Origin of the sequence: Tsukamurella paurometabola (assembly GCF_900631615.1) — a bacterium.
Lineage (GTDB): Bacteria > Actinomycetota > Actinomycetes > Mycobacteriales > Mycobacteriaceae > Tsukamurella > Tsukamurella paurometabola_A.
The window spans coordinates 3,076,686-3,523,958 of record NZ_LR131273.1 but is presented as its reverse complement, the minus strand read 5'-3'; the positions used below and the strand labels follow the sequence as shown (position 1 = coordinate 3,523,958).

The following is a 447,273-nucleotide window of genomic DNA, read 5'->3' as shown; positions in this document are numbered from 1 at the left end:
AGGACTTGGCCAAAGAGTTGACGGCGGCGGCGTTTCGCAGCTTCCCCGAGTTCGTTCTCAAGTTCGAGAAGTGGTACCGGCGGGTGTCCGCATGACGGGTGGCGCTCGTAACTGGCGTGAGCTCCGCGCAGAGGCCGTGGCTGCAGGAAAGGTCGATGAAGCCCGCGTCGCTGCCGAGCGGCGGCGGATCGAGCGGGAAGAGGTCAATCGCGCGGTGCTTGCGAGCCCCGCACCGACTGGCGCGGCACGTGACGCGGAGTACGACCTCGTGATGAGACTCGGGGAGGCGGTGAACGCGGCGCACCACCTCGCCGCGGTCGCGCCCGAGGAGGCTCGGATCGTTGGACTCGACGACGTCGTGGACCGCTGGGAGCGGGAGTTGGCCGTCTTCTACTGGAGAACAGTCGCACGAGGAGACGCCCGGAAGCAGGACGGCGTGCTGGACCTGGATCAGGGTACCGACAGGGACATCCACCGGACGGTGCCCACGGAGGCGAAGATCGACTACGAGCGCGCCGACAACTTCAATCGAGACTCTCAGACGATCTACCTGATCGCCCTGCCGCTCCATCTGAACCCGGACTACGAAGTTCAGGTGCAGCCCGAACTCGGGTACTTCCTCGACCCGTACGAGGCGGCGTCTGAAGCGCGCAGACGGCTGGAGTTTCAGGTGGAGAACGCACCGGTGGAGCACCGGCACAACTTCGCCGTCTCGGGAGCGGCGGTGATCCCCGTCCATCCGCACGGCGTCGAGCCGAGGTTCGACTTGAAGCCGTGGCCGGTTCGGTTGGTACGGAACCGCAGGCCGTGAAAGGGTTGCGGATGAATGCCCGACGCCTGACGCGTCGTTCGTCTCAGAGTTGAGTCTCGCGCCTAGGGCGTGTCTGTTAATTCTCGGGTCCAGGCGATGACTGTGCATCCGAGAACGGCCTACCGCGCCGGCCGGTCGGCCGTGGCAGCATGTCCTCGATCAACGACCACTGAGCATCGGAGAGCACCTGAAACCGCGACATGCACCGAGCCTGTCATCATCGAGCCCGATCAATTGTTAGACACGCCCTAGACCAGCACCTAGTGGCGCGTGTCGTTAATCATTGAACAGTTTGGTGCCTGCGAGAATTGAGGCATGGCGAATCATCCTGCTCCGGCGTTGACGCTGCGCGATGGTGATCGGGAGGTGCTGGAGTCGTGGACCCGGTCCGCTTCGGTGCGGGCGTCCGCGGCCAAGCGGGCGCGGATCGTGTTGCTGGCCGCTGATGGTGAGTCGAATCAGCGGATCGCTGAGTTGGTCGATGCGAGCCGGACGACGGTGATCGCGTGGCGGGATCGGTATCTCGAGCGTGGCCTGGAGGGCCTGTCCGATCGGGTTCGGCCAGGCCGGCCGCGGGAGCTCGATCAGGATGCGATCATCGTCGCAACGCTCACGCCGCCGCCGAAAAGCCTTGGGGTGACGCATTGGTCGACGAGGCTGCTCGCCGCCCGGATCAAGGTGTCGCCGGCCGCGGTGGCGCGGGCGTGGCGCGCGTACGGGATCAAACCGTTCAAGGCCGAATCGTTCCGGTTCTCCACCGACCCCGAGCTGGTCGGCAAGGTCACCGACATCTGCGGCCTGTACTTGAACCCGCCTCAGAACGCGATCGTGCTGTGCGTGGATGAGAAGTCGCAGATCCAAGCCCTGGATCGGACGGTGCCGATCCTGCCGACCCAGCCCGGGAAGGTCGAACGCCGCTCCCATGACTACTACCGGCACGGCACCACCACCTTGTTCGCCGCCCTCGACATCGCGACCGGCAAGGTCACCGCCGCCCTCAAACCCAAGCACCGGCACCAGGAGTTCCTGGCGTTCCTGCGTCAGATCGAGCGGGCCTACCGCGACGTGCTCGACTCCGACGGCAACCCGGTCGAGCTGCACCTGGTGATGGACAACTACGCAGCTCACAAGCATGCGAACGTCAAGGCCTGGCTCGCCAAGCATCCCCGGATCGTCGTGCACTTCACCCCGACACACGCCTCCTGGATGAATCTCGTCGAGGCCTGGTTCGGGATCGTCGAACGACAGGCCATCCGGCGCGGCGTGTTCACCTCCGTCCAGGACCTCAACGCCAAGATCCGGGCGTTCATCGACGGCTGGAACCCGAGAGCACAGCCGTTCGTCTGGACCAAGACCGCCGAGCAGATCCTCGAGAAGGCGAACCGTCCAACAACTTCAAACCCGCGCCACTAGGATCCGCGCTCACAGTATGCTCAGCTCGAGGTGTAGAGGAGGCCCACCGTGATGTTTCGAGTAGTCGGCAGTGCCCGACAGATTGACCGACATGCGCGTGGAGTCGTATTTCTATGGCTAACCGACTGGGATGACTGGTTCAAGTATCAGACACTCCACCTCGCTCACTTCATCGATGAAGATGGCCGGGGCCATGCCCTCGGCGAGGTAAAAATTGGAAATGTTGGGCTGCAGAGCGGTCGTGCGGGTACTAGCGCTGACGGATCACGCTCGCCTACACTTCCGCAGTCATTCACGCAACTTCCCGAAGGGTATTTTTCGCTCGGACAGGATGATTCGTACTACGCCACGATCGGTTCGCTGGGCGACGCCTTCCGAGAGTCCATCCTTCGATCGCTTCGCGACATCGCTTTTGACGCGACCGCTCGCGATCTGGCACTTCACGAAGAAGTCACCAGGACATCGCTCTTACGCACGGTTACTATCAAAACGGTCGAAGAGCAGTATTCACGTATGGCCCGAGGCGGTGCACGGCTAACGCCCTATTCTTTCTCCTTCACGCCCCGGAGTGCTGATCCCCGCCCGAAGGTTTCCTTTTCAGTAACACCCGGATCACGTCCCCCCTCAAACATCCACGTAATAATCGGGAGAAACGGGGTCGGAAAGAGCACGTTTCTAACAAGTCTTGCAACGACCATGGTGACTCGATCACGGGAAGAAGACGCACCGAAGGGGCCTTGGAATCAGCTATCCAACATAGTTTCCGTCTCGTTTAGCGCTTTTGACGAATTTGTTCCTATGCGAGAGTCGCAAAGCCGAGGGAAGGGGCTTTCGTACCACTACGTCGGACTTAAAAAGAAGCGGCCGCAAGAAGGTGAGTCGGCAACCAAGGACATGCCTGCAATACGTGCGGAGATGACTCGGTCATTAAAGCAATGTCTCGTTGGGGCACGCCGAGCCCGCTTGCGCAATGCCCTCGGCATCCTAGAGAATGATCCGATTTTCGCAGAGGCGGGTCTGGCCGACCTCCTTACGCTCCCTGGCGACGGAGTCGACTCCTACTATCTTGAACCTGAAAACGAATCTGAAGTCGAGGAGGCTGTGTCTGAGTTTGGCGCTCGTTTCGGAAAGCTCTCATCCGGCCACAAGATCGTCTTGCTTAGCATTGCGAAACTGGTCGAGACGGTCGAGGAAAAGAGCCTCGTCTTGCTGGATGAGCCGGAGGCCCACCTTCATCCGCCGTTGCTTTCGGCTTTCGTGCGGGCCCTGAGCGATCTCTTGACCGACCGAAACGGAATGGCAGTCGTAGCTACCCATTCACCAGTGGTGCTGCAAGAGGTCCCGCGCGATTGCGTTTGGAAGTTGAGCCGCTCAGGAAACAGCTTGCGAGTCGATCGCCCAAGAATTGAAACATTCGGAGAGAATGTCGGAATTCTGACTGACGAAGTGTTCGGACTAGAGGTTACAAGCACCGGCTTCCACAGAATGCTCGCGGATGCAGCGATGTCCGCGAGCAGTTACGACGAGGCGGTCGCGGCATTCGAAGGGCACCTAGGATCGGAGGCGAGGTCGATCCTCCGGGCAATGATGACTCCGACCTCGCCTCAATCTGCGGGGGCAAATCATGTGGGCGGTTGATCCGCCCACGTGCACCGTCGAGGAGTCGGCGAAGGCGTGCGCGAACGGCATACGAGACAAAGAGCTCAAAGCTAATGTAAATTCGGCAGTACCGGCGTTCACACAGAACAGTTCGGACTTTCAGGATCGCATTCACGATCAATCTTTACATCAGACGAAGAAGAGCTTGTACCCTATCCCCGGAATCAGCGATGCTGATTTGCAAAAACTATACACCGGTCAACTGTCCAGGTCGGGCAGCAAGGCTCGACGTATATATGACGCGATAAAGAATAATGCGCTACATCAGCTTTGTAGCTATTGCCAGTATGGGATGGCAGATACTCTTGATCATTTTGTTCCGATTACTCTCGTTCACGAGCTCGCTATCGACCCATGGAACCTAATACCGGCGTGCATTCGGTGCAACAAGTTGCTCAACGACCGATTCGCCACCGCGGAAACCGACCAACTGATTCATCCTTACGCCCGGCCGGCGCGCGACTTGCTGAGCACGCGGTGGCTCCGTGCTGAGGTTCTCGATCAGACTCCGGTGGTTGCGTTCCGTGCGGATCCAGACAGGCGGATCGACGCGACCACTAGGCGGCGGATTGTTAATCAATTCGAGACGCTCCACCTGGGAGAACTGTATTCGGTAGTGTCTGCACGTGAGATATCGGGAATAATTCGAACATTGAATTCGCGCTTTGCGGAGGACGACCGCGAGAGTGTCGTGGAGCATCTACTCGAACAGAGCAAACTCGCTTTCGAGGGGGACGTCAATGATCGACGGGGGGCAATGTATGAAGCCCTTGGTCGGGATGAATGGTTCACATCCGTCGGGTACCGATCAAGAGAAGTCGATTCTGCTGCGTAGCTCTACGTGCCCAAACGTCATCTCGAATGTTGCAGTACCCGGTGCGCCGCATCGGTCGCCTGGAAAGTCTTCGTCGGCTGCTTGTCGACGAACTCGGAGACGTACCGCCCCACCGCGACCCAGCAGGCGTAGTACAGCTCGGATGCGACGCCACCGATTCCGTACGAGCGGCAGTAGGCGTCGGGGACGCCCTCGATCGTTACGTGCTGGACGTTGGTCTTGTCCTTCAAGGTAAGCGCGGAGTCCAGCTCGATCGACCTGACGCCGGATCAGCTCCCCAGTGTCGGCTAGGTCGATCAATCCGTCATCGCGGAGCGTGCGCCAGTAGCGACGCTGGTCAGCGAAGTAGTCCTCAACCCAGTCGGGCAAGGCGGGTACGTCGTCGTGTTCTTCCCCCATACCCATTAGACGCACCAGCTCGTCGATCGGTTCCAAGTTCATCTAGTCCGGGGAGTGCACGCCTATTGGAGCTGCCTGATGTAGTTGCTGATCAGGTCCGCAGCGACGGTGATGTTGGTCGGCTGGATCAGATTCGCGTGCGTCTTGGTGATGTAGTGCGCGCCGTCGGTGATCGTGACGATGTTGCGGTCCACGCTGGCCACGCGACGCCACTGCTGCCCTGTCGATCCGTTGCCTCCGGACGTCTCAGGAGAGTGGTCGTAGCGCGAGGGGGTAACGGTCGAGTCCGCGGTGAACCGGTCCTCGGACTCGGAGGTGATCGCGGGCTTGATCTGGATCGGGAACCGTCCGCCCATGGTGCGGTCGACGTCGGGGCACTGCTTGCGCAGCGTCTCCTTCATCGTGTTGAAGTAGCCGCGTGCGGAAGCAACCGAGTCGAACACGAAGAACTCCTGAATGAGGACGTCCTCGTAGAGCTCGCGGTCCTGCATCTTCGCAGCGTTCGTGACCTCCTTGTCGTTTGGCGTGACCGTGTAGAGGGTGATGCCCCGCTGCTTCCATCCGGTCTGCGGCCCGCACTTGGCCGGTCCGTATCCGCCGTCGAAGTTCTCGGGGGCCTGCTGTCCCTGCTGGACGAGCATCCGCTGCGGGCGGTACTGGAAGAGCGGGGTGGCGTTGAGTGACCCGTTGACCTGTGAGTCTGAGTGGACGAGTTTCTGGTTTGTGAGGTCGAACTTCAGGATCTCCTCGGACGGCGTCTCCACAAGGTTGGTGCTCGGGTCGGCGCTCCCACACCCTGCGGCAAGGAAGAGGATCGAGAGACCTGCCACGCACTGCTGTCGCATGTTCAAAATCAACCCCTAGTTCGCGGGCGTGGTCATCATCTTCAGGCCCCACCGCTTGAGTACGGGCTCGATGTGCGTCGCGCGGTTGTGGTAGTCGTCCGGGCCCGAGCTGAGCAGTCCGATCGCGTACGCATTCATGTTCGCGTCGACCACGAATACGCCAGCACCGGAATCGCCCTGAATCGCGTAGCCGCCCCACTCGATGTCGTAATCGGTGGCGGAAATGAGCGGGCCGCAGGTGGTTCCCGCGCGACCGCCCATCATGCAGACCGGGGTTCCGACGGGCATTGCCTTGGTCTGTGCGGGGCTCAGATAGTCCTTGATCCGCACCGTCTTGGTCACGGTGTTCGCGTAGTCACGGTTGGCCTGTTGCTCTGGAGTGAGGAAGAAGACCGCGGCGTCGAGCTTCGTGCCGTTGGAGACCGTGCCCACGCTGCGCTCGTATGCATTGAGCATGCGCTTCTGCGACCGGTTCGCGTCCAGGTACATCCAGGTGACCCCGCCGGGGTTCGCGTCGCAGTGCCCCGCGGTGAGGAACCCCACGCGGTCCTTGGCATCGAAGACCGGCCATCCGGCGGTGCACGAAGCGTCGGTACCCGAAGTCCCCTGCTGAACGACCGTCGATCCCATGCCGATCACCGGGCCGTAGCTGAAGTCGTACGCTGTTCCGCCCTGGCTACCTTGCAAGGAGACCCAGTGGCCAGGTTTGAGCGCAGGCCACTCGGAAGGCGACGCTGCCCGGGCACTCGGCGTGCTGGAAGTAGCGGAGGATTGCGCCGCAGGGGTACTCCACAGCTCGATCGACGTACTGGCCACTCGATCCGGCATCGTCGAGGTTCCAGCACATCCCGTGACAAAACATGCAGCCAGTGCTGCTACACCTAGCAGCACATCTCTCGAAGTCACGCCGCCCGTCTCCTTCCCCCTGGTCAGCTCGTTGCATAACGTATCAACTGGTGTATGACTGAGGGGACTGCTGCACCGATAGAGACAGTTACGGTGTCATGCCGCTGATGCGGCTGTGTTGATGATCGCCTCGTATTCGATCGGCGTCAACCGGCCGAGGCGGGCCTGGCGGCGCCGGCGGTGGTAGGTCCGTTCGATCCAGGTGACGATCGCGATCCGGAGTTGCTCGCGGGTGCTCCATCGCTGCCGGTCGAGGACGTTGCGCTGCAGCAGTGCGAAGAACGACTCCATCGCGGCGTTGTCGCCGGCGGCGCCGACTCTGCCCATCGATCCGACCAGATGGTGTCGGTTCAACGCCGACACGAATTTGCGGGACCGGAATTGAGAGCCTCTGTCGGAGTGCACAATACAACCTGCGACGTCGTGGCTACGGCGGGCAACCGCATTGTTCAACGCACTGACGGCGAGACGTGATTGCATGCGGGAGTCGATACTGTAGCCGACGATCCGCCCCGAGCAGGCGTCCTTGATCGCGCAAAGGTAGACCTTGCCCTCGTCAGTCCAATGCTCGGTGATATCGCTGAGCCACAACTGGTTCGGAGATTCGGCGGTGAAGTCGCGTTCGACGAGGTCGTCGTGCACCGGCGGGCCGGGTTTCTTCCCGTTCCGGCCGCGTTTCTTCCCGAACCTTGACCACCAGCTGTTCTCCGAGCAGATCCGCCACGCCGTCCGCGCACTCATGCTCTGGCCAGCAGCTTCGGCCTCATCGGCGAGAAATCGATACCCGAACTCCGGGTCATCACGGTGGGCATCGAACAGCGCGTTCGCCCGCACGGCCTCGGTTCGTTCAGCCGTGGTGACCGCCTCGGTCAGCCACCGGTAGTACGGCGGACGAGAGAGCTTGAGAACCCGGCACGTCACCGCCACGGGAATGCCGTCGGCGGCGAGCTCCTTCACGAGCGGGTAGAGCCTTTTCCCGGCAGATTCGCCTGCGACAGATACGCCGCCGCCCGCCGCAATACCTCATTCTCCTGCTCCAGCAAGCGATTCCGCTTCCGCAGCTCACGCAGCTCAACCGATTCCGTTGATGTCGTTCCCGGCCTGCGGCCGTCATCGATATCCGCGCGGCGCAACCACTTCTGCAGCGTCATCTCATGAATCCCGAAGTCCTTCGCGATCTGGGCGAGCGTCACCCCCGACTCGCGCTCACGGGCCACGCGGACCACGTCATCACGGAACTCCTGCGGATACGGCTTCGGCACGATAGTCATCCTTCCAGGCCACCCTATGCGGGCAAGCCAGATCAGATGTCCTTATCGGTGCAGCAGTCCCGAGGTCGTGGAAGCGGGACCTGTTCTTCGAGTGAGTCCACGCTCGCTCCCAGGCCGGCGCTGACAGTCAACTGGATCAGCGTGTTCTTCATCCGACCACTCGACGGTTGCCAATCAACTGGCTCAGCATGTTTCGGACGACACCACTTCCACGGACGCCGGACACCCCAGGTGCGAGAATCGCGACTATGAAGCCTGCCCCCGACCGCGTCGCGATTGCCGGAGACTGGCATGCCACTGGCGGTACAGCGATCGGGTGGGATCGACGCAAGTCGAGGGGCTCGACGCCGACGGGGATCTCTTGTCGCAGAACCTCCTGCTCATCGACCCGCGAACACTGGAGGTGAGATCAATTTGACTGATCCCGACCAGATCATCGAGGCGATCCGCGAGGCCGTGATCGAGCTGGACGGCCTGGTGGTGGGGTACATCTTCGGCTCGTTCGCTGCGCGGTACCACGGCGTCGACGGTCCCCCTCCGAGCGACATCGACGTGCTGCTGATCGGCACCGTCGAACGTCGCGCCGCGAGCACGATGTGCACCGATCTGTCCCGCAGGCTTGGCCACGAGGTGAACGGATACCGCATCACAGTCGCTGCTTGGGAGGCAGAATCACCTGACGCTCTCGTTCGGGACGTTCGCACTCATCCATTGATCCTGTTGCTCACCGACTTCGAGATGGCCTACAGGGACTCTGACGCGCGGAAGGTGGTCGAGGAATCCCGGGCCTCGGACGTTCTCTCTACTTGGAGGCCCGGCCCTCCCGGCGCGGCCACGTGATCGTTCGCGGTACGAGTCGCCGGTAGCATCAAATCCAACGATGCCCGCCAAGGCTAGAGCCAGAGCTTCCTTACTTCGGCGGGCCAGCCCGCAACGTTGACGCCCCATGGGGTGACGCCAAACTGGCTCAGCGTGTGCCGGCGAACGCCTACTCGTCGCGGCGGCGGAACACCCTCTTCACGGACCGCGCTTCCCGAGCGCGCCGCAGGGCATCGCGTAGGACCGGCGAGGTGTCGTACTCGCGCTGCGCGTCGCCGCAGTCCCCGGCGGCTACCCATCTGCGCAGGCTTTCGTCGGTCTCGCCGTCGATCAAGTCGACGAGGTTCTTGTTGGCGGCGTGGTTAGGAGCGAGCCGGAGGTACTCGTTCCGCGACTCGACGTAGTCACGCAGGGCGTCGACCATCTCGTCGAGAGCCTCCTCGCGCGTCGCGCCGTCCGCTGCGATCGGCGTTCCGGGAATCACCGCGGACCAGCCCGGCCCTTCACGAATCAAGTAGACGCGCCACTCAACTTGCAGCCCCTCGAAGTCGCCGCGAGCGACCTGCTCGACGAGCTCGCGCTCCGCGGCAGTCGGCGGGTTGAGACGCATGTGCGCGACACCCCACCAGCGGGTGAGGGCCGCGTCTACCCGGGAGAGGTCGAAGTTGTCCTCCGCCTCGGCCAGCGCGATCCGGAACTCCGCTTCGAAATCCGGAAGCTCATCCGGCGATGCCTCCCGCAGAGCGGCTCGTATCGCCGGTCCCGTGCGGTCGACGGGCACGTACTCAGGCAGCGGAACATGCACTTCCAAGCTGCCGGGTATGGGCACGTAATCGCCATGCTCGACGTCGTCAGCCATACGTTCCATGCGGTTTCGTTCGGCAGCCGCAGCTGCGGCCCACCAGAAGAGGGCCTGTTCACGGGCCTGCTCGACCGAATAGTCAGATTCCTCGGTATAGACCCTCGGATCACCGTCGGCGACCCACAGCGGCCCGTAGCTCGTTCCCCGCTCATCGTCGTCGTGAACGCCGAGGGGACCGTCGCTCTCCGCTAGCCGCCGATTCAGCTCCTCGCTGTTCTTGGCTCGATCCTCACGGCGGTCCATCTCGACTCCTCTGCGCGAACGGCGGGCGGGCCAGCGCCCCGGAGAGCTGATCCATGCCACTAGCGATTGGCCCCGCCCCGCTGCCCGCTGACACCGGGCCCGCCGCCACAGCAGGCCGTCGGTGCTGTCTCGCACGCTATCGCATCGCGGAGTGCTGCAACAGGCACAAGAGGTCCGGATTCACACCTGATCGCCTCTCGATGTGATCGTCCACCGAGAGACGCAAATGTCGTCCTCGCTGTGCATCTGTTCGGCAATCAGCAGATCGGCGACGATTCGCTGCGCCAACTCCTTTCGCCGAGACTGTGGCGAATACACGGCGTTCATTGCGAGGCCGCCGGTTACACAGAGGTATCCGCCGGGACCGCCCGGAAGGGGTGCATCGCAGCCCTGGTCGGTGCGAACCTTCACAGCGCGGATCATGCGCCAGAGATCGTCAGCCGACCCCGGCGACCTCTCCCACTGCTGCACGGTTGATTCGGTCAAGCAGAGCTGGCCTTCTCCGCTGCGGTCGCCACATGCAGCGAGCTGAGCGAGGGCGAGAACAGCGGTGAGCGCAAGAGCAACTCGTGACCTCACGGGCGTACCCCGCTGAGGACGAACGTCGGACCACCATCGAAATGGGCGCACCAGAGGTTGACGACGTAGCGAGCGGGATCGACGACCTCTGGTGCAATCGAGCCGTACAGGGGCGGGTCGACGGAGATCAACGCGCGCAGCCCCGGCGCGTCCACATCCCCACGCATGGCTCGCTCGACATCCTCATCGACAATGCAGCCCCATTTGCCCGGTTTGGAGCGTCCGCAATTCTCCTGCTGGACAATTCGTTTGATGGCGCGTTGTCGGGCGACGCGCCCCGTCGCGTCACGATAGGCGGCATCCGCAGCTGCGATTTCGCAGCGGTTGGTCTGCTGTGCAGCGGCGACGGAGGTCGGTCCCTCATCGGTGCCGCACGCGGCGGCGAAGGGGACGAGGACCACGCAGGCCGCGACTCCCAATCTCATCGCGGTCCCTCCGCTCGGCTCGGGACTCCGGGGTCATCCTCCAGATCGTCGGCACCACCGGCATCCGCGCTGCCACGATCCGGCCTGGACACCAACGATCCCGGTCCGCACCTACGGTGCACCTCATCGAGAGCCTCGTCGAGCGGCGTTCTCGTCGACGATCCGTCGGAGCCCTGCGGATCGTTGGGGCCCGTGTCGGCGGCGGTGGCCTGAGCGCTCGTGGCCGTGGCCGCGCACCTCGCGGAGCTGCTCGACGGCGAACCCGTCGACGGTCCCGCGGTCCCGCAAGCAGCGAGCGGCACCACGAGAACTGCACAGAACGCCGCGAGCGCAAGCCTGAGCCGCACCCTTCGGGGCCGACGGCGAGGCTCACGAAGATGGAGCTGGACTTCCTCATGCGCGCGAGCACGGACGTCCTTAGCGAGGAGGTCTGCCAACCGCTCGAACTCCGCGCGGGTCAGATCCACGGTCCCCGTCGATGTCGTAATCCGCATGGCAGGATCAGCCGGATCGCTGCTCGCAGGCGTGAGCCAGGCGTACCGGGGTACGTCGTGGTGGGACTGGATCTTCACGCAGCCACCTCCCGAAGGTATGCGCGGAGCTCATCGGGCACAGCTTCCACGGTTCGGGAAAGGACGAGGAGCTGCACCCCCGCAGCCTGAGCAGAAGAGAGCAGCCCTCGCAGATCCTCGCGGATCGAGAGAGCGGCGGTATCGAGGACGCCGACGAGCTTGCTCGTCGACGGGTTGATTACCGCGTCCGTGATCTCGTCAAGACGGCGAGCGACGGTGACGGTCCCCGAGCTCGCAGCGACGATCGCGTCAATGAACTCGCGTGCCCTCGTGGTGCGAGCGGGGCCCGTGATCAGGACAGGGCGCAGATCGGCCGTATCGAAGTTGATGGTGTTGAACATGTGAATCTCCTTGTGTTGGTTGAGCTTGGACAGCTCTCCCGGATCGGGCGGAGACTCAACCGGTCGGGCGGATGTGGCGATTCCGCGCCGGGCCGGCGATTGGTCTCAGGTCATGGGAATCACCCGACCCTCACGCGACGCTGCTGACTGCCGTCGGCGGACAGCCATACTCCCCAGTCGTTGTCAGAGGTGACCTCGACCGTGTCCCAGTGGTTGGCCAGCAGGCTCATGATGGGCAGGCCGCGAGACTCCGCGGTCGCCAGGACCAGGAGACGGTCGGGATCGACGTTCTGCAACACACGGATTCCCTCGCCGCCCACCGCGTCATCGTCGATGAGGAGGACAAGGGGGACCGTCGATTCCGCGAGAGCCTCGATCGCGGCAGGCGGAATCTCATCCGCAACGACCACCTGGCGGTCCGTCCATCCGGCCGCCACGTAGGCCCTGGAGGCTGCGGACGGCCCGACGTACACCGTGGGTACCTCCGGGACCCACAGGTCGGTCTGCGTGGGCATCAGCGGCCTCCAAGGGCAGCGTCAGCGGCGCATACCGCCGCGAACGCACGGTGTACCCGCTCGCACTCGTCCGGGTCGCCGGGGAGAGCCAGCCGGAGGAAGTCCGCGGCAATCCGCGGGAGGTACCACATCGCGACGGCCTCGCCGATGCTCTCAGCTCGCGGGATCGACACGCCAACGTCCGATGCGCACGCGGTGACGGCCGCGCAGATCTGCTCAATCTCATCCTTGGTGTCCACGACATTCCTTTCAAAGGTTGGTGCGCCGCGAAGCGTGCGCGGTTCCGATTCGACGAAGGGCCTGGGGTGTGGGGGCGGAGCGCCCCACGCGGCAGGGGCCGCTGGTGACGTACCCGACTAACGGATGTCTCAAGGCGTGTGTCGATATCGACGTGTAAGGGAACTGTTGTCGTCCTGTCTTGGTCCCCACCGGGCGGGGAGGAGGTCCCTACCGGGTGGGGAGGAGGTCCCCACCCGGCGTAGAGGTACCTCAACGCCGGGCAGGGTGGTACCTCCCCACCGGGCGGAGAGGTCGATCTCGTGCTCAAGCTGCTTATCCACAGGCGGCCCTCCGCTTCAGGCGGAGCTCGCGGCGGCGATCCGCGGGCGACTGCGGATCGGCCCGGACGGCGATGGCCCGAGCGACGGCCGCCGCGTACTCCTCCCGCCTTTCCGGACTACTGGCCGGATCGGCCCCGCCGGGAGCGGGCAGGTAGTAGCGAGAGCGCCTGCCGGTGCGCGCGTCACCAGCCCGGTAGACCAGCCCTAGCCACTCCAGGTCGTCCAGCGCGTCTGAAACACCTTGCGCGCTCATCCCAGTCTCCATCCGAAACAGAGAGCCGGAGATGGGCCACGAGTAGTACCGATCCGCATGGGACGCAATGACGAACAGAAGCAGACGTGGAAGAGGTTCGAGCCGACCGCGGCCTTGATCCGCAGCCAGCTCGCGCACCCATCGAGCGGCCCGATCGGAGTGCGATCCACGCCCCGTCGGCGCGGACCGTGGAGGAGCTTCGGGCTCCGTCACGCCGCCCCCTCTGCTCGCGCCGCCGCGTCCAGGAGTCGGTGGGCAGCCGCCCGTGCGTCAGCCGGAGTGATGGCGACGACCACCGTGCTCTCGCCGGTAAGGGGGTCGAGCGATCCGAGCGCGATCGACACGCGCGGCACAGCAAATCGATGCGTGACCTGCACGTTTGCGACGTGACCGGGTGCCTCGCGGCGTGCTACGCTTGCCATGCTTTTCCCTCCTCCTTAAGGGTGAAAGCGACGAAGAGCCCCGCGCCCCGGGGCTTTTCGCGTATTAGGACGCCGTCACCACCCTCCCGGCTTACGAACGGCCGATTCAATCCAGGCGATGAGATCCGAACCGCGGTATGTAACCGCGCCGCGCGGGCGATGCTGCACATACTCCGGCCCAATTCCACGCTCCCGCATCTTCGCCAGCCCAGCGGCTGTAGTCCCAGGGATCACGTCGGCTGCCGCCCGAGTCGAATAGAGCGCATCAGGATGAATGAAGCCGGTAACCGTCGTCATGGTGCCCCCTTGTCGGCATAGGTCGTAATATGAACCCAAGCGAACCATGAGCGTCGCCACTTGTCAACTATGGTCGCTTCTGCGACCCTAGCGGGGTGACTAAACTCGACACGCTCATTGGAGCGCGCGTCCGCCAGCTTCGTACGGATGCGGGCTTCAGCCAGGACCAACTCGCGCGCGCGGCACAGCGGGCAGGCCTTACCTGGCAGAAGGCACGGGTAACCCAGCTTGAACAGGGCAAGGTCGCGGCTGCGCATCTAGAGACATTGCTCCCCTTGGCTATTGCACTTGGCGACCTGCTGGGCCATCCCCTTCAGCTTGCTGACCTTATCCCCGAGTCCGAGGAGCCCGTCCGTTCGGCGCTGCGCGGCACCCCTGTCACACCGCTGCTCCCCCCGCTTCCCGATCCAACCCTCGCACCGGGTTGGGGTGCGGTCGATGACCGGATCAGCGCAGAACTCGACGCTGATCCGGTAGTCGTCCAAGTTGCCGCCGAACGCTTATACGGCACGACGGCGACAGTCGAGCGTGATCGTCGCGCTGGCGAAGGAGCGAACAAGCAGCGACGCGCTCGGCAGACTCCGCTCATCGTCGCCGAGGTGGCGGCTGAGATCGAGAGGGTCGCGGTTGAGGAGGCCGCGCTCGATGGCAACGATTGAACGTTACGAACTTGCGCGAGGGCCTGCGCGAGACCGAGGCCGCTACATGGTGAGGTATCGCCGTCCGAGCGGTGTCCAGACGACGAAACGCGGATTTCGAACTCGAAGGGAAGCGGAAGCGTACCTCGCCACCGTCCAGGTCAGCGCACTTCGTGGCGAGTACATCGATGTCAACGCTGGCAGGGTCACAATCGGCACTCTCGGCACGGAGTGGCTCGCGGGTCGCGCGCACACCAAACCGTCCGGTGAGCGCTCAGTCGAATCGGCTTGGCGCGTCCACGTCGAGCCGCGTTGGGGCCAAGTCCAGGTTGTGAAGGTGCGGGCCACCGATATTCGGGTCTGGATTGCCGAGTTGTCCGAGAACTTGGGTCCCAACTCAGTCGCGCGGATCCACGGCGTGCTGTCCGGCATCTTGGAGGGGGCGGTGGCAGACAGGCGGATCGGGTCGAATCCCGCCCGCGGTGTGAAGTTGCCTCGACGAGGTACCGCGAAGAGCAACGAGTTTCTCACTCACACGCAGGTCGCACTGTTCGCCAACGAGGCCAAGCAGCATGCGATTGAGGTCTATGTCCTTGCGTACACAGGGTTGCGTTGGTCGGAGCTCGCGGGCCTCCTGCGGCGTCACATAGACCTCCGACGCGGCAGAGTGTCGGTTGAGAGGATCGCCGTGTTCGTGGGTAAGACGGTGCACATCGGCGATCCAAAGGACTACGAGCGTCGAACGGTTCCCCTACCCGCGTTCGTCGTCACGATGCTCGCCGACCACTGCCGAGGGATGCAGCCAGATGACATCGTGTTTCCGGCTGCTCAAGGCGGATACGCCAAGCCGCCGGGGCATAACACCTGGTGGGACGGTGCAGTTCAGCGATGCATCAAGAACACCACCAATACGCGCGCAAAGGAAGCTGCGCAGAGCGAGCACGGAGAGGCTACGACGCCACCTTTCCCTCGTGTGACGCCGCACGACATGCGACACACTGCAGCCTCGTTGGCCATCTCCGCGGGCGCTCATGTCAAGGCTGTTCAAAGAATGCTGGGCCACAGCTCTGCCACGCTCACTCTCGACACCTACGCGGATCTCTTCCCCGACGACCTCGACAGCGTCGCTGTCGCACTAGACCGCGCAGCCACCCTCTCCGCGTAAGCATCGGACCGAACTGTGCTCAAAACGTGCTCACGACCAGCTCTGAACCCGAAGACGAAAGAACCCGCAGGCGATCTACCTGCGGGTTCTTTCGTATCTCGGCAGTGCCCCCGGTGAGACTCGAACTCACACTGGACGGGTTTTGAATCCGTTGCCTCTGCCAATTGGGCTACGGGGGCGTCCGGCGGACCGTCGGAAACGGCCAGCCGAGCCAGCTTACCGGGCGGGGTCGGCGACCTCGGACCCGGCATCCACGGACGCGAGGAAGGCGTCGATCACGGGCCAGGTCTCGCGGACGGCATCGGGGCCGGCGACGAGGCCGAGGTGGCTGGACTCGACGGTCGCGAACTCGACGCGCGGCGAGCCGGTGAACAGATCCACGCCGTGTCGCGCGGTCTCCCACGCGCACAGGGCGTCCCGGTGCGAGCCGAAGAGCTGGATGGGCACGTCGATGGAGTGCAGATCGATGGTCCGCTCCCCCAGCTGCACGTGCCCGGCGGCGAGCTCGCCGCGGAAGATCAGCCGCTCCCACAGCTGCGTCGCCAGCTTGCCGGGGTAGCCGGGGAAGGTGCGCTGGAAGCGGTCGATGACCTCCATGCGCGCGAGCTTCTCGGGCTCGCCGAGGTTCTCCAGCACGAACTTGGGCTTCTTGAGCTCGCGGTCCCACGACGTGGCGCGGTAGGCCACCTGCACGATCGGCGCAGGGATGCCGCCCATGAGCGCGATCAGCGCGCCGGGACCCATGCCGCGGACGGGCTTCGCCAGCTTCGTCACGAGCGGGTACGGCGGCTGCGCGGCGTACTTCAGCGGGGTGGCGATGGAGACGATCGAGCGGATGGAGTCCGTCGACGCGCCGGCGGTGAGGAACGACAGCGTGCCACCCAGGCTCCATCCGTACAGGTCGACGCCGGCACCGTCGGGCACCTCCCCGTCCCAGAAGTCCTCCAGGGTCCGCGCGATGGCCTGCGGGATGATGTCGAGCGCGAAGTCCTCGAACCCGAGCCCACGGTCGCCGTAGCCCATCTCACCGAAGTCGATGACGTAGGGGACGCGCGCCGTCGAGGCCAGGTGCGCGACCACCGACGTCTCCGGCGAGAGGTCGTAGCAGGTGGCGGGCGCGGCGATCGGCGGCACCAGAAGCACCGGCGCAGCTCCGGCGACCGCAGCGGCACCACGGTCGGAATCCGAGGCGAACCGGCGGAGGGTGCGGTGGTCACCGTCGGCGACGACGACGTGCGGGGTGCGCTCGACGGGGCGGATGCCCTCCCCCAGGGTCAGCGCCCAGAGATTGCCGGCACGCTCGCGCAATTGAGTCAGGCTCAATACGTTCATGGGCCTTACAGTACCGCGCGCAGCGGGCCCGATCCCGACCGCCCGGTAACGTACCCCCTGATGAAAGACACCGAGCCCACCCCGCACCGCGTCCTCGTCGCCGAGGACGAGGCGATCATCCGCATGGACCTCACCGAGATGCTGCGGGAGGAGGGCTACGACGTGGTCGGCGAGGCCGAGAACGGCCAAGTGGCCCTGGAGAAGGCCCGCGAACTCCAGCCCGACCTGGTGATCATGGATGTGAAGATGCCGGTTCGCACCGGCCTCGACGCCGCACAGGACATCGCACGCGAGCGGATCGCCCCCGTCGTGATGCTCACCGCCTTCGGTCAACGCGAGTTCGTCGAGAAGGCCCGCGAGGCCGGCGCGATGGCCTACCTCGTCAAACCGTTCACCAAGGCCGACCTGGTCCCCGCCATCGAGATCGCGATCAGCCGATTCGCCGAGCTCAAGGCGCTGGAGAAGGAGGTCACCACACTTGCCGGCCAACTCGAGACCCGCAAGCTCGTGGACCGGGCGAAGAGCATCCTCATGCAGGCGCACGGCGTCTCGGAACCGGAGGCGTTCCGGTGGATCCAGCGGACCGCGATGGACCGCCGGACCGACATGCGCACCGTGGCACACCTGGTGATCGACACCCTGGGCACCCCCACCGACACGGCGGGAGCGCCCTAGCGGTCGATCAGACCGCGCGGACGGACCGCGACGGCGGCAGCTGCTGGCCCCGGTAGTACCCGGTGCGCGGCATGTTCTGGAACGCCGGCGCCTCGCCCGTGGCCTTGTCGTTCTGCCGATCGATGACCTTCTTCACGGCCTGGGGCGAGGTGCCCGTGTAGCGCGCGATGTGCACGATCGGGATCCGCGCGGCGTAGGCCGCGAGAATCGTCTTGCGGTACTGCTCCTCCGCGTTGGCCTTCAAGTGCGACCAGTGCGAGATCGGGCTGAGGAAGTCGCGGACCTCTTGAGGCGTGGGCTCGGGGACCTTCGGCATCTCTACTCCGTGAGTTCTAGCCCGGGGCGGGTACCCAGGCGGCTGATAGGGGCGTTCGACCGTACATCGACCGTCGGCCGTGGTTTGTTACACGCCGGTTGGATTAGTTTGCCAGGGGTGGTACAACGGGCATCGATGTATCCCTCAGCTGTGGCGACCACGTCGCCGGATGTGCTCCATACCTGGGTTTTCACCCCTGTGGTGACGGGGCTCATGGTCGTCGCCTCCATCCTCTACGTGTACGGCACGATCCGCGCGCGGCGCGCCGGAGTCGCGTGGCCCATCTCGCGTCTTCTCTCGTGGTTCGTAGCCATGGCGCTCCTGGTGTTCTCGGTCAACACCGTGATGGCGGAGCTCGCCAAGCACCTGTTCTGGGCGCACATGGTGGTGCACCTCGTGCTCATCACGGTGGTGCCGATGTTCCTCGTGCTCGCGGAACCGATCCGGCTGCTCGCGACGGCGACCGGTGAGACGGGCGACCGCCGCGTGCGCGCTGTGCTGGGCAACCGGGTGGTCCGCCTGATCACCAGCCCGGTCGTCGGCCTGCCGCTGTACGCGTTCGCGCTGATCAGTACCCACCTCACCGGCTTCCAGGATCTCGCCCTCGACAATCCGTGGCTCAAGCAGCTCGAGTACACCGGCTACTTCGTGGTCGGCTGGATCTTCATGCTCCCGCTCATCGGCAACGAGCTGTGCGGCCCCACCAAACTGTCGCACCCGCTGCGCTTCGCCTCGTTCCTGCTGGCGATGGGCCCGGACACCCTGGTGGGCGTCACGCTGATGATGACCACCACGGAGCTGGCGCCCGGGTACGCCGCGTCGCGACTGGGCTGGGGCCCCACCGGGCTCGAGGACCAGTCGGCGGCCGGCGCCATCATGTGGTTCGGCGGCGACGGCCTCATGATGATCCTGCTGCTCGTGGTGGCGTTCCAGTGGATCACCGCGGAGGCCACCGGCAAACGCGGCGGGGGCATGGGCTCCTGGCTCGACTCCGCCCGCCGTGGACAGCTCATGGGCGAGGACGGGGCGGACGTCGACGTGGACGACGACGAGGCGGCACTCGCCGCCTACAACGCCCGGCTCCGGGAGATGAACCGGGGCCACTGACGCCCCGCCGTTCGGAGGCCTTCCCCAGGCCGGATCACCGTGCTGAGGGCTACCGCACGGAGTACACCTGCGCACCCGGGTAGGTGCCGAAGCGGATCGCGATCGCCGCGACGACGACGGCGGCCAGGACGCCGGCACACGCCCAGCCGAGTCCCTCGACCTGCTGCCGGGTGCGCCTGTCGCGGGGCAGCAACTCCGGCACGTAGACGAAGCCCGCGGCGACCAGGGTGCCCAGGATGAAGCCGCCGAGGTGGCCGAGCCACGAGATGCTGGAGAACGTGAACGAGGCGACGACGTTGACCCCGATGATCAGGAGCAGCGACGTGGGATTCAGCCGGAATTTCAGGAAGAGCACCAGCGCAGCACCGATCAGGCCGAAGATCGCGCCGGACGCACCGACGGTGATCGTCCTCTCGAGCCCGAACCAGAGCACGGCGGCGCTGCCACCGAGCAGCGACAGCGCGTAGATCGCACCGAACCGCGCCCGGCCGAGCGCCTGCTCGACGTTGCGGCCGAAGACGTACAGCGAGAACATGTTGACCAGCAGGTGGATCGGCCCGAAGTGAAGGAAGCCCGAGGTGACCGCCGTCCACCACCAGCCGTTCGCGGTGGCGGGTTCGGACAGTGCGAACCTCGCGACCTCGTACGAGGCCATGTTGTTCTCGATGCTGCCGGTCTGCTTCGCGCTGAACGCGAAGACGATCACGTTGACGGCGATCAGCGAGTAGGTCACGACGGGCTGCCAGTCCCGCCGGGTGGTGGTCCCGGTTCCGAGTGCGGTCACGGAGACGGCTAGTCCGCGAGGTACACCATGAGGGTGCCCGAGGTCGAGGCGAGCTCGCTCCCCGACACCGGGGTGGCCGGGCTGTCACCCACCGTCACCGCGTAGTTCACGTCGGGGTCCGCGTGCACGGACGACAGCGTGAACGGGAAGACGCAACGGCCGGAGCGCAGCACTCCCTTGCCGAGGGACGCACCGAAGGTGTCGGAGCCGTTCACGAACTCGATCCGCGCGTCCTCCTTGACCCCCGCGGCGTTGCGGGCGCCCGAACACGACGTGGAGGTCGCGGCGTACTCGGACGGAGTCAGCACAACGGCGCCCTGGCGCTCGAAGGCGGTGGTGGCGAACCCGAAGGACAGGGCGAAGATGCCGGCGATCGCCATCACCACGAGGACGATCGCCGTGAGGATCGCGACCCAGGTGCGCGAGCCCGGGCCGTGTCGACGCCACGGCTGCTGCGCGCCCTGCGGGAGCGCTGCGGGCAGGTCGGCACGCCAATCGCGGCCGGGCGTGCCCTCGGGCACGTTCGGGATCGGACGCTGCTGCGTGTCCTGGCTGGTCACTTCGCCCCCTTCGACGGGAAGTACTTGAGCACACCCTCCTGGGTTGTGCTTGCTACCAGAATGCCCTCCGAATCGAAGAATTGCCCGTTCGACATACCGCGACCGCCGTCGGCCACCGTCGAATGCGACGAATACAGGTTGTACTGATCGAATCGGACGCGGCGGTGGAACCACAGGGACTGGTTGAGGGTCACGGCCATGATGCGGTCGAATCCCCACGACAGGCCGTGCCGGGTGATGATCGAGTCGAGGATTGTGGTGTCCGACGCGTAGGCGAGCGCCGCGTCGTGGATCACCTGGTCCTCCGGGAGAGGCCCGGCGGTGCGGATCCAGACGTTGTTGTCCTCCTGGATCAGTCCCTTGCCCTTGGCGATCCACGCCGGATCGTTGGTGAAGCGCATGTCCATCGGCTGGGGCGCGTCGACGAACATCGTGACCACGTCCTCGTACCCGGCGAGGGTGTCCTGGATGTTCGGCAGGTCCTCGGGGCCCGGCACGTCGGGCGCAGGATCGCTGTGCACCAGGGGGTTCCGGCCGTCGGTCTGGTACGCGAGCTGCATCAGGGCGAGCACGGTACCGCCCTGCTCCACGGACACGAGGCGGTTCGCGACGTTCCGGGTGTCCCGCAGGCGCCGCACCACGAACTCGAGATCGGCGTTCGTCTCCCCGCCGTTGATGAAGTGCGTGTGCGCGGCGTGCAGGAACAGCGAATCCCGGGCACCCGGAACCGTGTTGCCCGAGGCGACGATCGCCTGCGAGAGGATCTGGCCGCCGAACGTGCGGGACGCGGTCTTGGCGGGGTGCCGACCGAGGTAGCGGTCCTCCCCCGCCTCCGCGAGATCCAGGGTGCCGAGGAACTCGTCGAAATCGGTGAGTGTCTCCGTCATGAGGACGAGAGTACTGCTAGCCGGTTCGACGGTTCGCCGTCAGTGATCGTCTTCGCCGATGCGGTGCACCTGGATGAGGTTGGTCGAGCCGATCGTGCCGGGGGGCGCGCCGGCGACGATCACGACCTGATCGCCCTTGGAGTAGCGGCCGATGCCCTCGAGCGAGTGGTCCACCTGCCGGATCATGGCGTCGGTGCTGTCGGCACCGTCGACGAGGAAGGTCTCCGTACCCCAGGACAGGGCGAGCTGGCTGCGGACCTCGGGCAGCGGCGTGAACGCCAGCAGCGGCAGCCGCGTGTGCAGGCGCGCCAGCCGGCGCACCGTGTCACCGGACTGGGTGAACGCGACGAGGGCCTTGGCGTTGAGCCGCTCCCCGATATCGCGGGCGGCGTAGGAGATGATGCCGCGCTTGGTGCGCGGCACGTGGTTGAGCGGCGGCACCGACGGTCCGCCGTCCTCGACGGCCTGCACGATCTTGCCCATCGTGCGCACCGTCTCGATCGGATACTTGCCCACCGACACCTCACCCGAGAGCATCACCGCGTCCGCACCGTCGAGCACCGCATTCGCCACATCCGAGGCCTCCGCCCGCGTGGGACGGCTGTTCTCGATCATCGACTCCAACATCTGCGTCGCCACGATCACCGGCTTGGCGTTCTCCCGCGCGATCTGAATCGCACGCTTCTGCACCAGCGGCACCTCCTCCAGCGGCAACTCCACGCCCAGATCACCACGCGCGACCATCACCGCATCGAACGCCAGAATCACGGCCTCCAGATTCTCGATCGCCTCCGGCTTCTCCAACTTCGCGATCACCGGAATCCGCCGACCCACCCGGTCCATCACCGCATGCACCCGCTCGATATCCGCCGGCGACCGCACGAACGACAGCGCAATGAAATCCACACCCAACCCGAGCGCGAACTCCAGATCCTCGATGTCCTTCTCACTGAGCGCCGGCACCGACACGTTCATCCCCGGCAGGGACACACCCTTGTTGTTGGAAACGGGGCCACCCTCAGTGACCTCACACACCACATCATTGCCGTCGACAGAGACGACCTTCAGGCCGACCTTCCCGTCATCGACCAACAACCGATCACCCGGACGCGCGTCCTGCGCCAACTCCTTGTACGTGGTCGACACCCGATCATGCGTACCGACCACATCCTCGACGGTGATCCGCACCGTCTCACCCGTCTCCCACACGGTCCGGCCGTCGCCGGCGAACCGACCCAGCCGGATCTTCGGGCCCTGCAGATCAGCGAGGATCCCGACAGCCCGGCCGGTCCTATCCGACGCGGCGCGCACGCGGTTGTAGTTCACCGCATGGTCGGCGTGTTCGCCATGGCTGAAATTCAGGCGCGCAACATCCATGCCCTCCTCGACGAGGGCGAGGACCTTCTCATCGGTTCCGACGGCGGGGCCCAGGGTGCAGACGATCTTGGTTCGACGAGTCACGGCGTCCACGTTAGTCCTCCTTATTCCGCTCTGTGGAGTCTCCCGCTAACCCGCGGGTTTCCAGCGGGCGAACATCAGCCCCCTCGCCGGGGTCCTCGCCCTCGTCGTCGAGGGCTGCGGGGCCATCGGCCGCCGTGGCGCCGTCCTCCGTGGGGGCGGCGTCCACGCCGTCCTCCGCGGGTGCGGCCGGCGATGGCGCCGCCGGCTCGTCCACGAACACCGAGTCCTCGCGGCCCTTGGGGGCGAGGACGAAGTACGCGACGGCGCCGGCGAACACGAGCGCTGCGGTGAAGACGTTGATCCGGACGCCGAAGATCAGTGTCGCGTGGTCGTCGCGCATGATCTCGATGAAGAACCGGCCGAGGCAGTAGCCGGCGACGTACAGGGCGAAGAGTCGGCCGTGGCCGATGCGGAAGCGGCGGTCGACGGTCACGAGGAAGGCCGCGACCAGTAGGTTCCAGATCAGCTCGTACAGGAACGTGGGCTGCACGACGGCGAGCACGACGCCGGTGCTGCGCCCGTCGAGCACATCGGGGCCGCGCTGGCCGACGTCGTTGGCCCGCTCGAAGATCTCGAGCCCCCAGGGCAGCGTCGTCGGCGCACCGTAGAGCTCCTGATTGAACCAGTTGCCGAGCCGGCCGATGGCCTGGGCGACGATGATCGCGGGCGCGATGGCGTCGGCGAAGGGGCCGAGCTTGATGCCCATCTTCCGGCAGCCGATCGCGGCGCCGACACCGCCGAGGGCGACCGCGCCCCAGATGCCGAGGCCGCCGTCCCAGATGCGGAAGACGGCACCGAGGCCGCGGCCGTTGGGGCCGAAGTAGGTGCTGAAGTCGGTCAGCACGTGGTAGAGCCGGCCGCCGATGAGGCCGAACGGCACGGCCCAGACCGCCACGTCGAGGACCTGGCCGGGCTTGCCGCCGCGGGCCACCCAGCGGCGGTCGCCCCACCAGCAGGCGACGACGATGCCGACGATGATGCACAGCGCGTACGCGCGGATCGGGACGGGCCCGAGGTGCCAGACGCCCTGGGCGGGGCTCGGAATGCTCGCGAGGATCACGCCCGTCACCCTACTGACCGCACGCGCGGTGCGTCACTGCGAGCGCAGCCGCTCCCACAGCTCGGGCCAGGCGACGGTGCGACCGCTGTAGAGCTGGACCACCGGGTCGGCGTCGTCGCCGGGCGCGGGCACGGCCCGACGGTGCGTGAAAGCCCGGTCGAGCACGGGCGACGGTTCGCCGATCCACAGCACGGTCCGCGCGTCGTCCGGCGGGCGACCGAAGTAGTAGTACGCGCGATGCCCGCTGTAAGCGCGGGGCAGGCCCTCGTCGCGCCCGAAGAAGTCGACGGCGGCGGCGAAGGGGTAACTCTCGGCGACGATGACGGCACCGTCGCGGTCGGCGGGCGGCAGGGTGCGGTAGGCGGCGACGACCGTCCCCGACAGCTTCTGCAGGAGGGTGTCGCCGTCGACGAGCATGCTGGCGGGCGCCCGCAGCGGGGGCGCACCGATCCGCTCCGCCGTGCCGGGTGACCACACCGGGGAGCCGGCGATCCAGCTGGCGGTCGAGCCGAGCAGCGCGATCACAGCGACTGCCCGCAGGATGCGGTGCGTCAGGCGCCCGCGGCGCGACAGCCACCGCTCGGCGACGACGGCGCCCGCGGCCATCGGTAGCGGGTACACCGAGGCCAGGTAGTACGCGCGGCCGTGCGTGAGCACGATCGCCGCCACCACCAGAAGCAGAGCGACGCCGAGGAATCGGTACGGCCGGAGGTCGCGCGAGCGCAGCAGCGCGGCGGTGCCGGTCACCAGCAGCGGCAGCCCGATGAGCAGGCCCGCACCGAACAGACCGACGAGCGCGAACTCTGCGCCGCCGGGCCACTCCGCCCTGACGACGGCGCCCATCCGGGTGTACGCCCAGTCGTGTCCGGCCTGCCACCACAGCGTCGGCGTGATCGCGACGACCGCGATGGCGCCGCCGGCCCACAGCGCCGGCCGCGTGACCAGCCGCCGCGGACCACAGGCCAGGGCGCCGATCGCCACCGCGATCCACAGCGCGGGCACGAGGAACTTGGTGAGCAGCGAGAGCGCGGTGACGGCGCCCGCCAGGAGCAGCAGCCGGTCGTCGCGGGTGCGGACCCACCGGACCAGGAGGTACAGGATGATCGTCCACCACAGCGGATCGAGCGAGTAGGTCACGAGCCAGTGCCCGACGGAGCTCACGAGCGACATCGCGACGGCCGCGGCGGCGAAGGCCTGCGCCCACGCGCGCCCGCCGAGTTCACGGGCGATCAGCCCGGCCAGCAGGGTGATCGCCACGACCGCCAGCGTCGCCGGGAGCCGCAGGACGACGAGGCTCCCGTGCGCAAGATGATCGAGTGCCGCAGCCAGCATCGGGACCAGCGGCGGCTGGTCGAAGTAGCCCGCGGCGGGGTGGTCGCGTCCGGCGACGATGAAGTACGCCTCGTCGAAGAAGTGGCCGTAGTTGCGGCTGCCGATCAGCATCACCGCGAGGACGACGGTGCCGACGAGGGCGAGCGGCCCCCGCGCCGGCCGCGGTAGCGCATCGGTATCAGGGGCCGGACGGAAGCCCGGGCCGGTGAGCTGCGTAGTCATGACGTCGACGGTCCCCGGTCGCGCGCGATCCCGGTAGCGCCGTTCGGCGGCGGACCGACCGACGAAAGGAGGTACCGGCAGCGTCGGGCCCCTCCCTACGATGGCTGCATGCCCTCCGAACCCGGCCCCCGCGCCCGCGCCGCTCAGGCGGGCCTGCTGGTGGCGTCGGCGGCGGGCACCGTCGCACTGGTACTCGTGCTGTTCCCCGGCTTCCGGGGGGCCGGGCTGTGGCTGGGCGCGGCGGCGATGGTCGCTGCTTCCGCCGCGGTCGGACTGCTGCGTCCGGTGACGGCAGCTCCGCTCGTCGCGGCGGTCGGCTGCTATCTCGTCCTCGGCCCGTGGTCGGAGGCGACGGCGTCCGGCGCGGCGTTCTGGGTCGCGGTCGCCTCCTCGCTCGTCGCCTCGGCGGCCGCGCAGACCGCGCGGGACCGCCGCGAGGCCGTCATCGCCTTCGCGCCGTTCGTGGTGTTCGCGGTCGCGGTCGCGGCGTCGTCGCACTCCGTGTGGGGCGCCCTCGGCTCCCTCGCTCCCGTGCTCGGCGGCACGACCTTCGGGCTCGGCGTCCGGCTGCGGACCGCTCAGCGCGAGCGGCGCGCGCTCGCGGCGCGGCAGGCCCGGGCCGACGAACGGCTCGCGTTGGCGGCGCAGCTGCACGACCTGGCGACCGCCCGGTTGACCCGGATCGTGCTCGCCGCGCGCACGGCCGGGCAGCCCGGCATCGAGGAGGACGCGCAGGCCGCGCTCGCCGATCTGCGCCGCGTGGTGGTCGGGCTGCGCACCGCGGAGGCGCCGGCGGTGCCGCTGACGACCGGCGGCCTCGTCGCCTCCGGTGAGATCGACGGCACGATCGCCGAGGCGGTGGGCCGGGCGCGGGACGCCGGACAGCGCGTGGAGTTCGCCGGCGGCGTCTCCGCGCCGCTCCCCCGCGCGACCGCGGACTGCCTGGCCCGTGTGCTCGAGGAGGGTCTCGCGAACGCCCGCAAGCATGCGGCGGGTGCGGCGGTCGACGTCGAGGTCACCGACCGGGGCGTGCGCGTGCACAACTCGTCCGGCGCCGCCGACCCGGCGCTCGCGGCGACCGGTAGCGGCACCGGGCTGCGGGGCCTCGCCGCCCGCACCGCACTCGTCGGGGGCACGCTCCGTCACGGCCCGTCGCCCGACGGTGGCTGGACGCTCCAGGCCGAGTTCCCGGCGGCCGCCCGATGACGGCGGTGCGCGTGCTGGTCGCCGACGACGACCCGCTCGTGCGGGAGTACCTGCGATCCGTGCTCTCGGCGGAGGCCGCACTCGACGTGGTGGCGATGGCCGGCGACGGCGCGGCCGCGGTCGAGGCGGCCATCGCGCACGCCCCGGACGTCGCGTTGCTCGATGTGCGGATGCCGGGCGTCGACGGGATCGTCGCGACCCGCGCGCTGCGGGACCTCGATCCGCCGGTGGCGGTCGTCCTCATCACGACGCTGGACACCGATGCGGTGCTGGTCGACGGGCTCGCCGCGGGCGCAGCGGGCTTCGTGGTGAAGACCGCCGAGCCGGCGCTGCTGGCGTCCGCGGTGCGCACCGCGGCGACCGGCGGCTCGCTGCTCTCCCCCGACGCGCTGGCCCGCCTCGTGCACCTCGCCGGCGACCGGCCGCGGCGCGACCCGAGGATCGACGCGCTCGGCGAGCGGGACCGCGACGTGCTCCGCGAGCTGGCGACGGGCGCCTCGAACGCGGAGATCGCGGCGCGCCTCTTCCTCGCCGAGTCCACGGTCAAGGGCTACGTCTCGGCGCTCATGACGCGGTTGGACTGCGCGAACCGCACACAGCTCGCGCTGCTCGGGGCGGCGCTGTGACCGCGCCGGACGTGGTGGTGCTGGGGCTCGGCCCGGCGGGCCGCGCGGTCGCGCACCGCGCGGCCGCGGCGGGGATGGTGGTGCGGGCCTTCGACCCCGCACCGGACGCGCGCTGGCGACGCACCTTCGGGCTGTGGGCCGACGAGTTGCCGGAGTGGCTTCCGGCCGATGTGGTCGCGGCGGTGTCGACTCCGCAGGTGATCGCGCGGACCCGGCACGACCTGCGGCGGGAGTACGCGATGCTCGACGTGGACGCCCTGCAGGACGCGATGACTCTCGACGGCGTCGAGGTCCGCACCGAGCGCGCCGCGCGTGCGGGTCACGGCGCGGCGTTCGTGATCGACGCGCGCGGGCCCGCACCGTCGGCGCCGCTCGATGTCCCCCGGCAGACCGCGGCAGGGGTACTGCTACCGGCCGGCGCGCACGAGGAGCTCTGGATGGACTGGCGGCCGGCCCCCGGGGTGCCCGACCACGCACCGGCCTCGTTCCTCTACGCGGTGCGGGTCTCCGGCGACGCGGTGCTGCTGGAGGAGACCTGTCTGGCGGGAACGCCGGCGGTCGCCGTCGACGAGTTGGAGGTGCGGCTGCGGGCGCGCCTCGCGGCGCGCGACATCGAGGCCGGCGCGTTGTACGAACGCGTCGACTTCCCGCTGTCCAGTCCCGGACCGCGGCGGGGACGCGGCTGGTGCGGGATCGGCGCGCGCGGGACGACGCTGCACCCGGCCACGGGCTACTCGATCGCCGGGTCGCTGGCCTTCGCCGACGCCGCGGTGGCCGCGGTGGCGGCGGGCCGGAACCCGGTGACGACGGACGCGGTGACCGCCCACCGGCTGCGGCTGGCCGGCCTGCGCGCACTGTTGACGATGCCCCCGGTCGAGCAGCGCGCCTTCTTCGAGGTGTTCTTCGGGCTGCCGGACCGCCACGTGAGAGCCTTTCTCTCGTGCTGGTCCGGAACGACCGCGACCGCCGCAGCGATGGCTGCGGCGTTCGCGGCGGCGCCGTGGGGGCTGCGCCGGCGCCTGGCGCGGGGCGTTACTCCGCCGGCCTCTCGCCGGCGCCGCTGAAGTCCGCCTGCTCGATGTCGAGCGCGCGGGCCTGGCCGATCAGGTCCTCGAGCGCGGCGGGCGGGAGCGCACCGGCCTCGTTGTAGACGAGATTGCCCTTCTTGAAGACCATGAGCGTGGGGATGGAGCGGATGTTCGCGGCGGCCGCGAGGCTCTGCTCGGCCTCGGTGTCCACCTTCGCGAAAACCACATCGGGATGGGTCTCGGATGCCTTCTCAAACGTCGGCGCGAACGCGCGACAGGGGCCGCACCACGAGGCCCAGAAGTCGACCAGCACGATATCGTTGCCGGTCACGGTCTGATCGAACTTGTCTGCGGTCAATTCAACTGTCGCCATACCCCCTCCAACGATTTTGCCGACTCCATGATTCCCATTCGCCAAAATGTCGGATGCGATCGCTATTGTCTACTCGGGCGCGCACCCGCGCGCCGCATGTACTCGAGTACATCTACTAAGGGGATACACATGACCGACGTGCTTCGCGCAGGTAACCAGCTCGGCCTCGGGGAGACCCTGGACTCCCTCAACGGCGGCTACACGCTGACCCTGCAGAGCGATGGCAACCTCGTGCTCACCGAGGGCGCCGGCACCGTGGTGTGGGCCAGCGGCACCGACGGCAAGGGTGTCGAGCGGGCCAACTTCCAGACCGACGGCAACTTCGTGCTCTACAACGGCGCCGGTGAGGGCGTCTGGTCCACCCAGACCGACGGCAGCGGCGCCGACCGCATCGTCCTGCAGGACGACCGGAATCTCGTCGTCTACGCCGGCGACGCCGACAAGTGGGCCTCCAACACGGCCACCGACCAGCCCGCACCGCCCCGCGGCGCCGCGGAGCCCGAGCCCGTCGCCGCCGAGGCGCCGGCCGCCCCGGCCGCGCCCGCGCCGCGCACCCACACCGTCGTCTCCGGCGACACTCTGTGGGCCATCGCCGAGCAGTACCTGGGCGACGGCAACCGCTACACGGAGATCGCGCAGCTCAACGGCATCGCGAACCCGGACCTGATCAACGTGGGCCAGGTCATCACCATCCCCTGATCGCCCTGATCACGCCTTGATCCACGAGAACGGCCCGCTACTCGCCCGCGCGAGTCGCGGGCCGTTCTCGTTGCGGCAGCGTCACCGGGTCCGGGGATGGCAACCGAGGGACGCCGACACCACGGCGAGCGGCGAACTCGCCAGGCGCAGGTTGTGCCGCTCCTGCGGCGTCATGGTCCAGCGGGCGTGCAGACGATGGGCTAATCCGAGCATGATGCGTTCCTTCTCGACAGGGCGCTGATGCGACCCGACTCGAGTATCGAACCGAACGATTCAGGCGCGCAACGCTTGTCGCGTTAAGGCCGCGTATCGATCACGCAACGCCTCATTCGCCGCGCAACAACCCCTTCGCCACGTGCGTCACCTGGATCTCGTTGCTGCCGGCGTAGATCATCAACGACTTCGCATCGCGCGCGAGCTGCTCCACGCGGTACTCCGCCATGTACCCGTTGCCGCCGAACAACTGCACGGCCTCCATCGCCACCTCGGTCGCCGCCCGCGAGCTGTACAGCTTCATCGCCGAGGCCTGCGCCAGCGTCGGCGGCTTACCCGCACGGGAGGCCTCGATCGCGGTGAACAGCATGTTCTGCACGTTGATCCGCGCGATCTCCATCTCGGCGAGCTTGAGCTGGATCAGCTGGAACTTACCGATCTCCTGGCCCCACAGGGTGCGCGAGCGCGCGTACTCGATCGACAGCCGCTGCGCCTCGTTGATGATGCCCAGACTCAGAGCCGCGATGCCGATGCGCTCCGCGGTGAATCCGGCCTTCGCGGATGCCCCGCCTCCGCCGGGCGTCTCCTCGGTCTCCCCCAGCAGTCGGTCCGGGCCGAGACGCACGTCGTCGAAGAACAGCTCGCCGGTGGGCGAGCTCATCATGCCCATCTTCTTGAAGGCCCTGCCCTGCGTGAGCCCCTCCATGCCCTTGTCGAGAACGAACGTGAGCACCTTGCGGTCGCGCAGCGGCGTCCCGTCGCCCTCGTCGAGCTTGGCGAAGACCACGATCGTGTCGGCGTGCGGACCGTTGGTGATGAACGTCTTCTGGCCCTTGAGGATGTAACCACCGGAGCCGTCGCGGCGCACCGTCGTCTTCATGCCGCCGAGGGCGTCCGAACCGCTGTCCGGCTCGGTGATCGCCCACGCACCGACCTTCTCCATCGTGACCAGCTCGGGGAGCCAGCGCTTCTTCTGCGCGAGGGTGCCGCGCGACTTGATGGTGGACACCGTCAGGCCCATCGAGACGCCCATCGAGCCGATGAGCCCCAGGCTCACCCCGGCCATCTCGACGTTGAGGATGAGGAACATCGACGAGCCGAGCGTGCTCGAGCCGCCGGATTCGGGCTTGTCCCCCGCCTCCTCCGCGGCCAATTCCGCCTCGAGGTTCTCGCGGTTGACCTGGTCGATGCCGAAGGTCTGCAGCATCTTCCGGGTGATGTCGTACGGCGGGAGCGCGCCGGTCTCGAGTTCATCGACGTGCGGGCGCACCTCCTTGTCGATGAACGCACGGAGAGCGTCGCGCACCATCAGGTCTTCCTCGGACCACTCGAACACCGGACCTCCTCAGGCGGTAGAACATGTTCTATATGCTCCATCCTCGCACTCCCACCGAGCCGATGTGCACGAACCCCCGGAAAGCCCTTGACCTCAAGCAACCTTGAGGAAATAGCGTGCCGGATATGGAGACCTACTCGGACGACCGCATCCTCGAACAACCGATCGGCTACTGGGCAAGCATGGCGGGGCGCGCCGTCGTGACCTACATCCGCGCCACCCTCGAACGTCACGGCCTCACCCAACCGCAGTGGTGGACGCTCAACTACGCCGCCGACCGGCCGGACGGGGTGACCGTCGACGAGGTGGTCGAGTACCACCGCGGCTTCGTCGACACCGACGACGCCCTGCGCCCGGACACCCTCGCCCTCGTCGCCACCGGCCTGTTGCTCGACCAGGACGGCGCGCTCACCGTCAGCCCGGCGGGACAACGGCGCCGGGAGGAGACGTGGACCGACATCCGCGCCACTCTCGCCACCATCCGCGAGGGCGTCACGGACGCGGAGTACATCACCACGATCCGCACCCTGCAGCAGATGATCGACAACGTCGGCGAGACCGCCTGGCACGCCTGAACGGGCCGCCGACCGGTCAGTTCACCTTGCGTTCGAGCGCGTCCCAGAAGGGCGCCCGCAGCACGAACTTCTGGATCTTGCCGGTCGCGGTGCGCGGCAGCGCGTCGACGAAGTCGATCCGCTTCGGGCACTTGTAGCCGGCGAGGTGCTCGCGGGTGTGCGCGATGAGCTCCTCGGCGGTCACCCCGTCCGCGACGACGATCGCCGTGACGAGCTCGCCCCACTTCTCGTCGGGGATACCGATGACCGCGACCTCGCGCACCGCTGGATGCAGCGCGAGCGCGTCCTCGACCTCGATCGACGTGACGTTCTCGCCGCCGGAGATGATCACGTCCTTCTTGCGGTCGGCGATGGTGAGGTAGCCGTCCTCGAACGTGCCCCGGTCGCCGGTGTGGAACCAGTCGCCCTCGAGCGCCGCGGCGGTCTCGGCCGGCTTGTTCCAGTACGCGGTGAGCGCGTGATTGGTGCGGGTGAGGATCTCGCCGTCCTCGTCGATCTTCAGCTTCACGCCGAGGGCGGGTGCGCCGGCGCGACCGAGCCGCCGGGCGACCTCCATCGGGTCGTCGCCGGCCCACTCGGCGCGCTCGCGGTTCACGGTGATCAGCGGCGAGGTCTCCGTGAGGCCGTAGATCTGGATGAACTCCCAGCCCAACTCGAACCGCACGCGGTGGATCACGCGCGTCGGCGGCGGCGCGCCCGCGCAGATGACGCGCACGGTCCCGGCGCCCGGGATCGGGCCGTCCCACTCCGCGGCGGCGTCGAGCGCCGCGGTGACGACGGCGGGCGCAGCGCACATGATCGTCACGCCCTGATCCCGGACGCGGCGGAGGATCTCGGCACCGTCGACCTTGCGGAGCACGACGTGCTTGATCCCCACCCCGGTCGCGGCGAATGGCATGCCCCAGCCGTTGGCGTGGAACATCGGCAGGGTGTGCAGCAGCACGTCGTTGTCGGTGAGCGCGACGTGCAACCCGAAGACCGTCGCGTTGAGCCACAGGTTGCGGTGCGTGAGCTGCACGCCCTTGGGCTGGGCAGTGGTGCCGGAGGTGTAATTGATGGTGGCGGTCGCGGTCTCGTCGCCGGCCCAGGGCTGCGGCTCCGACGGTGCGCCCGCCGGGCCGAAGATCTTCTCGTCGTCGCGGCCGAGCACGAAGACGTGCTTCGCCCGTACGGTCTCGGCGAGGTGCTCGACCTCGGGATCGAGCAGCAGGACCTCGGCGCCCGAGTCCTCGACGATGTACTCGACCTCGGCGGGCGCGAGCCGGAAGTTGACGGGCACCAGGATCCTGCCCCAGCCGGAGACGCCGTAGAACGAGGTCAGCAGGCGCGCGGCGTTCTGGGAGACGATCGCGACGCGACCGCCGACGGGCACGCCCAGCTCGTCGAGCCGAGCGGCCTGCCCGCGAGCCAGGGCCGCCATCTCGGCGTAGGTCTTCTCTCCCCACGACGGGGCCGGCTGGTCCGGCTCGTCGACCATCCCGATGCGATCGGGATAGACGACCTCGGCCCGGTCGAGGAAGTCGCGTACGCCCAGATTCACGAACATGCCCGTCAGGCTACGTGCGGGCCGAAACCTCCGGGGTCAGAACGCGAAGGTGGTGTACCCGGTGGGGCGGGCGGAGACGATCTCGTCGATCGCGGCGAGGTCCTCGAGGGTGGGCTCCCATGCGACGGCCGCGACGTTGGCGGCGATCTGCTCGGCGCGGCTGACGCCGGAGATCACCGACCCGACGGCGGGCTGCGCCGCGAGTCCGCCGATCGCGACCTCGAGGAGCGAGACGCCGCGGTCGTCCGCGAACGCCTGCAGGCCCTCGATGACGTCGAAGTCGGCGCCCTCGAGCCGATGCGTCTCCTGCGCGAGGCGCGTGCCCTCGGGCGCAGCCTGGTCGCGCCGGTACTTCCCGGTGAGCAGTCCGTAAGCCAGGGGGAAGTACGGGAGCAGGCTCATCCCAACGCTCTCGAGCGCCGGCACGAGTTCCGTCTCGGCGCTGCGGTTGTAGAGCGAGTACTCGTTCTGGGCGGTGATGAAGTGCGGCGTCCCCAGGGTCTCGGCGAGCCAGTCGGCGCCGACGACCTCCCAGGCGGTGAAGTTCGAGCAGCCGATGTAGCGGACCTTGCCCGCCGTCACCAGATCGGCGAGGGTCTCGAGCGTCTCCTCCAGCGGCGTGATCCGGTCGGGCGTGTGCAGCTGATACAGGTCGATGTAGTCGGTGCCGAGGCGGCGCAGGCTGCCCTCGACCGCCTTGTGGATGTAGGTGCGGCTCGCGCGGACGCCGTGGTCCTCGCCGTAAAGGCCCTGCGTGTCCATGCCGAACTTCGTCGCGACGACCACCTGGTCGCGGCGCGATCCGAGCGCCCGCCCGAGCAGTTCCTCGCTCGCACCGGAGCCGTAGCTGTCGGCGGTGTCGAAGAGGGTGATGCCCGCGTCGATGGCAGCGTTGACCACCTCGTCGGTGGCGCGCTGGTCGATTCGGCGACCGAAGGCGTTGCAGCCCACGCCGAGTGTGGAGACGATGAGGCCGCTGGGTCCGAGTGGTTGGTAGCGCACGCCGACCACGGTACGCAGTTCTCGCTCGACCGTTGCCCCGCGGTCATATCTCTGACTATGGTCAGAGATATGACGGAGGATGTCGCGCAGGTACGGCGGTTCAACCGGGCGGTCACCCAGCGGCTGGGCGTCCTGCAGGACCGCTACCTCGCGCGGGACCGGCCGCTGGGGCAGGCGCGGCTGCTGTGGGAGATCGGCCGCGCCGACGGCGGGGTCGACGTGCGGGACCTTCGCACCCGCCTCGACCTCGACTCGGGCTACCTCAGCCGGCTCCTGCGCGCGCTCGAGGCGGACGGGCTGGTCACCGTCGGGAAGGACGACGGTGACGGCCGCGTCCGGACCGCGCGGGTCACCGCCGCGGGCGCCGCGGAGTACGCCGAGCTCGAAACCAGGTCGGAGGATGCCGCGCACGCGCTGCTCGATCCGCTCTCGGACGGGCAGCGCGGGCGGCTCGTCACGGCGATGGCGGAGGTGGAGCGGCTGCTCGTGGCCTCGCTGGTGCGGGTCGAGGAGGCGGACGCGCAGTCGCCCGCCGCGCGGTTCGCGTCCCGGGCGTACTACGCCGAACTCGGCGACCGACTGCGAGACGGCTTCGACCCGAGCGTGGGCGGCGCGATCCGCGACGCGGCGATCACGCCGCCCGCGGGGCTGCTGCTGGTGGCGACGCTGCGCGAGGAGACCGTCGGCTGCGGCGCGCTCACCTTCCAGGACGACGGCTTCGCCGAGGTCAAACGCGTCTGGGCGGCGCCCTCGGTACGAGGTCTCGGTCTCGGCCGGCGGCTCATGGCCGACCTCGAGGACCGCGCCCGCGCCGCGGGCGTGCGGGCCCTTCGACTGGACACCAACGGCAACCTCACCGAGGCGATCGCGCTCTACCGGAAGCTCGGCTACCGCGAGATCGAGCGGTACAACGACAACCCGTACGCGCAGCACTGGTTCGCCAAGGAGCTCTGACGACCGTCCGAGCGCCCACGAGGGCCCGGACGCCGAACCAGTCGATCAGCGAGATTCAAATCCGCGGCGCGCTCCGGCGGGTGGCGCAATAGCGGCCCACCGCCGGGAAGTCCCAGTTCGGAGCCCCCGCGAGCGCGGGCCGACCGGCGGAATCCCGCGCCGACGCCGGTCCTTCGCCGAGGCACCCTTCCGACGTCGGCCGGACCCGGCCGACCTGTTCCTATCGTTGCCGCATGCCAGCGACCGACCGCCCGATCCGCGCCGATTCCGCGCGCATCGTCGCCGACGTCCTGCGCCAGGCGATCCACGACGGCACCTACCGCGGGACCCTGCCCGGCGAGGACGACCTCGGCGACCAGTTCTCCGTCTCCCGGGGCACCGTCCGCGAGGCCCTGTCGATCCTGCGCGCCGAGGGCTGGATCCGCCGGGGACCGCGCGTCGGCACCGAGGTGATCGCCCGCACCGTCGACCACAGCCTCGACAGCCTCCGCGGCCTGCGGGAGACGCTCGCGCTGCACGGCGAGGTCCGCAATCGCGTGCGGACCGCCACCCGGCTCGTGCCGCCCCCGATCGTCGCCGAGAAGCTCGGAGTCCCCCGCGGCGCCGAGGCCGTGTACCTCGAACGGCTGCGGTACCTCAACGACGAGCCCGTGAGCCTCGACCTGACCTACCTCGTGGCCGACATCGGTGATCTCCTGCTGGAACAGGATCTCGAGAACGAGGACGTCTTCCCGCTGATCGAGGCCGTCACGGGTCATCGCCTCGGCACCAGCGACTACTGCCTGACCGCCGCGGCGGCCGATCCGCACACCGCCGCGAACCTGGAGATCGCCACCGGCTCGCCGCTCCTGCTCTACGAGCGCCTCACCCACCTCGAGGGCGGCCGCCCCGTCGACCTCGAGTACATCCGCATCCGATCCGACCGGATCACCCTGCGCGGCACCCTGCACCGCGACTGACGCCCCGACACGGAGGAACACACACCCATGGCACAGGTCGAACAGCGCGTCGACGTCCCCGTCACCATCGACGCCTCCCTCTGCATCGAGGGCTGCAACATCTGCATCGAGGCCTGCCCCCTCGACTCGCTCGCGCTCGACCCGAGCACCAACCGCGCCCACATGTACGTCGACGAGTGCTGGTACTGCGGGCCGTGTGCCGCGCGCTGCCCGACGGGCGCCGTCACCGTCAACATGCCCTACCTCCTGCGCTAGCCCGCCCTTCCCCGGAGAACCCCGCCATGACATCCGCCCTGCGCGCGGTCGCCGTCGTCGCCGCGACCGCCGCCCTCGCGTCCTGCTCCCTCGAACCCGCGGCCGACGAGTCCACCCAGACCCTGGTGGTGGGCTACCAGTCCAAGACCATCAACACCGTCACCGCCGGCACCCTGCTGCGAGCCAAGGGCTTCCTCGAGAAGCGCCTCGCCGCCGTCGGGAAGTTCCGCATCGACTGGCAGGACTTCGACACCGGCGCCCCGATCACGAGCGGGATGCTCGCCGGCAAGATCCAGATCGGCTCGATGGGCGACTACCCCCTACTCATCAATGGATCCCGAGCGCAGTCCAGTCCCGACACCGCGACAGCACTGCTCTCGGTGACCGGGTCTAGCGCTCGGGGCGCCCTCAATTCGGTGGTGGTCGCTACCGGCTCCCCGCTGCGCTCCCTGGCCGACCTGCGGGGCACGCAGGTCTCCGCATCGGTCGGCTCCGCCGGGCACGGCACCCTCGTCGCCGCGCTGAGCCGCGCGGGCATCGGCACCGGCGACGTCACCGTGGTGAACCAGCAGCCGCAGGTCGGGGCGAGCGCGCTCGAATCCGGCCAGGTCCAGGCGCTGGCGCAGTTCGTCGCCTGGCCCGGCCTCCTCGTGCGCCAGGGCAAGGCGCGACTGCTCTACGACGGCGGCGAGCTGAACACGCCCACCCTGCACGGGGTCGTCGCCAACCGGAAGTATGCGGCGTCGCACCCGGACGTGGTGCGCGCCTTCCTCCAGGCGCAGCTCGACGCCACCGACTTCCAGCGCGAGCACCCGCTCGAGGCCGCACAGGACGTCGCGAAGGCCAGCGGCCTCCCCGCCGAGGTCGTGTACCAGTACAACGGGCCGGGCGGCACCGACCCGAATCCGACGCTCTCCGCCCCGCTCATCGGAGCACTCAAGGGCGACATCGGGTACCTGCAGTCGATCGGCCAGTTCGGCACGCCGCTCGACGTCGACCGGTTCGTCGACCCGAAGCCCCTGGCAGCGGCCCAGACCGCGCGCGGCGGCTTCCAGTACGACGCCGCCACGCCCGCGCCGAGGCCGTCCGCGGAGATCTGGTTCGACGGCGCCGACGCCACCGAGACCGCGCCCGACGCGACGGCGCTGATCCGTACGCTCGCCACGACCGACCGGAAGGTCCGCGCCGCCTACGTCTCGGACGCCCTCACCGGAACCCGCTGGTACGCAGATCAATCGCTGTGGCTGCGCGACGGCGCGGCGCTCGTACCCTTCGCGGGCCCCGACGCCCGCGACCGCTACCGCGCGGAGAACCCCGGCGCCGTCCCCGTCGAGTACCGCGCCCTCCTCGAGGAGGCCCGACGATGACCGCCCTCGACTCGCTCCCCGCCGCGGCGCTCCGGCGGCCGGCCGCCGCCCCCGCCCGCCGGGCCGTGCTCCCGGCGTGGCCGGTCCGGATCGCGGTGGTCGCCGCCGCGATCGGCGTCTGGCAGCTGCTCACCACCCAGCACGTCGCACTCGGCTGGATCCGGTTCGACACGCTCCCCTCGGCGAGCGCCATCGCCGAGCGGTTCGCGCAGTCGGTCCGCACCGGCGAGTTCTGGCTGGACCTCGCACAGTCGCTGATCCGCATCGGCACCGGCTTCGCTGTCGCCTCCGCGCTCGGCATCGCCGCCGGCGTCGCGCTGGGCCGCTCGCGCGCCGCCGAGCTGACCGTCGGCACGCTGCTCGAGCTGGTCCGACCCATTCCCGCGATCGCCCTGGTCCCGGTGATGATCCTGCTACTCCCCTCCTCCGAGGCGGGCATGGTCGCGATCACCGCGACGGCCGCGTTCTTCCCCATCGCGGTGAGCGTGCGGCACGCCGTCCGCGCGCTCCCGACGGTCTGGGAGGACTCGGTGCGCACGCAGGGCGGCGGCGACTTCGCGGTGCTGTGGCGGGTCGTGCTCCCCGGCTCGCTGCCCGGCGTCTTCTCCGGGCTGTCGGTGGGCGTGGGCGTCGCGTGGATCTGCCTCGTCTCCGCCGAGATGATCTCCGGGCGCCTCGGCGTGGGCTACCGCACGTGGCAGTCGTACACGCTCGTCGACTACCCCGCGGTCTTCGTCGGCATGCTGACGATCGGCGTGCTGGGCTTCCTCACCTCCGCCGTCATCGAACTGGCCGGCCGGAGGGTCACCCGCTGGCTGCCGCGGGGTGACCGATGAGCGCGCCGACGGTCAGCCCGCCCGCGCAGCGCGACGGGCTGCGGCTGAAACTCGACGCCGTCGATCTCGGGTACCGCGGCACGCCCGCCGTGCGCGCGCTCGACCTCACCGTCGAGCCCGGCGAACGCCTGGTCCTGACGGGCCCGTCGGGCTGCGGCAAGTCGACGGTGCTGCGCGCGTTCGCCGGGCTGCTCCGCGCCGATTCCGGTGTCGTCCTCGCCGACGGTGCGCCCGTGACCGGCCCGGATCGCGACCGCGCCATGGTCTTCCAGGAGGACGCCCTGCTGCCGTGGCGCACCGTCGAGAACAACGTGCGGCTCGCGCTCGCGCTGCGGGGCGTGGCACGGCACCGTCGCGCCGACGAGGCCCGGCGGTGGCTCGCCGAGGTCGGGCTGACGGCCTACGCGAAGCACCTGCCCCGCGAGCTGTCCGGCGGCATGCGGCAGCGGGTCCAGCTCGCCCGCGGCCTCGCGGGTGCGCCCCGGGCCGTGCTCATGGACGAGCCCTTCGGCGCCCTCGACGCGCAGACCCGCGGCGACATGCAGCGGCTGCTGCTGCGCACGCTCGACGCCCACCCCGCCACCGTCGTCTTCGTGACCCACGACGTGGACGAGGCGATCCTCCTCGGCGACCGCATCGTCGTGCTGGGCCGCCGCGGCGCGCCCGTCCGCGCGGCCTTCGACGTGCGCCGCGCACCGTCGGCCTCCGCCCTGCGCGCGGGTGTCGTCGACGCCCTCACCGACCGCTGACCAGCTTCAGGAGTTCCATGGACATCCCCGAGATCGCCGACCGCACCCGTCTGACCTGCGACGTGCTCGTGATCGGCGGCGGTACCGCGGGCACGATGGCCGCGCTCACCGCGGCCGAGGCCGGCGCCGACGTGCTGCTGCTCGACAAGTCGCACGTACGCCACTCGGGCGCGCTGGCGATGGGGATGGACGGCGTGAACAACGCCGTCATCCCCGGCAAGGCGGAGCCCGAGGACTACGTCGCCGAGATCACCCGCGCCAACGACGGCATCGTCGACCAGCGGACCGTCTACCAGACCGCGACCCGCGGCTTCGCGATGATTCAGCGCCTCGAGCGGTACGGAGTGAAATTCGAGAAGGACGAGTACGGCGAGTACGCCGTCCGCCGCGTGCACCGTTCCGGCTCGTACGTGCTGCCGATGCCCGAGGGCAAGGACGTGAAGAAGGCGCTGTACCGCGTGCTGCGCCAGAAGAAGATGCGCGAGCGCATCCGGATCGAGAACCGGGTGATGCCGGTCCGCGTGCTCACGACCGGTTCCGGGGAGGACCGGCGGGCCGTGGGTGCGGTCGCCTTCAACACGCGCACGGGCGAGTTCGTCGAGATCCGGGCCGGCGCGGTGGTGCTGGCGACGGGGCCGTGCGGCCGCCTCGGGCTGCCCGCGTCGGGCTACCTCTACGGCACGTACGAGAACCCGGCGAACGCCGGGGACGGCTACGCCATGGCCTACCACGCGGGCGCCGAGCTCAGCGGCATCGAGTGCTTCCAGATCAACCCGCTGATCAAGGACTACAACGGACCGGCGTGCGCCTACGTGGCCAACCCGTTCGGCGGCTACCAGGTGAACGCGCTGGGCGAACGGTTCGTGGACTCGGACTACTGGTCCGGGCAGATGATCGCCGAGGTGCGCTCCGAGATCGATTCCGCCCGCGGGCCGATCTACCTGAAGGTCTCCCACCTGCCGGAGGAGACGCTCGGCGAGCTGGAGTCGATCCTGCACACCACCGAGCGACCCACCCGCGGCACCTTCCACGCGAACCGCGGGCACGACTACCGCACCCACGACATCGAGATGCACGTCTCCGAGATCGGCCTGTGCGGTGGGCATTCCGCATCCGGGGTGTGGGTCGACGAGAACGCGCGCACCACCGTGCCCGGCCTGTACGCGGCGGGCGATCTGGCGTGCGTGCCGCACAACTACATGATCGGCGCCTTCGTCTTCGGCGAGCTGGCCGGGGCGGACGCGGTGCGGCACGCGCGCACGGTGTCGGCCGTGTCCGTGGGGTTGGAGTCGCAGATCGCGGCGGCGCACGAGCTGATCTACGGTCCGGCGCGCAGGCCCGATGGTCCGCCGCAGCCCCAGGTCGAGTACAAACTGCGGCGCTTCGTCAACGACTACATCGCCCCGCCGAAGACGGCGCCGAAGCTGACCATCGCGATCGAGACCTTCGAGCGGATGCGCAGCGAGGTCGGCGGGCTGGGCGCGCGGACGCCGCACGAGCTGATGCGCTGCGTGGAGGTGTCGTTCATCCGGGACTGCGCGGAGATGGCGGCGAAGGCGTCGCTGGCGCGCACCGAATCCCGCTGGGGGCTCTACCACGACCGCCCCGACCTGCCCGAGCGCGACGACGAGCGATGGGGCCGGCACCTGAACCTGCGCCTGGGTCCCGACGGCGAGATGGAGTTCCTGACCCGGCCGGTGGCGCCGTACCTGGTCGCGGTGGACGAGTTCGACCACATCCCGGGATCCGCGTCGTCGGTCGAGGTGCTCGGTCCGCTGGCGGTGGCGCCGATCGGCGCGCTTCCCGCGGCGGCGCCGCGTGCGGCTGCGGTACCCGCGGTCTCGCCGCGGTTGCGGGAGCTGCTCGCGCTGGACGGGCCTGCCGTGGAGGAACTCTCGCGATTCCTGTCCGATCCGGACACGACGGTCCGGCGGACCGCCGTCACGTTCCTCGTAGAGGGCGCGCCCGACGGCTTCCTCGCTCCCCTCGTCGCCGCACTCGGCGACGCGGACGCCCTGGTCCGGCGCGCGGCCGCGGCGGGGCTGATCGAGCTGGTGGAAGTTCTGCCGTCGGCGGACGGGCTGGCCGACCACCTCGGCTCGGCCGACGCCGTGGTGCGGGCGGCCGTCGGGAACCTCCTGCGCTCGCTCAAGGCGGGGACGCCGGCGCAGTTCGCCGCGCTGAGCACCGACCCGGATCACCGGGTGCGGGTCGTGGGCGTGAGCGGGTTGGTCGCGCACGACGATTGGGAGGCGCTGGCGCGGACGACCGCGGATGGGAACCGGGAGGTGCGGATCGCCGCGGCCACGGGCCTGGCGACCGTGGGCCGCGGAGGCGTCGACGCGGCGCGCACCCTGGCCGCCGACCACGACCCGCTCGTCCGGGCCGCGGCTCTCGAGGCCCTGGGCGTGCTCGGCGATGCCACCGACCTCGACCTGCTCGCCGCCGGACTCAAGGACCGGGCGTGGCAGGTGCGCCAGGGCGCCGCGCGCGGCACCGTCGCCCTCGGACCCGACGGTGCGGTCGCGGCCCTGGAATCGGCCCTGACGGACCCGCACCTCGATGTGCGCAAGGCCGCCGTCGTGACGCTGCGGACGTGGCCGGAGGTGCCGGCGGTCGCCGCCGCACTCACCGCGGCACTGGAGGATTCCGACGCGGACGTGCGCGCGCACGCGCGGCTGGCCCTGGCGGCTGCCGACTGACGCGGCGCCGATTCTCCCGGTTCACCGGGCGTCGAACGGGTTGTTCGGACAGCCGGCGCCGTTCGCGTGGTGGACGTCGCTCAGCGAATCTGGAATCGCCCGGTGCACACGGCTTCGGGCGCCGTCCCCGGCTTGACCTTGACGGTGACGACGAGCGTGCCCGGCCCCGGCTGCACGTTGGTAGCGGCAGCGACGCTGACATGCGGCTGGAACAGCTGACGCTTCTCCACCGAGGTGTTGATCGGGACGGATCCGGTCCTGCCGGTGGCCTCGTTCTTCCACGTCATGGCGCCGGTGACACGAAAGGGCTGCTGGAAGGTCTTGGAGTGCTGGACCATGATTCCGACATCCTTACCTGGTGCCGGCTCGACGATCTGCGAAGTGGAGAGGGAGAGCCCGTACCTCTCCCCGAAGTTCGGGCTGGCGAAACTGGGACAGTCGTGTCGCTGCGAATCGCCGAGAGTATCGGCGGACGCTGTTCCGACGTTCACCGCGAGCGCTGCCAGGGCGGCGACGCAGACGGCGGATCCGGTGCTTCGAGATACTGTTTGCATAGCCATACTTTCGACATCGGGAACGCGCCTCAGCGCGTTACCCGCGCAGTTCAGCATCCCTATGCGAATCTCAGAAGCACCACCGAGAACCGGCCCAACTCGGTCGCAGCGCTACAACGACGGCTTCGGCCCTGACACGTCTCCCGTGACGCAAGGCGGCACCACTTCCACCGCCTGTACCCCGGCTGACGGTGCCGTGCCGAACCAGTCCAGCGACACGGCCCGCCAGACGGGCGTACATGACTCCTAGACCGTGAACCCGAGGGCGCGCAGCTGCTCGCGGCCGTCGTCGGTGATCTTGTCCGGGCCCCACGGGGGCATCCAGACCCAGTTGATCTTGGCGTCGGTGGCGAGACCGGACGAGACCAGCGCGGCGCGGGTCTGGTCCTCGATGACGTCGGTCAGCGGGCAGGCCGCGGAGGTCAGAGTCATGTCGATGATGACCGAGGCGTCGTCCTCGACCTTGAGGTCGTAGACGAGGCCCAGGTCGACCACGTTGATGCCGAGCTCGGGATCGACCACGTCGCGCATGGCTTCCTCGACGTCGAACAGGGTGGGCAGGTTCAGCGGGTTGTCGCCGGCCTGCGCCGGGTCGGCCGCAGTGCCGGCGGCCTCAGCAGTGTTCTCGCTCATGCCGTCTTCTCCTCCGAGTCGATGATCTGGGACAGCGCGTCCTTGAACGCCATCCACCCGAGCAGCGCGCACTTCACGCGCGCGGGGTACTTCGAGACGCCGGCGAACGCGATGCCGTCGCCGATGAGGTCCTCGTCGCCCTCGACCTGGCCCCGGGACTGCAGCATCTCCGTGTACGCCTGCAGCATCTTCAGGGCCTCGCCGACGGGTTCGCCGATCACCTGGTCGGTGAGGACCGAGGTGGAGGCCTGCGAGATCGAGCAGCCCTGGCCGTCGTACGAGACGTCGACGACGGTCTCGTGATCGTCGGACAGGTGCACCCGCAGGGTCACCTCGTCACCGCACGTCGGGTTGACGTGGTGCACCTCGGCCTCGAAGGGTTCGCGCAGCCCGCGGCCGTGCGGGTGCTTGTAGTGGTCCAGGATCACGTCCTGGTACATCTGCTCCATGCGCATCAGATCACCCCGAAGAACTTCTGGGCCTTGACTATTCCCGAGGCGAGCGCGTCGACCTCGGCCAGGGTGTTGTAGACGCCGAAGGACGCACGGGCCGTCGCCGCCACGCCGAACCGGCGGTGCAGTGGCCACGCGCAGTGGTGGCCCACGCGGATGGCGACGCCCTCGTCGTCGAGCACCTGCCCGAGGTCGTGGGCGTGGATCCCGTCGACCACGAAGGAGACGGCGCTCCCCCGGTCCCGGTTCTCGGTCGGCCCGACGATGCGCAGGCCCTCGATGGTGCCGAGGCGATCGAGCGCGGCGCCCACGAGCGCGTGCTCGTGCGCGGCGACGTCGGCCATCCCGAGGCCGCCGAGGTACTTCACGGCGGCGCCGAGGCCGACGACCTGCGAGGTCATCGGCACGCCCGCCTCGAAACGCTGCGGCGGCGCGGCGTAGGTCGATCCCTCCATGGTGACGGTCTCGATCATCGAGCCGCCCGTGATGAAGGGCGGGAGCTGCGCGAGGATCTCGCGCTTGCCGTAGAGCACGCCCACGCCGGACGGGCCGTACATCTTGTGGCCCGAGAAGGCCGCGAAGTCCACGTCGAGGTCGGCGAAGTCCACGGGGCTGTGCGGCACCGACTGGCACGCGTCGAGCACCACGAGGGCGCCGACGGCGCGGGCCCGCGCGACCAGCTCCGGCACCGGTGCGATCGCGCCGGTCACGTTGGAGGCGTGCGTGAACGCCACGATCTTCACCGAGTCGTCGAGCTCCAGCGAGTCGACGTCGATGCGTCCCTCGTCGGTGACGCCGTACCACTTGAGCGTGGCACCGGTGCGGCGGCACAGCTCCTGCCAGGGCACGAGGTTCGCGTGGTGCTCCAGCTCGGTGACCACGACGGTGTCGCCCTCGCGCAGCCGGTGCCCGCCGAGGACGCCCGCCGAGCGGTCGTCGCCGAGCGTGTACGCCACCAGGTTCAGCGACTCGGTCGCGTTCTTGGTGAACACCAGCTCGTCGGGCGAGACGCGCACGAACTCGGCGATCGCCGCGCGCGCGTCCTCGTACGCGTCGGTCGCCTCCTCCGCCAGCTGGTGCGCCCCGCGGTGCACCGCGGCGTTGTGCGTGGTGAGGAACTCCCACTCCGCGTCGAGCACCGGACGCGGGCGCTGCGAGGTCGCGCCGGAATCCAGGTAGACGAGCGGCTTGTCGTCACGGACCGTGCGGGCAAGGATCGGGAAGTCGGCGCGGATCGCGTCGATGTCCAGGGCGGACTTCACCGAGGCGGTCATGCTCCGACGGCCTCGGTGAACTTCACGTAGCCGTTCTCCTCCAGCTCGTCGGCCAGCTCGGAGCCGCCCGACTCCACGATCCGGCCGTTCACGAAGACGTGCACGAACTCGGGGTGGATGTAGCGCAGGATGCGGGTGTAGTGGGTGATGAGCAGGACGCCGCCGTGCTCGCGCTCGGCGTAGCGGTTCACGCCCTCGGAGACGACGCGCAGCGCATCGACGTCGAGACCGGAGTCGGTCTCGTCGAGGATGGCGAACTTCGGCTTGAGCAGGCCCAGCTGGAGGATCTCGTGGCGCTTCTTCTCACCGCCCGAGAAGCCCTCGTTGACCGAGCGCTCACCGAACTGCGGATCGATGGACAGCTCGCCCATCGCCTCCTTGACCTCCTTGACCCAGTGCCGCAGCTTGGGGGCCTCGCCGCGGACCGCGGTGGCGGCCGAGCGGAGGAAGTTCGACATGGAGACGCCGGGCACCTCGACGGGGTACTGCATCGCCAGGAACAGGCCGGCGCGGGCGCGCTCGTCGACGGTCATGGCGAGCACGTCCTCGCCGTCGAGCGTGATGGAGCCCTGGGTCACCTCGTACTTGGGGTGGCCGGCGATGGCGTAGCTCAGCGTGGACTTGCCGGAGCCGTTGGGGCCCATGATCGCGTGGGTCTCGCCGGAGTTGATCGTCAGGTCGACGCCCTTGAGGATCTGGATCGGCTCGGCGTTCTCGTCCGCCTGCACGACGTTGACGTGCAGGTCACGGATTTCCAGAGTGGACAAAATGATTCCCTATCAGTCTTAGACGCCGGCGGTGGCGAGTTCGTTCTCGATGGCTGCGGAGAGCCGCTCGCGCAGCTCGGGGACGGAGATCCGGTCGATCAGCTCCTGGAAGAAGCCGCGCACGACCAGGCGACGGGCCTCGGCCTCTTCGATGCCGCGCGAGCGCAGGTAGAACAGCTGCTCGTCGTCGAAGCGACCGGTGGCGCTGGCGTGGCCCGCGCCCTCGATCTCGCCGGTCTCGATCTCCAGGTTCGGCACCGAGTCGGCGCGGGCACCGTCGGTGAGGACCAGGTTCCGGTTCAGCTCGAAGGTGTCGGTGCCCTCGGCTTCCGCCCGGATCAGCACGTCGCCGACCCACACCGTGTGCGCGTCGGGAAGCTTCGAGGACGGGTCGCCCTGCAGCGCCCCCTTGTAGACGACGTTCGACTTGCAGTGCGGCACCGCGTGATCGACCAGCAGGCGCTGCTCGAGGTGCTGCCCGTCGTCTGCGAAGTAGAGGCCGAACAGCTCGGCGTTGCCGCCCGGGGCGTCGAACTGCACGCGGGGCGTCATGCGGACCAGTTCGCCGCCGAGCTGCACGGCGAAATGCCGGACGTGGGCGTCGCGGCCCACGCGCACGTGGTGCTGGGTCACCCACACGGCGTCATCCGCGAAGTCCTGCGCGTCGATGATCTGGAGGTGTGCGCCGTCGCCGAGGATGACCTCGACGTTCTCGGCGACCGTGCCCGAGCCGGTGTGGTCGAGCACGACGACGGCGCGGGCGTGCCGCTCGAGCCGCACCTGGATGTGCGTGAACGCGGTCTTCCCCTCGCCGGGGCCGGCGATGCGGACGAAGACGGGCTCCGCGACCTCGGCCTCCTTGGCGACGGTCAGCACGAACGCCTCCGTCATGGAGGTGAAGGCCTGCGCCGCGACGCGGTCGAACGGCGTGCCGCCCTGACCGAGGCGCTCGTCGCCCTTGGCGACGGTCTCGAACGTCACGCCCTCGGGCGCCGCGTCGACGGTCGCGGTCACGGCACCGTCGGCCTGGGCGGACCCGTCGTGCAGGCCGCGCAGGCGGCGCAGCGGCGTGAACCGCCACGCCTCGTCGCGGTGACTGGGGACCTCGAAGGCCGCGGCGTCGAACGAGGTGAACAGCTCACCCTTGTTCGCGACGGGGTGGGCCTCGACGGCCTCGTTGAGAGTGTTCGTCATCAGCCCACGGACCCTTCCATCTGCAGCTCGATCAGGCGGTTCAGCTCGAGCGCGTACTCCATCGGCAGTTCCTTGGCGATGGGCTCGACGAAGCCGCGCACCACCATCGCCATGGCCTCGTCCTCGGTGAGACCGCGGCTCATCAGGTAGAAGAGCTGGTCGTCGGAGACCTTCGAGACGGTGGCCTCGTGGCCCATCGTCACGTCGTCCTCGCGGATGTCGACGTACGGATACGTGTCCGACCGGGAGATCGTGTCCACCAGCAGCGCGTCGCACTTCACAGTGGACCGGCTGCCGTGCGCGCCCTTGTTGATCTGGATCAGGCCGCGGTAGCTGGCCCGGCCGCCGCCACGGGCGACCGACTTGCTGACGATGTTGCTCGACGTGTTCGGCGCGAAGTGCACCATCTTCGAGCCGGTGTCCTGGTGCTGGCCCTCGCCGGCGAACGCCACGGAGAGCACCTCGCCCTTGGCGTGCTCGCCCATCATCCACACGGCCGGGTACTTCATCGTGACCTTGGAGCCGATGTTGCCGTCGATCCACTCCATGGTGGCGCCGGCCTCGGCCTTGGCCCGCTTGGTGACCAGGTTGTAGACGTTGTTCGACCAGTTCTGGATGGTCGTGTAGCGGCAGCGGCCGCCCTTCTTGACGATGATCTCGACGACCGCGGAGTGCAGCGAGTCCGACTTGTAGATCGGCGCGGTGCAGCCCTCGACGTAGTGCACGTAGGCGTCCTCGTCGACGATGATCAGGGTGCGCTCGAACTGGCCCATGTTCTCGGTGTTGATCCGGAAGTAGGCCTGGAGCGGGATGTCCACGTGGACGCCCTTGGGCACGTAGATGAACGAACCGCCCGACCACACGGCGGTGTTCAGCGCGGAGAACTTGTTGTCGCCCGCGGGGATCACCGAGCCGAAGTACTCCTCGAAGAGCTCCGGGTGCTCACGCAGCCCGGTGTCGGTGTCCATGAAGATGACACCCTTCTCCTCCAGGTCCTGGCGGATCGAGTGGTAGACGACCTCGGACTCGTACTGCGCGGCGACGCCCGCGACGAGGCGCTGCTTCTCCGCCTCGGGGATGCCGAGCTTGTCGTACGTGTTCTTGATGTCCTCGGGCAGGTCCTCCCAGCTCTCGGCCTGCTTCTCGGACGAGCGCACGAAGTACTTGATGTTGTCGAAGTCGATGCCGTCGAGGTCGCTGCCCCAGGTGGGCATCGGCTTCTTCTCGAAGATGCTGAGGGCCTTGAGGCGCTGCTGCAGCATCCACTCGGACTCGTTCTTCTTCGCAGAGATGTCCGCGACCACGGCCTCGGAGAGTCCGCGCTGGGCCGACGCGCCGGCGGCGTCGGAGTCGTGCCAGCCGTAGCCGTAGGTGCCCAGGGAGGCGATCGTCTCCTCCTGGGACAGCGGGCCGTTCTCGACCGTTGTCATCGAAGCTCCTTAGCGGGTGTTGCTCGCGGTACCACGCGCTCGAGGGGCACGTGGGTGGTGCAGGCGCGGTCACCATTGGCGATGGTGGCCAAACGCTGTACATGAGTTCCCAACGCCTGTTCGATCGCCGAAATTTCGGCCTCGCACAATTCGGGGAACTCGGATGCGACCTCCGACACCGGGCAGTGGTGTTGGCAGATCTGGACGCCGTTGCCCACTTCTCGGGCATCGGCGGAGAATCCGGCGTCCGAGAGCGACGCCGCGATCCTACGGGCACCGTCCACCGGGTCCGCGGACTCGGTGGGGCTGATGGTGCCGATGGCCTGCTCGGCCCGGCGCCGCGCGAAGGTGCGCACCGCCTCCTCGCCGCCGACCTCGCGCAGGGCGCGGAGGGCGTCGACCGCCAGGGCGTCGTAGCCCTGGCCGAGGCGCCGCCGCCCGGAGGGCGTGAGCAGGAACTCCTTCGCGGGACGTCCCCGCCCCCGGCCGCCCAGGCCCGACGGTGGCGCGACCGTCACGTCCCCCGCCTCGAGCAGATTGTCGAGGTGGCGGCGCACGGCGGTCGTCGTGATCCCCAGGGCCTCGCCGATATCGGCCGCGGTGGCCTGGCCCCGGTTCATGAGCAGCCCGACCACGGCGTCGCGGGTGTCCCCGTCACGCTGGGCCGTTGAGGCGTGCGCCTCGTGCTGCTCGTATTTCACAACACGATTGTTTCTTAATTCGGGCGGCACTTCCAGCAAGGTCAGGCTAAGCTCATGCCCTACGGCACACGCGGCGGAGCGGGCACCGTCTACTCTTGCGGACGTGCGCGCTACCCCTTCTCTCCCCGCTCCCGTGCGCACGTTCGCGGATTACCTCGGCCTGACCAAGCCCGGAGGGGCACCGTCGGGCATCGCGGCGAACGGCCCCGGCGGCACCGTGAACCGGCTGCACACCGACGAGCAGCAGTACCCGGACCTCAACGCGCAGGAGAAGCGGACGGTCCGCACGATCGCGACCTTCGGCGGCGTCGGCGCCGTGCTCATCGCCTTCGGCGCGCTGGGCGTGGGCTCCTTCCCCGTGGTGCAGAACCCGATCGCCGGGCGCCGGCTGATCGGCCTCATGTTCCGCATGCAGTCCACGGCCCTCACAGTGACCATGGTCGGCACCGCGATGCTGATGATCGCGTGGGTGCTGCTGCGCCGGTACACCATCGGCTACCTCAACCCGAACGCGCACGCCGAGCCCGCCCCGCCGCGGCGGCTGACCCGCCGCGGCTTCGACCGGATCCTCGCGCTGTGGGTGCTGCCCTTCCTGTTCGCACCGCCGATGTTCAGCAAGGACGTCTACTCGTATCTGGCGCAGTCGGAGATCACCGCGCGCGGGCTGGACCCGTACAAGATCGGGCCGGCCGCAGCACTCGGCATCGATCACGTCTTCACGCGCTCGGTGCCCAACATCTGGCGCGACACCCCGGCGCCGTACGGACCGCTGTTCCTCTACCTCGGCCGCGGTATCACGTGGCTGACCGGCGAGAACGTCGTGGCCGGGGTGGTGCTGCACCGCGTGCTCGCCCTGGCCGGCGTGGCGATGATCGTGTGGGCGCTCCCCCGGCTCGCCCGCCGCTGCGGCGTCAACGAGGTGGCCGCGCTGTGGCTCGGCGCCGCGAATCCGCTGGTCATCTTCCACCTCATCGCGGGCATCCACAACGAAGCGCTCATGCTCGGCATGATGCTCGTCGGCATGGAGTGGGCGTTGCGCGCCATCGACTCGGGGCACCCGTTCCTCGACGGATTCACCCCCACCCGCACGGGCGGACTCCTCACCGCCGGGGCCGCCATGATCGCGCTCTCCGGCCTCATCAAGATCACCTCGGTGCTCGCACTCGGCTTCATCGGCATGGCGCTCGCCCGGCGCCTGGGTGGCAGCTTCCCCAACATCGGCGGCCGCCTGCGCGACTGGCGCACCGCGCTCGCCGAATGGCGGCCGAACGCGGGACGCACCCTCGTCGCGCTCGCGACGTCCGCGGGCTTCCTCGTGGTCGTGCTGGTCATCGTGGTCGTCGCGGTGTGCCAGACGACGGGTCTCGGCTACGGCTGGCTCGACGCCGGCACCCTCGGCACCGCCAACAAGGTCCGGTCCTGGCTCTCCATCCCGACGGTGCTGGGCCTCGGCACCGGGCAGGTCGGCGTACTCCTGGGCCTCGGCGACCACACCACGGCGATCCTCGCCATCACCCGGCCGATCGCCGCCGCCCTCGCCGCCGTGATCGTGCTGCGCATGCTCATCGCCACGCTGTCCGGCCGGATCCACCCCGTCGGCTCGCTCGGCATCTCGATGGCGGCACTGGTGCTGCTGTTCCCGGTCGTGCAACCCTGGTACCTGCTGTGGGCGATCGTGCCGCTGGCCGCCTGGGCCACCGCGCCCGGATTCCGGCTGGCCGCCGTCATCGTCTCGAGCGTGATCTCGGTGATGCTCATGCCCAACGGCGGCGAGATCGAGCCCTACGTGATCGCCAAAGCCGGGATGTCGACCGTCGTGATCGTCGCGCTCGCCGTCTACCTGGCCTTCGAGCTGCCGCGCCACCGCGAACGGCGGCGGCGGAGCGGCCGAGTAGTCTGATCTCCCGTGCCCGCACTGTCCGCGACCTCCGTCACCAAGCGATTCGGCGACGTCGTCGCCGTCGACGGACTCGACCTGACCGTGGAGCGCGGCAGCGTTCTCGCCCTGCTCGGCCCCAACGGCGCCGGCAAGACCACCACCGTCGAGATGTGCGAGGGGTTCGGCTCCCCCGACACCGGCACCATCGAGGTGCTCGGCCTCGACCCGGTGGCCGACGCGGCGCGCCTGAAGCCGCGGATCGGCGTCATGCTGCAGGGCGGAGGCGCCTACCCCGGCGCGAAGACCGGCGAGATGCTGCGCCTGGTGGCCGCCTACGCCGCGAACCCCCTCGACCCCGACTGGCTCCTCTCCACGCTGGGTCTCACCGACGTCGTGAACGTCAGCTACCGCCGGCTCTCCGGTGGGCAGCAGCAGCGGCTCTCCCTGGCCTGCGCGCTCGTCGGGCGCCCGGAGCTGGTGTTCCTCGACGAGCCGACGGCCGGCCTGGACGCCCAGGCGCGACTGCTCGTCTGGGACCTCGTCTCCGCGCTGCGCCGCGACGGCGTCACCGTGCTGCTCACCACCCACCTGCTCGACGAGGCGGAGGCCCTCGCCGACCGCGTCGTCATCATGGATCGCGGCCGCGCGGTGGCGGACGGTACTCCGGAGGAGCTCACGCGCCACGGCGCGGAGCACGAGTTGCGGGTGACGGCACCGTCGGGTCTGGACCCCGCGGCCCTGGCCGCCCGGCTCGGCACGGGCTTCACGGCGACGGTGGACGCGACCGACGCGCACGGCTCCACCTACGTCGTCCGGGGCGGCGAGGTGACTCCCGCCGTGATCGCGGAGGCGGCCGCGCACTTCGCCGCGCACGGCGCCCTGCTGACGGACCTGCGGGTGGGCACGCGGACCCTGCAGGACGTCTTCCTGGACCTGACCGGCCGCGACCTGAGGGGATGACGTGACCCGAACCGAGCCCCGATTCGCCCCCGGCACCTTCCTGCCCAACCCCGAGGCGGCGCGCCCCGCGGCGATGCTCGCCGCGCAGACCCGCATGGAGCTCACGCTCCTGCTCCGCAACGGCGAGCAGCTGCTGCTCACCATGTTCATCCCCATCGCGCTGCTCGTCGGCTTCGCGGTGCTGCCCATCGGCGGCGACGCGACCCGCATCGACGCGCTGGTTCCCGCCGTGATGGCGGTGGCGGTGATGTCGACCGCATTCACCGGCCAGGCCATCGCCGTCGGCTTCGATCGCCGGTACGGCGCGCTCAAGCGCCTCGGGGCCACCCCGCTGCCCCGCTGGGGCGTCATCGGCGGCAAGACCCTCGCGGTGGTGCTCGTCGTCATCCTGCAGGCCGTGATCCTCGGCGGGATCGGCCTCGCGCTGGACTGGCGGCCGGAGCCCGTCGGGTTGCTGCTGTGGGTACCGATCCTCGCGGTGGGCGTGTTCGCGTTCGCCTCGCTCGGCCTGCTGCTGGGCGGCACACTCAAGGCGGAGGTCGTGCTCGCGCTGGCGAACCTGCTGTGGTTCGTCATGGGTGCGATCGCCTCGCTCGTCGTCGTGCGGGAGCACGTGCCCGACGCCGTGCTCGTCGTCGCGCGGCTGTCCCCGTCGGGTGCGCTGACCGAGGCGCTCACGCGCGCGGCGGTGTCGGGCACCCCGGACTGGTTCGGACTCGCGGTGCTCGCGGCGTGGGGCGTCGTCGGCTCCGCAGCCGCCGTGCGCCTCTTCCGCTTCACCGGTTAACCACTACAGGTCGTAGTAGCTCTGGGGCGCCCACGTACGATGATCGGCGTGTACCAGCTCTTCCTGCGCCTCGTCGACCGCCTGCCGCTCCCCAGCGTGAAGGCGCAGCAACGGTTCGCGCTCGCCGCGCTGCTCTCCCAGGCGCTCATCGCCGTCACCGGCTCGGTGGTGCGCGTGACCGGCTCCGGGCTGGGCTGCCCGACGTGGCCCAAGTGCTTCGACGATTCGCTGCTGCCGATCCCGCAGGACGAGGTCCCGTGGTGGCACCAGGCCATCGAGTTCGGCAACCGGCAGATCGCGGTCTGGATCGTGGTCACCACGTCGATCGCCGTCGTGCTGGCGGTGACCCGCGCCCGGCGCCGTCGGGAGATCCTGGTCTACGCCTGGATCCTGCCGTTCTCGACCTTCGCGCAGGGCATCCTCGGCGGGATCACCGTGCTCACCGGCCTGCGCTGGTGGGTCGTCGGTGCGCACATGCTGGTCTCCTGCGCGATGGTGTGGATCGCGGCGACGCTGTACGCCAAGGTCGGCGAGCCCGACGACGGCGTCGAGATCGAGGCGGCGCCCGCGGGGGCCCGCCGGCTGGTCGCGCTCTCCGCGGTCGTCATGGCCTTCGTGCTCGCCGCGGGCGTCGTCGTCACCGCCGCCGGGCCGCACGCCGGCGACCGCACCAACCCGAAGGCGATCGACCGCCTCGACGTGTCCATCCCCGCGCTGTCGCTCACCCACGGGCTCCTGGTGGCGCTGTACGTCGCGATCCTCGTGTGGGCCGCGGTGCTCGTCGTCCGCGGACCGTCGAGCGAGGCGGTCCGGCGTCGCCTGAAGATCGTCTTCGCGGTGGTGGCGGCGCAGTCGCTCATCGGCGTCGTCCAGTACTTCACCGGCGTCCCCGCACTGCTCGTCGTGCTGCACGTGGCGGGCGCCATGTCGGTGATCGCCGAGACCGCGATCCTCTACCGGCTCATGCAGGCGCGGGTGCTGCGCGCCTCCGACGTCACGAGCGATAAGCTGGCGGCATGACTGACCAGGCACCCGGCAACGTCGTCTCCCGCCTGAAGCGCTTCGCCGCCCAGCACGACGGGGCGACCGCCGTGCTGCAGAACATGGGCGAGGAGGGCGTGCGCATCACCCTCGTCGGCGGCGACGGGATCATGGGCGACCAGATCGTCGCGAACCCCGCGCAGGCCAAGGACGCTGCGGAGAAGGCCGGCCTCGACACCTCCGAGTGGGACCGCGACCTGGTCAGCAAGGCCACCACGGAGCCCGGCCACCACGAGCGGATGGCCGGCTACCGGGCGACGTCCCGCTAGGTTCTGCCACCGACCGGCCCGGTCAGGCGCGTTCGTACTGCGCCAGGATCACGCCGATGTCGAACGCGCGGTGCGAGACCAGCTTCCACTGCTGCGGGGCGAACCCGCCCGCGAACAACGGGATCCCGTCGCCCGCGGTCACCGGGTAGATCTTCAGCGCCAGCCTGTCGACCTCGGGCGCGAGCGTGGCGGCCAGCTTCCCGCCGCCGCACAGCCAGATGTCGCCGCCGTCCTCCTGTTTGAGTGCGCGCATGTGCGCGACGGGGTCGTCGGCCACCACCTCGACGTCCGGGAAGTCCGACGGTGCCAGCGACCGCGAGTAGACGATCGTGCGCAGGTGCGAGTACGGGTCGGTGACGCCCATGTCGGCGCCGATCCGGTACGTCGCGGTGCCCATGACGACGGTGTCCCACTTGGTGAGCGGCGGCGTGATGCCCAGCGCCTCGTGCAGCCCCGTCGGCAAGCCGTCGCCCCACTCCTCGTTCATCTGTCGCGAGTACTCCTCGTCGACGGGGTAGAAGTCGTACTGGCCCTCGGGGCCCGCGATCCGGCCGTCGAGCGAGACGGCGACGTAGTACACGAGTGAACGCACGAGGGTGACTCCTTGGTCGTCGGGAATGCCCGGCCGGATTCTGCAGCCCCGTCGACCCTGCCACACCCCGTGCGGTAGAGATGAGTCATGCGCGCGATCACGGTGACAGAACACGGCGGCCCGGAGGTCCTGACCTACGGCGAGGTTCCGGATCCGGTGCCGGGCCCCGGCCAGGTGCTGGTCCGCACCAGCGCGATCGGGGTCAACTTCATCGACACCTACTTCCGCGAGGGCATGTATCCCACCGCCCTGCCCTACGTCCCGGGCAGCGAGGGATCCGGCGCCGTCGTCGCGCTCGGCGAGGGCGTCACCCACCGCGCCGTGGGCGATGTGGTCGCCTGGTGCGACGGGCCCGGCTCGTACGCCGAGCTCGTCGCCGTGCCGGCGGACCGCACCGTCGTCGTGCCCGACGGGGTCGCGCCCGAGGTCGCGGCGTCCGTCCTCCTGCAGGGCATGACGGCCCACTACCTGACGCACGACTCGCACCCGGTCCGGGCCGGCGACACCGTCCTCGTGCACGCCGGCGCCGGCGGCACCGGCCTGCTGGTCACGCAGATGGCGACGGCGCTGGGCGCCCGCGTCATCACGACGGTGTCGACCGACGCGAAGGAACGGCTCTCGCGCGACGCGGGTGCCTGGCAGGTGCTGCGCTACGACGAGGACGTCGCCACCCGGGTGCGCGAACTGACCGACGGCGAGGGCGTGGCCGCCGTGTACGACGGCGTGGGCAAGGACACGTTCGAGGCCTCGCTGCTCGCGACCCGGCACAAGGGCATCGTCGTGCTGTTCGGTGCCGCCTCGGGCCCGGTGCCGCCGTTCGACCTGCAACGCCTCAACCCACTCGGCTCACTGTTCGTGCAGCGCCCCACCCTCGCGCACCACGTCGCGACCGCCGAGGACTTCGGGCGCCGCAGCGGCGCGGTGCTCGACGGCCTGCGCGATGGATCGCTGCGGTTCACCGTGGGCGCGACGTACCCGCTGGCGGAGGCCGCACGCGCCCACACCGACCTGCAGGCGCGCCGCACCACCGGTTCGGTCGCGCTGATCCCCTGAGGCCGGACGCGGCCCCGTCAGCGATGTGAGCGGTGTCAACACTGCGGTAGATTGATCGCATGAGCACGACGTACCACCACGGCGACCTCCCCGGCGCGCTGGTCACGGCCGCCGTTGAGATCCTCGACGAGGAGGGCGGCGCCAACGACCTGTCGCTGCGCGCCGTGGCCCGGCGCGCCGGGGTCTCCACGGCGGCGCCCTACCGTCACTTCCCCGACCGCGGTGCGCTGATCTCCTCCGTCGCCGCGGTCGGCTACCGCGAGCTCGCGGCCGCGCTGACCGCCGCGTGCCCGGCCCCGTCCGGCCGCGACGACCTGGCCGACATCGCGATCGCCTACGTGGACTTCGCACTGCATCGCACCGGCCTGTTCCGCGCGATGTTCGCCGAGCCCTGCGGCACGGAACCCGACCGCGTCGAGGCCGTCGAGGCGATCAAGGCCTACCTGACGGGGCTCATCCAGCAGACGCTGGAGGGGGCGACGGCCGATTCCGAGGACACCGCGACGGCGGTGTGGGCGCTGGTGCACGGTCTGGCGTTCCTGCACCTCGACGGCAAGTTCGACGCCTCGTCGCCGGAGGAGGTGCACCGCCGCGTCCGCGCGACGGTCACCGCCGCGCTGGGGATCGCGCAGGCCTGATCGCCGGGCGGCTCAGCGGGAGGCGAACTCGGCCAGGCCCGGGCCGATCAGCTCGGCGAGGTAGTCGTCGCGTCCGGTGAGCGCCATGACCAGCGCGATGGTGGTTCCCGCCACCTCCGGGCCGTCGCCGGCGGCGAAGGCACCGTCGGTCGCGCGGAGCCGCAGGCCGCGGGCCCGGGTCGCCGACGGCAGCATCAGGTCCGATCCGGCGTAGAACGCCGCGACGCGCTCGAGCGCGCCCGCCGGGTACGCGTGTTCGATGCCGAGCGGCCGCCGGATGTCCTCGCCGTGGACGATGATCTCCCCGAGCATCGCGACGACGGGGATCGGCGCCTTGGTCCGACTGGTCCGCACCGCGCGGAACTGCCGCAGGGTGTCCGCCGGACCGTCACCCAGGCGCTTCGCGAGTCGCTGCGCGACGTTCGCGTCGAAGTCGAAGCGGTTGCGCAGCGCGCCGGCGAACCAGACGACCGGATTGTCGGACGCCCCGGCGGTCAGATGGGCGAGGACCTCGCGCACCGTCAGGCCCGCGCACAGCGACGGCGTGCTCCACTGCTCGCTCCACTGCTCGACCGGGAGGGCGGCGAGGTCCTCCGCGAGCGCGGCGCGCTCCGCGAAGATCAGCGGCCAGACGTCGCGCGACGGGGCGGTCATCAGTGACCGAGCAACTGCCAGACAGTGCTGTAGTCGAGGATCGAGTCCACCGAGAGCGCGCAGAACAGCACGGCCAGGTAGTTGTTCGACTGCAGGAAGACCTTGAGCGGCTTGATCTCCTGCCCGGCCTTGGTCTGCGAGTACAGCTTGTGCACCGCGTAGAGGAACCAGCCGCCGCACAGCGCGGCGGCGACGGCGTACACCAGGCCCGCGGCGGGGATCAGCACGAGCGTGGTGATGACGGTGGCCCAGGTGTACCAGACCATCTGCCGCGCGACGGTGGTCTCCGGCGCCACGACGGGCAGCATCGGCACGCCGGCGGCCTTGTAGTCCTCCTTGTAGCGCATCGCGAGCGCCCAGGTGTGCGGCGGCGTCCAGAAGAAGATCACCAGGAAGAGCACGATCGCCGGCCACTCGATGGTGCCGGTTGCGGCCGCCCAGCCCACCAGGGTGGGCATGCAGCCCGCGGCCCCGCCCCAGACCACGTTCTGGGAGGTGCGCCGCTTGAGCAGCATCGTGTAGACGAACAGGTAGAACGCGATCGTGACCAGCACGAGCACGGCGGCCAGTAGGTTGGCGCGCCACCACAGCCAGGCGAAGGAGGCCCCCGCCAGCACGATGCCGAAGATCAGGGCGTGCCGGACGGGCACCGCGTGCCGCGCCAGCGGGCGGCGCTCGGTGCGCTTCATCTTCTGATCGATGTCGGCGTCCGCGACCATGTTGAGCGTGTTCGCCGACGCGGCCCCGAGCCAGCCGCCGAACAGCGTGGACAGGATGAGCGGCAGGTTCACGTGGCCCCGGTCGGCCAGCAGCATCACGGGGATGGTGGCGACGAGCAACAGCTCGATCACCTTGGGCTTGGTCAGCGCGATGTACGCGAGCACCGTCTGGCCGGCGCGCCCCGCGAAGGAGGTGGGGACCGGCGCGGCCGCCGAGCGAGCGTCAGGGGTGTTGGTCCCGTGCCCGCCCTTGAAAACCATCTGTGCCGCACTCTCTTCTGACGGGTCCGGGCGCAGCCGGACTCACTTCCTCCCCGGCCGGGGCTGACCGACCGCGGGCGGTGGGACAGCTGCCCCGCCGCGGGTCCGCGACCGGCGCCGACCCCATCTACTACGAGCCATGGTAGACCTCCGGCCCCGCACGACCGAATCGGGTTCGCCACCGCGAACCGTCGCCGAGCGCACCGGTCGACCTACCCGGCGGTTTCCGCAGACCGTGCGTCGGCGCCGAGTAGGGTTCACAATTGAGCACGCACGCCCACACGACCAGGAGAGTCCGCCAGCCGTGACCAGCACCGCCGAGATCCAAGCCCTCACCACGCCGCACCACCCCGCAGACTGGACCGATCTCGACACGCGTGCGGTGGACACCGCCCGAGTGCTGGCGGCCGACGCGGTGCAGAAGGTCGGCAACGGCCACCCCGGCACCGCGATGAGCCTCGCTCCCCTGGCGTACACGTTGTTCCAGAAGGTCATGGTGCACGACCCGTCGGACACGCACTGGATCGGCCGCGACCGCTTCGTGCTGTCCTGCGGTCACTCGAGCCTCACCCTGTACCTGCAGCTCTACCTGGGTGGGTTCGGCCTGGAGCTCGGCGACATCGAGGCACTGCGCACCGAGGGCTCGTTGACCCCCGGCCACCCCGAGTACGGCCACACGAAGGGCGTCGAGATCACCACCGGTCCGCTGGGCCAGGGCCTGGCCTCGGCCGTCGGCATGGCGATGGCCTCGCGCTATGAGCGCGGCCTCTTCGACCCGGATGCGGCACAGGGCACCAGCCCGTTCGATCACTTCGTCTACGTGATCGCGTCGGACGGCGACATCGAGGAGGGCGTCACCTCCGAGGCGTCGTCGCTCGCCGGGACCCAGCAGCTGGGCAACCTGATCGTCTTCTACGACGACAACAAGATCTCCATCGAGCACAACACCGACATCGCCCTGTCGGAGGACGTGGCCAAGCGGTACGAGGCCTACGGCTGGCACGTGCAGTACGTCGAGGGCGGCGAGAACGTCACCGCGATCGAGGAGGCCGTCGCGGCGGCCAAGGCGGTCACCGACAAGCCGTCGATCATCGTCCTGCGCACGATCATCGGTTTCCCCGCCCCGAACAAGATGAACACGGGCGGCGTGCACGGCTCGGCGCTGGGCGCCGACGAGGTCGTCGCCGTCAAGGAGATCCTCGGCTTCGATCCTGCCAAGAACTTCGACGTCGCGCCCGAGGTCATCGCGCACTCGCGCGAGCTGGTCAAGCGCGGCCAGGCCGAGCACGAGGCGTGGAACGTGCGCTTCGAGGCGTGGGCGGCGGCGAACCCCGAGCGCAAGGCCCTGCTCGACCGCCTCGAGGCCGGCACCCTGCCCGAGGGCTGGGACGCCGACCTGCCCACCTGGAGCGTCGACGACAAGGCCATCGCCACCCGCGCCGCGTCGGGCGCGTTCCTCGCGGCCGCCGGCCAGACCCTGCCCGAGCTGTGGGGTGGCTCCGCCGACCTCGCGGGCTCCAACAACACCACGATCAAGGGCGCCGATTCCTTCGGGCCCACGTCGATCTCCACCGAGGACTGGAACGCGCAGCCCTACGGCCGCACCCTGCACTTCGGCATCCGCGAGCACGCCATGGGCTCGATCCTCAACGGCATCGTCCTGCACGGCAAGACCCGCCCCTACGCCGGTACGTTCCTGCAGTTCGCGGACTACATGCGCCCCGCCGTCCGGCTCGCCGCCCTCATGGACATCGATCCGATCTACGTCTGGACGCACGACTCTGTCGGCCTCGGCGAGGACGGCCCCACGCACCAGCCCGTCGAGCACCTCTCCGCGCTGCGCGCCATCCCGGGCCTCAACGTGGTCCGCCCCGCCGACGCCAACGAGACCGTGGCGGCGTGGAAGGCCACCCTCGAGCGCACGGGGGGCAACGGCCCGACCGGCCTGATCCTCACCCGACAGGGCGTGCCGATCCTGCCCGGAACGTCCGCCGAGGGCGTCGCGCGGGGCGGCTACATCCTCAAGGACGCGGACGGGGCCACCCCCGACGTGATCATCATCGGCACCGGCTCGGAGGTCCAGCTGGCCCTGCAGGCCGCCGACATCCTCGCCGCGAAGGGCATTGCGGCACGGGTCGTCTCGATGCCCTCGGTCGAGTGGTTCCACGCCCAGGACCAGGCGTACCAGGACAGCGTGCTGCCGCCCGCGGTCAAGGCGCGCGTCGCCGTCGAGGCCGGCATCGCCCAGTCCTGGTGGCGCATCGTCGGCGGCTTCGGCGAGGTCGTCTCGCTCGAGCACTTCGGCGAGTCCGCCTCCGACAAGGTCCTGTTCGCTAAGTACGGATTCACCGGCGAGAACGTGGCCCAGAAGGCCGAGCAGTCCCTCGCCAACCTGAAGGGATAACCACACCATGGCTCAGAACCCGAATCTCGCCGCGCTCTACGAGGCGGGCGTCTCCGTCTGGCTCGACGACCTCTCGCGCGGCCTCATCCAGTCCGGCAAGCTCGCGGAGCTCCCGGAGACGGACTCCGTCACCGGTGTCACCACGAACCCGGCGATCTTCCAGGCCGCACTGTCGAAGGGCACCGAGTACGACGCGCAGGTGCGCGAGCTCGCCGCCCGCGGCGCCGATGTCGATCAGACGATCCGCACCGTCACCACCGACGACGTGCGCGCGGCGTGCGACGTCCTGGCGCCCGTCTTCGAGCGGACCGGCGGCGTCGACGGCCGCGTGTCGATCGAGGTCGACCCGCGCCTCGCGCACGACACCGAGGGCACCGTCGCGCAGGCCATCGAGCTGCACAAGATCGTCGACCGGCCGAACGTACTCATCAAGATCCCGGCGACGCTGGCCGGCCTGCCCGCGATCACGCGCGTCATCGCCGAGGGCATCTCGGTGAACGTGACGCTCATCTTCTCCGTGGAGCGCCACCGCCAGGTCATGGACGCCTACCTCGACGGCATCGAGCAGGCCGCCGCGGCCGGCCGGAACGTCTCCGAGATCTACTCGGTCGCCTCGTTCTTCGTCTCCCGCGTGGACACGGAGATCGACAAGCGACTCGAGGCCATCGGTACCGACGCGGCGCTCGCCCTGCGCGGCAAGGCCGGTCTCGCCAACGCGCGCCTGGCCTACGCGGCGTACGAGGAGATCTTCGGTGCCGCCCGGTTCGCCGCGATCGACGGTGCCAATGTGCAGCGCCCGCTGTGGGCGTCGACGGGCGTGAAGAACCCGGCCTACCCCGACACCCTCTACGTCGCCGAGCTGATCGCGCCGAACACCGTCAACACCATGCCCGGTGCCACGATGGCGGCGTTCGCCGACCACGGGACCGTCACCGACGGAACGATCATCGGCCGCGCCGAGGAGTCCGCGCAGGTCTTCGGCGACCTCGAGGGTGCGGGCGTCGACCTGCCCGCCGTCTTCGAGCTCCTCGAGACCGAGGGCGTGGAGAAGTTCGAGCAGGCCTGGAAGCAGCTGCTCGACGCGACCGCCGAGCAGCTCAAGGCCGGGGCCTAACACCCGGTGTCCTGGACGAATCCGCTCAGGGATCCCCGCGATCGTCGGTTGCCGAGGATCGCGGGGCCCTCGTCCCTGGTGATCTTCGGCGTCACCGGCGACCTGTCCCGGCGCAAGCTGATGCCCGCCGTCTACGACCTGGCGAACCGCGGCCTGCTGCCGCCGGGCTTCTCGTTGGTGGGCTTCGGCCGCCGCCCGTGGACCGACGAGGACTTCGCCGCGACCGTGCGGGAGGCCGCGAAGGCGCACTCGCGCACCGAGTTCCGCAACGACGTCTGGGAGCGCCTGGCCGAGGGCATCCGGTTCGTACAGGGCGCCTTCGACGACGACGACTCGTTCGACCGGCTCTCGGCGACGCTGGCCGACCTGGACGCGGAGCGCGGCACCGGCGGCAACACCGCCTTCTACCTCTCCATCCCGCCGGACGCCTTCCCCACCGTGTGCGAGCAGCTCAAGCGCTCGGGCCTGGCCGACCAGTCCGAGGGCTGGCGGCGCGTGGTCATCGAGAAGCCCTTCGGGCACGACCTCGAGTCCGCGCAGAAGCTGAACGCCGTGGTCAACGACGTCTTCGCAGAGGATTCCGTCTTCCGGATCGATCACTACCTCGGTAAGGAGACGGTGCAGAACATCCTGGCGCTGCGCTTCGCGAACCAGTTGTTCGAGCCGACGTGGAACAGCCACTACGTGGACAGCGTCCAGATCACCATGGCCGAGGACATCGGCCTCGGCGGCCGCGCCGGCTACTACGACGGCATCGGTGCCGCGCGGGACGTGATCCAGAACCACCTGCTGCAGCTCATGGCACTCGTCGCGATGGAGGAGCCGACCAGCTTCCACCCGGCCGAGCTGCAGGCCGAGAAGATCAAGGTCCTGTCCGCGACCTCCCCCGTCGAGCCGCTCGCCGAGACCTCGGCGCGGGGCCAGTACGGGCCGGGCTGGCAGGGCAGCGAGAAAGTCGTGGGCCTGCTCCAGGAGGAGGGCTTCAGCGAGACGTCCACCACCGAGACGTACGCCGCGATCACCGTCGAGATCGCCTCCCGGCGGTGGGCCGGTGTGCCGTTCTACCTGCGGACCGGTAAGCGGCTGGGGCGCCGGGTCACGGAGATCGCGCTCATGTTCAAGCGCGCACCGCATCTGCCCTTCGACGACACGATGACCGAGGAATTGGGCCAGAACGCCCTCGTCATCCGCGTGCAGCCCGACGAGGGCGTCACGCTCCGGTTCGGCTCCAAGGTGCCGGGGAGTTCCATGGAGGTCCGCGACGTCAACATGGACTTCAGCTACGGGGAGGCCTTCACCGTCAGCTCCCCCGAGGCCTACGAGCGCCTGATCCTCGACGTGCTCCTCGGCGAGCCGTCGCTGTTCCCGGTGAACGCCGAGGTGGAGCTGTCCTGGAAGATCCTCGACCCCGTGCTCGCGCTGTGGGCCGAGGGCGGCCGGCCTGAGGAGTACGAGTCCGGGTCGTGGGGCCCGGCGTCGGCCGACGCGATGCTGGCCCGGACCGGAAGGACGTGGCGGCGCCCATGATTCTCGATCTGCCGGACACCTCCACCCAGGACGTCTCGAAGCAGCTCGTGCGCCTGCGCGAGTCGGGCGGCGCGGTCACCCTGGGCCGCGTGCTCACGCTCATCATCTCCGCCGAGGAGGGCGAGGCCACCGAGAGCGCCATCGAAGCGACCAACGCCGCGTCGCGCGAGCACCCCTGCCGCGTGATCGTGGTGGCGCGCGGCCCGCGTGCCGAGCGCACGCGGCTCGACGCGCAGATCCGCGTGGGTGGCGACGCCGGCGCGTCGGAGGTGGTGGTGCTGCGCCTGTTCGGCGAGCTGGCCGACCACGGCGCCTCCGTCATCGTTCCGTTCCTGCTGCCGGACACGCCCGTCGTGGCCTGGTGGCCCGGAGCCGCACCCGCTGTCCCCTCGGCCGACAAGGTGGGCGCACTGGCTTCGCGCCGCATCACGGATGCCACGGCGTCCGACGATTCCGTCGCCGTGCTCGCCCGCCGCCGCGACGGCTTCGCCCCCGGCGACTCGGACCTCGCCTGGTCGCGGATCACGCCGTGGAGGGCACTGCTGGCCTCCGCCCTGGACCAGGCCCCGTTCGAGGCCATCACGTCCGCGGTGGTGACGGGGCCGGCGAACAGCCCCGGCATCGACCTGCTGGCGGGCTGGCTGCGCGCCCAGCTCGATGTTCCCGTGCGGCGCCGGGCGGGCAGCTTCGAGGTACAGCTCGACCGGGCCAGCGGGCCGCTGCGCCTGGAGTTCGACCAGAACTCCACCGCCGTCCTCGTACGTCCCGGACAGCCCGACGGCCGCGTCGCGATCCGGCGGCGCGACGTGGCTGACTGCCTCGCGGAGGAACTGCGTCGCCTCGACGACGACGACATCTACTACACGGCGTTGGGCGGAGTCGCCGACGTGGACCGATCGGAGATGCCCTGATGACCGAGCCCACCGTCCGCAGGTTCGACGATGCCCCCGCCCTCGTCGCGGCGGCCGCCGACGACCTGGTCACCGTGATCGAGCAGGCGCAGGCCGAGCGCGGCTTCGCCTCGATCGTGCTGACCGGCGGCACCAACGGCAACGCGCTCTCGGCGGCCCTGCGGGACAAGGTGATCGACTGGTCGCGCATCGACGTCTTCTTCGGCGACGAGCGCTTCGTCGCGGGCGACGACCCGGACCGCAACGTGCTGCAGGCCGAGGAGGCGCTGCTCGCCCACGTGCCGATCCCGGACGCGAACGTCTACCGCTTCCCCGCCTCGGACGAGTTCAGCGGCGACGGTGCGCTGGCCGCCCGTGTGTACGCGAAGCGCCTGGCGGACAACGCCGCCGCCCGCGGCAACGCAATTGCCGCCGGCGAGGGCACGGTACCCCGATTCGATGTGCACCTGCTCGGCATGGGCGGCGAGGGCCACATCAACTCGCTCTTCCCCGACACCGACGCGGTCCGCGAGACCGACGCCGTCGTGGTCTCGGTGCGCGACTCCCCGAAGCCGCCGCCGCGCCGCCTCACGCTGACGCTGCCGGCGGTCGGCGCCGCGCGCCGTGTGTGGCTTCTCGTGTCCGGTGCCGAGAAGGCCGAGGCCGTGGCCGCCGGGGTCGGTGGCGCTTCGCCCGAGGACTGGCCCTGCGCCGGCGCGCACGGTTCCGAGGAGACGGTCTGGTACGTCGACGGTGCCGCCGCGTCGCAGCTCGGCTAGGACTGCTCCAGCACGATCGTCGGGACCCCCAGCGCCGGATCCTTGACCGTGGCGACCCGCGTGCCCGGCTTCGCGCCGCGCCGCACCTCGCTCACGGTGATGCCCTGCTCGGTCAGGCGGGCGTGCGTCGCGTCCGCGTCGACGGTGCGCCAGGCGAGCCCCCACAGCGCGTCCGGGCCGGCGGGGTCAACGCCCTCGCCCTCCTGCAGCACGACCTCGACGAGCAGATCGCCGCGGCGGAAGAAGAGCTGGTGCACCCCCCAGGACTGCACGCGGTCCAGGCGGAGGTCGAAGTCGAGCCGGCCGCACAGGGTGGCGATGATCCGGTCGCGGTTCGGCGAGGTGAGGACGACGTGGTCGACGCCGGTGATCTCCGCGCCCGGTGCGACGCCGGGCGAGGCAGGCGCGGCGAGGCCGAGCACGAGTCCGTCTGCGACACCGGCGAATCCGCCCTCCGCTCCCGTCAGCGGCAGTCCGCGTCGCTCGACGAGCTTCGCCGCCGCGGCCGCGTCGTCCGCCGCGACGAGGAGGCCCGAGGCGCCCGCCCACGACGGTGCACCGACAGCGACGTCGATGGCGCCAGCGGTGTGGATCTCTGTCGGCTCGGAATCGAGGAGCCGCGCGTGGGCGGCCCGCGCCCCGGCCGGTACATCGAGGATGACCAGGTCACGTGCAGCTGCGTAAGTCACCCCGCCATCCTGCACCATCACGACTGTTGCGGCGTCGTGGCCGCTGTCGCCTTCCAGTTATCGCCGGCCACCTTCAGCGCGCTGACGACTGCAGTCGAGCCCCACTCGGTCGCAGACGTCGTGACCGGGGCCGAGTCGAGGATCGACAGCGCCGTCCGGACCGTGGCGCCGTCGGCGACGGCGGACGTGACGGTCGTCCCGACACCGTCGATGCTCGTGCTCGCGCGGCGCAGCGCCTGCGCGGCGGTCCCCAAGGCGGAGAACTTGTCGGCGAGGGACTCGAGTTTCGTCGTCAGCCGCTGCAGCAGTGCGGCGAATCTCTGTGCCAGCATCCCGGCCCGCATCAGAATCGTGTTCATCGCGGTGACCACGGATCCTCCCCCGGTGGGAACGGACGCGGCGGAGGCCACGGTCATCATCGCCAAGCCCCACGTACACAACTGCGCCAACTCGTCACGGATGGTGTTGCGTACCTCGACGACGAGCGCACCCGCCGTCGCGAGCCCGCTCGCACTCCTGGTGGCGGCCTTCCCGAGGACGTCGCTAATCGTGGACAACGATGTCGTGGCCTTGCGATACGCATCTGCGTCCGAGCCGGACCAACCCGATGTCGTCGCCGACGCGGCGTCTCGTACCTTCTCGGCAACCGTGGCCATCGGCTTTCCCACCGTCTCGGTCCACGCTTTGGTGACCTTCTTGATCTCTTCCGGATCGCCCGAGACGGCGTCCAGCGACCACTTGAGCGGTGGGACGTGTTCGATGACCCAGCCCATGCCCGCGGCGGCGAAGTATCCGACCGGGTCCGCGGCCGCCGATGAGACCTCGGCGCCGATGCCGACGACCGCCGCCACCCCGTTCAGACCGCTCGCCTCCCTGTCCAGCGCGTCCGCGGAGGCGCTCACCAGATCGACGGCCGATTCTGCGATCGGGATGCCCGCGACGCCCCGTTCGACGGTCGCGAGCACACCGTCCTCGTCGCTCATCGCTCGCTCGTCTCCGTGAGTGCGGTCGCACCGCTCTGATCGGTCCGACGCGTCGCGCTGATGTTCTTGCGGAATTCGTCCAAGTGCGTCTCGATCTCACCACCGTGGCGTTTGATGACCTCCTCGGTGCTGGCGAGCTGCTTGTTGACGATGGACGCGAACCACCCGAAGGCCGCACCGTAGTCGCCGTCGCCCACGCGGAGCGACGCGGCGGAGCCCACTGCGCTCACGGCGCTCGCGATATCGGCGAGCGCCTTGGACTGTGCTTCGACCGTCACGGGATCGACCACGCAGTCGTCCGTCATCGCTCCGCCTCCCCCGTGTATTCGGCCCAGATCTCCAGGTCCGGATAGAACTCGGTGGCGATCGAGTGGACCTCCCTGGCCGCAGCTTTCTCGGCCAGGGAGGCCGCCGTCATGATCTCCGCGCTCAGAGCCTCCCCCGAGTACTCCATCGCGCGGCCCGCGATCACCACGCCCGTGAGCCGTCCCCCCATCCCGACGGTGACCCGCACGTCCCCCCGCGCCGCCGTCCCGGTGCCCGAAACTCGGGCCAATCGCTCACGGACCTCGTGTGCCTGCTCGAACGTCTTATCCGCCCCTGCGGCGTCCGACCAGAACTGCGGTGTCGTGTCCAACTCGCTCCCCCGATCTCGTTGGTTTTTCCTCCGCATCAATTAGACGCACCGGCTCCGCGAACGGTTCCGAAGATTTTTCACACTGGGCCGGGGCACGCCGAACGATGGCACTGAGCTGGAAAGAAGCACCGAATCCTGCACCCGTGCTTGTTTTCGTCGAGGCGATTCTGATTTAGTAGTGCGGCAACCCTCCGCAGAAAGGTGGTCACCCCATGGCCGCACGCCGCCGCTCGAGCTGGATGAACGACGAGCTCGACGCCCTCCGCGACCTCGCGGACAAGTTCCTGGCGAAGGAACTCACCCCCAACATCGAGAAGTTCGCCGAGCAGCACCACGTCGACCGCGACCTGTGGAACAAGGCCGGCGAGCTGGGCCTGCTGTGCCTGTCCATCCCCGAGGAGTACGGCGGCGGTGGCGGCGACTTCCGCCACGAGTCGGTGCTCATCGCCGCGCAGGCGCAGGCGTTCGACACCAGCTGGGGCGTCTCGCTGCACAACGGCATCGTCGCGCACTACATCCTCGCGTACGGCACCGAGGAGCAGAAGCAGACCTGGCTGCCGAAGATGGCCTCCGGCGAGGCCGTGGGCGCCATCGCGATGACCGAGCCCGGCACCGGTTCGGACCTGCAGAACGTGAAGACCCGCGCCATCAAGACCGGCGGCGAGTACGTCATCAACGGCAGCAAGACCTTCATCACGAACGGCCAGCAGGCCGACATCGTCGTCCTCGTCTGCAAGACCGACCCCGATCAGGGCGCGGCCGGCATCTCCCTGATCCTGGTCGAGGCCGACCGCGAGGGCTTCCGCAAGGGCAACATCCTCAACAAGATCGGCCAGAAGGGCCAGGACACCTCCGAGCTGTTCTTCGACGACGTGCACGTGCCCGTCGAGAACCTCCTCGGCACCCAGGAGGGCCAGGGGTTCTACCAGCTCATGCAGCAGCTGCCGCAGGAGCGCCTCATCATCGGCCAGGCCTGCGTCGCGGGCATGGAGGTCATCTTCGAGGAGACCCTGCGCTACACCAAGGAGCGCGAGGCCTTCGGCCGCCCCATCTTCGGGTTCCAGAACACCAAGTTCAAGCTCGCCGAGGCGCTCACCGAGACCACGATCGCGCGGGTCTTCGTGGACGACTGCATCGAGAAGCACGTGAAGGGCGAACTGGACATCCCCACGGTCGCCATGGCGAAGTGGTGGACCTCGGACCGCGCCCAGCAGGTCGCGTCCGAGTGCCTGCAGCTGTTCGGCGGCTACGGCTACATGGCCGAGTACCCGGCGGCGCGCTTCTGGGTCGACAACCGCGTCCAGATGATCTACGCCGGCACCAACGAGATCATGAAGGAGATCATCGCGCGCACGCTCTGAGCGTCCGATGTCCCCGCGCCCGGGTGTCGTCCGAACGGACGACACCCGGGCGTTCTCGTCTCCGGAGTCCGGTTCGTCACGAACTGTTCCCATTCCCGTCGGCCGATCCCGCTACGATCGCCTCACGCAGTGGGGAGGGGACGTCCATGGACGAGGGAACGCGGAGCGGGAGCACGCTGGGGCCGTACGAGATCGGCCGCCTGCTCGGCCGCGGTGGGATGGGTGAGGTGTATCTGGCGCACGACGCGCAACGCGATCGGGACGTGGCGCTGAAGGTGCTGCACGCCTCGGCCGCGCAGGATCCGCAGTTCCGCGAGCGCTTCACCCGCGAATCGCAGACCGTCGCCCGGCTCGCGGACCCGCACGTCATCCCGATCCACGATTTCGGGGAGATCGACGGGGTGCTGTTCATCGACATGCGGCTCGTCGAGGGCCGCAATCTCGCGGAGGTGCTGCACGACGGTCCGCTGTCCCCGGACCGCGCCGTCGCTCTCGTCGAGCAGGTGGCGGGAGCTCTCGACGCGGCGCACGCCAAGGGCCTGGTGCACCGGGACGTGAAGCCCGCCAACATCGAACTCACCGAGTCGGGATTCCCGTACTTGCTCGACTTCGGGCTCGCGGTCGCCGACACGCAGTCCCGGATGACGTCGGCGGGCATGTTCGTGGGCTCGCAGGCCTACGCGGCACCCGAGCGGTTCGACGGTGACTCGGCCACCGTCGCGAGCGACGTCTACTCGCTGACCTGCGTCCTCTTCGAAGCACTCACCGGGCACGCCCCGTACCGGGGAGAGAGTCTGGGCGCGATGCTCAAGCAGCACCTCACCTCCCCGATCCCTTCGCCGAGCGCGGAGACGTCGGTCCCGCCGGCGATGGACACCGTGATCGCGCGAGGTATGGCGAAGGATCCGGCCGACCGGTTCGGCAGCTGCGGGGAGCTGGCCCGTGCTGCACGGGAGGCGCTCGCCGGACGCAGTGTCGACGTGCCGCTCCCCTCGCCAGCGTACGAGCAGACGCTGATCCGGCCGCTCGCGCAGCCGTCCGACCCGACCGTGATCTCGCAGCCGAGTCCACCGACGGATTCCGGCCCCACGGTCGTCTCGCAGCCGTCACCGGCCTCGTTCTCACAGGCACGGCGCTCGCCACCGGCCCCGTCCTATCCAGCCGCCCCCTCGTACCCGGCCGCGCCGTCGTACCCGGTGGCTCCGGCATTCCACCAGGCAGCGCCACCCGCGAAGAGCCGGGCAGTGCCGATCCTCGCGGTGGTCGCCGCCGTGCTCATCGGGGCCACTGCCGTGCTGGGCTACGTCGCGCTGTCGGATCGCAGGACCGCTCCCGCGGCGCAGACCGCAGGCATGACGGCGACGGCGACCGTCACCGCGACGGCGACCGCGCCGACGACCACCGACGTTCCGCCTGCCGCGACGACGTCCGCCGCACCGAACCCGCTCGCCGCCCTGCAGGCCCGGGCGGCCGCGGACAAACCGTACGTCCTCGCCACCATGAACAACCGCTGGGTCGTGCAACTGGCATCGAAGTACGCAGGCGTGACCGACGACGGCCGGCAGTGGTTCGAAGCAGACATTCTCGGCGAGATCAATTACTTCGAGAGCAGATACGGCCCGGTCAAACTCCTGTACAGCGGCGAATGGCCCGTCTTCGACGGAAAGTCCTCGTGGGTGCCGGTTCTCGCGGCCTACGCGTTCACCGAGTCCGCGCCCGCCGTCGCGTGGTGCCGCCAGCAGAACCTGAACAAGGACAGGTGCGCTGCGAAACTGGTGTCGGACACGATGGGCCCCGCATACACGACCGCCTATCCCTGAGGAGAGGGCCTAGCGCTGCAGGGGCGTCATCTTCCGCTGTGCGGCGGGGATCGCCAGCGCGAGCACGCCGCGCAGGACGCCCTTAGCGATGTCGAGGTTGTCGAAGTAGTCCCGCCACAGCGCGATGCGACCATCCCGCACGTCGAACCGGCCACACACCCAGAACCGCACGCGCAGCGGACCGACCCGCAGCTCGTCGATGCGCTCGGTGAGGACGACGGCACCGTCGGATGCGATGGAGGTGACCTCGACGCCGAAACCGAGGGCGGGCAGCGCGAGGAGCCGGATCACCCGGCCCGCGCGGTTCCGGCCGCGCAGGGTGGCGAGCCCCACGTTCGTGTAGACCACGTCCTCGTCGAACGCGGCCACCGCCTCCGCCGCCCGGCCGTCCTGCATATCGGCGAGGAAGGTCAATACCGTCGCCTGTTCGTCCTGTACCACCACGTCAGTCATGCGGCCGAGGCTACCGCCGTGCGGCCGCCCCGTCCTCCGCCCTGGGACGGAGATCTAGCCCGAGTTGCGCAGCGCGGTCGCGAGGCCGTTCATGGTCAGCAGAATGCCGCGCTGCACCAGCGGGTCCTCGTCACCCGAGCGGTACCGGCGCAGCAGTTCCACCTGGAGGTGGTTGAGCGGCTCGAGGTACGGGAAACGGTTGAACACGGAACGCTTCAGGGCGGGGTTGTCGGCGAGCAGATCGTCGGTCTCCGTGATCGCGTAGTACATCTCGATCGTGCGGCGGTGCTCGTCGGCGATCTTGCCGAAGACGCGCTCGCGCAGCGCGACGTCGGGTACGAGATCCGCGTAGCGGGCGGCCAATCCGAGGTCGGATTTGGCGAGGACCTGCGCCATGTTGGAGAGCACCGAACGGAAGAAGGGCCACCGCCGGTACAGCTCGCGCAGGCGATCCAGCCGTGCCGGGTCGCCACCGATCCATGTCTCGAACGCCGTTCCCGTGCCGTAGAACCCGGGAAGCATGACGCGTGAGAGCGACCACGCCATCACCCAGGGAATCGCACGCAGGTCCGAGATCTTCGACGTCTGCTTGCGGGAACTGGGCCGCGAACCGATGTTCAGCGAGCCGATCTCCTCGACGGGCGTGGAGGTCTTGAAGTACTCGACGAAGCCGTCCGTACGGTGCACGAGGTCGCCGTAGGCGTCCCGCGCGAGCGCCGCCAGCTCATCGAGAACGGCGTAGGCATCCTCGGCCTCGTCACCGAGGCCCTCGACGTCGAGCAGCGTGGACTCCAGCGTCGCCGCCACCAGCGATTCCAGGTTCCGTACCGCCAGCGCGGGTTCGGCGTACTTGGCGGCGATGATCTCGCCCTGCTCGGTGAGCCGCAGCGTGCCGCGGACCGCGCCCGGCGGCTGGGCGAGGATGGCGTCGTAGCTCGGCCCGCCGCCGCGCCCGACGGTGCCACCGCGACCGTGGAAGAGCCGCAACGTGATCCCCGTGTCACGGGCCATCGCGACGAGGTCGAGCTCGGCGCGGTAGAGCGCCCAGTTGGCGGCGAGGTAGCCGCCGTCCTTGTTGGAATCGCTGTAGCCCAGCATGATCTCCTGCAGCCCGCCCTTGCCGTCGACCAGCGACCGGTAGGCGGGGACGGCCAGCGCGGCGCGCATCGTCGCGGCACCCTGCTGCAGGTCCTCGATGGTCTCGAAGAGCGGCACGATGTTCACGGGGCACTCGGCGCCGCCGTCGGTGTCGGGCCGCAGCAGCCCCGCCTCCTTGAGCAGCACTGCGGCCTCGAGCAGATCCGAGACGGACGTGCACATGGAGATGATGTAGTTCGGAACTGCCCCGGCCCCCAGGGAGTCCACGGCGCGCGTCGCGGCATGGAGCACGCCGAGCTCCTTCGTCGTCTGATCCGTGAACTCGGCACCGGGCCCCACGAGCGGCCGGCGCAGGCGCAGCTCGGCGGTGAGGAGCCGGACTCGTTCGTCCTCGTCGAGGGAGGCGTAGTCGGGGTGCACGCCGGCCCAGGCGAAGAGTTCCGCGATCGTCTCCTCGTGCACATCGGAGTTCTGCCGCATGTCGAGGCCGGAGAGGTGGAAACCGAAGGTGTTCACGGCCTCCCGCAGAGCCTGCAGGCGGTCGTCGGCGATGAGGCCGTCCCCTCCGGCTCGGAGCGAGGCATCGACGACACCCAGGTCCGCCAGGAGTTCCGACGGTGCGCCGTACGGCTCGGCGCCGATGTCCGTGCGCGCGTCCAGCTGCTCGTCCAGGAGGGCGTCGGCGGTCGCGGACAGGCGGCCGCGGATGCCGTGCAGAGCGCGCCGGTAGGGCTCGTCGGCCCGTTTGGGCGAGTCGTCCCACGCGGCGAGCGCGAGCAGATCGTCGGCGACCGTGGTGAGACGGGAGCTGAGGGCGAGTTCCTGTTCCAGCTGCAGCAATTCGCGCAGGTAATGCCCGATGGCCGTCGCAGCGGCCCGCCGCGACGCCATGGTGACCACCTCGGCGGTGACGTAGGGATTGCCGTCGCGGTCGCCGCCGATCCACGATCCCGGCCGCACGATCGGCTCGGACAGCAGGGCGGTCCCCGGGTACAGCTCACGCAATCGGGTGCGTGCCTCGCGGTTGATGGCCGGCATCACCTGGAGGAAGGCGGCGTCGAAGTAGCGCAGGCCGTTCTCGATCTCGTCCTGGATGCGCAGCCGCTCCAGCCGGACCAGGGCGGTGTCCCAGAGTGTGAGGATCTGCCGCCGGAGCCCGACCTGCACCTGTTCCTCCTCGCGCGGGTCCAGCTGGGTCCGGTCGCGGTAGCGCATGAGCTCGGTGATCCGATGCTGGGTATCGAACACGGTGCGGCGCCGCGTCTCGGTCGGGTGCGCGGTGATCACCGGCACGACGAGCGCATGCCGGAGGGCCGCTGCGACCTCGGTGCCGTCGAGCGCGGCCTCCGCCAGCAGCCCGTAGGTGTGCGCCAGCGACGAGGCCTGCGGCGGCTCGCCCGCCCGGACGTGAATCGCCCGGCGCCGCTCGCGGTGCAGGTCCTCGGCGAGGTTGGCCAGGAGGGCGAAGTGTGAGAAGGCGCGGATGACCGGCACCGCCTCGGCGGTGGGGACGTCGGCGAACAGGGCGGCGAGCTGCTCGCGATCCAGCTCGGACCGCCGCACGGCGAACGATTCCTGCCGGGCCCGCTCGACGAGGTCGAAGATCTGCGGCCCGGCCTGTTCGCGGATGGTGTCGCCGAGGATCCCGCCGAGGAGCCGGATGTCGTCGCGGAGTGGTTCTGTGGCGGCGCGGCCCGGGTCACTGGTCATAATATGCAGTATGCCCAGTCAAACGGCGGTATGCCCGTCGTATGGGAGTCGGCGCCCATATGGGCGCGCACCTGTTCCGGATGCACAGCCCACCAACGGCGAGGCGCCCCGAACCCTGTGGGTCCGGGGCGCCTCGTTGCGTCCGTTGGCGACGTCTAGGACGTCAACTTGATGCTCAGCGTAACGCCGACGATGCACACCGTCCAGATGATGCCGACGAAGATCGTCACCCGGTCGAGGTTCTTCTCCACCACCGACGAGCCGGAGAGCGACGACTGCACGCCACCGCCGAACAGCGACGACAGGCCGCCGCCCTTACCGCGGTGGAGCAGGACGAGCACCACCAGCAGCAGGCTCAGCACGAGGATGGCGATCTTCAGCACCAGCTGCAATGTTTCCACGAGGATCCAGTGTACCTTCCGGTCGGCGTCGGTCGTTCAGGGCGTGCGGTGCGCGTCGGGCCGCAGCGGCAGGTCGCCGCGGTTCAGAGCGGTCCGCCGGCGGCGATGGCGCTGAGTGCGGCGAACTCGTCGGGCTTGAGTGAGGCGCCGCCCACGAGACCGCCGTCCACGTCCGGCTGCGCGACGAGCTCGCCGACGTTCTTGCTGGACACCGAGCCGCCGTAGAGCACCCGAATGCCGGCGGCGACGTCGGCACCGCCCAGCTCGGCGACGGTGGCACGGACCGCGGCGCAGACCTCCTGCGCGTCCTGCGGGGTCGCCACCTTGCCCGTGCCGATCGCCCAAACGGGCTCGTACGCGATGACCGTCTTGGACAGTTCCTCGGCCGTGAGCCCGGCGAGCGAACCCTTGAGCTGCTCGACGTTGTACTCGACCTGCGTGCCCTGTTCGCGGACGTCCAGCCCCTCGCCGATGCACACGATCGGCGTCAGGCCGTGACGCAGCGCGGCCTTCGTCTTGGCCAGCACGATCTCGTTGGTCTCGCCGTGGATCGTGCGCCGCTCGCTGTGGCCGACGACGACGTAGGTGCAGCCGAGCTTCGCGAGGAACGCACCGGAGATGTCACCGGTGTACGCGCCGGCGTCGTGCGGCGAGAGGTCCTGCGCGCCGTAGGTGATCTTCAGGTCGTCGCCGTCGACGGCCGTCTGCACCGAGCGCAGGTCCGTGAACGGCGGGATCACCGTGACGTCGACGTGAGCGAAGTACTTGTCCGGCAACGCGAAAGCGAGCTTCTGCACCACCGCGATCGCCTCGAGGTGGTTGAGGTTCATCTTCCAGTTGCCGGCGATCAGCGGCTTGCGGCTCATGCGTCCCCCCTGTCGAGCACCGTCAACCCGGGGAGCTCCTTGCCCTCCAGGTACTCCAGCGAGGCGCCGCCACCGGTGGAGATGTGGCTGAAGCCGTCCTCGTCGAGCCCCAGGGTACGGACGGCCGCGGCCGAGTCGCCGCCGCCCACGACGGTGAAGGCACCGTTGCTGGTCGCCCTGATGACCGACTCCGCGACGGCCTTCGTGCCGGCCGCGAAGGCGGGGAACTCGAAGACGCCCATGGGGCCGTTCCAGAAGACCGTCTTGGCCTGGGTCAGCACAGCGCCGAAGCGCTGCGCGGACTCGGGGCCGATGTCGAGTCCCATCCAGCCGTCCTCGATCGCGTCGGCGGAGACGGTCTTCGACGCGGCATCGGCCGCGAAGGCGTCGGCCACCACGACGTCGATCGGCAGGTGCAGGACGTCGCCGAACTCCTCGAGCAGCTGCTTGCACGTGTCGATCTGGTCCTCCTGCAGCAGCGAGTCACCCACGGAGTAACCCTGCGCGGCGAGGAAGGTGAAGGCCATGCCGCCGCCGATGACGAGCGTGTCGACCTTGGGCGCGAGCGCGCGGATGACGCCGAGCTTGTCGGAGACCTTGGAGCCGCCGAGCACCACCGCGTAGGGCCGCGACGGGTTCTCGGTCAGCTGCGCGAGGACGCGCACCTCGGCGTCGACGAGGCCACCGGCGTACGCCGGGAGCAGCTTCGCGACGTCGAAGACGGAGGCCTGCTTCCGATGGACGACGCCGAAGCCGTCGGAGACGAATGCGCCCTCGCCGGCGTGGGAGGAGACGTCGACGAGCTCGGCGAGGTCCCGCGCGAGCGCCTCGCGCTCGGCGTCGTCCTTACTCGTCTCGCGCGGGTCGAACCGCACGTTCTCCAGGAGGAGCACGTCACCGTCGGTGAGGCCCTCGGCGCGGGCCAGCGCGTCCTGGCCCACGACGTCGCCGGCGAGTTGGACGTTGCGCCCCAGGCGCTCCCCCAGCTCCTTCGCGACGGGCGCGAGCGAGAACTTCGGGTCGGCCTCGCCCTTCGGGCGGCCCAGGTGTGCGGTGACGATCACCTTCGCGCCGGCCTCGGCGAGCGCCTTGAGCGTGGGCACCGAGGCGATGATGCGGCCCGGATCGGTGATGGCGCCGGCATCGTCGAGCGGCACGTTGAGGTCGCTGCGGACCAGTACGGTGCGTCCCTCGACGCCCTCGGACAGCAGGTCGGAAAGAGTGGAAACGGTCATCAGAGCGATTTACCTACCAGATCAGTCACGTCGACGAGGCGGTTGCTGTAGCCCCATTCGTTGTCATACCAGGACACGACCTTAGCCTGATCGTCGATCACCTTGGTCAGGCCCGCGTCGAAGAGCGAGCTGTGGGGGTCGGTGACGATGTCGGAGGAGACGATCGGCGCGTCGTAGTACTTGAGGATCCCCTTGAGCTTCCCCTCGGCCGCGGCCTTCATCGCGGCGTTGATCTCCTCGACGGTCGCCTTCCTCGCGAGTTGCACGGTGAGGTCGGTGACGGAACCGGTGGGGATCGGCACGCGGAGCGCGTAGCCGTCGAGCTTGCCCTCCAGCTCCGGCAGGACCAGGCCGATCGCCTTCGCCGCGCCGGTCGAGGTGGGCACCACGTTGATCGCGGCGGCGCGCGCACGTCGCGGATCCTTGTGCGGGCCGTCCTGCAGGTTCTGGTCCTGCGTGTACGCGTGGACCGTCGTCATCAGGCCCGTGACGATGCCGAACTCGTCGTTGACCACCTTCGCGAGCGGGCCGAGGCAGTTCGTGGTGCACGAGGCGTTGGAAATGACGTTCTGGCTGCCGTCGTACTTGTCGTCGTTGACGCCCATGACCACGGTGAGGTCCGCCCCTGCGGCGGGTGCCGACACGATCACCTTCTTCGCGCCGGAGTCGAGGTGGCCCTGCGCCTTGTCGCGCGCGGTGAAGATACCGGTGGACTCGATCACGACGTCCACGCCGAGGTCGCCCCACGGCAGCGCCGACGGCCCCTCGCGCACCTCGAGCGCCTTGATGACCTGATCGCCCACACGGATGGAATCGCCGTCGGCGACCACGTCCGCATCGAGGCGTCCCAGGATCGAGTCGAACTTCAGGAGATGCGCCAGCATGGCGTTGTCGGTCAGGTCGTTGACCGCGACGATCTCCACGTCGGTGGTACCGAGGGCCTTCTGAGCGGCGACCGCCCGGAAGAAGTTGCGGCCGATCCGACCGAATCCGTTGACACCTACGCGAACAGTCACTGTCGTGCTCCTTCGGGTCAGGAATACCTGCTCGTCAACGGTAGCCCCGGATCACCACTCCCGCTTGGTTATTACCAGTTCTGCGCTTGGCGCCGATCATGCCCGTTCAGTCGGCTTTCACGTGCCGCCCGACGGTGCGCGAGACGAAGACGCTCGGCGCGCGGTCGTCCGACAGATACACGTGCGCCACCAGGACGAAGATGAACAGGTCCGAGGGCATGGACGTCAGGTCAGCGCCCATGGAGACCCACGCCCCGAGCGTGGCGACGAAGCCGAGCAGGAACAGACCGCGGCCCAACCACCTCGGCGTCCGCGCGGACCACAGCCGCCGGATCGATCTCTTGGTCGGCTCGTTGGTCCCGGCCCGCAGCGCCAGCCATCGCCGCACCAGCCCGATTCCCGCAGTGGCCGCGATGGGCCGCCAGCGACGTACCGCTCGGCGCCGGTGCGCACACCAGTAGAGCCGGCGCACCGACGCCATCAGCGCGTGGCCGTAGATGACGGCCAGCGCGAACAGCTGCACCACGGCCAAGACCGCAGTGACCGACCACACGCTCGTGGTGAACCAGCCCGGCCAGGTGCGGCCGAACCACATTCCGCCCGGCTCACGGATCCGTTGCGCCGCGCTGTGCAGGTCAGGAGCCCACGCAACAGCGAGGGTCATCGCCACCAGGATCAGGAATCCGAGGACCAGGGCGAGATACCAGCGCCAGCCGATGTCGCCGTGCGCGGCCTCCTCGACGCCGGATTGCCCACTCGGATCGTCCACGCCGACGATACTATCCGCTTACGTGGATTCTGAGTGCAGTGTCCTTATCAGCCCTCGTCGAGCATGTCGGCCGTGACGGCGGACTCGGTGTCCGGCACCCCGTCGGCGGCGGCGCGCTTATCCGCCATCGACAGCAGCCGCCGGATCCGCCCCGCGACGGCGTCCTTCGTCATGGGCGGGTCGGCCAGCTGCCCGAGTTCCTCGAGCGAGGCCTGACGATGCTGCACGCGCAGCGAGCCCGCCTGCGCGAGGTGCTCGGGCACGTCCGAACCGAGGATCTCCAGCGCCCGCTCCACGCGCGCCGCGGCGGCGACGGCGGCCCGAGCGGAGCGCCGGAGGTTGGCGTCATCGAAGTTCGCCAGGCGGTTCGCGGTGGCCCGCACCTCGCGCCGCATGCGGCGCTCCTCCCACACGAGCCGCGTGTCGTTGGCACCCATCCGGGTGAGCAGAGCACCGATCGCCTCGCCGTCCCGGACGACCACCCGGTCGGCACCGCGCACCTCGCGGGCCTTGGCGGTCACACCGAGCCTACGCGCACACCCGACGAGGGCGAGCGCGACCTCGGGGCCGGGGCAGGAGACCTCGAGCGCACTCGAACGACCCGGTTCGGTCAGCGAGCCGTGCGCGAGGAAGGCACCGCGCCACGCGGCCTCCGCGTCATGCACGGACCCTCCGACGATCTGCGACGGGAGCCCGACCACGGGGCGTCCACGCATGTCGAGCAGCCCCGTCTGCCGGGCGAGGGCCTCCCCGTCCTTGACCACGCGGACGATGTACCGGGCCGCCTTGCGCAGGCCACCCGCGCTGAGCACGTGCACGTCCGAGTTGTAGCCGTAGAGATCGAGGATCTCCTTGCGGAGCCGACGAGCCGTGATCCCCATGTCGACCTCGGCCTCGACGATCACCCGGCCGCCCTGGATGTGAAGGCCGCCCGCGAAGCGCAGCAACGAGGCGACCTCGGCGCGGCGCGCGCTCACCTGGGTGATGGAGAGCCTGCTCAGCTCGTCCTTGACCTGGGATGTCAGCGCCACAGCTGGACCCTCCTAGGGAAAATATCGACTACATCGGATGGGAAAGGAAAAGGTTGGCTATTCGCGGTCCGAGAGTTCACTGTAGGCCACTTTCGCGATCGCGGCTGCCAGTGCCTCGGGGTCGTGCTGATGCGTCCCGGGCACGCCGACGTCCACGAAGTGGGGCGTCGCACCCAGCAGTGCGGTGGCACGGATGAGGTGCTCGCGCTCGGCGCCCGGGGGCACCGTGCGGGCGTCGACCAGGACGTCGTCGAAGCGCAGCCCGTCCGCGTGCGCGGCCAGCACGTGCAGGTGCCGCTCGGGCGAATAGCCCCCGGTCTCCTCGGGCTCGGGAGCCAGGTTGAGGATCAGCACCCGCCGGGCGTTCGTGCGGCGCAGCGCGTCCACCTGCTCGGGCACGAGGACGTGCGGGATGACGGAGCTGAACCACGATCCCGGGCCCAGCGTCACGACGTCCGCCGCCATGATCGCCTCGACCGCGTCGGCGCACGCCTCCGGATGCGCGGGCAGGAGGCGCACCCGGCGCACCTGCCCCGGCGTGACCGCCACGGCCACCTGTCCCCGGATCACGCGCGACAGCCGCGGGTCGTCCTCGAGTCCGGTCACATCGGCCTCGATCCGCAAGGGCCCCGGCACCATCGGCAGCACACGCCCCTGCACGCCGAACCGGTCGGCGATCGCGTCCAACGCGTCGACCGGGTCACCCAGGACCTCGCACAGCCCGGCGAGGAGCAGGTTCCCGACGGGGTGGCCGGCCATCGCACCGCCGCCACCGAAGCGGTGCTGCAGGATCCCCGCCCAGAACTCCCCGCGGTCGTCGTCGGGCATGAGCGCCGCGAGCGCCATCCGCAGGTCGCCGGGCGGGATGATGCCGAGCTCACTGCGGAGCCGGCCCGAGGATCCGCCGTCGTCGGCGACGGTGACGATCGCCGTGATGTCGGCACCGAGCGCGCGGCCCGCGCGCAGCGTCGCGAACAGTCCGTGGCCCCCTCCGAGGGAGGCGATCTTCGGGCCCGTCATTCGAGCCCCAGATCCCGGTGCGCCGCACGCACTTCGATGCCGGGTCGGCCCGCGAGCCGGCGCACCAGCTCTTCGGTCATGGCGACGCTGCGGTGTTTGCCGCCGGTGCAGCCGATGCCCACGGTGAGGTAGGTCTTGCCCTCGCGCCGGTACCCCGCGAGGAGCGGGTCGAGCAGTTGGGCGTACGTGTCGAGGAAGTCGGAGGCGCCGGGCTGCCCCAGCACGTATCCGGAGACCTCCTCGGTGAGCCCGTTGAGCGGGCGCAGCTCGGGCACCCAGAACGGGTTCGGCAGGAAACGCACGTCGAGCACCATGTCCGCGTCGAGCAGGATGCCGTTCTTGAAGCCGAAGGACTCGACGGTGACGGTGATCGTCCCCGAGCGCAGCGTGCGGAAGGAGTTCTCGATCGTCTCCCGCAGCCGCGCCACCGAGAGGGTGGAGGTATCGAGCACCAGGTCCGCCGTCGAGCGGATGGGCTGCAGGATGCGGCGCTCCGCGGCGATGCCCTCGGCGAGTGTCCCGCTCCCCTGCAGCGGGTGTTTGCGCCGCACCTGCTCGAACCGGCGGATCAGGGTCTCGTCGGACGCGTCGAGGAAGAGCACGCGGGGCTCGATGTCCTTCTCCGCCAGTTCGCGCCGGATGTTCGCGAAGTCGCCGGTGAAGGTGCGACTGCGCACGTCGGTCACGATGCACAGGCGGTGGATCCGCGACTCGTCGGCGAGCGAGATGTCCACCATGTTGCTGATCAGGGCCGGCGGCAGATTGTCGGCGACGTACCAGCCGAGGTCCTCGAGCACCTTGGCCGCGGTGCCACGGCCCGCCCCGGACAGGCCCGTCACCAGGAGCACGTCCATCGGTCCATCGCTGCGGTGTTCGCCGACGGTCCGCTCCTCGGCTCGGTCGTCCGGATTCCCGGTCGGGCGCACGGACCCTCCTCCTGGCTCGTCGGTACGGCTTCAGCCTAGCCATCGCGAACGGTTCTCGCGGTGGTCTCGACCGCCGGTGCTCCCATCCGGCGAACCGCCTAGAGTCGTTCCCGTGTCCCTCCGCCGCACCGCCTCCCTGACCTCCGCCGCGCTCGCCGTGGCCACGTCCGCGCTGGTGGCTCCGGCGGCGTCGGCGGACACGGTGCCCGGCACCGCCGGCCTCGATCCCGCCCTCGCGGAGGCGTACTCGGCGGCGTACCGGGCGGCCGCCGCGAACGGGGTGGTGCTCAGCATCACGTCCGGGAAGCGGTCCCGGGCGCAACAGCAGTGGCTGTGGGAGGACGCGCTCGCGCGGTACGGCTCCCCGCCCGCCGCGCGCCGGTGGGTACTGCCGCCGGACGAGTCGACCCACGTCAGCGGCGAAGCCGTCGACGTCGGCCCGTGGCAGGGCGCGTCGTGGCTGCACGCGACCGGGAACCGGTGGGGCCTGTGCCGCACCTTCGACAACGAGTGGTGGCACTTCGAGCTCGTCACCTCCCCGGGTGGGCAGTGCCCGCCGACCGTGCCCGACGCCGCGCACCGCTGACGTCTCGCCGAACCCTTCGCGCGGCTCACGGGCCGGTGTTAGGTTTCGATGATCCGATTGTCATGGAGGACGCCATGCTCCGTCTCAGGTCGGCGGCCGCAGCCGCACTCGCCATTCCGCTCGCGCTCACCGCGTGCGGCACGTCCGGATCGGACGGCGGGCCGTCCGGCGGACCGTCGTCCGTGACGATCGCGGCGGGCGGCTGCGACGCGACCGGCCCGACCGGGACCATGTACCGGCCCTCGGCGACGGCGAACCCCACCGGGCCCCGGGATATCAGCACCAACCCCGAGGGCGCCTCCGGGTACCGCTCCGGTCTTCCAGTGACGCACACCAAGGACTACGGCGTGGCCACCGCGAATCCCATCGCCACCAAGGCGGCCTGCGAGGTGCTCGAGCAGGGCGGCTCGGCCGCGGACGCGCTCGTGGCCGCGCAGACCGTGCTCGGCCTGGTCGAACCGCAGTCGTCGGGCATCGCCGGCGGCGCGTTCCTGCTGTACTACGACGCGAGGACGAAGAAGGTGCAGGCGTACGACGGTCGCGAGACCGCGCCGGCCGGCGCCGACGAGAACTACCTGCGATGGGTCTCCCCCGACGACCGGACGGAGCCCAAGCCCGACGCGCGGTCGTCCGGCCGCGCGATCGGCGTCCCCGGCGCGCTGCGGCTCCTCGAAGCCGTGCAGGGCGAGCACGGCACGAAGACCTGGCGCGAGCTCTTCGACCCCGCGGTGAAGATCGCCGACGACGGTTTCGAGATCAGCCCCCGCCTGGCGGGCGCCATCGCGGACGAGGCGAAGAACTTCGCGAACGACGCCGACCTGAAGGCCTACTTCCTCGAGCCCGACGGTTCCCCCAAGAAGGCGGGGGTCAAGCTCACCAATCCCGCGTATGCGAAGACCTTGGGCGCCATCGCCTCCGAGGGCGCGAAGGCCTTCTACACCGGACCGATCGCCGAGGCGATCGTCGCCTCCGTCCGCGACACCACCGGCGGCCGCACGGCGGGTGTCATGACCGTCGACGACCTCGCCCGGTACAGCGTGAAGACCCGCGAGGCCGTGTGCACGCCGTACCGCGACCGCGAGCTGTGCGGCATGCCGGCCCCCTCGTCCGGCGGGATCACCGTGGCGCAGGCGCTGGGCATCCTGAACTCGTTCGACCTGTCCGCACTGGGTCCGGACGCGGTACGCAGTGATCCCGGACCCGACGGCGGCATCCCGACCGCGGAGGCGATCCACCTGATCTCCGAGGCCGAGCGCCTCGCGTACGCCGACCGGGACAAGTACATCGCCGATCCCGACTTCATCCCGCTGCCCGGCGGTTCGCCCGCCGCCCTGGTGGATCCCGCATACCTCGAGAGCCGCGCGAAGCTCATCGACCGGAACAAGTCCATGGGTACCGCTAAGCCCGGCGAGTTCGCCACGGCGACACCGGGTGTCACCACCACGCCCGAGCACGGGACGAGTCACATCACGGTGCTGGACAAGGCCGGGAACGTCGCGTCGATGACCACCACGATCGAGTCGGCCTTCGGCTCGTACCACATGGTCGACGGCTTCCTGCTCAACAACCAGCTCACCGACTTCTCCGCGGAGCCGGTCGATTCCGCGGGGCAGCCGGTCGCGAACCGGGTGCAGCCGAACAAGCGCCCGCGCAGCTCGATGTCGCCGACGATCCTCTTCGGCCGCGGCGCGGACGGCGCGCGCGGCGAGGCGATCGGCGCCCTCGGCTCCCCCGGCGGCGCCGTCATCATCCAGTACGTGATCAAGACGATCGTCGGCCTGACCGACTGGAAGCTGAACCCGCAGCAGGCCGTCGGACTCGCCAACTTCGGCGCGGCCAATTCGCCGAAGACCAACGTGGACAGCGCCCATCCGGCGCTGAACACGGACGAGGGCCGCAAGGTCGTCGAGCAGTTGCGCGCGCTCGGACACACCGTGAATCTCGCGCCACAGGTATCCGGGCTGTCGGCGATCGTGAAGCAGGGCGACGTCTACGCGGGCGGCGCCGACCCGCGCCGCGAGGGAGTCGTGCTCGGCGGCAGCTGATCCGAGCCCCGGAACCCACTGGCCCGATCCAAGCGCCGCGCAAGGCATCGCACCTACCATCCTCGGCATGGGAATGAAGTGCAATTTCGTCGTCGCGTGCCGATCCGATCCGGCGGAACGGCTTCGGAACCTGCCACCGCTGGACGTCGACGCGAGCGACGCCTTGGCAACCGCGGTCCTCGGCAAGCGTTCCTGGGGCCGATCGCGCCGATCGCACCGGACAGGTGACCTCTGTGTCGATGTCTACCCCAAGGACGGCGAGATCGCGGTGGCGGTCTACGGCGATCTCGTCATCGTCGCCAGCGAGGACGTGCTGTCCTGGTTCGAGCAGACCGTCGAGGGCTGGGGCGCGGCGCTGATCGACGGCTACGACGCCGACGTGTTCGTACTCCATTCCGTCGTCGACATGGGGTGCTTCGCCGCCTGGCGCGGCGGAGAACTGATCCGGTCGTTCGCCGGCTCGAGTGACGACGGGGTGATCGTCGACGAGGGCCGGAGGCTGCCGTTCGAACGCGACCTCCACGGTGCGGTCGACGATTTCGGTTGGATCACCGAGAACGCCATCCTCGATCGCCTCGGGTACTGCTACGAGGGTCCGTACTCCGCGGACAACATCGATCCCGCGACGGTGCCACTTCTCGTCTACCGCTGAGCCGCAGGTGATTCGAGTATCACAGCCTCTCCCACCACCTGCAGCCGCACCTCGTCGCCCGGAACCGGCAGTTCCGTGCTCGGGTGCCGGATCTCGATGCCCGTACCGTCGCCGAGCGTCAACCCGACGGTGGCGTCCGGCCCGAAGAACTCGACCCGGGTGACGGTGGCGGACACCCCCTCCCCGGCGACCCGGATCTGCTCGGGACGCAGCAGCAGGGGCACCGGGCCGGGCACGGCGGCACCGTCGGCCCCGGCGACGGGGATCCGCCCCAGCACCGTCTCGGCCACGGCGCCGTCGAGCGCACCGTCGACGATGACGACGTCGCCGAGGAACCGGGCGACGACCTCCGACGCTGGCCGCGCGTAGACGCCCGCCGGCGGGCCGACCTGCTCCAGGGCGCCGCCGCGGAGGACGGCGACCTGATCGGCGAAGGAGAGCGCCTCCGCCTGGTCGTGGGTGACGAGCACCGTCGTGATACCCGCGGCGCCGAGCACCTCGGCGACGGCGGCGCGGGTAGCGACGCGCAGTCCCGCGTCGAGCGCGGAGAAGGACTCGTCCAGAAGCATGATCCGCGGGCTCCCGGCGAGCGCTCGCGCCAGCGCGACGCGCTGCTGCTGGCCACCGGACAGTTCATGCGGATAGCGCCGTGCCAACGCGGGATCCAGCGACACCGTCTCCAGGAGCTCCGCGACCCGGCCGGCCGCGGCACGGCGGCGCACCGGCACCGCCGCTCCCATCCCGAAGGCGATGTTGCGGGCGACCGAGAGATGCGGGAACAGCGCGCCGTCCTGCGCGACGTAGCCGACGCCGCGACGGTGCGCGGCGACCCACGCGGTGCCCGAGGCGAGTTCCCGGTCGCCCAACCGGACCGTCCCGGCGTCGGGCCTCGCGAAGCCCGCGACGAGGCGGAGCAACGTGGTCTTGCCCGAGCCGGACGGCCCGACGACGGCGGTGATCGACCCCGCGGGCACTGTGAGGTCGACGTCCCGCAGCACGGTCTCGGCGCCGTAGCGTTTGGTGAGCCCGCGCAGCACGAGTTCGGCGCTCATGCGGTTCCTCTCGTCCGGGTGGTGCGTCCGGCGGCCCGTCGGGACTGGCGGAACAGCAGGTACGTGGTGGGCAGCGAGAGCAGCACCATGGCCAGCGCGTACGGCGCCGCGCCCGCGTAATCGATCTCGCTGCTCTTGGCCCAGAACTCCGTCGCGAGCGTCCGAGTGCCGTTCGGCGCGAGGATCAGGGTCGCGGTCAGCTCGTTGGTGACCGCGAGGAAGACGAGGGCCGCCCCGGCCGCGGAGGCGGGCGCGGTGAGCCGGAGCGTGATCCGCGCGAAAGCGATCGGCGGCGGCGCACCGAGGGCGCGGGCCGCCTCCTCCAGCGAGACCGGCGCCTGAGCGAGGCCCGCCCGCAGGCCCACGGCCGCGCGCGGCAGGAACAGCAGCACGTAGGCGAGGACCAGCACCGTCGCGCTCTGGTACAGGTCGGGAAGCGCGCGGATCGAGACGGTCACCAGTGCCAGGCCGATGACGATGCCCGGCATCGCGCTGCTCACGTACGTCGACGCCTCCAGCGTCCGGGTGATCCGGGTCGGCCGGCGCACGGCGAGGTAGGCGAGCGGGAACGCGGCGGCGACGGTGAGGACGGCGGTCACCGCCCCGTAGCCGAGCGACGTGCCGAGCGCCTCGAGCAGGTCGGCCGGCATCGTCTGCGCGGCACCGCGCACGGTCCAGCGGGCGACGAACCACAGCGGAAGACCGAGGGCGGCACCCACGAGCGCCAGGAGCGCGGCCTGCGCGCCGGCCTGATAGCCGCCCAACGGGATCCGCTCCGGCGTCGCGACGGCACCCGAACCGATCCGGGCGTACCGGGCCCGGCCCCGCGCCGCCACCTCGGCGACGAGCAACAGCAGGCACAGCAGCGCCAGCACGCCGGCGAGCATCGACCCCGCCGCGCCGTTGAAGATCGACTGGTACTGCACCATGATCGCAGTGGTGAAGGTGTCGAACCGGATCATGGCGAAGGCCCCGTACTCGGCGAGCAGGTGGAGCGCCACGAGCACGGCGCCGCCGAGGGCGGAGAGCCGCAACTGCGGGAGCACCACCCGGGCGAAGACGGCCCACCGGCCGAGGCCGAGCGCCGCCGCCGACTCCTCGAGCCCGGGATCGAGCCGGCTCAGCGCAGCCGCGACCGGGATGTAGACCAGCGGGTAGTAGAACAGCACGGAGATGAGCACACCGGACCACAGCCCACCGAGCGACGGGATCGCCGAGACCCAGCCGTAACTGCCGACGAAGGCTGGGATCGCCAGCGGCGCGGCCAGGAGTAGCGACCACACGCGGCGCCCCCACAGCGTGGTCCGCTCGACGAGCCAGGCGCCGCCGACGCCCACGATCACGCTGAGCGGCACCGCGATGGCCGTGAGCAGCACGGTGTTGGTGAGGAGTTCGGCGACGCGGGGCCGGAACACGAGCCGGGCGGATTCCGCCCAGCCCGTGTCGATCGTCGTGTAGACGACGAAGCCCAGCGGCACCGCCGCGACCGCCGCGATGGCGGCGGCCGCGAGGGTGAGCAGCCTCAGAGCAGGCCCGCCTCGGTCATCAAGGTCACGACCTGCGGGCCGTTGAGCTTCGCCGGGTCGACGGTCGGGGCCTGCAGGTCCGCCATCGGGACCAGCTTCGGGTTGGCCGGGACGTCGGAGGCCACCGGGTACTCGAACGACGTGCCCTTCTCCAGCACCTCCTGGCCCGCCTTGGAGGTGATGAACTTCAGCAACTGCTGGGCCTGCGCCTGCTTCTTCGAGGACTTCAGCACGCCACCGCCGGAGATCGAGACGAAGGCGCCCGGGTCCTGGTTCTTGAAGTAGTGGGTGCCCACGTTGCCGGAGTTCTCGCCGGTCTTGGCCTGGTCGCCGTAGAAGTAGTAGTGGTAGATGAGAGCGGTGTCGACCTCGCCGGCGTTGACGGCCTTCATCGCAGCGCCGTTGCCCTTGTACGCCTTCGAGTTCTCCTTCATCGCCCTCAGCCAGTCCTTCGTCGCCTGCTCCCCCTTGAGCTGCAGGTACGCGGAGACGATCGCCTGGAAGTCGGCGCCCGACGGCGAAGCGCTCCAGCGACCCTTCCACTCCGGAGCGGCGAGATCGGCCATCGACTTCGGCAGCTGCTCGGGCGTCACCTTGCGCTTGTCGTAGACCAGCACCGTCGAGCGGGCGGCGATGCCCGTCCACTTGCCCGTGGAGGGCTTGAGTCCGTTCCCGACCTGCGCGAGGGTCGCCGGATCGACGTCGGCGAAGAGGCCCTTGTTCTCGACCTGGGTCATGGCCGGCGAGTTCTCCGTGAGGAAGACGTCGGCGGGCGAGCGGTCCCCCTCGGCGATGATCTGCTGCGCCAGTTCGGAATCCTTGCCCTGCCGGATGGTGACCTTGATGCCGGTCTCCGCGGTGAACTTCTCCACCCACTCCTTGGCGAGGGTGTCGTGCTGGGCGTTGTACAGGGTCAGGTCGCCACCCGCGGCGCCGGAGCTCGACGGTGCCGCACCGTCGCCGCTCGACCCGCAGGCCGTGATCGTGAGGGAGGCCACCGCCACCACTGCGGCGGCCAGTGTGGAGCGCGTGCGCAACGACATCGTCGAATCCTTTTCTTGAGCAACGAAATCACTCACGGCGTCCGCGAGTAAGGCGACGCTACACTAAGTCTCGCGCCGCGGGGCGGGACCGGTTTACCTGACGCGTCAAAGAACCAGAACTGCGACAACGGTCGCGGGAACGGCGAGCACCAGACCGTGCACGGCGAACCGCCCGGCCGAGATCCGCACGCCCGCGCGGGCGCACCGCTCCCGCCACAACAGGGTGGCGAGCGAGGCCCACAGGGTGACGATCGGCGCCACACCGACGCCGATGAGCAACGCCATCAGGCGGAGCGGCTCACCCGCGGCGACCGGCTCGAGGGCCAGGTACGCCGGCAGGTTGTTGACGCCGTTCGCGGCGAGCGCCCCGGCGCCCGCCACGCGCAGCAGGTCCGATGGTGCCGTGCCCGCCCCCGCGACGTCGCGTAGAACGCCCTCGAGCCCGACCGCGAGGAGCAACTGCACCCCGGCGAAGACGGCTCCCAGGATCAGCACCATCCGCCACGGCACCACGATCTCGCGGAGCCGCCGTGGCGACCGGACCGCGAGCGTCGCGACCAGGACGAGGGCCGCCGCCGTCGCCGCGGCGGCGGGCGGCACGCCGAGCACGAACGCCGGGCCCAGCGCCAGGCAGACCCCCGCCGCGATCCGGAACAGGACGCGGTCCGCCGGCGGCTCGTGGTCGGGGATCGCGTACCGTCCGCGCAGGTCGCGGCGGTGCAGCAGCCACAGCACGACGACGGTGACCGCGATCGCCGCGATCGCGGGCCGCCAGGACAACGCGACGTAGGCCCGCACACCGCCGTCCAGGTGATACACCGCGAGCAGGTTGGTCAGGTTCGAGACCGGCAGCAGCAGGGAGGCGGTGTTGGCGAGCCACACCGTGGTCATCGCGAAGGGCAGCGGCGCCAGCCCGAGTCGCGTCGCCGCCGCCAGCACGACGGGGGTCAGCAGCACCGCCGTGGTGTCGAGGCTGAGCACGATCGTCGCCGCGCACGCCGCCGCCACCGTGCACAACCACATGAGCGGCACCCGGCCCCGGCCGAGCCGAGCGGCGAGCACGCCGAGGGCGTCGAAGACGCCGGCCGCCTGCGCGATCTCGGCGACCACGGTGATCGCGAGGAGGAAAACGAGTACGGGCGCGACCTGCGCCGCCACGTCGGCCGCGTTCACGCGCCGTCGGTGCGCAGGCCGTCGAGCACGGTGCGGGCCGTCGTCAGCCCGATTCCCGGCACCTCCACGATCTCCTCCAGGCTGGCCTCGCGGAGCTTGGTGACGGAGCCGAAGTGTTGCAGGAGCGCCGTCTTCCGGGTGTCGCCGAGGCCGGGGATCGCATCCAGCGCGCTCGCCGTCATCCGCTTGGACCGCTTGCTGCGGTGGAAGGAGATCGCGAACCGGTGCGCCTCGTCGCGCACGCGCTGCAGCAGGAACAACGCGTCCGAGCTGCGCGGCAGGATCACCGGGTCCTCGTCACCGGGAACCCACACCTCCTCGAGCCGTTTGGCGAGTCCGACGACGGCCACGTCGGTGACGCCGAGCTCGTCGAGGACCTCCTGTGCCGCGGCGGCCTGCGGCGCACCCCCGTCGACGACGAACAGGTTGGGCGGGTAGGCGAACCGGCGCGGGCGCCCCGTCTGCGGGTCGATCGCCGCCTCCGGCGCGAGGTCTCCCCCGTTGTCACCGGCGGCCTCGTCCGCCGCGTCCTCCCCCTCGGCCTGCCGGGCATCCGCGCGATGCCGCAGGAACCGGCGACGAGTGACCTCGGCGATCGATGCGACGTCGTCGCTGTGGCCGTCGCCCGCGGCCTCCTTGATCCCGTAGTGGCGGTAGTCGGACTTCTTGGCCAGGCCGTCCTCGAAGACGACGAGCGAGGCCACCACGTCGGAGCCCTGGATGTGGCTGATGTCGACGCACTCGATGCGCAGCGGCGCCTCGTCGAGATCCAGCGCGTCCTGCAGCCCCTGCAGGGCGGCCGAGCGGGCGGTGAGATCGCCGGAGCGCTTGAGCTTGTGCTGGTGCAGGGCCTCGACGGCATTACGCTCGACGGTCTCCATGAGCGTGCGCTTGTCGCCGCGCTGCGGGATGCGCAGGGAGACCCGGGCGCCGCGCAGCCCGGTGAGCCAATCCTGCAGCTCGTCCGCATCGTCCGGCAGCACAGGGACGAGGACCTCGCGCGGCACGGGGTTGGCGGCCCCGTCGCCCGACTGCTTCGCGCGCTCGACCTCCTCGCCGTAGAACTGCGTGACGAACTGCTCCAACAGCTCCGCGTGCTCGTTCTGCTCCGCGTCGCCCGGCTTCTCGACGACCCAGCCGCGCTGCCCGCGGACGCGCCCACCGCGCACGTGGAAGATCTGAACGGCCGCCTCGAGCTCGTCGGAGGAGAAGGCGATGACGTCGGCGTCGGTGCCGTCACCCAGGACGACGGCCTGCTTCTCGACGGCCTTGCGCAGGGCCGCGACGTCGTCCCGCAGGCGCGCAGCGCGCTCGAAGTCGAGCTCCTCGCTCGCGCCGAGCATCTCGTTCTCGAGCTGCTTGATGAGGTTGTCGGTCTTGCCGGCGAGGAAGTCGCAGAAGTCCTCGACGATCTGCCGGTGCTCCGCCGCGCTGACCCGTCCGACGCAGGGCGCCGAGCATTTATCGATGTAGCCGAGCAGGCACGGGCGTCCCATCTGGTTGTGCCGCTTGAACACCCCGGCCGAGCAGGTGCGCGCGGGGAAGACTCGCAGGAGCAGGTCGAGCGTCTCGCGGATGGCCCAGGCGTGGCTGTAGGGGCCGAAGTAGCGCACGCCCTTGCGCCGGGGGCCACGGTAGACGTAGAGCCGCGGGTACTCCTCGTTGAGGGTGACCGCGAGCATCGGGTACGTCTTGTCGTCCCGGTAGCGGACGTTGAACTGCGGGTCGAACTCCTTGATCCAGTTGTACTCGAGCTGCAGCGCCTCGACCTCGGTGCTCACGACGGTCCACTCGACGGACGCGGCGGTGGTGACCATCTGGTGGGTCCGCGGGTGCAGGCCGTAGACGTCGGCGAAGTAGGAGTTCAGGCGGCTGCGCAGGGACTTCGCCTTGCCGACGTAGATGACGCGGCCGTGCTTGTCCCGGAACTTGTACACGCCGGGCTGCGTGGGGATGGTGCCCGGTGCGGGACGGTAATTCTGCGGATCGGCCACCCGTCCAGATTAGGACGGGTGGCCGACAGGTTCGGGTGTGGGCGGGCGGCTCGTCGGCCGACGGACGTCAGCCGACGGGGATCCAGATCGGCCCGAGCCAGAAGCCCCAGTGATTGCGGCCCTGGTCCCAGACGGGGGTGTGCCACGCGCCCTGGCGGTATACCGGGCCCGGGCGCCAGTTCGGATTCTGGCCGTTCGAGCGCGGCGCGGCCTGCGGCACCCGGTTCGCCGCGGGGCGGGCCGCCGGAGCGGGCTTCACGGCGGGCGGGCGGCTCCCCTGCCCGGCACTCGGCGTACCGGGCTGCGCGGGGTTCGGCGCGGCCGCCGCGGTGCCGGCGCCGATGGTGGCGAGGCCGCCGAGCACCGTGGCGCCCAGGAGCGTGGATCCGATCATCTTCTTCATCGTTGTCATACGGCGAGCCTGGGCGCCGAACCTGCTCCCGACCCCGGGAGCACCTGGGGATCCGCTGGGACTCCTCAGGCGGTGACGGCGGGGGCCGAGGTGGCGGTCGCCTCGGCACCGTCGGCCTCGGCGGCGTCCGGCTCGGCGGCCCGGAGCGCGCGCCGGGGCGCGCGTGGGCGTAGCGGCAGCATGCTCCGCGCGGCGAGCGCGTCGTCAGCGGCGAGGCCGAACCGCCGCCGGTAGGCCTCCGCGTCGATCCGGTGCGCCACGAGGTGCGGTGTGAGCATCGCCATCCACAGGCCGCAGAGGTGGCACTGCACCCGGTCACCGTCGTCCTCCAGCCGTCCCGCGCGCGACCGGAGGAGGTCCCCCAGGGCGTCGGCGTAGCCGGAATGGGACGCCATCCGGTCCAGAAGCTCGGCGACCCGCTCGTCCGTGGCATCGATCCGGGTGCGGAACTGGGCCGGACTCAGGTGCTCCAGGACGCACCGGCGCAGCTCGAGGAAGTGATCGAGCAGGCCCGCGCGCTCCATGGCGTGCTCGAACGCGGTGCGGGGGGCGGCGTGCCCGTCGTGCTCGGTCCGGGCACCCCAGCGCGCCTGCGCACGGGCCGTGCCCCGTCGCCGGCCGCTGATCCGCCCGTGCGCGGCGACGTGGTTGTCGACGCTCGCGAACCACAGGCCGCACGCGGGGCACTGCTTCAGGGCGCCGCCCGGGGCGTTGACGGCCGACGGGACGGTGAATGCCGCGGGGTCGTGGCTCCAGGCGTCGATGATCGCCACCGTCACCGAGGCGGCGTCGGTGCCCACCCGGTCCGCGAGCCGGCTCGGCCCGAGCCCGTTCGCCGCTGCCCAGTTGGCGGCCTCGGCCCAGCTGCCCCAGGGCGCGTCCGGGGGCAGTTCGGTCAACGGCACCCCCCGGCCGGGCGGTGGAGCGTCCAGCGAGCCTTCCAGGCCCGCGGGAGAGGCACGTGGGCGTGCGGGCCGGGCGCCCTGCCGCGCCGGTTCGACGGTCCGCCGCCTGCTCGCGCGCCGGGGCCGCGGTGCCGCGGCGCGCTGCCGTCCCCGGCGGTGCACGCCGCGGTGCGCCTCGACATCGGAGAACCAGATCCCGCACTCCGGGCACTGCTCGGCGCCCACCGGGGGCACCACCGCGGGGGGAACGGTGAACAGATGCGGGAACCGGAGCCACTCGTCGGCGATGGCCAGCAGCGCGTCGATCCGGGTGACCCCCTCGCGCTGGGCGATCGCGCCCACGCCGAAACCGCCGGCCGCCGCCCAGTTAGCAGCGGCGACCCAGCGCGGATCGTGAGACTGCTCGGGCATGCCTTTCAGAATGCATCATCGTGTCAACCCCGGTGTTCTGACACGCCCGTGCGGGTCCTCAATCATGAACGACGGACAGGTCGCCGGCCGCGTGCCGGGCGCGCAGGACCTTCTTGTCGAACTTGCCCACCGAGGTCTTCGGCACCTCGGCGAGGAACGCCCAATTGTCCGGGATCTGCCACTTCGCGAACTTCGCAGCGAGGTGTTCCCGCAGCTCAGCGATGGTGACCTCCGCGCCCGGTTGGAGGACGACAGCCACGAGGGGGCGCTCGTCCCACTTCGGATCGGGCACCCCGATCGCCACCGCCTCGAGGACCGCGGGGTGCGCCATGACCTCGTTCTCGAGCTCGACGGAACTGATCCACTCGCCGCCCGACTTGATGACGTCCTTCGAGCGGTCGACGAGCGTCACGTAGCCGTCGGCCGTCAATTTACCGATGTCGCCCGTGCGCAGCCAGCCGCCCTCGAACTTGTCGGCCCCGACGGGCTCCGTCCCGGCCGGGCTGTAGTAGCTGCCGGTGACCCAGGGGCCGCGGACCTGCACCTCGCCCTGCGTCACGCCGTCGGCCGGGACCACGGCACCGAGATCGTCCACGAGGCGGCCCTGGACGCCGGGCAGGAACCGCCCCTGCGTGTTCCGGTAGGCCCAGGCGTCCTCGCCCGTCACTCCGCGGGGCGGCCAGGCGATGCTGGCGAGCGGCGAGGTCTCCGTCATGCCCCAGGCCTGCACGATCTGCACGCCGTGCCGGTCGAGGGCCTTGGCGAGGCTGAGCGGCACCGCCGATCCGCCGCACGCGATGTGCCGCAGATGGCTGATGTCCTGCGGGTTCGCCTCCAGGTGGTTGACGATGCCGATCCACACCGCGGGCACCGCGGCCGAGATCGTGGGCCTCTCCTCCGCGAGCAGGCGGGCCATCGGCTCCGGCTGCAGGTACCGGTCCGGCAGGATCAGCGACGCGCCCGACATGAGCGCCCCGAACGGCGTGCCCCAGCTCATCGCGTGGAACATCGGCACGATCGGCAGCACGGTGTCGTTCGGCCCCATGCCCAGGCCGTAGCTCGCGCAGACCGCGGTGGAGTGCAGCCAGATGCTGCGGTGGCTGTACATGACGCCCTTGGGGTCGCCCGTCGTGCCGGAGGTGTAGCAGGCGGCCGCCGCGGCGCGCTCGTCGATCTCGGGCCAGTCGTACGCGTCGGCCTGCGCGTCGAGCAGGTCGCGGTAGTCGTGCAGCTGCACACCGGACGGCGCCTCGACCTCGTCCTTGTTCCCGTCCACGACGATGACGTGCTCGATCGTGGTCATCCCGCCAATCGCGGCGTTGAGCTGCGGGATCAGGCTGCCGTCGGTGATGATCACGCGATCCGCGGCGTGATTGGCGATGTAGGTGATCTGGTCCGGGAACAGCCGGATGTTGATGGTGTGCAGCACGCTGCCCATCGCGGGGATCGCGACGTAGGCCGTCATGTGCTCGTTGTTGTTCCACTGGAAGGTGCCCACCCGGTCGCCCGGGACCACACCGAGTGCCGTGAGCGCGTTCGCGAGGCGGGCGGCTTCGCGCCCCATCTCGCCGAAGCTCATCCGGGTGGTCTTCTCGGGTGTCCACGTGGCGACCTCGGCCGCGTCGGCGTACCAGGTGGTGGCGTGGCGCAGCAGCGTCGCCAGCGAGAGCTGCTCGTCTTGCATCGTCGACAACAGAGGCAGGATCGGTTCAGGCATGGACCATACGTACCCCACACCCGACGATGCGGTGTCCCGTTTCGCCGAGCCCGTACGCCCGGGCTCACGCGACCGACCTGACCAGTTGCAGGTCGAGGTGCGCGCCCAGTGCGGCCGGGTGTTCCCGACGGTCCGCCGGGCGCCAGTCGTCGAGGATCACCCGGACCGCCCAGCCGGTGAACTGCCCGCTGTGTTGATCGAACCCGGTGGGCTGCGACACCTCCAGGTGGACCGCGTCCCCGTCCGCGCGGTAGAGGAAGACCCACGTGCCGGCGAGCGCACCGTCGAACCGAGGGACCGGGCACAGCTCGGAGAGGGGGAACAGCACCTCGTCCGGCTGGAACGAATCCGCCGTGGCGGCGCCCTTGCGGCGGACGGTGTGCGGCCCGAACGCGAACTCCGGGTTCCCGGTCGCGACGTCACCGCTCATCACGGTGAGCGTGCGGCCGCTGGCGAGGTGCCGGCTGACGGGCTGCCCGCGCCGCTCCCCGGGGATCCATTCCCCCGACTCGGCGAGCCCGCGGCGTACCGCCGAGACGACACTGATCCAGCGGACGATCCCGGACGCCATCGGCGGTGCGAAGCCGTCGAGCCCGGCGGCGGCGGCTTCCCCGGCCGCGATCGAGGCGTACAGGTCCGCGAGATCGATGCCGAGCGTGCGCAGGAAGGGCCCGGCCTTCTCCGGAGGGACGATCAGCGCTGCGGGCAGCGCGTGCAGATCGGTCACGGTGTCTCCCTTCGACGGTGCCCGCACCGTATCGCCGGGGTGTGACAGGAATCGGGTTCGCAGCGGACTCCCAGCGACTTCGACGACGCCGGGGCGGATCGGTGGTTAGCGTTCATCGTGACGCGGGAGCGCCCCGCGTGGAAGGACAGCCATGCGCCGCATCTACCAGGGACGAACTCTGCCGCGCCAGGACGAGAAGGTGGTCGACCAGGGCCTGGGCTTCGACCTCGGCACGATGACCAACCGGCGCCGGATGCTGTCGCTTCTCGGGCTGGGCACCGTCGGGCTGGGGCTGGCGGCGTGTGGGGCGAACGGGTCCACGGCGTCGCCGGCCGGCTCGGCGACGTCGTCGACGGCCGGTACCGGGGTGGCTCTGGCGGAGATCCCCGAGGAGACCGCGGGCCCGTACCCGGGCGACGGTTCCAACGGCCCGGACGTGCTCGAGCAGGCCGGCATCATCCGCAGCGACATCCGGTCCAGCTTCGGCGACCTGCGGGGCACCGCCGAGGGCGTCCCCATGTCGCTCGAACTGACGGTGCGCGACCTCGCGCGCGATGCACCGTTCGCCGGCGCGGCGGTGTACGTGTGGCAGTGCGACCGTGAGGCCCGCTACTCGCTGTACACCGAGGGCGCGACCGATCAGAACTACCTGCGCGGCGTCCAGATCGCCGACGGTGCCGGGGTCGTCCGGTTCACCAGCGTCTTCCCCGCCTGCTACGCCGGACGGTGGCCGCACGTCCATTTCGAGGTGTATCGCGATCGCGCCGACATCACCGACGCAGCCAAGGTAATCGCCACCTCGCAGCTCGCGTTCCCGAAGGACGTGTGCGAGACCGTCTACGCCACCGCCGGTTACGAGTCGTCCATCCGGACGCTGAGCCGGGTGTCGGTGACCTCCGACAACGTGTTCGGCGAGGACGGTGCGGAGCACCAATTGGCCACGGTCACCGGCGATCCGAGCTCCGGCTACCGGGTCGTGCTGCCCGTGGGCGTGGACACCCGGACCACTCGGTAGGCCGTGGCGGCACCCCGCGTCCGATCCGGCGTTCCTACCTCGACAAGCCCGTGGAGGATGTCCAGGTGGGCGGCACCCAGGGTCTGTTCAACGTGGCACGGCGCCTGTCCGAGCGGGACAACCTGACGTTGCGCGACATCGGCAAGCTGTACGCACAGGGCGTGCTGTTCCCCCAGTTCGTCGGCACCGGGTCGGACATCGCGGACCGAATCGAGGAGGGGTTCACCGGCGGCGAGGCCGACGGCTACACCCTCTCCGCCGCCGGCTCCCCGGCACGTTCAACGACTTCGTCGACTTCGTGGTCCCGGAGGCGCAGCGGCGCGGCCTGTTCCGCACCGACTACACCGGCACCACCCTGCGCGAACACCTCGACCTCCCCGCCGATCCGTTCGCGCCGCGGGCGGCGGCGAAGGCGGGATAGGCGCCTGCGTCACCAATCCCCTGGCGCCACCTCGACGGGGTTGCCGTCCTTCAGCGCGATGACGGTGTTCGGATCGACCGGCTGGAACGGAGGGGCGTCCTCGTGGAGGACGTCGCCCACTGTCTTGACGTTTGCCAGCGTGGCGGACGGGTGCCAGGTCCTGGTGATCGGCGTCGTAGTAGTCGAACCAGGGCAGGCCTGCCTGGACGTACACCTCGCGATCGACGGGCGACGGTGGCGGCACCTCGCCTGTGATCGCCGTCCACTGACTGGCCGAGCACAGGTGCACGAACACCCGCCACGTGCGGGCGGCGTCGTAGTCGGCCGACGATCGACGGTCCGCGTACACCTCCTGCCGCATCCGGCCGCCCGCACCCAGGCCCATCGGAGCACCGGTAGGTGGCGCGGGCATCGGCATGGCGCAGTCCAGGTACGAGTCCTCGTACGGCATTTCGCGACACAGTCGCTCTTCCTCGGCGCGTCGGCGCTCCTCCCTGCGTCGGAACTCGGCGGTGGTCCCGACCGCGCGGAGTTGCACCCCGCCGTGGAGCTCCTCGCCCCTCACCTGGCCCTCGACCGTGGCGCCGAGACCGAGCGGCACCGCCACGAACTGCCGCACCGTCCCGTCACCCGAGTTGATTCCGTCCAGCCAGGGCTGTTCCGGCACCGGCATGTAGTTCTGCGGGGCGTGCTCCAACTCGTCGGTCCATGTGTTCCCGCTGACCGCGCAGACCTTGCCGACGCCGACCTGCAGCGCCGCCGGTTCCGAGGATCCGAACGACAGCCACATCGCCTCGCGCTGATACACCGGAAGCATGACCCCACCGCGCGCCAGCCAGTCCGCCGGCGCGGTGTCCGGGTAGCCGGCGACACGGCGAATCGGGAACTGCCCGAGTCCCGGCGGCAGCGGGTGCACGCCCTTCTCGGGAAGCCGCAGGGTGCGTTCGAATTCCACGCTCACCGGGCCCAGGATCAGTCGATCCTGCTGCACCAAGACGGGTGTGTTCTGGGTCATGATGTCCTCCATTCCGTGGTGGACCGCAGCGTAGGCCGGTGCACTGACAAGAAGTCCGCGGCGCGTGCTCTCGACGAGGCGTGACGCGCTCAGCTCTGCGGGCGACTCCTTGTTCACGGGAACATGTCACCCCCTGATGCCACCATGGGGGAAACAGGGAGGTAGGACATGACCATCGACACGATCGCCGATTCCATCGCCGCGGCGGCGCACGCCGGGCAGACGGACAAGGCCGGGAACGACTACATCACCCACCCGCGCAGGGTGGCGGCGCGGGTGACGCCGCAGACGTCCGAGAACCGCGCCGCCGCGTTGCTGCACGACGTTCTCGAGGACACGCCGGTGACGGCGGAGGACCTCGCTGCGGCAGGGATTCCCGACGGGGTGATCGGTGCGGTCCGGCTGCTCACGCGCCGCGACGACGTCCCCAGTGAGGAGTACTACGCCGCGATCCGCACCGACCCGATCGCGCTGGCGGTGAAGCTCGCGGACATCGGCGACAACACCGATCCGTCGAGGCTCGCGCTGCTGGATTCGGCGACGCAGGATCGGTTGCGTGCCAAGTACGCCGCCGCGCTCGCGGCACTGGGCGTTCCTCCTGGGGCGTAGACGCCGACCCCGGAATCTACGTCAGGCGATCCAGGTCGACGGTGACCTCGAACGGCTCGGTAGCACTGAACGGGCCGCCCGTCGTCGTGGATTCGTAGCCGGTCTCGGTAAGCACCAGCGACTCGAGACTGGACGATTCGAGGTCGATGATCCAGTAGCGCGGAATGCCGGCGTCGGCGTACTCGCTGCGCTTCATCACGAGGTCGACGCGACGGGTACCCGGTGACAGCACCTCGACCGCGAGCAGCACGTCGGCCGCCGCGTACGGCTCCACTGCGCCCTCGCGAAGGACCACGACGTCCGGTACGCGAACCGTGGCCAGGGTCCGTGGGTCGATCACCACATCGACCTCCTCGCGCACCGCGTACACGTTGGGAGCGGCGGCATCGAGGATCGACCACAATCGAGACAGAGCCAGCGAATGCTTCGAACTCGGCCGTGGCGATACGAACAGGACCCCCTCCTGAAGCTCCGCCCGCGACTCCGTGTCCTCCCCCAAGGCACGCCAACCCTCCAGGGAGAGCAGGCGCGTTCGGGTCGCAGCGGTCATGGATCCAGTGTAGGCCGCCGCAGTCGTTTGACCGCCCGGCAGCTTCCCCACCTACGAAGCGTCTGCCTCCGGAGCCGCGGTGCCCTTGATCTGCTTGAGGATGGTGACGATCTCGCCGACTTGGTCCCCCGGGAACACGTGATCCGGACCGGGCGCGGTGTCCGTGTAGGGGTCCTCCCACAGGCGCGTGGGGTCCACGAAACCGTTCGTGGACAACTCGTCGATGATCATGTTCACGAACCGGACCTGGTCGACGGTGTGCGACGACTCGTCCAAGTACTTCCCGAAGGCCTCGACGGCGGCGGCCCGGTCGAGGCCCACGAGCGAGCGGACGAACAGCCCCAATCCACCGGCCTGTTCACGCGCCCACGCGATGTCGACATCGCTGGCGCCCGCTGACACGAGCATCGCTTCAAGTGCCTCTATGTCCGACGGAGTCAGCTGCCGATTCCTCTTCAGGCGCTGAAGTGCGACGTTGTCCTCGTGCTGAAGGAGGTACGCCGACGATTTCGCCTTGAACCGTTCAGGATTGATGCCGGGAGTAGAGCTGGCCAAATGAGTCGCGACCCGGGTGATCAGCTCGTCCTCGAAGTCGGTGTACACGCGGTTCCGCGTGACGGCGTCGACCAGCTGCGCCAGCGAACGCAGCTTGATCCTTGCCGCCTCCAACATCGGCAGCGTCACGTCGACCCACCACTCGTCCTCGTTGACCGCCTCGATCAGCTCGATCTGCGCTTGTACCGCAGGGATATTGGCCTTCTCCAACAACGATGAAGCAATGTCTTGAACCGCTCGACGAACCCGCTCAGCAGTAGCCGTATCCCCCTCCAGAGATGCGAGCTGCGCGCGGAGAACAAGGAGGTCGAAACGCTTGGCCTTCTCATCCGCATCAGCGACGGAGGACGGCAGACCGGCGAGGGTCAGGATCGCTTCCTGGGCTTCCGGCGGCAGCTCCTCCCACGCCGCGCGCTCGCTGTAACGCTCTACCGCCTTCCGGTGCGGCCGAACGAGGAAGTTGTTCGTCGTCATCCCGGCCACGTACTGGTTCAACGTGTCCACGGTGGACGACCTCAACGCGGGCTCGGCATCCTTGAGCTGCACAACAAGTTCGAGGCGCGCCTCGAACAGCCTCTGCGACAAGGACTTCTGCTTACTTCCTTCGCTTCCGGGAAGTCCCGCGCCGAAGTATTCGTCGTTCCCACAGAAGTCGAAGACGAGGAACTCCGTCTTGTCCTGGCCGGGCCCGAACAGGTCGGGGCACAGCCGGGTGCCTCGGCCCATCATCTGCATGTACTTGGTCTTCGAGCGCACCGTCTTGAAGAAGACGAGATTGACGATCTCGGGGACGTCGATCCCGGTATCGAGCATGTCGACGGAGATCGCGATGTGCGGCGCCTTGTCTGCCACGGTGAAGTCGTCGATGAGACTCTCGGAGTACTGCGAACCGTGAGTGATGACGCGGGCGAAGTGTCCTGCGTAATGGGGCCATTGCAGATCGAACCGCTGCTGGATGTACTCGGCGTGGGCCTGATTCTTGGCGAAGATGATGGTCTTCCCCAAGCGGTCCCCGCCGGCCACTTTGAGGCCGTCCGTCATCAGGCTGGCGAGCACCTTGTCGACGGTGTCCTCGTTGAAGAGGAACCTGTTGAGCTCCTCAGCGCCCACTTCGTCAGGAATCTCGTCGTCACCCCAGTCGAGCGAGTCCCACTGCTCCTTCTCGGCATCCGAAAGGTCGGCGTACCGGATCCCCTGCTGCATGAACTTGGTACCGACCGGGACGTTCTTGCCCCGGACGAGGTAGCCGTCCTCGATGGCATCTTCGAGATCGTACGCGTCGGTGGGAACACCGTCCTCCAGGTGGAAGAGGCGGTACGTGTTGTGGTCCACCTCATCCTTCGGCGTTGCTGTCAGCCCCACGAGCAGGCCGTCGAAGTACTCGAAGATCGCGCCGTACTTGGCGTAGACCGAGCGATGCGCCTCGTCGATCACGATGAGATCGAAATGCCCGGGTCCGAACCGCCGGCCGGCGTCGTCAACGCTGTTGATGAGATTCATCATCGTGGGATAGGTCGAGGCGTACACCCGGCCGTCTGTGGCCTTTTCCGTCACGAGGTTCACGGTGGTCGCATCCGGAAGGTTCGCCTTGAACGCGTTCACGGCCTGACGGACCAGTGCCGTGCGGTCGGCGAGGAAAAGCACCCGCCGCACCCAGTTCGCGCGCATCAACTGATCGACCAGGGCGATGACAGTCCGCGTCTTTCCCGAGCCCGTCGCCATCACCAGCAGAGCCTGCCGGTTCTTCTGCTCGAAGGCACCGTCGACGGCCTTGATGGCGCGCGTCTGGTAGTAGCGCCCCGCAATGTGGTTGTCGATCGTGACGGTGCTGAGCGGTTTTCGGGTGGTTCGCCGCTGCACCATCAGCCCCAGTTCGTCCGGGGTGTAGAAGCCCTGGACGGGACGCGGTGGGTACCCACCGGCATCGTCCCAGACCCAGTGCTCGTATCCGTTGCTGTAGAAGATCACCGGACGTTGCCCGAATCGGGCTTCGAGGCAGTCCGCATAGAGCTTGGCCTGCTGCTGGCCGACGTCAGGACTCTTGTTGGTCCGCTTCGCTTCGACGAGTCCGACGGGGCGTCCGTCCGCTCCCCAGAGCACGTAGTCGACGTAGCCCTTGCCGGACGGGCTGGGCATGCCGGTCACTTCGACCTCGGTAGTCACCCGCCCTGGCCCCGTGGCCGTGCCGATCGTCCAGGCGGCTTCTTCGAGGAGCAGGTCGATGAACTCGTCGCGGGTCTGCGCCTCGTCGTAGTCGTGATCGTCGGTCGACTGCTTCGCGGCCTGCACTGCGGCGACCTGCGCCCGGAGTTCCTCCAGCTCCTGCTGCAGTCCCGCCTTCTCCTCGCGTTCGCGCGCGAGCACCGCATCCTGCTGGGCGAACTTCTCGGCGAGCTTCGCGACCTCCGCGCGCGACAACGGTGCTGCCTGAGCGGCGAGGGCGGGATCGAACTGCGCCTTCGTAGGGGCCAGCTCGGGGTGGCTCGACTGGTTGAAGGTCGCCCAGACGACGACGTGGAACAGCTCGCGCAACGACGCGATCGCGTGATCCGGCCGCACGGCGCGGTTCTCGTGAACGGCCGCGTTGCCGACCTTGCGGATGAGAGTCAGCTTCTGGATGATCCCTTGAGGCACGACGGCTTTGAACTTGGCGTCGCCGACGCGCGCCGCAAGGTCGTCCTTGTACGGCGTGGGGATCCTGTTCACGTCGTAGAGGTAGTGCACGAGGTGCTCGACGGCGCGACGGCTGTAGAAGCACGCCGACCGCGGATCCGAGACCAGGTACGACTCGGCCCGCGCACAGTCGCCGAACACCGAGGGCAGCGCAGTGCGTACGAAGTCGAAGTTCCCCATCCCAGTCTCTCCATTTCGCTCGGTATGAACCTACCCGGTCACCGGTACAACGACAGCCCCTCCGGCCGGACGCACGGCACCGGGTCCGCCAATACGGTCGGATCGTCACACTGCAGCTCGCTGTAGAACTCCGCGATGCGCCTCCCCGCGAACCGGTTGTGCCATTCGAAGTCGTCGCCCATGCACGTGAAAGTCCATCCGGGCCACAGCGCCTGCGCCGCCGGGTAGACGCCCTCTTCGCTCATGCATGTCCACCAGGCCACGCAGCGCCGGTCGACGTCGACGCACACTCCGAACTCGACATCTTCGGTCTCGAATTCCTCCGCACACAGCTGCAGTGCAGTCTCTGGACCGACTCTGACCGCATCTGCGACGGAGCACAGGTAGTACGGAAGTCCGATCGATCTCACTTCTCCCGATTCACGGATGGTCATGACGCACGACGGTCCGCCGATCTTCTCGTGGTACGGATCCTGCAATTCTATGTCCTGATGGTGCCGCACGTCGTGTCGCGGAATACCCAGGACATCTGCGAACGACCACATCCCTTCGACGGCCCACTGGACTGTCCACCCCGGGTACGCCCGGTGCAGCAGCTCGTACTCGATACGGGCACTCCCGAGGTCCCAGAAAGCGGTGTGCCAAGCGACCGTTCGCGTGACCGCGTCGACCAGGACCCCTCCCTCCAGGAACTCCCACTGATCGACCGCCAGGTCAGCGCTGACCGGATACTCGAGGTAGCCACGAAAATCGTCGACGCCGCCGGTCGCGACATGCGCTGCCCCGAACGCGCCCGATCGCTCGAAACGAGCACGAAGCCCCTCCTCGTCTCGCAGAACATAGAGTGCCGGCGCTCCCATAGGGCTACTCGAAGAAGTCTTCGTCGACTTCGACGATCTGCAGTGTCTGTTTGACCTGCACGCCCACGCCGTAGCGGATCATGAGTCCGGCGAGTCGCGCGCCGTCGATGAGGATGATGCGAGTGGGAACGACTTCAGCGTATTCGGCCGCGCCCTTCGAGAACCTGCCGGTGGTGATGAACACGCCGCCGTCGGCCTTACCGCTGAGGGCACCCACGAACGCCTGCAGCTCCGGCCGCCCGACGGAGTTGTCCGGCGCGTACCGCTTGGCTTGGACGTAGACGCGACTCAGCCCGAGGGCATCCTGATCGATGATCCCGTCGATCCCGCCATCGTTGGAGGTACGGGTGACCGTGGCCTTGCCGCCCGCGCCGCCGTACCCCATCGCGACGAGCAGGTTGATCACCGTCTGCTCGAAGAATGTCGGGCTGTTGTCGTGCAGTCTGGTCAGGAGTTCATCGGCGACGGTGGCGTTGATCCGCCCGATCCCGTCGGCGATCTGCTCCTCGGGGTCGAGCCCCGTAACGGGCTCAGGATCCGACGTGATCGCCGTTGCCCGAGCCTCCATCCCCTGCAGTGCCTTCCAGGTATACGACGCATCGGGATCGCCGACGAAAGCGCGCAGCGCCTTCTCACTGATGCCGTTCGGATGATCAGCGAGGAGCCGCCGCCCGGCATCCGTGATCGCGTACTGCCCCCTCGCCGGACGACTGATCGCGTCGGCCCGCCCGAGGTACGAAGTGGCCCAGCCGATCCGATTGCGGTACCTCAGCTGGCCAGATGGCAGCGCCTCGGCCAGCTCGTCCTCCGACAGCCCCTCCGCCGCGACCACTCGCTCTTCCAAGTCGCGGCGCTTCACAGTCTCGCCCGACTGCAGCGCCCGCAGCACCGGCGCCATGAACTCGTCCCACGTGGGCATCACCATCAGAGTTCACCTCGAAATGCTCGTGCCTGGAGAGCATTTTGCAGTTCCACGAGGAGCTGTGACCGTTCCTGCGCCTGACTCCGCGATAGGCCGATCGACCTGACGATCGTCGCGAACTTTCGCTGCTCGCCGATCGGGGGAAGGCAAACTTCGAACGACTTAATTCGCGCCCCGCTCAGATTTGGTTGGTTTCCCCCCTCAGCTCCACCTCGAAGTTCGTCATACCTTGCCGAAAGCTGCGCCTGAAGGAAGACGGGATCAAACTCATCGTTCGGCAAGATTACTGCGCACGCCTGATTCGTAGTAGCTGGGATTCCGAGAATCGCAGACCGCCCTCGGGTAGCGCCTTGACCGTACATCGCGATGACGACAGAACCCGGCGGGTACACCTCAAGCCTCGCCGCTTCAAGCCCCCGGCGAGAAACTGCTTCTTCCGTAGATTTAATTATTCCAGAAACTTCACCGGTCTTCACCCACGGAATACCGCCTCCGAAGTTTCTCGGATCGTCACGGCGAGGCGTCGAACCCGAGGCAACTCGAGCAAATTCTCCAATTGGGATCCGCTTCTTCAAACCTCCAAACATCGCGCGGTAAGTCTGGGTAACACTTTCGTCGTGGAGATCGACCGCTGTCTTGGATGCACCGCACAGCTGATCTGCGCGATCGAGGATTGCAGCGATGCGGCGCTGCTCGTCGAGCTTCGGTAGCGCGATAGGAAATTCGAGAAACTCTTCCTCGCCAATTCTCTGACGATTCGTGGCACCTCGGCTTGCCGCGCGAATACGTCTCTGCAGCACCCCAGACCGAAAGAAGTGTTGAAGATACGCCGGATCAATTCGGTTCCGCCGGATATCGAACGGTGGGAAATCCTTGCTGACGACCGCACCGTCGAGCACGTCGGGTATCACCGCAAACGCCCCGTTACGGGCGTCAATACGCGAATAAATGAACTGACCGGGCGATACGCGATATCCGGTGAACGGCGCTGGAATTTTCCCAACCTTGATTGGCCGCTCTACCGCACCACCACAATTCATCTTCACTGTAACGAACGTTTCTTCCGCTGGGCTAGAGATCCGCTCCGGCACCCCCGCGAAGCGCAGAACATCTCCCAACTTACTCATGACAACATCGCTTTCAGAGCTGCAGTTCCGGTTGCAATTTCGGATTCGAGCCTCTCAATCTCGGCGATGATCTCTAGAGGTGGGCGGTGCTCGATCTCCTCGTACTCGATCTCCTTGTAGCGGTTGATCGAGAGGTCGTATCCCTGCGCCACAATCTCGCCCTTAGGAACGGTGAAGGACTTGTCCGTGCGAGCCCGGTCACGCTCGGCACCGTCGCGCTCCGCCCAGCGGTCACGAACGTCAGGAAGATCATTGGTGTCCACGGGGTTGCGCTTGTCGTCGAGGGAGAACCCATCAGCGGTGACGTCGTAGAACCACACGTCATCAGTGCCGCCGGAGTCGGTCTTGGTGAACAGCAGGATCGCCGTCGACACACCCGCGTAGGGCTTGAAGACACCGGACGGGAGCTTGACGACACCATCGAGCTTCTGGTCCTCGACAAGCGACTTTCGCAGGTCTTTATGTGCCTTGGTACTGCCGAAGAGAACACCGTCGGGCACGATGACTGCAGCCCGGCCACCCGGCTTGAGCAGCTTGAGGAAGAGGGCGAGGAACAGGAGTTCCGTCTTCTTCGTCTTGACCATCCGCTGCAGGTCCTTGGACGTCGACTCGTAGTCGAGCGACCCTGCGAACGGAGGGTTGGCGAGGATCAGGGTGTACTTCTCCGCATCGCCGCTGACGCTTTCGGACAGGGAATCGCGGTAGCGGATGTCCGGCTGATCCACGCCGTGGAGCAGCATGTTCATCGAGCCGATGCGGAGCATGGTGCTGTCGAAGTCGTACCCGTGGAACATCGAGCGGTGGAAGTGATTGCGCTGCTCGGTATTCGACATTGCCTGCGGGTGCTGCTCACGGATGTACTCGCTGGCCGCCACGAGGAAGCCGGCCGTGCCACAGGCGGGGTCGCAGATCTCGTCGCCGGGCTTCGGCGCCATCAGGTCCACCATCAATTGAATGATGTGCCGTGGCGTGCGGAACTGGCCGTTCGTGCCCGACGTGGACAGCTTCGAGAGCATGTACTCGTACAGGTCGCCGTTGGTGTCGCGCTTCTCCATCGGGATGTCGCCCAGCATGTCCACGACCTTCGCCAGCAGCGCCGGCGTCGGAATCGTGAAGCGGGCGTCCTTCATGTGCTCGGAGTACGTGGACCCGTCTCCCCCGATCCCCTGCAGGAACGGGAACACCTCCTTGCTCACGACGTCGTACATCTCCGACGGCGCGAGGTTCTTGAACCGCGACCACCGCAGCTGCTCCTGGTCGGGCATGAAAATCGGGTCGGTGACCCCATCGCCCAGGATCTGCGCCTTCCGCTCCTTCTGCTCCTGGAGCTCGTCCAGGCGGCGGATGAACAGCAGGAACGTGATCTGCTCGATGACCTCGAGCGGATTGCTGATCCCTCCGGACCAGAAGGCGTCCCAGACGCGGTCGATCTTGTTCTTCAGCTCACCGGTGATCACGCGGCCCACCTTAGCCGCGGGCCGGTAGTCGTTCGTAGACATCCCTTACTCCTTCGCTGGGCCGGTACCTCCAGCGCAGCCCGACAGGCTCGCACAGACGACTGACAACTTTCAGCTCCACGGCGGCTCACCCGAACTTGTCAGTGGCTCGGTGCATTCTGATCGGCTGGTCTCACGACGGGGTCAGCCACGATCACCAACCCGAGGAGAGACCGATGATCGAATACAGCACGCTGGACCTGCTCACCGAGCGAAAGGCATTCGAGAGCCGCAACACACTTCCGACCTCCGGCACGACCTCCATCCCGACCGAGGTCGAGATCTCGCCCCCGCTGTACCCGTGCGAGTGCGGCGATCCCGGGTGCGCGCTCATGGTCTCGGATGTGGAGAGCTGGTTCTCGAGCGATTTCGTTCCGCACCAGGACGTGCTCGACGTCGTCGCCGAGGAACTCCACCTGATCGCGACGTGCCGGTTCTTCGATGACCACGTCGAGCGATCGATCAGCAAGTTCACGACCGTCGCGGCGGCGTACCCCCGACCGATCGCGGCGCGAGCGATCGTGGAGGCGGCCAACACGTGGCACGGTTGTCCGGAAGAGCTGTGCGGACGGGAGGGCTGAGCGATGCGCATCATCGACGCGTTCCGCGGGGATCACTTCCTCCTCTCGAACTTCTATTCGGCGCGCCTCCTGTTCCGGGGACGCGAGTTCCCCACGGCCGATCACGCTTTCATGTCCGCGAAGACCACGGACGAACGCAGCATCGAACGAATCCGGACGGGCGCCGAAACGGCCTCTCACGCCGGCCGCTGGCCAGCAGAAGAACCTACCCTGAGGGCATTTTCGACTCACTCGGAATCGCGGTCGGAAAACTTGTCAGTCCCCGGTGCGATGATCTCTCCATCAGGTCCTGGGGAGGATGAATTGACCACACGCACAACATGTTCCGATCGACGCTAACAGTCACCGATCCTGACGGCCGCGGTTCGCGCACCGTCATCACCTGATCACCCGAGCCGGCAACGGCTCCGTTCCACGCCGATCGGCACTTCCCGCCGATCGGTGATTCCCCCATCTCCGAAATGAGGATTCGTCATGTCTCAGCAGCCCTTCCCGCTGCAGCCCGGCCAGTACCACGTGGGTCCGGGAAATCCGCCGCCGTACCAGCCGCCGAAGAAGAAGCGGAAGTGGCCGTGGATCGTCCTCGGGGTGATCGCGTTCCTGATCGTCGTCACCGTCGCGACCGGCGGCGGCGAGAAGAAGGACGACGCGAGCGCCGCCCCGGGCACCTCTCGCGGCGTCACCACCGCGCAGAAGGCCGACCCGAAGGCGGCTGGCCTGAACACGCCGGTCCGGGACGGGAAGTTCGAGTTCGTGGTCACCGGCGTGCAGGCCGGCCTCACGGACATCGGCGACAACCCGTACCTGGCGCAGAAGGCCCAGGGCCAGTTCGTCGTGGTGTCCATGACGGTGAAGAACATCGGCACCAAGCCGCAGGGCTTCTCCCCCAGCTCGCAGAAGCTCAAGGACTCACAGGGCCGCACGTTCGAGTCGGATGCGTCCGCACAGATCGCGCTCGGTGATTCCGATGTGCCCGTGTGGGACAACATCAACCCCGGCAACACCGTCCAGGTCAAGGTCGTCTTCGACATGCCCAAGGACGCCGTGCCCGCCACCATCGAGCTCCACGACTCGATGTTCTCGGGCGGCGCGAAGGTGACGCTGAAGTAGTCCGACGGTGCCCCGGACCACCGGATTCGCCGGTGGTCCAGGGCGCCCAGTACGCCTAGCATTGTGCTATCGCATCGCCGGCGACGTCGTTCAGCACGCCCGGATGGAAGCCGCCCGCGAAGGCAGGTCGACAGCCGCGCAGATCAATCAATGAGCGCGGGTGGGCCGCGAGGGCACTGAGCGAGTGCTGGCCGACGAGCCTCACTAGCCGCTCCCGAGATCGCCGCCGTGACGCACACCCGCCGAGTTCTGAAACGTCGGTACATTCGAGGTAGGGCTCTGGAGGAGGTTCGAGATGGCGGAGACGGTGCCCCAGGAGATCGCCCAGCGCGTGAGCACGGCGGCGGACGCGGTCCCGGTCGGCCGGGAGCAGGCGCAGGCGGCGGCGCGCGACGCCGCGCAGTTCCTGCAGAACCTGCGCGCCACGGCGGTCGACGACGCCTACCGACGGTTCACCGCGAGCAACACCCCCGGCTACCTGGCGCATCTGCAGTACGGGCAGCCGCCCCGAATCAGGAAGGGCGCTGCCTTCGTCGTCGTGATCGGCGCGCTCGTGATCAGCAGCGCGGTCGCGACATCGGGCGTCCCCACGATCCTGATCTTCCTGCTCGCGGCCGTCGGAGTCGCCGGGTTCCACTTCTGGCGGCTCATGCGCTACCGGAGCCGGACCGCTGAGCGCGAACAAGCGCGTCTTGCCGCGAACCCCTGGCCGTTCCGGGCCGAGCGCACCCCGGCGTGGAACCCCGACGCCGAACCGGGTCAGACCCGCGTCGAGACGCGCCTGCTCGGCGTCGCGGTCCTGCTCACCGAGGAGATCCGCCGCTCCCCCGCGTGGAACAACCCGCTCCTGGATCAGCACCGCGTCCGGATCAACCTGGATGCGACGCTGCAGGACATCAGCCACCGGGCCTACCGCGTGTGGCGCATGCGGACCGATACCCCGCGACCGTCGGGAGCCTCACCGGTCGCGCCGGCGCTGGCCCAGCACATCGACGAGTTCACTCACGCCGCCCGCCTGGCCGAGGACGCCCTCCGCGACCATGTTGCGGCCCTCGCCGAGTACCTCGGCGAACTGCGCCCCGTCGAACGCCTCCTCGGCGACCTGCAGATCCTCGACCGCACCAACAGCGGTGCCCATCGCGAGCTGCTCGACCAGCTGTACCGCGACGCCGTCGGCAACGAGGCGGACGCGCTGCGGTTTCAGCACCACGCGGACGAGTTGCGCGACCTCCAGGCCAGCCTCGACGCGCAGTTCCACTTCCTCCGCGAGCAGGTCGCCCGCACCAACCTGCTGCGCTGAGCTGCCACGCCGGGCGGCCGGAGCGTGGTTACATCGACGAATGACCACCACCCCCGGTTACAAACCCGACACCCGCTTCTTCGGACATCCCTGGCCGCTGGTGAACCTGTTCGGCGTGGAGATGTGGGAACGCTTCTCGTTCTACGGGATGCAGGCGATCCTGGCGTACTACCTCTACTACTCCGCCGCCGACGGCGGCCTCGGCTTCGACAAAGCGACGTCGCTGGGGATCGTCGGCGCCTACGGCGGTTTCGTCTACCTCTCGACGATCGCCGGTGCCTGGGTCTCGGACCGCCTCCTCGGCGCGGAGCGCACCCTCTTCTACTCCGCCTGCTTGGTTATGGCGGGCCACGTCGCCCTGGCCGCCGTTCCCGGGGCCGCCGGCGTGGCGATCGGCCTGGTGCTGGTCGCCGTGGGCTCGGGCGGCGTGAAGGGCAACGCCACCAAGGTGGTCGGCGATCTCTATCCCGACGGCGACACCCGCCGTGACGCGGGCTTCTCCCTTTTCTACATGGGGGTCAACCTGGGCGCCTTCATCGGCCCACTGCTCACCGGCTACCTCCAGGACACCGTCGGATTCCACTTCGGCTTCGGCCTCGCCGCGGTCGGCATGGCGCTCGGCCTGCTGCAGTACGGCCTGACCCGCAAGATGCTGCCGCGGATCAGCCAGGAGGTGCCGAACCCGGCCTCCCGCACCGACATCCAGCGGGTCGCCGCGGGCGCCGTGGTCGCGATCGCGGTGGTCGTCGTGCTCATCCTGTTCGGTGTCATCACCGCGGAGAACCTGGTGGACGCCGTGATCATCACGGTGGCCGCGATCTCCCTGGTCTACTTCGTCTTCCTGCTCCGCAGCACCCGGGTCGACGGTGCCGAGCGCAACGGGGTCAAGGCGTTCATCCCGCTGTTCCTGTCGCAGGTCGCGTTCTGGGCCCTGTTCCAGCAGATGTTCACCTTCGTCGCGGTCTACGCGGACGAGCGGCTCGACCGCAGTCTCGGCGGCTGGGAGTTCCCCGCCTCGTGGATCCAGTCGGTGGACCCGGTGTACATTCTGATCTTCGCGCCGGTCTTCGCGGCGCTGTGGACCAAGCTCGGACCCCGACAGCCCAGCACCCCGATCAAGTTCGCCATCGGCACGATGGGTATCGGCGTCGCCTTCCTCGCGTTCCTCCTCATGCCGCCGGGGGCGAACACCGTGCCGCTGATCGGACTGCTCGCGATCATGCTCATCTTCGCCCTGGCCGAGCTGTGCATCTCCCCCGTGGGCCTCAGCGTCTCGACCAAGCTCGCTCCGCGCGCCTTCGCCACGCAGATGGTGGCACTCAACTTCCTGTCGATCAGCCTCGGCACCGCCCTCGCGGGTCGCCTCGCGACCTTCTACGACCAGACCGACGAGGCGCCGTACTTCCTGGTCCTGGGCGGCACCGCCATCGGCATCGGCCTGATCGTGGTGGCGCTCACCCCGATGATCAAGCGTCTCGCCCCCGCGGTCGCCTGACCCACCGCGCCGCGACCGTGCGACCCGTGCCGGGCGCGGCCGGAAAGGTGCCGTCGAACCTGTTCATTCCCGTCACGCCCCCGAGACTTGCGAGTAACTTCGGGGGCAAGCACTGGAACGACGCGAGGAGCGGGTTTGCCGGCGGACGAGTACGACTACATCGTGGTGGGCGCCGGCAGTGCCGGCGCCGTCATGGCGGCGCGACTGTCGGAGGATCCGGGCGTCTCCGTCCTGCTCCTCGAGGCGGGCGGCGAGGCCGATGCGGACGAGATCCACATCCCGCTGGCCTTCGCCTCGCTGTTCAAGACCAAGTGGGACTGGAACTACACCACGGTCCCGCAGAAGCACCTCGACGACCGCGGCGCCTACTGGCCGCGGATGAAGGCGCTCGGTGGCTGCTCCTCGATGAACGCGATGATCTACATCCGCGGCAATCACGGGGATTTCGACGCCTGGGAGCGCGAGTACGGCGCGACGGGCTGGTCCTACGACGACGTGTTGCCGTACTTCACCCGCGCCGAGGGCAACACGAGCATCACGAACCGATACCACGGGACGTCGGGCCCGCTCACCGTCGAAGACCGGGTGTACACGCACCCCCTGGTCGACGCGTGGGTGGACAGCGCGGCGAGCTACGGCATGGCCCGCAACGACGACTTCAACGGCGCCACCCAGGACGGCGCGGGGCGCTACCAGGTGACGTGCAGGGGCGGGCGGCGCTGGTCGACCGACAAGGCCTACATCGAGCCCGCCCGGTCGCGGCCCAATCTCACGGTCGCGCTGGGCGCCACGGCCCGGCGCATCGAGTTCGACGGTGACCGCGCCTCCGGCGTGGTCTTCGCACAGCAGGCGGCGGAGCACACCGCGAAAGCCCGCCGCGAGGTGATCGTGTGCGGCGGTGCCGTGAACTCGCCGCAGCTGCTCATGCTCTCCGGGATCGGTCCGGCCGAGCACCTCGCGGAGCACGGGATCGACGTCCGCGTCGCGCTGCCCGGCGTCGGCGAGAACCTGCACGACCACCCGATCGTCCCCGTGATCTTCGAGACGCACGGCGCCACGGACCTGATGGAAGCGCAGAACCTGCCGAACCTGCTGCGCTGGAAGCTCCTCGGCACCGGCCCGCTCGCCTCCAACGCGGGTGAGGCCGGCGGCTTCTTCCGCTCGCGCGACGACCTCGACCTGCCCGACCTGCAGTACCACGTCATGGCGTCGGGCTTCTACGACAACATGCTGCACGAGCCCACCAAGCGCGGCTTCGTGTGCGGCCCGACCCTGGTGAACGTCGCCAGCCGCGGCCGCCTGCGCCTGCGGTCGGCGAACCCCGACTGGCACCCGTCGATCGAGCCGAACTACTTCGAAGCGCCCGAGGACCTGGACGCGATGCTCGCCGGTACCCGCGCCGCCTTCGAGCTGTGCCGCCAGGGCCCCCTCGCCCGGTACCTCGGGAAGCCCTGGCACCTGCCGGAGACGCCGTCGGACGACGACTACCTCGCCCACATCCGGGCCTACGCGCAGACGCTGTTCCACCCCGTGGGCACGTGCGCGATGGGCACGGGCGAGAACGCCGTGGTCGACGCGCAGCTACGGGTCCGCGGCACCGAGGGGCTCCGCGTGGTCGACGCATCGGTGATGCCGATGATCACCCGCGGCAACACGAACGCACCCACCATCATGATCGCCGAGAAGGCGGCCGACGAGATCAGGAAGTCAGCATGACCGCAGCGAACACGCAGACCTTCGACTCCCTCAACCCCCGCACGGGCGACGTGGTCGAGACCTATCCGATCCACTCCGCCGACCACGTCCATGCGGTCGTCGCGCGGGCCCGCGAACAGGCCGATTGGTGGCAGGAGATCGGCTTCGACGGCCGCAAGCAGGCCCTCAACACCTGGAAGGGCGTGATCACCCGGCGGATCAATCAGCTGGCGCAGATCGTGCACGACGAGACGGGTAAGCCGCACGGCGACGCCCTGCTCGAGGCCGCCCTCGGCATCGACCATCTGGCGTACGCGGCCAATCATGCGAAGAAGGTCCTCGGGCCGCGCCGCGTCGGTTCGGGACTGGTCATGGCGAACCAGTCGGCGACGGTGCGGTACCACCCGCTGGGCGTGGTCGGCGTGATCGGGCCGTGGAACTACCCCGTCTTCACGCCGATGGGGTCGATCGCCTACGCCCTCGCGGCCGGCAACGCCGTCGTCTTCAAGCCGTCCGAGTACACGCCGGGCGTCGGCGTGTGGTTGGCCCGAACCTTCGAGGAGGCCGTGGGGCGCCCCGTGCTGCAGGCCGTCACGGGCCTCGGCGAGACCGGCCACGCGCTGTGCACGTCGGGCGTGAACAAGGTGGCCTTCACCGGCTCCACCAACACCGGCAAGAAGGTCATGGCCGCGTGCGCCGAGACGCTCACCCCGGTGGTCATCGAGGCCGGCGGCAAGGACGCCTTCCTCGTGGACCGCGACGCCGACCTCGACGCGGCCGCCGACGCGGCGGCCTGGGGCGCGTTCGCGAACGCGGGCCAGACCTGCGTCGGCGTCGAGCGCGTCTACGTGCACAAGGACGTCTACGACCCGTTCCTGGAGAAGCTCGTCGCGAAGGCGCGCGAGGTCACGGCGAACGATTCGGACGAGTCCAAGATCGGCCCGATCACGATGCCGAGCCAACTGGCGATCATCAAGTCGCACATCGAGGACGCGCTCGCGCGCGGCGGCCGCGCCCTCGTCGGCGGCATCGACGCGGTCGGCGAACGGTTCGTCCAGCCGACGGTGCTCGTCGACGTGCCGGAGGATTCGATCGCGGTCACGCAGGAGACGTTCGGGCCGACGGTGACGGTCGCCAAGGTCGACACGATGGACGAGGCGGTCGAGCTCGCGAACGCCACGAGGTACGGGCTCGCGGCGACGGTGTTCTCGAAGGCACGGGGCATGGAGCTGGCGGATCGGATCCGCTCCGGCATGGCCGCGGTGAACGGCATCATCACCTTCGCGGGGGTGCCGAACCTGCCCTTCGGCGGCGTCGGCGAGTCGGGCTTCGGCCGCATCCACGGCCCCGACGGACTGCGCGAGTTCACCTATGCCAAGGGCATCGCCCGCAAGCGGTTCAACCCGCTGCTCAACCTGACGAGCTTCGCGCGCACCGCGGCGCAGGAGGGTCAGCTGACGCAGCTGATGACGATCCTGCACGGGCGCGGCGGCACGATCACGTAGTGGCTCAGCGCTGGTAGACGGCGGCGACCTCGCGGACGCGCTTGAGCGACTGCACCGCGAGCTCGCCGTCGCGGGCCTGGATGGCCCAGATCGCGACGAACTCGTCGCGAGGTAGTTCGAGGTGCGCGAACTGCGCGCCCTCGGGGAACGAGAACCCCTCGACGACGTCCCACGGGTAGGTGTTCTCGCCCAGCAGGTTGCGCACCGTCACCCCGTCGGGGCCGAGGCGCAGCCGCGGGCGCGCGAAGAGCAGCGCGCCGCATGCGAGGACGATGCCGATGCCCACCATTCCCGCCTGATCGCCGGTCTTGAAGGCGATCCCGGAGTCGCCGCCGGCCTTGAGCAGCCAGGCGACGAAGGCGTGGCCCAGCACCAGCACCACCGCGAAGGACCACGCGTAGATCTTGATCTTGCGCGGGGTCACGTCGAGCACGGGCTGCGTGGCGGAGTCGGTCATCACGGGGCCATTCTACGGAAAGCGGACAGTGGATCCGCCCGCGCGGCCGCGGGTACTAGGCGGTGGGCAGCGCGGCGTGCACCGCGAGGGTGGCGTCGACGGCCCGTGCGGCCTCGGCTCCCTTGCCCACGAAGTGCCGCTCGAAGTAGTCGGTGTGCTCGTCGTGCTCGTGGAAGTGGTGCGGCGTGAGCACCACCGAGAACACGGGGACGTCGGTGTCGAGTTGCACGCGCATGAGGCCGTCGATGACGGCGGTCGCGACGAACTCGTGGCGGTAGATGCCGCCGTCCACCACCAGGCCGGCGGCGACGATCGCGACGTACCGCCCCGACAGCGCCAGCCGCTTCGCGGTCAGTGGGATCTCGTAGGCGCCGGGTACCTCGAAGACGTCGACCGCTGCGCCGTCGTTCCCGAGCCGGGCCCACTCCTCGAGGAAGCCGTCGCGGGCCCGGTCGACGATGTTCCGGTGCCAGGTGGCCTGCACGAGAGCGATGCGGCTCATCGGTCGCCCCGCAGCCGGCGCAGCGTCAGTGCGGTGTCGAGTGCCGCGGAGGCGGCCTGCTCGCCCTTGTCCTCGGCCGAGCCGGGCAGGCCGGCGCGGTCGAGGGCCTCCGCCTCGGTGTTCGTGGTGAGCACGCCGTTGCCGACCGGAACGCCGGCGTCGAGCGAGACGCGCAGCAGGCCCGCGGTGAGCGCGTCGCAGACGTACTCGAAATGGGGAGTGCCGCCGCGGATCACGACGCCCAGCGCCACGACGGCGTCGTGGTTCTTCACGAGCTCCTGCGCCACGACCGGCAACTCGACCGCTCCCGCGACCCGCTCGACGGTGACGTGCCGCACGCCCGCACCCTCGGCCGTCCGGAGCGCGCCCGCGAGGAGCGCCTCGCAGACGGTGTCGTGCCAGCGCGAGGCGACGACGGCCAGCCGCAGGTCGGCGGCGCCGTCGAGGGGGATGTCGGGGACTCCAGCGCCGCTCACGCGGTACCTCCCTGGTCGAAGTGGTCGAGGTCGCGCAGGTCGTGGCCCATGCGGTCGCGCTTGGTGCGCAGGTAGTGGATGTTCTCGGCGTTCGCGCGCAGCGGCATCGCGACCCGCTCGGTGATCTGCAGGCCGTAGCCGTCGAGGCCGACGCGCTTGGCCGGGTTGTTGGTCAGCAGGCGCATCGACGTGATGCCGAGGTCCACGAGGATCTGCGCGCCGAGCCCGTAGTCGCGGGCGTCGGCGGGGAGACCGAGCTGGAGGTTCGCGTCGACCGTGTCGGCGCCGCCGTCCTGCAGCTGGTACGCCTGCAGCTTGTGCATGAGGCCGATGCCGCGGCCCTCGTGCCCGCGCATGTACAGCACGACGCCGCGCCCCTCCTGGGCCACCATCTCCATCGCGGCATCCAGCTGGGGGCCGCAGTCGCAGCGCAGCGACCCGAAGACGTCGCCGGTGAGACATTCACTGTGCACGCGGACGAGCACGTCGGCACCGTCGTCGGCGGTGATGTCGCCCTTGACCAGGGCGACGTGTTCGACGTCGTCGTGGATCGAGGTGTAGCCGACGGCCTGGAAGTCGCCGTAGCGGGTGGGGATGCGCGCGGAGGCGACCTGCACGACGTGCTTCTCGTGCTTCCGGCGCCAGGCGATCATGTCGGCGATGGAGATCATGGCGAGACCGTGCTCGTCGGCGAAGACGCGCAACTCGTCGGACTTGGCCATGCCGCCGGGGTCCTTCTCGGAGACGATCTCGCAGATCACGCCCGCGGGGGCGAGCCCGGCCAGGGTCGCCAGGTCGACGGCGGCCTCGGTGTGGCCGGGACGGCGCAGCACGCCGCCGTCCTTGGCGCGCAGCGGCACGACGTGGCCGGGGCGGGTGAAGTCGTCGACCGTGGAGCTCGGGTCGGCCAGCTTGAGCATGGTGGTGGCGCGGTCGGCGGCGGAGATGCCGGTACCCACGCCCTCCTTCGCGTCGACGGTCACGGTGTACGCGGTGCCGTGCTTGTCCTGGTTGGTCGAGTACATCGGCGGAAGGCCGAGCTTGTCGCAGGTGGCGCCGTCGAGCGGCACGCAGAGGTAGCCGGACGTGTAGCGGACCATGAAGGCCACCAGCTCGGGCGTCGCCTTCTCGGCGGCGAAGATGAGATCGCCCTCGTTCTCCCGGTCCTCGTCGTCGACCACGACGACGGCCTTGCCCGCGGCGATGTCCTCGATGGCGCGCTCGATGGAATCGAACCTGGTCATGGCTACTTCTCCTCCTCGCGCCCGGCGAATCCGGTCAGGCGCTCGACGTACTTGGCGACGATGTCCACTTCGAGGTTGACGACGGTGCCGGGCTCGGCGCCGCCGAGGTTGGTGAGCTCGAGGGTGGTGGGGATGAGCGAGACCTCGAACCAGTGCTGCGCGTCGTCGCCGGTCACCCCCCGCCCGAGCGCGGAGACCGTGAGCGAGACCCCGTCGATGGTGATGGAGCCCTTCTCGACGACGTAGCGGGCCAACTGCTCGGGAAGGGCGAGCCGCACGACCGTCCAGTGCTCGGACGGGCTCAGGCTCAGGACGTGCCCGGTGCCGTCGACGTGGCCCTGCACGATGTGCCCACCGAGGCGGGAGTTCACGGCGGCGGCCCGCTCGAGGTTGACGCGGTCGCCCGGGCCGAGCTTGCTCAGGGAGCTGCGACGGAGCGATTCCTCCATGACGTCGGCGGTGAAGGCGCCGCCCTCGACGGTGACGACCGTGAGGCAGACACCGTTGACCGCGATCGAATCGCCGTGTTTCGCATCGGAGGTGACGAGATCGCCCTGGACCGTGAACCGGGCCGCGTCCGGGAGATCCTCGCGGGCGGTGATCACGCCCAACTCTTCGACGATGCCGGTGAACATCCGCCGCTCCTGCCGCTTCGGCCTCAGGGCGGCACGACGACGCGGGGTACGCCCGCGTAGTTCTCTTTCATCCGGACTATGACCGTCGGCTCCGGGATCGCACCGGAATCTGCTGACCCCCGACCTCGCGGTGGGGCGCTCGCGGGCTCGAACACCGGGATCGCCCGGAGTCCATCACCGCCGGTGGGGAATCGCACCCCGCCCTGAGAACTTCCGCTTCCGAAGGTAGCACTCACCGGCCGCGGCCCCAAGTGTTGGGCTCACGGAGAACGCAACAGTGTGACCAGCACGTCGTCGCCGAGCCGCTCGACGGTGTCCATGCGGAACCGCGTGGCGTCGGCGAGCGTGCCCACGCCGGGCACCGTCAGGGAGGGCAGCCCGGCGCCGAGCAGGACCGGGGCGATGTACGCCTGGACCCGGTCGGCGAGGCCCGCGGCGACGAAGGCACCGATCACGGTCGCGCCGCCCTCGACCTGCACGTGCACGGCGTCGCCCGCGGCGTCCAGCGCGGCGCGCGGGTCGCGGCCGCGCACCAGCCGCGACTCCCCCGGACCGGTCAGCACCTTCGCGTCGGCGGGGATCGGCCTCTCCCCCAGCACGATCCGCACGGGCTGATGCGGCAGCGGCGCCCCGTCGGCGTTCCTGGCGGTGAGCGCGGGGTCGTCGGCGAGAACGGTGCCGGTACCCACGATGATCGCGTCGAGCTGGGCCCGTTCGGCGTGTGCGCGGCTGCGCGCCTCGGGGCCGGTGATCCATTGGCTGGTGCCGTCGGGGGCGGCGATCCGGCCGTCGACGGTGGCGGCCAGTTTGACGGTGACCATCGGGCGGCCGTACCGCTGCCGGAACAGCCACTCTGTGAGCGGCCACGGCTCGACGGCGAGGTGTTCCACCGCGACGCCGGCGCCGCGCAGGGTCTCCGCGCCCCCGGCGGCGACGGGATTCGGGTCGGCGGCGGCGTAGGCGACGTGCGCGATCCCGGCGGCGATGAGGGCCTGCGTGCAGGGGCCGGTGCGGCCGGTGTGATCGCACGGCTCGAGGGTGACGACGGCGGTGCCGCCGCGCGCGGCCGCTCCGGCGTCGGCGAGGGCCACGACCTCGGCGTGTGGGCCGCCCGCGGGGGCGGTGCGGCCCCGTCCGACGACGGTGCCGTCGGCGGCGAGGATCACGGCGCCGACCGGCGGGTTCGGGGTGCTCACCCCGCGCGCCGCCACCGATTCCTCGATGGCGAGCGCCAGCGCGGCCTCGACGTCCACGGGCAGCGTCAGGCCCGTGCGGTGGCGGCGGCCTGGGCGCGCAGCTTGCGCACGGCCTCGGCGGGGTCGGCGGCGTTGTACACGGCCGAGCCGGCGACGAAGCAGTCCACACCGGCGGCGGCGGCCTGCTCGATGGTGTCGGCGTTGATGCCGCCGTCGATCTCGACGAGCAGGCGCAACTCGCCGGAGTCGACGAGCCGCCGCGCGGCGCGCGCCTTGTCCAGCACGTCGGCGATGAACGACTGGCCGCCGAAGCCCGGCTCCACGCTCATGACCAGCAGCGTGTCGAAGCTCTTGAGGATCTCGATGTAGGGCTCGAAGGCGGTACCGGGCTTGATCGCCAGACCGGCCTTGCCACCCGCCGCGCGGATGTCCTTGGCGACGGCGACCGGGTCGTCGGTGGCTTCGGCGTGGAAGGTCACGTTGTAGGCGCCGGCCTCGGCGTACGGGGGCGCCCAGCGGCCCGGGTCGTCGATCATGAGGTGGCAGTCGAGCGGGATCGTCGTGGCCCCCAGCAGGCTCTGCACCACCGGCAGCCCCAGGGTGAGGTTCGGGACGAAATGGTTGTCCATGACGTCGACGTGCACCCAGTCGGCGCCCCCCGCCCCACCGACCGCCTCCACTTCGGCCCCGAGCCGGGCGAAGTCGGCGGAGAGGATGGACGGCGCGATCATCGGCGAAGACATGCGTCGGATTCTACGTCTGCGAATCCGCGGCGCTGCGCGCACACGAGGCCGGATTCGGCTTCGCGCGGCCGTTCGGCCACGGATTCACGGGCGCGCACCGCGGCGTCGTTGTGTTTCATTTGTCACTCTAGTAACATCAGCATCACTAATCACACGAGTAACTCTCGTGTCGTCGATTGTTGAGAGGTCGTCATGCGGATCGCACGCACCACCTTGACCACGTTCGTGGCGGTCGCCGCGGCTGCCCTCGTCGCTGCGGCCCCCGCCATGGCCGACCCCGCGGCCCCCGCCGTGCCGGCGGTCCCCGTCTCCCCCGCCGCGCCTGCGGCCGCCCCTGCTCCCGCTGCGCCGGCCGCCGCCCCGGCCGCTCCCGCAGCTGCTGCCGCACCGGCCGCGCCCGCGACCCCCGCGGCGAGCACCCCGCTCGTCTCCACCGCGAACGCGGTGCCGGCGTCCGCCCAGCCAGCACTGACCGAGCTGGCGAAGATCCCCGGCGTGCAGCAGATCCTCGCGACCGGGCAACTGCCCACCACCGACGTCGCGACGCTGGTGAAGATGTTCGGCAGCGATCCGAACGCGCAGAAGCTCATCGGCCAGCTCCTCGCCGGCCAGGCCGCGGCGACCGCGCCGGCCGCCGACGCCACGCCGGACGAGCCGCTCAAGTTCGCGGTCACCGGCGCGATCAAGGACACCTTCACCAAGGACGGCGGCCAGAAGAAGTACGGCCAGCCCCTCGGTGTCGAGAAGGACGTCGCGGGCGGCTCCAAGGTGCAGGAGTTCACCAACGGCACCATCTACTGGAACCCGAAGGTCAACGGCGGCAAGGCGGCCGGCGTGACCGGCGCGATCCGCGACCTCTACCTCAAGCAGGGCGGCCCCACCGGCAAGCTGGGCTTCCCGCTGATGAGCGAGCTGTCCGTCGGCGGACCCACCGCCGGGTCCGTGGCGGGCGCCTACAACGACTTCCAGAACGGCTCGATCGTCTGGTCGCCCGAGAACGGCGCGCACGTCGTCTCCGGCAAGATCAAGGACCAGTGGGTCAAGGGCGGCGGCGCCTTCGGCGTCGGCTACCCGAAGGGCGACGCCAAGCCGGGCCCCGGCGGCGTGCTCACCCAGGAGTTCACCAAGGGCGGCGTCCTCAAGGGCTGACCCCATCTGAATTGAACACCGTTTCCGTCCTTGAAACCGCAGGTCGCGGTGAACGGAAACGGTGTTCAATTCGTTGGCTAGCCCTTGCGGAGCGCCTGGAAGAACATGCCGTCGGTGCCGTGCAGGTGCGGCCAGAGCTGCACGTGCGGGCCGTCGCCCAGCGCCAGGCCGGTCTCCGGGACGAGCGGGCGGGTGTCGATCCGCTCCAGTCCGGCGACCGCCAGCAGTTCGTCGTCGCCGACGATGCCGAGCGTTTCCGCCACGTGCGGGGAGCAGGTCGCGTAGAGCACCACGCCGCCGGGCCGGGAGAGCGCCGCGGCCGCCGTGAGCAGCTCGCGCTGCAGCACCGTGAGCTCGGCGACGTCGGACGGCTGCTTGCGCCAGCGCGCCTCCGGCCGCCGGCGCAGCGCGCCGATGCCCGAACACGGGGCGTCCACCAGCACCCGGTCGTAGCCCGGTTCCAGCCCCGACGAGCGGCCGTCGGCGACGTGCACGTCGACGGGCAGCCCCGTGACCGCCTTGCGGACCAGCTCCGCCCGGTGCTCGGCGGGCTCCACGGCGTCGACGCGGGCGCCGTCGATCGCGGCGAGGGAGCCCAGCAGCGCGGCTTTCCCGCCCGGCCCCGCGCAGAGATCGAGCCAGCGGCCGCCGTCGGGCCCCTCGAGCGGCGCGACCGCCGCCGCGCGGGCTACCAGTTGCGAACCCTCGTCCTGCACTCCCGCGAGTCCGTCGCGGACGGGTTCGAGCGCGCCCGGATCGCCGCCGGGCAGGTACACCGCGTAGGGCGAGAGCCGGCCGGTCTCCCCCTCCACGATCAGCGCGAGCTCCTCCGCCGAGATCTCACCCGGGCGCGCGACGAGGTGCACGGGCGGGCGGGAGTCGTCGGAGGCGAGCAGCGCCTGGAGCTGCCCCATCGAGTTGATGCCGTTGGCGCGCAGCGACTCCCAGAAGGCCTCCGCGATCCATCGCGGGTGCGCGTACTGCATCGCCAGGTGCCCGAGCAGGTCGTCGGCGGCCGATGGGGCGACGCGGGTGACCCAGGTGTCCTCGTCGTCCTTGGACACCTTCCGGAGCACCGCGTTGGCGAACCCGGAGGCGCCGCGGCCCGACGACGCCTTGACCGTGTCCACGGTCTCGGAGACGGCGGCGTGCGCCCCCACCCTGGTGCGCAGCAACTGGTAGACGCCGAGGCGCAACGCGTCGAGCACCGGCCCGTCGATGTCGGAGGTCGAGCGCCCCGACGCGCTCTCGATCACCGCGTCGAGGAGGCCCTGTGCGCGGCACGCGCCGTAGGTGAGTTCGGTGGCGAACGCGGCGTCGCGGCCCTTGAGCCGCTTCTCGCGGAGCAGCCCGGGCAGCACCAGGTTCGCATAGGCTCCCCGCTCGCGGACGGCGGCCAGGGTCTCGAGCGCGGCACTCCGCGCGGGGTCGGTCACTGGTCGGCTCCGAGGGTCGTGCCCGATTCGACGCGTGCTCCGCGTGCCCAGTCGGCGGCGGGCATGGGCTTCTTCCCGGGCGGCTGGACGGTGCCGAGCCGGACGGGTGCGGTCGCGGTGCCCACGTGGACCTCGCGCTTGGCGACGCGCAGTTCGCCCGGTGCGAGCCGTTCCGCCTCCGCATCGATGGAGACGGGGCCGAGCTTGAGTCGCGCCTCCCCCAACGGGACCCACGCACCGGGTGCGTCGGTCATCGCACGGATGTGCCGGTCGACGGCGCCGGCGGGCAGGTCGAAGCGCACCCGCGCACCGTCGACGGTGACCTTCGGTGCGTGCGAGACGCCGTCGGCCGACTGGGGCTGGGCCTGCAGCGCACCGGCCTCCACTCCGTCGACGGTGCGCGTGAGCAGTTCCGCGCCGTGCTCCGCGAGCCGCGCGAGCAGCACCGTCGCCGTGTCGTCCGGACGGATGCGCTCGGTGAGCACGCCGAACACCGGCCCGGTGTCGAGTCCCGCCTCGATGCGGAAGGTGGACGCGCCGGTCACCTCGTCTCCGGCCTCGATCGCCGCCTGCACCGGCGCCGCGCCGCGCCACGCGGGCAGCAGCGAGAAGTGCAGGTTGATCCAGCCGTGCGCGGGCACGTCGAGGAGGTCGCGCGGGATCATCCCGCCGTAGGCCACCACGGGACAGCAATCGGGGGCGAGGTCGACGATCGCCGCCCTTGCCTCCGGATCGCGGAGCGTGGCGGGCGTGAGCACGGGGATCCCGGCCTCGTCGGCGACCTGCCCGACGGGTGAGCGCCGCACGCCGCGACCGCGGCCGGACCGGGCGTCGGGGCGGGTGAGGACTCCGACCACCTCGTGGTCGGAGGCCAGGAGCGCGTGCAGGGCCGGAACGGCGGGCTCGGGGGTGCCCGCGAACAGCAGCCGCATCAGGCGCGGCCCCCGGCACCGGCGGCACCCGCCGCGAGCGTGGTCTCCGGGTCGGTGAACCACGGGGAACTGCGGATCACGCGCATGACGGCCTTGCGCTCCTCGGGATCGAGGCGGCTGAGGTAGAGCACGCCGTCGAGGTGGTCGCTCTCGTGCTGGATGCAGCGGGCCAGGATCTCCGTGGCCTCGAGCGTCACCGGCGCCCCGGTGACGTCGACGCCCTCGGCCACCACGTTGAGGTACCGGGTGCAGTCGCCGCGGACCTCCGGGATCGACAGGCAGCCCTCGGCGGCGGTGCGCGTCTCGTCGCCCACGGCGCGCCACACGGGATTGATCAGGTGCCCCTCGCGACCGCCGCAGCCGTAGACGAACACCCGCTTGCTGACGCCGACCTGCGGCGCGGCCAGGCCCGCGCCGTTGTGGTGATGCATCGTGTCGATCATGTCGTCGACGAGGCGCGCGAGGTCGGCGTCGAAGACCGTCACCTCGTCCGCTGGGGTGCGCAGGACCGGGTCCGGATAGATGCGAATGGGGAGCACGCTCATTCCCCCATTATCCAGCCCCGACCCGCCGCGGGGCCAGCCGCACCGGTCACAGACGCGCGCCCGCACTAGCAGTTCGAGCGAGGGTTGCCTTAGGATTCCGGACGGAAACGCCACGAACCGCCCCGCCGGGCGAGAGAGGGTCGACGTGCAGTTCGCGCGCGCCCGGCGGCCGTTGATCGGCGCCGCCGTCTGCCTTTCCGTGCTCTTCGGCACGGCGTGCACCACCACCGTTCAGGGTGGCACGGGTGCTCCGTCGTCGTCGGCACCGGCGTCGCCCTCGGCCTCGTACCCGCCGCAGAACGCGGCGTCGATCGTGGGCAAGTTCCCCGTGACGCAGCCACAGCGCATCGTCTACCCGGTGCCGGACGGCGTCTCGGATCCCGAGCAGAACTACGGCGAGTTGTACCTGCCCGCGAACCCGGCGCTGCAGCAGAACCCGTCGGGCGGACCGCTCAGCGCGCGCACCACGATCGAGCTCCCCGCACAGATCCCCGTCGTGGTGCTGCTGCACGGCGGCGGCTGGCGCACCCCGTCGGCGGCGGGATCGATGTCGGAGATGGCGCGCTCGCTGGTCAGCCACGGCGTCGCGGTGTGGAACGTCGAGTACCGCCGGATCGGCGCGGGCGGCGGCTATCCGATCACGCTCACCGACACGGCCGCGGCGATCGACTTCCTGCAGACGGTCAAGGCGCAGTACGCCCCCAATCTGGACCTGAACGACGTCGTGGTCGCCGGGCACTCCGCCGGCGGCCAGCTGGCCGTGTGGGCGTCGGCCCGGTCCATGCTCACGCCGGGCGCGATGGGCAGTGTGCCCGCGGTGACGCCCGCGGCCGTCGTCTCCATGGGCGGTGTGCTCGACATGCGGCGCGCGGTGGCCGACGGCAACGTCAACACGCGCCTCTTCCTCGGCCTGCCGGACGAGTTCCCGCAGCAGTTCGCGGTGGCCGACCCGATTCAGAACATCAACCCCAAGGTCCCGGTGACGTGCTTCAACGGCACCGCCGACCGCATCGTCCGGCCCGCCGGCTGCGAGGCCTTCGTCGCCGCGCTGAAGGCCAAGGGCGGGCGCGGCGAGACCGTGCTGCTGCCCGGCGCGGGCCACAACATCTACCTCCCCTCGCAGTCCCAGAACCGCTACTGGCCCGTGGTCCAGAAGGCGATCCTGGGCTACGTCGACGAGTTCCGGCCGCGCGAGGGGCGGTGACCAGGCCGCGTTGCCCTCGGCCGTCGGGCGAGGGTCGCGGCGCGAATCGCACACCGTAATGTGCCCCTGACGGTCATTACGGACAGAAGGGACTGTGGAATGGCGCACGTTGAGGGAACGCTGGGGACGCTGTACGACGAGGTCCTCCGGCGGAATCCCGGGGAGACCGAGTTCCACCAGGCCGCGAAGGAAGTCCTCGACTCGCTCGCGCCGGTGGTCAGCAAGCACCCCGAGTACGTCGACGCAGCCGTCATCCGCCGCCTCTGCGAGCCGGAGCGCCAGATCATCTTCCGCGTGCCGTGGCAGGACGACGACGGCAACGTGCAGCTCAACCGCGGCTTCCGCGTCGAGTTCAATTCCGCGCTCGGCCCGTTCAAGGGCGGCCTGCGGTTCCACCCGTCGGTGTACCTGGGCATCGTGAAGTTCCTCGGCTTCGAGCAGATCTTCAAGAATTCGCTGACCGGCCTCCCGATCGGCGGCGGCAAGGGCGGATCGGACTTCGATCCCAAGGGCCGCAGCGATGGCGAGATCATGCGGTTCTGCCAGTCGTTCATGACCGAGCTCTACCGCCACATCGGCGAGTACACCGACGTCCCCGCGGGCGACATCGGAGTGGGCGGCCGCGAGATCGGCTACCTGTTCGGCCAGTACAAGCGGATCACCAACCGCTACGAGTCGGGTGTCCTCACCGGCAAGGGCCTCACCTGGGGCGGCTCGCAGGTGCGCACCGAGGCCACCGGCTACGGCGCCGTGTACTTCCTCAACGAGATGCTCAAGACGCAGGGCCAGTCCTTCGACGGCAAGCGCGTCGTCGTGTCCGGCTCGGGCAACGTCGCGGTGTACGCGACCGAGAAGGTCGAGCAGCTGGGCGGCACCGTGGTCGCCTGCTCGGATTCGTCGGGGTACGTCGTGGACGAGAAGGGCATCGATCTCGAGCTGCTCAAGGACGTCAAGGAGCGCCGCCGCGCCCGCATCGACGTCTACGCGGCCGAGCGCGGCGCGATCTTCGTGCCCGGCGGCTCCGTCTGGGACGTGCCTTGCGACATCGCGCTCCCCTGCGCCACCCAGAACGAGCTCGACGGTGACGCCGCCGACCGCCTCATCAAGAACGGCACGAGCTACGTCGCCGAGGGCGCCAACATGCCGTGCACCCCGGACGCCGTGAAGCTGTTCGCCGAGGCGAAGGTCCACTTCGCACCCGGTAAGGCGGCGAATGCGGGCGGCGTCGCCACCAGCGCGCTGGAGATGCAGCAGAACGCCTCGCGCGACTCCTGGTCGTTCGACTACACCGAGGACCGGCTCGCCGACATCATGCGCGGCATCCACGACCGCTGCCTGGAGACGGCCGACGAGTACGGCAGCCCCGGCGACTACGTGACCGGCGCGAACATCGCCGGCTTCATCCGCGTGGCGAACGCAATGCTCGCGCTCGGCGTCGTCTAGGTCGGGAAACCCGCTCGGCGCACGGCCCGGCCACCTCCCCGGTGGCCGGGCCGTCGCGCTCTCCGGCGCGGGACTATCCGACGGCGCCCGGGTCGTGCGGCCCGAGGGCGCCGGGACCGTCGGCCTCGTCGAAGATCAGCCAGGTGCGGGTGGACCGGACGCCGCCGAGCGCCTGCAACCGCACCAGCACCACGTCGCGCAGGGCCGCGTTGTCCGGGGTCCGCACCAGGACGATGACATCGAAATCCCCGCCGACGAGGGCGAAGTGCTCCACGTACGGCAGCTCGCGCAGGTGCTCGGCGACGCCCTGCCACGCGTCCTGGCGGATCGACAAGCCGATGTACGCCGACGTGCCGAAGCCCGCCCGCTCGTGGTCCACCCGGGCCGCGTAGCCGCGGATGACGCCGCTGCGCTCCAGCCGCTCGACGCGCACGTAGGCGTTGGCCCGCGAGACGTGCACGCGCTCGGCGAGCGCCCGCATCGAGATGCGGCCGTCCTCCGCCAGCACCTGCAGTATCCGCCGGTCGAAGTCGTCCAGCCCGGGGTGCTCGGTTCCGTCCGCCATCCGTCCAGCTCCATCCCGCAAGTCAGCCCGACCGTGGACGATCGGCTCGCCTTCTCTGCAATGCTACGACGATCGTCTCGCTACTGACCGGTCCGGCATGAATCCCGTCCGCGCGGTGCACGCTCGAAGAGCAACCCGACCAGGGAGGACGACGTGACCACCACCAGCGACCTCGCGGGCGAGCCGACGTACCGGAAGTTCCTTCCGGCCGACACGCCCGTGCAGTACCTCGACGAGGCGGGCGAGCTCACCGATTCGCACGCGCGCTACCCCCATCCCGACGACGACCGGATGGTCGAGATGTACCGCCGCATGGTGCTGGGGCGGCGGTTCGACGCGCAGGCGACGGCGCTGACGAAGCAGGGCCGGCTCGCGGTCTACCCCTCGTCGCACGGGCAGGACGCCTGCCAGATCGCGGCGGCGATGTGCCTGCGCCCGACGGACTGGATGTTCCCGACGTACCGCGACTCGGTCGCCCTCACGGCGCGCGGCGTCGACCCGGTGCAGGTGCTGACGTTGCTGGCCGGCGACTGGCACTGCGGTTACGACCCCGCGGCCCTGCGGACCGCGCCGCAGTGCACCCCGCTCGCCACGCAGCTCCTCCACGCCGCCGGTGTCGCCCACGGCGAGCACCTGCGCGGCACCGACACCATCGCGCTCGCGCTGTGCGGCGACGGCGGCACCAGCGAGGGCGACTTCCACGAGGCGCTCAACTTCGCCGCCGTCTTCCACGCGCCCGTGGTCTTCCTGGTGCAGAACAACGGTTTCGCCATCAGCGTGCCGCTCTCGCGACAGACCGCGGCGCCCAGCCTGGCGCACAAGGGCGTGGGATACGGCATCGGCTCCGAGCAGGTGGACGGCAACGACCCGATCGCCATGCTGGGCGTGATGCAGGAGGCGGCCCACTTCGTCCGGTCGGGCAACGGGCCGGTCATCGTGGAGGCGCACACCTACCGCATCGACGCCCACACCAACGCCGACGACGCGAGCCGCTACCGCTCGCCCGCGGAGGTCGAGGAGTGGGTCCGGCGCGACCCGATCACGCGGCTGGAGGCCTACCTGCGGTCGCGCGGACGGATCGACGACGCGGTCGTCGCCGCGGTCGCCGATGAGGCCGAGGCCGCCGCCGCGGACCTGCGCGCCCGGATGAACGCCGACCGCCCCGTGGACCCGGCCGACCTGTTCCGGCACGTCTTCGCCGAACCGACCCCGCAGCTGCGCGAGCAGCAGGCCCAGGTGGAGGCCGAGCTCTCCGCCGCATCCGACGCCGAGGAGGAGTGACAGATGCCGCGACACACCATGGCCCAGGCCCTCAACGCCGCGCTGCGCGATGCACTCGCCGCGGACCCGGACGTCGTGGTCTTCGGCGAGGACGTCGGCACGCTCGGCGGCGTGTTCCGCGTGACCGACGGCCTGACCCGCGAGTTCGGCGCCGACCGCTGCTTCGACACGCCGCTCGCCGAGTCCGGGATCGTCGGCTTCGCCGTCGGGATGACGATGGCGGGGTTCAAACCCGTGGTCGAGATGCAGTTCGACGCCTTCGCGTATCCCGCGTTCGAGCAGATCGTGTCCCACGTCGCCAAGCTGCGCAATCGGACCCGCGGGGCGCTCGCGGTGCCGATGGTGATCCGCGTGCCCTACGCCGGCGGTATCGGCGGGGTGGAGCACCACTGCGATTCGAGCGAGGCCTACTACGCCCACACGCCCGGGCTGAAGATCGCGGCACCCGCCACCGTCGACGACGCGTACACCCTGCTGCGGCGCGCGATCGACGACCCCGATCCGGTCGTGCTCCTCGAACCCAAGCGCCTCTACTTCGCCTCGGCGGAGACCGATCTCACCGTCGGCGACCCGCTGGGGCGCGCGGTCGTGCGGCGCGAGGGGGCCGACGCCACGCTCATCGCCTACGGACCGTCGGTGGACATCGCGCTCGATGCCGCAGCGGCGGCCGCGGAGGACGGGACCTCGCTCGAAGTGGTCGACCTGCGCACCCTCGTCCCGTTCGACGACGAGACGGTGACGGCCTCGGTGCGGCGCACCGGCCGGTGCGTGGTCGTGCAGGAGGCGCAGGGCTTCGCCGGCGTCGGCGCCGAGATCGCGGCTCGGGTGCAGGAGCGCTGCTTCCACCACCTGGCCGCCCCGGTGCTGCGGGTGAGTGGCCTCGACATCCCCTATCCCCCACCGAAGCTCGAGCGGCTGCATCTCCCCGGCGTGGACCGCATCCTGGACACCGTCGACCGGCTGCAGTGGGACGACCGGGTCGATCCCCGGTGGGTGGTGACGGCATGAGCGATCAGGTCTTCCTGCTCCCCGACCTCGGCGAAGGACTGACCGAGGCCGATGTCCTGGCCTGGCGCGTCCGGGTCGGCGACACCGTGGCCGTCGACCAGATCGTCGTCGAGGTCGAGACGGCGAAAGCCGCGGTCGAGGTGCCGGTGCCGTTCGCCGGCACCGTCGTCGCCCTCCACGCCGCCCCCGGCGACACGCTGCGCGTCGGCGCGCCGCTGATCTCGGTCGGCGCCCTCACCCCCGCGACCACGGCCGCGCCGCAGCTCGGCGGGCCGCCTCAGCAGGCCCCGGACGCCGACGGCCCGTCGGGGAACGTCCTCATCGGATACGGGACGAGCGACGCGAAGCCCACCCGCCGCCGCCGGCGAGCGGCGTCCCCCACCCCCGGCCCGGCACCGGCCGTACCACGGGGCTCATCGGCACCGCGCGTGGCGCGGGTGATCTCGCCGGTCGTCCGCGATCTCGCGCGCGAACACGGCGTGGACCTGACGACGGTGGCGCCGTCGGGCGTGGGTGGCGTGATCCGGCGGGCCGACGTCGACGCGGCCCTCGCCGCGCGCACGAGCCCGCCCGTCCCGGAGGCGCCGGGAGCGAGCAGGAGCGACGTCCGGATCCCGCTCAACGGCCTCCGCAAGGCCGTCGCCGACAAGCTGACCACCAGCAGGCGCGAGATCCCGGAGGCGACCACCTGGGTGGACGTGGACGCGACCGCGCTCCTCGAAGCACGGACCGCGATGAACGCGACGCTGCCCGAGGCCGACCGGGTGAGCCTGCTCGCGCTGCTCGCCCGTCTCGCGGTCGCGGCGCTGCGGCGGTACCCCCAACTCAACTCGTCGGTCGACCTCGATCGCCGGCACATCGTCCAGCACGGGCGCGTGCACCTCGGCATCGCGGCCCAGACACCACGGGGGCTGGTGGTGCCGGTCCTCGCGGACGCCGACACCCTGTCGACCGTCGAACTCGCACGGCGGCTCACCGAGACCACCGCCCTCGCCCGGGAGGGCGCGCTGCCGCCCGCACGACTCACCGGAGGCACGTTCACGCTCAACAACTACGGCGTCTTCGGCGTCGACGGCTCGGCGCCGATCATCAATCACCCCGAGGCGGCGATCCTCGGGATCGGGCGGATCATCGACCGTCCGTGGGTGGTCGACGGTGCGATCGTCCCCCGCAGGATCGCCCAGGTCTCGCTCGCCTTCGACCACCGGGTGTGCGACGGCGGCGAGGCGGGCGGCTTCCTGCGGCTGTTCGCGGACTACGTCGAGGACCCGATCCGCGCGCTCGCCCACCTCTGAGCGCGTCCTCGGCGGCGTCAGGACACGCGGACCGTCGCCCACGTGTACCGGCCCGGTACCCCGTCGGCGTAGCCGACGCGGTACTCGCCGGGCAGCCCGCCGAGGTCGACGGTCACCGTCGCGAGGAACCTCGTACCCCGGCGCCGCCACACGATCTCGGTCGTCGGGGAATCGTCGTCGGCGAGGGGGACCCAGCGGCCCTCCTCGCGCCGTTCCACGCGTGTGTAACTGTCGGGTATCGCGCGATTCGGGTGGCCGCACGCGAAGACGACGCCGAGCCGGCCGTCCGGGCCCGGCGTCCGCACGGCGGCCACCCGGACCGGGCGAGGACGGCTCAGCACCGTCGAGCCCGACGGTGACCCGATCCGCGCGGCCCGCTGCCGGGCCGGGGGCGTGCCCGGCTCGGACGGGCGGCCCGCGGCGAGGTCGGACGCGAGCCGCTGCGCGGCCTCCGCGAAGGCCGCCAGCTCGTTGCGTCCGAAGACGGTGCTGCCGGCCTCGTAGCGCTGCGCGTCGTACTCCTCCGGGGTCGTGAGGTAGTGGGCGTAGCCGTTCGCGTACCCCTGGACGAGGACGTCGCCCGATCCGATCCCCGCCGCCCCGGCGACCGCGTCCCGCAGCCTGGCCCCGGCCATGACGGTGACCTCCACCGGCAGGCACAGCACGTGCAGCTCCCCGAGCCGGATCAGCTGCACGGGCAACGTCTCCTGTACCCAGCCGAGCACGCCGGCGGGCAGCAGCATCTCCTTGGGCGCCTGCTGCGCGGCGAGTACGGGCCGGCGGCGGTACAGGGCCCGGCTGAGCGCCCCGACGCCGTTGCCGAGCCCCTGCCGGAACGCCGGCGCACCGAGTCCGTCCGAGGTGCCGGCGGCGAAGGCGGCACCGAGTACGGCACGTCCGGTGGGGCCGTCCGCGGTGGTCACGGCCCCGAAGTCGACGTACGTGAGGCGGTGGTCGACCGCGGGCGTCAGGGCCCGGCCGGGCCCCTCGGCGAGCCGGCGCGCCGTCTCCAGCTGCCGACGGCCGATCTCGGCGGTGTTCTCCCGCTCGTCATCGGTGGGGCCGCGACCGGCGCCGCCGCCGAGGTTCGGCGACATGTCGCCCGCATTGGTCTGTGCGAAGGCCGCGAGGAAGTCGGAGCGGCGGGCCCGCTCCGCGGCCTCCCAGGCCGCGGCGGCCCAGCCCTTGTTGTCGGAGCTGACGAGACGGTTGCCGTTGCCCATCGACGTGCAGTGCACGGCGAACCAGTCGATCGCGGCGCGAAGTTCACCGTCGCGCTCGACGCGCAGCAGGGTGACGGCGGGGTCGATGCGCCCGGGCAGCCGGTCGCGATCGGGGTTGCGGTCGAAGGAGCTCGCGCTGCGGTTGACGGACGCGTCGTGCAGCTCGCCCCGGGCCACCGACAGCTCGGCGGGCGCGAGTGCCGACTCTGCGTCGAGGACCGCGCGGACCACGCCGTCGACCAGTCGGTGGAAGGTCCGGGGGTGCTGGCCCAGAGTGGTGATGTTGTACAGCCGGTGCCGCCCGTGTCCCCCGGGTCCGCAGTGCGTGTGCGTCGCCGTGAGCACGACGTTCGCGGCGGAGAGCCGGCCGTCGGTGGCGACGGCGAGCCGGTCGGTGATCTCGTCGACCGCGGCCTGGAAGAACATCCCGATGTCGGCGACGACGTAGGCCATCCGGTGCGTGGCGGTGGCGACGACGACGGCGCGCGCCCACTGCCGGGTGAGCAGGCCGCGGCCGCGCTGGCCCGGCATGCCGTAGCCCATCAGGCCGACGCCCCACGGCTCCCCGGTGATGTCCGCCTTCGCCCATCCCGCACGCCAGCCCGTCGCAGTCACGGCTTCGAGGTTAGAACCTTCCCTGCGCAGCGCCGCCGACCGGCGTAGTCTCGGTCGCGCGATGAAGGAACGGTCGCCCCCACAGCCGCCGAGACCAGGACATCGACATGCGCACTCTCGCAACAATCGTCGCCACTGCAGCCATCACCTTCTCCGGTGCGGGAATCGCCGCCGCGGCCGAGGAGGAGGCGGACGCGCCGCCCACCGCCTCGATCGACGCCGGCGACTCGCCCCGCGAGGTGGGCGCTCCGCCCGCCGCACCCGGCACGATCGAGCCCGCGGCCGAGCCCGAGTCCGCGTCCGGGCCGATCGAGCCCGCCGCCGAACCGGAGTCCGCCGACGATCCCCGCCCGGACCCCGAGGCGGCGACCGCGGACGAGCTGATCGAGGCCACCGCGCCCGACGAGGAGGAGTGACCCGAGGTCAGCCGTCCAGACGGGGAGGCGTGGTCCGGGTCAGCCGCGGATCCGGCTCGCCGCCCGACATCCGGAACGCCCCGAGGAGCACGCGCCCCAGCGTCAGGAGTCCCTTCGGCGTGCGCGGATTCAATCCCGCGACGAGCTGCCGCAGGATGGTCAGCTGATCGAAGTAGATCCTCTCGGCGACCAGGTTCTCCTCCTCGTCGAAGACGAAGTAGGCCGTCATCCGGGTGCGGTGCCTGCTCCCGGTGGGCGGGATCGCGCCGAGGGGGCCGGCTTGGGTCCCGAGTAGCCAGAACTCGACGATCACGGCGTCGACGCTGTGCCGCAGTGCGATGAGCTCGTGATCCTGGTCCGGGAACGCGATGCGCGTGTCCGCGTAGTAGTCGCGGACCGCCTCGCCGCCGTCGTGGACGGTCATCGGGGCGATCAGCTCGTAGTGCGGGTGCGGGAACGTCGCCAGGGTCGCGTCCCAGTCCTGCCGGACCTCGTCGTGGAAGTGGTCCAGCACCAGTTTCTCGCGCGCGCGGAGGACCGTGGCCGGCGGCATCACGAAGCGGGACGTGTGTGCGATCATGACGCCAGTTTACCCACAATGTGGGTATTTTCGGGTGCCGAAAGTAGGGGATGATGGGGTTCATGACCACGCCGCGACCCCGACGGGGGCGCCCCGCCCTCGGTGCGCCGAAGCTGTCGCGCGCCGCGGTGGTCGGCGCCGCCCTCGAGCTCATCGACCGGGACGGCGTCGCCGACGTCGGGATGCGGTCCGTCGCGCGCCACCTGTCCGTCGATGCGAAGAGCCTCTACAACCACGTCCGCGACAAGGACGATCTCCTCGACGCGGTCACCGAGCACCTGCTCCGGTCGATCGTCGTGCACGTCCCCACCGGCGACCTCCGCACCGACCTCGCGGGCGTCGCCCGGGCCTTCCGCACGGCCGCCCAGGCCCACCCGAAGGCCGCGACCCTCGTCCTGACCCGGCAGGTGCAGTCCGTGGCCGCGCTCGCGCCCACCCAGTCGATCCTCGAGGTCCTGCTCGACGCCGGATTCCCGCCGGCGGAGGCCGTTCATCTCATGCGGTCGCTCCTCGCGTCGCTGATCGGGACCCTGCTGCGCGAGTTCGAGGCGGCGCCGACGTTCGGCATGACGGACGCCGAGGCGATCGCCCGCCGCGAGGCGGGGCTCTCCGCGTGCGGGCTGCCGGCCGTCCAGTCGGTGGCCGCCGACCTCGCGCGGTTCGACGCCGACGCCGAGTTCGACTACATGATCGGGCTCGCGATCAGCGCCGTCGAAGCCCGATTGCCCGAGCGCTGAGCCGGGCCGGCCGGCTACCCGATCCGCAGCGGGTCGATCTGGATCCGGACGGCGCTGCCCTCGCGCCGCAGGCTCCGGCCCACCTGCGCCAGGAAGAGGGCGCGCGCCAGCGCGCGACCGTCCCGTCGCGCCACGCGCACGAGCAACCGCTGTGGGGACGGCCCCTCGTCGGGCGCGCCGGGGATCCGCACCCCGGGTGGCAGATCGACGGGGCCGAGCACCTCGGCACCGTCGGGCAGTTCCGCCGCCTCGGCGACGGCCCGGATGTCGGCCTCGGCACCGTCGAGCGCGGCGAGGTGGGTCGCCGGCGGGAAGCCGACCTCGGCCCGCTCGGCGAGCTCGGCCGCGGCGAAACCGGCCGCATCCCAGCGGATCAGCGCCTGCACGGCGCGGATCCCCGCGTCGGCACCGCAGACCACGGCACCGTCGGCGGCGACCAGCGCGGTCGCGTTCATCCAACGGCGCAGCGTCTCCTCCGCGGCCCGCAGGTCGGCCCGGCCCAGCAGTAGCCAGCCGTCGAGCAACAGAGCCGCCCCGTAACCGCCCTCGACCACCGGCTCCGCGCCGGGCGTCGCGACGACGATCCGCCGCCCGCCCGCGACCTCGGCGTGCACGGTCTCGCCGCCGGAAACGGTGACGGCCGCCCCCGGGAAGGCGCGGCCCAGTTCCTCAGCCGTGCGCATCGTGCCGACGATCACCGCCCGCACCGTGGTGCCGCCGCACGCGGGGCACCGGTACCCGGTGTCCACCTGCGCGCACCACCGGCACCGCAGGACGCCGCCGTCGGCCTGTTCGAGCGGGCCGTGGCAGCGCCGACACCGGGCCGGGGTGCGGCACCGCTCGCACGACAGCGCGGGCGCGTATCCGCGGCGGGGAACCTGCACGAGCACCGGGCGCTCGGCGTCGAGCGCCTCCCGCGCCGCCGCGAACGCGGCGGCGGGCAGCCGCGCCGACCGCGCGAGCGGGTCACGGGCCAGCGCGATGTCGGAGTCCGCGGTGCCCGCGATGCGCGGGGACCGGGTGCGCACCAGCTCGCGGGGGGCGCTGATCTCCGCGGCCCACCCCGCCTCCACCAGCGCCTGGGCCTCGGGCGTGCGAGCGAAACCACCGATGACCAGCGCCGAGCCCTCCTGGTGCGCGCGCAGCGCCAGCACCTCGCGCGCGTGCGGATACGGGGCCCGCGGTTCGACGAGCGACTCGTCTCCGTCGTCCCACAGGGCGACGAGGCCGAGGTCGGGCAGCGGCGCGAAGGCGGCGCTCCGGGTGCCGATCACGACCCGCGCCCGCCCCAGCAGCGCGAGGAGCCACCGGCGGTACCGGGCGGACGGCCCGAGACCGGCGGCCAGCACCGCCGGATCGAGGTGCGCGCAGGCCGCGGCGAGCCGGTCGAGATCGGCCTGATCGGGGACGATGAGCAGCGCCGTCCGCCCGCTCGCGACGACGGTGCCCGCCAGCTCGGCCAGGCGCGCGGCCCAGTCCTCCCCCGGGAGGGCCTGCCAGACCGCGCGAGGCGCCCGCCCGGCGACGGCGGCGGCGGCGAACTGCGCGCCGTGGGTGTATTCGACCAGGGCGTCGGCGGGCGCTTCCGGGGCGACGGCGGCGCCAGCGGGATCCTGTTCCAGGAGCGCCTTCTCGACGCGGGCGTGCCGCGGGGGTATCGCGAGCCGCAGCACGTCGGCCCGGGTGCCCGCGTACCGCGCGGCGACCTCGGTGACCAGCCGCAGGACGGCCGGGGTGAGGACGGGCAGCGGGGAGACGACGCGCTGCACCGGGGCGAGCTTGCCCTCGTGCTCGGTCCGCGGGAGCCGCTCGAGCAGGTAGCCGTCGACGAGCCGGCCGGAGAAGCGGACGCGCACCCGGACTCCGGGGCGGGCCTGCTCATCGAGCTCGGGCGGCACGAGATAGTCGAACTCCCGATCGAGGTGGCTGACCTGCAGCAGGGGCAGGACGCGGGCGATCGGGAGTTCGACTGCCGCTTGTGCGGCCTCGGCGGGGCCGGGTGCGGTCACACCGTCGGGGGCGGGTGTCAGAGGCCGGCCGCGGAGCGCAGGGCGTCCACGCGGTCGGTGCGCTCCCAGGGCAGGTCGATGTCGGTGCGGCCGAAGTGGCCGTACGCAGCGGTGGGCGCGTAGATCGGCCGCAACAGGTCGAGGTCGTTGATGATGGCGCGAGGGCGCAGGTCGAAGACCTGGGCGATGGCCTGCTGGATCTTGATCGGGTCCAGCTGCTCGGTGCCGAACGTCTCCACGAACAGGCCCACGGGCGCCGCCTTGCCGATGGCGTACGCGACCTGGACCTCGATCCGCTCGGCGAGGCCCGCGGCCACGGCGTTCTTCGCGACCCAGCGCATCGCGTACGCGGCGCTGCGGTCCACCTTCGACGGGTCCTTGCCGGAGAAGGCGCCGCCGCCGTGGCGGGCCATGCCGCCGTACGTGTCGACGATGATCTTCCGGCCGGTGAGGCCGGCGTCGCCCATCGGGCCGCCGAGCACGAACTTGCCGGTGGGGTTCACCAGCAGGCGCACGTCCGAGGTGTCGAGGGTGGGGAGGTTCAGGTCGGTGATCACCGTGTTGAGGACGTGCGTGCGCAGGTCGGGGGCGAGCATGCCGTCGATGTCGATATCGGCGGCGTGCTGGCTCGAGATGACCACGGTGTCGAGGCGGACGGGCTGCTCCCCCGCGTACTCGATGGTGACCTGGGTCTTGCCGTCGGGGCGCAGGTAGGGCAGCGTGCCGTTCTTACGGACCTCGGTGAGCCGGCGCGACAGGCGGTGCGCGAGCGAGATCGGCAGCGGCATCAGTTCCGGGGTGTCCGAGCAGGCGTAGCCGAACATCAGGCCCTGGTCGCCGGCACCCTGCGCGTCGATCTCGTCCTGCGCGCCGTCGACGCGGTGCTCGTAGGCGCGGTCGACGCCCTGGGCGATCTCGGGGCTCTGCGCGCCGATCGCGATGTTCACGCCACAGGAGTTGCCGTCGAAGCCCTTGGCGGAGCTGTCGTAGCCGATCTCCAGGACCTTGTCGCGCACGATGTGCGGGATGTCGGCGTACGCGGACGTGGTGACCTCACCGGCGACGTGGACCTGGCCCGTGGTGACGAGGGTCTCCACGGCGACGCGCGACGTGGGATCCTCCGCCAGGAGGGCGTCGAGGATCGAGTCCGAGATGGCGTCACAGATCTTGTCCGGGTGGCCCTCGGTGACCGACTCGCTGGTGAACAGGCGGTGGGCGGAACTCGCGAAACCGGAAACCACTTCGGACGTCCTCTCGATGATGTTTGCGATTGGAAATGCTAGCGGGCGGCGTGCACCCGGGCGACCGCGGCATCCAGTATGCGCGCGGCCATCGCGGACTTGGAACCGAGGGGCAGGGCGGTCTCGCCGCCGTCGGCGCCGAGCAGCCAGCCGGAGTTCTCGTCGACCTCGAACGCGCGGCCGTCGCCGACGGCGTTGAGGACCAACAGGTCGCACCCCTTGCGGCGCAGCTTGGCCCGTCCGTAGTCGAGGACGGTTCCGCCCGCGTCCCCGGTCTCGGCGGCGAAGCCGACGATCACGGCGTCGGAGCGCAGCGCGCCCTCGCGTCGTGCCGCCACGAGGCCGGCGAGGACGTCGGGGTTTTCGATCATCGTGATCGATTCGAGCGCCTCACTCGTGCCGTCGGCGCCCTTCTTGAGCTTGGTGGTCGCGACCTCGGCGGGCCGGTAGTCGGCGACCGCGGCGGCCATGATCACCAGATCGGCGTCGGCCGCGTGCTCGGTCATCGCCGCCTGCAGGTCCAGCGCGGAGGCGATGCGCACCACGTCGACGGCGGAGGGGTCGGCGAGCCCGACGGTGTTCCCGGCGACCAGCGTCACCCGGGCGCCGCGCTGGGCGGCGAGCCGGGCCAGCGCGTAGCCCTGCTTGCCGGAGCTGCGGTTGGTGAGGTACCGGACCGGGTCGAGCGCCTCCTTGGTGCCCCCTGCGGAGACCACGACCTTCCGGCCCTCGAGGTCGCGGTTCAGCGCGCCCGGATGCTCCAGGAGGACATCGGCGAGCGCGCCGATCTCGTCGGGCTCGGGCAGCCGGCCGGCGCCGGTGTCCTTGCCGGTGAGCCGCCCCGAGGCGGGCTCGATGACGACGGCGCCGCGCTCGCGGAGCGTCGCGACGTTCGCCCGGGTGGCCGGGTGCTCCCACATCTCGGTGTGCATCGCGGGAGCGAAAACGACGGGGCAGCGCGCGGTGAGGAGCGTGCCGGTCAGGAGGTCGTCGGCCCGCCCCTGGGCGGCGCGGGCCATCAGGTCGGCGGTCGCCGGGGCGATCACGACGAGGTCGGCCGATTGCCCGAGGCGCACGTGCGGGACCTCGGGGATCGACTCGAAGACCCCCGTCTGGACGGGGTTGCCCGACAGCGCCTCGAACGTGGCGGCGCCGACGAACTTGAGCGCGGACTCGGTGGGGATCACCCGCACCTCGTGACCGCGTTCAGTGAAATGCCGGACCAGGGCGCACGCCTTGTAGGCGGCGATGCCGCCGCCGACGCCGACGATGATCATGGGGCTGTCAGCTCACTCGCCCTCGGTGTGCTCCAGGAGATCCTCGTGGATCTCGCGCATCGCGATCGACAGGGGCTTCTCGTGCAGGCCCGGCTCGACCAGGGGGCCGACGTACTCCAGGATGCCGTCGGAGAGGCTGTTGTAGTAGTCGTTGATCTGCCGCGCGCGCTTGGCCGCGTAGATCACCAGGGCGTACTTCGAGGAGGTGCGCTCGAGCAGCTCGTCGATCGGCGGGTTGGTGATGCCGAGCGGCTGGTCGTACACGGTCTCAGTGGTGGTGCTCACGCGTCTCCTACGTCACAAAAGTTCACGAACTCGCTGCTTCATCCAGTCTACGCGCCGGGCGCCAGCGGACTACGCCCGCTGGTCGCCGGCGCCGACCAGCAAGGATACCAAATCCGACACGGCGCGGTCCAAGTCGTCGTTGACGACGACCGCGTCGTAGTCGTCGCGGGTGGCCATCTCGGCCCGCGCGGTCTCGAGTCGGCGCTCGATCTTCTCGGGGCTCTCGGTGCCCCGCCCGCGGAGCCGGCGCTCGAGCTCGTCCCAGCTCGGCGGGCTCAGGAAGACGGTGACGGCCTCCGGCAGCGCCGCCTTCACACTGGCCGCGCCGGCGAGGTCGACCTCCACCAGTACCGGCCGCCCGGCTTCGAGCGCCTCGTACACGGGCCGTGCGGGCGTCCCCGACCGCTGCAGGCCGCCGTGGATCTCCGCCCACTCGAGAAGGGCGCCGTCGGCGATCAGGCGGTCGAACCCCTCGTCGCCGACGAAGTGGTAGTCCCGGCCGTCCACCTCACCGGGGCGCGGATCGCGCGTGGTGGCGGAGACCGAAAAGAACAGGTCGGGCACCTCCGAGCGGAGCTTGCCGACCACAGAAGACTTACCGACGGCGGAGGGGCCGACCAGTACAACCAGTCGGCCCCTCCGGCCCGCGGGAACTACTCCGGACACGTGTGTGTCAGGCGGAGAACTTCTCGAGCAGCGCCTTGCGCTGCCGGTCGCCCAGGCCGCGCACGCGGCGGGTGGGGGCGATCTCCAGCTCGGTCATCAGCTCCTGAGCCTTGACCTTGCCCACCTTGGGCAGGGCCTCGAGCAGAGCCGAGACCTTCATCTTGCCGAGAACCTCATCGGTCTCCGCGTCCTTCAGCACCTGCTGCAGGGTGGTGCCGCCGCTCTTCAGCCGGTTCTTCAGCTCGGCGCGTGCACGACGAGCGGCAGCTGCCTTCTCCAGAGCAGCGGCGCGCTGCTCGTCGGTCAACTGGGGAAGGGCCACGATTCCTCCGTCTTCGATGTACTTAGGTCTTTGCCGCGAACTTGCGACTCCTGCGACGGTACCCACGATTCGCTCAGGATGGGAACCCCACCCCCCTCTCACCTGCGGTTTGGCGGTGATGTAGGCGCGCCCGGCGCCCGGTGGCGCGCACCACTGCACATGATGTGCGTTGCAATCGAGAACCGTTGCACCACAATGCTTTCAGAACGGTAGGACCGCACCAGAGGCAATTCTCCGATGTGACGGGTGAAACTCATGTGACCTGCGAAAATACCTGCACTTCGCTGCGGGCCCGGGCGTGTCGGCGCCCGCATCCGCCGTCGTCGCAGGTCCGCGGCACCGCCGTCACCCCGCCGATGGGGACGCTCCGGAGCGCACGTGCCGTACCGCCCGCTCCCCCGCCCGGACCGCGGGCTCGACGACGCGCGCGATGATCGGGCCCACCACGGCCATGATCAGGACGTACGTGGTCGCCAGCGCGGCCACCCGGCCGTCGACCGCTCCCGCGGCGACCGCGAGCCCGGCGATGACGATGGAGAACTCCCCGCGTGCCACCAGAGCGGCTCCCGCACGCGCGCGGCCCATCCGCTTGACGCCGACCCTCCGCGCGGCCCACCACCCCGTCGCGAGCTTCGTCGCCGTCGTCACCACCGCGAGGAGCACCGCCCAGCCGAGCACCGGCGGAATGGCGCGGGGATCCGTGTTCAGGCCGAAGACGACGAAGAACAGCGCGGCGAACAGGTCGCGCAGCGGCTCGAGGAGCCTCGTCGCCTCGTGCGCGATCGACCCGGAGATCGCGATGCCGAGCAGGAAGGCACCGACGGCCGCGGAGACCTGCAGCGCGGACGCCACGCCCGCGACGAGCAACGCCGCGCCGATCAGCTTGAGCAGGAAGACCTCGCGGTCGTCGCTGTAGACCAGCGCCGAGACGCGGTGCCCGTACTTGACGGCCGAGATCAGCACGACGGTGACGACCACCACCGCGATCGTCACGGCGGACACCTCCCCGACGAGGCCGATACCGGCGAGGACCGCGGTGAGGATCGGCAGGTACACCGCCATCGCGAGGTCCTCGAAGACCAGCACCGAGAGCACCACCGGGGTCTCGCGGTTGCCGAGTCGACCGAGGTCGCTGAGGACCTTCGCGGCGATGCCGGACGACGAGATGTAGGTGACCCCCGCCAGCACGAGGGCCCCCTTGGGCCCCCAGCCGAGCGCGAGCGCGACGATCACGCCCGGGGTGGCGTTGAGCACGATGTCGAGCACGCCCGCCAGCCAGGACTGCCGCAGCCCGGTGGTGAGCTCGGCGGCGGTGTACTCGAGGCCCAGCATGAGCAGCAGGAGGACGACGCCGATCTCGCCGGCGGTGTGGCTGAACTCCGACGCCTCGCCGAGCGGGATCACGCCGCCCACGCCGAAGGCCAGGCCGCCGATCAGGTACAGCGGTATCGGCGAGACACCCACCTTGCTGGCGGCGCGGCCGAGGAAGCCCAGGACGAAGAAGACGGCGCCGAGCTCGATCAGTGCGACCGTGTTCTCGTCGAGGTGGAGGGTCACCCGTTCGTCAGGATCTGCGCGGCGCCTTCGAGCCCCTCCGCCGTGCCGACCACCACGAGCAGGTCACCCGCGGTGAACACGAACTCGGGGCCGGGCGAGGCCTGCACCTCGCCCGCGCGCATGACCGCGACGAGGGAGACCTTCGTCCGGGTCCGCATCTGGGTCTCCCCCAGCGTCCGCCCGTCGTAGGGCGAACCGGCGAGGATCGGCAGCTGCCGGGTGTTGACCCCCTCGAGTTCCCGCTGATCGGCGCGCAGCTGATTGACCAGCTGCGGCGCGCCGAGGAGGTTGGCGAGCACGCCCGCCTCCTCACCGGACAAGGGGACCTGAGCGGCGCACGCGTCGGGATCGTCGCGTTCCGAGAGGAACAGTTCGACGGTGCCGTCGCGGTGCGCCACCACTCCGACGCGCCTGCCCGTGGCGAGTTCGAAGTCCTTGCGCACTCCGATGCCGGGAAGCGGTGTCACATCGACGTTCACCCCGCCGAGGATAGTCCCGGTGGAGAGCGCGAGGACGGGATCGGCCCAGGCGATCAGCCGAGGGCGCGCTCGACCTCGTCCCGCACGGACAGGGCCGCGGAGCGCAGGGCACCCGTGTCCGGGCCCGCGCCGAGCACCTGCCGGGACGAGTTGGGCAGCACCGTCGCACCGGCGCCGAAGACGGCCGCGAGGTCGGCCGGGGTGGCGCCCTGCGCCCCCAGGCCGGGCGCGAGGATCGGCCCACCCAGCCCGGTGAGGTCGAGGCCGTGCTCCCGGGTCGCGCCCACCACGAGGCCGACGGTGCCGGCTCCGTCGGCGTTGTCGGCGCGCGCATCGTCGACGATGCGCTGCGCGACCCCGTCGGCCTGCACCTGCGCGCCCTCCGGGTTGGAGGTGCGGGCGAGGACGAACACGCCGCGGCCGGCGGCGCGGGCGGCGTCGATCGCGGGGCGCAGCGAGCCGTAGCCGAGGTACGGCGACAGGGTCACCGCGTCGGCCGCCAGCGGCGAGTCGCCGAGCCAGGCGCGCGCATAGCCCGCCATGGTGGAGCCGATGTCGCCGCGCTTGGCGTCGGCGATCACGACGGCGCCGGCCGCCCGGCACGCCGCCGTGACCTCCTCCAGCGCGAGCATGCCGGCGGCGCCGAACTGCTCGAAGAAGGCGACCTGCGGTTTGACGAAGCCGACCTCACCGGCGAAGGCCTCGGCGCACCGCAGTCCGAAGGCCCGCACGCCGGCGGCGTCGTCGGACAGTCCCCACGCGGCGAGCAGCGGCGGGTGCGGGTCGATGCCCACCACCAGCCGCCCCCGGGCGGAGGCGGCGGTGGCGACGCGCTCGGCGAAGGTCACCGGTTCACCAGCGCGGCGTGCATGTCCTGCAGGCTCTTGACGCCGATGCCGCCGCGCAGCGCGGCCTCGATGCCCTGGACCGCGGCCGAGGCGCCCTGCACCGTCGTCACGCACGGCACGGAGGCCTGCACCGCGGCCGTGCGGATCTCGTAGCCGTCGACGCGCGGGCCGGCGTTGCCGTACGGGGTGTTGATGATGAGCCCGACCTCGCCGGCCTTGATCTTCTCGACGATCGACTGCTCGCCCTCGGGGATGACATCCGAGTGCTTGAGCACCGTCTCCACCTCGACGCCGTTGCGCCGCAGCACATCCGCGGTGCCCTCGGTCGCGACGATGGTGAAGCCGAGGTCGGCGAGCCGCTTGACCGGGAAGATCAGCGAGCGCTTGTCCTTGTTCGCGACGGAGACGAAGACCTTGCCGGTGGCGGGCAGTGATCCGCTGATCGCGGTCTGCGACTTGGCGAACGCGGTGCCGAAGTCGCGGTCGACGCCCATGACCTCGCCGGTGGATTTCATCTCGGGCGAGAGCAGGGAATCGACGCCGCTGCCGTCCGCGCGGCGGAACCGGTTGAAGGGCAGCACGGCCTCCTTGACCGAGACCGGTGCGTCGATCGGCATGTGCGAGCCGTCGCCCTTGGCGGGGAGGATCTGCTGCTCCCTCAGCTCGGCGATGGTCTGGCCGAGCATGACCCGGGCGCAGGCCTTGGCCAGCTGCACCGCGGTGGCCTTCGAGACGAAGGGCACCGTGCGCGAGGCCCGGGGGTTGGCCTCGAGGACGTAGAGCACGTCGTCCTTGAGCGCGTACTGCACGTTCATCAGGCCGTGCACGCCGATGCCGCGCGCCAGGGCCTCCGTGGCGGCGCGGACGGCGTCGATGTCGGCGCGGCCCAGCGTCGTGGGCGGCAGCGAGCACGCGGAGTCGCCGGAGTGGATGCCTGCCTCCTCGATGTGCTCCATGATGCCGCCGATGAAGACCTCGCCGGTGGCGTCGCACAGGGCGTCGACGTCGATCTCCACCGCGTCCTCGAGGAACCGGTCCACGAGCACCGGGCGGTCGGGGGCGAGTTCCGTCGCGCGCGAGATGTAGTCGAGGAGCGCCTGCTCGTCGTAGACGATCTCCATGCCGCGGCCGCCGAGCACGTACGACGGGCGCACGAGCACCGGGTAGCCGATGCCGGCGGCGACCTCGCGGGCACCGTCGGCGGTGGTCGCCGTACCGAACTTCGGCGCCGGCAGGCCCGCCTCGGTGAGCACGCGGCCGAACTCGCCGCGGTCCTCGGCGAGGTCGATGGCCTCGGGCGAGGTGCCCACGATGGGCAGGCCCGCCTCCTTGAGCCGCGCGGCGAGGCCGAGCGGGGTCTGACCGCCGAGCTGCACGATCACGCCGACGACACCCGGGCCGCCCTCGCCGGAGCGCTGCTCCGAGTGGTACACCTCGAGGACGTCCTCGAAGGTCAGCGGCTCGAAGTAGAGCCGGTCGGCGGTGTCGTAGTCGGTGGAGACCGTCTCGGGGTTGCAGTTGACCATCACGGTCTCGTAGCCGGCCTCGCTCAGCGTGAGCGCGGCGTGGACGCACGAGTAGTCGAACTCGATGCCCTGGCCGATGCGGTTCGGGCCGGAGCCCAGGATGAGGACCTTGGGCCGCTCGGTCTGCGGGGCCACCTCGCTGGTGGCCGACGGGTCGAGCTCGTAGCTGCTGTAGTGGTACGGGGTCCTCGCCTCGAACTCGGCGGCGCAGGTGTCGACCGTCTTGTAGACCGGCCGCACGTCGTGCTCGTGCCGGTACGCGCGGATCTCGTCCTCGCTCACGCCGCGCAACTCGGCGATCTGCAGGTCGGAGAAGCCGTGCGTCTTCGCGAGCCGCACCAGCTCCGGCGTGAGGTCGGCGTCGCGGACCCGCGCGCCGAGGTCGACGACGGCCTTGATCTCCTCGAGGAACCAGGGGTCGATCGCGGTGGCGTCGAAGACCTGCTCGACGGTGGCGCCCAGCTCGAAGGCGCGCCCGATCAGATAGAACCGGCCGTCCTTCGGGGTCGTGATCCACTCGAGGAGCTCCTGGAGCGTGCCCTCGACGGGCGCACCCGTCCAGAAGCCGTGACGCTTGGTCTCCAGCGAGCGCATCACCTTACCGAAGGCCTCGGCGAAGCTGCGGCCCAGGCTCATCGCCTCACCGACGGACTTCATGGTGGTGGTGAGCGTGTCGTCGGCGCCCGGGAACTTCTCGAACGCGAACCGCGGGGCCTTGACCACGACGTAGTCGAGCGTCGGCTCGAAGCACGCCGGGGTCTCGCCGGTGATGTCGTTGAGGATCTCGTCGAGCGTGTAGCCCACGGCGAGCTTCGCGGCGATCTTGGCGATCGGGAAACCGGTGGCCTTCGACGCCAGCGCCGAGGAGCGGGACACGCGCGGGTTCATCTCGATGGTGACCAGGCGGCCGTCGCGCGGGTTCTGCGCGAACTGGATGTTGCAGCCGCCGGTGTCGACACCCACCTCGCGGAGGATGGCGATCGACTGGTCGCGCATGATCTGGTACTCGCGGTCGGTCAGCGTCATGGCCGGGGCCACCGTGACCGAATCGCCGGTGTGCACGCCCACGGGGTCGACGTTCTCGATGGAGCAGACGACCACCACGTTGTCGCGGCCGTCGCGCATGAGCTCGAGCTCGTACTCCTTCCAGCCGAGGATCGACTCCTCGATGAGCACGTTCGCGGTCGGCGAGGCGGCGAGGCCCGCGCCGGCGATGCGGACGAGGTCGGCCTCGTCGTAGGCCATGCCGGAGCCGAGGCCGCCCATCGTGAAGGAGGGCCGCACCACGACCGGGTAGCCGAGATCGGCGACGGTCTCCTTGCACTCGTCGAGCGTGAAACAGACCTTGGACCGGGCGGACTCACCGCCGATCTTCGCGACGATGTCCTTGAACTTCTGCCGGTCCTCGCCGCGCTGGATCGCGTCGAAATCGGCGCCGATGAGGGTGATGCCGTACTTGTCGAGGATGCCCTGCTCGTGCAGGCCCACGGCGGCGTTGAGCGCCGTCTGCCCGCCCAGGGTGGCGAGCACCGCGTCGATCGGGAAGCCCTTGTCGCGCTCGGCGACGATGACCTTCTCGATGTACTCGGGCGTGATCGGCTCGATGTACGTGGCGTCCGCGAACTCGGGGTCCGTCATGATCGTCGCCGGGTTCGAGTTCACCAGCGAGACGCGCAGGCCCTCGGCGCGGAGCACGCGGCACGCCTGGGTGCCGGAGTAGTCGAACTCGCAGGCCTGGCCGATCACGATCGGGCCCGAGCCGATCACCAGGACGTGCTGGATGTCGGTGCGCCGTGGCATTACTTCTCTCCCATAACAGTCGCGAACTTGTCGAACAGGTAGGCGGCGTCGTGCGGACCGGCCGCGGCCTCCGGGTGGTACTGGACCGAGAAGGCGCGGCCGCTCAGCAGCTCCACGCCCTCGACGGTGCCGTCGTTGGCGCACACGTGGCTGACCCGCGCGCGCCCGAAGTCGGTGTCGAACTCCTGCCCGCGCTCGCCCTCGAGGGCGAAGCCGTGGTTCTGCGCGGTGATCGAGATCCGGCCGGTGGTGTGCTCGACCACCGGGATGTTGATGCCGCGGTGGCCGAACTTCATCTTGTACGTGCCCAGGCCCAGCGCGCGGCCCAGGAGCTGGTTGCCCAGGCAGATGCCGAACAGCGGCAGGCCCGCGTCGAGCACGCCGCGCGTGAGCTCCACCTCGTGCTCCGCGGTGGCCGGGTCGCCCGGGCCGTTGGACAGGAAGAACCCGTCGGGGTTCAGGGAGCGCACCTCGTCGAGCGTGATGGTCGACGGGACCACGTGCACCCGCATGCCCCGCTCGGCGAACATCCGCGGCGTGTTGGTCTTGATGCCGAGGTCCACGGCGACGACGGTGAAGCGGGCCTCGCCCTCGGGCTCGATCGTGTAGGTCTCCTTCGTCGAGACCTCGCCGATCAGGTTGAGGCCCTTCATCGACGGCTGCGCGCGCACCCGGTCCAGCAGCTCCGCCTCGGGCGCGAGCGCCTCGCCGGAGAACACGCCGGCCCGCATGGAGCCGTTGTCCCGCAGGCGGCGCACCACCGCACGGGTGTCGATGCCGCCGATGCCGACGACGCCCTGGTCCACCAGCTCACCCTCGAGGGTGCCGTTGGCGCGCCAGTTGCTCACGCGGCGGGTGGGATTGCGCACGGCGTACCCCGCGACCCAGATGCGGTCCCCGCGGGATTCGTCGTCCTCGTCGTTCCACCCCGTGTTGCCGATCTGCGGGGCGGTCGCCACCACGATCTGCCGCGCGTACGACGGGTCGGTGAGCGTCTCCTGGTACCCCGTCATCGCGGTGCAGAAGACGGCCTCGCCGAGGGTCTGCCCGACGGCGCCGAACTCGACCCCGCGGTGCACGGTCCCGTCCTCGAGAACCAGGAGTGCTTTGTTGTCGGCAGCCATCTAACTTTCCCTCACGTCCATCAGTTTTCGATATGTCGTCTTGTCGTCGGCGCGGAAGCCCGTGTCCACGACGGTGCCGGTGGGCAGCTCCCAGCGGAGCACCAGGAGGCCGTCGCCGGGCATCACCTTGCCGGCCAGCTTGGAGGCGCGGCGGACCTCCACGATGTGCTCGTCGGCGATCCACATCGGGTTGCCGCGCCCGCGTTCCATCAGGTAGCCGTCCGCGTAGCGGCTCAGGTTCACGGTGGCCCGATAGCCCCAGTCCCCCACGGCGACCCGGTCCTGCCAGTGCGGCGCGACGGTGCTGCCGACGTACACCCCGGAGACAGGTCCGAAGACCAGCTCGCTGAGCTGCTCGGGCGTGGTGGGGATCTCGCCGACCGCCGCCGCCTGGCGCTGACCGCGCCGGCGCCACCCGAGCGCCATCAGCGAGAAGAGGACGGCGAGCACGACGAGCACGAGCAGCAGCGTGGCGAAGTCGCTGACGCTCACGCCCGCGCTCCCGCTCCGGGCTGCGCGGCCACGCCGTCGCGGGCGGTGACCCGGCCGCGGAGCAGGGTCAGCACGGGCTTGGCCCGGAAGCTCAGCTCGGCGAACGGGGTGTTGCGCGATCGGCTGGCGAGCTCGTCCGCGCGCACCGTCCACCCCAGGTCGGGGTCGACCAGCGTCAGGTTCGCGGGCTCGCCCACGGCGATCGGCCGGCCGTGGTCGTCCAGGCGTGCGATCTCCGCGGGCTTGGTGCTCATGACCCGGGCCACGTCGCGCCAGCCGAGGTCGCCGGTCTCGACCGAGACCTGCGCGACGATCGCCAGGGCCGTCTCCAGCCCCAGCATGCCCGGCCGGGCGGCCGCGAACTCGCAGCACTTGTCCTGATCGGCGTGCGGCGCGTGATCGGTGGCGACGCAGTCGATCACGCCGTCCCGCAGGGCCTTCCGCAGCGCGGCCACGTCGGAGGCCTCGCGCAGCGGCGGGTTCACGCGGTTCACGGCGTCATAGGTCTGCAGCCGGGAATCGTCGAGCAACAGGTGGTGCGGGGTCACCTCGGCCGTGATCGCGATGCCCTGCCCCTTCGCCCACGACAGCAGTTCGACGGTGCCGGCCGTGGAGGCGTGGCAGATGTGGACGCGGGCGCCGGCGTCGCGGGCCAGCAGCGCGTCGCGGGCGACGATCGCCTCCTCGGCGGCCCGGGGCCAGCCGGTGAGGCCGAGCCGCGCCGCCTCGGGACCCTCGTGCGCCACGGCGCCCTTCGTGAGCCGCGGCTCCTCCGCGTGCTGCGCGATGACCACCCCGAGCGAGGCGGAGTACTCCAGCGCACGACGCATGAGCAGGGGGTCCGCCACGCAGACGCCGTCGTCCGAGAAGACCCGCACGCGGCCGGGTCCGGCGGCCATCATGCCCATCTCGGCGAGCTTCTCGCCCTGCAGGCCCACGGTGACGGCACCCACCGGGTGCACGTCGACCAGTCCGACCTCCTGGCCGCGGCGGTAGACGTGGTCGGTGACCACGGCGGAATCCGCGACCGGACTCGTGTTGGCCATCGCGAACACGGCGGTGTACCCGCCGAGTGCGGCCGCGGCGGAACCGGATTCGATGGTCTCGGTGTCCTCGCGGCCGGGCTCACGCAGGTGCGTGTGCAGGTCGACGAAGCCGGGCAGCAGGACCTTACCGCCGCCGTCGATGACCTCGGCGCCCTCGGCGGGGGCGAGCCCGGCGCCGATGGCGGTGATCTCACCGCCGGCGATCGCGACGTCGACCGGATCGCCCTCGCCGTACGGGCGGACGTTGGTGAGCAGCAGGCTCATTCGGGAGATCCTTCCTTCCGAGGAGACGGCGGGGTGGCACGGTGGCGCGCCGCGATCACTCCGTGCCCCCGTCCTTGGCCAGCAAATGGAAGAGCACCGCCATGCGGACGTGCACGCCGTTGTTGACCTGCTGCAGGATCGCGGCCTGCGCCGAATCGGCAACCGAATAGCCGATCTCCATGCCGCGCAGCATCGGTCCGGGGTGCAGCACCACCGCGTGGTCCGGCAGCAGCGCCGCGCGCTGCGGGTTGAGACCGAAGCGGACCGAGTACTCGCGCTCGCTGGGGAAGAAGCCGCCGTTCATGCGCTCCGCCTGGACGCGGAGCATCATCACCGCGTCGGCGCCGGGCAGTTCGGCCTCGAGCGAGTCCGCGACGGTGACCGGCCACGCCTCGACGCCCACCGGCAGCAGGGTGCGCGGGGCGACGAGGACGACCTCGGCGCCGAGCGTCGACAACAGCAGCGCGTTCGACCGGGCGACCCGGCTGTGCAGCACGTCGCCGACGATCACCACGCGGCGGCCCTCGATCCCGCCGAGCCGCTGTCGCAGCGTCAGCGCGTCGAGCAGGGCCTGCGTGGGGTGCTCGTGCATGCCGTCGCCGGCGTTGATGACGACGGGACCGGGCAGGCCGTCGAGCGCGGCGGCCGAATTGGTCCACGCCGCGATCTGCTGTGCCGCACCGGAGGCGGGGTGCCGGACGATCAGCGCGTCGGCGCCCGCGGCGTGCAGCGTGAGCGCCGTGTCACGGAGCGACTCGCCCTTCGCGACGGAGCTGCCGGACGCGGAGACGTTGATCACGTCGGCGCTCATCCACTTGCCCGCGACCTCGAAGGAGACGCGGGTGCGGGTGGAGTTCTCGTAGAAGACCGTCATCACGGTGCGGCCGCGCAGCGTGGGCAGCTTCTTGACCTCGCGGCCCAGCAGGGCCTGCTGCAGCCGGTCCGCCTCGTCGAGGATCTCCTCGGCCTCGGCGCGGCTCAGGTCCGCCGCGGAGAGCAGGTGCTTGGTCACTGCTCGTCCTCCTTCGCCTCCGGCGCGGGCAGCTCGGAGATCACCACGGCGTCCTCGCCGTCCTTCTCCTGCAGGCGGACCTGGACGTCCTCCTGGCGGGAGGTGGGGATGTTCTTGCCCACGTAGTCGGCGCGGATGGGCAGCTGCCGATGCCCGCGGTCCACGAGGACCGCGAGTTGGACGGCGGCGGGGCGCCCGATGTCGCGCAGGGAGTCCAGGGCGGCGCGCACCGTCCGGCCCGAGAACAGGACGTCGTCGACGAGGATCACCAGCGCACCGTCGACCCCCTGGGGCGGCACCGTGGTGCGCTCGAGGGGGCGGTGCGGCTTGTGCCGCAGATCGTCGCGGTAGAGCGTGATGTCGAGGTGCCCGACGGGCACCGCCACGCCGGAGAACTCCTCGATGTCGGCCGCCAGCCGGGCGGCGAGAACCGCACCGCGCGTAGGGATGCCGAAGATGACGACGCGGGGATGCGATTCATCACCCGCGGCCCTGGTGTCTAAGGCCGTCTTCTCGATGATCTGATGCGCGATCCGCGCCACCGTTCGGGTGACATCGGCCGCGGACATGAGTTCCCGAGCCACGTGACCTCCTTCTCCGCCTCTCCGGACGGCTCGCTCCGCCTCGCTGGACGGACTGAAAAGGATGCCTTGATGCAGCACGAAGCATACCAGTACGTTCAGGTCATGGAATTGTCGACCAGGCAACGCACGACGCTGTCCGCCATCGTCGACTCCTTCGCCCCCGGAGACGGGGTGGCGATCCCCTCCGCGAGCGACCTCCGCGCCGGTGACCTGGCGGTTTCCTACGCCGACCGGAGTCCGCGGGACAGCGACGGCATCACCCTGGCGCAGTCCCTCTCCCTGTTCGACAACCGTGTGTTCTGCACCACCGTCCTCGGCACCCGGGGGCAGCGCTTCGCCGACCTGTCGGCCGCGGAACGCGAACGCGTCCTCATCGACCTGTCCCGGTCGCGGTTCGTGCAGAAGCGGATGCTGTTCAAACGCCTGCGCAACATCGCGCTGCTCGCCTACTACGCCGCGGGCGGCGCCGATGGCGAGCACGGCCCGGGTGCCGAGCTGATGGCGGCGATCGGGTACCCGCGGCAGGCGCCGATGAAGAAGCCCCGCGCCCGCGCTCTCCGCGCCCAGCGGCCCCTCTCCCCCGCGCGCTACGAGATCGACGCCTCGACGGCGTGCGACGTGGTGGTGGTCGGCTCCGGCGCGGGCGGCGCCGTCGCCGCGGCCGCTCTCGCGGAGGCCGGGCTGGACGTGCTGGTGCTCGAACGGGGCGACTACGTCGCGCCCACGGAGGTCGGCGATTCGGACCTCGACAACCTGGCCCAGCTGTACGCGCCGGGCCCCTTCTGGACGGAGAACGCGCAGTCCTACCTGCTGACGTCGCGGTGCCTCGGCGGGGGCACGACGATCTCCCACGGCGGCTACTTCCTCCCTCCGCAGGAGGTGCGCGAGGACTGGGCGGCCCGGGGCATCGAGACCGGCCCCGACCTGGACGCCGCCCTCGCGGAGGTGTGGCACCGATCGGGGGTCTCCGACGCCGCGGGCGTGCCGTCGGCGCGTGATGCGATCCTCGAGAAGGGCTGCCGCGCGCTCGACCTGCCGGTGCGCCCGGTGAGCGTGGCGGACGACTTCGAATCGGAAGGGCGATGGGGCCCGTCGAGCCGGGTCGCGGCCAAGCAGGACGCGGGCCGCACCTGGCTGCGGGACGCCGAGAAGAAGGGCGCGCGGATCGTGACCGGCGCCCAGGCCCGGTCGATCGAGACGCAGGCCGGGCGGGCGCGGACGGTGATCGCGCGGACCTCCGGGGGATCGTGGCTCACGGTGCGGTGCAGCGCCGTCGTGGTGGCCGCGGGCGGCTTCGAGACCCCGGCGCTGCTCGCCCGCTCGGGCATCGGCGGCCCGCACGTGGGCAAGCACCTCCACCTGCACCCGACGGCCACCGCGGTCGGCCTGTTCGGCGAGACCGTCGACCCGTGGCTGGGGGCACCGTCGATCCGTTTCAGCGACGCGCATGCGGACCTCGACGGCAAGGGCTTCGGCGTGCGGTACGAGACGGCGCCGCTCACCCCGGCGCTGGCGGCGAGCTTCGTGCCCTGGCGCAATCCCGTGGAGCACCTCAACGTGATGCGCCAGTTCCCGCACCTGTCGATCGTGCGGGTGGTCCTGCGCGACCGCGGAGCCGGAGAGGTCGTGATGGACGCCTCCGGGGAGCCCTCCGTGCGCTACGACCTGGCGGAGGCCGACCGCGTGCACCTGCGCACCGGCGTGGACACCGCGGTCCGCATCCTCGAGGCCGGCGGGGCGCGACGGATCTTCACCGGTCAGCAGCGCGGCGGCGACCACGTACCGGGCGACCGTCCGGTCGAGCAGTTCCTGGAGCGCTCGCACGCGGCCGGCTACGGCGTCGGGGAGATCGCCCTCGGCGCGCAGGAGCCGATGAGTACCGCGCGGATGGCCGCCTCGGCGCGGCGCGGCGCGGCGAACCCCGAGGGCGCGCTGTGGGACGTGCCGAACGTGGTGATCGCCGACGCCTCGGCCCTGCCGACGGCCAGCGGCGTCCACCCCATCGGCGTGGTCCAGGCGCTCGCGCTGCGCAACGCCCGCGCTCTGGCCGCACGCCTCAAGGGCTGAGCCGGTCTACTCCGCGCGATCGGCGGGCTGTGCGGCGGCCGCGGCGCGCACCTGCGGCGCGAGCGTCGCCACCTTGCCCAGCACGCCGTTGAGGTACGTCGGCGAATCGTCGGTCGAGAGCTCCTTGGCGAGTTCCACGGCCTCGTCGACGACGACGGCGGGCGGCACGTCGACGGCGTTGAACAACTCCCAGACGGCGATCCGGAGGATCGCGCGGTCCACGGCCGGAAGGCGCGTGAGCGTCCAGCCGGTGAGGTGCGAGGAGATCACGGAATCGATCTGCTCGCCGTCGAGGCCGACGCCGGTGACCAGCGTGGCGGTGTACTCGGACACCGGCGCGACGGCCGCGTCGTCGGCGGCCAGCTGCCGCCGCTCCGCGAGCAGGCCGTCGAGGTCGGTGACGCCGCGCGCCTCCGCCTCGAACAGCAGATCGACGGCGCGCTTACGCGCCCGGTGTCGGGCTCCCGACTTCTTCGGGCGCCGGTTGTCAGACTGCTCGGGCACTTAGGAGTTCACGCGCCCCAGGTAGCTGCCGTCACGGGTGTCGACCTTGAGCTTGTCGCCGGTGTTGATGAACAGCGGGACGTTGATCTCGGCGCCGGTCTCCAGCGTCGCGGGCTTGGTGCCGCCGGTCGAGCGGTCGCCCTGCAGGCCCGGATCGGTGTGCTGGACCACGTACTCGGCCGAGATCGGCAGCTCGACGAAGAGCGCCTCACCCTCGTGCATCGAGACCTGGACCTGCATGTTCTCCAGGAGGAACTTCGCGCCGTCGCCGACCTTGGCCTCGTCGAGGTTGATCTGGTCGTAGGTCTCGCCGTCCATGAAGACGTAGTCCGTGCCGTCGTGGTACAGGTAGCTGAAGTCACGGCGGTCCACGGTGGCGACCTCGACCTTGACGCCGGCGTTGAAGGTCTTGTCGACCGTCTTACCGGAGACCACGTTCTTGAGCTTCGTGCGCACGAAGGCGGGCCCCTTGCCCGGCTTCACGTGCTGGAACTCGATGATCTGCCACAGCTGGCCCTCCTGGTTGAGGACCAGGCCGTTCTTGAAATCAGCAGTCGATGCCACGTTGTGTCGATTCTCCTAGAGTGCGATCAAGTCTTTGGTGGTGCGCGTCAGCAGTTCCGGCCCGTCCGCACGGACCACGAGGGTGTCCTCGATGCGGACTCCACCACGCCCCGGGAGGTACACACCCGGTTCGACGGTGACCACAGCACCGTCGGACAGTGTACCGCTGCCCAGCTTGCCCAGCGTCGGGGCTTCGTGGATCTGCACGCCGACGCCGTGACCGAGCCCGTGGAGGAACTGCTCGCCGTACCCGGCGGCCTCGATCACCGAGCGAGCCGCACCGTCGATCGCGCGGACATCGGCGCCGGGCACGAGGGCCTCCCGCCCGGCGGTCTGAGCGGCACGGACCACATCGTAGATCTCGCGCTGCCAGGCCGCCGGCTCACCGAGCACGAAGGTGCGGGTCTCGTCCGCGTGATAGCCGCGGAACCGGGCACCGAAGTCGATCTTCACGAAGTCCCCCGCCGCGAGCACGGCGTCGGTCGGGCGGTGGTGCGGGATCGCCGAGTTCGGGCCTGCGGCGACGATGGTCTCGAAGGCGACGGCCTCCGCTCCGAGCTCGTACATGAGGTTCTCCAGGCGCCGCGCGACCTGCGTCTCCGTCGCGCCGGGCCGGATCGCCCCCTCGTCGACGAGCGCCGCGAGCGCCTGGTCGCTGATGGCGCAGGCGCGCCGCAGCAGCTCGATCTCGCCGTCGTCCTTCACCTCGCGGAGCGTCTCGACGAGCCGCGTGGTCGGGACCAGGTGCGCCTCCGGCGCGAGCCGGGCGTGGTCGGCGTAGCTCACCGCGGTCGCCTCGAATCCGACGGTGCCCCGCGCTTCCGCCAGCAGCGCCTTCGCGACGTCGCGCTCGATGACGGCGCGCAGGTCTCCGGACTGCTCCGCGACCTGGGTCAGGTACCGGCCGTCGGTGGCGATGGCGTCGTCGGCCGGGTCCGCGGCGATCAGCAGCGCGCCGTTCGATCCGGTGAACCCCGCGAGGTAGCGCACGTTGTCGAGGTCGGTGACGAGAAGGGCGTCGAGGGCGGGCTCGTGGCGCGCGAGGGCGGCGCGGAGGGTGTCGCGCCGGCGGGCGTGGTCGGTGGTCGTCTGCGGCATACCCGCCACCGTATCGCGGGGCTGCGCGGGCGCGCGCCCGTCAGACGGTGGCGCGCGCGACCACGGTGACCTCGTCCGCCACCTGCAGGGTGCCCATCATGAGCGAGAACGGCTTGATCCCGAAGTCGGTCTGCCGCACCGGGACGGCCGTGGCGAGGGCCGGCGCGGGCTGCGCCTCCTCGTAGGCGAGGACGAAGTCGCACGGCCTGGTGGTGCCGCCGATCGTCAGCTCGCCCCGCACTCGGAATCCGTTCTCGGTGGCGTCGATCGCGGTGGACCGGTACTCGATCGTCGGGTTCGCCTTGACCTTGAGCGAACGGTGCGCGTTCGCGGTGGCGACCGCGCGTTCGGGCGCGCTCAGCGGAGTCAGCCCGCCCTCGCCGGAGACGACCTCCAGCGAGGCCGCGTCGACGGTGACCACGAGCGCGACCGGCCGCTCGGCATCGACCTCGACCTCGACGCGCCAGGCCGCGGGCGCGAGCACCAGGCGGTGGCCGAGACGGGCCGACCGCCCCGCCACGCCGGTGTGCACCTCCAGCACGCCGCTGGACTGATCGATGGCCCTGGTCTCGCTCACGAAACCGACTGTACCGGCGGTACACCCGCCCGGCAGCGCGGTCAGCGCCGGACCACGACGAACACCGGGTAGCGGACCGCGGCGGCCACCAGCTCGTCATCGGAACTGTCGGCGGAGAGACCGGGGAAGAAGGCGCCGACCTCCCACGCCCACCTGCGCAGGTAGGCGCGCAGCACGGGCACCTTCGCGATCGGATCCGTGACCTCCGTGGCGGTGAACGGCTCGATGGTGCGCCCCAGCCGCAGCTCGCCCGCGCCCGCGACGCGCAGGTTGCGCACCCATTGGGTGACGCCCCGGGCCGCGACGAGGTGCCCGGCACCGTCGACGGTGAGCACGTTGACGGGGACGGTGCGCCACTCCCCCGTGCGACGACCGCGGACCGCGAGCTCCCTGCTGCCGTAGACCGAGATCCCCCGGCGGGCGAGCCAGGCGACGGTGTTGTTGAACGCGGTGGCCGTCCGGCCCGGGCGGACGCGATCGGCGGCGGGTGCGGTCATGAAGTCCTCCAAAGTGTGAGCACTGCTCTCGTTTCATTCCAATGCTCCGACGTCGACAGTCGATTGTCAAGAGCAGTGCTCTCGTTTCGGATCGACGCTAAGATCGTGCGGATGAACGCCTCCCGGACCGCACGCGAACGAGCCCGCGCCGAGATCACCGCCGAGATCACCCGCAGCGCCCGGGAACAGCTCCGCGACGTCGGCGCCGCCGCGCTCTCCCTGCGCGCCGTCGCGCGCGACCTCGGCCTGGCGTCCTCGGCGGTGTACCGCTACTTCCCCAGCCGGGACGCGCTCCTCACCGCGCTCATCACCGACGCCTACACCGCGCTCGGTGACGCCGTCGAGGCGGCCGACGCCGCTGCGGACGGCCCCCGGGAGCGATGGCTCGCCGCGGGGCGCGCCGTCCGCACCTGGGCGCTCGCACACCCGCACGAGTACACCCTGCTCTTCGGCACGCCCGTGCCCGGCTACCACGCTCCGACGGAGACGACCGCAGCCGCGATCCGCACGTCGGGCACGTTCGCCCGCATCGCGGCGTGCGGGCACGCGGGCGCGCCGGCACCGTCGGGCGGGCTCGTCGCGCAGCTGCGTGACGCGGCCGACGTGGTGGCCCCGGACGCCGCGCCGGGGCAGCTCGCCCTGGGCGTCCTGGCCTGGACCCAGCTCTTCGGGGCCGTGAGTTTCGAGCTGTTCGGCCAGTACGCGAACACCTTCGAGCCCGCCGATGCGCTCTTCGACTACGCGCTCGAGCGCACCGCCGACCTGCTGGGGCTCTGACGCGTCAGAGGAGGACGGAGCCGGTGGGCTGCGTGCCCTCCTTCGCCACGGCGGAGTACGCGGCGACCAGGAGCGACGGGTCGGGGGCTTCGAGCCTGCCGGGGCGGGCGAGGCCGTCGAGCACGACGAATCGGAGCATGCCGGCGCGGTTCTTCTTGTCCTTGCCCATGTACTCGAGGAGCTGCCCGAAGGCGTCGGCGTCGTAGCTCGTGGGCAGGCCGACGGACTCGAGGACGGAGCGGTGCCGGTCGGCGGTCTCGTCGTCGAGACGTCCGGCGAGGCGACCGAGTTCGGCGGCGTAGATCAGGCCGACGGCGACGGCGGCGCCGTGGCGCCAGCGGTAGCGCTCGCGGCGTTCCAGCGCGTGCGCCAGGGTGTGGCCGTAGTTGAGGATCTCGCGCAGCGAGGACTCCTTGAGGTCGGCGGACACCACCTTCGCCTTGACCTCGATGGACCGACGGACCAGCTCGGGCAGCACCTCGCCGGTCGGGTCGAGCGCGGCCTCCGGGTCCTTCTCGATGAGTTCGAGGATCACCGGGTCGGCGATGAAGCCGGTCTTGATGACCTCGGCCATGCCCGCCACGATCTCGTTGCGCGGCACCGTCTCCAGCGTCACCAGGTCGACGATCACCGAGCGCGGCTCGTGGAAGGAGCCGACCAGGTTCTTGCCCGCGTCCGTGTTGATCCCGGTCTTGCCGCCCACGGCCGCGTCGACCATCGCGAGCAGCGTCGTCGGGATGTGCACGACGGGCACGCCGCGCATCCAGGTGGCGGCCACGAAGCCGGTGACGTCGGTCGCGGCGCCGCCGCCGAGGCTGTAGATCACGTCCTGGCGGCTCAGGCCGATGCGACCGAGCACCTCCCAGCAGAACCCGGCGACCTGGAGGTCCTTGCCCGCCTCGGCGTCGGGCAGCTCGACACGGTGCGCGTCGATCCCCTTGTCGGCGAGGGCCTGCCGCAGCACCTCGGCGGTCTCGGCGAGCGTCGGCTGGTAGAAGATCGCAGCCTTGGTGGCATCGCCGGCGGCCGCGACGGTCTCGTCCAGCAGCCCGCGCCCGATCACCACGTCGTAGGGGCTGCCCGCATCGACGCGGACCTTCACCGGGTTCTCGCTCATCTGCTACTCCGATCGGTTCTTGGTGGACGTGCGGAGGACGGCGGGCAGTTTCGGCCACGGGCCGCGGCGCTCCCGTCCGGGTGCGGTGTCCTTGAGGCGCCGCTGCACCTGCCGGACGACGGACGACGGTGCCCGGCCCACGGTCGAGACGCGGATCGTCGCGAGTTCGCGGTAGATCGGCGTGCGCCGAGCCATGAGGGCACGGTACGCCGCGGCGGGGTCGTCGCCCTTGAGGAGTGGGCGGTTCGACGCGGCCGGGCTGACGGTGCGCCGGATCCCCTCCTCCTCGGTGAGTTCGAGGTAGACGACCTGGTGCCGGCGCAGCAGGGTACGGGTCGCCTCGGAGAGGACGGCGCCGCCGCCGAGGGAGACGACGCCGGGGTGGTGCGCGACCACGTCGGCGACGACGTCCTCCTCGATGGCGCGGAACGCCGGCTCGCCGTCGCCGGCGAAGATCTGCGGGATGGACCGGCCCTCGCGGCGCTCGATCTCCTCGTCGACGTCGATGAACTCGACGCGCAGGGCGCGCGCGAGCCGACGGCCGATGGTCGTCTTCCCCGCCCCGGGCGGGCCGATCAGGATCGCCGCGGGCCCCGGCTCGCGGCCGGGCGCGGTGGCCATCAGATCGCCTCGGGCGTCACCCGCTGCAACCGCGCCGACACCTGCTCGGAGTACCGCTCGATGTTGCTGCGGGTCTCGGCGAGGCTGTCGCCGCCGAACTTCTCGAGCGCCGCCTGGGCGACGACGAGCGCCACCATGGCCTCGGCCACGACGCCGGCAGCGGGCACCGCGCAGACGTCGCTGCGCTGGTGGATGGCGACGGCCTCGGTGCCGGTCTGCATGTCGATGGTGCGCAGGGCGCGCGGGACCGTGGAGATCGGCTTCATCGCGGCGCGCACGCGGAGTTCCTCGCCGTTCGTCATGCCGCCCTCGACGCCGCCCGCGCGGTTGGTGGAGCGGAGCACGCCGCCCTTGTCGGGCAGCATCTCGTCGTGCGCGGCGCTGCCGCGGCGGCGGGCCGTCTCGAATCCGTCGCCGACCTCGACGCCCTTGATCGCCTGAATGCCCATGAGCGCGGCGGCGAGCCGCGAGTCGAGGCGGCTCTCGCCGGAAGCCACGGAGCCGATGCCCACGGGCAGGCCCGTCACGACGACCTCGACGACGCCGCCGAGCGTGTCGCCGTCCTTCTTCGCGGCTTCGATCTCGGCGATCATCGACTGCTCCGCGGCCTCGTCGAAGGCACGGACCGGCGAGGCGTCGATCCGGTCGAGATCGGCGGCCGACGGGGTCGGGCCGGCGTAGGGATCGGACGCGCCGATGGAGATGACGTGGCTGATCACCTCTGCACCGAAGGCCTGGCGCAGGAAGTTCCGCGCCACGGTGCCGGCCGCGACCCGGGCCGCCGTCTCACGCGCGCTCGCGCGCTCGAGTACCGGGCGCGCGTCGTCGAAGCCGTACTTGAGCATCCCCGAGTAGTCGGCGTGGCCGGGGCGCGGCCGCGTGAGCGGCGCGTTCCGGGCCATACCGTCGAGCAGCTCCTGGTCGACGGGATCGGCCGACATGACCTGCTCCCACTTGGGCCACTCGGTGTTCCCGATCTCGATCGCGACAGGACCCGCCTGGGTGCGGCCGTGCCGGACACCACCGAGGATGGTGACCTTGTCGGCCTCGAACTTCATGCGCGCACCGCGGCCGTAGCCGAGGCGCCGCCGCGCCAATTGGGCGGCGATGTCCGACGACGTGACCTCGACGCCCGCGACCATGCCCTCCACGAGGGCCACGAGGGCGGGGCCGTGCGATTCTCCTGCGGTGATCCAGCGCAACACGTGTCCCATCATCCCAGATCGACCCGCCGGACTGTGAGTTCGGGTAGCCGAACTCTTGATCGCAGGGTATGGTGAAGACCATGACCACCGCTGCCGCATCCTCGACTTCCGATCGCCGCGCCGCTGCGCAGCGGTCGACCGTCGACGTCTTCGGTATCGCCTGGCCCCGCTACAAGGCGGAGGCCCTGGTCACTGCACTGGTCGTCCTCGTCCTCGGCGTCCTGCTCACCGCTGCCGTGGGCGGCGCGACGCTCGCGCCCGCGATCCTCACCGCCGCCGGCTCCGGCGTCGCGGTGTGGTGGGCGGCGCGCGCCCTGCACCAGCAGCGGTAGGGCGCACGCCGGCTCTTGCCCCGCGTCGACCCGCGGACGTACGGTCGAAGAACCGGCGGTCCCCCGTGAGCGCCGCCGACGCCGCCCGCCGGTCCCCGCCGTGACCACACGGCCGAGTGGAGGTGTGCGCCGTGGACTCCCCCTCCCTCCTCGGCACGCCCGTCGCGGACATCCCGGCCCGGGATCCGCGGTGCTTCGTCGATCTGGGGATGGACCGCATCGTCGCAGCGGCGGCGACGCACGATCCCGCGGTCATCCCCTTCTTCCGTGCCCCCGCCCCGACGGTGCCGGTTGCGCGGTACCGACAGGAACTGTGCCGCACCCTGCGACGGGACACCGCCCTCGGGATCGCGCTGAGGCGCTTCTGCACGTCGATGTCCGCCATGCGCGAGGCACAGTCGAACGCCGACCGAGTACGGCTCCGCACGGAGAGCGACGCCTGGTTCCTCGACGGTGCGCGCCGATACCTCGGCGCGGTCGCCGAGCTCCGGAACGCACTCAGCGGGCTCGCGCACCCGCCCGCGGCGCTCCGCGACCTGGGCGCGTACCTCGACGCCCTGGCCCCATCGCGCGACCACCGGTCGTTCGCCGACGACGCGGCCGAGGTGGCCGCCCTCATCGATCGCGTCGAGTACACCGTGCGGATCAAGAAGTCCGACGTCCGGGTGGGGCGCTACCGCGGAGAAGCGGACTACGGCGCCGAGGTCGCCGCCGTGTTCGACCGGTTCCGAGTCGAGAGCTCCGCCCGTCGCGCCGAGGACGTCCCGTCGCGCCCCGGTCTCGACGGTGTCGAAGCGGCGATCCTCACCGACGTCACCGCCCTGTTCCCCGACACGTTCCGGGCGCTCGCCCGTTTCCGGGACCGGCACGGCGCCTACGGCGATCCGGTCGTCATCCGGACGGACCTGGAGGTCCGCTGGTACCTGAGCTACCTCGACTACGTGTCCCGGATGGAGGACGCCGGGGTGCCGTTCACCCTCCCCGCCGTCGTCGACCACCCCGTGCTCGACGCCCGCCACACCGTCGACCTCGCGATGGCGACGGACCTGCTGCGGCGCGGGGAACCCGTCGTGGGCAACGACATCCGGCTCGGCCGCGACGAGCGCGTGCTGGTGATCACCGGCCCCAATCACGGCGGAAAGACCGCGCTCGCCCGAGCCTTCGGCCAGATCCACCACCTGGCGGCGCTCGGCCTGCCCGTTCCGGGCACCGCCGTGGAGATCGGGCTGTACGACACACTGTTCACGCAGTTCGAGCGCCCCGAATCCGCCGACGACCGGCGCGGTCGGCTCGAAGCCGACATCGAGGGGATGCGGGAGATCCTGACCGCGGCCACCCGCCGGAGCGTCGTGGTGATGAACGAGACCTTCGCGTCGACGTCGCTCGACGACACAGCTCGCCTCGGTTCCGAGGTCGTCCGCCGGCTGGTGGCGATCGGCGCGCGGAGCATCTACGTCACCTTCGTCGACGAGATCGCCGAGCTCGGAGCCGGGGTGGTGAGCATGACGGCCGACGTCCCTGTCGAGCCGTCCGCACGGAGCTATCGGATCCGGAGGGGCCGCCCGCGTGGTCTCGCCCATGCCGCGGCCCTCGCCCGCCGGCACGGCCTCGACGGGGAGACGCTGCGCCGGCGGATCGCCTCATGAGGACGCGCCTGCTCCACCGAGACCGGGACCTGCACGATCCCCCGCCCGCGCCGCCGCGCGCGGAGGAACTGCGCCGGAACCTGGGCGTGGACCGGTTACTCGCGGTCATGGCCGGCGGGGACGACACGCTGTACCGGGTGGCGGAGGCGGTACTGCTCGGCGACGTCGCCTCCGCCGAGGACATCCGCTACCGGCACGACGTGCTACGGGACTGCCTCGCCCACCCGGAAGCGGTCGACGACCTGCGCCGGATCGCGGCGGACGCCGTCGAGCGGGAGCGGCACAACTACTTCGGGCTGTTCACGCGCGCCACCCCGGACAAGGTGCTGTACCGCTCGCTGGACGTGCTCGACATGTTCGTGGACGCCTTCGCCGAGCTGCGCGCGGCATGCGATCGGTGGCGCGGCGGCTTCACATCGGCGGGCTTCGAGGCGTTCTTCGCCTGCGTCGCGGCGGAGCTCGACGACGAGTACCTGGCGACGGTGCGAGCACATCTCAAGGAGCTCCGGTTCGCGAAGGGTGAGCTGATCAGCATGCGCCTCGGCGCCGGCGCGCACGGCGCCGGGCACGTACTCCGCCGCCCGGATCGCACCGGGTGGCGTCGTCTGCGCGGCGGAGCGGGCGGTATCGACCTCGACCTCGACGACCCCGCCGCCGCGGAGGCGCTGACCACCCTCGCCGGCCGCGGTATCCGAACCGCAGCGGACGCGGTGGCGCAGGCGGCGGAACACGTCGCCGCGTACTTCCGCACCGTCGCCGACGAGCTGGGCTTCTACCGCGCCGTGATGAACCTGCTCGCCGCCCTCGACGAGCGGGGCGCCGCGTGGTGCCTACCGGAACCGTCGACGCGGGGCCTCGTCTGTCACGGGATCTATCACCCGGTACTCGCGCTGGACACGCGGGAAACGCTCGTCGGCAACGACATCGACGCCGGGGACGCGACGGTCACGATGATCACCGGGGCGAATCACGGCGGGAAGACGACGCTGCTGCGGAGCCTCGGCACGGCGCAGCTCATGGCGCGCTGCGGCATGCCGGTTGCCGCCCGCGACTACCGCGGACCGATTCACCCCCAGGTGTACACCCACTTCGGCGGCGAGGAGCGCGACGGGGGCGACACCGCCGGGCGGCTGGAGGAGGAACTGAGCCGGATGAGTGCGATCGCGGATGTGATCCGTCCGGGCGCGCTGCTGCTGTGCAACGAGTCGCTCGCGTCGACGAACGAACGCGAGGGGGCGGCCCTCGCCCGGGAGATCGTCGAGACGATGCGCGACTGCGGGATCACTGTCGTCTACGTGACGCACATGTACGAACTCGCGCGCGGTCTCGCGGCCGCGGACGATTCCCGGCACACCTTCCTGCGCGCCGAGCGACTCGACTCCGGCGACCGCACCTTTCGGATGCTGCCCGGGCCACCCCTGCCGACCAGCCACGGCGACGACCTGTTCCGACGGATCTTCGGCACCCCGACCGTCCGCTGAGGAGGCAGGTGCCACGGATCAGGCGAGGCAGTTGGGGCCGAGCAATGCCTTCAGGTCGCCCATCAGGGAGGACGACGGGTTCACCCGCAAGGTGTCGTCGAGCCGCAGCGTGGTGGCCTTGTCGCCACTGACGAGCTTGACGTGCACGTCGGAGACGCCGGGATGGCGCTGCAGTACCTGCTTGAGCGCGGAGACCTTGTCCTGCGTGCACACGCGGGTCTGCATGGTGAGTGACAACGGCTTCGCCACCCCGATCTGGGACAGGTCGATGGGCGCGATGTCGTTCGCGATCAGCGTCACCTTGTCGTCGCGGAAATTCACGCGGGCCTTGATGAGCACCACCGCGTCCTCGACGACCTCGGCGCCGTACGCGGCGTAGGCCTGGGGGAAGAAGAAGACCTCGATACCGCCGGAGAGGTCCTCGATCTGCGCGGACGCGAACGGGGCGCCGTTCTTGTTCACGCGCCGGTTCACCGACTGCAGGATGCCGCCCACCGTCACCTGGGTGCCGTCCTTGACATCGCCTTCGACGATGGCCGGGATGGCGGTGTCGGTCTGCGCGGCGATGACGTGCTCCACCCCGTCGAGCGGGTGCGCGGAGACGTACAGGCCCAGCATCTCGCGCTCGAGGGCCAGTTTGTGCTTGCCGTCCCACTCCTCGTCGGGGACCTTGATCGTGAAGACGTCGTCGATGGGCCCTGCGGCACCGTCCTCCTCGCCCATGGAGCCGAAGAGGTCGAACTGGCCCACGGCCTCGGCCTTCTTGGTGGACAGCACCGACTCGATGGCGTCGGCGTGCACCAGCAGCAGGCCCTTGCGGGGATGGTCGAGGGAGTCGAAACCGCCCGCCTTGATGAGGGATTCGGTGACCTTCTTCGAGCAGGCCGCGACCTCGATCTTGGCGAGGTAGTCGGAGAACGAGGTGAAGTTCCCCTTCTCCTTGCGCGTGTTCACGATGGACGCGACGACGCCCTCGCCGACGTTGCGCACCGAGCCCATGCCGAAGCGGATGTCCTCGCCCACCGAGGTGAAGGCGTGGAAGGACTCGTTGACGTCCGGCGGGAGCACGGTGATGCCGAGGCGGCGGCAGTCGCCGAGGTAGATGGCGGCCTTGTCCTTGTCGTCACCGACGGAGGTGAGCAGGGCGGCCATGTACTCGGCCGGATAGTTCGCCTTGAGGTACGCCGTCCAGTACGAGACCAGGCCGTACGCGGCGGCGTGCGACTTGTTGAACGCGTAGCCGGCGAACGGGAGCACCGTCTCCCACAGCGCGGTGATCGCGGGCTGCGAGAACCCGTTGTCGAGCATGCCCTGTTGGAAGCCGCCGTATGCCTCGTCGAGCACCTCCTTCTTCTTCTTGCCCATCGCGCGACGCAGGATGTCGGCCTGTCCGAGGCTGTACCCGGCGACCTTCTGCGCGATCTGCATGATCTGCTCCTGGAACACGATCAGGCCGAACGTGTCCGCGAGAATGTCCTTCAGCGGCTCCTCGAGCTCCGGATGGATGGGCTTGACCTGCTGCCGGCCGTTCTTGCGGTCCGCGTAGTCGTTGTGCGCGTTCATGCCCATCGGGCCGGGGCGGTACAGCGCGCCGACGGCCACGATGTCCTCGAACTTGGTGGGCTGCATGCGGCGCAGCAGATCGCGCATCGGGCCGCCGTCGAGCTGGAAGACGCCGAGGGTGTTGCCGCGCTGCAGCAGCTCGTAGGTGGTCTCGTCGTCGAGCGGCAGCTCGTCCATGTTCAGGTCGATGCCGCGGTTGTGCTTGATGTTCTCCAGGGCGTCACCGATGACGGTGAGGTTGCGCAGGCCCAGGAAGTCCATCTTCAGCAGGCCGATGGCCTCGCACGACGGGTAGTCCCAACCGGTGATGATCGCGCCGTCCTGGGCGCGCTTCCACACCGGGATGGCGTCGGTGAGCGGATCACACGACATGATCACCGCGCAGGCGTGAACGCCCGCGTTGCGGATCAGGCCCTCGAGTCCGAGCGCCATGTCGTAGATCTTCTTGACGTCCGGGTCCGTCTCGATCAGCTGCCGGACCTCGACGGCTTCCTTGTACCGCTCGTGCTCGGGGTCCGTGATGCCCTTGACCGAGATGTCCTTCGCCATGATGGGCGGCGGCAGCGCCTTGGTGATCCGGTCCGCGATCGAGTAGCCGGGCTGGCCGTAGATGACGCGCGCCGAGTCCTTGATGGCGGCCTTCGTCTTGATGGTGCCGAACGTGATGACCTGGGCCACCTTGTCCGAGCCCCACTTCTCCGAGGCGTACGTGATCATTTCGCCGCGGCGACGATCGTCGAAGTCGATATCGATATCGGGCATCGACACGCGCTCGGGATTGAGGAACCGCTCGAACAGCAGGCCGTGCGGGATCGGGTCGATGTTCGTGATGCCCAGCGCCCAGGCGACGAGGGAGCCCGCCGCGGAGCCACGGCCCGGGCCCACGCGGATGCCGACCTCGTGCGCGTGCGCGATGAGGTCGCCGACCACGAGGAAGTAGGCCGGGAAGCCCATCTCGTTGATGACCGACAGCTCGTACTTCGCGCGCTCGACGTAATCCGCCGGCGGGCCGTCCGGGAACCGGCGGTTCAGACCGTCCATGACCTCGGACTCGAGGAACGACTCCTGCGTGTGGTTCTCCGGCACCGGGAACCGCGGCATCCGATCCTTGTGCTCCCACACCTCGGCGTAGGACTGGACCCGCTCGCCGATCTCGACGGTCGAGTCGCAGGCGCCGGGCACCTGCGAGTCCCACAGCTCACGCATCTCGTCCGCGGACTTGAGGTAGTAGCCGTCACCGTCGAACTGGAAACGCGTCGGGTCCGAGAGCGTCTTACCGGTCTGGATGCACAGCAGCGCGCCGTGCGATTCGGCCTTGTCCTTGGTGACGTAGTGGCAGTCGTTCGTGGCCAGCGGCTTGATCCCGAGCTTGCGGCCGATGTCGAGCAGGCCCTCGCGGACCCGGCGCTCGATGTCGATGCCGTGGTCCATCAGCTCCAGGTAGAAGTTGTCCTTGCCGAAGATCTCCTGCCACTTCGCGGCGGCTTCGAGTGCCTCCTGATCGTGGCCCAGGCGCAGCCGGGTCTGCACCTCGCCCGACGGGCAGCCCGTGGTCGCGATGATGCCCTCGGCGTGCTCGGCGATGAGCTCCGCGTCCATACGGGACCACTTACCCAGCTGGCCCTCGATCGAGGCCAACGAGCTCAGCTTGAACAGGTTCCGCAGGCCGGTCGCGTTCTCCGCGACCATCGTCATGTGGGTGTACGCGCCCGAGCCCGAGACGTCGTCGCCCTTCTGCGACGGATCGCCCCAGCGCACGCGCTTGGTCGAGAACCGGGACTCCGGCGCGATGTACGCCTCGATTCCGATGATCGGCTTGATCTCGTACTTCTTCGCCGTGTTGTAGAAGTCCGACGCGCCGAACATGTTGCCGTGGTCGGACATGCCCACCGCCGTCATGCCGAGGCGCTTGGCCTCCGCGAACAACGGGTCCACCTTGGCCGCGCCGTCGAGCATCGAGTACTCGGTGTGGTTGTGCAGATGCACGAACGAGCCGGCGGCCGACGTCATGGGCTGCTCACCTCCGGGGAGAATCTCATCGCTGTCATTAGGCAGTGTAGGCCCATCGACCGACACGTCCTGCGGATCATCAGCCGAAGGCGATGACCAGGATCAACACCAGCAACGCGACTACCGCCACCCCCACCAGCACCAACACTCCGGGCGGCATCCCACCCGCAGCCGGCGTCTTCGCGGGCTGCGCACGCGGCACCGGGGGACGCGGCACGGCCCCCGAGCGTGCCCCCGCGCCCGCACCGTACAGCGGCTGCGGACCGGGCGCCGCCGGCTTGGGCCCCGCCTGCTGCGGCACCGCCGATTGCGGTGCCTGCGGCGGCCGCGCGGTGGGGAAACTGGGCCGGTTCGCCTGCCCGCGGATCCCGGGTGCGACGGTCCGCTGAACGGGCACCGACGGCCGGCCGGCCGTCGCGGGCGGCTGCGGACCGGACGGGTGCCCCGGGCCGGGCACGTAACCGGGCGGCGCGGGGCGCGGCACCGGACGCGGCGCGGGGCGTCCGACGGGGGCCGTCAACGCCGATTTCAGCGCGGTCGCGAATTCCTTGCACGTGGCGAACCGCTCGGCCGGCGTCTTGGCGAGGCCGCGGGCGACCACCGCGTCGACGGCGGGCGGAACCCCCTCCCGGATCTGCGAGATGCGGGGCGGCGGCGCGTTGAAATGCGCGTCGATCACGGCATCCGTGCTCGCGCCCGTGTACGGCACCTTGCCGGTGACGAGGTGGAAGAAGGTCGCGGCCAGCGAGTACTGGTCCGAACGCGGGTCGAGTTCCTCGCCGCAGAGTTGTTCCGGGGAGGCGTAGGCGAGCGTCGCGAGCACGGTGCCGACCGCGGTCAGCTGGGAGGTGTCCTCTCCCCCCTTGGCCACGCCGAAGTCCGTGAGCAGCGCGCGGCGTTCGTCGCCCTCGTCGTCGTCGGCGGCCGCGACCAGGATGTTCGCGGGCTTGATGTCCCGGTGGAGCAGCCCGGCGCGATGCGCCCGGTCGAGGCCGCGGGCGATCTGGCCGATGATCTCGACGGCGACGGCGGGAGCCAGGCCGCCGGGGTTGCGCTTGAGCAGCACCGAGCAGTCGTCACCCTCCACGTACTGCATGGCGATCCACAACCGAGCGCCCTCGGTACCGCGGTTGTAGATGGTGACCACGTTGGGGTGGTCGAGGCGCGCAGCCAGCTCGGCCTCGCGCAGGAAGCGCTTGCGGAAGGCCTCGTCGCCGGAGTAGCCGGCGCCCAGCACCTTGAGCGCGTCGTACCGGGGCAGTTCGGGGTGCTTGGCGAGATAGACGGAGCCCATGCCGCCGGACCCGAGGCGCCGCTCGATCCGATAGCCGCCGATCACCGTCCCGGGTGCGAGTTCATCACTCATGTCCGCCGCTTCTGCCCCATATCGTCCGTTCCGTCGAGCACCAGCGTAACCCGGCCGCGGACCGTCGCCCCGGTGGCGAGCGTTTCGCCGACTCGCGCGTCAGATCTCGACGCCCTCGAACTGGGCCCGGTAGAGGTCGGCGTAGTGGCCGCCCGCCGCGAGCAGCTCGTCGTGCGAGCCCTGTTCGACGATCCTTCCGTGATCCATGACGACGATGACGTCCGCGTCGCGGATGGTCGAGAGACGGTGCGCGATGACGAAGCTCGTGCGGTCCGCCCGCAGGGCGTGCATCGCCTTCTGCAGCAGGACCTCCGTGCGGGTGTCCACCGAGCTCGTCGCTTCGTCGAGGATCAGGATCGCCGGCTCCGCGAGGAAGGCGCGGGCGATCGTGATGAGCTGGCGCTCCCCCGCGGAGACGCTGCCGGACTCGTCGTCGAGGACCGTGTCGTAGCCGTCGGGCAGAGAGTGCGCGAATCGGTCGACGAAGGTGGCGCGCGCAGCCGCGTACACCTCCTCATCGGTCGCGTCGAGGCGCCCGTACCGGATGTTCTCCATGATCGTGCCCTCGAACAGCCAGGTGTCCTGCAGGACCATGCCCATCCGCCGCCGCAGGTCCGCCCGCTCGACCTCGGCGATGTCGACCCCGTCGATGGTGATCCGGCCGCCGCTGAGCTCGTAGAACCGCATGATGAGGTTGACGAGCGTGGTCTTGCCCGCGCCGGTGTGCCCGACGACCGCGACGGTCCGGCCGGGCTCGGCGACCAGGTTCAGCCCCTCGATGAGCGGCTCGTCGCCCTTGTAGCCGAAGGAGACGTCCTCGAAGGCGACCCGGCCCCGGGTCGGCTCGGGCAGGGCGCCCGGACGCTCGACGGTCTGCTCCTCGGCGTCGAGGATGGCGAAGACGCGCTCGGCGGAGGCGACGCCCGACTGCAGCATGTTCACCATCGACGCCATCTGGGTGACCGGCTGGGTGAACTGCCGCGAGTACTGGATGAAGGCGATGACGTCGCCCAGGCTCATGGCGCCCGCGGCCACCCGCAGCCCGCCGACGACGCACACCGCGACGTACTGCAGGTTGCCGACGAACATGCTGATCGGCATGACGAGGCCGGAGAGGAACTGCGCCTTGTAGCTCGCGTTCATCAGCGCGTCGTTCTCCTGCGCGAAGCGCTCCTGCAGGGCGTCGCCCCGCCCGTAGACGGTCACCAGGTCGTGCCCGGTGAAGGCCTCCTCGACCTGGGCGTTGAGCGCTCCCGTCGACTTCCACTGCGCCACGAAGTGCTTCTGGCTGCGCTTCATGATCTGGCCCGCGAAGATCACGATGAGCGGGATGACCACCACCGCGACGGCGGTGAGCAGCGGCGAGACCACGAGCATCATGATCAGCACGCCGATCACAGTGAACGCGGAGACGATGAGCTGGCTCAGCGCCTGCGTCAGCGACTGGCCGAGGTTGTCGATGTCGTTGGTGACGCGCGACAGCAGTTCGCCGCGGGGCTGGCGGTCGAAGTAACTCAGCGGCAGCCGGTTCAGCTTCTCCTCGACCTCCCGCCGGAGCGAGTACATGACCCGCTGCACCGCGCCGTTGAGCAGGAAGCCCTGCGCGTACTGCAGTGCCGCGCTCGCCACGAACAGCGCGATCACCCAGGTGAGGATGGTGCCGACGCGGTGGAAGTCGATGCCCGGCCCGTGCTGCAGCTGCGAGCGGAAACCGTCGTAGATGGCGTCGACCGCGGTGCCCACGACCTTCGGCGCGATCACCGCGGCGGTCACCGAGCCGACCGACAACAGCACCGCCGCCGTCATCGCCGAGCGCTGCTCGCGCAGCCGGCCCAGCAGGCGCTTCAGCGAGGGCCAGAAGGTCATCGGCTTCTGGGTCGGCGAGCCCGCCGTCGCCGCGGCGGCGGCCCGTGCCCCGGGTCCGGTCATGCTGCACTCCCCGCCGTCGCCTGGCTACCGGCGATCTCCTGATAGGTGGGACACGTCTCGAGGAGTTCGGCGTGGGTGCCGTGACCGACCACCTCGCCGTCCTCGAGCACGAGGATCTGGTCGGCCCCTGCGATGGTCGAGATGCGCTGGCCCACGATGAACACCGTGGCCTCCCGCGTGTACGGGCGCAGGGCCGCACGCAGTTTCGCATCGGTCGCCAGGTCGAGCGCGGAGAAGCTGTCGTCGAAGAGGTAGACGGCGGGTTTGGCGACGAGGGCGCGGGCGATCGCGAGCCGCTGGCGCTGGCCGCCCGAGACGTTGGTGCCACCCTGCGCGATCGGCGCGTCCAGGCCGCCGAGCTCGGCGACGAAGCCCTCCGCCTGCGCGATGCGCAGCGCCTCGGCGAGCTCCTCGTCCGTCGCGTCGGGGTTGCCGAAGCGCAGGTTGCTCGCGACGGTGCCGCTGAACAGGTAGCCGCGCTGCGGCACCAGCCCGACATGTCCCCAGAGGGCGTCGGCGCGCAGTTCCCGCACGTCCACCCCGTCGTAGCGGACCGCACCGCCGGTGGCGTCGAACAGCCGCGCCAGCAGGTTGATCAGGGTCGACTTCCCGGAACCGGTGGAGCCGATGATCGCGATCGTCTCCCCCGGACGGGCCGAGAGGTTCACGTTCTGCAGCACCGGTTTCGCCGCGCCGGGATAGCACATCGTCACGTCGTCGAGGTCGACGACGCCGGTGATGGCCGGGAGGGGATCGGGGCGTTCGGGCGGCGCCACCGTGGACTCGGTGGTGAGCACGTCCGTGATGCGCTCCGCGGCGACGGAGGCGCGCGGCACCATCATCACCATGAACGTCGCCATCATCACCGACATGAGGATCTGCATCATGTACTGCATGTAGGCGGTGACCGAGCCGATCTGGGCCGTGCCGTCCGCGATGAGGTGCGCGCCGAACCACCAGACCGCGACGGTGGAGAGGTTGAGCACCAGCATCACCCACGGGAACATCACCGCCATCAGCCGCATCACGCGGACCGAGGCGTCCGTGAGGGCGGTGTTGGCACCGTCGAACCGCTCCCGCTCGACCGGCTCGCGGACGAAGGCCCGGATCACCCGGACCCCCGTGAGCTGTTCCCGGAGAACCTGATTGACCGTGTCGAGGCGCGTCTGCACGCGGCGGAAGCCGGGAATCATCTTGGAGATCACCACGCCCAGGACCGCACCGAGGACGGGAACCGCCACCACCATCAGCCAGGCGAGGCCGGGTTCCTCCCGTACCGCCATGAAGACGCCCCCGACGGCCATGAACGGTGCCTGGATCATCATCGACAGCGTCATCAGCACGAGCAGCTGGACCTGCTGCACATCGTTGGTGGTGCGGGTGATGAGCGAGGCGGCACCGAAGCCGGAGACCTCACGGCCCGAGAACGTCCGGACGCGGCCGAACAGGGAGCGCCGGGTGTCGCGGCCGAAGGCCATGGCGCTGCGGGCCGCGAAGTAGGTGGCGCCGCCGGCGGCGATCACCTGGAACAGCGTGATCACCAGCATGATTCCGCCCATGCGCCAGATGTAGCCCGTGTCACCGGGGGTGACGCCGAGGTCGATGATCTTGGCGTTGATACTGGGCAGCACCAGGTTCGCGACGACGCTGACGAGTTGGAAGGCGGCCACCGCGAGGAGCCACGGCCGGTAGGGCCGCAGGTGCGCGGCGATGAGGCGGAGAAGGGTCACGGCGGGCTGTTCCTTCGCACGGATTCGGTGGTGGGCTGGGCCGAGATGCCGTCGAGCAGGACGTCGACGATGCGCCGGGGCGAGAGGAGATGCCCGTCGCTGATGTGGGGATGACTGCCGGAGAACGTGAGCAGGCGCAGGAGGTGGATCGCCTCCTCCGGAGGGACGGTCAGCTGGTCGGCGTCGTCTCCGATCACGCCCCGCAGCCGGGACACGAGCGCCGGTCCCCCGTCCTTGGCCCGCCGGTGCGCGTCCCGGTCCCGGACGTGGGGCGGAGCGACGAGTCCGAGGGCGTCCATGAGGCCGAAGATCCGCTGGAACCGGGCCTGGACGAGCTCGGTGAAGCGGTAGAGGCGTTCGCGGAGCGGCAGGGCCGGGTCGATGGCGTCGATCTCCACGAGCAGCGGCGCGGGGTCGAAGGACGCCAGCATCACCGCGTCGAGCAGGTCCTCCTTGGAGTCGAAGACGCGGAAGATGGTGCCCTCCGCGACGCCGGCCGCGGCAGCGATCTGCTTGGTCGTGGGCACGGCGCCGTGCTCCAGGAGCGCGTCCCGCGTGGCGGCGATCAGCGCCGCGCGGCGCTCCTCCGGCGGGAGGTGCGGCGCGCGGGGTCTGGTGTCGTTAGCCGCGGGCACGACTTCGAGACTACAGAAGTGAGTGCCCACTCACAATTGGTTTTCCGTTCGCCCCGGGCGAATCGGTCGATTGCGGGCGCGCCCGGTCAACCGAGGAGGTCAGCCAGCGCACCGTCGAGATCGGGGTACCGGAAGGCGAAGCCCGCGGCGGGGAGGACCGTCGAGGTGGCGTGCCTGCCGGTCAGACCGAGTGCGGGGTCGCTGCGCATCCCGATCGCACCGAGCGCGAGGACCGGCGCGGGCGTCGGAGGCGCGGGCGGGCGGCGCAGGTGGCGCCGCAGCGTCCGCATCACGTCGGCGTTGCGCGCCGGGTTCGGCGCAGCCGCGACCACGACTCCCGCCGGCAGGTCGACGCCGGGCTCGATCCCGAGGCCCGCCCGGACCACCGCGAGCCAGTCGTCGCGGTGGATCCAGCTGAACCACTGCCGGCCGTCGCCGAGGCGGCCACCGAGGAACGCCTTGGTGACGCCGGTCATCTTCGCCATCGCCGGCGAATCCGTGTCGAGGACGATCGACGTGCGCAGGACGGTCAGGTGCTCGGTCTCGGCATCGGCGACCGACTCCTCCCACGGACGGGCCACTCCCGTCATCTGCGGCAACCCCGGCTCCGGCAGCGGGGTGTCCTCCGTGCACCACCGCTCCCCCGCATCGCTCCAGATCGCGGTCGTACTCGCCTGCACCCAGCGACGGACGCCCTTGCCGCGCGCGGCCGCGACGAGAGCCCGCGTGGCGTCGACGCGGCTCGCGGTGAGTTCCGCGATGTTCGCCGCCGTGGGGCGGCAGTCGACGAGCTTGCCCGCGAGGTTGATCACGGCGGTGTTCGGCGCGTCCAGGACCGCCTCCCACGCGCCGACGGTACGTCCGTCCCAGGTGACCTGCGGATAGGGCACGTCGGCGCGGATCGAGCGGGTGAGGATCGTGACGTCGTGGCCGCGGCGGACCAGGTCCGCGGCCACGCGGCGGCCGAGGGCACCGGCGCCGCCCGCGATGACCACGTGGAGCGGTTCCGCGGCGCGAGGCGGACCGGCGAGCAGGGCGAGACGCGCGAGGGAGGTGTCGGCGTCGGCGGCGAACCTCCGGGCAACGAGCCGGTCGAACAACGGTCCGGACGCGCCGTCGGAGGTCACCGCCTGCTCGACGACGGTGCCGCCGTCCCGCGGGGTCAGCACCCACCGGATCGTGGTGGCCCCGGCCGGTTCGTCCTGGGTGATCGCGAGCGCGCGCTCGGGCGCGAACTCGGTGACCACGGCGGGCGCCGCGAAGCGGCGATGCACCCACGCCGCACGCAGATCCGGCACCCAGTCGAGGCGGGCGCCGAGTGCGACGGGGTCGCGCAGCGGGGCCTGCGTAACGAAGGGCTGCCAGCGCGACAGTCACTCCAGGTCGACGAGCACGTCCCACAGCGCACGCGCCGGGAGGGCGATGAATCCACTGCTGCGATGCACGGTTGCCATGCCTTCGACGCTAGTTCGCGATGCCACGGAAACGCTGCGCGATCACGGAGAGCTTTCTCACATCGTGAGATGCCTCTCGTGCGAGTCAGGTGTAGACCAGACTGAGAACCACTCGGCTGAGACCAGCGCCGCCGGCCTGAATGAGGACGTACACGTAAGGATCTGTCGGCCTCGCGGACACCGCGACAACGGCGCGACACCCGTCGAGCCGGCCCTGCTCCACCGCCTGCGTCACGAGGAACTCCCCACTGCTCCCGTCCCGCTCGAAGCGCGATCCCGGCGCCGCATCGATGATGCGCACGGAGCCGGGAACCTCCCTGAACCCGACCGGCCGCGTGGGGTCGCGGCAATCCGCGGCGAGCTCACGGACAGTGCGCTCACCGAGTTGCGCGAGGAAGCCGTTGAGCCCACCGGTCACGGTGTCGAAGACGGCGTACATCGACGAATCCCGTGACACGTACTCCTGCGCCGTGACGACGGTGATCGACTCCGGAAGCGCGGCACCCGTCCACCTCTTCACGACCGCCCGGACCCCGTCGGCATCGAGCTGGCGCGTCGTGTCACCGAAGGTCGCACACGAGGCGACCAGGAAGACGAAGACGGCCAGCACGGCCGCGGCGGCGGCGACGGAGACAGCGCATCCGGGCAGCCTCGCCCACGATCGATTCATTCCAACACAATACCGATGCAGAGCAGCAATTCATCGCGGCGGCACCGGACGGTCGTCGGGGCCGGGGGCGGCGGTCACCGTCGACGACGGGAGCAGGGCGGAGACGCCGAAGCGGGCGCCCTCGCGCGGGAGGACCTGGACGGACCGCACCCCGGGCCGGCCGGCGACCGCACGGAGGGCGTCGCCCGTGCCCCACACCACGACCCCGACCACGGCGGGCCTGCCCGCGCGCAGTCGGGACACGGTGACGCGCGCGATCGCTTCGCCGCGGTCACCGGGTGCGACGAGCGCCGGCATCGCCAGGGCGGCCAGCTCGTTCGCGGCGCGCACGCCCGCGCCGCTCTGGCCCGTCGGGATGATCGCCGTGGGGGTCTGCACGCCGGGGATGCGCACTCGCACCAGCACCCGGCCCACGCGGTCGAGTCCCGCGGCGCGGGTCCACACCTCGTCGGGCGTCCACTCCGCGGCCGGGGAGATCAGGGCCCAGCGCCGCTCCGCCGGGGGCGCCGCCGCCAGCGATGCGCGGGCCTGGTCGAGGTACTCCGCGACCGCCTGGCCGGACTGCGGGCCGAGCCGGTCACCGTCGGGCCGCAGGACGCGCACCGGGGTCTGCGAACCGAGCCAGAAGGACAGCCCGAGAGCGACGGCGAGCAGCGCGGCCCAGCCCGCGATGGTCCGGCTCACGCGTCGCGCAGGACGTCCAGGGCGTGCTGCAGATCGCCGGGGTAGGGCGAGGTGAACTCGACGTACTCGCCCTGCGTGGGGTGCGTGAAACCCAGGGTCCGGGCGTGCAGCCACTGCCGCTCCAGGCCCAGCTTCTTCGCCAGCGACGGGTCCGAGCCGTACGTCTGGTCGCCGCAGCACGGATGGTGCAGCGCCGCGAAGTGCACGCGGATCTGGTGCGTGCGGCCGGTCTCCAGGTGCACGTCGAGCAGCGTCGCGGCCTGGAATGCCTCGATCGTGTCGTAGTGCGTGATCGACGGCTTGCCGTCCTTGGTGACGGCGAACTTCCAGTCGGAACTGCGATGCCGGCCGATCGGTGCGTCGATGGTGCCGGACATCGGGTCCGGGTGTCCCTGCACCAGCGCGTGGTACCGCTTGTCGACGGTGCGCTGCTTGAACGCCCGCTTGAGCACGGTGTAGGCGCGCTCGGAGACGGCGACGGCCATCACACCGGAGGTCCCGACGTCGAGGCGGTGCACGATGCCCTGCCGCTCGGGCGCCCCCGAGGTGGAGATCCGGAAGCCCGCGGCGGCGAGGCCGCCGATGACCGTCGGGCCGGTCCAGCCGACCGACGCGTGCGCTGCGACGCCCACGGGCTTGTCGACGACCACGATGTCGGCGTCGGAGTAGAGGATGTTCATGCCCGGCACGGGCTCGGCGACGATCTCCAGCGGCCGGGCGGGTTCGGGCAGCGTGACGTCGAGCAGGGCGCCCGCGTGCAGCTTGTCGGACTTGCCGACCGGGACCCCGTCGAGCGTGACGGAGCCCTCGGCCGCCAGCTCGGAGACGACCGTGCGGGACAGGCCGAGCAGGCGGGCGACGCCCGCGTCGACCCGCAGGCCGTCGAGCCCGTCGGGGACGGGCATGGTGCGCGATTCACGCATCGGTCGCCTCCGTTCCCGTGGTGCGGGTCTCCTCGGCCGTGGTCTTCTCCGGCGTGCGCGTGCGCTTCTCCCCGAAGCCCTCGTACGGGTCGCGCCCGAACAGGGTGAGCGCCACCAGCAACACCGCGGCGACGCTGATCGCGCAGTCCGCGGTGTTGAACACGGGGAACCAGTCACCGACGGAGAAGAAGTCGATGACGTGCCCGCGGAAGACCCCTGGGGCGCGGAAGATCCGGTCGGCGAGGTTGCCCAGCGCGCCGCCGAGCACCAGACCGAGGCCGAGCGCCCAGGGCAGGGACGTCAGCCGCGACCCCATCCGCACGATCCACACCACCACGCCGACGGCGATCAAGGTGAGCACCCACGTGTACCCGGTGGCCATCGAGAAGGCCGCGCCCGGGTTCTTCACGAAGTACAGGCTGAACGGGCCCACCACGTGGATCTTCTCGCCGTACGTCATGTGCCGGACCACCGTGGTCTTGGCCGCCAGGTCGATGAGGAAGACCGCGACCGCGACCACCGCCAGGAGGATGCGCGGGTTCCGATACCAGCTCGGCCGCGCGGTTGCGGGGGAATCCATGACTCCATCATCCACTACGGTGGCGGTGTGCATGGCAAGCGGTTGCGGCTGGTCCCGGTGGTGGCGGCGTCGACGGTGGTGCTCGTCACCGCCGTCGCGGGGTGCGGGGACGGCGACTCCGCCGGCGCCGGCGCGTCCTCGTCGGCGCCCGCCCGGCAGTCGGTCGCGGCCCCGGCCGCGACCGCGGGCTGCGCCGCGACCCCGCCCGAGCTCCCCGGGCACGCGGTCACCGTCGACGTGCCGCAGGCGACGATCGTGCTCGACTCCCCCGGCACCGGCGCGGCGCGTACCCTGGCGGTCCGCCCGACCGCCGTCGCCGAGTACGCGCTGTTCACCAACTCGCTGCAGGTCTCGCAGGTGGCGGGCGAGCAGCCGTCCGGTGGGAACCGCGACGTGACGCTGCCGCTGACCGCGCAGCCGTCGTGCGCCGATCCGCTCGACGTCTACCTCTTCTTCTCGGCGCCCACGTCCACGGACGCCGCCACGACGAAGGCGCTCGAGGTCGAGGCGGGATCCGTCGCGCGCGTGAAGCTCGCACCCAGCGGCGAGGTGCGCTCGTTCGTCCTGGCCGCACCGCCCGGCGTCTCCTCCGAGGCCCAGTCCGCGTTCGAGCAGGCCCTGCTGCAGACCTTCCTGCGGCTGATCCCGCTGCCCGCCGAGCCCGTCGCCCCCGGTGCGACGTGGACGGCGACCCGGTCGATCCGCGCCGACAGCACCCTGACCCAGACGATGCGCGTCACCCTCGGCGGCACGGCGGACCGGCCCGAGGTGAAGGCCAAGGTGGACGAATCGCCCGACGATTCCGTCTTCCGGGTGCCGGGCAGCGACAGCACCCTGCTGATCGAGAGCTACACCTCGGAGGGCAACGGCACCATCGAGATCGACCCCGCCCGCGCGTTCGGACAGGGCGGTGTGCAGTTGGAGGGCGGTCGCACCCTGGTGGGCGACGACCCGGCGAAGAAGCTCACGCAGAAGACGGGCAGCGTCTACCGCTTCGGCCCGAAGTAGTCGGCGTCCGTCGGTCCGTGACCGCGGTCAGCGGCAGGACGGCGAGTCGCGCCCGACCTGCACGATCATCTGGCAGGCGTACGAGCGCTGCAGTTTCCACCGGCCCTCGTCGAAGGCGAGGGTCGCGTAGGCCAGCTGATTCGTCCCGCCCATGAGCACGGAGAACTGCGCCTTCGCCAGCCCCGGCTGCTCCAGTACGGGGCGGCCGATGTGCCAGCTGACCTGAGGGTTGTCGCTGCGCAGCTTGACCAGCTCGTCGAACAGCGGCCCGTCGGCGATCGTCGCGCCCTGGACCAGCTGCACCTTCTCCTCGATCGGCACGTTCGGGTCGACCGCCCGGCTCAGCATCTCCTCGAGTTGCTGCGTCGACGGTGCACGGTCCGGCGTGCTCGACGGTGCCTCCGTCACCTGGACGGAAACGGCCGAGGGGGTGCTCGACCGCGATTCGGTGCTCTCCCCGCTGCAGGCACCGCAGGCCAGGCCCACGAGTACCGCGGTGAGGGCCATGAGGACCCGTCCGCGCATCGAGAATGTCACCTCCGTCCGGCCGCTGCTTCGCCGCCTCCACTATGCCAAACGTGACGCGGTGCGCCACCGCGCCCCACGGCCGGCATGCGATGCTGCACGCATGCCTGAAGTGATCGTGCTCGCCACCGGTGGCACCATCGCCAGCCGTCACGACGAATCCGGCGCGGCGGCCCCCACGGACGCCGGCGCGGCGCTGGTCGAGACCGCCGGCGCCGTGCCGGGAATCGACGTGACGGTCCGCGACGTGACCGCCGCGGATTCGTCCGCGCTGACGCTGGAGCAGCTCGACGAGATCCGGGCCGCGGTCGTGGACGCTCTCGCCGACCCGGAGGTGGCGGGGGTCGTCGTGACGCACGGCACGGACACCATGGAGGAGACCTCGCTCCTGGTAGACCTGACGCACACCGACCCGCGGCCGGTGGTCTTCACCGGTGCGCAGCACCCCGCGGATTCGCCCGCCGCGGACGGACCGGCGAATCTCGCGGAGGCGATCGCGGTCGCCGCGGACCCCGGATACCGGGGGCTCGGGGTGCTGCTCTCCTTCGCCGGGCAGGTGCAGACGGTGCGGGGGCTCGCGAAGGTGTCCACCGTCGCGCCGCAGCCCTTCGAGGGTGGCCTACCGGTGGCGGAGCTGGCCGGGACGGCACCGAATCGGCTGCTGACCAAGCCCGCGCCGATCGCGGGCGTGCGCGTCGACATCGTGGCCTCGTACCCGGGGGCCGACGGTGCCCTCGTCGACGCCGCCGTCGCGGCCGGCGCCCGCGGGATCGTGCTCGCGGGCACCGGGAGCGGGAACACGACGGTCGCGCTCGCGGAGGCGGTGCGCCGCGCGCTGGACGCGGGCGTGGTGGTCGTCGTGTCGACGCGGATCGCGTCCGGGCCCGTCGACGCCGCCTACGGCGGGGGCGGCGGTGCTGCCGACCTCGTCGCCGCCGGCGCGCTGCTGTCGCGACGGCTGCGGCCCGGGCAGGCGCGGATCGTGCTACTCGCGCTGCTGGCCGCCGGCGTGGGCCCGCGATGGATCGCGGCGTACCTCGGGCGGTAGCCGCGCCGGGGTAGGTTCTGCTGATGGCCCGCGGAATGGCCGGTCCCACGCAGCCGGCACGCCTGATCGTTCTCGGCTTCGGCCTGGCGACGGTGATCGGCAACGTGCTCCTGTCCCTGCCGATCGCGGCGACCGACGGCCAGCGCACCGCGCTGAGCACCGCCCTGTTCACCGCCACGTCGGCGGTGTGCGTCAACGGGCTCGTGGTGGTCGATACCGAGTCGCACTGGTCCACCTTCGGCGAGGTGGTCATCATGCTGCTGGTACAGGTCGGCGGGCTCGGCATCATCTCGCTGGCCTCGCTCCTCGGACTGCTCGTGGCGCGGCGCATCGGGTTGCGGCTGCAGATCCTGGCGCAGGCGGAGAACAAGAGCCTGGAGCTGGGCGAGAGCAAGCGGGTGGTGCTCGGCGTCGTCCGGATGAGCCTCGCCGTGGAGGCGGTCACCGCCCTGTTCCTGTTCGCGCGGTTCGCGCTCGGCTACGACGTCTCGACGGGCCGCGCCGCGTATCTCGCGATGTTCCACGCCGTCACGGCCTACAACAACGCGGGCATCGCGCTTTACTCGGACAGCCTGACGGGGTTCGCCGAGGACCCCGGGATCGTCGTGCCGATCATGGTGGCGATCGTCATCGGCGGGCTCGGGTTCCCGGTGATCTACGAGGTCACGCGGGCGCTGCGCCGGCGGCTGAACCGGGACACCGCGCTGACGCGTTGGTCGCTGCACACGAAGCTGACGCTGATCACCTACTTCGCGTTGCTGGTCGGGGGTGTCGCCCTCATCACCGCGTTCGAGTGGACGAATCCGGCGACCCTGGGCCCGCGCGACGTGGCCGGCAAGATCCTCACGGGGACGTTCGCCGGGGTCTCGCCGCGCACAGCCGGTTTCAACACGATCGACGTGGGCGCGATGCATCCGACGTCGCTGCTCACCACCGACGTGTTGATGTTCATCGGCGGCGGCAGCGGCGGCGTGGCCGGTGGGATCAAAGTCACGACCTTCGCGATCCTGGCGTTCGTGATCTGGGCGGAGATCCGCGGCGAGCCGACCGTGCACGCCTTCGGCCGGCGCATCTCCGCCGACGTGCAGCGACAGGCGATCACCGTCGCGCTGCTCAGCGTCGGCACGGTGATGGTGGGCACGCTGACGCTGCTGCAGATGACGCACTTCGAACTCGACGCCGTGCTGTTCGAGGTGGTCTCGGCGTTCTCCACCGTGGGCCTGAGTACCGGGATCACCGACGATCCGCCCGTCGGCGGGCGGATACTGCTGGTGGTCCTGATGTTCGCGGGGCGACTCGGTCCCGTGACCGTGGCGTCCGCCCTCGCCCTGCGCGAGCGCGAGCGCCGCTACGAGTTGCCGGAGGAGCGTCCGATCGTTGGTTAAATCACGCAAGCGCACGGGGATGCGCATCGTCGTCATCGGCCTGGGCCGGTTCGGCGCGTCGGTGGCGCGCGAGCTGATCGCGCAGGGCGCCGAGGTGCTCGGGGTGGACGTGGACGAGCGTCGCGTGCAGCGGATCTCCGACGACTTGACCTATGCCGCGGTCGCGGACTCGACCGACGAGGAGGCGCTCAAGCAACTGGGGGTGCCGGACTTCGCGCATGCGGTGGTCTCGATCGGCTCCGACCTGGAGGCCGGCATCCTCGCCACCTCGCTGCTGTCGGAGTTCCGGATCCCCAACATCTGGGCGAAGGCCACCAGCCACCAGCACCGCCGCATCCTCGAACGGGTGGGCGCGCACCACGTGGTGCTCCCGGAGCACGAGATGGGCGAGCGGGTGGCGCATCTCGTGACGGGCGGCAGGATGCTGGACTACGTGGAGTTCGAGGAGGACTACGCGATGGTCAAGGCGCACGCGCCGCGCAGCATCGTCGGGAAGGCCCTCAAGGACTCCGGCGTGCGACACAAGTACGGGATCACCGTGGTGGCCATCAAGCATCCGGGTGAGGATTTCACGCACGCCGACTACGACACGATCGTGCAGGACGGTGACGTCCTGATCGTCGCCGGCCGGAACGAGGCCGTCGAGGCGTTCGCCGACGTGAACTGATGGGCGAGGGCCGTGCCCCGGGGCACGGCTCACCGACCACCGCCGGAGCCCCCGCCGTTGCGTAGCCCGGCGCGGACCGCCTCGGTGTGCTCCCCCACTGCGGGTGGGCGACGGTAGTCGGTGACGGGGGTGCGGGAGAAGCCGATCGGGTTGCGCACCTGGTCCATCGCGCCGTCGCCCACGTGGATCCGCGGCTGCAGGCCCAGGCTCTCGGCGAGGGCGAATCCCGAGGCGACGTCGCCGACGGTGCCGGCCGGCACCCCCGCCGCGGTGAGCCGGCGGGCCCACTCCCCCGCGTCCTGGGCTTCGAGGCGCGCCTCGAGGAGCCGGACCAGATCGGCGCGGTGGCGCACGCGGTCCGGGTTGCTCGCGAAGCGCGGATCGTCGGCCAGCTCCGCGGCACCGACGGTGGCGGCGAGGCGGGCGAACTGGCCGTCGTTGCCGCACGCCACCGCGAGGAGGCCGTCGCGGCACCGGAGGGTTTCGTAGGGCGCGATCGACGGGTGGCTGTTCCCCCGCCGCGACGGGGCGGCACCCGTCGCGAGGAAGGTCGCGCCCTGATTGGCCAGCGAACCGAGAAGCGAGGACAGCAGATTCACCTCGACACGTTGTCCGAGGCCGGAGCGCTCCCGCTCGTACAGTGCGGCGAGGATCCCCGCGACGGCGTCCTTCGCGGTGAGGACGTCCACGAGGGCGACGCCCACCTTCATCGGGTCGCCGTCCGGTTCGCCCGTGATGCTCATCAGCCCGCCCAGGGCCTGGACGAGGAAGTCGTACCCCGGCAGCTCCGCCCCGGCCCCGGAGCCGAAACCGGTGATCGAGCAGTAGACCAGGCGCGGGTTGACCGCGACGAGGTCCTCGTACCCGAGGCCCTTCGCGTCGAGCGACCCGGTGCGGAAGTTCTCGACGAAGACATCGGCGCGACTGGCGAGTTCGCGTGCCACCGCGCGATCCCCGGGGTCGTCGAGGTCGAGTTCGACGCTGCGCTTGGAGCGGTTCGCCGACTCGAAGTAGGCGCTGGTGCGATCGGTCCAGGGCGGTCCCCAGGCCCGGGTGTCGTCGCCGGCGCCGGGGCGTTCCACCTTCACGACGTCCGCGCCGAGGTCCGCGAGCATCACCGTCGCGAGGGGCCCGGCCAGCACCCGGCTGAAGTCCGCCACCACGATTCCGTCGAGTATCGGTGCCACTTGTCGTCCCCCCGTCCGTCGCGGCTGAGCGTGCTCGCTTCGGATTGTGCCCCGCGGGTCGTCGACGTCGCGCCCCGGCCTCGGACGCCGGGCGGTCCGGTCAGAAGCGGAAGCCGAAGTTCCGCTTCCGGGACTCCGGGGCCGGGGCCGCCGGCGGGGCCACGTCGTCCTCGGGAAGCGGCCGGCGCCAGTCCATCCCGACGACCCGGATCCGCGTGCCGGTGTCGCCGTCCCACTCGTAGCGGAGTCCCTGGGCGTCCAGGGCCGACGTGATCGCGGCGGCGAGGTCGTCGAAGGTGCGCTCGTACAGCGCGGACATCCGCTCGTCGTCGCCCTGGGCGCTCGCGAGCTCGGCGGGGTCGATCGACGGCGACGGGCCGAAGGACCCGTACCCGAGGTAGACGGAGGGCTCCGCATAGGCCAGGGCCTCGGCGTCCTGCTGGGTGAAGTAGACGTACCCCCACTCGTCCGCGCGATCGTCACCGATCTCGGCGTCGGCACAGGTCCGGCAGCAGGTGAAGTTGTGCCGCACCAGGATCCCGCGCGCGGCGATCGCGTCGCACGCGGCATCGAACCGCGCCCAGTCCCCCTCACCGTCCGATCGGTCGAGGTGGGCCCGGTACGCCGCCCGCGCGGCACGGACGGCCTCCCGAGCCTCCTCCGGGGTGGCGCCGGAGGCCTCGAGCACCTCCGCCACGCGAGCCGCCGTGAAGTAGCCCGGGTTGACGAGGATCGAGGCCGCCCGGAGCGTGTTGTCCGGCAACGTCCGCACGAGCGTCCCGTCGCGCAACCATTCGGGTACCTGACTGTTCTGCTGAATGAAGCGACTCCCCATTGCTGCACAATATCGCAGAGTGGATTCACGTTCCCTGACTTGTGACATAGTGGAGTCATGGGCACCTGGGAGGACCTGCAGCGCACACCGATCGCCGACGTGCGGCGGCGCGCGGCGATCGTGGACACGTGGAACGACATCGAACCCGTCGACGTCCCCGGCGGCGTGCGGTTCGCGTGGAACGACGGGGGTGGACAGGCCGCCGGCTGGTTCTTCGCCGACGACGGGCGCGTGCTCCTGCTGACGTACGAGCACGAGAGCGTGCTCAACTTCTACGAGGACTACGCCTCACAACTGAGCGTGTTCGGCGGCGTCCCCGACGAACTCGTCGCCATGGTCGCCGATCGCCCGGAGAGCTACGAGTTCCTCAACACGGAGAACGACCAGGGCAGGACACTTCCGCACGCGAGCGGCGTCTTCTGGTTCGACGGTGCACGATGGCAGATCGCGCAGGGCCTCGTCGAGTACTGCGCCACCCACGACATCACCCTGATCGCGGACGGCGTCTTCAGTCACGATGTCGGGTTCGAGTACGCCCTGGGCGACTGCCGATTCGGCGAGGAGTTCACACCCGAGGCGCTGATCGCCGAGCAGGTGGCGAACGGCTACTACGAGGAGCCGGGCGAGGAGGAGGCCGCGCTCGGTGCGTTGCGTGCCGTGTTCGCAGCGTACGACCGCGCCCCTCGGTAGCGTGGCGGGATGACCGAGGAGTCCCGCCACATCAGCGTCGTGATCCCCCGCTCCGCCGCGGAGGTGTACGCCTTCGCCCGCGAGCCGAAGAACCTGGTCCGCTGGGCCGCCGGCCTCGCGACCGGCGTGCGATCCGACGGTGACGACCTGGTCGCGGACTCGCCGATGGGCGAGGTGCGCGTGCGGTTCGCGCCGGACAATACGTTCGGCGTCCTGGACCACGACGTGACGCTGCCCGACGGCACCGTCGTGAACAATCCCCTGCGCGTACTTGCACACCCGGACGGCGCGGAGGTGCTGTTCACGGTGCGGCGACTGGGAGCGAGCGATGCCGACTTCGACCGGGACTGCGCGACGGTCCTCTCCGACCTCGAGCGCCTGCGCGCGGTGACGCTCGCGCCCTGACGACCGCGACAGTTCCTCGAACTTTCTATCGATTAATGTTGCAATGTCATCGAACGCCGCGGTAGAATCGAGGTAGTCGAGGGGGCGCAATGAATACTTCTACCTGTATAGCAGTGGAGTATCTCGACGCGCTCACATCATTCGAACACGCAGCGGAGCAACTCGCGCACGTCGATCCCGTGATGCTGGACTCCGAAGACGTCCTCTCCGCACTGGAGCGCCTGGAGGCGGCCTTCCGGAAGGTGCCGTACAGCCAACATCGCCTCACCCAGGTCGCGGTGGAGCAAGGTCTGCCGGGGCAGCTGGGCTACACCGGGATGAAGGAGCTGCTGGTGCAGCGGCTCCGCCTCGCGGGAGGCGAAGCGCGGGATCGGATCCACGGCGCGCGGGACCGCGCTCCCCAGCACGGGCACGGCGTGTGCCCCGAGCCACGGTATGCGCTCGTCGCCAAGGCACAGCGCGACGGAACGATCTCCGATCGGCACGCCCTCGCGATCGATCACGTCTTCGCGAAGTGCCGCAGGACGATCCGGCCCGACCAGGCCGCGATCCTCGAGGATGTTCTCGTCACCGCCGCTGCGGACGTCACGCCCGAGGACCTCTCCGTCATCGGGGCCCGCGCTCTCGCGCACCTCGACCCCGATGGGGCGGAGCCCGATTCCGATGTGATCGAGCGCGCCCGCGGCCTCCACGTGGGTACGCAGGACGGCGACCTGATGACGCCGTTCGACGGCGACCTGTCCCCCGAGGGGCGCGCGTTGCTGGACACGATCCTGGAGAAGCTCGCGCGGCCCGGAGTGAACAATCCCGCGGACGCGGACGATCCCGTGGATCTCACCGATCAGGACGCGGTGAAGGCGGCGGCGAAGCATGATCAGCGGACGGCGGCGCAGCGCAACCATGACGCGCTCGTGACCGCACTGGGGCTCGCCGTCGCGTCTGGCGGGCTCGGGCAGCACCGCGGCCTGCCGTGCGTCCCGATCATCACGCTCGGCATCGACCAGCTCGAGACGGAGACCGGCATCGCCACCACCGCCACCGGCGGCAGGCTCCCGGTCGCCGACGCGCTGCGCATGATGGGCACCAATCCGAAGTACGTCCTGGTCCTCGACCTCGCGTCGCGGCCGCTGTTCCTCGGGCGCGAGAAGCGCCTCGCCTCCGCGGATCAGCGGATCGCGCTGTACGGCTCCGAGAAGGGCTGCACCGCACCCGGGTGCGACGCGCCCGCCACCCGCTGCCAGGTGCACCACATCACCGAGTGGGCCGACGGCGGAGCCACCGACATCACCTGTCTCACTCTCGCCTGCGACGCCCACCACGGGAAGGTGGCGCCCGCGACCGGTGACTTCCCTCGGGGCTGGGAGACGATCACGGTCCCTCAGGGCGAGTACGCCGGCCGCACCGGCTGGCGCCGCACGGCCGACCCGACCCACGAGCACCGGGTGAACCACAAGCACCACACCGAAGAGCTCTATCGCCACGCCCTCGAACGCTGGAACGCCCGCATCGCGGAGCTCCGGAACCTCTGGCGCGCCGAGGAACTGCGGGTGCGTTACCGGGAGTGCGTCGGTTCCATCCACGACGACATCGGCGAGATCCTCGACGGTCCGCACGGCCCGCCGATCCTCGAAGCCCTCCTTGCCGAACACGACGCCGACGAGCCGTGGAACTGCCAGATGCCCGCCGACCTGCGCACCGCTGCGTGACGCGGACACCACCCGCGTCCAGCGCGACCGCGCGCCGCCGGACGGTGCGGCGGGAATTAGCCCTCGTCGTCCTCGTCGATGCGCAGGTGTTCGGCGGGCCAGTCGAGGGAGTCGAGGGGGTCGGCCTCGCGCAGGTCTGGGTCGTCGGCCTTGAAGCTGCGCATCCGGCCGGCGCCGGAGGTGCGCGTCTCGAAGCGCACGCTGAGCACCCCGTGCCCGGCGCCCTGCACCCAGCCGTGGCCGAACTCGGGGTGGCGCACGTCCATGCCGGGTCGCCACCCCACGACAGGTACCTGGACCTCGGCCGCGTCCACACCGCCGTCGTCGTCTGCGACCTCGTCCGCTTCCCCGGAAGCCTCGTCGCTCCCGTCGCTCTCGTCGCCGAACAGCGCGAACTGCTCCACGCTGCTGAGCCCGGAGAAGCCGACCCCGACGAGCCGCAGGCCACCGATCTCCATCGGGTCGAGCGCGAGGCGCTGGGCGGTCGCGGTGAGCACGGCCGCGTCGGTGGTCGCCGACGGCAGCGTGGCGGACCGCGTCAGCAGGGACATGTCGGACCGCTTGAGCTTGAGCACGACGGTCCGCGCCCCGCGCCCGTCCCGGCGCAGCCGCCGCAGCGCGTGCTCGGCGCTGCGGTCGATCTCCCGCCGCAGCGCGTTCATCGTGGTCACGTCGGTCTCGAGCGTGTGTTCCGCGCTGATCGACTTCGCCTCGCCGTTCACCGCCACCGGCCGATCGTCCTCACCGCGCGCCAGCCGGTGCAGCGCCGGCCCCAACGTCACGCCGAGCACCGAGACCACCTCGACCTCGCTCATCGCCGCGAACTGCCCGATGGTGTCGATCCCCAAGCGGGAGAGCCGCTCCCCCGCCACCGGGCCGATGCCCCAGAGCTTGCGCACCGGCAGCGGGTACAGCATCGACTCCTGCGCGGCGGGCGGGATGACGGACACCCCGTCGGGCTTCGCGAGGCCCGAGGCGATCTTGGCGGCCTGTTTCCCCGCCCCCGCGCCGACCGAGGCGACGAGCCCCGTCTCCTCGCGGATGCGGCGGCGCAGCTCCTCGGCGAAGGCCGTCACCTCGGCGGTGGACGCCCCGGCGAGCTCGACCGGCTCGCCGAAGGCCTCGTCGAACGACAGGGTCTCGACAACGGGGATGAGCTCGCGAACGGTCGCGAAGACCCGGCGGCTCACGGTCCCGTACAGCGCGCCGCGCGGCGGCAGCACCACTGCGGCGGCGCCGACGAGCCGGCGCGCCTGGTGCATCGGCATGGCGGAGCGCGCGCCGAAGACGCGCGCCTCGTACGAGCAGCCGGCCACCACGCCGCGGCCGCCGAGCCCGCCCACCAGCACGGGGCGGCCGCGCAGGGTGGGCCGGGTCAGCTGCTCGCAGGACGCGAAGAAGGCGTCCATGTCGAAGTGGAGCACCCAGCGGGCGCTCCGCTCAGCCTCACCCTGCCCCGGCACGGCGCGACGTCGCTCAGGCGCGAGTGAGGCGGGCCCGGACGCCGTCGCCCAGGTCCACGGCGTCCACGTCTCCCTCGAGCGAGGCGAACTCCAGCGACGTGGCGAGCACCTCGCCCGCGATGAGCTCCTGGTGGGTGCGCGCCGCGGCGGCGTGCTCCGCGGGAACGTCGAGCACCAAGGAGATCCGATCGCTCACGTCGAGCCCCGCCGCGCGGCGCGCCTCCTGCAGCTCGCGGATGCGGTCCTTCGCCCAGCCCTCGGCCTCGAGCTCGGCGTCGACCGAGAGGTCGAGCACCACGAGACCGGCACCGTCGGGAAGCTCCGCGGTGGAGTCGGGCGCGGCGGCGACCAGCCTCCGGGTGTACTCGCCGTCCTGCAGCGCGATGCCCGCGGCGGTCACCACCCCGTCGGCGACGGTGTAGTCACCGGACTTGACCGCCTTGATCACGGTCTGCACGTCCTTGCCCAGGCGCGGGCCCGCGGCGCGGGCGTTGACCGCGATCTCGACCCGGCCGTAGGCGTCGGCGTCGGGCGAGACCTGCACGTCGCGGACGTTCACCTCGTCGGCGATGATCGACGCGAAGGGCGCGAGCTTCTCCGCGCCGGGGCCGGCGACCGTCAGCGTGTGCAGCGGCAGCCGCACCCGCAGCTTGTTCGCCTTGCGCACCGAGGAGGCCACGGAGCAGACGTCGCGCACCTCGTCCATGGCCGCGACCAGCTCGGGGTCGGCGGGCAGGTCGGACGCGGAGGGCCAGTCGGTCAGGTGCACCGACTCGCCGCCCGTGAGGCCGCGCCACATGGCCTCGGTGGCCATTGGAAGCAGCGGCGCCGCGAGCCGGCACGTGGTCTCCAGCACCGTGTACAGCGTGTCGAACGCGCCCTCGTCGGAGCCGTCCCAGAACCGCGCGCGCGAGCGACGCACGTACCAGTTGGTCAGTGCGTCGACGAAGAGCCGCAGCTCCTCGCAGGCGTCGGCGATGTTGCAGGTGTCGAGCGCCTCGGTCATGGCGTCGCGGGTCTGCGCCAGCTTCGCGAGGATGTACCGGTCCAGCACGTCCTGCGAATCGGTGCGCCACGTCGCCGGCTTCTCCGCGTACAACTGCAGGAAGGAGTAGGCGTTCCACAGCGGCAGCAGGGTCTGCCGCACGCCGTCGCGGATGCCCTGCTCGGTGACCACGAGGTTGCCGCCGCGCAGGATCGGCGAGGCCATGAGGAACCACCGCATCGCGTCGGAGCCGTCGCGGTTGAAGACCTCGTTGACGTCCGGGTAGTTCCGCTTGGACTTGGACATCTTCAGCCCGTCGTGGCCGAGCACGATGCCGTGCGCCGCGACCGTGCGGAACGCGGCGCTGTCGAACAGGGCCGTCGCCAGCACGTGCAGGTTGTAGAACCAGCCCTTGGTCTGCCCGTTGTACTCGACGATGAAATCGCCCGGGAAGTGCGTCTCGAACCAATCCCGGTTCTCGAACGGGTAGTGGACCTGCGCGAAGGGCATGGAGCCCGATTCGAACCAGCAGTCCAGCACCTCGGGCACGCGCCGCATGGTCGACTGCCCGTCCTCCGGCGACCGCGGATCGTCGGGGTTCGGCCGGGTTAGCTCGTCGATGTACGGGCGGTGCAGGTTCGTCGGGCGCACGCCGAAATCGCGCTCCAGCTCGTCGAGCGAGCCGTAGACGTCGACGCGGGGGTACGCGGGATCGTCCGAGACCCACACCGGGATCGGCGCGCCCCAGTACCGGTTGCGGCTGATGTTCCAATCGCGCGCGCCCTCGACCCACTTGCCGAACTGGCCGTCGCGGATGTGCGCCGGATTCCAGGTGATGTCCTGGTTCAACTCCAGCATGCGCGGGATGATCTTGGTGACCTCCACGAACCACGACGGCACGGCCATGTAGATCAGCGGCTGGCCCGAGCGCCACGAGTGCGGGTAGCTGTGTTCGATCGTCTCGTGCCGCAGCAACCGGCCCTTCGCCTTGAGATCCTTGGCGATGACGGGGTTCGCGTCGAAGACCTGCAGCCCCTCGTACGGCGGCACCGCCGAGGTGAACCTGCCACCCGGATCGAGCGGCTGGACGACCTCGATGCCGTACTTGCCGGAGGCCAGCTCCATGTCCTCCTCACCGAAGGCCGGCGCGAGATGCACCACGCCGGTACCGGAGTCGGTGGTCACGTAATCGGCGAGCAGCGTCACGTGCGACTTGGGGTGCCCGGCGAAGAAGTCGAAGGGCGGCTCGTAGGCGGCGAACTCCAACTCGCGCCCCTTGTAGCTCCCCTTCACCTCCGGCGACTCGCCCAGCTCGCGGGCGTAGTGACCCAGCCGCGCCTCGGCGAGCAGGTAGTCCTTCCCGTCCTTGCCCGTGACGTGCACGTAGTCCAGGTCGGGGTGCACGGCGATCGCGAGGTTCGACGGCAGGGTCCACGGCGTGGTCGTCCAGATCAGCGCCTCGACACCGTCGAGGGCCTCGAGCGCGGTGCCCTTCGTCGTCAACGGCATGCCGACGGTGACCGCCGGGTCCTGCCGCATCTTGTAGGCGTCGTCGAGCTTGCTCTCCTGGTTCGACAGCGGCGTCTGCTCGTACCAGGAGTACGGCAGCACGCGGTAGCCCTGGTAGATCAGGCCCTTCTCGTGCAGGGTCTTGAACGCCCACATGACCGACTCCATGAAGTCCAGGTCGAGCGTCTTGTAGTCGTTGTCGAAGTCCACCCAGCGGGCCTGACGGGTGACGTAGTCGCGCCACTCCTCGGTGTACCGCAGGACCGACGTGCGGCAGTAGTCGTTGAACTTCTCCACGCCCATGGTCTCGATCTCGGACTTGTCCTTGATCCCCAGCTGACGCTCGGCCTCGAGCTCGGCGGGCAGGCCGTGGGTGTCCCAGCCGAACCGCCGGTCGACCTTCTTGCCCCGCATCGTCTGGTAGCGCGGCACCAGGTCCTTGACGTAGCCGGTCAGCAGGTGGCCGTAGTGCGGCAGGCCGTTGGCGAACGGCGGACCGTCGTAGAAGACGAACTCCTCCGCATCGGCCCGGTTCGCGATCGTCCGCCGGAAGGTGTCGTTCTCGGCCCAGTAGGCGAGCACGCGCTCCTCGAGATCGGGGAACGACGGGGTGCCCGTCCGGGCAGGGCCTTCGTCGTCGCGGGTCATGTCGACCAGCGGATAGGGGCGCTTCTCGCTCACGGTGTCTCCTCGTGCCGTCAACTACCAGCACGGGGACGATTCCCGGCCCTCGGCCGGGTACCGCGGTACCACCCCGCTTGCGTCTCCCGGATGGGCGGCGCCGCTCGTGAATCGGGCTGTGACGGGCCCCACCGTCCGGTTCTACTGAGGCGGAATCCGCCCGTTCTTCCGGATGCTCCCCGGTGATGGCCGGATCAACGCAGTGCTACCGCCAAGGATAGCGAATCGTGCAACATCATTTCTTGTCGGGATGTTCCTCGTCCGGCTCCTGGGGCGGAGTCCACTCCGTGCCCCAGGCCTGATCGATCCGGATCTGCGGGATCTGGTCGGTCATGTCCGGGTCGTACTTCCCGGGCGCGAACAGCCCGCGAGTGGCCTCGTCGTCGGTGTCCGCCGGCGATTCGTGTTCCCACCCCGTCGGCCCGCCGAGGGGGCCCACCGCGAACTGCGTGGTCGGGTTCGCCTCGTCGTCGTGGTGACCGAATTCCTCGTGCCCGACGGTGCTCGCCTCGCGCGTCGCGTCGTCGACGGGATCGCTCCCGTCCTCGGGTTCGGCGTCGGCTCCCTCGTCCGTCTCCGCGGCGGGCGCGGGCCGGTCCGACGGTGCCGGGTCGTCGTCCTCGTCGGCGTCACGATCACCGGGGCTCCAGGACGCGGCCGGGTCGGCCTTGTCGCGCTCGGCGCGACGGTAGGTGAGGACGTCGCCGAGCAACAGGCCCACCCCCACCACCGACACCACCACGCAGGCGATCGCGAGCCAGAGGTTGGCCGTGACCAGGGCGACGATCAGCAGGATGAACCCGATGATCGTCGCCCCCAGTGCGGCTAGCAGCATGAGAACTCCGCCCTAGTACCGGCTCGGTACCAGCGGCTACTTGTACTGCTGGTTGCCGCCGGCGGCGTTGCCGGGGTCGTTGAAGTCGCCACCGCGACCCTGGCCGTGATCGACCGGGGCTGCGCTGCGCAGCGACTGCAGCTCCTCGAGCTGCCCCTCGAGGTAGGTCTTGAGGCGGGTGCGGTACTCGCGCTCGTAGGTCTTGAGCTGCTCGATCCGACCCTCCAGCACCGTGCGCTGCTGGTTGATGGTGGTCATGATCTCGGTGTGCTTCGACTCGGCCTCGGCCTGCAGGGCGTCGGAACGCTCCTGGGCCTGGCGCAGCTGGTTCTCCGAGCGCGTCTGCGCGTCGGCGAGCAGCGCGTCGGAGCGCTGGCGGGCATCGGCGACCATGGCCTCGGCCTTCTGCCGGGCGTCGGTGACCATGGCCTCCGACTGGGCGCGCGCGTCCGAGACGAGCTTCTCGGCCTCGGCGCGCGAGTTGTTGGTGAGGCGGTCGGCCGTCTCCTGGGCCAGGCCGAGCACCTTGGCGGCGCGCACGTGGGCGTCCTCGTCGCTGGCGGCGGGCGCGGCGGCCTGCGCGGCCACGGCGGGCGCGTTGGGCGTGGGCGACGCGAAGGCGACGGTGCTGTCGGCGGACGGCTGCTCGCCACCACCGGCGCGGGCCTCGGCCAGCTCACGCTCGAGCTCGGCGTTGCGCTGCTGCAGATCGTTGTTCTCGTCGATCAGCCGAGCGAGCTCGGTCTCGACCAGATCGAGGAACTGATCCACCTCATCCTCGTTGTAGCCGCGCTTTCCGATCGGCGGCTTGCTGAACGCCACGTTCCTCACGTCGGCGGGTGTCAGCTTCATAGGTCGTTTCCCCTCAATTCGGCTGCTCGACAGATCTCACGTCACTCGGACCAACACTGTAACTAGTGCACATCCTGTCACACCAGACCCGTTTGTTCCTCATCACCCAACAATCACGCGATGAAATGTCCGAAATCACGCGCGCGATCACCCCGTTGACCGGGTCAGAAGGCGAAAGCGTAGATCAGCTCACGTGCGACCCAGAGCAGCAGGAACAGGACGATGTAGGACAGATCCAGGCGGACCGGCCCCAACGTCACGGGCGGGATCAGCTTGCGGAGCAGCTTGAGCGGCGGATCCGTGACGGTGAACAGCGCCTCCAGCAGGACCGCGAGGAACCCCGACGGGTACCACTCCCTCGCGAAGGACTTCACCACCTCGATGACGAGCCGGATCAGCAGCAGGAAGGAGTAGGTCGACAGCAGGTAGATGACGATCAGCCAGAACGCTTGCACGGGTACCAGTCTGCCCGAAAGCGTCAGCGGTTGTAGAAACCGGTCTCCGCGATGCGCGCCCGATCCTCGGCAGTGACGTCCACGTCGGCGGTGGCCAGCATGAACACCTTGGTCGTGATGCGGTCGAAGGAACCGTGCAGCGCGAAGGTCAGGCCGGCCGCGAAGTCGACCAGGCGCTTGGCGTCGGCGTTGTCCATCGCCGTGAGGTCCATGATCACCGGGATGCCCTCGCGGAAGCGCTCACCGATCGTGCGCGCCTCCTCGTAGGAGGTGGGACGCAGCGTGGTGATGCGGGACATCGGGTTCTCCTGGCTCAGCACGTCGGCGCGGGTGTCCATCGCCAGCGCACCTCGGGTGGACGGGGCGACGGACCGCGAGACGTCCCGCAGCGGCTCCAGGCGCGGCAGCGGAGCCCGGGTGGGCTCGCGGTAGCCGCGGTCGTAGCCGGCGTCGTAGCGGTCGTCGTAGACGGCGCCACGGGCGTCGTAACCGTCGGAGTACGCGGGCTCGTACGCGTCGTACTCGTCCGCGCGGCGGCCGTCGTACGCGTAGCCGCGCTCACCGCGGTAGTCGTCGAAATCGTCGTCGAGGCTGCGGCGGCCGCGCGGCTGCGGGGTGCCCTCGTCGACGTATCCGTCGTCGTAGGCATCCAGCGGAACCATCCCGAAGTACGCCTTGACCTTGTGCAGAGTGCTCATCGTTGCCCTTCCTCGGCGCCTGCATGGGCTGGTGTGACGGTTGTGACTGTCGTTATGGAAGTGAGATTAGTGGGGAAGGCGGGCGAATGGCGGTTCCGACACGCGCAGGAATTCCATCGATGTCATTCACCCGTGTCGATCCAGATCACCGAGGCCAATCGTCCGGTCGGCGCGCCCCGTCGATGCGAGAACAACGTGGGGTCGCTGATCGTGCACCGCGGATCCTCCGCGACCGCCGCCACGCCCAGGCCCTGTAGCTGGCGGCGGATGCCCGCGCGCAGGTCGAGCCCGTCGGTGCCCTTCTCCGTGCGGCACCGGCTGCCCGGCAGATGCTGCTCCACGTCGGCCGCCATCGACGCCGGGACCTCGTACTTGGCGCCGCTGGCGGCGGGGCCGAGGAATGCGCCGATCCGCTCGGGACGCGCCCCCAGGTCCCGCATCGCGTCGATCACCGCGGGCACGATGCCGATCCGCGCCCCCACGCGGCCCGCGTGCACGGCCGCCAGCACCCCCGCCTCGTCGTCCGAGAGGAGGATGGGGACGCAGTCCGCGGTGAGCACCGCGAGCGCCAGGCCCGGCACCGCCGTGACGAGGGCATCGGTGGCCTCCACGGGTTCGTCGCGCGGACCGTCGACGACGGTGACGTTCCGGCTGTGGATCTGTTCCATCCACACCACGTGCCCCGGCTCGACGCCGATCTCCCGCTCGAGGCGGAGTCGATTGGCGGCGACGGCGGCGGGATCGTCGCCGACGTGATCGCCCAGGTTGAAGGTGTCGTACGGGGCCTTGGAAGCACCGCCGGCGCGGGTGGTGGTCACGCGGCGGACGCGGTGCGCTGCGACAGGGGCGTTCGCGGTTTCAGTCATGGCACAAGACTACGGACGGCGCCCCCGGCAGGGCCGGGAGCGCCGTCGACGTAGCGATCCTCAGCGGCGGTTCTGCAGGAACGACGGGACGTCGAGGTCGAAATCGTCGTCCGAGCGCGTCTCCCGCGTGGCGGGGCCCGCCGCGAAGGGGTCGTTGGCGCGCGCCGGGCGGGCGCCGAACGGGTTACCGCGACGCGACTCCTCCGGCTCGGCCACGGGCGCCTGTTCGGGCGCCGTGTGCTGGCCGCCGATGCGGGTCACGGGGCGACGTGCGGGCGCGCCGCCGTCGAAGCCCGCCGCGATGACGGTGATCCGGACCTCGTCGCCGAGATTGTCGTCGATCACGGTGCCGAAGATGATGTTCGCGTCCTCGTGCGAGGCGCCCTGCACGAGCGAGGCGGCCTCGTTGATCTCGAACAGCCCGAGGTCGCTGCCGCCCGCGATGGACATGAGCACGCCGTGCGCCCCCTCCATCGAGGTCTCCAGCAGCGGCGAGTTCACGGCGGCCTCGGCGGCCTTGAGGGCGCGGCCCTCACCGCGCGCCGAGCCGATGCCCATGAGCGCGCTGCCGGCGCCCGACATCACGCTCTTGACGTCCGCGAAGTCGACGTTGATCAGGCCCGGCGTGGTGATCAGGTCCGTGATGCCCTGGACACCGTTGAGGAGCACCTCGTCGGCGCTCTTGAAGGCGTCGAGCGCCGAGACGCTGACGTCGCCCAGCTGCAGCAGACGGTCGTTCGGGATCACGATGAGCGTGTCGCAGGACTCGCGCAGCGAGGTGATGCCCTGCTCGGCCTGCTTGCCGCGGCGGGCGCCCTCGAACGTGAACGGCCGGGTCACGACGCCCACGGTGAGCGCGCCGAGCTTACGGGCGATGCTCGCGACGACGGGCGCGCCGCCGGTACCGGTGCCGCCACCCTCGCCCGCGGTGACGAAGACCATGTCGGCGCCCTTGAGGAGCTCCTCGATCTCGTCCTTGGCGTCCTCGGCGGCCTTGCGGCCCACCTCCGGATCGGCGCCGGCGCCGAGACCCCGGGTCGAATCGCGGCCCACGTCGAGCTTGACGTCGGCATCGCTCATGATGAGCGCCTGGGCGTCGGTGTTGATCGCGATGAACTCGACGCCCTTGAGCCCCTGTTCGATCATCCGGTTCACGGCGTTGACGCCGCCGCCGCCGATGCCGACGACCTTGATTACGGCGAGGTAGTTGTGCGCGGCGGTCATGTTTCGCCTTTCCCCTGATGTGAAGTCTGTGTGCTTCTGAGACGAACCCTAAACCTCAACAGAAGGCTTAAAGTTATGTCAAGTAGCTGGTCTGAAACCAAGGTAGAGGGCGGTGTGCCGCTTGCCCCGCAGGCGCGCGGGCGTGTCGGGAAAAACGTTCTCGGTGAGGGGAACAACACCCGTCAGCGGGTGGTCGGCATGTCCGGATTGATCACGGTGAACTCCTTGCCGGGACGCGTCAGCACCATGCGCAGCGCAGCGGTCTTGTCCGCCGCGCGCTGATCGTCGCCCCAGTACACGACCCGCTTGTCGCGCAGGACGAAGCGCACGTTGGCCGGCGAATCCGCGCCGATCTCGACGACCTGCCCGTGCAGGTCCGGCGGCAGCGACTTCAGCACCGCGATCGACGCCGTCGTCGCGGGATCGTCGCTCTTCGGGTCGTCGACGACGAGCTTGGGCGTGAGGATCGGGGGCTCCCCCACCTTGATGAACGGCACCCCCTTGGCGTCCACGAGGACGGTGCCCGCGGGCCGCTGCGCGTAGGCGACGACCTCGCGCTCGGTCACCTCGACCACGAGCGTCGACGGGTAGGACACGGTGACGGTCGCCCGGTCGATCCACGGACTGACGGCCACCACCTGCGCGGCGTAGGCATCGCGCTGGCCCGGTGTGATCTGCAGCAGCGGACGCCCCTTGAGCGGCTCCACCACCTTCGCGACCTGATCGGCGGGCGCGTTCGTCGCGCCCGTCACGGAGACGTCGCGCGCCGACAGCACGGGCGAGAAGTACGCCGCCGCGGCGAGACCCGCCACCACGATCACCGCGAGCAGGACCAGCAGCAGCCGCCGCAGACCCGGCACGCGCCGACGCGTCGCGGGAGCACTCACGCGCCCGCCTCGGCGCCGCGCTGCGCCAGCGTGTTGAGGATCGTCGGGCCCTGCATCGTCACGTCGCCGGCGCCCATCGTGATCACGACGTCGCCCGGACGCGCGAGCTCCGCGACCACGCCGGCGACCTCGGACTGGCGCGGCACGTAGTGCGCGGAGGCCGTCACCTTCTCGGCGATCCGCTCCCCCGTCACACCCGGCATCGGGTCCTCCCGCGCGCCGTAGACGTCGAGCACGACGACCTCGTCGGCGAGGCTCAGCGCCGCGGCGAACTCGGCGGCGAACTGCTCGGTCCGCGAGTACAGATGCGGCTGGAACGCGACGATCACGCGGCCCGGCTCGCTCTGCTTGGCGACCATCTCGGCCGCCGCGGTGAGCACGGCCCGCACCTCGGTGGGGTGGTGGGCGTAGTCGTCGAACACCCGCACGCCCCGCTCGGTGCCGCGCAGCTGGAACCGGCGGTGCACGCCGCCGAAGCCCTCGATGCCCTCGATCACCTTCGCCGTGGGATAGCCCATGCTGACCACGGCGATCGTCGCGGCGATCGCGTTGAGCGCCATGTGCTTGCCCGGCACCGAGAGCAGGATCGCCCGCTCGGCGACGTTCCGGTTCTCGTCGGAGAAGCGCACCTTGAGCAGGCCGCCCTCGGCGCGGGGCTTGTAGTCCAGCAGCTGCGCGATCAGGGTCACGTCGGGTGCGAGGTCGCGGTGCGTGCCCTCGCCGTAACCGAGCACGCGGACCCCGCGCGCCCGCAGCGCGGCGTGGGTGCGCTGCGCGAGTGCCGCCGAGCCGGGATCGTCCAGGCACACGACGAGGGTGCCGCCGGGGCGGATCCGTTCGGTGAAGGCGTCGAAGACGGCGACGTACTTGTCCTCGGAGCCGAAGAAGTCGAGGTGATCGGCCTCGACGTTGGTGACCACCACCACGTCGGGCGCGTACTGCAGCAGCGAGCCGTCGGACTCGTCGGCCTCGGCGACGAAGACGTCGCCCGTGCCGTGGAAGGCGTTGGTGCCGGACTCGTTGAGCTCGCCGCCGACCGCGAAGGACGGGTTGGCGCCGCAGTGCTGCAGGCCCACCACCGCCATCGACGTGGTGGAGGTCTTGCCGTGGGTGCCGCTCACCAACAGGGTGCGGTAACCGTCCATGAGGTCGGCGAGCACCTCCGGCCGCAGGATCACCGGGATGCCGCGGCGCTGCGCCTCGACCAGCTCCGGGTTGTCCTTGGGGATGGCCGCGTGGGTGGTGACGACCACCGTCGGGCCGCCGGGCAGCAGGTCGAGGGCCTCGGGGCTGTGCCCCACCTGGACCTGGGCGCCGCGGGCCCGCAGCGCGATGACACCGCGCGACTCCTTGGCGTCCGAGCCCGACACCTGACCGCCGCGGGCGAGGAGGATCCGCGCGATGCCGGACATTCCGGCGCCGCCGATGCCCACCATGTGGACGCGCTGCAGCCGTTCGGGCAGCGCTCCTGTCGACTCGGTCACGACTTCCGCCTCTCCTGTGCCAGTGCGAGGGCCGCCGCCGCGACGGTGCCGGCCGCGTCGCGGTGCCCGGTGCCGCCGGCGGCGGCACTCATCGCGGCGAGCCGGTCGGCGTCGCCCGCGAGCGGGACCACGGTCTCGCGCACCAGGTCCGGGGTGAAGGCGGCGTCGTCCACGAGCAGCCCGCCGCCCGCGGCCACGACCGGCTGCGCATTGAGCGCCTGCTCACCGTTCCCGTGCGCGAGGGGCACGTAGACCGCCGGCAGCCCGACAGCCGCGACCTCGGCCACCGTCATCGCGCCCGACCGGCACACGGCGAGGTCGGCGGCGGCGTAGGCGAGGTCCATCCGGGTCAGGTACGGCACGGCCACGTAGCCGGGGACGTCGACGTCGACGGAGTTCTTGGGGCCGTAGGCGTGCAGCACGCCGATGCCGGCGCCGGCGAAGTCCCGGGCGGCACCGACGACACCGTCGTTGAGGCGGACCGCGCCCTGGCTGCCGCCGAAGACGAGCACCACGGGGCCCTCCGCGGGCAGCCCGAAGTGGGCTCGCGCCTCGGCGCGCAGGGCGGCGCGGTCGAGCCCGGTGATGGAGGCGCGCACGGGGATGCCCACGACCTCGGCCGGCACGCCGGAACCGGGGACCGCGGCGAAGACCGTGGTGGCGAGCTTGGCACCGACCTTGTTCGCGACCCCCGCGCTGGCGTTGGCCTCGTGGATCACGATGGGCACGCCCATGCTGCGGGCGGCGAGGTAGGCGGGCAGGGCGACGTAGCCGCCGAATCCGATGACCACGTCGGCGCCCGTCTCGCGGAGCACCTTCCGCGTGCGGCGCACGGCACCCGCGAGGGTGAAGGGCAGCTTCGCGAGGTCCTTGCCGGGCTTCCTCGGCAGCGGGACCGGCGGGATCATGGCGAGCGGGTAGCCGCGTTCGGGAACGAGGCGACCCTCGAGGCCCTTGGGAGTGCCGAGGGCGGTGACCTCGGCGTCGGGGCGCAGGGCCCGGACGGCGTCGGCCACCGCCAGCGCGGGTTCGATGTGACCTGCGGTGCCGCCACCGGCAACCACCACCGAAACCGCTCGAGAAGAACTCACCACGCCCGTCTGCCCTTTTCCTGTCCTCGGCGCCGCTGCTGCTGCCGCGGCGCGTTCCGCTGCTGCCCGGCGCGCTCGCCCCGCCAGGGCTCTCCGCCCCGGCCCTGCGGCCGCATCGGCGGGAGGTCCCGCCGGGACGCCTGCCGCCGGGTCAGGCTCTCGTCACCGTACGGGTGTCGATCGTACGGCGACGGGGCCGACGGTGCGCTGCGCCCCTTCCGCGGGGGCTGCGACGGTCCGCGCCCGGCCGGCGCGGGGCGACCGGGCCGCGGGGCGGGACCGCGGCCGGCCGGCCGCTCGGGCCGCGGCGGGACGTAGGGCAGCGGCTTGGGCAGGCGCAGGAGGCGACCGGCGCGCCCCTCCCGGCCGCCGGCGAGCGCCGCGATCGCCTCCGGCTCGTGCCGGGCGGCGTTCGCCAGCAGGCCCATCATGAACAGCACGAGGATCACCGAGTTGCCGCCGGCGGAGAGGAGTGGCAGCTGGATGCCGGTCACCGGCAGCAGGCCCACGACGTAGCCCATGTTGATGATCGCCTGGAGCGCGATGAGCGTGGTGATCGAGGCGGCCATGAGGCGCAGGAAGGGATCGGCGACCCGGCGGGCGATCCGCATGCCCACCCAGGTGAGGATGCCGAACATGAGGATGACCACGCCCGCGCCGAGGTAGCCGAGCTCCTCGCCGATGATGGCGAAGATGAAGTCATTGTGCGCGTTCGGCAGGTAACTCCACTTGGCGGTCGAGTTGCCCAGGCCCACGCCGAACAGTCCGCCGTCGGCGAGGGAGTACCGCGCCTGGTTCGACTGGTAGTTGGCGCCGAGCGCGTCGTCGGTGCGGCCGAGCCAGGCCTGCACGCGCGCCGAGCGGTAGCCCTCCGCGAGCGCGAAGAAGATGCCGAGCAGGGCGAAGACCACGAGCAGCGAGGCGATGAGCTTCGAGGACAGCCCGGCGTAGTACAGCAGCATCGCACCGACCGAGACGATGATCATGGCCGTCGACTGGTTCGGCTCCGCCACGACCAGCGCCGCCATGAGCACCACGACGGGCCCGAGGGGCAGCAGGAGTTCCTTGATGTTGCCCTTGCGGCCGCGGTCCGCGAGTAGGTGCGCACCCCAGACGATGAGCGCGACCTTGGCGATCTCCGACGGCTGCAGGGTGAATCCGCCCACGTCGATCCAGCGGCGCGCGCCGCCGACCATGGAGCCGACGCCGGGCACCAGTACGGCCGCGAGCAGCGCGATCGACACGAGCACACCGCCGAGCGCGACCCGGCGCAGGAGTGCGGGCCGCAGGTAGAGGGCGAGGACGAAGGCGACCACGCCGAGGCTCACGTAGATCAGCTGGCTGGTGAACTTGCCCCACGGCGAGCCCGTGGCGCTGATGTCCTCGACGGACGACGCGGAGAGCACCATGATCAGGCCCATCACGGTGAGGACGGCGGTGAGGCCGAGCACCAGATGGAACGACGCGAGCGGCCGGCGCAGGGCGGTCGCGAGCCCGACGGCGGCGCTCCGCAGCAGCGAGGCGCCGGTGCGCGCGACATCGGCTCCCGAGCGCGCCGCGGACGCGGCGGCCGCCCCGCGCGAGCCCGTCGCCGACGCGGCCGTCTCCCGGGGCTGCGCGTCGAACTCGGTGCTCTCGGGGGCGTTGACGCCGCCGGGGACGAGGTCGGGATCGGTGTCGGTGCCGGCGGCGGCCTTGCCGGCGCGGCTCACGAGGCGTCTCCGAGCGCGCGGGCCGACGCCGCGAAGGCGTCGCCGCGGTGCCCGTACGACGTGAACATGTCGAGCGACGCGGCCGCGGGCGCGAGCAGGACGACGGGCGCGGCACCGTCGTGGGCGGCGGCTTCGGCGATCCGGGAGGCCTCGGCGACGACTGCGGCCATCACCGCATCCGCATCGCCGGACACTCGCACATCGCTAGCCCCATTCGTCCCTACAGAACGGTTCGCATCATTTGTCACAGGAGACACACGACTATGTTCGCCCGCGGACACCCGAACCACGGGGACATCGGGCGCGTGTCGCGCGAGTGAACCGGCGATCTCGTCCCGATCCACCCCGAGCAGAACCGCGCCCACGAGCCGCGGCGCGACCCGCTGCACGAGCGGCCCGATGTCGGCGCCCTTGAGCTGACCGCCCGCGACCCACACCACCCGCTCGTGCGCCTCGATGGAGTTCAGCGCCGCATGCGGGTTCGTGGCCTTGGAATCGTCGATGTAGGTGATGCCGCGCACCGTCGCGACGGACTCGGCGCGGTGTGCGCCCACCCGGAACGCCGCGAGGGCCTCCCCCGCCTGGGCGGCAGTGACGCCGACGGCCTGCGCGAGGGCGGTCGCGGCCAGCGCGTCCGCGATCCCGGCGGGCCCGGGCGGCGACACCCGGTCCGCGGGCACGACCGGGGCCCCGGCACCGTCGACCAGGACGCCCTCGCGCACGCCGTACTCCCCCGGCCCGGGCTCGCCCGTGGTGAAGCCGACGGTGATCTCCCCGCGCAACCCGGAGGCCACCGGGTCGTCGAGGCCGATCACGGCGAGTTCCCCGGACAGTGCGCGCGCCTTGTCGGCGGTGTACGCCGCCATCGAGCCGTGCCAGTCGAGGTGATCCTCGGCGACGTTGAGCACGACACCCGCGCGCGGTCGCACGGACGGGGCCCAGTGCAGTTGGAAGGACGACAGCTCGACGGCGAGCACGCGCGGATCGCCCTCGTCGCCGATCGCGTCGATGACCGGGCGGCCGATGTTGCCGCAGGCGACGGCGCGCACGCCGGCGCGCAGCAGGATCGACTCGAGCATCTGCGTCGTGGTGGTCTTCCCGTTGGTGCCGGTGACCACGAGCCAGTCGCGGGGCGCACCGAAGGCACCCGCGCGGTCGATCCGCCAGGCCAGCTCCACGTCGCCGATCACCTCGACGCCCGCGGCCTCGGCGGCCACGACGACGGGCGCGGTGGGCCGGAAGCCCGGCGCGACCACGACGAGGTCGTAGCCCGACGGGTCCTGGCCGTCCAGGTCGGCGACCGTGATGCCCGGCACCTCGCCGGCGATCTTGTCGCGCGCCGCGGGCTTGCCGTCGGCGACGGTGACCGTGGCCCCGAGCCGGAGCAGGGCGCGGGCGACGGCCGGGCCGGTGACGCCCCCGCCCGCGACGAGGACGTGCGCGCCGGGGCCGGGGAGCGTCGCCATCTAGCCGACCGCTCCGGAGCCGAGGAACTCGGCGTAGAACAGCACCAGGCCCAGGCCGCACGAGATGGCCGTGAGCAGCCAGAACCGGATGATCACCGTGGTTTCGGCCCACCCGGAGAGCTCGAAGTGGTGGTGGAAGGGCGCCATCCGGAAGACGCGTCGGCCCGTCGAGCGGAAGACCGCGATCTGGATGACCACCGAGACCATCTCGGCGACGAACAGCGCGCCCAGCACCACGGCCAGCAGCTCGGTGCGGGTGGTGATCGACAGGCCGGCCAGCAGACCGCCCAGCATGAGCGATCCGGTGTCGCCCATGAAGATCTTCGCGGGCGCGGCGTTCCACCACAGGAAGCCGAGGCAGGCGCCGCCCGCCGCGACCGCGATGAGCGCCAGGTCGAGCGGGTCGCGCACGTCGTAGCAGCCCGCGACCTGCTTCGTCTCGCACGCGTAGCGGAACTGCCAGAAACTGATGAGCACGTAGCTGCCCAGCACCATCGCCATGGACCCGGCCGCCAGACCGTCGAGGCCGTCGGTGAAGTTCACGGCGTTCGACCAGGCGGAGACGACGAACCAGCAGAAGATCACGAAGAGGATCGCGCCCATCGAGATCGTGTTGATGTCGCGCGTGTAGCTGAGGAACTCGCTGGCGGGGCGCACCCCGTCGGCGTTGGGGAACTGCAGCACGAGGACGCCGAAGATGAGGGCCGCGACCGTCTGGCCCACCGTCTTGGCGGTCTTGTTCAGGCCCAGGTTGCGCTGTTTGCGCACCTTGATGAAGTCGTCCAGGAAGCCGACCAGCGCGAGCGAGGTGGCGAGCCCGAGCACCAGCAGGCCCGACGCGCTGGGGCCCGGACCGGAGTTCCAGCCGAGCAGGTGCGCGCCGAGGTAGCCGGCCCACAGGGCGACGATGATCGCGACGCCGCCCATCGACGGGGTGCCGCGCTTCTTCTGGTGGCTCTGCGGTCCTTCGACGCGGATCTCCTGGCCGAAGCCCTGGCGGGAGAAGACCCGGATCAGGACGGGTGTGAGCAGGATCGCCACGGCCAGCGAGATGCCGCCCGCGAACAGGATCTGGATCACTTCGGTGACTCCCCGTTCTCGTTGTTGACCGTGCTCGCCGTGCCCAGGTGCTCGGCGACCTCCCACATCTTCTCGGACTTGGACGCCTTGACCAAAACGAGGTCGCCCGGGCGGAGCTCCGCGCGCAGGCGCTCCACGGCCTCCGCGCGGGTGTCCACGCGCACGGCCTCGCTGCCCCACGAGCCCTCCATCACGGCGCCCTGCCACAGGGCGTGCACGGCGCGCGATGTGCCGACGCAGATGGTCCCGGTGATGTCGAGGCGCACGAGGAACCGGCCGAGGCGATCGTGTTCCACGATCGACTCGTCGCCGAGCTCGCCCATCTCACCGAGCACCGCGAAGGTGCGCCGCCGCTCACGGCCGGGGAGCCGCTCCCCCGCCTCGTCGTGCTCGGACATGAGCACGAGGCTGCGGAGCGCCGCCCGCATCGCGTCGGGGTTCGCGTTGTAGGTGTCGTTGACGACGGTGACGCCGCCGTCGGTGGTGAAGACGTCCATCCGGCGGGGCGATGCGGCGCCCGCGCCCGAGAGCGCCTCGGCGACCTGCGCGACCGTCGCACCGCATTCGAGGCCGACCGCCGCGGCCGCCAGCGCGTTGTGCACCTGGTGTTCGCCGTGGACCTTGAGCGCGACGGGCGCGGTGCCCGCCGGGGTGCGCAGCGTGAAGGCGGCGCGGGCCTGCGCGTCGATGCGGACGTCCTCCGCGGCGACGTCGGCCTCCCCGGTCCCGTAACGGACGACCCGCGCGACCGTCCGGGAGGCCATCGCGGCGACCGCGGCGTCGTCGGCGTTGAGCACGGCGGTGCCGTCGGCCGGCAGCGCCTCGACCAGCTCGCCCTTGGCGCGGGCGATCGCCTCGCGGGAGCCGAACTCGCCGAGGTGGGCGGTGCCCACGTTGAGCTCGACGCCGATGCGGGGCGGGGCGACCTTCGCCAGCGCCGCGATGTGGCCCTCGCCGCGGGCGGACATCTCCAGCACCAGGAACTTCGTCGACGCGGTCGCGCGCAGCGCCGTCCACGGGTGGCCGATCTCGTTGTTGAAGGAGCCGGGCGGCGCGACGGTCTCGCCGAGCGGCCGCAGCACCGCGGCGATGAGGTCCTTCGTGGAGGTCTTGCCGGCCGAGCCGGTGACGCCGACGACGGTCAGCCCCTCGGCGGCGAGGGCCCTCGTGCAGTGCGCGGCCAGGTCGCCCAGTGCCTTCAGCACGGCGGCGCCCGCGCCGTCGGTGTCGTTCTCCAGCGCCATCACCCGGTTGTCCGTCTCACCGGAGACGGGCACGACGATCGCGGGGACGCCGACGGGGCGGGCACCGAGCACGGCGACCGCGCCCTTCGCGACGGCCGTCGCCGCGAAGTCGTGACCGTCGACCCGGGCGCCCGGCAGCGCGAGGAACAGCCCGCCCGGGCCGATCTCCCGGGAGTCGAACTCGACGGAGCCGGTGACCCTCGCCTCCGGATCGGGCACGTCGTGCAGAGTGCCGCCGACGATCGCGGCGACCTCACGCAGGGTGAGATCGATCATGCGCCCGCCTCCCCCGCGGCCTGCCGCGACTCCAGCGCGGCCGCGAGCTCGTCGCGGTCGTCGAAGGGATGCTTGACGCCGTTGATCTCCTGCCCCGCCTCATGCCCCTTGCCTGCGACGAGCACGACGTCGCCGGTGCGCGCCCAGTTCACGGCCTCGGCGATCGCGGCCCGACGGTCGCCGATCTCGCGGACCTCGCCGCCCGCGGGGACGGCGCGGGCACCCGCGACGACGGCGGCGCGGATCGCGGCGGGGTCCTCCGTGCGGGGGTTGTCATCGGTGACGATGACCAGTTCGGCGGCGCTCGCGGCGGCCTCGCCCATGAGCGGCCGCTTGCCGCGGTCGCGGTCGCCGCCCGCGCCCACGACCACGGCGATGCGGCCCGCGGTCTGACCGCGCAGCGTCGCGATCACCGCATCCAGCGCGGCGGGCTTGTGCGCGTAGTCCACGACCGCGAGGAAGTCCTGGCCGCGGTCGATCCGCTGCACCCGGCCGGGCACGGCGACGGCGCCGATGCCGCGGGCCGCGTCGGCGAGCGGGACGCCCGCCTCGTGCGCGATGACCAGCGCCAGCGCCGCGTTGGCGACGTTGTACGCGCCGGGCAGGCCGACGACGGCGGAGAAGGTCTGGCCGTCCGGGCCGCTGAGGGTGAACCGCTGCGTGCCGTCGGAGTAGGCCGCGACCTCGCCCGCGGTCCAGTCGGCGGGCCCGGTGGTCGCGACGGTGACCAGCGGCAGCCCGGCGGCGCGCCGCAGCTCGGCCATCCGCAGGCCCCACTCGTCGTCGACGCAGATCACCGCGCGCTCGCAGGCCTCCGGCCCGAGGAAGAGCAGCGATTTCGCGGCGAAGTAGTCCTCCATCGTGGGGTGGTAGTCGAGGTGGTCCTGGCTGAGGTTGGTGAAGGCGCCGACGGCGAACCGGGTGCCACCCGTCCGGTTCTGGGCCAGGGCGTGCGAGCTGACCTCCATCACGGCGGCGGTGACGCCGCGCTCGACCATGGATGCGAACAGCCCCTGCAGGGCGGAACCCTCGGGGGTCGTGAGCGTGGTCGGGACGTCGACGCCCGCGATGCGCGTGCCCACGGTGCCGATGAGGCCCGTCGGGTTGCCGCCCGCGGCGAGCGCCGCCTCGACGAGGTAGCTGGTGGTCGTCTTGCCGGAGGTGCCGGTGATGCCGACGAGCGTCATCCGGGCCGACGGTGCGCCGTACACCACGGCCGCGACCGGGCCGAGGACCCGGCGCGGGTCCTCGTGCAGCAGCACCGGGACGTCGTGGCCGTCCTCCGCGAGGAGCGCGGCACCGTCGGCGTCGGTGAGGACGGCGACCGCCCCCGCCTCGATCGCGCCGGCGGCGAAGCGCGCGCCGTGCGTCGCGGTGCCGGGGACGGCGCAGAACAGGTCGCCGGGGCGCGCCTCCTGGGCGCGCACGGTGGCTCCGGTCAGGCGCACCGCCGCGGCGTCCGCGCCGGCGAGGGTGACGCCCGGGACCTGCGCCGCGACCTCGGCCGGCGTGGCTCCGCGGGGGTGGGCGGGGCGAGTGAGAGTCGATTCGGGCACCGGTAGATCCTACCCGCCGGTTGAACCCTCCCCCTGGTTAGGACCACCGTCAGTCGGCACCGTCCCGTGCTCCAACCAGTCCAAATCAACGCCGGTCACCATCGCCCACGCAAGCAACGTCGAACGGCGAACGTCGTCGCCGCGCTCTGCTCGCTGCACGGTCGTGTTCGACACGCCGAGCATCTCAGCGAAATCCCGCTGACTCGCGCCAATATGCCGCCTTGCCAGCTCTAGCCGGAGGTTGCGCGGCTGATCCGGAATCACCCCGCGCCGATGTGCAGTCGTCATGGTCAGCACTCTACCGGCAATGACGCGATTACCTCACTATTGCGCGTCGGGTTGCCAAAACTGAAGTCTTTACGTCACTATGGCTGCCATGAGTTCCATGCCTGTAATTACTTCGGTGTGCTCCGTCAGTGACGCGTCGGCGATGTTGGGCCTCCCGCTCTCCACCGCCCAGCGTTGGGCTCGCCTTGGTCGGCTGCCGGTCGTGGCGAAGATGACCGGCGGGACCGGCGCTTACGTGCTCGACCGCACCGCCGTTGAGGCGATGGCAGCGGAGCGTGCGCGGTGAGCCGGTCGGTTCGGGCGTCAGTCACCGCCGCGCATGTTCGCGCGGCGCTCGATCGCAGCGAGAGCAACCGCCGTGTGGCCGACGAGCTGCCCGTAGAGGTCTTCGAAGCGTCCGGTGAACGGGACGTTGCGCAGGAAGTCTGCCGTGATCGGAACGTCATCACCGAGGTTGTAGATCGTCTCGGCGCGCTGAGCCTCTGCGCTGGCGTTGTTCTCATCTTGATCGCTGTAGTCAGTCACAAATCTTCCCCTTTCAAGGGTGCCGCCCGGTCGGTCCGGGCGTCGGCACCGACGGGCCGGATACCCGTCGATGCATCGCATTCTGGGGTAGCCCACCGACAGGTCCGCCGCCTCGCGTTCCTCCTCCCGCGTGCGCGGCACCTGTCGGGTCGGGCTGGCGGTGCCCGATGAGCCCCGCTGTGCAGGCGCTCCTGACGGTGCCGATCATCTGCACGCCCGTGCTCGTGGCCTGGTGGGCTGCCGAGCGCCCCGGTCGCGCCGACCGCGCGGAGCGCCGCCGATGACCGACCTCCCCGAGAAGATGAACCGCCCGCCGTGCCTCCCGGGCGGGTGCACCAAGGACGTGCGCCACCTCGGCAAGGGCACATCCGCCGGCGACTGGCCTTGCACCCACTGCGGCTGGTCGATCCGCGAGAAGCACGCCCTGGTCGCCCAAGATAAGGGCACGCTGTGGTGACCCGCGCCCGCAACGCCTCCCACGGCACCCGCTCGAAGTACACGACCGGCTGCCGGTGCGACGACTGCCGCGCCGCCAACACCGCGTATCAGGCCGATTGGGAACGCCGGAATCCTGCCGCGAAGGCCCGCCATGACGCGCAGCGCGCCGCGTGGAAGCGCTCCGACAAGGGGCGCGCGGCATCCCGCGCGTGGAAGGAACGCAACGCCGAGCAGGTCCGCGCGAAGAACCGCGCCTACTACGCCGCCAACCGCGAGAAGGTCAAGGCGACCGTCGCCGCCGCCCGCCGCCGCGAGCAGGCCGACACGATCCTCACCTCCGAGCTGCACGGCACCGAGTGGACCGCCGCCGACGAGGCGGAGTTGATCCGCCTGTATGGCACCCTGCCGGTCCGCGAACTCGCCGCCAAGCTCCACCGCACCGCGAGCGGCGTCCGCTCCCGCGTGCAAGTCCTCCGCCGCCGAGGTGAGCTATGAACGTCATCCCGTTCGGGCGCACCCCGGCAGAGCGCCGCAAGAACGCCGAGCGCGCCGCCCGCGCCGAGACGAAGACCCGCCACCCCGCAGGCTCCAAGCGCCCGCTGACCGAGCAGGAGCTACGCGAGGCGTCCGCCTTCGAGCCGGACTGGCGCTCGAAGCACCCATCCCGCACCGAGGCCCGCCGTGCGCAAATCCTCGACACCAAGACGTGCAAGGGCTGTGGCGTCACCGTCGATTGGCCGAACGGTCGCGTCCACTCGACCGGCAAGTGCCGCGACTGCCGCAGCAAGGACATGACCGTCCAAGGGCCGGAGCCTCCACCAGACCCCGCCCTGTTCTAAGTGCCGATCGGCACGAAACCCCTGAAAACCCGTTCCACCAGCTCGCCGCGACCGCTCGCCCCGGTTGTTTCGTCGCCCGTCAGAGGGGCTTCACCCCCTCGTGCCGAACGGCGTATGCGGCACACCCCGATCACGTTGTGGAGTCGGTAAAGGCAGACTCGGGCGACACGCGGCAGAACGTAGCCGCGCCAACAGAAAACGTTGGCCCACAACGGAATATCCCAGTCCTGCGCGCCGAGTAATCCCCGGCGCGGAACAAACAGGCTCCGCTTGGCTCCGTCCGGCAAGCCCTAGTTGTTCGCACCGCGAGAACTAGGGGAAGCCCACCCACCTACTTCCACCATCCGGCAACAGCCGGAACGGGAGCCGATAGGAAAACCCAATCACGTTGCAAGACAATCGAACAGGAGATAACACCATGACCGAACCGAACTACTCCCCCACGCTGCTCGACGCCACCCGCGAAGCGCTGGAACAGACCGGCATCATCGACCGGCAGGACTCCCCCCTCGAATCCGGCTACGTCGTGGACGCCGACCTGATCGACCTGCTCGACGCCCTGCGCGGACGCGGCTGGATCGTGCAGCCCGCGCCGGTCCCCGGTGTCCCGGTCAACGCCCTACCGGACGGCCCGCCCGCACCCGGCGCACCCGCTGACCCCGGCGCGGCGGTCGATGCCGGCGAGGGCGTCGCGCTCCCCGACTGGTGGGGCCGACCGTGAACGGCTTCGTGGGCGGTGGCGCGCACTGGCGCGTGCTGCCCGTGCGATTGAAGGGCTTCCCCGCACTGTGCTGGCAGGTCTACCGCCGTCACTGGGACCACTGGGAGGCTGTCGGGTACCCGCACCGGTACCACTTCACGGCGATGACCGAGGCGAACAGGCTCGCGAGGCTCAACCGTGCGTAAGTGGGGCGGCAGGCCGGCAACGCGCCTCGTGCGGGCGACCCTCGCCACGTACGGGACGCGCTGCCACCTGCGCGGCCCACGGTGCCGAGGGACCGCCACGACCGCCGATCACCTCATCCCCCGATCGCGCAACGGCCCCGACACCCTCGACAACCTCCGCCCCGCCTGCCAGCCCTGCAACCGGCAGCGCGGAGACATGACCCTCACCGAGTGGCGCACCCTCCACGGACGCCCCACCACCAACCTCGCACCATCCCGAAACTGGCTAGGAGACACCGATGAATGACGACCCGCTGTACGGACGCGGCGGCACACAGCCACCGCCCCGCAAGGTGACCGAGGTCGGGTGGATCAAGTGGTGGCGCGGCGCGGACGGCACCGAGCACACCGAGTTCAAACCCAACGCGGTGCACACGCGCGATGAACAGCGCGCACTGATCGAAAGCGTTGTCGCGCAGTTTTTGACACCGCGCTGCTAACGCCGGGCGGACCTCCGCCTCCTCTTTTTCCAGCAGTTCCGAGAGGGTGGGGGTCGGTACATTACGACACGTGACGAAAGGAGACCGAAATGCCCCGACCTGACCCGCGAGCGCCCAAGCTCGGTCAGCAGTCGCTATTCGATGACGAGCCGACCGCCGCCAAGGTCAACGGCCAGGTGACCCGTGGCCGGCACAGCGAGGCGATCGACCGTTCGATCCATGCCGCCTACGCCAAGGGGTACATCGAGGACGTGGACGAGGCGGCGGTGACGCTGCTCCGCGCGATCGGAACGAACTTCGATGAGGCGGAGCGGCAGCGCGACCTGTGGGCGGTGTCCAAGGCGCTGCCCGGTGCGGTCGATCTGCTCGACCGTCTGCACATGACCCCGGAGTCCCGCGTCACCGAGGGCGAAGACGAGATGGCCGGCCTCATCCGCGAGATGATGTCCGCCGAGCAGGAGGCGACCGGTGGCGACACCGAGGTTCATCACCCCGCGCCGTAGCCCGTACAGCTACGCCCCAAAGGTCGCGTTCCTTGCCGATCGCGCGTTTGGGCGTCCGTTCATGCCATGGCAGCACCAGGCGTCCGGCCTGATCGAGGAGTGCGACGCGGACGGCTGGCTGCTCAACCCGCTGGTCGTCATCACCGTTCCCCGGCAGTCCGGCAAGACGGAACTGGTCAAGGGCACAGCGGTCCGGCGCACCATGTCCCGCCCCAAGGCCCGTATCTGGTACACCGCGCAGACCGGCATCAAGGCCCGCGAGCAGTTCACTGAACTCATCGATGACGTGGAACTCTCGCCGCTCCGCTCGGGCTTCAAGTGCCTGCGCGGCGCGGGTGACACCTCGATCAACCTGCCGCGCATGGGCGGGAGGTTCCGGGCGTTCCCGCCGACGCCTGACAGCCTGCATTCAAGCCAGTCCGATCTAGTGATCCTCGATGAGGCGTGGTTCTTCGATGAAGACCTTGCCGAGGGCATCATGGGCGCGATCGGCCCGACGCAGGCCACCCGTGGCCGCAAGGGCGGCATCCCGCCAGGGCCGCAGATCATCGTGGTTTCCACCATGGGCACCGCCAAGTCCACGTGGTTCCACGGCCTGGTCGATCGAGGCAGGGCAGGGGAACCGGGTATCGCCCTGATCGACTACGGCATCGGCCCCGACGTGGACCCCCTGGACGATGAGGCGATCGCCGCCGCCCACCCGGCGATCGGCCACACACAGGGCATGGACGTGCTGACCACGGGGCGCGCCCAGCTCTCCCCCGGTGAGTTCACCCGCGCCTACGGCAACCGGCCCACGTCCGCCTTCGATCGCCTCATCCCCGCCGAGGTGGCGGAGCTGGCGACCGTCACCGCCGACCTGCCCGCCGGCCAACCGGCGTTCGGCGCTGCCGTGTCCTTCGAGCGCGACGAAGCCGCGATCGTCTCGTGCGTGATCGACGCGGCCGGCGTCCCATGGGTGGAGGTCGTCCTTATCACCGACGCCACGGACGATCTGGTCGGCAAGCTCACCTCGGTCACCAACCGCAACGGCGGGCACGTCGTCATCGACGGCAACGGCCCCGCCGCCTCGCTCGCCGAGGCGGCAGACCGGGCGGGCGCGATCGTCACCAAAGTGGGCACCGCCGAACTCGCGTCGGCAACCGCCGATATGCTCGACCGCCTCCGTAAGCCGCTGACGGAATCCGGCACCGCGCCGGCCGTCCGGCTCCGCGCTCACCCCGCCTTCAGCGAAGCGCTCGACGCCGCCACGCTGCGCACCGTGGGCGACCGACAAGTCCTCGCCCGACGCGGCTCCGCCGCCCCGATCACCGTCCTTGAAGCCGCCGTACTCGCCGTCCGCGCCGCGCTCACAAAGCCGAAACCACCAGTCGCACCGAAGATTTGGATATGACCCATGGCACGTAACCACAAGATCGACTTCACCAACTACTCCGCCGTCATCGTGTGCAACCGCCCCGGCTGCCTGTGGCGGTGCGGCGCGACCGACCGGCGCTCCGCGTGGCGTCTGTACGCCGGCCACTGCCTGTTCGTCCACCACGACGCAGCGGAGGCACGGCACGCTCGCTACCGCGCGGGAGCGCCGAACTACGTTTCGTAATCCTGACGGTTGTTCACAGTCTGGTTCGTGTGAGCCTGGTATCGAAACTGCGCGCCGCCCTCGCGATCCCCGCCGTCGCGAACGGTGAGGCGAACCTCCGTCGCCTCTCCCCGTATGACGACGTGAACCACCTGTGGCCCATCGTCGCGCCGGACTGGTTCCCGACCGGCGGCATGACGCGCGAGCAGGCCATGCGCATCCCCGCCGTCAACCGCGCCCGCCGCACCATATGCAACAGCATCGCCCGGATGCCACTGCGCGCCTACCGAGGTGACGCGCTGCTCGGCAAGGCGGACCGCCCGAACTGGCTCGACCGGACGGACGGCCCGGTGTCCCCGTATCACCGGATGCTGTGGACCGTCGATGACCTGTTCTTCTACGGGGTGAGCGCGTGGGCGGTCCAGCGCGGCGCGCCCGCCGCACCGAACACGCTCGGCCCGGTCCTGTCTGCCGATCGAATCCCGTTCGCGCAGTGGCGAATCGACGGCGACACCGGTCAGTTCGTCTACACCGGACGCAACGGCACCGAGTACCCGGCGTCGCTCGATGAGGTGATCGTCATACCCGGCACCGACGACGGCCTGTTGGTGGACGGACTGACCTCGCTCGTGCACGCCCGCGACCTGCTCAACGCCGCCACCAAGGCCGCGTCCACGCCCTCGGCGTACGTGCACCTGCACCAGACCAACGAGTTCCCTGCCACCGAGGAACAGCTCCTCGAAGCGCGCGACGCCTGGATTGCAGCGCGGCGCGGCGAAGGCTCCGGCGTGGCGGTCACCTCCGCCGGCATCGACGTCAAGGAACTCGGCACCTTCAACCAGCACTTGCTGGTTGAGGGCCGCAACGCCGCCGCCCTCGACGTGGCGCGCTCCGCTGGCATCCCCGGATCGATCATCGACGCCGCGAGCGCGGAGGGACTGACCTACGTCAACGCGCAGGCCAAGCAACAGGACTTGATCGACTTCGGTCTGACCGCGTACATGGCCCCGATCAGTGCGCGGCTCGGTCTGGACGACATGTCGCCGCGCGGCACGCGGATCGCCTTCGACCTCGAAGAGCTGCTTGGTCCCGGCGCGATCGCCGGGACTCCCGACGACGGCGGCGCATCGAAGCGCCCCGCCCCGACCCCGACCACCAACACGGAGGCATCGCAGTGACCCGCTACCCCGTCCGCCCCGGCGTTCCGTCCGAGAACGGCTGGCCCATGATCAACCGCTCCGGGTGCGTGCTCATCACCGCGCCCGGAGCGGGACGCCAAGTCCCCGTCCGCGCGGGCGACGTGGCGACTGTCCTGTCTCGGTTCCTCGCCGCGTACAGCGTCAACGTCGAACCGATCCGCTCGCAGGTGTGGGGCTGGTCCGCCGACAACGACGTGGCCGACTCCAACCACATGTCCGGCACAGCCGTAGACATCAACGCGCCGCAGTACCCGTGGGGGCAGCGCGTGATGCCCGCCGATCGCGTCGCCAAGTGCAACGACCTCGAAGCCGCGTTCCGAGGCGTGATGTTCTGGGGTCGGAGGTGGAACCGCCCGGACGAGATGCACTGGCAGATCGGCGTGCGCCCCGGAGACCCGCGCCTGATCGCGCTCGCCGCCGACATTCGCGCCGGACGCTTCCAGATCGGCGTCACGCCGACCTCGCCCGCGCCCGCGCCCGGTCGTCCCGTGCTCCGGCGCGGCGACACCGGGGACGACGTGCGCGCCTTGCAGGCCCACCTCAACCGGGTCTTCCCCCGCTACAGCCATCTCGACGTGGACGGCGACTTCGGCCCCGCCACCGAGGCGGTCGTGCGCGAGGCGCAGCGCCGGGGCGGCATCGCCGCTGACGGCGTTGTCGGCCCCGACACCAGGCGGGTGATCCTGTGGCCCTGATCGCCCTCGTGTTCGTGCTCGGCATCGTCTCCGGCATCGCCGCCACGATCGCCGCGCTGGTCGCCTATATCCTGTGGACCGCCCGCGACCTCCCCGACAACATCGAACCGTCCGCGAAGGAATGACGTTGAAGAACAACCGATTACAGATGCTCGCCCTCTCGCTCGGCTCGCTGATCGTGCTCCTGATCATCGTCGCCATCCTCTACGACGCGATCCGCGATCAGTCCGTGGTCGAGTCGCTACCGACCCTGCTCGGATTCGCCACACCGTATCTGGCGATCCTGTTCGGCGTCGCGAAGATCGGCGGCGACGTCGAGAAGATCAACGGCGCAGTAGCCGAGACCAACAAGAAGGTCAACGGCAACTACGAACAGCTCGCCCAGCAGAATCAGGAACTCGCCGCAAAGCTTGCCGCGCTCACCGGTAACCCCGACACCGGAGCGATCCCGATGCCCACCACCGAGCTGCTCGGACGGCACCGCGTGCAGCCGCCGCCTGGGGACGGATCGCTCGGAGGCGTCGCCCGGTTCTCCGCCGAGATGGTCGCCGGACTGCACACCGAGGGCGGGCACGTCGCCCACGCGGCGAAGGCTCGGACCGTGACCGGTCTCGTGCTCCCGTGGGAGGAAACCGGCTACACCGACCTCGGCGCACTGGAGTTCGGGCGCAACACCATCCGCATCCCGCGTGACCTCGCCCGATGCAAGCTGCACCTGGACCACACCGGCACGAAGGACCACGCGGTGGTCGGCTACGCCACGGACGCCGAGTACAAGCCGGACGGGCTGTACATGTCCTTCAAGGTCGCCGACACCCCGGACGGCGACCGCGCCATTCACCAGATCAAGGAGAAGGTCCGCGACGCGCTCTCCGGCGAGGTCGCCGCGATCCGCAAGAACGGCAACACCGTCATCGACTCGATCCTGACCGGCGTCGCCCTCGTGGACACGCCCGCCTTCCGCTCCGCCCGCGTGCAGAGCGTCAACGCCTCATTCCACAACCCGACCACCACCACCGAACAGAACGGAAACACCATGAACGTCAAGGACTTCATCCTCGCCCTGATCGCCAAGGGCGCATCCGAGGCGGACGCCCGCGCCGCCGCGATCAAGGTCTACGGCACCGAGGCGGTCAACGCCGTCTCCGCCGACGACCTCGACTTCATCGACGCCGACGAGCAGGACAGCGCGGCCACCGAGCAGCCGGACGGTGAGCGCGCCGCCGCGTCCTTCCACCGCTCGCGCGAGCTGATCGTGCCCGGTCGCGAGAACCAGGGCAGCGGAGGCGGCGAGAATGTGCACCTGTCGATCGGCGAAGCTGCCGAGACGATCCGCATGATTCAGGCCGGTCGCGGCGGCGACGTGGCGCACGCGGCGCTCGCGGACATCAAGGGCTCCGCGATGATCGACGCGGAGCCGCCGCAGTGGCTCGGTGAGCTGTGGTCCGGCCCCGCCAAGAGCCGCCGCCTGATTCCGCTGCTCGGTCGCCGCGACCTCACCTCCTACCGCATCCAGGGCTTCACCTGGACGCAGAAGCCGCTCGTGGCGTCCTACGCGGGCGACAAGGCGGAGATTCCCACCAACCCGGTGGCGATCGCTCCCTACGAGGCGGAGGCCGCGCGCTGGGCCGGAGGCCACGACCTCGACCGCAAGTTCTACGACTTCGGCGACGCCACGATCCTCGAGTCCTACTGGCGCGCGATGAACGAGTCCTACGCGATCGTCACCGACACCGCCACGGGCGTGTGGGTCAACGCGAACGCGAAGACGATCACCAACGCCGCCGCGACAGACCTGCTCCGCGCGATGATCGTCGCCCGGACCGCCGTCGATCAGGCGACCGGCGTCACGCCGTCCTACTACCTCGCCAACCCGAACGACCAGTTCGCCCTGCTCGACTACACCGCGCAGACGACCCCCGCGTTCCTCGGCCTCGCCGCACCGGACCCGGCCTCGATCGTCTGGACCTCGGCGGTGCCGGCGGGAACGCTGGTCGCGGGTGCCAAGCAGGCCGCGACGTTCTACGAGCTGCCGGGTAGCCCGCTCCGGGTGGAGGCGGAGCACTTGTCGCACGGTGGCCGCGACCGCGCCCTGTTCGGCTACACCGCCCACACGCTCGACAACCCGGACGGCCTGGTCAAGGTCCAGTTCGCCGCCCCGGCGGCAGGCTAAGCCATGACGACCCCGACCGAGGGCACCGGCCCCGCCGACGTGACACGCGTCAAGCGGTGGCTGTACGCCAACGACCCCGCCGTGGCGGACGACGCGACGCTGATCGCGGAGGTGTGCGAGGCGGTCAACGCCTTCATCACCTCCTACATGGCGACGCCCGCCAACGGGGAGTGGCCGGCCGACGTGATGCAGGGCGCGACGATGCTCGCGGCCCGCAACATCGAACGGCGCAACTCCCCGGTCGGGGTCAGTCAGGGAATCGACGGCGCGACGTACATCCCGGGCCGCGACCGCGACCTGGACCAGTACCTCCGCCTCGGGCAGTACCGCCGTCTGGTGGTCGGCTGACATGGCCTCGCAACTGCTCACCGACCTCGACCGCCTCGTGGACGCGCTCCGCGCCGCCGGGATCCACGCCTCCGTCGACCTGAAGAACCTGACCAGCGTCGGCGTCGGCGTGTGGGTCACCCCCTTCGACTGGACCGCCGACCTCGCGGGCAACCTCCACGTCCGCGCCGCCCTGTTCCTCATGGGGCCGAAAGGCTCCGGGCGCAACCATCTCGACCTCATCGGCTCGCTGCTCGATCAGGTCGCCGAACTGGTCACCTTCGATGAACCGCCCACCTACGTGGTCGTCAACGACACCGACCGCCCCGCCGTTCGCATCATCACCACCACCGACTAGGAGAACACCGTCATGGCTATCAAACGGCCCATCGTCGCCCTCGGACCCGGATCGCTGATCTTCGGCTCCGGCACCGGCGCTTCCCTGCTCGACATCTCGTGCCAGGTGACCGCCGCCAAGATCACCTTCGACTCCGACAAGGAGGACGACCTGCCCACCCTGTGCGGCGACACCATCGCCGGGGAGAAGCTCTACACCAGCAAGCTGGAATTCTCCGCCGGTCAGGACAACGAGAAGGACGGCCTGATCGACTGGACGTGGAAGAACGCCGGCAAGGAGGTTCCGTTCACCTTCATCCCCAAGGAGGGCGAAGCCGCCGCCGTCAACGGCCGCGTCATCGTCGATCCCGTCGAGTACGGCGGCGATGTCAAGAAGCGCAACATCTCGGATGCGGAGTGGGACATCGTAGGCCTGCCGACGTTCACGCCGGACAGCACCGCCGACTCCACCAAGTACCCGCCCGCCCCCACCCCGTAGGCAACCGTGGTTGAGGTCCGGGTCACCGGGGACCGCGCCGCGATCGCATCCCTGCGACGCGCGGCGCGCAACATCAAGAACCTACAGCCACCGACCAGCAAGGCGGCGCGCACCGTCGAACAGACCGCGCGCCGCCTCGCCCCCAAGCGGACCGGTCGCCTCGCGGCCGGCACCCGCTCCCGCGCCAGCGGCGGCGTCGGCACCGTCTCCAACACCGTCCGCTACGCCGGGTATCAGGAGTACGGCACCCGCGTCATGCGAGCGCACCCGTTCATGCGACCAGCGTTGTACGGCACCGACATTCACGACATCTACGAGGACCACGCAGAACGCGCGGTCCGGCACATCTAGGAGACACACCCATGGCTATTCAGCGCATCCGGCTTGACGTGGCGATGCTCGACGGCACCGAGTACGAAGACCTCATCGTCACCACCCGTGATCGCATGTTCCTCGGCGCGCACGCCGCCCGCCAGAAGTGGGGCAACCTCGCCGAGGACTCCGACCGGTCCCTGACCTTCCTCGCGTGGCAGGCCATGAAGCGCCTGGGCCACTTCGATGGCAACTTCGAGCAGTTCGTGGACCAGTCCGAGACCGTCTCCGGTAAGGACATCTCGACCGTGGACCCTACGTCGACGGAGACCTCGGCTACCTGATCGCTGGTCTAGCGATCGCGCTGGGCGTACCTCCGGCGTCCCTGCTCGATGAGAGCGAGGAGATGCTCGCCACCCTCGTGGACCTCCTCGAAGAACAAGCCGAACAGATAGAACGGAACCGGTAACTGTGGCAACAGTATTCGTCAACATCATCAGCAAGGCGAATGACTCCGGGTTCGCGAAGGCGACCCGGAACATCGCCAAGCTCGGGTCCGCCCTGACGGCTATCACCGCAGGCGCGGCCGTCGCCGGGGGCGCGGTCGGCGCGCTCGGCGTCGGCCTCGCCGGGGTCGGCGCGCTCGCCGCCCCGGCGCTCGCGGCCGTCATGGTCGGCATGGACGGGATCAAGCAGGCCGCGCAGGCTGCCGCCGCGCCAGCGCAACGGCTCAAACAGGCGCTATCCGCCGAGTTCGCCAAGGGCATGGTGTCCGGCTTCCGCGACCTCGGCGCGGTGCTGACCGGCATCACCCCGCAGATGCAGGGCGTCGCGCGGGCGGTGTCCGGTACCTTCAACGGCCTCGCCGCCACCATTCGATCCAACCTCCCCGCCCTGCAACAGCTCACCGCAGGCGCGGCGACCTTCGTCGCGGCGCTGGGTCCCGGCCTCAATCAGCTCACCGCCGGCCTGATCGGCTTCGGAGCCAAGGCGGCAGCGTCGGCGCAGCAGGTCGGCGCGGCGTTCGGTGGCATGCTCGGCACCATCGGGCAGGCGTTCAACAACCTGCCCGTCTCCGCGATCATGACCACCTTCTCCGGCGCGCTCACCGGCCTGGGCAACCTGATCGGCTCCCTGGTCAACCTGTTCGGGCAGCTCGCCGCCGCCATGGGACCGTCGCTCGGCGCGATCTTCACCAGCCTCGGGACCGCCGTCAACGCACTGACCCCGCCCCTGACGGAAATCGCCCGCGTCGCCGGCCCCGCGCTCGCGCAGACCTTCACCAACCTCGCGCCCGCGCTCGGCACCCTCGGCGGCGCATTCGCTCAGGTCGTCTCCGCGATCGCCCCGCTACTCCCGCCGATCGCCTCGCTGGTCTCCGCACTCGTCGGCGCGCTCGGCCCCGCGCTCCCGGCGGTCGTCGTCGGTGCGATCGGCCTCGCCGCCGCGCTCAAAGGCCTCATGCTCGCCGCGTCGGTCGCCTCCGCTATCTCCTCGATCGGCGGCGCGGTCGGCGTGCTCGGCCCCGCCCTCGCAGCCGCCCGGACCGGCATGGTCGCGCTCGCGACCGGCTTCCGCGTCGCCGCCGTCGCCTCCGCTCAGTTCGCCCTCGCGCTGCTCGCCAACCCCATCACGTGGATCATCGCCGGGATCGTGGCCCTGATCGCCGTTATCGTCCTGATCGCCACGAAAACCACGTGGTTTCAGACCATCTGGCAGGCGATGTGCAATTTCGCGGTCGCCGCATGGAACCTGATCGTCTCCGGCGTGCAGGCCGGCGTCGCCGTCCTGCAGGCGATATGGGCGGCGATCGTCGCCTACTTCACCATGCAGTGGAACATGATCCAGGCCGTCGCCACCGCCGTGTGGAATGGCATCGTCGCCGTCGTGCAGGGCGCGATCAGCCTGATACAGGGCATCGTGAGCGGCGTCGTCGCCGTCATCACCGCCGCCTGGCAGGGCATGCAAGCCGCCGCGTCGGCGGTGTGGAACGCCGTGCAGGCCGTCGTCTCGGCGGTCATGAACGGCATCTCCGCCGTGGTCTCCAACGTCATCAACACCGTCGTGTCCATCTTCCAGCGCGTGCAGGCGGTCGGCGGCGCGGTGTTCGGCGCGGTCGCCGGAGCGGCGCGGGCGTTCGGGTCCGCCGTGTCCTCGATCATCGGCTTCGTGCAGTCGCTCATCTCCGCTATCGCCTCGATCCGGTTCCCGTCCCCACCGTCGTGGCTTACGTCCCTGTTCGGCGGGGAGGCGATGATCGGCCCCGGCCTCACCGGCTTCATGGTCCCGCCCTCGGCCGGCCTCCAGCTCTCGCCGAACGCGCTGCACCTCGCGCAGGGCTACCCGTCCCTGTCTGGCCTCGGCGCGCTCTCGGCGCGCGGCGGCGTCACCATCAACCAGGACAACAGCACGCACGTCAAGGTCGACGGCTCCGGCATCGTGGACGCGAACGCCGTCGCCGGGTCCGTGGCGTACGCGACCAAGCGCACCGACCGCACGACCGGCACCACCTACGCCATGAAGCTCGGAGCGTAGGCGATGCCCGTCAACCCGCAACCGCGCATCATCCTCGATGGGACGTTCCTCTCGTGCGCCCCGGCCGTCACCAACGACACCGGGCAGAAGGTGTTCGCGCTCGACCGCCCCACCCTCGTGGACGACCTCGCTATCTCGTGGGGCCGTGACGACCAGTGGACGCAGCCCGACCCGGCGGTGGTCACCTTCAAGCTGTGGGAGCCGTACCCCGGTACGTGGCTGACGAAGATCGTGCAGGACACCGCCATGCGGCGCGGTGTGAACATCGTCTACACCGAACCCGCCTCGGCGGGCGGGCTGTACCCCGGCGACAAGTCGATCTTCCAGGGCTTCACCACCAACGTGGACGTGGTGTGGTCCGTGCAGCGCACCGCCGCCGGGAAGACCGCCGGATGGCTCGTGACGATCCAAGCCGCCGACCGCTCCGCCACGCTCGGGCAGCTCAACTGGGCTGCCGGGAACGTGCTCCCCGAAGAGAACATGACCAACCGGGCGGTCAAGATTCGCAACCAAGGCGCGCCCGCCGGCATCCGCGAGATGTACTTCGAATCCCGGTTCGGCGTCGCGATGTGCAAACCCGTTGCTACAGAGAACAAGTCGGTCCTGGACATGGTGAACGCGATGTACACCAGCTTCGCCGACCAGTGGTGCTACAACCCTGAGCGCAACACGATCAACCGGATTCCCACCGGCTCGACGTGGGGCAACTATGACCTGGTGATCGGCAAGCCGTCCTCATCGAACGTGCTGCACCTGTTCCCGCCGGACTGGCAGGACACGACCGGCGCGCAATCCGAGATCGACACGCGCAAGTACTACCCCGGCAGCATCGGCGCGTGCAACGTCACCGGAGACATCCGGCTCGCCGCGAACACCGTGCAGTCCATCACCGACCTGTCGTGCTCGTGGTTCGACAAGCCGAACAACAAGGACTGGAAGACCAACCTCACGGTCAAGAGCGACGGCGGTCCGCCCGCGCGGCTGTCGTGGGAATCGTGGATGAACAACGGGACCGCGATCGACCCGATGATGCAGGACGTCAAGAACATGGTCCTCGGTGACGGTCGCCGGCCGATGCACCCGCAGATCGTGTGGGACACCCGCAAGACCGGACTGGTGGACGACTGGTGCACCTTCAACCGGCTCACCCAGCCCGCGCAGACCATCGGCATGGTCGCCCTCACCGGCAGCCCGTTCTCAGCGGCGACCGGGCAGCCGCCCGTCTGGCACATCTGCGGCGGCATCATCCGCTACGTCGCTGGCTACTGGCACTTCACGATCAACCTCGCGCCCACGTCCATGCCGCTCGACCCGAACCGCAAGCCGCTCACCCCGGACACGGTGAACAAGTCGATCACCCTCGATGACCCGAACGCGCTCCGGTTCGATCACTCGATCACGCCGTTCGATCTGTACTACGTGTCCAACCCGAAAGTCTACCCCGTCCCGTAGGAGGACCACCATGCCCGGAGGCACCGCCAAGTACGGCCTGCCGTACCTGCTCAACACCGAGGGTCTGTGGACCATCGGCAACGTCACCAAGCTCCTCGCCGAACGACTCGAAGCGCTCATCGACAACGGCACCTTGAAGGGTGGCAAGGGCGACACCGGAGCTCCCGGCGGACCGAACGGCCCCGCCGCGTCCATCGTCCTGAACACCGCCTACAGCGCGGCGTCCGGCTCGATCTTCTTCGCCTTCAACAACTCCGGCACCGTCGAATACGACCTTCGCACCGCGGGCGGCGCGCAGACCTTCAACAACGGACTGATCGCCTCCCGCGCCGGCATCTACCAGATCAGCATCGTCGTCCCGTGGGGCACCAACAACGCCACCGGGCAGCGCGTGATCAAGCTCGTGGACGACGCGAGCGGCGAGGCGTACGCCGAAGACGTGCGTCCCGGCGTCAGCATGGAACAGATCAACCAGCTCTCGGTGACGATGCCGCTGACCGCCGGCCAGAAGCTCAACTGCTACGTGTACCAGAACAGCGGCGCGGCGCTCAACGTCGGCGGCACGCAGCAGGGCCGGATCAAGACCCGCTTCGCCATGACCTATCTCGGTCCCTCGACCTAGTTCGCCGCCGCGCGTACCCTCTCGATCGCGACCCATAGCGTCGGCCACTCCGCGCGCAGTCGGGCGACCTGCGCGCGGTGATAGGCCGGTTCCACCCCCTCGCGGGTTATCGCGTCATCTAGTGCACGCGCAGCGTCCCGAAGTTCGTCACTCATGCGGCGAGGCTAGCAGCTTGTGCGGCACGCCGTTTCGCGTCGTCGGGTACCGCCGTGTAGATCTGTGTCGTCGCCACCGAGGCGTGGCCCAACAGCTCCTGCACGGCCCGAATGTCGTGGTCGGCGGCGTAGGTCACGGTGCCGAACCGGTGGCGGAGCGTGTGCGCAGTCCACCGGCCTGGGAGCAGCTCGGACATGAGCACCCCAACTCGAGCCGCGCACAGGTGCCCGTCCGTGCGCCCTGGGAATGTCCAACCTGCACCACGCGCTGTGATCGCCTCGGCCAAACCGTCACCGATCGGCACCTCACGCGTCCGCCCGCCCTTGCCTGTGACGCTGAGGACGTAGCCGCCGATCGCCTGGTAGACCTTGTCGCCTCGCGTCGTGGCGATCTCCTCGCGGCGTAGGCCGGCCTCGCTGCCGAGACGGAGCATGAGCAGTTCGCGCGCGCCCACGTTCGCCATGGTTGCGATGATCGCTTCGTCCGGGCACGGTCGCGGAACTCCGGCGGGCACTCGCACGCGGGGCAGCAGTGCCGCCGGGTTGTCCCCACGCCGCCCCGTGCGATGCATCCAGCCGAACAGGTCGCGCAAGCTCACCTGCGCGACGTGGCGGGTGGCGGGTGCCCAATGAGGATTGGCTGCAAGGTAATCGGACAGGTCATCGATCGTCACGCGGGTGGGCGATCGCCGGGTGAAGTCCGCAAAGCACCGCGCGTAGTACTTCCGCAGCCGCCGTGTCTTGCGCGCCCGCCCCGCCGCGACCAGGTAGCTCGAATAGCTCGTCAAAACGTCACCCCATGCCTTCGTCATGGGAACGTGATCGACTTCACACACAGTGTCGTTACGTCCGCTCACGATGCGAGCCGCAGCGTGCGAACAGGCGAAAGGTGCTTCCCGCCGGTTAACTACTTCCCGGCCACCAGCGTCAACGGCTTCGCGGGCGGGGAGAGCGGCACGCCGTACTTCTGCAGCAGGAACGAGGCGATGTCGTGGAACAGCGGCGCCGCGGACTGGCCGCCCGTGCCGTCCGAGCTCCGGGTCGGCGCGTCCATCATCAGGCCGATGACGAAGCGCGGGTCGTTCGTGGGCGCCACGCCCGCGAAGGTGATGTTGTAGAGCGAGTTGGAGTAGGCCTTGGTCACCGGGTCCACCTGCTGCGCGGTGCCGGTCTTGCCGCTGATCTGGTAGCCCTCCACGGAGCCCGGCGCGCCGGTGCCCTGCTGGTACCCCATCGGGTCGCGCTGCAGGGCGGCGCGGAACATGTCGAGGACGGTCCGCGCGGTCTCGGGGCTCATGACCCGGACCGGCTCGGCGCCGGCCGCGGGGTTGGCGGCACCGTCGACCTCCTTGATGATGCGCGGTGGGATCCGGACGCCGTCGTTGGCGAGGGCCTGGTACATGCCGGCCATCTGCAGCACCGTCATCGACAGGCCCTGCCCGATCGGCAGGTTGGCGAAGGTGCCGCCGGACCACTGATTGCGCGCGGGCACCGCGCCCCCGGACTCGCCGGGCAGGCCCACACCGGTGCTGCGGCCGAGGCCGAACCGGTCGACGTAATCGGCGAAGGCGTTCTCCCCGACGCGTTGCGCGAGCATCAGCGTGCCCACGTTGGACGACTTACCGAAGACGCCGGTCGTGGTGTACGGCTCGGTGCCGTGCGCCCAGGCGTCCTTGACCGTGACGCCGGCCATGCGGATCTGGCCGGGGACCTGCAGCACCTCGTCGGGCTTGGTCTTGCCGCCGTCGATCGCCGCGACCGCGGTGATCAGCTTGTTCACCGAGCCCGGCTCGAAGGGCGTGGTCACCGCGAGGTTGCCGGTGCGCGCCGAGTCCGGGTTGTTGTTCACGCCGAGCGACGGGTTGAAGGTGTTGTCGACGCCCATCGCCAGCACCTGCCCGGTCTTGGCGTCGAGCACGACGCCCTGGACACTCTTCGCACCGGACTTCGCCTTGGCCTGCGCGACGGCCTGCTGGACGAAGAACTGCACGTCGTTGTCGAGCGTGAGCACGACGCGGGCGCCGTTCGCGGCGGGGTGGATGTCGCGGGTGCTGCCGGGGATCACGGCACCGTCGGATCCGCGGTCGTAGGTGCGCGAGCCGTCCGTGCCGGCGAGGATCGAGTCCAGCGAGGACTCGAGGCCGATGAGGCCCTGCCCCTCGAAGCCGGTGGTGCCCACGATGTTCGCGGCGAGTGAGCCGCCCGGGTAGTTGCGGATCGACTGCCGCTCGGCGCCGACCTCGGAGTACTCGTCCGTGATCGCCGAGGCCTTGGCCGGGTCGACGCCGCGAGCGAGGTAGACGAAGGTGTCGTTGCTGCGCATCTGCTCGAGCAGCTTCTGCTCGTTCACGGAGTCGCCGAGCACGGAGACGATCTTCTTGGCGATCTGCTGCAGGCGTTCGTCGACTCCGACGGGTGTGACGCCCTTCGCGGCGTCGCCGCCCTCCTTGACCAGTTCGACGTCCTTGTCGTACTTCTCCTGGATCTGCTTGCGCACCGCGACCGGCTGCAGGGTCAGCGACTTGGCCTCCATGGTGAAGGCGATCGGCTGGCCCGCGCGGTCGGTGATCGAGCCGCGGACGGCCGGCAGCACCTCCTTGACCTGGCGCTGACTCTCGGCCTTCGCGGACAGGCCCGGTGCCTGCACGAACTGGACGACGCCGAGCCACACGGCGATGACGGTGAAGATCGCGACGATCACCCAGCCGCCGATCCGGACGCGACCGGTGAAGGCCGTGGACACCTCGGGCGCGCGGCCGCCCTTGACCCGGGCGCGGGCGGACTGGTGGCCGCCCTTGGGCGCCGCGGCGCCGCGCGGGGCTCCGGAGCGCGCGGCGGGCCGCGTCTTCGTCGGCGGGCGCTGGGCGCGGGTCACCGCGGCGTCCCCTGGGCCGGAGCCTGCGGCGCCGGGCTCGGGGTGGGCGTCTGCGCGGGGGTCTGCGTCTGGCCCTGCGCCGGGGGCTGGGTGGCCGCCGACGGCGCGGGCGTCGGCGCGTTCACGACGGTCGGGCTGCCGGGGTTCATGGTGACCAATTGTTCCCCGCCCGCCGGTGCGGGCCCGGAATTCCCGGCGACCGGCGTGCCGGACCCGTCGGACGTGGCACCGCTCGGATCGCCGGAGCGCTGCGCGGGCGGGTTGAGCGCCGGCTTCGCGGCCCCCGTGGCGGGCGCGGGCTTGCCGACCACAACCACCTTGCCACCCTCCTTGCCGACCAGGACCGGGACGGTTCCGGCCGGGATCATGCCCAGGGCCGTGGCGCGCTCGGCGAGGCCCGGCGCGCTCTCGCCCGACTTCACGTCGCGCTCGAGCGCCGCCTTCTTCTCGGCGAGCGAATTGTTCACGGCCTCACGGCGGGTCAGCTCGTAGGAGTTCTCGGCACTCCCCGTCGACAGCCAGAGCGTCATGCCCAGCCCGGCGCAGACCAGGGCGATGAGGGCGAGCACGAACGGCACCCGCCGCACCATCCCGGTGGGCCGGGGCAGCCGCGCGAGGAGACCGGCGGAGGTCGCGCCGTCGCGGTGCCGCCGCAGGGCGCGCTCGGCGGGCGTCTCCCGCACGGTGCCACCGGCGGCGAGGACGGCGCGCTGCTGCTCGAGGCGCTTCTGGCGCCGGTCGAGTGCTCGCTGCGCGGAACTCGACCGGGGCCGCGAGGTGTCGCGGTCGTCGCGGCGCGCGGGGGCTCGCCGCGTCCGGGTGTCCGGAGTCGACGGTGCCTGGGTCGCGTTCGGTGCGGTCATCGCGCGCTCCTCGTGCTGCGGGTCCGGTCGGTGGGGGTGTCGAGGCGGCGGGCCGCGCGCATGCGCACGGGCGCCGCCCGCTGGTTCTCGGCGATCTCGTCGTCGGTGGCGCGTTCGGCGCCGCGGGTGAGCAGTTCGAACGTCGCGCCGGTGCCGGGCAGATCGACGGGCAGCCCGGCGGGAGTCGTCGACCGCGTGCGTTCGGCGAGCGCCGCCTTGACGATGCGGTCCTCCAGCGACTGGTAGCTGAGGAAGACGATCCGGCCGCCGGGGGCCAGGGCGTCGAGCGCCTGCGGGACGGCCGCCTCCAGGGAGGCGAGCTCGCCGTTGACCTCGATGCGGAGGGCCTGGAACGTGCGCTTGGCGGGGTGTCCGCCGGTGCGCCGCGCGGGCGCGGGGATCGTTGCGTACAGCAGTTCGACGAGCCGGCCGCTGGTGGTGAAGGGTTCCTTCTCGCGCTCCTTGAGCACCGCGGAGGCGATCTTGCCGGCGAACCGTTCGTCGCCGTAGCGCTGCAGGATCCGGGCGAGGTCGCCGTGGGAGTAGGTGTTGAGCACGTCGGCCGCGGTGAGCGGATCCTCCGCGTTCATCCGCATGTCCAGCGGGGCGTCCACCGAGTAGGCGAAGCCGCGCTCCACCCGGTCCAACTGCATGGACGAGACGCCGAGGTCGAACAGGATCGCGTCCACGCCGGGGCCGCCCGCGGCGAGCGAGAGACCGAGCTCGTCGAGGGCGTCCGCCATGCCGTCGTAGCGGGTGTGGACGGGGAGGAAGCGGTCGCCGAAGCGGGCCAGGCGCTCGCCGGCGATGGCGTGGGCGTCGCTGTCGCGATCGAGGCCGACGACGCGGGCCTGCGGGAAGGACTCGAGGATGAGCTCGGAGTGGCCGCCGGCGCCGAGGGTCGCGTCGACGTAGACGGCACCGTCGTGCTGCAGGGCCGGGGCGAGGAGCTCACGCACGCGGGTCGCGAGGACCGGCACGTGACCGAAGAACTCGTCGGACATGACTCCTCCAGGGCACACGGTGGCGTTCGATGGGTTCGTCGCGGTGGAGCGGGGTCCCCGCCCGACCCGTACCTGGCGTTGGGGAAGTACGTCAGGGCCGGTTCGGGCGCAGGCCTCGGTCCACCTCGACCGGGCCGCGCGGAAGCGCGGTTGTCAGAAGATCGCCTTGAGCGATTCGGACTGCGGCTGCGCGTAGTCGTCTTCGTGCTGTGCCTGGTAGGCGTCCCACGCCTCCGCGTCCCAGATCTCCAGGAACCTCCGCGATCCGACGACGACGCATTCCTTGGTCAGGCCTGCGTAGCGACGGTGATCGGCCGAGAGCGAGATCCGACCCTGGGAGTCGGGGCGCTGGTCGTCCGAGCTGGCGAAGAAGTTGCGGTAGAAGGCGCGTCCCGCGGGGTCGGTCCATTCGATGGCATCGGCTTTCTCGGCGATGCGCTCGAACTCCGCCTTCGGGTACACCGTGAGGCTTCGATCCTGTCCTTTCGTGATCGTGAGCCCACCTGCCAGTTCCTCGCGGTACTTCGCGGGGAGGGTGAGCCGTCCCTTGTCATCGAGCTTCGGCGTGTAGGTACCCGTGAACATCACGGCCACCTCCCGCCTACCCCGAGGGGTTCGTCACTGGATCGAGACTTCAGACTAGCGCGTCTCTCTCCAGTGCGCCCCACATTACCCCACCATCCACCACTTTCAACCACATCGCGCCGCGTTTCGCGGCAGATTCTCAGAATCGATGCAGGTCATCGATGTGGCGTGAAGTGGGGGACGCGCGTCACCCCGGCGTGGCGACTTCGTCACACCCTCGCGGTCACGCACGATCCGCGCGACGGTTGTGACTACTGAGACGTGATAGACGCCTGGATGGTCGATCGTGGGGAGAAGTGGGGAATCACGGTGGGGAGAAGTGGGGAGCGCGGGGTCGGCGTTGCGACGGAGCCGGCGGTGCAGGTGGAAGTGCGGCGCGAGCGGCCACGCAGACGCCGGTCCTCTCTTCCGTCCGCGCCACCCGTCGCCGAGGAGCCGGCAGCGACGGAGGCGACGACGGCACACCCACGGTGCAACCGGTCTGCGGCACCGCGGCGACACCGAGGGCTGCCGCACACCGCGGCGGGAGATCGCCGATTTCGCTCACGGCGCAACGAAAAAGCCGCCGACCATCAGGTCGGCGGCTTCATCAGATTGCGGCTCAGGGGAAGCGGCGGCGGAAGCGCTCCTCCATGCGGGAGGCGAAGGACTGTCCGGAGGCGCGGGCTCCGCCGCGCCCACGGCTCGAGCGGGAGCGCACCGAACCGTCCTCCTCGACGGTGCCGCGCGGCCCCTTGGCGGCGGGACCGGACCACAGCGCGTAGATCACGGACCCGAACATCAGCAGGAACCCGACAAGGCCGACGATCACGGTGTACTCGACCTTGGGGAGCAACATACCGGCGATGAGCAGCATCAATCCCACCGCGAAGCCGATCGCGGCGATGACGCGACGCTTACCCGACGCGCCGCCGAACCGTCCGCCCCGCACGTTCGACGCGAACTTCGGATCCTCGGCGTAGAGCGCGCTCTCGATCTGGTCGAGCATGCGCTGCTCGTGCTCGGAGAGTGGCACGTTCCCCTCCTTCAGCACTCATGGGGTCCAACTCCTCCCTTCATGATACGAGGCTTGCGACCCGACGACCACCATCCGCCGAAGAATGAGCGTTCGCTGTGAGAAATCATGCAGCGCGAGAGAGGTCCGCTTCGACGGAATTCAGGAAGGTCTGCACGCGGCCGTGCAGAACGGCGACCTCCTCGGCGCTCACCGAGCGGGCCGTGGTCTCGAGCGCCGCGACCACGCCGGAGACCGACGTGAAGTAGGCGACCCACTCCGCGTACGCCGGCGCCGCCTTGGCGAGCCGCAGCCAGGCGTTGCGCGTGGGGCGGCGAACGCCCGTCTCCCGCTCGGCCAGGAGGGCGGCCGCGCCGCGCAGCGCGGCGTGGTAGATCTCGCGGTACTGGTCGGCCGGTGCGGGCGAGCCGCCGGCGCGGGCGAGGAACTGATCCGCACGGTCGAGAATGCGCGCAGCACCCGACTCGCCCATGCGACGACGGGAACCGACGTGATCGATCCGTGCCTTCGATTCGACCATGACCTTCCTCCTGCTCCGTGGGCCTTCCGCCCTGTTACTGCGTGTTGTACCGGACGGGACTGACACGTAACGCTTCCCTCGTTCCGCGCCGGCCCCGCCCGGCGGACCCGGATCGACACCACGCCCCGGCGCCAGAACATGCGCGCCAATCCGACGGTCCGTGATCGAACAATTATTCGATCACTTCTAATATAGCGTGAGTGTGCGAGACGTCAAGGGAGAGGAAGTCCGTGAGCGCAGTGCCGACGCAGCAACCACGGATCCACGCCCTGTCCCCGCAGGACGCCACCCTGTGGCTGCCCGCCGCGCTGCAGATCTACGTGGCCGCGATGGACTACCCGGCCGGCACGGAATCGCACCGGCTGCCCATGTGGCGCGAACACCTGAACCGACCCGGGTACGCCGCTTTCGGCGCCGTCCAGGCGCTTCCCACCGACGACGGCCGCGTGGTCGATCACCTGGTGGGCATCGCCTACGGGTACAGCGGCGCCGGCGACCAGTGGTGGAACCGCCAGCTCCGCGTCGGGCTGGGCCGGCGCGGACTGACGCAGGACCGGATCGAGGCCGTCGCCGCCGACTACTTCGAGCTCACCGAGCTGCACGTCCACCCCACCGCGCAGGGGCACGGCGTGGGCTCGGCCCTGCTCACCGCCCTGCTCGCCGGACGGCCCGAGCCGCGCGTCCTGCTCTCCACCCCGGAGGTCGCCGCCGAACAGAACCGAGCGTGGCGGCTGTACCGCCGCACCGGCTTCTACGACGTGCTGCGCGACTTCCGCTTCTCGGGCGACCCGCGACCGTTCGCCGTCCTGGGCCACGACCTGCCCTTCCACCCGGCCGCACCGTGACCGGCCGCATCGTGACCGCCTGCGCCGTGATCGCCCGGACCACCGGCGGCCGCCCTCGATGAGCACCGACGTCGACGTCGCCGTCGTCGGTTCCGGCCACAACGCACTGGTCGGGGCCGCGTACCTCGCGGCGCAGGGGCGGTCGGTCGCGGTGTTCGAGGCGGACACCGTGCCGGGCGGGGCGGTCAGCACCGTCGAACGGTTCCCGGGCTACCGCGTGGACCGCGGCTCGTCGGCGCACCTGATGTTCCGGCACACCGGCATCGCGGAGGAGCTCGACCTCGCGGCGCACGGGCTGCGCTACCTGGACTGCGACCCGTGGGCCTTCGCGCCCGCACCGCCCGGGTCGTCGGCGCCGCCCCTCGTGTTCCGGAAGGACCTCGACGCCACCGCCGCGTCGATCGCGGCGGCGTGCGGGACGCGCGAGGCGGCGGCCTACCGCCGCTTCGTCGCGGACTGGACTCCGCGGGCGCGCGCCACCATGGCCGCGTTCGGCGCCTCCCCCAGCGCGCCCCGCCTCGGGCGCGCCTTCTGGCCCACGAAGGGCCGCGCGAGCCTGACCGCGATGTCGCGCACGTATCTCTCCTCCGGCGACCAGTTGCTCGACGAGTACTTCGACGACGAGCGCCTCAAGGCCGCGCTCGCCTGGTTCGGCGCGCAGTCCGGACCCGCGATGAGCGAGCCCGGCACGGCACCCATGATCGGTTTCGCCGCGCTCATGCACACCCTTCCGCCGGGCCGGGCGGTGGGCGGCAGCGGCGCGCTGACGGCCGCACTCCTCTCCCGTCTCGCGTCCGACGGGGCCACCCTCGCCCTCGGATCTCCGGTCACGGCGCTGCGCCGCGCGGGCCGCGCGTGGGAGGTCGCCGTCGGCGGGCCCGACGGTGCGCGGACCGTCCGGGCCCGCACCGTGCTCGCCGGCTGCCACGTGCTCACCACCCTGGGCATGCTGGAACGCGGCGGCTACGACGCCGCCCGCATCGCCGGCTGGCGGCGCTCGATCCAGGTCGGTCCCGGCGTGGGGATGGTGCTGCGGCTGGGCACGACCGCGCCGCCCGCCTTCGCCGGGGTGCCCCTCGCCGATCAGTCCGGCCTGGGGCTGCTCGTCGCCGACCGCGGCCACCTGGCCCGTGCGCGCGGCGACATGCTGGCGGGCGACGCGCCCCGTCGGCCCGCGGTGCTGGCGATGACCTTCTCCGGCCTCGATCCGTCGATCGCGCCGACGGGGCGGCACAACACCACGCTGTGGGCGCAGTGGTATCCGTACGCCCGCACCGGCCCCGGCGACTGGAGCGACGTCGCGGAGGCCGAGGCCGACCGGATCGTCGCCGAGACGCAGCGCTGGGCGCCCGGCTTCGCCGAGTCGGTCGAACACCGCTTCGTGCAGACCCCGAAGACCCTGGAGACCGAGCTGGGACTCCTCGGCGGGAACGTCATGCACGTGGAGATGGCACTGCACAACATGCTGCTGTTCCGGCCGGTCCCGGAGCTGGCCGGCGGCCGGGTGCCGGGCGCACCGGGGCTCGCCCTGGCGGGCGCGTCGATGCATCCCGGGGGCGGCGTGAACGGATCGAGCGGCCGGATCGCGGCGCGGCTGCTCGCCCGCGACCTGGGACACCTGGCACGATGGCGACCGTGATTCTCCGAAGGATGCTCGCGGCACTGGCGGTCCTGCTGCTGGTCGCCGCCCCCGCGGCGTGCTCGAGCCCCGGCCCGGGCGACCGGATGTCGGGCAAGATCGTGGCCGCCCAGACCCCGGCCGCCAACCCGCAGGGCCCGCAGATCGCGGCGCCCGGCGAGCTGAAGGGCCTCGCGGAGGTCAAGCCGTACGACTCGAACGGCAAAGTCGGCACCCAGATGATCTTCCAGACCATCACCTTCGGCCAGTTCAACCAGATCGGCGACGTGGTCTCCCAGGCGTTCGACACCTCGTCGGCGTCGATCAAGATGCGGGTCCAGCGCACGGGCGGCACCGTGATCCTCTCCGGCACGGCCGACCTGTCGTCGCTGGCCCCCAACTCCGCGGTCATCGTGGTCTCGCTGCAGTTCCCCGGCCCCGTGACCGCCACCAACGGGCAGCAGGAGGCCGACGACCTGGTGACGTGGACCCTCAACGCCGGCACGTCGGCGGCGCTGACCGCGGAGGCCGAGTACGCCGACCCGTCGATCGCGTCGTTCACGAAGTGGGCGTGGATCACCGCGCTGACCTCGTTCCTCGCGGCCGCGATCGTCGCCGTCGCCGCCTACGTGCGCCGCGACCGCAGCCCCAAGCCGGGCCAGGAGACCGCCGAGCCCGAGTCGCTGGTCGAGCTGCCGCAGTGGCTGCGGGAGAAGCTGAAGCGCTAGACGCCGACCGGCAGCATTCCGAGGTTCTCGAGCACCTCGGACGTGGCCTTGGCGAAGTTGAGCGTGCAGAAGTGCAGCGCGGGCGCGCCCTCGGCGATGAGCCGCTCCCCCATGCGGGTGGCGATGTCGATGCCGACGGCGCGCACGGCCGCGCGGTCCTCCTCGGGGCCGTCGCCCGCGGCGGCGCGCAGCTCGGCGCGCATGGCCTCGGGGATCTTCGCGTTCGACAGCTCGGCCATGCGGACGACCGACTTCAGCGAGGTGATCGGCATGATCCCCGGGATCAGCGGCTTCGCCCCCTGCTCGGGGTCGGCCGCCACCACGGCGTCGCGCAGCCGCAGGTAGTCGTCGACGTCGAAGAACATCTGGGTGATCGAGTAGTCGGCACCCGCGCGCAGCTTGTTCGCGAAGTACCGCACGTCGGTCTCCAGGTCCGGCGAACGGTGGTGCCCCTCCGGGAAGGCGGCCACGCCCACGTGGAAGTCGCCCAGCTCGCGCACCAGCTCGACCACCTCGCTCGCGTACTTGAGGCCCTCGGGGTGCCGCACCCACTTGCCCATCGGGTCGCCCGGCGGGTCGCCGCGCAGCACCAGGACGTTGCGCACGTCCTGGTCGGCGTACGAGCCCATGAGCGCGCGCAACTCCGAGATGCTGTGGTTCACGGCGGTCAGGTGGGCCACCGGCAGAAGCGTGGTGGTCTCCGCGATCTCGCCGGTCACGCGGACGGTGCGGTCGCGCGTCGAGCCGCCCGCGCCGTACGTCATGGAGACGAACGCGGGGTCCATCCGCTCGAAGGTGCGGACGGCGCGCCACAGCCGGGCCTCGCCCTCCTCGTCGCGCGGCGGCATGAACTCGACCGAGAACGGCATTCGGCCGCTCGCGCGCACGGCGTCGAGACGGTCGAGTACGGTCCGGCTTTGTTCACTCACACCTATGAGAATAGATTTCCAGGTATGACGCTGCCCGTCGCCCCGCCCCAGACCTCCCTGACGGACATCGCAGCGGCCGTGCAGCCGGCCCTCGAATCCTTCCTCGACGAGCGCCGCGACCTGGTCGAACCCGTCGGCCCGGTGTTCACGGAGGCCACCGCCGGGCTCGAGCGCTTCGTTTTGCGCGGCGGTAAGCGTATTCGTCCCGCGTTCGCCTGGGCGGGGTGGTTGGCGGGCGGCGGCGAAGCCGACGGGGACGTGGCGCGGGCGGCGCTGCGGGCCTGTGCGTCGCTCGAGTTCGTCCAGGCGTGCGCCCTCATCCACGACGACATCATCGACGCCTCGCTGACCCGCCGCGGCTTCCCGACCACCCATCGCGAGTTCGCGCAGCTGCACGCCGAGCGCGGTTGGTCGGGCTCGTCGGAGAAGTTCGGCGAGGCGACGGCGATCCTGCTCGGCGACCTGGCCCTGGCCTGGGCCGACGACATGTTCCTCGGCGCCGGCCTGGATCCCGAGCGCTACCTGCGCGCCGCGCGCGCGTGGGCGGCCATGCGCACCGAGGTGTTGGGCGGCCAGTTGCTCGACATCGTGAGCGAGGCCGCGCGCGACGAGTCCGAGGAGGCCGCGGAGCGCGTGGTGCGGTTCAAGACCGCCGGCTACACCGTGGAGCGGCCGCTGCACGTGGGTGCGGCGCTGGCCGGCGCGCCCGAGGCGGCGATCGCCGCGCTGCGGGAGATCGGCGTCGACCTGGGCATCGCCTTCCAGCTGCGGGACGACCTGCTCGGCGCGTTCGGCGACCCGGCCGTCACGGGCAAGCCGTCGGGCGACGACCTGCGCTCCGGCAAGCACACCCCCATGCTCGCGCACGCGCTCGCGACCGGCGGCGACGCGGGGGCCGAGCTGCGCGGGCTGGTCGGCACGGATCTCGACGACGCGGGCGTCGAGCGCGCCCGCGCCGCGTTGCGGGAGACGGGGGCGCCGGCGGCGATGCAGGCGCGCGTCGAAGAGCTCACCGCACGCGCCACGTCCGCGCTGGCGACGGCCCCCATCGCCGACGGTGCCCGGCCCGTCCTGGCCCGGCTCGCGGCGGTCCTGGTGGACCGCGCCGCCTGAGGTCAGAGCACCGCCGCACCTGCCGAGTTAGGCAAACCTAGCCACCCCTGGGTATGGTTCCGTTTACCTAAGCCCCTTTACCAGCGGCTTACGGTGCCCGTCTTGAAGCAAGAGCGAGAAGGAGTCACCCCGCATGTTCACCCGCTTCCGCAAGGCCGCGCCCGTCGCGGCCGCGCTGATGGCGACCGGCCTCGTCTTCGCCGGCTGCTCGACCACCAGCGCCGACGAGGAGAAGCCCGCCAGCGGCGAGAAGATCACCGTCAGCACCAACAAGGGCGAGGTGCAGGTCCCCAAGAACCCGAAGCGGGTCGTGGTCCTCGACAACACGAGCGCCGAGACCGTCAAGGCGATGGGCGTGACCCCCGTCGCGATCCCCAAGGGCCTGTTCGCCAAGAGCGTGCTGGGCGACTGGATCTCCAACGCGGACATCAAGGACACGGGTACACACGCCGAGCCGAAGCTGGACGTGATCGAGGACGTCAAGCCCGACCTCATCATCGGCGGCTACCGCTTCGCCAAGGCCGAGGCCGACATCAAGAAGATCGCCGAGAAGACCGGCGCCGCCTTCATCGACATCGCCGCCGAGGACGGTGCGCCCAAGGGCCGCGTCGAGACCATGCGCGACTCGACGGTCACCCTGGGCAAGATCTTCGGCAAGGACGAGCAGGCCAAGCAGATCGTCGCCGAGTTCGACCAGCGCCTCGACGCGGCGAAGGCGCAGGCCACCGGTCAGACCGTCTTCCTCTCGATCGTCAACGGCGGCAAGATCGACAACGGCGCCAAGCGCATGCAGCCCTTCATCGCCCCGCTGAACCTCAAGGACGTCTTCGCGGGCCAGGCCGGCGATCACCACACGAACTCGGGGCTGACCCCCGAGGCGATCGCGCAGGCGAACCCGCAGTGGGTGATCGTGATGGACCGCGACGCCGCCGTCCCGCCGACCGACGGCAGCAAGCCGCAGACCGCCGCCGAGACGTTCCGGGCGCAGCAGGCCTTCGCCAATGTCGAGTTCCAGCAGAAGGACCGGATCTTCTACCTGGACAACGATTTCTACATCCGCGAGGGCATCCAGGACTACGGCGAGAACTACGCCAAGCTGGCCGAGGCCATCGCCGCCAAGAAGTGACGGCGACCGACCTCGACGCACCGCCCCAGGCGGGTCCCCGGAAGGGGACCCGCCTGGCGCGCGTCACGCTCCCCCTCCTCGCGTTCGCCTGCGTGGCACTGCTGTTCGCCTCGCTGATGACCGGCGAGTACCACATCACCCTCGCGGGGCTCCTGGCCGGCGATGAGGAGATGTGGCGGATGTTCTTCATCTCCCGCGTTCCGCGCACCGCGGCCCTGGTCTTCGCCGGGCTCGCGATGAGCTTCTCCGGCGTGATCATGCAGCGGCTCACCCAGAACCGGTTCGTCGAGCCGACCACCGCCGGCACTGCGGAATGGGCGGGCCTCGGCGTGCTGCTGTGCATGCTCTACCTCCCCGGGGCGACGCCGATGGTGCGGATGATCGCCGCGACCGCGACCGCGTTCCTGGGCACGCTGATCTTCCTCGGCTTCATCTCCCGCATCCGCGCGCGCCGCTCCGCGATCGTCCCCCTGGTCGGCCTCATGCTGGGCGCCGTGGTGCAGGCCGTCACCACGTACCTGGCGATCGGCGCCAACCTGTTGCAGGCCGTCGTGAGCTGGCGCTCCGGCGGTTTCGCACACATTGTGCGCGGCTTCTACGAGCCGCTGTGGGCCGTCGCGATCATCGCCGTGGCGACGTTCCTCCTGGCGAACTACTTCACCATCGCGGGGCTGGGCAAGGACGTCGCGACGTCGCTCGGCCTGCGCTACGGGCTCACGATGGGCATCGGCGTCACCATGGTGGCGCTGGCGTCCGGCGTCACCAGCGTGGTCGTCGGCTTCATCCCGTTCCTCGGCCTCGTGGTGCCGAACATCATCAGCGCCCTGCGCGGCGACGACGTGCGCAGCGGGCTCCCGTGGGTGGCCGTGCTGGCGACCGTGCTCATCGTGGGCTGCGACCTGATCGGACGGATCGTGGTGCGGCCCATGGAGATCCCCGTGTCCGTCATCATGGGCGTGATCGGCGCGGTCACGTTCCTCGTGATCGTTCTGTCGAGGAGGAACCGTGTCGCTCTCTGAAGCCGTCTCGGCGCCGGCGATGGCGGGTGGCGCCAGCCGAGTGAGCTGGCGCGCCCGCATGGCGATCGCCGCCACGCTCGCGACGGCGTGCCTGGCGGTCTACCTGCTCATGCGCACCGGCGCGGACGACGTGCTGCGCTGGGACTTCCAGTTCGGCCTCTCGTTCGAGCGGCGTCTGCGCACCGCCACGGCGATCCTCATCGCCGCCTTCTGCGGCGCCCTGTCGACGGTGCTCTTCCACACGGTGACGCACAACCGGATCCTGACGCCGCAGATCATCGGCCTGGACTCGCTGTACGTGCTGATCCAGACCGTCGGCGTGTACCTGGTGGGCGGCCGGTTCGTCGACAACGGCGACTCGGTACCGCAGTTCGTCGCCCAGACCGCCGTGATGGTGATGTTCGCCGCCGTGCTCTACGGCTGGCTGTTCTCCGGCCGGTTCGCGAGCCTGTTCCTGCTCCTGCTCGCGGGCGTCGTCCTGGGCCTGGCCTTCCGCGCCTTCGCCGAGTTCCTGCAGCGCCTGCTGTCCCCCACCGAATTCGACGCGCTGTCGATCAAACTCTACGGCCGGCTCACCGCGGTGAACGCCGACCTGCTGCCGATCGCCACCGTCGCGTGCCTGGTGGTGGGCGTGATCGTCTGGCGCCGCCGCCGGGTGCTCGACGTCCTGCTGCTGGGTCGCGATCCCGCGATGGGCCTCGGCGTGAACCACCAGCGCGAGCTCACCCTGGCGCTGGTCCTCATCGCGGTGCTGGTGTCGATCAGCACCGCCCTGGTGGGGCCGATGATCTTCTTCGGCTTCATCATCGCCACGCTGGCCTACCAGCTGGCCGGCGACTGGCGGCACCGCGCGACGCTGCCGATGGCGTTCTTCATCGGCGTGATCATGCTCGCGGGTGGGCAGTTCGTCCTGCACAACATCTTCTACGCCAACGGGATGCTCACGGTGATCATCGAGTTCGTCGGCGGAATCCTGTTCCTCGCCATGCTGTTCCGCCGAAGGGGGACGATGTGACCACGAACCTGACCGAGACGGTGCCCGCGATCGCGTTCGCGGACCTCACCAAGAAGTACGCCGAGACCGTCGTGCTGGGCCCGGTCTCCGGGGAGTTCACCCGCGGCGGCGTCACGGCGCTCGTCGGCCCGAACGGCGCCGGCAAGTCGACGCTGCTCACCATCCTCGGCCGCCTGCTCACACCGGACTCGGGCACCGCCCTGCTCGAGGGCACCGACATCCGCGCCATGAAGCCGACGGAGATCGCGCGCAAACTCGCGATCCTCCGGCAGGAGAACGGCGTCAACGCCCGCCTGACCGTGCGCGATCTCGTCGCCTTCGGCCGGTTCCCGCACACCAAGGGCCGGATGACCCCGGACGACGTGCGGCACGTCGACGAGGCCCTGGGCTTCCTGGGCCTGACGGAGCTCGCCGACCGGTTCCTCGACGAGTTGTCCGGCGGGCAGCGCCAGCGCGCTTTCGTGGCGATGACGCTGGCCCAGGACACCGACGTGATCCTGCTGGACGAGCCGCTCAACAACCTCGACATGCGGCATCAGGTGGGCATGATGCGGCGCCTGCGCCGTGCGGCCGACGAGCTGGGCAAGACCATCATCCTGGTGGTGCACGACCTGAACTTCGCCGCCGCCTACTCGGACCGCATCGTGGCGCTGAAGAACGGCACGATCGCGGCGTCGGGCGCACCGTCGGAGATCATGACCTCCGAGCTGCTCACGGAGATCTTCGAGACCCCCGTCGCCGTGCACGTCCTCGAGGGCGGACCCGTCGCCGTGTACGCGGGCCTGTAACCGCCACGATCACCGGGGGCGAAACCCTGGCGCGGCCCGGCCGCGCGGGGCAGGCTGCGGGGCATGGTCTCCCGGCTCCCCGTCGACGTCGGCGTCGCGCTGTGGCAGCGCGCGCGGGCGGAGAACCACGTCCGCGACATCGTCGACCAGGCGCGGACCGTGCACGACCTCGGCGTGCCGGCGGTGTGGTTCGGGCAGCGCCAGGACCACGACGCGACGACCGTCGCCGCGGTGGTGGGCGCGCAGGTCCCGGGCCTGCGGGTCGGCACCTCGGTGGTGCCGCTCGGGCCGCGGCATCCGCTGGTGCTGGGCGGCCAGGCGCAGACCGCGAACGCCGCGAGCGGCGGGCGGTTCACTCTCGGCGTCGGGGTCGCCGGGCCGGAACGGGACCGCCGGACCTTCGGCGTCCGCGTCGAGCGGCCGATCGGTCACCTGCGCGAAGCGCTGGCCGTGCTCGACGACTACCGCACGACGGGAACGGTCGACCGGGGCGACGGGGCGGTCGTCGCGCGCACCGCGGCGCCGTCGGCGATCGCGGGCGGCGAGGGCTTCGGCCTCCTCGTCGCGGCACTCGGCGCCCAGTCGCTGCGGGCGGCCGGGGAGCTGGCGGACGGTTCGATCCCCTTCCTGACCGGGCCGCGCACCCTCGCGGACCGCATCGTCCCCGGGCTGCTGCGGGGATCAGGCGGGGAGCCGCGTCGCGTGGTGGCCGGCGTGGTCGTCGTGGTGACCGACGAGCCCGACCGCGTCCGGGCGGCCGCGCGACCCGCGCTCGACTTCTACACGACGGTGCCCTCGTACCGGTCGGTGTTCGCGGCGGAGGGCATCGCGCACCCGATCGAACTCGCCCTCATCGGGGACGAGGAGCACGTCGCGCGTGGACTGCGCCGCTACGTGGACGCGGGCGCGACCGAGCTGTACGCCACCCAGACCGATCTCGGGGGCGCGACGGACCAGGCCCGCACCTGGCGTCTGTTGGGCGCGCTGAGCCGCGACCGAAGCGCGGGCCGCCGCAGCGCCCTTCACTAGACTGGCGGGGATGTCCGGATCAGTTCAGTCCGCGCTGCGCGGCTACAGCACCTTCCTGCGCTCGCCCGAGGGGCGCCCCGCCCTGCTCGGGCTGCTCGGCGCGGTCCTGACCACCCTGGGCAGCTTCGGTGCGGGGGCGATCCGCGTGCACGACACCACGCTCGAGGCGGCGCACCTGTCGTGGCTGCGTTTCGGCCACGGCCTGGTGCTGAGCTCGATCCTGTTCTGGACCGGGATCGCCCTGCTCGTGATCGCGTGGATCCGGCTGGGTCGCGGCGCGCTCGCCGGCCGGCTGGAGGTCCCGCAGGTCGCCGGCACCGTCGCGCTGTGGATCGCGCCCCTGCTGGTGGCCGTTCCCCTGTACTCGCGCGACGCGTACTCCTACCTCGCGCAGGGGGCACTGCTGCGCGACGGCTTCGACCCGTACGTCGACGGCCCGGTCGTGAACCCGAACGGCCTCCTCGACGATGTGAGCGGCATCTGGACCACGACCACCGCGCCCTACGGCCCGCTGTTCATCCTCATCGCGAAGTGGATCACCCAGTTGTGCGGCGACGACGTGCTCGCCGGCGTCATCGCCCTGCGGCTCGTCATGCTCCCCGGCATCGCCCTCTCGGTGTGGGGCGTCGCGAAGCTGGCGCGGCACTTCGGTGCGAAGCCGTCCGTGTCGTTGTGGTTCGCGGTGCTCAACCCCCTGGTGATCGTGCATCTCGTGGGCGGCGTGCACAACGAGGCCCTCATGGTGGGCCTCATGGTGGCGGGCATCGCGATGGTGCTCGACCGGCAGCACCTGTTCGGGGTCGCGGTGATCGTGACGGCGGTCGCCGTCAAGGGCACCGCCGCGATCGCGCTGCCCTTCGTGGTGTGGATCTGGTTCCATCACCGGCGCGAGGCGAACCCCGGGGAATCGACGGCGAAGGCCTTCGGCACGGTGCTGGCGGCCTCGCTCGGCGCCTTCGTCGCGCTGTTCGCGGCGTTCTCGCTGATCGCCGGCGTGGGCCTGGGCTGGACGACCGCGCTGGCCGGGTCGATCAAGATCATCAACTACATCACCCTGCCGACGGCGGTCGCGCAGATCACGGCGTTCCTGGCCGCCCCGTTCACCGACCTCCACCTGGCACCGATCCTCGTGGTGACCCGCGCGCTGGGCATCGTCCTGCTGGCGGTCACCCTCGTGGTGCTGTGGTGGCGGTTCCGGCAGAACGAGCGGCGCAACGTCATGGGCATCCTGCTGGGGCTGCTCGCCGTGTGCGTGCTCTCCCCCGCATCGCTGCCCTGGTACTACACCTGGCCGCTGGCCGTGGCGGGCGCGTTCACCTGGTCGCGGCGCACGCTGGCGATCATCGCGGGCCTGTCGGTGTGGCTCATGGTGGTCTTCATGCCGACGGGCTCGATCGGCCTGTACTCGCTGTGGAACGTGGCGTTGGCGGTCGCGCTGGGCGCGCTCGCCGGCTGGTCGCTGCTGGGCCCGGACCCGCTGAAGGTCCGGCCGAAGCTCGGGCTGGCACCCTCCGTCGTGTGATGGACGAGCAGTTCACCGTCGAGGCGTACCCGCTGAGCGAACGCGACGCGGTCACCCTCCGGGACAGGGTGCGAGCTGTCGTCTCGGACGGTGTGATCGTCGAAGCTGTGGGACACTCGACCTGGTTGACCGAGCACTTGCCACCAGAGAACCTCCATCACAGACTGCGGTTGCTCCGGCGACTCGCCACACAGTCTGACGCACTCACAGGAGTGGAGCGGGTCGTACTCGAGAACATGATCTACGAATACGAGTCGTGGCTCGAAGAGAACGGCCACCCGACGACGAGACCAGAGCCGGAGTGACCCGCAGCCATTCAAATTCTGAATAGCTTGGTGCAACAGCATCACCCGGACTCGCGTACTTCAGCGTCCGTCCGGGTTCGCGGCGAACGCGCCAGTGGTCAGAACGCCATCGACTGCGCGCGGCGGATGATCTCGCGCGCGGAGTCCGTGTGCAGCAGCTCGGCGGGGCAGTCGCCCAGGTCCTCCTGCGGCTCGAACAGCCAGCGCAGGATCTCCTCCTCGCGGAAGCCGCCGTCGCGGAGCACGCTGAGCAGGCCCGTGAAGTGCTTGGCGATGGAGAAGCGGCCGTCGACCTCGCCGAAGAACAAACGCGGGATGTGGAAGTCGCCACCGCGCCGGACGGCGATCAGCTGCCGGTCGCGCAGCAACTGCAGCACCTTCGACTGCGACACGCCGAGGCCCTTCGCGACCGTGGAGACGCTGTAGGTGGCGGTGCCCTCGGGCAGCAGATCGTCGCTGAGATACGGGACGGAGCTCACCGTCACACTGTACCCAGCGCACGGATTCGGCCCTTCCACCCCCGGGGTCGCTAGGCTGAACTGTCGACACCGCACACATCGAGAGGACCCGGAGAAGGTGAACACCCCGCGCGACCGGCTGATCGGTGCCCGCATCGAGGGCCGCTACCGCATCGATGCGGTGATCGCGCGTGGCGGCATGTCCACCGTCTACATGGGCCTCGACCTGCGGCTCGACCGCCCCATCGCGATCAAGGTGATGGACCCCAAGTACGCGGCCGACGCGCAGTTCGTCTCCCGCTTCGAGTTCGAGGCGCGTGCGGTCGCCAAGCTCAAGGATCCCGGTCTCGTGGCCGTCTACGACCAGGGCGTCGACGGAGACCTGGCCTTCCTCGTGATGGAGCTGGTCACGGGCGGCACGCTGCGCGAGCTGCTCGGCGAGCGCGGCCCCATGCCTCCGCACGCGGTGGCCGCCGTCATGGGGCCCGTGCTCACGGCGCTGGGGACGGCGCACCGGGCCGGCCTGGTGCACCGCGACGTGAAGCCGGAGAACGTCCTCATCTCCGACGGCGGCGAGGTCAAGGTCGCCGACTTCGGTCTGGTCCGCGCCATCGCCGCGGCGTCCGTGACCAGTTCGTCGGTGATCCTCGGCACGGCCGCGTATCTCTCGCCGGAACAGGTGGAGTCCGGCAACGCCGATGCCCGTTCCGACGTCTACTCGAGCGGCATCCTCGTCTACGAGTTGCTCACCGGCCAGGTGCCCTTCACCGGCGACACCGCGATCTCGCTCGCCTACCAGCGGCTGCACAACGACGTGCCGCGGCCGGGCGCCGCGATCGCGGGCGTGCCGCCGGAGTTCGACGAGTTCGTCGCCCGCGCCACCGACCGCGACCCGTCGCGCCGCTACGCGGACGGCTTCGCCATGGCCGAGGCCCTCACCGCGATCGCCGAGGACCTCGACCTCCCGCCGTTCACCGTGCCCGCGCCCCAGTCGAGCGCGGAGCAGCGCGCCGCCGCCGCGATGTACGCGCAGCGCGGCGAGCCGCTGATCCCCGCCGCCGCCGAGCCGACGGGCGCGCTCATGCCGGGGCAGCCTCGCCCCGGCCAGGCCGTGCCCGGCGCCCCGCCCGCAGTACCGCCGCCCACCCTCGCGCAGCCAGCCGCGCCGGCCACCCCGGTCCAGCACACCCGTGCCGAGACGATGCACGAGCCGCTGCCGTCCGAGAACGCCCCACCGCAGTGGGTGCCGCCCCGGAAGGGGCGCGCGAAGTCGTGGATCATCGTCGCGCTCATCGCGGTCGTCTCCCTCCTGCTCGCGTTCGGCGGGTGGTGGTTCGCGTCCGGGCAGTACACGACGGTGCCGAACGTCACGGGTATGGATCGCCCCGCGGCGGAGCAGGCGATCAAGGACGCGGGTCTCGACGTCGAGCTCGCCGGCAGCTACAGCAACGACATCACCGAGGACACGATCACCCGGGTCGACCCGTCCGCCGGCAGCCGGATCAGCCGCTTCGGCACCGTCACCATCGAGTACTCCCGCGGGCGCCCGACCGTCCCCCAGTTCCGCCCGGGCGACAGCCCCGAGAACGTCGAGAAGCAGCTGCGCGACAACGGCCTGGTCCCCAAGCAGGGTCCGGCGCAGTTCAGCCGAGACATCCCGCAGGGCGGTGTCATCGGCCTCTCGCCCACGCCCGGCACGCGCGTCGCCGTCGGCTCGACGGTGACAGTGGTCGCCTCCGCCGGCAACGAGCCCGTCGACATCCCCGACGTGCGCGGCCGGACCCCCGAGGAAGCCACGACCCTGCTGCGCGCGGCGGGTCTCTCGGTCAAGGAGACCAAGCAACAGTTCGACTCCGGGACCGAGGCCGGGAAGGTGTTCGGCACCGACCCGTCGGGTCAGGTGAACAAGGGCGGCAGCGTGACGCTGCTCGTCTCGAACGCCCTGACCGTGCCCGACGTGACCGGTAAGACCGCGGCCGAGGCGCAGCAGTTGCTGCAGCGCGCGGGCCTCGTCGCGGAGATCACCGGGGAGACCGGCTCGGGGTCGGTCGTCACGTCGACGAGCCCGTCCGCGGGTGGCCGCGTCGACCCGGCGAACAAGCGGGTCACCGTCACGATGGCCTCTCGCGTCACGGTGCCGTCGGTGACCGGCATGAACGTCGCCCAGGCGCGGTCGGTGCTCCGCGACGCAGGCCTGCAGGTCAAGGTCAACGGCATCTTCGCCTCCGACAAGTCGCAGGTCATCTGGCAGGATCCGGGCGGCGGCTCGCGCGTGCAGGCCGGGTCGACGGTGACCGTCACGGCCCTGCCGTGACGACCCGGGAGCGTCGATGAGCAGCCCCGCGCCGTTCGATCCCGGCTTCGTTCCCGACGCCGCGACACTGGCCCGGGCACGCCGCATGCGCGACGAGCTGACCCGCTTCCTCATGGAGTACCAGTTCGCCGTGAAGGAGGTGCTCACCAAGGTGACGATCCTCCGCGAGGAGTTCCTTCAGCTGCATCGATACAACCCGATCGAGCACGTCACCTCGCGGATCAAGAAGCCCGAGAGCATCGTCAAGAAGGTGGCCCGCCGCGGCATCGCGCCGGAGCTGCCGCTGATCCGCGAGACGATCACCGACATCGCGGGCATCCGGATCACGTGCAGCTTCATCGCCGATACCTATCGGATCCTCGAAACGATCACCGCACAGGACGACGTGCGCGTCGTGGTGGTCAAGGACTACATCGCATCCCCGAAGCCCAACGGCTACAAGAGCCTGCACGCCATCGTCGAGATCCCCGTCTTCCTCTCGACCGGCCCCGTGCACGTGCCCGTCGAACTGCAGATCCGGACGATCGCCATGGACTTCTGGGCCAGCCTGGAGCACAAGATCTTCTACAAGTACGACGGTGCCGTCCCCGCCCACCTCCAGGATGAGCTCTCCGCGGCTGCGGCCGTCGCCGAGCAACTGGACCGCCGGATGGAACAGCTGCACACGCAGGTGCACGGCGAACACGACACGGAGTCGGACCGCGACCGCGACGCCGCGGAGACCGAGCTCGCCGGCGACGAGCTCCTCGGCCGCCTGCTCAAGCTCGCCCAGCGCGCGGACTGATACCCGGCGCGGCGCGGGCCCGCGGGCTAGCCTGTGCCCCATGAAGCGGACCTCCGCCCTGCCCCGGACCGTCGCCCTCGCCGCGATCGGCGCGATCGTTCTCGCCGGCTGCACGTCGAACTCCCCCGACGGTGCGCCGGCGCCGTCCGCGGCGTCCTCGTCCGCCGCGACGCGCGGCGTCGCAGGCCAGGTGGCCGCGCTGCTCGCGGAGGCGAAGGAGGCCTTCGACTCCCCCACCCGCACATCGACTGCCGGTAACACCGACAAGACGGTGGACAACATGGCGGTGGTCGAGCAGAAACTGCTGGCCGCGTCCGCGCTCGCGCCGTACCGGGCCGACCTCCTGTTCAGCGCGGCGTCGGCGCGGATCGCGCAGAAGAACGTCCCCGGCGCCCTGGAGCTGTACCGCAAGGTCCTCGACGTCGCGCCGGACGACGACGATGCGCACACCTACCTCGCCGTCTGGAACCGCTTCCTCGGCGACGCCGCGGGCTCGGCGGCGGAGGTCGAGCAGCTGCGCCGGGTCGCACCCGACCGGGTCCCGGAGGTCGAGGCGCTGTTCACCGCGATCGATCGGGCCGTCGGGGCCACCCTGACCGACTCGCCGCCGCGGATCGCCCCGCCGGCCACCGGCATCGTCGTGCTCGGCTACGCGCTGAAGAAGGACGGCACGATGGACGCGCCGCTGATCCAGCGCCTGGAGAAGACCCTCGAAGTGGCGCGCGCCCTCCCCGCGGCACCGATCGTGGTGACCGGCGGCGTGGAGCAGGCCGGTAACACCGAGGGCGCGCTGATGAAGAACTGGCTCGTGGAGCGGGGCGTCGACGCGGCGCGGATCACCGACGAGAACTTCGCCCGCACCACCGTCGAGAACGCGCTGTACAGCTCGTACGTGCTCGCGACACAGCGGATCGAGCACGCGATCGTCGTGAGCTCCGCGAGCCACGTGCGGCGCGGCACCGTCGACCTGATCCTGGCGGCGCGGGAGAACCTGCCCGCGACGTTCACGGTGAGTTCCGTAGCGGCCGTGGACAAGCCGCTCGCCGAGCTGGCGACGCCGTCCACGGATGAGCTGCGCAGCATCTACCGCGACGCGCTGAGCACCCTCGGCCTCTGGAGCTACCGCAGCGCGCCGCTGCTGCAGCGCTAGCCGCGGAGCACGCCCCGCAGGTCGTCGAGGACGGCCGGGTTCTCGATCGTCGACGGGACCGCCTCGTCGCGTCCCTCGGCGATGGCGCGCATGCTGCGCCGCAGGATCTTCCCGGAGCGGGTCTTGGGCAGGGCCGCGACGATCGCGACCTCCTTGAGCGCGGCGACGGCGCCGATCGTCTCGCGCACCTGCTGGACGATCTCGGCGCGCACCGTGTCGTGGTCCCAGTCGCCGCCGGCCTTGAGCGCCACCAGCGCCCGCGGCAGCTGTCCCTTGAGCTGATCCGCGACGCCGATCACCGCACACTCCGCGACGGCGGGGTGCCCGGCGATCGCCGCCTCCAGCGCGCCGGTCGAGAGCCGGTGCCCGGCCACGTTGATCACGTCGTCGGTGCGGCCCATGACGAACAGGTAGCCGTCCTCGTCGAGATAGCCGCCGTCGCCCGTGAGGTAGTTGCCGGGGAACGTGGACAGGTACGACTCGATGTACCGTGCATCCGCGCCCCACAGCGTGGGCAGCGTTCCGGGCGGCAGCGGCAGCGAGATCACCACGGCGCCTTCGGCGCCCGCGGGCACGTCCTGCCCGGCGTCGTCGACGATCCGCACGCCGAACCCCGGCACCGGGACGGTGGCGCTGCCCGGCTTGACCGGCATCGGCTCCACCCCACGGAGATTGGCCGCGATCGGCCAGCCCGTCTCCGTCTGCCACCAGTGGTCGATCACCGGCACGCCCAGTTTCGCCGACGCCCACTCGTACGTGTCCGGGTCGAGCCGCTCGCCCGCCATGAACAGCGTCCGCAGCGACGAGACGTCCGACTTCGCAAGGAACTCCGCATCCGGGTCCTCCTTGCGGATCGCGCGCAGCGCTGTCGGCGCGGTGAACAGGTTGCTCACCCCGTGCCGCTCGATCACCCGCCAGAACGCACCCGCATCCGGGGTGCCGACGGGCTTGCCCTCGTAGACCACGGTCGTGGCGCCGATGAGCAGCGGCGCGTAGACGATGTAGCTGTGGCCCACGACCCAGCCGACGTCAGACGCGGTCCACCACACCTCGCCCGGGTGCGCGTCGTAGATCGCCCGCATCGAGTAGGCCAGCGCCACCGCGTGGCCGCCGTTGTCGCGCACCACGCCCTTCGGCTTGCCGGTGGTGCCGGAGGTGTAGAGGATGTAGAGCGGGTCGGTCGCCGCGACCGCGACCGGATCCGCGGGCTGCGCGGCCGCCTCCGCCGCTGCCCAATCGTGATCGCGCGGGCCCAGTTCCGCCGTCAGCTGCGGCCGCTGCCACACCACCACCGCATCCGGCTTCGCCTCCGCGGCGTCGATCGCCGCGTGCACGATCGGCAGGTACGGCAGCACCTTCGAGCCCTCGAGGCCGCACGACGCGGTGACGATGGCCTTCGGCCGCGCGTCGTCGAGGCGCGCCGCCAGCTCCGGCGCCGCGAAGCCGCCGAACACCACCGAGTGCACCGCCCCGATCCGCGCGCACGCCAGCATCGCGACCACCGCCTCGGTGATCATCGGCAGGTAGATCACCACCCGGTCGCCCTTGGTCACGCCGAGGCCGGAGAGCACGCCCGCGAACCTCGCGACGCGCTCCAGCAGCTGTGCGTACGTGAGCGTCTGCACCTCGCCCGTGATCGCCGAATCGTGGATCACCGCCGGCTGATCGCCCCGCCCGGCCGCCACGTGCCGATCGACCGCGTTCACACACGTGTTCAGCTCCGCATCCGGGAACCAGCGGTACAGCGGCGCGCCCGCACCGTCGAGTACTTTCGTCGGCGGTGTGATCCAGTCGATCGCGGCGGCCTGCTCGGCCCAGAAGCCCTCCGGATCGGTCATGCTGCGGCGGTATTCGTCGGCGTAGGCACCCATGGGTGCATGGTCCCAGGGGACCGGTGGAGCGGCGGGTGATTCCGGCGATTTGTGGCCCGCCTCATCGGGAAGCCGGGCGGCCGGCGCGGCGCCTTGTTAGCCTCCGGGCGACCGCACCTGCGGGGCCGCACGGCGAAGGGAGTCGCGATGGCGGAGACGAGCGGCGGCGCGCGCCGGAGCTGCGCCCTGGACACCATGCCCGCCGAGGACCGCCGCGCGATCGAGGAATCGAACTCGGTGCGGTCACTGCTCATCATCCGGTTCTACGGCGGCGCCGTGGGGCTGCTGCTCCCCGTCGCCCTCATCGCCGTGGACTTCGCCACCTCGGGCGAGTACTGCGTGCGGGTACGGGACTCGCTCAGCGTCTACTACCACTCGGGGGCGCGCGACATCTTCGTCATCGGGCTGGGCATCGTCGGGTTCCTGCTGTTCTCCTACAAGCTCAACCGGAGATCCGAGGCGAACGCGCTGAGCACGGTCGCCGGCGTGGCCGCGATCGCCGTCGCCGCCTTCCCGACGGGACTTCCCGGACCGGTTCCCGCGGGCGAGTGTGGCGCGGGCGCGTCGCCGCCGGCGGCGACGCCCCTCCAGGTCGCGTTCGGCATCGACCGAACCGCCGCGGTGCACGTGATCGCAGCGCTGGTGGTGTTCGTGATGTTCGTGCTCATGTGCGTCACGACCGCGCTCCACGACCGGCGGAATCCGTTCCTGCGGCCGGCGGTCGCGCCCGTGGGGAGCGGCGGTCTCCGGCGGCTCCTCGCGCAGCTGTCCAATCGTGCCGGTTGGCGGTTCCACTTCGGGTGCGCGCTCACGATCGTGGTGGTGAGCGGGCTGTGTCTGCTCGCCGCGCGGGCGGGTGCGACGCTGCCGCTCCACCTCGGTCCGCTGTGGGTGGCCGAGGTCGTCGGCATCCTGGCGTTCTCGGCGTCGTGGTTCGTCAAGGGCCTCGACGACATGTTCTTCCGCCGCGAGCCGTGGTCGCAGCGCGACCTGTCCGACATCCGGATGGGCGTCGCGCAGGGCGAGGCCCTCACGCTGCTCCCGTGCGGTGACGACGGGGTCCCCGCGGGCGGCGCCGCCCGGGAGCTCCGCTACACCGTGTGATCAGCCCCGGAGCATCTCCGCGACCAGGAAGGCCAGCTCCAGGCTCTGCTGGGTGTTCAGGCGCGGATCGCAGGCGGTCTCGTACCGGCCCGCGAGGTCCGCGTCGGAGATGTCCTGCGCGCCGCCGAGGCACTCGGTGACGTTCTCGCCCGTGAGCTCGACGTGCACGCCGCCCGGGTGCGATCCGATGGCGCGGTGCACCTCGAAGAAGCCCTGCACCTCGTCGACGATGCGGTCGAAGTGGCGGGTCTTGTAGCCCGTCGAGGACTCGTGGGTGTTGCCGTGCATCGGGTCGCACTGCCAGATCACCTTGTGACCCGTCGCCTCGACGGCCTCGACGATGGGCGGCAGCGCGGTGCGCACGTTGCCGTTACCCATGCGGGAGATCAGGGTGAGCCGGCCCGGCTTGTTCTTCGGGTCCAGCCGCTCGACGTACTCGACCGCTTGCTCGGGGGTGGTGGTCGGGCCGATCTTCACGCCGATCGGGTTGTTGATCAGCTCCATGAAGGCGATGTGGGCGCCGTCGAGCTGGCGGGTGCGCTCGCCGATCCAGAGGAAGTGCGCCGACAGGTTGTAGAGCACCTGCTGGGCCTCGGGGTCGTCCGGGTTGTCGGCCAGGCGCAGCAGCCCGCGCTCGTAGTCGAGCACCAGCGCCTCGTGGCTCGAGTAGATCGTGGCGGACTTGAGGTTCCGGTCCTCCACGCCGCACGCGGCCATGAACCGCAGGCCGCCGTCGATCTCCGAGGCCAGGGCCTCGTACCGGGCACCGGCGGGCGAACTCGCCACGAACTCCCGGTTCCACTCGTGCACCTTGTGCAGGTCCGCCATCCCCGAACCGGTGACGGCACGCACCAGGTTCATGGCGGCACTGGCGTTGGCGTACGCACGGATCAGGCGCGACGGGTCGTGCTTGCGCACCGCCTCCTCCGGCGGGAAGCCGTTGACCATGTCGCCGCGGTAGCTGGTCAGTCCCAGCGCGTCGGTGTCGGACGAGCGCGGCTTCGCGTACTGGCCCGCGATGCGGGCGACCTTGACCACCGGCATCGACGCGCCGTAGGTCAGCGCGACGGCCATCTGCAGCAGGGTGCGGATGTTCGCCGTGATGTGCGGCTCCGTGTTGTCGACGAAGGTCTCCGCGCAGTCGCCGCCCTGGAGCAGGAAGGCGCGCCCCAGCGCGACCTCGGCCAGCTGATCCTGCAGGGACTGGATCTCCGGCGGCACGGTGATCGGCGGCACCGACTCCAGCACCGTCCGCATCGCGTCCGCCTGCTCCCGCGGCCAGCTCGGCTGCTGCAGGGCCGGCTTGGCGAGCGCGTCGTCGAGGCGCTCACGCAGGTCACCCGGGAGAGCCGGGAGCTTGGGGAGAGTATCGATGGGGACGTCGACGGTCCAGTTCACTGCCACGTGAGAGAGATTACGCCGAGCGGACGCGCCCGGGTCACGAGGGCGGACGCGACCCGATCACGCGGGCGCTACGCACCCGTGATCGCCCGGTACTTGGCGAGGTTGTGCCGGGCGTCGGCGAGTGCGTCGTGCGCATCCGCCGGCGCAGCGGGCAGCGCCGGGCGACCCCGCTCGTCCCACAGCTGCTTGAGCTCGCGGGTGAACCGCGGCATGGACCGGGGCAGCGCCGTCATCGGCCCCCAGAGCTGGCACAGCGCCACGTGGTCGTAGGCGGCGACCCACGCCCAGAGTTCGATGTCGCCGGGGCCGGCGCTGAGGAAGTCGAAGACCCCGTCGCGGATCGCAGCGCGCGATTGCCAGAGCCTGCTGGCCGGCGGCGGCAGCTTCGGCAGCACGTTCGCCCGCACCCACGGCCCGGCGGCCTCGGGATCGAACTCGGTGGAGACGGCGTAGAACTCGCGGCCGTCCTCGCCGACGATGCCGATCGAGACCAGGTCGATGACCCTTCCGTCCTCGATGAATTCCAGGTCGTAGAAGTACTTCACGGGGGTCGACGCTACGCGGCGCCGGCCTCCCGCTCCTCGCCCGGGACGACCACACCGTCCTTGACGTCCTGGGCGTAGACGTCGACGTAGGCCTGGCCGGAGAGCTTCATCAGCTCGTACATGACCTCGTCGGTGATGGCGCGCTCGATGAACCGGTTCCCCGACATGCCCTCGAACCGGGAGAAGTCCAGCGGCTTACCGATCCGCACCTGCACCTTGGTGGGGTGCGGCAGCGTGGAGCCGGGCGGGTTGAACTTCTCGGTGTCGACCATGGCGACCGGGATGATCGGGGCGCCCGTCTCCAACGCCATCCGGGCCATGCCGGTCTTGCCCTTGTACAACCGCCCGTCGGGGCTGCGGGTGCCCTCCGGGTACAGGCCGAGGAGCTGGCCGTCCTTGAGCGCACCGACCCCCGCGTCGAGCGCGTCCTGCGCCGCACTCGCGCTGCCGCGCACGATCGGGATGCAGCCGACGGACGAGAAGAACCACTTCTTGAAGGCGCCCTTGAGGCCCTTACCGGTGAAGTACTCGCTCTTGGCGAGGAATTTGATGGGGCGGGGCACCATGAGCGGCAGGAAGAACGAGTCCATGACCGCGAGGTGATTGCTCGCGAGGATGGCCGGGCCGTCCTTCGGCAGGTTCTCGACGCCCACCACGCGGGGGCGCCCCAGGAGTCGTAGGACCGGTCCGATCAGGACCCATTTGAAGACCATCCACCACATGTCGCCCAGCTCTCGATTCCCGACTCGACGTGCTCCGCCTCACTCTACCGACGGCGCGCGGCCCGCGCCGGGCGATCAGGCCCGCACGGCGTCCCGCGCGAGGGCGGCGGCACCGAGCATCCCGGCGCGTTCGCCGAGTTCGGTGGCGCGGATCCGGGCCTTGCGACGGTACTTCCCGCCGGTGAGCTGCTGCGCGAACTGGTCCCTGGCGTCGTCGAGGAACAGCCGCGACGAGGCGCCGACCCCGCCGGACAGGATGATCAGGTCCGGGTCGAAGACGTCGCTGACCATCGCCAGCCCCACGCCGAGCCAGCGGGCCAGCTCCCCGACCGCCTCCTGCGCCACGGGGTCACCGGCCTCGGCCGCGGCGGCGACCTTGCGGCCCGTGAGCGACCCCGGGTCGTCGGCCAGCTCGCGCGCGAGCAGCACCCCGCGCGAGCCCTTCGGCCCCATGAGATCGATCGCGGTCTCCACCAGCGCGGTTCCGCTGCAGTAACGCTCCCAGCACCCCCGCTTCCCGCAGTCGCACGGCCGACCGTCGGGCACCACCTGCAGGTGGCCCAGCTCCGGCGCCACGCCGTACGCCCCGCGGTAGAGCTCCCCGTCGATGAGCAGCCCCGCCCCGATGCCGGTGCCGAGCGCGACGACGCACGTCACCTTGGACTGCCGGGCCGGACCGTGGACGAACTCCGCCCAGGCGGCGGAGTTCGCGTCGTGCTCCATGATCACCGGCAGGCCGATCCGCTGCGTCATCTCGGCGGGGACAGCGGTGTCGCGCCACGGCAGGTGCGGCGCGAAGGCGACTCGTTCTCTGGCCGGATCGAGGAAGCCCGCCACGGCGAGCCCCACGGCCTTCACGTCGTGCTCGACGCACAGCTCCTGCACCACCCGGTCGAGGCAGCGCTCGAGCGCCGCGGCACTGCGGGGCGTCTCCGCCCGGGCCGTATCGACGACGGTGCCGTCGTCCGTCACGACGCCCGCGCGGACCGAGGTGCCGCCGATGTCGATGCCGATCGTCAGCGTCATTGAGACTGGTCCTCCCCGGGGCCCGAGAGTCGGATGTCGATGCGTTCGTAGCCGCCCGGGGACGGCGGTGCGGCCGGTCGCGGGGACTCGTCCGCTCCCGGCTCGGCGGGCGTCCCGGTATCCGGCGCCGCGCCACCCACGGTCGCGAGGTAGTCGGCGGCGACGGCCGCGGCGGTGGTCCGCGCACTGCCCAGTAGTTCCTCGGCGAGGCGCAGCAGATCCGCCAGCACCTCGTCGGCGAAGTGGCCGAAGGATTTCGACGCCTCGGCGGCGAAGGGCTCGATGTGCCGGGCGACGGCGCCGCCCAGCGCGCACAGCCGGCAGGCGCCGGGGTCGCCCTCGGGGTGCGCGGAGTGCTCGGCGAGCGCCGCGGCGATCCACGGCCGGGCGGTCTCGAACAGGCGCGCCGCGGAGGTGAGGAACTCGTCGGCGGGGTCGGGGGTGGGATCAGCCACGGGGCCACACCTCCGGGTCGGGGACGAAGGACACGCGCAACTCCCCTTCCTCGTACGTCGCGCCCGCAACGACGCAGCGGCGCAACACAGACGGTAGCCGGATCCGGCGCCGCACACCCTGGGCTTCGACCACGACGTCCTCGTCGACCCGGCCGAGGCCGATCGTGGCGGGGTCCACCAGCGGCAGTGCGACCGCCCACTCGTAACGCGCGTCGAGCCCGGCGCCGCCGGTCGGGCGGACCTCCGGCACCGGTACCGCGGCGGGTTCCGCGTCGAGGATCGCGGCCGCGTCCCAAGCGAGGTCCGCCGTGGCGGCGGGGGTGAGTACGGGATCGGCCGCCTCGGCCGCCTCGAGGACGGGACGGTCCAGCACCGTCGCCACCTCGGCGAGCGCCTCGCGCGCATCGTCCTGGGAGGCGACGCGCGACCGGACCGACTGCACCGCGGGGTGGGGCAGGTCCAGTGCGAAGCGGTCGTCGACGGAGATCAGCCGGTTGAGCACGATCGCCACGGGGCGCAGCCCCAGCACCTCGAGCGCGGCCAGCTCGCCGCGCGCTCGCGCCGCCCGGCCCCCGTCGCCCGTCACCACGTGCACCAGTTCGAGGGCGGCGCGGTCCGCCACGAACGCGGCGAGCCGGTCCGCGAGCCCCGCAACGGGCTCGGCGAGCAGCAGCGCGGCGAGCGAGCCGGCGGCGGGCCCGGCCGCCGGGCCGGAGAGCCGGACGTGCCGCGGCCACACCCGCTCGAGGTACACGGCCAGCGACGCGGGGGCGCTCAGCAGGGAGACCAGGCCGTCGAACGCGGGACCGTCCACGACGACGGTGCGGTACGCACCCGAATCGACGTGCCCGGTGATCGCGCGGAGGACGAGGACGTGCTCCGCGTCCGCGAGGCCCGTCAATTCGGGCGGCTCGAGCGCGAAGGGGTCGAACCCCGCGGCACCGGCGTCGGCGCCGTCGCCCGCGAGCCCCCGGCCGGCTCGGACGGTGGCCGCCAGGCCCTCCCACCACTGCGCGAGCAACTCCACCGGGTTCAGGTGCACGTGGTCGAACGGCCCCGTCCCGTCGGCCAGGAGCGGGTCGACGGCCCGCCCGACGGTGACGAGCAGGGTCCGCCCGCGCCCCGCGGCACGGGCCGCCAGCGACGTCGCCAGGGTGGTGCGGCCCGCTCCCCCGGCTCCGGACACCAGCAGCAGCCGGGTCGCGGTGCCCTCCCCGGACATCAGGATTCGGCCGCCGACTCGCCCTCGACGTGGCGCTTGAGCTCCTTGAGGGCGGTGTCGGTGATCGCCTTCTCCGCCTTGCGGCGGAGCATTCCGAGCATCGGGATCTGCAGGGTCACCTCGAGCGTGTACGTGACCGTGGTGCCGGCACCGTCGGCGGTCGGCGTCAGGTCGTACCGGCCGTGCTGGGTGCTCTGCAGCGTGCTCGCCGCGAGGTCCCATTCGACCGATCGGCCGCCGGGCGCCCAGCGGTACTCGAGCTCGTACGTATCCCGGAGGAAGCCCTCCTCCAGGACGAACCGCACGCGCCGCGGATGGCCGTCCGGGGTGGTCTCGAGGACCGTGACCTCGCGCGCCGCCGAGACCCACTCGGGGTAACGGTCGAAGGCCGAGATCGCCGCCATGATCCGCTCCGGAGGCGCTGCGATGACGATGGATTCGCGGGTGCGTTCCGCGTCAGACACGCTCCACCTCCCCGGCGGCGGGACCGCCCAGGACGCGACCGTCCTCTGCGGTGAACTTCACGTCGAACATCACGTCGTGCCCGCGGACCCGGCGCTCGCGCACCTCGGCGACGATCTGCTCGGGGGTCCTGGGCGTCGTCGGCTCCGCGTGCAGGAAGTAGTGCAGCAGGCTCCCGTCGAGGTGGGGCTCGATCCAGAACTCCGAGGTCCCGGTGACGGGACCGTCGACCTTCCAGCGGATCCCCTTGTCGCCCCGGTCCTCGGTGACGGTCAGTCGCAGGTCGGGGAACCAGCCGCGCCACCGCTGCGCGCCCGCCATCGCGGCGGCCACGGCACTCGGGTGGGCGGCGACGAAGGCGACGTCGGCCACTTGGATGGTGCTCACCTCCTAAGCTTCACACATCCGGCTGCGGGGCGGACGGTGCCGGGTCGGTTCGGGCCCGGAACCCGCCCGGATCAGCGGTGTAAGGTTCACCACAACACCACCGTTTGCGACCCGGAGGATTCGTGCGCGAGATCAGCGTTCCCGCCAACTACACCATCGACCCCTCGGCCTCCACGGTCGACGTCGTCTTCGATGTGGCCCGCACGGACCCGGACAGCGTCCGGATCAAGCGCCTCGTCGCGGGGACCTGGGAGCCGGTCACCTCCAAGCAGTACGAGCAGGAGATCCTGGGCGTCGCGAAGGGGCTCATCGCACAGGGCGTCAAGCCCGGCGACCGCGTCGCGCTCGTCTCCTCGACGCGGTACGAGTGGCCGCTCATCGACTTCGCGATCTGGGCCGTCGGCGGCGTCACCGTGCCCGTCTACGAGACGAGCTCCTCCGGGCAGATCGACTGGATCCTCGAGGATTCGGACGCCGTCCTCATGATCATCGAGGGCCCGAAGCAGGCCGCCGAGGTGGCCGAACTCACGAACCTCCACTCCGTGCGGCGCGTGCTGCAGATCGACCCCACCGACGACGCGCCGGGTGCCGTCGCGACGCTCACCGCCGAGGGCGCGGAGGTCACCGACGAGCAGGTGCACGCCGGGCGTGCGGACGTGACGGCCGACGACCTGGCCACCCTGATCTACACCTCCGGCACCACCGGCCGCCCCAAGGGCTGCGAGCTGACGCACTCCAACCTCATGAGCGAGGCCGAGGCGATCCTCGCCTCCCCGTTCGGCGAGGCCATCCGCGGCGGCTCGAACGTCATGTTCCTCCCGCTGGCGCACGTGCTGGCGCGCGCCGTGAACATCGCCTGCTTCAAGGGCGGCGCACTCGTCGGGCATTTCAACGACACCAAGAACCTGGTGCCGCAGTTCTCGGTGTTCAAGCCCACCCTGATCCTGTCGGTCCCCCGCGTCTTCGAGAAGGTGTACGCCTCCGCCCAGCAGAGCGCCGTCGACGGCGGTAAGGGCAAGATCTTCGACGCGGCCGTGCAGACCGCGATCGAGTACAGCCAGGCCCAGGACACCGGCGGCGCCGGCCTGATCCTCAAGGCCAAGCACACCCTGTTCGACAAGCTGGTCTACGGCAAGCTCAAGGCCGCGCTCGGCGGGAACTGCAAGGTCGCGATCTCCGGCGGCGCTCCCCTCGGTGCCCGCCTGGGCCACTTCTTCCGCGGCGTCGGCGTCACGGTCATGGAGGGCTACGGCCTCACCGAGACCACCGCGGCGATCACCGTGAACGTGGCGGGCGCTCAGAAGATCGGCACGGTCGGGCGACCGCTCGCCGGCCAGGCCGCGAAGATCGCCGAGGACGGCGAGATCCTGCTCAAGGGCTCCGTCGTGTTCCGCGGGTACTGGCACAACGAGGAGGCCACCAAGGCCGCCATCGAGGACGGCTGGTTCCACACCGGCGACCTGGGCTCGATCGACGACGACGGCTACCTGTCGATCACCGGGCGCAAGAAGGAGCTCATCGTCACGGCGGGCGGTAAGAACGTCTCCCCCGCCGGCCTGGAGGACGCGCTGCGCAGCAACCCGCTGATCTCGCAGGCGATGGTCGTCGGCGACGCGCAGCCCTACATCGCCGCGCTGGTCACCATCGACCCCGAGGCGTTCCCGCAGTGGAAGGCCGCCAACGGCAAGCCCGAGTCCGCGACGGTCTCCGACCTGCGCAACGACCCCGACCTGCTGGCCGAGATCAACAAGGCCGTCGCCGCCGCGAACGAGACCGTCTCCAAGGCCGAGGCCATCAAGAAGGTCCGCATCCTGCCCGAGGACTTCTCCGAGGAGACCGGTGAGATGACGCCGACCATGAAGGTCAAGCGGAACGTCGTCTCGCAGAAGTACGCCGACGACATCGCCGAGCTGTACGCGAAGTAACGCACGAACCCGCTACCGCCGCACCGGCTCCCGGTGCGGCGGTTCTGTTCACCTATCCGGCGGTGCGCGGCGCGGCCGACCAGGATGATGGGACGTCGATCACGACCGGGCGGATATCCCAGCGGCCGCTTCCACCGTTGATCGTCACGTCGAAGTGATCCCCGCCTCTGTGCAGGTTAACGTGGTAGTCGCACCGCACCGCATAGGCCGCGAGCGATTGCCCGACTTCAGTTTTCATCGTGATCACCGATCGCCGCTCGGGGTACGTCGCGAGGACGGCCTCGTCCACGTCGTTGCGGAGCCGAGACAGCTCGGCAGGACCCGGATCAGTGAGCCCCGCGGAAGCCGCAGACCGGCCGAGCGACTCACGGAGTCGGGATTCGACGACGCCACCGGTCCAGGACACTGGCACCTCGCCGTACGCTCCGCCACCGAAGACCGCGAGGGCCGCGCCCGGTGGCGACGGCAGCGCACAAGAGTCATCGATACGCGAGACGGCGTCGACTTCGATCGACGGCGCCCGGACGGGCGTGCAGCCCACGACGACGATCGCGGCGAACGCCACCGTCACGCGCTTCGAAGTTCGCTTCACTGGACGTCGGCCACCCGAGCGAATCCGCCGTTGGAGTTCACGACGGCGACCACCACCCGGCCGGAGCCGGCCTCCACGTCGACGTCGAACGAGCGCCCGTCCACACGAAATCCAACCCGGTACTGACACCGCGGCTCGAAGACACCGCGGTACTCGCCCGCGGGCACGGCGAACTCGTACTGCATCACGCGCTCCGGGATGGAGCGAAGGATCACCTCGTCGACGTCGCGCACCAGATCGTCGAAGTCGTCCCCTTCGGGCACCACGAAGTCCTCCGGCACCGAACGCTCGCCAAGAGCGCGACGCAGGGATTCCACGGCCACGCCGCGCGAGCGGAGCGTGCCCGTCGCCCGCACCGGACCACTCGTCCAATCAGCGGCGGCCCACCCCGGCTTGATGACGCACTCGCTCGTGCGCTGGGCGGAGGCCGGCTCGGGCCGCGGCAGCCCGCGCCCTTCTCCGCAGGAGACGATCGAGACCACTGCGAGCACCGCAGCCGGGACGGCGAACATCCGACGCATACGCCCATATTACCGAATTCGATATTCGAGATTGATAACATTGGCGCGCGTGCGCTCAGTACGGTGCGCTCAGTACGGTGCGCTCAGTACGGGTTGAGCAGGGTCTGCAGGCGATGGCCGAGGCGGCGCCAGTCGAAGTGCTCGGCCACCAGCTCGCGGCCGCGAGCACCCATCTTCGCGGCGCGGTCGGGGTCCGCGAGCAGGCCCGCGACGGCATCGGCGATGGCCTCGACGTCGCGCCCCGGCACGACATGGCCCGACTCCCCCTCCCAGACGGTCTCGGGCGCACCCCCGGAATCGCCGGCCACCACGGGCTTCCCGGTCGCGGACGCCTCGAGGAAGACGATGCCGAGCCCCTCCACGTCCAGGCCCGCACCGCGGGTGCGGCAGGGCATGGCGAAGACGTCGCCGAGGTTGTGGTGCGCGGCGAGTTCGTCGAACGGCACCGAACCGGTGAAGATCACCTGTTCCTCGACGCCGACCTTCCGCACCAGCTTGTGCAGCGTCTCCGCATACGGGCCGCCGCCGACGATCACGAGCTTCGCGCCGGGCACCTGCCCCCGGATCCGCGGTAGAGCGCGGATCAGCATGTCCTGGCCCTTGCGCGGCACCAGCCGCGACAGGCACAGCACGACGGGCTCGTCCTCGGCCAGGCCGTAGCGGGCACGCAGGGCGGAGCGGGCGGCATCGTCGGGCCGGAAGACGTCGGTGTCGACGCCGGGCGGGAGATGCTCCAGAGCTGCGCGCGGGCCGAAGGCCGCGGCGAACCGGCCCCGGGTGTACGTGCTGACGTAGGTGATGACGTCGGTGGTGTCGCCGATGCGGCGCAGGCAGGCCCGCGAGGGCGGGAGCATCGACCAGCCCACCTCGTGCCCGTGCGTGGAGGCGACCGTGCGCAGCGCACCGGCGTCCTTGAGCGGTGCGCCCAGCAGCGCCAGCGGCGCGGCGGCGCCGAACCAGACGGTCTCGATGTCGTGGGACCGCACCAGATCGCGGGCTCGGGAGAGCGCGTCGGGCGTGGGCAGCAGCAGCGTCGTCGGATGGCGCACGACCTCGAAGGGCTGCGCGGCGTCGTACTCCTCGCTGCCGCGCCACCGCGATGCGTACACGACGAGCTCGTCGGCGGGAAGCTGCCGCACGAACGCCTGGAGGTAGGTCTGGATGCCTCCGGGGCGGGGCGGGAAGTCGTTGGTGACCAGCAGCGTGCGCGGCATGGTGCCCAAGCCTAGCTAGAAGCGCACCGCCGAGTTGTACGGGCCTGCGGCGTCGACGGGGACGACCTGCACCGGAACACCGAAGGTGGAGGCGTGCACCACCTTTCCGTCGCCGACGTACATGCCGACGTGCGTGGCACCCGGGTAGTAGACGATGATGTCGCCGGGCTGCAGCTCGCCGCGGGAGACCGGACGCCCGCCGTTCAGCTGCGCCTGCGAGGTGCGGGGCAGCGACTTGCCGGACTGCTGGTAGGCCCAGACCATCAGGCCCGAGCAGTCGAACTGGCCCGGCCCGGTGCCGCCCCACGCGTACGGCATGCCCACACGGGTCAATGCCGCTCGTACGGCGGCGAGCTCTGCGGTGCTCCCCGGCGGCACCTTGCTGGGATCGAACGGCGTGGGCGGGCCGATGAGGGTCTGCCGCTGGGCACCGGTGAGCCGGTCGTAGATGGCCTTGATCCGCGCGATCTCCTGAGCCAGGCGTGCCTTCTTCTGCCGCAGATCGGAGGCCTTGCGCTCGGCCTCGGCACGGGTGTCCTCGGCCGACTTGGCGGCCTCGGCGGCGCGGGTGGCCGCGGAGTCGGCGGCGGCCTTCGACTTCTTGTAGGCGTCGACGGTGGCGACGACGTCGCGGTTGACGAAGTCGAGCGTCGACATCTGGTCGAGCATCTGCTGCGGCGAGTCGCTGACGAGGAGCGCGTAGGTGCGGTTCGTGCGCGAGCCCTTGTAGTTGGCCACGACGACCGCGTCGATCTGGGGCTGCAGCGCCGCCTTCCGGGCCTGCACGGCGGCGACCTCGCGCTTGGCGGCCACGAGCGTGGCATCGGCGGCACGCTTGGCGGCGGTGGCCTTCTCGGCGTCCTCCTGCGCGGCCTTGGCGGCCTCGTTCGTTCCGGAGGCCTGCTCCGACAGCGCTTCGTACTGTTTGAGCGCGGCGTCGGCGGTGTCGGGGTCCGCGGTCGCACTACCGACAACGGTCAGCCCGGCCACCAGGGCGAGCGCTGCGGACGCGGCGGAACCGCGCAGCACCAGGGAGCGGGAGGGGGAGGTCGAAGACACGGCCGAGCAGGTCCTTCCAAGCTGGAGCACGATTGCGAACGCAATCACTACCAGATTACGTCAGTAACGACGGGCGGAGTAGACCGACATCTCGTTGAGCGGGCTCACCTTGACCGGGATGCCGTAGTTCACCGAGTGCACGACCTTGCCGTTGCCGATGTACAGGGCGGCGTGGCTGCCGCCGTTGTAGATCACGATGTCGCCGGGCTGCAGGTCCTTGATCGCGATGGCACGACCGCCGCCGAGCTGTCCGTAGCTGTCGCGCGGCACGGTGATGCCGGCCTGCTTCATGGACCAGTAGACGAGGCCCGAGCAGTCGAACGAGTTGGGGCCGGCGGATCCGTACGAGTACGGCAGGCCGGTGCGCGACAGGGCCGCCTGGACGACCTTGGCCTTGGCACCGCCCGGCTGGGCGCCCGCGACAGTGGTGACGCCGGGCTTGGGCGCCACGGCGACGTCGCTGACGACGGTGGGCCGCGCAGCAGTGGTGCGGGAGGCGACCCCCGGCTTCGCGGGCTTGGCCTTCCCGGCCACGGGTGCGGGCTTCGCATTCGGCACCGCAGGGGCGGGCTTCGCGTTCGGCGCCGCCGGTGCGGGGGCGGGCGCTGCGAATGCGGCCGTGGGGGCCGCGAACGTACCGATGGTCACGGCGCCCGCTGCAAGCGCACCGCGAGCGGCGGTGGCACCCCGGCTGGGCTGCGGCTGAAGTCGGTGTTTCGCCACGAAGCGATTCTCCTAAGTTTCTTCCCGACCGCCGACCGAGTTAGCTGACGGGTTCGGGCGAGGAAGATGCCCTACCCCGGAGGCTCGGAAGCCTCCGGCGATTCACCCCGGATAACGCGTGTGGGTCCCCGGCGAGGCCCGCGGCCTCTTAGGCGGTGACCTCGGGAGACGGGACGGCTTTCGCCCCGGGCTCCTCCGCAAGGTCTCAGAAAGATTACGAAACGGAAACGCAGCTGTCTAGCCGGACGCGCCGGGGAGACACCCCGGGGCTACCCCGAGACACCCCTCAGCCGGCACGTTTCGCCTGGTCAGGGACAACCCGCAGATGCGGCAACATTCCCTCGCTCACAAAGGCCGCGATCGCGTCACTCAGACCGGGTTCCGTCGTGACCGGGGCCTGCCCGGCCCCCTCCGCCGGATCCCCCACGGGCGGCGCTGCCACGACGACCGGGCCGAGGAGGAAGCCCACCGCGCAGTCGTCACACGCGCGGGGCTTGGCGGGGCAGGTGGAGCAGTCGACGTGCAGTGTCATGGCGGCTTCCCTTCGGTGTCGGGTCTCGATGCCGGCGACGCTAACGCCGCCCACCGACAGTTTTCGAGCGCGCGTTCGGGCCCCGCGAACCTGTCGGTGGGGTGTTCTACGGTCGGCGCATGCAGCTCAGCCTGGACGATTGCGAGGCGGGCACCGTCGACCCGCCGCTGCGCGAAGTGACCTTCGTGGTGGTCGATCTGGAGACCACCGGCGGGTCCCCGCGCGGAGGGGACGCCATCACCGAGATCGGCGCGGTCAAGGTGCGCGGCGGCGAGGTCCTGGGTGAGTTCGCCACGCTGGTCGATCCCGGCTGCGGGATCTCCCCGCACATCACCCACCTCACCGGCATCACCACCGCGATGGTCACGGGAGCGCCCCGGATCGAGTCCGTCCTCCCGTCCTTCCTCGAGTTCGCGCACGGCGCCGTCCTCGTCGCGCACAACGCCCGGTTCGATCTCGGCTTCCTCAAGGCGGCGGCCGCCGCGACCGGCACCCCCTGGCCGAAGCCCGCGTCACTGTGCACGGTCCAGCTCGCCCGGCGCGTGCTGACGCGGGACGAGGCACCGTCCGTCAAGCTGAGCGAGCTCGCGCGCCTGTTCCGCACCGAGACCACGCCCACGCACCGCGCGCTCGACGATGCGCGGGCCACCGTCGAGGTCCTGCACGGGCTGATCGGCCGCGTCGGCAACCTGGGCATCCACACGCTCGGGGAACTGCGCGGGCACCTCCCGTCCGTGACGCCGCAGCAGCGGGCCAAGCGCCACCTCGCAGACCCGCTGCCGGAACGTCCGGGCGTGTACCTGTTCCGCGGGCCGGGGAACGAGGTGCTCTACGTGGGCACGTCGGGGAACCTGCGCCGCCGGGTGCGCAGCTACTTCACCTCGGGCGAGACGCGAGGCCGGATCAAGGAGATGGTGGGCCTCGCGGAGCGCGTGGATCACGTGGAGTGCGCGCACGCCCTCGAGGCGGCGGCGCGGGAGCTGCGCCTCATCGCCGCGCACACTCCCCCGTACAACCGCCGGTCGAAGTACCCCAAGCGCGGCTGGTGGATCTGCCTCACGGCCGAGGCCTTCCCCCGGCTCGCCGTGAAGCGCTCCGCGCCGGCGGGAGCCGCGTGCATCGGGCCGGTGCGCTCGCGGTCCGACGCGGCGGACCTCGCGGAGTTGCTCGCCGAGGCGTGCGGCCTCCGCACGTGCACCACCCGTCTGCGGGCCGGGGCGCTCCACACGTGCGCCCTGGGCCCCGACGGTGCGCGCCCCCTCGGCGGGTGCCAGGCCTCCGTCGCGGCACCCGAGCCGGCGGCGCTGTACCGACCCCGGGCCGACCGGGCGGCTGCGGCCCTCACCGGTCGCTCATCGGAGGTCTTCGCGGCGCTGGAGGCGCGCCTGGCGGCACTCGCGGAACGGGAGTTCTTCGAATCGGCGGCCCGGTTGCGCGACCGAACCGCCCGCCTCGTCGACGCGGTGGCCCGCTCGCATGCGCTGGTCGCGTTCGCGGACGTTCCCGAGCTCTCGATCGCCCACCCGGACGGTGCGGGCGGCTGGGAGCTGTCGATCGTCCGGCACGGCCGGCTCGCGGCGGCGGGCGTGGCGCCGCGCGGTGTCCCGCCGATGCCCGTGTTCGACCGGCTGCGCGCGGGCGCCGAGTCGGTGTACGAGGCCGACGGGGGCGCGGACGCCGCGCCGGACGTGCCCGACACGCTCTTCCCCGCCGACACCCTGCACGGCGCCAGCCCGGAGGAGGCAGCGCTCCTGCGCCGCTGGGCCCTGCGGCCGGGCACCCGCATCGTCGACGTGCAGGGGATGTGGGGCGAGCCGACCGCGGGCGCGGGGCGCTGGCTCGAGTGGGCCGGCCGGGCGTCCGAGGCGGGACGGGAGGCCCGGTCGGCGGCGGCGCATCCCCGCGGACCCGCCAGGCAATACAGTGAGGGGGCCACGCACGCCGCGTGAGCGCCAGCGCCAGCTCGACCGGAAGGCCCCGCAGTGATCACCGCGATCGTCCTCATCCACGCCGACGTGCACCGCATCCCCGAGACCGCGCAGGCCGTCGCGAACATCGAGGGCGTCTCCGAGGTGTACTCGTGCGCCGGCGACATCGACCTCATCGCGAAGGTGCGCGTGCGCGAGCACGATCAGATCGCCGACGTGGTCACCGAGCGGATCAACCGGATCGACGGTGTCGCGAGCACCTCCACCCACATCGCCTTCCGCGAGTACGCCTCGGCGGACGTCGACGCGGGGTTCGACATCGGGAACTAGATATTCAAGGTCGACGTCCGGTCAGCACCACCTTTGCCGCATTCCCGCCGATCAAGACGTTGCGGTAGCGAAACCCAGCCTTGTGCGCAACAATGAGCCATGCGAAAGCCTCATGAGAAGCGCCACTCGAACTCATCTTCAGTGTCCCCACTAGAGACCGCAATAGTGGTTGAGTTGCGCCCCAACGGGATATTTTCAGCGACGCAAATTCAAACAAATTCCAGCATTCGACAGATCGTCAGCCAGTCGCACTTCTACATTCTCGCACACAGGCCAGCGATTCGCGCTAAGGACCTTGGAGATGCGGTAGAATTCTTTGCCCGTGGACCATTTGACGGGTTCTCTGAAATCGAACTCAAAGTACCTAAGTCTTCAATTGAGCTTACCGTCGACAACGGCGGCCAGCGACTCATCCAGAACGAAGTATGGTTTCATTCACACGAAGTGTTATCTCAAGTACTCCGAGACAACCTTCCCGGCATCGCAAGCCTCGATAGGCTACACGAGCTCATTAAGTGGAAGATCGCCTACGTAGGCATGTCATACGGATCCGGCGAGGGATCGCTCACAGGCAGGCTAAAGGAGCACGACAAGCTACCGCTCCTGATGGACAAGTTCGGGGCACTAGGGCACGACATCAGAATCATACCAATGCATTCTGCGAGCACCTCTGCCCTATTCGGACCTGCCAACGAGGGAAAGCTCGCTTCCCCTGTTCCAGATCTCGAGAAACTCCTTGATTTCACATCGAGCGACGGTCGGCGGCAGACGTCAGCGATGGTCCGCGTCGTGGAAAACGTCCTTATCGCATATTTCCAGCCCGAACTGAACAAGCGCGAGAGGTCGTGGCCCAGCGTCGAATCAGCGCGAGCACTCCGCGACCACAATGCCCGATCGGTGGTTGTCGTGATTAATGGCACCGAGGTCACCTACTCCCTATTCAGCGACCGTCGCAATGTCCCGCGTCGGGGTTTCAGCTTACTTGCGGACCTCCACAGTCCAGGGGTGATCGACGTCGATGACTACAACGCTCAAGACAGCAAGAACATCGATCTTCCGATCTTCCTCAATAGTCTGACTGTGACGGCAAGTCAGGCGCAATCATCTTCGGCGATCCCACGCGCTTCGCGAGGAGATTAGTCGCAGGCCGCGTTCCCCAAGGACACCTCACCTCCGGGGGTATTACGGCCACTTCTATCGCCAAACATCGACTTCAATTGAGCCTCAGTAGCCGCTGTGGCTGACCTCCGCGGCCTCGACCTCGATGCCGAAGTCGACGGCCTGCTGCACGATCTTCTGAGCCCGGGCGAGGCGCGGCAGATCGGAGCCGTCGGTGATCTTGCCGCCCGACTTCTCGAAGGCGTCGATGAAGCCGTGCGCCCAGGCCACCTCCGACTCGCTCGGGCTGAGGCCGGCGTTGATGACGCCGGCGTGCTCCGGCGTCAGGCACAGCTTCCCGGACATGCCCATCTCCTTCGCCAGCGCCGTCCCGGTGGGCAGGTGCGCGATGTTCAGCGTCGGGCCGTCGATCGGCGCGGGCAGCCGGGCCGCGCGCGATGCGATGACCAGCTGCGACCGCGCGTAGGCCAGGGCGATCGGATCCTCGCCGACGGCGGTGTCGCGCTTGAAGTCGCCCGTGCCGAAGGCGATCCGGAACGTCGACGGGGCCGACGCGATCCGCTCGACGTTCTGCATCCCGCGGGCGGTCTCGACGAGCGCGAGGATCCGGGTGCCGTCGGGCAGCCGGTCGGCGGTGTCGTCGAGATGACTCGATCCCTCGGACTTCGCGAGCATGACCCCCTCGAGGCCCTCACACTGCTTGAGCGCGGCGCAGTCGGCGCTCCAGTACTCGCTCGCCGCGTCGTTGATGCGTACCCAGGCGCGGTGGCCCGTCGACAGCCATTCGACGGTGTCCGCCCGGGCCTGCTCCTTGTCCTTCGCGGCGACGGCGTCCTCGAGGTCGATGATGACCGCGTCGGCCTCGCTGGCCTGCGCCACGGCGAACGACTCGGGGTGGGAGGCCGGAACGAGCAGCCAGGAACGGGCGATCTGCGGGGAGACGGTGCGCTTACTCACGCCGCCAAGATTAGGCGCGTGGAACGCCTGATTCCACGAAATGGAATCTTTTGCGCGTTCTGTTCATTGTGTGCCTAGTCGGAGATGTCGGCGACCGTCGCGTCGTACGCCGCGATGAGCGCGTCCGCGTCGACGATCGCACTGTGTCCGTGCGCGCCGGCGCCGAGGGCCACCGTCGCCCCGGGGATCCGCTCGTCGACGTAGACCGGCCAGTCGCCGCGCGCCCCGACGGGCGTGATCGTGCCGCGCTCGTACCCGGTGGCCTCGAGCGCCTCGTCCGCGGGCGGCATCGCGAGCCGGTTCACGCCGACGACGGCGCGCAGCTTGGGCCACGCGATCGACCGATCGCCGGGGACCAGCGCGAACAGGTACGAACCCTCGCCGCGCCGCACCACGAGCGACTTCACCAGCTGCGACGGCGGCAGGTCCATCAGCGCCGCCGCCTCCTCCAGGCTCCGCGCCGCCGGGCGCGCGCGAACGGTCACCGTCAGCCCCCGGGCGGCCGCGTCCGCACGCATCCGGTCCAGCCCCGGCTCGCTCACGATCCCGCGATCTCCTGCGACAGGGCGACCCAGCGGTCGAGCAACGCGGCCGCCGCGCCCGAGTCGACCGCCTCGGCGACGCGCGGCAGACGCGCCGCCAGTGCGTCCTGCACCGACTCCCCCGCTGTGAGCCCCTCGTAGGCGGCGACGGCGCCGGCCGAGTTCAGCAGGACGGCGTCCCGGACCGGACCGGTCTCGCCGGCGAGGAAGGCCCGGGCGATCGCGGCGTTCACCGAGGCGTCACCACCCCGCAGGTCCTCCATCCCCACGCGGGCCAGGCCCAATTCGCGCGGGTCGACGGACTCGACGCCGACGCCCTCCTCCTGGACGCGCCACACCGTGGACGTCGACGTGGTCGTCAGCTCGTCGAGGCCGTCGTCGCCGCGGACGACGATGACGTGATCCTGGCCGCCCCGGTCCGCGAAGGCCTGCGCCACGACGGGCGCGAGGTCGGCGAACGCGCAGCCGATGAGACCCGCGGACGGACGGCCGGGGTTCGTCAGCGGGCCGAGCACGTTGAACACGGTCGGGATGCCGATCTCCTTGCGCGTGGCGCCGGCGAAGCGCAGGCCCGAGTGGAAGACGGAGGCGAGGCAGAAGCCGATTCCCAACTCGGCGGTGGTGCGGGCCACCCCGTCCGCGTTCAGCCCGATCGCGACCCCGAGCGCCTCGAGGCAATCGGCGCCGCCCGACTTCGACGACGCCGCCCGGTTCCCGTGCTTAAGCACGGGCACCCCGGCCGCGGCCACGACGATCGAGCTCATCGTGGAGATGTTCACCGAGTGCGAGCGGTCACCACCGGTGCCGACGATGTCGACCGCACGCCCCGCGAACGGCACGGCGGTGGTCAGCGAGAGCATCACATCGGCCAGGGCGCGGACCTCGACGGGCGACGGTCCCTTCATCTTCATCGCCACGCCGAAGGCGGAGATCTGCGACGGGGTCGCCCCGTCGCTCATGATCTCGGACATCGCCCACCGGGCCTGCTCCGCGCTGAGGTCGCGCTGCGAGGTGAGCTCGGTGAGAACCGTCGGCCAATCCATGGCCGCAACTGTAATCGGGACGGTCAAGCGGGAATCTGGAGCACCTGCCACAACACGGCCCTCCCGCCGTGCCGCGCGGTCACACCGGCCATCCTCGACCGCTCCTGGGAGACGTGCAGCGCGTCCACCTTCTGCACCCGTGCGACGGCGACGGTCTCGAGTCCCTCCGGGCCGGGCGTCCCGGCACCGTCGGGGGCCACCCGCTCGTACCGGTCCTGCGCGACGAGCCGCAGCACCTCGTCGACCTCCCCGGGCGGCAGTTGGAGGACGTGCCGCAGCACGCTCTGCGCCTCCGGGTCGAAGCCCTCCGCGGCGTCGAGGACGGAGGACGAGGCGGCCGCGTCGTCGCCCGACTCGGCCACGGGAACCAAACCGGGGTGCCCGGGCGTTAACTCTTCGACGGTGCGCGCGGAGAGGCGGCCGAGCAGACGCCCCAGACGGGTCCGCTGTTCGGGTCTGCCGTTGAGGTCGTAGGGCAAGGTCCGCCTTATCTTCCGATGCCGATCGGGCCGTTGACGTGGTGTTTCGAGTGTACGAGCGGAGGGCGTGGAGCCTGCCCGCGACATTCGACGCGCCCAATCTGCGACCCGGGTAGGCATTCGATACTACGACCGGTCATACTTGCGGAGTGACTAGCGCCGCACCGACCTCAGCTACAGCCATCACCCAGCGCGTGCACTCACTCAACCGGCCCAACATGGTCAGCGTCGGGACCATCGTCTGGCTGTCGAGCGAGCTCATGTTCTTCGCCGGGCTCTTCGCCATGTACTTCGTGGCACGAGCCGGAGCTGGGGAGAACGGATGGCCCCCCGTCGACACGAACATCAGCCTGGCGGCGGCCCTGCCGCCCACCATCGTGCTGATCGCCTCGTCGGTCACCTGCCAGCTGGGCGTCTTCGCCGCGGAGAAGGGCGACGTCTTCAAGTTCCGCATCTGGTACTTCGTCTCGCTGCTGATGGGTGCCGCGTTCATCGCGGGCCAGCTGAACGAGTACAAGACCCTGATCGGCGAGGGCCTCACGCTCAGCTCCTCGGTCTACGGCTCGGTGTTCTACATGGCCACCGGCTTCCACGGCCTGCACGTGATGGGCGGCCTCGTGGCCTTCATCTTCATCCTGGCCCGCAGCCGCGCCTCCAAGTTCACGCCCGCCCAGGCGACCTCGGCGATCGTCGTCAGTTACTACTGGCACTTCGTCGACGTGGTGTGGATCGGCCTCTTCGCCGTCATTTACATCATTCGCTAAAGACGTTTATCTCAGTCGCCATCACAGAGGGATAGCAGATGAGTTCAGCCAACTTTGAGCCCGCCGGCGAGGGAGGCGAGCCCGACGGTGCCGGGCGCGCGTCCAACGCCTCGGCACAGAAGGCCCGGAAGCAGCGCAAGCTCCGCCGCAAGCTCGCGAGCGCGACGCTGCTGGTCGGCGGCCTCCTCGCCGCGGGCGGTGTCGCCACGATCGCCAGCCCCACTCCGCAGGTCGCGATCGCGGACGACTTCGACGCCGCGCAGGTCGAGAACGGCAAGCGCCTGTACGAGACCTCGTGCATCAGCTGCCACGGCGCCAGCCTCGAGGGCGTGAAGGACCGCGGTCCGAGCCTGGTCGGTGTCGGCGATTCGGCCGTGTACTTCCAGGTGCACTCGGGCCGCATGCCCGCGACCGTCAACTCGGCGCAGATCGTGCGCAAGCCCGCCAAGTTCGACGCCAAGCAGATCGACGCCATGGGCGCGTACATCCAGTCCATCGGCGGCGGCCCGTCGATCGTGTGGGAGTACAACCCGGACGGTTCGATCAAGCGCGACGAGAACGGCAACCGCGTCATCGCGCAGGAGTCACTGCGCGGCAAGAACCTCGGCGCCGGCGCCGAGCTCTTCCGCCTCAACTGCGCCTCCTGCCACAACTTCACCGGCCGGGGCGGCGCCCTGTCCGGCGGCAAGTTCGCGCCGACGCTGGATCCCGCCAACGAGCAGGAGATCTACGCGGCGATGCTGACGGGCCCGCAGAACATGCCGAAGTTCTCGGACCGTGCACTGTCGCCTGAAGAGAAGAAGAACATCATCGGCTTCATCAAGAACGTCGGCGAGACCCAGTCCCCCGGCGGCCACGCCATCGGCGGCTTCGGTCCTGCGGCCGAGGGCATGGTGATGTGGGCCACCGGGATGATCGCCGTGGTCGGAGCCGCGATGTGGGTTGGGAGCAGGAATTGACCGCCAAGCCGTTGAACAACGTCCCGTCGGACGACGAACTGGACAACCTGTCCCACGATGAGCTGGTGAAGCTCGGGACCAACCTCGACGGTGTCGAGCTGGTCTACCGCGAGCCCCGCTGGCCCGTGCCCGGCACCCGCGCCGAGAAGCGCGCCGAGCGCACCGTCGCGCTCTGGTTCGTGCTCGCCGGCATCTTCGGCGCCGCACTGCTCGGTGTCTTCCTGTTCTGGCCGTGGAAGTACCAGGGCATCGACGACGCCCACTACTGGTGGTACACGCTGTACACCCCGATGCTGGGCATCACCTTCGGCCTGTCGCTGCTCTGCGTCTTCGCGGGCACCGTGCAGTTCACGAAGAAGTTCATCCCCGAGGAGATCGCGGTCCAGCAGCGGCACGACGCCGGCGGCTCGTCCAAGCTGGACAAGACCACCACGGCGGCGCTGTTCAAGGACGCGCTGGAGACCTCCACGCTCCCCCGCCGGAAGATGATCATCGCCTCGGCCGGCTTCGGTGTCGGCGTGCTCGGCCTCGGTGCCGCGGCCGGCTTCATCGGCGGCCTGATCAAGAACCCGTGGGCCAAGCGCGAGGCCTCGCCGCTGTGGCACACCGGCTGGTCGCCGTACTGGAACTCGCTGGAGAACGACTTCTCGAGCGAGCTCAACGACGAGCCCGTGTTCCTCCGCAACGACGTGGGCGACCCCTACAAGGTCAAGCTCGTGCGCGCCGAGGACCTCGACGCCGGCGGCATGATGACGGTCTTCCCGTGGCGTGCGTCGGACGGCTTCGGTGAGACCGAGGAGTCGCGGCTCAAGCTGCTCCACGGCCTCAAGGGCATCCGCAACCCCGTCATGCTGATCCGCCTCCGCCCCGAGGACGCCGTGCGCGCCGTCAAGCGGAAGGGCCAGGAGAGCTTCAACTACGGCGACTACTGGGCCTACACCAAGGTCTGCAGCCACTTCGGCTGCCCCACGTCGCTGTACGAGCAGCAGACCAACCGCATCCTCTGCCCCTGCCACCAGTCGCAGTTCAACGCGCTCGAGTACGGCAAGCCGGTCTTCGGCCCCGCCGCCCGCGCGCTCGCGCAGCTGCCGATCTCGGTCAACGAGCAGGGCTACATGGTCGCCAACGGCGACTTCATCGAACAGGTCGGACCGGCCTTCTGGGAGGCGACGCACTGATGACATCCTTCGGAGATCGGATCGGCCACCAGGCCAACGATCTGGATTCGCGGTACCACTTCGCGCCCGGCATCCGTCGCCAGATCAACAAGGTCTTCCCCACGCACTGGTCGTTCATGCTGGGTGAGATCGCGCTGTACAGCTTCGTGATCCTGCTGCTGTCGGGCGTGTACCTCACGCTGTTCTTCGACCCGTCGCTGTCGGAGGTCCACTACGAGGGCGCCTACGAGCCCCTCCACGGCGTCGCGATGTCGCGCGCCTACGCCACCACCCTGGACATCTCGTTCGAGGTGCGCGGCGGCCTGTTCGTCCGGCAGATCCACCACTGGGCTGCCCTGATGTTCGCCGCGTCGATCATCATCCACATGGCCCGCATCTTCTTCACCGGTGCGTTCCGCCGCCCGCGTGAGGCCAACTGGGTCATCGGCTGCGCGCTGCTCCTGCTCGCGATGTTCGAGGGCTTCTTCGGCTACTCGATCCCGGACGACCTGCTCTCGGGCACCGGCGTCCGCGCCGCGATGTCGGGCATCGTCGTGGGTCTCCCCGTGATCGGCACCTGGGTCCACTGGGCGCTGTTCGGCGGTGACTTCCCCGGCGAGCTGCTCATCCCGCGCCTGTACGTGCTGCACATCCTGCTGTTCCCGGGCATCATCCTGGCGCTCATCGCGGGCCACCTCGCCCTCGTCTGGTACCAGAAGCACACTCAGTTCGCGGGCCCCGGCCGCACCGAGGAGAACGTGGTGGGTGTCCGCATCCTCCCCGTCTTCGCGGTCAAGACCGGCGCCTACTTCGCGGCCACCTTCGGCATCCTCGCCCTCATGGCGGGCATCTTCACGATCAACCCGGTGTGGACGATCGGCCCGTACGATCCGGCGAAGGTCTCCGCGGGTTCCCAGCCCGACATCTACATGATGTGGACGGACGGCCTGGCCCGTCTGTGGCCGGCGTGGGAGCTGTACTTCTGGGGCCACACGGTTCCGGGTGCGGCCTTCGTCGCGGCGATCGTCGGCGTCATCATCGGCCTGATGTTCGTGTACCCCTGGGTCGAGAAGAAGCTCACCGGCGACGATGCGCACCACAACATCCTGCAGCGTCCCCGCGACGTGCCGGTGCGCACCGCGATCGGCGCCATGGCCCTGTCGTTCTACATCCTGCTGACGCTGGCCTGCGTGAACGACATCATCGCGCTGAAGTTCCACATCTCGCTGAACGCGACCACGTGGCTCTTCCGCATCGGCCTGGTCATCGTGCCGCCGGTCGCCTACTGGCTGACCTACCGGTTCTGCATCGGCCTGCAGCGCGCGGACCGCGCTGTGCTGGAGCACGGCATCGAGACCGGCGTCATCGTGCGCCGCCCGAACGGCGAGTTCATCGAGCTCCACCAGCCGCTCGGCCCGGTCGACGATCACGGTCACGCCGTGCCGCTCCCCTACGAGGGCGCGGTCGTCCCGACCAAGGCCAACCAGCTCGGCGCCGCCGGCAAGCCCGGTACGGGCTCGTTCCTGCGGGCCGACCCGGCCGACGAGCAGCGTGAGAACGCCGAGCGCGATCACGAGAACGAGCTCAAGGCGCTCGAGGCGCTGAAGAAGGTCCAGGACAACGGCGGCAAGATCGACGTCGAGTAGTCCTGACGAAGCCACTGCGGCCCCTCCCCCACCCCGGGGAGGGGCCGCAGTCGTTTCCGGGTCCGACGCCGGCGGTCTCCGCCGCGCCGGGCCGGCGGTCTCCGCCGCGTCGGCGTGCGCGGCACGCGGGAAGTACCCAGCGGTCCGCCGGCCCCTGCGTACGCGACTCCCGGCGGGACACCCTCCCGCACGCGGAGGTCACGCACCAGGACACGCGCTCGGGTGCATCGCGCACAATGGACGCCGTGAGCACCTGCGAGATCCCGGCCGTCCCGGAGATCCATCCGGCCGTCCTGCGCCGACACAGCCCGATGGTCTTCGACCACGGCGTCGAGATCAGCGACGCCATGCTCGACACGATCCTCGACGCGGGCCGCCTCGCGCCCTCGGCCGGCAATTCGCAGCCGTGGGCGTTCATCGCCGGTCGCCGGGACGACGCCGTGCACGCGCGGATCGTGCGCCATCTCGCCGGGAGCTCCGCTCGGTGGGCGCCCGACGCCTCCGCGATCGTCGTGAACCTCGCCCGGGTGCTCGTCGCGGACACGGACTGGGAGTACTCGGAGTTCTCCCGCTACGACCTGGGCCAGGCCGTCGCGCACATGACGCTGCAGGCCTTGTCGATCGGCATCGACGCGCACCAGTTCCGCGCCTTCGACCGCGAGGCCGTCGCCGCCGAGTTCGCGGTGCCGCAGGAGTGGGAGGTGACGTCGATGACGGCGTTCGGGGTCGCCGCGCACGCGGCGGGTGCCGTCGCCGGAGTCGCGCGGGAGCGGCGCAGCCGGGACGACGTGACCTGGGCGCGGGCCCGGGGCGACGCCCCTCGGTGAGTCATGCCAGGCGCAGCCGCAGCAGGTAGCTCTTCTGCCCGACGGGAGCTCCCGGCTCGCCGAGGCAGACCTCGTGCCAGGCACCATCGACGGCGATCAGCCCCCGCTCGCGCAGCTGCACGGCGAAGGCCTTCGCGGTGGGCGTCAGCGCGGCGGACCACCGCCCGTCGACGCGGGTCTGCAGGTACGACGATGCCGGCAGGTCCAGGCAGTGCACCCGGGCCAGGCTGAGTCCCTTGCTGGCCTCGAGCTGTTCGAGCACGTCCCCCACCTCGGCCTCGTCGATCCACACCGGCCTGCGCAGGAGCAGGGTCCAGCGGGCGGCAGCGGTGTCCTGGGGCGTCACGTCGCCGCGAAGACGTTCGAGGGGCGGCATCCGGAAGTCGGTGCGTGCGGCCTCGTCGGCGCCGGGAGTGCCGCGCCGGTAGAGCGCCTTGTTGCGCACCTTGACGCCGTAGGCGGCCGCGTAGAGCGCCTCCGCGGCCGCGCGGAAGTCGTCCGAGGTGCGGGGGCTGCCCACCGCATCCACGGCCAGGTAGGAGCGACGCGGTGCCTCGACGACGCCGAGGTGCCCGACGGTGCCGTACGCTCCGCCCCCGTACGCCTCGGGCTCCGCGTCGGCGAAGTCGAATTTGGTCCTCGGCGGAGCGACGGTGCCGCCCCTGCCGCGCACCTCGTCGGCGGTGAGCTTGCGTACGGACAGCCCGGCTCTGGCCTGCGTCATGGCTTGCATGCAATCAGGCGGAGACGACCTGCGGAGGGCGCCGCGGTGAACGCGGACGGAAGAACGACGCCCGCCCCGGTGAACTGACTCTCTCAGAACCGGGGCGGGCGTCGTTTCGACGGCTACTGCGTCAGTGCTTCTCGGGACCCTTGTGGTACTCGAAGACGAGGCCCCACGCAGCGCCCACGACGAGCAGGCCGCCGAAGAACCACAGCCAGTACAGCTGCAGGGCGACGGAGATGCCGACGACGGCGACCGAGGCCGAGAGCAGGATGGGCCACCACGAGTGCGGGCTGAAGAAGCCCAGCTCGCCGGCACCGTCGGAGACCTCGGCGTCCTCGTAGTCCTCGGGGCGGGTGTCGACGCGGTTGGACACGAACCGGAAGTACGTGCCGATGATCAGCGTCAGGCCACCGGTGAGGAACATGCCGGTGACGCCGACCCACTCCACGGCGCCGTAGCCGTAGCCCGGGCCCCAGATCGCCGTCGCGACGGTGTACAGGATGCCCGCGAGGAAGAAGAACGCGGTGAGGAACTCGAAGAGTTTCGCTTCGACCTTCATGGGTCAGTTCGCTCCTTCTGCGTTGACGGGCGCGGTGCTGTTGCCCGACGGGGTGCGGCCGGTGCGGCGGGTGTCGAACGGGAAGGTGCTGGTGGAGACACCGACCTCGCCGATCGCCTCGAGCGCGGCGACGTTGTCCTTACCGCCCTGGCGCGCCTCGATGTACTTCTTGAAGTTCTCCGGCGTCACGGCGCGGATCTCGAAGTTCATCATGGAGTGGTAGTCGCCGCACATCTCGGCGCAGCGGCCGACGAAGGCGCCGGGCCGGTCGATGCTGGACACCTGGAACTTGTTCTGGGTGTGGTTCTGCACCGGGTTCGGCATCACGTCGCGCTTGAAGGCGAACTGCGGGACGTAGAACGAGTGCACGACGTCGGCGGAGGCCAGGTCGAACTGGATGCGGGTGTCGGTCGGCAGGACCAGGACGGGGATCTCGGCGGACGAGCCCTGCACCTCGACGGTGCTGAACTTCAGGTAGTCGCGGATCTCCTGGAAGCGGCCGTGGTTCGGGCCGCGTTCGGGCTGCGCCTCGACGTGCCCGTGCTCCTTCATCTTCGCAGCCTCTTCGTTGAGCTTGGCGATGTCGGGCTGCTTGCCGTACGGGTTCTCCCGCTCGAGCTTGACCTTGTTGCCGTCGAGGGTGACCTCGCGGTACGCGAAGCGCCAGTTCCACTGGAAGGCGGTGACGTCCACGGTCACGCCCGGGTTGTCCTCGATCTTCTCGACCTTGGTCTGCACGACCACGGTGAAGTAGAAGAGGACCGCGATGATGAGGAACGGGATCGCGGTGTACAGCAGCTCCAGCGGCACGTTGTACGCGGTCTGCCGGGGGAAATCGGGCGAGTCCGCCTTGCGCCGGTGCTTGGTGATGGTCCAGAACGTGAGGCCCCAGACGAGGACACCCATGATCAGGGCGGCCACGACGGACCAGCTCCACAGCTCCGTCATGTCACGGGCCTCGGGGGTCACACCCTCGGGCCAACCGAAACGCATCACCTCGTCGACGTCGCAGCCCGCGAGAGCGAACATGCTGACGACGAGCCCGGCGGCCAGAACCAGGCGCTTACGCCAGGACGCGGCCCCACCGTGGGCGTTACTTCCGGGTGCCAATGTCGCGCCTTCCTGCTGAAACACGGTCAGTGCTACGGGGCCCGATCCGGACCGTCTCCCCGTCCGGGAACTCACGGCCGGGGCTGCACGTTCCCCTTGTACTACGCAGCGTAGACCAACGGGACGGGGTCCACGTTGCGGGGTCGGCAAATGGCGCGTCGTTTCGCGTGCCCGGGTGACGGGCCTGCGGCGTTCCGGCGGAAGGCGCCCGTTCCGGCATACTGGTCAACCGTGTGTGGCCTCCTGGGATTCCTGTCCGCCGATCAGCACGCGGGCGACGTCGTCGACGCGGTGACCGCCGCCGGCCGGTGCATGCGGCACCGCGGCCCGGACGAGTTCGGTGGGTCGTGGCACGACGACGACCTGGCGCTGAGCTTCAACCGCCTCGCCTTCATCGACATCGAGCACGCGCACCAGCCGCTGCGCTGGGGCCCGCCCGAGAACCCGGACCGGTACGCCCTGACGTTCAACGGCGAGATCTACAACTACCTCGAGTTGCGGCAGCGGCTCGCGGACGAGTTCGGCGCCGAGTTCCGCACCGAGGGAGACGGCGAGCCGATCGTCGCCGGATTCCACCACTGGGGCATCGACGGGGTGCTGGGACAGCTGCGCGGCATGTTCGCCTTCGCGATCTGGGACACCGAGAAGCGGGAGCTGACCCTCGCGCGGGACCCGTTCGGCATCAAACCCCTGTACGTCGCGACGGGCTCGAAGGGCACCGTCTTCTCGTCGGAGAAGAAGTCGGTGCTCGCGCTGGCCGACGAGGCGGGGCTGAAGCCGGGCCTCGATGCCCGCGCCGTGCAGCACTACACCGTGCTGCAGTACGTTCCCGAGCCCGAATCGCTGCACCTGGGCATCCGCCGGCTCGAGTCGGGCTGCTACGCCACCGTGGTCCCCGGCGGAGAGGTCGTCGGGCAGCGCTACTTCGAGCCCCGCTTCCCGGTGAAGCCCCTCGCGGGCGGGCTGGAGTCCGCCGAGGCGAAGGCCGTGTACCGCGATATCGCGGACGCGCTGCGCGACTCGGTGAAGATGCACATGCGCGCCGACGTGACCGTCGGGTCGTTCCTCTCGGGTGGCATCGATTCGACGGCGGTCGCGGCGCTGGCGATCCAGCACAACCCCGATCTGATCACCATCACCACCGGTTTCCAGCGCGAGGGCTACAGCGAGGTCGACGTGGCCGCCGAGTCCGCCGAGGCGATCGGCGCCCGGCACGTGGTGAAGACCGTCTCCCCCGAGGAGTTCCGCGACGCGATCCCGGCCATCGTCTGGTACCTCGACGATCCGGTGGCCGACCCTTCACTCGTGCCGCTGTACTACCTGGCCAAGGAGGCCCGCAAGCACGTCAAGGTCGTGCTGTCGGGCGAGGGCGCCGACGAGCTGTTCGGCGGCTACACCATCTACAAGGAACCGCTCTCCCTCGCCCCGTTCGACAAGCTGCCGGCCTGGGCCCGGCGCACCGCGGGCCGCATCGGCGACCGGATGCCCGAGGGCAAGCGCGGCAAGTCGCTGCTGCAGCGGGGCTCGCTGCCGCTCGAGGAGCGGTACTACGGCAACGCCCGGTCGTTCAACGACGCGCAGCTCGACTACGTGCTGCGCGACTTCCGGCCCGAGTGGACGCACACCGACGTGACCGCGCCGATCTACGCCAAGACCCGCGGGTGGGGTCCCGTCGAGCGGATGCAGCACCTGGACCAGTTCACCTGGCTGCGCGGCGACATCCTGGTCAAGGCCGACAAGATGACGATGGCCAACTCGCTCGAGCTGCGCGTCCCGTTCCTGGACAAGGAGGTCTTCCGCGTCGCGGAGACCCTGCCCGCCGACCTCAAGCTGGCCGGCGGCACGTCGAAGTACGCGCTGCGCCGTGCGCTGGAGGAGATCATCCCGCCGCACGTGCTGCACCGGAAGAAGCTCGGCTTCCCCGTGCCGCTGCGGCACTGGTTGGCCGGTCCGGAGCTGTACGACTGGGCGCGGAACGTCATCGAGGAGTCGCAGACCGACGAGTGGATCGACCGTCGCGCCGTGCTGGCGATGCTCGACGAGCACAAGGCCAAGGCCCCCGAGGGCTGGCCCGGCGGCACAGACCACTCCCGACGGATCTGGACCGTCCTGGTGTTCATGGTGTGGCACGGCATCTTCGTCGAGGACCGCATCCACCCCGCCATCGAGGAGCCGGTCTACCCCGTCCGCCTCTAGCCGTCGCGCTCGCGCTGCCCGGCGTGCCGCGTCGGCCGCGACGCCGACCTCAGCGCTCCGGCACCGCGGCAGCCGCCTCGCGCGCCCGCATCACCGCCGCGGCCAGGCGCTGCGGCTCATCGACGGTGCCGTGCACCGCCCGGATTCCGTTCCGCGCGACGCCGTTCACGACGACGAGGGCACCCGGCACCAACTCGAGCCGCAGGTTCGCGTCACCGCGCGCGAGCGTCGCATTCCCGTCGCCGTCTACCCTCCAGCCGGATCGGTCGAAATCCGGGAACCGCCCGGCGTGCACCACGTCGATCGCCTCCAGTCCGACGGCGACCTCAGCGCCCAGTCCGGTCCGCAGGTGCAGAGCACCGTCGTCGAGCGAATGCGGGCGGGTCACCATCCCGGCGTACACCGCGACGATCATGTAGACCGCGTACGCGTGGAGGCCCAATGCGATCCACACCCACGGCGACGGGCCGAGGATCACCCGGAGCAGTACCTCGACGACGACTCCTTCGAGGACGGTCATCGCGACGATGACCCACAGCAGGATCACGACGTCTCCGTGGTGCGAGAACGCCTCCCCCGCCGGCCGCCTGCGGAGGATCCAGCGGTACACGGCCACCGCACCCCGCGGTTCGGCGAGCAGCATCGTCACGACCCGCGCGGGCAGCACCTTGCGGAGCGCGGCCTCAACGCGCCAGAAACTCATCGCCGCGCCTCCAATCCGCGCATCACGAGTTCGATGCAGCGCCGCTGCGCGGCGGACATCCACTCCGCGGAGTCGAACCATGCGGTCACGTCGTCCGGCGCGATCCGCACGACATCCGTAACGGCGCCGGCCTGAACGGCGAGTCCGCCCGCGGCCGCGACGAGCCGTTCCGCGAGCGCGCGGACCTGCGGCGCGTCGGGCTCCACGGTGGTGAGCGCGTCGAACTCAGCAGCGATGTCGCCGGACGCCGCACCGATCGCCGGATCGTCGAGCGCGGCCTCGTACAGCTCTATCGCCCCGGGGACGACGCTGGTCAGCACTTCCATGACGGCCAGTTCCATGCGCCCGGCTGCACCATCGGGGTCGTATACTGCAGCGATCCGCCGCGCGATCGCGTCGACCCGTCCGGATACCACTGCGCCCGCTGCGGTGACGCGCAACTGCGCCAGACTGCGCCGGCGTTCCCGGATCAACTGCTCCTGGCGTGCGAGATCCGCATCCAGTTCCGCGAGCACCTCGTCGAGGTCGCGGTGCCGTTCGTCGCCGTCGAGCACGTCGGCGATCTCATCGAGCGACATGCCGGCCTCGGCGAGCCGCCGGATCCGGAGGAGGAGAACCACATCGGCCAGTGCATAGGTCCGGTACCCGTTCGACTCGCGCGCGGGCTCCGCGACCAGCCCGATCCGGTGGTAGTGCCTGATCGTGCGGGTCGAGACCCCGACGATGCGGGCGATGTCGCCGATTCTCATCTCTGCCTCCTGTGCCGATGGAAGCAGTACACACGTTGGCGCCGCGTCAAGGTCAAGGTCGGACGAGGCGCGGCCTTCGCTCGATTCGATCTCGGCCGTGCGCCGCCCCGAGTTCCCACGGCCGCGGTTGCACGGACGATCAGCGCAGCAGCGTGATCCACATGGCGATGTAGTGGCACAGCGCGGCGACGACGGTCGCGGCGTGGAAGAACTCGTGGTGCCCGAAGACGGCGGGCCAGGGATTCGGCCAGCGGGTCGCATACAGCACCGCTCCCCCGCTGTAGAGCACACCGCCGACGGCCAGCAGGACCGCCGCGGTCCAGCCGGCGCCGCGCACGAGGTCGCCGGCAACGGCGACGACGACCCAGCCGAGGGCGATGTAGAGCGGCACTCCGACCCACCGCGGCGCGTGCGGCCAGAGCACCTTCAGCGCGACACCGGCCAGGGCGCCGCCCCAGACGACGGCGAGCACCCAGCGCGCGACGGACGACGGCAGCGCGAGCACCGCGATGGGCGTGTAGCTGCCCGCGATGAAGACGAAGATCATGCAGTGGTCGGCGCGCTTCATCCAGATGCGCTGCGCGTCGGTCCACTTCCCCCGGTGGTAGGCGGCGCTCACCCCGAAGACGCCGATCACGGTGATCGCGTACACGAGCAGGCTGAGGCCGGCGGCGGCGCTCTCGCGGAAGCCCGCGACGACGAGCGGCACCCCTAGCACGGCGGCGCCGAGCGCACCGAACTGGTGGATCACGCCCCGCAGGCGCGGCTTGGCCTCGGGGGCACCGGCGATCGTCATGAACCTACGATACCGTAGGTTACTCGCCGGTAATCAGGTTTGTGACCTACAGCGCAGCGAGGATCTCTGCGGCGACGTCGGTCCCGTAGGCCTCGGCGAGCCGCTCGGCGGCGTCCTCGACGTCGTACTCCCAGGCCTGCGGACCGACCGTCTCGAGCACCTTGACCGCGACGTACGAGCCCAGCTGACCGGACCGTTCGTAGGACAGGCCGGCGTCGAGGCCCACGAGGAACCCCGCACGGAACGCGTCGCCCACGCCGGTCGGGTCGACGCGACCGCGGTCGGGCACCACGTCGACGTGGATCCGCTGCACGCCGTCCGCACCGTTGACCACGATGTCGGCGCCCTTCTCGGCGAGCGTCGTCACCCGGACCTCGACCATCTCGGTGAGCCGCTCGGCGCTGACGCCGGTCTTCTGCTGCAGCAGGTTCCATTCGTACTCGTTCGTGAACAGGAATTTCGCACCCTCGACGAGGTCGCGCGCCTCCGCGCCGTTCAGGCGCGCGAGCTGCTGCGACGGGTCCGCCGCGAACGGGATTCCGGCCTCGCGGCACTGCGCGCTGTGCAGCGTCATGGCGGCGGGATCGTTGGCGCCGATCACCACGAGGTCGAGGTCACCGACGGTCGCGGCGACGTCCGCGATGGCGATCTCTCGCGATTCGGCCATGGCACCCGAGTAGAAGGACGCGATCTGGGCCATCTCGGAGTCGGTCGTGCACTGGAAGCGCGCGGTGTGCGCGGTCTTCGAGACGCGCACGGCGCGGGTGTCGACGCCGGCGTCCTCGAGCCATGCCCGGTAGCCCTCGTCGAAGTCGGCGCCGACGGCACCGACGAGCACGGGCCTCCGGCCGAGCCGGGCCATACCGAAGCTGATGTTCGCGCCGACGCCGCCGCGCTGCAGGACCAGCTCCTCCACGAGGAAGCTCAGCGAGACGTGGGCGAGATGTTCAGCGAGCAACTGCTCGGAGAACTTCCCCTCGAAGCGCATCAGATGATCGGTGGCGATGGAACCGGAAACGGCGATCGACACGACGAAACCCTCCCGTGGTCGGCGACGGACGAATCCCGTCAGCCTAACCGCGAGAGGGTTCCGGACGCCTCGCGGGCGTCAGTCGTGCGTCAGTTGAACGAATCGCCGCAGGCGCACGAGCCCGTGGCGTTCGGGTTGTCGATGGTGAAGCCCTGCTTCTCGATCGTGTCGACGAAGTCGATCTTCGCGCCGATCAGGAACGGAACGCTCATCCGGTCGACCGACAGGTTCACGCCGCCGAACTCGGACACCACGTCACCGTCGAGAGTGCGATCGTCGAAGTACAGCTGGTACCGCAGACCCGCACATCCGCCCGGCTGCACCTCGATGCGCAGCGACAGGTCGTCCCGACCCTCCTGGTCCAGCAGCGCCTTCGCCTTCGAGGCAGCGGCCTCGGTCAGCACCACACCGGTGGTTTCGCTCTCAGCAGTAGTCATAGGTTCTCCTCACAGACGCACGTCGGTGTCTGCTTCAACGGTACTCCCCCGCCGCGCATTCCCGGGAGTCAGCATCACCCGCGTCGTGGCGCACCCGGCGCGATCGAATACCCTGGACGGCGTGAAACTCCCCTGGCAGAAGGCCGACGAATCGACCTCCGAGGCGGCCGAGGCCGCGGCAGCCGACGGCGCCGCCGAGCCCGCCGCCGATTCCCTCGCCAAGCCCTCGCAGACGCCGGGCAAGGGCCGCCCCACGCCCAGCCGCCGCGAGGCGCAGGGGCGCAAGCGCGGCCCCGTCGCGCCCGCGCCGATGACGCGGGCGGAGGCCCGCGCGCGGAAGAAGGAACTGCGCAACTCCATGAGCAAGGAGGAGCGGAAGGCGGCCGCGGCGGAGCGCCGCACGCAGGCCAACGAGCGCCGCGAACTCATGATGCAGGGCGATGAGCGGTACCTCCCCGTCCGCGACAAGGGCCCGGTGAAGGCGTACGTGCGCGACCTGATCGACGCGAAGCGCCACGTCTCCACCATGTTCATCCCGTTCGCGGTCGTCGTGATGGTGTTCATGTTCGTGACCGCCAACCGGCCGGAGATGGCGGGCGTGCCCATGCTGATCCTGCTGGTCATGGTCGCGGTGATGGCGATCGAGGGCATCCTCACCGGCCGCCGCGTCAACAACCGCGTCCGCGAGCGCTGGCCGGACACCACGGAGACGGGCTTCCGCCTCGGTTGGTACGCCTTCATGCGCTCCACCCAGCTGCGGCGCATGCGTATCCCGCGGCCGCGGGTCAAGCCGGGCGACGCGGTCTAGCCCGTGGCGCTCACCCTCGTTCTCGGCGGGGTCCGCTCCGGCAAGTCCGCCCGCGCCGAGCAGCTGATCGCCGCATCCGGAAGTCTCGTCCGGTACGTCGCCACGGCGCCGCGGCCCGACGGCGACCCCGACCTGGCCGCGCGCGTCGCCGCGCACCGCGACCGGCGCCCGTCATCGTGGTCGACGGTGGAGACGCAGGACCTGCGCGCCGTGCTGTCCGAGGGCTCCGTGCCCACACTCATCGACGACGTGGGCGGCTGGCTCGCCGCGCGGCTCGACGCCGCCGGGTGGAAGACGCCCGAGAACGTGAACGCCGACCTCGACGGCCTGGTCGCCGCCGCGGCGGCCTATGCCGGCGAATTGGTGATCGTGAGTCCCGAGGTGGGCCTGTCGATCGTCCCCGAGACCCACGCCGGCCGGGTCTTCCAGGACCTGCTGGGAGCACTCAACGCCAGGCTCGCGGCGATCGCCGACCGGGCCGAGCTCGTCGTCGCCGGCATCCCGGTCGCGCTCGACGGTGCGCCGCTCCCCGGCACGGGGATCGCCCCTGCGGCACCCGCTCCGCACCTGGTCAAAGAGGTTCCGGAGGTCCCGGCGGCACCGCCGATCGTGCTCCCGCCGTTCGAGCCGGGCGCCGACCCGCTCTCCTTCCCCCAGCTCTCCCCGCCCGACCCCTTCGTCGGCCGCGAGGCCCGCGACCGCCAGCTGGAGCTGACCAAGCCGGCGGGCTCACTGGGCCGCCTGGAGCAGCTCGGCGAGTGGATCGCGGCCTGCCAGGGCGTGTGCCCGCCGAAGCAGTTCGAGCGCGCGCGCATCGTCGTCTTCGCCGGCGATCACGGCGTCGCGGCGGGCGGGGTGTCCGCGTACCCGCCGGAGGTGACGGCGCAGATGGTGGCGAACTTCGCCGCCGACGGCGCGGCGATCAACGTGCTGGCCGCGCAGGCCGGGGCGACGGTCCGGATCGAGGACATCGCCGTTGCGGGCGACACTCGCGAGGACTTGAGCCGCAACAAGATCCGCCGCGCGTCGGGCGACATCGCCGTGACGGACGCGATGACGGACGAGGAGACGATCGCCGCGATCGCGGCGGGCCGCCGGATCGCCGACGAGGAGGTGGACGCCGGCGCGGACCTGCTCATCGCCGGCGACATGGGCATCGGCAACACCACTCCGGCGGCGGTGCTGGTGGGCGCGCTCACCGACACCGAGCCCGTGCTGGTCGTGGGCCGCGGCACCGGCATCGACGACAACGCGTGGATGCGCAAGGCCGCCGCCGTTCGCGACGGCATGTACCGCGCGCGGCCGCACACGGGCAACCCGAAGGCGTTGCTGCGCACCGTCGCCGGCGCCGACCTGGCCGCGATGGCCGGGTTCCTGGCACAGGCCGCGGTCCGGCGCACCCCGGTGATCCTCGACGGCGTCGTGGTGACGGCGGCGGCCCTGGTCGCGAACGATCTCGCGCCCGGTGCGGTCAGCTGGTGGGTCGCCGGGCACAAGAGCCCCGAGCCCGCGCACGCGCTCGCTCTGCACCGTCTGGACCTCGAGCCGCTTCTTGACCTGGGCCTGCGCCTCGGCGAGGGCAGCGGCGCGGCGCTCGCGCTGCCGCTCGTCCGCTCCGCCGTGGCCGTGCTCGGCGAGATGGCCACGTTCGACGCCGCCGGCGTCTCCGGGAAGGCCGCCGACTGACGTGCGGCACCTCGCCGCCACCGTCGCTTGGATGACGGTGCTGCCCGTGCCCGGCTCGCTGCAGCCGAGTCCGGTCACGCGCGCCGACGGTGCCCGCATCATCGCCCGCGTCCCGCTCGCGGGTGCTCTCGTGGGGGCGGTCGTGGTCGCGGTCGCGTGGGCCGCGCACGCCGCGGGCCTCCCGACGGTGCTGGCCGGCGCCCTGGCCGTCGCGACCGGGGCGCTCGTGACGCGGGGCATGCACCTCGACGGATTCGCCGACTGTGTGGACGGCCTGGGCAGCTACGGCCCGCCGGAGCGGGCGCGCGAGATCATGCGCCAGGGCACCGTCGGACCGTTCGGCGCCGCCGCGCTGACGCTCCTCCTGCTGGCGGAAGCCGCCGCGGTGGGCGCGCTCGCCGATCGCGGCGCGTGGCTCGCGATCGGCGTCGCCGTGGGCGCCGCCCGGGTGGCGGCCGTACTCGGGTGCCGGAGGGGCTGGGCACCGTCGAACCCCGACGGCTTCGGGGCTCTCACGGCGGGCACCCAGGGCCTCGCGGCGCAGGTCCTGTGGATCGCCCTCGCTCTGGCCGCCGCGGTGCCGACGGCGCCGGAGCGCCCGTGGCAGGGCCCCCTCGCCGTGGCGGTCGGCCTCCTCCTGGCGACGGTCGCGATGCGGCACTGCGTGCGCCGCTTCGGAGGGATCAGCGGCGACGTCCTGGGGTTCGGTATCGAGCTCGCGACCGTGGTGGCGCTCACCGTGTTGTGCGTACCGTGACACCGAGACCGCGCCCGGAAGTTCAGGAACATTCTCCCACCATGGAAGAACATCGGCTAACTTAGATGCGAGGCCCGATCGCTCGAACGACGAGGTGGACATGTCCGCACCAGCACCCGTGCACGTACCCGTGCGTCATCCCGACCGTCCCCGGCGAGTGCCACCGGGCATCCGCATGGTGAGCCTGGCGCTGCGCCTCCCGGAGCCCACCGAGGCGGAGTTCCGCCGGTTCGGCGAGCTCCTCACGGTCGGCGACGCACCGATGGATGAGCTCGTCGACTGGATCTACCAGGATCGCGAGACACGCAAGCCGATGTTCGACCGGGCCCTGAACGAGGGCATCGCGTCCGTCCCGGAGGCGCCCGACATGCTGCGGGAGTTCTTCGAGGAGATGGAGACCGCGCCGGACTGGGTCGATTGGGACAAGATCCTCCTCGGCGGCCAGCTCATGCGGAGCGGCGGCGCGGACGGCTTCTCGATCGCCCGCGACGTTGCGCTCATGGGCGGATACCTGTTCTCCGGCTTCAATCAGACCCTGCTCCGCACCGGTGCGCTCGAGAAGGGGTCGAACAAGCGATTCGCGGAGACCTCCCAGTGGGCGCTCGACGTGATCGTGCCCGACGGGTTGCGGCCGGGCGGACCGGGCTACCGGTCCACACTGCACGTGCGATTCATCCATTCGGTGGTGCGACGGCACGTCATGGCACTCCCCGATTGGGATTACGAGACCTACGGCCTGCCGATCAACCAGACCGATATGGCGGCCACACTGGTGGGCGCGCTCATCGCGCCCGTCGCCACGGGCATCGGGATCGGAATGCTCGCGCACCCGAGGGAGTACGAGGCCGCCGCGCACCTGACGAGATACGTCGGAAGGCTCATGGGCGTGCACGACGACTTCCTGCCGCACAGCTTCCGCGACAGCCTACGGATCCTGTTCCAGACCTCCCGGGCGCTGTCCACGCCGGACGAGACGAGCCGGGCGCTCGCGCAGCCGATGGCGGATGACCCGATGCGGTGGGAGTTCGGGCCGCTCACCGGGCTCAGGCGCAGGATCGCCCGTTCGCAGCACCTGTCGATCGCGACCGCCTACCTGGGCGCGGCGGCGATGAAGGAGCTCGGCGTCCCGCCGACCCTCCCCTGGTATCCCGCCCTGCGTATCCCGCTCCACCTCGTCGAATCCGCCCTCAACCAGCTGCCGGGCGGCCGCGAGCGCGCAGCCCGCCGTGGCGACGCGAGCCAGGCCAAATTCATGCGCGCCCTGAACGAAGAGGCGGCCGTCGGCCATTCGGCGCATCACGTCACTGCGTAGCCGCCGAGGGCGGCATGGAACTCGGGGGAGTTCGTCGCGAGTGCCGCGTACTGACGCGAACGACCCGCACCGAATCGGTGCGGGCCGCGGGCGTCAGGCGGGCGAATCAGCCGAGCGTGTGCATCCAGCCGTGCGTGTCGGGCACGGTGCCGCGCTGGATACCGGTGAGGGTCTCGCGCAGGGCCATGGTGATCTCGCCCGGCTGGCCGTCACCGATGGTGAAGTCCTCCTGGGCGCCCTTGACCCGGCCGACGGGCGTGATGACGGCGGCGGTACCGCAGGCGAAGACCTCGGTGATGGCACCGGAGGCGACGCCCTCCTTGAGCTCGTCGACGGTGATGCGGCGCTCTTCGGTCTCGAAGCCCGCGTCGCGCGCGAGCTGGAGGAGCGAGCTACGGGTGACACCGGGCAGCAGTGAACCGGACAGCTCCGGGGTGACGATCCGGGCCGACGAGCCGGAGCCGAGGACGAAGAACAGGTTCATGCCGCCCATCTCCTCGATCGCCTCGTGCTCGATGGCGTCGAGCCACACGACCTGGTCGCAGCCCTGCTGCGCGGCCTGGGCCTGCGCGACGAGGGAGGCGGCGTAGTTGCCGCCGCACTTCGCGAAACCGGTGCCGCCGGGAGCGGCGCGCACGTACTCGCGGGAGAGCCACACGGAGACGGGCTTCACGCCGCCCGGGAAGTAGGCGCCCGCGGGCGAGGCGATCACCAGGAACCGGTAGCTGTTCGACGGCTTGACGCCGAGGGTCTCCTCGTCGGCGAAGATGAACGGCCGGAAGTACAGGGCCTCCTCGCCGCCCGCGGCGGGCACCCACTCGCCGTCGATCGCGACGAGCTGCTTGAGCGACTCGACGAAGACGTCCTCGGGCAGCGGCGGGATCGCGAGCCGCTCAGCGGAGCGCTGGAAGCGTGCGGCGTTGGCCTCGGGCCGGAACGTGGCGACGGAACCGTCGGGCTGGCGGTAGGCCTTGAGGCCCTCGAAGATCTCCTGCGCGTAGTGCAGCACCGACGCCGACGGCTCCATGGGGATCGGGCCGTAGGGCAGCACCTCGGGCGCGTGCCAGCCCTGCTGCTCGTTCCAGCGGAGCGAGATCATGTGGTCGGTGAAGTACCTGCCGAATCCCGGGTTCGCCAGGATCTCGGAGCGCTCAGCCGCAGAGCGGGGGTGGTCGTTGCGGGTGAGGGCGAAGGCCGTGCCAGTTGTCATGGGATCTGATTCTACGACCCGCGCGCGCGGGCGCGGGCCGTACCAATCAGTAGGAACCCCGAGTATTTTTCCGGGGCCTCTGCGGAGCTACTTGGTGTTCGCCTCGACGAACGGCGGCAGGGTCACTTCGCACTCGATCGCACGGCCGCGCACGTCCACGCTGACGACGGTGCCCTTCTCCACGCCCGCCGTGGAATCGATGAGCGCCAAGGCGATTCCGGTCTTGAGCGTGGGACTGAAGGTGCCCGACGTGGTGGTGCCGATCGGCTCGCCATCGGCACCGAGGACCGTCAGGTCGGCGCGCAGCACGCCCTTGCCGGTGGCACGGAGCCCCCACAGTCGACGCGCGGGGCCGGCCTCCTTCTCGGCCAGCAGGGCCTCGCGGCCGACGAACTCGGGCTTCTTCCAGCCGACGGCCCAGCCCGCGCGCGCCTGGACGGGCGTGATGTCGACGGTGAGCTCGTGCCCGTGCAGCGGGTAGCCCATCTCGGTGCGCAGGGTGTCGCGGGCGCCGAGGCCGGCGGGCTGGCCGTCGCGCGCCGTGATCTCGGGCAGCAGCGCCCGGAAGACCGTCTCGGCGTCGCCCCACGCGGGGATCAGCTCGTAACCGTGCTCGCCGGTGTAGCCGGTGCGGCAGACGCGCACGGGCGTCCCGTTCAGGGAGGCGTCCTGGTAGGCCATGTACTCCATGTCGGTGGGCAGCCCGACGGCCTGCAGCACCTCGGCGGACTTCGGGCCCTGCACGGCCAGCACCGCGTAGTCGCGGTGCTGGTCGGTGACGGTGATGCCCTCGGGTGCGCGCTCGCGCAGGTGCGCGACGACCGCGGCGGTGTTCGCGGCGTTGGGCACGAGGAACAGCTCGTCGTCGGAGACGTAGTACACGATGAGGTCGTCGATCACGCCGCCGGATTCGTTGGTGCACAGGGTGTACTGGGCCTTGCCGGGATGGATCTTGCCGAGGTCGGCGGTGAGCACGCGGTTGACGAAGTCCTTGGCGCCCGGCCCGGCGACGGTGGCCTTGCCGAGATGGCTGACGTCGAAGATCCCCACGGCCTCGCGGACGGCGGTGTGCTCGCCGACGGTCCCCGCGTACTTGACGGGCATCGACCAGCCGCCGAACGGCGCGAACGCCGCCCCCAGCTCGGTGTGCACGGCGTTCAGGGGGCCTTCGATCAGCGTCTCACTCATGCCCGGCACTCTAGTCCAGGGCCGCGCTGCCGGATCGGCCCAACAGCCGCATCCCCTGGTAGATCACGATCGCGGCGACGGAACCGAGCGCGATACCGGTGAAGGTCACGTCGCCGACGGACCAGGTGAAGTCGGCGATGCCGATGATGAGGGGCACGGCCGCGGTCAGCTGGTTGATCGGCTGCGAGAAGTCCACGCGCGCCTCCACCCAGATCCGCACGCCGAGGATGCCGACGAGGCCGTAGAGCGCGGTCGTGATGCCGCCGAGCACGCCGGGCGGGATCGACGCGATCACGGCGCCGACCTTCGGCGACATGCCGAGCAGGATCGCGGCGACGCCCGCCACCCAGTACGCGGCCGTCGAGTACACGCGGGTCGCGGCCATGACGCCGATGTTCTCCGCGTAGGTCGTGGTGGCCGATCCGCCGCCGGCGCCGGCGAGCACCGTCGCGAGCCCGTCGGAGGCGAGCGCACGCCCCATCACCGGGTCGTAGTCCTCCCCGGTCATCTGCGCGACGGACCGCACGTGCCCGACGTTCTCCGCCACGAGCACGAGCACCACGGGCAGGAACATGGGCAGAACGGCCCACGAGAACGACGGGGCGTGGAACTCCGGGAAGCCGACCCACGACGCCGCCGCGACCTTCGAGAAATCGACCTCGCCCCGGATCCAGGCGACCACGTACCCGATCAGCACCGAGGTGAAGATCGCGAGCCGGCCGAGCATGCCCTTGAACAGCGCGAGGGACAGGATGAGGCACACCAGCGTGATCGTGGCCGTCACGGCGGCCTTCTCGTAATTCGCCTTCGCCGCCGGGGCCAGGTTGAGGCCGATCAGCGCGACGATCGCGCCCGTCACGACGGGCGGCATCAGCTTCTCGATCCACGCGGTGCCGACGAGATGCACCACGCCGCCCACCAGGATCAGCAGCGCCCCCACGGCGACGATGCCGCCCAGCGCGCTGCCCGTGCCCTGCGAGGCGGTCGCCGCGGTGATCGGCGAGATCACCGCGAAACTCGACCCGAGGTAGCTGGGCAGCCGGTTGCCGGTGATCACCAGGAACAGCAGGGTGCCGACGCCGGAGAACAGCAGTGTCGTCGCCGGCGGGAAGCCGGTCAGGACCGGCACCAGGAACGTGGAGCCGAACATCGCCACCACGTGCTGCACGCCGATGCCGAACGTCTTGGGCCAGCTCAGCCGCTCTCCGGGCCCCACCACGCCCGCACCGTCAGTGGTCGGCGTCCAGCCGAAAGTCTTCATGGCCGGAAATCATGCACGAGTCAGCGGCCGAGCACCGCGTCCAGGTGGTCGTTGGCGAACACGCGGTCCGGGTCGAGCTCGTCCCGCACGGCCAGGAAGTCGTCGAACCGGGGATAGGCCTCGCGGAAGAAGTCGGCGGTGCGCGTGTGCATCTTGCCCCAGTGCGGGCGCCCACCGTGCTCGATCATGATCCGCTCGACCTCGGCGAAGTAGTCGCCGGGCCTGTCGCGGACGTACCGGTGCGCGGCGATGTACCCGGACTGCCGCCCCGAGGCCGTCGACAGCATGAGGTCGTCGGCGGCGGCGACGCGCACCTCGATCGGGAAGGTCAGGTTCCAGTCGTGCGTCTCGGTCGCGGCCTTGAGCGCGGCGAACGCCGGCATCGTGTTCTCCAGGGGCACCGCCCATTCCGTCTCCCGGAAGCGCACAGAACGGTCGGTCGTGAGCACGTTGGTCGAGTAGTCGATCTCGGTGTGCTCGGAGAGCATCGACGTGGCGAGCGAGACCAGCCGGGGCGTCAGCGACGGGACCGCGCGTCCCGCCTCGCACACGGCCAGCAGGGCGCCGGTCCCGACCACCTTGTCGTCGACGAACCGCCGCACCGCGCCGATCGGCTTGCGCTTGTGGTCGCCCGGCCGGCGGATCTGCGACTTGGTCAGCGTGCCGTCGGTCCCCGGGAACCAGAAGAACTCGAAGTGATCCACTCCGCGCACGCGCTCGACGAAGCCGTCGACCGTCTCCGCCAACGCCATCGGCGCCTCAGTGGCCTCGAGCACGAACCGGTCCACGCACTGCAGCGTGACCTCGACGAGGATCCCCAGCGCGCCGAGCCCGAGAGCCACGGCCTTCAGCCGCGGATCGTTCTCGCCGAGGGTGACCACCTCCCCCGTCCCCGAGACCAGGGTCGCCCCGACCACCTGGGTGGCGATCCCGCCGAAGGCGAGACCGGTACCGTGCGTGCCCGTCGAGATCGCGCCGGCGATGGTCTGCCGGTCGATGTCACCGAGATTCGCCATCGCGAGACCGTACGGCTCGAGCAGCGCGGGCACGTCGTAGAGGCGCGTGCCGGCGCGCAGGGTCACGCGCTTGGCGTCCACGTCGACGGTGACGAGACCGCCCTGGTGGTCGGGCGCGAGCGCCACGTCGCGCGGTGCGGAGATCGCGGTGAAGGAATGCCCGGCGCCGAGGGCCTTGACGGTGCCGCCGCGCTCGCGCGCCCGCTCGACGGTGCGCACCACGTCCTCGATCTTCGCCGGCCGCGAGACGTAGGACGGGAACGCCGACGCGGTGCGTCCCCAGTTGCGCCACTCGCCGACCTTGCCGGTCAGTTGGCCCAGGCCCGGAATCCACTTGTTCACAGGAAGCACTTCCCCTCGCCGCGGTAGGTCGGGACCGTGGTGTGCACGGCACCGTCGGAGACGATCACGATGTCGTCAGCGTGTTCGGCCGGCTCCCCGGCCTTGGTGTGCCGGAACCACACCCGGTCGCCGAGCGAGATCCGGTCGGCCCGGTCCCCGGTGAGCGGTGTCTGCACCTCCCCCGCTCCCTCCCGGCCGGTCAGTGACAACCCCTCGGGCCAGACGGGGCGCGGCAGCCGGTCGGAGCCCGGCGCGCCGGAAGCGATCCAGCCACCACCGTGGCAGGTGACGGTGTCCCGTGCGGGACGCCGGACGACGGCGAGTCCGAAGCCCATCGCGGGCGCCGGCCGGAAGTGGGAGTAGCCGTCGAACAGGTGCGGCCCGTACAGGCCGCTGCCCGCGGCGATGTCGGTGATGTTCGGGTCCTCGGCGTTGCGCTCCAGCGAGCCGGTGCCGCCGCCGTTGACGAACTCGAGGTCGGCGATGCGACGCAGGTCGGTGAGGATCTCGCGGCGGCGCGCCACCAGCTCGTCCCACGAGGCGCGCTGCATGGTGCGCAGCAGCGCCCCGGCTCCGGGCCGGCGGATGCTCAGGTCACCGACGCCCGCGATCTGGGCGTCGTAGGTCATGACGCCCACGAGCCGGAAACCCTTGCGTCCCGCCACCGTCGCCGCGAGGACCGAGGCCTGGGCGCGGGTCCGGACCGGCGATCGGCGCGCGCCGATCGCGCCCAGCGCGGGGGCGTGGTACGAGGCGTCGACGTCGATGCAGACCCGCAGTTCGGGACGGCGACTCGGCGGCACGGCCGCGTCGATGAGGTCGAGTTGCTCGGCGTCGTCGATCATCAGCGTCACCCGCATCGTCGCGGCCGGGTCGGCGGCCAGCGCGGCGATCGCCGCGAGGTCGGCGCTGGGGTACGCCACGAGCACATCCGTGCAGCCGGGGCGGGCGGCGCCGGCGTGATCCACGCCGTCGGCCGCGAGCCAGTGGGCCTCGGCGACGTCGTACGCGAGCACGCCCGCGTACCCCGGCACCCGCAGCAGCGCGTCGAGCACCGGCCGCGAGCGGATCGACTTCGAGGCCACGCGGATCGGCTTGCCCGCCGCGCGGCGCAGCATGTCGGCGACGTTGTAGCGCAGGGCATCGAGGTCGGCGGCGAGGATCGGCGCGTCGAGCCCGTGGGTCGCGGCGTCGATCGTGGCCCAGTAGGACGCGGGGTCGATCTCCCAGTCCCGGTCGAGCGACGACGGTGCCGCCGCCAGGTCCAGTGCGCCCGCTCCGGTCGTGGTCTCGCCCGTGCCGTTCCCCGTCATGAGCACCGATCGTACGTGCGGAGGGGGTGCTTCAGCGCGGCGTGACCGCAGATCCCCCCTCGTCCGTCCGGTTCTCCCCGGAGGCCCGGACCTGGGCGGGAGTGCTCCCCGTCCAGTGGGTGAAGGCGCGCCGGAAGTCGCGGGCGTCGGCGAAACCGACCGCTTCGGCCACGGCCCGCACCGGCAGGTCGGTGGTGCGCAGCAGCACTTCGGCCCGTTCGCGCCGGACCCGGGCGTGGATCGCCCGGAACGACTCCCCCGCGTCCGCGAGGTGCCGGCGCAGGGTGCGCTCAGTGGTGTTCAGCTGTCGGGCGACCCCGGCCATGGTGACCGGGCGGCGCAGGTCCGCCCGGAGTAACTGTTCGACGGCCCACAGGTGATCGAGGTCGCGCGCCTCCGCGGTGGACCCGGTGATGGCACGGCAGGCCGCCAGCGCGGCGGCGTGCACGGCCGGCTCGCGCCGGGGCAGCGGTGTGCCGAGCAGGCGCCGCGGCACCGTCATCCGGCCGGCGGGGGCGTCGAACCGCACGGCGCAGCCGAACCGGGCGCCGTATTCGGCGGCGTAGCCGGGTGCCGGGTACGGCAGTTCGACCGCCGCCGGCGACCAGTGTTCGTCGCCGAGCGCCGAGCGCAGCAGAGTCGTCACGCTGAGCAGCGTCTCCTCGCACAGGAACGGCAGGAGTTCCGGTTCCGCCGAGCGCGGCACCACGGTGAGGGCCACGAGGTCGGCGTCCGCGTCCACGGCGAAGTCGACGAGGCTGCCCGCCGCCTGGTGGTACTCCAGTCCCGCGGCGACGGCTCCCGCCACGTCGTCGGCGGTCTGCACCGCCACACCCAGCATCCCGAAGGACTGCAGGAGGGGCCGGACGCCCGCCTCGAATCCGAGCGGTCGGCCGGGGAGCGCGCGGACCGCCTCGGTGAGGAAGCGCACCACCTGCGGGAAGGCGAGTTCGAGATCGGCCTCCGGTTCCCCGCGGCGGATCCCGGCACGCGCCGCCCACAGCTCCACCGGGTGCCCCTCGCGTGCGAGCGCCTCCATCAGGTGCGCGACGACGGGCGCGGGCATCGCGGCCGCATAGTCCGCAGCCCCGGGCGGCGGCGCGCCCCGGAGTCCCAGGCGTAACATCCGTACAGGCAAGCACACCCGCCGCCCTGACGAGAGGAAACCCCTTGAGCACGCCGTTCACCGGACCCGCCATCACGCTGACCGACGATCTCGCGGCGGCGACCGACGCGCTGATCGTGGGCGTGTTCTCCGCGGAGGGCGACGGGGCGGCGATCACGGTCGATGCGGGCGTGCCGGAGGCGGCGCGTACACCGATCGCCGAGGCGCTCGCGCTGCTCGGCGCCGAGGGCAAGGCCGGCGAGGCCGTGCGCGTCCCGGTTCCGGCCGGGACCGGTCTCGGCGCGGCGACGGTGCTCGGTGTCGGTCTCGGCACCGAGGCGGCGGTGACCCCGGAGGCCGTCCGCCGCGCCGCCGGCGTCGCGGCCCGCGCGCTCGAGGGCGTCGCCGCAGCGGCCACCACGCTCTCCACGATCGACCTGGCGGCCACCGTCGAGGGCGCGATCCTCGGTTCGTACCGGTTCGCCGAGTTCCGCACCACGTCCGCACCGAAGAAGGAGGTGCTCGGTTCGCTCGCGCTGCTCTCGGCGCCCGCGTCGGAGGCCCTCGCGGACGAGGCCCGCGGCACCGTCGAGCAGGCGCGCCTCACGGCCGGCGCGGTGGCGCTGGCCCGCGATTTCGTCAATACCCCGCCGAACGTCCTCTCCCCCGGCGAGTTCGCCGACCGCGCGCAGCGCCTCGGCGCCGAGGCCGGCCTTCAGGTCGAGGTCTTCGACGAGCAGTACCTCGCCGCGAACGGCTACGGCGGCATCGTCGGGGTCGGCCAGGGCAGTTCCCGCCCGCCGCGGCTCGTACGGCTGCGCCACGTCTCCGGGGCCGACGGCGCCAAGCACGTCGCGCTGGTCGGCAAGGGCATCACGTTCGACACCGGCGGCATCTCCATCAAGCCGGCTGCGGGCATGGAGCAGATGACCTCGGACATGGGCGGCGCCGCGGCGGTCATCGCGACCGTGATCCTGGCCGCGCAGCTGGGCCTGCCGGTCGACGTGACCGCGACCGTGCCGATGGCCGAGAACATGCCGTCGCACACCGCGCAGCGCCCCGGCGACGTGCTCACCCAGTACCCGGGCGCCGGCAAGGGCGGCATCACCGTCGAGGTCATCAACACCGACGCCGAGGGCCGTCTCATCCTCGCCGACGCCATCGTCCGCGCCTGCGAGGACGAGCCCGACTACCTCATCGACACGGCGACCCTCACGGGCGCGCAGATGGTCGCCCTCGGCACCCGTACCCCCGGCGTGATGGGGACCGACGCCTTCCGGGACCGCGTCGCGGAGCTCTCCCGCTCGGTCGGCGAGAACGGCTGGGCGATGCCCTTCCCGGAGGAGCTGCGCGCCGATATCAACTCGCGCGTCGCCGATCTGGCGAACGTGAGCCCGAACCGCTGGGGCGGCATGCTCACCGCCGGCGTCTACCTCAAGGAGTTCGTCGCCGACGGGGTGCAGTGGGCGCACATCGACGTCGCGGGCCCGGCGTTCAACACGGGCGGCCCGTTCGGCTACATCACCAAGGGTGGTACGGGCGTCCCGGTCCGCACGATGCTCGCGGTGCTCCGCGACATCGCGCAGCGGGGATGACGTCCCGCACCCTGGGAGTTACCGGCGAGTAAGCCCCCAACCGCCGCGCGGACCGGGCCCCTGAGGGTAGGGTCAGGTGTCGGTGGAGGCCACCAGCCGAAACCCGCGTTCAGCTCGTATCACAGCAGATAACCGAACCTGAGGAGTCAGAGGAAATGGCCTTCTCCGTCCAGATGCCGGCACTCGGCGAGAGCGTCACCGAAGGCACCGTCACCCGGTGGCTCAAGCAGGAGGGCGACACCGTCACCGTCGATGAGCCCCTGCTCGAGGTCTCCACCGACAAGGTCGACACCGAGATCCCCGCACCGGCATCGGGTGTGCTGCTGAAGATCCTGGCGCAGGAGGACGACGTCGTGGAGGTCGGCGGCGACCTCGCCACCATCGGCGAGGCCGGCGAGTCCGCGCCCGCCGAATCCACTCCCGCGCCCGCCGCCGAACCCGCGCCGGCTCCCGAGGCCGCGGCTCCGGCCGAGCCGGCCGCTCCCGCGGCTCCGGCCGCTCCCGCTGAACCCGCCCCCGCCGCACCGACGTCCGGCACCGAGGTGAAGATGCCCGAGCTGGGCGAGTCCGTCACCGAGGGCACCGTCACCCGCTGGCTCAAGGCCGTCGGCGACGAGATCGCCGTCGACGAGCCGCTGCTCGAGGTCTCGACCGACAAGGTCGACACCGAGATCCCGTCGCCCGTCGCCGGCACGCTCCTGGAGATCAAGGCCAACGAGGACGACGTGATCGCCGTCGGCGGCGTGCTCGCCATCGTCGGCTCCGGTGCTCCGGCCGCCCCGTCCGCGCCCGCCGCACCCGCACCTGCCCCCGAGCCCACCCCCGCGCCGGCTCCGGCAGCGCCCGCGCCGGCTCCCGAGCCCACCCCCGCGCCGGCTCCGGCAGCGCCCGCGCCGGCTCCCGAGCCCACCCCCGCGCCGGCTCCGGCGACGCCGGCGGCCCCCGCCGCACCGGCCGCCTCTGCCGCTCCCGCTACTCCGGCCGCATCGTCGTCGGATTCGACGCCCTACGTCACCCCGCTGGTGCGCAAGCTGGCCGCGGAGAACAACGTCGACCTGAACTCGGTGAAGGGCACCGGCGTCGGCGGCCGCATCCGCAAGCAGGACGTGCTCGCCGCAGCCGAGGCGGCCAAGGCACCCGCCCCGGCTGCGCCGGCCGCTCCCGCGGCCGCCGCCCCGGCGGCACCGTCGGCTCCGAAGGGCGCCCGCCCGGAGCTGGCCGCCCTCCGCGGCACCTCGCAGAAGACCAACCGCATCCGCCAGATCACCGCGAAGGTCACGCGCGAGTCGCTGCAGGGTTCCGCGCAGCTCACCCAGGTGTTCGAGGTGGACTTCAGCCGGATCGTGGCGCTGCGAGCGCAGGCCAAGGCCGCGTTCAAGGCGAACGAGGGCGTCAACCTCACGTACCTGCCCTTCATCGCGAAGGCGGTCATCGAGGCGCTCAAGGTGCATCCGAACATCAACGCGTCGATCAGCGACGACTTCAAGGAGATCACCTACCACGGTGGGGTGAACCTGGGCATCGCCGTGGACACGCCGCAGGGGCTGCTGTCGCCGGTGATCAAGAACGCCGACGACCTGTCGCTGGCCGGTCTGGCCCGCGCCATCGCGGACCTGGCCGAGCGCACCCGGGGCAGCGGCCTCAAGCCCGACGAGCTGTCCGGCGGCACGTTCACCATCACCAACATCGGTAGTGAGGGCGCGCTGTTCGACACCCCGATCCTCGTCCCGCCGCAGGCGGCGATGCTGGGCACCGGCGCGATCGTCAAGCGCCCGGTCGTGGTCAAGGACGCGGCGGGCACCGAGTCCATCGGCATCCACCCGATGGCCTTCCTCCCGCTGACCTACGACCACCGCCTCATCGACGGTGCCGACGCGGGCCGCTTCCTCACGACGGTCAAGCACCGTCTCGAGGAGGGCGCGTTCGAGGCGGATCTGGGCCTGTAACCGAAGGAACCGCCCGATCTCATGGAACGACGGGTCGCCCTCGCCGGATCGTCGGGGCTCATCGGCACTGCGGTGTCGAGAGCGCTGACGCGGCGGGGCGACACCGTCGTTCCGCTCGTTCGGGACGATTCCGCACGCGGGATCCCGTGGGATCCGGCGCGCGGCGAGGCTCCCGATCTCGCCGGCTTCGACGCGGTGATCGTCCTCAACGGATCCCCCATCGCGGGCCGGCGCTGGACCGGCGCGGTGAAGCAGGACCTGCGCGACTCCCGCATCGAACCGGTCGCGGCCCTGGCCGAGGCGGCCGCACGCGCCGGCGTGCCGGTGTTCCTGAGCGCGAGCGCGATCGGCGTCTACGGCGATGCCGGGGAGATCGAGTGCGTCGACGGGCCGAACGGCACACCGCCCGGCTCCGGCTTCCTCGCGAGCCTGTGCGTCGAGTGGGAGGCGGCCGCCGACCCGGCGCGGGCCGCCGGCGTGCGGGTCGCGCACCTGCGTTTCGGGCACGTCCTCTCCGCGGCCGGCGGCCTGGTGCCGGTGCTGCGCCGGATCTACCGCCTGGGCCTGGGCGGCAGGCTCGGCAGCGGCCACCAGTGGATGTCGTGGATCTCGCGCGACGACGCCGCCCGCGCGGTCCTCCACGTGCTCGACGGTGCCGTCACCGGCCCCGTCAACATCGTCGCGCCCGCGCCGGTGCGGCAGCAGGCCTTCAGCGAGGCACTCGGCCGGGCGGTGAGTCGCCCGGCGCGGTGGGTGGTGCCGCGGTTCGCGCTGCGCGCCGCCGTCGGCGAGGTCGCCGACGAGAGCCTCCTCACGTCCCAGCGCGCGGTCCCCCGGGTCCTGCACGACAGCGGGTTCCGGTTCGCGCACACCACGCTTCCCGCGGCACTCGCCGCGGCGCTGGCGGACGAGGCGTAGCGTCGAGGTCATGCCCGCACGCTCCGCCCGCGCCGATTCCTCCCCGATCGTGGTCGAGGACCTCGGCACCATCGGTTACCAGGAGGCGTTCGACCTCCAGCACGATCTCGCGAACCAGCGCGCCGACGGAGCCATCGGCGACCGCCTCCTCCTCCTCGAGCACCCGCCCACCTTCACCGCGGGCAAGCGGACCGAGCCGCAGGATCTGCCGCGGGACGGCAGCACCGTCATCGACGTCGACCGGGGCGGCAAGATCACCTGGCACGGACCGGGCCAGCTCGTCGGCTACCCGATCATCAAGCTCGGCTCCGCGATGGATGTCGTCGACTACGTGCGCCGGATCGAGCAGGCCCTCATCGAGGTCTGTCAGGGCCTCGGGCTCTCGGTGGGGAGGGTCGAGGGCCGCTCGGGCGTCTGGTTCCCCGCCGACGGTGCGCGCCCCGAGCGCAAGGTGGCCGCGATCGGCATCCGGGTGGCGCGCGGTGTCACCCTGCACGGCTTCGCGCTCAACTGCGACAACACGCTCGGCGGCTTCGACGCGATCATCCCGTGCGGCATCCCCGACGCGGGGGTGACGACGCTGAGCTCCGAACTGGGCCGCGACGTCACCGTCGGCGAGGTGCGGGACGCCGTCGTGGACGCCGTGCAGCGCGCGCTCGACGGCGACCTCCCCGTCACCGACGCGACGCTGCACGCGGCCGATCACGCCTGATCGGCAGGGTCCTCCTCGGCGTCCTCCCGGACGGCCTTGGCCCACGCCTTGGCCCACAGTTCGAGCGGCCCCAGGGCGAGCAGCAGCGCCTTGCCCTGGTAGCTGAGACGGTAGGCGCCGTCGGACGTCTGCGTCACGATGTGCGCCGCGGTGAGCTCGGACAGGCGCTGCGAGAGCGTGCTGGACGAGATGCCCTCGATGTCATTGCGCAGGTCGGAGAACCGGGACTTCCCGAATCGCAGTTCCCACACGATCCGCAGGGCCCACCGCCTGCCGAAGAGATCGAGCGCGGCCATCATCGGCCGCCCGGTGTCCGATCCGCGGACGGGCCGCCCGGGCAGCGGGCGCTCCACCTCACCCTCGTTGTGACCCACGTCACTCCACCTACCGCTCTGCGTCGGAACCCACACCGGAAGGCACTAGGCGCGCCTCGCCGATAGAGATACGGTTCACACCTATCAGTCCAGTTCGATTTTTGGACCACGGCCGGACGTGCTCCGGCGGACCGGAAGGTGACCGTGATCGACGCCCATCGTAATTGCACAGCGAAGCCGCCCTTCTTCGCGCGACTCGGACGGCTCTGCGTGCGCAACGCGGCCTGGATCCTGCTGTTCTGGGTCGGCCTGGCCGGCGTCCTCAACGTCGCGGTGCCGCAGCTGGAGGTCACGGTCCACAAGCACTCCGCGCCGTTCATCCCCGGGGATCTGCCCGGCGTCGACGGACTGCGCGCGATGGCGGAGGAGTTCGGCACCCCGTCGTCCACCGCGCAGGGCAACGTCATCGTCGCGGCCGAGGGGAGGATCGGCCCCGAGCAGGAGCAGTACTACCGCGCCCTCACGGCCGCGCTGCAGGCCGACAAGGAGCACGTCGCCTACGTCATCGACACCTTCGGCAGGCCGGCCGCCCGCGAGGTGGGCCTGAGCCCCGACGGCAAGGCCATCAACCTGCTCGTCGCCGAGGTCGGCGACATCGGCTCGACCCGGGCGCAGTCGAGTACCGAGGCCATCCGGGAGACCATCCGCTCGATCCCGGCACCGGCGGGCACCACCGTCGAGTTCACCGGCACCGCGCCCACGCTCTCGGACCTGTTCACGGCGATCGACGCCTCGCTGCTCATCATCACCGCGGTCTCGGTGGTGCTCATCATGGCGCTGCTGCTGATCACCTACCGCTCGATCGGCGCGGCTCTGGTCCCGCTGCTCACCATCGGGCTCTCGCTCGCGGTCGCGCGGCCCATCGTCTCGCTGCTCGGCGAGCACGAGGTGATCCCCGTGTCCAACTTCTCCATCGCGATCATGACCGCGATGGTGCTGGGCGCCGCCACCGACTACGCGATCTTCGCCGTCGCGGGCTACCACGAGGCGCGCCGGGCCGGGCTCCCGTCCGATGAGTCCGCGGTCGCCGCCTCGACCCGGGTGGGACGCATCATCGTGGCGTCGGCCCTCACCATCGCCGTGGCGAGCGGCGCGATGATCTTCTGCAAGGTCGGCATCTTCGTCACCGCGGGCCTCCCGACGACGATCTCGATCGCCGTCACCTGCCTCATCGCCCTCACTCTGCCGCCCGCTCTCCTGCGGTACCTCGGCGCGCGCGGCTGGGTCGAACCCCGGCCCGGCACGGAGAAGCGCTGGCGTCGCACGGGTGCCCGGGTCATGCGCCGCGCGGTGCCGCTGTCCGCCGCCGCACTCGTGGTGCTGATCGCCGCCGCGGCGGTGCTCCCGAGCATGGTCATCGGCTTCGACGAGAACCGGATGCAACTGCGGGCCACCGACTCCCGCAACGGCTACGAGACGGTCATGGAGCACTGGGGCGTCAACGAGGCGGTCCCCGAGTTCCTGCTGATCCGCGCCGATCACGACATGCGGAACACGCACGACCTGGCGGCGCTCGAGTCCATCGCGATCGGGGTGTCGAACCTGCCGCAGGTCGCGTACGTCCGATCGATCACCCGCCCCGACGGTGAGCCGATCCCCGAGTCGGCCGTCGGCTACCAGACGCAGCAGGTGGCGAACGGCCTGGGCGACGCGAACCGTCAGCTCAAGGAGGCCTCGCCGCAGCTCAAGGCCCTCGCTTCCGGCGTGGATCAGCTCAATGCGGGCGCGAGCGAGGCGTCGCGGCGGGTCCCGGAGCTCGTCGCCGGAACCCAGCGGGTGACCGGGCTCGCGTCGGGTGTGCTGGACGCGCTGACCTCCGCGCAGCAGGCGCTCGCGACCGCGAGCGGCGGCACCGTCGACGTGAACGGTGCGACCGCACTCCTGCGCAGCGCGGTCGCCACCCTGACCACCGCCGCCGACGCGGTGCGGACCGCGCAACGGCAGCAGTCCGCGGCCGGGATCGGCGAGGTCTTCGGACCGCTGATCGGCCCCGCCTCCCCGTCGTGCGCCGCCGACGCGAACTGCACCGCCGCGCGTCGTGCGTTCACGGAACTCGACCGCGCCACGTCCGGACGGGCGTCGGCGGCGGTGCGCGCGGCGACCGTCGTACTGCCCGCCGGCACGACGGACCGCGCCGCGACGGCCCTCGCCCAGGCCGACGATGCACTCGCCCGCCTGCAGGGGCTGCTCGCGGGGCTCGGAGGGCTCAGTCCCGAGCAGATGAAGGCACAGCTCGCCGAGCTCAACGCGGGCGTGACCCAGTTGTCGACCGGCCTCGCACAGCTCAGCACGGGCCTCGGGCAGGTCAAGACGGGCACCGACCAGGTGGTCGAGATGACGGGCCGCCTCCAGGAGGGCCTCGGCACGGCGACGGACTACCTGACCGGGCTCAGCGCCGGCACCACGGAGGGACCGGGCCGCGGCTTCTACCTGCCCGCCCAGGGCCTGCAGTCCGACCGCTTCGTCGACGGCTCGCGGGTGCTCCTGTCGCCCGACGGCAGGTCCGCCCGCATGCTCGTGGTGTGGGGCATCAACCCGTACTCGGACGAGGCCCTCAACACGGCGGCGTCGATCCCCGACGCCGCGCGGGCGGCGGCGCACGGCACCGTGCTCGAGTCCGCGACGATGGACGGTTTCGGCCTGGCCTCGATCTCGGCGCAGATGCGCGAGCAGGTGCTGCGCGATTTCCTGCTCTTCGGGTTGGTCGCGGTGGCCGGCGTCTTCCTGGTGCTGTTGGTGCTGCTCCGCGCGGTGATCGCGGCGGCGCTCATGGTCGCCACCGTCGTGCTGTCGTTCGCGGCGGCCGCGGGCGCGTCGGTCCTGCTCTGGCAGCACGGCCTGGGCATCCCCGTCGACTGGTCGGTGCTGCCCATCGCCTTCATGGCGCTGGTCGCGGTGGGCGCGGACTACAGCATGCTGTTCGCCGACCGCATCCGCGAGGAGGCCGCCGGGGATTCGACGGTGCGCGGCGTGCTCCGCGCGTTCGGCACGACGGGCAGCGTCATCACCACCGCCGGGCTGGTCTTCGCCATCACGATGTTCGCGCTCATGAGCGGCAGCGTGATCAACCTGCTGCAGATCGGCTCGACCATCGGCATCGGCCTGCTGATCGACATCGTGGTGGTGCGCACCGTCTTCGTACCGGCGGCGATCACCGCGCTCGGGGACCGGGTGTGGTGGCCCTCGAAGCCGTGACGGGATCGCCGCCCGCGGTGCGGCCGCGACCGGGTGCGGCGCCGAGGCGGACCGAGGCGAAGCAGAGGACCGCCGCGGCCACGGCGAAACCCGTGGCCGCCGCGGCGAACCAGGGGCCGCCCACGGCCACGGCGCCCAGCACCGAGGTGCCCGCCGCGATCCCGGCGTTGGTGCACGCGTTGTTCCAGCCGAGCACGGCGGCGCGGTTGTCGGGGTCGACGGACGACAGGTACGTCTGCTGCGCCGAGAAGAAGGCGCCGCCGCCCGCGCACCACACGGCGATCGCCGCGATCACCACCGCCGGGGCGGTCGCCGTGGTGGCCGTGGCAACGCCCGCGGCGACGACGAGCGCGGCGCCCGCGGGCACCCACGCGGGGTGCACGCCGCGCCGGGCGAGGCGGTCGACGAGTGCGCCCGTCGCCACGGAGCCCGTCATCGAGCCGATGCCGACGACGAGGCCGATCATGCCCAGCGCGGTGAGGCCGTAACCGAACCGCTGCGAGAGGAGTACGCCCACGTAGGTGTACGCGCCGAGCCTTCCGGCCTGGAGCAGAAGGGACGACGTGAAGGCCAGCGCGATCCGGCGGTCGCGCCACGGCGCGAACAAGCCGCCCCGGTCCGGCCGCGGGTCGCTCGGGCCCGCGGACGGCAGGCGCAGCGCCGTCACCGCGGCGACCACGAGCATCGGCACACCGATCAACAGGTACGGCGCCCGCCACCCGAGGCCGTGCGCGAGGAATGCGCCGAGCGGGACGCCGAGCACCTGTCCGCCCGCATACGCGGCGGCGCCCAGGGAGACCGCCCGGCCGCGCTGGGCGGGCGCGGCGTACTCGGCGAGGTAGGCCCAGATCGACGGTGCACCGAGGGCGGCTCCGAGCCCCGAGAGCGCGCGGGCCGCGACGAGCAGCGGCAGCGACGGCGCGATGTAGCTCAGGACGTCGGCCACGGCGAAGACCGCCATGCCCACGGCGATGGCGTGCCTGCGCGCGAGCCGGTCCGAGAGGCGCCCGAACAGCGGCCCGGTGACGGCGTAGCAGAGCACGTAGGCTGTGACGACGTTGCCCGCGGCCCCGGTCGACGCGCCGAACGACCGGGCGATGTCCGGCAGCAGCGGGGCGACGAGGTTCATCTCGGCGCCCATGAGGAAGAACACCAGGTAGAGCACGCCGAACGTGCCCCACGGGGTCCTCCCCTGCGCCATCGCCGCACCTCCTGCCGGAGCCACATTAGATGATCGAACAATCAGGGGCGATCGGGCGTGACCCGCGCCACCGTCGACCTGCGGGACCGGGCGTAGCATGGACGGGGTGAGTACCCCGGAGAACCCCCGCAAGCTACTCCGCCTCGAGGTCCGCAACGCGCAGACCCCGATCGAGCGCAAGCCGAACTGGATCCGCACGCGCGCGAAGATGGGCCCTGAATTCACCGAGCTCAAGGGCCTCGTCAAGCGCGAGGGCCTCCACACGGTGTGCGAGGAGGCGGGCTGCCCCAACATCTACGAGTGCTGGGAGGACCGCGAGGCCACCTTCCTGATCGGTGGCGAGCAGTGCACCCGCCGCTGCGACTTCTGCCAGATCGACACGGGCAAGCCGGCGGAGCTGGACCGGGACGAACCGCGCCGCGTCGCCGAGTCGGTGCAGGCGATGGGTCTGCGGTACTCCACCATCACGGGCGTCGCGCGCGACGACCTGCCCGACGAGGGCGTGTGGCTGTACGCCGAGACGGTCCGGCAGATTCACAAGCTCAACCCGAACACGGGCGTCGAGAACCTGATCCCGGACTTCCACGGCAAGCCCGAGCTGCTGGCCGAGGTGTTCGAGTCGCGTCCCGAGGTGCTGGCCCACAACCTGGAGACGGTGCCGCGCATCTTCAAGCGCATCCGCCCCGCGTTCCGCTACGAGCGCTCGCTCGACGTGATCCGGCAGGCGCGCGACTTCGGTCTGGTCACCAAGTCCAACCTCATCCTCGGCATGGGCGAGACGCCCGAGGAGGTGACCGCGGCGATGCGCGACCTGCACGACGCGGGCTGCGACATCATCACCATCACCCAGTACCTGCGCCCGTCGCCGCGGCATCACCCCGTCGAGCGGTGGGTCAAGCCCGAGGAGTTCGTCGAGCACACGCAGGCCGCCGAGGAGATGGGCTTCGCCGGCGTCATGGCCGGACCGCTGGTCCGCTCGTCGTACCGCGCGGGCAAGCTCTACGCGAAGGCGATGGCGCACCACGGCCGGCCGATCCCGGCGAACATGGCGCACCTGACCGCCGAGGGCGACGCGGCACAGGAGGCCACCTCGGTGCTGAGCCGCATGGCCGCCGCGGCCAAGTAGCGGTTCAGCGCGTAGTAATCGCACATTAAGCTGGGAGACATGGCACAGGACAAGTCAGCGGCCGACAAGCTCAAGGCGCAGAAGGCCGAGGCGAAGCGGGCACGGAAGGCCGCGTCGAAGGAACGCCGCAAGCAGATGTGGCAGGCGTTCCAGATGCAGCGCAAGGAAGACAAGGCGCTGATTCCGATCATGGTCGGCGTCTTCATCTTCGCCGTGGCGCTCTCACTGGTGGTCGGCTACTTCGCCGGCTCGTGGTGGATGTTCCTCATCCTCGGCGTGCTGCTCGGCGCGCTCGGCGCGTTCATCGTGTTCACCCGCCGCCTCGAGCGCAGTGTGTACACGAAGAACGAGGGTCAGGTCGGTGCGGCCGGCTGGGCGCTCGACAACATGCGCGGCTCGTGGCGCGTGACGCAGGCCGTCGCCCGCACGACCCACGCCGACGCCGTGCACCGCGTGATCGGCAAGCCGGGCGTGATCCTCGTGGCCGAGGGCAACGAGGGGCGGATCAAGGGCCTGCTCGCGCAGGAGAAGAAGAAGACCGCGCGCGTCGTGGGCCAGACGCCGATCTACGAGTTCACCGTGGGCAACGAGGAGGGCCAGGTCCCGCTGCGGAAGCTGCAGCGCTCCCTGAACAAGCTCCCGTCGAACATCAGCGGCAAGAAGATCGACGAGTTGGAGGGCCGCCTCGCGGCGCTGTCCACGCGCACCGGCGGCGCGCAGATGCCGCGCGGCCCTCTGCCGCAGGGCGCCAAGATGCGCAGCGTGCAGCGCACGGTCCGGCGTAAGACCGGATCCAACTGATACCGATCTCGGGGCCCGCCACGGCGGGCCCCGAGTGCTATCGCCGGGCCGTCAGCGGGCCTTGACGACGACGGTGCCGGTGGCCCGGTCCTGCATGCCGCGGCCGTCCACGTCCTGGATGAGCGGCGGCACGATGAAGACGATGAGCAGGTTGCGAGCGAGCGCGCGGACGATGCCCACGCGCATCCGCGGGTCCTCGATCCGGGCGACCCGCAGGCCCGCGAAATACTGACCGGGAGTGAAGCCGAAGAGGGTCACCGAGAGCACGCCGACGGCGAACCAGATCCCCAGCGCGAGCGTGTCGAACGCCGTGGGCTCCCCCGCGAAGACCCGACCGGGGCCGACGATCGCGACCGCGATGAGTGCGGACGGCACCCAGTCCAGGAACAGTCCCAGGACGCGGCGTCCCGATCCGGCGGCCGCCCCGGCACCGTCCCGGGGCAATCCCAGCGCCTGCCCGCGGTACTCACCGTGGGAGCCCTCCGGCAGTGCCGCGGACGCACCGGACAGCCATGATCCCGTTTCTCGACGCATGGTCCCAGGGTACGTGGGAGTCCGATTCCACCGTCCCGCGGACGGCCCGCGATGTGTAACACCGTTGAAACATTGCGTTAGTTCTCGGGCAACACCCCGTCCATACCGTTCATTCTCGTAACCTCGGTGGTGGTGCAAAACGGTACGACCGTGAACGTCACCGCCGGACGACGAAGGAGCAAGTAACAGGTGTTCACTACCAAAGAGGAACTTCTCGACTACCTGAAGAAGGAGAACGTCGAGTACGTCGACATCCGCTTCTGCGATCTGCCCGGCACGATGCAGCACTTCAGCATCCCCGCCGCGGCGTTCGACGAGAGCGTCTTCGAGGACGGCCTGGCGTTCGACGGATCGTCGATCCGCGGCTTCCAGTCGATCGACGAGTCGGACATGATGCTGCTGCCCGACGTCACGACGGCGCGCATCGATCCCTTCCGCGCCGCGAAGACCATGAACGTCTCGTTCTTCGTCCACGACCCGTTCACCCGCGAGGCCTACACCCGCGACCCGCGCAACATCGCGCGCAAGGCGGAGGAGTACCTGCTCAGCACGGGTATCGCCGACACCTGCTTCTTCGGCGCCGAGGCCGAGTTCTACATCTTCGACTCGGTCTCCTACGACTCGAACATCAACGGTTCCTTCTACGAGGTCGACTCGATCTCCGGCTCCTGGAACACCGGCCGGGCGATCGAGGAGGACGGCTCCCCGAACCGCGGCTACAAGGTCCGCAACAAGGGCGGTTACTTCCCCGTCGCCCCGTACGACCACTACGTCGACCTGCGCGACAAGATCTCCACGAACCTGCAGAACGCCGGCTTCACGCTCGAGCGCGGCCACCACGAGGTCGGCACCGGCGGCCAGGCCGAGATCAACTACAAGTTCGACACGCTGCTGCACGCCGCCGACGACGTCCAGCTGTTCAAGTACATCGTGAAGAACACGGCGTGGCAGGAGGGCAAGACCGTCACGTTCATGCCGAAGCCGCTGTTCGGCGACAACGGCTCGGGCATGCACGCCCACCAGTCGCTGTGGAAGGACGGCAAGCCGCTGTTCTACGACGAGGCCGGCTACGGCGGCCTGTCGGACATCGCGCGCTACTACATCGGCGGCATCCTGCACCACGCCCCGTCGCTGCTCGCGTTCACCAACCCGACGATCAACTCGTACAAGCGCCTGGTTCCGGGCTACGAGGCCCCGATCAACCTGGTGTACAGCCAGCGCAACCGCTCGGCCTGTGTGCGTATCCCGATCACGGGCAACAACCCGAAGGCCAAGCGCATCGAGTTCCGTTGCCCCGACTCCTCGGGCAACCCGTACCTGGCCTTCGCCGCCATGATGATGGCCGGCCTGGACGGCATCAAGAACAAGATCGAGCCGCACGCCCCGGTCGACAAGGACCTCTACGAGCTGCCGCCCGAGGAGGCCAAGGGCATCCCGCAGGCCCCGACCTCGCTCCCGGCCGTGATCGACCGCCTCGAGGGGGACCACGAGTACCTCACCGCCGGCGGCGTGTTCACCGAGGACCTCATCGAGACCTGGATCCAGTACAAGCGCGACGTGGAGATCGCCCCCGTGAACCTCCGCCCGCACCCGTACGAGTTCGAGCTCTACTACGACGTGTGACCTCTCCGGGCCGCTGACCAGGTCATTCCTGGTCGGTGGCCCGCAGTTGGCCCGCAGCAGTCCGCAACGAGTCGGCCCGCGCCTTGAAGATCCCAGCGATCACGGCGCGGGTCGACTCGTCTGCATCGGGGAACAGGTGCCCGTACACGTCGAGCGTGGTGCTGGCCTTCGCGTGCCGCAGCCGGGCCTGCACGGTCTTGATGTCCGCTCCCCCGGCAATCAGCGCGCTCGCGAAGTAGTGCCGCAGGTCGTGGAAGACGAACGTCTCAGGCAGCCCCTCGACGGTGCTGCGAGCGTCGCGGATCGCCGCCTCGATGCGCCACGGCCCGACCCGCGCGCCCGTCGCGCCGTCGGTCACGAGCGTCTCCCCCGGCCAGCGCTTCACCGATGCGGCCAGCTCGAGCGTGAGCTCGTTCGGGATCGGCACGGCCGCCTCGCTGCCCTCGGTCTTGAGCGGTGACCGCGGGTCGTCGGCGGTCCACTGCTCGCGCGGGTGCACGATCCCGCGGATGAAGTCGACGTCCTCGTGGGTCCGTACCGCGACGGCCTCGGAGACGCGCAATCCGGCGAACGCGCCGAGCAGCACCGCGGCCCGGTAGTGCGCCGGCACCGCGTCGGCGACCGCCCACACCTGCTCGGTGGTCGCGACGTACACCTTGGTCTTTCCCATCGGCGGGGCGGTGCGCTTCGAGCACGGGTTGCGCGGCAGGTAGCCGTCGTGGACGGCGTCGTCGAGGATCCGGCGTAGCCGCGAGTGGTAGGCGTGCACCGTCGAGGCCGCCATGCCCTCGCGCTGCAGGGCCGCGACCCAGGTCTTGACCGACGACGGCCGGATGTCGCGGATCGGCGTGTCGCCGAACGTCTCCTCGATCCGCTTCACGTGGCTCTTGGCCTGCCGCAGGGTCGACTTCCGGTTCACGGCGTAGCCGGCGAGCCACTGCTCGGCCCACTCGTGGAACGTCAGGGCGGCGTCGCGGGGCGCGATGTGGGTGCCGCCGACGATTGCCGCGGTCTGGCCGTCGAGCCACTTCTGCGCGTCGACCTTCCGGGCGAATAGCTTCTCGTGCTCACCACCGCCTGCGTCGACGTAGCGGGCGCGCCAGCGCGAGCCCTTACCGGCCTTCGCGCTGGGCGTGCCGTCGGCCCTGCGCCAGCGGTCCTCGACGCCAGCGCGCCTATTCCTCCTCTGCTGGCTCATGGTCTCGTCTCCACTGTGCCGCCGTACGGATCGAATTCCCGTAGTCGAGCGCGTCGGTTGGATCTGCGTGATTGGCCCAGTAGTCGATGTCCTCGAGGCGCTCTGGCGTGAGCAGCACCCGCGCGCTTGGAGAAAGCCCCGACAGCATGGCGGAGAGCTTCCGCTGCTCGGCTTCGAATCGCCCTACAACGTCGGCGATTTCGGGAGCGAGACCTTCTACTACGCCCTGCTGGTCTTCGATGTCCGCAACCTCGGTCGCATGGCTCTCGTTGTCGACGGTGAGACGCTCGAGCGTCGTGTTCAGTATCGACGCAAGCGCCATCGCCTCGTGGAGCTTCACTGCGCGTTCACCCGATTCGACGCGAGCAATCGTCGTCGGATGAAAGTTGGTCAGACCGGAGTCCTGTGCAATCACCGCGAGCTGATTGCGTGAGAGCCCCAGCTCGTCGCGGCGCCGCCGCACCGCAGCTCCAAACCGTTCGTCGCTAGTCGCCATGCCCAACGATGACACACTCAGCCACCCGCCTACAACACGCCACGTGTGCACACATCACGTGCTTGCCACGAAACACACTCCGTGCTAGACATAACACGTGTTCGCGCTCGAACACGTTACGTGTCCACTCCCGTAAGGACCTCCCTCATGACGTACCCCACCACCACACGGACCCTGCTGTCTGCGAAGCAACTCGAGGAGCGCTACGGAATCTCCGTGAACACGTGGCGCTACTGGCGCCAGTGCGGCACGGGACCCGCGGCCGTCGTACTCGGCAAGCGGAAGATCCTGTACGACGTCGACGTCGTCGAGCGCTGGATCTCCGCTCGGAGCGAGCAGGAGACCGCCTGAGACGGACTTCAACCGCCCCCAGGAACACCACTGCGACCTCGGCCTGATCGAGGACGACAACACGCCCCTACTCAGCACGAAGCCCTCGGCCTCTCCCACCAAGAAGACCACCGAGGGCAACGACCAGAACACCCAGAAGGAGAACCGATCATGACCGAGTCTACCGCCCTCGTCCAGCTCGACGAGCCGATCCAGTTCCGCACCGTCGCGGCCGTCGAGGACCAGCTCCTCGAGATGCTGCCCGAGTCGGAGTTCACTCCCGCCCAGCTGGCCCGGATCGCCGCCGTGGCGCGGGAGAAGCACCCTGACCGCCGCACGCAGCTCGTCGCGATCCTCGACGCCGCCGCCCGGGAGGCGGCCGCGCACCCGCCAGCCGACGACAGCCCGGCACTCAAGGCCCTCGATCGGTTCCGCGCCGAGTACGACCCACAGATCGAGGTCGAACCTGGGGCGCAGCATCCGTGGCTGGAGGAGAACCGCCCGCACTGGTCCGATCCGTCGCGGGATCACCTCGGTGAGCGCGGCAGCAAGGCGATCTCGAAGTTCGACGTGCAGTGGACCAGCACGCCGCTGAAGATCCCGCTCAGCCGGTCGTATGGGCAGAAGACCGACGAGGGCGGTTTCAAGGCGGCGTACGTGTCGGCCAGCCTGGTTCAGATGGCGGGGGGCAATCGGGAGCCCGGAATTCGGCTGGCCCGCCTGGGCTTCTACCGAGACGGGGAGCCGGTGCCGCACCACGATCGTGCACGGTTCGTGCTGTCGCTCGATGAGGCCGCGGCCACTGCCCGCGCGCTGCTGCTCCTCGTCGACGCCGCCCGAGAGGAGGTGTAGCCGTGACGAACCGATTCTGGGAGGCCCCGCGGCCGCCGCACGCCCCGATCCCCGCGAAGTGGGACGAGCTCCCCGAGGACCCCGCGCACCCGACGATTGACGGCTGCGAGCGGCGGTTCCTTGAGCGGCACTGGCACCAGCTGTGCCACGACGGACAGGACGAGTTCCAGTGGATCGCAGGGACGGCGGTGTACCAGTCGGGGCTCGGAACGCGGATCGAGTTCGGACCTTGGTCCCTGCTCGCGAAGGACGCCCGCGCGCTGGCGGAATCGATGCGGATCCTCGCCGACGAGTGCGACGCGATCGACGGGCCCGAGAAGCTGCGGGAGGCAACGTGACCAAGCGCGACCGCGGGGACGGCGAGAGCGCCGCTGAGGCCGCCGCCACCACAGTCCTGGGCATCGGGTACCTGAACGCCGCCAGGGAGGCCCTGGACACGCTCAGCGGCACGGGGCGCACGTTCACCGCCGACGACCTCCACGACCACGTGGGCACCGAGACGAGCGAGTGGCTCGACGATCACCCCTCGGTGCTGGGCGCCCTGTTCCATCGGGTGTCGGATCAGCGCCGGATCGCGCACGTCGGGTGGACGGACTCCCGTCGTCGGCCCGGCCGCCCCCAGCGGGTGTGGGCCTGCACGAGGGAGACGCCATGCGCTGAGCGACTACGGGAGGCCGGCGAGTGACGGCCGCCAGCGCCCACCGACACCCGACCACGGGCTACGAGTGGTCGAACGCGATCCACCGATCGGAGGGCGCGAAGCTCCCGCATCGGCTGCACGCTGTCGCGTGGGCGCTGGCTGACCGGGCGGAGCTGAAGGACGGCCGGTTCATCTGCTGGCCGTCCCTGACCACCCTCGCGGACGACTCGGGCCTGAGCCGTCGGCACGTGCAACGGCACCTGACCGACATCGAGACGGCCGGGTGGATCGTGCGCGTCGCGGGCGGCCCGAACCGGTCGACGCGGTACGAACTTGTCATCCCCGAGGTAGGGACACCCACGTCCCTAGGGACACCAGCGACCCTAGGGACACCCGTGTCCCTACCTAGGGACGCCGGTGTCACCTCGGTAGGGACACCCATGTCCCCCGAAGTATCCATAGAAGTACCCAGTGAAGTATCCAGCGCGAGCGCGCGCGCTTCGGTCGGCGCCGACGGCAAGCGGCTGTTCCCGCCCGACGGGCTGACGACGGCCTCGCTGACGAAGCAGGCTGCGGATCTCCATCTGCGGCTCGACGTCGTCAACGCGCTGATGCGGCGGTGGTCTGCGACCACCGCGGAAAGACGCACGGACTGGGCGCCAGTCGTGAGCGTGGTGCTCCGGAGCCTCGATCAGCTGATCGGCGGTCCGACCGTCGACGCCCCGGACCTGAGCACGGATCACAGCCTGCACGCGCTCTACGCCCTCATCGAGGCCACCTATGGGCCACTCCCCGACGAGTGGCACACGTGGGTCGATGCCCTCACCACCGACGGCCACGCGGCCGCGAAGTACCTGAAGGAGAGATCCGCATGACCACGACCGCAAACGTGGAGACGCTGACCGCTGAGGTCCGCGTCCTCCAGGTCGGCAACCGCCAGATCACCAAGTCGGTGTACCTCCAACTCGACACCGCGATGCCTGATGAGGAGTTCCACGCGTTCGGACGCGTGCGGCCCGGCAACGGCCCAAGGGTTCCGGATTGGGCGTATGCGCGCACGGGGCCAGCGGTTCGGGCCAGCAGGGTCGAGTTGGTCGGCCTGGACACGTACTCGGGTGCACTGGTTCGCTCCTACGGCTTCTACTTCGACTGCGGTCACGCGTTCACCGGCGAGTGTGGATGCGGTGAGTGGGTAAACGGAGTCCGGCAGCCACCCACCGCGGCTCACTGGCTGCCCCACGACCGGCGCACCCTCGCGCTGATCTCGCTGCCGTTGATCGTCTTGGCGGGTCTGCGGTGAGCTACGACCAGGAGGGCGCGATCCGGCTCCTCACGCGGATCCTCACCGGCTCCGCACCGCTGGCCGGCGCCGCCTGCATCGGGCAGACCGACCTGTTCGCCCCCGCAGGGCAGACCGAGCCGCCCCACGTCATCCGCCGCCGCCACGAAGCCGCCGCCCGTATCTGCCGGCACACCTGCCCCGCGCTGGCCGAGTGCACCGCCTGGGCGGCCCAGCTCACCCCCACACAGCGGCCCGCCGGTGTCGTCGCCGGCCGCCGCCCCAACCTCCCGGCCGCACCGGGCCGCCCCGCGAAAGGAAGTCCCGCAGCATGAGCGACCACCCCGAACGTCCGCTGTCTGCCGTGCGGCGCGAGCTGCGGATCGAGCGCGCTGTTCTCGGCATCGTGGTGCACGGCTACGCCCGCGACTCCTACGGCGCCGGGGACGCGTTCGCCGACCTCGCCGCGGCGGAACCGACGATGCTAGAGGTGTTCCCGCTGCTGCTGTGGGCGCTGCAGCGCCTCCCGCGAGGCGTCGGCGAGCCCACCGAACTCCGTGACCGCCTCACCACGCTCTACTCGGTGCCCGACGAGGAGACCGGCGATGCCTGAACGTCTCGACGCGATCATCCTGACCGACAGCGAGATCCGCTACCTGCTCGACGTCCTCACCGAGACGCAGACCGCGCTGACGCGCCACGGGATCCGCCGCTCACCGCGCGCCGAAGCGTTCATCGACCGCCTCCGTCGCGTTTCGACGCCCGTTACGCGACAGGGACATTCGGTAGGCGCGACAGATCCAGCACCGGGAGCACAGAACGACGATCCTCGACCGTATGACCTCCTCGACACCGCGGACGCGGCCCGGATCCTCGGGATCACCCCGGACGGTGTCCGCGCGCTCGTCCGACGAGGCACCCTACCCGCGTTCCGCGCTGGCGGCCGCTGGCTCGTCTTCTCCGCGGACGTCGTCGCCCGAGCGGAGCGCCGCGCCGCCTAAGCGGGTCACCATCCGCGGCGTCGAGATCGGCCGCGCCGGCACCTTCGAGGCCAGCACCGGCCGCACGACACTCACGAGCGACGACTTCGCCGAGGCGGTCCGAGCGTTCAAGGCCGGCGTGCACCCGAAGCCCGTCCTCAAGGTCGGCCACTACGACCCCCGGTTCGACGGCTCCCCGTCGATCGGGTGGGTGGACAACCTCCGCGTCGCTGAAGGCGGGCAGGTCCTCATCGGCGACCTCGCCGGGGTCCCGCAGTGGGTCGCCGACAGCGCGCCATCGCACTTCCCGAACCGCAGCCTCGAAGCCACCTTCGACTACGAGGACGCCGACGGCACCGTCTGGCCGTTCGTGCTCACCGGCCTAGCGCTGCTCGGCGCCACCGCCCCGGCGATCGGGAACCTCGCCGAGCTCCGCGACTTCGTCGCCGCCTCCCGCTCCCCGCAGAACGTCACCCGCGACCGGGTACGACTCGCCGCCGCCCGCCGGGCCCGGCTCAACCGCTGGAACGACTGAAAGGTCCAACCGTGTCCACTCCCATCCCGCAGCCTCGCGTCTACGCACCCGGCGCCGACGTCACCGCCCAGGCCACCGCCGCGGTCACCGCCCGCCGCCTCGTGTTCATCTCCGCCGCCCGCGCCTCCGGCGGCAACCTGTCCGTCGCCCACGCCACCGCCGGCGGCCGCGTCTTCGGAGTCGCCGTCGACGACGCCGCAGTCGGGGACCTCGTCGGCGTCGCCCGTGATGGTGTCCTCCGGGTCACCGCGGGAGGTGCGATCGACCCCGGCGCCGAGGTCGAGGTCGGCACCGCCGGCCGTGTCGTCACCAAGACCACCGGTGTCGCCATCGGATACGCCGTCACCGCCGCCAGCAGCAACGGCGTCGCCGAAATCTCCCTCTACTGAACGGAACCCACGACATGCCTACCCTGCTCCCCACGCTGACCGGCCGCACGCTCACCGTCGACGCCGCGCTCAAGCACCCGACCGCCATCCGCGACCAGATCGCGAAGATCGCCGACACCCAGCTCGTCGCCCCGAACTTCTTCCACTCGCTCGGCAACCCCGTCGAAGGCGGCGGCGTCCTGTACCAGGTCCTGCGGGCCTCCGACCAGTACAGCTCCGACGTCGAGCAGCGGACCCCCGGCCAGGAGTACAAGGTCGTCGAGGGCGTCGACCCCGAGCAGCGCCTCGCCCGCGTCGAGGACTGGGGCGGCAAGTTCAAGATCACCGACGAGCAGATCGAGCGCAACGATGTGTCCTACCTGGACATGCAGACCACGCAGCTCGCGAACCGGATCGCCCGCAAGCTCGACACCCGCGCGCTGTCGGTGCTCCTCGACGCCCTCGACGACGACCCCGCGTCGACCGTCAGCGGTCACAGCTGGGGCAGCCTCGTCCTCGACGGGCCTCTCGACCAGATCACGCCGTCGGCGTCCCGACCGACTGCGGACTTCGCGGCCGCGCAGCTCGCCGCCGACCTCGAGGAGCTCGGCGTCGTCCACGACACGCTCGTCGTGCACCCGACCCAGGCCGCGGCTCTGCGCACCGCCTACGCCGAGGACATTGGGAAGATGCTCGAAGGCGCCGGCCTCAAGCTCGTCTCCAACACCCTCGTGCCCGTCGGGTCCGCGTTCGTCGCCCAGGCCGGCGAGGCGGGTGTCATCGCCTTCGAGAAGCCCGTCACCGTCACCACCTGGCGCGACGAGGCCACCCGCTCCACGTGGGTGCAGAGCTACGCCGTGCCCGCGTTCGCCGTCAACAAGCCCGCCGCCGTCAAGCTCATCAACGGCCTCGCGTAAGGAACCCGCCATGCCCACCAAGGACACCGCACCCGCGGACCCCACCCTCGACCCGGCCGCCACGCCGGAGCCCATCGAGCCCCCGGAGATCACCCCCGAGCAGTGGGGCGCACTCCTCGCCGCCCTCGGCCTCGCTCACGAAGCCAGCGCCGACGAGGTCATCGCCGCCGTCTCCGACCTCGCGACCAGCGAAGCCGCGACCGTCGGCAAGCCGTCCGCGATCGCCGCGGCCGCCGGCCGCATCGGCATGCAGGTCATCGACCGCGACAGCCTCAACGCCCTCAAGGCCCAGGCCGCCGAAGGCGCACAGATCAAGGCGGCAGCCGCCAAGGCCGACATCGAGGCAGCCGTCGACGACGCCGTACGGCAGGGCAAGATCACCCGCGGCCGCCGACAGCACTGGATCACCCTCTGCGCCGCCGACCCCGCCATGAAGCAGGTCCTCGCGTCCATCCCCCGCGAGACCGCGGTACCCATGAGCGAGATCGGGCACAGCGTCGACACCGACGACGACACCGGCGCCCCCGGGTGGGTCCGATAGCCCTGCCCCCCTGAACCTCACGGGCGTCAACGCCACCGCACCTGCACAGGTCCCCTGGTCGCCAGCAGGACACCGCGGACCGATGGTAGAGCGAGACACGGGTCTCCCCGGAGTTCGCCAGGCAGCTCACCAGCGCCCGTGACCGAAGCCCCCGACCGCTGAACCCCTCCCAGGCCAGCAGTCGGGGGCTTCCCACCACCAAGCCGAGGACCCCCGATGACGACACCCACCTCACAGCGCCGCTGGAGCTTCGCCTCCCCGACGCCCGAGACCTTCGACGACCACGCCGCACGCAGCATCCCGGACTACCACCACGGACACCACCTCGTCCTCGCCCTGTCGGACTGGTTCGCGACCGGCGCCGGCATCGTCGACGCCGGATGCTCCACCGGCACCCTCACCGGCCAGCTCGCCGCCCGGCACCCACGAACGCCCGTGCACGGCCTCGACATCGAACCCGACATGATCGCCGAAGCCCGACGCCGAACCACAGCCGCCACGTTCGCAGTCGGAGACGCCACCACCGACCTACCGCCCGGCCCCCTCGACCTGGTGATCGCCTACCACGTGGTGCAGTTCCTCACCGCCGACGAACGCCGCACCCTGTACCGCGCGATCGCCGCCAAGCTACGCCGCGGCGGCGCCCTGATCGTCTACGAGAAGGTACGGGCCGCCACAGCGTTCGCCCAGGACATCGAGACCCAGCTCTACCACGACTTCAAGACGAGCCAAGGACTCACCGCAGAGCAGATCCTCGGCAAGTCCACCAGCCTCCGCGGAGTGATGCACTGCATGACCGACCGCGACAGCGACGCCGCACTCAACGAGGCAGGCTTCGAGACTCACGAGGTGCATCGACGCCTCGGCTTCCGCGGTGTCCTGGCGGTCACCCAATGACCATCGTCACCGGATGGTTCCGACTACACCGCGACCTCGAATACGCCGCCCACACGCTCGCCACACTCGACCGGCCAGCATCCGTGTGGTGCGCGGCCTGCGGAACCGGCGAGGAGGCCTACTCCATGGCGATCGTCCTCGAGCGCGCCGGCATCCCCGGCACAGTCCACGGCACCGACATCAACCGGCAGCACATCAGGGCCGCGACCCAGGCCGCCTACACCAGCCGCAGCATCAACGACACCGAAGACCCAGACCTCCACCGCTGGCTCATCGGCCACAAGAACCGCTGGCACCCGCGGACCGCGATCCGCGACCGCGTCACGTTCGCCGTGAGCGCACTCGGCACCGACGACCCCGCACCCGGCCGGTACGACGTCGTCCTCGCCCGCAACGTATGGCGCCACCTCACGCCCGACGCCCAGCAGCGCGCCGCACACACCATCGCCGACAGCCTCACCCCGAACGGGCTCCTACTGCTCGGCGGCGCCGACCTACTCGACCGGAACCTCCACCCCATCACCCCCGCCGGCATCCCCGACCTGTTCACCGACAAGCGCGTCCCCGGAGACACCATCCTCACCCCCCGGCCCGAAAAATCCGACCACCCCACAGCCTGACTGGCCGGTAGTCAGGTCCCTTTTTTTACGGGCGGCGCGAGCGGGGGCCGTTTCTGGCCTTGAACTGGCACGATGGCGGCTCCGAGAGCTGATCCAGGCCCCGGTTTCGTCGTGCTGGGACGCGATCCAACCGGGCGTGGTGCTGTCGCGTGCACGCGGCCCGTGTGTCGTGCGCTCGAATCGGACACGCGACGCGCGTTGCCTGGCATGAAGGGCTGCAGCCGCGCCCGGCGCCGAAGCAGCAGGTCGTAGAAACCGCCTGATGAACCTGAACGAGTCGGGGCTCGGGGCTACTCTCCGGGCATGACTGAGAGACGACGAATCACCCTGCAGCTCGACGGCCACCAGCAGGTCTACATCGGCAACAGCTACGAGGTCCGCGAGAGCGGGCTCGGCCTGTACGAGGTGTGGGACACGGCGGAGGATCGATGCGTGTGGTCGGAGAAGGTGCACCACGGGATCCGCGAGGTCCGATCGGTGAACATCGACACGGCACCATCGACCTCGTAACCGTGCGCCCCGCGCCTACGTTCCGCCCCTCCGAACTACCACTGGCCGCCGGTAGGGTCTTCCGGTGCAGCACCGGGCCCGGCCGGAGGGGTGAGACGGGCCGCGATGCCACGGACACGCTCGAGGGCATCCTCGCGTTCCTGGGCCTCGCGCGCCTTGCGCTCCTCCCTCGCGCGCAGCACCTCGAGGTGGTTGGTCTCGTAGTTGCGGTTCGCGCTCTCGATGGCCTTGTCGATCGCGTCGACATCACGCTCGATCGCGTCTTCAGTGGTCGTGAGGGAGATGTTGTGCCGCCGCCCGCTGTGGCTCAAGTTCGCACGCAGTCCGTTCGCCTTCATCCCCTCGTTGAAGTTCGATACCCACTCGTCGGGGGCCACGCCGCTGAGCGGCATGATGGCCTGGTACAGGCCGTCATTCTTCGTCGGGTCGACCTTCGGTTCTGCTGTGCGGCGCAGGGGCGCCCACTCCGTGCTCTTCATGCCGAGCACGGTACTGCGAAGCACCGACTCGTTCGGGTGGAACGAGCGCAAGCTGCGGTGTCACACCAGATCGCCCGCAGATGGCCCGCAGTAGATTCAGCACTGCCAGTCACCACCCATCGTTAGTCACGCTCTGACCTCGCGGTATTCCGACTCCCCACCGATGCTCGCTTCACCAAAGCCGCAGGTACGGGTCCGAGCTCTACTACGACGTGTGAGCCTCGTGGCCCACTGACCCGCGGATCCTGAATCCCGGGTCCGGAGTGTCCACCGCATCGGCCCGCGCCCTGATCACGACGATCACGGCGCGGGCCGATTCGTCTGTCCCGGGGCGGGCGAGCCGGCGCCCCGGGAATCAGGGCTGCGGCAGCGTGAGGTATCCGGCGGAGGTGGACTGCTGGGCCTGCGCCAGGGTGGATGCGTGCGCGGCGGCGATGTACCGCCCTCGTGCGACCTGGCACGCGAACACCCGGTTCGTCTGCTGCAGGAGCAGGGCGATGCGCGACACGCACACGGACTGCGGCAGGCCGCGGATCCGCTCCTCGACGCGGCCTCCGTCGTCCGCGCCGGGCGCCCCGTACATCCTCGCCTGGTTCGCCACCCAGTCGGCGGCGAAGTTCGCGCTGGCGGCGCGCATCACCTGATTGCGACCCTGGACGCCGATCAGCTCGATCTGGAACGTCGTCCGCGTGCGCAGGCCCACCGACCACCTGCCGTCGGCGACCAGGCCCAGCGCCCGGTTGGAGAAGTAACCGGATACGAAACTCGTCACGGACTCGCCGACCTCGTCGAGGCGGGTGTACCGCATGATGCCGTCCTTGTCGGCGGGCGGCATCGGCGACGCCGCGAACGGCACCTCTCTCAGGCGGGCGGGTTGGCGTTCGAACCACGCCGCGGCCAAGGCCTCGGCACGCGGGCGGTCGACGCCCCGGAACACCGCGGACAGCACGTAGTCGGCGGTGCGGGACCAGAATGCGACGCCGGGCGCGAACGACGTCGGTGTGGGTCCCTCGACGACACCGGGGCCGAGCCGGCGGCCGCCCGGCACGAGTGCTCGCGCCGCCTCGAAGGCACTCACGGCACGCTCCTCCGACGAGTAGCGCATGACGAACACCGCCATCGTCGGGGCGTCCGCGGCGCGGGACTCCGTGAACGCGCCGATCACGCCGGCCTTCTGCCCGGGCGAGACGGCATCGGCGAGCTGCGCGCCGAGAACGTTGTACTGCGAGGTGTACCCCGCGAGGCTGGGATAGGGCCGGGACGCGTACCAATCGAATTTCGCGTCGAGGTCGGGCGGGGCGATCACGTAGTCGGACAGGAGGATGTTCATCTGCACGATCGCGTCGTCGCCCTTCCGCTCCGGCACCTCGCGCGGCCCCACCCGGTAGCCGCCGGTGTCGAGCTGCGGGTCCCCGGCCGTCGCTACACCGTCGACGGTGGTGGTGCAGCCGGTGAGCGCCGCGACGAGCGCGGCACTCACGGCCCAACCGTGGCGTCTCCCCATATCGCGATTGTTGCAGAAGCATCGCCGGGCGACACCGGGACCGCTCCGCGAGCCGGACGGAGGGGAGGTATCAGGGGCGGGCGAGGCGGGCCAGAACGGCGGCGACGGTGTCGGCGACGGGACGCGTCGCGTCGATCCGGACGGCCCTGGGGCGCCTCCGCATGACCGTGACCATCGCGTCCCGCAGGTCCGGCGCGTCGTCGGGTCCCACGAGCCGGTTGTTGATCGCGTGTTCCGGCCGGTCGGGTGCGGCCGCGCGTGCCGCCAGACGGTCCGCGAGCGTCTCCGCGTCGAGGTCGAGGACGAACTCGTGGAAGCGGGCACTGCGGCGTTCCGCGACCTGCGCCAACTCCTCGATGAAGCCCTCGCGGGCGAGGAACTGACCGAGGACCACGTCGAAGCCGGCGGCGAGGTGCTCCCCCAGCGCGGCGAGCGCGATGCTGCGCGCCCGGAGGCCCGCCGCGATCGGATCGGTGTCCCACTGCCCCAGAGCGTGTTTCAACCCGTCGATGTCGAGCGCCAGCATCATCGGCACCTCGGCCGCCAGGGCCGACGCGATCGTCGACTTCCCCGAGCCGGGCGCGCCGTTGACGAGGATCAGGCTGCTCACTCCCCGACCGTACGCCCGGCTCCCCGGCGACGGGCGCGGCCGGCCCGGCTGGGCCGGCGGCGTGTGGCGGTCACGTCCGCAGACACGTGGCGGTAGGTTCGTGTGTCATGCGCGTCTCCCGCCCGACCCTCGCCGTCACCGCCGCCGTCCTCGCGGCGGGCGCGCTCACCGCGTGCGGCACTCCCGACGCCACGTGCCCGTCGGGCGCACCCGATACGGCGAACGCACCGGACTGGAACCTCCGGGGACGGAGCGGCTCGATCGTGGTGACCGGCCCCACCGATACCGCTGCCCCGCAGATCACCGTGGAGCAACCCTTCTCGGTGGACGAGACCACCGTCGAGGCGTTCGATCCGCCCGGCGACGGTGCCGTCGTCGCGGAGACCGCGAGGGTCTCGGTCTGCTATCTGGGGGTCAACGGCCGCACCGGGCAGCGCTTCGACAGCACGTACGACGATGGGAAGCCGGCGTCCTTCCCTCTGGCCGGCGTGATCCCGGGCTTCAAGAAGGCCATCGCCGGGCAGAAGGTCGGTTCGTCGATCGGTGTGGCCGTCGCGCCGATGGACGGGTACGTCATGGGTGAGCCCTCGGCGGGTATCCGGGCCGGTGACACCCTGATCTTCACGATCAAGATCCTGTCCGCGTCCTGATCCCCCCGGTACGTCCTCCTGCCCGCCGCGCGGTGGCCGCCGTGGGAGACGGCGTCGTTCAGCCCACCCGCGCGAGCAGCGCGCGGTGGTCGGCGCCGGGCACCTCGTGGCGGCTGACCTCGGCGGCGCCGAGCCCGCGCAGCAGGACGTGGTCGATGCCGACGACCGGCGGGTAGGTCTTGTCCGTCGGGTAGGTGGGCAGCCATCCGGCGCCGGCGAGTTGCCCGGCGTCGCGGTACCCGCCCGTGAGGAGGCTCCGGAACCGCACGTGGTCGTACGTGGCGTTGTAGTCCCCGAGCGCCACGACGGGTCGTCCCTCGGGCACGCCCTGCAGCAGCGTCCCGATGCGGCGCAGCTCGGAGTCCCACGTGCCGGGGTCGAGCGGCGGCATCGGGTGCAGCGCGAAGAGCTGGACGTCTCCCCGACCGGGAACCGCGGCGACGGCGGTCAGCGCGGTCATGACGAAACCGGGCACCGTGCCGGTGCTCGTCAACGGATACCGGCTGTAGAGCGCGGTGCCGTTGGCGAGGCCCGCGGGCCGCACCAGCGAATACGGCAGGTCGGTCGCGATAGTCGACGCGGCGATCCGCTGCGCGGCGTCCTCCGTCAGCTCGAGCACGGCGAGCACGTCGACGCGGTCTTCGCGCACCAGCTTCGCCAGCGCGTCCGCGTCGCCTGCTCCGACTTGGATGTTCGCCGTGAGCACCGTCAGCGCGGTACCGGAGGGCGCCGGTTCGCCGCGCCACAGCGGCGCCTGCACCCAGACACCCGCCGCGATCACCGCCGCGACGAGCACCAGCCGCAGCAGCGCGCGGACGTACAGCAGGCACACCAGCGCGAGGGCCGCGCACGCCGCCCACAGGACCGGTGAGACCGCGGCCGCGGCCACCGTCACCCGGTCGGTGCCGGGCCAGAAGTGCAGCGCGAGCGCGAGGAGCGCGCCCAGCAGAGCCGCCGTGCCGACGATGCTCGCCGCCGTCCGCCAGAAGAATCCCATGCGGACATCCTGCCCGGTGCGCCGCTACTCGCCCCAGAACACCCGGTCGACCACGGCGCGCCCGCGCCGGGTGGTGCGCAGATAGTCGTCGAGGTAGTCCAGCGAACTCCCCCGCCATCCCGCGACGTAGGCGACGTTGGACAACACCGCCCCGGGTCCCGGCAACTGGTCGACGGGCTTGCCGCGCACCAGGAACAGAGCATTGCGGGCGCGGGTGGCGGTGAGCCACGCCGCGCGCAGCAGCTCGACGTCGGCCGCCGGCAGGAGTTCGTTCTGCTCGATCGCGTCGAGCGACTCGAGGGTCGAGGTGTTGCGGAGCGCGGGAACCGCGCTGGCGTGTCGCAGCTGCTCGAGCTGGACCGTCCACTCCACATCGGAGAGACCGCCGCGGCCGAGCTTGGTGTGCGTCGCCGGATCCGCGCCGCGGGGTAGTCGCTCGGAGTCGACGCGGGCCTTGATGCGCCGGAGTTCGTTGACCGTGGCGGGCGAGACGCCCCCGTCCGGGTACCGCGTCTCGTCCACCATGTGCAGGAACTCGCGGGCGATCTCCTCGTCGCCGGCCACGTGTGTGGCCCGCAGCAGCGCCTGCACCTCCCAGGGCTGCGCCCATTGCCGGTAGTACGCGCGGTACGCGGCCAGGGTCCGCACGACGGGACCGTTGCGCCCCTCGGGTCGCAGGCCGGTGTCCACCTCCAGGCCCGGATCCACCGACGGTGCTCCGAGCCGGGTGCGCACGGCGTCCGCGACCTGATTGGCCCAGCGCACCGCGTCGGAATCCTCGTACCCCTCGTTGGGGACGCAGACGAACAGCACGTCGGCATCGGAGCCGTAGCCGATCTCGTGCCCGCCGAGGCGCCCCATACCGATGACCGCGATCCGGGCGGGCGCGCCGGGCGGGTAGGCACTGCGGCTGGACTCGCGCTCGACCACGGAGGTCGCGATCTCGGAGACCAGCGCGGCGTCCAGCGCCGCGCCCCACACCGAGGACAGCGCCGCGCACACCTCGGGCACCGTCATCATCCCGAGGATGTCGGCGGAGGCGACGCGGGCGATCTCGCTGCGCCGCATGGCCCGCGCCACCGCGATCGCCCGATCCCGGTGGTGCGCCCGGCTGACCGCGGCGAGCATCCCGTTGTACACCTCGCGCGGCGACGGTTCGACGAGCTTCGGGCCCGTGGCGCCGTCGGAGTACAGGCGGATCACCTCGGGCGAGCGGCCCAGCAGCTCGGCCACGAAGTTCGACGAGCCCAGCACGGTCATGAGGCGCTGCGCGACCACCGACTCGTCCCGGAGCACCCGCAGGTACCACTCGACGTCACGGAGTTCCTCGGAGAGCTTGCGGTAGTTCAGGAGCCCGGCGTCGGGGTTCGGCGTCTCGCTGAGCCACTCGAGCAGCGTGGGCAGGAGGATCGTCTGGATCCGGCCGCGCCGCGACGAGTCGGCCATCGCCTTGAGGTGCGCGAGGGCGTTCTGCGGCTGGAGGAAGCCGAGCGCTGCCAGGCGCGCGACGATCGCGTCGTCGCTCAGGCTCACGGCGTCCGCGTCGAGGTTCGCGATCGAGTCGAGCAGCGGGCGGTAGAACAGCTTGGTGTGCAGGCGCCGGACCCGCGCCGACTGCCGCTTGAGCTCCGCGCGCAGCACGCCCGCGGCATCGCGGTCGCCGTCGGGGCGGATGTGGGCGGCGCGGGCCAGCCAGCGCCACGCCTCCTCGTGGTCGGGCGGCGGCAACAGGTGCGTGCGTTCCATGCGGCGCAGTTGCAGACGGTGCTCGAGGCCGCGCAGGAACTCGTACGACGCGGTGAAGTTCGCTCCGTCGTCGCGGCCGACGTAGCCGCCCACCGTGAGCGCGGCGAGGGCGTCGACCGTGCTCCGTTCGCGCAGCGTCTCGTCGGTGCGGCCGTGCACCAGCTGCAGGAGCTGGACGGCGAACTCGACGTCGCGCAGGCCGCCGCGCCCCAGTTTGAGCTCGCGTTCGCGGAGTTCCGGCGCGATGTTCTCCTCCACGCGACGGCGCATCTCCTGCACGTCCTGCACGAAGTCCTCGCGCTCGGCGGCCTCCCACACCATCGGGCTCACCGCGGCCAGGTAGTCGTAGCCCAACTCCATGTCGCCGGTCTGCGGCCGGGCCTTGAGCAGCGCCTGGAACTCCCAGGTCTTCGCCCACCGCTTGTAGTACGCCACATGCGATTCCAGCGTGCGCGTGAGGCTGCCCGCCTTACCCTCCGGGCGCAGTGCGGCGTCCACGTCGAAGAACGCGGCGGAGCCGATCCGCATCATCTCCCCCGCGAGCCGGGCCGACGCCCCGTCGGCCGGTTCCGCCACGAAGATCACGTCCACGTCGGAGACGTAGTTGAGTTCCCGCGCACCGCACTTCCCCATGGCCACCACGGCGAGGCGGCCCTGCGGGTCGCTGTCGGGATGCACGGTGGCGACGGCGACGGCGAGGGCCGCGGTGAGCGCCGCGTCGGCGAGGTCGGCGAGGTGCGCGCCCACGATCGCGAACGGCAGCGTGGGCTCGTTCTCCACGAGCTCGGCGAGATCGCGGGCGGCGAGCACCATGAGCAGGTCGCGGTAGCCGTCCCGCAGTGCGGCGATCGCGGCGCCGCCGGTGACCGCCGCGCGGTAGAGGAGGTCGTCGTCACGCCGGCCGGGCACCTTCACGGCGCCGACGGTGGCGAGCATCGCGGCGATCAGGTCGTCGCGGGATTTCAGGGGCGCGGTGTCGCGCAACAGACGCCAGGACGCGGGGTGGCTGATGAGATGGTCGCCCAGCGCGTCCGAGGCGCCGAGGAGCCCGAACAGCCTGCCGCGGAAGGTCCGGTCGCCGCGGATCAGGCCGTCGATCTCGGCCCAGTCCGCGCCCGCCGACTCCCGCAGCCGCACGAGGGCCCGCAGCGTCCAGTCCGGGTCCGCGGCCCGCGAGAGCGCCCACAGGACGTCAGCGCTCTCGGCGTCCGCCCACCCCAGCGATGCGAGGTTCGGCTCGGCGTTCGGGTCCAGCAGGCCCAATCTGCCCGCACTCGGGCGGCGGACCTCGCGGTTCGTCGGCGGCACCGTCGACCCCGTTCTACAGCGAGAGGAAGCGGTCGAGCTCGAACGGGGTGACCACCGCGCGGTAGTCGTTCCACTCGGACCACTTGTTGCGCAGGAAGTACTCGAAGACGTGCTCCCCCAGCGTCTCCGCGACGAGTTCGCTCTTCTCCATCAGGACGAGCGCATCATCGAGGCTGGCGGGCAGGTCCTTGAAGCCCATCGAGCGGCGCTCACGGGCGGTCATCTGCCGCACGTCGTCCTCCGCCGCCTCGGGCAGCTCGTAACCGCCCTTGATGCCCTCGAGCCCGGCGGCGCAGAGCACCGCGAACGCCAGGTACGGGTTGCACGCCGAATCCGGCGAGCGCACCTCGATGCGGCGGCTGCTCGCCTTGTTCGGCGTGTACAGGGGCACCCGGACCATCGCGGAGCGGTTCGCGGCGCCCCACGTGGCGGCGGTGGGCGCCTCGTCGCCGGTCACCAGGCGCTTGTAGGAGTTGACCCACTGGTTCGTGACGGCCGAGATCTCGGGCGCGTGGTGCAGGATGCCGGCGATGAAGGCCTTGCCGGTCGCCGAGAGCTGCAGCTCGTCGTCCGGGTCGTGGAAGGCGTTGGAGTCGCCCTCGAACAGGCTCATGTGGGTGTGCATACCCGAGCCGGGGTGGGCCGAGAAGGGCTTCGGCATGAAGGACGCCTTCACCCCCTCGGTCATCGCGACTTCCTTGACCAGGTAGCGGAAGGTCATCACGTTGTCCGCCATGGAGAGCGCGTCCGCGTACCGGAGGTCGATCTCCTGCTGGCCGGGGCCCGCCTCGTGGTGGCTGAACTCGACCGAGATCCCCATCGCCTCCAGGGCCTCGATCGCCTTGCGCCGGAAGTTCGGCGCCGACTCGTGCACCGCCTGGTCGAAGTAGCCGCCGTTGTCGGCGGGGATCGGCATGCCGTGCGGCCCGGTCTCCTTCTTCAGGAGGTAGAACTCGATCTCCGGGTGCACGTAGCAGGAGAAGCCGAGGTCGGCAGCGCGGTTCAGCTGGCGCCGCAGCACGTGCCGGCTGTCGCCCCAGGAGGGTGTCCCGTCGGGCATCGCGATGTCGCAGAACATCCGGACCGAGTGCATCTCGCCGTCGCCGCTGGTCCAGGGCAGCACCTGGAAGGTCGACGGGTCGGGCTTGGCGACGGTATCCGCTTCCGAGACGCGGGAGAAGCCCTCGATCGAGCTCCCGTCGAAGCCGATGCCCTCGGTGAACGCGCCCTCCAACTCCGCGGGCGCGATCGCCACGGACTTGAGGAAACCGAGCACGTCGGTGAACCACAGCCGCACGAAGCGGATGTCCCGTTCCTCGATGGTGCGAAGCACGAACTCCTGCTGCCGGTCCATGGCTCGACCCTAAGCGAGGAGGTGTTAACGGCGTGTTACAACCCGCGAAGGTCGTGACCGCCGTACGCCCGTCCCGGGTTCCGTCCGTCGCCCACCGGAGACGCGGATTCCGAGTAGCGTGCCGGGCGTGGATGCACAGCTCGCCCGCCTCGCCGTCGCCGCGGCCGGCTCCCTCGCGCTCGCCGGGTGCGGGGCGTCCACCGAGGCGCCCCCGCCGAGCCCCGCCACCGGCACCATCGACACCTGCCCGGCGGCCCCGCCCGCCGCCTCGGCCAGGGCGATCACGCTCGACGGGGTCACCGGCCGGGCCACCGTCGTGCCACCCACCGATCGGACGGCCCCGCGCGTCACCGTCGAGGCGCCGTTCCGGGTGGACCGATCCCGATCCGTGGTCGCCGAGCCGGGGTCCGGCGCGACGCTCACCGAGAAATCGGTGGTCACCGTCTGCTATCAGGGGGTGAACGGCCGGACCGGCGCGGTCTTCGACGACGCCTTCGCGCGCGCGACCTCGGCGGAGGTCGCGCTGCCCGACGTGGTCCCCGGCTTCCGGGCGGCGCTCGTCGGGCAACGCTCCGGGGCGACGGTGGTCACCGCGGTCACCTCCGCCGACGGCTACCCCAAGGGCGAGCCCCGCGCGGGCGCCGATCCGGGCGACACCCTCGTCTTCGCGATCCGGGTCCTCGCCGCGAACTGATCACGCCGTGCAGCGCAGACCCTCGGCCGGGAGCGTGAGGTCGCGCAGGTAGGCCGTGACCGCGTCGTCGACGCAGGCGTTGCCCTCGAGCGAGACGGTGTGCTGGCTGCCCTCGAAGCTGATCAGGGACGCCCCCATCTGCCGCGCCAGGTTGACGCCGTTCTCGTACGGCGTCGCCGGGTCGTGCGTGGTCGAGACGACGACCGCCCTGGGGGCGCCCACGGCGTTCACCTCGTGCGGCTTGAGCGTCGGCGCGGCCGCCCAGAACGCGCAGGTGCTCTTGGCGCCGCGCCCGGTGCCGCGGCCGTCGTCGAGGAACGGCGCGGCCTTACGGATCTCGGTGTCCAGGCGGGCGAGGTCGGCGGGATCGGTGACGGCGGGACCGTCGACGCAGTTGATCGCCGTGTTCGCGTCCATCATCGGCGAGTACCGCCCGAGCTCGTCGCGGTTGAGGTAGAGATCGGCGATGCGCTGCAGCAGCGAGCCGTCGCCGCGCCGCAGGCCGGTGAGCCCGCGCCGCAGGGGCTCCCACAGCTGCTGCGCGTACATGGCCTGGATGGTCGCGGTGGTGGCGTCGCTGTAGCTGAGCTGCCGGCCGCCCTGGCCGCGGACGGTCTTGTCGATCAGCGGGCGCACCAGCTGCTGGTAGCGGGCCGTCGCCTGCCCCGGATCGGTCCCGACCGGGCAGTCGGGGTATCTGGCGCAGTCCTTCGCCCAGTCGTCGAAGACGGTCTGGAATCCGGCCATCTGCTGCACGTTCGAGGTGATCTGGTCCTGGGCGGGATCGACCGCACCGTCGAGCACCATCGCCCGCACCCGCTCCGGGAAGGTCTCCGCGTAGATGGCACCGATGAACGTGCCGTAGCTGTACCCCAGGTAGGTGAGCTTCTCGTCGCCGAGCACCGCGCGGAGCACGTCCAGGTCGCGGACGGTGTCGGCGGTGCCGACGTTGGCGAGGAAGGTCTTGCCCATCTTCTCGGCGCACAGATCCGCCTGGGACTTGTTGAACGCCTCCTGCTTCGCGATGCCCGCGGGCGAGTTGTCGAAGGCCAGGGTGGACAGGCGGTTCTCGTCGCGCTGCTTGTCGCTGAAGCACTTCACGGCCGGCGAGCTCGCGCCGACGCCGCGCGGGTCCCAGCCGACCAGGTCGAAGCTGCTCGAGATCTCGTACTTGTCGGCCTCCATCGACTTGCCCGCGACCTGCTGCACGCCGGAGCCCCCAGGGCCGCCGGGATTCATCAGGAGGGAGCCGCGCCGCTGCCCCGACGCCGGAACCCGGGCGACGGCCAGCTTCGTCTCCCCCGCGGACGGGTCGTCGTAGTCGATCGGGACCGTCAGGTTCCCGCATTCCAGTCGGTTCTTGTCGTATTCGGCGATGTCGTCGGCACGCGCCATCGCCGCGCACGAACCCCAGGTGATCTTCTGGCCGTAGTACTTCTGCAGGGCCGCGGGGACGCCCGCCGCCCTCGTCGACGTGGGCGTGGCGCTGCCGGGTGCGGCGGATCCGCCCGACGGCTCCGCGGTCCCCGCGATCTGGACGGAACATCCCGCGAGCACGGCCGCGGAGACGACCGCCACCGCGGTCAGGACGGGCTTACCTGCCTTCATCCTCCCGATCCTGCCACGCGCCGCTCCCGGTTCCGGGGACGCTAGGGTTGAGCCATGACGCCCCTTCGTGTCGCGGCGTGCCAGATCAACCCCGTCGTGGGTGACCTGGACGCGAATGTCGCTCGGATCACCGCCGCAGCCCGGGACGCCGCGCAGCGCGGCGCGCAGGTCGCGGTCTTCGGCGAGATGGCCCTCACGGGCTATCCGGTGGAGGACCTGCTGCTGCGCCGGTCGTTCGCGGTCGACTCGCGCGAGGCGGTGCACGAGTTGGCCCGCTCCCTGGACGCGGCGGGTTGCGGCGACATCATCGTGGTGGTCGGGTTCCTCGACCGCGATCCGGACGCTCCCGAGACCAGTACGAACCCCACCGGCGGCGCGCGCAACGCGGCGGGCGTGCTGCACGGGGGCGAGCTCGTCGCGCGGTACGACAAGCATTTCCTGCCCAACTACGGCGTCTTCGACGAGAAGCGCTGGTTCACGCCCGGCGACCGCCTGGTGGTGCTCGACATCGACGGCGTCCGGCTCGGCCTCGCGATCTGCGAGGACGTCTGGTGGCCCGACGGTCCCGTCGCGGGGCTGGGCGAGCTCGGCGTCGACGCGGTCCTGTGCCTCAACGCCAGCCCCTTCGAGGCGGGCAAGCCCGCGCAGCGCCGCGAGGTGGTCGCCGCCCGCGTCGCCGAGGGCGGGGCGCCGATCATCTACGTGAACCTCGTCGGCGGGCAGGACGAGCTCGTCTTCGACGGCGACACGTTCGTCTTCCAGCCCGATACCGGAGCGCTGACGCCGGGGCCGCAGTTCATCGAGTTCACGCAGTTCGCCGATATCGCCCCGCTGGGCCGCGCCCGGGCCGGTGCCGTCGACGGGTGGCAGGTCGAGGAGGTGGCCCTCCCCGCCCGGCCGACCGACCTTGTGCCGATCGTCACCGGTTGGACGGAGCTCGACGAACTCGCACAGATCTGGGCCGCCCTCGTTACCGGGACCAGGGACTACGTGCACAAGGTGGGCGGCCGCACCGTCGCGCTCGGCATGTCCGGCGGCATCGACTCGGCTCTCGTCGCGGTGATCGCCGCCGACGCGGTCGGCGCCGACAACGTCTACGGCGTGGGCATGCCCTCGAAGTACAGCTCGGACCATTCCAAGGACGACGCCGCGGACCAGGCGCAGCGTATGGGTATCCACTTCCGGTTCGAGCCGATCGAGCACATGGTCGAGGCGTTCGTCGGTCAGCTCCATCTCTCCGGTCTGGCGGAGGAGAACATCCAGGCCCGCTGCCGCGGGATGACGCTGATGTCGCTGTCGAACCTCGACGGCCATCTGGTGCTGGCCACGGGCAACAAGAGCGAACTGGCCGTGGGCTACTCCACGATCTACGGCGACGCGGTAGGCGCCTACGCCCCCATCCGCGACGTGGAGAAGTCGCTCGTCTGGGAGCTGGCCCGGTGGTGCAACAAGGTCGCCGTCGAGCAGGGCGAGACGCCGCCGATCCCGGAGAACTCGATCACCAAGGAGCCGTCGGCGGAGCTGCGGCCCGGGCAGAAGGACAGCGATTCGCTGCCCGACTACGACATCCTCGACGACATCCTGCGCCGCTACGTCGAGCAGGACCAGGGTGTCGCCGAGATCGCGGCGGAGGGGAACAACGGTGCCGGCTACGACCCCGACCTGATCCGCAGGGTCGCGCGCCTCGTCGACCGCGCCGAGTACAAGCGCCGCCAGTACCCGCTGGGACCGAAGATCACGCCCAAGGCCTTCGGGCGCGACCGGAGGATGCCGATCACGAACCGCTGGCACGACCCGGCCTAGAGACTGCCCGGACCGGAGATTCCGGCTGGGACTGTTGAAATGGAGTACGAGATGAGCGAGACCCCGTTGTACGGAAGCGGATCCGCCGCGGACGGCGAGACCGCCGCGAAACCCCCGCGCAAGAAGGTACGCATCCACCACCTCGCCGAGCTCAAGGAGCGCGGCGAGAAGTGGGCGATGCTCACCAGCTACGACTACATGACCGCCTCGATCTTCGATGAGGCCGGCGTCACCGCCCTGCTGATCGGCGACAGCGCAGCGAACACCGTGTACGGGTTCGACTCCACGCTGCCGATGGACTTGGACGTGATGGTGGCGATGGTCGCAGCGGTGCGCCGTGGCACGAAGTACGCACTCGTGGTGGCTGACATGCCGTTCGCGAGCTACGAGGAATCGCCCGAGCAGGCCTACCGCAGCGCCGCGAAGCTGATGAAGGCCGGCGCCGAGGCGGTCAAGCTCGAAGGCGGCGTGCACATGGCGCCCACCATCGAGTTCCTGCAGCGCCGCGGCATCCCGGTGATGGCACACATCGGATTCACGCCGCAGTCGGTGAACTCGCTGGGCGGCAACCGGGTTCAGGGCCGGGGCGATGAAGCGGCCGACAAGATCCGTCTGGACGCGAAGGCCGTGGACGCGGCCGGCGCCTTCTCGGTGGTTCTGGAGATGGTGCCCGCCGACGTGGCCGCACAGGTCACCAAGGAGATCGCGATCCCGACCATCGGGATCGGTGCGGGCAAGGAGTGCGACGGCCAGGTGCTGGTGTGGCAGGACTTCTCCGGCCTCAACCGCGGCCGCACCGCGCGCTTCGTCAAGAAGTACGCGAACATCGGCGACGAGCTGCTGCGCGGCGCCCAGGAGTACGTGGCGGAGGTCGCCTCGGGCGAGTTCCCCGGACCGGAGCACGGATTCTGATGCGCGAGTTCTACCCGGAGATCGAGCCCTACAGCACCGAGTTGCTCGACGTCGGCGACGGTCAGTTGCTGTACGTCGAGCAGAGCGGTGCCCCCGCGGGCAAGCCCGTCGTGTTCATCCACGGCGGGCCCGGCGGCGGCACCTCGCCCGAGTGCCGCCGGTTCTTCGACCCGGCGGTCTATCGCATCGTCGTCTTCGACCAGCGCGGGTGCGGGCAGTCGAAGCCGCACATCGCCGATCCGCCCGCCGGTGAGGGCGATTCGCTCGCCGACCGCCTGGCCGTGAACACCACGGACCACCTGATCGCCGACATCGAGAAGATCCGGGAGCACCTCGGCATCGTCCGGTGGCAGGTCTTCGGCGGTTCCTGGGGCTCGACCCTGGGACTGGCGTACGCGCAGACCCATCCCGAGCGCGTGACGGAGCTGGTCCTGCGCGGCATCTTCCTTCTGCGCCGCAGCGAGTTGGACTGGTACTACAACGAGGGCGCCTCGCACGTCTACCCGGACAACTGGGAGGACTACCTCGCCCCCCTCGCCGAGGCGGACCGGGCACCGTCGGCCGACAAGATCGCGGCCTACCACCGGCTCCTGCATTCCGACGACCAGGCGGTGGCGCTGACCGCGGCCAAGGCGTGGTCGAAGTGGGAGCGCAGTACCAGCCATCTCATCAACACGCCGGAGAGCTCGGCCGACGCCGACGATCCGCGGTTCGCGATCCCCTTCGCGCAGATCGAGAACCACTACTTCGTGAACGGCGGTTTCCTCGACGAGGGGCAGTTGCTGCGGGACATCGAGCGGATCGCCGGCATCCCCGGCGTGATCGTGCAGGGTCGCTACGACGTGGTGTGCCCCGCTCGCAGCGCATGGGACCTGCACCGCGCGTGGCCCGCCGCGGACCTCGTGATGGTGCCCGACGCGGGCCACTCGGCCTTCGAACCGGGCATCCGATCGGCCCTCATCGAGGCCACCGACCGATTCGCGAAGGACTGAGCATGGCCGAGCAGCGTGAGATCGAGACGAAGTACGAGGTCGGACCGGAGACCACGGCCCCCTCGCTGGCCGTCGTCCCCGGCGTCGACCACGTCTCGACCGACGAGGTCTTCCATCTGGTGGCGGTGTACTACGACACCGATGCCCTGGACCTCGCCGCGAACCGGATCACGCTGCGCCGCCGCACCGGCGGCAAGGACGACGGGTGGCACCTGAAGCTGCCGGACGGTGCCGACCGCCGCGAAGTGACGGTGCCGCTGGGCGACGAGACGGACGCGCCGGAGGGCGCGTCGGCCGAGGTGCCCGACGAATTGGTGGAGCGCGTCCGCGCCGTCGTGCGCGGGCGCGCCCTCGCCCCCATCGCGATCGTCGAGAACGAGCGGCACACCACGTACTGCCACGCCGTCGACGGCGAGCTCCTCGGCGAGTTCGTCGACGACCACGTGCATTCGGTCTCACTGCTCCCCGACGGCCCCGAGAAGCAGTGGCGCGAGTGGGAGTTCGAGGTGCCCGACACCCCTCTGGGCCGCAAGACGGCGATCGCGGTCGACAAGGCGCTGCGGGCCGCCGGCGGCACCGCGCCCGACGCCGCGTCGAAGCTGGCGCGCGCGATCGACGCGGACGTGGCGCGCGGGTCCGTCGACCTGCCGAAGAAGATCGCGCACGCCACGGCGGGACAGTTGCTGACCGCGGCACTCGCCTCGTACCGCGACAAGTTGCTCCGTGAGGACCCGCGGGTGCGCGCCCGCGCCGACGACTCCGTGCACCAGATGCGGGTCGCCACCCGGCAACTGCGCAGCGTGCTGACCGAGTTCTCGGGGTTCTTCGAGGGCCCGGCCCGCGCGGCGCTGAGCTCGGAGCTCAAACTGCTCGCGTCGATCCTCGGGGCCGTGCGCGACGCCGAGGTCCTCGCGCAGCGATTCGCGGAGTTCGACGCGGACGGCGAGCTCGGCGGCGCCGGTGCCGCCCTGGCACAGCGGCAGCACGCCGCCGAAGCACGGGGCTGGTCGCGGGTGGATCTCGCGCTGACTTCGGACCGGTACTACGTCCTGCTGGACGCGATCGACGCCTTCATCGCCGATCCACCGCTGCGGGAGCGCGCGGACCGCACGGCACTCAAGAGCCTGGCTCCCCTGCTGGACAAGCGGATCCGCTCCTTCGCCCGGCAGTCGACGGTACTGCTCGCCGACCCCGCGTGCACCGATCACGACGTGCACGCCATCCGCAAGCACGCGAAGCGGCTGCGCTACGCCTCCGCCGTCATCGACCCCGTGGTGCGGGGCGACCTGCGGTCCGAGGTGAAGGCGCTGTCGAAGGTCCAGACGCGGCTCGGCGAGTTCCAGGACGCGACCATCGCCCGGGACGCTGTGGCGGACCTGGCGGCGGAGACCACCGACCCGGCGGTCGCCTTCCGCCTGGGACGACTCGACGCCGTCGAGGAACTCCGCGCCGCGAAGGCCCGTGCCAGCCTGCCCGGGTTGCTCCGCGGCCTGCGCTGAGCCCCGGGCCGGCGGTCGGTCAGAGCCCGGCGATCCCCGCCAGGCGAGCGCCGATGTCGGCCCCCGAGTACGAGTCGTGCGAGTTCGGGACCGTCGTCGCGAGGTCACCGGTCCAGTGGCACACCGGATCCCCCGACGTGCAGATGCTGAGCGTGCGCCCGCCGACGCGCGGGGCCAGCGGTGCCGGGTTGGCCCCGCTGATCACCGCCGCGGCCTGCGCCATGCCCTGCGACCGCGGGGCGGAGCCGAGGTACCGAGTGGTGTCGTTCGGGATGCGGTCGGGGTCGGCGATGAGCGCCGCGGCGGTGATCTGCTTGCGGTCGCCGAGCCGCTGCAGGGCTCGATGCACCGCGGAGGCGCCCTGCGAGTACCCCGCCAGCACGATCTTCGTCGACGGACAGGCCTTGAGCACGATCTCGACGTCGCCCTGGGTGTTCGCCGCGCCGGCGTTCATGCTGGCGAGGAACCCACCGAACTGGTCGAGCCGACTCGGTACCGCCGCAGCCGGATAGTAGATCGGGCGGATCGCCACGGACCTCCCCGCGGCCCGGGCCCGGCCCGCGAAGGCCTGCGCGGCGGAGTTCACGGTGGCGCCGAGGCCGCCGGCGGAGTGTCCCTCGCCGGAACCCGCGGCCCCGATGAAGGTGTAGTCGGCGCACTCGGGTGCCGCGGCGACGGGTGCGGCGAACGCCGGGGCGAGGGGCACGAGCAGGGCGGAGAGGGCGGGAATGAGGACGAGTCGACGGCTCATGGCCCTCACGCTAGCGTCTTCTCGTACGCGAAGGACACCTTTCTGGACGTCGGATCGGCGGTCTCGAGCCGCACCGTGACGCGACTGCCCTCGGGTGGTCCGCCCGTGCAGGGCGCGATCACGGCCGGCTCGTCGAGGAGCACCTGGTCCGTGCGCATCGTGATCGCGGCGAACTCCTCCCCCACCCGGTCCGCGAGGACGACGGCCTCGGTGACGTCGATGCACGCGCGGTCCACCTTGTTCGCGAGGGTGTTGGTGCGGCGCATCGTCTCGGCGACGTCGTCGAGCGCGCCGCGGGCCCAGTCCGGGATCGCGCTGCCCGCGCACGCGGCGAGGCACACCTCGGTGGCGTAGCGGTCGGCAAGGCGGCGCAGCGGCGCCGTGACGTGGGCGTACGGTGCCCCGACACCCGCGTGACCGCGGTCGGCCGGTGGTTCCGCCGCGGCGGCGGTGCCGAAAGCGGCGTACCCGGAGCCGCGCAGCAGCCGGGCGGCATCGGTCATGATCGCCAGCCCCTGTGGGGTCGTGACGTCGAGGGCCGCGAGGAAGTCGCCGACGGTGACCTCGCGCGGCCAGTCCCTGCCGAGCGCGGCGGCGGTGCGTCGCAGATCGGCGACGGCGTCGTCGGGGGCCGCGGGAAGGGTACGGAGCAGGCCCACGCCCGCCCGCAGCATGATCTCGGCGGCACACACGCCGGTGAGCAGCGATATCTGCGCGTTGTGGGCGTCGAAGTCGGTGCGCGGCTCGATCCGTACGGTCCACCCGCCGGGGCCCTCGACGGCCTCCTGCGCGGGCAGACGCAGGTCGATGGCGCCGTGGGCGCGGCCCCACGCGGCCCGCAACCCGCCCACCGCGGGCAGGAGCGCGATGCTGGGGTGCACCCGGCCGGCGTCGAAGTCTGCCTGGACGCCCTCGTAGTCGAGCTGCGCCCGGGAGCGCACCAGTGCGCGGCGCACGGTGGCGGTGACGACCTCACCGGCATCGTCGAGGTGGATCTCCCACAGGGCGGCGGCGCGGTCCTGATCCGGCAGCAGCGAGCCGACGCCCTCGGACAGCGACCGCGGATGCAGCGGCACGGAGCCGTCGGGCAGGTACATCGTCTGTCCGCGGCGGCGAGTCTCCGCCTCGAGCGGGCCACCCGGCGCGACCAGTGCGCCGACATCGGCGATCGCGTAGCGCACGAGGTAGCCGTCGCCCTCGGCGGCGATGTGCACCGCCTGATCGAGATCCTTCGCTCCGGGCGGGTCGATGGTGACGAATTCGATGTCGCGGCGGTCCTCCCGCTCGCCGGCGAACCTGTCCGCACTCGCCTGCGCCTCGGCGAGCACGTCCGCCGGGAAGTCCTCGACGAGCTCGAACTCGGCGCGGACGGCACCGAAGTCGACCGCGCTCGACGGGACGGGGCCGCGCATCGGGATGCCGGTCACGCTACCCCGCCAGCGCCTCGACGCTCATGGCCGCGGCCGTGCGGTCCCCCGCCACCAACCAGGCGTAGACCACGTCGCCCTCGCGATGCGCGAGCAGCCGCGGCGCGTCCTCGATCTGCAGCGCCGAGTTGTGCTCGACGATGCCGCGCAGCGGCAGCCGCTCCCGCAGGTCGGGATGGGTCGCGAGGACCTCCTCCAGCGCGGTCCAGTACACGGCGTTGTTGACGTGCTGGATGATGTCGAGGTCGGCGGCGCGTAGCAGGAAGGGCACCTCGACCGCGTCGGGGTGCGGCTTCGGGTCGAGCCACTGCTTCCACCGCAGGACGCCCGGCTCGGCGGCCGCGCCGAAGGTGCTGAGGAAGGTCTCACTGAGCGCCGACGGCGTGAGCGTGTCGATGTTGAAGTTGATCCAGAAGGCCTCGGTCTCGATCCGGGTGCCCTTCTGCCCGTCGATACCGATGCGCACGTTGCACCAGCGCGAGCCCATCTTGGAGCCCCACCGCTCGACGGTCAGGATGTCCGGCTGTTCGCCGCCCTCGAGGATCTCGATGACGGTGCGCCGCACCACCCAGTACGGGTGCACGTCCTCGTAGTCGACGTGACGCAGGTGGTCCTGCCCCGTGTCCTGCAGGTACCGGGCGACCCCGTCGAACTTGAGGCGACGGTCCGGGCTGACGGCGTCGCCGCGCACCGACCGTTGTGCCGTGTAGATGGCGCCGCTGTCCAGCAACTCGCGGCGGCGCTCGGGCTCGGTGATGCGCGGGGGCAGTGGGTCTCCGATCACCAGCCCGAGCCTAGTCGACGGTGCGCTTGTTGAACGCCCGCACGGCCAGCGGCGCGAACACCGCGGTCAGGACGATCGACCAGATCACGGTGGCGAGAACGGGGTGCTGCAAGGACCACGGAGCGCCCTCACGCAGCGGCAGATCGTTACCCCACAGTTCACGCATGGCCTGGACCAGCGAGGAGACCGGGTTCCACTCCGCGATCGCCCGCAACCACGGCGCCATTCCCGCGGTCGGGACGAAGGCGTTGGAGAGGAACGTGATCGGGAACATGGTGGCGAACATGAAACCGTTCACCGCCTCGATCGACTGCATCATGCAGCCCACGAGGATGCCGAACCAGATCATCGCGAAGCCGAAGACCAGGAGCACGAGGAATCCGAGTACCGCGTCCACCGGGTTCGTGCGGATCCGCCAGCCGATGGCGAGGCCCGTGAGGCACATGACCACGATGCCGATCGACGAGTGCAGGAGGCTCGCGATGCTGCGCCCGATGAGCACCGAGGCGCGGCTGATCGGCAGGGACCGGAACCGGTCGATGACCCCCTTCTCGAGGTCCGTGGTGAGGCCGCCCGCCACCACGAAACACGTGAAGACCATCGTCTGCCCCAGGATGCCGGGCAGCAGGTACTCGCGATAGGAGACGCCCTCGGTGGGGATGGCGGAGCCGAAGACGAACGCGAACAGCACCGTGAACATGATCGGCTGGATGGTCACGTCGGAGAGCATCTCTGGCATCCGCTTGGTGTGGATCATGCTGCGGCGAACCATGATCCACGACTGCTGCCACAGGCTGGTCTGGTGCGTCTCGATGCCGCCCACGCCGGCGGGCTCGGTGGTGGTGGCGGTGCTGGTCATGCGGTGGCCTCCTCGGCGTCCGTCGCGTCGGATTCGGTGCGGTGACCGGTGAGGGAGAGGAAGACGTCGTCGAGACTGGGCCGGGAGAGGCCGAGATCGTCGACCTTGATGCCACTCTCCCCGAGCAGCGCGCCGGCCCGGTTCAGGTCGTCGAGTCCGTTGGCGGGGCTGCTCACCTGGCGCGCGCCCTCGTCGACGAACACCTCGCTGCCCAGTTGCGCCAGGATGTCCCGGGCGCGGGGCAGATCGGCCGCGTCGGACACCGTCAGCACCAGGCTCGCGGCGCCGGCGCGCTCCTTCAGCTGCAGCGGGGTGCCCTGGGCGATGATCCGCCCCTTGTCGATGACGATGATCTCGTCCGCCAGCTGATCCGCCTCCTCGAGGTACTGCGTGGTGAGCAGCAGTGTGGTGCCGTTCGCCACCAGTGTGCGCAGGACGTCCCACAGCTCCGAGCGGGCGCGCGGATCGAGGCCGGTGGTCGGCTCGTCCAGGAAGAGGACCGGCGGCGCGGTCAGCAGGCTCACGGCCAGGTCCAGACGACGGCGCATGCCACCGGAATAGGCCTTGACCTGCTTATCGGCCGCCGCCGTCAACGAGAACTGCTCCAACAGCTCCGCGCTGCGCCGCTTGAGCGCCGCACGCGGGATGCCGTACAGGCCCCCGATCATCGACAGGTTCTCGCGCCCGGTGAGGATCTCGTCCACCGTGGCCGCCTGACCCGTGAGCCCCATGTTGCGGCGCACCTCGATCGGGTTCGCCCGCACGTCGTACCCCGCGATGCGCGCCGTGCCCTCCGTGGGCGGCGACAGTGTGGTCATCATGCGCACCGTGGTGGTCTTGCCCGCGCCGTTCGGCCCGAGCAGGCCGAGCACCGAGCCGCGGGGCACCTGGAAACTGACCCCGTCCACCGCAGTGAAGTCACCGAACCGTTTCACCAGGCAGATGGCTTCGATCGCCCAGTCACCGCTCTCACCGTGTGTCATGGAACACACGGTAATGCGGACCGCCGACAGGTTTCCATCGCTTTTGCGCCCGGCGGTCGCATACTCTTCGCCGGCGCCGCGGCCTACTCGCCGGCGCGGCGCACCGTCAGGACACTGTCCGACTCCCGCTCGGCGCGGTACGCCGCCGCGCCGCCGTTGACACCGAACAGCCGCTTGGTCCACACCAGCCACACGACGGCGGCGATGTTGACCACCAGCGCCCCGGCGCGGAGGGCGGTCACCTTCTCGGTGATCTCGTAGACCTCCAGCGGGAGGAAGGCGGACGTGGCGACGACCGCGAAGTACTCGCCCCACCGTTTCCCGAGCCACAGGCCGACCGCCTCGATCACCTCGACCGCGGCGTAGGCGAACAGACCCAGCGCCACCCACATCAGCGCCGTGTCCGACAGCCCGAGGGCGCGATCGACTGCCCGCACGATTCGCGACTCGCCCACGTTGAATCCGAGTTGACTCAGGATCGGCAGCTTCTCCTGGAAGACCTCGCGCAGGTGCGTCCGCGAGCCCCGCACCTCCCAGACCACGACTCCCGCAACGGCGAAGACGACGCCGCGCAGCACACGCTCGACCGCGAGGAAGCGCAGGATCAGTTCGTCCCGCAACGCCCGCCCGCGGGGCACCGCCGGCGCCTCGGTCGCCGGGCCGGATCCCTCCGCCGGGCCCACGACGAAGTCATCGCACCGGAGACAACGCCACGCCTCGCCCTCCGGGGTGTCCGTCCGCACCCGGGCACGAAGGTCCGCCTCGTCGGGCGCGTACGTGACGTGGCCGCGGAGACCGCACGAGAGCACGGAGAGGTCCATCGGACCAGGCTAGCCCCGGTGCAGCCGCAACGTCGGGGCGGACGAGCTGACGTGTAAGCCGGATCCTGTCCCCCGCCGCATCACTGCGCCGGGGTGGCGACCATCCATCTGGACACACCGTCGCCGGGTGCCTCGAGCGGTCCACCCGCGCGCTCGGGCGGGCAGCCCTCGTACACGCGCGCAGCGCCACCGTCCGGTGGCGCCTTCGACCTTGCTCCGGGTGGGGTTTACCGAGCCGCGACGGTCACCCGCCGCGCTGGTGCGCTCTTACCGCACCGTTTCACCCTTACCCGGGCCGAAGCCCGGGCGGTCTGTTCTCTGTGGCACTGTCCCGCGGGTCACCCCGGGTTGCCGTTAGCAACCACCCTGCCCTGTGGAGTCCGGACTTTCCTCGGCGCGGGCGTACTGGTCACCCAGCCGTTCCCGACGCCGCGGCCGCCCGGTCAGCTCGTCCGCGCGGTACAGCGTACCCGAGCCCTACAGCCCGGCCGTGCGATTGACCTGGCGCACGGATGCGCCGCCGTCGGGGTAGAAGTCCGCGATCGAGATCGAGGCCAGATCGAGGTGCAGCCGGTAGAGCAACTGCGGCCCGACGTCGAGCGCGATCCGCAGCGCGGTCTTGATCGGGGTCACGTGCGAGACCAGCAGCACGGTGCGGCCGGTGTACTCGGAGGTCACACGATCGAGGAGCGCGGCCACGCGGACGTGCACCTCGTCGAAGCTCTCGCCACCGGGCGCGGCCACCGACGTATCGCCGAGCCAGCGCCCGTGCAGCTCCGGATCCCGCTCACGGGCCTCACCGAAGGACAGCCCCTCCCACGCGCCGAAGTCCGTCTCGATCAGGTCGTCCTCCACCTCGACGGCGAGCCCCCGCTCCCCCGCCACCGCGTCGGCGGTCTGCAGCGCACGATCGAGCGGCGAGGAGAGGACCGCATCGATCGCGGTGTCGCGCAGCAGCTCCGCCGCGCGGGCCGCCTGTTCCCGGCCGAGTTCGGTGAGCGAGGGGTTGCCGCGTCCCGAGTACAGCCGCCCCACGGAAGCGGGCGTCTGGCCGTGCCGCAACAGGATCAGGCGCGTGGGCTCGTGCGCGGAGGTGGTCCAGCCCCCGCGTTGCGCCGTCGTCACTCCTCGGGCTTCGGCTGGGGCAGGCCGGACTCGTTGGTCCGCACCAGGATGGCGCCGCACTCATCGCAGTGCACCACCGCGTCGGCGGGCTTGCGGGTCACGGCGTCGAGGAAGCCCCGGTCGAGCTCGAGGCGGCAGGCGCCGCACCGTCGGGCCCGGAGGAGCCCGGCGCCGGCGCCCGAGTTCTTCCGGCACCGTTCGTACTCCGCGTACAGGTCCTCCGGGAGCCGCCCGACGGTCTCCTCCCGAGCGGTGGCCGTGCGATTGCGCGCCACCTCGATGTCCTTGAGCGCCTCCTCGCGGCGGCGCGCCGCCGCGGCGATCTCGTCGTTCGTCGCGTTGACGGTGGCCTCGGCGCGCTGCTGCTCGAGTTCGACGGCCTCGCGCTTCTCCATCAGCTCGAGTTCCTCGTCCTCGAGCACGGACTGGCGCCGCTCGAGGCCGCGCAGCTCGTGCTCGATCTCGGTGAGTTGCTTGGCGGGCACGGCCCCCGACGCCAGGAGCTCCCGGTCCTTCTGCTCGCGGAGGCGGGTCTGCTCGACCTCCTTCTCGAGCTTGCTGATGTCGCGGTCGAGGTCCTCGACGAGGATCGACACCCGCACCGACTCGTCGCGCTCGGTGGTCGCGCGCTTCTCGAGCTCGGCGATCTCCGCGTCCTCGGGCAGATGGGTGGCGCGGTGGGCCAGGCGGGAGATCTCCGCGTCGACCTCGGCGAGGTCCAGCAGGATGCGTTGGGCGGCCGGATCAGCGTTCATCTGCGCCACTCTACGCATCCCCCGCGGGAGCGGCCCGCACCGTGAACGGATCCGTGGGGACGTCGTGCACGGCGACGTCGAGGTACGGCCACAGCAGCTCGGCGACGGTGGCGCACCAGGGGAACTCGGTGCCCCAGTGCCCGGCATCGACGACGGCGGGGCCGCCGGCGCGCAGGTGCTCGTCGACGGGATGGTGCCGCAGGTCGCCCGTCACGTAGGCGTCCACGCCGAGACGGGTCACCGCGCCGAGCAGAGAGTCACCCGCTCCCCCGCAGACCGCGACGGTGCGGATGAGCCCGCGGGGGTCGCCGGCGGCACGGGCCGGCGCGCCGAGCGCGGTCGCGACGTGGGCGGTGAACGCTTCCAGCGTCATCGGCTCGGGCAGCACCCCGATACGGCCGAGGCCCCACTCCCGCTCCGCGCCGGCGATCTCGACGACGTCGAAGGCCGGCTCCTCGTAGGGATGGGCGCCGCGCAGGGCTGCCAGCACCGCGGCGCGGCGATCGCGCGCCGCCACCAGTTCGACCCGGGTCTCGGTGAGCGTCGTCAGCTCGCCGCTCGCGCCGATCGCGGGGTTCGCCGCCGTGCCGGGCCGGAACTGCCCGACGCCGTCGACCCGCCACGCGCACTCGGAGTACTCCCCGACCTCCCCGGCCCCGGCCTCGAACATCGCGGAGAGCACCTCGTCGGCCTGCGCGGGCGGCACCATGACGCCCCAGCGGTCCAGTGCCGACGGCGCGTCGAGGTGCTCGACGGGCCCGGTCACCTCGAGTCCGAGCGTCGCGGCGAGAGCGTCGTTGACGCCGCCCCGCGCACGGTCGGCGTTCGTGTGCGCGGTGAACAGCGCACAGCCGCCCCGGATGAGGCAGTGGACGAGGGCGCCCTTCGGCGTGCTCGCGGCGACGGTGTCGACGCCCCGGAGCAGGAGCGGGTGGTGCGCGATGACGAGCTGCGCACCGCGCGCGAGGGCGGCGTCGACGACCTCGGCGGTGACGTCCACGCAGACCAGGGCGTGCGTCACCTCGGATTCCGGGTCGCCGCACACCAGCCCGACGCTGTCCCATCCTTCCGCGAGCCGCGGCGGATACGCCTGATCGAGCACCTCGATGACCTCTGCCAACAACATGCCCGCCAGCGTAGGCGGCCGACCCGCGCCCGCGCCGGATTCGCCGCTCGGGACGGTCGGGCAAGATGGAGGGGTGAGTACTCCGCTGCATGTCACGTTCGTGTGCACCGGCAACATCTGCCGCTCCCCGATCGCCCGGATCGTCTACGAGCGGGCCGTCGCCGATGCCGGGCTGGCCGAGGCGGTGCGGGTCACCAGCGCCGGCACCGACGGCTGGCACGAGGGCGGTCCCGCGGACCGTCGAGCGCGGGACGTGCTCGCGGAAGCCGGATACTCCACGGAGCACACCGCTGCCGAACTGACGGACGATCACCTCGCTGCCGACCTCGTGGTGGCGCTGCATCGTTCCCACGTCGGCCCGCTCCGCCGGCGCGGCGTTCCCGCGGACCGGATCCGGCTGCTGCGCAGCTTCGATCCGGATGCCGAGCACGAGAGCGTGCCCGACCCGTATTACGGGGACCACGACGACTTCCGCGCGACGCTGTCGCAGGTCGAGGGGGCGATGCCGGGCATGGTCGAGTGGACGCGAGCGAATCTTGCCTAGTTGGGTCAAGGTGGTCTTCCAGCCGCGGTGGATCGCGCTGGCGATCGCGGCCGTCGCCTTCACAGCGCTGTGCTGGTCGGTCCTCGCGCCGTGGCAGCTGGGCAAGAACTCGTCCACGAGTCACCGCAATCAGCAGATCGCCGATTCCGTGAACGCCGACCCCGTGCCCGCCGCGCAGCTCCTCGGCGGTCGCGCCGACGTGCCGAAGGACGCCGAGTGGCGGCGCGTCGTGCTCACCGGGCAGTACCTCGCCGACAAGCAGTCCCTCGCCCGCCTGCGGAACCAGAACGGCAAGCCCGCCTACGAGGTGCTCGTGCCCTTCGCCGCGAACGACGGCGCGACCTACCTGGTGGACCGGGGATTCGTGCAGACGCCGACCGGCGGCGTCGTGCCGGAGTTCGCGCCGCCACCGTCGGGCACGGTCACGGTCCAGGCACGGATCCGCGCGCCGGAGCAGACCGATCCCGCCCGCGGGCCGCGCACCGAGGCGGGGTACCTCCAGGTCTTCGCCATCGACCCGGCGGCGATCGGGCCGGCGCAGGGCATCGCCTTCGCGCCCGGCTACCTCAACCTCGACGAGGGCCAGCCCGGGGGCCTCGATCCGATTCCGCTGCCGATGCTCGACGCGGGCCCCTATCTCTCGTACGGCCTCCAGTGGCTGGCCTTCGGCATCATGGCACCGCTGGCGATCGCGTACTTCGTGTGGTCGGAGGTCCGGCGTCGCCGCGAGGACAAGGCGGTCTTCGACGCGGGCACGGCGGACTCCACGGAGGCGCAGGAGGACGAGACGCCGCAGGAGGTCACGCCCGAGGCCGCGCGCGCCGCGCGACTCGCCGACCGGTACGGACGCAAAGGGCAGTAGCGGCGAGGGCTCCCAGCTCGACCGCCAGCGACAGGCGCGCCGCCCGCGCCAGGTCGCGCGGTTCAGGCGCGCGACCGTCGCCCAGCGTCGGGCGCAGTTCCACGCCGTGCGCGTACTGCGTGCGCCCGCCCAGCCGCAGGCCCAGCGCGCCCGCGGCCGTCGCTTCGGCCACCCCGGCGTTGGGGCTGGGGTGCTTCGCCGCGTCCCGCCGCCACGCCCGCGCGGCGTCCGACGGTGCCCCGCCCACCGCGGGCGCGAGGGCGACGGTGACGGCGCCCGCGAGCCGGGCAGGGACGTAGTTCAGGGCGTCGTCGAGGCGCGCTGACGCCCAGCCGAAGTCGCCGTAGCGGTCGTTGCGGTAGCCGACCATCGCGTCGAGGGTGTTGGCCGCGCGGTAGGCGAACAGGCCGGGGAGGCCCGCGACGGCACCCCAGAACAGCGGGGCGACGGCCGCGTCGGACGTGTTCTCCGCGACGGACTCGGTGGCGGCGCGCGCGAGACCCGCGGTGTCCAGGACGGACGGGTCGCGGCCGCACAGACTGGGCAGCAGGGTGCGTGCACCGTCGATGTCGCCGCTCTCCAAGTCGGCGCCCACCGTGGACCCGACCGTGCGCAGGCCGGCTCCCCCGACCACCGCCCAGGTGCCGACGGCGGTGGCACCGGGTACGTTCCGCGCCGCGTAGCCGAGCGCCGCCGCGCCGCCGACGAGGATCGCGGTGTAGGCGGCGCCCCGCAGCTTCGACGGCGCGTACATCCGCGCCTCCAGCGCCTGCGCGACGGTGCCGAAGCCCGCGACCGGGTGGTACCGGCGCGGGTCGCCGAAGACCTCGTCGGCGAGGACGCCCAGGGCCAGCTCGGTGATGCGGTTCACGGATGTCGACGCTACCGGTTCGCGGCAGTGCACCGACCTTCGCGATATGCACACTATTCGCTATTCGCATGTTAGCATGCGGTATGACTAAGAAGATTGTCCTCGGTGCTGCGGCCGTCACCGCCGCGGCAGCCCTCGCCCTCCCCGCCGCCGCGGGCGCTGCCCCGAAGACCGACGCCGACCTGGCGAAGTCCGTGGCCTGCGCCTACGCCGCATCGGTGGCCCAGCACGCCGAGAACGGCGTGGGCAACAGCCGGTCGGAGAAGCTGATCAGTCAGCGCGGCGGGCTGTACCTGGTGGAGTGCGAGGTGCGCGTGATGCAGCGAGGAAACGCGACCGTCGGCGTCGACGACCGGCGTCCCGCCCTGATCTATCGCGTCACCGTCGACGCGAACAACCGCTTCTTCGTGGTGAAGGCCGAGGGGCCGTACGTGCCACCGGTCCGCCCGAACGCGCCCGCGCGCGTCGCATAGGCACCGCCACGGCACCGTCCGCTGCGTCAGTCCGCGCGGTCAGCCGCACCCGGTGGGCGTCCCGCCCGCCAGGAGATCGAGGTCCCGCAGTGCGGTCGCGGGGAGCCGGTGTGCGGAGGTGGAGCGGTCGCACGCGCCGTAGGTGTAGACGAGGGCCTCGGCCTCCGCGCCGATCGCGGCACGCAGGTCGTCGCGCTGCGCGGGCGTGATGAGGTGGTCATCGAATCCCGCGGTGCCGTAGGCGGCGTGGGTCAGCCCGGCGAGCCGGACGACATCGGACAGGCCCCACGCCGCGAGCCGGTCGGCGACGCGCACGAGATGGCCTCGTAGCGTCCCACCGGGGTGCGCCACGTCACCGGCGCCGTGGCGGTCGAGCCACGCGAGGGCCGCGTCCATGCAGCGAGCCTACTCGTGCCAGACGAAGCCGTCGGGATCGGTGATCGCGCCGAGGGCACCGTCGATCCGGAGGCGGTGCGAGCCGCTCCCCTCCGGCGCGACCCCCGCGTCCTTCGCCGCGAACCTCCGACCCGACAGCGCGAGCGTGACCGCGCCCGGCGCGGCCTCGAACTCGACGTACTTGCGGCCGAAGCTCTTCGCGACGGTGAGGCCCCGCTCGACGTAGAAGGCCTTCGTCGCTGCGACGTCGTCGACTCCGAGCAACAGCACCACGTCGTCGATGGTGCGCAGCGGCGCTCCGGTGTTCTTCTTCGACGAGGAGGCGATCTTCCACAGGGTGCCGTCGGGCGCACGGAAGACGGCGCCGTAGCCCCAGAAGGACTTCCGCGCGGACTTGATCTCCGTCGCGCCCGCCGCGAGGGCGGGCGCGACGAAGGAGTCGACGACGGCCGGCTCGGCGACGACGAGCGAGACCACGAAGCCGCGGAAGCCGTCGGACGGGCCCGCGGCGGGCACGGATCGGAGCCGCGGGTCGGGGCCGAACGCCGCGTCGTAGAAGGCCTGGGCGGCGGTCGGATCCTCCGCCTCCAGGGTGAGGGACCGGACCGGGGTGGTGAGCGAGGTTGTCATGCCGATAACGCTAGGAACTGCGCCTTCGGCATGCTTCTCGATTCCTGATCGATCCGGCCGCGTCCGTCAGTGCCGGTAGCGGAAGACGATGCGCCCTCGACTGAGGTCGTACGGACTGATCTCCACGAGCACGCGGTCCAGGGGCACGATCTTGATGTAGTTCTTCCGGATCTTCCCGCTGATGTGCGCGAGGACGACGTGTCCGTTGTCGAGCTCGACCCGGAAGGTCGCGTCGCGCAACCCCTCGATCACGGTGCCGGCGGCCTCGATGCCGCGCGCTGTCTTCGTCATGGCCGCACCAGCTCGACGACGGTCTCGACCGCGACGCCGCAGGCCTGCTCGATCACGGCGACGGCGGCCGCGTCGGCGGGGTCGGCCTGCGCCGCGAGGAAGGGCTCGACTCCGGGCCTGGGTCGGACCAGCCACGCCCCGGGCGGGGTGACGGCGGGTGGCGGGTCGACGGGGATGCGGTACAGCGTCTCCCGACGGTGCTCGGCGAAGCCGTGCCGGCGCCACGCGGCGAGCAGTTCGTCGTCCCCGTCTGCGACGAGGGTGAACAGCGGCGCCGGGAGCTCGGCGAGCAGTGTCGCGGCGATCAGGTCGAAAGCAGCTGCGGTCCAGGCGTCGACGCTGATGAAGCCGGGACGCCGCGACGGACCGCCGCGGCCGATGATGCGGGCGTCGGCGTCGACGGCGAGCCAGTCGCCGTCCTCGGCGCGCACAAGGGTCAGAGGGGAATCGTTCATGGTGATGCCTTCCAGGAATGCCTGCGTGCGGCGCTCCTGGTGGTGACACCTAGGTCGACCGTGAGAACGGAGAGAGCACCCACATGCGTGAAACGTTCACGGGTCTCACCTCCTTCGGCCGGTCACGGTTACGGGCAGCGTATCCCCCGCCCTCCCCGGGCCGCATCTCCTTTTCCGGTCCCCTCCCACCGCCGCCAGTACGGTGGTCGAAGGAGGTGCGGCATGGACGAATTCGACGTGGTCGTGATCGGCGGTGGGCCGGTCGGCGAGAACGTGGCCGATCGCGCCGTGCGGGGCGGGCTCACCGCCGCGCTCGTGGAGAGCGAGAAGTTCGGCGGCGAGTGCTCCTACTGGGCGTGCATGCCGTCGAAGGCGCTGCTCCGGCCTGGGCAGGCGCTGCGCGAGGCGCAGCACGTGCGCGGCGCGCTCACTGGTGAGGCTGCGCTCGACCCGTCCGAGGTCTTCGCCCGACGGGACGCCGTGGTCCGGAACTGGGACGACGCCGGCCAAGTGCAGTGGGCACAGGGCGCGGGCATCACCACGATCCGCGGTCAGGGACGACTCGCCGGGCCGCGGCGGGTCACCGTCACCGGGCCCGACGGTGCCGAGACCGTCCTGACCGCGCGGCACGCGGTCGTGGTCGCGACCGGCACCGACGCGGCCGTCCCGGACATCCCCGGCCTTCGCGCAGCGGCACCGTGGACCAGCCGCGAGGCAACCAGCGCGAAGGCCGCGCCGCGCCGGCTCGCGGTGATCGGCGGCGGCGTGGTCGCGACCGAGATGGCGACGGCGTACGCAGGGCTCGGCTCGCGGGTCACGCTGATCGCCCGGAGCGGGCTGCTCACCGGCCTCGAATCCTTCGCGGGAGCCGCGGTCGGCGACGGCCTCCGCGCGCTCGGCGTGGACGTGGTCACCGGCGAGGCCCCGACGCGGGTGAGTCGCGCGGGCGGCGAGGTCACGATCGAGACCTCCGGCGGCCGTACCGTCGTGGCCGACGAGGTGCTGGCGGCGACCGGGCGGGCGCCGCGCACCGTCGACCTGGGGCTGGAGACCGTCGGGCTGGAGCCCGGTTCGTGGCTCGCCGTGGACGACACGCTGCGGGTCGAGGGCTACGACTGGCTGTACGCCGCCGGCGATGTGAATCACCGGGCGCTGCTGACGCATCAGGGCAAGTATCAGGCGCGGGCCGCCGGCGACGCCATCGTCGCCCGGGCGCGCGGGGCGGCCGTGGACGACGCGGCGTGGGGCGCGCACGTGGCGACGGCGGATCACGCGGCGGTGCCGCAGGTGATCTTCACCGAGCCGGAGGTCGCGGCGATCGGCGTCACCGAGGCGCGGGCGCGGAAGGCCGGCACGAACGTCACGGTGGTCGATTACGACCTGGGCTGGGTGGCCGGCGCGAGCCTGTACGCCGACGACTACACCGGCCGCGCGCGCATGGTCGTCGACGAGAGCCGCGGCGTGGTGATCGGCATGACGCTGGTGGGACCCGCGGTCGCGGAACTGCTGCACGCGGCGACGATCGCCGTGGTCGGAGAGGTGCCGATCGACCGGCTGTGGCACGCCGTACCCGCGTATCCCACGATCAGCGAGGTGTGGCTGCGGCTCCTGGAGGCCTACCGGGACCGGTGAGCCCGCCGTGGTGCGCGCGGAGGGACTCGAACCCCCGACAGCCGGTGTGTAAGACCGGAACTCTAACCAACTGAGCTACACGCGCTTGCCGGTCGAAGATAGCGCAGCGAGGGCGTCTTCCCAAAGCGACTGATCGCGCGGGACCCCGGGCTCGTTCATCTCGGAGAACCGGATCACGCCCTCGCGGTCGATCACGAAGGTGCCGCGGTTGGGGTAGCCGTTCCTGCCGTTGAGCACGCCGTACGCGCGCGCGACGTCGCCGTGCGGCCAGAAGTCCGAGAGGATCGGGAACAGGTAGCCCTGCGAGCCCGACCACACCTTGTGCGTGGGCGGTGGCCCGACGGAGACGGCGAGGACGGCGGCATCGTCGTTCTCGAACGACGGGAGGGAGTCGCGGATCCCGCCCAGCTCGCTCTCGCAGGTACCGGTGAAGGCCAGCGGGAAGAACACGAGCAGCACGTTCTTGCGGCCACGGTACGACTCGAGGGAGACGGGGCGGTTGTTCTGGTCGCGCAGCGTGAACGCGGGGGCCTCGGCCCCGACGGGCAGCGGACCGTCGAGCTGGGGAGAGGTCACCTCTTGGCCACGCGGCCGGACTTCGGCTGGACCAGGCGCGAGCCGATCCACGAGCCGAGATTGGTCGAGGAGGTCTGCGTGAGACCGGCGGTCGGCGCCGCTTCGGCGATCTCGCTGGGCTGCACGTGGCCGGGCTGCCCGGTCTTGGGGCTGAGGACCCAGACGTAGCCGTCGTCGGAGAGCGGTGTGATGACGTCCATGAGGGTGTCCACCAGGTCACCGTCGTCGTCGCGCCACCACAGCACGACCACGTCGATCACCTCATCGGTGTCCTCGTCGAGCATCTCGCCACCGATCAGTTCCTCGATGGCCAGGCGCAGGTCGTCGTCGGTGTCCTCGTCCCAGCCGATCTCCTGCACGATGTTGCCGGGCTGCAGGCCCATCTTCTGGGCGAATGACCCATTCGTGGACACCGGTGGGAGCCTCCTCGCGTTCGCGCGGACGACCCGATGTCGCCCGCATAGCACTGTTCGGTGCCAACTTACGGCACCTGTGCCCGCGCGCAAGCCGGGTACGCGGAACTCGCACGGCAGACCTGCCGAATTCCACCACGCGGAATACGACTGTCGAGTAGCTTTCGAATGCGGCAGGATGGGATCTGCGACACACCGCACACCCCCGGCTTGTACCCAGCACCGCCTTCGCGACCCGTGAGGAGCACCAGTGACAGACTCGATCGCCACCACCCCGGCACCCGCCCCAGGACAGGGCCCCGCACCGTCGAACGACGGTCGCCCCGTCCGCGTGATCCGCGAAGGGGTGGCGTCGTACCTGCCGGACATCGACCCGGACGAGACCGGCGAGTGGATCGAGTCCTTCGACGACCTCATCGCGACCCACGGCCCCGCCCGTGCGCGCTATCTGATGCTGCGCCTGCTCGAGCGCGCCAGCGAGCAACGCGTCTCCATCCCCTCGCTCACCTCGACCGACTACGTCAACACGATCCCCACCGACCTCGAGCCCTGGTTCCCGGGCGACGAGGAGATCGAGCGCCGCTACCGCGCCTACATCCGCTGGAACGCGGCGATCATGGTGCACCGGGCGCAGCGGCCGGGCGTGGGCGTCGGCGGCCACATCTCCACCTACGCGGGCGCGGCCTCCCTGTACGAGGTGGGCTTCAATCACTTCTTCCGCGGCAAGGAGCATCCGGGCGGCGGCGACCAGGTCTTCATCCAGGGCCACGCCTCCCCCGGCATCTACGCCCGAGCCTTCCTCGAGGGCCGCATCCCCGCGGAGCGGCTCGACGGCTTCCGGCAGGAGAAGTCGCACGAGGACAAGGGCAAGGGCCTCCCGTCGTACCCGCACCCCCGGCTGCTGTCGAACTTCTGGGAGTTCCCGACGGTGTCGATGGGCCTCGGCCCGATGAACGCCATCCAGCAGGCCCGGTTCAACCACTACCTGCACGACCGCGGCATCAAGGACACCTCCGACCAGCACGTCTGGGCGTTCCTGGGCGACGGCGAGATGGACGAGCCCGAATCGCGCGGCCAGATCCAGATCGCCGCCACCGAGGGTCTCGACAACCTGACCTTCGTGGTCAACTGCAACCTGCAGCGCCTCGACGGTCCCGTGCGCGGCAACGGCAAGATCATTCAGGAGCTCGAGTCCTTCTTCCGCGGGGCCGGCTGGAACGTCATCAAGGTGATCTGGGGCCGCGAGTGGGACGAGCTGCTGCACAAGGACCGCGACGGCGCCCTCGTCAACATCATGAACAACACGCCGGACGGTGACTATCAGACCTTCAAGGCGAACGACGGCGCCTTCGTCCGGGAGCACTTCTTCGGCCGCGACCCGCGGACCAAGGAGCTGGTCCAGGACATGACGGACGAGCAGATCTGGGGCCTGCGCCGCGGCGGCCACGACTACCGCAAGCTGTACGCGGCCTACAAGTCGGCGATGGAGCACAAGGGCCAGCCGACGGTGATCCTCGCGCACACCGTCAAGGGCTTCGGCCTGGGCCACAACTTCGAGGGCCGCAACGCCACGCATCAGATGAAGAAGCTCACCCTCGACGACCTCAAGGGCTTCCGCGACCACCTGCGGATCCCGATCTCGGACGCCGAGCTCGAGAAGGACCCGTACCTCCCGCCCTACTACAACCCGGGACCGGAGTCGAAGGAGATCCAGTACATGCTGGATCGCCGCAAGCAGCTCGGCGGCTTCGTGCCGACGCGCCGCACCCGGGCCAAAGTGCTCAAGACGCCGGGGATCGACGCGGTGAAGGTGATGCTCAAGGGCTCGGGCAAGCAGGAGGTGGCGACCACGCAGGCCGTGGTGCGCATCTTCAAGGAGCTGCTGCGCGACCCGGAGGTCGGCCCCCGCATCGTGCCGATCATCCCGGACGAGGCGCGCACCTTCGGCATGGACAGCTGGTTCCCGACGCTGAAGATCTACAACCGTCTCGGCCAGACGTACACCGCGGTCGACGCGCAACTGATGCTCGCCTACAAGGAGAACCCGCAGGGCGTGATCCTGCACGAGGGCATCAACGAGGCCGGCTCGACCGCGTCGTTCACCGCGGTGGGCACCTCGTACGCCACGCACGACGTGCCGATGATCCCGCTGTACATCTTCTACTCGATGTTCGGCTTCCAGCGCACCGGCGACGGGCTGTGGGCGGCGGCGGACCAGATGGCCCGCGGCTTCGTGCTCGGCGCCACCGCCGGCCGCACCACGCTGACGGGCGAGGGCCTGCAGCACGCCGACGGCCACAGCCACGTGCTCGCGTCGACGAACCCCGCGGTCGTCTCGTACGACCCCGCCTTCGCGTACGAGCTGGCGCACATCGTGATCGACGGCCTGCGGCGCATGTACGGGGAGAACCCGGAGAACATCTACTACTACATCACCGTCTACAACGAGCCGATCCACCAGCCCGCGGAGCCGGAGAACCTGGACGTCGACGGCCTGCTCAAGGGCCTGTACCTGTTCAAGCCAGCCGACACCACGCACGCGCTCAAGGCGAACATCCTCGCCTCCGGCGTCACGATGCCCGACGCGCTCAAGGCGCAGCAGATGCTCGCCGAGGAGTGGGGCGTCTCCGCGTCCGTGTTCTCGGTGACCAGCTGGGTCGAGCTGTCGCGCGACGGCATCGAGTCGGAGAAGGCCGCGCTGCGCGACCCGGGCGCCGAATACCGCACGCCGCACGTGACCAGGATCCTCGGCGACACGGAGGGCCCGACGATCGCGGCGTCCGATTACATGCGCGGCACGCAGGACCTCATCCGGCAGTGGGTACCCGGCACCTACGTCACCCTGGGCACCGACGGCTTCGGCTTCTCGGACACGCGGCCGGCGGCCCGGCGGTTCTTCAACGTGGACGCCGAGTCGATCGTCGTGGCCGTTCTGCTGGGTCTGGCGCGCGACGGCGCAGTGGATTTCTCGGTCGCCGCGGAGGCCGCGAAGCGGTACCGGATCGACGACGTGCTCGCCGCCCCGAAGCAGACGTCGGACCCCGGCGTAGCCTAGGACTCCATGACCGCTGATACGGGCTCGTTCCCCCTCCCCGGGAAGCCGGGGAAGGGGGGCTTCAACCGGAAGCGCCCCGAGCCTCGCGACGTGCTGCCCGAGGCGATCCTCGCCAGGATCCGCCAGCACTCGGGCCACGTCGCTACGGCGGCGGTGCGCTCCATGGAGGAGCAGCTCCCGTACTTCGCGGACCTGGAGGCCAACCAGCGCGCGTCGATCCAGCTCGTCGTCCAGACCGCGGTGGTCAACTTCGCGGAGTGGATCGAGAACCCGAGCAACGTCGAGTACACGGTCGCCTCGTTCCAGACGGTGCCGCAGGATCTGGCCCGCAAGGTGTCGCTCCTGCAGACCGTGGAGATGGTCCGCGTGGCGATGGAGTTCTTCGAACGCTGGCTGCCGCTGCTGGCCCGCAACGAGGACCAGCTCATCGCACTGACGGAGGCGGTCCTGCGGTACGGCCGGGAGATCGGCTTCGGCGCCGCGTCGATCTACGCCTCGGCGGCCGAAGCGCGAGGCGCGTGGGACTCGCGGATGGAAGCGCTGGTGGTCGACGCGGTGGTCCGCGGCGACACCGGCGCCAACCTGCTCTCCCGCGCCGCGGCGTTGAACTGGGACCCGGTGGCGTCGGCGACGGTGATCGTCGGCAATCCCCCGCCCGACCAGAACGTCTCGGTGGCGGGATCGGTCCACGACACCGCCCGGTCGCACGGCCGGTCGGCGCTGGCTGTTGTGCAGGGCACCAAATTGGTGGTCATCGTGAGCGGTGCGGTCACCTCCGGCGACCCGTTCGCCGACGCGCTCATGCTGCACTTCGCCGACGGGCCCGTCGTGATCGGGCACACCACCGCGACGCTGGAGGATGCGCACGCCTCGGCCGTCGAGGCCATCGCGGGCGTCAACGCCGTGGCCGGCTGGCCCGGCGCGCCGCGGCCGGTGCACAGCTGGGAGCTACTGCCCGAGCGCGCGCTGATCGGGGACACGCACGCGGGCCGGACGCTCTACGAGCTCCTCGTGAAGCCGCTCGAGGAGGCGGGATCGGCGCTCTCGGACACGTTGGACGCCTACCTGGACTCGGGCGGTGCCGTCGAGTCCTGCGCCCGCGAGCTGTTCGTCCACCCCAACACCGTGCGCTACCGCCTGAAGAAGATCGCCGAGATCACGGGGCGCGATCCGCAGGACCCGCGCGACGCGTTCGTCCTGCGTGTCGCCGCCACCATCGGACGCCTCGCGGCGGCCAATCCGGACCGCTTCACTCCCGCCGCTATGACGCGAATCACAGACATCACGCTGAACTAATCCAGTCACACATAACACTCTGGTAACAGCCAGGACTCGCTGAGCAGCACTTTTGTGGAAACCCCACAAATTCGATGAGCCAGGTTCTCAGGCTCCAACACCTTCTTTTCAGGTTCCCGGGGTGTTTCCTGGAACACGTGATTGCACTGCTCGCACCCGGACAGGGTTCCCAGAAGCCCGGCATGCTGACCGCATGGCTCGATCAGCCTTCTGCCGTGGAGCGTCTCCGCGCTTGGTCCGAGATCGCCGAACTCGACCTGGTCCGCCTCGGCACCATCGCCGAGGCCGACGAGATCACGGACACCGCCGTGACTCAGCCCCTCGTGGTGGCCGCCGCTCTGCTCGCCTTCGAGCAGATGGGCGCCCAGCCGGCGGACACCGTCGTGGCCGGGCACTCCGTCGGTGAGCTGGCCGCTGCGGCCGTCGCCGGTGTCATCACCGCCGACGACGCCGTGCGCCTCGCCGCCATCCGCGGCCGTGCGATGGCCGAGGCCTGCGCGCTGGTCCCCACGTCGATGACCGCCGTTCTCGGCGGCGTCGAGGAGGACGTGCTCGCCACTCTCGAGTCGTTCGACCTGATCCCGGCCAACATGAACGCCTCCGGGCAGATCGTGGCCGCGGGCACCGTCGAGAACCTGCAGAAGCTGGCCGACAACGCCCCCGAGAAGGCGCGCCTGCGCCCGCTCGCCGTGGCCGGCGCCTTCCACACCGAGTTCATGGCTCCCGCGCAGGAGGCCGTCGCGGCCGCCGCGCGGACCATCACCCCGCGGGACCCGCAGCTGACGCTGCTGTCGAACCGCGACGGCAAGCCCGTCACCTCCGGCGAGGCCGCCCTGTCGCAGATCGTCGCGCAGGTCACCCGCCCCGTCCGCTGGGACCTGTGCACCGCCACGATGCGCGAGGCCGAGGTCTCGATGGTCGTGGAGCTGCCCCCGGCCGGCGCCCTCGTGGGTATCGCCAAGCGCGAGCTCAAGGGTGTGCCGCAGGTCGCCGTCAAGACCCCGGCCGACCTGACCGAGCTGCTCGCCACCGCGCAGTAGCGATCAGACCACCCGACGGTGCCGACCGGCACCGTCGGCGACCGCGACGTCCGTCGTCGCGCCGATAGACTCCCGTCTCCGCGAAATCGCGGGTCGGGTCACACAAGGAAAGGGACCCACTGTGGCCACCAGCCAGGACGAAATCGTCGCCGCCATCGCCGAGATCATCGAAGAGGTCACCGGCATCGAGCCTTCCGAGGTCACCCTGGACAAGGCGTTCATCGATGACCTGGACATCGACTCGCTGTCGATGGTCGAGATCGCCGTGCAGCTCGAGGACAAGTACGGCGTGAAGGTGCCGGACGAGGACCTCGCGGGCCTGAAGACCGTTGGTGACGCCGTCGCGTACATCCAGAAGCTCGAGGCCGAGAACAGCGAGCTCGCCGCCGAGCTCAAGGGCAAGTACGAGGCCGAGAAGGGCAAGTAAGCCCTTGCCGTCGCTGAGGAATTTCTCGACGCTCGGCGGACAGTTCCCCAGCGTCGTCGTCACAGCCATCGAGCTGACCACGTCGATCGGTGTCGATACCGACTCCACCTGGCAGGGACTGCTCGAGGGCAAGAGCGGCATCCGCCCGCTCGAGGGCGATTTCATCGGCGTGCAGATCCCCGATCTGCCCGTGCGGTTCGGCGGCCAGCTGCTGTCGGACCCGTCGGACGACGTGCCCGAGCGGCCCGATCGCCAGTACGCCGGGGACATCAGCAAGCAGCACGTGTCGAAGCGGCGCATGTCCTACGTCGAGCAGGTCTCCCACGTGATGACCAAGCGGCTGTGGGACGGTGCCGGCCGTCCGGATGTCGACCCGAACCGCCTCGCGGCGGTCGTCGGCACCGGGCTCGGCGGCGGCGAGACGATGGTGCAGGCCGTGGACGCGCTTCGCGATTCCGGCGTGCGCAAGGTCTCGCCGTTCGCCGTGCAGATGTCCATGCCGAACGGTGCGTGCGCCGTCTCGGCCCTGGAGATCGGTGCCCGGGCGGGCGCGATCGCGCCGGTCTCGGCCTGCTCGACGGGTAACGAGGCCATCGCGCACGCGTGGCGGCAGATCGTGCTCGGCGATGCCGATATCGCGGTCTGCGGCGGAGTGGAGGGCCGGATCGACTCGCCGCCCATCGCCTCGTTCGCGATGATGCGCGCGCTGTCGACCCGCAACGACGATCCTGCCGCCGCGTCCCGCCCGTTCGACAAGGACCGCGACGGCTTCGTCTTCGGCGAGGCGCAGGCCCTCATGATCATCGAGACCGAGGAGCACGCTCTGGCGCGCGGCGCGAAGCCGATCGCCCGGCTGCTCGGCGCCGGCATCACGTCGGACGGCTACCACATGGTCTCGCCGGACGTCGAGGGCGGCGGCGCCGCCCGCGCGATGAAGCGGGCGATGGAGACCGCGGGCCTGTCCCGCGCCGACATCGACTTCATCAACGCGCACGCCACGGCCACCCCGATCGGCGACATCGCGGAGGCGAAGGCCATCAACGCCGTCGTCGGCACGGATGCCGCGATCTACGCACCCAAGGGCGCGCTGGGCCACTCGATCGGTGCCGTGGGCGCCCTCGAAGCCGCGCTGACGGTGCTCTCGATCCGGGACGGGGTCATCCCGCCCACCCTGAACCTGGAGAACCAGGATCCGGAGATCGAGCTGGACGTGGTCCACGGTGCCGCCCGCAAGGGCGACATCACCTACGCGCTGAACAACTCCTTCGGGTTCGGCGGCCACAACGTGGCGCTGGCGTTCGGCAAGTACTGAGCTCTACTCCAGAAGCCGGTCGTCGGGGATTCCCCCGGCGGCCGGTTTCGCGTTTTCCGACGGTCCGCGGTCGGGCGAGCCGGCGCGGCACCGTCGAGCCGGGTGAGCCGGCACCGTCGAATCGGGCGCGACGGGTATCACCGGGCGCTGCTCGATTCTCCGGCCGGGACCCCGCAGCGTCGGGGGAACCGCGCGCGGAATTCTCCGTAGCGCAGTCGTTGCTACATCGTCAGGTCGGCGCCGAGCCAGTGCTCGGGTTCCAGGACGACGGTCAGGTGCTCCCCCAGCTGTCCGAACGCGAACTCGAGGTAGGCATCGAGCGCGGCGCCGGAGAGGTAGCGGGCGGCCATCGCGCGGATCTCGTCATCGGTCGATCGCCGCGACTCGGCTACGGGCCCCTCCACGCTGACGTACATCGTGCGGGGCTCGACGGTGTCGACCATGAGCGAGAACCTGCCCACGGCCGCCAGCGCCGTCGCCTTGCGCGAGTCCGGCGCGATCGTGATCCAGGGCCGGCCGCCCGGTTCGTACGCGTACCAGACGGGGACGGTGAGCGGGCCGCGGCCGGGCTCGGCGACGGAGAACGCCGCGACGTGCGGTTGCGCGAGGAATTCCTGTTTCTCGGACGGTGAGAGTGCCATGTCCCGATGGTGGCAGATCGGGCCGACAGCTTTCAGCGCGCGAAGAGTCCTGATGTCCCGGTCCCGGCGGGGCGCCGTCGCCGCGGCGCCGCGCTCGCCCGCCAGGGCCGGGTCTCAGGCAGGTACGACGCCGTCAGCTGACGGCCTGCGACAGCCAGGTGACCTCGGCGCCCTGACCGCCCATCCGGAACGGCTCGAGCGCCTCGTCCCAGGCCGTTCCGAGGAGCGAGTCGAGAGCGGTCTGCAGGCCCTCAGGGCCCTGTTCGAGCATCATCGAGCGCAGCTGTGCCTCGCCCAGCAGGGTGTCGCCGGAGGCGCTCATGGTGCCGCGCCACAGCCCCAGTCCCGGGGCGTAGCAGAACCGCTCACCGTCGACCCCCTCGGAGGGGTCCTCGGTGACCTCGAACCTCAGGGAGTTCCACTCCCTCAGGGTGTTCGCCATCCGCGCACCGCTACCGACCGGGCCAACCCAGTCGACGACGGCGCGCTGCATGCCGGGAACAGCCTCCTGCGCGGTCCACTTCAGCGTGGCTCGCGCATCGAGGGTCCTCGACAGTGCCCACTCCACGTGCGGGCACAGTGCAGCAGGTGCGGCGTGAATCCAGACGACTCCCGTCGTCACCTCTGCAAACTGACTCAGCTGCTGCATGGTTGCCACCTTCTTCGTTTCGACGAGAACGTCTTCCCCAAGCCGTCTGTCGAACCGGGTGGCTACCGGCCGCTGCTTTATCACACGGATGTAGTTATGGAGCCATTGTGCACCATGATGCGCGTGTTGCGCCAGTTACACGCCTTGAAGTTCCTGAGAAATCAGCCGGTCGTTGAACTCGGACCACAGCGGCTTCGCCCACGCGCCAAACGGCCGGTCGGTGAGGATCACTGCCGCGAGCTGCAGATCAGGGTCGAGCCACAGGTACGTGCCCGCTTGGCCGAAGTGCCCGACGGTGCGCGGCGAGTTCCGAGTGCCGGTCCAGTGAGCCCGCTTCTCGGCCTTGATCTCGAAGCCGAGACCCCACGTGTTATTCGCAAACTTGCCGTAGCCGGGCACGAAGCCAGGGAGGCCTGGGAAGTGGACCGTGCGCGCCCCGTTGACGGTGCCGGGATCGAGCAACGTGGGCGCCGCGACCTCGGCGGCGAAGCGCACCAGATCCGACACCGTGGACCGGGCGCCGTGCCCGGCGGGACCCGCGAGTTCGGAGGCCCGCATTCCCAGGGGCTCGAAGACCGCCTCGCGGAGATAGTCGGGAAAGGCGATGCCGGTCTCCTCCTCCACGATCCGCGCGAGGAGCTCGTAACCGTACGAGCTGTATACACGTTGGCTACCCGGCTGCGCCTGCACGGCGGGTGAATCGAAAGCCAACCCCGAGGCGTGCGCCAGGAGGTGCTCGACGGTGCTCCCCTCGGGCCCGGCGGGCTGTCGGAGCGCGATGGCCTCCTCCTCGATCGCCACGAGGATGCCGTAGGCCACGAGAAGCTTGGTGACGGAGGCCAACTCGTACACGCGGTCGACATCGCCGTGCACCTCGACGGTGCCCGCGGCGCCGGTCCGCACGACCGCGCCGGCGGCGTTGTCGACGGGCCACTCGGACAGTTCCGCGAGACTCATCGGGTTTCCTTTCGATCGTTGCGATGACCCTATCGTGGCCGCAAAAGAAAAATGAGGTTCGGTCAGCACTGCGGACGCCAACGACTGACGCATTGCTCCCCGATTTTGCTGTGGCACAAAGGGCGATATTCACGTCTTCAACAGTCTTATTCTCAGCGCGGATGCGCGATTGCAGCATCTGCATTTCGTCCGAGAGGAACCTCCCACCATGAGTGCGAAGCATCGTAAGGCCTCCAAGCTGGCCGCCAAGCGCACGGCAGTCGCCGCGACGGCCGTCGGCGCCACCGCGGCCGTCGGCCTGATGAGCGCCCCGGCGCAGGCAGCCGCGCCCGACTACAGCAAAGCGTTCAGCGACTACTCGCACGCACTCGACAACTTCCTCAACGCCTCGAACAACGTCACCAACAGCGTCGGCTCCGTGTGGAATCCGATCGCGTCGCCGGCCGGCGGCATCCTCCCCACCTTCGGCTCGTCGTACACCAAGGTCGACGTCACCAAGATCTCGAGCCTGCCGGCCGTCCTGCGCAACATCGCGGGGCTGAACCTGCCGACCGGGGTGCCCGGTGTCGTGCCGAACGTCGTGCTCCCGGGCGGCTCGCAGCTCGACCTGTCGAAGATCCTGCCCACGTCGATGCCGGGCGGCACGCTCCTCAACGGCGCCGCGACGGTGCTCGACGGTGCGCTCGGTCTGCCCGTGATCGGCCCGTACATCAAAGACCTGCCCGCGCTCAGCCAAATCGTCGACGGTCTCACCGCGACGCAGAGCAAGTACACCAGCTCCTACGCCTGGAAGCTGCTGCAACTGAGCGGGACGACCAACGTCCTCAACACCTTCGTCCAGACCCCGAGTGGGCTGGCGATCAAGAAGTTCATCCTCCCCAACCCCATTCCGGGCCTGCCCGACATCCCCCTCGGGCCGCTGGAGATCCTCCCCGAGGGCAGCCTCCCCTCGGGGACCATGTGGCTGCCGCAGGCCGACGGCACCTACACGTTCCCGCTCGGCGCCAAGGCGGGCTTCTGGGGTGCTGCGCCCACTGCGGCGCTGAAGATCCCTGGATGGCTCGGTGGCTCGGAGACCGTGGTGTCGGTGCCGATCGGAGCGGCCGGCGTGGAACTCCCGCTCGGCCTCGCGAAGGCGGGTGTGCTCGGCGCGAACGTGCTGCTGCCGACGCAGAACGGCGTCTACTCCCCCATCGGCCTGACGATGACGAACGTCAACACGATCCTGCCGGTCGGTTTCACCAACATCAATGTGACCACCGGGAACTACGTCGGCACCAACGGGATCAACGTCAACAACGGCCAGAACCTGCTGTTGCTGCAGAACCCCCTGGGCGTCCCGCTGCCGATCCTCTACGGCCTGGGCGGCTTCAACTTCGGCGTGGAGGGCGCGGGCCTGACGTCGCCGTCACTGTTCGGCATCAAGCTGTTCACGGACAACCTGCTCCAGGTCGGGAGCCAGACCGGCCCCAACTCCAGCGCGGGCCTGATCCCGCCGAACATCCTTCCCACCGACCCGCTGAGCCAGATCATCACCGGCGTCACCTCGCCGCTGGGCGTCAGCTCGCTGACGCAGCTGCTCGGCATCGACGCCTTCATCAAGCCCGTCATGACCGCGTTCGGTCCGGTCTACCAGGCGATCTCCGCAGTCACGCTGAAGCCGCTGTCGGACTTCGCCACCAGCCAGTACGGCCCGTTCATCAACGGCTCGGCGTCGCGGCTGCTCGACCTGTCGAGGACGCTGTCCGAGCAGAGCGCGAACCTGCCCGGTGCCCCGGCGCAGTCCGCCGCGGACACGAACGCGGCGGCGAAGCAGACCACCGGTGCCCACCGAGCGGAGAACGGCGGCACGCCGGTGTCGACGCTCCTCGCTCGAGACACCGGTGTCGAGGAGGTGCAGTCGACCGCGGACGCGGGCCGGCCGGCAGCCACCGACGCCCCGGATGCGGGTTCCGGCACGACCGCGCCGCCGGTGACACCCGCACCCGCGCCCGTGATCGACACGCCCACGCAAACACCGGATCCCACACCTCCGGCCGAGACACCGACCGCGGAGACGCCGACCGTCGAAACCCCTGCGGCGGAGGCACCGGCCGAGGAGCCCACGACCGCCCCCGAGGCTGCGGAACCGACGGCCCCGGCGGAGACCGCACCGTCGACCTCTGACTCGTCGGCGACCACGGACTCCACCGCTGACGCCGGCGGCTCCGACGCCGGCGCGGATCAAGCCGCGTAACCCCGCGGAACAGGTCACCGGCCCGGCCGCCCCTCCGGGCCGGTGACCGCTCTACCGGACGGGGATCCCCGTCGGGAAGCCGTCGATGCTGTGGGTGTTGCGCTCGCGGTGGTATCGCTCGATGCCGTCGTCGCCCTTGTTCCCGGCCCACGAGTCCATGAGAGTGCGCTGCCCCTCGTACTCGTAGAGCGGCACGCCGAAGCCGCACGAGGTCTGCACGAGATCGACGGTCACGTCGAAAACGTTGCGGGCACCGCGCATCGGCGGGAACAGGCCGATCAGGCCGTCCCAGTCCGCGTCACCGTCGTGAACGGCCCGGGCCGTGCCGTACAGGCGCAGGATGAGCGGCTTGCCCTCGAAGGCGCAGAACATCACCGTGATCCGCGGATTCCGCAGTAGGTGCGCGGCGGTTTCATTACCACTGCCCGTGCCGTTGAGCCAGACCACGCGGTTCGCCCCCAGGACGCGCAGGGAGTCGAGCCCCTTCGGGGACACGTTGACCCGTCCGTCGGGTGCGGCTGTGCCCACGAAGAACATCTGCTGCTCCTCGATGAACCGCTGCAGCCGCTCGGTGATCTGCTCGTACTGCGTCGCCATGCGACCCAGTATCGCCCAGCCCGCCCTCACGTCCCCAGCGGTTTTCGGGCCGATCACCACCGGTCGTGCACTCCGCCGCGCGGGCGGTCGGACTATCGTCGCCGCATGTCCACCTACGACCGGCACGCCGCCGACTACGACGCCACCCGCGGGGGTGTGCCGAGGGCGTCCGCCGCGGCGGACGTGGTGGGTCGGCTCCTGGTGCCCGGCTCGACGGTGCTCGACCTCGCGACAGGCACGGGGATCGTGGCGGTGGAGCTCCGCCGCCGCGGCTTCCACACCGTCGGCATCGATGTCTCGGACGGCATGCTGCGGAACGCCGCGGGACGACTTCCGGGGTCCGTCGCCCGGGCCGCCGCGGAGGCGATGCCTCTCCGCGATGGGAGCATCGATGCGGTAGTGGCGATCTGGCTGCTCCATTTGCTCGACGCCGCGGCGCCCACGGTCCGCGAGGTGACCCGGGTCCTGGCGCCGGGCGGACTCTTCGTGACGACGGCGGACAAGCGCGCCGCGAGCCGACTGTCGTGGGGCGCAGTTGCGGACGACGGGACCGACGCGGACCGCGCGGCACTGCTCGTCCGGGACTGCGCCGCCGTGGGCCTGGATCTAGTGGGTGCCGCCTCGTTCGTCGGCGTCGGACAGGCGGCGCCCGGACGCCCGGACCCCGTCTACCCGGTGCTCGCCTTCCGGAGGAATTGACCCGGTCAGACCTGATTCGAACGGGTGAACTGCGCCGTCACGGGCGTTCAATACGTGCACCGGCGGCGTTCCCGAGCAGACTCCGATTGATGACGAAATCATCAGAACCTCTTGACTGACGGTATCGTCGTGAGTGACGATATTATCAGATAGTCGATCGGATCGGAGTCACGATGTCCCTCACCCACGACGTGCACGACGGCCTGCACGCCGACGAAGGCGCCCTTCCCGGCGAGCACTCCGGACGGCACCCGAACCCCGTGATCAAGGTGGACGACCTCGCGTGGCTCGAGTTCGACAAGCCGGACCTGGCACGGACCGCGGCGTTCGCCGTCGACTTCGGGCTCCTCCCGGTCCTGCAGACGCCCGATGAACTGCACCTACGCGGCGCACTCGCTGGGCCACCCTGCGTGATCGTGCGCCGCGCCCCGCGGACGGCGTTCACCGGCATGGCTTTTCGGGCCCACGACAGATCGGACCTCAGAACGCTGGCGGACGCGTGGGGCCGGCCGGTCCGCCCCCTCGACGCGGCACTCGGCGGGCACGCGGTCACGACCCGCGACCCGAGCGGATGCAGGGTCCGTGTGGTCGCAGACGTGACCGACTGGCCCGCGCTACCGATGCAGTCGGTGCGGGCCCCGTTCAATTTCGCGGGGTCCACCCACCGGGCGAACGCGACGCAGCGGCCTCCCCGGGCACCGGCGGTCGTCGAACGGCTCGGCCACGTGGTGCTGCAGTCGAACCGCTACGTGGAATCACTGAACTGGTACCTGCGCCACCTGGGACTCATCGTCAGCGACTTCCAGTACTTCCCCGGGCAGCGCGATCGCGGCCCGGTCATGAGTTTCGTCCGGTGCGATCGCGGCACGGTGCCGTCGGATCACCACACCCTGGCGATGGCGCTCGGCCCCGCGAATCGGTACGTCCACTCGGCCTACCAGGTGTGCGACCTGGACGCGCTCGCCGCCGGCGGCCAGTTCCTCGCCGAGCGGGGGCACCGCAGATCGTGGGGAATCGGCCGCCACATCCAGGGCAGCCAGATCTTCGACTACTGGCGCGACCCCGACGGTCTGCTCGTCGAGCACTTCACCGACGGCGACCGGTTCGACCACACCGTTCCCGCCGGCTGGGCACCGATGACCGCATCGGGGCTCAACCAGTGGGGGCCGCCCGCCACCGCGGACTTCCTGGGCGTCAGCCCCGGACGTCCAGCACTCCGGGAGTTCACCTCGATCCTGTCCTCGTTACGGGACTCCGACAACGAATTCGATGTCCAACGCCTCCTCGGCCTACTGAAAGTTGCACGCTCATGAGCTACTCCGTTCTCCGCACCGCCGATGCGTGGTGGGTCTCCATCCCCGGCGGAGCCCGCCGCATCGACACCACCGCCGCCACCACCGCTGAACTGCTCGCGGACATCCCTGCGGTCACGGCCGCGGCCGCAGGCGACAGCACGCCGGTGGACCCGTCGACCCTGATCCTCGTCTCGCCGGTGACGGCGCCCTGCCGGGTGATCGCACAGATGACGAACTACGTCTCCCACGTGAAGGACTCGGGGATGAACCCGGAGACGGTCCCCCTGACGTTCTTCCGGAAGTCGTCGGGCTCGATCTCCGGGCCCTTCGACGACGTCGTCAAGCCCGCCCACGTCTCCCTGCTCGACTACGAGGTGGAGATCGGCATCGTCTTCGGGCGGAGCATCCCCGTAGGATCGTCGATCGACGCCGCGGGCCTGGCCCGGGCCGCGGCCGGCATCGTCGTCACCAACGACGTCTCGGCGCGCGATGTCCAGCTGCCGAAAACACAGTTCTACGAGGCGAAGTCGTACCCGAGCTTCACCCCCGTCGGTCCGGTCCTGGTGCTGCTCGACCCCGACGAGTGGGCGAAGTTCGCGACCCTCACACTCGAGCTGCGGGTGAACGGCGTGACGCGACAGAACAGCACCGTCGCCGACATGATCTACGGTCCCGTCGAGGCGCTGCAGGCCCTCACCCGATTCCAACGGGTCGATCCCGGCGACCTCCTGCTCACCGGGACACCCGGTGGTACGGCGTTGACCGCACCGCCCAAGCCCGTGGAGATCCTCGGATCGCTGCTGCCGGCCCACCTCAAGTGGAAGGCGTTCTTCCGGCGCCAGGCTCGCAACCCGAAGTACCTACGCGACGGCGACGTGGTGGAGGCGACCATCCGATCCGGCGACGGCTCCCTGCACCTGGGCACGCAACGCACCACGGTGCGGCACGCATGAACCCCGTCGTCATCATCGGCGCGGGCCCCACCGGCCTGACGGCCGCGGCGCTCCTCGCCGACCACGGCGTACCGTCGGTGGTCCTGGAGCGCTGGGACGACGTGTTCCCCCAGCCCCGCGCCGTCCACCTCGACGACGAAGTCTTCCGCATCCTGGCCCGCCTCGGGCTCGCCGACGAGTTCGCGGCGATCTCGCGCCCGGCGCGGGGACTACGACTCGTCACCGAATCCCTCGACCTCATCGCCGAGTTCCCGCGGCGGACCGAATCCGGGGTGCACGGCTTCCCCGCCGCGTCGATGTTCGACCAACCCGAGCTCGAGCGACTCCTCCGGGACGCCGTTGCCCGGCGCGCCGACCTCGTCACCCTGCGCGGCGGCGCGGAAGTCCTGGCCGTCACGCAGGGCGACACGTCGGTGACCGTCCACGCCACCGACCGGGCGACCGGTGCCCGGTTCACCGTCGAGGGCACCTACCTCCTGGGCTGCGACGGTGCCGGCAGCACGACCAGGGCGGCCATCGGAGCGCGGTGGCGCGACCTCGGGTTCAGCCAGCGGTGGCTGGTGATCGATATCGACACCACCGCCGACCTGCGGCAGTGGGAAGGAGTGCAGCAGGTGTGCGACACCCGGCGCGCGGCGACGTACATGCGCGTCGGGCCCACGCGGTACCGCTGGGAGTTCGAGTTGCTCGACGGCGAGACCGGCGCGGACTTCGCCGACCTCGCGACGGCGCTCCCATTGCTGCATCCCTGGCTTGCTCACCTCACGGACCCCGATCTCCGGCTCATCCGCTGCGCGGAGTACACGTTCAACGCCCGGGTCGCGCAGCGATGGCGCGACCGCCGCGTCTTCCTGCTCGGCGATGCCGCGCACCTCACTCCGCCGTTCATCGGTCAGGGCATGGGCGCCGGTATCCGGGACGCGATGAATCTCAGTTGGAAACTCGCCGCCGTCCTCTCGGGGTGCGTCCCACCGGCGAGCCTGGACAGTTATGAGGCGGAGCGGAGGCCGCACGCCGTGGGGCTGATCCGGCAGGCGATCATGATCGGTGCACTGATGACCGGCGGCGGCCGGGCGGGCGATCTCCTGCGCGGCCTCGCGGCTCCGGCCCTCTCCCGCGCCCCCTCCCTCACCGCGAGACTGACCGACAGCGCCACCCCGGCCCTGTCGACCTCGTACTACGTCCGCGGCGGCGGGCGCCGGGCGCTCCGCGCCGCACTGGGGATCAACACGCTCGCGGGAACACTCGCACCCAACGCGATGGTGGGCACGAACGGGCGCAGGCTCGACCGCAGGCCTCCCGGCTTCGTCCTCGTGAGCCTGAACGAGCCGACCGCCGAGCAGCGGTACGAGATCACCCGTCGTGGGGCGACGATCGTCGTCGAGGCCGCGGGAGCCCTGGCGGACTGGTTGACCGATCACCACGCCGCGGCCGCGCTGGTCCGGCCCGACGGCACCGTGATGGTCGCCGGACGCTCCGTCCACGAGGTCTACACCCACCTGCCCGCTCTGCCGGTCCTCGCGACCTGCCGAGCGGACAGCTGAAGCCCGGTGCCGCCCCGGAACGCAGAAAGCCGCCTCCGAAGAGGCGGCTTGCTTGCTCCCCCAACTGGACTCGAACCAGTTTTTCGATACGATTGAGTCAATGGGTAGACCTGCACGAATCTCGTTCTGACACGGAGATTCCCGAAACATTGACCTACTCATGGAGCACCAAATAACCTCGTCTGAACCCGCCCCATCTGGCACGGATCTGGCACGAATCGAGGACTACCGCCCGTGAGCAAGCGCAAGTTCGGCAGCATCCGCAAGCTGCCCTCGGGTCGATTCCAGGCCCGTTACACCGCCCCCGACGGGGAGGAGTACAAGGCTGATGACACGTTTCCCACCGAGGCTGCCGCCGACGACTGGCTAGTGATCCAGCGCGCCAAGGTGCTCACGACCGAGTGGGTGCCGCGCGCGTCGGCCGACAGCGTGGCGTTCCGGGCGTACAGCGAGTCGTGGCTCAAGCACCGCACGCTCAAGCCGAAGACGCGCGAGCACTACGAACAACTGCTGCGGCTGCACATCAACCCGACATTCGGCGACAGGCCGCTCAAGGCGATCACCCCCGACGCGGTGCGGGCGTGGCACGCGACCCTCGCACCCGGGAAGGCCACCACTCGCGCGCACTCCTACTCGCTGCTGCGCACGATCATGCTCACCGCGGTCAAGGATGACGTAATCGACAAGAGCCCGTGCCGCATCACGGCCGCCGGCAGCACCAAACGACGGATCACGATCAAGCCCGCCTCGATCCCGGAGCTGTCCGCGATCGCCGCCGCGATGCCCGATCGGCTACGCCTCATCGTGCTGCTCGCATCCTGGTGCGCCCTCCGGTTCGGCGAGCTGGCCGAACTGCGCCGCCGGGACGTGGAACTGCACACGACCAAGGATGAGGACGGGAACGACGTGCATTCGGGTGTCCTCCGCATCCGCCGCGGCGTCGTCTACGTGGATAAGCGGCACATCGTCGGCGATCCCAAAGCCGGATCACGGCGTGACGTAGCGATCCCGCCCGGGCTGGTTCCCGTGGTCCGCGCACACCTTGAGGATCACGTTGCGCCCGACAAGGACGGGCTGTTGTTCCCCGCTGCCCGTGACGCCACCGAGTACCTGACCCCGACGACGCTGTACAAGTCATTCCACCCTGCCCGTGACGCCGCCGGGCGGCCTGACCTGCGATTTCACGACTTGCGTCACAGTGGAGCGGTCCTGGCAGCACAGAGCGGCGCGACATTGGCTGAGCTGATGGGACGACTCGGGCACTCAACCCCAGCAGCCGCCCTCAGGTACCAATCCGTCGCCGCGGGCCGCGACGCCGAGATTGCCCGCCGACTGTCCGCACTCATCGAAGGAGAGAAGTCATGACTGACGCCAACACCGCGCTGTCTCTGTGCGGAAAGCCGGTCGGAGCCGCCTGTCTCGCCTGCCACCTCGAGGACTGCCCCGCGATGACCGACGTGCTCCTCGACTCTATCCGCCTGTGTGGCCGGCGGGGCGGACTCACCGGTCGTGATGCGGCCATGGTGGTCACCCTGCTCTGCGGCAAGCTCGAGCCGGAACAACCACCGGAGCCGCCTCACCGCCGTCTGCGGCTTGTCTAGCCTCACGCTCAAAGCCCCCGTCCAATCACCCGGGACGGGGGCTTTTCTATCGCTTCGATGGATTGTGACTGATATCACATTAGGTACGAGCGTCCAGGTTTGTTCAACACGTCCAACCGCTGAGCGCCGGTAAGGCTTTGTGACCCTATCTGGCGCTGTGCGTTTCCGCTCACCCGTCACCACTGGGTCAAATCCGCTAGTTCAACACCGGAACTGGACTAGGGCTCCAGTCCGCCGCTGACCTCTCAATCAGGACCATTTCCTGAAATGTGTAGAACGACTGCGCATTTTCTCAGGATTGCGGCCGTTAGACCAAGCTGAACGAGTCGGAACAGTGTGCTTACCTAATTCCAGAGCACCAAACACGCTCTCCCCGAATCCTCTGGCAGACAAGGACACCGACCATGGCGAAGATCCGCCTTCGCGAGGCGTGCAAACGCGAGAACACCCCGCACTACAACACCATTGTTCGCGCCGCCCAGGACGGCAAAATCACCCTGTTTCAGTTCGCGGGCAAGGGTCCGCTGTACGTCGACGAGAACGACCTCGACGCGCTCATGCAACCAGTTGCCCGTGACGTAGCCGCGACTGGCACCCACTCACTCGATGCAGTCCCTCGCCGCCCACGCGGGTGGGTCGCCTAGTGCGCGCGATCTCGTACCGCGACCCCACCGGCAACACCGCAGCACGGAACGTCGACCGCCAACGCAAGAACGGCGCCCCGGACCTCTCGCCAAAGAATCCCCGGAACGCCGTAGTCCGAACCACCAGCAAGCAGCAGGACCGAAAGGGACCATACCCATGCCCGGACCCTCGCGCGCGTCGGGACATTCCGACTACGCCGCCACCCGTCGCGCCCGTGATGCCGCCGCTCGATCCGAGCCGCTCGAATGCGGCTGCCGCGACGGACTACACCGCAGCCTGAACTGCACCCTCCGCCCCGGCGGCCCGTACAACGAGCTGCCCCTCACGAACCACTGGCGCGTCGACACCAAGGAGGCCGAGCATCGTCTTGGTCTCGTAGGCGCCCCAATCCCGTACCCGCCCCACCGGGATGACGCCGCGTGACGGCACCTAACGAGTACGACACGGATGGGCACCCGATCGACTCGCTACTCAAGGGCCTGGTGAACGGCGCATGGCTCGACGCCCAAGTGTTCCCGCCACTGGAACAGATCGTGCCCGGCATCGTCACCGAAGGATTCGGATTCATCGTCGGCCCGCCGAAAGCTGGCAAGTCCTGGTTCGTCGGAAACCTCGCCCTCGCCTGCGCATCCGGCGGTCGAGCCCTCGGGCAAATCAAGGTCGAACCACGCCCTGTCCTGTACCTCGCACTCGAGGACGGACACCGCCGGCTCCAGGACCGGTTCCGCACACTCACCGAGGGGCAGCCGATCCCCACCAGGCTCGACCTGCTGGTGAAGATAGAACCAGGGCAGCTCATCGCCACCGTCTCCGAATGGCTATTGCGCCACCGAAACGACAAGCCCCTCGTCATCCTCGACACGTTCGGAAAGGGCCGACCGCAACCGAAACGCGGCGACAACCCCTACCTCGCGGACTACCAGGCCGGCACCGCACTCAAGGACATGATCGACGCGTTCCCCGGCGCGAGCCTCCTCGCCGTCCACCACAGCCGCAAGGCCGAGTCCGACGACTTCCTCGACGCCGTCAGCGGCACACAGGGACTCGCCGGATCCGCGGACTACATCCTCGTACTCACCCGCAAGCGACAGTCCGACGAGGGCGCACTCGCGATCACCGGTCGCGACGTCACCGAGACCGAGATCGCCATGGTCACCAGTGGTGGCCGGTGGGCGCTCGCTGGATCGACGATGACCGAGGCGTCTGCCGCTCTCGCCGCGCGCAAGGATGCGGGCAAGTTGGGCGACCAGTCGGCAGATGTATTGGCGCTGGTCAAGGCGTCACCAGAGCCGGTATCTCCATCGTTCGTTGCCGACAAACTCGGTATGGACAACAAGACGGCAGGAACGTATCTCGGCCGTCTGGTCAGTGCGGGACGACTGATTCGACAGGGACGGGGAATGTACTCATGTGTTGAAAGTGTGGAAAGTGTTGAAACCAATTCCACACTTTCAACAGATTCAACAGTTCCTGCATCCGAACGTGCGGCGAATCGCTGGCTCGGTAGCGGCGAGCACCTGGACCTCACGGACGGGGATCCAGCGTGAAGCGCATGCAGCGCCGCGGTGAAGCCACCGTCACCCCCATCAACAGCGGCCAGGTCATGGTCCGACTCGGCGGGGACGTCTGGGTCATGTCCGCCGACGAAGCCCGCGACCTCACCAACAAGATCATCGACGCCCTCGAACAGGAGACACCATGACCTTCCCCACCTTCGACACCGCACGCACCGACGAAGACAACCAAGACCGCTACGTCCACGCCGAACGCGGCATCGACTTCCACATCGACGCCCTCGACCAGTGGGTCACCGCACCCGCACGCATCGTGTTCAACGGCCGCGGATGCGAGTTCGAACTAGGCCCCTACTCGCTCTGCGAGGGCGACGCCATCGAGCTGTACAAGATGCTCGGTCTGTTCCTCGGGCACGCAGACCTGGAGGCCCTATGACCGCACGCCCCTGCCTCCACTGCGGTGACCTCATCACCTCGGGCACACGATGTGCGAGCTGCACCCCGGCCGACACCAAGAAGCCCCGCAAGATCGCCCACGCAGGCACCGACAGCCAGTGGCGCAGGCTCAGCGTCCGAGCCCGCCGCATGCAGCCCTTCTGCATCGACTGCCACACCGACCGCGACCTCACCGCCGACCACATCATCCCCGTGGACGTCGCACCGGAGCTGGCCTACGCGATGGAGAACATCACCGTTCGGTGCCGCACCCACAACAGCGCACGCGGCAACCGCTACACCCGAGTCGAAGCAGAGGAGGTCCTGAACACCCTTCTAGGCGCTCAGGATCGTCGCCCTAGCCCCCGACTGCGCAAGCTCATCCCAGTGGCTCAGCGTGCCGTACAGGTGGGGAGTAGACCCCCTGAGCAGCACGAACACCCCGGGGGCAAGGCAGAGTTTGCGACACACACCCCTGGGGGGTATCGGTGAAGGCCGGGCCCAAGGGGCAGATCGCCGTTGAACCGCTCGATTTCAGCGGTTGGCCGGACGATTTGGCGGAGCGGATCATCCTGTTCATCGAGACCTACCTAGTGGTGCCGAAGGGTGCCGGCGCGGGTGAGTTGGTACGGCTCGCGGAGTTTCAGAAAGAGATCATTCGGGGCGCGTTCGCGGAGGGGATTCGGCAGGCGCTGGTGTCCATCGCTCGCGCCAACGGTAAGACCGGTTTGGCAGCCATGATCTCGGTGGCGGTGCTGTTCCTGGTGGAGGACTCGCCCGAGGTGCTGGTCGTCGCGAGCGATCAGCGGCAGTCGAACATCACGCTGAGGGCCGCGAAGCGCATGATCGAGCTGGCGCCGGAGCTGTTGGAGCGCGCACATCTGTTCGCCGACAAGGTCACCACGCCGTTGAACAACGGGTTGCTGTTGCCACTGCCGGCGGATCCGTCCGCGCTGCACGGCTGGGATCCCACGGTCCTGATTGTGGATGAGCTGCACGTGGTCACCGAGGCGGTCTGGGAGGCCGTGACGTCGATGGTCGGCAAGCGACCTCGGTCTCTCACGTTGGCTATCAGCACCCCGGCCTCGTCGGCGGATTCGGTGATGTGGCGGCTGATCGAGCACGGCCGCGCTGGTGATGACCCGGCGTTCTACCTTCGTGAGTTCGCCGCACCGGAGGGCTGCAACATCGACGACCGCGAGGCCTGGCGGATCGGCAACCCGGCGATGTCCTGTGAGCGTCCGTTCCTCGCGGAGGACGGCATGGCGGCGGCGCGTCGGACACTGCGCGAGCCGGTGTTCCGGCAGCTCCGTTTGGGCCAGTGGGTCACGGGCTCGGAGTCGTGGTTGCCGTTCGGCGCATGGGACTTGTGTAAGTCAGAGGGTCCGCGCGTCGACCGGAGCACGAAGGTGGTGCTGGCGTTCGACGGTTCAGCGTCCGGTGACTCCACGGCGTTGGTCGGCTGCACGGTCGGCCCGGTCCCGCACTTGTGGGTGGAGGGGTTGTGGGAGAACCAGAACGAGCGGGGCTGGCGGGTACCTCGGGAGGACGTGGATAACGCCGTCGCCGTGGCCTTCCAGAAGTACAACGTGATCGAGCTGGCGGCGGATCCGTGGGGCTGGCGCACCGAGATCGAGTCGTGGGCGAAGCGGCACGGTGACAAGCGGGTGATCGAGTGGAACACCGCGGCGGCGGCCCGTATGGCGCCGGCCACCGATCGCCTCTATCAGGCCGTGGTCACCAAGGCTGTGACGCACGACGGTGACACGCGGCTTGCCGCACACATCGCGCACTGCGTCGCCAAGCGCACTCCGATGGGCGACTTGGTGAGCAAGGACAAGAAGAACTCTCCCCGGAAGATCGACGCCGCTGTGGCGAGCATCGTCGCGCTGGACCGGGCGGCGCATCACACCCAACGTTCCGGCCGCCGTGTGGCCGGGTTTTCGAGCTAGGAGGCTCACGCATGACCGACCTGACTACCTTGCTGCAGCGCATTGACAACCCGCTGGCTCGGTTCGACCGCTACGACCGGTACTACGCCGGCAACGGTCCGTTGGCGTTCATCTCGCCGGAATCGCGGGCGGTCCTCGGCGACCGTCTCCAGCGGCTCAACAGCAATATTCCGAAGCTGTTGGTGAACAACCTGACCGAGCGGCTGCGGGTCATCGGCTTCACCGGCGCTGATGTGTGGGGTGAGTGGCTGCGCAACAACTTGGACCAGCGCAGCCCGATCGCGCACCGCGAGGCCCTGGTGCTCGGCGCTGGGTACGCGATCGTGTGGGCCGATGTGATTGGCCGCCCTCAGGTGAGCATCGAATCGGCGCGGCAGATCGCCGTCACCACCGACCCGGTGACCCGCGAGATCGTCGCCGCGGTGAAGCGGTGGGAGGACGGCAAGCGCACGCACGCGGTCCTGTACCTCGAGGACCGCATCGAGAAGTACGTCGCCAACTCGACCGGCGCCACAACCGCCGGCTTCCAGAAGATCGACGAGTACGACAACCCGCTGGGCGTTGTCCCGGTGGTGCGGCTGCTCAACTCCGACCGAGTCCTCGACGACGAGGGCCGATCGGAGATGGACGACGTGCTGGACCTCTCCGACGCGCTGACGAAGCTGCTGACGGACCTCATGGTTGCCAGCGAGACGGGTGCACGTCCGCGGCGGTGGGCGACCGGCCTGGAGTTGGACGAGCGGCCGAAGGTCGACGCCGACGGTGAACCGGTTCTCGACGACGGCGGGCAGCCGGTGATGGAGGCGGTGTCGCCGATCGCCGAGAGCGATCGCCTGATGGTCAACGAGGATCCGCAGGGCGCGTTCGGGCAGCTCCCCGGTGCGGACCTCGGTGGCTACCGCAACGGCATCGACGTGATCATGCGGCAGATCAGCGCGGTGTCGGGGTTGCCTGAGCACGCCCTCGGTATCGGCGGCGATAACCCCACCTCGGCCGACGCGATCCGCGCATCCGAGGCGGCCCTCACGGCGCGCGCAGAGAGCAAGCAGGCACTGTTCGGGCAGAGCTGGGAGCAGGTGGCGCGTCTGATCGTGGGCGTCCGTGACGGTGCTGATCCGCGGTCGGTCGACGTGCGGGTGCAGTGGGCCGACCCCGCCACCCGCTCCGAGGCGCAGGAAGCCGACGCCGTCACCAAGCTGTTCAGCGTGGGCCTACTGCCGGCGAGCTACGCCCTCAAGAAGCTGGGCTACAACGACGCGGAGATCGAGGAAATTCACGCCGCCCGGGCCCGCGACAACATCGCCAACGCGGACGTCTCCAAGTTGTTCGGCGGCGCAGCATGACCCCGGACGAGCTGGCGGAGCAGTTCGAGCTGTACGTCGACCAACTCGGCGACAAGCTCTCCGCCGCCCTCATCGCCGCGTACGAGCAGTGGCAGGCCGGCACGCTCACCACCGCCGAGTTCGAGGCCGTGTTCATCCAGGTGGTCGGCACCATGAACGCCTACGCCCGCACCGGCGCGGACTGGCTCGGCAGCATCTACCTGGCGTCCACGCCGAAAGGCACGACGCTGGTCACCGTCGCAGGTGAGACCGCCCGCCTCGCCGACGCCGCGGCCACCCTCGTCGCGCTGCTCGACACCGCCGACGACCTGAAGACCCAGCTCGACCGGATCGGCCGCAACGAGCCCACCGAGGCCGCTCAGCAACAACTGGTCCACACCTACAACACCCATGAGGTGCCCGGCTACCGCCGCCGGCTCAACGCGGGCGCGTGCGAGCTGTGCGTGTGGCTGCAGAAGAAGCACCTCGACCCCGAGGGCATCGGCTACATATACCCGACCGACAAGCCGATGCATCGGCACACCGGGTGCCGGTGCACACCCGTCCCCGCAACCCGAATCGAAAGGACAGCAGCATGACCGACGACCAGACCACCACCGAGACCACGACCGAGCAGGTCACCGACGAGCAGCCGCAGGAGGAGTCTGTTACCGAGCAGGACACGCCCGCCGTCGAGCCGAAGACGTACGACGAGGACTACGTGAAGGGACTGCGCGACGAGGCCGCGAAGTACCGCACGAGGGCGAAGGACCGCGATGAACTGGCTCAGCGCCTACACACCGCGCTGGTCACCGCTACCGGAAAGCTGGCCGATCCCACCGATCTGCCGTTCGACGCCACCCACCTGGAGGACGATGGGGCGTCCCTGGCACAGGCCATCGACGACCTTCTCGCCCGCAAGCCGCATCTCGCCGCGCGCAAGGTTGCCGGCGACGTCGGGCAGGGATCTCGAAACCGGTCCGCAGAAGTGAACCTTCTTGGCATGCTGCGAGGCACCAACTAGCAGGAGGCAGTGAAAGTGACGGAGCACTACGTTTGGGGTGAAGCTGAACTCACCCATCCTGACTGGCGTGGCACGCTCGCGCTCGACGAACGAATCACCGGCGAAGATTCACTCTATTCGCTCACCGGTGTCGACAAAGGGAAATGGCAGATCATCGGGATTGATCTGGGCGGTGGCGAACGCGAGTTCAAGCACGACTTACATGTCATTGCACTCGACCGCGACTGGATTCAAGGGCGCCGCATCAGCGAGATCGCTGAGTTTGAAGCAGTAGACATTTTCGTTCACGATGTCGATCCGTACGAGGTGTTGCGCGCCATCACCCATCAGTTGGACATCCGTATGCGACTTCGCGGATTGGTGGGCAAGCGCATTGCAATAACCAACCGACTCGATGTGCCTGAGCAAACCGACGACTAATTCTCACATTGTGAGATACACTGAAGGGGGCCGGCCTGGTGCTGGTCCCCTTCAGTCGTCCTGGTGGCGCGTGGAATCCCGACATCCCACTGCTGCCCCAGGAGGCAAATCATGGCCGAAACCACGGCATCCAATCCCACTCTTCTGCAGGACGAGGTCGCGAGCCTGCTCGTCCAGCCGCTCGAGGCCGCGTCGGTGGTCCTCAGCTCCGGTGTCCGCGTCTTCGACACCAGCTCGGAACTGCGCATCCCGCGCCTCGTCTCCGGATCCACCCCCACGTTCGTCCCCGAGGGTGGCCTGATCCCGGACACCGCTGACATCGCGTTCGACGAGATCAAGCTCATGCCGAACGCCCGCACCAGCATCAAGACGATCATGCGGTTCACCAACGAGCTGGTCCGCCAGTCCGTCATCGGCATCGACGCGACCCTCAAGGCACGCCTAGTCAAGGATGTCTCGGACCTGCTCGACGACGCTCTCCTAGCCGGTGCCGGGGCGTCGAACTCGATCAAGGGCGTCATCAATCAGACCGGTGTCACCACGGGCGAGCTGGACGTCACCGACCCCGACTCCCTGCTCGACGCGATCGCCTCCCTCAACGCGCAGGAGGTCACCCCGAACCGCTGGTTCCTGTCCGGCGCCGACTTCGCCGCACTCCGCAAGCTCAAGGAGGGCACCGCGTCGAACCGATACCTGCTCGAGCCCGACCCGAGCAAGGCCGGCGGCACCACCCTGTTCGGCATCCCCGCGACCGTCACCAACAAGCTCGCGGCCGGCAAGGCGATCCTCGCGGACACCAGCACCATCGCAGTGGCCCGCGACGTCGCCCCGTCCGTGACGGTCCTCAACGAGCGGTACGCCGAGTACGACCAGGTGGGCCTGCGCGTCACCTGCCGCTACGACCTCGGCCTGCTGCACCCCGAGGCCGTCGCCGTCCTCACCGACGCGCCGTAATCATGGCGGTCACCGGCCAGGACGTGGCCGACTTCCTAGGCCAGGGCGACGACACACAGCTCGTCGCCCTGGCCGGGCAGGCCGCCACCGTCATCACCGCAATGGCGATGGCCTACACCCGCGACCAGGGATTCACCGGCACCGAGCCGAACGACCAGATCGCCGCTGTCATCACCACCGCAGCCGCCCGCCTCGCCGTCCACCCCGAGCAGCTAGCAACCGACGTCGGATCCGTGTCCGTGCGCGGCGGCTTCACCGGCTGGACCCTCGCCGAGCTGTTCGTCCTGAACCGCTACCGGAAGCGAGCCCTGTAATGCTGTGGCCGCACCGAATCCGCGTCACCTACTCGATACCGTTCGATCCGCCGCAATACAACGAGGACGGCAACGAGATCTACGACGAGGTCGACAAGGTGGTGCCCGGACAGGTGGTGCCGGTCACCGGCGGCACCCGCACCGAGCTGGGGCATGTGTACGACGAGACCCGCTATCAGATGATGCTGGCCCCGACGCTCAACCTGCCGCTGTCGTCGACACCCGTGCAGTACGAGTGGAAGGGCATCACCCTCGACGCCGCAGGACCAGCTGAACGACACATGCTCGGCGGACGCTTGCACCACTACGAAGTCATGAGCGCAAAGCTCACCTAGACGGGCCGGACGGGTTTCCTACTTTCCCCTGCAGCCGGCAAGGGCACGCATTCGTTCCTTTCATGGCGTGCCCTGCGCCCCCACCCTCAGCGGGTGGGGGCGTTTCCCGTCCCGAGACTCGACCTGAGGTTGAAGCCTCCGCTAACGAACTGAGCCCCGGTCCGAAGACCGGGGCTCATCTGGCATGTCGTTCTGGCACGCGGAGCGCTTGCACCATCTGACCTGCGATAACTCTGCTCCCCCAACTGGACTCGAACCAGTAACCCTTCGATTAACAGTCGAATGCTCTGCCAATTGAGCTATGGGGGATTGAACTTTGACCGAGAAGAGACTCTAGCGCATACGCACTCGGGGAGACCAATCGGCAGGTCAGAGGCCTACCGGAGGTCTCCCCGAGAGCGTCGGCGATCAGTTACCGGTGGTGCAGGTACCAGCCTCGACCTGAGCCGGGGTGCAGGTCGTCGCCGGCTTGGTGGCCGTCGGCGCCTGGGTCTGCGTCCGGGTCGCGGCCTGCGGGGTCGCGGCCGGGGTCGTGGTGGTCGGCTGCGTCTGCGTCGGCTGCTGAGTCTGCGTCTGCGTCTGCGTCGGCTCCTCCGTCTTGGTCTGCGTCGGCTGCTGCGTCTGCGTCTGCGTCGGGCGCTCCGCCGGCTTGGTGGTGGTCGTGGTGGCCGCACCGGCACCGCCGGTCACGGTCGCACCCGCGCCACCGGACACCGTCGCGCCGCCGCCGGTCACCGTGGCACCTGCGCCGGCACCCGCACCGCCGGTGACGGTGCCGTTGCCCGCACCTGCGCCGCCGGTCACGGTCGCACCCGCGCCACCCGAGACGGTCGCACCGGCGTCGCCCTGGACGGTGACCCGGTTGCCGTTGTCGGAGCTGGGCTTCGCGACGGTCGCCTCGACCGAGGTACCGATGGCCTCGTTCAGCGACGCGGTGGTGCCGGCCTGGATCGTCGCGCCCTTGAGCGCGGCGGCGGTCGGAACGGTCACGTTGGCGTCGAGGTTGACGTTGCCGGTCACCTTCGCACCGGGCACCGCGGTCACGGGGGTCACTTTCGCCGAGGTCGGCAGCGGAGCGAGCACCGTACCGGGGAAGACGGGCGCCGTCGTGGTGGTGGTCGTGGTGGTCGTCGTCGTGGTCGTGGTGTAGATCGGCGCCACGACGCGAGCCTGGTCACGCACATCGACCACGCGGCCGGGCGTGACGGCCCACACCGGGTAGTACGGCTGATCCCACGCCGGGTTGACGCGGCGGTACGGGTTGTTGCCCAGGTTCAGGCTGATCGACACCGAGACGATCGGCTGCGGCTTCGGCCGGTTCCAGTCCTTCGGGTACACCCAGAACACCGGCACGTCGACCTTGAAGTCCGCCGAGAACCAGGGCTTCGGGTAGTCGGGGCGCTGCCACGGGCGCGGCTGGCCGGGGTGCCACGGCTTCACGCCGAGCTGGCGGCCGTAGAGCGTGTAGCAGGTCTGGGTCTGGACCTCGATACCGGCGCGGTAGTTGTTCCACGTGCCGGTCTCGCAGATCTGCTGGTAGACCGCGATCTCCTGCGGGGTGTAGTTCCACGGCTTGTAGTTCGCCGGGCGCACCATCGGCGCGGGCGGCGCAGGCTGCGGCGCCACACGCAGGCCCGGAATGGGCGGGGCCGGCGGGTAGTAGACCGTGGTGTTGTTCATCGTCGAGGTGATGGTGCCCTGCGGCAGACCGGAGTTGGCCACGGCCTGGGCGGCGACGGTGTTACCCACCATCGTCACGCCCTTCGGCGGCACGGCGATGCCGTCGGTCTGGAAGGCGCCCGGGTTCGCGGTGAACTGGTCGCCGGTGACGGGCGAGAACGCGACGGGGCTGTCGCCCTCGGTCGACTTACCACACCCGGCGAGGAGGCCGGCGGCTGCCACGACGGCGAAGGACGCGGCTCCGATCTTCTTCGTGTTCATGTGTTCCCATCCTTGGGTGTTGACGACGGGGGCACAGGGCCGCCGCTGGACTGTAGGACTCAAGTCACACGCTCTATAGGGACCATGGCACGGTTCGTTACATCCCGAGCCGGGTATTTCGAGAAGTTCAGGGAAATCCCTGAGGTTCAGTACAGGGGACGCACAGAGAAGACCTGTAGCTTCTGCGGGGCGCCCTTCGCCTTGAATCGGCGCGGTCGCACCTGGTAGCGACCCCTATCGGCGATCGTGAAGACCGTCTCCGAAGCCAGCACCTCGCCCCCGTTCGCCGCCTCCGCCACTCGCGCCGCGATGTTCACGTCGACGCCGATGAGGTCGCCCTTGACCCGCCGCGGCGTACCCGTGTGCAGGCCGGCGCGCAGCGTCGGGCGGTATCCGTCGGCCACGTCGATCGCCCCGACCGCCTCGATGGCCTCGATCGCCGCCTCGATCGCGGTGTCGCCGTCGAAGGCGACGAGGGCACCGTCGCCCATGGTCTTGACCACGACGCCGCCGTGCCGCGCGACGATCTCCGCGGTGGTCCGGTTGACGGCATGCAGGAGGCGCACGATCTCGTCGTCGGTACGATCCAGCGCCCAGGTCGAGAACGCGACGAGGTCGGTGAAGAGGATCGTGATGGGCTTCGGCGGCAGGTAGTCGCGGTCCCGGCGGCTGATCATCGCCTGCCACGTCGCCGTCGCCAGATTGCCGAGTTCGCGGGTCACCGTCGGCTCGTCGCCGACGATCCGGTCGAGGAGGCTCGCGAGCCGCTCGGTGGATGCCGCGTCCGGCTGGAACAGATCCTTCTTCGGCCCTCCGGGAAGGTTCTCGCGCGCGGCCCGCACGAGGCCCGTCATCGCCGCGCTGCGATTGGCCCGGTGCGCGGCCTCCGCGCCTCTGGCCAGTAGTTTCCGCCCCCTGCCGGGCTCTGCCGCGGCACCGTCGTCGTCGGGCAGCTGGCGTGCATCGTCGGCCATGCGACCGAGACTAGCCCGGTACCCCCGGGGCTACGACGATGCCCAGCGCTCGCCCCGCGCGCCGTGTCGCGCCGCGCACACGTAGACGTCCAACTCGGCGGCGGAGTTGAGCACCGCCTTGATCACGCGCCACACACCGCGGGCGGTCCGCCGGCCCGCGGGCGGACGGATCCCCAGGTTGAACTCACCGCTACGCACGTCGTAGTGATCGAGCACGTCCGATCCCCCATCATCCGATTCGAGTGACCTGAGCCACACGGTAGGCCTCGTTCGCGATGCGCGGGAGGAATCGGCGCACGACGCGCCGTATCGCGCCGGGATTCATCGCTGTTGGTTGCACCCCGTGTCGTCGGACCGGTCGAGGTAGATGTCCTGCGACGCGATCGTGGGCGCGAGGAACCTCAGGTGCTGCACCAGCGAGTCAGGCAGCTGCTGGATCGGCTGCGCGTACGTCGTACCGTCGAGGGTGCTGCGGGCGTAGAACACGAAGACGTCCGCGTGGTCTGCGTTGAATCCGCCGTAGACCTGTAAGGCTCGTGCCAGCATCAGTTGGAATGGCGAGAGACCGAACCGCGAGAGATCCAGGTTCGGGTCGAGCTGGAGCCGAGTCCCCTCAGGAACGCCACCGAGCGTGGTGCCATCGGACCTGGTGCCTGGGTACACGTAGTTGGGAGAGTTGCCGGGCATGGCGTACCGAAGGGCATGATCGATCACGCCGGATTCGACGTCCTGCGGCGTGATCAACCCCGCAAGGTACGAGAACTCGCCGCCCGCGTGCCCCGGTCCGGGGTCATGACCTCCCGAACCCGTGTAGGCCCGGTACGACGCCGACGCGGCTGCCGAGCGCAACACGGGATTGAAACCTTGGAACTCGTACAAGCACCCCGATGCATCATCGATCACCGCCAGGTGGTGATCGGCGTCATTCGTCGGTCGATAGGTCGGCAGGTACGGGATGGTCAGTAGTCGGTTCGTGTTGGTCACGCGCACGTCGATGGTGGGCGTACCGGGTGGCGCGTTGTAGACGGTCGTCGTCCACTCACTGGTGTTCACCCACACCCCGTTGCTTCGCGCATCCAGCGCCGAGATCCATCCAGCGCTGCGGGGATCAACTCTTGCACCCACGGGAATCGGCTGATTCCAGAACGAGTCAGCGGCGAAGTAGTTCCCGTTGTTCGACGGCGCTCCCGGCGTCGCGCGCGGGAACGAGATTCCGAAATGAGCGATCCCCGACGTGTTGAAGAACGTCGCGCGCACGCGATGCTGCCCCGCCGAGACGGTCCGCAGGGTGCTGGTCGTGCTCCAATGCGGTGCCGGCTTGTCGAACACGAGGGCGTCGTCGAACCACACGCGGGCGCCGACGTTCCCGACGGCCGTGGAGAACGCGTACGTCGAGGTCTGGGGAAACTGGAGGACGCCGTCGTACTCGACGGAGAAGTTGTCCGCGTTGACTCCTGCGAGCGGTTGGCCCGTGAACGACCCGCCTGGAGCGTTCTCGCACTGCACCACCACCGGATTGCCGGTCGCGGTCGTGTTGTTGAAGTATCTCGCCTGGTACTGGTTCACCGGGCAACCGGTCGTCGGGACCGGCGTGGTCGTGGTCGGTGCGATCGTCGTGGGCACCGTGGTGGTCGTGGGTGGCACGGTGGTGGTCGGCAGCGCCGTGGTGGTCGGAGGTGCGGTGGTGGGCGGCACCGTGGTTCCGGGCACCGTCGTCGGTGCTGTCGTCGTGGGCGGGGCCGTCGTCGGCACCGGTGTCGTCGGGACAGGGGTGGTCGGGGGGCCCGCGCCATCGCGAACCGTCACGCTCGCGACATACAGGTTCCGGTCGCAGAACCAGCCGCGGTAGTCGTTGCTGAACTCGATCGTCACCGGGCTCGCCCCGGTCAGTGCACCGAGGTCCACCGTGTGGGTGCTCCACCCGAGTCCGGCCGCCACGGTGCCGAGCGTGACGCCGCCGCGCTTCACCGCCATCTGCGGCGCGCCCCAGCAGTGATCACCCCGGGCGCGGACCTCCAGCTTCCCGCCGGGATTCGCGGTGACCGCCGGGATCGTCACTGCTCCGTTGCTCCAGAGCTTGACGACGGTGCCTGCGCGCCAGTCGGAGACCGCGCCGCCGGCACTCGACGGTGTGACGGTCATGCCCGCGGGCCCGACAGTGGTGTCAGCGCTCGCAGTGCCGCCGAGAACGGACACGGTCAGCGCCGCAGCGACGGCGGCGATCGTGATGCGGAAGGACCAGCTTCTCGTGGTCATGGGGGACTCCTCGGGGTGCTCGCTGTCTTGAAGCATCGTCGGAGGCCGCTCAGAGCTTGCAGCAACTTCCGCCCATCAAGTGCCATTCAACCACATTTGCAACAAATGTAACAGAGATCACTTCCGTCGAGTGCGACCGCAAAGACGTAGCCCTTCACGCCCATCTGTTCGCACCAGTGCTAGTGTGTTCGCGCTGGTCAGGACTGATGAGCGGCGAGGGTCGACCTCGCGCGACACCGAGCGACCGGCGAGGGGCAGTAGCTCAGTCGGTTAGAGCCGCGGACTCATAATCCGCTGGTCGTGGGTTCGAGCCCCACCTGCCCCACCTGTCAACCGCCCCGCTGCGGCTCAGCATCGAAATCGGCTTGCACCACTGCCTACCGTGGGAACGGTGACGACCACGACGTTGTGGATCAGCGGCGCACCCGGCACAGGGAAGACCACCACCGGATGGCGGGTGTTCGAACTCCTCACTGCTGGTGGCGGGAACGCAGCCTACGTCGACATCGACCAACTCGGCCTCCTCGGCCCGTACGACCGGCTCGCGGGGAGTGCGCCGCACGCCGTGAAGGCCGAGAACGCACGCCGCCTGATCCGGGCCTGGAGCGCACGGGGCCTCCGCCAGATGGTGGTGTCCGGCGTCGTCGATCCGAACCTCGGCGCGCCGCGACTCGGCGCCGGTACCGGCGCCGACATCGAGCTCGAGCACGTCAGACTCCGCTGCGACTGGGCCGAGCTGCGACGTCGCTACCTCGCCCGCGGTTCGACCGCTGACGTGCTCGCCGACCTGGAACAACTCGCCCGCCGCCTCGACCGGACGTCGGCCGACACCGTCGACACGACCTCGCGTGATGTCGAGGACGTCGCGCAGGAACTCCTCGTCCGGCACACGTCGATGCGCCCCGGCCCGTGGACGCCGGCACCGTCGGCGCGGGCCGCTCCCCTACCGACGACACTGGTGTACGGCGCCCCGGCCGTCGGGAAGTCCTCTGTGGGCTGGGAGCTGGTCCGGCGACGGTGGGCGGCCGGCCGCGCGACCGGCTACATCGACGTCGGGCAGCTCGGCTTCGTCGGGCCGGACTACGAACCCGGTGTCCATGCGGCCGGCTACGCCGCACTGACCGCGGGTTACGAGCGCGCGGGAGCGGAAGACTTGGTCGTCGTCGCGCGGGACCCGGAGCTGGACACCGATGCGCACGAGGATGAGGCGTTGACCCGCGTGCTCCTCGACGCCTCCGACCGCGCCCTGTCGGCCCGCGTAGCGCGGCGCTCGCATGACAACACGGGGCGTCTCCCCGGAGACGACCTGCTCGGCGCCGACCCGGCGCGACAACGCGCCATCGCTGCGGGAGCCCACCGGGCGGCGGCACACCTGCGCCGCCACCGCGACGGTTGCCGTCTCACGATCGACACGACGCACAGCGAACCGTCGGCGGTGGTCGACCGGATCGAGCACGCGATCGACGGTCCGCTCGGATCCGACTGAACAGCCCTCCGCCGGACCGACCGCCGTGACCAGGCGTTCCGGAGGCTGCTCCTGGACGTTCTCCCCCATCGCCCCGGTGGGCGACCGTCCCGTCGGCGCATTGCATAATGATCGGCGTGACGCAACAGCTGGAGCCCGAGTCCCCGTCGAACTCCGCGACTGCCGGTGGGCATCGCGGCGCGTACGACAGCCACCGCGACGCCTGGGTCGCCCGTGAGGAGCAGGCCGAGCGCCTGATCCCCATGATCGGCCGCCTGTACCGCCAGCACGGCGTGGTGTCGTCGATCCACGGGCACCGCCTGATCAACCTCTCCACCTCCGCGGTGATCTCGGCGCACGAACGCGCCGAGGAGCTGGGCCACCAGGCGCTCACCCTGTCGCAGACGGAGAAGGTGCTGCGCGGCCTGCTCGCCATCGAGCCCGAGCCCGCGTCGATCGACATCGCGCGTCTCGCGATCCTCGCCGCCGACCTCGAGTCGGACGAGGCCGTGCAGGAGCTGCTCCGCGCCGAGATCGCCAAGCGCAACGTCCCGGTCTCCGACGGTGACGGCGCCGACGTGGTGCTGTACGGCTTCGGCCGTATCGGCCGCCTGCTCGCACGCATCCTGATCAGCCACGCCGGCAACGGACACGGCCTGCGCCTGCGCGCCATCGTGGTGCGCCGCAGCGTGAAGAACGACCTCGAGAAGCGCGCGAGCCTCCTGGCCCGTGACTCCGTGCACGGTCCGTTCGCCGGTTCGGTCTCGATCGACGCGGAGAACGACGTCATCATCGCCAACGGCACCCGCATCCAGGTCATCTACTCGGACGACCCGTCGACCATCGACTACACCGCGTACGGCATCAAGGACGCGCTGATCGTCGACAACACCGGCAAGTGGCGCGACGAGGAGGGCCTCGGCCAGCACCTCAAGAGCAAGGGCGCCGCGCGCGTGCTGCTCACCGCGCCCGGCAAGGCGCCGCTGAAGAACATCGTGCACGGCATCAACGACAGCACGATCGAGGACGCCGACACCATCCTCTCGGCCGCGTCGTGCACCACGAACGCGATCACGCCGGTGCTCGCCGCACTCGACGAGGCGTACGGCATCCAGCGCGGCCACGTCGAGACCGTGCACTCGTTCACCAACGATCAGAACCTGATCGACAACCTCCACAAGGGCGACCGCCGCGGCCGCTCGGCGGTGCTGAACATGGTGATCACCGAGACGGGCGCCGCGAAGGCCGTCTCGAAGGCGCTGCCGCAGCTCGAGGGCAAGCTCACCGGTTCGTCCATCCGGGTACCCACCCCGGACGTCTCGCTGGCGATCCTCAACATCACCCTCGAGAAGCCGACGACCAAGGACGAGGTCAACGACTACCTCCGCCGGGTGTCGCTGCACTCGAAGCTGCGCCAGCAGATCGACTACATCGAGTCGCCCGAGGTCGTGTCCACCGACTTCGTGGGCTCGCACCGCGCCGGCATCGTCGACGGTCTCGCCACCATCGCCGACGGCAAGGACCTGGTGCTCTACGTCTGGTACGACAACGAGTACGGCTACTCCTGCCAGGTGGTCCGCGTGCTCGAGCGCATGTCGGGCGTGCACCCCGTGGTGATCCCGGCCCGCGCCGACGTCCGCGTCGAGGCCTGACCTTCCAACTCGTCGCCGCCCCGGTGGAAGCGCCCGCTTCCACCGGGCCGCGTCGTATCAGGAGCAGTCGCAACAGCCGCCGTCGCAACAGCAGTCTCCGTCGCAGCAACAGTCCCCGGCGGACTCGCCCGCGTCGACGGACCGCCGCCCGAGCTTCTTCTTCGCCTTCTCGTCCATCCTCTTCACGCGCTTGTCCATCGGCGTCCTCCGCGCCGCGAGCACCGTCGCCATCGCGGTCGACAGGAGCGGACGGACCAGCCGGTCGTCGCGCAGCTCGACGCTCTCCAGCCGCTCGATCACGACGTCCCGCAAGGCCTGCAGCCGCGCCACGGCCGCGTCCACGGTGGTCCCGGTTGCGTCGAGGGCGTTGTACGCGCCGTGCTCGCGGTCGCGGGCCAGGTCCTCGAGCGCGTCCGCGAGGTGCGCGAACTCCCCGTATGCGCGTCCGAGCTCACCCAGCGGCTCCGCGTTCTCCGGACACCCCGCGAGCACGGCCGTAGCGGCGAACATGCCGCCGACCGCCGCCGCCGTGGGTGCCGTGACCTCATCCAGCCGCGTGGCGCGCGATTCGATCCGCGCCTGCTCGGCGAGCCCGGTGAGCGCCTCGGGCACCCGGGCCGCAGCGGCGACGGGACCGTCGGCCTCGGCTCTCCGCCGCAGCCGCCGTTCGGTCGCGCGCAGCAGCCCGACGGTGCCGCGGGCCGTGACTGCGGAACCGCGCAGGCCCGCCTCCCGCTCGGCCGCGTGATCGCCGATCTTCGCGGCCGCGAGCGTCAGCGCCGCCGTGGCACCCAGCCGGACTCCGAGTTCCGCCGGGGCGATCACCTCGGCGCGCCGCATCCCACGCAGCGCGCACGGGCCGGCGGTGCGCGTGGCTGCGGGCCACGGCTGTTGCGCCTCGACGAGCGCCGAGAGCAGCGCGGCGTCGGTGTTGGTGCACGCCCGCGCCGACTGGCCGGCGGTGCCGCGCAGTGTCAGGCACAGCCCGCACAGGTGTGCGCGCCACCGTTGCCGCACCTCGGGTTCGAGGTGCGCGGAACACGATCGCACGAGACCGAGCACGATCCCTCCCGCCCGAGATCAGTCGTCGAAGACGAAGCCGTCGGCCTCCGCGGCCGCCACCACCTCGCGCAGCCGCGCGGGATCGTTCACGATCCCGGCCATCGCCCGGCCGGCGATCGCCAAGGTCTCGAGATCTGCGCTACGCGCACTGAACACCCCTGCCTCACTGTCGAAGTCGAGCACCTCGAGCATCGGCTCCAACAGGATTCGCTCGGCGACCCCTTGCCAGAAGTAGCCCGTGGGTTCGTGCCCGAGCGCGCGAGCGGCATCGTCGGACGGCGTACCGCCGGCCACGAGGATCAGCGAGCGGACCCCGGGCGCGGTCTCGACGATCTGCAGGGGCGCCATCGTCCCCGCGCGTCCGCCCGAGCGCTTCTCGATCACCCCGCGCAGGCCTCGCCACACCGCGAGCACGGTGACGGAACCGAACAGGATCGCCGGGTACTTCACCCATGGATTGAGCGGTTCGAGTAGCCAGAACAGCAGCCCCAGCGCCACGACGACCGCCAGGAGCTCGGCGATGTCGGCGGCGGTGAACTGGCGGTCCTCGTCGTCGGTCAGCACGAGCGGAAGACTACTGCCCCGCGGGCCAGTACGCGCTGTCCGGCGTGGCGCGCGAGCCGAAGATCGCCTGGCCCACCCGCACGCAGGTCGAGCCCTCCTCGACCGCGATCTCGTAGTCACCGGACATGCCCATCGAGAGCTCCACCGCCTCGGACCCGTCCTGCACCGCCCGGTCCCGGACCTCGCGGAGCCGCCGGAAGCAGGCGCGCACCCGCTCCTCGTCGGACGAGAACTCGGCGAGGGTCATGAAGCCGCGCACCCGCAGCGACGTGTAGGCGGGCAGCGCATCCAGGAACGCGGGCACCTCGGCGGGCGGCAGCCCGTACTTCTGCTCCTCGGCCGAGGTGTTCACCTGCACGTAGACGTCGAGCCCGCGCCCCAGGGCCTGCAACCGACGATCGAGCGCCTCCGTGACGCGCACGCTGTCGAGGGCCTGGAACTCCGCCGCCACGGCCGCGACGTCCTTGGCCTTGTTGGTCTGCAGATGCCCGATCACGGCCCACGAGACGTCCAGGTCGGCCATCTCGGCGCTCTTGCGCTTGGCCTCCTGCACCTTGTTCTCGCCCAGTTCGCGGCAGCCCGCGGCGACGGCGAGCCGCAGCCGTTCCTGGGGCACCGTCTTGCTGACGGGCAGGAGTCGCACGTCCGACGGTGACCGCCCCGCCCGGGCCGCGGCGGCGTCGATGCGGCGCATCACCTCGGCGATGTTGGCCTCGAACTCTGCGATCGTCTGCGCGGGCGGGTACGAGCTCATGGTCCGAGCCTATCGGCCGGGGACCGCCCGTCGGAGCGGGCCCGCGGCCGGTACAGTGGCGGCATGATCCGACTGGTTATCGCCGCTGGTGCGGGCTACGTGCTGGGCACCAAGGCCGGACGCCGCCGGTACGAGCAGATCAATCGCACCGCGAAGGCCATCGCCACCAGCCCGGCGACGAAGAAGGCCGTGGAGATCGGGCGCCGCAAGCTCGCCGAGCAGCTCAACCCCGATCCGAAGATGCGCACCATGCGCGAGATCGATGCGCAGACGGTGATCTACTCCCCCAAGACCGACCTGGACTAGAAGGCGCTGTCACCCACGGCCATCTTGAGCAGGCTCTGCCGGTAGCTCTCGAGCGCCACGAGGTCGCCGAAGAGGCGGTTGTAGTCGGCGTCGGAGTTGGGCGACATGCGGCGCAGCTTCGACTTCAGGTCCGCCACCTGCGCGCCGACCCATACTTCCTGTAGTCGTGCCATCACGGACTCGACGTACCGTGGGGTCGGATCGCCGGCGACCTGCATGGGTTCGACCGCGAGTTCGGTGACCAGCGGCTCCAGCACGGGGCCGTCGACGTGGCGCACCACCGTGTCCACCCACTCCGGACCGCCGAGGCCCGCGGCGATGCCGCCCGCGGCCTCGATCGCCAGCCGCACCGCGCGGTACGCGGGGTCGGTGAACATGTCGTCGGAGAGCGCGTCGAAGACCATGCCCGCGAGCGACGGCACCTGGAGCGCCGCCTTGAGCACCTCGCGCTGCACCCACAGCACCGGGTCGGACGGGTTGGGCCGCTGTGGTCCTGCCGGCCGGACCTCGGGCACCGGCGCGGCGGGTGCCGGGGCGCGGAACCGGTTGTTCGACGGGGCGGGCGCGCCCGGCCCGGGCCTGCCCTCGCCGCGGCGGATCCGCGCGGACTCCTCGCGGACGCGGCGCAGGACCTGCGTGACGTCCTCCCAGCCGACCCAACCGGCGAGCTGCCGCGCGTACTCGTCCCGGAGCGCCATGTCCTTGATCCGGGCGACCACGGGCACCGAGCGGCGCAGTGCGTGCACGCGACCCTCGGCGGTGTCGAGGTCGAATTCGGTGATCAGCGTCTTCACCGCGAACTCGAACATCGGGACGCGCTGCGCGATGAGGTCGCGCACCGCCTCGTCGCCGCGGCGCTGGCGCAGCTCGCACGGATCCATGCCGTCGGGCGCGACGGCGACGAACGTCTGGCCGGCGATCTTCTGGTCGCCGTCGAAGGCCTTCATCGCGGCGGCGCGGCCCGCCTCGTCTCCGTCGAAGGTGTAGATCACCTCGCCGCGGAAGTAACTGTCGTCCATCATGAGCCGGCGCACCAGCGAGACGTGCTCCTCGCCGAACGCCGTACCACAGGACGCGACCGCGGTCTCGACGCCGGCGGCGTGCATGGCCATGACGTCGGTGTAGCCCTCGACGACCACCACCTGATGTCCCTTGGCGATGTGCTTCTTCGCGTGGTCGAGACCGAACAGGACCTGCGACTTCTTGTAGAGCATGGTCTCGGGCGTGTTCATGTACTTGCCGAGGTTGTCGTCGTCGAACAGCTTGCGCGCGCCGAAGCCGATCACGTCGCCGCCCAGATTCTTGATGGGCCACAGCAGGCGGCGATGGAAGCGGTCGATGGGACCGCGCTGCCCCGGCTTCGACAGCCCGGCCGCCTCGAGCTCCTTGACGTCGAAGCCCTGGCGCAGCAGCGCTTTGGTCATCGTGTCCCAGCCCGACGGGGCGTAGCCGCAGCCGTAGAACGCCGCGTCCTCCTCGGTGAAGTCACGGTCGGTGAGGTACTTGCGCGCGATCTCCGCCTCGGGCGTGCGCAGCTGCTCGGCGTAGAACTTCTGCGCGGCCGCGTTGGCCGCCACCAGCCGCATGCGGGTACCGCGGTCCTGCTTCGGACCGGGGCCGCCGCCCTCGTAGGTGATCTGGATGCCCACCTTGTCGGCGAGCTGCTCGACGGCCTCGACGAAGGGCACGTGCTCGATCTTCTGCAGGAAGGAGATGACGTCGCCGCCCTCGCCGCAGCCGAAGCAGTGGAAGAAGCCCTGCGAAGGGCGCACGTGGAAGCTGGGTGTCTTCTCGTCGTGGAACGGGCACAGGCCCTTCATCGAGCCCACACCGGCGGGACGCAGTGCCACGTACTCGCCGACGACGTCCTCGATGCGCGCACGGTCGCGGATCGCCGCGATGTCACGCTCCGGGATTCTGCCGACCACGAGTTCGAGTGTACTGCCGGTCAGCCCTCGAGGACCTTCTGGTCCAGCCGCTCCAGGCGGGTCTCGGTCATCGACGCGATCTGGTCGACGACCACGCGCAGCCGGGCGGCGTCGGAGTCCGCGGCCAGGTACGCCGGGGAGTACAGCGGATCGATGTTCGACGGTGACGCGCCCATCAGGTAGTCCGCCACGCGCAGTATCCGATCACGCTGCCCCTGCTGTATGGCCAGGTGCATCTGGTTGGAGTAGATGTACTGCAGCGCCATCGTTTTCAGCAGGATCACCTCGGCACGGACGGACGGCGGCACCTCGACGTCCGCCTCGTACCGGCACACCGGCTCGTTGGCCGTGGCGGCGCGGGTCGCGTCGATCGCGGCCGAGGCGAAGCGGCCCACCAGCTCACTGGTCATGCGCTTGAGCGCCACCGAGGAGGCGAGGCCGCCGTCGTACTTCGCGGCCGCGGCGACCACGTCGAACGAGGCGAGCCGAGCACCGGCCTCCTCCAGCTCCGCGGCCTCGGCGCCGCGGAAGCTGCTCGCGCCGAAGCCGGAGAGGCTGCGCACCTCCGCGGGCGACGAGAGCGCGCGCAGGTCGAGGCGGCCCGAGAGCACTCCGTCCTCGACATCGTGCACGGAGTAGGCCACGTCGTCGGACCAGTCCATGACCTGCGACTCGAGGCACTGGCGGGTGCCGTACGGCCCGTCCTCACCGCCCCGCATCCACTCCAGGACGTGCGCGTCGTCGTCGTACACGCCGAACTTGCCGCCGGGCTCGCGGCGCAACCACGGATACTTGGTCGCCGCATCGAGTGCGGCGCGGGTGAGGTTGAGTCCCACCGACTCCCCCGCGGCATCGAGCACCTTGGGTTCGAGCCGGGTGAGGATGCGCAGGTTCTGCGCGTTGCCCTCGAAGCCGCCGATGTCCCGGGCCACCTCGTCGAGCGCGCGTTCGCCGTTGTGGCCGTAGGGCGGGTGGCCGATGTCGTGGGCGAGGCCGGCGAGGTCCACCAGGTCCGGGTCGCAGCCGATCCCGAGGGCGATACCGCGGCCGATCTGGCTGACTTCCAGCGAGTGGGTGAGCCGGGTACGGGGCGTGTCACCCTCGCGCGGGCCCACGACCTGCGTCTTATCGGCGAGGCGGCGAAGGGCGGCGCTGTGCAGCACCCGAGCGCGGTCGCGCGCGAAGGCCGAGCTGTGCCCTTCCCAGCGCAGGGCCTCCCACTGCGGGCCCGAGAACAGTGTGGGCTCGGTATCCGCTTCGAGGCCCGCGGTTTTGGGCGGTTCGGCGACGAGGCGTTCGACGTCGGCCGGCTGATACGCGGCCGGACCGGGCAGGCGCGGCGGCACCTACTCGGTGACCCAACCGCGTGCGAAGGCGAAATCCGCGATCCGCTGGCGGATCGCGATGATCTGCCCGGCGGTCAGATCGTCCGAGGAGTCGAGGAGCAGCTCGGTGAGCTCGTCGACGAAGGACTGCATGTCCAGCGCGCCGGCGGCCGGCCGCGCCGCCGCGTCCCGGCGGGGCGCCTGCTCGCGCCGGTCACCCCGCTGGTCGCGCTGATCGCGGTGGTCACGACGGGGCGCCGACGGCGCGGGAGCACCCCCGACCACGGCGACGTTGACGGCCTTGAACCCCTTGTCCCCCTTCTCCACGTCGAACGTCACCTCGGTGCCGGGCCGCAGCGCCGACTCGTCGAAGTCGATGTCGTTCACGTGGAGGAAGACGTCCTCACCTCCCGCGTCCGGCGCCAGGAAGCCGAAGCCGCGTTGCGTGTCGAAGTGGACAACCTTGCCGTTCGTCATGCCGTCGAGTATCCCACGGCCCAGCACGATCGGGCCGGTACGGTGTGTCTATGAAAATCGCGCCAGTCGCCCTCGCGGGCTGCGTTCTGGTCGCCCTCGCGGCGTGCACCTCTCCCAACATCGACTCCAGCACCGTGGTCGAGGTCGACGGCAGGGCCGAGAGCGCGGCCGAGTACGTCAACGCGGGTTGCTCGCGGAACGGCGAGACGATCACGGTGGGCTCCGGCAGCGTCCAGACCGCCCGCGGCATCGGGGCCATGCTCACCGAGGGCAATCCGCCCACGGTGAACAGCCTGTTCATCGCCACCGGCGGGAACGTGATGACGGTGCTGAACACGCCCGTGGGGAAGGTCGGCTCGGCCAAGGCCTCGAAGGCCGGCAACCGCTACACGATCACGGGTGAGGCGCGCGCGGCGGACCTGAGTACCAAGAAGTTCCGCGTCGAGGTCACCTGCGGGTAGGAGCAGCGGCCCGACGAGAAGGACCGCCCACCCCGCGAGGGATGGGCGGTCCTCGTCGCTCAGCGGACCGGCGCCGCGTCAGCAGCCGGCGAGGCGCGCGGCGAGGTACTGCTGGATCTCCGCGAGCGGCACCCGCTCCTGCTCCATCGTGTCGCGCTCGCGGACGGTCACGGAATCGTCGTCGAGCGTGTCGAAGTCGACGGTGACGCAGAACGGCGTCCCGATCTCGTCCTGGCGACGGTAGCGCTTACCGATGCCCTGGGCGTCGTCGAAGTCGACGTTCCAGAACTGCCGCAGCTGGGCGGCCAGCTCGCGCGCCTTCGGCGAGAGCTTCTCGTCACGCGACAGCGGCAGCACCGCGACCTTGACGGGGGCGAGGCGCCGATCCAGCTTGAGGACGACGCGGGTATCGGTGCCGCCGTTCGCCTTCGGCACCTCCTCCTCCGTGTACGCATCCACGAGGAAGGCCATCAACGAGCGCGTGAGGCCGGCGGCCGGCTCGATGACGTAGGGCGTGTACCGCTCGCCCGACTGCTGGTCGAAGAACTCCAGCGACTCCCCCGAGTGCTTGGTGTGGGTGCCGAGGTCGAAGTCGGTGCGGTTGGCGATGCCCTCGAGCTCACCCCACTCGCTACCGGCGAACTCGAAGCGGTACTCGATGTCGACGGTGCCCTTGGAGTAGTGGCTCAGCTTCTCCTGCGGATGCGTGTACAGGCGCAGGTTCTCCGGGTCGATGCCGAGATCGGTGTACCACTTGAGCCGATAGTCGATCCAGTACTGGTGCCACGTGTCGTCGTCGCCCGGCTTGACGAAGAACTCCATCTCCATCTGCTCGAACTCGCGGGTCCGGAAGATGAAGTTGCCGGGGGTGATCTCGTTGCGGAAGCTCTTGCCGATCTGGCCGATGCCGAACGGCGGCTTCTTCCGCGCCGTGGTCATGACGTTCTTGAAGTTCACGAAGATGCCCTGCGCGGTCTCGGGCCGCAGGTAGTGCAGGCCCTCCTCCGACTCGATGGGCCCCAGGTAGGTCTTGAGCATCATGTTGAAGTCGCGCGGCTCGGTCCACTGCCCCTTGGTGCCGCAGTCGGGGCAGACGATCTCCGTCATCGGCACGTCGTCCGGGTCGACCTCCTCGCCCTTGGCCGCCCGCTTCTCGGCGTACGCCTCCTGCAGGTGGTCCTGACGGTGGCGCTTGTGGCAGTTCAGGCACTCGACCAGCGGATCGTTGAACACGGAGACGTGCCCCGATGCGACCCACACCTCGCGGGGCAGGATGATCGCGCTGTCCAGCCCCACGACGTCATCGCGGGAGGTGACCATGTTGCGCCACCACTGCTTCTTGATGTTCTCCTTGAGTTCCACGCCCAGCGGCCCGTAGTCCCAGGCCGACTTGGTACCGCCGTAGATCTCACCCGACTGGAAGACCAGGCCCCTGCGCTTGCACAGGTTGGCGACGGTATCGACTTTGGTTGCTTTGGCCACGGCGCGCTTCATCTCCGACGGGTTGTGAGAAGGAAAAACGTACGCACCGACTCTACCGTTCGCGCTCTCCCCCGCGGCGCGATGGGACGCCTACCTCCCGCTCGCTTGACGTGGCCGTTCCCGCATATGAAAATGATTGTTGATAAGAGGAGGCTCCCATTCCCACCGACGTCGTCGCCGACTGCCCCGTCGACCCCGAGGACCTGCCGCGCGCGCAGCCCGATCCCGAGGTGCTCACCGCCACGGGCGACCTGCTCCGTGCGCTGGCCGCCCCCGTCCGGATCTCCATCGTGCTCGAGCTCATGCACTCCGAGCTGTGCGTGCACCAGCTCGTCGACGCGCTGGGCGTGACGCAGCCACTGGTGAGCCAGCACCTCCGGGTCCTCAAGTCCGCCGGCGTCGTGCGCGGCGAACGCAACGGCCGCGAGATCGTCTACCGCCTCGTCGACGACCACCTCGCGCACATCGTGGTCGACGCCGTCGCGCACGCCACGGAACGGCCGGGGGCCTGACGGTGACCGTGCACGCGGCCAAAGGCACGGGTGTCCGTGCGACGAAGCAGCGCGGGGCCATCACACAGGCCCTGCAGTCGGTCTCGGAGTTCAAATCCGCGCAGGAGCTGCACGAGCAACTCCGCGCCGACGGCGAGTCGATCGGCCTGACCACCGTCTACCGCAACCTGCAGGCGATGGCGGACGCGGGCGCAGTGGACACCCTGCGGACCGACAGCGGCGAGGCGCTGTTCCGGTTGTGCTCGGACGAGCACCATCATCACCTGGTCTGCCGCGAGTGCGGACGCACCGTCGAGGTGACCGATCGGGCGGTCGAGGCATGGTCGGCACGGACCGCCGCGGCACACGGATTCACGGATGTGACGCACACGCTGGAGATCTTCGGGCGGTGCGCCGACTGCTCGGCCTGACCCGGCACGCCGACGTGCGGCTCAGGCGCGAACGGCGCGGGTGAGGAACGGCGAGAGCACGGCGGACACCTCGCGCGCCGCCGCCTCCGGCCCCTCGATGGGCATCGTCAGGTGACTGAAGGCGAGGCGGACGAGGACGCCCGCAGCGACCTGCGCGTCGGCCCGCCGGACCTGGGCCCAGCTCATGGCGAGGATCTCCGCGAGCCCTTCGGCCGCGCGCTGCATGATCGGCGTACCGTCGATCGTCACGATCCCCATGAGGTCGCGATGCGGGTTCGGACCCACGATGTTGATGACGACGGGGTCACCCATACCGATCTCGAAGACGCCGCACATCGCGTCCTCGACGGCGGCGTCGATCTCGCCGGGGTGGGCGTCGATCCGCTCCTGCACGTACGCGAGGAGCCCGTCGACGAACCGGGTCACGTAGGCGACCGCCATGCCCTTACGGGAACCGAACTCGTTGTAGAGCGTCTGCCGGCTCACCCCCGCCTCGCGGGCGACCGCGGCCATCGTGACCGCGGACCACTCCCGCCCGTGGAGGACCGTGCTCACCGCGTCGAGCGCTTGGTCCCGCACCGTCTGCTTGGGTGCGGCGTCAGCGGCGTCGCGCCCGACGAGGACGGTCATCGCGCGACCGCCGCCGCGATCTGCTCGGACAGCTCGCCGCGGGCCGCCCGCAGTTCCTTGGGCCGGCCCATCGCGACGGCGCCCGCGAGGGATCCGCCGCGGCGGCACCGCGCGAAGAAGGGCTCACTGCTCGCCGCGTCCATGGCGCCGTCCACCTCCAGCTCGTCGTCCGCCGCGGGCCATCCCGCGAACTGCAGCACCGCCCCGAACTGGTTCGACCAGCCCCACGGAACCGTGGGCGCCGGCGCGCCGCCGAGGAGCACCTGCGCGACGGCCGTGCCCTGGTCCTGCGCCGCCGACCAGTTCTCGGCGCGGTAGGTACCGCCTTCCAGCGGATGCGGCACGCGTGCGCAGTCACCGACGGCGTAGACGCCCTCGGCGGACGTGCGGTACTGCTCGTCCACCAGGATACCGTCGTCGACCCGCAGGGCCAGGCGCTCGGCCAGCCCGGTGTCGGGGCTCGACCCCACCGCGACGACCAGCAGGTCGGCGACGAGCGCCACGCCGCCGGGGAGGGCGACGGAGACCTGGTCGGGCTCGACGGCGATCTCCCCCGGCCGGACGCCGAGCAGCAGGTCGACACCGGCGTCGCGCTGCAGGCCGGCGAGGCGCTCGCCGATCGACGGCGGCACGACGCGGGCGAGCGGCAAGGGGGCCGGCTCGATCACGGTGACGGTCGCACCCAGTTTCGCCGCGGCCGAGGCCACCTCCGAGCCGATGAGACCGGCCCCGAGAACGATCACGCTGCCCGCCCGGCCGAGTTCGTCGCGGAGCGCGATCGCGTCCGCGAAGTCCCGCAGGTACTTCACACGGGGCGCGGGCGGCAGGCCGGGCAGCTCCCGCGCCGCACCACCGGTGGCCAGGACCAGGGAGCCGTACGGAAGGACGGAATCGTCGGACAGCTCCAGAGTGCGGGCCGCGGTGTCGCCTCCCGTCACGGTGACCCCGGTGCGGACCACGACCCCGATGTCGTCCCAGTGCGTCGCCGGCTTCAGGAGCGCCTTCTCGACCGGCATCCCCGCCAGGAGCACGTCCTTCGACAGCGTGGGCCGTCGGTACGGGAGGTGCGCGTCACGGCCGACGAGGGTCACCGCTCCCTCGAACCCGCCGGTCCGCAGCGCCAGGGCCGCGGTGGCGCCCGCGACGCCCGTGCCGACGATGACCACGCCGTCGGTGCTCATGCCCGCGACACCTCGACCATCTCGAAGTCGGCCTTGGCGGCGCCGCAGTCGGGGCAGGACCAGTCGTCCGGGATGTCGTCCCAGCGGGTGCCGGGCTCGATACCGTCCTCGGGCCAGCCCTCGGCCTCGTCGTACTCGAAGCCGCACTGCAGGCAGCGGAACAGTTTGAAGGGCGCGTCGCTCATGATGGATTCCTTTCTCGGTCTTTCTGATCCGTCTCAGACGGGCTCGAAGTCGATCTTGTCGCGAACCCCGCAGTCGGGGCAGTTCCAGTCGTCGGGGATATCGGCCCAGGCGGTGCCGGCGGGCCAGCCTTCTCGCGGGGCGCCGGAGGTCTCGTCGTACACGTAGTCGCAGACGGGGCACTTGAAGGCGCTCATGCGGCGGCCTGCTCTCCGGTGCTCGGCGCGCCGTACTTCGCGAGCACCTTGTCGCGGACGCGGGGGTGGATGTTCACCTTGGTGATGTCACCGTCGTAGTGGTCCAGGACGCGGTGGTCCATGATCTTGCGCCACAGCGGCGGGAAGTAGGTCACGCCGATCAGGGTGGCGTAGCCCTGGGGCAGCGACGGGGCCTCCTCGAAGGAGCGGAGGGTCTGGTAGCGGCGCGTGGGGTTCGCGTGATGGTCGCTGTGCCGCTGCAGGTGGTAGAGGAAGACGTTGGTGATGATGCGGTCCGAGTTCCACGAGTGCCGCGGCGCGCAGCGCTCGTAGCGGCCGGAGGCGGTCTTCTGGCGCAGCAGACCGTAGTGCTCGAGGTAGTTCACCGACTCCAGCAGGCTGAACCCGTAGATCCCCTGGACGATCAGGAAGGGCAGCACGTACCAGCCGAACACCGCGGTCAGCACTCCGTACAGCACGACGGTCATCAGCCACGCGTTGAGCACGTCGTTCGTGAGGGTCCACGGGCTCTTGCCGAGGCGCTCGAGACGCGTCTTCTCCAGGTTCCACGAGGACTTCAAGCTGCCCCACACGCTGCGCGGCAGGAACTCCCAGAAGGTCTCGCCGAAGCGGCCGCTCGCGGGGTCCTCCGGGGTGGCGACGCGCACGTGATGGCCGCGGTTGTGCTCGATGAAGAAGTGGCCGTACATGGCGGGTGCGAGGGTGAGCTTGGCGATCCAACGCTCGTTCTCCGGCTTCTTGTGCCCCAGCTCGTGGCCGGTGTTGATGCCGATGCCGGTGACGACACCGAGGCTCAGCGTGACGCCGATCTGGCTGATCAGGCCGAGGCCGCCGCCGTCCGAGTACACGCCGCCCAGCCAGGACAGGTCGTCGGCCGTGATGAAGTAGCACATCGCGATGAGCGAGGCGAGGTGACACGGCAGGAAGATGTACGTCAACCAGCGGTAGTACTTGGACTCCTCGAGCGCCTCCATCACCTCCTCCGGCGGGTTCTCGCCGTCGTCGCCGGCCTTGATGTCGACGATCGGGAGGATGACGTAGAGGAGCAGCGGACCGATCCACCACAGCACCGGCGCCAGATACATCAGCGGCGTGTGGCCGATGCCGAGCAGCATCATGAGCCCCACCGCGAAGAACAACGCCGTGGGAACGAACAGGCCCCACAGCCAGAGTCGCTTCTTGTGGTCGGTCCAGACGGCTTCCTTGCCGTCCGCGTCGATGTAAGCCAGGCCCTTCACAGTGCCCTCCTTGATCCGTTCGCCCCGCCAGGGGCTGTGACTGAGGTCATACGCTCTGTGCCCAGTATTTGACACATGTGGAGCATCTGTCAAGCAAACGATGGACATTTTTGCCTGATATGTAAACGCCCAGGTAGACACGGGCGCCGCGTTCGTACAATCGGCCCGATCTAAGTTGTTCACAACTTAATTGCGTGCAATTATAAAGAGGTGGAAGCGAATCAGACCCTGGACGAGCAGCTGTGCTTCGCGCTCTACTCGGCCGCACGCGTGGCATCGGGCGCCTACCGCGAGGAGTTGTCGGCTCTCGGGCTCACGTACACCCAGTACGTCACGCTGCTCGCACTGTGGGAGCACGACGGCGTCACCGTCTCGGCACTCGGCGAACGCCTGCGCCTCGACAGTGGCACCCTGTCGCCGCTGATCCGCCGGCTCGAGGCCGCGGACCTCCTCGAACGCCGCCGCGACCAGGCCGACGAGCGCCTGGTCACCGTCCACGTCACCGACGCGGGCCGTGCACTGCGGCCGCGCGTCGACGCGGCGCGCCGCCGGGTCTACGAGGGCTTCAACCTGCCCGTGGAGGACGCGATCGCGCTCCGCGACCTGGCGAACCGCTTCTGCGCAGCACACGCCTGATCCACCGAACCGTTCCAGGAGGAACCACCGAATGAACACCGTGTACACCGCCGAGGCCATCGCCACCGGCGCCGGCCGCGACGGCCGCACCCGCACCGACGACGGCCGCGTCGACCTCCAGCTCGCGATCCCGAAGGAGATGGGCGGGTCCGGTGACGGCGCCAATCCCGAGCAGCTCTTCGCCGCGGGTTACGCCGCGTGCTTCCACTCCGCCCTGCAGATGGTCGCGCGCACGCAGAAGGTCGCACTCGGCGACTCCAGCGTCGGCGCCCGGGTGGGCATCGGCCCCAACGGCTCCGGCGGTTTCGGCCTGACCGTTGCGCTCGAAGTGGTCATTCCCGATGTCGAGCACGACGCCGCCCAGGCCCTCGCGGACGCGGCGCACCAGGTGTGCCCGTACTCGAACGCCGTGCGCGGCAACATCGACGTGACCGTCACCGTCGCCGACGACTGACCTTCCCCACCACCCCATCAAGGAGACACCCATGCGTGCACTGATCCAGGACGAGTTCGGCGACCCCGCGAGCGTCCTGACCGTCCGTGAGGTCCCGCTGCCCGAGCCGCGGCCCGGGCAGGTGCGGATCCGCACCCTGCTCGCCCCGATCCACAATCACGACCTGTGGACCGTGAAGGGCGACTACGGCTACAAGCCCGCCCTCCCCGCCGCCTCCGGCTCCGAGGCCGTCGGCGTCATCGACGCCCTCGGCGAGGGCGTCGAGGGGTTCACCGTCGGCCAGCGCGTCGCCACCGGTTCCGCGTTCGGCACCTGGGCCGAGTACTTCGTCGCCGGCGCCGCGGGCCTCCTCCCCGTGCCCGGGGAGATCTCCGACGAGGCCGCAGCACAGCTGTTCTCGATGCCGTTCAGCGCGATCAGCCTCCTCGACTACCTCAACGTCCAGCCCGGTCAGTGGATCGTGCAGAACACCGCGAACGGCATGGTCGGGCGCCTGCTGGCGCAGCTGGCGACCGCCCGGGGCGTCAACGTCACGGGCCTGGTCCGACGGTCCGCCGCCATCGACGAGCTCGCGACCTTCGGCGTGACGAACGTGATCGCCACCGATACCGAGGGCTGGCGCGACCGTGCCAAGGAGCTGGCGGGGGAGGCCGGCTACGCCGCCGCCGTCGATTCGATCGGCGGCGCGGCGAGCACGCAGCTCGCTCTCCTGCTCGGCCAGCGCGGCACCCTCGTGTCGTTCGGTGCGATGAGCGCGACGAACCCGGGCGAGGGCGCGATGCTGGAGATCCCGGTCAACGTCGCGATCTTCAAGGAGATCGTGGTCAAGGGCTTCTGGGGTCGCACCGTGAGCCAGGAGATGGATCCCGGCAAGCGGGCAGAGCTCATGAGTGAGGTCGTGCGCGGCGTCGCCGCCGGCACCCTCGCACTTCCGGTCGACGGGGTGTACCCGCTCGACGAGATCTCCTCGGCCGCAGCGGCGAGCGGTCGCCCGGGCCGCGTCGGCAAGGTGCTGCTGCGCCCCTGACCGTCCCCGACGAGGAGTGCGGCGCGCGCCGTCAGCCGACGAGGCGGCGGCGCGCGTCGACGCCCTGGGCGAGCACGAACAGCACGAACTCGCGCAGCGCCTCCCCGGCGAGGGTGCCCGCCGGGAAGCTGTAGTGCAGGACCAGATCGGCGGAGACCTCCCGCTCCATCAGCCGCAGCGAACCGAACTGAACCCCCTCCGCCACCGTCCGGACGTCGTCGCGGAGCTCATCGGTCAGCGCGAGGTCCCAGGCCACCACCTGGGTCAGCGAGTAGACGTCCACGTCGCGAGCGAGTTCGAAGACCTGCACCGACGCGGGCGTCTCACCGAAATCGACCAGCACGGCCTGATTCTCGTCACGGCGCAGCACCACCCCGTCGGCCAGTGCGGATTCCAGTCGCGAGCGCAGCGCGTCGAGCCGGGGATCCTGCGCCGTCACTGCGCGCCGCCGAACCGGCGGTCGCGCTTCGCGTACTCGAGGCACGCTTCCCAGAGATTCCGCCGGTCGAAGTCCGGGAACAGGGTGTCCTGGTAGACGTACTCGGCGTAGGCGCTCTCCCACAGCAGGAAGTTCGAGCTGCGCTTCTCGCCGGACGGCCGCAGGAACAAGTCCACATCGGGCATGTCGGGCTGGTACAGGTAGTGCTGGAAGGACTGCTCGGTGATGTGATCGGGACTGATCTCCCCCGCCGCCGCGCGGCGAGCGATCTCCCTTGTGGCATCGACGATCTCGGCCCGACCGCCGTAGTTGACGCACATCGTGAGCGTCATGACGGTGTTGTCCCTGGTGAGCTCCTCGGCGACCTCGAGCTCCTTGATCACGCTGCGCCACAGGCGCGGCCGGCGTCCCGCCCACTTCACACGGACACCCATCTCATGCATCTCGTCGCGACGGCGGCGGATCACGTCGCGGTTGAAGCCCATGAGGAAGCGCACCTCCTCGGGGCTGCGCGACCAGTTCTCCGTGGAGAAGGCGTACGCCGACAGCTGTTTCACACCGATCTCGATGCACCCGCAGACCGTGTCCATGAGCACGGCCTCGCCGCGCTTGTGGCCCTCGGTGCGGGCCATGCCTCGCTCCTTGGCCCAGCGGCCGTTGCCATCCATGACCAGGGCGACGTGGTTCGGCACCAGTTCCGCGGGGATCTCCGGCGGCGTCGCCCCCGAGGGGTGCGGGTCCGGGGGGCGGACGGTGACCGGAGCCCCCGCGCCGGTTCCCGCAGTCTTGGACCTACCCCGCCGCAGTCCCGGCACCGTCGACCTCCCTCTCACCGGCCGCGAGGGCCGGACTGTGCGGCGCGTGCCGCTCGATCATGGGCAGCGACCGCAGCTGCCGCCCCACGTGCCACTGTAGGTGCGCGGCGGCGAGCCCGTTGGCCTGCCTGCGCACCCGCTCGCCCGTGGTCTCGGCGAAGTCGAAATCGGCCCGGGCCAGCGCCGCCATCAGGTCCAGCACCCCCTGCCCGGGCACCGCCGATCCCGACGGACGGCAGTGCACGCAGACGGCGCCGCCCGCAGCCACGTGAAAGGCACGGTGGGGTCCTTCGTCGCCGCAGCGGGCGCAGATCGTGAGGGCGGGCGCCCAGCCCGCCGACTCCATGGCACGCAGCAGGAACGAGATCAGCACCAGGTCGCGGTCGCGCACGCCGGCCGCGATGGCGCGCAGCGCGCCGACGGTGAGCCGGTGCAACTCCAGCGCCGGTGCCCGCTCCTCGCCCGCGAGCCGTTCCGCCGTCTCGATCACCGCGCAGGCCGTGGTGTAGCGGCCGTAGTCGCCGGCCAGGTCACCCGAGTAGGCGGCGATGGAGTGCACCTGCGTCACCATGTCCAGGTTGCGGCCGGGGTGCAGCTGCAGGTCGACGTGCGCGAACAGCTCCAGCCGGGCGCCGAACCGCGACCGCGGCCGGCGCACCCCCTTCGCGACGGCGCGGACCAGGCCGTTGTCCCGGGTCAGCAGGGTGAGGATGTAGTCGGCCTCCCCCAGCTTGTGCTGCCGCAGCACCACAGCGCTGTCCCGGTACGACCTCATGCAGAACATCATCCCACCCCCGCCGGACATCCGGCGCGATCGACGCTCCCACACCTCAATGCCATGTTGTACTTGTCATGTGACATGCCAAACGCGCCGCGTCTTCCAAGTGGTGATCAACACCTGGGACATCGAGGACGACAGCATCGACCCTCCCGTCGTCGGCGACATCGGCGAGTACCCGCTCATTTTCTTCGCCGTTGAGGACGTCGCCCACTCGGACGACACCGCCGTCGTCGACATCGAAGCGACGGCAACGGTCACCGGCAGCTCCTACATCGCCGTCGACGGGCTGCGCCGCTGGCCGACGGTGTACTCCGGCCCCGGTTGGAGGTACGAGGCGCACGGAACAGCTCCAGTGAACGGCCCGGTTCGGCTGCACGGCACATTCCACGCCAATCACATGGGCACGCCCGACGTGCGGGGACGTGTGATCCGGGTCCGCATCGAGTCGGTCGAGATGCGCCTCGAACCCTGGCCGGGAGATCCTGGAGGCAGGCAGGCCTGGCGCCCGATTCCGGGGACGATCCGCCACCGCGACGTCGGGGCCGCGCCGAGGAGGTACGACGACGAGACACCCACTCCTGGGGGCAGTCGCTTCGACTGGGCCGTCATCGTGGACCTCGATCTCACCGACCCCGGCGAATCCGGATCGGCGTCATGACGGAGCCCACCGCCTCGGTGCCGCTGCGCGTCAGCCTTGCGAGCTGGATGTTGAGCGACGGATCACCGCCGCCTCCCGTGGTCGGCGAGATCGGCGAGTACGTGATCGGTTTCCGCGAGGAGGGCGTTCCGGACCCCAGCGACGCGGGGGTCACAGAGCTCTCCGCCGAGGCGATTCCCCGCGGTGCACCGTCTGTCACCGGCCGTGACGATGACCGGCGCATGCGGTGGCCGACCACGCTGCGGGGCATGGGGTGGGAGGTGTCATGGGGCGCCCCTCGCCCGGTTATCGGGCCAGTCCGCGTGCGGGGCACCGTCTACGCCGACTACGTCTACCACCCGAATCCGATCCGAGTACGGGGTCGGATTCTGCGGGTTCGGGTCGCGTCCGTGCTGGCTCGACGGACCACCGACACCGAGCCCTTCGTCCATGTCCCCGGCACGTACGAATACCGCGATGTCACCGCCTGCCCTCAATGGCTCGATTCATCCGTCACTGACGACCACGAGCACCGGTACGAGTTCGCGGCCGTCGTCGACCTGGACCTCGCAGATGCACCGCTCACGGCACCACAGCCGCGCATCAGCCCGGATTCCGTAGCCGTCGACGGTGATCGGTCCTGGGTCATCGACAGCACGCTGCCGATCGTGGTGGCGCTCGACCTGGCCGACGAGAACGCACCGACGGAGCACCTCCTGCCCGGCGCGGTGACGACGAAGGACGCCTACGAGATCCCGACCGTGTGGGCCTGCGAGGGCGCCTGTTGGGCGTTCAGGTCGGACGGGGTGTTCCGGATCGCCGACGGGGCCGTCACTCACGTGTCGACCTCGCCGGTCGACTCCGTCATCGACGGCGGTGACACCGCGCTGATCGCCCTGCGCGAAGATCGGAACATCGTGCAGCTGTATCGGATCGGCATCGGCGATGCCGAAGTGGGTGAGTCCCTCTACTCGGGCGACGCCCCGGAGTGGGGCATCGCCACCGAGTCCGGCTTCCTCCTTCTCACGTGCAACGGCGAAATGGCGCCCGAGGACCGCACCCACCGCCTGGTACGCGTAGGCGAGGCGGGCGAGATCACCGTCGGGCCTGTGCTCGACGACGTCGGCCCCAACCCCGACGGCTTCGGCGGTGCGCCGCCGCGCGTCTTCACCGGGGGCATGTTCGGCGACCCGATCGCCCTCGACGTGCGCCCCAACCTCACCGTCACCCGCAGCGCGCGTACCGCGCCGCGCTTCGGCAGCGTGCGGACGATCGGGAACGACCTGTACGTCGTCTGTCACCGCCCCGACGGCACCGGCGCCGACGGCTGGTGGCCGCTCGATGGACCGTGCGAGTACCGGAGCGAGGAGCAGTTCTGGCTGCTCGTACGCCTCGACGGAGACACCCTCGAACCCGTCGCGGTCGCGCCGATCCACACCACGCAGGTCTCCGTCGCGTGCCACGGCGACGAGTTCCTCGTCGCAACCGGTGCGGGCTTGTACCGGTGGCGCGGCGTGGGCTACTCGGAGCTCGAGGAGATCCCGCTCGCCGCGCTCCTGGACCAGAACTCCTGAACCTGTCAGCGGTCCGGTGCACGATGTCAGCAGCATCGGATTTCTTCGGGGGGGGAGAGGCCATGACACCGGGGTGGGCCACGATCATCGTCGGCAGTGCAGCCGCCATCATCGCTATCGTGACGATCGGCCAGAAGCGGCTCGCAGACAATAGGAAGGAGTGGTGGACCCGATGCGAGTGGGCGTTGGGAGCCACGTACGTGGCGGACATCGAGCGGGCCGCGACGGCTGGGCCGTGATCGACGACTTGATCGATTCAACCCTGGCGACACCTACTGAAAAGGACATCGCCACGCACTTGGCGTTGACCCGGTACCGAGGCGATACTGGACGTGAGCGCGCTGTGAAGAAGGGCGAGCGATGACTGACACCGAGCACCTCGATCAGGGGCAACGACCACAGAGCCCCGAGATCCAGCGCGCAATTACCCGCGTGGTCATCACCGGTCTTCGGAACTTCAAGGAACCCGTCCCGCAGCAGATGATCGACTTCGTCGAGGGCCGGGCCGACGATCCGGGTCCACTGCCGGACCCGGAGAAGTACCGGAACAGGCGTCGCACCTGGTGGCAGCGGATGCTCGGCCGCTAGAAGCCCAGGCGCCCCAGCTGCTTCGGGTCGCGCTGCCAGTCCTTGGCGACCTTGACGTGCAGGGAGAGGTAGACCTTCCGGCCCAGAAGCTTCTCGATCTCCTCACGCGCCGCGGTTCCCACGGACTTCAGCCGGGAACCGCCCTTGCCGATGATGATCGCCTTCTGCGAGGGACGCTCCACGTAGAGCAGCGCGTGCACCTCCAACATCGCGGGCTTGCCCGACTTCTCCTGCGCCTCCGTCTTCTCCCGTTCGAGCACCTCCTCGATGACGACGGCCAGCGAATGCGGCAGCTCGTCGCGCACACCCTCCAGTGCGGCCTCGCGGATGAGCTCGGCCATCATCGTGTCGTCGTCGGTGTCGGTGACCTCGTCGTCCGGGTAGAAGGCGGGACCCGGCTCCATCTTCGAGGCGAGCAGGTCCACCAGGTCCTCGACCTGCTGGCCGGAGGTCGCCGACACGGGGATCACATCGCAGTCGCCGCCGAGGAACGCGGACACCGCCACCAACTGCTCCGCGACCCGGACGCGGCCCACCTTGTCGATCTTGGTGACCACGCCGATGAGCGTGGTCCTCGGCGCCATGTGCCGCACCTGATCCAGGATGTACCGGTCTCCGGGCCCGATCTTCTCGTCCGCGGGGATGGTCAGGCAGATCGCGTCGACCTCGGAGTAGGTGTCGCGCACCAGGTCGTTGAGGCGCTGCCCCAGCAGGGTGCGCGGCCGGTGCAGCCCGGGGGTGTCCACGAGGACCAGCTGGCAGTCCGGCCGGTTGACGATGCCGCGGATCGTCGAGCGCGTGGTCTGCGGACGCGAACTGGTGATCGCCACCTTCGCCCCGACCAGCGCATTGGTCAGCGTCGACTTGCCCGTGTTGGGCCGCCCCACGAAGCAGACGAAACCGGACCGGAAGTCCTCGTCCCCGTCGCCGTGCGGCTGGATCTCTTCGGTCACGTCAGGGCCTCTCCACGAGCGTCGAACAACAGGATCGGCGCCGCAGGGGACACCTCGTGCAGCGCCGCGGCGCCGGGGTCGGTGCCGTCGGTCGCACCGACGATCACCGCGGCCTCGAAGCCCTCGGCCCCGGAGCTCAGGGCGGTGGCGACGGCCACCTGCAGCCCCGTCAGCGCCAGTGAGGCGAGGGCCACCGGAGCACCCGCGTACGTACGGCCGTCCACGTCCCGGACCGCCGCGCCGTGTCCGGTACCCGCCCGGCCCATCGCGCCGCGCGCGAGGGTCACCAGCTTCCGGTCCTCATCGGACGTCTCGGTCACGCGGTCTCCTTCTCCTCGTTCGCGGTCACCTCGTCCGACGATGCCTCCCCGTCGGTCTCGGCGCGCCGCACCAGGACCGTCGAGATCCGCATCCGGCCGCGTCGGTCGGTCGCGCCCTCCGCCTCCAACAGCAGTCCGTGCGCCCGCACCTGCGAGCCGGGCAGCGGCACGCGGCCCAGCACCAGGCCGAGGAGCCCGCCGACCGTGTCGACCTCGTCCTCCTCGATCTCCTCGTCGAACAGGTCGCCGAGCGTCTCGAGGTCGAGCCGGGCGGACACCCGGTACACCCCGTCGCCGAGTTCCTCGACGGGGGCGATCTCGCCGGCGTCGTACTCGTCGGTGATCTCGCCGACGATCTCCTCCAGCACGTCCTCGATGGTCACCAGGCCGGCGATGGAACCGTACTCGTTAACCAGGACGGCCATGTGGTTGTTGGTGTGCTGCATCTCGCGCAGCAGCGCGTCGACCGGCTTCGAGTCGGGCACGAAGACCGCGGGGCGCGCCATCCGGCCCACCTCGATGGCGTGCCGGTCGGCACCGTCGGGAAGGGCGACGAGGTCCTTGAGGTAGACGACGCCCCGCACGTCGTCGACGTTCTCCCCGATGACGGGGATGCGGGAATGACCGGAACGGACCGCGAGCCGGGTGGCCTGCGAGACGGACTTGTCCGCCTCGATCCACACGATCTCGGGGCGCGGCACCATGACCTCGCGAGCGGCGGTGTCGCCGAGCTCGAAGACGGACTGGATCATCTTGCCCTCGTCCTCGTCCACGACGCCGCGCTGCTGCGCCAGATCGACGAGCTCGCGCAGCTCCACCTCGGTCGCGAACGGGCCGTTGCGGTAACCGCGACCCGGCGTGATGGCGTTACCGAGGAGGATGAGCAGGCGGGTGATCGGCCCCATGAGAACCGCGATGACCTGGAGGATCACGGCGGTCGCGCAGCCGAGTGTGTAGGCGTGCTGGCGGCCGAGGGTGCGGGGCCCCACGCCGATCAGGACGTAACTGACCACCGTCATGACCGCGGCGGTCACCACGGCCGTCCACACGGTGGACAGGTAGCGGTCGAGGACCAGGAACACCAGGACCGTGGACAGGACCTCGCACGCGGTGCGCAACAGCACCACGAGGTTGACGTACAGGGGCCGGTTGACCAGGACGCGTTGCAGGCGCTTGGCGCCCGGGCGGCCGTCCTCGACGAGGTCCTCGACGCGGGCCGGGGAGACCGTCAGCAGGGCGGAGTCGACGGCAGCGAACAGTCCGCCCAGCAGTACCAGGGCGACGACGCCGACGATCAGCAGGATCGACGAGGACACGGCTCAGTCCCGCCGCCCCAGGAACCCGGTACGGCCGAGCAGCTTCTCGTCGCGGGCGGACTGCCGGGCGCGCCGCTCCTTGTCGCGCTGCTGCGCGTAGTACTCGGCGAGGATGCTGTCCTGGAGCGCGAACATCTCGCGCTCCTCGTCCGGCTCGGCGTGGTCGAAGCCCAGCAGGTGCAGCACACCGTGCACCGTGAGCACGTTGAGCTCATGGCCGGTCGAGTGTCCGGCCGCGGCCGCCTGCTCCGCCGCGAACTGCGGGCACAGCACGATGTCGCCCAGCGTCGCGGGCCCGGCGTCCACCATGTCGGGGCGGCCCCCCGGAGTCAGCTCGTCCATCGGGAAGCTCATCACATCGGTGGGCCCGGGCAGGTCCATCCACTTCACATGCAGGTCGGCCATGGTGTCGAGGTCGACGGCGAGCATGTTCAGCTCGGCACCCGGATGCACGTCCATCGCGGCGATGGCGAACGCGGCCACCGCCACGACCTCCGCCTCGTCCACGTCGAAACCCGACTCGTTGGCGAATTCGATGCTCATCGGCGCCCCGGGATGCGTCGCGCGCCCAGCTGCGGGCGCTTGGTGGCTTCGAGCTGCTCCTCGAACTGGGAGTACGCGTCGACGATCTCGGCGACCAGGCGGTGCCGCACGACGTCGGCGCTGGACAGCTCGGCGATGTGGATGTCGTCGATGCCGCGCAGGATGCCGACGGCCGCCCGGAGCCCGCTGGTCGCGCCGCCCGGCAGGTCGACCTGCGTCGCGTCGCCCGTGACCACGATCTTGGAGCCGAAGCCGAGCCGGGTGAGGAACATCTTCATCTGCTCGGCGGTGGTGTTCTGCGCCTCGTCGAGGATGATGAAGGCGTCGTTGAGGGTGCGGCCGCGCATGTACGCCAGCGGCGCCACCTCGATGACACCGGCCGCCATGAGCTTCGGGATGGCCTCGGGATCCATCATGTCGTGCAGCGCGTCGTAGAGCGGGCGCAGGTACGGGTCGATCTTCTCGTTGAGGGTGCCCGGCAGGAAGCCGAGCCGCTCCCCCGCCTCCACGGCGGGCCGGGTGAGGATGATGCGGCTGACCTGCTTGGACTGCAGGGCCTGCACGGCCTTGGCCATCGCGAGGTAGGTCTTGCCCGTACCCGCGGGGCCGATGCCGAAGACGATGGTGTGCTCGTCGATCGCGTCGACGTACTTCTTCTGGTTCACCGTCTTGGGGCGCACCGTCTTCCCGCGGCGGGAGATGATGTCCAGGGTGAGCACCTCGGCGGGCGACTCGCCCGAACCGTCGGTCATCATGCCGATGGACCGGCGCACCTCCTCGGGGCTCACGGCCACGCCACTGCGAACGGCCGCCAGCAGCTCGGCGAGGACGCGCTCGGCCAGCGCCACGTCGGCGGGGCGGCCGGACAGTGTGATCACGTTGCCCCGTGCGTGGATGTCCGCGGCGAGCGCGCCCTCGAGCGCACGGAGGTTCGCGTCCGCGGGTCCGAGGAGACCGAAGATCAGCTCGATGGGGATCTCGACGGTGGACCGCGCCGGCGTCACGGCCTGGGCGGGGCTGTCGGAACTGGTGGGGTCTGGCACGCGGTGCGTAATCCTTCGTCGGTGAGGCGGGGCACCACCCCGTCGGGGTGGATATCTCCAGTTTAGTCCCCCACGACGTGGCCCCGCCTCCGAGATTCGCCCTGTTCGTTCAGCGGACGGTGAACGTGCCCGAACACGTGAGCGTCTCGCCGCTCTCCTTCACCGCCCGGGCGGTCACCACCTTCTCACCGGCGCCGGTACGGACACGGGCGAACGACGTGAGGTTCGGAGCCATCGGGTCCGACGGCTGCGGCCCGAGGGCCCCACCGACACCGGTCGCGGCGTCGCGCCAGGAGATGCTCGCCGACCACCGCGCGCCGTACCACTCGGGGACGTTCACGAGGATCCTGGCCTGCCCGGGAACCACGGTGTCCGGCCCCTGACCAGGAGTGGAGGACGTCATCTCCTGCATGGCCATGGTGAACATGCGCGTGCCGACCCGGCACGTGGCCCCGGATTCATCCGGCGCGGCCGTGGCGGTGCCCGCCCCGGTCGCGAGGGCGCCCAGACCGAGTACGGCCGCGGCGGCGGTACCGAGGAGGGTGCGAGTGCTGGTGATCATCGAGCTCTCCGATCCGTTGCAGTGGCGTTTCACGATCCCTATCGTGAGCGCCGCCGGATCAGTTACTCAGCGCACGGAAAGTTCCTCGATCGCGGCGACTGTGGCGGCGTGGCCCTTCGAGCCGGGCTCGAGGAAGTCGTCGTGCCCCTCGCCCTCGATCATCGTGAGCGTCGCGTCCATACCGTTCTCCTGCGCCTGCGAGAGGAACCACTCGGAGAGCTGATAGGGCACCTGCTCGTCGAGCCGCCCGTGCAGCGCGCGCACGCGGGTGGTGAAGGGCATCGCCGCGACGGGGCTCGCCTGCGCGAAGGTCCGCTTGATGAGGCGCTGATTGGCGTTCGGGGCGAGATCGAAGAGCAGGCGCATCGACTGATCACCGTCGCCCCGCTCGATGAGGTCGAGGACGCCGCCCCGGGAGATCACGCCCAAGAGGTCGGGGCGCTGCGCGGCGGCCCAGACCGCGAGCGTAGCGCCGGCGCTGTGCGCCGCGACGATGTGCCCGGCGTCCTTGGCGAGCTTGGCCGTGCCGTAGTCGATGGCCGCCAGCACGTCCTCGCCCAGGATCGGCCACACCACGCCCGGCTCACCGACCCGGCGGTACTCGACGTTCCACACGGGGTAGCCGCGGTCGTTGAGGTCCTTGGCGACCTTGGACTCCATCGTCATCGAGTACAGGTTTCGCCAGTAGCCGCCGTGCACCAGGGTGATCAGCGGCTTATCGGCGTCACCGGGGTAGAAGTGCCCGTGCTGCGATTCCTCGCTGCCGTAGAAGATGCGACGCGCCATCGTGTCCGAGCACTCCTTCGTCCCAGCCGCCGGCCGGCACCCCGCCGATCCGGTCGTTCAGTCCGGCGGCCTGCCGGACCATCTGTCTGTCATCACTCCCAGCGCCCCCAGGGCGACGGCGGCAGCGGTGGAGGTCCGCAGCACCGTCGGGCCGAGGAGCGCGGGCTGCGCACCCATCCCGACCAGGGCATCCAGTTCCTCGGGGCTGATTCCGCCCTCCGGCCCCACCACGATAACGACGGTTTCGGTTACTGAGAAGTCAACCTCGCCGAGATGCACCGCCGAACCCTCGTGCAAGACAACTACATTCGCATCCATACTGGTGAGTAACGGAACCAGTTCCCGCGTCGTCACCAGGTCGTGGATCTCCGGAACATACGCTCGCCGAGCCTGTTTCGCGGCCGAGCGCGCCACGGCGCGCCACCGGGCCACACCCTTCTCCGCCTTGCCGGTACCCTTGCCGCCGGACCCGCCGCCGTCCCACCGGGAGACGCACCGCGACGCCTGCCACGGAACGATCGCGTCGATCCCCGCCTCGGTGGCGAGTTCCACCGCCAGCTCGGAACGGTCGGACTTCGGCAGGGCCTGCACCAGCACCACGCGCGGTGAGGCGGGCGGTACCGTCCAGGTCTCGGCGCAGCGCACCGTCACCTCCGCCCTGCCCACCGCGGTCGCGGTGCACCGGGCGAATCCGCCGGCACCGTCGGAGAGGACGAGCTCCTCGCCCACCCGGACCCGGCGCACGGCGGCGGCGTGCCGGCCCTCGTCGCCGGCCAGGAGGTACTCCTCCCCCGGCGCGGGCAGCGATTCCGCGAGGAAGACGGTGGCCGCCACCGGCGGCTACCGTCCGGCGAACGTGTCGCGCAGGCGGGAGAAGATGCCGCCGCCCTGGTCCTGGCCGCCGCGCCGGGCGGCGTGCGGGCCCTCGCCCGGGAACAGCGCCTTGAGCTCGCGCAGCTTCTCGGTCTGCTTCTTGTCCAGGCGCGCCGGGACGGCGACGTCGAAGTGCACGACGAGGTTGCCCCGAGCCTGCGAATTGACCTGCGGCATGCCGTGGCCCCGCAGCACCGTGGTATCGCCGGTCTGGGTGCCCGGAGCCACCTCGACGGTGAGCTCTCCGTCGATGACGGTGGGCACCACGACCTCGGCGCCCAGCGCCGCATCGAACATCGGCACCCGCGCCGTCACGTGCAACGTGCTGCCGTCGCGGGTGAGGTACTCGTGCTCGCGCTCGGAGACCTCGACGTAGAGGTCGCCGGCGGGACCGCCGCCGGGTCCGACCTCGCCCTGGCCGGCGAGGCGGACGCGCATCCCGTCGCCGACGCCCGCGGGGATCTTCACGGTGAGGTTACGGCGCGTGCGGACACGGCCGTCGCCGCTGCACTTGCTGCAGGGGTTCTCGATGATCTCGCCGACGCCCGCACAGGTGGGGCACGGCCGCGAGGTCATGACCTGCCCGAGGAAGGACCGCTGGACGGACTGCACCTCGCCCGCGCCGTGGCAGGTGGGGCACGTCGACGGCTTGCTGTCGCCCTCGGTGCCCGCGCCGTGGCACTTGTCGCACAGGATCGCGGTGTCGACGGTCAGCTCGCGGCTCACGCCGTTCGCGCACTCGTCGAGATCCAGCTCCATGCGGATCAGCGCGTCGTTGCCCTCCCGGACACGACCGCGCGGGCCGCGGCCACCGCCGCCCATGCCGCCGCCGAAGAAGGCCTCGAAGACGTCGCCCAGGCCGCCGGAGAAGCCGCCGCCGAACCCGCCGCCACCGAAGCCGCCGCCGGGCGAACTGTCCAGCGGATCGCCGCCCATGTCCACGACGCGCCGCTTCTCGGGGTCGCTCAGCACCTCGTAGGCGTCGGAGACGTCGCGGAACTTCTCCTGAGCGGCCTCGTCGGGGTTCACGTCGGGGTGCAGCTCGCGGGCGAGCTTGCGGTAGGCGCGCTTGATCTCCTGGTCGGAGGCCTTCGAATCGACCCCGAGGATGCGGTAGTAGTCACGTGCCACTTCTGTGAAACCCTCTAACGAAATCGGCGACAGTCAGCGGACCTGATCGGACCGCGCTCAACCCATGATTCCACCACACCGGCGAATCGAACCATTCGCGCAGGTCGGAGGACGACCGGGACGCCCGCCCGGCGCAGTCAGCGCTCGCCGAGCACCTCGCCGACGTACCTCGCGACGGCCGCCACGGAGGCGATCGTGCCCGGGTAGTCCATACGGGTCGGGCCGAGCACGCCGACGCCGCCGAACACCGCGCCCGGTGCGCCGTATCCGGTGGACACCACCGAGGCGCCGCGCAGGTTCTCGTCCTGCGTCTCCGAGCCGATCGCCACCGACACGGTGCCGGGTTGCTGCCGTGCGGTGAGCAGCTTGAGCACGACCACCTGCTCCTCCAGCGTCTCGAGCACGCTGCGCAGGGAACCGGAGACGGCGTCGAAGTCGGCCGCGTTGCGGGTGAGGTTCGCGGTGCCGCCCAGTACCAACCGGTCGTCGGCGCGCTCGACCAGCGTCTCGACCAGCACCGTCGACACCCGGATCACGGCGTCGCGCAGGTCTCGGGGCGCGAGCGGAGCGAGGTCCGCGACCGCCATGGAGGCGTCGGGGATCAGCTTGCCGTGCACGGCGGCGCCGAACAGCTCGCGCAGGCGGGAGAGGTCCTCGTCGGAGGCCGGCTCCCCCAGCTCGACGAGCCGCTGTTCCACGCGGCCCGAGTCCAGGATCACCACGAGCAGCAGCCGGGTGGGGGCGAGTGCGACCACCTCGAGGTGCCGGACCCGCGCGGAGCTGAGCACGGGATACTGGATCACCGCGACCTGGCGGGTGAGCTGCGCCAGCAGCCGCACGGAGCGCTGCAGCACGTCGTCGAGGTCGACACCGGTCTCCAGGAACTGGAGGATGGCGCGGCGCTCGGCCGCCGACAGCGGCTTGACCTGCGCGATCCGGTCGACGAACTGGCGGTACCCCTTCTCGGTGGGGATCCGCCCGGAACTGGTGTGCTGCTGGGTGATGTAACCCTCGGCCTCGAGCACCGCCATGTCATTGCGGACCGTCGCGCTGGACACGCCCAGCTGATGCCGGTCCACCAGGGCCTTCGAGCCGACGGGCTCGTGGGTCTCGACGTAGTCGGCCACGATCGCCCGAAGCACCTCGAAGCGCCGGTCCTCCGTCGTCGACATCGTGCCGTCCTTTCGAGTGCGAACTTCGAATGTCCAGCTTACGCGGGCTAGAGTCGAGCCGTGATCTTCAAGGGCGTACTCGACGGGAAGCCGTACCCCGATCACGGGCTCAGCCCCCGCGACTGGTCACAGATCCCGCCGCAGCAGGTGCGGCTGAGCGCGATCATCACCACCACCACGGTCCTGGCCCTCGATCGGCTGCTCTCCGAGGACTCCACCTTCTACGGCGACCTGTTCCCGCACGCGGTCGAGTGGAACGGCGACCTGTATCTCGAGGACGGCCTGCACCGGGCGGTGCGGTCCGCGCTCCGGGGGCGCGAGGTCCTGCACTGCCGCGTGCACGCGCTCCCACCCGGCACCCCGCCGCGTCCGGCATCCTCGGGGAGGCACGGCAAACACGCCCGCCAGGACTGAGAGGACTCCCCATGTCGCGCACCATCCGCCTGACCGGGTCCGGCACCGCCACCGCGACCCCCGACGTCGTCATCGCCCGCATCGGCGTGGAGTTCCGCGCGGGCGACGTGGCGACGGCCTTCTCGGGCGCCGGCGAAGCGGCACGCGCGGTGGTCGCCGCCGCCCACGCGGCCGGGGTGTCGAGCGGGGACGTCGCCACGTCGGACGTGGGGCTGCAGGCCGTCGAGACGGGGCCGTGGGAGGACCGTCGCCTCGAGGGTTACGCCGCGAGCGAGTCGCTCACGGTGACCGTTCGTTCCGTGGGCGACGCCGCCGCAGTGCTACAGGCCGCGGCCACGGCCGCGGGCGACGCCGCCCGGATCCAGTCCGTCACGTTCGCACTGTCCGACGGTGCCGGCCCCGCCGCCGCGGCGCGCGAGGCCGCCTTCACCGACGCGAGGACCCGGGCCGAGCAGTACGCGGCCCTGTCCGGCGACGCCCTCGGCGCGGTGCTCGCGATCACCGACGACCCCGCGCCGGGCCCGCGCGCCGAGGTGCACTTCGCTGCGAAGTCGATGGCCGCCGCACCGGCGGGACCCGCGATGGAAGCCGGCGAGCGCGCGGTGACGGCCCGGGTCACCGTCGAATGGGAGTTGGTGTAACCGCCTTCTCCGTTGCCGTAACCGGCGATCCGCTGCGGCGGCGCGTGCCCGGTGCCACCCTGAGACTATGGCGAACTCCACATCCAGCACAGCACGGAAACTGCGCGCCGCCGGCCTCGCGCTCCTCGCGGCGGTCGCCGTCGGCGGATCGGTCACGGCGTGCGGTTCGTCGAGCACCTCCAACGACTCCCCGCGGGAGATCACGGCCGTCGGCACCGGCGACGCCTCCGGCGCACCCGACGTGCTCACCGTGGAGCTGGCGGTCCAGCACCAGGCGGGCGACGTCACGACCGCACTCAACGACGCCTCGGCGAGCGCCCAGAAGGTGATCGACGCCGCCGGCGCCAATGGCGTCGACAAGAAGGACGTCGCCACCGCCAACGTTCGGGTCGATCCCCGGTACGGCACCGACCGGCGGATCATGTCGTACGAGGCGACGCAGTCGCTCACGGTGAAGGTCCGCAAGCTCGACACCGCCTCGAAGCTGCTCGGGGACATCGCGACCGCGGGCGGCGATGCGACCCGGATCAACTCCGTGGGCTTCGACATCGAGAACGACTCCGCACTCAAGGCCACGGCCCGTGACAAGGCGTTCGCCGAGGCCAAGAGCCGCGCCGAGCAGTACGCCAAGCTCTCCGGCGGGAAGCTCGGCGAGGTCCGCACGGTCACCGAGGGCGCGGCCGCCCGCCCCAACCCGACGCGGCAGTACTCCGCTCCCGTCCCGGCACCCGGTGCCGCGGCCTCGCCCGTCCCGATCGAGTCCGGCGAGCAGTCGCTCACCGTGACCGTCACGGTGGTGTTCGCCCTGTCCTGATCAGTCCAGGATCCGTCGCACCACGCCGTCGGCGAGCAGGCGACCGGCGTCGGTGAGCACGTACGCGTCACCGTGCCGCTCCAGGTTCCCGACGGCGACCTCCTCGTCGGCCCGCGCGGCCTCATCGGCCCGCAGAACGGCGAGGGGGATGCCGGATCGCATGCGGACGCGGAGCATCACGTCCTCGACGTGGCGATCCTCGTCGGTGAGCACCTCGTGGCCGGCGAGGGGCAGCGCGCCGTCGGCGACCGCCTCCGCGTAGCGGGCGGGATGCTTGACGTTCCAGACCCGCGTCCCGTCGACATGGCCGTGCGCGCCCGGGCCGGCGCCCCACCAGTTCGCGCCCTCCCAGTAGAGCTCGTTGTGCCGGCATCGCCCGGCCTCGGAGCGCGCCCAGTTCGACACCTCGTACCAGTCGAACCCGGCGTCGCGGAGAGCGCGGTCGAGCATCTCGTAGCGGTGCGCCAGCACGTCGTCGTCGGTGTCCGGGAGCTCGCCGCGGCGGATCCGCCGCGCCAGCGCGGTTCCGTCCTCGACGATGAGGGCGTAGGCGGAGACGTGGTCGACGCCCGCGTCGAGCACGGCGTCCAGCGAGGCTCGCAGGTCGTCGTCGGACTCGCCCGGTGTGCCGTAGATGAGGTCGAGGTTGACGTGCTCGAAGCCGGCCGCCCGCGCCTCCTTCGCGGCGGCGACCGCCCGGCCGGGCGTGTGGGTGCGGTCGAGGACCTTGAGGACGTGCTCCGCGGCGGACTGCATGCCGAGCGAAATCCGGGTGAAGCCCGCCTCGCGCAGCCGCGCGAAGAACTCCGGCGAGGTGGACTCGGGGTTCGACTCGGTGGTCACCTCGGCGTCGTCGGCGAAGGTGAAGTGCCGGCGGGCCGTATCGAGCAGCGCGGCGAGGCCGTCTCCGCCCAGGAGCGACGGGGTGCCGCCGCCCACGAACACCGTCGACACCGGGACGTCACCGAGCGCACCGCGGGCCAGGCCCAGCTCCCCGTCGATCGCCTCGGCCCACGCCTGCGGCGACGTCGATGCGCCCAGCTCGCCGGCCGTGTAGGTGTTGAAATCGCAGTACCCGCACCGCGTGGCGCAGAACGGGACGTGCAGGTAGAGCCCGAACGGGGTCGAGGCACCGTCGAGCCGGCTGATCTCAGGTGTCGAGGGCGCGGGCACCCGTCCAGTCTGTCAGGTCCGCCACCTCCGGATTTCGCTCACCGGTGAGCGGAACCCGATTCCACTTCTCCGCCCATCCGGTGGCACAATGATCTCGATGGATGGACAGGGTGAGCTGCTGGCGTCGCGTCGGCACATCGATTACCTGCGGGTCTGCAGCAGCGGCTGTCGGGCCTGATTCCCGACGCCTCTTTCCGCGTCGAGCCCCCGGAAGCGCCACCAGCCCGGCGCGCCATCCCATGAATCCCAGGAGTCTCCATGACGTCGATCGCCGACGCCCCTGTCCCCTCCGCCGCTGACGCCGCCCCGACGCGGCCGGCGCGCACGCGCCCGGCCAAGCGCAAGTCGGAGGGCCAGTGGAAGCTGGGGTACCGCACGCCGCTCAATGCGAACGAGCAGACCAAGCGCGACGACAACCCGCTCAACGTGCGCGCCCGGATCGAGAACATCTACTCGAAGCAGGGCTTCGACTCGATCGACAAGGCCGACCTTCGCGGCCGGATGCGCTGGTGGGGCCTCTACACGCAGCGCGAGCAGGGCTACGACGGCACGTACACCGGCGACGAGAACATCGACCTGCTGGAAGCGCCGTACTTCATGATGCGCGTGCGCTGCGACGGGGGGAAGCTCGATGCGGCGCAGGTGCGGACGCTCGGCGAGCTCTCCACCGAGTTCGGCCGCGACACCGCCGACATCTCGGACCGCGAGAACGTGCAGTTCCACTGGATCGAGATCGAGAACGTCCCCGAGATCTGGAAGCGACTCGAGGCGGTGGGCCTCAAGACCACCGAGGCCTGCGGCGACTGCCCCCGCGTCGTGCTCGGTTCCCCGCTGGCCGGCGAGTCCTTCGGCGAGGTCCTGGACCCGTCGCCCGCGATCGACGAGATCGTGCGCCGCTACATCGGCGACCCGCAGTACTCGAACCTGCCGCGCAAGTTCAAGACCGCCATCTCGGGCCAGCAGGACGTGGTCCACGAGATCAACGACGTCGCCTTCGTCGGCGTCGTGCACCCCGAGCACGGCCCCGGCCTCGACCTCTGGGTCGGGGGCGGACTGTCGACCAACCCGATGCTGGCGCAGCGGGTGGGCGCGTGGATCCCGCTCGATGAGGTGCCCGACGTGTGGGAGGGCGTGGTCGCGATCTTCCGCGACTACGGCTACCGCCGGCTGCGTTCGAAGGCGCGGCTGAAGTTCCTGGTCAAGGACTGGGGCATCGAGAAGTTCCGCCAGGTGCTCGAGGACGAATACCTGGGCCGCAAGCTGATCGACGGCCCCGCGCCCGAGCAGCCCGCGCGTCCGATCGACCACATCGGCGTGCAGAAGCTGCGCAACGGCCTCAACGCCGTCGGCTTCTCGCCCATCGCCGGCCGCGTCTCGGGCACCGTCCTGAGCGCGGTGGCCGACGCGATGGACCGGGTCGGCTCCGACCGCGCCGCGTTCACGCCGTACCAGAAGCTCATCATCCTCGACGTCCCGGACGAGCAGGTCGACTCGCTGATCGACGAACTGGCCCCGGTCGGCCTCCAGGGCCGCCCGTCGAGCTGGCGCCGCAACCTCATCGCGTGCAGCGGCATCGAGTTCTGCAAGCTCTCGTTCGTCGAGACCCGCAAGCGGTCGCAGGTGCTGGTGCCGGAGCTGGAGCAGCGGCTCGCCGACATCAACGCGCAGTTGGACGTGCCGATCACGGTGAACATCAACGGCTGCCCCAACTCGTGCGGCCGGTCGCAGATCGCCGACATCGGCTTCAAGGGTCAGCTCGTCGACGACCACGAGGGGAATCAAGTCGAGGGATTCCAGGTTCACCTTGGTGGAAGCCTCGGGCTCGACAGCGGGTTCGGCCGCAAGCTGCGCCAGCACAAGGTGCTGTCGACGGAGCTCGGGGACTACATCGAGCGTGTGGTGCGGAACTTCGTCTCCCAGCGCGAAGAGGGTGAACGCTTCGCGCAGTGGACGCTCCGCGCCGCGGAGGAGGATCTGCGATGACGGCACGAGCGGACTCGGCGACGGAGTCACCGTCGAACCCCCTGACCGGACGCGACGCGGACGAGCTCCGTGCCCTCGCGGACCGTGCGTCGAAGGAGCTGGAGGGCGCCGATGCGCTGACCCTGCTGCGGTGGACGCTGGACACCTTCGGCGAGGACTTCGTGGTCGCGTCGAACATGCAGGACGGGGTGCTGGTGCACCTCGCCAAGCAGGTGCAGGACCGGCCCAAGGTGCTGTTCCTCGACACCGGCTACCACTTCCCCGAGACGATCGGCATGCGCGACGCGGTCGAGTCGATCTACGAGGTGGAACTGCTCAACGTGACGCCCGCGCAGAGCGTCGGCGAGCAGGACGCGGCCCTCGGCAAGGATCTGTTCGCCCGCGACGCCGCGCAGTGCTGCAACCTGCGCAAGGTGGTGCCGCTGCGCGAGACCCTCAAGGGCTACCGGGCCTGGGTGACCGGCATCCGCCGGGTCGAGTCGCCCACTCGCGCGAACGCCCCGTTCATCTCGTTCGATGAGGGCTTCGGGCTGCTCAAGGTGAATCCCATCGTCGACTGGTCCGACGAGCAGATGCAGCGGTTCATCGAGGAGAACGGCATCCTGGTCAACCCGCTGGTCGACGAGGGCTACCCGTCGATCGGCTGCCAGCCCTGCACCAACAAGCCCGCCCCGGGTTCCGATCCTCGAAGCGGCCGCTGGGCCGGTTCGACCAAGACAGAATGCGGACTGCACGCCTCATGACCATCACAGAGCCCACGGAGCCGATCGTGTCCACTGGCGACCCCACGGAGTTCAGCACGCTCGACGCGCTGGAGTCCGAGGCCATCCACATCTTCCGCGAGGTCGCCGGCGAGTTCGAGCGGCCCGTCATCCTGTTCTCCGGCGGCAAGGACTCGACGGTGCTGCTGCACCTCGCGGTCAAGGCCTTCTGGCCGGCGCCGCTGCCGTTCGCGCTCCTGCACGTGGACACCGGCCACAACCTGCCCGAGGTGCTGGACTTCCGCGACCGCATGGTCGAGAAGTACAACCTGCGGCTGCACGTGGCGAAGGTCGAGGACTACCTCGCCGACGGCCGGCTCGAGGAGCGGGCCGACGGTATCCGCAACCCGCTGCAGACGGTGCCGCTGCTGGATGCGATCTCCGAGAACCGGTTCGACGCCGTCTTCGGCGGCGGCCGCCGCGACGAGGAGCGGGCCCGCGCCAAGGAGCGCATCTTCTCCCTGCGCAACGCGTTCGGCCAGTGGGACCCGAAGCGGCAGCGTCCCGAGCTGTGGAACCTGTACAACGGCCGGCACGCGCCGGGCGAGCACGTGCGCGTGTTCCCCATCAGCAACTTCACCGAGCTCGACATCTGGCGCTACATCGCCCGCGAGGACATCGAGCTGGCCTCGATCTACTACGCCCACCAGCGCGAGGTCTACGACCGCGACGGCATGTGGATGACCGCCGGCGTGTGGGGAGGCCCGCGCGAGGGCGAACAGGTGCAGACCCTCTCGGTGCGGTACCGCACCGTGGGCGACGGCTCCACCACCGGCGCGATCCTCTCCGAGGCCGCCACCAACGAGCAGATCATGGCCGAGGTCGCCGCGTCGCGGCTCACCGAGCGCGGCGCCACCCGTGGCGACGACCGTGTCTCGGAGGCCGCCATGGAGGACCGCAAGAAGGAGGGCTACTTCTGATGAGCACCGCCCCCGCGCTGCTGCGCCTGGCCACGGCCGGCTCCGTGGACGACGGCAAGTCCACCCTCGTCGGCCGCCTGCTCTACGACACGAAGTCGGTGCTCGCCGATCAGATCGACGCCGTCACCCGCGCGTCGGTCGACAAGGGCCTCGAGACTCCCGACCTGTCGCTGCTGGTCGACGGCCTGCGCGCCGAGCGCGAGCAGGGCATCACCATCGACGTGGCCTACCGCTACTTCGCGACGCCCAACCGGTCCTTCATCCTCGCCGACACCCCCGGCCACGTTCAGTACACCCGCAACACGGTGTCGGGCGCCTCCACCGCCCAGGTCGTGATCCTGCTGACCGACGCGCGCAAGGGCGTCATCGAGCAGACCCGGCGGCACGCCGCGGTGTTGTCGCTGCTGGGCGTGCCGCGCCTGGTGCTCGCGGTGAACAAGATCGACCTCGTCGAGGATCCGGCGACCGTGTTCCAGGAGATCTCGGCCGAGTTCCGGGCGCTCACCGGCTCGCTGGGGTGGTCCGACGAGGCCGTCCACGCGATCCCCGTCTCGGCGCTGCACGGTGACAACGTGGCTTCCCGGTCGGAGAACACCCCGTACTACGACGGCCCTTCGCTCATCGAGCACCTCGAGTCCATCCCGACCGACCCGGACACCAAGCCCATCGGTTTCCGCTTCCCGGTGCAGTACGTGATCCGGCCCCGCACCCCCGAGTACCCCGACTACCGCGGGTACGCCGGTCAGGTGGCCGCCGGCACCGTCGACGTGGGCGACGAGGTCCTCGTGCTCCCCGCCGGGACGCGGAGCCGCGTCGAGCGCATCGACACCGCCGACGGCCCGCTCGACTCCGCGCACACCGGCCGCTCGGTCACGGTGATCCTCGCCGACGACGTGGACGTCTCGCGCGGCGACGTGATCGTCTCCGCCGCCGACGCCCCCGAACCGCGGCAGCAGTTCGAGGCGACGGTGTGCTGGCTGGCCGAGAAGCCGCTCCGCATCGGCGCGCGGCTGCTGCTCAAGCACGGCACCAAGACCACGCAGGCCATCGTCGGCGGGCTGGACGCCGTCTTCGACGAGCAGAACCTCACCGTCGGTGAGGGCACGACGCTCGAGCTGAACCAGATCGGCCGGATCGCGATCCAGACCGCCGAGCCGATCGTCGCGGACGACTACGACAAGAACCGGGAGATGGGCTCGTTCCTGCTCATCGACCCCGCGGGCGGCAACACCCTCGCCGCCGGTCTGGTCGGGGATGCCCTGGCCCACCTGGTCTGAGCAGTTCGACGGTCCGCCGGCCGCACCCGCGTTTCGGGGTGCGGCCGGCGCCGCTTCAGCCTGGTGAGGGAGAGTCCGCCGATGCCGCTACTTGCCCGCGGGGAGTTCCCCGATCCGGTACCGCTCCGAACGGTCGGCGCTCTCCCATACCGCGATCCCGTCACGAACGCGCGCCCACAACGGTGACGTTCCTCGAGCGGCGAGCGGCCAGGTTCGCGACGGCCCGACCTGCGCCGAATCCAGCACTGCTTCCTGGATCTGATCTGCAAGAAGGTGGGTCTCCAACTCCTCGTCCGCGTCATCGTCGAACCGGATGCCGACCGCGTACACGCGACCGGGGAACGAAAGGACCGGCGCGTACGGACCTGTCCACGTGAACGCGTATTTCAGCCCGCTGACGTGCATGTCCCGCTCCACCCGGAGGAACGCGAGCGAGGCCGAGTGGTCGCGCATCAGAACATCTCGACGGCCCAGGCCCGACGGGGGCTGAACAGCATCAGGTCGGCGCGGGCGGCGGCGCCGTCGGACAGTTCCCGGATCGACCCGACGGCGACGCGGCGCGCGACCGGCTCGTCGGAGAGCCACAGCCTGCCGAGGTCGGTGACGTCGAGCGCGAGGTCGGCGGGCTCGTCGGTCGGCGTACAGGTGCCGGCTCCCCCGTCCGTGGAGATCAGGAACCGCCCGTGCGCCGGGCCGGGACCGGCACCGTCGAACCCCGGATCGGTCACCTCCAGCACGAGCCGGCCCGGCGCGGCGTACGTCCTCGCCGAGAACAGCGCGGGCACGTCGAAGGGCCGGATCCACAGGAAATCGGTGCGGTTGGACAGCTGCACGGTGCGCGGGTCGACGGGGACGGTCGTGGCGATGTCGTCGAGGGGACGCTGTGTCGCCTCGACCCACAGCACCCAGTCGATGCTCATGGCGAACGACCACAGGTCCCGCTCCGCGGCGGCGTCGACGCCGAGGAGCTCGGTGACCTTGAGCGTGGAGTCGGGGCGGCTGTCGGTCCACTTCGGCGCGACGGTGTACGCGAGCACGCCCGCGACCTCGCCGTCGCGGCGCAGCACCACCCGCAGGGTCTCATCGGGCCCGCCGCCCGCCAGCACGCCCGCCGTGCGGCGCAGATTGATGTCGAGCTTCGACACCCGCCCGGGGAAGTCGAGCAGCTCGCGGATGCGGGTCGACGCCTCCAGGTACTCCTCGCCGCCCGCGTACCGCACCTCGCCGACGGGAGGTTGCGGTAGCCGGCCGCGGTCCACCGCGATCCGGAGGTCGACGGACTCGGTGCTCTGCCCGAAGCCGTACCGGCCGTAGATCGCGTGCTCGGCGGCGATGAGGGTGGCCGCGGCCGCGCCGCCGGCGAGCGCGGTCCCGAGGCACTCGCGCATGTGCGTACCGAGGATGCCGCGGCGGCGGTGCGTCGGCAGGACGGTCACGGCCGAGACGGCGCGGACCGGGACCCGCGCACCGCCGACGGCCGTGAGCTCCTGGTCGAAGGAGAGGAAGGTCCCGACGGTCCGCGCGCCGTCGACCGCGATCCGGTGGTCGAGGGAATCGAGCTGCGACGACACCGCTTCGACCCACTGATCGGCGTCGGGCAGCCTGCTCTGGAAACCGATGGAGGCGCACTGCTGGAAGCCGAGGAGCTGCTCCCGGGTGGTGACGCGCTGGAAGTCGATCGCGCTCGAATCGGTCATACCGGCAACATTACCGATGCGCACAACCCTATTTCGACGCGGCGATCTCCGGCACGTGGGTGGCGCGCACGTACACCGCGTCGCCCTCCGACAGATCCAGCGCGGTGGCGTCGCCACGGGTGATCTGCGCGTGGAAGCGCTCCCCCGTCGCGGCGTTCTTCAGCTCCACCCGGACCTCGAAGCCGAGGTAGACCACGCGCTCGACCTCGGCGCGCAGCACGCCCGCCTCCTCGGAGGTCAGGCCACCGGCGCGCGCGAGCTCGGGGGTGCGGCCCACGCGGATGTCGTGCGGGCGCACCAGCACACCGTTCAGCCGCGCGACCGACCCGAGGAAGGACATGACGAACTCGGTCTCGGGCCGGTCGTAGACGTCCGCCGGAGTCCCGACCTGCTCGATCCGGCCCTTGTTGAGCACCGCGATCCGGTCGGCGATGTCGAGCGCCTCCTGCTGGTCGTGCGTCACGATCACGGTGGTCACGTGCACCTCGTCGTGCAGACGACGCAGCCACGACCGCAGCTCGTCGCGCACCTTCGCATCGAGCGCGCCGAAGGGCTCGTCGAGCAGCAGCACCTGCGGGTCCACCGCCAGAGCGCGGGCGAGCGCCATGCGCTGACGCTGGCCGCCCGACAGCTGCGCGGGGTATCGCGACTGGAACCCCGTGAGCCCCACGACGTCGAGCAGGTCGTCGACCTTGGCCTTCACCTTGGCCGCCGGCAGCTTGCGGATCTTGAGCCCGAAGGCGACGTTCTCGCGCACGGTCATGTGCTTGAACGCGGCGTAGTGCTGGAAGACGAAACCGATGTCGCGCTGCTGCGGCGTCGCGTGCGTGACGTCGACGCCGTTGATCTCGACGAGCCCGGAGTCGAGTCGGTCGAGGCCGGCGATCGAGCGCAGCAGCGTCGACTTACCGGAGCCGGAGGGCCCGAGGAGCGCGGTCAACGACCCGTCGGGGATCTCCAGGGAGACGTCGTCGAGGGCCGCGAAATCGCCGTAGCGCTTGTTGGCTCCCACCACGTTAATCGTCATCGCGGTTCCTCCTGCGGGTCGCTTCGAGCAGGGACATCACCACTAGCGCGACGAGCGCCAGCAGCATGAGCAGTGTCGCGGCGGCGTACGCCCCGAAGGTGTTGTAGTCGTCGTGGTTGCGCGAGCTCACGAGCAGGGTGAGCGTCTGCGAGATGCCGGGGAAGTTGGACGAGACCATGAGCACGGCCCCGTACTCGCCCAGTGCGCGGGCGATCGTCAGGACCACGCCGTAGGTCAGGCCCCAGCGGATCGCCGGCAGAGTGATCCGCCAGAACGTCTGCCAGGCACTGGCGCCGAGGGTCGCGGCGGCCTGCTCCTGATCCTGTCCGATCTCGTGCAGCACCGGCTCCACCTCGCGCACCACGAAGGGCAGCGTCACGAACGTCGTCGCGAGCACCATGCCGGGCAGCCCGAAGATGATCCGGAAGCCGAGTGATTCGATGCCGCCGAACCAGCCGCCGACGCCCCACAGCATGATCAGCGCGACGCCCACGACGACGGGCGAGACGGCGAAGGGCAGGTCGACCGCCGCCTGGAGTGCGGCCTTGCCGCGGAACTTCCCGCGGGCGAGGGCCAGCGCCACGAGCACGCCGAAGATCACGTTGAGCGGCACCACGATCGCGACGATGAGCAGCGAGAGCTGCAGCGCCGAAATCGCGGCCGGGGTGGTGATCCAGGCCCAGAACTCGCCGAAGCCGCGCTCGAACGAGCGGTACAGGATCACGCCGATGGGCAGCACGAGCAGCACCAGCAGGTACAGCAGTGCGACCGACCGGAGGCTCAGCACCGTCTTCCTGGAGAGGTTCATTCGCTGTTCTCCTCCCGCTTGGCAGTCCTCGATCCGACGAACCGCATCACCGCCAGCAGGACGAAGGCGATGGCGAGCAGGGCCACCGAGACCGCGGAGGCGGCCACCTGGTTGTCGACCTCCAGCTGCTGCTGGATGTACTGCGAGGCGACCTGCGTCTGCCCCGGGACGTTGCCGCCCACCAGCACGACCGACCCGAACTCGCCGATCGCGCGGGTGAAGGCGAGGCCCGCGCCGGACAGGATGGCGGGCAGCAGCGTGGGGATCACGATCTTCGCCGCGATCACCCGGTTCGGCGCGCCGAGCGACGCCGCGGCCTCCTCCACCTCGCGGTCGAGTTCGATGAGCACCGGCTGCACCTGCCGCACCACGAAGGGCAGGGTCACGAACGCGAGGGCGATGACGATCGCCGGCTGCGTCGCGTTGAGCGTCAACCCGATCGGGCTGTCCGGCCCGTACAGCGAGAGCAGCACGATCGACGCGACGATGGTGGGCAGTGCGAACGGCAGGTCGATGAGCGCGTTGACGACGCCCTTCCCGGGGAAGTCGTCGCGCACCAGCACCCAGGCGATGACGGTGCCCATGACCACGTTGATGAGCGTCACCAGCAGTGAGACCCAGACGGTGATGACCAGTGTGGAGACGGCGTTCTTCGCGGTGAGCGCGTCCCAGAAGCCCGACCAGCCGTGGTCGAAGGCCTTGGTGGTGATCGCGGCGATCGGCAGTAGGACGATCAGCGAGATCCACAGCCAGGCCACGCCGATGCGCAGCGGGTTGACGAGGCTCCGCATCACTTCCCGCCGTTCTTGTAGGCGGCGGCGATGGCGCCCTTGTCGCCGAACAGCGCGGCGTCGACCGCGGGCCAGCCGGTGAGGTCCTTGCCGCCGTTCTTCGCGGCGGTGCCCTTGCCGAGCACCGCGCCGAGCTCGTCGACGGTCCACAGCCGCTGCGGCTGCGCCGGGAACAGGTGCGCGGTCTCCGCGGCGATCGCGGGGTCGCCGGCCCGGAAGCCCGATCGCGGGATGGCCCGCTGCGCCTCGGGGGAGAACAGGAAACCGACGAAGCGTTGCGCCGCCTCGGGCGACTGCGCGGTGTTCACCACGGCCACCGGGAGGTCGATCCGGAACGACTGCGGCGGGATGAAGTACTCGGGCTTGGGCTTGCCCTCCTTCTCGCTCTGCCGCTGCAGCAGCACGGCCTCGCTCTCGTAGCTGAGCAGGACGTCGCCCTGCCCGGACTCGAACGCCGAGGTCGCGTCGCGCCCGGAGCCGGGGCTCACCGTCGTGTGATCGCGGATGAGCTCCTTGACGAAGGCGAGGCCCTTCTCGGGCTCCTGGCCCCCGTTGGACAGCGCCGCGTAGGGCGCGAGCAGGTTCCACTTCGCGGATCCGGAACTCGCCGGGTTCGGCGTCACCACCTCGACACCGGGCTTGAGCAGGTCCGCCCAGTCGCGGATGCCCTTGGGATTGCCGGGGCGGACGACCACGGCGACGAGGGACGTGAAGGGGACCGAGCGCCGCGGGTACGCCTTCTCCCAGTCCTTGTCGATGAGGCCGGCCTTGACGATGCGGGTGACGTCGGGGGCCACGGACATGTTCACCACGTCGGCCGGAACGTGCCGCGCGACCTTGCGCGACTGGTCGCCCGATGCGCCGTAGGACTGCGAGAAGCCCACGTCGGGGTTGTTCTCGCGGAACAGGGGGATGGCGATGTCGAACGCCGGCTTGGGCGCCGCGAAGGCGACCAGGTTCACGCGTTCGTCACCGCTGGAGATGTCGACGCCGTGCGGGTCGTCGGTGGAGCCGCCCCCACATGCCGTGAGCAGCACGGTCAGGGCGACCGCGACGATGCTCACAGCACGGCCACGGAGGCTGGGTCGGATCACGTCTCGCCGTTCTCCTCGGGACTTCGGTCAGGCGAGAATCCTACGAAGCCCGGTCAGCGGAGCACGGCCCACGCGACCACGAGGAGCACCAGCAGCGCGATCAGCGCGAGCGTCACCTTCGACTTGGGCACGAGTGCCCGCCATCCGCCGCCTGTCTCAGACACTCTCGTCATTCCCTTCTCCGGCACGCTGACCTGCGACATCGGCGCGACCGGACCGCTCGAGGCGGGCGTCCAGTGCGTCGGCGACGCGGTCGATGAGGGCGCTGAGGACGCGCACCACCAGCATTGCGATCACTGCGAGTACAACCATCACCAGGCTGACCTGCAGTACGTACGGCAGACCCGTGAGCCACAGCTCCACCGAGTCCCACCACTGCGCGATCGCATGCACCCGACCAGCCTAGCGACCGCCGTGCGCGAACCCGCCGCCGTGCCTCATCATGGTGTGCATGTCATCGAAGAACGACGGACCGACCTCCGACGCGCCGGGCACCGATGCGCTCGTCACCGACACCCCGTCGATCGGCGATGCCGTTTTCCCGCCCATCCACGATTACGCCTTCCTCTCCGACTGCGAGAACACGTGCCTGATCGCGCGTGACGGCAGTGTCGAGTGGATGTGCATCCCGCGCCCCGATTCCCCCAGTGTGTTCGGCGCGATCCTCGACCGCGGCGCCGGCTCGTTCCGGCTGGCCCCGTACGGCGTGCGCGTCCCCGTCGACCGCCGGTACCTGCCCGGCAGCCTCATGCTCGAGACCACGTGGCAGACCTCCACGGGCTGGCTGATCGTGCGCGACGCCCTGGTGATGGGGCCCTGGCACGACACCCACACCCGGTCGCGCACGCACCGTCGGACCCCCACGGACTGGGACGCCGAGCACATCCTGCTCCGGACCGCGCGCTGCGTCTCCGGCACCGTCGAGCTGCAGCTCAACTGCGAGCCGGCGTTCGACTACCACCGCGCGGGCGCCGAGTGGACCTATTCGGGCGACGGCTACGGCGAGGCGGTGGCGCGCGCCCGCACCGACTTCGGGCTGAACCCGGAGCTCAAGCTCACGACCAATATGCGCCTGGGCCTCGAGGGGCGCGAGGCCCGCGCGCACACCCGCCTCAAGGAGGGCGACGAGGTCTTCGTCGCGCTGTCGTGGAGCAAGCATCCGGTGCCGCAGACCTTCCCGGAGGCGACCCAGAAGATGTGGGCCACCGCGGAGTCCTGGCGCCAGTGGATCAACCGCGGCCAGTTCCCGGACCACCCGTGGCGCACGTACCTGCAGCGCTCGGCGCTCACCCTCAAGGGCCTGACGTACTCCCCGACGGGCGCGCTGCTCGCCGCGTCGACGACCTCGCTCCCGGAGACGCCGGGCGGCGTCCGCAATTGGGACTACCGGTACGCGTGGGTGCGCGACTCGACGTTCGCTCTCTGGGGCCTGTACACGCTGGGCCTGGACCGGGAGGCCGAGGACTTCTTCTCCTTCATCGCCGACGTCTCCGGCGCCAACAACGGCGAGCGGCACCCACTACAGGTCATGTACGGGGTCGGCGGGGAGCGCACTCTGGTCGAGGAGGAGCTCGGCCACCTCTCGGGGTACGACGGTGCGCGGCCCGTCCGGGTCGGCAACGGGGCCTACGACCAGCGACAGCACGACATCTGGGGCACCATGCTGGACTCGGTGTACCTGAACACGAAGTCCTCGGAGCGGATCCCGGAGACGCTGTGGCCGGTGCTCAAGGAGCAGGTCGAGGAGGCGCTCAAGCACTGGCGCGAGCCCGACCGCGGCATCTGGGAGGTGCGCGGGGAGCCGCAGCACTTCACCAGTTCGAAGGTCATGTGCTGGGTGGCCCTCGATCGTGGGGCCAAGCTCGCGGCGATGCACGGCGAGGACGACTACGCCCGCGAGTGGGCGGAGAAGGCCGAGGTCATCAAGGCCGACATCCTCGAGCACGGCGTGGACGACCGCGGCGTCTTCACCCAGCGGTACGGCTCTCCGGCGCTCGACGCCTCCCTCCTGCTGGTGCCCCTGCTGCGGTTCCTGCCGTCCGACGACCCGCGGGTGCGGGCGACGGTGCTCGCCATCGCCGACGAGCTCACCGAGGACGGCCTCGTGCTGCGGTACCGCGTGGAGGAGACCGACGACGGCCTGCACGGCGAGGAGGGCACGTTCACGATCTGCTCGTTCTGGCTGGTGTCGGCGCTGGTCGAGATCGGCGAGACGGCGCGGGCCCGCGCGCTGTGCGAGCGGCTCCTCGCGTACTCGTCACCGCTCAAGCTGTACGCGGAGGAGATCGACCCGAAGTCGGGCAAGCACCTCGGGAACTTCCCGCAGGCCTTCACGCACCTGGCCCTGATCAACGCGGTCGTGCACGTGATCCGGGCCGAGGAGGCGGGGCACGACGCCTCCGCGTTCCTTCCCGCACATCACACGCCCTGACGCAAGTAGCGTGCAGGCATGCACGACGACCGGCGGCTGACCGAAGAGCGGCTCGACAGGTTCACGCGGGAGTTCCTGAACGCGGCGGTGTACTCGCACTCCGCCCCGGTCTCGGTGACCGCCTGGGCGGCTCCGGGCGAGCCGGTCCCGTTCGCCGAAGCGGTGGCGCAGGACTTCACGCCCATCGCGGCCGGCACCCCCTGGGGCGCGCCGTGGTCCACCCTCTGGTTGCACGTCACGGGTGACGCTCCGGCGGGGTGGTCCCGGCTCGCCGGGTCCGAGGGCGCCGGGCATGCCCTGGAGCTGCGCGTGGAGCTCGGCTTCACCGGCGGCCCCGGCTTCAACGCCGAGGGCCTCGTGTACCGGGCGGACGGCACCGTCGTGAAGGGGATCTCCCCCTTCAACGCGTACGTGCCGCTCGAGCCCGGCGAGCCGATCGACCTGTACATCGAGGCCGCCGCCAATCCGGACCTGGGCGGCGACTTCGTCTCCCCCACGCACCTGGGCGACCGGGAGACCGCGGGCGACGGTCCGCTGTACCGGCTGGGCACGATCGACCTCGCACTCCGCGACCGCACAGTGTGGGAACTGCAGCAGGACGTGTGGACGCTCAACGGCCTGATGCACGAGCTGCCCTTCGACCTGCCGCGGCGGCACGAGCTGCTCCGCGCGCTGGAGCGCATGCTGGACGCGGTGGACCCGCACGACGTCGCCGGCACGGCGGCGGCGGGGCGCGCGGCGCTCGCACCCGCGCTGGCCTCCCCCGCGTACGCGTCGGCGCACCGGATCACCGCCGTCGGCCATGCGCACATCGACTCCGCGTGGCTGTGGCCCGTCCGCGAGACCGCCCGCAAGTGCGCGCGGACCTTCGCGAACGTCGTCGACCTCATGGACCGCGATCCGTCGTTCCGCTTCGCCTGCTCCTCCGCGCAGCAGTTCGCGTGGGTGCGCGACCGATATCCCGACCTGTTCGGGCGGATCAAGGACAAGGTCGCGGCGGGCCGGTTCGTGCCGGTGGGCGGGATGTGGGTCGAGGCCGACACGAACATGCCGGGCGGCGAGGCGATGGCCAGGCAGTTCGTGGCGGGCAAACGGTTCTTCCTGGACGAGTTCGGGATCGACACCCCGGAGGCGTGGCTCCCCGACTCCTTCGGCTACTCCGCGGCGATGCCGCAGATCGTCGCCGCGGCGGGTTCGCGCTACTTCCTCACGCAGAAGCTGTCGTGGAACCAGACGAACCGCATGCCGCACTCGACGTTCCTGTGGGAGGGCATCGACGGCACGGCCCTGTTCACGCACTTCCCGCCCGTCGACAAGTACAACTCCGACCTGTCGGGTGCGGATCTCGCACGGGCGCAGAAGAACTACCGCGAGCAGGGCGCCGGCACGCGCTCACTCGTCCCGTTCGGGTGGGGCGACGGTGGCGGCGGGCCCACCCGCGAGATGCTCGCGGCGGCGGACCGTACCGCCTCGCTGGAGGGCTCCCCGGCCGTCGAGATCGGCTCGCCCGCCGAGTTCTTCGACGCCGCCGCGGCGGAAATGTCCCGCCCGGCGCGGTGGGTGGGTGAGCTGTACCTGGAATTCCACCGCGGCACCTATACGTCGCAGGCGAACACCAAGCAGGGCAACCGCCGCAGCGAGCACCTGCTCCGCGAGGCCGAGCTGTGGGCGGCCACGGCCGCCGTGCGCGCCGGATTCGACTATCCCGCGGAGGAACTCGAGGAGATCTGGCACATCGTGCTGCTGCAGCAGTTCCACGACATCCTGCCGGGCAGTTCCATCGCGTGGGTGCACAGGGACGCGGAGCGGAACTACGCCGCGGTGGCGCGGCGGCTCGAGCGGATCATCGACGGTGCGCTCACGGCGTTGACGGGCGTCGACTCCCGCCATCAGGGCGTCGCGGATGCGGGCGAGCGGCGGTTGGTGTTCAACGCGGCGCCCCACCCGCGCGACGGTGTGCCCGCGCTCGGCGCCGCCGTCGTCGACGCCGCGCCCACGGTCGCGCCGGTCGCCGAGGGCGCGGGCTTCCGTCTCGACAACGGCGTGGTCTCCGCGCTGATCGACGAGAGCGGCCTCCTCGTCTCGCTCGTCGATGCGACGACGGGCCGGGAGGCGATGGCCGCGCCGGGGAACCTGCTGCAGCTGCACCGCGACATCCCGAACCACTGGGAGGCGTGGGACATCGACTCGTTCTACCGTCGGGACGTCACCGATCTCGTCGACGCGGAGTCGGTGGCGATCGACGGCGGCGCCGTGGTGGTGCGCCGTACCTTCGGGGACTCGGCGATCACCCAACGGATCTCCCTGCGCCCCGACTCCCCCGCGCTGGACATCGCCAACGAGATCGACTGGCACGAGCGGCAGAAGCTGCTCAAGCTGGCGTTCCCGTTCGACGTGCAGGCGGATCGGAGCGCCTCGGAGACGCAGTTCGGCCACGTCTTCCGCCCGACGCACGCCAACACGTCGTGGGACGCCGCGAAGTTCGAGATCTGCGCCCACCGCTGGGTGCACGTCGGCGAGCCGGACTACGGCGTCGCCGTGGCGAACGACTCCACGTACGGACACGACATCACGAGAGGCCCGGCGGATTCGGACGACGCGGTCCCCGGCACCGTCGTGCGGCTCTCGCTGCTGCGCGCGCCCCGCTACCCCGATCCCGAGACGGATCAGGGTGCGCACCGGCTCGGGGTCTCGGTGCGGCCCGGCGCCACGATCGGAGATGCGGTCGAAGAGGGTTACCGGCGGAACCTCCCGCCCCGCACTGCGCCCGGCGCCGCGGCGGTCGCTCCGCTCGTCTCCGTCGATCACCCGGGCGTGATGGTGGAGGCGGTCAAACTCGCGGAGGACGGCAGCGGCGACGTCGTGGTGCGCCTCTACGAGTCGCGCGGCACCCGGCTGAGCACGACGCTGCGCGCCGGCTTCGAGCATGCGTCCGTCGTGCGGACCGACCTGCTGGAGCGTCCTCTCGCCGATGCCGAGACCGGACGTGATCTCCGACTCACGCTGCGCCCCTTCCAGATCGTCACGCTGCGCTTCCGTCGTTGACGTGGTGAGCATCACCTCGATGCCCCGGAATCTCGGTGATAGTTTGATGGTTCTTCACTATCAGACAGAGATTCCGCACACCCAGGAGGTCGAGATGCTCAGCGTGCTGGCACTGATCACGTTCATCGCCTTCCTCGTCTGGCTGACGAGCGACCACGACGGCTTGGACTTCCGCGCCCGCGACATCCACCGCGCCGTCGCCGACCGGGACAGCCGCACGGATCCGCGGGGCGTGATCGTCTCCTGACGCGACGCCCGCGGGTCGCGGGGGCCGTCGTCCGGCGCACCCGAAAACGCCTGGCGCAGCGGCACCCGCGTGCGGGATGCTCGCCGGGTGGACTCCGTCGACGTGGTGGCCGCTCATCGCGCACGCGCGACGGTGCGCGTCGGTGACGTCTACCTGAAGATCGACGGGGATCCGGCGCAGGCACGCCGGGAGGTCCGGGCGATGCGGCTCGCCCCTGTGCCCACGCCGGACGTGCTCTGGCACCGGCCGCCCGTGCTGGCCCTGGCGGCCGTGCGCGGCGCCGCACTCGGCACGCTCGACGGGCCGGATGCCGCACCCGCGTCGGCGTGGATCGCGGCGGGCGCGGCGATCCGGACTCTCCACGATGCACCGCTGCCGCCGTGGCAGGGCCGGTCCGCTGCCGGGCTCGGCCGGGACCTCGGCATCGAATGCGCGTGGCTGCGCGCGCACTCGGCTCTCCCCGGCCGCATCATCGCGACCGCGAGGGCCACCGCGCAGTCCGCGCTCCGCCCGTGGACGCCGTCCTTCATCCACGGCGATCTCCAGGTGGAGCACGTCTTCGTCGCCGACGGTGCCGTGACCGGCGTCATCGACTGGTCCGAGGCGGGGCGCGGCGATCCGCTGTACGACATCGCGACCCTCACCCTCGGCCATCCCGATCGCCTCGAGGACGTCCTCACCGGATACGGCCGCGACGTCGATCGCGGTGTCGTGCGCGGGTGGTGGTCGATGCGGTGCCTCCTGGCATCACGCTGGCTCATCCAGCACGGTTACGACCCGTCCGCACCCGGCTGCGAATTCGACGTCCTGCGGCGGCTGGCGGACTGACGATGCCGTCGCCCGGCCACTACTGGATCAGGCCCACGGTGAGCCCCATCCCGACGAACAGAATCAGTTGGTACACGCTGTTGATGACGGTGAGCCGTGCGGGCTTCATCTCGAAGAAGTTGTGCTGCGCCAGGGTCGTGACGGAGAAACCCAGCCACGCCGCACCCCCGATCGCGGCGGCGAGCCACGGGGCTTCGCGGCCGAAGTAGGCCGCGGCGAGCGCGTAGGCCGCCGCCAGACCGATCGCCGTCAGGACCAGCGAGACGACGAGCACCACCATCGGCGTCGCGCCCGCACCGTCCGAGTCGGCCTTGGTCACGCCCGTCAGCCTCCGCCACGTACCACCCACGAGCCCCCAGTCGCTGTACCACACGAAGGCGATCACGAAGCCGACGACGCTGGCCGCGAGCACCGCGAGCCAGTTGATGGTCACGTCCATGTGAATCGCTCCTCCGGTAGCACCATCGCGGTAGGAACTTGATACAATCAAGTATGGTTGAAAAAGTCAATCCCCCGAAGCGCTCGTACGGTCAGTTCTGCGCCCTCGCCCGCGCACTGGACGTGATCGGCGACCGCTGGACGCTGCTGATCGTCCGCGAGCTCCTGCCGGGTGCGATGCGGTACGGCGAGCTGAGGACCTCGCTCGCGGGTATCGCGACGAATCTGCTGGCGGACCGGCTGCGCGGCCTGGAGGCGGACGGGATCGTCGAGCGGCACATCGGCGACGCCGGGGTCGTCTACCGGCTGACTCCGCGGGGCGCGGCACTGCGCGAGCCGATGGAGGCGCTGGGCCGGTGGGGAGTCCCCCTCCTCGCCTCGGGCCGGGGCGACGACGCCTTCCAGCCGCGCTGGCTCACGCTGGCCGTCCCGGCCCTGCTCCGCGGCCGCACCGCCTCCCCCGCGGTCGAAGCCGGTGTCGAGGTGGAGGGATTCCTCATGACGGTCCGCATCGACGAGACCGGCCCGTCCGCCTTCGTTCCGGCGGAGCGACCGCGCACGGTGCTGACGGCCTCGCCGGACGTCCTCGTCTGCCTCGCCACCGGCACGGTCTCCGCCGAGGAGGCGATCGAGCTGGGCGAACTCGAGGGTGACCCGGCGCCGCTGCGATCGGTGTTCGCCCCCTCTCCGTAGAGCGGAGGTTCCGACCAGAGCGTTCGCTACGCGGTCAGCCCGCGGCGCTCGAGCAGCGGGCTGATGTCCGGGTCCGCACCCCGGAAGTCGCGGTAGGCCTGCAAGGCGTCGACGCTACCGCCGCGCGACAGCACGGCGGCACGCAGTTTCTCACCGTTCTCCCGTGTCGGCCCGTCGTGCGCGGCGAACCAGGCGGACGCGTCGGCGTCCAGCACCTCCGACCAGATGTAGCTGTAGTACCCCGCGCTGTACCCGCCCGAGAAGATGTGATTGAAGAACGGCCCGCGGTAGCGCGGCGGCACGCCCGCCACATCCAGGCCCGCGTCGGCGAGCGCCGCCGCCTCGAAGGCCTCCACGTCGGCGACGACGGTGCCCGGCTCGATCGTGTGCCAGGCCAGGTCGATCACGGCCGCCGCCAGGTACTCGACGGTGCCGAACCCCTCACCGCGGGTGCCGGGCTCGAGCACGGATCGCCGAAGCCCCTCGGGCAGCGGCTCGCCCGTCGCGTGATGCCGGGCGTAGTTGTCCAGGATCGACGGCCAGGCCGCGAACATCTCGTTGAACTGCGAAGGGAACTCCACGAAGTCGCGCGGGACGCTCGTGCCCGAGAAGTACGGATACGTGACGTCGGAGAGCAGGCCGTGCAGCGCGTGCCCGAACTCGTGGAAGACGGTGGTCACCTCGTCCCGCGTGAGCAGCGCGGGCCGGCCCGCGGGCGGCCGAACGAAGTTGCACACGTTGATGATCACCGGTCGCGCGTCGAGCAGCGCGGCCTGGTCGACGAAGCTGGTCATCCACGCCCCGCCGCGCTTGCTCGGCCTCGCGAAGTAGTCACCGATGAACAGGCCGAGCGGCGCACCGTCGGGCCCCATGACCTGCCACGCCCGCGCGTCCGGGTGGTGGAGCGCGAGGTCGGTGCGCTCGGTGAACGTGAGCCCGTACATGCGGGAGGCGGCTTCGAACACGCCCTTCTCGATGACGGTGTCGAGCGCGAAGTAGTCGCTGAGCTGCGGCCCTTCCGCGGCACCCTCGCTCGCCTGCGCGCGCTGCTCGGCGAGGCGGGCGTAGTACGGCCAGTCCCACGCCTCGATCGGATGTCCCGCGAGCTCCTCCAGTTCGGCGCGCTCGGCGGCGGCGTTCCGCGCGGCCGGGACGGCGAGGTCCCGCAGCATTCCGAGGGCCGCCTCGGCGGTGCCCGCGGTCTGGTCGGCGATCTGGTACGCCGCGTGGTGCGGGTAGCCGAAGAGCGCGGCCCGCTCGGCACGCAGCGCCGCGACGCGCGCGATCAGCTCGCGGGTGTCGTTGTCGCCGCCGCGCGTGTTCCGCTCCGACGAGGCCTCGAAGACCTTCCGGCGGGACTCCCGGTCGGTCAGCCGCGCGACGTTCGGCTGGTTGAGCGGGTACCCCAGGGCGAGGAGGAACCCCTCGCGTCCGGCCTCCTGCGCCGCGGCGCGGGCGGCCGAGACCGCGTCCGCGTCCAGGCCGTCGAGCTCGGCCTCGGTCGCGAAATGGACTGCCGAGGCGTTGGTCTCGGCCAGGGTGCGGCGGGAGAACTCGGTGGTGAGCTCGGCGAGCTCGGTGTTGATCGCCCGCAGCCGTTCCTGCGCTGCGGCGCCGAGCCCGGCGCCCGCACGGATGAAGCGCAGGTGGTACCGCTCGAGGAGGCGGTGCTGCTCGGCATCGAGCCCGAGGTCACCACGCCGGGAGTGCAGCTCGTCGATGCGGGCGAACAACGCGGCATCCATCAGGATCGCGTCGAAGTGCGCCGACCACCGCGGCGAGATCGCCGCCTGCGCGGCCTCCAGCGCATCCGTGCGGTCGGTCGAGGTCAGCGAGAAGAAGACCGCGGCCACGCGCCCCAGGTCCTGACCGGCGCGTTCCATCGCCTCGACGGTGTTCGCGAAGGTGGCGGGCTCGGGGTTCGCGGCGATCGCCGCGATGTCCCGACGGTGCCGGGCGAACCCCTCCGCGAACGCCGCCTCGTAGTCCACCTCCGCGAACGCGGCGAAGTCCGGCAGGGCGAAGGGCAGGGTGCTCGGGGCGAGAACGGCGTCGACGGTCACGCAGACGAACCTACCCGGACAAGCCCTCACCCGGCCTGAGTAGTTGCACGGATTCCGGGCGGCCGCGGCCCGGCGATGCTGTCACCATGAGCGATCCCATTGCCCTCCCCACCCTGTTCACCGCCGAGCCCGCGCCACGCACGAAGACATCCGGCGCGGCGGACACCGCTGCGGGCGTCGTGCTGTGGGTCCTGTTGCTCGGCACCGCGTACGCTGCGGCGATGTTCGCCGGCTTCTACGCGATGGCGGCCGACGGGTGCCCGCCCGGCCCCTGCGCCGCCTCGGACGCGGCCGGCGCCGCGATTCTCCTGCAGTGGGTGGGCATCGCCGCGATCGTCGTCGGCACCGCGGTGATCACCGTCGTGCAGGCCCGCCGGCGGCGGTACACGTTCCACTGGCCGCTCATCGGGATCGGCCTCGTCGTGCTCTGCACCGTCGTCACCGGCGGCATGGCGAACGCCGCGATGTCGCAGTGAGCGCACCCCCGCGACCGGTGGCGGAGCCACTGTTCGGTCGGCCGGATCCTCGGGGCGCGGTTCGCCGCGCCGGTCCGGTGACGATCAGTCCGTGACGTGGATGCCCAGGTGTGCGGCGAAGACCTCGGCCAGACCGACCACCTGCAGGTGCGACATCGTCGCGCCGGCGATGCCCTCCACACCGCGGATCCGTTCCACCTGAAGGCCGCGCAGGTCGACGTTCTGCAGTGTCGCCCGCGTCACGTCCAGCTCGCCGGCGGTGCAGTCCTCGAACGCCACCCGGTTCAGGGTCGCGTCGGCGGCGTCGATGCCGTCGAGCATGCAGCCCCGGAACACCACGTCCGTGAGCGCGGCGCCGCGCAGGTTCACGAATCCGAGCCGGACGTCGGTGAAGACCACGGAGCGCAGCGTGGCGTCCATGAGCTCGACGGCGCCGATCCGGGCATCCTCGACCTCGACCTGGCGGAGCGTCGAACGCGTGGCGCGGAAGCCCGTGGCGAACAGCGCGCTGATCCTGGTCTCGAGGAACGCCGCCTCGGTGAACACGGCATCGCGGACCTCCCAGCCCGCGAGCTCGCACTCGCTGAAGGTGATTCCGCTGAGATCACGTCCCTTGACCGTGGGCTCGGCGAACCGGCGGCGGTCCTCCGTGCCACCCGGCATCAGCTCGTCGGTGTCCCCCACCTCGAGGTCCCCGAGGCGCAGTGGCGCGACCTTCGGCGCGACGACGCCGGCCATCAGCCCAACACCCCGGCGACGGCGCGCAGCCGTGCCTCCGCGCCGGCGGCGATGGACGTGACCACCTCACGGGCGGGACGCACCTCGTCGACCAGGCCCGCGGCCTGACCGGCGTACACGACCCCGACCTCCGGCAGCGCACCGTCGTACGCCGCGCTGACCGCTTCCTCGGTACCGGACGAGGCCTCGACCCCGTCGCCGTCGTGCCAGCGCGCGGTGAAGTCGTTGGTGAGGGCGCGCCCGAACCATCGGGTGGGCCACGGCTGGTGCCGCGCCTTGTCGAAGACGTCGGTGTAGACCGTGTCGGCACTGCCCGCCTTGAGCAGCGCGGGGATCGCGTAATCGGGACCCACGGTCTCCGGCGACGCGAGGAGGGCCGTGCCGACCAGCGCGCCCTGCGCGCCGGCGGCGAGAACGGCCGCCAGGCCGGGGCCGGTAGCGATACCACCGGCCGCGAGGACCGGGAGCTCGGTCGCCCGCAGGACCTCCTGCAGGAGCGGCAGGGTCGCGATCCGGCCGGTGTGCCCGCCCGCCTCGCCACCCTGCGCGACCACGGCGTCGACCCCCGCGGCCTCGACCTCGCGCAGGTCCTCCACCGAGTTGATCTGGGAGATCACCACCGCCCCCGCGTCCTTGACGCGCTGCACGAACGGCGCGGGATCTCCGAACGACAACGAGACGAGCTTCGGCCGGGCCGCGAGCACCGCGTCCAGCAGCTCGGGGCTGTCGGCGAGCGACCAGGTCTGCAGGCCGAAGGCGATCGGCGCGTCCTCGCCCGCAGCGGCCCGGATCACGCGGAGTTGTTCGGCGATCCACTCGGGCGTGGCGTACCGGGCGGCGCCGATCATCCCCAGCCCGCCCGCGGCCGTCACCTCCCCCGCGAGCTCGCCCCCGGCACGGCCACCCATGGGGGCGCCGAGGATCGGCAGATCGATGTCCAGGGTGCGCGTCAGCCAGGTGTTCCACACACCGATGAGGCTACGCCCGTGGCAGGATTCCGCCCATGGGCCCCACCGCAGCCGCCGACCCCGAGATCCGCCGCATCCGTGCGCTCCGACTCCGCGCCCAGGGCCTCGTACCCGGGGCGCGGGACTGGCGCACCGCGCCGGACGTCGCGCGCGGCATGCTCGCGATCCAGGCGCAGGACGGTGCGGCCGCCCGCTTCGCGCTGTCGCTCCGCGCGTCCGAGCACCCGGACGACGCGACGGTGCTCGCCGACCTCGCAGCGGGCCGGATCACCCGCAACCGACCCGCACGCGGCACGCTGCAGATCACGGCGCCGGAGGACCTGCACTGGCTCAGCGCCGCGCTGACCGTCCGCTCCCGGGCGGAGGCGGCCAAGCGCCGGCCACAGCTCGGGATCACCGACGCGATGATGGCGGACGCGGAGCGGATCGTCCGAGCAGAACTGGCGGGCGGCGGCACGCGCACCCGCCCCGAACTGGTCGCGGCGTGCGCGGACGCGGGCTTGCCGCTCGACAATTCGCAGACCGGCCACATCCTGCGTGACCTCACCGAGCTCATGGCGATCGTCTTCGCCGATCCCGGGCAGAAGGCCGACGTCTTCGCACTGGCCGACGATTGGATCGGCGAGCGCCGGGATCCGGAACACGCTCTGGGCGAAGCCGTGTCGCGGTTCGTCGCCGCACGAGGGCCGGTCACCCGGCAGGACATCGGCAAGTGGGCGTACCTCCCGATGGGCGCGGTGGACGAGGGCATCGACGCCGCCGGCGATACCGTCGAACGGATCACGCTGGCGGGCAACCGCTTCCTCGTCGCACGCGGCACCGCCGATGTGGCCGACTCGCAGGTCGACGAGGCACTCGCGCGCCCCCTCCTGCTCCCGGGCTTCGACGAGTACATCATCGGGTACGGCTCCCGCGCACCGCAGCTCGACGAGACCTTCCTCAGCCGGATCGTTCCGGGACGCAACGGCGTCTTCAAGCCGATCGTGGTCGTCGACGGCGAAATCGTAGGGACCTGGAGCAGGAAGGCCACGGCGAAGACCGTGACCGTGACCATCGAGCCGTTCACGAGGATCACCGCGGCGACGAAGCACCGCCTGGAGGGCCCCGTCCGCGATTACGGACGGTTCCTCGGCACTGCGGCCGTGCTCGCGTGACCCGTCGCGAGACCCGGGTACGTGCGTCGAGGAGTCCTCGTCGCGCGGCGCCCCCCGAACGCCGCGCGACGACGGCTCTCAGTTGTGCGCGACGAAGTAGTTGTTGCTGTAGTTGATGTCGAAGCTACTGGTCGCCGTGTGCACCCACGTCGACCGGAACGGACAGCCCCACGTGGGCACCGTCCGGGTGGCCGCGAAGCCCTGACCGGGCGCGAGCGACGCGCGCCCCTGCCCCCCGCCGCCCCCGAAGCCGAGCCAGACGTTCACCGCGGGCACGTTGCCGTTGTTGCGGACGTAGCCGTGATCGGTCTGCGAGTTCGGCTCCGCCCGTCCCGGCAGCGGCCCGCCGCACGAGATCCCACCCGTGACCTGAAGATCCACGATGGGCACGAAGGCGCTCGCGGACGGTGCGGAGACCAGCGATGCGGCTCCGGCGATCGCGGCCGATGCGGCCGCCAATGCAATCTTCCTCATGATTCGATTCCCCTGTTCCCCGATCGAACTTCTTCGGACGCGGCGCATTTTCGACCGCGAGCGCCGCAACGGGGCGCTGTCCGTCTTGTCGGTCGGCCGGGCTCCGGCGTTACGTCCGTCACATCACGATCCGGGCACGATCGCATCGAATCCCGTTATCCAACTGTCACTTCCGCGCAACGTCGCGGCGGGACCCTTCCGGGCGCCGATACGGGCCGGCCCCGGAGCGCACTGCGGTCCGGGGCCGGTGCGGGCAGCGGGCCCGCTCAATTGCGCGCGACCCACCAGTTGTTGCCGCTGTTGATGTCGTACGTGCTCGTCGACGACTTGACCGAGATCGCCCGGAACGGGCATCCCCAGCTCGGGACGACCTGCTCGATCTGCAGCGATTCCCCGGGGGCCAGCATGCCGGCGGACCTGGACACGCCGCCGTTGAACCAGACCCGAACGTCGTACGCCGTGCCGGGACCGTGGTTGGTGACCCATCCGTGGTCGATCAACGAGTTCGATTCCGGCCTGTCCGGAAGCGGACCACCGCAACTGACGTAGCCGAAGGCCTGCAGGTCGACATAGGGCGGCGCGGGATCCGCGGCCGCCGTACCCGCCGAGAGCATCGTCGCCACACCCGCGATCGCGAGCCCGAGAGCTCCGGTTGTCCGCATGTTCATGGTGAACTCCCCAATCCTCCGTCGAACGAACGACTGGCCGCCGACGCGGCCCGACGCCACTGTGACGCCGGTCACAATTGTCGCGCGAACCGTGACGAAAGCCAACGAAAAGGACGACGGGAGGGACGGAAGTTACTGAAGTTTCCCGTGATTCGCACAGTCGGTCAGCGGGACGCCCCCACCCCGGGAGCTTTCACCGACACGGCGTCGACCAGTACCCGCAGCTCCGGCTGCTCCGCAGCCTCCTCGAGGACATCACGCAACACCCGCTCGTGGGTCGGGCGCGCAGCAGCGAGCAGTTCCCACCCGGCGGGCGTCAGCTCGGTGTAGATCCCGCGACGATCGTCGGCGCACAGAATCCGTGCGAGCAGGCCGCGATCCTCCAGCCGAGTCACCAGCCGCGTGGTCGCGCTACTCGACAGGGCCGCCGCGCGAGCGAGCTGGCGCATCCGCATGTGCCACCCGTCCTGCCGGCTCAGCGCGTCCAGCACCGTGAACTCGACGACCGAGAGGTCGTGACTCGATTGCAAGGAACGCTCGAGCTCGTTCTCGATCAGCGCATGCAATGCGACGAGGGTGCGCCATCCCTGCGCACGAATCTCCACCGCGTCATCGGCGATCCCCATGATGAGCACCCTTCCGTCGTGACCCCGACCATACCACCTTGCGACGATTACCAGCGTGTGCAACTATCTATTCGTTGTGCGTGCAACTACTGCAGACGCTGGTGATTGCACACGCGCCTATCTGTTCCTCGTATCCGTGAAGGAATTCTCATGCCACTCGCGCTCCTCGCGCTCGCCCTCGGCGGCTTCGGAATCGGACTGACCGAGTTCGTCATCATGGGCCTGCTGCCGGAGATCTCCGCCGACTTCGCGGTCACCGAGACCACCGCCGGCTACCTGATCTCCGGCTACGCGCTGTCCGTGGCCATCGGCGGCATCATCCTCACCGCGGCGCTCGGCCGGGTTAACCGCAAGCACGCCCTCCTCGGCCTCCTCGTGCTGTTCATCGTCGGCAACCTCATGTCGGCGCTCGCCGGCACCTACGAGGTCATGCTCGCCGGCCGCATCGTCGCGGCGTTGTGCCACGGAGCGTTCTTCGGCATCGGCGCGGTCGTCGCCGCCGATCTCGTGCCCGAGAACCGCCGCGCCGCAGCGATCTCCATCATGTTCGCGGGCCTCACCGTCTCGAACGTGCTCGGCGTGCCGCTGGGCACCTTCCTCGGCCAGGCCGCCGGCTGGCGGTCGACCTTCTGGGCCATCACGGTGATCGGCGTGATCGCACTCGTCGGCATCGCCGCACTCGTCCGAACCACCCCGGCCGCCGCAGCGGAGGCCCACCCGTTCGCCGAGTTCCGCATCTTCCGCCGCCGCCAGGTGTGGCTCTCGATGCTGGTGACCGTGCTCGGCTACGGCGGCATGTTCGGTGCCTTCACCTACATCGCGTTCACGCTGACCGAGGTCGGTGGTTTCGCTTCGTCGTCCGTGCCATGGCTGCTCGTGTTGTTCGGCGCGGGACTCTTCGTGGGCAACCTGCTCGGCGGGCGGGCGGCCGACCGGAACCTTCCGCTCACACTGATCGTCCTGCTCGCCTCGTTGACCGTCGTGCTGGGCGCGTTCGCTCTCACGGCCACCTCCCAGGTGGCCACCGTCGTCGCGCTGGTCCTCATGGGCGCCTTCGGCTTCGCGACGGTACCGGGCCTGCAGATGCGCATCATGAACCACGCCGCGGACGCTCCGACGCTCGCCTCGGGCGCCAACATCGCCGCGTTCAACCTGGGTAACGCCGTCGGCGCGTGGGCCGGCGGCCTCACCCTCGCGGCGGGCCTCGGCTACGTCTCGCCGCTGTGGGTGGGCGCCGCGATCACGCTCGCCGGGCTGCTCGCCTACGTCGTCGCCACTCGCGTCGCGGGCGGCGAGCACGCCGCCGCCCCGGCCCCGTCCCCCCTTCCCGTCGCCGCGTGACGCGGCACTCCGTCCCTCGGCACACCGCTCTCCCATCCCTTCCCATCTCGAGGAGTAACCCCATGACCACCACCATCCCGGCCGTCACCCTGAACGACGGCGTCCTCATGCCGCAGGTCGGCTTCGGCGTCTTCCAGGTGCCCGACGACGAGGCGCAACGCGCCGTCGAGACGGCCCTCGAAGCCGGTTACCGCAGCATCGACACCGCCATGATCTACGACAACGAGGCGGGCGTGGGCCGGGCCCTCGCCGCCGCCGGCATCCCCCGCGACGAGCTGTTCGTCACGACGAAACTGTGGGTCGCGGACCTCGGCGCGGGCCGGGCCCGCCCCGCGCTCGAGGCGAGCCTCGACCGCCTGGGCCTCGACCACGTGGACCTGTACCTCATCCACTGGCCCGCGCCCGCGACCGACGCGTATCTCGACACCTGGCGCGAGTTCCAGGGCCTCCGCGGCGCGGGAACCCGCTCGATCGGCGTCTCGAACTTCCTGCCCGAGCACCTGGACCGGGTCGCGGCGCTCGGTGGAGTCCTGCCCGCCGTCAACCAGATCGAGCTGCACCCCGCGCTCCAGAACCGCGCGACCACGGAGGCGAACCGCCGCCTCGGCATCGCCACCGAGGCGTGGAGCCCGCTCGCCCAGGGAGCCGCACTCGACTCCCCCGCCGTCACCGCGGCCGCGGAGCGGCATGGCGCCACGCCGGCGCAGGTGGTGCTCCGCTGGCACCTGCAGCACGGCACCGTCGTCATCCCGAAGTCGGTGACGCCCAGCCGCATCGCCGCGAACCTCGACCTGTTCGGTTTCACCCTCGACGAGTCCGAGGTCGCCGCCATCGACGCGCTGGAGGCCGACGGCAGGACCGGACCGCACCCGGCCGCGTTCAACGGCTGAGAGCTCAGTCGAGGCGCCAGGCCTCGTACGCCCGAGGGTCGTCGATGGGTTCGATGTGGATCGTGATCCGCAGGTCGTCGAACAGGGCCGCGAGGTCCGCCTCGACCTCCTCGGTGACGTCGTGGGCGTGTTGAACGGTCCAGTCGCCGGGCACGAGCATGTGCAGCTGGAGGAACCGCTCGTGCCCGGACTCGCGGGTCCGGACGTCGTGGAAGTCGATCCCGCCGCCCCGGCGGTGGTCGAGGACCGCGTCGATCCGCGCCCGTTCCTCGACCGGTAGCGCGGCGTCCATCAGACCCGCACCGGACTGCCACACCAGGCGCGCGCCCACGACGAGGATGTTCACCGCCACCGCGATCGCGATGAGCGGATCGAGCGGCAGCCACCCGGTGAGCGCGACCAGCAGGACGCCCACGATCACGCCCGCCGTCGTCCACACGTCCGTGAGCAGGTGCTTACCGTCGGCCTGCAGTGCGAGCGAGCGGTGCCGCCGACCCACCCGCACCAGGTAGAGCCCGACGAGCCCGTTGAGCACGGTCGCGAGCACCGAGATCCCGAGGCCCGGGCCGACGTTGTCCAGCGCCTGCGGGTTGAGCAACCGATCGACCGCCGACACCAGGATGACGACCGCCGCGACGACGATCATGACGCCCTCGAGCACGGCGGAGAAGTACTCGGCCTTCGTGTGACCGAAGTTGTGGTCGTCATCCGCGGGCTTGGCCACCACCCTGAGCGCGACGTAGGCGGCCACCGCCGCGACCACGTTCACCGAGGACTCGGCGGCGTCCGACAACAGGCCCACGGAGCCGGTGAGGCGCCAGGCCAGGATCTTGAGCCCGATCACCACCAGCGAGGTGGCGATCGACAGCAGCGCGAAGCGGGAGAGGTCCTCCCGCCCCCGCGGCGCGGCCCCGGAGGACGCCGAATCCGACGGTGCGGTCACCGTCCGGCCCGGACCATCGGCGACCGCCGGAACACTACTTGCCCTTCGGCTTGTCCGCGGAGGCGTCGGACGAGAGCGCCGCGACGAAGGCCTCCTGCGGCACGTCGACCCGGCCGATGGTCTTCATGCGCTTCTTGCCCTCCTTCTGCTTCTCGAGCAGCTTGCGCTTGCGGCTGATGTCGCCGCCGTAGCACTTGGCGAGCACGTCCTTGCGGATGGCGCGGATGTTCTCGCGGGCGATGATCTTCGACCCGATCGCGGCCTGCACCGGCACCTCGAACTGCTGGCGCGGGATGAGCTCCTTGAGCTTGACGGTCATCTTGTTGCCGTACGCCTGCGCCTGGTCGCGGTGCACGATCGCGCTGAACGCGTCCACGGCCTCGCCCTGCAGCAGGATGTCGACCTTCACCAGATCCGATTCCTGCTCGCCCGCCTCCTCGTAGTCGAGCGAGGCGTAGCCGCGGGTGCGGGACTTCAGCGAGTCGAAGAAGTCGAAGATGATCTCCGCCATCGGGAGCGTGTACCGCAGCTCGACACGGGTCTCGGACAGGTAGTCCATGCCGCCCAGCTCGCCGCGGCGCGACTGGCACAGCTCCATGATCGTGCCCACGAACTCGCTCGGCGCGATGATGGTGGTCTTGGTGATCGGCTCGTACGTCTCGCGGAGCTTGCCCGCGGGCCAGTCCGACGGGTTGGTGACGATCTGCTCCTTGCCGTCCTCGCCGATCACGCGGTACACGACGTTCGGCGAGGTGGAGATGAGGTCGAGGCCGAACTCGCGCTGCAGCCGCTCGCGGGTGATCTCCATGTGCAGCAGCCCGAGGAAGCCGCAGCGGAAACCGAATCCCAGCGCCACCGAGGTCTCCGGCTCGTAGGTCAGTGCGGCGTCGTTGAGCTGCAGCTTGTCGAGCGCCTCGCGCAGGTCGGGGTAGTCCGAGCCGTCCACCGGGTAGAGCCCCGAGTAGACCATCGGCCGCGGCTCCTGGTAGCCGGTGAGCGCCTCCTCGGCACCGCCCCGCGCCGTGGTCACGGTGTCGCCGACCTTCGACTGGCGCACGTCCTTCACGCCCGTGATGAGGTACCCGACCTCGCCGACGCCGAGCCCCTTGGACGCCTTGGGCTCGGGCGAGACGATGCCGACCTCGAGCAGCTCGTGGGTCGCGCCCGTCGACATCATCTTGATCTTCTCGCGCGGGACGATCTTGCCGTCCACGACGCGGATGTAGGTCACGACGCCGCGGTAGGTGTCGTAGACGGAGTCGAAGATCATGGCGCGGGCCGGGGCGTCCGCGTCTCCGACCGGCGCCGGGACCTTCTCGATCACCCGATCGAGCAGCGCGCCGACGCCCTCGCCGGTCTTGCCGGAGACCCGCAGCACGTCGTCCGGCTCACAGCCGATGATGTGCGCGATCTCCTCGGCGTAGCGGTCCGGGTCGGCCGCCGGCAGGTCGATCTTGTTGAGGACCGGGATGATCTCCAGATCCTTGTCCATCGCGAGGTACAGGTTCGCGAGGGTCTGCGCCTCGATGCCCTGCGCGGCGTCCACGAGCAACACCGCGCCCTCGCACGCCTCCAGCGCGCGGGAGACCTCGTAGGTGAAGTCCACGTGACCGGGGGTGTCGATGAGATGCAGGACGTACTCCTCGTCCCCCACCTTCCACGGCAGGCGCACGTTCTGCGCCTTGATGGTGATGCCGCGCTCGCGCTCGATGTCCATGCGGTCGAGGTACTGGGCCCGCATCGCGCGCTCCTCGACCACACCCGTGAGCTGCAGCATCCGGTCGGCCAGGGTGGACTTGCCGTGGTCGATGTGGGCGATGATGCAGAAGTTCCGGATCCGGGCGGGATCCGTGAAGGTGGTGTCGGCGAAGCTGGGAATCGGTCTCACTCCTCGGGCGGCTGGCCGGGTCCCCGGCACACGTCACCGTTCAGTTTCTCATGCCGCCCGATGCGGCCGCACCATGGTGAGCTGGTGGACCCGCTCACCGCGGTACCGCACGCCCGGCACCGTCGGACCGGGGCCGAACGGGACGAACCCGCAGCGCTCGAAGAACCGCACCGCGCGGGCGTTCTCCACCAGCGTCTGCAGGTGGCAGCCGACGCCGCCGAGCGCGTCCAGCCAGGCCTCCATCAGCCCGTACGCCGCGCCCGTACCCCGGGCCTCCGGCGCGACGTCGATGTGCAGATGGGCGGGCCAACGGTCGTCGTGCAGCTCCCCGGAGGCCGACGGTTCGCGGCGGCACACCGTCGCGAGGTCGAACGCGGCGCGCCCGAGGAACCGTGCGGTCGCGGGACGCAGCAGCACCGCCGGGCGGCGGAGCGCGGCGACGAGACGGTCGTCCTCCGACGGCAGCGACGCCCCCGGAGGGCACCCCGTCAGGTACCCGACGAGGGCACCGTCGGCCTCGGCGACGAAGAGCGATGCGGGGCAGTGCTCGATGTAGGGGTCCAGGTAGACGGCCCGTTCGGACGCCGGGTGCCGCCACAACTCCCCCGACGGCGAGCCCTCCCCCGCCCGCACGAACAGGGCGCGCAGGGAATCCGCATCGGCGTCCCGGTAGGGA

General features: G+C 70.3%; 456 protein-coding genes, 4 tRNA genes, 1 other RNA gene, 3 pseudogenes and 2 riboswitches (2 of these 466 running past the window's edge). Of the genes and pseudogenes, 209 read left to right on the top strand and 255 right to left on the bottom strand.

What is annotated here, in order from left to right; translation table 11 throughout:
• From ELY19_RS17625 to ELY19_RS24150, 5 genes are all read left to right on the top strand, one after another.
• Window positions 1-95, top strand: partial view of a hypothetical protein gene (locus tag ELY19_RS17625; protein WP_126197390.1) — the final stretch only. The gene continues 235 nt to the left of window position 1, outside the view; 95 of the gene's 330 nt are visible here — the last part of the coding sequence; the start codon falls outside the window, past its left edge; the stop codon is at window positions 93-95.
• Window positions 96-136: 41 nt separating this feature from the next.
• On the top strand, window positions 137-811 hold the full coding sequence (locus tag ELY19_RS24155) for a hypothetical protein (RefSeq protein ID WP_164711468.1): 675 nt from the start codon (window positions 137-139) through the stop codon (window positions 809-811).
• Window positions 812-1,126: 315 nt separating this feature from the next.
• Complete coding sequence (locus ELY19_RS17610) at window positions 1,127-2,224, top strand: IS630 family transposase (protein ID WP_126194392.1); 1,098 nt, start codon at window positions 1,127-1,129, stop codon at window positions 2,222-2,224.
• A gap of 51 nt (window positions 2,225-2,275) precedes the next feature.
• Window positions 2,276-3,862 carry an AAA family ATPase gene (locus ELY19_RS17605; protein ID WP_126198901.1) on the top strand — a complete coding sequence of 529 codons (1,587 nt, stop codon included), beginning with the start codon at window positions 2,276-2,278 and terminating at the stop codon, window positions 3,860-3,862.
• Window positions 3,849-4,718, top strand: a complete 870-nt coding sequence (locus ELY19_RS24150) for an HNH endonuclease signature motif containing protein (RefSeq protein ID WP_126197388.1) — start codon at window positions 3,849-3,851, stop codon at window positions 4,716-4,718. Before ELY19_RS17605 ends, ELY19_RS24150 begins: the two co-directional genes overlap by 14 nt.
• Window positions 4,719-4,735: 17 nt before the next feature.
• On the opposite strand, the gene ELY19_RS17595 is transcribed toward ELY19_RS24150, so the two are convergent.
• The 4 genes from ELY19_RS17595 to ELY19_RS17580 form a co-directional block, all read right to left on the bottom strand.
• Window positions 4,736-4,948 (bottom strand): hypothetical protein, encoded by a 213-nt coding sequence (locus ELY19_RS17595; RefSeq protein ID WP_126197387.1) that lies wholly within the window; start codon window positions 4,946-4,948, stop codon window positions 4,736-4,738.
• 231 nt (window positions 4,949-5,179) lie between these two features.
• Entirely contained in the window at window positions 5,180-5,962 is a 783-nt protein-coding gene (locus tag ELY19_RS17590; RefSeq protein ID WP_164711638.1) for a hypothetical protein, read from the bottom strand.
• A gap of 15 nt (window positions 5,963-5,977) precedes the next feature.
• Window positions 5,978-6,778 carry a chymotrypsin family serine protease gene (locus tag ELY19_RS17585; protein WP_126197385.1) on the bottom strand — a complete coding sequence of 267 codons (801 nt, stop codon included), beginning with the start codon at window positions 6,776-6,778 and terminating at the stop codon, window positions 5,978-5,980.
• A 186-nt stretch (window positions 6,779-6,964) separates the two neighbouring features.
• Window positions 6,965-8,130 (bottom strand): IS3 family transposase gene (locus ELY19_RS17580; protein ID WP_126195119.1). Its coding sequence is split into 2 segments (ribosomal slippage): window positions 6,965-7,843 and window positions 7,846-8,130, totalling 1,164 coding nucleotides; the frame shifts between segments, so codons are not numbered across the junction.
• A 423-nt stretch (window positions 8,131-8,553) separates the two neighbouring features.
• Here ELY19_RS17580 and ELY19_RS17575 point away from each other — a divergent pair.
• Complete coding sequence (locus ELY19_RS17575) at window positions 8,554-8,979, top strand: nucleotidyltransferase domain-containing protein (RefSeq protein WP_126197384.1); 426 nt, start codon at window positions 8,554-8,556, stop codon at window positions 8,977-8,979.
• Between the two features lie 148 nt (window positions 8,980-9,127).
• Here ELY19_RS17575 and ELY19_RS23860 read toward each other — a convergent pair whose 3' ends face one another.
• From ELY19_RS23860 to ELY19_RS17550, 5 genes are all read right to left on the bottom strand, one after another.
• Window positions 9,128-10,063: a DUF6247 family protein gene (locus ELY19_RS23860; RefSeq protein ID WP_227966923.1), complete on the bottom strand. Its 936-nt coding sequence runs from the start codon at window positions 10,061-10,063 to the stop codon at window positions 9,128-9,130.
• A gap of 575 nt (window positions 10,064-10,638) precedes the next feature.
• On the bottom strand, window positions 10,639-11,067 hold the full coding sequence (locus tag ELY19_RS17565; protein ID WP_126197383.1) for a hypothetical protein: 429 nt from the start codon (window positions 11,065-11,067) through the stop codon (window positions 10,639-10,641).
• Between the two features lie 568 nt (window positions 11,068-11,635).
• Window positions 11,636-11,980: a hypothetical protein gene (locus ELY19_RS17560; protein ID WP_126197382.1), complete on the bottom strand. Its 345-nt coding sequence runs from the start codon at window positions 11,978-11,980 to the stop codon at window positions 11,636-11,638.
• Window positions 11,981-12,099: 119 nt separating this feature from the next.
• The gene (locus ELY19_RS17555; RefSeq protein ID WP_126197381.1) at window positions 12,100-12,495 is read right to left on the bottom strand and encodes a hypothetical protein; all 396 of its coding nucleotides are present in this window, start codon (window positions 12,493-12,495) and stop codon (window positions 12,100-12,102) included.
• On the bottom strand, window positions 12,495-12,734 hold the full coding sequence (locus tag ELY19_RS17550; RefSeq protein WP_126197380.1) for a hypothetical protein: 240 nt from the start codon (window positions 12,732-12,734) through the stop codon (window positions 12,495-12,497). The genes ELY19_RS17555 and ELY19_RS17550 overlap by 1 nt, the downstream gene beginning before the upstream one ends.
• A 1,388-nt stretch (window positions 12,735-14,122) precedes the next feature.
• On the opposite strand from ELY19_RS17550, the gene ELY19_RS17540 reads away from it, so the two are divergent.
• Together ELY19_RS17540 and ELY19_RS17535 are read left to right on the top strand one after the other, a co-directional pair.
• Entirely contained in the window at window positions 14,123-14,686 is a 564-nt protein-coding gene (locus ELY19_RS17540) for a helix-turn-helix domain-containing protein (RefSeq protein WP_126197379.1), read from the top strand.
• Window positions 14,687-14,732: 46 nt separating this feature from the next.
• Window positions 14,733-15,830, top strand: coding sequence for a site-specific integrase (locus tag ELY19_RS17535; protein WP_227966921.1), 1,098 nt, complete (start codon window positions 14,733-14,735; stop codon window positions 15,828-15,830).
• 105 nt (window positions 15,831-15,935) lie between these two features.
• Here ELY19_RS17535 and ELY19_RS17530 read toward each other — a convergent pair.
• Together ELY19_RS17530 and ELY19_RS17525 are read right to left on the bottom strand one after the other, a co-directional pair.
• A tRNA-Leu gene (locus tag ELY19_RS17530) sits at window positions 15,936-16,009 on the bottom strand.
• Between the two features lie 37 nt (window positions 16,010-16,046).
• Window positions 16,047-17,162 (bottom strand): polyhydroxyalkanoate synthase family protein, encoded by a 1,116-nt coding sequence (locus ELY19_RS17525; protein ID WP_126197377.1) that lies wholly within the window; start codon window positions 17,160-17,162, stop codon window positions 16,047-16,049.
• Window positions 17,163-17,222: 60 nt separating this feature from the next.
• On the opposite strand from ELY19_RS17525, the gene ELY19_RS17520 reads away from it, so the two are divergent.
• Window positions 17,223-17,837 (top strand): ANTAR domain-containing response regulator, encoded by a 615-nt coding sequence (locus ELY19_RS17520; protein WP_126197376.1) that lies wholly within the window; start codon window positions 17,223-17,225, stop codon window positions 17,835-17,837.
• Window positions 17,838-17,844: 7 nt separating this feature from the next.
• On the opposite strand, the gene ELY19_RS17515 is transcribed toward ELY19_RS17520, so the two are convergent.
• On the bottom strand, window positions 17,845-18,153 hold the full coding sequence (locus ELY19_RS17515; protein WP_126197375.1) for a hypothetical protein: 309 nt from the start codon (window positions 18,151-18,153) through the stop codon (window positions 17,845-17,847).
• 150 nt (window positions 18,154-18,303) lie between these two features.
• On the opposite strand from ELY19_RS17515, the gene ELY19_RS17510 reads away from it, so the two are divergent.
• The gene (locus ELY19_RS17510) at window positions 18,304-19,260 is read left to right on the top strand and encodes a cytochrome c oxidase assembly protein (protein ID WP_164711637.1); all 957 of its coding nucleotides are present in this window, start codon (window positions 18,304-18,306) and stop codon (window positions 19,258-19,260) included.
• 49 nt (window positions 19,261-19,309) lie between these two features.
• Here the strand turns inward: ELY19_RS17510 and ELY19_RS17505 are convergent, their stop codons facing one another.
• From ELY19_RS17505 to ELY19_RS17480, 6 genes are read right to left on the bottom strand one after another with little or no spacing between them, the layout of a single operon-like run.
• Window positions 19,310-20,044, bottom strand: coding sequence for a rhomboid family intramembrane serine protease (locus ELY19_RS17505; protein ID WP_126197373.1), 735 nt, complete (start codon window positions 20,042-20,044; stop codon window positions 19,310-19,312).
• Window positions 20,045-20,052: 8 nt separating this feature from the next.
• Entirely contained in the window at window positions 20,053-20,604 is a 552-nt protein-coding gene (locus ELY19_RS17500; RefSeq protein WP_126197372.1) for a hypothetical protein, read from the bottom strand.
• Window positions 20,601-21,491 (bottom strand): acyl-CoA thioesterase, encoded by an 891-nt coding sequence (locus ELY19_RS17495; protein WP_126197371.1) that lies wholly within the window; start codon window positions 21,489-21,491, stop codon window positions 20,601-20,603. The genes ELY19_RS17500 and ELY19_RS17495 overlap by 4 nt, the downstream gene beginning before the upstream one ends.
• Before the next feature lie 39 nt (window positions 21,492-21,530).
• Complete coding sequence (gene pyk / locus ELY19_RS17490; RefSeq protein ID WP_126197370.1) at window positions 21,531-22,952, bottom strand: pyruvate kinase; 1,422 nt, start codon at window positions 22,950-22,952, stop codon at window positions 21,531-21,533.
• Between the two features lie 10 nt (window positions 22,953-22,962).
• On the bottom strand, window positions 22,963-24,012 hold the full coding sequence (gene lgt / locus ELY19_RS17485) for a prolipoprotein diacylglyceryl transferase (RefSeq protein ID WP_227966919.1): 1,050 nt from the start codon (window positions 24,010-24,012) through the stop codon (window positions 22,963-22,965).
• 33 nt (window positions 24,013-24,045) lie between these two features.
• Window positions 24,046-25,566 (bottom strand): ArnT family glycosyltransferase, encoded by a 1,521-nt coding sequence (locus ELY19_RS17480; RefSeq protein WP_126197369.1) that lies wholly within the window; start codon window positions 25,564-25,566, stop codon window positions 24,046-24,048.
• A 108-nt stretch (window positions 25,567-25,674) separates the two neighbouring features.
• Between ELY19_RS17480 and ELY19_RS17475 the strand changes: the two genes are divergently transcribed.
• The 3 genes from ELY19_RS17475 to ELY19_RS17465 are packed head-to-tail and all read left to right on the top strand — an operon-like array spanning window position 25,675 to window position 28,462.
• Window positions 25,675-26,772 carry a sensor histidine kinase gene (locus ELY19_RS17475; protein WP_126197368.1) on the top strand — a complete coding sequence of 366 codons (1,098 nt, stop codon included), beginning with the start codon at window positions 25,675-25,677 and terminating at the stop codon, window positions 26,770-26,772.
• Window positions 26,769-27,398 carry a response regulator gene (locus tag ELY19_RS17470; RefSeq protein ID WP_126197367.1) on the top strand — a complete coding sequence of 210 codons (630 nt, stop codon included), beginning with the start codon at window positions 26,769-26,771 and terminating at the stop codon, window positions 27,396-27,398. Before ELY19_RS17475 ends, ELY19_RS17470 begins: the two co-directional genes overlap by 4 nt.
• Window positions 27,395-28,462, top strand: coding sequence for a lycopene cyclase family protein (locus ELY19_RS17465; RefSeq protein WP_164711636.1), 1,068 nt, complete (start codon window positions 27,395-27,397; stop codon window positions 28,460-28,462). Before ELY19_RS17470 ends, ELY19_RS17465 begins: the two co-directional genes overlap by 4 nt.
• On the opposite strand, the gene trxA is transcribed toward ELY19_RS17465, so the two are convergent.
• Window positions 28,431-28,799: a thioredoxin gene (trxA, locus tag ELY19_RS17460; RefSeq protein WP_126197366.1), complete on the bottom strand. Its 369-nt coding sequence runs from the start codon at window positions 28,797-28,799 to the stop codon at window positions 28,431-28,433. The two genes, ELY19_RS17465 and trxA, sit on opposite strands and share 32 nt — an antisense overlap.
• A gap of 129 nt (window positions 28,800-28,928) precedes the next feature.
• On the opposite strand from trxA, the gene ELY19_RS17455 reads away from it, so the two are divergent.
• Window positions 28,929-29,498 (top strand): LysM peptidoglycan-binding domain-containing protein, encoded by a 570-nt coding sequence (locus ELY19_RS17455; protein ID WP_126197365.1) that lies wholly within the window; start codon window positions 28,929-28,931, stop codon window positions 29,496-29,498.
• 81 nt (window positions 29,499-29,579) lie between these two features.
• Here ELY19_RS17455 and ELY19_RS24005 read toward each other — a convergent pair whose 3' ends face one another.
• Entirely contained in the window at window positions 29,580-29,711 is a 132-nt protein-coding gene (locus ELY19_RS24005; protein WP_265582795.1) for a hypothetical protein, read from the bottom strand.
• Between the two features lie 112 nt (window positions 29,712-29,823).
• Window positions 29,824-31,047, bottom strand: coding sequence for an acyl-CoA dehydrogenase family protein (locus ELY19_RS17450; RefSeq protein ID WP_126197364.1), 1,224 nt, complete (start codon window positions 31,045-31,047; stop codon window positions 29,824-29,826).
• Window positions 31,048-31,172: 125 nt separating this feature from the next.
• Between ELY19_RS17450 and ELY19_RS17445 the strand changes: the two genes are divergently transcribed.
• On the top strand, window positions 31,173-31,622 hold the full coding sequence (locus ELY19_RS17445) for a winged helix DNA-binding protein (protein WP_126197363.1): 450 nt from the start codon (window positions 31,173-31,175) through the stop codon (window positions 31,620-31,622).
• A gap of 16 nt (window positions 31,623-31,638) precedes the next feature.
• Here ELY19_RS17445 and ELY19_RS17440 read toward each other — a convergent pair whose 3' ends face one another.
• Window positions 31,639-33,168 carry an AMP-binding protein gene (locus tag ELY19_RS17440; RefSeq protein WP_126197362.1) on the bottom strand — a complete coding sequence of 510 codons (1,530 nt, stop codon included), beginning with the start codon at window positions 33,166-33,168 and terminating at the stop codon, window positions 31,639-31,641.
• A gap of 36 nt (window positions 33,169-33,204) precedes the next feature.
• Complete coding sequence (locus ELY19_RS17435) at window positions 33,205-34,170, bottom strand: aldo/keto reductase (RefSeq protein ID WP_102103323.1); 966 nt, start codon at window positions 34,168-34,170, stop codon at window positions 33,205-33,207.
• A gap of 69 nt (window positions 34,171-34,239) precedes the next feature.
• Between ELY19_RS17435 and ELY19_RS17430 the strand changes: the two genes are divergently transcribed.
• The 7 genes from ELY19_RS17430 to ELY19_RS17400 all read left to right on the top strand — a co-directional run bounded on the left by ELY19_RS17430 (window position 34,240) and on the right by ELY19_RS17400 (window position 41,992).
• Window positions 34,240-35,124 (top strand): bifunctional helix-turn-helix transcriptional regulator/GNAT family N-acetyltransferase, encoded by an 885-nt coding sequence (locus ELY19_RS17430; protein WP_126197361.1) that lies wholly within the window; start codon window positions 34,240-34,242, stop codon window positions 35,122-35,124.
• A 233-nt stretch (window positions 35,125-35,357) separates the two neighbouring features.
• Window positions 35,358-36,083 (top strand): GntR family transcriptional regulator, encoded by a 726-nt coding sequence (locus ELY19_RS17425; RefSeq protein ID WP_126197360.1) that lies wholly within the window; start codon window positions 35,358-35,360, stop codon window positions 36,081-36,083.
• A gap of 27 nt (window positions 36,084-36,110) precedes the next feature.
• Window positions 36,111-36,338: a 4Fe-4S dicluster domain-containing protein gene (locus ELY19_RS17420; protein WP_068520690.1), complete on the top strand. Its 228-nt coding sequence runs from the start codon at window positions 36,111-36,113 to the stop codon at window positions 36,336-36,338.
• Window positions 36,339-36,364: 26 nt separating this feature from the next.
• Window positions 36,365-37,705: an ABC transporter substrate-binding protein gene (locus ELY19_RS17415; protein WP_126197359.1), complete on the top strand. Its 1,341-nt coding sequence runs from the start codon at window positions 36,365-36,367 to the stop codon at window positions 37,703-37,705.
• The gene (locus ELY19_RS17410; RefSeq protein WP_126197358.1) at window positions 37,702-38,541 is read left to right on the top strand and encodes an ABC transporter permease; all 840 of its coding nucleotides are present in this window, start codon (window positions 37,702-37,704) and stop codon (window positions 38,539-38,541) included. Before ELY19_RS17415 ends, ELY19_RS17410 begins: the two co-directional genes overlap by 4 nt.
• Window positions 38,538-39,290: an ABC transporter ATP-binding protein gene (locus tag ELY19_RS17405; protein ID WP_126197357.1), complete on the top strand. Its 753-nt coding sequence runs from the start codon at window positions 38,538-38,540 to the stop codon at window positions 39,288-39,290. The genes ELY19_RS17410 and ELY19_RS17405 overlap by 4 nt, the downstream gene beginning before the upstream one ends.
• Window positions 39,291-39,307: 17 nt before the next feature.
• Window positions 39,308-41,992: a fumarate reductase/succinate dehydrogenase flavoprotein subunit gene (locus tag ELY19_RS17400; RefSeq protein ID WP_126197356.1), complete on the top strand. Its 2,685-nt coding sequence runs from the start codon at window positions 39,308-39,310 to the stop codon at window positions 41,990-41,992.
• Between the two features lie 80 nt (window positions 41,993-42,072).
• On the opposite strand, the gene ELY19_RS17395 is transcribed toward ELY19_RS17400, so the two are convergent.
• The 8 genes from ELY19_RS17395 to ELY19_RS17360 form a co-directional block, all read right to left on the bottom strand.
• On the bottom strand, window positions 42,073-42,330 hold the full coding sequence (locus ELY19_RS17395) for a hypothetical protein (RefSeq protein WP_126197355.1): 258 nt from the start codon (window positions 42,328-42,330) through the stop codon (window positions 42,073-42,075).
• A 462-nt stretch (window positions 42,331-42,792) separates the two neighbouring features.
• Window positions 42,793-43,179, bottom strand: coding sequence for a metal-sulfur cluster assembly factor (locus tag ELY19_RS17390; RefSeq protein ID WP_126197354.1), 387 nt, complete (start codon window positions 43,177-43,179; stop codon window positions 42,793-42,795).
• The gene (gene sufU / locus ELY19_RS17385; RefSeq protein WP_126197353.1) at window positions 43,176-43,634 is read right to left on the bottom strand and encodes a Fe-S cluster assembly sulfur transfer protein SufU; all 459 of its coding nucleotides are present in this window, start codon (window positions 43,632-43,634) and stop codon (window positions 43,176-43,178) included. Before sufU ends, ELY19_RS17390 begins: the two co-directional genes overlap by 4 nt.
• Window positions 43,634-44,905, bottom strand: coding sequence for a cysteine desulfurase (locus ELY19_RS17380; protein WP_126197352.1), 1,272 nt, complete (start codon window positions 44,903-44,905; stop codon window positions 43,634-43,636). The genes sufU and ELY19_RS17380 overlap by 1 nt, the downstream gene beginning before the upstream one ends.
• A complete protein-coding gene (gene sufC / locus ELY19_RS17375; protein WP_126197351.1) occupies window positions 44,902-45,672 on the bottom strand; it encodes a Fe-S cluster assembly ATPase SufC in 771 nt (256 codons plus the stop codon). Before sufC ends, ELY19_RS17380 begins: the two co-directional genes overlap by 4 nt.
• Window positions 45,673-45,690: 18 nt before the next feature.
• On the bottom strand, window positions 45,691-46,866 hold the full coding sequence (gene sufD / locus ELY19_RS17370) for a Fe-S cluster assembly protein SufD (RefSeq protein WP_126197350.1): 1,176 nt from the start codon (window positions 46,864-46,866) through the stop codon (window positions 45,691-45,693).
• On the bottom strand, window positions 46,866-48,296 hold the full coding sequence (gene sufB / locus ELY19_RS17365; RefSeq protein ID WP_126197349.1) for a Fe-S cluster assembly protein SufB: 1,431 nt from the start codon (window positions 48,294-48,296) through the stop codon (window positions 46,866-46,868). The genes sufD and sufB overlap by 1 nt, the downstream gene beginning before the upstream one ends.
• Window positions 48,293-48,997, bottom strand: a complete 705-nt coding sequence (locus ELY19_RS17360) for a helix-turn-helix transcriptional regulator (RefSeq protein WP_126197348.1) — start codon at window positions 48,995-48,997, stop codon at window positions 48,293-48,295. Before ELY19_RS17360 ends, sufB begins: the two co-directional genes overlap by 4 nt.
• A gap of 103 nt (window positions 48,998-49,100) precedes the next feature.
• Here ELY19_RS17360 and mptB point away from each other — a divergent pair, with 103 nt between their 5' ends.
• From mptB to ELY19_RS17335, 5 genes are read left to right on the top strand one after another with little or no spacing between them, the layout of a single operon-like run.
• Window positions 49,101-50,897, top strand: a complete 1,797-nt coding sequence (gene mptB / locus ELY19_RS17355; protein ID WP_126197347.1) for a polyprenol phosphomannose-dependent alpha 1,6 mannosyltransferase MptB — start codon at window positions 49,101-49,103, stop codon at window positions 50,895-50,897.
• A 6-nt stretch (window positions 50,898-50,903) separates the two neighbouring features.
• Window positions 50,904-51,836, top strand: coding sequence for an ABC transporter ATP-binding protein (locus tag ELY19_RS17350; RefSeq protein WP_126197346.1), 933 nt, complete (start codon window positions 50,904-50,906; stop codon window positions 51,834-51,836).
• A gap of 1 nt (window position 51,837) precedes the next feature.
• A complete protein-coding gene (locus ELY19_RS17345) occupies window positions 51,838-52,623 on the top strand; it encodes an ABC transporter permease (protein WP_227966916.1) in 786 nt (261 codons plus the stop codon).
• A 39-nt stretch (window positions 52,624-52,662) separates the two neighbouring features.
• Complete coding sequence (locus ELY19_RS17340; RefSeq protein ID WP_197715917.1) at window positions 52,663-53,643, top strand: COX15/CtaA family protein; 981 nt, start codon at window positions 52,663-52,665, stop codon at window positions 53,641-53,643.
• Window positions 53,640-53,933: a hypothetical protein gene (locus ELY19_RS17335; protein ID WP_126197345.1), complete on the top strand. Its 294-nt coding sequence runs from the start codon at window positions 53,640-53,642 to the stop codon at window positions 53,931-53,933. Before ELY19_RS17340 ends, ELY19_RS17335 begins: the two co-directional genes overlap by 4 nt.
• A 22-nt stretch (window positions 53,934-53,955) precedes the next feature.
• On the opposite strand, the gene ELY19_RS17330 is transcribed toward ELY19_RS17335, so the two are convergent.
• On the bottom strand, window positions 53,956-54,525 hold the full coding sequence (locus ELY19_RS17330) for a dihydrofolate reductase family protein (protein WP_126197344.1): 570 nt from the start codon (window positions 54,523-54,525) through the stop codon (window positions 53,956-53,958).
• Between the two features lie 87 nt (window positions 54,526-54,612).
• On the opposite strand from ELY19_RS17330, the gene ELY19_RS17325 reads away from it, so the two are divergent.
• Window positions 54,613-55,578, top strand: a complete 966-nt coding sequence (locus ELY19_RS17325; RefSeq protein ID WP_126197343.1) for a quinone oxidoreductase family protein — start codon at window positions 54,613-54,615, stop codon at window positions 55,576-55,578.
• Between the two features lie 59 nt (window positions 55,579-55,637).
• Window positions 55,638-56,216 carry a TetR/AcrR family transcriptional regulator gene (locus ELY19_RS17320; protein WP_126197342.1) on the top strand — a complete coding sequence of 193 codons (579 nt, stop codon included), beginning with the start codon at window positions 55,638-55,640 and terminating at the stop codon, window positions 56,214-56,216.
• Window positions 56,217-56,228: 12 nt separating this feature from the next.
• Here ELY19_RS17320 and ELY19_RS17315 read toward each other — a convergent pair whose 3' ends face one another.
• Window positions 56,229-56,870: a maleylpyruvate isomerase family mycothiol-dependent enzyme gene (locus ELY19_RS17315; RefSeq protein WP_126197341.1), complete on the bottom strand. Its 642-nt coding sequence runs from the start codon at window positions 56,868-56,870 to the stop codon at window positions 56,229-56,231.
• On the bottom strand, window positions 56,870-57,850 hold the full coding sequence (locus ELY19_RS17310; protein WP_126197340.1) for a heme o synthase: 981 nt from the start codon (window positions 57,848-57,850) through the stop codon (window positions 56,870-56,872). Before ELY19_RS17310 ends, ELY19_RS17315 begins: the two co-directional genes overlap by 1 nt.
• A 304-nt stretch (window positions 57,851-58,154) precedes the next feature.
• Here ELY19_RS17310 and tkt point away from each other — a divergent pair, with 304 nt between their 5' ends.
• The 5 genes from tkt to pgl are packed head-to-tail and all read left to right on the top strand — an operon-like array spanning window position 58,155 to window position 64,564.
• The gene (gene tkt / locus ELY19_RS17305; RefSeq protein WP_126197339.1) at window positions 58,155-60,254 is read left to right on the top strand and encodes a transketolase; all 2,100 of its coding nucleotides are present in this window, start codon (window positions 58,155-58,157) and stop codon (window positions 60,252-60,254) included.
• 7 nt (window positions 60,255-60,261) lie between these two features.
• Window positions 60,262-61,368, top strand: a complete 1,107-nt coding sequence (tal, locus tag ELY19_RS17300; RefSeq protein ID WP_126197338.1) for a transaldolase — start codon at window positions 60,262-60,264, stop codon at window positions 61,366-61,368.
• A 6-nt stretch (window positions 61,369-61,374) separates the two neighbouring features.
• On the top strand, window positions 61,375-62,895 hold the full coding sequence (gene zwf / locus ELY19_RS17295) for a glucose-6-phosphate dehydrogenase (RefSeq protein WP_164711634.1): 1,521 nt from the start codon (window positions 61,375-61,377) through the stop codon (window positions 62,893-62,895).
• The gene (locus tag ELY19_RS17290) at window positions 62,892-63,806 is read left to right on the top strand and encodes a glucose-6-phosphate dehydrogenase assembly protein OpcA (RefSeq protein ID WP_126197337.1); all 915 of its coding nucleotides are present in this window, start codon (window positions 62,892-62,894) and stop codon (window positions 63,804-63,806) included. Before zwf ends, ELY19_RS17290 begins: the two co-directional genes overlap by 4 nt.
• Window positions 63,806-64,564, top strand: a complete 759-nt coding sequence (gene pgl, locus ELY19_RS17285; protein ID WP_126197336.1) for a 6-phosphogluconolactonase — start codon at window positions 63,806-63,808, stop codon at window positions 64,562-64,564. The genes ELY19_RS17290 and pgl overlap by 1 nt, the downstream gene beginning before the upstream one ends.
• Here pgl and ELY19_RS17280 read toward each other — a convergent pair.
• From ELY19_RS17280 to ELY19_RS17265, 4 genes are read right to left on the bottom strand one after another with little or no spacing between them, the layout of a single operon-like run.
• Window positions 64,561-65,253, bottom strand: coding sequence for a VOC family protein (locus tag ELY19_RS17280; RefSeq protein ID WP_227966908.1), 693 nt, complete (start codon window positions 65,251-65,253; stop codon window positions 64,561-64,563). The genes pgl and ELY19_RS17280 overlap by 4 nt on opposite strands.
• Window positions 65,254-65,270: 17 nt before the next feature.
• Window positions 65,271-66,236 (bottom strand): hypothetical protein, encoded by a 966-nt coding sequence (locus ELY19_RS17275; RefSeq protein ID WP_126197335.1) that lies wholly within the window; start codon window positions 66,234-66,236, stop codon window positions 65,271-65,273.
• On the bottom strand, window positions 66,233-66,541 hold the full coding sequence (locus ELY19_RS17270) for a hypothetical protein (RefSeq protein ID WP_126197334.1): 309 nt from the start codon (window positions 66,539-66,541) through the stop codon (window positions 66,233-66,235). Before ELY19_RS17270 ends, ELY19_RS17275 begins: the two co-directional genes overlap by 4 nt.
• Window positions 66,538-66,873 (bottom strand): YbaB/EbfC family nucleoid-associated protein, encoded by a 336-nt coding sequence (locus ELY19_RS17265; RefSeq protein WP_164711633.1) that lies wholly within the window; start codon window positions 66,871-66,873, stop codon window positions 66,538-66,540. Before ELY19_RS17265 ends, ELY19_RS17270 begins: the two co-directional genes overlap by 4 nt.
• A gap of 212 nt (window positions 66,874-67,085) precedes the next feature.
• Here ELY19_RS17265 and ELY19_RS17260 point away from each other — a divergent pair, with 212 nt between their 5' ends.
• The gene (locus tag ELY19_RS17260) at window positions 67,086-68,234 is read left to right on the top strand and encodes an acyl-CoA dehydrogenase family protein (RefSeq protein WP_126197332.1); all 1,149 of its coding nucleotides are present in this window, start codon (window positions 67,086-67,088) and stop codon (window positions 68,232-68,234) included.
• Window positions 68,235-68,380: 146 nt separating this feature from the next.
• Window positions 68,381-70,054, top strand: a complete 1,674-nt coding sequence (locus tag ELY19_RS17255) for a serine/threonine-protein kinase (RefSeq protein ID WP_126197331.1) — start codon at window positions 68,381-68,383, stop codon at window positions 70,052-70,054.
• Window positions 70,055-70,063: 9 nt separating this feature from the next.
• On the opposite strand, the gene ELY19_RS17250 is transcribed toward ELY19_RS17255, so the two are convergent.
• The 10 genes from ELY19_RS17250 to rapZ form a co-directional block, all read right to left on the bottom strand.
• Window positions 70,064-70,507, bottom strand: coding sequence for a limonene-1,2-epoxide hydrolase family protein (locus tag ELY19_RS17250; RefSeq protein WP_126197330.1), 444 nt, complete (start codon window positions 70,505-70,507; stop codon window positions 70,064-70,066).
• Between the two features lie 54 nt (window positions 70,508-70,561).
• Window positions 70,562-73,315 (bottom strand): phosphoenolpyruvate carboxylase, encoded by a 2,754-nt coding sequence (ppc, locus tag ELY19_RS17245; RefSeq protein WP_126197329.1) that lies wholly within the window; start codon window positions 73,313-73,315, stop codon window positions 70,562-70,564.
• A gap of 155 nt (window positions 73,316-73,470) precedes the next feature.
• A complete protein-coding gene (gene secG, locus ELY19_RS17240) occupies window positions 73,471-73,707 on the bottom strand; it encodes a preprotein translocase subunit SecG (protein WP_068520767.1) in 237 nt (78 codons plus the stop codon).
• Between the two features lie 92 nt (window positions 73,708-73,799).
• Window positions 73,800-74,582: a triose-phosphate isomerase gene (tpiA, locus tag ELY19_RS17235; RefSeq protein ID WP_126197328.1), complete on the bottom strand. Its 783-nt coding sequence runs from the start codon at window positions 74,580-74,582 to the stop codon at window positions 73,800-73,802.
• Entirely contained in the window at window positions 74,579-75,817 is a 1,239-nt protein-coding gene (locus ELY19_RS17230) for a phosphoglycerate kinase (protein ID WP_126197327.1), read from the bottom strand. Before ELY19_RS17230 ends, tpiA begins: the two co-directional genes overlap by 4 nt.
• The gene (gap, locus tag ELY19_RS17225; protein WP_126197326.1) at window positions 75,817-76,833 is read right to left on the bottom strand and encodes a type I glyceraldehyde-3-phosphate dehydrogenase; all 1,017 of its coding nucleotides are present in this window, start codon (window positions 76,831-76,833) and stop codon (window positions 75,817-75,819) included. The genes ELY19_RS17230 and gap overlap by 1 nt, the downstream gene beginning before the upstream one ends.
• A 106-nt stretch (window positions 76,834-76,939) precedes the next feature.
• Window positions 76,940-77,602: a hypothetical protein gene (locus tag ELY19_RS17220; protein ID WP_126197325.1), complete on the bottom strand. Its 663-nt coding sequence runs from the start codon at window positions 77,600-77,602 to the stop codon at window positions 76,940-76,942.
• A gap of 47 nt (window positions 77,603-77,649) precedes the next feature.
• Complete coding sequence (whiA, locus tag ELY19_RS17215; RefSeq protein WP_126197324.1) at window positions 77,650-78,633, bottom strand: DNA-binding protein WhiA; 984 nt, start codon at window positions 78,631-78,633, stop codon at window positions 77,650-77,652.
• A 57-nt stretch (window positions 78,634-78,690) separates the two neighbouring features.
• The gene (locus ELY19_RS17210) at window positions 78,691-79,653 is read right to left on the bottom strand and encodes a gluconeogenesis factor YvcK family protein (RefSeq protein ID WP_126197323.1); all 963 of its coding nucleotides are present in this window, start codon (window positions 79,651-79,653) and stop codon (window positions 78,691-78,693) included.
• Window positions 79,650-80,507: an RNase adapter RapZ gene (gene rapZ / locus ELY19_RS17205; protein ID WP_164711730.1), complete on the bottom strand. Its 858-nt coding sequence runs from the start codon at window positions 80,505-80,507 to the stop codon at window positions 79,650-79,652. Before rapZ ends, ELY19_RS17210 begins: the two co-directional genes overlap by 4 nt.
• 184 nt (window positions 80,508-80,691) lie before the next feature.
• On the opposite strand from rapZ, the gene ELY19_RS17200 reads away from it, so the two are divergent.
• The 3 genes from ELY19_RS17200 to ELY19_RS17190 all read left to right on the top strand — a co-directional run bounded on the left by ELY19_RS17200 (window position 80,692) and on the right by ELY19_RS17190 (window position 83,862).
• On the top strand, window positions 80,692-81,165 hold the full coding sequence (locus ELY19_RS17200; RefSeq protein WP_416222711.1) for a M15 family metallopeptidase: 474 nt from the start codon (window positions 80,692-80,694) through the stop codon (window positions 81,163-81,165).
• A 74-nt stretch (window positions 81,166-81,239) separates the two neighbouring features.
• Window positions 81,240-83,210: a gamma-glutamyltransferase gene (gene ggt, locus ELY19_RS17195; RefSeq protein ID WP_126197321.1), complete on the top strand. Its 1,971-nt coding sequence runs from the start codon at window positions 81,240-81,242 to the stop codon at window positions 83,208-83,210.
• A 67-nt stretch (window positions 83,211-83,277) separates the two neighbouring features.
• Window positions 83,278-83,862, top strand: coding sequence for a DUF6928 family protein (locus ELY19_RS17190; protein ID WP_126197320.1), 585 nt, complete (start codon window positions 83,278-83,280; stop codon window positions 83,860-83,862).
• Here ELY19_RS17190 and ELY19_RS17185 read toward each other — a convergent pair.
• The 9 genes from ELY19_RS17185 to ELY19_RS17145 all read right to left on the bottom strand — a co-directional run bounded on the left by ELY19_RS17185 (window position 83,853) and on the right by ELY19_RS17145 (window position 94,822).
• Window positions 83,853-84,914, bottom strand: coding sequence for an ABC transporter ATP-binding protein (locus ELY19_RS17185; RefSeq protein WP_126197319.1), 1,062 nt, complete (start codon window positions 84,912-84,914; stop codon window positions 83,853-83,855). The genes ELY19_RS17190 and ELY19_RS17185 overlap by 10 nt on opposite strands.
• Window positions 84,911-86,392, bottom strand: a complete 1,482-nt coding sequence (locus tag ELY19_RS17180) for an ABC transporter permease (RefSeq protein ID WP_227966906.1) — start codon at window positions 86,390-86,392, stop codon at window positions 84,911-84,913. The genes ELY19_RS17185 and ELY19_RS17180 overlap by 4 nt, the downstream gene beginning before the upstream one ends.
• Window positions 86,393-86,436: 44 nt before the next feature.
• Window positions 86,437-87,483 (bottom strand): iron ABC transporter substrate-binding protein, encoded by a 1,047-nt coding sequence (locus tag ELY19_RS17175; RefSeq protein WP_126197318.1) that lies wholly within the window; start codon window positions 87,481-87,483, stop codon window positions 86,437-86,439.
• 105 nt (window positions 87,484-87,588) lie between these two features.
• Window positions 87,589-88,656, bottom strand: a complete 1,068-nt coding sequence (locus tag ELY19_RS17170; protein ID WP_126197317.1) for an SLC13 family permease — start codon at window positions 88,654-88,656, stop codon at window positions 87,589-87,591.
• The gene (gene uvrC, locus ELY19_RS17165; RefSeq protein WP_126197316.1) at window positions 88,653-90,650 is read right to left on the bottom strand and encodes an excinuclease ABC subunit UvrC; all 1,998 of its coding nucleotides are present in this window, start codon (window positions 90,648-90,650) and stop codon (window positions 88,653-88,655) included. Before uvrC ends, ELY19_RS17170 begins: the two co-directional genes overlap by 4 nt.
• Window positions 90,651-90,717: 67 nt before the next feature.
• Window positions 90,718-91,062 carry a hypothetical protein gene (locus ELY19_RS17160; RefSeq protein WP_227966905.1) on the bottom strand — a complete coding sequence of 115 codons (345 nt, stop codon included), beginning with the start codon at window positions 91,060-91,062 and terminating at the stop codon, window positions 90,718-90,720.
• Between the two features lie 65 nt (window positions 91,063-91,127).
• Entirely contained in the window at window positions 91,128-92,378 is a 1,251-nt protein-coding gene (locus ELY19_RS17155; protein ID WP_126197315.1) for a MucR family transcriptional regulator, read from the bottom strand.
• Window positions 92,379-92,436: 58 nt separating this feature from the next.
• Window positions 92,437-94,095: a long-chain fatty acid--CoA ligase gene (locus ELY19_RS17150; protein ID WP_227966903.1), complete on the bottom strand. Its 1,659-nt coding sequence runs from the start codon at window positions 94,093-94,095 to the stop codon at window positions 92,437-92,439.
• A gap of 64 nt (window positions 94,096-94,159) precedes the next feature.
• Entirely contained in the window at window positions 94,160-94,822 is a 663-nt protein-coding gene (locus ELY19_RS17145; RefSeq protein ID WP_126197314.1) for a hypothetical protein, read from the bottom strand.
• Window positions 94,823-94,973: 151 nt separating this feature from the next.
• On the opposite strand from ELY19_RS17145, the gene ELY19_RS17140 reads away from it, so the two are divergent.
• Together ELY19_RS17140 and ELY19_RS23855 are read left to right on the top strand one after the other, a co-directional pair.
• Window positions 94,974-95,837: an intradiol ring-cleavage dioxygenase gene (locus tag ELY19_RS17140; RefSeq protein WP_126197313.1), complete on the top strand. Its 864-nt coding sequence runs from the start codon at window positions 94,974-94,976 to the stop codon at window positions 95,835-95,837.
• A 38-nt stretch (window positions 95,838-95,875) separates the two neighbouring features.
• Window positions 95,876-96,222 (top strand): annotated as a pseudogene (locus tag ELY19_RS23855) (LLM class flavin-dependent oxidoreductase); the annotation flags it as partial.
• Here ELY19_RS23855 and ELY19_RS24145 read toward each other — a convergent pair.
• The gene (locus ELY19_RS24145) at window positions 96,116-97,390 is read right to left on the bottom strand and encodes a hypothetical protein (RefSeq protein WP_416222710.1); all 1,275 of its coding nucleotides are present in this window, start codon (window positions 97,388-97,390) and stop codon (window positions 96,116-96,118) included. The pseudogene ELY19_RS23855 and the gene ELY19_RS24145 overlap by 107 nt on opposite strands.
• A gap of 51 nt (window positions 97,391-97,441) precedes the next feature.
• On the opposite strand from ELY19_RS24145, the gene ELY19_RS17125 reads away from it, so the two are divergent.
• Window positions 97,442-97,882, top strand: a complete 441-nt coding sequence (locus ELY19_RS17125) for an HD domain-containing protein (RefSeq protein ID WP_126197312.1) — start codon at window positions 97,442-97,444, stop codon at window positions 97,880-97,882.
• Window positions 97,883-97,898: 16 nt separating this feature from the next.
• Here ELY19_RS17125 and ELY19_RS17120 read toward each other — a convergent pair whose 3' ends face one another.
• Genes ELY19_RS17120 through ELY19_RS17095 form a run of 6 tightly spaced genes read right to left on the bottom strand, consistent with a single transcriptional unit; the run spans window position 97,899 to window position 106,206 of the window.
• On the bottom strand, window positions 97,899-98,432 hold the full coding sequence (locus tag ELY19_RS17120) for a Uma2 family endonuclease (RefSeq protein ID WP_126197311.1): 534 nt from the start codon (window positions 98,430-98,432) through the stop codon (window positions 97,899-97,901).
• A 51-nt stretch (window positions 98,433-98,483) separates the two neighbouring features.
• Window positions 98,484-101,840: a DEAD/DEAH box helicase family protein gene (locus ELY19_RS17115; protein ID WP_126197310.1), complete on the bottom strand. Its 3,357-nt coding sequence runs from the start codon at window positions 101,838-101,840 to the stop codon at window positions 98,484-98,486.
• A 38-nt stretch (window positions 101,841-101,878) separates the two neighbouring features.
• Window positions 101,879-102,700: a hypothetical protein gene (locus ELY19_RS17110; RefSeq protein ID WP_126197309.1), complete on the bottom strand. Its 822-nt coding sequence runs from the start codon at window positions 102,698-102,700 to the stop codon at window positions 101,879-101,881.
• A gap of 4 nt (window positions 102,701-102,704) precedes the next feature.
• A complete protein-coding gene (locus ELY19_RS17105) occupies window positions 102,705-103,625 on the bottom strand; it encodes a restriction endonuclease (RefSeq protein ID WP_126197308.1) in 921 nt (306 codons plus the stop codon).
• Window positions 103,625-104,749, bottom strand: coding sequence for a restriction endonuclease subunit S (locus ELY19_RS17100; RefSeq protein ID WP_126197307.1), 1,125 nt, complete (start codon window positions 104,747-104,749; stop codon window positions 103,625-103,627). Before ELY19_RS17100 ends, ELY19_RS17105 begins: the two co-directional genes overlap by 1 nt.
• Window positions 104,746-106,206, bottom strand: coding sequence for a type I restriction-modification system subunit M (locus tag ELY19_RS17095; RefSeq protein ID WP_126198891.1), 1,461 nt, complete (start codon window positions 106,204-106,206; stop codon window positions 104,746-104,748). Before ELY19_RS17095 ends, ELY19_RS17100 begins: the two co-directional genes overlap by 4 nt.
• 215 nt (window positions 106,207-106,421) lie before the next feature.
• Here ELY19_RS17095 and ELY19_RS17090 point away from each other — a divergent pair, with 215 nt between their 5' ends.
• The 6 genes from ELY19_RS17090 to ELY19_RS17065 all read left to right on the top strand — a co-directional run bounded on the left by ELY19_RS17090 (window position 106,422) and on the right by ELY19_RS17065 (window position 113,931).
• Complete coding sequence (locus ELY19_RS17090; RefSeq protein ID WP_126197306.1) at window positions 106,422-106,826, top strand: hypothetical protein; 405 nt, start codon at window positions 106,422-106,424, stop codon at window positions 106,824-106,826.
• 474 nt (window positions 106,827-107,300) lie between these two features.
• Window positions 107,301-107,936, top strand: a complete 636-nt coding sequence (locus tag ELY19_RS17085) for a DUF4352 domain-containing protein (protein WP_126197305.1) — start codon at window positions 107,301-107,303, stop codon at window positions 107,934-107,936.
• Window positions 107,937-108,231: 295 nt separating this feature from the next.
• A complete protein-coding gene (locus ELY19_RS17080; RefSeq protein ID WP_126197304.1) occupies window positions 108,232-109,236 on the top strand; it encodes a hypothetical protein in 1,005 nt (334 codons plus the stop codon).
• A gap of 40 nt (window positions 109,237-109,276) precedes the next feature.
• Window positions 109,277-110,731: a peptide MFS transporter gene (locus tag ELY19_RS17075; protein ID WP_126197303.1), complete on the top strand. Its 1,455-nt coding sequence runs from the start codon at window positions 109,277-109,279 to the stop codon at window positions 110,729-110,731.
• A gap of 135 nt (window positions 110,732-110,866) precedes the next feature.
• Window positions 110,867-112,447 carry a GMC family oxidoreductase gene (locus ELY19_RS17070; RefSeq protein ID WP_126197302.1) on the top strand — a complete coding sequence of 527 codons (1,581 nt, stop codon included), beginning with the start codon at window positions 110,867-110,869 and terminating at the stop codon, window positions 112,445-112,447.
• Entirely contained in the window at window positions 112,444-113,931 is a 1,488-nt protein-coding gene (locus tag ELY19_RS17065) for an aldehyde dehydrogenase family protein (protein WP_126197301.1), read from the top strand. The genes ELY19_RS17070 and ELY19_RS17065 overlap by 4 nt, the downstream gene beginning before the upstream one ends.
• A gap of 4 nt (window positions 113,932-113,935) precedes the next feature.
• On the opposite strand, the gene ELY19_RS17060 is transcribed toward ELY19_RS17065, so the two are convergent.
• From ELY19_RS17060 to rpe, 7 genes are all read right to left on the bottom strand, one after another.
• Window positions 113,936-114,388 (bottom strand): PH domain-containing protein, encoded by a 453-nt coding sequence (locus ELY19_RS17060; RefSeq protein WP_212552787.1) that lies wholly within the window; start codon window positions 114,386-114,388, stop codon window positions 113,936-113,938.
• A 55-nt stretch (window positions 114,389-114,443) separates the two neighbouring features.
• Window positions 114,444-114,890, bottom strand: coding sequence for a 6,7-dimethyl-8-ribityllumazine synthase (locus ELY19_RS17055; RefSeq protein WP_126197299.1), 447 nt, complete (start codon window positions 114,888-114,890; stop codon window positions 114,444-114,446).
• Entirely contained in the window at window positions 114,887-115,366 is a 480-nt protein-coding gene (gene ribH / locus ELY19_RS17050) for a 6,7-dimethyl-8-ribityllumazine synthase (RefSeq protein WP_126197298.1), read from the bottom strand. Before ribH ends, ELY19_RS17055 begins: the two co-directional genes overlap by 4 nt.
• On the bottom strand, window positions 115,363-116,610 hold the full coding sequence (locus tag ELY19_RS17045; protein ID WP_126197297.1) for a bifunctional 3,4-dihydroxy-2-butanone-4-phosphate synthase/GTP cyclohydrolase II: 1,248 nt from the start codon (window positions 116,608-116,610) through the stop codon (window positions 115,363-115,365). The genes ribH and ELY19_RS17045 overlap by 4 nt, the downstream gene beginning before the upstream one ends.
• Before the next feature lie 2 nt (window positions 116,611-116,612).
• Complete coding sequence (locus ELY19_RS17040; protein ID WP_126197296.1) at window positions 116,613-117,245, bottom strand: riboflavin synthase; 633 nt, start codon at window positions 117,243-117,245, stop codon at window positions 116,613-116,615.
• A gap of 55 nt (window positions 117,246-117,300) precedes the next feature.
• Window positions 117,301-117,460: riboswitch (FMN riboswitch) on the bottom strand.
• A gap of 45 nt (window positions 117,461-117,505) precedes the next feature.
• Window positions 117,506-118,498 (bottom strand): bifunctional diaminohydroxyphosphoribosylaminopyrimidine deaminase/5-amino-6-(5-phosphoribosylamino)uracil reductase RibD, encoded by a 993-nt coding sequence (gene ribD, locus ELY19_RS17035; protein WP_126197295.1) that lies wholly within the window; start codon window positions 118,496-118,498, stop codon window positions 117,506-117,508.
• A gap of 8 nt (window positions 118,499-118,506) precedes the next feature.
• Window positions 118,507-119,184 carry a ribulose-phosphate 3-epimerase gene (gene rpe / locus ELY19_RS17030; protein ID WP_126197294.1) on the bottom strand — a complete coding sequence of 226 codons (678 nt, stop codon included), beginning with the start codon at window positions 119,182-119,184 and terminating at the stop codon, window positions 118,507-118,509.
• 192 nt (window positions 119,185-119,376) lie between these two features.
• Here rpe and ELY19_RS17025 point away from each other — a divergent pair, with 192 nt between their 5' ends.
• Window positions 119,377-120,333, top strand: coding sequence for an LGFP repeat-containing protein (locus ELY19_RS17025; RefSeq protein ID WP_126197293.1), 957 nt, complete (start codon window positions 119,377-119,379; stop codon window positions 120,331-120,333).
• Window positions 120,334-120,410: 77 nt separating this feature from the next.
• On the opposite strand, the gene ELY19_RS17020 is transcribed toward ELY19_RS17025, so the two are convergent.
• From ELY19_RS17020 to def, 3 genes are read right to left on the bottom strand one after another with little or no spacing between them, the layout of a single operon-like run.
• Window positions 120,411-121,820 (bottom strand): RsmB/NOP family class I SAM-dependent RNA methyltransferase, encoded by a 1,410-nt coding sequence (locus ELY19_RS17020; RefSeq protein WP_416222740.1) that lies wholly within the window; start codon window positions 121,818-121,820, stop codon window positions 120,411-120,413.
• Window positions 121,766-122,701, bottom strand: a complete 936-nt coding sequence (locus tag ELY19_RS17015) for a methionyl-tRNA formyltransferase (protein WP_126197292.1) — start codon at window positions 122,699-122,701, stop codon at window positions 121,766-121,768. The genes ELY19_RS17020 and ELY19_RS17015 overlap by 55 nt, the downstream gene beginning before the upstream one ends.
• Window positions 122,701-123,246, bottom strand: a complete 546-nt coding sequence (gene def, locus ELY19_RS17010; RefSeq protein ID WP_126197291.1) for a peptide deformylase — start codon at window positions 123,244-123,246, stop codon at window positions 122,701-122,703. The genes ELY19_RS17015 and def overlap by 1 nt, the downstream gene beginning before the upstream one ends.
• A 145-nt stretch (window positions 123,247-123,391) precedes the next feature.
• On the opposite strand from def, the gene ELY19_RS17005 reads away from it, so the two are divergent.
• Together ELY19_RS17005 and gdhA are read left to right on the top strand one after the other, a co-directional pair.
• The gene (locus ELY19_RS17005) at window positions 123,392-124,450 is read left to right on the top strand and encodes an alpha/beta hydrolase family protein (protein ID WP_164711632.1); all 1,059 of its coding nucleotides are present in this window, start codon (window positions 123,392-123,394) and stop codon (window positions 124,448-124,450) included.
• Between the two features lie 99 nt (window positions 124,451-124,549).
• The gene (gene gdhA / locus ELY19_RS17000; RefSeq protein WP_126197289.1) at window positions 124,550-125,893 is read left to right on the top strand and encodes an NADP-specific glutamate dehydrogenase; all 1,344 of its coding nucleotides are present in this window, start codon (window positions 124,550-124,552) and stop codon (window positions 125,891-125,893) included.
• A gap of 73 nt (window positions 125,894-125,966) precedes the next feature.
• Here the strand turns inward: gdhA and ELY19_RS16995 are convergent, their stop codons facing one another.
• The gene (locus tag ELY19_RS16995; RefSeq protein WP_126197288.1) at window positions 125,967-126,458 is read right to left on the bottom strand and encodes an Lrp/AsnC family transcriptional regulator; all 492 of its coding nucleotides are present in this window, start codon (window positions 126,456-126,458) and stop codon (window positions 125,967-125,969) included.
• A gap of 153 nt (window positions 126,459-126,611) precedes the next feature.
• On the opposite strand from ELY19_RS16995, the gene pdhA reads away from it, so the two are divergent.
• The 3 genes from pdhA to ELY19_RS16980 are packed head-to-tail and all read left to right on the top strand — an operon-like array spanning window position 126,612 to window position 130,042.
• Window positions 126,612-127,739 (top strand): pyruvate dehydrogenase (acetyl-transferring) E1 component subunit alpha, encoded by a 1,128-nt coding sequence (pdhA, locus tag ELY19_RS16990; RefSeq protein WP_126197287.1) that lies wholly within the window; start codon window positions 126,612-126,614, stop codon window positions 127,737-127,739.
• Window positions 127,740-127,742: 3 nt separating this feature from the next.
• Window positions 127,743-128,747, top strand: a complete 1,005-nt coding sequence (locus tag ELY19_RS16985) for an alpha-ketoacid dehydrogenase subunit beta (protein WP_126197286.1) — start codon at window positions 127,743-127,745, stop codon at window positions 128,745-128,747.
• The gene (locus tag ELY19_RS16980; protein ID WP_126197285.1) at window positions 128,744-130,042 is read left to right on the top strand and encodes a dihydrolipoamide acetyltransferase family protein; all 1,299 of its coding nucleotides are present in this window, start codon (window positions 128,744-128,746) and stop codon (window positions 130,040-130,042) included. The genes ELY19_RS16985 and ELY19_RS16980 overlap by 4 nt, the downstream gene beginning before the upstream one ends.
• 17 nt (window positions 130,043-130,059) lie before the next feature.
• On the opposite strand, the gene ELY19_RS16975 is transcribed toward ELY19_RS16980, so the two are convergent.
• Window positions 130,060-131,880 (bottom strand): neutral/alkaline non-lysosomal ceramidase N-terminal domain-containing protein, encoded by a 1,821-nt coding sequence (locus ELY19_RS16975; protein WP_126197284.1) that lies wholly within the window; start codon window positions 131,878-131,880, stop codon window positions 130,060-130,062.
• Between the two features lie 107 nt (window positions 131,881-131,987).
• Between ELY19_RS16975 and ELY19_RS16970 the strand changes: the two genes are divergently transcribed.
• A complete protein-coding gene (locus tag ELY19_RS16970) occupies window positions 131,988-132,296 on the top strand; it encodes a hypothetical protein (RefSeq protein WP_126197283.1) in 309 nt (102 codons plus the stop codon).
• A gap of 7 nt (window positions 132,297-132,303) precedes the next feature.
• Here ELY19_RS16970 and ELY19_RS16965 read toward each other — a convergent pair whose 3' ends face one another.
• Window positions 132,304-132,876: an ester cyclase gene (locus ELY19_RS16965; RefSeq protein ID WP_197715915.1), complete on the bottom strand. Its 573-nt coding sequence runs from the start codon at window positions 132,874-132,876 to the stop codon at window positions 132,304-132,306.
• A gap of 62 nt (window positions 132,877-132,938) precedes the next feature.
• Here ELY19_RS16965 and ELY19_RS16960 point away from each other — a divergent pair, with 62 nt between their 5' ends.
• Window positions 132,939-133,613: a TetR/AcrR family transcriptional regulator C-terminal domain-containing protein gene (locus tag ELY19_RS16960; protein ID WP_227966901.1), complete on the top strand. Its 675-nt coding sequence runs from the start codon at window positions 132,939-132,941 to the stop codon at window positions 133,611-133,613.
• Between the two features lie 14 nt (window positions 133,614-133,627).
• Here the strand turns inward: ELY19_RS16960 and ELY19_RS16955 are convergent, their stop codons facing one another.
• From ELY19_RS16955 to pyrR, 15 genes are all read right to left on the bottom strand, one after another.
• A complete protein-coding gene (locus tag ELY19_RS16955; protein WP_126197281.1) occupies window positions 133,628-135,622 on the bottom strand; it encodes a primosomal protein N' in 1,995 nt (664 codons plus the stop codon).
• Between the two features lie 17 nt (window positions 135,623-135,639).
• The gene (metK, locus tag ELY19_RS16950) at window positions 135,640-136,863 is read right to left on the bottom strand and encodes a methionine adenosyltransferase (protein ID WP_126197280.1); all 1,224 of its coding nucleotides are present in this window, start codon (window positions 136,861-136,863) and stop codon (window positions 135,640-135,642) included.
• Window positions 136,864-136,901: 38 nt separating this feature from the next.
• A complete protein-coding gene (gene coaBC, locus ELY19_RS16945) occupies window positions 136,902-138,140 on the bottom strand; it encodes a bifunctional phosphopantothenoylcysteine decarboxylase/phosphopantothenate--cysteine ligase CoaBC (protein WP_126197279.1) in 1,239 nt (412 codons plus the stop codon).
• Between the two features lie 12 nt (window positions 138,141-138,152).
• Window positions 138,153-138,425, bottom strand: coding sequence for a DNA-directed RNA polymerase subunit omega (gene rpoZ / locus ELY19_RS16940; protein ID WP_068520856.1), 273 nt, complete (start codon window positions 138,423-138,425; stop codon window positions 138,153-138,155).
• A gap of 69 nt (window positions 138,426-138,494) precedes the next feature.
• Window positions 138,495-139,091 (bottom strand): guanylate kinase, encoded by a 597-nt coding sequence (gene gmk, locus ELY19_RS16935; protein ID WP_126197278.1) that lies wholly within the window; start codon window positions 139,089-139,091, stop codon window positions 138,495-138,497.
• A 7-nt stretch (window positions 139,092-139,098) separates the two neighbouring features.
• Window positions 139,099-139,413 (bottom strand): integration host factor, actinobacterial type, encoded by a 315-nt coding sequence (mihF, locus tag ELY19_RS16930; RefSeq protein WP_068520860.1) that lies wholly within the window; start codon window positions 139,411-139,413, stop codon window positions 139,099-139,101.
• Window positions 139,414-139,758: 345 nt separating this feature from the next.
• Window positions 139,759-140,970: a cation:proton antiporter gene (locus ELY19_RS16925; RefSeq protein ID WP_126197277.1), complete on the bottom strand. Its 1,212-nt coding sequence runs from the start codon at window positions 140,968-140,970 to the stop codon at window positions 139,759-139,761.
• Window positions 140,967-141,449 carry a cation:proton antiporter regulatory subunit gene (locus ELY19_RS16920; RefSeq protein WP_126197276.1) on the bottom strand — a complete coding sequence of 161 codons (483 nt, stop codon included), beginning with the start codon at window positions 141,447-141,449 and terminating at the stop codon, window positions 140,967-140,969. The genes ELY19_RS16925 and ELY19_RS16920 overlap by 4 nt, the downstream gene beginning before the upstream one ends.
• A gap of 53 nt (window positions 141,450-141,502) precedes the next feature.
• A complete protein-coding gene (gene pyrF, locus ELY19_RS16915; RefSeq protein WP_126197275.1) occupies window positions 141,503-142,297 on the bottom strand; it encodes an orotidine-5'-phosphate decarboxylase in 795 nt (264 codons plus the stop codon).
• Complete coding sequence (gene carB, locus ELY19_RS16910; protein ID WP_126197274.1) at window positions 142,294-145,623, bottom strand: carbamoyl-phosphate synthase large subunit; 3,330 nt, start codon at window positions 145,621-145,623, stop codon at window positions 142,294-142,296. Before carB ends, pyrF begins: the two co-directional genes overlap by 4 nt.
• Window positions 145,623-146,747, bottom strand: coding sequence for a glutamine-hydrolyzing carbamoyl-phosphate synthase small subunit (gene carA, locus ELY19_RS16905; protein ID WP_126197273.1), 1,125 nt, complete (start codon window positions 146,745-146,747; stop codon window positions 145,623-145,625). Before carA ends, carB begins: the two co-directional genes overlap by 1 nt.
• Window positions 146,748-147,239, bottom strand: coding sequence for a PH-like domain-containing protein (locus ELY19_RS16900; RefSeq protein WP_126197272.1), 492 nt, complete (start codon window positions 147,237-147,239; stop codon window positions 146,748-146,750).
• A complete protein-coding gene (locus tag ELY19_RS16895) occupies window positions 147,236-148,549 on the bottom strand; it encodes a dihydroorotase (RefSeq protein WP_126197271.1) in 1,314 nt (437 codons plus the stop codon). Before ELY19_RS16895 ends, ELY19_RS16900 begins: the two co-directional genes overlap by 4 nt.
• A gap of 55 nt (window positions 148,550-148,604) precedes the next feature.
• Window positions 148,605-149,561, bottom strand: a complete 957-nt coding sequence (locus ELY19_RS16890; protein WP_126197270.1) for an aspartate carbamoyltransferase catalytic subunit — start codon at window positions 149,559-149,561, stop codon at window positions 148,605-148,607.
• Window positions 149,558-150,130, bottom strand: coding sequence for a bifunctional pyr operon transcriptional regulator/uracil phosphoribosyltransferase PyrR (gene pyrR / locus ELY19_RS16885; protein ID WP_232015639.1), 573 nt, complete (start codon window positions 150,128-150,130; stop codon window positions 149,558-149,560). Before pyrR ends, ELY19_RS16890 begins: the two co-directional genes overlap by 4 nt.
• 84 nt (window positions 150,131-150,214) lie before the next feature.
• Between pyrR and ELY19_RS16880 the strand changes: the two genes are divergently transcribed.
• Window positions 150,215-152,212, top strand: a complete 1,998-nt coding sequence (locus tag ELY19_RS16880) for an FAD-dependent oxidoreductase (RefSeq protein ID WP_164711631.1) — start codon at window positions 150,215-150,217, stop codon at window positions 152,210-152,212.
• A gap of 6 nt (window positions 152,213-152,218) precedes the next feature.
• On the opposite strand, the gene nusB is transcribed toward ELY19_RS16880, so the two are convergent.
• Genes nusB through ELY19_RS16855 form a run of 5 tightly spaced genes read right to left on the bottom strand, consistent with a single transcriptional unit; the run spans window position 152,219 to window position 155,452 of the window.
• Complete coding sequence (gene nusB / locus ELY19_RS16875; protein WP_126197267.1) at window positions 152,219-152,716, bottom strand: transcription antitermination factor NusB; 498 nt, start codon at window positions 152,714-152,716, stop codon at window positions 152,219-152,221.
• Complete coding sequence (efp, locus tag ELY19_RS16870; RefSeq protein WP_126197266.1) at window positions 152,717-153,280, bottom strand: elongation factor P; 564 nt, start codon at window positions 153,278-153,280, stop codon at window positions 152,717-152,719.
• 15 nt (window positions 153,281-153,295) lie between these two features.
• The gene (locus ELY19_RS16865) at window positions 153,296-154,378 is read right to left on the bottom strand and encodes a M24 family metallopeptidase (RefSeq protein ID WP_126197265.1); all 1,083 of its coding nucleotides are present in this window, start codon (window positions 154,376-154,378) and stop codon (window positions 153,296-153,298) included.
• A 40-nt stretch (window positions 154,379-154,418) separates the two neighbouring features.
• The gene (locus ELY19_RS16860) at window positions 154,419-154,955 is read right to left on the bottom strand and encodes a YceI family protein (protein ID WP_164711630.1); all 537 of its coding nucleotides are present in this window, start codon (window positions 154,953-154,955) and stop codon (window positions 154,419-154,421) included.
• Window positions 154,956-154,996: 41 nt separating this feature from the next.
• The gene (locus ELY19_RS16855) at window positions 154,997-155,452 is read right to left on the bottom strand and encodes a nitroreductase/quinone reductase family protein (RefSeq protein WP_126197263.1); all 456 of its coding nucleotides are present in this window, start codon (window positions 155,450-155,452) and stop codon (window positions 154,997-154,999) included.
• A gap of 111 nt (window positions 155,453-155,563) precedes the next feature.
• Between ELY19_RS16855 and ELY19_RS16850 the strand changes: the two genes are divergently transcribed.
• Window positions 155,564-156,229, top strand: a complete 666-nt coding sequence (locus ELY19_RS16850) for a TetR/AcrR family transcriptional regulator (protein WP_126197262.1) — start codon at window positions 155,564-155,566, stop codon at window positions 156,227-156,229.
• A gap of 4 nt (window positions 156,230-156,233) precedes the next feature.
• On the opposite strand, the gene aroB is transcribed toward ELY19_RS16850, so the two are convergent.
• The 3 genes from aroB to aroC are packed head-to-tail and all read right to left on the bottom strand — an operon-like array spanning window position 156,234 to window position 159,172.
• Window positions 156,234-157,346 (bottom strand): 3-dehydroquinate synthase, encoded by a 1,113-nt coding sequence (gene aroB / locus ELY19_RS16845; protein ID WP_126197261.1) that lies wholly within the window; start codon window positions 157,344-157,346, stop codon window positions 156,234-156,236.
• Between the two features lie 3 nt (window positions 157,347-157,349).
• Window positions 157,350-157,967: a shikimate kinase gene (locus ELY19_RS16840; RefSeq protein ID WP_126197260.1), complete on the bottom strand. Its 618-nt coding sequence runs from the start codon at window positions 157,965-157,967 to the stop codon at window positions 157,350-157,352.
• Window positions 157,967-159,172, bottom strand: coding sequence for a chorismate synthase (aroC, locus tag ELY19_RS16835; protein WP_374101471.1), 1,206 nt, complete (start codon window positions 159,170-159,172; stop codon window positions 157,967-157,969). The genes ELY19_RS16840 and aroC overlap by 1 nt, the downstream gene beginning before the upstream one ends.
• An 80-nt stretch (window positions 159,173-159,252) precedes the next feature.
• Here aroC and ELY19_RS16830 point away from each other — a divergent pair, with 80 nt between their 5' ends.
• The 3 genes from ELY19_RS16830 (at window position 159,253) to ELY19_RS16820 (ending at window position 162,631) form a co-directional block, all read left to right on the top strand.
• A complete protein-coding gene (locus tag ELY19_RS16830) occupies window positions 159,253-159,504 on the top strand; it encodes a hypothetical protein (protein ID WP_126197259.1) in 252 nt (83 codons plus the stop codon).
• A gap of 131 nt (window positions 159,505-159,635) precedes the next feature.
• Window positions 159,636-161,150 (top strand): MutS-related protein, encoded by a 1,515-nt coding sequence (locus tag ELY19_RS16825; RefSeq protein ID WP_126197258.1) that lies wholly within the window; start codon window positions 159,636-159,638, stop codon window positions 161,148-161,150.
• Window positions 161,147-162,631 (top strand): MutS-related protein, encoded by a 1,485-nt coding sequence (locus tag ELY19_RS16820; protein WP_126197257.1) that lies wholly within the window; start codon window positions 161,147-161,149, stop codon window positions 162,629-162,631. Before ELY19_RS16825 ends, ELY19_RS16820 begins: the two co-directional genes overlap by 4 nt.
• Before the next feature lie 18 nt (window positions 162,632-162,649).
• On the opposite strand, the gene dnaE is transcribed toward ELY19_RS16820, so the two are convergent.
• From dnaE to lspA, 10 genes are all read right to left on the bottom strand, one after another.
• A complete protein-coding gene (gene dnaE / locus ELY19_RS16815) occupies window positions 162,650-166,204 on the bottom strand; it encodes a DNA polymerase III subunit alpha (protein WP_126197256.1) in 3,555 nt (1,184 codons plus the stop codon).
• Between the two features lie 79 nt (window positions 166,205-166,283).
• On the bottom strand, window positions 166,284-167,570 hold the full coding sequence (locus ELY19_RS16810; RefSeq protein ID WP_126197255.1) for a serine/threonine-protein kinase: 1,287 nt from the start codon (window positions 167,568-167,570) through the stop codon (window positions 166,284-166,286).
• A 99-nt stretch (window positions 167,571-167,669) separates the two neighbouring features.
• Window positions 167,670-169,499, bottom strand: a complete 1,830-nt coding sequence (locus ELY19_RS16805) for an ABC transporter ATP-binding protein (protein WP_126197254.1) — start codon at window positions 169,497-169,499, stop codon at window positions 167,670-167,672.
• On the bottom strand, window positions 169,496-171,229 hold the full coding sequence (locus tag ELY19_RS16800) for an ABC transporter ATP-binding protein (protein WP_126197253.1): 1,734 nt from the start codon (window positions 171,227-171,229) through the stop codon (window positions 169,496-169,498). Before ELY19_RS16800 ends, ELY19_RS16805 begins: the two co-directional genes overlap by 4 nt.
• Window positions 171,226-171,864 carry a TetR/AcrR family transcriptional regulator gene (locus ELY19_RS16795; protein WP_164711629.1) on the bottom strand — a complete coding sequence of 213 codons (639 nt, stop codon included), beginning with the start codon at window positions 171,862-171,864 and terminating at the stop codon, window positions 171,226-171,228. Before ELY19_RS16795 ends, ELY19_RS16800 begins: the two co-directional genes overlap by 4 nt.
• 86 nt (window positions 171,865-171,950) lie before the next feature.
• Entirely contained in the window at window positions 171,951-173,162 is a 1,212-nt protein-coding gene (locus ELY19_RS16790) for a DUF1731 domain-containing protein (RefSeq protein ID WP_227966899.1), read from the bottom strand.
• Between the two features lie 241 nt (window positions 173,163-173,403).
• On the bottom strand, window positions 173,404-173,988 hold the full coding sequence (locus ELY19_RS16785) for a hypothetical protein (protein ID WP_126197250.1): 585 nt from the start codon (window positions 173,986-173,988) through the stop codon (window positions 173,404-173,406).
• Window positions 173,989-174,018: 30 nt separating this feature from the next.
• Entirely contained in the window at window positions 174,019-174,672 is a 654-nt protein-coding gene (locus tag ELY19_RS16780; RefSeq protein ID WP_126197249.1) for a hypothetical protein, read from the bottom strand.
• Entirely contained in the window at window positions 174,669-175,595 is a 927-nt protein-coding gene (locus tag ELY19_RS16775; RefSeq protein ID WP_126197248.1) for an RluA family pseudouridine synthase, read from the bottom strand. The genes ELY19_RS16780 and ELY19_RS16775 overlap by 4 nt, the downstream gene beginning before the upstream one ends.
• Complete coding sequence (gene lspA, locus ELY19_RS16770) at window positions 175,588-176,175, bottom strand: signal peptidase II (RefSeq protein WP_197715914.1); 588 nt, start codon at window positions 176,173-176,175, stop codon at window positions 175,588-175,590. Before lspA ends, ELY19_RS16775 begins: the two co-directional genes overlap by 8 nt.
• Before the next feature lie 27 nt (window positions 176,176-176,202).
• Between lspA and ELY19_RS16765 the strand changes: the two genes are divergently transcribed.
• Window positions 176,203-177,183: a hypothetical protein gene (locus tag ELY19_RS16765; protein WP_126197246.1), complete on the top strand. Its 981-nt coding sequence runs from the start codon at window positions 176,203-176,205 to the stop codon at window positions 177,181-177,183.
• Window positions 177,184-177,210: 27 nt separating this feature from the next.
• Here the strand turns inward: ELY19_RS16765 and ELY19_RS16760 are convergent, their stop codons facing one another.
• A complete protein-coding gene (locus ELY19_RS16760) occupies window positions 177,211-177,708 on the bottom strand; it encodes a WKL family lipoprotein (protein WP_126197245.1) in 498 nt (165 codons plus the stop codon).
• Between the two features lie 103 nt (window positions 177,709-177,811).
• On the opposite strand from ELY19_RS16760, the gene ELY19_RS16755 reads away from it, so the two are divergent.
• Genes ELY19_RS16755 through ELY19_RS16745 form a run of 3 tightly spaced genes read left to right on the top strand, consistent with a single transcriptional unit; the run spans window position 177,812 to window position 180,808 of the window.
• Entirely contained in the window at window positions 177,812-178,756 is a 945-nt protein-coding gene (locus tag ELY19_RS16755) for an asparaginase (protein ID WP_126197244.1), read from the top strand.
• 23 nt (window positions 178,757-178,779) lie between these two features.
• Window positions 178,780-180,141, top strand: a complete 1,362-nt coding sequence (locus ELY19_RS16750; protein WP_126197243.1) for a TrkH family potassium uptake protein — start codon at window positions 178,780-178,782, stop codon at window positions 180,139-180,141.
• Between the two features lie 19 nt (window positions 180,142-180,160).
• A complete protein-coding gene (locus tag ELY19_RS16745) occupies window positions 180,161-180,808 on the top strand; it encodes a potassium channel family protein (protein WP_197715913.1) in 648 nt (215 codons plus the stop codon).
• A gap of 29 nt (window positions 180,809-180,837) precedes the next feature.
• On the opposite strand, the gene ELY19_RS16740 is transcribed toward ELY19_RS16745, so the two are convergent.
• Window positions 180,838-181,995 (bottom strand): CaiB/BaiF CoA transferase family protein, encoded by a 1,158-nt coding sequence (locus tag ELY19_RS16740; RefSeq protein ID WP_227966897.1) that lies wholly within the window; start codon window positions 181,993-181,995, stop codon window positions 180,838-180,840.
• A 100-nt stretch (window positions 181,996-182,095) separates the two neighbouring features.
• On the bottom strand, window positions 182,096-182,830 hold the full coding sequence (locus ELY19_RS23850) for a DUF6891 domain-containing protein (RefSeq protein ID WP_212552817.1): 735 nt from the start codon (window positions 182,828-182,830) through the stop codon (window positions 182,096-182,098).
• A 57-nt stretch (window positions 182,831-182,887) separates the two neighbouring features.
• Between ELY19_RS23850 and ELY19_RS16735 the strand changes: the two genes are divergently transcribed.
• From ELY19_RS16735 to ELY19_RS16725, 3 genes are all read left to right on the top strand, one after another.
• On the top strand, window positions 182,888-183,520 hold the full coding sequence (locus tag ELY19_RS16735) for a hypothetical protein (protein WP_126197241.1): 633 nt from the start codon (window positions 182,888-182,890) through the stop codon (window positions 183,518-183,520).
• Between the two features lie 9 nt (window positions 183,521-183,529).
• Window positions 183,530-183,925, top strand: coding sequence for an SRPBCC family protein (locus ELY19_RS16730; protein ID WP_126197240.1), 396 nt, complete (start codon window positions 183,530-183,532; stop codon window positions 183,923-183,925).
• 182 nt (window positions 183,926-184,107) lie between these two features.
• On the top strand, window positions 184,108-185,631 hold the full coding sequence (locus ELY19_RS16725) for an HNH endonuclease signature motif containing protein (RefSeq protein WP_227966895.1): 1,524 nt from the start codon (window positions 184,108-184,110) through the stop codon (window positions 185,629-185,631).
• 56 nt (window positions 185,632-185,687) lie between these two features.
• Here ELY19_RS16725 and ELY19_RS16720 read toward each other — a convergent pair whose 3' ends face one another.
• The 17 genes from ELY19_RS16720 to ELY19_RS16640 form a co-directional block, all read right to left on the bottom strand.
• Complete coding sequence (locus tag ELY19_RS16720; RefSeq protein ID WP_232015638.1) at window positions 185,688-187,040, bottom strand: DNA polymerase IV; 1,353 nt, start codon at window positions 187,038-187,040, stop codon at window positions 185,688-185,690.
• A gap of 67 nt (window positions 187,041-187,107) precedes the next feature.
• Complete coding sequence (gene ileS / locus ELY19_RS16715; protein WP_227967353.1) at window positions 187,108-190,236, bottom strand: isoleucine--tRNA ligase; 3,129 nt, start codon at window positions 190,234-190,236, stop codon at window positions 187,108-187,110.
• A 268-nt stretch (window positions 190,237-190,504) separates the two neighbouring features.
• Window positions 190,505-191,104, bottom strand: coding sequence for a hypothetical protein (locus tag ELY19_RS16710; RefSeq protein ID WP_126197236.1), 600 nt, complete (start codon window positions 191,102-191,104; stop codon window positions 190,505-190,507).
• Between the two features lie 36 nt (window positions 191,105-191,140).
• On the bottom strand, window positions 191,141-191,956 hold the full coding sequence (gene wag31, locus ELY19_RS16705; protein ID WP_126197235.1) for a DivIVA-like cell division protein Wag31: 816 nt from the start codon (window positions 191,954-191,956) through the stop codon (window positions 191,141-191,143).
• 164 nt (window positions 191,957-192,120) lie between these two features.
• Entirely contained in the window at window positions 192,121-192,411 is a 291-nt protein-coding gene (locus ELY19_RS16700) for a YggT family protein (protein WP_126197234.1), read from the bottom strand.
• Window positions 192,412-192,434: 23 nt separating this feature from the next.
• The gene (locus tag ELY19_RS16695) at window positions 192,435-193,109 is read right to left on the bottom strand and encodes a cell division protein SepF (RefSeq protein WP_126197233.1); all 675 of its coding nucleotides are present in this window, start codon (window positions 193,107-193,109) and stop codon (window positions 192,435-192,437) included.
• 122 nt (window positions 193,110-193,231) lie between these two features.
• Window positions 193,232-193,975 carry a peptidoglycan editing factor PgeF gene (gene pgeF, locus ELY19_RS16690; protein ID WP_126197232.1) on the bottom strand — a complete coding sequence of 248 codons (744 nt, stop codon included), beginning with the start codon at window positions 193,973-193,975 and terminating at the stop codon, window positions 193,232-193,234.
• 60 nt (window positions 193,976-194,035) lie between these two features.
• Window positions 194,036-195,199: a cell division protein FtsZ gene (gene ftsZ, locus ELY19_RS16685; RefSeq protein ID WP_126197231.1), complete on the bottom strand. Its 1,164-nt coding sequence runs from the start codon at window positions 195,197-195,199 to the stop codon at window positions 194,036-194,038.
• A gap of 182 nt (window positions 195,200-195,381) precedes the next feature.
• Window positions 195,382-196,086 (bottom strand): cell division protein FtsQ/DivIB, encoded by a 705-nt coding sequence (locus tag ELY19_RS16680; protein ID WP_126197230.1) that lies wholly within the window; start codon window positions 196,084-196,086, stop codon window positions 195,382-195,384.
• Complete coding sequence (gene murC, locus ELY19_RS16675) at window positions 196,083-197,522, bottom strand: UDP-N-acetylmuramate--L-alanine ligase (RefSeq protein WP_227967351.1); 1,440 nt, start codon at window positions 197,520-197,522, stop codon at window positions 196,083-196,085. The genes ELY19_RS16680 and murC overlap by 4 nt, the downstream gene beginning before the upstream one ends.
• A 44-nt stretch (window positions 197,523-197,566) precedes the next feature.
• Window positions 197,567-198,664, bottom strand: a complete 1,098-nt coding sequence (murG, locus tag ELY19_RS16670) for an undecaprenyldiphospho-muramoylpentapeptide beta-N-acetylglucosaminyltransferase (RefSeq protein ID WP_126197228.1) — start codon at window positions 198,662-198,664, stop codon at window positions 197,567-197,569.
• Window positions 198,658-200,373: a putative lipid II flippase FtsW gene (gene ftsW / locus ELY19_RS16665; protein WP_126197227.1), complete on the bottom strand. Its 1,716-nt coding sequence runs from the start codon at window positions 200,371-200,373 to the stop codon at window positions 198,658-198,660. The genes murG and ftsW overlap by 7 nt, the downstream gene beginning before the upstream one ends.
• On the bottom strand, window positions 200,370-201,839 hold the full coding sequence (gene murD / locus ELY19_RS16660) for a UDP-N-acetylmuramoyl-L-alanine--D-glutamate ligase (protein ID WP_126197226.1): 1,470 nt from the start codon (window positions 201,837-201,839) through the stop codon (window positions 200,370-200,372). Before murD ends, ftsW begins: the two co-directional genes overlap by 4 nt.
• A complete protein-coding gene (mraY, locus tag ELY19_RS16655) occupies window positions 201,840-202,919 on the bottom strand; it encodes a phospho-N-acetylmuramoyl-pentapeptide-transferase (RefSeq protein ID WP_126197225.1) in 1,080 nt (359 codons plus the stop codon). It abuts the gene before it with no gap.
• A complete protein-coding gene (locus ELY19_RS16650) occupies window positions 202,916-204,439 on the bottom strand; it encodes a UDP-N-acetylmuramoyl-tripeptide--D-alanyl-D-alanine ligase (RefSeq protein WP_126197224.1) in 1,524 nt (507 codons plus the stop codon). The genes mraY and ELY19_RS16650 overlap by 4 nt, the downstream gene beginning before the upstream one ends.
• Window positions 204,436-205,995 carry a UDP-N-acetylmuramoyl-L-alanyl-D-glutamate--2,6-diaminopimelate ligase gene (locus tag ELY19_RS16645; protein ID WP_126197223.1) on the bottom strand — a complete coding sequence of 520 codons (1,560 nt, stop codon included), beginning with the start codon at window positions 205,993-205,995 and terminating at the stop codon, window positions 204,436-204,438. The genes ELY19_RS16650 and ELY19_RS16645 overlap by 4 nt, the downstream gene beginning before the upstream one ends.
• 9 nt (window positions 205,996-206,004) lie before the next feature.
• Window positions 206,005-206,283 carry a helix-turn-helix domain-containing protein gene (locus tag ELY19_RS16640; protein WP_126197222.1) on the bottom strand — a complete coding sequence of 93 codons (279 nt, stop codon included), beginning with the start codon at window positions 206,281-206,283 and terminating at the stop codon, window positions 206,005-206,007.
• Window positions 206,284-206,362: 79 nt separating this feature from the next.
• Here ELY19_RS16640 and ELY19_RS24140 point away from each other — a divergent pair, with 79 nt between their 5' ends.
• On the top strand, window positions 206,363-206,569 hold the full coding sequence (locus tag ELY19_RS24140) for a helix-turn-helix domain-containing protein (RefSeq protein ID WP_126197221.1): 207 nt from the start codon (window positions 206,363-206,365) through the stop codon (window positions 206,567-206,569).
• Between the two features lie 17 nt (window positions 206,570-206,586).
• Here ELY19_RS24140 and ELY19_RS16630 read toward each other — a convergent pair whose 3' ends face one another.
• On the bottom strand, window positions 206,587-206,808 hold the full coding sequence (locus ELY19_RS16630) for a hypothetical protein (RefSeq protein ID WP_126197220.1): 222 nt from the start codon (window positions 206,806-206,808) through the stop codon (window positions 206,587-206,589).
• Window positions 206,809-207,088: 280 nt separating this feature from the next.
• On the opposite strand from ELY19_RS16630, the gene ELY19_RS23540 reads away from it, so the two are divergent.
• The 22 genes from ELY19_RS23540 (at window position 207,089) to ELY19_RS16530 (ending at window position 221,702) form a co-directional block, all read left to right on the top strand.
• Window positions 207,089-207,265, top strand: coding sequence for a hypothetical protein (locus tag ELY19_RS23540; protein ID WP_164711627.1), 177 nt, complete (start codon window positions 207,089-207,091; stop codon window positions 207,263-207,265).
• Window positions 207,259-207,741 (top strand): hypothetical protein, encoded by a 483-nt coding sequence (locus tag ELY19_RS16625; RefSeq protein WP_126197219.1) that lies wholly within the window; start codon window positions 207,259-207,261, stop codon window positions 207,739-207,741. Before ELY19_RS23540 ends, ELY19_RS16625 begins: the two co-directional genes overlap by 7 nt.
• On the top strand, window positions 207,738-208,085 hold the full coding sequence (locus ELY19_RS16620; RefSeq protein ID WP_126197218.1) for a hypothetical protein: 348 nt from the start codon (window positions 207,738-207,740) through the stop codon (window positions 208,083-208,085). Before ELY19_RS16625 ends, ELY19_RS16620 begins: the two co-directional genes overlap by 4 nt.
• 418 nt (window positions 208,086-208,503) lie before the next feature.
• The gene (locus tag ELY19_RS16615) at window positions 208,504-208,806 is read left to right on the top strand and encodes a hypothetical protein (protein WP_126197217.1); all 303 of its coding nucleotides are present in this window, start codon (window positions 208,504-208,506) and stop codon (window positions 208,804-208,806) included.
• A complete protein-coding gene (locus ELY19_RS16610; protein ID WP_126197216.1) occupies window positions 208,803-208,991 on the top strand; it encodes a hypothetical protein in 189 nt (62 codons plus the stop codon). The genes ELY19_RS16615 and ELY19_RS16610 overlap by 4 nt, the downstream gene beginning before the upstream one ends.
• On the top strand, window positions 208,984-209,277 hold the full coding sequence (locus ELY19_RS16605; RefSeq protein WP_126197215.1) for an HNH endonuclease: 294 nt from the start codon (window positions 208,984-208,986) through the stop codon (window positions 209,275-209,277). The genes ELY19_RS16610 and ELY19_RS16605 overlap by 8 nt, the downstream gene beginning before the upstream one ends.
• Window positions 209,270-209,470: a hypothetical protein gene (locus ELY19_RS16600; protein ID WP_126197214.1), complete on the top strand. Its 201-nt coding sequence runs from the start codon at window positions 209,270-209,272 to the stop codon at window positions 209,468-209,470. The genes ELY19_RS16605 and ELY19_RS16600 overlap by 8 nt, the downstream gene beginning before the upstream one ends.
• Before the next feature lie 89 nt (window positions 209,471-209,559).
• Window positions 209,560-209,973, top strand: a complete 414-nt coding sequence (locus ELY19_RS16595) for a hypothetical protein (protein WP_126197213.1) — start codon at window positions 209,560-209,562, stop codon at window positions 209,971-209,973.
• Between the two features lie 61 nt (window positions 209,974-210,034).
• Entirely contained in the window at window positions 210,035-211,366 is a 1,332-nt protein-coding gene (locus ELY19_RS16590) for a terminase large subunit domain-containing protein (protein WP_126197212.1), read from the top strand.
• Between the two features lie 3 nt (window positions 211,367-211,369).
• Window positions 211,370-211,573 (top strand): hypothetical protein, encoded by a 204-nt coding sequence (locus tag ELY19_RS16585; protein WP_126197211.1) that lies wholly within the window; start codon window positions 211,370-211,372, stop codon window positions 211,571-211,573.
• Window positions 211,574-211,602: 29 nt separating this feature from the next.
• On the top strand, window positions 211,603-212,730 hold the full coding sequence (locus tag ELY19_RS16580) for a phage portal protein (RefSeq protein WP_126197210.1): 1,128 nt from the start codon (window positions 211,603-211,605) through the stop codon (window positions 212,728-212,730).
• Window positions 212,727-213,446 carry a peptidoglycan-binding protein gene (locus ELY19_RS23845; protein ID WP_126197209.1) on the top strand — a complete coding sequence of 240 codons (720 nt, stop codon included), beginning with the start codon at window positions 212,727-212,729 and terminating at the stop codon, window positions 213,444-213,446. The genes ELY19_RS16580 and ELY19_RS23845 overlap by 4 nt, the downstream gene beginning before the upstream one ends.
• Window positions 213,437-213,571 (top strand): hypothetical protein, encoded by a 135-nt coding sequence (locus tag ELY19_RS24000; RefSeq protein WP_265582793.1) that lies wholly within the window; start codon window positions 213,437-213,439, stop codon window positions 213,569-213,571. Before ELY19_RS23845 ends, ELY19_RS24000 begins: the two co-directional genes overlap by 10 nt.
• Window positions 213,568-215,619, top strand: coding sequence for a hypothetical protein (locus ELY19_RS16570; protein ID WP_126197208.1), 2,052 nt, complete (start codon window positions 213,568-213,570; stop codon window positions 215,617-215,619). Before ELY19_RS24000 ends, ELY19_RS16570 begins: the two co-directional genes overlap by 4 nt.
• Before the next feature lie 3 nt (window positions 215,620-215,622).
• Entirely contained in the window at window positions 215,623-215,967 is a 345-nt protein-coding gene (locus ELY19_RS16565; RefSeq protein WP_126197207.1) for a hypothetical protein, read from the top strand.
• Window position 215,968: 1 nt separating this feature from the next.
• Window positions 215,969-216,304, top strand: coding sequence for a hypothetical protein (locus ELY19_RS16560; RefSeq protein ID WP_164711626.1), 336 nt, complete (start codon window positions 215,969-215,971; stop codon window positions 216,302-216,304).
• A 12-nt stretch (window positions 216,305-216,316) separates the two neighbouring features.
• Window positions 216,317-216,781 carry a hypothetical protein gene (locus ELY19_RS16555; RefSeq protein ID WP_126197206.1) on the top strand — a complete coding sequence of 155 codons (465 nt, stop codon included), beginning with the start codon at window positions 216,317-216,319 and terminating at the stop codon, window positions 216,779-216,781.
• 6 nt (window positions 216,782-216,787) lie between these two features.
• The gene (locus ELY19_RS16550) at window positions 216,788-217,132 is read left to right on the top strand and encodes an HK97-gp10 family putative phage morphogenesis protein (RefSeq protein ID WP_126197205.1); all 345 of its coding nucleotides are present in this window, start codon (window positions 216,788-216,790) and stop codon (window positions 217,130-217,132) included.
• 11 nt (window positions 217,133-217,143) lie between these two features.
• On the top strand, window positions 217,144-217,437 hold the full coding sequence (locus tag ELY19_RS16545) for a hypothetical protein (RefSeq protein ID WP_126197204.1): 294 nt from the start codon (window positions 217,144-217,146) through the stop codon (window positions 217,435-217,437).
• Window positions 217,438-217,564: 127 nt separating this feature from the next.
• Complete coding sequence (locus ELY19_RS16540; RefSeq protein WP_126197203.1) at window positions 217,565-219,628, top strand: phage tail tape measure protein; 2,064 nt, start codon at window positions 217,565-217,567, stop codon at window positions 219,626-219,628.
• A 3-nt stretch (window positions 219,629-219,631) separates the two neighbouring features.
• Window positions 219,632-221,080, top strand: coding sequence for a hypothetical protein (locus ELY19_RS16535; protein ID WP_126197202.1), 1,449 nt, complete (start codon window positions 219,632-219,634; stop codon window positions 221,078-221,080).
• A 10-nt stretch (window positions 221,081-221,090) separates the two neighbouring features.
• Complete coding sequence (locus tag ELY19_RS16530) at window positions 221,091-221,702, top strand: hypothetical protein (protein WP_126197201.1); 612 nt, start codon at window positions 221,091-221,093, stop codon at window positions 221,700-221,702.
• A 151-nt stretch (window positions 221,703-221,853) separates the two neighbouring features.
• On the opposite strand, the gene ELY19_RS16525 is transcribed toward ELY19_RS16530, so the two are convergent.
• The 7 genes from ELY19_RS16525 to ELY19_RS16495 form a co-directional block, all read right to left on the bottom strand.
• Complete coding sequence (locus ELY19_RS16525) at window positions 221,854-222,669, bottom strand: tyrosine-type recombinase/integrase (RefSeq protein WP_126197200.1); 816 nt, start codon at window positions 222,667-222,669, stop codon at window positions 221,854-221,856.
• Between the two features lie 95 nt (window positions 222,670-222,764).
• Window positions 222,765-224,732: a peptidoglycan D,D-transpeptidase FtsI family protein gene (locus ELY19_RS16520; RefSeq protein ID WP_126197199.1), complete on the bottom strand. Its 1,968-nt coding sequence runs from the start codon at window positions 224,730-224,732 to the stop codon at window positions 222,765-222,767.
• Window positions 224,729-225,595 carry a cell division protein FtsL gene (gene ftsL, locus ELY19_RS16515; RefSeq protein ID WP_126197198.1) on the bottom strand — a complete coding sequence of 289 codons (867 nt, stop codon included), beginning with the start codon at window positions 225,593-225,595 and terminating at the stop codon, window positions 224,729-224,731. Before ftsL ends, ELY19_RS16520 begins: the two co-directional genes overlap by 4 nt.
• On the bottom strand, window positions 225,592-226,599 hold the full coding sequence (gene rsmH, locus ELY19_RS16510; protein WP_126197197.1) for a 16S rRNA (cytosine(1402)-N(4))-methyltransferase RsmH: 1,008 nt from the start codon (window positions 226,597-226,599) through the stop codon (window positions 225,592-225,594). The genes ftsL and rsmH overlap by 4 nt, the downstream gene beginning before the upstream one ends.
• 153 nt (window positions 226,600-226,752) lie before the next feature.
• Window positions 226,753-227,184, bottom strand: coding sequence for a division/cell wall cluster transcriptional repressor MraZ (gene mraZ / locus ELY19_RS16505; RefSeq protein WP_126197196.1), 432 nt, complete (start codon window positions 227,182-227,184; stop codon window positions 226,753-226,755).
• Window positions 227,185-227,785: 601 nt separating this feature from the next.
• Window positions 227,786-228,199, bottom strand: a complete 414-nt coding sequence (locus ELY19_RS16500) for an SCO2097 family morphological protein (RefSeq protein WP_126197195.1) — start codon at window positions 228,197-228,199, stop codon at window positions 227,786-227,788.
• A 106-nt stretch (window positions 228,200-228,305) separates the two neighbouring features.
• Complete coding sequence (locus tag ELY19_RS16495; protein ID WP_126197194.1) at window positions 228,306-228,719, bottom strand: SAV_6107 family HEPN domain-containing protein; 414 nt, start codon at window positions 228,717-228,719, stop codon at window positions 228,306-228,308.
• Window positions 228,720-228,949: 230 nt separating this feature from the next.
• On the opposite strand from ELY19_RS16495, the gene ELY19_RS16490 reads away from it, so the two are divergent.
• The 3 genes from ELY19_RS16490 to ELY19_RS16480 are packed head-to-tail and all read left to right on the top strand — an operon-like array spanning window position 228,950 to window position 231,910.
• Window positions 228,950-229,564 carry a GNAT family N-acetyltransferase gene (locus ELY19_RS16490; RefSeq protein WP_126197193.1) on the top strand — a complete coding sequence of 205 codons (615 nt, stop codon included), beginning with the start codon at window positions 228,950-228,952 and terminating at the stop codon, window positions 229,562-229,564.
• Between the two features lie 58 nt (window positions 229,565-229,622).
• Window positions 229,623-231,203 (top strand): phytoene desaturase family protein, encoded by a 1,581-nt coding sequence (locus ELY19_RS16485; RefSeq protein ID WP_126197192.1) that lies wholly within the window; start codon window positions 229,623-229,625, stop codon window positions 231,201-231,203.
• Window positions 231,200-231,910 carry an LppM family (lipo)protein gene (locus tag ELY19_RS16480; RefSeq protein WP_126197191.1) on the top strand — a complete coding sequence of 237 codons (711 nt, stop codon included), beginning with the start codon at window positions 231,200-231,202 and terminating at the stop codon, window positions 231,908-231,910. Before ELY19_RS16485 ends, ELY19_RS16480 begins: the two co-directional genes overlap by 4 nt.
• On the opposite strand, the gene metF is transcribed toward ELY19_RS16480, so the two are convergent.
• The gene (gene metF, locus ELY19_RS16475) at window positions 231,907-232,779 is read right to left on the bottom strand and encodes a methylenetetrahydrofolate reductase [NAD(P)H] (protein ID WP_232015637.1); all 873 of its coding nucleotides are present in this window, start codon (window positions 232,777-232,779) and stop codon (window positions 231,907-231,909) included. The two genes, ELY19_RS16480 and metF, sit on opposite strands and share 4 nt — an antisense overlap.
• An 84-nt stretch (window positions 232,780-232,863) precedes the next feature.
• Here metF and ELY19_RS16470 point away from each other — a divergent pair, with 84 nt between their 5' ends.
• The 8 genes from ELY19_RS16470 to ELY19_RS16435 all read left to right on the top strand — a co-directional run bounded on the left by ELY19_RS16470 (window position 232,864) and on the right by ELY19_RS16435 (window position 240,756).
• Complete coding sequence (locus ELY19_RS16470) at window positions 232,864-233,952, top strand: polyprenyl synthetase family protein (protein ID WP_126197189.1); 1,089 nt, start codon at window positions 232,864-232,866, stop codon at window positions 233,950-233,952.
• Window positions 233,953-234,085: 133 nt separating this feature from the next.
• Window positions 234,086-235,078: an ABC transporter substrate-binding protein gene (locus tag ELY19_RS16465; protein ID WP_126197188.1), complete on the top strand. Its 993-nt coding sequence runs from the start codon at window positions 234,086-234,088 to the stop codon at window positions 235,076-235,078.
• Between the two features lie 116 nt (window positions 235,079-235,194).
• On the top strand, window positions 235,195-236,097 hold the full coding sequence (locus tag ELY19_RS16460; RefSeq protein WP_232015636.1) for an ABC transporter permease: 903 nt from the start codon (window positions 235,195-235,197) through the stop codon (window positions 236,095-236,097).
• Complete coding sequence (locus tag ELY19_RS16455; protein ID WP_197715912.1) at window positions 236,084-237,112, top strand: iron chelate uptake ABC transporter family permease subunit; 1,029 nt, start codon at window positions 236,084-236,086, stop codon at window positions 237,110-237,112. The genes ELY19_RS16460 and ELY19_RS16455 overlap by 14 nt, the downstream gene beginning before the upstream one ends.
• A complete protein-coding gene (locus ELY19_RS16450) occupies window positions 237,109-237,900 on the top strand; it encodes an iron ABC transporter ATP-binding protein (RefSeq protein ID WP_227966893.1) in 792 nt (263 codons plus the stop codon). The genes ELY19_RS16455 and ELY19_RS16450 overlap by 4 nt, the downstream gene beginning before the upstream one ends.
• A 63-nt stretch (window positions 237,901-237,963) precedes the next feature.
• A complete protein-coding gene (locus ELY19_RS16445; protein ID WP_126197186.1) occupies window positions 237,964-238,929 on the top strand; it encodes a TIGR03564 family F420-dependent LLM class oxidoreductase in 966 nt (321 codons plus the stop codon).
• A 10-nt stretch (window positions 238,930-238,939) separates the two neighbouring features.
• The gene (locus ELY19_RS16440) at window positions 238,940-240,451 is read left to right on the top strand and encodes an alpha-(1->6)-mannopyranosyltransferase A (RefSeq protein WP_126197185.1); all 1,512 of its coding nucleotides are present in this window, start codon (window positions 238,940-238,942) and stop codon (window positions 240,449-240,451) included.
• Window positions 240,448-240,756, top strand: a complete 309-nt coding sequence (locus tag ELY19_RS16435) for a hypothetical protein (RefSeq protein ID WP_126197184.1) — start codon at window positions 240,448-240,450, stop codon at window positions 240,754-240,756. The genes ELY19_RS16440 and ELY19_RS16435 overlap by 4 nt, the downstream gene beginning before the upstream one ends.
• A 98-nt stretch (window positions 240,757-240,854) precedes the next feature.
• Here the strand turns inward: ELY19_RS16435 and ELY19_RS16430 are convergent, their stop codons facing one another.
• On the bottom strand, window positions 240,855-241,235 hold the full coding sequence (locus ELY19_RS16430; RefSeq protein WP_126197183.1) for an Rv2175c family DNA-binding protein: 381 nt from the start codon (window positions 241,233-241,235) through the stop codon (window positions 240,855-240,857).
• A 97-nt stretch (window positions 241,236-241,332) separates the two neighbouring features.
• Here ELY19_RS16430 and pknB point away from each other — a divergent pair, with 97 nt between their 5' ends.
• The 3 genes from pknB to ELY19_RS16415 are packed head-to-tail and all read left to right on the top strand — an operon-like array spanning window position 241,333 to window position 245,462.
• Window positions 241,333-243,528 carry a Stk1 family PASTA domain-containing Ser/Thr kinase gene (gene pknB, locus ELY19_RS16425; protein WP_126197182.1) on the top strand — a complete coding sequence of 732 codons (2,196 nt, stop codon included), beginning with the start codon at window positions 241,333-241,335 and terminating at the stop codon, window positions 243,526-243,528.
• Between the two features lie 16 nt (window positions 243,529-243,544).
• The gene (locus ELY19_RS16420) at window positions 243,545-244,312 is read left to right on the top strand and encodes a GTP pyrophosphokinase (RefSeq protein ID WP_126197181.1); all 768 of its coding nucleotides are present in this window, start codon (window positions 243,545-243,547) and stop codon (window positions 244,310-244,312) included.
• 40 nt (window positions 244,313-244,352) lie between these two features.
• A complete protein-coding gene (locus ELY19_RS16415) occupies window positions 244,353-245,462 on the top strand; it encodes an ElyC/SanA/YdcF family protein (RefSeq protein WP_126197180.1) in 1,110 nt (369 codons plus the stop codon).
• On the opposite strand, the gene ELY19_RS16410 is transcribed toward ELY19_RS16415, so the two are convergent.
• On the bottom strand, window positions 245,459-247,333 hold the full coding sequence (locus ELY19_RS16410) for a propionyl-CoA synthetase (protein ID WP_126197179.1): 1,875 nt from the start codon (window positions 247,331-247,333) through the stop codon (window positions 245,459-245,461). The two genes, ELY19_RS16415 and ELY19_RS16410, sit on opposite strands and share 4 nt — an antisense overlap.
• A gap of 147 nt (window positions 247,334-247,480) precedes the next feature.
• Here ELY19_RS16410 and ELY19_RS16405 point away from each other — a divergent pair, with 147 nt between their 5' ends.
• The gene (locus tag ELY19_RS16405; RefSeq protein WP_126197178.1) at window positions 247,481-248,437 is read left to right on the top strand and encodes a DUF998 domain-containing protein; all 957 of its coding nucleotides are present in this window, start codon (window positions 247,481-247,483) and stop codon (window positions 248,435-248,437) included.
• Here ELY19_RS16405 and ELY19_RS16400 read toward each other — a convergent pair whose 3' ends face one another.
• From ELY19_RS16400 to ELY19_RS16365, 8 genes are all read right to left on the bottom strand, one after another.
• Window positions 248,438-249,835 carry a class II 3-deoxy-7-phosphoheptulonate synthase gene (locus ELY19_RS16400; RefSeq protein ID WP_126198884.1) on the bottom strand — a complete coding sequence of 466 codons (1,398 nt, stop codon included), beginning with the start codon at window positions 249,833-249,835 and terminating at the stop codon, window positions 248,438-248,440.
• 74 nt (window positions 249,836-249,909) lie between these two features.
• Entirely contained in the window at window positions 249,910-250,386 is a 477-nt protein-coding gene (locus tag ELY19_RS16395) for a polyadenylate-specific 3'-exoribonuclease AS (protein WP_126197177.1), read from the bottom strand.
• Window positions 250,387-250,397: 11 nt separating this feature from the next.
• Window positions 250,398-251,108 carry a lysophospholipid acyltransferase family protein gene (locus ELY19_RS16390; RefSeq protein ID WP_126197176.1) on the bottom strand — a complete coding sequence of 237 codons (711 nt, stop codon included), beginning with the start codon at window positions 251,106-251,108 and terminating at the stop codon, window positions 250,398-250,400.
• Window positions 251,109-251,183: 75 nt separating this feature from the next.
• Complete coding sequence (locus tag ELY19_RS16385) at window positions 251,184-252,134, bottom strand: ROK family protein (RefSeq protein ID WP_126197175.1); 951 nt, start codon at window positions 252,132-252,134, stop codon at window positions 251,184-251,186.
• Window positions 252,131-252,589: a hypothetical protein gene (locus ELY19_RS16380; RefSeq protein WP_126197174.1), complete on the bottom strand. Its 459-nt coding sequence runs from the start codon at window positions 252,587-252,589 to the stop codon at window positions 252,131-252,133. The genes ELY19_RS16385 and ELY19_RS16380 overlap by 4 nt, the downstream gene beginning before the upstream one ends.
• Window positions 252,582-253,811, bottom strand: a complete 1,230-nt coding sequence (locus tag ELY19_RS16375) for an ArsA family ATPase (protein WP_126197173.1) — start codon at window positions 253,809-253,811, stop codon at window positions 252,582-252,584. The genes ELY19_RS16380 and ELY19_RS16375 overlap by 8 nt, the downstream gene beginning before the upstream one ends.
• Entirely contained in the window at window positions 253,811-254,215 is a 405-nt protein-coding gene (locus ELY19_RS16370) for an SRPBCC family protein (RefSeq protein ID WP_232015635.1), read from the bottom strand. Before ELY19_RS16370 ends, ELY19_RS16375 begins: the two co-directional genes overlap by 1 nt.
• 52 nt (window positions 254,216-254,267) lie before the next feature.
• A complete protein-coding gene (locus tag ELY19_RS16365) occupies window positions 254,268-254,660 on the bottom strand; it encodes a hypothetical protein (protein WP_126197171.1) in 393 nt (130 codons plus the stop codon).
• Between the two features lie 122 nt (window positions 254,661-254,782).
• On the opposite strand from ELY19_RS16365, the gene ELY19_RS16360 reads away from it, so the two are divergent.
• On the top strand, window positions 254,783-256,585 hold the full coding sequence (locus ELY19_RS16360; protein WP_126197170.1) for an AMP-dependent synthetase/ligase: 1,803 nt from the start codon (window positions 254,783-254,785) through the stop codon (window positions 256,583-256,585).
• Between the two features lie 52 nt (window positions 256,586-256,637).
• On the opposite strand, the gene ELY19_RS16355 is transcribed toward ELY19_RS16360, so the two are convergent.
• From ELY19_RS16355 to ELY19_RS16330, 6 genes are all read right to left on the bottom strand, one after another.
• The gene (locus ELY19_RS16355) at window positions 256,638-257,156 is read right to left on the bottom strand and encodes a hypothetical protein (RefSeq protein ID WP_126197169.1); all 519 of its coding nucleotides are present in this window, start codon (window positions 257,154-257,156) and stop codon (window positions 256,638-256,640) included.
• A 17-nt stretch (window positions 257,157-257,173) separates the two neighbouring features.
• On the bottom strand, window positions 257,174-257,698 hold the full coding sequence (locus ELY19_RS16350; protein ID WP_126197168.1) for a hypothetical protein: 525 nt from the start codon (window positions 257,696-257,698) through the stop codon (window positions 257,174-257,176).
• A gap of 83 nt (window positions 257,699-257,781) precedes the next feature.
• Window positions 257,782-258,912, bottom strand: a complete 1,131-nt coding sequence (locus ELY19_RS16345; RefSeq protein WP_126197167.1) for a glycosyltransferase family 4 protein — start codon at window positions 258,910-258,912, stop codon at window positions 257,782-257,784.
• A 15-nt stretch (window positions 258,913-258,927) separates the two neighbouring features.
• Window positions 258,928-259,971, bottom strand: a complete 1,044-nt coding sequence (locus tag ELY19_RS16340) for an NlpC/P60 family protein (RefSeq protein WP_126197166.1) — start codon at window positions 259,969-259,971, stop codon at window positions 258,928-258,930.
• 60 nt (window positions 259,972-260,031) lie between these two features.
• Window positions 260,032-260,694, bottom strand: coding sequence for a C40 family peptidase (locus tag ELY19_RS16335; RefSeq protein ID WP_126197165.1), 663 nt, complete (start codon window positions 260,692-260,694; stop codon window positions 260,032-260,034).
• Window positions 260,695-260,708: 14 nt separating this feature from the next.
• A riboswitch (cyclic di-AMP (ydaO/yuaA leader) is annotated at window positions 260,709-260,859 on the bottom strand.
• 121 nt (window positions 260,860-260,980) lie between these two features.
• Window positions 260,981-261,226, bottom strand: a complete 246-nt coding sequence (locus ELY19_RS16330; protein ID WP_126197164.1) for a hypothetical protein — start codon at window positions 261,224-261,226, stop codon at window positions 260,981-260,983.
• Between the two features lie 119 nt (window positions 261,227-261,345).
• Between ELY19_RS16330 and ELY19_RS16325 the strand changes: the two genes are divergently transcribed.
• The 3 genes from ELY19_RS16325 (at window position 261,346) to ELY19_RS16315 (ending at window position 264,624) form a co-directional block, all read left to right on the top strand.
• On the top strand, window positions 261,346-263,175 hold the full coding sequence (locus tag ELY19_RS16325; protein WP_126197163.1) for a DEDD exonuclease domain-containing protein: 1,830 nt from the start codon (window positions 261,346-261,348) through the stop codon (window positions 263,173-263,175).
• Between the two features lie 33 nt (window positions 263,176-263,208).
• Window positions 263,209-263,484: an Lrp/AsnC family transcriptional regulator gene (locus ELY19_RS16320; RefSeq protein WP_126197162.1), complete on the top strand. Its 276-nt coding sequence runs from the start codon at window positions 263,209-263,211 to the stop codon at window positions 263,482-263,484.
• A gap of 165 nt (window positions 263,485-263,649) precedes the next feature.
• On the top strand, window positions 263,650-264,624 hold the full coding sequence (locus tag ELY19_RS16315; protein ID WP_164711625.1) for a hypothetical protein: 975 nt from the start codon (window positions 263,650-263,652) through the stop codon (window positions 264,622-264,624).
• A gap of 84 nt (window positions 264,625-264,708) precedes the next feature.
• On the opposite strand, the gene ELY19_RS16310 is transcribed toward ELY19_RS16315, so the two are convergent.
• The 4 genes from ELY19_RS16310 to ELY19_RS16295 all read right to left on the bottom strand — a co-directional run bounded on the left by ELY19_RS16310 (window position 264,709) and on the right by ELY19_RS16295 (window position 267,624).
• Window positions 264,709-265,560 carry an HpcH/HpaI aldolase/citrate lyase family protein gene (locus ELY19_RS16310; protein ID WP_126197160.1) on the bottom strand — a complete coding sequence of 284 codons (852 nt, stop codon included), beginning with the start codon at window positions 265,558-265,560 and terminating at the stop codon, window positions 264,709-264,711.
• 74 nt (window positions 265,561-265,634) lie between these two features.
• Window positions 265,635-266,102, bottom strand: a complete 468-nt coding sequence (locus tag ELY19_RS16305; protein WP_227966892.1) for an aminoacyl-tRNA deacylase — start codon at window positions 266,100-266,102, stop codon at window positions 265,635-265,637.
• A complete protein-coding gene (gene trpD / locus ELY19_RS16300; protein WP_126197159.1) occupies window positions 266,099-267,145 on the bottom strand; it encodes an anthranilate phosphoribosyltransferase in 1,047 nt (348 codons plus the stop codon). Before trpD ends, ELY19_RS16305 begins: the two co-directional genes overlap by 4 nt.
• 23 nt (window positions 267,146-267,168) lie before the next feature.
• Window positions 267,169-267,624 carry a hypothetical protein gene (locus ELY19_RS16295; protein WP_227966890.1) on the bottom strand — a complete coding sequence of 152 codons (456 nt, stop codon included), beginning with the start codon at window positions 267,622-267,624 and terminating at the stop codon, window positions 267,169-267,171.
• Window positions 267,625-267,773: 149 nt separating this feature from the next.
• Here ELY19_RS16295 and ctaE point away from each other — a divergent pair, with 149 nt between their 5' ends.
• The 5 genes from ctaE (at window position 267,774) to ELY19_RS16270 (ending at window position 272,977) form a co-directional block, all read left to right on the top strand.
• Window positions 267,774-268,388: an aa3-type cytochrome oxidase subunit III gene (gene ctaE / locus ELY19_RS16290; RefSeq protein WP_126197158.1), complete on the top strand. Its 615-nt coding sequence runs from the start codon at window positions 267,774-267,776 to the stop codon at window positions 268,386-268,388.
• 38 nt (window positions 268,389-268,426) lie between these two features.
• Window positions 268,427-269,347: a cytochrome bc1 complex diheme cytochrome c subunit gene (qcrC, locus tag ELY19_RS16285; RefSeq protein ID WP_126197157.1), complete on the top strand. Its 921-nt coding sequence runs from the start codon at window positions 268,427-268,429 to the stop codon at window positions 269,345-269,347.
• Window positions 269,344-270,525, top strand: a complete 1,182-nt coding sequence (gene qcrA / locus ELY19_RS16280; protein WP_227966888.1) for a cytochrome bc1 complex Rieske iron-sulfur subunit — start codon at window positions 269,344-269,346, stop codon at window positions 270,523-270,525. The genes qcrC and qcrA overlap by 4 nt, the downstream gene beginning before the upstream one ends.
• The gene (gene qcrB, locus ELY19_RS16275) at window positions 270,525-272,150 is read left to right on the top strand and encodes a cytochrome bc1 complex cytochrome b subunit (protein WP_126197156.1); all 1,626 of its coding nucleotides are present in this window, start codon (window positions 270,525-270,527) and stop codon (window positions 272,148-272,150) included. The genes qcrA and qcrB overlap by 1 nt, the downstream gene beginning before the upstream one ends.
• A 245-nt stretch (window positions 272,151-272,395) precedes the next feature.
• Window positions 272,396-272,977 (top strand): nitroreductase family protein, encoded by a 582-nt coding sequence (locus ELY19_RS16270; RefSeq protein WP_227966887.1) that lies wholly within the window; start codon window positions 272,396-272,398, stop codon window positions 272,975-272,977.
• Window position 272,978: 1 nt separating this feature from the next.
• On the opposite strand, the gene ELY19_RS16265 is transcribed toward ELY19_RS16270, so the two are convergent.
• The 3 genes from ELY19_RS16265 to ctaC all read right to left on the bottom strand — a co-directional run bounded on the left by ELY19_RS16265 (window position 272,979) and on the right by ctaC (window position 275,373).
• Window positions 272,979-273,701 (bottom strand): hypothetical protein, encoded by a 723-nt coding sequence (locus ELY19_RS16265; protein WP_126197154.1) that lies wholly within the window; start codon window positions 273,699-273,701, stop codon window positions 272,979-272,981.
• A 130-nt stretch (window positions 273,702-273,831) separates the two neighbouring features.
• Entirely contained in the window at window positions 273,832-274,263 is a 432-nt protein-coding gene (locus ELY19_RS16260) for a cytochrome c oxidase subunit 4 (RefSeq protein ID WP_068521058.1), read from the bottom strand.
• Window positions 274,264-274,266: 3 nt separating this feature from the next.
• Window positions 274,267-275,373 carry an aa3-type cytochrome oxidase subunit II gene (gene ctaC / locus ELY19_RS16255; RefSeq protein WP_227966885.1) on the bottom strand — a complete coding sequence of 369 codons (1,107 nt, stop codon included), beginning with the start codon at window positions 275,371-275,373 and terminating at the stop codon, window positions 274,267-274,269.
• A 231-nt stretch (window positions 275,374-275,604) separates the two neighbouring features.
• On the opposite strand from ctaC, the gene asnB reads away from it, so the two are divergent.
• A complete protein-coding gene (gene asnB / locus ELY19_RS16250) occupies window positions 275,605-277,569 on the top strand; it encodes an asparagine synthase (glutamine-hydrolyzing) (RefSeq protein ID WP_126197153.1) in 1,965 nt (654 codons plus the stop codon).
• 49 nt (window positions 277,570-277,618) lie between these two features.
• Here asnB and ELY19_RS16245 read toward each other — a convergent pair whose 3' ends face one another.
• The 5 genes from ELY19_RS16245 to ELY19_RS16225 all read right to left on the bottom strand — a co-directional run bounded on the left by ELY19_RS16245 (window position 277,619) and on the right by ELY19_RS16225 (window position 281,284).
• Window positions 277,619-278,272 carry a hypothetical protein gene (locus ELY19_RS16245; protein WP_126197152.1) on the bottom strand — a complete coding sequence of 218 codons (654 nt, stop codon included), beginning with the start codon at window positions 278,270-278,272 and terminating at the stop codon, window positions 277,619-277,621.
• The gene (locus ELY19_RS16240) at window positions 278,269-279,021 is read right to left on the bottom strand and encodes a MerR family transcriptional regulator (RefSeq protein ID WP_126197151.1); all 753 of its coding nucleotides are present in this window, start codon (window positions 279,019-279,021) and stop codon (window positions 278,269-278,271) included. Before ELY19_RS16240 ends, ELY19_RS16245 begins: the two co-directional genes overlap by 4 nt.
• 139 nt (window positions 279,022-279,160) lie before the next feature.
• Window positions 279,161-279,817, bottom strand: a complete 657-nt coding sequence (gene trhA, locus ELY19_RS16235) for a PAQR family membrane homeostasis protein TrhA (RefSeq protein WP_126197150.1) — start codon at window positions 279,815-279,817, stop codon at window positions 279,161-279,163.
• 46 nt (window positions 279,818-279,863) lie between these two features.
• Window positions 279,864-280,847 carry a carbohydrate kinase family protein gene (locus ELY19_RS16230; RefSeq protein ID WP_126197149.1) on the bottom strand — a complete coding sequence of 328 codons (984 nt, stop codon included), beginning with the start codon at window positions 280,845-280,847 and terminating at the stop codon, window positions 279,864-279,866.
• 89 nt (window positions 280,848-280,936) lie between these two features.
• A complete protein-coding gene (locus ELY19_RS16225) occupies window positions 280,937-281,284 on the bottom strand; it encodes a HesB/IscA family protein (protein ID WP_126197148.1) in 348 nt (115 codons plus the stop codon).
• A 121-nt stretch (window positions 281,285-281,405) separates the two neighbouring features.
• Here ELY19_RS16225 and ELY19_RS16220 point away from each other — a divergent pair, with 121 nt between their 5' ends.
• From ELY19_RS16220 to ELY19_RS16205, 4 genes are all read left to right on the top strand, one after another.
• A complete protein-coding gene (locus tag ELY19_RS16220; RefSeq protein ID WP_126197147.1) occupies window positions 281,406-282,092 on the top strand; it encodes a DUF3043 domain-containing protein in 687 nt (228 codons plus the stop codon).
• 3 nt (window positions 282,093-282,095) lie between these two features.
• Entirely contained in the window at window positions 282,096-283,778 is a 1,683-nt protein-coding gene (gene cobT / locus ELY19_RS16215; RefSeq protein ID WP_126197146.1) for a nicotinate-nucleotide--dimethylbenzimidazole phosphoribosyltransferase, read from the top strand.
• Window positions 283,779-283,809: 31 nt separating this feature from the next.
• Entirely contained in the window at window positions 283,810-284,535 is a 726-nt protein-coding gene (locus tag ELY19_RS16210) for an adenosylcobinamide-GDP ribazoletransferase (RefSeq protein ID WP_197715910.1), read from the top strand.
• Between the two features lie 100 nt (window positions 284,536-284,635).
• Complete coding sequence (locus tag ELY19_RS16205; protein WP_126197144.1) at window positions 284,636-285,847, top strand: oxygenase MpaB family protein; 1,212 nt, start codon at window positions 284,636-284,638, stop codon at window positions 285,845-285,847.
• Window positions 285,848-285,953: 106 nt separating this feature from the next.
• Here ELY19_RS16205 and ELY19_RS16200 read toward each other — a convergent pair whose 3' ends face one another.
• From ELY19_RS16200 to ELY19_RS16175, 6 genes are all read right to left on the bottom strand, one after another.
• Window positions 285,954-287,057: a branched-chain amino acid aminotransferase gene (locus tag ELY19_RS16200; RefSeq protein WP_126197143.1), complete on the bottom strand. Its 1,104-nt coding sequence runs from the start codon at window positions 287,055-287,057 to the stop codon at window positions 285,954-285,956.
• Between the two features lie 87 nt (window positions 287,058-287,144).
• Entirely contained in the window at window positions 287,145-288,245 is a 1,101-nt protein-coding gene (gene gcvT, locus ELY19_RS16195; RefSeq protein ID WP_126197142.1) for a glycine cleavage system aminomethyltransferase GcvT, read from the bottom strand.
• Window positions 288,246-288,255: 10 nt separating this feature from the next.
• Window positions 288,256-289,506, bottom strand: a complete 1,251-nt coding sequence (locus ELY19_RS16190) for a uracil-xanthine permease family protein (protein ID WP_126197141.1) — start codon at window positions 289,504-289,506, stop codon at window positions 288,256-288,258.
• Window positions 289,507-289,526: 20 nt separating this feature from the next.
• On the bottom strand, window positions 289,527-290,864 hold the full coding sequence (locus ELY19_RS16185) for a D-arabinono-1,4-lactone oxidase (protein WP_126197140.1): 1,338 nt from the start codon (window positions 290,862-290,864) through the stop codon (window positions 289,527-289,529).
• Window positions 290,861-292,177: an alanine racemase gene (locus ELY19_RS16180; protein WP_126197139.1), complete on the bottom strand. Its 1,317-nt coding sequence runs from the start codon at window positions 292,175-292,177 to the stop codon at window positions 290,861-290,863. The genes ELY19_RS16185 and ELY19_RS16180 overlap by 4 nt, the downstream gene beginning before the upstream one ends.
• A 31-nt stretch (window positions 292,178-292,208) precedes the next feature.
• Entirely contained in the window at window positions 292,209-293,243 is a 1,035-nt protein-coding gene (locus ELY19_RS16175; RefSeq protein WP_164711624.1) for an AraC family transcriptional regulator, read from the bottom strand.
• 104 nt (window positions 293,244-293,347) lie between these two features.
• Here ELY19_RS16175 and ELY19_RS16170 point away from each other — a divergent pair, with 104 nt between their 5' ends.
• From ELY19_RS16170 to lipB, 4 genes are all read left to right on the top strand, one after another.
• Window positions 293,348-294,877 (top strand): leucyl aminopeptidase, encoded by a 1,530-nt coding sequence (locus ELY19_RS16170; protein WP_126197137.1) that lies wholly within the window; start codon window positions 293,348-293,350, stop codon window positions 294,875-294,877.
• A gap of 155 nt (window positions 294,878-295,032) precedes the next feature.
• On the top strand, window positions 295,033-296,823 hold the full coding sequence (gene sucB / locus ELY19_RS16165; RefSeq protein ID WP_126197136.1) for a 2-oxoglutarate dehydrogenase, E2 component, dihydrolipoamide succinyltransferase: 1,791 nt from the start codon (window positions 295,033-295,035) through the stop codon (window positions 296,821-296,823).
• Between the two features lie 21 nt (window positions 296,824-296,844).
• The gene (locus ELY19_RS16160) at window positions 296,845-297,741 is read left to right on the top strand and encodes a TIGR01777 family oxidoreductase (RefSeq protein ID WP_126197135.1); all 897 of its coding nucleotides are present in this window, start codon (window positions 296,845-296,847) and stop codon (window positions 297,739-297,741) included.
• A gap of 10 nt (window positions 297,742-297,751) precedes the next feature.
• The gene (gene lipB, locus ELY19_RS16155) at window positions 297,752-298,453 is read left to right on the top strand and encodes a lipoyl(octanoyl) transferase LipB (protein WP_126197134.1); all 702 of its coding nucleotides are present in this window, start codon (window positions 297,752-297,754) and stop codon (window positions 298,451-298,453) included.
• Here lipB and ELY19_RS16150 read toward each other — a convergent pair.
• Complete coding sequence (locus tag ELY19_RS16150; RefSeq protein WP_227966883.1) at window positions 298,444-298,827, bottom strand: winged helix-turn-helix transcriptional regulator; 384 nt, start codon at window positions 298,825-298,827, stop codon at window positions 298,444-298,446. The genes lipB and ELY19_RS16150 overlap by 10 nt on opposite strands.
• Before the next feature lie 210 nt (window positions 298,828-299,037).
• Here ELY19_RS16150 and ELY19_RS16145 point away from each other — a divergent pair, with 210 nt between their 5' ends.
• Window positions 299,038-302,022, top strand: a complete 2,985-nt coding sequence (locus tag ELY19_RS16145) for an MMPL family transporter (RefSeq protein WP_227966882.1) — start codon at window positions 299,038-299,040, stop codon at window positions 302,020-302,022.
• On the opposite strand, the gene ELY19_RS16140 is transcribed toward ELY19_RS16145, so the two are convergent.
• Window positions 301,979-303,223, bottom strand: coding sequence for an MFS transporter (locus ELY19_RS16140; protein ID WP_126197133.1), 1,245 nt, complete (start codon window positions 303,221-303,223; stop codon window positions 301,979-301,981). The genes ELY19_RS16145 and ELY19_RS16140 overlap by 44 nt on opposite strands.
• 97 nt (window positions 303,224-303,320) lie before the next feature.
• On the opposite strand from ELY19_RS16140, the gene lipA reads away from it, so the two are divergent.
• The gene (gene lipA, locus ELY19_RS16135) at window positions 303,321-304,349 is read left to right on the top strand and encodes a lipoyl synthase (RefSeq protein WP_126197132.1); all 1,029 of its coding nucleotides are present in this window, start codon (window positions 303,321-303,323) and stop codon (window positions 304,347-304,349) included.
• A 39-nt stretch (window positions 304,350-304,388) separates the two neighbouring features.
• Entirely contained in the window at window positions 304,389-305,150 is a 762-nt protein-coding gene (locus ELY19_RS16130; RefSeq protein ID WP_126197131.1) for a DUF4191 domain-containing protein, read from the top strand.
• Window positions 305,151-305,201: 51 nt separating this feature from the next.
• Here ELY19_RS16130 and ELY19_RS16125 read toward each other — a convergent pair whose 3' ends face one another.
• Window positions 305,202-305,684: an RDD family protein gene (locus tag ELY19_RS16125; RefSeq protein ID WP_126197130.1), complete on the bottom strand. Its 483-nt coding sequence runs from the start codon at window positions 305,682-305,684 to the stop codon at window positions 305,202-305,204.
• Between the two features lie 189 nt (window positions 305,685-305,873).
• Here ELY19_RS16125 and glnA (ELY19_RS16120) point away from each other — a divergent pair, with 189 nt between their 5' ends.
• Window positions 305,874-307,307, top strand: a complete 1,434-nt coding sequence (glnA, locus tag ELY19_RS16120; protein WP_126197129.1) for a type I glutamate--ammonia ligase — start codon at window positions 305,874-305,876, stop codon at window positions 307,305-307,307.
• A 22-nt stretch (window positions 307,308-307,329) separates the two neighbouring features.
• On the opposite strand, the gene ELY19_RS16115 is transcribed toward glnA (ELY19_RS16120), so the two are convergent.
• A complete protein-coding gene (locus ELY19_RS16115) occupies window positions 307,330-308,505 on the bottom strand; it encodes a tyrosine-type recombinase/integrase (RefSeq protein ID WP_126197128.1) in 1,176 nt (391 codons plus the stop codon).
• Window positions 308,483-309,001: a helix-turn-helix domain-containing protein gene (locus ELY19_RS16110; protein ID WP_126197127.1), complete on the bottom strand. Its 519-nt coding sequence runs from the start codon at window positions 308,999-309,001 to the stop codon at window positions 308,483-308,485. Before ELY19_RS16110 ends, ELY19_RS16115 begins: the two co-directional genes overlap by 23 nt.
• A 147-nt stretch (window positions 309,002-309,148) precedes the next feature.
• Between ELY19_RS16110 and ELY19_RS16105 the strand changes: the two genes are divergently transcribed.
• From ELY19_RS16105 to ELY19_RS16030, 17 genes and pseudogenes are all read left to right on the top strand, one after another.
• Window positions 309,149-309,352, top strand: a complete 204-nt coding sequence (locus tag ELY19_RS16105) for a helix-turn-helix transcriptional regulator (RefSeq protein WP_126197126.1) — start codon at window positions 309,149-309,151, stop codon at window positions 309,350-309,352.
• Between the two features lie 150 nt (window positions 309,353-309,502).
• Window positions 309,503-310,183, top strand: a complete 681-nt coding sequence (locus ELY19_RS16100; RefSeq protein ID WP_126197125.1) for a hypothetical protein — start codon at window positions 309,503-309,505, stop codon at window positions 310,181-310,183.
• Window positions 310,184-310,185: 2 nt separating this feature from the next.
• Entirely contained in the window at window positions 310,186-310,521 is a 336-nt protein-coding gene (locus tag ELY19_RS16095) for a hypothetical protein (protein WP_126197124.1), read from the top strand.
• A complete protein-coding gene (locus ELY19_RS16090; protein ID WP_126197123.1) occupies window positions 310,518-310,868 on the top strand; it encodes a hypothetical protein in 351 nt (116 codons plus the stop codon). The genes ELY19_RS16095 and ELY19_RS16090 overlap by 4 nt, the downstream gene beginning before the upstream one ends.
• A pseudogene (locus tag ELY19_RS24135) lies at window positions 310,865-311,053 on the top strand (hypothetical protein); the annotation flags it as partial. The gene ELY19_RS16090 and the pseudogene ELY19_RS24135, both read left to right, overlap by 4 nt.
• Before the next feature lie 210 nt (window positions 311,054-311,263).
• On the top strand, window positions 311,264-311,698 hold the full coding sequence (locus tag ELY19_RS23840; RefSeq protein ID WP_227967369.1) for a hypothetical protein: 435 nt from the start codon (window positions 311,264-311,266) through the stop codon (window positions 311,696-311,698).
• Window positions 311,695-312,123, top strand: a complete 429-nt coding sequence (locus tag ELY19_RS16080; RefSeq protein WP_126197121.1) for a hypothetical protein — start codon at window positions 311,695-311,697, stop codon at window positions 312,121-312,123. The genes ELY19_RS23840 and ELY19_RS16080 overlap by 4 nt, the downstream gene beginning before the upstream one ends.
• Complete coding sequence (locus tag ELY19_RS16075) at window positions 312,120-312,437, top strand: WhiB family transcriptional regulator (RefSeq protein ID WP_227966880.1); 318 nt, start codon at window positions 312,120-312,122, stop codon at window positions 312,435-312,437. Before ELY19_RS16080 ends, ELY19_RS16075 begins: the two co-directional genes overlap by 4 nt.
• Entirely contained in the window at window positions 312,434-312,715 is a 282-nt protein-coding gene (locus ELY19_RS16070; protein ID WP_126197120.1) for a hypothetical protein, read from the top strand. Before ELY19_RS16075 ends, ELY19_RS16070 begins: the two co-directional genes overlap by 4 nt.
• The gene (locus tag ELY19_RS16065) at window positions 312,708-313,103 is read left to right on the top strand and encodes a helix-turn-helix domain-containing protein (RefSeq protein WP_126197119.1); all 396 of its coding nucleotides are present in this window, start codon (window positions 312,708-312,710) and stop codon (window positions 313,101-313,103) included. The genes ELY19_RS16070 and ELY19_RS16065 overlap by 8 nt, the downstream gene beginning before the upstream one ends.
• Window positions 312,994-313,617 (top strand): hypothetical protein, encoded by a 624-nt coding sequence (locus ELY19_RS23535; protein WP_164711623.1) that lies wholly within the window; start codon window positions 312,994-312,996, stop codon window positions 313,615-313,617. The genes ELY19_RS16065 and ELY19_RS23535 overlap by 110 nt, the downstream gene beginning before the upstream one ends.
• Window positions 313,618-313,628: 11 nt before the next feature.
• Window positions 313,629-314,006, top strand: a complete 378-nt coding sequence (locus tag ELY19_RS16055; RefSeq protein WP_126197117.1) for a DUF2190 family protein — start codon at window positions 313,629-313,631, stop codon at window positions 314,004-314,006.
• A 14-nt stretch (window positions 314,007-314,020) separates the two neighbouring features.
• On the top strand, window positions 314,021-314,902 hold the full coding sequence (locus ELY19_RS16050; protein ID WP_126197116.1) for a major capsid protein: 882 nt from the start codon (window positions 314,021-314,023) through the stop codon (window positions 314,900-314,902).
• 10 nt (window positions 314,903-314,912) lie between these two features.
• On the top strand, window positions 314,913-315,443 hold the full coding sequence (locus ELY19_RS16045; protein ID WP_126197115.1) for a phage protease: 531 nt from the start codon (window positions 314,913-314,915) through the stop codon (window positions 315,441-315,443).
• A gap of 216 nt (window positions 315,444-315,659) precedes the next feature.
• A complete protein-coding gene (locus ELY19_RS16040) occupies window positions 315,660-316,340 on the top strand; it encodes a class I SAM-dependent methyltransferase (protein ID WP_126197114.1) in 681 nt (226 codons plus the stop codon).
• Complete coding sequence (locus ELY19_RS16035; RefSeq protein ID WP_126197113.1) at window positions 316,337-316,960, top strand: CheR family methyltransferase; 624 nt, start codon at window positions 316,337-316,339, stop codon at window positions 316,958-316,960. The genes ELY19_RS16040 and ELY19_RS16035 overlap by 4 nt, the downstream gene beginning before the upstream one ends.
• Before the next feature lie 303 nt (window positions 316,961-317,263).
• Window positions 317,264-317,470, top strand: a complete 207-nt coding sequence (locus tag ELY19_RS16030) for a hypothetical protein (RefSeq protein WP_126197112.1) — start codon at window positions 317,264-317,266, stop codon at window positions 317,468-317,470.
• A gap of 35 nt (window positions 317,471-317,505) precedes the next feature.
• Here the strand turns inward: ELY19_RS16030 and ELY19_RS16025 are convergent, their stop codons facing one another.
• The 3 genes from ELY19_RS16025 to ELY19_RS16015 all read right to left on the bottom strand — a co-directional run bounded on the left by ELY19_RS16025 (window position 317,506) and on the right by ELY19_RS16015 (window position 320,063).
• Window positions 317,506-317,949 carry a hypothetical protein gene (locus tag ELY19_RS16025; RefSeq protein ID WP_126197111.1) on the bottom strand — a complete coding sequence of 148 codons (444 nt, stop codon included), beginning with the start codon at window positions 317,947-317,949 and terminating at the stop codon, window positions 317,506-317,508.
• Between the two features lie 355 nt (window positions 317,950-318,304).
• Complete coding sequence (locus ELY19_RS16020; protein WP_126197110.1) at window positions 318,305-319,429, bottom strand: DUF7373 family lipoprotein; 1,125 nt, start codon at window positions 319,427-319,429, stop codon at window positions 318,305-318,307.
• 94 nt (window positions 319,430-319,523) lie between these two features.
• Window positions 319,524-320,063, bottom strand: coding sequence for a P-loop nucleotide/nucleoside kinase family protein (locus tag ELY19_RS16015; protein WP_126197109.1), 540 nt, complete (start codon window positions 320,061-320,063; stop codon window positions 319,524-319,526).
• 107 nt (window positions 320,064-320,170) lie between these two features.
• On the opposite strand from ELY19_RS16015, the gene ELY19_RS16010 reads away from it, so the two are divergent.
• Complete coding sequence (locus tag ELY19_RS16010) at window positions 320,171-320,713, top strand: FKBP-type peptidyl-prolyl cis-trans isomerase (RefSeq protein ID WP_126197108.1); 543 nt, start codon at window positions 320,171-320,173, stop codon at window positions 320,711-320,713.
• 58 nt (window positions 320,714-320,771) lie between these two features.
• Here ELY19_RS16010 and ELY19_RS16005 read toward each other — a convergent pair whose 3' ends face one another.
• The 3 genes from ELY19_RS16005 to glnA (ELY19_RS15995) are packed head-to-tail and all read right to left on the bottom strand — an operon-like array spanning window position 320,772 to window position 326,118.
• Window positions 320,772-321,710 (bottom strand): endonuclease/exonuclease/phosphatase family protein, encoded by a 939-nt coding sequence (locus ELY19_RS16005; RefSeq protein ID WP_126197107.1) that lies wholly within the window; start codon window positions 321,708-321,710, stop codon window positions 320,772-320,774.
• A gap of 24 nt (window positions 321,711-321,734) precedes the next feature.
• Window positions 321,735-324,764: a bifunctional [glutamine synthetase] adenylyltransferase/[glutamine synthetase]-adenylyl-L-tyrosine phosphorylase gene (locus ELY19_RS16000; RefSeq protein ID WP_126197106.1), complete on the bottom strand. Its 3,030-nt coding sequence runs from the start codon at window positions 324,762-324,764 to the stop codon at window positions 321,735-321,737.
• Window positions 324,765-324,777: 13 nt separating this feature from the next.
• On the bottom strand, window positions 324,778-326,118 hold the full coding sequence (gene glnA / locus ELY19_RS15995; RefSeq protein ID WP_126197105.1) for a type I glutamate--ammonia ligase: 1,341 nt from the start codon (window positions 326,116-326,118) through the stop codon (window positions 324,778-324,780).
• Window positions 326,119-326,245: 127 nt separating this feature from the next.
• Between glnA (ELY19_RS15995) and ELY19_RS15990 the strand changes: the two genes are divergently transcribed.
• Window positions 326,246-326,812 (top strand): FKBP-type peptidyl-prolyl cis-trans isomerase, encoded by a 567-nt coding sequence (locus tag ELY19_RS15990; protein WP_164711622.1) that lies wholly within the window; start codon window positions 326,246-326,248, stop codon window positions 326,810-326,812.
• Here the strand turns inward: ELY19_RS15990 and ELY19_RS15985 are convergent, their stop codons facing one another.
• Window positions 326,813-328,420, bottom strand: a complete 1,608-nt coding sequence (locus ELY19_RS15985) for an alpha/beta hydrolase (protein WP_164711621.1) — start codon at window positions 328,418-328,420, stop codon at window positions 326,813-326,815.
• 54 nt (window positions 328,421-328,474) lie between these two features.
• Between ELY19_RS15985 and ELY19_RS15980 the strand changes: the two genes are divergently transcribed.
• From ELY19_RS15980 to ELY19_RS15965, 4 genes are read left to right on the top strand one after another with little or no spacing between them, the layout of a single operon-like run.
• On the top strand, window positions 328,475-330,223 hold the full coding sequence (locus ELY19_RS15980) for an NAD+ synthase (protein ID WP_126197103.1): 1,749 nt from the start codon (window positions 328,475-328,477) through the stop codon (window positions 330,221-330,223).
• A 51-nt stretch (window positions 330,224-330,274) separates the two neighbouring features.
• Window positions 330,275-331,135, top strand: coding sequence for a 3-methyl-2-oxobutanoate hydroxymethyltransferase (panB, locus tag ELY19_RS15975; protein ID WP_126197102.1), 861 nt, complete (start codon window positions 330,275-330,277; stop codon window positions 331,133-331,135).
• Complete coding sequence (gene pip, locus ELY19_RS15970) at window positions 331,135-332,127, top strand: prolyl aminopeptidase (RefSeq protein WP_126197101.1); 993 nt, start codon at window positions 331,135-331,137, stop codon at window positions 332,125-332,127. The genes panB and pip overlap by 1 nt, the downstream gene beginning before the upstream one ends.
• A gap of 2 nt (window positions 332,128-332,129) precedes the next feature.
• Window positions 332,130-333,626: a CYTH and CHAD domain-containing protein gene (locus ELY19_RS15965; RefSeq protein WP_126197100.1), complete on the top strand. Its 1,497-nt coding sequence runs from the start codon at window positions 332,130-332,132 to the stop codon at window positions 333,624-333,626.
• A gap of 19 nt (window positions 333,627-333,645) precedes the next feature.
• On the opposite strand, the gene ELY19_RS15960 is transcribed toward ELY19_RS15965, so the two are convergent.
• The 10 genes and pseudogenes from ELY19_RS15960 to ELY19_RS15915 all read right to left on the bottom strand — a co-directional run bounded on the left by ELY19_RS15960 (window position 333,646) and on the right by ELY19_RS15915 (window position 342,257).
• The gene (locus tag ELY19_RS15960) at window positions 333,646-334,377 is read right to left on the bottom strand and encodes a cutinase family protein (protein WP_126197099.1); all 732 of its coding nucleotides are present in this window, start codon (window positions 334,375-334,377) and stop codon (window positions 333,646-333,648) included.
• A 5-nt stretch (window positions 334,378-334,382) separates the two neighbouring features.
• Entirely contained in the window at window positions 334,383-335,789 is a 1,407-nt protein-coding gene (locus ELY19_RS15955; RefSeq protein WP_126198875.1) for an RNB domain-containing ribonuclease, read from the bottom strand.
• A 16-nt stretch (window positions 335,790-335,805) separates the two neighbouring features.
• Window positions 335,806-336,588, bottom strand: a complete 783-nt coding sequence (locus ELY19_RS15950) for an acyl-[acyl-carrier-protein] thioesterase (RefSeq protein WP_227966878.1) — start codon at window positions 336,586-336,588, stop codon at window positions 335,806-335,808.
• A gap of 10 nt (window positions 336,589-336,598) precedes the next feature.
• Window positions 336,599-337,447 carry an ABC transporter permease gene (locus ELY19_RS15945; RefSeq protein WP_126197098.1) on the bottom strand — a complete coding sequence of 283 codons (849 nt, stop codon included), beginning with the start codon at window positions 337,445-337,447 and terminating at the stop codon, window positions 336,599-336,601.
• On the bottom strand, window positions 337,444-338,430 hold the full coding sequence (locus ELY19_RS15940) for an efflux ABC transporter ATPase subunit, DrrA-related (protein WP_126197097.1): 987 nt from the start codon (window positions 338,428-338,430) through the stop codon (window positions 337,444-337,446). The genes ELY19_RS15945 and ELY19_RS15940 overlap by 4 nt, the downstream gene beginning before the upstream one ends.
• A gap of 83 nt (window positions 338,431-338,513) precedes the next feature.
• Window positions 338,514-339,251: a DUF2127 domain-containing protein gene (locus ELY19_RS15935; protein WP_126197096.1), complete on the bottom strand. Its 738-nt coding sequence runs from the start codon at window positions 339,249-339,251 to the stop codon at window positions 338,514-338,516.
• Window positions 339,252-339,289: 38 nt separating this feature from the next.
• An RNA gene (gene rnpB, locus ELY19_RS15930) (RNase P RNA component class A) lies at window positions 339,290-339,702 on the bottom strand.
• Window positions 339,703-339,728: 26 nt separating this feature from the next.
• Window positions 339,729-340,355 (bottom strand): annotated as a pseudogene (locus ELY19_RS15925) (histidine phosphatase family protein); the annotation flags it as partial.
• Between the two features lie 17 nt (window positions 340,356-340,372).
• A complete protein-coding gene (locus ELY19_RS15920; protein WP_126197094.1) occupies window positions 340,373-341,131 on the bottom strand; it encodes a zinc ribbon domain-containing protein in 759 nt (252 codons plus the stop codon).
• A 10-nt stretch (window positions 341,132-341,141) separates the two neighbouring features.
• Window positions 341,142-342,257 carry a Nif3-like dinuclear metal center hexameric protein gene (locus tag ELY19_RS15915; RefSeq protein WP_126197093.1) on the bottom strand — a complete coding sequence of 372 codons (1,116 nt, stop codon included), beginning with the start codon at window positions 342,255-342,257 and terminating at the stop codon, window positions 341,142-341,144.
• 73 nt (window positions 342,258-342,330) lie between these two features.
• On the opposite strand from ELY19_RS15915, the gene ELY19_RS15910 reads away from it, so the two are divergent.
• Together ELY19_RS15910 and ELY19_RS15905 are read left to right on the top strand one after the other, a co-directional pair.
• Complete coding sequence (locus tag ELY19_RS15910; RefSeq protein WP_126197092.1) at window positions 342,331-342,801, top strand: low molecular weight protein-tyrosine-phosphatase; 471 nt, start codon at window positions 342,331-342,333, stop codon at window positions 342,799-342,801.
• Window positions 342,794-343,663 carry an SURF1 family cytochrome oxidase biogenesis protein gene (locus ELY19_RS15905; RefSeq protein ID WP_126197091.1) on the top strand — a complete coding sequence of 290 codons (870 nt, stop codon included), beginning with the start codon at window positions 342,794-342,796 and terminating at the stop codon, window positions 343,661-343,663. The genes ELY19_RS15910 and ELY19_RS15905 overlap by 8 nt, the downstream gene beginning before the upstream one ends.
• Here the strand turns inward: ELY19_RS15905 and ELY19_RS15900 are convergent.
• Window positions 343,602-344,534, bottom strand: a complete 933-nt coding sequence (locus ELY19_RS15900) for a cobalamin biosynthesis protein (protein ID WP_126197090.1) — start codon at window positions 344,532-344,534, stop codon at window positions 343,602-343,604. The two genes, ELY19_RS15905 and ELY19_RS15900, sit on opposite strands and share 62 nt — an antisense overlap.
• An 83-nt stretch (window positions 344,535-344,617) precedes the next feature.
• Between ELY19_RS15900 and ELY19_RS15895 the strand changes: the two genes are divergently transcribed.
• Window positions 344,618-345,007 carry a hypothetical protein gene (locus tag ELY19_RS15895; RefSeq protein WP_126197089.1) on the top strand — a complete coding sequence of 130 codons (390 nt, stop codon included), beginning with the start codon at window positions 344,618-344,620 and terminating at the stop codon, window positions 345,005-345,007.
• Window positions 345,008-345,046: 39 nt separating this feature from the next.
• On the opposite strand, the gene ELY19_RS15890 is transcribed toward ELY19_RS15895, so the two are convergent.
• From ELY19_RS15890 to ELY19_RS15875, 4 genes are all read right to left on the bottom strand, one after another.
• Window positions 345,047-345,403, bottom strand: a complete 357-nt coding sequence (locus ELY19_RS15890; RefSeq protein WP_126197088.1) for a DUF6817 domain-containing protein — start codon at window positions 345,401-345,403, stop codon at window positions 345,047-345,049.
• A gap of 9 nt (window positions 345,404-345,412) precedes the next feature.
• Window positions 345,413-346,033: a VOC family protein gene (locus tag ELY19_RS15885; protein ID WP_126197087.1), complete on the bottom strand. Its 621-nt coding sequence runs from the start codon at window positions 346,031-346,033 to the stop codon at window positions 345,413-345,415.
• 66 nt (window positions 346,034-346,099) lie between these two features.
• Window positions 346,100-346,324: a translation initiation factor IF-1 gene (infA, locus tag ELY19_RS15880; RefSeq protein ID WP_068521191.1), complete on the bottom strand. Its 225-nt coding sequence runs from the start codon at window positions 346,322-346,324 to the stop codon at window positions 346,100-346,102.
• Window positions 346,321-346,779, bottom strand: a complete 459-nt coding sequence (locus ELY19_RS15875) for a hypothetical protein (protein ID WP_126197086.1) — start codon at window positions 346,777-346,779, stop codon at window positions 346,321-346,323. The genes infA and ELY19_RS15875 overlap by 4 nt, the downstream gene beginning before the upstream one ends.
• Before the next feature lie 222 nt (window positions 346,780-347,001).
• Here ELY19_RS15875 and ELY19_RS15870 point away from each other — a divergent pair, with 222 nt between their 5' ends.
• Window positions 347,002-348,411, top strand: a complete 1,410-nt coding sequence (locus ELY19_RS15870) for a dihydrolipoyl dehydrogenase family protein (protein ID WP_126197085.1) — start codon at window positions 347,002-347,004, stop codon at window positions 348,409-348,411.
• Between the two features lie 8 nt (window positions 348,412-348,419).
• Here the strand turns inward: ELY19_RS15870 and ELY19_RS15865 are convergent.
• From ELY19_RS15865 to ELY19_RS15855, 3 genes are all read right to left on the bottom strand, one after another.
• Window positions 348,420-348,496 (bottom strand) — tRNA-Val (locus tag ELY19_RS15865).
• Window positions 348,487-348,987, bottom strand: a complete 501-nt coding sequence (locus ELY19_RS15860) for a peroxiredoxin (RefSeq protein ID WP_126197084.1) — start codon at window positions 348,985-348,987, stop codon at window positions 348,487-348,489. Before ELY19_RS15860 ends, ELY19_RS15865 begins: the two co-directional genes overlap by 10 nt.
• Window positions 348,984-349,370 carry a DUF3052 domain-containing protein gene (locus ELY19_RS15855; protein WP_126198873.1) on the bottom strand — a complete coding sequence of 129 codons (387 nt, stop codon included), beginning with the start codon at window positions 349,368-349,370 and terminating at the stop codon, window positions 348,984-348,986. Before ELY19_RS15855 ends, ELY19_RS15860 begins: the two co-directional genes overlap by 4 nt.
• Window positions 349,371-349,650: 280 nt before the next feature.
• On the opposite strand from ELY19_RS15855, the gene aceE reads away from it, so the two are divergent.
• The 5 genes from aceE to ELY19_RS15830 all read left to right on the top strand — a co-directional run bounded on the left by aceE (window position 349,651) and on the right by ELY19_RS15830 (window position 356,530).
• Complete coding sequence (aceE, locus tag ELY19_RS15850; protein ID WP_126197083.1) at window positions 349,651-352,455, top strand: pyruvate dehydrogenase (acetyl-transferring), homodimeric type; 2,805 nt, start codon at window positions 349,651-349,653, stop codon at window positions 352,453-352,455.
• 6 nt (window positions 352,456-352,461) lie between these two features.
• Complete coding sequence (locus ELY19_RS15845) at window positions 352,462-353,751, top strand: PucR family transcriptional regulator (RefSeq protein ID WP_126197082.1); 1,290 nt, start codon at window positions 352,462-352,464, stop codon at window positions 353,749-353,751.
• Between the two features lie 137 nt (window positions 353,752-353,888).
• On the top strand, window positions 353,889-354,791 hold the full coding sequence (locus ELY19_RS15840) for an ACP S-malonyltransferase (RefSeq protein WP_126197081.1): 903 nt from the start codon (window positions 353,889-353,891) through the stop codon (window positions 354,789-354,791).
• A 121-nt stretch (window positions 354,792-354,912) separates the two neighbouring features.
• A complete protein-coding gene (gene acpM / locus ELY19_RS15835; protein WP_126197080.1) occupies window positions 354,913-355,218 on the top strand; it encodes a meromycolate extension acyl carrier protein AcpM in 306 nt (101 codons plus the stop codon).
• A 4-nt stretch (window positions 355,219-355,222) separates the two neighbouring features.
• Window positions 355,223-356,530, top strand: a complete 1,308-nt coding sequence (locus ELY19_RS15830) for a KasA/KasB family beta-ketoacyl-ACP synthase (protein WP_126197079.1) — start codon at window positions 355,223-355,225, stop codon at window positions 356,528-356,530.
• A 221-nt stretch (window positions 356,531-356,751) separates the two neighbouring features.
• Here the strand turns inward: ELY19_RS15830 and ELY19_RS15825 are convergent, their stop codons facing one another.
• The 3 genes from ELY19_RS15825 to ELY19_RS15815 form a co-directional block, all read right to left on the bottom strand.
• A complete protein-coding gene (locus ELY19_RS15825; protein ID WP_126197078.1) occupies window positions 356,752-357,171 on the bottom strand; it encodes a pyridoxamine 5'-phosphate oxidase family protein in 420 nt (139 codons plus the stop codon).
• Between the two features lie 133 nt (window positions 357,172-357,304).
• Window positions 357,305-357,820, bottom strand: a complete 516-nt coding sequence (locus tag ELY19_RS15820) for a DUF3145 domain-containing protein (RefSeq protein ID WP_126197077.1) — start codon at window positions 357,818-357,820, stop codon at window positions 357,305-357,307.
• A 135-nt stretch (window positions 357,821-357,955) separates the two neighbouring features.
• A complete protein-coding gene (locus ELY19_RS15815; protein ID WP_126197076.1) occupies window positions 357,956-358,777 on the bottom strand; it encodes a serine hydrolase domain-containing protein in 822 nt (273 codons plus the stop codon).
• 208 nt (window positions 358,778-358,985) lie between these two features.
• Between ELY19_RS15815 and ELY19_RS15810 the strand changes: the two genes are divergently transcribed.
• Window positions 358,986-361,013 carry a hypothetical protein gene (locus ELY19_RS15810; RefSeq protein WP_126197075.1) on the top strand — a complete coding sequence of 676 codons (2,028 nt, stop codon included), beginning with the start codon at window positions 358,986-358,988 and terminating at the stop codon, window positions 361,011-361,013.
• Between the two features lie 51 nt (window positions 361,014-361,064).
• Here ELY19_RS15810 and ELY19_RS15805 read toward each other — a convergent pair whose 3' ends face one another.
• On the bottom strand, window positions 361,065-361,610 hold the full coding sequence (locus ELY19_RS15805; RefSeq protein WP_126197074.1) for a pyridoxamine 5'-phosphate oxidase family protein: 546 nt from the start codon (window positions 361,608-361,610) through the stop codon (window positions 361,065-361,067).
• 105 nt (window positions 361,611-361,715) lie between these two features.
• On the opposite strand from ELY19_RS15805, the gene ELY19_RS15800 reads away from it, so the two are divergent.
• The 18 genes from ELY19_RS15800 to ELY19_RS15720 all read left to right on the top strand — a co-directional run bounded on the left by ELY19_RS15800 (window position 361,716) and on the right by ELY19_RS15720 (window position 376,617).
• Window positions 361,716-362,309, top strand: coding sequence for a class I SAM-dependent methyltransferase (locus ELY19_RS15800; RefSeq protein ID WP_126197073.1), 594 nt, complete (start codon window positions 361,716-361,718; stop codon window positions 362,307-362,309).
• Window positions 362,310-362,482: 173 nt separating this feature from the next.
• Window positions 362,483-363,622 (top strand): VOC family protein, encoded by a 1,140-nt coding sequence (locus ELY19_RS15795; RefSeq protein WP_126197072.1) that lies wholly within the window; start codon window positions 362,483-362,485, stop codon window positions 363,620-363,622.
• Entirely contained in the window at window positions 363,619-364,557 is a 939-nt protein-coding gene (locus ELY19_RS15790; protein WP_126197071.1) for a fumarylacetoacetate hydrolase family protein, read from the top strand. Before ELY19_RS15795 ends, ELY19_RS15790 begins: the two co-directional genes overlap by 4 nt.
• Window positions 364,554-366,101 carry a bifunctional 3-(3-hydroxy-phenyl)propionate/3-hydroxycinnamic acid hydroxylase MhpA gene (gene mhpA, locus ELY19_RS15785; RefSeq protein ID WP_126197070.1) on the top strand — a complete coding sequence of 516 codons (1,548 nt, stop codon included), beginning with the start codon at window positions 364,554-364,556 and terminating at the stop codon, window positions 366,099-366,101. Before ELY19_RS15790 ends, mhpA begins: the two co-directional genes overlap by 4 nt.
• Before the next feature lie 234 nt (window positions 366,102-366,335).
• Window positions 366,336-367,466 carry a tyrosine-type recombinase/integrase gene (locus tag ELY19_RS15780; protein ID WP_126197069.1) on the top strand — a complete coding sequence of 377 codons (1,131 nt, stop codon included), beginning with the start codon at window positions 366,336-366,338 and terminating at the stop codon, window positions 367,464-367,466.
• Window positions 367,463-367,702, top strand: coding sequence for a hypothetical protein (locus ELY19_RS15775; RefSeq protein ID WP_126197068.1), 240 nt, complete (start codon window positions 367,463-367,465; stop codon window positions 367,700-367,702). Before ELY19_RS15780 ends, ELY19_RS15775 begins: the two co-directional genes overlap by 4 nt.
• Before the next feature lie 404 nt (window positions 367,703-368,106).
• A complete protein-coding gene (locus tag ELY19_RS15770; protein ID WP_126197067.1) occupies window positions 368,107-368,346 on the top strand; it encodes a hypothetical protein in 240 nt (79 codons plus the stop codon).
• A gap of 420 nt (window positions 368,347-368,766) precedes the next feature.
• Window positions 368,767-369,894 (top strand): AAA family ATPase, encoded by a 1,128-nt coding sequence (locus tag ELY19_RS15765; RefSeq protein ID WP_126197066.1) that lies wholly within the window; start codon window positions 368,767-368,769, stop codon window positions 369,892-369,894.
• 5 nt (window positions 369,895-369,899) lie between these two features.
• Complete coding sequence (locus ELY19_RS23530) at window positions 369,900-370,049, top strand: hypothetical protein (RefSeq protein WP_164711619.1); 150 nt, start codon at window positions 369,900-369,902, stop codon at window positions 370,047-370,049.
• Window positions 370,046-370,297 carry a hypothetical protein gene (locus ELY19_RS15760; RefSeq protein WP_126197065.1) on the top strand — a complete coding sequence of 84 codons (252 nt, stop codon included), beginning with the start codon at window positions 370,046-370,048 and terminating at the stop codon, window positions 370,295-370,297. The genes ELY19_RS23530 and ELY19_RS15760 overlap by 4 nt, the downstream gene beginning before the upstream one ends.
• A 487-nt stretch (window positions 370,298-370,784) precedes the next feature.
• Entirely contained in the window at window positions 370,785-372,248 is a 1,464-nt protein-coding gene (locus ELY19_RS15755) for a terminase large subunit domain-containing protein (RefSeq protein ID WP_126197064.1), read from the top strand.
• Window positions 372,249-372,259: 11 nt separating this feature from the next.
• The gene (locus tag ELY19_RS15750; protein ID WP_126197063.1) at window positions 372,260-373,591 is read left to right on the top strand and encodes a phage portal protein; all 1,332 of its coding nucleotides are present in this window, start codon (window positions 372,260-372,262) and stop codon (window positions 373,589-373,591) included.
• A complete protein-coding gene (locus ELY19_RS15745) occupies window positions 373,588-374,169 on the top strand; it encodes a hypothetical protein (RefSeq protein WP_126197062.1) in 582 nt (193 codons plus the stop codon). The genes ELY19_RS15750 and ELY19_RS15745 overlap by 4 nt, the downstream gene beginning before the upstream one ends.
• Window positions 374,166-374,594, top strand: a complete 429-nt coding sequence (locus ELY19_RS15740; RefSeq protein WP_126197061.1) for a hypothetical protein — start codon at window positions 374,166-374,168, stop codon at window positions 374,592-374,594. Before ELY19_RS15745 ends, ELY19_RS15740 begins: the two co-directional genes overlap by 4 nt.
• Before the next feature lie 15 nt (window positions 374,595-374,609).
• Window positions 374,610-375,014, top strand: coding sequence for a hypothetical protein (locus ELY19_RS15735; RefSeq protein ID WP_126197060.1), 405 nt, complete (start codon window positions 374,610-374,612; stop codon window positions 375,012-375,014).
• Window positions 375,015-375,125: 111 nt separating this feature from the next.
• Window positions 375,126-375,968 carry a phage major capsid protein gene (locus ELY19_RS15730; protein WP_197715909.1) on the top strand — a complete coding sequence of 281 codons (843 nt, stop codon included), beginning with the start codon at window positions 375,126-375,128 and terminating at the stop codon, window positions 375,966-375,968.
• A 2-nt stretch (window positions 375,969-375,970) separates the two neighbouring features.
• Window positions 375,971-376,282, top strand: coding sequence for a hypothetical protein (locus ELY19_RS15725; RefSeq protein ID WP_126197059.1), 312 nt, complete (start codon window positions 375,971-375,973; stop codon window positions 376,280-376,282).
• Window positions 376,282-376,617 carry a hypothetical protein gene (locus tag ELY19_RS15720; protein WP_126197058.1) on the top strand — a complete coding sequence of 112 codons (336 nt, stop codon included), beginning with the start codon at window positions 376,282-376,284 and terminating at the stop codon, window positions 376,615-376,617. The genes ELY19_RS15725 and ELY19_RS15720 overlap by 1 nt, the downstream gene beginning before the upstream one ends.
• Before the next feature lie 236 nt (window positions 376,618-376,853).
• Here ELY19_RS15720 and ELY19_RS15715 read toward each other — a convergent pair.
• From ELY19_RS15715 to ELY19_RS15695, 5 genes are all read right to left on the bottom strand, one after another.
• Window positions 376,854-376,926, bottom strand: a tRNA-Asn gene (locus tag ELY19_RS15715).
• A 99-nt stretch (window positions 376,927-377,025) separates the two neighbouring features.
• On the bottom strand, window positions 377,026-378,558 hold the full coding sequence (locus ELY19_RS15710) for a hypothetical protein (RefSeq protein ID WP_126197057.1): 1,533 nt from the start codon (window positions 378,556-378,558) through the stop codon (window positions 377,026-377,028).
• Window positions 378,559-378,704: 146 nt separating this feature from the next.
• Window positions 378,705-379,532 (bottom strand): adenylate/guanylate cyclase domain-containing protein, encoded by an 828-nt coding sequence (locus ELY19_RS15705; protein WP_126197056.1) that lies wholly within the window; start codon window positions 379,530-379,532, stop codon window positions 378,705-378,707.
• 30 nt (window positions 379,533-379,562) lie between these two features.
• On the bottom strand, window positions 379,563-379,748 hold the full coding sequence (locus ELY19_RS15700; RefSeq protein ID WP_126197055.1) for a hypothetical protein: 186 nt from the start codon (window positions 379,746-379,748) through the stop codon (window positions 379,563-379,565).
• A 105-nt stretch (window positions 379,749-379,853) separates the two neighbouring features.
• The gene (locus ELY19_RS15695) at window positions 379,854-381,788 is read right to left on the bottom strand and encodes a carbohydrate-binding domain-containing protein (protein WP_197715908.1); all 1,935 of its coding nucleotides are present in this window, start codon (window positions 381,786-381,788) and stop codon (window positions 379,854-379,856) included.
• A gap of 251 nt (window positions 381,789-382,039) precedes the next feature.
• On the opposite strand from ELY19_RS15695, the gene ELY19_RS15690 reads away from it, so the two are divergent.
• The 3 genes from ELY19_RS15690 (at window position 382,040) to ELY19_RS15680 (ending at window position 384,905) form a co-directional block, all read left to right on the top strand.
• Window positions 382,040-382,113, top strand: a tRNA-Ile gene (locus tag ELY19_RS15690).
• A 66-nt stretch (window positions 382,114-382,179) separates the two neighbouring features.
• The gene (locus tag ELY19_RS15685) at window positions 382,180-383,274 is read left to right on the top strand and encodes a hypothetical protein (RefSeq protein ID WP_126197053.1); all 1,095 of its coding nucleotides are present in this window, start codon (window positions 382,180-382,182) and stop codon (window positions 383,272-383,274) included.
• A gap of 242 nt (window positions 383,275-383,516) precedes the next feature.
• Window positions 383,517-384,905 carry a glyceraldehyde-3-phosphate dehydrogenase gene (locus ELY19_RS15680; RefSeq protein WP_232015634.1) on the top strand — a complete coding sequence of 463 codons (1,389 nt, stop codon included), beginning with the start codon at window positions 383,517-383,519 and terminating at the stop codon, window positions 384,903-384,905.
• A 57-nt stretch (window positions 384,906-384,962) separates the two neighbouring features.
• Here the strand turns inward: ELY19_RS15680 and ELY19_RS15675 are convergent, their stop codons facing one another.
• The 3 genes from ELY19_RS15675 to ELY19_RS15665 are packed head-to-tail and all read right to left on the bottom strand — an operon-like array spanning window position 384,963 to window position 387,285.
• On the bottom strand, window positions 384,963-385,967 hold the full coding sequence (locus tag ELY19_RS15675) for a DUF5685 family protein (protein ID WP_164711618.1): 1,005 nt from the start codon (window positions 385,965-385,967) through the stop codon (window positions 384,963-384,965).
• Between the two features lie 18 nt (window positions 385,968-385,985).
• The gene (locus ELY19_RS23630; RefSeq protein WP_197715907.1) at window positions 385,986-386,531 is read right to left on the bottom strand and encodes an Imm51 family immunity protein; all 546 of its coding nucleotides are present in this window, start codon (window positions 386,529-386,531) and stop codon (window positions 385,986-385,988) included.
• 10 nt (window positions 386,532-386,541) lie between these two features.
• Entirely contained in the window at window positions 386,542-387,285 is a 744-nt protein-coding gene (locus tag ELY19_RS15665; RefSeq protein ID WP_126197050.1) for a YggS family pyridoxal phosphate-dependent enzyme, read from the bottom strand.
• Window positions 387,286-387,348: 63 nt separating this feature from the next.
• Between ELY19_RS15665 and ELY19_RS15660 the strand changes: the two genes are divergently transcribed.
• Window positions 387,349-387,591 (top strand): hypothetical protein, encoded by a 243-nt coding sequence (locus tag ELY19_RS15660; RefSeq protein WP_068572888.1) that lies wholly within the window; start codon window positions 387,349-387,351, stop codon window positions 387,589-387,591.
• Here the strand turns inward: ELY19_RS15660 and dnaG are convergent.
• Genes dnaG through ELY19_RS15645 form a run of 3 tightly spaced genes read right to left on the bottom strand, consistent with a single transcriptional unit; the run spans window position 387,588 to window position 391,321 of the window.
• Window positions 387,588-389,519 carry a DNA primase gene (gene dnaG, locus ELY19_RS15655; RefSeq protein ID WP_126197049.1) on the bottom strand — a complete coding sequence of 644 codons (1,932 nt, stop codon included), beginning with the start codon at window positions 389,517-389,519 and terminating at the stop codon, window positions 387,588-387,590. The two genes, ELY19_RS15660 and dnaG, sit on opposite strands and share 4 nt — an antisense overlap.
• Before the next feature lie 20 nt (window positions 389,520-389,539).
• Window positions 389,540-390,865, bottom strand: coding sequence for a deoxyguanosinetriphosphate triphosphohydrolase (locus ELY19_RS15650; protein WP_126197048.1), 1,326 nt, complete (start codon window positions 390,863-390,865; stop codon window positions 389,540-389,542).
• A complete protein-coding gene (locus tag ELY19_RS15645) occupies window positions 390,866-391,321 on the bottom strand; it encodes a cold-shock protein (RefSeq protein ID WP_126197047.1) in 456 nt (151 codons plus the stop codon).
• 50 nt (window positions 391,322-391,371) lie between these two features.
• On the opposite strand from ELY19_RS15645, the gene ELY19_RS15640 reads away from it, so the two are divergent.
• A complete protein-coding gene (locus tag ELY19_RS15640) occupies window positions 391,372-391,782 on the top strand; it encodes a lipoprotein LpqH (protein ID WP_126197046.1) in 411 nt (136 codons plus the stop codon).
• Window positions 391,783-391,860: 78 nt separating this feature from the next.
• Here ELY19_RS15640 and ELY19_RS15635 read toward each other — a convergent pair whose 3' ends face one another.
• Window positions 391,861-393,264, bottom strand: a complete 1,404-nt coding sequence (locus ELY19_RS15635) for a glycine--tRNA ligase (RefSeq protein ID WP_164711617.1) — start codon at window positions 393,262-393,264, stop codon at window positions 391,861-391,863.
• A 203-nt stretch (window positions 393,265-393,467) separates the two neighbouring features.
• Here ELY19_RS15635 and ELY19_RS15630 point away from each other — a divergent pair, with 203 nt between their 5' ends.
• Window positions 393,468-393,776 carry an ArsR/SmtB family transcription factor gene (locus ELY19_RS15630; protein ID WP_227967343.1) on the top strand — a complete coding sequence of 103 codons (309 nt, stop codon included), beginning with the start codon at window positions 393,468-393,470 and terminating at the stop codon, window positions 393,774-393,776.
• Window positions 393,777-393,778: 2 nt separating this feature from the next.
• Window positions 393,779-394,186, top strand: coding sequence for a Fur family transcriptional regulator (locus ELY19_RS15625; RefSeq protein ID WP_374101477.1), 408 nt, complete (start codon window positions 393,779-393,781; stop codon window positions 394,184-394,186).
• A gap of 21 nt (window positions 394,187-394,207) precedes the next feature.
• Here the strand turns inward: ELY19_RS15625 and ELY19_RS15620 are convergent, their stop codons facing one another.
• The 5 genes from ELY19_RS15620 to ELY19_RS15600 are packed head-to-tail and all read right to left on the bottom strand — an operon-like array spanning window position 394,208 to window position 397,636.
• Complete coding sequence (locus ELY19_RS15620; protein WP_126197044.1) at window positions 394,208-394,816, bottom strand: TetR/AcrR family transcriptional regulator; 609 nt, start codon at window positions 394,814-394,816, stop codon at window positions 394,208-394,210.
• Window positions 394,813-395,997 carry an NAD(P)/FAD-dependent oxidoreductase gene (locus tag ELY19_RS15615; RefSeq protein ID WP_126197043.1) on the bottom strand — a complete coding sequence of 395 codons (1,185 nt, stop codon included), beginning with the start codon at window positions 395,995-395,997 and terminating at the stop codon, window positions 394,813-394,815. The genes ELY19_RS15620 and ELY19_RS15615 overlap by 4 nt, the downstream gene beginning before the upstream one ends.
• Window positions 395,994-396,182, bottom strand: coding sequence for a rubredoxin (locus ELY19_RS15610; protein WP_068521261.1), 189 nt, complete (start codon window positions 396,180-396,182; stop codon window positions 395,994-395,996). Before ELY19_RS15610 ends, ELY19_RS15615 begins: the two co-directional genes overlap by 4 nt.
• A 33-nt stretch (window positions 396,183-396,215) precedes the next feature.
• Entirely contained in the window at window positions 396,216-396,377 is a 162-nt protein-coding gene (locus ELY19_RS15605) for a rubredoxin (RefSeq protein WP_126197042.1), read from the bottom strand.
• Window positions 396,374-397,636, bottom strand: coding sequence for an alkane 1-monooxygenase (locus ELY19_RS15600; RefSeq protein WP_126197041.1), 1,263 nt, complete (start codon window positions 397,634-397,636; stop codon window positions 396,374-396,376). Before ELY19_RS15600 ends, ELY19_RS15605 begins: the two co-directional genes overlap by 4 nt.
• Window positions 397,637-397,846: 210 nt before the next feature.
• Between ELY19_RS15600 and ELY19_RS15595 the strand changes: the two genes are divergently transcribed.
• From ELY19_RS15595 to ELY19_RS15585, 3 genes are read left to right on the top strand one after another with little or no spacing between them, the layout of a single operon-like run.
• The gene (locus tag ELY19_RS15595; protein ID WP_126197040.1) at window positions 397,847-398,272 is read left to right on the top strand and encodes a MarR family winged helix-turn-helix transcriptional regulator; all 426 of its coding nucleotides are present in this window, start codon (window positions 397,847-397,849) and stop codon (window positions 398,270-398,272) included.
• Between the two features lie 31 nt (window positions 398,273-398,303).
• The gene (locus ELY19_RS15590) at window positions 398,304-398,726 is read left to right on the top strand and encodes an organic hydroperoxide resistance protein (protein ID WP_126197039.1); all 423 of its coding nucleotides are present in this window, start codon (window positions 398,304-398,306) and stop codon (window positions 398,724-398,726) included.
• 31 nt (window positions 398,727-398,757) lie between these two features.
• A complete protein-coding gene (locus tag ELY19_RS15585; RefSeq protein ID WP_126197038.1) occupies window positions 398,758-399,753 on the top strand; it encodes a zinc-binding dehydrogenase in 996 nt (331 codons plus the stop codon).
• A 31-nt stretch (window positions 399,754-399,784) separates the two neighbouring features.
• On the opposite strand, the gene ELY19_RS15580 is transcribed toward ELY19_RS15585, so the two are convergent.
• The 3 genes from ELY19_RS15580 to recO are packed head-to-tail and all read right to left on the bottom strand — an operon-like array spanning window position 399,785 to window position 401,782.
• On the bottom strand, window positions 399,785-400,192 hold the full coding sequence (locus ELY19_RS15580) for a hypothetical protein (RefSeq protein WP_126197037.1): 408 nt from the start codon (window positions 400,190-400,192) through the stop codon (window positions 399,785-399,787).
• Complete coding sequence (locus ELY19_RS15575; RefSeq protein WP_197715906.1) at window positions 400,189-401,007, bottom strand: isoprenyl transferase; 819 nt, start codon at window positions 401,005-401,007, stop codon at window positions 400,189-400,191. The genes ELY19_RS15580 and ELY19_RS15575 overlap by 4 nt, the downstream gene beginning before the upstream one ends.
• Window positions 400,985-401,782, bottom strand: a complete 798-nt coding sequence (gene recO / locus ELY19_RS15570) for a DNA repair protein RecO (RefSeq protein ID WP_068521272.1) — start codon at window positions 401,780-401,782, stop codon at window positions 400,985-400,987. Before recO ends, ELY19_RS15575 begins: the two co-directional genes overlap by 23 nt.
• On the opposite strand from recO, the gene ELY19_RS15565 reads away from it, so the two are divergent.
• From ELY19_RS15565 to ELY19_RS15555, 4 genes are all read left to right on the top strand, one after another.
• A complete protein-coding gene (locus ELY19_RS15565) occupies window positions 401,781-402,446 on the top strand; it encodes a hypothetical protein (RefSeq protein ID WP_164711616.1) in 666 nt (221 codons plus the stop codon). The two genes, recO and ELY19_RS15565, sit on opposite strands and share 2 nt — an antisense overlap.
• Window positions 402,443-403,999, top strand: a complete 1,557-nt coding sequence (locus tag ELY19_RS15560) for a hypothetical protein (RefSeq protein WP_126197035.1) — start codon at window positions 402,443-402,445, stop codon at window positions 403,997-403,999. The genes ELY19_RS15565 and ELY19_RS15560 overlap by 4 nt, the downstream gene beginning before the upstream one ends.
• Window positions 404,000-404,061: 62 nt before the next feature.
• A complete protein-coding gene (locus ELY19_RS23525; protein ID WP_164711615.1) occupies window positions 404,062-404,238 on the top strand; it encodes a hypothetical protein in 177 nt (58 codons plus the stop codon).
• Window positions 404,239-404,359: 121 nt separating this feature from the next.
• On the top strand, window positions 404,360-404,587 hold the full coding sequence (locus tag ELY19_RS15555) for a hypothetical protein (protein WP_126197034.1): 228 nt from the start codon (window positions 404,360-404,362) through the stop codon (window positions 404,585-404,587).
• Here the strand turns inward: ELY19_RS15555 and era are convergent.
• The 10 genes from era to hrcA form a co-directional block, all read right to left on the bottom strand.
• Window positions 404,584-405,540, bottom strand: coding sequence for a GTPase Era (gene era / locus ELY19_RS15550; RefSeq protein WP_227966867.1), 957 nt, complete (start codon window positions 405,538-405,540; stop codon window positions 404,584-404,586). The genes ELY19_RS15555 and era overlap by 4 nt on opposite strands.
• Window positions 405,537-405,860, bottom strand: coding sequence for a cytidine deaminase-like protein (locus tag ELY19_RS15545; protein ID WP_126197033.1), 324 nt, complete (start codon window positions 405,858-405,860; stop codon window positions 405,537-405,539). Before ELY19_RS15545 ends, era begins: the two co-directional genes overlap by 4 nt.
• The gene (locus ELY19_RS15540; RefSeq protein ID WP_126197032.1) at window positions 405,857-407,176 is read right to left on the bottom strand and encodes a hemolysin family protein; all 1,320 of its coding nucleotides are present in this window, start codon (window positions 407,174-407,176) and stop codon (window positions 405,857-405,859) included. The genes ELY19_RS15545 and ELY19_RS15540 overlap by 4 nt, the downstream gene beginning before the upstream one ends.
• 3 nt (window positions 407,177-407,179) lie before the next feature.
• A complete protein-coding gene (gene ybeY / locus ELY19_RS15535) occupies window positions 407,180-407,719 on the bottom strand; it encodes an rRNA maturation RNase YbeY (RefSeq protein WP_126197031.1) in 540 nt (179 codons plus the stop codon).
• Window positions 407,716-408,774, bottom strand: coding sequence for a PhoH family protein (locus tag ELY19_RS15530; RefSeq protein ID WP_126197030.1), 1,059 nt, complete (start codon window positions 408,772-408,774; stop codon window positions 407,716-407,718). The genes ybeY and ELY19_RS15530 overlap by 4 nt, the downstream gene beginning before the upstream one ends.
• A gap of 97 nt (window positions 408,775-408,871) precedes the next feature.
• On the bottom strand, window positions 408,872-409,324 hold the full coding sequence (locus ELY19_RS15525) for a hypothetical protein (RefSeq protein ID WP_126197029.1): 453 nt from the start codon (window positions 409,322-409,324) through the stop codon (window positions 408,872-408,874).
• Between the two features lie 66 nt (window positions 409,325-409,390).
• The gene (locus tag ELY19_RS15520) at window positions 409,391-410,110 is read right to left on the bottom strand and encodes an alpha/beta hydrolase family protein (protein ID WP_126197028.1); all 720 of its coding nucleotides are present in this window, start codon (window positions 410,108-410,110) and stop codon (window positions 409,391-409,393) included.
• Window positions 410,111-410,167: 57 nt separating this feature from the next.
• Window positions 410,168-410,944, bottom strand: a complete 777-nt coding sequence (locus ELY19_RS15515; RefSeq protein ID WP_126197027.1) for a 16S rRNA (uracil(1498)-N(3))-methyltransferase — start codon at window positions 410,942-410,944, stop codon at window positions 410,168-410,170.
• Between the two features lie 6 nt (window positions 410,945-410,950).
• Window positions 410,951-412,114, bottom strand: a complete 1,164-nt coding sequence (gene dnaJ / locus ELY19_RS15510; RefSeq protein WP_126197026.1) for a molecular chaperone DnaJ — start codon at window positions 412,112-412,114, stop codon at window positions 410,951-410,953.
• Between the two features lie 137 nt (window positions 412,115-412,251).
• Window positions 412,252-413,286, bottom strand: a complete 1,035-nt coding sequence (hrcA, locus tag ELY19_RS15505; RefSeq protein WP_126197025.1) for a heat-inducible transcriptional repressor HrcA — start codon at window positions 413,284-413,286, stop codon at window positions 412,252-412,254.
• Window positions 413,287-413,346: 60 nt separating this feature from the next.
• Here hrcA and ELY19_RS15500 point away from each other — a divergent pair, with 60 nt between their 5' ends.
• The 3 genes from ELY19_RS15500 (at window position 413,347) to ELY19_RS15490 (ending at window position 415,155) form a co-directional block, all read left to right on the top strand.
• Window positions 413,347-413,700, top strand: coding sequence for a type II toxin-antitoxin system VapB family antitoxin (locus ELY19_RS15500; protein ID WP_126197024.1), 354 nt, complete (start codon window positions 413,347-413,349; stop codon window positions 413,698-413,700).
• Between the two features lie 11 nt (window positions 413,701-413,711).
• A complete protein-coding gene (locus tag ELY19_RS15495; protein ID WP_126197023.1) occupies window positions 413,712-414,341 on the top strand; it encodes an SIMPL domain-containing protein in 630 nt (209 codons plus the stop codon).
• Window positions 414,342-414,408: 67 nt separating this feature from the next.
• Window positions 414,409-415,155, top strand: a complete 747-nt coding sequence (locus ELY19_RS15490; RefSeq protein ID WP_126197022.1) for an SIMPL domain-containing protein — start codon at window positions 414,409-414,411, stop codon at window positions 415,153-415,155.
• Here the strand turns inward: ELY19_RS15490 and hemW are convergent, their stop codons facing one another.
• A complete protein-coding gene (gene hemW, locus ELY19_RS15485; RefSeq protein WP_126197021.1) occupies window positions 415,156-416,328 on the bottom strand; it encodes a radical SAM family heme chaperone HemW in 1,173 nt (390 codons plus the stop codon). It lies immediately after the preceding gene.
• Between the two features lie 258 nt (window positions 416,329-416,586).
• Here hemW and ELY19_RS15480 point away from each other — a divergent pair, with 258 nt between their 5' ends.
• The 4 genes from ELY19_RS15480 to ELY19_RS15465 are packed head-to-tail and all read left to right on the top strand — an operon-like array spanning window position 416,587 to window position 421,269.
• On the top strand, window positions 416,587-418,311 hold the full coding sequence (locus tag ELY19_RS15480) for a nitrite/sulfite reductase (protein WP_126197020.1): 1,725 nt from the start codon (window positions 416,587-416,589) through the stop codon (window positions 418,309-418,311).
• Window positions 418,308-419,054, top strand: a complete 747-nt coding sequence (locus tag ELY19_RS15475) for a phosphoadenylyl-sulfate reductase (RefSeq protein WP_126197019.1) — start codon at window positions 418,308-418,310, stop codon at window positions 419,052-419,054. The genes ELY19_RS15480 and ELY19_RS15475 overlap by 4 nt, the downstream gene beginning before the upstream one ends.
• Window positions 419,051-419,992 (top strand): sulfate adenylyltransferase subunit CysD, encoded by a 942-nt coding sequence (gene cysD, locus ELY19_RS15470; RefSeq protein ID WP_126197018.1) that lies wholly within the window; start codon window positions 419,051-419,053, stop codon window positions 419,990-419,992. The genes ELY19_RS15475 and cysD overlap by 4 nt, the downstream gene beginning before the upstream one ends.
• A complete protein-coding gene (locus tag ELY19_RS15465; protein ID WP_126197017.1) occupies window positions 419,992-421,269 on the top strand; it encodes a sulfate adenylyltransferase subunit 1 in 1,278 nt (425 codons plus the stop codon). The genes cysD and ELY19_RS15465 overlap by 1 nt, the downstream gene beginning before the upstream one ends.
• Window positions 421,270-421,356: 87 nt before the next feature.
• Here ELY19_RS15465 and ELY19_RS15460 read toward each other — a convergent pair whose 3' ends face one another.
• From ELY19_RS15460 to ELY19_RS15430, 7 genes are all read right to left on the bottom strand, one after another.
• Window positions 421,357-421,722: a hypothetical protein gene (locus ELY19_RS15460; RefSeq protein WP_126197016.1), complete on the bottom strand. Its 366-nt coding sequence runs from the start codon at window positions 421,720-421,722 to the stop codon at window positions 421,357-421,359.
• A complete protein-coding gene (locus tag ELY19_RS15455) occupies window positions 421,722-422,966 on the bottom strand; it encodes a GNAT family N-acetyltransferase (protein WP_126197015.1) in 1,245 nt (414 codons plus the stop codon). Before ELY19_RS15455 ends, ELY19_RS15460 begins: the two co-directional genes overlap by 1 nt.
• A 28-nt stretch (window positions 422,967-422,994) precedes the next feature.
• Window positions 422,995-423,993 carry a sulfate/molybdate ABC transporter ATP-binding protein gene (locus tag ELY19_RS15450; protein ID WP_126197014.1) on the bottom strand — a complete coding sequence of 333 codons (999 nt, stop codon included), beginning with the start codon at window positions 423,991-423,993 and terminating at the stop codon, window positions 422,995-422,997.
• Window positions 423,983-424,801, bottom strand: a complete 819-nt coding sequence (cysW, locus tag ELY19_RS15445; RefSeq protein ID WP_126197013.1) for a sulfate ABC transporter permease subunit CysW — start codon at window positions 424,799-424,801, stop codon at window positions 423,983-423,985. Before cysW ends, ELY19_RS15450 begins: the two co-directional genes overlap by 11 nt.
• A complete protein-coding gene (gene cysT / locus ELY19_RS15440) occupies window positions 424,798-425,592 on the bottom strand; it encodes a sulfate ABC transporter permease subunit CysT (protein WP_126197012.1) in 795 nt (264 codons plus the stop codon). Before cysT ends, cysW begins: the two co-directional genes overlap by 4 nt.
• The gene (locus ELY19_RS15435) at window positions 425,592-426,686 is read right to left on the bottom strand and encodes a sulfate ABC transporter substrate-binding protein (RefSeq protein ID WP_126197011.1); all 1,095 of its coding nucleotides are present in this window, start codon (window positions 426,684-426,686) and stop codon (window positions 425,592-425,594) included. The genes cysT and ELY19_RS15435 overlap by 1 nt, the downstream gene beginning before the upstream one ends.
• A gap of 156 nt (window positions 426,687-426,842) precedes the next feature.
• Window positions 426,843-427,079: a hypothetical protein gene (locus ELY19_RS15430; RefSeq protein WP_126197010.1), complete on the bottom strand. Its 237-nt coding sequence runs from the start codon at window positions 427,077-427,079 to the stop codon at window positions 426,843-426,845.
• Window positions 427,080-427,137: 58 nt separating this feature from the next.
• Here ELY19_RS15430 and ELY19_RS15425 point away from each other — a divergent pair, with 58 nt between their 5' ends.
• The 4 genes from ELY19_RS15425 (at window position 427,138) to ELY19_RS15410 (ending at window position 433,237) form a co-directional block, all read left to right on the top strand.
• Complete coding sequence (locus ELY19_RS15425; protein ID WP_227966862.1) at window positions 427,138-429,117, top strand: glycoside hydrolase family 15 protein; 1,980 nt, start codon at window positions 427,138-427,140, stop codon at window positions 429,115-429,117.
• 18 nt (window positions 429,118-429,135) lie between these two features.
• Window positions 429,136-432,162 (top strand): alpha-mannosidase, encoded by a 3,027-nt coding sequence (locus tag ELY19_RS15420; RefSeq protein ID WP_126197008.1) that lies wholly within the window; start codon window positions 429,136-429,138, stop codon window positions 432,160-432,162.
• Window position 432,163: 1 nt separating this feature from the next.
• A complete protein-coding gene (locus ELY19_RS15415; protein WP_126197007.1) occupies window positions 432,164-432,409 on the top strand; it encodes a hypothetical protein in 246 nt (81 codons plus the stop codon).
• A gap of 87 nt (window positions 432,410-432,496) precedes the next feature.
• The gene (locus ELY19_RS15410; RefSeq protein WP_126197006.1) at window positions 432,497-433,237 is read left to right on the top strand and encodes a phosphotransferase family protein; all 741 of its coding nucleotides are present in this window, start codon (window positions 432,497-432,499) and stop codon (window positions 433,235-433,237) included.
• Between the two features lie 19 nt (window positions 433,238-433,256).
• Here the strand turns inward: ELY19_RS15410 and ELY19_RS15405 are convergent, their stop codons facing one another.
• A complete protein-coding gene (locus ELY19_RS15405) occupies window positions 433,257-433,676 on the bottom strand; it encodes a DUF1761 domain-containing protein (protein ID WP_126197005.1) in 420 nt (139 codons plus the stop codon).
• A gap of 53 nt (window positions 433,677-433,729) precedes the next feature.
• Between ELY19_RS15405 and ELY19_RS15400 the strand changes: the two genes are divergently transcribed.
• Window positions 433,730-434,368, top strand: coding sequence for a winged helix-turn-helix transcriptional regulator (locus ELY19_RS15400; protein WP_126197004.1), 639 nt, complete (start codon window positions 433,730-433,732; stop codon window positions 434,366-434,368).
• A 26-nt stretch (window positions 434,369-434,394) separates the two neighbouring features.
• Here ELY19_RS15400 and ELY19_RS15395 read toward each other — a convergent pair whose 3' ends face one another.
• The gene (locus ELY19_RS15395; RefSeq protein WP_126197003.1) at window positions 434,395-436,431 is read right to left on the bottom strand and encodes a M3 family metallopeptidase; all 2,037 of its coding nucleotides are present in this window, start codon (window positions 436,429-436,431) and stop codon (window positions 434,395-434,397) included.
• An 86-nt stretch (window positions 436,432-436,517) separates the two neighbouring features.
• On the opposite strand from ELY19_RS15395, the gene ELY19_RS15390 reads away from it, so the two are divergent.
• Window positions 436,518-436,907: a hypothetical protein gene (locus ELY19_RS15390; RefSeq protein WP_126197002.1), complete on the top strand. Its 390-nt coding sequence runs from the start codon at window positions 436,518-436,520 to the stop codon at window positions 436,905-436,907.
• 84 nt (window positions 436,908-436,991) lie between these two features.
• Here the strand turns inward: ELY19_RS15390 and ELY19_RS15385 are convergent, their stop codons facing one another.
• Together ELY19_RS15385 and ELY19_RS15380 are read right to left on the bottom strand one after the other, a co-directional pair.
• The gene (locus ELY19_RS15385; RefSeq protein WP_126197001.1) at window positions 436,992-437,645 is read right to left on the bottom strand and encodes a pentapeptide repeat-containing protein; all 654 of its coding nucleotides are present in this window, start codon (window positions 437,643-437,645) and stop codon (window positions 436,992-436,994) included.
• The gene (locus ELY19_RS15380; RefSeq protein ID WP_416222739.1) at window positions 437,645-438,553 is read right to left on the bottom strand and encodes an NAD(P)H-dependent flavin oxidoreductase; all 909 of its coding nucleotides are present in this window, start codon (window positions 438,551-438,553) and stop codon (window positions 437,645-437,647) included. The genes ELY19_RS15385 and ELY19_RS15380 overlap by 1 nt, the downstream gene beginning before the upstream one ends.
• A 95-nt stretch (window positions 438,554-438,648) precedes the next feature.
• Here ELY19_RS15380 and ELY19_RS15375 point away from each other — a divergent pair, with 95 nt between their 5' ends.
• Complete coding sequence (locus ELY19_RS15375) at window positions 438,649-439,767, top strand: winged helix DNA-binding domain-containing protein (protein ID WP_126196999.1); 1,119 nt, start codon at window positions 438,649-438,651, stop codon at window positions 439,765-439,767.
• A 78-nt stretch (window positions 439,768-439,845) separates the two neighbouring features.
• Here ELY19_RS15375 and ELY19_RS15370 read toward each other — a convergent pair whose 3' ends face one another.
• From ELY19_RS15370 to ELY19_RS15360, 3 genes are all read right to left on the bottom strand, one after another.
• A complete protein-coding gene (locus ELY19_RS15370; protein ID WP_126196998.1) occupies window positions 439,846-440,241 on the bottom strand; it encodes a hypothetical protein in 396 nt (131 codons plus the stop codon).
• A 266-nt stretch (window positions 440,242-440,507) separates the two neighbouring features.
• Complete coding sequence (locus ELY19_RS15365; RefSeq protein WP_126196997.1) at window positions 440,508-440,909, bottom strand: hypothetical protein; 402 nt, start codon at window positions 440,907-440,909, stop codon at window positions 440,508-440,510.
• Window positions 440,910-441,073: 164 nt separating this feature from the next.
• Entirely contained in the window at window positions 441,074-441,535 is a 462-nt protein-coding gene (locus tag ELY19_RS15360; protein ID WP_126196996.1) for a MarR family winged helix-turn-helix transcriptional regulator, read from the bottom strand.
• A gap of 150 nt (window positions 441,536-441,685) precedes the next feature.
• On the opposite strand from ELY19_RS15360, the gene ELY19_RS15355 reads away from it, so the two are divergent.
• Both ELY19_RS15355 and ELY19_RS15350 read left to right on the top strand, forming a co-directional pair.
• The gene (locus ELY19_RS15355; RefSeq protein ID WP_126196995.1) at window positions 441,686-442,876 is read left to right on the top strand and encodes an MFS transporter; all 1,191 of its coding nucleotides are present in this window, start codon (window positions 441,686-441,688) and stop codon (window positions 442,874-442,876) included.
• A 62-nt stretch (window positions 442,877-442,938) separates the two neighbouring features.
• The gene (locus ELY19_RS15350; protein ID WP_126196994.1) at window positions 442,939-443,766 is read left to right on the top strand and encodes an aldo/keto reductase; all 828 of its coding nucleotides are present in this window, start codon (window positions 442,939-442,941) and stop codon (window positions 443,764-443,766) included.
• Window positions 443,767-443,770: 4 nt separating this feature from the next.
• Here the strand turns inward: ELY19_RS15350 and ELY19_RS15345 are convergent, their stop codons facing one another.
• The 3 genes in view from ELY19_RS15345 to ELY19_RS15335 are tightly spaced (at most 48 nt apart) and all read right to left on the bottom strand, a layout consistent with a single transcriptional unit that may run on beyond the window.
• Window positions 443,771-444,709, bottom strand: coding sequence for a cation diffusion facilitator family transporter (locus ELY19_RS15345; RefSeq protein ID WP_126196993.1), 939 nt, complete (start codon window positions 444,707-444,709; stop codon window positions 443,771-443,773).
• Window positions 444,710-444,743: 34 nt separating this feature from the next.
• On the bottom strand, window positions 444,744-446,597 hold the full coding sequence (gene lepA, locus ELY19_RS15340) for a translation elongation factor 4 (protein WP_164711614.1): 1,854 nt from the start codon (window positions 446,595-446,597) through the stop codon (window positions 444,744-444,746).
• Between the two features lie 48 nt (window positions 446,598-446,645).
• Window positions 446,646-447,273, bottom strand: the 3' portion of a protein-coding gene (locus ELY19_RS15335; RefSeq protein ID WP_126196991.1) for a GNAT family N-acetyltransferase. The gene runs 14 nt beyond the window's last position; only the last 628 of its 642 coding nucleotides appear in the window; its start codon lies beyond the right edge, outside the window; it ends in the stop codon at window positions 446,646-446,648.

Bases quoted from the DNA above. Each gene is read 5' to 3' on its own strand.
- ELY19_RS17610 (WP_126194392.1), top strand. From the start codon at position 1,127: ATGGCGAATCATCCTGCTCCGGCGTTGACGCTGCGCGATGGTGATCGG.
- ELY19_RS17605 (WP_126198901.1), top strand. From the start codon at position 2,276: ATGTTTCGAGTAGTCGGCAGTGCCCGACAGATTGACCGACATGCGCGT.
- ELY19_RS24150 (WP_126197388.1), top strand. From the start codon at position 3,849: ATGTGGGCGGTTGATCCGCCCACGTGCACCGTCGAGGAGTCGGCGAAG.
- ELY19_RS17590 (WP_164711638.1), bottom strand. From the start codon at position 5,962: ATGCGACAGCAGTGCGTGGCAGGTCTCTCGATCCTCTTCCTTGCCGCA.
- ELY19_RS23860 (WP_227966923.1), bottom strand. From the start codon at position 10,063: ATGGACCGCCGTGAGGATCGAGCCAAGAACAGCGAGGAGCTGAATCGG.
- ELY19_RS17565 (WP_126197383.1), bottom strand. From the start codon at position 11,067: ATGAGATTGGGAGTCGCGGCCTGCGTGGTCCTCGTCCCCTTCGCCGCC.
- ELY19_RS17560 (WP_126197382.1), bottom strand. From the start codon at position 11,980: ATGTTCAACACCATCAACTTCGATACGGCCGATCTGCGCCCTGTCCTG.
- ELY19_RS17555 (WP_126197381.1), bottom strand. From the start codon at position 12,495: ATGCCCACGCAGACCGACCTGTGGGTCCCGGAGGTACCCACGGTGTAC.
- ELY19_RS17535 (WP_227966921.1), top strand. From the start codon at position 14,733: ATGGTGAGGTATCGCCGTCCGAGCGGTGTCCAGACGACGAAACGCGGA.
- ELY19_RS17525 (WP_126197377.1), bottom strand. From the start codon at position 17,162: ATGAACGTATTGAGCCTGACTCAATTGCGCGAGCGTGCCGGCAATCTC.
- ELY19_RS17520 (WP_126197376.1), top strand. From the start codon at position 17,223: ATGAAAGACACCGAGCCCACCCCGCACCGCGTCCTCGTCGCCGAGGAC.
- ELY19_RS17515 (WP_126197375.1), bottom strand. From the start codon at position 18,153: ATGCCGAAGGTCCCCGAGCCCACGCCTCAAGAGGTCCGCGACTTCCTC.
- ELY19_RS17495 (WP_126197371.1), bottom strand. From the start codon at position 21,491: ATGACGGAGACACTCACCGATTTCGACGAGTTCCTCGGCACCCTGGAT.
- ELY19_RS17480 (WP_126197369.1), bottom strand. From the start codon at position 25,566: ATGACTACGCAGCTCACCGGCCCGGGCTTCCGTCCGGCCCCTGATACC.
- ELY19_RS17475 (WP_126197368.1), top strand. From the start codon at position 25,675: ATGCCCTCCGAACCCGGCCCCCGCGCCCGCGCCGCTCAGGCGGGCCTG.
- ELY19_RS17470 (WP_126197367.1), top strand. From the start codon at position 26,769: ATGACGGCGGTGCGCGTGCTGGTCGCCGACGACGACCCGCTCGTGCGG.
- trxA (WP_126197366.1), bottom strand. From the start codon at position 28,799: ATGGCGACAGTTGAATTGACCGCAGACAAGTTCGATCAGACCGTGACC.
- ELY19_RS17455 (WP_126197365.1), top strand. From the start codon at position 28,929: ATGACCGACGTGCTTCGCGCAGGTAACCAGCTCGGCCTCGGGGAGACC.
- ELY19_RS24005 (WP_265582795.1), bottom strand. From the start codon at position 29,711: ATGCTCGGATTAGCCCATCGTCTGCACGCCCGCTGGACCATGACGCCG.
- ELY19_RS17445 (WP_126197363.1), top strand. From the start codon at position 31,173: ATGGAGACCTACTCGGACGACCGCATCCTCGAACAACCGATCGGCTAC.
- ELY19_RS17440 (WP_126197362.1), bottom strand. From the start codon at position 33,168: ATGTTCGTGAATCTGGGCGTACGCGACTTCCTCGACCGGGCCGAGGTC.
- ELY19_RS17430 (WP_126197361.1), top strand. From the start codon at position 34,240: ATGACGGAGGATGTCGCGCAGGTACGGCGGTTCAACCGGGCGGTCACC.
- ELY19_RS17425 (WP_126197360.1), top strand. From the start codon at position 35,358: ATGCCAGCGACCGACCGCCCGATCCGCGCCGATTCCGCGCGCATCGTC.
- ELY19_RS17420 (WP_068520690.1), top strand. From the start codon at position 36,111: ATGGCACAGGTCGAACAGCGCGTCGACGTCCCCGTCACCATCGACGCC.
- ELY19_RS17415 (WP_126197359.1), top strand. From the start codon at position 36,365: ATGACATCCGCCCTGCGCGCGGTCGCCGTCGTCGCCGCGACCGCCGCC.
- ELY19_RS17410 (WP_126197358.1), top strand. From the start codon at position 37,702: ATGACCGCCCTCGACTCGCTCCCCGCCGCGGCGCTCCGGCGGCCGGCC.
- ELY19_RS17405 (WP_126197357.1), top strand. From the start codon at position 38,538: ATGAGCGCGCCGACGGTCAGCCCGCCCGCGCAGCGCGACGGGCTGCGG.
- ELY19_RS17400 (WP_126197356.1), top strand. From the start codon at position 39,308: ATGGACATCCCCGAGATCGCCGACCGCACCCGTCTGACCTGCGACGTG.
- ELY19_RS17395 (WP_126197355.1), bottom strand. From the start codon at position 42,330: ATGGTCCAGCACTCCAAGACCTTCCAGCAGCCCTTTCGTGTCACCGGC.
- ELY19_RS17390 (WP_126197354.1), bottom strand. From the start codon at position 43,179: ATGAGCGAGAACACTGCTGAGGCCGCCGGCACTGCGGCCGACCCGGCG.
- sufU (WP_126197353.1), bottom strand. From the start codon at position 43,634: ATGCGCATGGAGCAGATGTACCAGGACGTGATCCTGGACCACTACAAG.
- ELY19_RS17380 (WP_126197352.1), bottom strand. From the start codon at position 44,905: ATGACCGCCTCGGTGAAGTCCGCCCTGGACATCGACGCGATCCGCGCC.
- sufD (WP_126197350.1), bottom strand. From the start codon at position 46,866: ATGACGAACACTCTCAACGAGGCCGTCGAGGCCCACCCCGTCGCGAAC.
- sufB (WP_126197349.1), bottom strand. From the start codon at position 48,296: ATGACAACGGTCGAGAACGGCCCGCTGTCCCAGGAGGAGACGATCGCC.
- ELY19_RS17340 (WP_197715917.1), top strand. From the start codon at position 52,663: ATGATCGGCGTGTACCAGCTCTTCCTGCGCCTCGTCGACCGCCTGCCG.
- ELY19_RS17335 (WP_126197345.1), top strand. From the start codon at position 53,640: ATGACTGACCAGGCACCCGGCAACGTCGTCTCCCGCCTGAAGCGCTTC.
- ELY19_RS17325 (WP_126197343.1), top strand. From the start codon at position 54,613: ATGCGCGCGATCACGGTGACAGAACACGGCGGCCCGGAGGTCCTGACC.
- ELY19_RS17320 (WP_126197342.1), top strand. From the start codon at position 55,638: ATGAGCACGACGTACCACCACGGCGACCTCCCCGGCGCGCTGGTCACG.
- ELY19_RS17315 (WP_126197341.1), bottom strand. From the start codon at position 56,870: ATGACCGCCCCGTCGCGCGACGTCTGGCCGCTGATCTTCGCGGAGCGC.
- ELY19_RS17310 (WP_126197340.1), bottom strand. From the start codon at position 57,850: ATGGTTTTCAAGGGCGGGCACGGGACCAACACCCCTGACGCTCGCTCG.
- tal (WP_126197338.1), top strand. From the start codon at position 60,262: ATGGCTCAGAACCCGAATCTCGCCGCGCTCTACGAGGCGGGCGTCTCC.
- ELY19_RS17290 (WP_126197337.1), top strand. From the start codon at position 62,892: ATGATTCTCGATCTGCCGGACACCTCCACCCAGGACGTCTCGAAGCAG.
- pgl (WP_126197336.1), top strand. From the start codon at position 63,806: ATGACCGAGCCCACCGTCCGCAGGTTCGACGATGCCCCCGCCCTCGTC.
- ELY19_RS17275 (WP_126197335.1), bottom strand. From the start codon at position 66,236: ATGAGCGACGAGGACGGTGTGCTCGCGACCGTCGAACGGGGCGTCGCG.
- ELY19_RS17270 (WP_126197334.1), bottom strand. From the start codon at position 66,541: ATGACGGACGACTGCGTGGTCGATCCCGTGACGGTCGAAGCACAGTCC.
- ELY19_RS17260 (WP_126197332.1), top strand. From the start codon at position 67,086: ATGGCCGCACGCCGCCGCTCGAGCTGGATGAACGACGAGCTCGACGCC.
- ELY19_RS17255 (WP_126197331.1), top strand. From the start codon at position 68,381: ATGGACGAGGGAACGCGGAGCGGGAGCACGCTGGGGCCGTACGAGATC.
- ELY19_RS17250 (WP_126197330.1), bottom strand. From the start codon at position 70,507: ATGACTGACGTGGTGGTACAGGACGAACAGGCGACGGTATTGACCTTC.
- ppc (WP_126197329.1), bottom strand. From the start codon at position 73,315: ATGACCAGTGACCCGGGCCGCGCCGCCACAGAACCACTCCGCGACGAC.
- tpiA (WP_126197328.1), bottom strand. From the start codon at position 74,582: ATGAGCCGCAAGCCGCTGATCGCCGGCAACTGGAAGATGAACCTCAAC.
- ELY19_RS17230 (WP_126197327.1), bottom strand. From the start codon at position 75,817: ATGACCGTTTCCACTCTTTCCGACCTGCTGTCCGAGGGCGTCGAGGGA.
- ELY19_RS17210 (WP_126197323.1), bottom strand. From the start codon at position 79,653: ATGACGGGCCCGAAGATCGCCTCCCTCGGAGGGGGCCACGGACTGTTC.
- rapZ (WP_164711730.1), bottom strand. From the start codon at position 80,507: ATGGACGTGCTCCTGGTGACGGGCCTGTCCGGGGCGGGCCGTGGCACC.
- ggt (WP_126197321.1), top strand. From the start codon at position 81,240: ATGCTCCGTCTCAGGTCGGCGGCCGCAGCCGCACTCGCCATTCCGCTC.
- ELY19_RS17190 (WP_126197320.1), top strand. From the start codon at position 83,278: ATGGGAATGAAGTGCAATTTCGTCGTCGCGTGCCGATCCGATCCGGCG.
- ELY19_RS17185 (WP_126197319.1), bottom strand. From the start codon at position 84,914: ATGAGCGCCGAACTCGTGCTGCGCGGGCTCACCAAACGCTACGGCGCC.
- ELY19_RS17175 (WP_126197318.1), bottom strand. From the start codon at position 87,483: ATGTCGTTGCGCACGCGCTCCACACTGGCCGCCGCAGTGGTGGCGGTG.
- ELY19_RS17160 (WP_227966905.1), bottom strand. From the start codon at position 91,062: ATGACAACGATGAAGAAGATGATCGGATCCACGCTCCTGGGCGCCACG.
- ELY19_RS17155 (WP_126197315.1), bottom strand. From the start codon at position 92,378: ATGCCCGAGCAGTCTCACGATCCGCGCTGGGTCGCCGCTGCTAACTGG.
- ELY19_RS17150 (WP_227966903.1), bottom strand. From the start codon at position 94,095: ATGCCTGAACCGATCCTGCCTCTGTTGTCGACGATGCAAGACGAGCAG.
- ELY19_RS17140 (WP_126197313.1), top strand. From the start codon at position 94,974: ATGCGCCGCATCTACCAGGGACGAACTCTGCCGCGCCAGGACGAGAAG.
- ELY19_RS17125 (WP_126197312.1), top strand. From the start codon at position 97,442: ATGACCATCGACACGATCGCCGATTCCATCGCCGCGGCGGCGCACGCC.
- ELY19_RS17120 (WP_126197311.1), bottom strand. From the start codon at position 98,432: ATGACCGCTGCGACCCGAACGCGCCTGCTCTCCCTGGAGGGTTGGCGT.
- ELY19_RS17115 (WP_126197310.1), bottom strand. From the start codon at position 101,840: ATGGGGAACTTCGACTTCGTACGCACTGCGCTGCCCTCGGTGTTCGGC.
- ELY19_RS17110 (WP_126197309.1), bottom strand. From the start codon at position 102,700: ATGGGAGCGCCGGCACTCTATGTTCTGCGAGACGAGGAGGGGCTTCGT.
- ELY19_RS17105 (WP_126197308.1), bottom strand. From the start codon at position 103,625: ATGGTGATGCCCACGTGGGACGAGTTCATGGCGCCGGTGCTGCGGGCG.
- ELY19_RS17100 (WP_126197307.1), bottom strand. From the start codon at position 104,749: ATGAGTAAGTTGGGAGATGTTCTGCGCTTCGCGGGGGTGCCGGAGCGG.
- ELY19_RS17090 (WP_126197306.1), top strand. From the start codon at position 106,422: ATGATCGAATACAGCACGCTGGACCTGCTCACCGAGCGAAAGGCATTC.
- ELY19_RS17085 (WP_126197305.1), top strand. From the start codon at position 107,301: ATGTCTCAGCAGCCCTTCCCGCTGCAGCCCGGCCAGTACCACGTGGGT.
- ELY19_RS17080 (WP_126197304.1), top strand. From the start codon at position 108,232: ATGGCGGAGACGGTGCCCCAGGAGATCGCCCAGCGCGTGAGCACGGCG.
- ELY19_RS17075 (WP_126197303.1), top strand. From the start codon at position 109,277: ATGACCACCACCCCCGGTTACAAACCCGACACCCGCTTCTTCGGACAT.
- ELY19_RS17065 (WP_126197301.1), top strand. From the start codon at position 112,444: ATGACCGCAGCGAACACGCAGACCTTCGACTCCCTCAACCCCCGCACG.
- ELY19_RS17060 (WP_212552787.1), bottom strand. From the start codon at position 114,388: ATGACCGACTCCGCCACGCAGCCCGTGCTCGACGTGACCCCGCGCAAG.
- ELY19_RS17055 (WP_126197299.1), bottom strand. From the start codon at position 114,890: ATGAGCCGCATCGCTCTCGTGCAGGCCACCTGGCACCGGAACATCGTC.
- ELY19_RS17045 (WP_126197297.1), bottom strand. From the start codon at position 116,610: ATGACCAGGTTCGATTCCATCGAGCGCGCCATCGAGGACATCGCCGCG.
- ELY19_RS17040 (WP_126197296.1), bottom strand. From the start codon at position 117,245: ATGTTCACCGGCATCGTCGAAGAGTTGGGCGTGATCACCGCCCGCGAG.
- rpe (WP_126197294.1), bottom strand. From the start codon at position 119,184: ATGTCTTCGCCGATGATCGCGCCGTCCATCCTCTCCGCCGACTTCGCC.
- ELY19_RS17025 (WP_126197293.1), top strand. From the start codon at position 119,377: ATGCGGATCGCACGCACCACCTTGACCACGTTCGTGGCGGTCGCCGCG.
- ELY19_RS17015 (WP_126197292.1), bottom strand. From the start codon at position 122,701: ATGCGGCTGCTGTTCGCGGGCACCCCCGAGCCCGCCGTTCCGGCCCTG.
- def (WP_126197291.1), bottom strand. From the start codon at position 123,246: ATGAGCGTGCTCCCCATTCGCATCTATCCGGACCCGGTCCTGCGCACC.
- gdhA (WP_126197289.1), top strand. From the start codon at position 124,550: ATGGCGCACGTTGAGGGAACGCTGGGGACGCTGTACGACGAGGTCCTC.
- ELY19_RS16995 (WP_126197288.1), bottom strand. From the start codon at position 126,458: ATGGCGGACGGAACCGAGCACCCCGGGCTGGACGACTTCGACCGGCGG.
- ELY19_RS16985 (WP_126197286.1), top strand. From the start codon at position 127,743: ATGCCGCGACACACCATGGCCCAGGCCCTCAACGCCGCGCTGCGCGAT.
- ELY19_RS16980 (WP_126197285.1), top strand. From the start codon at position 128,744: ATGAGCGATCAGGTCTTCCTGCTCCCCGACCTCGGCGAAGGACTGACC.
- ELY19_RS16970 (WP_126197283.1), top strand. From the start codon at position 131,988: ATGCGCACTCTCGCAACAATCGTCGCCACTGCAGCCATCACCTTCTCC.
- ELY19_RS16965 (WP_197715915.1), bottom strand. From the start codon at position 132,876: ATGATCGCACACACGTCCCGCTTCGTGATGCCGCCGGCCACGGTCCTC.
- ELY19_RS16960 (WP_227966901.1), top strand. From the start codon at position 132,939: ATGACCACGCCGCGACCCCGACGGGGGCGCCCCGCCCTCGGTGCGCCG.
- coaBC (WP_126197279.1), bottom strand. From the start codon at position 138,140: ATGATCATCGTCGGCGTCGGCGGCGGCATCGCCGCCTACAAGGCGTGC.
- carB (WP_126197274.1), bottom strand. From the start codon at position 145,623: ATGCCACGGCGCACCGACATCCAGCACGTCCTGGTGATCGGCTCGGGC.
- carA (WP_126197273.1), bottom strand. From the start codon at position 146,747: ATGGCTGCCGACAACAAAGCACTCCTGGTTCTCGAGGACGGGACCGTG.
- ELY19_RS16895 (WP_126197271.1), bottom strand. From the start codon at position 148,549: ATGAGCCTGCTGCTCACCAACGTCCGCCCGTACGGCGAGGGCGATCCG.
- pyrR (WP_232015639.1), bottom strand. From the start codon at position 150,130: ATGTCCGCGGCCGATGTCACCCGAACGGTGGCGCGGATCGCGCATCAG.
- ELY19_RS16880 (WP_164711631.1), top strand. From the start codon at position 150,215: ATGCAGCACGAAGCATACCAGTACGTTCAGGTCATGGAATTGTCGACC.
- ELY19_RS16865 (WP_126197265.1), bottom strand. From the start codon at position 154,378: ATGCCGCAGACGACCACCGACCACGCCCGCCGGCGCGACACCCTCCGC.
- ELY19_RS16855 (WP_126197263.1), bottom strand. From the start codon at position 155,452: ATGACCGCACCCGCCGCCGATCGCGTCCGCCCGGGCCGGACGGCCACC.
- ELY19_RS16850 (WP_126197262.1), top strand. From the start codon at position 155,564: ATGAACGCCTCCCGGACCGCACGCGAACGAGCCCGCGCCGAGATCACC.
- aroB (WP_126197261.1), bottom strand. From the start codon at position 157,346: ATGAGCGAGAACCCGGTGAAGGTCCGCGTCGATGCGGGCAGCCCCTAC.
- ELY19_RS16840 (WP_126197260.1), bottom strand. From the start codon at position 157,967: ATGGCCACCGCGCCCGGCCGCGAGCCGGGGCCCGCGGCGATCCTGATC.
- ELY19_RS16830 (WP_126197259.1), top strand. From the start codon at position 159,253: ATGACCACCGCTGCCGCATCCTCGACTTCCGATCGCCGCGCCGCTGCG.
- ELY19_RS16820 (WP_126197257.1), top strand. From the start codon at position 161,147: ATGAGGACGCGCCTGCTCCACCGAGACCGGGACCTGCACGATCCCCCG.
- dnaE (WP_126197256.1), bottom strand. From the start codon at position 166,204: ATGACGTCGGCCGCCGGCTCGTTCGTGCATCTGCACAACCACACCGAG.
- ELY19_RS16810 (WP_126197255.1), bottom strand. From the start codon at position 167,570: ATGAGTGATGAACTCGCACCCGGGACGGTGATCGGCGGCTATCGGATC.
- ELY19_RS16805 (WP_126197254.1), bottom strand. From the start codon at position 169,499: ATGACCGGACCCGGGGCACGGGCCGCCGCCGCGGCGACGGCGGGCTCG.
- ELY19_RS16785 (WP_126197250.1), bottom strand. From the start codon at position 173,988: ATGAATCGATCGTGGGCGAGGCTGCCCGGATGCGCTGTCTCCGTCGCC.
- ELY19_RS16775 (WP_126197248.1), bottom strand. From the start codon at position 175,595: ATGCGTGAATCGCGCACCATGCCCGTCCCCGACGGGCTCGACGGCCTG.
- lspA (WP_197715914.1), bottom strand. From the start codon at position 176,175: ATGGATTCCCCCGCAACCGCGCGGCCGAGCTGGTATCGGAACCCGCGC.
- ELY19_RS16760 (WP_126197245.1), bottom strand. From the start codon at position 177,708: ATGCGCGGACGGGTCCTCATGGCCCTCACCGCGGTACTCGTGGGCCTG.
- ELY19_RS16755 (WP_126197244.1), top strand. From the start codon at position 177,812: ATGCCTGAAGTGATCGTGCTCGCCACCGGTGGCACCATCGCCAGCCGT.
- ELY19_RS16750 (WP_126197243.1), top strand. From the start codon at position 178,780: ATGGCCCGCGGAATGGCCGGTCCCACGCAGCCGGCACGCCTGATCGTT.
- ELY19_RS16745 (WP_197715913.1), top strand. From the start codon at position 180,161: ATGCGCATCGTCGTCATCGGCCTGGGCCGGTTCGGCGCGTCGGTGGCG.
- ELY19_RS23850 (WP_212552817.1), bottom strand. From the start codon at position 182,830: ATGGGGAGTCGCTTCATTCAGCAGAACAGTCAGGTACCCGAATGGTTG.
- ELY19_RS16735 (WP_126197241.1), top strand. From the start codon at position 182,888: ATGGGCACCTGGGAGGACCTGCAGCGCACACCGATCGCCGACGTGCGG.
- ELY19_RS16730 (WP_126197240.1), top strand. From the start codon at position 183,530: ATGACCGAGGAGTCCCGCCACATCAGCGTCGTGATCCCCCGCTCCGCC.
- ELY19_RS16725 (WP_227966895.1), top strand. From the start codon at position 184,108: ATGCTGGACTCCGAAGACGTCCTCTCCGCACTGGAGCGCCTGGAGGCG.
- ELY19_RS16720 (WP_232015638.1), bottom strand. From the start codon at position 187,040: ATGGACGCCTTCTTCGCGTCCTGCGAGCAGCTGACCCGGCCCACCCTG.
- ileS (WP_227967353.1), bottom strand. From the start codon at position 190,236: ATGACCCGCGACGACGAAGGCCCTGCCCGGACGGGCACCCCGTCGTTC.
- ELY19_RS16710 (WP_126197236.1), bottom strand. From the start codon at position 191,104: ATGCTGCTAGCCGCACTGGGGGCGACGATCATCGGGTTCATCCTGCTG.
- wag31 (WP_126197235.1), bottom strand. From the start codon at position 191,956: ATGAAGCTGACACCCGCCGACGTGAGGAACGTGGCGTTCAGCAAGCCG.
- ELY19_RS16695 (WP_126197233.1), bottom strand. From the start codon at position 193,109: ATGAGCACTCTGCACAAGGTCAAGGCGTACTTCGGGATGGTTCCGCTG.
- pgeF (WP_126197232.1), bottom strand. From the start codon at position 193,975: ATGACTGAAACCGCGAACGCCCCTGTCGCAGCGCACCGCGTCCGCCGC.
- ftsZ (WP_126197231.1), bottom strand. From the start codon at position 195,199: ATGACCGCCGCGCACAACTACCTCGCCGTAATCAAGGTCGTCGGCATC.
- murC (WP_227967351.1), bottom strand. From the start codon at position 197,522: ATGGTGGGCATCGGCGGCGCCGGAATGTCCGGCATCGCGCGGATCCTC.
- murD (WP_126197226.1), bottom strand. From the start codon at position 201,839: ATGGCGACGCTCCCCGGCCCCGGCGCGCACGTCCTCGTCGCGGGCGGG.
- ELY19_RS16650 (WP_126197224.1), bottom strand. From the start codon at position 204,439: ATGATCGATCTCACCCTGCGTGAGGTCGCCGCGATCGTCGGCGGCACT.
- ELY19_RS16640 (WP_126197222.1), bottom strand. From the start codon at position 206,283: ATGACGACTGCACATCGGCGCGGGGTGATTCCGGATCAGCCGCGCAAC.
- ELY19_RS24140 (WP_126197221.1), top strand. From the start codon at position 206,363: ATGGCTGCCATGAGTTCCATGCCTGTAATTACTTCGGTGTGCTCCGTC.
- ELY19_RS23540 (WP_164711627.1), top strand. From the start codon at position 207,089: ATGACCGACCTCCCCGAGAAGATGAACCGCCCGCCGTGCCTCCCGGGC.
- ELY19_RS16620 (WP_126197218.1), top strand. From the start codon at position 207,738: ATGAACGTCATCCCGTTCGGGCGCACCCCGGCAGAGCGCCGCAAGAAC.
- ELY19_RS16615 (WP_126197217.1), top strand. From the start codon at position 208,504: ATGACCGAACCGAACTACTCCCCCACGCTGCTCGACGCCACCCGCGAA.
- ELY19_RS16600 (WP_126197214.1), top strand. From the start codon at position 209,270: ATGAATGACGACCCGCTGTACGGACGCGGCGGCACACAGCCACCGCCC.
- ELY19_RS16595 (WP_126197213.1), top strand. From the start codon at position 209,560: ATGCCCCGACCTGACCCGCGAGCGCCCAAGCTCGGTCAGCAGTCGCTA.
- ELY19_RS16590 (WP_126197212.1), top strand. From the start codon at position 210,035: ATGCCATGGCAGCACCAGGCGTCCGGCCTGATCGAGGAGTGCGACGCG.
- ELY19_RS16585 (WP_126197211.1), top strand. From the start codon at position 211,370: ATGGCACGTAACCACAAGATCGACTTCACCAACTACTCCGCCGTCATC.
- ELY19_RS16570 (WP_126197208.1), top strand. From the start codon at position 213,568: ATGACGTTGAAGAACAACCGATTACAGATGCTCGCCCTCTCGCTCGGC.
- ELY19_RS16565 (WP_126197207.1), top strand. From the start codon at position 215,623: ATGACGACCCCGACCGAGGGCACCGGCCCCGCCGACGTGACACGCGTC.
- ELY19_RS16560 (WP_164711626.1), top strand. From the start codon at position 215,969: ATGGCCTCGCAACTGCTCACCGACCTCGACCGCCTCGTGGACGCGCTC.
- ELY19_RS16555 (WP_126197206.1), top strand. From the start codon at position 216,317: ATGGCTATCAAACGGCCCATCGTCGCCCTCGGACCCGGATCGCTGATC.
- ELY19_RS16545 (WP_126197204.1), top strand. From the start codon at position 217,144: ATGGCTATTCAGCGCATCCGGCTTGACGTGGCGATGCTCGACGGCACC.
- ELY19_RS16535 (WP_126197202.1), top strand. From the start codon at position 219,632: ATGCCCGTCAACCCGCAACCGCGCATCATCCTCGATGGGACGTTCCTC.
- ELY19_RS16530 (WP_126197201.1), top strand. From the start codon at position 221,091: ATGCCCGGAGGCACCGCCAAGTACGGCCTGCCGTACCTGCTCAACACC.
- ELY19_RS16525 (WP_126197200.1), bottom strand. From the start codon at position 222,669: ATGACGAAGGCATGGGGTGACGTTTTGACGAGCTATTCGAGCTACCTG.
- ftsL (WP_126197198.1), bottom strand. From the start codon at position 225,595: ATGACCGCACCGAACGCGACCCAGGCACCGTCGACTCCGGACACCCGG.
- rsmH (WP_126197197.1), bottom strand. From the start codon at position 226,599: ATGTCCGACGAGTTCTTCGGTCACGTGCCGGTCCTCGCGACCCGCGTG.
- mraZ (WP_126197196.1), bottom strand. From the start codon at position 227,184: ATGTTCACGGGTACCTACACGCCGAAGCTCGATGACAAGGGACGGCTC.
- ELY19_RS16495 (WP_126197194.1), bottom strand. From the start codon at position 228,719: ATGGTCGAATCGAAGGCACGGATCGATCACGTCGGTTCCCGTCGTCGC.
- ELY19_RS16485 (WP_126197192.1), top strand. From the start codon at position 229,623: ATGAGCACCGACGTCGACGTCGCCGTCGTCGGTTCCGGCCACAACGCA.
- metF (WP_232015637.1), bottom strand. From the start codon at position 232,779: ATGCCGTTCTCGGTCGAGTTCATGCCGCCGCGCGACGAGGAGGGCGAG.
- ELY19_RS16470 (WP_126197189.1), top strand. From the start codon at position 232,864: ATGACGCTGCCCGTCGCCCCGCCCCAGACCTCCCTGACGGACATCGCA.
- ELY19_RS16465 (WP_126197188.1), top strand. From the start codon at position 234,086: ATGTTCACCCGCTTCCGCAAGGCCGCGCCCGTCGCGGCCGCGCTGATG.
- ELY19_RS16460 (WP_232015636.1), top strand. From the start codon at position 235,195: ATGACCGGCGAGTACCACATCACCCTCGCGGGGCTCCTGGCCGGCGAT.
- ELY19_RS16445 (WP_126197186.1), top strand. From the start codon at position 237,964: ATGGTCTCCCGGCTCCCCGTCGACGTCGGCGTCGCGCTGTGGCAGCGC.
- ELY19_RS16440 (WP_126197185.1), top strand. From the start codon at position 238,940: ATGTCCGGATCAGTTCAGTCCGCGCTGCGCGGCTACAGCACCTTCCTG.
- ELY19_RS16420 (WP_126197181.1), top strand. From the start codon at position 243,545: ATGAGCAGCCCCGCGCCGTTCGATCCCGGCTTCGTTCCCGACGCCGCG.
- ELY19_RS16415 (WP_126197180.1), top strand. From the start codon at position 244,353: ATGAAGCGGACCTCCGCCCTGCCCCGGACCGTCGCCCTCGCCGCGATC.
- ELY19_RS16410 (WP_126197179.1), bottom strand. From the start codon at position 247,333: ATGGGTGCCTACGCCGACGAATACCGCCGCAGCATGACCGATCCGGAG.
- ELY19_RS16405 (WP_126197178.1), top strand. From the start codon at position 247,481: ATGGCGGAGACGAGCGGCGGCGCGCGCCGGAGCTGCGCCCTGGACACC.
- ELY19_RS16390 (WP_126197176.1), bottom strand. From the start codon at position 251,108: ATGTGGTGGATGGTCTTCAAATGGGTCCTGATCGGACCGGTCCTACGA.
- ELY19_RS16385 (WP_126197175.1), bottom strand. From the start codon at position 252,134: ATGACGCTGACGATCGGCATCGACATCGGCGGCACCTCGGTCCGCGCG.
- ELY19_RS16375 (WP_126197173.1), bottom strand. From the start codon at position 253,811: ATGTCCGGGGAGGGCACCGCGACCCGGCTGCTGCTGGTGTCCGGAGCC.
- ELY19_RS16370 (WP_232015635.1), bottom strand. From the start codon at position 254,215: ATGGCGGCGATCTCGGCCTTCGACCGTTACCCCGAGTGGGTCTCGGCG.
- ELY19_RS16350 (WP_126197168.1), bottom strand. From the start codon at position 257,698: ATGCGTCGGATGTTCGCCGTCCCGGCTGCGGTGCTCGCAGTGGTCTCG.
- ELY19_RS16345 (WP_126197167.1), bottom strand. From the start codon at position 258,912: ATGCCGCGCACGCTGCTGGTCACCAACGACTTCCCGCCCCGCCCCGGA.
- ELY19_RS16330 (WP_126197164.1), bottom strand. From the start codon at position 261,226: ATGACACTGCACGTCGACTGCTCCACCTGCCCCGCCAAGCCCCGCGCG.
- ELY19_RS16325 (WP_126197163.1), top strand. From the start codon at position 261,346: ATGCAGCTCAGCCTGGACGATTGCGAGGCGGGCACCGTCGACCCGCCG.
- trpD (WP_126197159.1), bottom strand. From the start codon at position 267,145: ATGGATTGGCCGACGGTTCTCACCGAGCTCACCTCGCAGCGCGACCTC.
- qcrC (WP_126197157.1), top strand. From the start codon at position 268,427: ATGAGTTCAGCCAACTTTGAGCCCGCCGGCGAGGGAGGCGAGCCCGAC.
- qcrB (WP_126197156.1), top strand. From the start codon at position 270,525: ATGACATCCTTCGGAGATCGGATCGGCCACCAGGCCAACGATCTGGAT.
- ELY19_RS16265 (WP_126197154.1), bottom strand. From the start codon at position 273,701: ATGACGCAGGCCAGAGCCGGGCTGTCCGTACGCAAGCTCACCGCCGAC.
- ELY19_RS16260 (WP_068521058.1), bottom strand. From the start codon at position 274,263: ATGAAGGTCGAAGCGAAACTCTTCGAGTTCCTCACCGCGTTCTTCTTC.
- ELY19_RS16245 (WP_126197152.1), bottom strand. From the start codon at position 278,272: ATGAGTTTCTGGCGCGTTGAGGCCGCGCTCCGCAAGGTGCTGCCCGCG.
- ELY19_RS16240 (WP_126197151.1), bottom strand. From the start codon at position 279,021: ATGAGAATCGGCGACATCGCCCGCATCGTCGGGGTCTCGACCCGCACG.
- trhA (WP_126197150.1), bottom strand. From the start codon at position 279,817: ATGACGATCGCCGGTGCCCCCGAGGCCAAGCCGCGCCTGCGGGGCGTG.
- ELY19_RS16225 (WP_126197148.1), bottom strand. From the start codon at position 281,284: ATGACTACTGCTGAGAGCGAAACCACCGGTGTGGTGCTGACCGAGGCC.
- ELY19_RS16210 (WP_197715910.1), top strand. From the start codon at position 283,810: ATGACGGTGCTGCCCGTGCCCGGCTCGCTGCAGCCGAGTCCGGTCACG.
- ELY19_RS16205 (WP_126197144.1), top strand. From the start codon at position 284,636: ATGTCCGCACCAGCACCCGTGCACGTACCCGTGCGTCATCCCGACCGT.
- ELY19_RS16200 (WP_126197143.1), bottom strand. From the start codon at position 287,057: ATGACAACTGGCACGGCCTTCGCCCTCACCCGCAACGACCACCCCCGC.
- gcvT (WP_126197142.1), bottom strand. From the start codon at position 288,245: ATGAGTGAGACGCTGATCGAAGGCCCCCTGAACGCCGTGCACACCGAG.
- ELY19_RS16190 (WP_126197141.1), bottom strand. From the start codon at position 289,506: ATGAAGACTTTCGGCTGGACGCCGACCACTGACGGTGCGGGCGTGGTG.
- ELY19_RS16180 (WP_126197139.1), bottom strand. From the start codon at position 292,177: ATGACGGGGAACGGCACGGGCGAGACCACGACCGGAGCGGGCGCACTG.
- ELY19_RS16175 (WP_164711624.1), bottom strand. From the start codon at position 293,243: ATGCCCGCGCCCGTCGTCGCGCACCTGATGGAGGCGCTCGCACGCGAG.
- sucB (WP_126197136.1), top strand. From the start codon at position 295,033: ATGGCCTTCTCCGTCCAGATGCCGGCACTCGGCGAGAGCGTCACCGAA.
- ELY19_RS16160 (WP_126197135.1), top strand. From the start codon at position 296,845: ATGGAACGACGGGTCGCCCTCGCCGGATCGTCGGGGCTCATCGGCACT.
- lipB (WP_126197134.1), top strand. From the start codon at position 297,752: ATGCCCGCACGCTCCGCCCGCGCCGATTCCTCCCCGATCGTGGTCGAG.
- ELY19_RS16140 (WP_126197133.1), bottom strand. From the start codon at position 303,223: ATGGCGCAGGGGAGGACCCCGTGGGGCACGTTCGGCGTGCTCTACCTG.
- lipA (WP_126197132.1), top strand. From the start codon at position 303,321: ATGGACGGGGTGAGTACCCCGGAGAACCCCCGCAAGCTACTCCGCCTC.
- ELY19_RS16130 (WP_126197131.1), top strand. From the start codon at position 304,389: ATGGCACAGGACAAGTCAGCGGCCGACAAGCTCAAGGCGCAGAAGGCC.
- ELY19_RS16125 (WP_126197130.1), bottom strand. From the start codon at position 305,684: ATGCGTCGAGAAACGGGATCATGGCTGTCCGGTGCGTCCGCGGCACTG.
- ELY19_RS16115 (WP_126197128.1), bottom strand. From the start codon at position 308,505: ATGAGCCAGCAGAGGAGGAATAGGCGCGCTGGCGTCGAGGACCGCTGG.
- ELY19_RS16110 (WP_126197127.1), bottom strand. From the start codon at position 309,001: ATGGCGACTAGCGACGAACGGTTTGGAGCTGCGGTGCGGCGGCGCCGC.
- ELY19_RS16105 (WP_126197126.1), top strand. From the start codon at position 309,149: ATGACGTACCCCACCACCACACGGACCCTGCTGTCTGCGAAGCAACTC.
- ELY19_RS16100 (WP_126197125.1), top strand. From the start codon at position 309,503: ATGACCGAGTCTACCGCCCTCGTCCAGCTCGACGAGCCGATCCAGTTC.
- ELY19_RS23840 (WP_227967369.1), top strand. From the start codon at position 311,264: ATGTCCCCCGAAGTATCCATAGAAGTACCCAGTGAAGTATCCAGCGCG.
- ELY19_RS16080 (WP_126197121.1), top strand. From the start codon at position 311,695: ATGACCACGACCGCAAACGTGGAGACGCTGACCGCTGAGGTCCGCGTC.
- ELY19_RS16070 (WP_126197120.1), top strand. From the start codon at position 312,434: ATGAGCGACCACCCCGAACGTCCGCTGTCTGCCGTGCGGCGCGAGCTG.
- ELY19_RS16065 (WP_126197119.1), top strand. From the start codon at position 312,708: ATGCCTGAACGTCTCGACGCGATCATCCTGACCGACAGCGAGATCCGC.
- ELY19_RS16050 (WP_126197116.1), top strand. From the start codon at position 314,021: ATGCCTACCCTGCTCCCCACGCTGACCGGCCGCACGCTCACCGTCGAC.
- ELY19_RS16045 (WP_126197115.1), top strand. From the start codon at position 314,913: ATGCCCACCAAGGACACCGCACCCGCGGACCCCACCCTCGACCCGGCC.
- ELY19_RS16040 (WP_126197114.1), top strand. From the start codon at position 315,660: ATGACGACACCCACCTCACAGCGCCGCTGGAGCTTCGCCTCCCCGACG.
- ELY19_RS16035 (WP_126197113.1), top strand. From the start codon at position 316,337: ATGACCATCGTCACCGGATGGTTCCGACTACACCGCGACCTCGAATAC.
- ELY19_RS16030 (WP_126197112.1), top strand. From the start codon at position 317,264: ATGACTGAGAGACGACGAATCACCCTGCAGCTCGACGGCCACCAGCAG.
- ELY19_RS16025 (WP_126197111.1), bottom strand. From the start codon at position 317,949: ATGAAGAGCACGGAGTGGGCGCCCCTGCGCCGCACAGCAGAACCGAAG.
- ELY19_RS16010 (WP_126197108.1), top strand. From the start codon at position 320,171: ATGCGCGTCTCCCGCCCGACCCTCGCCGTCACCGCCGCCGTCCTCGCG.
- ELY19_RS16005 (WP_126197107.1), bottom strand. From the start codon at position 321,710: ATGGGATTCTTCTGGCGGACGGCGGCGAGCATCGTCGGCACGGCGGCT.
- glnA (WP_126197105.1), bottom strand. From the start codon at position 326,118: ATGGACCGGCAGCAGGAGTTCGTGCTTCGCACCATCGAGGAACGGGAC.
- ELY19_RS15985 (WP_164711621.1), bottom strand. From the start codon at position 328,420: ATGAAGGCAGGTAAGCCCGTCCTGACCGCGGTGGCGGTCGTCTCCGCG.
- ELY19_RS15980 (WP_126197103.1), top strand. From the start codon at position 328,475: ATGACGCCCCTTCGTGTCGCGGCGTGCCAGATCAACCCCGTCGTGGGT.
- panB (WP_126197102.1), top strand. From the start codon at position 330,275: ATGAGCGAGACCCCGTTGTACGGAAGCGGATCCGCCGCGGACGGCGAG.
- pip (WP_126197101.1), top strand. From the start codon at position 331,135: ATGCGCGAGTTCTACCCGGAGATCGAGCCCTACAGCACCGAGTTGCTC.
- ELY19_RS15965 (WP_126197100.1), top strand. From the start codon at position 332,130: ATGGCCGAGCAGCGTGAGATCGAGACGAAGTACGAGGTCGGACCGGAG.
- ELY19_RS15960 (WP_126197099.1), bottom strand. From the start codon at position 334,377: ATGAGCCGTCGACTCGTCCTCATTCCCGCCCTCTCCGCCCTGCTCGTG.
- ELY19_RS15955 (WP_126198875.1), bottom strand. From the start codon at position 335,789: ATGCGCGGCCCCGTCCCGTCGAGCGCGGTCGACTTCGGTGCCGTCCGC.
- ELY19_RS15945 (WP_126197098.1), bottom strand. From the start codon at position 337,447: ATGACCAGCACCGCCACCACCACCGAGCCCGCCGGCGTGGGCGGCATC.
- ELY19_RS15940 (WP_126197097.1), bottom strand. From the start codon at position 338,430: ATGACACACGGTGAGAGCGGTGACTGGGCGATCGAAGCCATCTGCCTG.
- ELY19_RS15935 (WP_126197096.1), bottom strand. From the start codon at position 339,251: ATGGACCTCTCCGTGCTCTCGTGCGGTCTCCGCGGCCACGTCACGTAC.
- ELY19_RS15920 (WP_126197094.1), bottom strand. From the start codon at position 341,131: ATGAACGCTGATCCGGCCGCCCAACGCATCCTGCTGGACCTCGCCGAG.
- ELY19_RS15915 (WP_126197093.1), bottom strand. From the start codon at position 342,257: ATGTTGTTGGCAGAGGTCATCGAGGTGCTCGATCAGGCGTATCCGCCG.
- ELY19_RS15895 (WP_126197089.1), top strand. From the start codon at position 344,618: ATGACTAAGAAGATTGTCCTCGGTGCTGCGGCCGTCACCGCCGCGGCA.
- ELY19_RS15890 (WP_126197088.1), bottom strand. From the start codon at position 345,403: ATGGACGCGGCCCTCGCGTGGCTCGACCGCCACGGCGCCGGTGACGTG.
- ELY19_RS15885 (WP_126197087.1), bottom strand. From the start codon at position 346,033: ATGACAACCTCGCTCACCACCCCGGTCCGGTCCCTCACCCTGGAGGCG.
- infA (WP_068521191.1), bottom strand. From the start codon at position 346,324: ATGACGAAGACAGCGCGCGGCATCGAGGCCGCCGGCACCGTGATCGAG.
- ELY19_RS15875 (WP_126197086.1), bottom strand. From the start codon at position 346,779: ATGAACGATTCCCCTCTGACCCTTGTGCGCGCCGAGGACGGCGACTGG.
- ELY19_RS15870 (WP_126197085.1), top strand. From the start codon at position 347,002: ATGGACGAATTCGACGTGGTCGTGATCGGCGGTGGGCCGGTCGGCGAG.
- ELY19_RS15855 (WP_126198873.1), bottom strand. From the start codon at position 349,370: ATGGGCCTGCAGCCCGGCAACATCGTGCAGGAGATCGGCTGGGACGAG.
- ELY19_RS15845 (WP_126197082.1), top strand. From the start codon at position 352,462: ATGACCGCTGATACGGGCTCGTTCCCCCTCCCCGGGAAGCCGGGGAAG.
- ELY19_RS15825 (WP_126197078.1), bottom strand. From the start codon at position 357,171: ATGGCACTCTCACCGTCCGAGAAACAGGAATTCCTCGCGCAACCGCAC.
- ELY19_RS15820 (WP_126197077.1), bottom strand. From the start codon at position 357,820: ATGCAGCAGCTGAGTCAGTTTGCAGAGGTGACGACGGGAGTCGTCTGG.
- ELY19_RS15815 (WP_126197076.1), bottom strand. From the start codon at position 358,777: ATGAGTCTCGCGGAACTGTCCGAGTGGCCCGTCGACAACGCCGCCGGC.
- ELY19_RS15810 (WP_126197075.1), top strand. From the start codon at position 358,986: ATGAGTGCGAAGCATCGTAAGGCCTCCAAGCTGGCCGCCAAGCGCACG.
- ELY19_RS15805 (WP_126197074.1), bottom strand. From the start codon at position 361,610: ATGGCGACGCAGTACGAGCAGATCACCGAGCGGCTGCAGCGGTTCATC.
- ELY19_RS15800 (WP_126197073.1), top strand. From the start codon at position 361,716: ATGTCCACCTACGACCGGCACGCCGCCGACTACGACGCCACCCGCGGG.
- ELY19_RS15795 (WP_126197072.1), top strand. From the start codon at position 362,483: ATGTCCCTCACCCACGACGTGCACGACGGCCTGCACGCCGACGAAGGC.
- ELY19_RS15790 (WP_126197071.1), top strand. From the start codon at position 363,619: ATGAGCTACTCCGTTCTCCGCACCGCCGATGCGTGGTGGGTCTCCATC.
- mhpA (WP_126197070.1), top strand. From the start codon at position 364,554: ATGAACCCCGTCGTCATCATCGGCGCGGGCCCCACCGGCCTGACGGCC.
- ELY19_RS15775 (WP_126197068.1), top strand. From the start codon at position 367,463: ATGACTGACGCCAACACCGCGCTGTCTCTGTGCGGAAAGCCGGTCGGA.
- ELY19_RS15770 (WP_126197067.1), top strand. From the start codon at position 368,107: ATGGCGAAGATCCGCCTTCGCGAGGCGTGCAAACGCGAGAACACCCCG.
- ELY19_RS23530 (WP_164711619.1), top strand. From the start codon at position 369,900: ATGCAGCGCCGCGGTGAAGCCACCGTCACCCCCATCAACAGCGGCCAG.
- ELY19_RS15760 (WP_126197065.1), top strand. From the start codon at position 370,046: ATGACCTTCCCCACCTTCGACACCGCACGCACCGACGAAGACAACCAA.
- ELY19_RS15750 (WP_126197063.1), top strand. From the start codon at position 372,260: ATGACCGACCTGACTACCTTGCTGCAGCGCATTGACAACCCGCTGGCT.
- ELY19_RS15745 (WP_126197062.1), top strand. From the start codon at position 373,588: ATGACCCCGGACGAGCTGGCGGAGCAGTTCGAGCTGTACGTCGACCAA.
- ELY19_RS15740 (WP_126197061.1), top strand. From the start codon at position 374,166: ATGACCGACGACCAGACCACCACCGAGACCACGACCGAGCAGGTCACC.
- ELY19_RS15730 (WP_197715909.1), top strand. From the start codon at position 375,126: ATGGCCGAAACCACGGCATCCAATCCCACTCTTCTGCAGGACGAGGTC.
- ELY19_RS15725 (WP_126197059.1), top strand. From the start codon at position 375,971: ATGGCGGTCACCGGCCAGGACGTGGCCGACTTCCTAGGCCAGGGCGAC.
- ELY19_RS15720 (WP_126197058.1), top strand. From the start codon at position 376,282: ATGCTGTGGCCGCACCGAATCCGCGTCACCTACTCGATACCGTTCGAT.
- ELY19_RS15710 (WP_126197057.1), bottom strand. From the start codon at position 378,558: ATGAACACGAAGAAGATCGGAGCCGCGTCCTTCGCCGTCGTGGCAGCC.
- ELY19_RS15705 (WP_126197056.1), bottom strand. From the start codon at position 379,532: ATGGCCGACGATGCACGCCAGCTGCCCGACGACGACGGTGCCGCGGCA.
- ELY19_RS15695 (WP_197715908.1), bottom strand. From the start codon at position 381,788: ATGACCACGAGAAGCTGGTCCTTCCGCATCACGATCGCCGCCGTCGCT.
- ELY19_RS15680 (WP_232015634.1), top strand. From the start codon at position 383,517: ATGATCGGCCGCCTGTACCGCCAGCACGGCGTGGTGTCGTCGATCCAC.
- ELY19_RS15665 (WP_126197050.1), bottom strand. From the start codon at position 387,285: ATGAGCTCGTACCCGCCCGCGCAGACGATCGCAGAGTTCGAGGCCAAC.
- ELY19_RS15660 (WP_068572888.1), top strand. From the start codon at position 387,349: ATGATCCGACTGGTTATCGCCGCTGGTGCGGGCTACGTGCTGGGCACC.
- ELY19_RS15645 (WP_126197047.1), bottom strand. From the start codon at position 391,321: ATGACGAACGGCAAGGTTGTCCACTTCGACACGCAACGCGGCTTCGGC.
- ELY19_RS15640 (WP_126197046.1), top strand. From the start codon at position 391,372: ATGAAAATCGCGCCAGTCGCCCTCGCGGGCTGCGTTCTGGTCGCCCTC.
- ELY19_RS15620 (WP_126197044.1), bottom strand. From the start codon at position 394,816: ATGACCGTCCTCGTCGGGCGCGACGCCGCTGACGCCGCACCCAAGCAG.
- ELY19_RS15615 (WP_126197043.1), bottom strand. From the start codon at position 395,997: ATGAGCACCGACGGCGTGGTCATCGTCGGCACGGGCGTCGCGGGCGCC.
- ELY19_RS15610 (WP_068521261.1), bottom strand. From the start codon at position 396,182: ATGAGCGACGCGCCCTTCAAACTGTTCCGCTGCCTGCAGTGCGGCTTC.
- ELY19_RS15605 (WP_126197042.1), bottom strand. From the start codon at position 396,377: ATGAGCGCCTTCAAGTGCCCCGTCTGCGACTACGTGTACGACGAGACC.
- ELY19_RS15590 (WP_126197039.1), top strand. From the start codon at position 398,304: ATGAACACCGTGTACACCGCCGAGGCCATCGCCACCGGCGCCGGCCGC.
- ELY19_RS15585 (WP_126197038.1), top strand. From the start codon at position 398,758: ATGCGTGCACTGATCCAGGACGAGTTCGGCGACCCCGCGAGCGTCCTG.
- ELY19_RS15565 (WP_164711616.1), top strand. From the start codon at position 401,781: ATGCAGAACATCATCCCACCCCCGCCGGACATCCGGCGCGATCGACGC.
- recO (WP_068521272.1), bottom strand. From the start codon at position 401,782: ATGAGGTCGTACCGGGACAGCGCTGTGGTGCTGCGGCAGCACAAGCTG.
- ELY19_RS15560 (WP_126197035.1), top strand. From the start codon at position 402,443: ATGACGGAGCCCACCGCCTCGGTGCCGCTGCGCGTCAGCCTTGCGAGC.
- ELY19_RS23525 (WP_164711615.1), top strand. From the start codon at position 404,062: ATGACACCGGGGTGGGCCACGATCATCGTCGGCAGTGCAGCCGCCATC.
- ELY19_RS15555 (WP_126197034.1), top strand. From the start codon at position 404,360: ATGACTGACACCGAGCACCTCGATCAGGGGCAACGACCACAGAGCCCC.
- ybeY (WP_126197031.1), bottom strand. From the start codon at position 407,719: ATGAGCATCGAATTCGCCAACGAGTCGGGTTTCGACGTGGACGAGGCG.
- ELY19_RS15525 (WP_126197029.1), bottom strand. From the start codon at position 409,324: ATGATCACCAGCACTCGCACCCTCCTCGGTACCGCCGCCGCGGCCGTA.
- ELY19_RS15520 (WP_126197028.1), bottom strand. From the start codon at position 410,110: ATGGCGCGTCGCATCTTCTACGGCAGCGAGGAATCGCAGCACGGGCAC.
- hrcA (WP_126197025.1), bottom strand. From the start codon at position 413,286: ATGTCGACGACGGAGGACCGGCGCTTCGAGGTGCTTCGGGCGATCGTG.
- ELY19_RS15495 (WP_126197023.1), top strand. From the start codon at position 413,712: ATGTCGCGCACCATCCGCCTGACCGGGTCCGGCACCGCCACCGCGACC.
- ELY19_RS15490 (WP_126197022.1), top strand. From the start codon at position 414,409: ATGGCGAACTCCACATCCAGCACAGCACGGAAACTGCGCGCCGCCGGC.
- ELY19_RS15480 (WP_126197020.1), top strand. From the start codon at position 416,587: ATGACGTCGATCGCCGACGCCCCTGTCCCCTCCGCCGCTGACGCCGCC.
- ELY19_RS15475 (WP_126197019.1), top strand. From the start codon at position 418,308: ATGACGGCACGAGCGGACTCGGCGACGGAGTCACCGTCGAACCCCCTG.
- cysD (WP_126197018.1), top strand. From the start codon at position 419,051: ATGACCATCACAGAGCCCACGGAGCCGATCGTGTCCACTGGCGACCCC.
- ELY19_RS15465 (WP_126197017.1), top strand. From the start codon at position 419,992: ATGAGCACCGCCCCCGCGCTGCTGCGCCTGGCCACGGCCGGCTCCGTG.
- ELY19_RS15460 (WP_126197016.1), bottom strand. From the start codon at position 421,722: ATGCGCGACCACTCGGCCTCGCTCGCGTTCCTCCGGGTGGAGCGGGAC.
- ELY19_RS15455 (WP_126197015.1), bottom strand. From the start codon at position 422,966: ATGACCGATTCGAGCGCGATCGACTTCCAGCGCGTCACCACCCGGGAG.
- ELY19_RS15450 (WP_126197014.1), bottom strand. From the start codon at position 423,993: ATGACGATTAACGTGGTGGGAGCCAACAAGCGCTACGGCGATTTCGCG.
- cysW (WP_126197013.1), bottom strand. From the start codon at position 424,801: ATGAACCTCTCCAGGAAGACGGTGCTGAGCCTCCGGTCGGTCGCACTG.
- cysT (WP_126197012.1), bottom strand. From the start codon at position 425,592: ATGCGGAGCCTCGTCAACCCGCTGCGCATCGGCGTGGCCTGGCTGTGG.
- ELY19_RS15425 (WP_227966862.1), top strand. From the start codon at position 427,138: ATGTCATCGAAGAACGACGGACCGACCTCCGACGCGCCGGGCACCGAT.
- ELY19_RS15420 (WP_126197008.1), top strand. From the start codon at position 429,136: ATGCACGACGACCGGCGGCTGACCGAAGAGCGGCTCGACAGGTTCACG.
- ELY19_RS15405 (WP_126197005.1), bottom strand. From the start codon at position 433,676: ATGGACGTGACCATCAACTGGCTCGCGGTGCTCGCGGCCAGCGTCGTC.
- ELY19_RS15400 (WP_126197004.1), top strand. From the start codon at position 433,730: ATGGTTGAAAAAGTCAATCCCCCGAAGCGCTCGTACGGTCAGTTCTGC.
- ELY19_RS15390 (WP_126197002.1), top strand. From the start codon at position 436,518: ATGAGCGATCCCATTGCCCTCCCCACCCTGTTCACCGCCGAGCCCGCG.
- ELY19_RS15385 (WP_126197001.1), bottom strand. From the start codon at position 437,645: ATGGCCGGCGTCGTCGCGCCGAAGGTCGCGCCACTGCGCCTCGGGGAC.
- ELY19_RS15380 (WP_416222739.1), bottom strand. From the start codon at position 438,553: ATGGGTGGCCGTGCCGGGGGCGAGCTCGCGGGGGAGGTGACGGCCGCG.
- ELY19_RS15375 (WP_126196999.1), top strand. From the start codon at position 438,649: ATGGGCCCCACCGCAGCCGCCGACCCCGAGATCCGCCGCATCCGTGCG.
- ELY19_RS15370 (WP_126196998.1), bottom strand. From the start codon at position 440,241: ATGAGGAAGATTGCATTGGCGGCCGCATCGGCCGCGATCGCCGGAGCC.
- ELY19_RS15365 (WP_126196997.1), bottom strand. From the start codon at position 440,909: ATGAACATGCGGACAACCGGAGCTCTCGGGCTCGCGATCGCGGGTGTG.
- ELY19_RS15360 (WP_126196996.1), bottom strand. From the start codon at position 441,535: ATGGGGATCGCCGATGACGCGGTGGAGATTCGTGCGCAGGGATGGCGC.
- ELY19_RS15355 (WP_126196995.1), top strand. From the start codon at position 441,686: ATGCCACTCGCGCTCCTCGCGCTCGCCCTCGGCGGCTTCGGAATCGGA.
- ELY19_RS15350 (WP_126196994.1), top strand. From the start codon at position 442,939: ATGACCACCACCATCCCGGCCGTCACCCTGAACGACGGCGTCCTCATG.